Genomic DNA, 461373 nt, shown 5'->3' on the forward strand with positions numbered 1-461373 from the left:
GTCCTCACTACACAATTTTGCAAAACTCTGCATTTAACAAAAAATATTCTGTTCATGCCATGCTATGATAACTCGCATTAACACTTCATGAGAAAAAATCATGTCTGGGATAGATGGCATCATATATTTAATTCTAATTGCCTGTTTACTTCCTTATGTTTTTACCATTATTGCGAAAGCGTCTGGTGGTTTTAAAGCTGCTGATAATCAGAATCCACGTGAATTTTTAGCCAAAACCACAGGCTTGGCGGCACGTGCCAATGCAGTACAACAGAATAGTTTTGAGAGCTTACCTTTATTTATTGCTGCGATTTTAATGGCAGAGTATATGGTGGTATCACAACATCTGATTATGATGTTAGGCATCGCCTATATCGTGTTACGCATTATTTATGGGATTTGCTATCTGGCCAATATTTCAGCGCTACGTACCATTATTTGGGCTTTGTCCTTAGCTTGCCCAATTATTTTATTGTTATTGGTTATTCGCATCGTCTAAACAGTTTTGATGAAATTCATTCATTTTGATGATGCAAAATGTATAATCCGCATCTGTTTGCGCAATTTAGCGTTATAATCGACAAGATTTTAAATAAGACCTCACTTGAAAGAGTATCCTATGAGCTATAGCAATATTCCTGCTGGTAAAGATGCACCAAATGACATCTACGTAATTATCGAAATCCCAGCAAATGCTGCACCGATTAAATATGAAGTAGATAAAGATTCAGATGCTTTATTTGTAGATCGTTTCATGGGTACAGCAATGTTCTACCCAGCGAACTATGGTTATGTACCAAATACATTGTCTGAAGATGGTGATCCATTAGACGTATTGGTTGTAACTCCACACCCATTGGTACATGGTTCAGTGATTCGTTGTCGTCCTGTTGGTAAATTAAACATGGAAGATGATGGTGGTATTGATGCGAAACTGATCGCAGTTCCACATGACAAATTGACTCCGCTTTATAAAGATGTGAAAGAATATTCAGATCTTCCAGCTTTATTATTGAATCAAATTGAGCATTTCTTTGCACATTATAAAGATTTAGAGCCTGGTAAATGGGTTAAATTGACAGGTTGGGAAAGTTCAGAAGTTGCCAAAGCTGAAGTCTTAAAAGCAATCGAAGCTGCAAAATAAGCCTGATTAAAACGTGGTTTGAAGATTAAAGAATGTTCAAATCCATAAAAAAACCTGCATGATTCAATGCAGGTTTTTTTATTTCTGTGGATTTATTCTAAATTAGAAAAATTTCACAGGAATGTCTAAGAAAATACGCCATTCATTGGTATCACCAATATAGACAGGATTATACGCTTCACTTGCACGATAGTAAGAGTGACGTAGACGTAAGCTCGCATCTTTTGCAAAACCACTTTGCATGGTGTATTTCACCTGATTAAAGAATTCACGTTCTTGTGCATCATCAGTTACATTGCGGACTTTAATATCCCAACCATAAACAAATGCTGTGGTCCAATTTAAGCCAGCAACACCATAATTGCTAAAGTCTAGGTTATATTGAACTTGTGCTGATTTTTCATGGTTACCAATAAAATCAGACATATAAGAGTTTGGTAAATAAATACTTTGGAAACCGTCAGCATTTTGACCATAGTCATAACCCACATCACCTGTATTTTGTTGGTAAGCCAACATCACAGTGTGCGGACCTTGATTATAAGTAGAAGACAATGCCCAGATATTATTGGTTTTTTCTACGCCTGCTTTACCTGTGCTTGCATAATCCACATCGACAGGACCTGTTGCAGAATAGGTATTGGCATTTTTATCAAACTTGGTGTGATAACCACTGAAATCGAAAGTTAAAGAACTTTGATTTGCCAATGGGTATTTATAATTTGCATTGATATAATGACGTTCTAACACATTTTTAGAATCTAAACCATAATAAGATGCACTCAGTTGGTCATCAAATTTGTATTTAGCACCCCAAACAATCGCATCATCTAATTTATTACCATCAGTACTGATCTGATCAGACATTTGGTCTTTAGTGAATTTACCCGCAACAAGTTCTAAATTTTTAATTTCATGGCTGGTTAATAACGTACCTGTAAAATATTCAGGAACAAGACGTGTTGTATTACTTGCCAGTACAGGTAAATCTAAAACTTGCGTACCATAACGTACAGTTGTATTTGAGAAACGAGCTTTTACGCTTGCACCACCACGCGTCCATTGATCATAAGGATCAACTCGACCATTTGCATCTCTTGCACCATTATTTTTAAGTGCAATCATATTGTTGCCAGCATGGGTATTTGGACCGATTTTAAAAGAAAAATCACCAACTGCGCCAACACCAAAACCGACGATACCTGGAGTGAAGCCTGAATCTAAATCAAAAATTGCCGTTTGTGCAAATGAGCTTTGATCATCAATACCATGTTTTTTATCGCGAAGAATATAACCTGTACGAAACAATACAGAACCTTTGGCATCTTCAACGAACCCTTTTGCTTCACTTTGTTCGCTAGCAAATGTAGGGGATATTAGAACCGCGTTAATTAATACAGCTAAAGTAAGTTTTGGAGCATTCAACATGAATTGCCTCGTGAACGAGAATAGATTGCACTGACTGATTGAATTCAGAACAGATTGTGGATGAATTGTATATTTAATCTATAAAAAGGGAATCTCTTTTGATCAAAAATATTACATTTCTGTAATCTTTTACGCAATATTAATTTCTTTACTTATGAGAAAAAGTTCTAAAGATTTATTAAAATGATGATTTTATGTGAAATGTAAAATAAATTAGAAAATATGCTGAATTTATCTCCATGTTTTTTACCAAAAATTTAAAAACACAGTAAAATTCGCCTTTATTTATACGCCCACCTGTTTGCCATCATGAACTCACTTATTTCTAAACTGTTATGGGCAATGCCTATTTGTATCGCGTCGTGCCCTACATTTGCTGACGAATCAAATGTCTTGGTTAAAAATGGCACGATCTCTGGAAATGTGGGACTGGTATCCAAGTATATCTATCGAGGTGGAGTTGAAAATGATGATATTGCTGCGCAAGGCGGTTTAAGTTATGCACATAAAAGTGGCATCACGGTGGGGTATTGGGGTTCTACACTGAGCTATAACCCCGCAGATGATACGCAAAATCATGGTTTTGAAAATAATTTTTATTTAGCTTATGCTCAGGAAATTGCGCAAAATTGGAGCTATAACTTAAAAACCACTGCATATGTTTATCATAAAGGCGGTACTGTTTATGCCGATCAAGCTGATCATCGTAAAACCACCTATACCGATTTATCTGCTGAGCTAAGTTATAAGAATCTAACTGCGGGTGCTTCAGTGATGTTAGCTGATGCATCTTCTGCCAATGCTGGTGATGTTTATCTCAGCATTGCGTATCGTCATGCGTTGGTTCAAGATTTTATTTTTAACACTTCTATTGGTGCATCTCTATATAACAGTCATCATGATGACAGTATTGTGCAAACCGAACAGAATTTTGCATTGAGCGAAATACGCTTGGGAGTCAGTAAAGCCATTGCCAATACAGGTGTTGCTGCTTCATTAGACTATGTGATTGGCGGTAAAGATCGTTTAGGTGAAGCGTATAAGGACAATCTGGTCTTTGGTTTAGCTTATAGTTTTTAACATGAACATGTGTGAGTCATTCAGCCTGACTCATTTTATTTAAGTGTATGACTGAACATTGGGCATGCACTTTTTTTAGGCATTTTTTAAACTGTGTGCTTTTTCTGAGCAAAAACAATATCCACCCCTAAAATCATCCTATATAAAAAGCCTAAAGCAATATTTATATGCTTTTTATGACAACAATAAAGCACATTATAGAAAATTTACGCTTAGATTTTTCATACTACTTTGCATTAAAACCATGTTTAAAGTAGGTCGGTATGAACCAGTTTCATCAAGTGATGCTTGAAATAGCATATATTCAACAGTTGAAGAATAAAAAAAATTATCCACAATATTTTAATTTTAAGATATTGATTATCAATAAATTACTGCGTATTTCTGAATTTTATAAACAGCTTGAGTTTCATCTTGGCATGGCAATTGCTAATTGCTTAGGGAGTTCATCAAATTTTAGCATAACAAATAAACATCGTATGATGGGGGAGCACTTAAGATGAAATTCTCAACTAAAGCACTAACATTGGCAGTTCTATCGTCTACAGCAACAATGGCAATGGCGGAAGACAACGCACTGTCAAAATTAGGTTTAAGCTTTTCAGGTAGTGCTGCCGTAACGAGTGACTATCGTTTCCGCGGTATGACTCAAACATTAAGTGACCCAGCAGTACAAGCGGGTTTTACCTTGTCGCATAGTTCAGGTTTATATGCGGCTCTTTGGGGTTCAAATGTAAATTTTGGTTCATCTGATCCACATTTAGAATTAGATCCATCTATTGGTTATACAACAGCATTGGCATTATCTCCAACCTTTAAACCGACTTTGGATGTTGGTGTTGTTGAATATAATTATCCAAGTGCAAGCAGTGATTTTAACTGGACTGAGTTTTATGCAAAATTAATATTTGCCGATGTCTTGGTTAAAGGCAGTAGTTTATTGACCAATGTGAACTATACCAATGACTGGGCAGCAGTTGGTGGGAACAGTTGGAATTTTAACGTTGGTTATTCAGCGCCATTTGGTGATACAGGGTTTGGTGGGCTTGCCAATGTTGGTTATACCACAATGGATAAAAAAGCATTACCTGATGGTAAAGACAATTATGTCGACTGGAAAGTTGGGGTGAACTATGCAGTTAAATCTATTCCAGGGGTAACTGCAGAACTTGCAGCAGTCGGAACCAATATTGATACTGATGGATTCACTAATTCTGGGAAACGTGGTGTTGAAACAGGTGCGGTGTTTACTTTAACTAAAGCGTTCTAAGCGCAAATTAAAATCTATAAAGGTGACCTTGAGTCACCTTTATTTTTTGCGATTTTGAAATAAATTAGGCTTTCACTTCAAATGCTGGATGATATTTTACCGTTCCTTGTGGAATGCTTTGATTAAAGCTAAGGACTTGAAAATATTCAGCAGGCACACCTTCAAGGATCAAATTGGCGTGTGGTTGAAAGCCAAATTTTGAATAATAGGCAGGATCGCCAAGGACCACACATCCTGCGGCATTGCATTGTTGTAACTGCTGTAATGCGTGGTGGATTAAAGCTTTGCCAACCCCTTGCTGTTGATATTTTGGTGCAACTGAAATTGGACCTAAACCATACCAATGTTGTGCGCCAGAAGAAATCTCCACAGGTGAAATTGCCACATGCCCAATAATCTGTTGATCCAATTCAGCAACAACTGAAATGGTTAATTGATTTGCCTCTCTGAGTGCATTGACGATCAAGTGTTCTGTATGGTCAGTATGCGCTGCATTTAAAAAAGCCAGTTGAGTGAGATTGAAAATATTTTCAATGTCGTCTGCATGTTCGTTGCGTAGGGTTAAATTTAGCATGTTATTCACATTTTAATGTTCTCTATCTGATTCTAAGATTGAGTTCCCCGATATGACAAGGCTTCGGTTAAATGGGTACTTTGGATTTGCTCACTTTGAGCCAAATCTGCAATGGTCCTTGAAACACGTAAAATACGATGATATGCCCGTGCAGATAAATTCAAACGTTGTTGTGCCATTTCCAGCATCTGCTTGGATGTTTCATCTAAAATCACATATTTTTCTAAGTCTTTTGGCGATAAGTTGTGATTTAAATAGCCTTGTCTTTGGATTTGAAAATCGCACGCATTAATCACCCGTTCCCGTACAGTTGCTGAATCTTCGACAGGCGTTTGATCCTGTAATTCTTGGGCTTTTAATGGTGGCACATCGATATGTAAATCAATACGATCCAATAATGGACCTGAAATTCGGTTTTGATACCGTTTAATTGCTTCGGCAGAACATTGGCAGCGACTGTCTTGGTTAAATGCATAACCACAAGGGCAGGGGTTCATTGCTGCAATCAATTGAAAGTTTGCAGGAAATGTAATTTGGCGTGATGCTCTAGAAATAACGATTTCTTTAGATTCAAGTGGTTGCCTTAAAACTTCGAGCACTTTTTTGTCAAACTCAGGCAATTCATCTAAAAATAGTACACCTAGGTGCGCCAGCGTAATCTCTCCAGGTTTTGGATTTGAACCGCCACCGACAAGAGCGATTGCAGACGCGGTATGGTGCGGGGCGCGAAATGGGCGCTGTCCAAAATGGTGTTTAGTCTTGGCAATTGAATAAATGCTGGCAACTTCAAGATTTTCTTGTGGATTTAAGGCTGGCAAAATACTCGGTAAGCGAGAAGCTAACAGGGTTTTACCTGTACCTGGTGGGCCTTTAAATAAAAGAGAGTGTCCACCTGCTGCTGAAATTTCTAAAGCGCGCCGCGGGCGTAATTGTCCTTTGACATCTGCCAAATCAAATTTGTAGGCATTGTTTTGCTGTACTTTTTGCCGAACAGTTACATCAATTTTTTGTAGGTTTAAGAAATGCTCACAGACTTGTTTTAAGTGCTGTGCAGCAAACACCTGAAACTCAGGCAATTGCGCTGCTTCTGCGGCATTTTCCTGTGGCAACATCAATTGATGCTTGGCCATTTGACATGCCATCGCAATGGTTAATGTTCCTGTGCTGGGCCTTAAGTGCCCATCCAGTGCCAACTCACCAATAAACTCAAAATGATCTGTGACATTTTCGGGAAGTTGCCCTGTGGCAATCAAGATACCAAGTGCAATGGGCAGATCTAAACGAGAGCCATCTTTGGGCAGATCCGCAGGTGCGAGATTGATGGTTAAGCGTTTGCTTGGGAATTGATAACCACTGTTAATGATGGCAGATCGAACGCGATCTTTACTTTCACGAACTGCAGCTTCAGCTAAGCCAACAATTGTTAAAGAAGGAAGCCCTGCACTAACATGGACCTCAACTTCAATTAAAGGTGCATGTAGCCCGAGCAAGCCTCGGGTATAAATTTTTGCTAAAGACATTGTTGTTTTCCACTTTTGCTTTATTTTTAATCATTATTATATTTTTTGCACCAATAATGTGCAAATTTAGTTTATTTTTTATCCTGAATCAGCACCTCAAGTGCTTTGACCTGTTCTTGTAAATCGGTCAAGCGTAAATTGGCATTATTTAGTGCAGTTTTTTGACGTTCAATTTCGTCTTTTGAAACGATATCCATTTTAGAAATGGCTTCATTCAGCAAGGCACGTAAATTATGTTCTATATCTTTTTTAGGCTGATCAACCTGTTCCAAAATTGCTTGTAATAATGTTTCAATCATGAGGAATCCAAATGAGTAATGTTCTTTGCCTAGTGTAACATCGCGTATTGATTTTATTTAAGTAATTTTTTATCCGATGCGTAAAGCATGATGTCTCCTATAATTTAGCAATGAAATCTAAAAAAACACGCAATATTATGTGTTTTTTAAAGTTGCAACTTCACCTAAGTATATACAATAGGTTATAAAGGCAATGCATGTTGATTGAATTAATCACCCCAACCATTAATAAGATTGGCATGAAAATTGAACATAAAACCTTACTGGTGAAATAAGCCGAAGGAAAACAATATGAAGCTCGTAACTGCAATTGTAAAACCGTTTAAATTAGATGACGTGCGTGAAGCACTGTCTGATATAGGCGTTCAAGGGATTACCGTAACTGAAGTTAAAGGTTTTGGTCGTCAAAAGGGGCATACTGAACTTTATCGTGGCGCTGAGTATGTTGTTGATTTTCTGCCTAAAGTGAAAATCGAAATCGCAATCAGTGATGACATGGTAGATTCAGTGATTGAATCTATTACACGCGTTGCTAGCACTGGCAAAATTGGTGATGGAAAAATTTTCGTGACTAATTTAGAGCAAGTAATTCGTATTCGTACAGGTGAAACAGGTCCAGACGCTGTTTAATTTGGCACGAAGATTGCTGGTTATGTATATCAATACATAACTCACAAAATTAGGTTGGGGGATACGAATGAAAAAAATGCTATTAGCGCTCAGCCTGTCTGGCGCACTTCTTGGCGGATCAGTTGCGTGGGCAGAAGAAAACGTAGCTGAGCCTGCATCTACAGCTGTTGCAACGGCAAGTGATGTGACTGCAACAGTCGCCGATACATCGGCAACCGTTGTGCCTGAAACGGTGACTGCCGCAGCTGCTCCAGCAGAGGCAGAAAAACCAACTTTAAATACAGGTGATACAGCGTGGATTCTTGTATCTACAGCACTTGTATTGCTGATGACAATTCCCGGTTTAGCATTGTTCTACGGCGGTATGGTTCGTAAGAAAAATGTGCTTGCTACCATGGCGCAAAGCTTTACGGCCGCAGCAGTGGTCAGCATCGTATGGGTGGTCATTGGTTATTCACTTGCATTTGGTTCTGGTAACGCTTTTATTGGTGGTTTCGATAAAATCATGTTATCTGGAATTACAACAGATGCGCTGAGTGGCACAATTCCAGAAATTCTTTTCGTTATTTTCCAAATGACTTTTGCGATCATTACCGTTGCCATCATCAGTGGTTCTGTGGCTGATCGTATGAAATTTAGTGCTTGGATCACATTCATTACGATTTGGGTCATTATTGTTTATGCACCGATTGCACACTGGGTGTGGGGTGGTGGCTGGTTAATGAATGATGGCGCGCTTGATTTTGCTGGTGGTACTGTTGTTCATATTAACTCGGGTGTTGCCGGTCTAGTTGCTGCGTATTTACTGGGTAAACGTATGGGCTTAGGCAAAGAATCTATGGCACCACATAACTTAACTTTAACTGTATTGGGTGCAAGCTTGGTATGGGTCGGTTGGTTTGGTTTCAATGGTGGTTCTGCTTTAGGTGCCAATGGTTCAGCAGCGTATGCTTTGGTCACAACTCAAATCGCGGCCGCAGCGGCAGCAATTGCTTGGTTAGTGGTTGAAAAAATTGTTCGTGGTAAAGGTTCAGTATTGGGTGCAGCATCGGGTGCAGTTGCTGGTCTGGTTGTGATTACGCCAGCAGCAGGTTTTGTGACGGTAAGTGGTGCGTTGATCATGGGCTTAATCGGTGGTGTGGTGTGCTTCTGGGGGATCTCAGGTCTTAAACGTATCCTTAAAGCAGATGACTCCTTGGATGCATTTGGTTTACATGGTGTAGGTGGTATTGTTGGTGCGATTTTAACAGCTGTATTTGCCAGCTCATTCATTATGGGCGACAAAGCACCGACAGATGTCATGCATCAATTATGGGTACAAGTTGAAGGTGTGTTAGCAACAATCGCATACTCAGCAGTTGTGACCTTTATCCTACTTAAAATTATCGATGTGGTGATTGGGATCCGTGTTGAATCTGATGATGAACGTATGGGTCTTGATTTAAGCCAACATGGCGAACGTATCGAATAATCAATCTAATTAGAATAATAACTATATATAGTATAAAACAGTCCGTAAGGGCTGTTTTTTTTCCATATCTTGCGAAAGGCTCAACAAAATCTGGTTTTTTTGCTACACTAGCTGAAATCATGAATTTTGTTCAATAAAACCACTATGCATTGTCCATTTTGCAACGCTGCAGATAGTAAAGTAATCGACTCTCGTTTGGCCGCTGAAGGTAGCCAGATTCGTCGACGTCGTGAATGTATCAGTTGTGGCGAACGTTTTACGACATTTGAGAGTTATGAAGTGGTCATGCCACGCGTGACCAAGTCAGATGGTAAAAATGAACCGTTTGACGAAGCAAAATTACGACGTTCTTTAATGCACGCCTTACAAAAAAGACCGGTGACTCAAGAACAGATTGAAACCGTCATTAGTGATATTCAATTGCAAATTCGCCGCCTCGGTGAACGTGATGTACGTTCACGCACCATTGGTGAAATTGTCATGAAATCGTTGTTTGCATTGGATCATGTGGCTTATGTGCGTTTTGCGTCGGTGTATCAGGATTTCCAAGATATTGATGCGTTTCGTCATCAAATTGAACAAATGCAAGATCGTGGGCAAGACCACTAATTTTATTTTTGAACGTTATTGATTAGGAATTTTATGTCTGAGTTTGATTCAAATTCTAAACCCGAAGATTATGTCAACATAGATCAGGTTTGGATGCAGAAAGCAATTGAGCTCGCGAAGCTTGGACAATATTCCACACGACCAAACCCGAACGTCGGTTGTGTCATTGTAAAAGATGGGCAATGGGTGGGAGAGGGTTTTCATCCTAGAGCTGGTCAGCCACACGCCGAAGTTTTTGCCATGCGTCAAGCAGGCGAGTCTGCCAAGGGCGCAACCGCTTATGTCACTTTGGAACCTTGTGCGCATTATGGCCGTACACCGCCTTGTGCCAAAGGCTTGGTTGAAGCAGGTGTCAGCAAAGTTGTTGTTGCATGTGCTGATCCAAATCCTTTGGTGGCGGGAAAAGGCGTGGATATTTTACGTCAGGCAGGGATTGAGGTTGAAACAGGGGTTTGTGAGCAACAAGCGGCACAACTCAATCAAGGTTTTTTAAAAGCAATGGCAACGGGTGTGCCTTATGTACGGTTAAAGGTTGCGTCAAGTTTAGATGGCCGTACGGCAATGGCGTCTGGTGAGTCTAAATGGATCACTGGGGCTGAATCACGTCAAGATGTTCAGCATTGGCGGGCCATTTCAGGCGCAGTGATTACTGGGATTGATACCATTTTGGCAGATGACCCTCAATTAAATGTGCGTTCATTGGGCGATATTGATATTGCAACGATTGTCCAACCTAAGCGGGTGATTTTAGACCGACAAGGGCGCTTGCCACTCAATGCTCAAATTCTTAGCGCGCCTGAAACAGTGATGGTCATGGGACCATTTCGTCAAGAACTTGCCAAGCTGGGCGTGGTACAATTAGAAGTTCAATCTTTAAAAGATTTGCTTACGACTTTAAAAGATTTCCAAATTTACGATGTGTTGGTTGAAGCAGGTGCGACATTATCTACTGCATTTTTGCAGGAAAAGCTGGTGGATGAATTAATCAGTTATGTTGCGCCAACCTTTTTAGGACAATCAGCACGTGCCATGTTCAATGCCGAATTTGAAACGATGGCACAACAATTACGTTTTAAGTTACAAGATGTTCATCAGTTTGGTGATGACATTCGCTTAAGACTTATCCCTTCACAAGAGTCAGTATGAATCCAGAGTCAACATCATCGGTTTACCATAAACGTCGTCATGCTGCGCGTACAACAGATGAATATCTTTTTCATCAGTTGGTTCCCTATCTGGGAAACAAACGTCGTTTGTTGCATCTGATTCTTGAAGCGCTTGAAATCACAGGTACTTTGAATCCTAAGGGTAAACGTGCCCCGATTTTTGCCGATTTTTTTGCCGGTAGTGGGGTGGTTTCACGTTTAGCACGTCAAAATGGCTATCGGGTGATTGCCAATGACTGGGAACCGTATAGTCATGCATTAAATCATGCCATTTTGGCATGCACAGATGCACCAGCATTTAAAGAATTGGGTGGGTATCAAAAAGCCATCGATTATTTAAACCGTTTACCTGAAGTGAAAGGATGGGTTACGCATAACCTTTGTCCGCGGAATGATGAAATTTATGACCCCGCACGAGACCGTTTGTTTTTTAAACGCCGTAATGGGATGCGTATAGATGCAATTCGCCAGCAAATTGCCACTTGGCAAGCACAGGGTGCAATTGATGATGTAGAAATGAGTGCCTTATTGGCACCTTTGCTCTATTCAGCAAGTTTTGTCAGTAATACCAGTGGTGTATTTAAAAGCTTCCATCATGGTTGGGGTGGTAAGACTCAAACTGCGCTGGAACGGATTGAGTCGTTATTGTGGCTTACCCCCAGCCGCTTTAGTGAAGTTGGGCAGAATAAACAGAAAACCCCAATGGCAGAAGTGTGGTGTGTTGATGCACAACACTTGGCAAATCAAATGAGTGGTTTTGAAGTCGATGTGGCCTATTTAGATCCACCGTATAACCAACATGCTTATAGTAGTAATTATCATGTACTTAACTCGCTAACACTGTGGGATCAAGTTGATTTACCGACACCGGATACCAAAGGTTTTAAAAGCGGGATTGACCGTGCATGGCGTAAAGAACGTCCTAGTCCTTATAATTCTTCTAAGCATGCACAAGAAGCTTATGAGAATTTGTTGGAAACCATTAATGCGCGCTATATTCTCACCAGTTACTCAACCGATGGAAATATTGAGGCCAAAGACTTATTGGCGGCCAATCTGAAACGTGGCAAAGTCACCTTATTGACTCAGGATGTGCCTCGTTATCGTGTTAGTAAACAGCGTCAGTCTGAACGTGCACGTGTGCTTGAGTTTATTGTGATCACCGATACCCATGCCAAGTCAGGACCACCATTGCGTCAGCTGTTGGGGCAACTTTATCATTTTGCGGAATTGGGTGGTGTGGATACTTCAGGTGTAAGTACACAACTGGCCTTATGGTAACAACTCGCCTTTACCATTAAAATATGGGGCGAGTGCAAAATAAACACGATTGAACTTCATCAGTTCCTCTCACTGCAGCAGTAGGTAGAATTATGTTCACAGGTATCATTGAAAGTTTGGGTAAAGTTGAGAGTTTACAAAATGTAGGCGGTGATGTGCGCTTACGTATTCAGACAGACTTGGATATGTCTGATGTACATTTGGGCGACTCTATTGCAACCAATGGCATCTGTTTAACTGTGATCGACTGGGGTGAAAACTGGTACGCTGCTGATGTATCCCGTGAAAGCTTAAATCGTTCGACTTTAGCAAGTTGGAAAGCGGGGCAAGCGGTCAATGTGGAAAAAGCAATGTTGCCGACAACACGCTTCGGTGGACATATCGTCAGTGGACATGTCGATGCTGTGGGTGAAATCACCGTAGTGCGTTCAGATGCTCGCTCACTGTATTTCGAAGTCACTGCACCTGTTGAAATTGCTAAATATTTGGCTGAAAAAGGGTCTGTGACTGTAGATGGAATTAGCCTCACCATCAATCATTTACGTGGAAATATCTTAAGTTTAAATTTAATTCCACACACTGCTGAACGGACCAATATTGCAACGTGGAAAGTGGGCTCTCAAGTCAATTTAGAAGTCGATGTATTGGCACGTTATATAGAAAGGTTGTTGCTTGGTGATAAAGCTGCTGAGCCAAAAGCAGAGTCTAAACTCAGTATGGAATTTCTGGCAGCCAATGGTTTTTTAAAGTAAATAAAAACCGAACCCGATTAAAAAAGCCTAATTTATTTAGGCCTTTTTAATATATACATGATTAAATTAGGCTAATATATCGTGAATTCTTTTGTAAGAGAGTTGAGTATTGCTTGAATTTTTATTGCATTTAGAACAATTATTGCCCACTTTTTTAGAAAATTACGGGCTGTGGATTTATGCCATTTTGTTTCTAATCATTTTTGCAGAAACTGGCTCAGTCTTTATGTTTTTTCTCCCAGGCGATAGTTTATTGATCGCTGTTGGTGCTTTATGTTCTACCGCTGAATCTGTGCATTTGCACTATATGGGTGTGTTGCTGATTATTGCTTCAATTTTGGGGTATATGGTGAACTATTATACGGGACGTGCGCTAGGTTTTAAGTTTTTCCACGCGCATTCACGTTGGTTTAAGCCTGAATATATTAAAAAGACCAACCATTATTTTGAAAAGCATGGTGGGAAAACCATTCTGGTTGCCCGTTTTGTACCTTTTGTTCGTTCTTTTGCTCCTTTTGCAGCGGGTGCAGGGCATATGAAAATGCCAGTATTCATGTTGTATAACATTTTAGGCGGATGGATTTGGATTGCGCTGTTGCTTGGTGCGGGTTATGGCGCGGGTAATTTATTATCCTTACTGCTCGATTCATTTTAATCAGATTCAATCCGTCATAAACCGCCCTGATGAATAAGCCGAATGCTGATCCTCAACATTCGGCTTATTTATATTGAGAATAGAATAAAACCATGAGTGGTTTTATTTAATAAATTAGCTGTATTTATTAAAATAATCTGCTGCTATTTTTACGCACTGACACAAAAAAATAGCCAGAAAGTGCAAACAGAAAAAGCTTTCAAATCGCCAAAGTGCTAACATTTTGCAAGTTTTAAAATCTTAATGCTGGTGAGCAAAAATGTTAATACAACGTGGTGGGTTAAAAGTTGTGGCTGGGCTTGGAATTTCAGGCGTTTCAGCCGTAAATTTTCTTCATGAAAATGGCTACCGTGTTGCAGTCACAGATTCTCGTGAAGTCCCACCAGGACATGAGCAAATTCCAGCAGCAGTTCAAACCAGCTTTGGCCAACTCGATCAAGATTTACTTTTACAAGCTGAAGAAATTGTCATTAGCCCGGGGTTAGATCCTCAGTTGCCAGCAATTCAAGCTGCGATTGCAAAAGATATTCCCGTCATCAGTGAAATTCAAATTCTCCGCCGTGCTACAGATAAACCGATTGTGGCGATTACTGGTTCAAATGCAAAAAGTACCGTGACCACTTTGATTGGTTTAATGGCACAAGACGCAGGGGTTAAGGTTGCGGTAGGGGGTAACTTGGGGCGTCCAGCTTTGGATTTAACCCATGATGATCCAGACGTTTATATCCTTGAACTTTCCAGCTTTCAATTGGAAGCAACCTCAAGTTTAAATGCAGAAGTGGCTGTGGTCTTGAACATGAGTGAAGATCACTTGGACCGTCATGGGGATATGGCAGGTTACCATGCGGCAAAACATCGTATTTTCCAAGGTGTGAAAAAAGTCGTATATAACCGTGACGATTCATTGACGCGTCCATTGGTGCCAGATGTCACACCAATGCAAAGCTTTGGGCTCAATGCACCTGATTTAAAACAATACGGTATTCTAAGAGAAGATAACGGTACGATTTGGTTGGCGCGAGGTCGTGAGCGTTTACTTAAAAGTTCAGAGATGTATATCCAAGGAACGCATAATGTTGCCAATGCTTTGGCATGTTTAGCTTTGGGTGAAGCGATTGGTTTACCAATGGACAAAATGCTTGAAACCTTAAAAACCTTTAAAGGTTTAGAGCACCGTTGCGAATTCGTTAAAGAAGTGAATGGCGTTCGTTATTATAATGATTCTAAAGGCACCAATATCGGTGCAACTTTAGCAGCATTGGACGGCTTAGGTGCTGCAATTGAAGCTCAAGGTGGTCAGGTTGCAATTATTTTGGGTGGTCAGGGCAAAGGGCAGGACTTTACTGCACTACGTGAGTCTCTGCAAAAATATGCCAAAGTTGCGGTACTGATGGGTGAAGATCGCGCAATCATTGAAAATGCCATTGCAGGGACAACAACGCTGCTACATGCAGCATCTTTGCAACAAGCTGTAGAACTTTGTCAACAACATACGCATGCGCAAGATGTAGTGCTATTATCACCTGCATGTGCAAGCTTTGATATGTTTACAGGCTATCCTGAGCGTGGTCATCGCTTTGTTGAATATGTAAATGCTTTAAACTAAAAAGAATCATAAGGAAATAAGTATGGCTGGGTTAGCTCAGACGACTATAAGTAAGATTCACCAAGTGTATGATCGCTGGATGCCAAAATTGCCGGCAGAGATTACACCGCGTAATGTACTGATATTCTGCGTCATTTCATTGTTGTGTATTGGTACGGTGATGGTGGCTTCGGCTTCAATGCCTTATGCCGAACGAATGCATGAAAACGAATTTCACTATGTGATTCGTCATGCAATTTCGATCGTGGTGGCTTTTGTTGCGGCGGCAATTACCTATCGAGTTTCACTCAACCTTTGGTTTAAAAATACCTTTCCATTGTGGTTGATCACCATTGCTTTATTACTCGCCGTCTTGGTGGTGGGTACAGAGGTCAATGGTTCAACACGTTGGATTCGTGTAGGTGGATTTACCTTGCAGGCAACCGAAGTCGCCAAGGTGATGATGGCCATATTTACCGCAGACTATGTGGTTCGTCGTGCTGAAGAAGTCCGTAATAATATTAAGGGCTTGGTACGTCTAGGTGTGGTGATGTTGCTGACGGTCGGACTGATTATTGCAGAGCCTGACTTAGGGGCAACAGTGGTAATTGCTGTTTCGATGCTGGGTGTGTTCTTCTTGGCTGGTGCACCCATGATCCAGTTCGGCTTTGCATTTGGTGCGATTCTGGTGGCATTTGTATCCTTAATCGTGTTTGAACCATATCGCTATGAACGCTTAATGTCATTCTCAAACCCTTGGGCTGATCCGTTGGGCTCAGGTTATCAATTGTCGAATGCCTTGATGGCCTTTGGTCGTGGTGAATGGTTTGGGGTGGGCTTAGGGCATAGTATTCAAAAAATGTCTTATCTGCCTGAAGCACACACTGACTTTATGTTGGCAATTTTAGGTGAAGAATTCGGTTTTTTTGGTATTTCGACCGTTTTGCTACTCTCGTTTGTGATGTTGATTTGCTGTATTCGTATCGGTCAGCGTGCGCTCAATCATCAATATTTGCGCGCAGGTTACTTGGCTTACGGGATCAGTATTATTTTCTTATTACAGATTTTGGTGAATGCCGGTATGAATATGGGCATGTTACCGACCAAGGGGCTGACACTTCCATTTATTAGTTATGGCGGTTCATCTTTAATTATGTGTGCGGTGATGATCAGTTTAATTCTCAAAATTGATGCAACCACCAAGGATGCCAATCCAGCGCGAGAAGAGTCTAGTTTTTAATTTTTTATTGAACTTAAATAGACTAGCCATTTGATCACAAATGGCTTTTTTTATGGGTAATTTATTTTGGATTTTGCGTATTGCAATATTTTAATGCCGACTGGGTGGTCTTAAATTTTACCCAATCCCAAGTTTGATAACCGGACTCACTCAGTCCTAATACATCTATCGCTGTTGGGGAATAATAAAACGAAGTTTCCAATACACCATTGGCATAAATCTTGATCTGATGTTTTCTTGGGGTATTTGCAAATTTAAGTTTGATTGGGGTTTTGTGATCGACCTTGATGATTGCAGAGCGATCAACTTGAACTGAATAAGTTGGTAATGGTTTACCCCATTGTTCACGTGGTGCGCCACTCATTTCATCAACAACAGCAGTTTTAGAAATCGGGGAAATACATAAAATTGCCATTTGCGCATAGACCTGTGTAAGGCCCATGAGCATGAGAAAACTCAGCGTTATTAGATTTTTTAAAAGGTTCATCTCAATCCTGAATGATGTTGGTATTCTTATGTTGGTATTGTTGTTTAATCTGGGATTACTGATAAATGGATTGTAGTGTTGTCCCGTGAGGAATGCGAGAGATATCCCATTGAGCGACAGCTTGAGCCAACATGAGATCTGGCTGATCTAGGTCTACTGGAGCTTGTCCAAGTGCTATAATCGCTTGTAACAGCAATTCAGGTGCATGTTTGAGATCAAGCGCTTGCGCTAGGTTTTGTTTAGAGAGTTTCTGCCCCAAATGATTCATGGCGAGGGGTAAGTGCATATATTCAAGAACGGGATAACCCAAAAGCTGCCCTAGCCAAATTTGACGTTCAGTATTATCCAATAAATCCGCACCACGCACGACATGGCTGATTTCTTGTAAATAATCATCGACAACGACTGCCAGTTGGTAATTGATAATGCCATCACGACGCTTTAGTACAAAGTCACCTAAATCGTATTGTAGGTTCGCGCAATGTTGTCCTTGTAAGCGGTCATTGAAACAAATGTTTTGATCAGAAACTTTTACACGAATGGCTTGGTCTTGAAAGTCGAGCTGTTTGTCTCGGCAGGTGCCAGCATAGATATGATTTGAGCCTAATATTTTACGGGTACATTCACAGGCATAAACACAATGTTTTTGTTTGAGTTGTTCGATTACAGATTGATAAATGTCTAAGCGATGTCGTTGATAAATGATTTCATCATCAGATTGGAAGCCAAAAGCATCTAGGCACTTTAAAATATGCTGTTCACTATCTGGGTAAATACGAGGGATATCCGTGTCTTCGATACGGACGATCCATTGCCCATGATGCGCTTTCGCATCGCAATAGCTCGCGACAGCGGTCACTAAGGAACCAAAATGTAACGGCCCTGTGGGGGAGGGTGCAAACCGACCTTTGTATACGGTACTCTTCCTCCCTCCCTTTGGAAAAGAGAGGGTTGGGGAGGAATTTGACACAGTATTAACCGTTATTTTGCTTCTCTTTGATCTCTGCAAGGGTTTTACAGTCGATACATAAAGTTGCAGTTGGTCGTGCTTCTAAACGGCGTAAACCAATTTCGATACCGCAAGTTTCACAGAAACCATAGTCATCATTTTTAATCGCTTCAATAGATTGCTCTATTTTACGAATAAGTTTACGTTCACGGTCACGGGTACGTAATTCAATGGCAAACTCTTCTTCTTGCGTCGCACGGTCATTTACATCAGGTAAAGAAGAAGATTCATCTTGCATTGTATTTAGGGTGCGATCCACTTCCGACATCAATTCTGCTTTCCATGCCAGCAAAATTTTACGAAAATGTTCGAGTTGCCCCTCAGACATGTATTCTTCATTTTTCTTTGGCTGATAAGGCTCGATACCGAATAGACTTGCTGTAGTACCGTTTTCATTGGTCTTCGGCTTGGTTTTACGCACTCGCTTTACAGACTTATCATCTGCAATTGCTGTTTGTTCTTCCAAGACTTGATTTTGGTTGTCATTCGCCATAAAGGGCATTCCTCATCATATACGTATTATCTATACGCAAAAAATATGGTGATATGCAAGTATTTTTATCACTACCAACAGAATGAATCTATCGGGGGCGTCATCATATAGATTTTTTTACCAAGATGAAAGTCACCTAACCCTGAATTCGACTTTCTGCATATCTCGTTGGACGAATAACTTAATAGAAAAAAACCAAAATGAAAAGCTAGTAACCTGAAATTTCTTCATTAATTGTAACTTTGAAGTGATCCAAGCGGTGTACAGAGGTCTCAAATTCACCATTGGCTTTTAAATGTAAGCAACGGTAACCAGGCGCAATCGGATCAAATGAAAACTCTTGGCTGAGGGGTTTAAATTGTACACACGTGGCAGGAGTAGAAATAAACTGTATTCCATTCCACACATTATAGGATTCTTGATGAACATGCCCATGTAACACGGCTTTGATGTTATCAAAGGGTTCGAGTACGGCTTTTAATTCATCGGCATTTTTGAGCTTATGTTGATCGAGCCATTTGGAATGCATATCAAAAGGATTGTGATGACAGGCGATAAGGATAAATTTGTCACGCAATTGTTCCAATAGCCGTTTTAGATGGACCAATTGTTCCGTTTGAATGTTTCCATCGGTACGTCCACCCACAGCACTATTCAACAAAATGATACGCCATTGATCTAACTCAATCACTGCTGGAATAGGTTCTGGCGAATGGAACGGGAACAAGTTTATATTGTCGTGATTTCCCGGAATTTGGTAAAAATCGACACCAAAACGCTGCATATATTCTAAATAGCGCGCATAAGTTTCTGGAAATGCAGCTTGAGCCAAATCACCAGTATGTAAAATCAGATCGATATTTTTATAGCGTTGCTGAATATCATCCATGACGGCATGAAAGCTTTCTTCAGGATTAATCCCGACAAACTCTGCATCAGGTTTATCCATCAGGTGTGTATCTGTGATTTGGATAATCACTCTATCTTTATCTGTTTGCGGCAATATCTCTGATTGCATGCCTTTCCCCTAGACATCTTCAAATGCATGCAAGTGCTGTTGTAGCCATTGCAAAGCCATAATCACAGGTGCATTTTTTAAACGATTACTTTTTAATAATAGACTCAGATCTGAATAATCAATGATATGAAGTTGGATATTTTCACCTTCATCTGGCATACCAAACACACCACCTTCAGCAGGTAATGCGGCTTGCGCTACATAGAGATGAAAGATTTCATCACATGCGCCAGCAGATGGATAGAAGCTAAACAGGTGTTTGATTTGGTTTAATTCACATCCAGATTCTTCGATGCTTTCCCGTCGAATACAACTTTCTGGAGATTCATCTCCATCAAGTACGCCTGCAATGATTTCGAGTTGCCAAGGTGAAATTTCATCATCAATTGCCCCTACACGAAACTGTTCAATCAATGCAAATTTTTGTTGTTGATCATTATAAATCAGTACACCAGCAGCTTCTTTACGGCGAATTAATTCACGTTGAATGGCTGAGGTATATTCAGTTTGATTAAATAATCGGTGTCGCAAGCTCACTTTTTCGACTTGAACAAAACCTTTAAAGGCATATTCACGAGATTGTATTTCTACATCATTATGGGTGTAGGTTGCTTGCTGAATGATGTTCATGTGCACAGTTAGGATGAAACATATTCACTTCATCCTAACTGAGAAATAGTGAAAGACAAAAGTTTTTTTTAATCTTTACACTTTATGGTACAACTTTTGCCCTTGTTCCTGATAAACGGATTTCATGGTTTTGAGACCATCTTCTATAAGCGTTTCGCTATTTACAGGGTGGGCTGCATTTTGTTGATTTTGTGCATAATCTCGCACGTTTTGGGTGATTTTCATCGAGCAGAACTTAGGTCCGCACATTGAACAGAAGTGCGCAGACTTATGTGCTTCTTTAGGCATAGTCTCATCATGCATCGATCTTGCAGTATCAGGATCTAAGCTGAGATTGAATTGATCTTCCCAACGGAACTCAAAGCGTGCCTTAGATAAAGCATTGTCACGAACTTGTGCGCCCGGATGACCTTTGGCTAAATCCGCTGCATGGGCTGCGATTTTATAGGTGATAATCCCGTCTTTAACATCTTTCTTATTGGGCAGACCCAAATGCTCTTTGGGAGTCACATAACACAACATTGCAGTGCCGTACCAACCAATCATCGCTGCACCAATTGCCGAGGTAATATGGTCATAGCCTGGAGCAATATCGGTGGTGAGCGGACCAAGGGTATAGAAAGGTGCTTCCTGACAAACTTCAAGTTGCAAGTCCATATTTTCTTTGACCATATGCATTGGCACATGGCCTGGTCCTTCGATCATGACCTGAACATCATGTTTCCATGCCCGATGGGTTAGTTCACCTAAAGTGCGTAATTCGGAAAATTGCGCTTCATCATTGGCATCCTGAATACAGCCCGGACGTAAACCATCGCCTAAGCTGAAAGACACATCATAGGCTTTCATGATTTCGCAGATTTCATCAAAATGCGTATAGAGGAAGTTTTCTTCATGATGCGCCAAACACCATTGCGCCATGATCGAACCACCGCGTGATACGATCCCTGTTAAACGATTGGCTGTCATCGGCACATAACGTAATAAGACCCCAGCGTGAATGGTGAAATAATCGACACCTTGTTCAGCTTGTTCAATCAGGGTGTCTTTAAAGATTTCCCATGTCAGGTCTTCAGCAACACCATCGACTTTCTCAAGTGCTTGATAAATTGGCACCGTACCAATTGGAACTGGTGAGTTGCGGATAATCCATTCACGGGTTTCATGGATATTTTTACCCGTCGATAAGTCCATGATAGTGTCAGCACCCCAACGGGTTGCCCAAGTCATTTTCGATACTTCTTCATCGATTGATGAACCTAAAGCTGAGTTGCCAATATTGGCATTGATTTTTACCAAGAAATTACGCCCAATGATCATGGGTTCGCATTCAGGATGGTTAATATTGGCTGGAATAATGGCACGACCTTCAGCGACTTCTTTACGCACAAATTCAGGGGTAATCTCCATGAGGTTGTGTGCACCAAAATTTTGTCCTACATGTTGGCGCATATCGACACCTTCATGCTGGCGCTGATTTTCACGAATCGCAATGTATTCCATTTCAGGCGTGATGATGCCTTGTTTGGCATAATGCATTTGTGTGACATTGTTGCCTGTTTTCGCACGACGTGGTTTTTGAATATGGGCAAAACGGATTTCAGCAGTACGAATATCTTTTAGACGTTCTTGGCCAAATTTAGAGGTTAAGCTGGCTAAATGTTCAGTATCGGCACGTTCTTCAATCCAAGTTTCACGGACATTGGGTAAGCCTTTATTCAAATCAATGTGTACGTTGGGATCGGTATAAACACCTGAAGTATCGTAGACCATAATCGGTGGGTTTTTTTCACCCCCTAGGCCTGTTGGTGTATCCGTGAGTTCAATTTCACGCATCGGTACTTGAATATCTGGGCGTGAACCTTGAATATAAACTTTTTTAGATGCGGGTAAAATTCGAGTCAGATCTTTGGCTTCTTGCTCGTGTTGAGCCAATTGATCAGCTGGGGATAGATTCGTTAATTGGTTCATTACAATGATCCTTATGAATGACATCAACGAATCAAGCACGACCAAAAACGGTGGCAAATTTAGTCTATTTTATCTGCTAAATCCATCATCAGAATAAAGCGCTATTGCGAAAAAATAGATAAACTATGGGCTGTCAGTTTTTAGATGCTTGATTCCTACGCAGGTCTTAACCTGATCAGGTTCAACGGTACTTTAGTTTAAGTTTTGGCAAGGAGATGCAAAACTGACTAAATCTCAGCGAGGAATTACTCGCGCTCCGTCAAGCGATGTTTAAATCTTAGCATGTTCTCATTAAAAATATGCTGGCATGCCGATATCAATTTCAATTATTTTTTTGAGTCAGAATTTCCTCAACAGATTTTCTAATTTTTTGTTCAAATGCCTCACGTTGTGCTCGGATCTCTTGCTGTTCAGGTGAGTTATCTTCAGGATACTGTCTAGATGGTTTTGGCATTTGCTGCCAAAGCGTTTCACTTGCGTTGATTAAATTCACAAATTTCTGTGCAGTTTGGCTACTTGCAGTTTTACTTTTTGCAATTTTTTCAATCGCTTTGATTGCTTGTTCATCTGCAATTTTATCGTCATCGAACCAAAGCGTACGGGTGTTGTCGTCGCCTTGAAAAAGTGCACTACGGTATTGTTCAATGTTCTCTACGACTTGAGGTTTAAAATGGTTGTTGGGGTAGTCTTTATTAAATTTTTCCCAATATAACAGTCGATTGGCTACTTCATCAAAACTAATTGCTAGCCCTGCATCCATAATATAGTTAGCACCTGTATACTCTTTACGGATCTGTTTAAAGTAGACCTGATCTGATTTTTCTAAATAGGGTGCAAAAATATCCAGATCATATTGTGGATGCTGTACAAAGGTGTATTCACCTTCACCGATATAAAATTTTGCTAAATATAAGTCCTTTGCGTGATCAACTAAATATTTCTCACGCGGTTTTAACTTTTTATACAGTTCTTGTTTTTGTTGAGCTGTCATAGACTGACCATCTGCAAGTGTATCGGTCATATATTGAAAGACTTCAGGCGAGGCATCGGCGATGAGTTTTTGATAAATGTTTTCAATTTTTGCTTGCCATTGATAACGTGTTTTTAACGGTGCAGATGCGAGGCATTTTTTTAGTAATTGATTGAGGTCATTTAAATCTTCAACGATGACCGTTTTTTCTAATTTTTTGATGCTTGTATCTATCTCGTTACAGTCTTGTGGAAGTGCTGGTATTTCAGCTGTACTGGTCTGAGTCGCTTTAGAAGCTGCTTTAGTTGTCTCAATTGTTTGATTGTTCTCGTGCTTTTGGCAAGCGCTGAATAGGGTACACAGGCAGAGTGTTGTGAGTGATAGATGTTGTTTTAAAGCTTTCATAGTATGACTGTTGTTGTGTATTTTTGAATGTCACAAGGATAATAAAAATTGAGCTAAAATAACATCTAACTGTTAGAACAAATCGCATCACTAAAGCAATCTTTTTTAACATGCTTAAAGTCGATCGGGCTTAAATTTAGATATTGATTGAGCTGGGACAGCGCCAATAATTGAGGGATATTTTCCAGTTTAGTGCGTTCTTTTTCACTAATTTGAATTTTTTGCTGCCTTTGCTCTTTGCTCATCGCTAAAAAATGAACAAACTTCTTGGCCTGAGCTGAAAGCTCACCATCATTGGATTTTGCCAAGCGTTCAATCACCAACCAGCTGGCTGCATCGATATCAGTTTGATTTTCAAAACTGCTCGATATAGGTGCTTCTTCAGTGCCTAAAAACAATAAACTGCTATAGGCATTTTTTAAGAACTGCGCATCATGTAAAAAAGGGCTATTGGGATAAGTTTGCAGATATTCTTGCCAAAACTTAGCTCTTTTTGCAATTTCTTCAGCCTCAATATCGGGTTTATGGTTTTTAAAAAGCGGTTGGGTATTTTGTTGTGCAAGATTTTCGATAAAAACTTGTTCAGGTGCAGTCAGATATGGCGCGAAAACTTTTGCTAAATATTGCGGGCTTCTTCGATAGACAATTTTATCATCTGTTTGTTCGGTCAATTCGATATACGCTTGGCCTTTGTGACGTAATAAATATTGGTCACGCAGATTAAGTTGTTCAAATTTACTCTGTTGAATGGTCGGGTATGCAGCTTGATCTAAAGCATAGTTTTCAAATGCTTGTTGTTGTTCTGAAGTGCGCTCAATTTGTAAAAATTGTTGATACATACGTTTCGACTGATGCATCAATTCCATTTGTTCCGCAGGTTTCATCAAGGGCAAACACATACGAATATCTTGATTGACTTGTTCTATCGCAAGCGTGGTTCTTTTTGCATTGATTGCCAGCATCTCATTTTTGAGATTTTGGCAAATTTGGGTTAAATCAGGAATTGGATTTTCTTTTTGCGGCGCTTCTTTAGATTCTTTGACAATGTCGGTTGTGGGTTTTTGACACGCGATAACCACCATGCAACTCAAGATAACGAGTATGCCTGAAATGAGAAAATGAAGGATATTGCGAGGAAATTTCATTCGACCAGCATTTAAAAGAAGCTCAGTTTTGTTCGATGCCATTGTCGCTGAATCGAGGCTAAATAAATGAAATATTTTGTAGTTTTGTGATAATGAAACGTTACTTTTTGCAAGAAACTGAGTCATGTGTCTGATTTAAGATCTGCAAAAATTAACCTGAGTACAGCATCGTGAATTTGCGATAAATGGATGCTCACAGCAAAGTGACATATGTAAATTCAGCAAATTGTAGTAGTATCTTTACTCTAAATTGCTTTGATCAGAAGTGAAATGAGCGATATTGAGAAATTCATTTGAAAGAAAAATACTTGTCATAAAACATTCATAATGAATATGCTTTAATATTAACCCATAAAAATAGTTTTTGTTGCGTGTGGAGCATCTGACCTTGAGCCCAAGTAATCCTGTATTAAACCATCATATATCTTCTCAATTTAATGAGGACTTACAGGATGTGAATACCAAATTTATGACCATGGGCGGTTTGGTAGAACAACAAGTCGCAAATGCAGTGCATGCTTTATTGGATACCAATGCCAATATGGCGATTGATGTTCAATTTCAAGACAATACAGTCAATCGTTATGAACGAGAAATTGATGAAGCACTGACTTTGATTTTGGCACGTCGTCATCCAGCTGCAATCGACTTACGTATGGTGATTGCCATGAGTAAAGCCAATACCGATTTAGAACGTATTGGTGATGAAGCTGCAAAAATTGCCCGTATTGCACAGACTTTATGTGAAGAGGGTGAATCGCCGCGTGGCTATATGGAAACACGGCATATTGGCAATCAAGTGCGTGTCATGATTCATGATGCTTTAGATGCTTTTGCGCGTGTAGATGCAGAACAGGCATTAAAAGTTTTGTTGGCCGATGCCGATATTGACCGTGAATATCAATCCGCGACACGTACACTGATGACCTATATGATCGAAGATCCACGTCATATTAGTCGTGTCATCAATGTGATGTGGGTATTGCGTTCACTGGAGCGGATTGGTGACCATGCACGTAACATCTCAGAACAAGTGATTTATATGGCAAAAGGTTTTGATGCGCGACATACCAGTGTTGAAGAGATTGAACAAAAAGTTCAAGGTAAATAATTGAATTTAGAATAAGCAAAAAGACCTGAATGATTCAGGTCTTTTTATTTGAAAAGTTTAAGATCACAAAAAAAAATTACACTTGAGCGAGTGCTTGTTCTAAGTCTGCAATCAAGTCTTCAATATGTTCAATCCCCACAGATAAGCGCACCATATCAATACTCACGCCTGCTGCTTTTAACTCTGTTTCATTCAGTTGACGATGGGTGGTGGTTGCTGGATGACAGGCTAAACTTTTTGCATCGCCAATATTCACTAGGCGAGTAAACAGCTGTAATGCATCGATAAAACGGGTGCCACCTTCACGACCATCTTCAACACCAAAAGACAGAATTGCAGACGGTTTACCTTTGACGTACTTTTGTGCCAAAGCATGTTGTGGATGATCTTTTAAACCAGCATAGTTGACCCATTTTACTTTTGGATGTGCCTGTAAATATTCAGCAACTTTTTGTGCATTTTCAGTATGGCGTTCCATACGCAAATTGAGTGTTTCTAAGCCTTGTAAAATTAAGAATACGCTGAGCGGGCTGATCGCTGCACCTGTATTTCTTAATGGAACAACACGTGCACGGGCGATATATGCCGCAGCACCTAAAGCTTCTACATAATTTACCCCGTGATAACTTGGATCGGGGGTATTTAAGACTTTGAAGCGCTCGGGATATTTGCCCCAAGGGAATTTACCACTATCGACAATCGCACCACCAATTGAATTACCATGACCGCCAATATACTTGGTCAATGAATGCACCACGATATCTGCACCATGTTCAAAAGGTTTCAGTAGGGCAGGTGTTGCAACGGTATTATCCACAATCACGGGTACACCATATTCGTGTGCGATTTTAGCAATGGCATCTAGGTCAATAATATTACCCAACGGATTGCCAATCGACTCAACGAAAACCAACTTGGTTTTTTCATCAATCAAGCCGCGTAATGCTTCAGGATCTTGGTAATCAAAGAAACGCACTTCAATACCTTGTTTTGGCAAAGTGTGAGCAAATAAATTATATGTTCCACCATAAAGTGTTGAAACCGATGCAATATTGTCACCCGCTTCTGCAATGGTCTGGATAGAATAGGTGATCGCAGACATACCCGAAGCCAATGCTAAAGCACCAATACCGCCTTCAAGTGCGCTCAGACGTTGCTCAAGCACAGCGGTCGTTGGGTTCATGATTCGTGTATAAATATTACCCTGAACTTTAAGGTCAAATAGATCCGCACCATGTTGGGTATTATCAAAAGCATAAGAGGTGGTCTGATAAATTGGAACGGCGACCGCTTTAGTGGTTGCTTCTGGTTCATAGCCTGCATGTATGGCAAGAGTTTCGTCTTTATATGTCATGTTCTTCCGTCAACTTTTTATTAAATTTCAATAGAGTGTAACAAATAAATATATGAAGTAAACAAGGGTTTATATATTTTAAAATCATAAAAACAGATAAAGCCAACAATGCAGCCCGAGATAAATTGAGTTTCAACGAGGAAAAATAGACCGAATATCGCTGAGTTTGTGAGCTGTCATTGTGGTGTCATTTGCTGAAACTAGCATAACAAATTCCATAAATTCAGTTATTAAAAACACAATGAAAAAAGCAGCAATAAATAAACTGACCCGCCATAAAAGCACTTTAACTTTAGTCCTCTGTAGTTTACTAGGTTTGACCGCATGTTCTGATGATGATCAAGATTCAACAACACAGAAGACCTTAACCCAAAATATAACATTGGCATTTGGTGATGAAGCCTGTGTAATGGGGGGAACACGTATGCAGAGCGGTTTAGATCGCAATGGCAATGGCAAACTTGAAGCCAGTGAAATCACTAAAACCGAAAACAGTTGTAAGCCCAATTTGTTTGCACAAGGTGTAGCATTGCCATTTAACGTACTGGGACGTTACTCTGCGAATGGTACGACCATTGATAGCTCGTTTGATATTCGTCAGGGTGGTTTTGGTTCTGATGTTGCTGCACATCCAAGTAATAAAAAGCAATTCTATGCATTGACCGATCGGGGGCCAAATGCAGACTTTACTGATAAATTATATGGCGCTGGTAAGGTTTTCGCCATTCCAAACTATGTGCCGAAAATTGGTTTATTTGAAGTTCAAGACAATGGCACTGTGAAATTAATTAAAACCATCAATTTAAAAGATATTAATGGAAAAGACATCACGGGATTACCCAACACTTCTGCTTTAGGCGGCACAGGGGAAACACCGTATGATGTCAATGGGAAAGTAATTACTGTAGATCCAACCAAGCCTTACGATGTGGTGAATAATCCAATTCGATTGGATGATTATGGCTTGGATAGTGAAGGGCTCACTGCACTTAACGATGGAACGTTCTGGGTCAGCGATGAATATGGACCGCATATTGTGCATTATGATGCCAATGGTAAAGAAATAGGGCGTATCAACCCATTTAAGGCTGATAAACGCAACAATTGGACTTTGCCGAATGAGTTTAGCTATCGCCGTGCCAATCGAGGGATGGAGGGCTTAACCATTAGTCCAGACCAAAAAACTTTGGTTGGGATTATGCAATCGACCATGAGTTTACCAAATAAAAATGTCAATAAATCAACGTTGACGCGTATTGTGACGATTAATCTTGAAACAGGAAAAGTCGCACAATATTTATATCAGCAAGAGATAGCTGAAAATTCAAACTCTGCCATTATTGCCCTCAGTGCAACACAATTTCTGGTTTTAGAACGAGATGGATTGTTTTATAAAGATACGCCCAATGTGATGAAAAATGTCTATCGTATTGATTTAAGCAAAGCCACCAATTTAGAAGATATTCAAACACAAAATGATGTCAAACAAGATGAAAAGCTTGGTTTAACCATTGCGGGCAAGACCTTAGAAGAATACCAATTGGATAAAGGCTGGGACGGTTTAAAAGCATTTAATATTGTTCCAGCACCTAAAACATTGGTACTGGATATGGGGAAAGCGGTTAAATATCCACATGATAAAATGGAAGGTCTGTGGTTGATCAATAGTACGACACTTGGGATTTTAAATGATGACGATATGGGGCTTTGGAATAATGCCAAAGGCATGGAGCCAAAGTATCTGGATGCGGCACGTACACGTATTGATATCAATACCTTATACATCATGGATAAATTGAATTTAAAAGGCCAATAATTGCATAACAACAGCCGCCCAAGAGGCGGCTTTTTCTATAACCATCATTTAAAAATAATAGGTTCCTCAATGAAAAAAATAGCCATTCTCACCGTTCTAACAAGTTTAATCACTACAACTGCTTGGGCTGTACCGCAAGTGACATCGCGTGAATATAAATTGTTGTTACAGCCAGACAAATTTAGCTATGCCAATGAGTCCGCTAACGTAAATAGCTATATGCAACAAGCCAAAACGGTTATTGCACAACAAATTAACCGTACAGTTTCAGGAACGATGATCTTAGACAAGCAACGCCAAATACGTTTTTATGATTCACCCAGCAGTTGCCTACTCAATAATATGGGCTATAGCTTTCGAGAACGGATTGAAAACGGAGCATCTGAAGTGACGCTTAAATTTAGAAGCTATGATCATTATCTGTCTGATTTTTCCGATTTGAGTAGTTCGACTGCGGGAGCCAAAACCAAGCTTGAAGATGATATCACGCAAACAGCAACACAAGGATTTTTGGTGGGTTCTAGTAAATCCACCACAGTGGCAAATACACGGACAATCAATAAGTTTTTAGACATCCATACGCATTTTCCAAAATTTAAAGAAACCTTTGCCATCAGTGATAATCAGCTGTTATCACCTGTAGGTGGACTCACCATTTATGAACGAAGTTATCGTGGGGTCAGCATTGATTTAGGCGAGTTTGATGCAGAGGTAGATATGAGTTTATGGTATACCCAAGCACCCTATGCAGGATTAAAACCTGCTGTAGTTGAAGTCTCGTTTAAGTATCAAGATCCAAATGCAAATTACACCAATAAGGTTGTACAACGTGCTGCCATTAGTTTTTCTGCTTTGAAATCATTGTCAAACTACAATGCACCAAGTTCAACTCAAACCAAGACGCAATTTGTATATCAGTATCAGCCGAATTTTTGTTCGTGATCATGTGTGAGATCGCGATTTGATTACGTTTATCGGTGTGGAAAAATGTTTTCTTGATGCTTTTAAAATATCTCAATCAATTGGACAAATCTGAACAAAAATAGATAAATTCAGCGTATAATTGACGGTATTTATTTATTCGCATTTTGCGAATTTCTATTCATTATAGAGGAGTCCTACGTGGCCCAATATATTTACACGATGAACCGTGTGTCGAAGATGGTTCCGCCTAAGCGCGAAATCCTAAAAGACATCTCTTTATCATTTTTCCCAGGTGCAAAAATTGGTGTACTTGGTTTAAACGGTGCAGGTAAATCTACCCTACTCCGTATTATGGCTGGCGTAGATAAAGATTTCTCAGGTGAAGCTCGTGCGCAACCAGGTATTAAAATCGGTTATCTAGAGCAAGAACCACCATTAGATCTAAATAAAGATGTACGTGGAAACGTTGAAGATGGTTTACGTGAACCATTAGATGCATTGGCACGTTTAGACGAAGTTTTTGCTGAATATGCAGCTGAAGATGCTGACTTTGATGCACTTGCAAAAGAGCAAGAGAAATTAGAAGCAATTATCCATGCTTGGGATGCACACAACCTTAGCAACCAAATGGATCAAGCTGCAGCGGCATTGAATCTTCCAGCATGGGATTCTGACGTAAGCTTACTTTCAGGTGGTGAACGTCGTCGTGTAGCATTGTGTCGTTTGTTATTGTCTAAACCAGATATGTTATTGCTGGACGAACCGACTAACCATTTGGATGCAGAATCTGTATCTTGGTTAGAACGTTTCTTAAAAGACTTTGCTGGTACAATTGTTGCGATTACCCATGACCGTTATTTCTTGGATAACGTTGCAGAGTGGATTCTTGAGCTTGACCGTGGACATGGTATTCCTTACCAAGGTAATTATTCTTCTTGGTTGGAACAAAAGAATGCACGTTTAGAGCAGGAAAATAAACAAGAAGAATCTTTTGCTAAAGCATTGAAAAAAGAATTGGAATGGGTTCGTTCAAATGCTAAAGGTCAGCAAAAGAAAAACAAAGCACGTATGGAGCGCTTTGAGGAGCTTAACTCACGTGAGTTCCAACAACGTAATGAAACCTCTGAAATCTATATTCCACCTGGTCCACGCCTAGGGAATAAGGTTGTAGAAGTTGAAGGCATCAGCAAATCGTTTGATGGCCGTCTACTTTATGAAAACTTATCGTTCACAGTACCACCAACTGCGATTGTTGGTATCGTTGGTCCAAACGGTGCGGGTAAAACCACTTTATTCCGTATGATGACAGGCGAACAGCAACCAGATACCGGTACAGTTGTATTGGGTGAGTCTGTAAAAGTTGCTTATGTTGGTCAGATTCGTGACACTTTAGATAACAATAAAACAGTTTGGGAAGAAGTTTCTGGCGGTTTAGATATCTTAAGAATTGGCGAATACGAGATCGCATCTCGTGCCTATATCGGTCGCTTTAACTTTAAAGGTCAAGATCAGCAAAAACGTGTTGGTGAATTGTCAGGTGGTGAACGTAACCGTTTACAACTTGCGAAGATCCTTCAGATGGGCGCCAACGTAATCTTACTGGATGAGCCATCAAACGACTTGGATATTGAAACTTTACGTGCACTAGAGGATGCAATTCTTGTATTCCCTGGTACTGTCATGGTGGTATCGCATGACCGTTGGTTCCTTGACCGTATTGCTACACATATCTTGTCATTTGAAAATGAACAGCCAGAATTCTACGAAGGTAACTATGCTGAATATGAAGCATATCGTTTAGCGCGTTTGGGTGATGCTGCTGTGCAAAAACGTACCAAATACAAAAAAATTGGTGGTTAATCACTAATTTTGTAGATCAAAAAAACCAGCTTTCGAGCTGGTTTTTTATTGTAAATAAAGCCGATAAAGTTGGTGTTGTGCTTCGAGATGACCTTGATTGGCGGCAAGCAACAACCATTTGTATGCATTCTTTTTATCTGGCGATAGGCCGAGCTGGCCTTGTAGGTAAATCATGCCCAATTTATATTGGGCCGTGCTATATCCTTTAAGTGCTGAATGTAAAAAATACCAAATCGCGTTGCGTTGATATTTTTGGATTTTTTCACTTAACAGCTGATCCAAATCAAGAGGGTCACGCTGGTTAAGCGCCAGATGTTCATAACTGGTTGCACGGTGGTAAGTATGCATTGATTCAGACATTTTAAATGTATGATAGGAACTGGAATAATGATATTTATGGCTGACGATTTGGTTGAGCTTCCGTATTATTTTTATTAAATCCATATTGATTCACGCTTATTTTTATGAAATTACCCTTATAAGATTAAAGCAAATAACCAGAATAAGTAATCCCAATAACCATGATTTTTTTTCATATAAAAGTATTGCTAAACTGATTCGAGATTAATCATTTATTCAATTTTTGATGGCAGTAGGCTTCTTTGAAATTTTTTTAAAACCATAAATCAATAAACAGCCCCCTCACCCTAGCCTTCTCCCAAAAGGAGAAGGGACTTTCAATACCAATATGATTCACTCTAAATGATCGTTTTTTGATTGATGAACTAGTAGGCCTATTGAGTTTAAGGCTTGGTACTTTGTATAAAATGAGCTACGAGGAGCTATTTAAAATCATATAGATTTTTTATCATTTTTATCTTGGTGTTTTAATTCTCGATATTTTAATTTTTGCTATTTGAATCAGGCTAAATCAATTGCATATATAAAAGAATGCCAAAATAACATTCTTCTATATATGTGCGCTCACAATTAATTAAAGACGCATCTCAATCCCTTGTTCAGCAAGGTATTGTTTCGCTTCAGGAATAGAGTATTGACCAAAATGGAATATCGAGGCTGCCAATACAGCATCGGCACCACCTTTTAAAATACCATCTGCTAAATGTTGTAAATTACCCACACCGCCTGATGCAATGGTCGGAATGGTGACACGATCATTGATTTGACGCATTAGACCAATGTCATAACCCGCTTTCGTCCCATCTGCATCCATAGAGGTAACCAACAATTCACCTGCACCGAATTCTGCCATTTTGACCGCCCATTCAATTGCATCTATGCCTGTTGGTTTACGGCCGCCATGGGTGAAAATTTCCCATTTATTTTCACCCGTTCTTTTCGCATCGATTGCCACAACAATACATTGTGCACCAAAGCGCTGAGACGCTTCTTGAACGAACTCAGGATTAAATACCGCAGCAGAGTTGATGCTGACTTTATCTGCGCCTGCATTTAATAACAAACGAATATCTTCAACTTTACGAACACCACCACCGACTGTAAGTGGAACAAACACACTTTCAGCCATACGTTCAACCGTACGGTAAGTGGTATCTCGGCCATTTGATGTTGCGGTAATGTCTAAAAAGGTGATTTCATCTGCACCTTGCTCATTATAACGACGGGCAACTTCTACAGGATCTCCTGCATCACGGATATCCAGAAACTGGACACCTTTCACCACACGACCATTATCTACGTCCAGGCAAGGAATAATACGTTTAGCGAGCATAATTTTTTCCAAAAATAACAGGCGATTATGAAAGTTCGTGACTTAGGTGCTACACCTCGATAGTCGAAGCGGTTATTCTATCAAACTTATGTAAGTTTTTTCGCAGGTTTTCTATGTCGGTTTATACCACTTTGAGTTTAAAAGAAGTTCAGCACTTTGCAGCACCTTATGGATTAGAGGTGGTTGAACTTAAACCAATTCAAGGCGGTGTGCAAAATACCAACTATTTTATCATTTGTGCTGATGGAACACAGTTTGTATTAACATTATTTGAAAATATGGATGCACAAGCAGCAGGGGAGTTAATTCCTGTCTTAGAACACTTGGGGCAACAAGGTTTGGCAGTTCCTGTTCCGTTAAAACATAGCGGTCAGTCGATTCATAGCTTAAAAGATAAGCCTGCACAAATTGCGCCACGGATGTCAGGTAAACATCCGATGCCCTCTACACTCGCTCAAGTTGAGCAAATTGCTGTAGCACAGGCCAAAATGCATGTGGCGTTACAAGACTTCCCATTACAGCGTCAAGTGGCGCGTGATCATGCCTATTGGTATAACGTTGCTCAACAAATTAAACCAACGTTGGATGTGGCTGATAGCGCTTTGCTGAATAACCTTTTAGGTTTATATGAAGCACTGACCATGATGTATCCAAATCGACCTAAAGGTTTTATTCATTCAGATTTGTTCCGTGACAATACTTTGTTTGAAGGCGATGAGTTAAAAGGCATTCTAGATTTTTATGAAATGAATCAAGATGAATTACTTTTTGATATTGCGATTACCTTAAATGACTTTTGCACAGAATATCCGAGTGTTCGCTTGAATGAAGCCAAAGCAACGGCTTTCTTAAATGCATATACTTCGATTCGTCCTTTGACTGAAGATGAAAGAGCTTGTTTAGAGTTATATTTGGCGATGGCTGCAGGTCGCTTTTGGATGATGCGTTTACAAATCGCTCAGATGAATGCCGCTGAAGCACGCACAGGTGATGATATTTTGCAGAAAAATCCGCAAGAAATGCGTAATATGTTGATTGAAAGATTAAAGTTCGTGACTGCTTAATAGTTTTTTGTGGGAAATAAAATGCGTGATCAAGGTCGTTTAGTTGAATGGTTCGATGATAAAGGCTATGGCTTTATTCAACCAAATGATGGTGTAAAAGATCGCGTATTTTTACACATCAAAGATTTTGCACAAAAAGGGCCACGCCCAATCGTGGGCTGTGCCCTTGAATATGTGGTCCAATTAGATGGTCAAGGGCGTTATAAAGCAAAACAAGTCACGTATTTAAAAGCCACACAAATGGCGAAAGTGACAAGCCAGCAAGCGGCTAAAGCCAAGCAGTTGCATGCAACAAAGCAGGCTAAATTACAGCCGATGCAAACTCTGTGCGCTGTTTATATTATTGCTTTGGCAATCTTGACCATAAGCGGTTTGCTCAATGGCATGTTTATTCTTTTTGTCAGTATTATCAATGTGATGACCTATTGGTTTTATGCACAAGATAAAGAAGCCGCGCAGAGCAATCAGCGTCGTGTTCCTGAAAATACCCTGCATATTTTAGCTTTTTTAGGTGGTTGGCCTGCAGCTTGGTTAGCACAGCAACGCTTACGACATAAAACACAAAAACAACCCTTTAAAAAGATTTATTTGTGTACCATATTCTTTAATATTTTATTGATTTTATGGTTAATTTCGCCTTTGAATATGTTTAAGATTTAAACGGGCGTTAGCAAATTTAAAAGGGCTTACAATGAATAATTATGTTGATCCAAATAATAGTAAATCTCTGACTTTAATTTTATATATCCTTTATATTGTTGCAATTTTTTCTGCGGGAATTCTTGCAATCATTGCATTGATTATCAATTATGTAAAATTGAATTCAGTCCGTGGTACGATTTTCGAAAGTCATTTTAGATGGCAAATTCGCACTTTTTGGTGGTATTTAGTCTGGACGGTAGTTGCATTTATTCCGTTTATTTTTCTATTTTTCACCATGGATAATGTCAATGCCTTTGCGGGTGTTGCCGTGGGTGCTACGATTTTTTGTGCTGCCACTTTATTTATTTCTTGGATATGGATTGTCTATCGCGCCATTCGAGGCATTATTGCGCTGAATGATGATCAAGCCTTACCAATATAACTGAATCAATAATGCTTGATGGATCTTGTTGCCGAGCAATACAGCTTGATCAAAGCGTAATTTTAGTGAAAACAGCGTTCTGATTAAGAACGCTGTTTTTCTATCTCAACTGAGTTTTCTTTAAGCTGCCGTGTGTATAAAAATTTGGGTCTCCATTCACTGATGATCACCCCCAATACCACAAGTAAACCGCCAAAAAGAGCCAGCAATGGCAAGCGCTCACCTGCAATTCTGCCAAATAAAGCCGCCCAAACTGGTTCGCCAGCATAAATCACGGCCGCTTGAGAAGGATCGACAGAGCGTTGTGCCCAATTCATCGTCAATTGTAATAAAGCACTGGTTAAGCCCAGTCCAACTGCAAGCATCACCAATTGCCATGAAAAGGGTGGAATATGCAGCTCACCGACAAAAGGCATACTGGCAAATGAAATCAATGAAGCAAAGGCAAGCTGAATCACCGTTACACGCTGAATATTGACCTTCCCTGCAAAGTGCCCGATGAGAATAATCTCCATAGCAATTGCAAACGAACCAACCAATGTAACGATTTGCCCCGTATTTAAATCAATGTGATGAAAACCATTTCCTGTCAAAAAAATTAAACCGATAAACGCCAGTAAAACACCGAGCCAAGTCATGATATGTGGTCTTTTGCGAAAAATCACCCAGATAAGAATCGGTACAAGGGGGACATATAATGCTGTTAAAAAGGCAGACTCACTGCTGCTGATGGTTTGCATACCGACAGTTTGCGAGCCATACCCTGCGGCAATCATACCGCCAATCAGTGCACCAGCGATGAGTTCTTTTAAATTGATACCTTTTAGATATTTATAAGACAGTAATCCAACAGCAATAGTCGCTGCAGCAAAACGACAACCGACAAAAAACATAGGAGAACTATAGTTTAGGGCATAATGTACAATGACAAATGTACCACCCCAAATCATGGTCATCAGAATCAGTGCAATTTGAGGCGTTCTAGACTTTAAAAATAAAGCGAGGGGAGAGGAAGACATAAAATAAAGTAATGTAGAAGAGCAGGGCTATTTTACGCGAAAGCGCAGTATTGTGCAGATGTTAAGCTGAGTAATCGGGTATTTAAATCACTCAATTGTCATGCAGTCGTGCTAGCATATTGAATTAAAATTTTGATAAAGAGAAATAAATCATGGTGATCGAACAGGCTTTATTTCATATTGTTGATGGTCAACAAATGGCTTTTGAAAAGAAATTTTATGAATTATCAGACACCTTCCGGAATGCCCAAGGTTGTGAAAAATTTAAATTGATTCGTGGTATAGAAGACAATCAAAAATACATACTACAAATTCACTGGATTGATCTTAAAACCCATACAGATGTTTTTATGAAAACAGATGAATTTAAACAGTGGTTTACGGCAATGAAGCCCTTTTTAGCAAGTAAAATTGAAATGCAACATTTTGAAAATACGTTGGTTTAAATCTGGATGTAGTGATTTAAATACCTTGTTTAACGCATAAAAAAGAGAACATCTCGGTTCTCTTTTTTAATCCAATCTAGGCTGGGAACTTAAAAGCCTTGTTCATCCAATAACAGCTGTGCTTCACGTAGGTTTAATGTGCCTTCGTAAATTGCACGGCCTGTGATCGCACCTAAAATACCCGGTTTACCTTTTAAATTACGCACATCATCCAGATTGGTTACACCGCCTGAGGCGATCACTGGAAGACCTGAGTATTGTGCGAGATTTACTGTCTGTTCAACATTGACACCCTGCATCATACCGTCACGTGCGATATCGGTATAAACAATACTCGATACACCGGCATCTGCAAAACGTTTTGCAAGATCAGTGGCTTTTACATCAGTGACATTTGCCCAGCCATCAGTTGCAACCATACCATTGATCGCATCAATACCGACAATAATGTGTCCCGCAAACTTCTTACAGGCTTCTTCAACAAATTCAGGATTTTGAACGGCTTTGGTCCCGATGATGACAAAAGAAACGCCCGCATCTAAATAATGTTCGATTGTTTCCAAAGAGCGAATACCACCGCCAATTTGGATTGGCAGTTCAGGCTGTGCTTTTGCAATTGCTTCAACGACAGGTTTATGAATTGGTGTTCCAGCAAAAGCCCCATTCAAATCAACCAAATGCAAACGACGAGCGCCTTCATTTACCCAATGCTGTGCTGTTGCAACAGGATCATCAGAAAATACGGTATCGTCTTCCATACGACCTTGTTTTAAACGAACACATTTACCATCTTTCAGGTCAATTGCCGGGATGATCAGCATGCTTTCGCTCCTTGCTTAATCTCAATGAAGAATTTATTGATCTTCATCTTAGCAAAAACTTGATCAATTTCTAAGTGTCAGTTTAGGCTTTTATTGGCGCGAATGCTCAATTTAAGCTGAGTATGTGCAATCGTGTCAGGTATTAAGTCTAAATCCAGTAAGGCTTCGAAAATTAAGAGTGCGGCATAGGCATCGGCTGCTGCATATTCAATTTGTGGCGTTGTGAGGATTTTACGTGCCCAATTTGAGGTGCTAATTGATTTACTTTTAGGGAAATTGACTTGAAATAGCAATGCCATGGCATTTTTAATCCCTAAAGGATTATTGAAGCCAAAACTCGAAAAGCATTTTGAAAGTTCGATGGCACTGTTGAGTTGCATGCCTTTTTTACGAAATAAATGTGCATCATTTTTTAAGCCAAAACCGACTTTAATCTGATCAGGGTTTTCAAAAAAGGGCGCTAGAAAAGCCAAAATATCTGCTGAAACTTGAAATAAATAGGCTTTTTCAAATGTCGCCAATTGAATAAGATGTGGGCCAGTTTGTATTTCACCTTTGTTAAAGGTAGGTTTTGACTCGGTATCGAAACCAAAAATGTGCGCCGTTTTTAATTCTGCTTCAATTGCTTGGCATTGTTGTAAGCTATTAATCACAACAATGTTACTCAAAGGCAAATTTTGAAAACGGGGAAAGCTCTGAATTTGTTCTTTACTAGGAAGCTGCTGAGTTTGAATATTCACAAATTTAAGCTCACAAATTTTAGTCGACCAGTTTAAGCATTAAAAATATTAACCATATTGTGTTATAACAAACTTTGAATAAAAGATGATAGTTTTGTGGGTCAAAAACACAGGAATAAATTGTATGGTTGAAAAAGATGATGATCTTTTTATAGAAGGCGCCAAGCGTTTAAAGCAATTAATTCAGGATAAAAATATAAAAGCCAGTGATATTGTTAACGTACTCGAAACTTCAAAAGGAACCATGACCAAATGGTTGCAAAACTCAACACCGTCGAGTGCGCAAAGCTTAATTGAATTGGCGCGTTTAGTTGGGATGACTGAACGCTGGAATATGGAATCTAAACAGCAAGATAAAGCAGATCTGGTGACCAAAGCATATGCTGAGTCTGAATTGGATTTAAGCCATGTGACCATGGAACAATTGATTAACGAAATTAAAGACCGTTATGCAGCTTTAAATTTAAAGGCAGATATTAAAATTAGTGTTGAGCCATTAGAAGGTGGTTTTGTCACCAAAGAGTAAAATAACCACCTTATAAAAATAGGGTGGTTATTTCGGCTGATTTATTCAGATTGATTGATTTGTTGTTGATATTGCTGAAATTGTTGCGCTTGGTCAAGGTAACTTTGATATGCTGGGATTGCTGTAACTGCAAGAATTAGAATACTAATCGGGAAGATCACAATATAAATCCAAGCCAATACTTTTTCCCAACCACGAGTAATTCGAGGTGCGCCATAGTTATTTGTCCCAGCATCTCCTTTTGCACAGCTTAAATAAACAAAAAAGAATAAATTCACCAAAGGTAAAAGCATAAGAAGAGATAACCAGCCACTTTGGTTTTTGTCATGTAAGCGACGGATTGTAAAAATAAAACTGAAGTAGATCACTGCGATATAAATAATAATCGCAACTGCGCCGAGTATAAAGATGAGCGTATTTGAAGGTGAGTTACTTAAAGCTGGGATGAATAGTGCAGCGATAATACCCAGTACAAACATAGATAGACCCAACAGCATATTCCAGCCCAAATAGGATAATCGACCAAAACGTCCACTGGCACTTAAAGCTGAATCATGGGTTTGAAAATTAGAAGACATTGTTATGTTCCTAGAATGAATTAAGGTTTTTAAATCAATTTTTAAAATCAATTGTTGGATTTTTATTCAATTTGGTTGAATCATAATAAACAGACGATAAAAAATAAAGTCAAAATAGAATAAAAAAATCAAGCCAATCTCAATTGACTTGATTTTTAGAGATATAAATTGGGATGAAATTGACCTGAATAAATCAGATTTTCCATTCCACAAAGTTTTTCAGTAACTGTAAACCTGCTGTATGGCTCTTTTCAGGATGGAACTGTGTCGCAAATAAATTTTCTTTATGAATAGCCGTACAGAACTGCAAACCATAATCACATGTTGCAGCAACAAGAGAAGAGTCTTTGGGTTCGACATAATAGCTATGTACAAAGTAAAAACGGCTATCTTGATCAATATCTTTCCACATTGGATGATTTGGATCTGCCTGATGGACTTGGTTCCAGCCCATATGAGGGACTTTTAAGCCGTCCATATCTGGAAAATGTTTTACCACACCTTCAAAAATACCCAGTGCTTGAGTGCCTGCATTTTCTTCTGACGATTCAAGCAAAGCTTGCATGCCAACACAAATGGCAAGTACCGGTTTATTAAACGCAGCATGGCGCACAACCTCATCAATACCTGCTTCATGCATCCCCTGCATACAATCACGCATTGCCCCTACACCTGGAAATACGATTTTATCTGCCTGAGCGATTAATTTTGGATCATTTGTGACATCTACAGTTGCGCCAACATGTTCGAGTGCTTTGGCTGCTGAATGAAGATTTCCCATGCCATAGTCAAGAAGGGCAATACGGGTCATTACAAGGTTCCTTTCGTCGATGCAACAGTATTTTCTGCACGCGGATCAACTTCACAGGCCATGCGAAGCGCACGTGCAAATGCTTTAAAAACACTTTCAATTTGGTGATGGCTATTTTTGCCTTTTAAATTGTCAATGTGCAAAGTCATTAAAGCGTGATTTACAAAGCCTTGGAAAAACTCGGAAAATAGATCCACATCAAAACTGCCGATACGGGCGCGTGTAAATGGGATATCCATCCATAAACCTGGGCGACCTGATAAATCAACCACGACACGGCTTAAAGCTTCATCAAGTGGTGCATAGAAATGACCATAACGTTTTAAGCCTTTTTTATCACCGAGTGCTTGCGCAAATGCTTGGCCTAGTGTGATTCCACAGTCTTCTACAGTATGGTGATCATCGATTTCTAAGTCGCCATCACAATGAATATCGATGTCAAATAAACCATGACGCTTGATTTGATCAACCATATGGTCTAAAAAGGGAACACCTGTATTGAGCGTGCCTTGACCAGTACCATCAAGATTCACACGAACTCGAATTTTAGTTTCGTTGGTGTTTCTTACCACTTCACTGATACGTTGCGCCATAGACACGTTCCTCAAAAAACGTCAAAAATTAAAAGTTTGATGTAAAGATATTTCGCTGTGACGAAAGTGACAGCATATTAGATTGCTCAGGAGGGTTAATCAATGCCTATTACCGTACATGCTAAAACTTCACTAGAAAATGAAGAAGTTCGCGATCAGCTTGAGCGATTATATGACACCAGTCCCGAGTTTGGGGATGGTCATGATGCCATAGAACAACTTGAGCAAAACTTGGCTCATTATACCTTACTTTATGTCGCAGAATTTAATACAAAGATTATTGGTGCGTTATGGTGTACTGGACAAGGTGAAAGTCGGACTTTGGAAAATATTGTGGTACATCCTGCTAACCGCGGGCGTGGCGTTGCAGAGCGTTTGGTCGAAGAAGTTTGTCGTATCGAGGAAGAAAAGGGCATTAAAAACTTTGAGCCGGGCTGTGGAGCAATCCATCGTTGTTTAGCTCACTTAGGTAAAATCTAAGATGATCTTGGAGCTTTGACCAATTTAAGCAACCTGATCAGGTTGCTTTTTTATTTGGCTATTTTTCCATAACTATAAAGTTAAGCTGATCTCAGTAGCATATTGCAGTCACGACCAAAACACTTTGGGAAAAAATTAAATCGAGTTTGCAAAACTTAAAGTGAGGAAGAGTACCTTCGCTCAGCAAATTGAGCGTGCCAAAATTTGCGTTCCAAAGCTGAAAAATGTATAAAAAACAGCCTTATTTAGAATAAATAGGCGGTTTTTGTTGTAAAAATAAACTATTGAATGATTTTAGTGATTTCAATGCTTGACGACTAAACCATTAAATTGTTTAATACGCCCCATCGGCGTGATAGCTCAGTAGGTAGAGCAACGGATTGAAAATCCGTGTGTCCCCAGTTCGATCCTGGGTCTCGCCACCATATTTAAAATCTTTGAGATTTCAATCCCTGATCCCATCAGGGATTTTTTTTGGGTAAAAAATATTCGGTTGAATAAAAAAGTCATGATTTTTATTGACTATTGAACTGAGATACGGCTTAATACACCGCATCGGCGTGATAGCTCAGTAGGTAGAGCAACGGATTGAAAATCCGTGTGTCCCCAGTTCGATCCTGGGTCTCGCCACCATATTTGAAAAGCCTCAAACATTGTTTGGGGTTTTTTATTGCCTGTTTTTTATCTTCAATTCAGAAATTGATGTTTATCATTAAAACAGCATGTCATTTTGAATGCGTAAATTGAACTCATTGTCTTACAAAATATCTTGCCATGGACTATAAATATCGTAAGATAAACCTTTGGTAAGTGAAATAGATTGTTATAAGAACAATGAAAGATTTATTTTCATCAGGCAGCCAGCTTTATCAGCAAGCTCGACCGAGTTATCCGCAAGAAGTGGTTCAGGAAATTTTAAATCATGTTCCAGAGCGCGGTTTTGCTTGGGATTGTGGTGCGGGTTCAGGTCAATTTACTCAATTGCTTAGCCCTTATTTCGATCATGTTGTTGCAACAGATATGAGCGAAAAACAATTAAACCTTGCGCCTTATTTTGACAATGTCAGCTATCAAGTCCAGTCTGCTGAACAGACTTCATTTACAGCACAGAGTTTTGATTTGATTTCAGTGGCTCAGGCCATTCATTGGTTTGATTTTGATGGCTTTTATAAAGAAGTTGAACGCACATTAAAACCACAAGGTATTCTTGCTGTGATCGGTTATGGCTTAATTCATGTCGAAAATGCAGCCATCAATACCATGATTCAAAGCTTATATGCTGAAAAACTAGATGGTTATTGGGATGTGGAGCGCCGTTATATCGATGAAGAATATAAAACCATTCCCTTTCCTTTTGATGAAATAAACGTTGCTGAGTTTAAGATGCAGTATCAGTGGTCTTCTGCACAACTGTTAAAGTATTTATCTACTTGGTCTGCAATTAAACACTATTGCGAAAGAAATCAGGATCATCCATTACTTGATCTAGCTGAAGCATTAACCAGCGAGCTTGCAGATTTGACCATCACATTCCCAGTTTTTTTAAGAGTGGGTAAAATTAAAAAATCAAAGAAAAAATGCTTTATGCACAAATAAAATAAGGATCGCATTTTATCTTTGATTACAACAGATATAGCTAACAATATACTTACTTATATATTATTTAAAAGTAAGATAAATCATGAAAGCTCCAGTTAAAATATTATCCATTGCTGTATGGCTATCGGCATTCAGTTCTACCGCTTTTGCAACGACAGGCTATTTTATGCATGGCTATGGGGTAAAAGCCCAAGGCAATGCAGGGACTTCAATCGCTCAATTTCAAGATGCATTAACGATTGCCAATAACCCAGCAGGCTTAAGCTGGATTGGTGATCGTATTGATGTCGGTGCAACCGTGTTTTCACCTGATCGTTCAGCTGAGATTACCGCGAATCAAATGCCACACAACGCCAATGGTCGATATGATGGCAATGGACGCAAATACTTTGTACTCCCAGAGCTTGCATTCAACCATCAAATCAATGACCAAGTTGCTTTAGGTTTAGCAATATATGGGAATGGTGGAATGAATACGGGGTATAAAAATAATCCATTTGCAGCATTTGGCAACAGTGGAACAGCAGGAGTGGATTTAACCCAGGTTTTCATTACTCCAGCAGTTGCTTGGAAATATACAGAAAATCAATCTATCGGCATTGCAACCAATATTCTCTATCAACGTTTTGAAGCACGGGGAATTGCTGGGTTTAGCGGATTTTCAGCCGATGCTTCAAATTTAAGCAATCGTGGTAAGGATTCTGCGACTGGCATTGGTGCACGTATTGGTTGGGCTGGAAAATTCTTTGATCAACGTTTAACCTTAGGCGCAAATTATTCTTCAAAAATTAATGCAGATCGCTTTGATCGATATCGTGGATTATTTGCTGAACGAGGTGACTTTGATGTTCCTGAAAGTTATGGTGTGGGTGCAGCTGTCAACATCACACCTCAATTAACAGTGGCTGCGGATATACAACGAATTAACTATTCGGATGTGAAATCGGTAGGAAATCCTTTTGATCTTGCACAATTACAACAAGGTCATGCTTTTGGTACATCACAAGGGCCAGGATTTGGCTGGAATGATATCAATATCTATAAACTGGGTGTGTCTTATCAAGCCCATCCAAAACTCACACTAAGAGCTGGTTATAGTCATAATGATCAACCGATTCCAGACAGTGAAGTGTTTTTAAATATTCTTGCTCCTGGGGTAATTCAAGACCACCTCAGCGTGGGTGCAACTTGGAATCTCGATCAACATCAAGAAATCAGTATTGCCTATACACATGCCTTGGAAGATGAAGTAAAAGGCAAAATTTCCCCTGCGTTTGGTGGGGGTGAAGCGAAACTCAAAATGAGTCAGGACATTTTAGGGCTGTCGTATGGCTATAAATTCTAAGTTTTTCTGTCAATTGCCATGAAAGCAGATGGATTCGACAGATTTTTAATCTGCAATAAGACGTTTACCCAAACACACGACTTCGATTTCTTCATAGCCGAGTTGCTCATAAAAGCTTTGCACATCAATATTATCCTTACGGATTAACAGTTGCAGTTTGGGGCAACCTAATGCAACTAAACGCTTTTCAAGTTGTTGTATCAATGCCGTTGCAACACCATTACGTTGATCATGGGGATGGACAGCAAGATAATTGACCCAGCCCCGATGCCCATCATAGCCCCCCATAACCGTAGCGATCAATTGATCATCTTTGACCGCCAATAGAAACAATCCGTCTTTTTGTGCGACTTTACGGAAGATATCAATTTCTGGGTTGTTCCAAGGACGGGTTAAATCGCAGACTTCCCACAGTGCGATGACTTCGTCTAAATCGGTTTCCTGAAACTGTCTGATAATAAACATAGAATTTTTATCTCTTGTTTTTTAAAACAATCTTTACAGCAGATTAATATAAAAAACCGCAGTTGATAAGTTTATTTTTTAGACAATGCGTAAATACTTTTTGCTGAGTTTGTTAACTTATAAAAACGTTATAGGCTGAGAATAGTGATTTTTTATTGATTGAAAGTGTGCATAATAATAGAGGCATAATTTAAAACAAAAAAGGAACTTCACGTGAATAAACAGGAATTTGATTATATTATTATCGGTGGTGGAAGCTCAGGCTGTGTGTTGGCTGGGCGTTTATCAGAAAACCCGCAAGTTTCTGTTTGTCTGCTTGAAGCTGGGGGCTCAGGAGAGGGTTGGAAAGTAGAAGTTCCTTGTGCAGCAGTGATTAGCATTCCAACCAAGATCAATAACTGGGCCTTTGAAACTGTACCGCAAAAGGGCTTAAATGGTCGTAAAGGTTATCAGCCTCGTGGAAAATGCTTAGGTGGTTCGTCGGCAATTAATGCCATGGTGTATATCCGTGGACATCGACAAGATTATGATGATTGGGCAGCCTTAGGCAATACTGGTTGGTCATATGATGAGGTCTTGCCTTATTTTATTAAGTCTGAAAATAACCAAAGAATTAAAAATCAATATCATGGCAATGCTGGACCACTTTCAGTTATTGATTTACGCAGTGATAATCCCTTACAGCAAAAATATATCGCAGCTGCCAAAGAGCAGGGTTATCGAATTCTGGATGACTTCAATGGAGAAGAGCAGGAAGGTTTAGGCGTTTATCAAGTGACCCATATTAATGGGGAGCGTTGTAGTTCCGCGCGGGCTTATTTATTTCCACATCGAGATCGTAAAAACTTAACGGTGGAAACCCATGCACAGACTCAGCGAATCTTGATTGAAAATGGCGTGGCTGTTGGGGTGGAATACAAGCAAGGCGGTCAGCTGAAACAAATCTTTGCACGTCGAGAAGTGTTATTGAGTGCGGGAGCGATGCAGTCGCCACAGATTCTGATGCTGTCAGGTGTTGGTGACCAACAAGAACTTGCGCAACATGGCATTGAGGTAAAACAACACTTGCCTGGTGTGGGTAAAAATTTTCACGATCATCCTGATTTTATTTTTGGTTATAAAGTCAGTGAAATTCAAGGCACCTTTGGCTTATCTATTCCAGGTTCAATTGATTTATTTAAACAAATTGGACGTTATCGTAAAGAACGCCGTGGTTTGTTGACTACGAATTTTGCTGAATGTGGCGGCTTTATTAAAAGTTCAAATGAGCAAAGTCTACCGAATTTACAATTACATTTTGTGATTGCACTGGTGGATAACCATGCACGAACCATGCACACAGGGCATGGTATTTCTTGTCATGTCTGCCTTTTAAATCCAGTCAGTCGTGGTTCGATTAAGATAAGTGGGCCAAGTATCGATGATCCTTTATTGATTGATCCGAATTTTTATGGTGAAGAATCTGATTTAGAAGAAATGGTAAAAGGCTTTAAACTCACTCAGAAATTAATGCAATCTGATGCTTTTAAAAGCATGATTAAAGAAGATTTATTTACAGCCACGGTAAAAACAGATGAGGACATTCGCCAAGTTTTAAGAGATCGCTCAGATACCGTTTATCACCCTGTGGGAAGTTGTAAAATGGGGGTAGACGATATGGCTGTGGTTGATCCACGGTTACGCGTTTATGGTATTCAAAACCTGCGTGTGGTCGATGCGTCAATCATGCCAAAAGTGGTGAATGGCAATACCAATGCCCCTGCAATTATGATTGCAGAGAAAGCGGTTGAGATGATTAATCAGGACCAAGCTGGTGTGGCGTTTATTGAAAAGAAAGATAAAGTGCGTGTTGCAATCTGAGTCTTTAGATATTTAAAAAATCAGTGGGTGGGCATTCAAACCCAAATAAGCCCATAAAAAAACGCCCTGAAGGGCGTTTTTACTTTTTACATCAGATTTAAAATCTTATGCAGATTTTTTAGCTTGATCTTCTAAAGAAGCAAGCATATGGCCTGTTTCTTCAAAGTTATAATGCCAAGAAAGTGCTTCGCGAAGAATATGCGGCGTTTGACCGCCTTTTTCACATGCACGATCAAAGTAATCATTCAATGCATCACGATACATTGGGTGAGCACAGTTGTTGATGACTGCACGAGCACGTTCACGAGGCGCTAAACCACGTAAGTCAGCAAGACCTTGTTCAGTCACGAGAATATCAACATCATGCTCAGCATGGTCGATATGTGAAGCAAATGGAACAACAGAAGAGATGTCGCCACCTTTTGCAATTGATTTGGTCACGAAGATTGCTAAATGTGCATTACGTGCGAAATCACCTGAACCACCAATACCATTCATCATCTTGGTACCGCAGACATGGGTCGAGTTGACGTTGCCGTAAATATCGAACTCAAGTGCAGTATTGATCCCGATGATGCCTAAGCGGCGAACCAATTCAGGATGGTTTGAAATCTCTTGTGGACGTAGAACCAGTTTGTCTTTGTATTGTTCTAGGTTGTTAAATACTTTTTCGCCATATTTAGCAGAAAGGGTAATTGATGAACCTGAAGCAAACTTCATTTTACCCGCATCAATCAATTCGAAAGTACAGTCTTGCAGTACTTCTGAATACATCACCAAATCTTCAAAGTTAGAATCTTTAAGACCGGTTAATACCGCATTGGCAATCGAACCGATGCCTGCTTGTAAAGGACCAAGATTCGAAGGTAAACGACCTTCTTCAACTTCTTTTTCAAAGAATGCGATTAAGTGGTTGGCAATACCTTGAGTTTCATCATCTGGTAGTGTCACTGTTGATGGAGAGTCATGATATTCGTTGTTAATTACGATACCCACGATTTTTGCAGGATCAATATTGATTGCAGGTGTACCAATACGTTGATCAACATGCGTCAAAGGAATTGCTTGACGTGTTGGGCGGTAAGTTGGGATATAAATATCGTGTAAGCCTTCAAAAGCAGGGCTTAAGTTGGTGTTGATTTCAACAATCACTTTTTCAGCAAAAATTGCAAAGCTTGCAGAGTTACCCACAGATGTTGTTGGAATGATGCCACCATCTTCAGTAATCGCAATCGCTTCAATCACCGCAACATCAGGTTTTTTCAACTGAAGATTACGCATTTGCTCAACAGTTTCAGACAAATGCTGATCGATGAACATCACTTCACCGTTGTTGATAGCTTTACGTAAAGTGTTATCGACTTGGAATGGTAAACGACGCGCAAGTACACCAGCTTCAGTTAATTGTTTGTCTAGGTCATTACCTAAACTTGCACCTGTGATTAAAGTAATCTTCAACGGATTCACTTTGGCTTGTTTTACCAGCGCTAAAGGTACAGCTTTTGCTTCACCTGCACGAGTAAATCCACTCATCCCCACAGTCATCCCATCTTGGATAAAAGTTGCAGCTTGTTCTGCGCTCATGACTTTGTCATGGAGAGATGCTAAACGAATACGATCTAAAGACATGGTTTACGCTCAATTCTTGTTCAAAACTAGACGGATTGTACCGCCCTCAAACTGAATTGTGCATGCCTCTAATGCTAAGGTCTAATTTTTTCAATAAATGCAGGTATAAATTCTGATGATGGTTTTTAAGTTATTATTTATTAATAAAATAATGATAGCTGTTTGTTAAATAAACAAAGTTAAGTGTTGGTTTATTGAGCAATCACTAAAAGTGATCACTCAAGCTTTGTTTGATTTTTTGAATTGGATTTGTAGGTATCGGTTCTTCCTCAACTTTTATTGAAGTTGGTAGTGAAATGATGGCTTGTAAGCCGCCTTCAGGACGGTTGGAAATCAACAGTTCACCTTGATGAATATCAACAATTCGTTTGACAATGGCCAAACCTAAACCACTCCCTTGCACTGTACGTGCAGCATCACCACGGACAAAAGGCTGCATAAGTCCTTCAATTTGGTCTTCGGGAATTCCTTCACCATTGTCTGCTACACAGATTTTAATATGCTCATCTTCTACAAAAGCACTGAGTTCAATGGGTTCTGCACCATAGCGTTTTGAATTGTTGATGAGATTACCAATCAAACGTTTTAACGACAGTGAGCGAGCAGTAATGACGGGTAATTCTTGCGGCGTGAACTGAATATCTAAGGGTTTAAACTGAATGATCAGTTCTTGTAGCAAAGCATTGATATTGGTGTCTTGAAGCTCTTCATCTGAGCCATCACGCATATAGGAAATAAACTGGCTTAAAATGGCATCCATATCATCGACATCATAAATCAAACCTTCTTTTAAGAAGTCATCATCAGACATCATCTCTGCACTTAAACGGATCCGTGTTAGCGGTGTTCTTAAATCATGCGAGATACCTGCCAACATGATTTGGCGATCACGTTCAGTTTGTTCAAGTGTATAGATCATCTGGTTAAAAGCTTGGTTTACCTCACGGATTTCTTGTGGTCCATGATTGGTTTCCAAGTAGGGTGCTTTCCCTGTTTTACTGTAGCTATTCGCAGCATGTTGTAAGCGACGTAACGGGCGATTAAGCTGTCTGACCAGTGTCAGGATGATCGCCGCAGCAATCAGTGGAATACCCAATAACCAAGCTAAAATGAGTTCAGGACTATAGTTGGCATAGGTATTCAGAGGTTCACGGACCCAATTGCCATTCATTTCAGGGGTTTGGACCCAAATGCGCGGACTGGGTTTAAACTGGAAATAAACCGTCACATCTTTGATTTTTAATTCTTCTGCAAGCTGATTCTCAATGCGATTGGTAAAGAAATCCGCAATAATTTTGTCTTTTACATTTGGGTATTCTTTGGGATCTGTAACATATTCGACCCCAACCCGTTGCTTTAACCATTCGTCAATATCGAGTTGGATCTCGTCATGGTAAATCTGTAAGCGCGGATTATTGACCATTTCCAGCTCAACCGCCAAAAAACGTGCATGCTGTTGAATTTCAGGTAAATAAAGTGTTTTCCAGAAAAACCACAATGACATAAATAGGCTAAAGAACACCACGAATACCACCAATACCGTAGTACGCATTGCTGCCGAACGCGGTTTAACTTTATCGAGGAAGCGTTCCCAAGGTGTACGTTTGCGTTCTTTGTAGCTGACAAAGTCGGTAAATTCTTGTGGGTCTATGGGTTCTAATTTCACAGGAGCATTCCAATCTGTGCGATATTGTTAATCTATGGATTTCAGTTTAAAGGATGGCAGATTTATCGCAATATTAAAAATGTTAGGTTACTCGGTTTTAACTTATTTATGGTCATAAATACTCGGATTTAAAATATTTTAAACTCAACAAAATAAGAGGTGCATGGCATTGAGGTCACACCGTTTTTGTAGAATCGCCAAATATGCTTATATTTAAAATACCAGTGAAATCATCAGTAAAGCGTCGCTCTAGGGCAAAGCCATCAAGACTATTGTTTTGGATAAATAAATATGGATAAAAAAATACTGGTCACATGCAAAACCAAATATGTGACCAGTACTTTTGAAACTGATTCATGCTATCGAATCAAGATCTATTTATTCAGCACCATCTGGAACGAACACATAACCTACGCCCCAAACTGTTTGAATATAACGTGCACGTGCAGGGTTTTCTTCAATCAAGCGGCGTAAGCGGGAAACCTGAACATCGATTGAACGTTCCATAGCACCCCATTCACGACCACGTGCAAGATTCATCAGCTTGTCACGTGTTAATGGTTCACGTGGATGCTGAACTAATGCCTTCAAGACCGCAAACTCACCTGTGGTTAATGTGACCACTTGCCCTTCACGTGTCAGGGTACGTGTTGATAAATCTAAAGACCAAGGGCCGAAAGACACAACTTCTACGTTTTGACTTGGTGCACCTGGAACTTCACGAACCTGACGACGCAGTACGGCACGAATACGTGCTAATAACTCATTTGGATTAAATGGTTTTGGCAAATAATCATCTGCACCAGCTTCTAAGCCAGCAATACGGTCAGAGTCACTGCCTCGTGCGGTCAGCATAATGACAGGTGTATCTATATTTGATGAGCGTAAACGTCTACAAATACTTAAACCATCTTCTACAGGAAGCATAAAGTCTAAAACGATGAGTGAAAATAACTCACGTTGTAATAGGCGATCCATCTGCGTTGCGTCGTGGGCCGTTTTTACCACAAAGCCTTTATCTTCAAGGAAACGCTGTAAAAGGGTACGTAAACGCACATCATCATCGACCACTAAAATGCGTTCGACACGGTCAGTTTCGTTTTGTACGATATCTGTATTTTCAGCAGGTACAACCAAACTCATGATGTACTCCCTTAATGTTGTAAATTATAAATATTCGTCAATCTCAGTATACTGCCTAAGCTCTTGTTAAGACTATGTATCAAATTGCTCAAAAATACAATTTTCAGGCTGTTTTGAAACCAAAAAACAACATCTATAACGATTTGAGATGATTCTATGTTTATAAATAAAAAGATATACCATATGCAAATGAAAGTTTTATGTATTTTGGCAATAAGTTTTGCTTTAAGTGCATGTATTAGCCGACTTTCCAGACCTGAAATCTCAGGACAAGTGATTGACCAATTTGACCAACCGATTGGTCAGGTCCAAGTCGGTGAAACGCAAACCGACATGCAAGGCAACTTTCGACTCAAGGAGCGACGCTATGCTGCATTTTTGCTGAAAGAAATCATGTATATGGAGGCGCCGCCAATATTTGTACAAGAACGGCTAAATAAACAGGGTTATCAGCCGTGTGATTTGCAATATTTCAATTCTCATGGCGGTGGACAGCGCAAAGGTGCACAGTGGAAAGTTGGAAAAATTATTTTACAAAGCAATTTAAATACAGCAAAGCAGGATGAAATACCCGATTGCACTGTAAAAACTCAAGAAAAATGATCTTTTATCACTTTTTTCACTGCTAATTTGCAAAACAATTGTGGATTTTATGGTCTTGGTCTTTATAATCACTAACTTTTAGTCCTTATCCTTGTGGAATTAAACACGATGACTGACTTAGTTCAGCAGTTGGCAAGTGAACTTGCCGTACGTCCAAACCAAGTAGAAGCTGCCATTAAACTGATAGATGAAGGCTCTAGTGTTCCATTTATTGCACGTTACCGTAAAGAAGTAACGCAAGGCTTAGACGACATCCAATTACGCCAACTTGATACACGCCTTGTTTATCTACGTGATTTATTTGAACGCCGTGAAAAAGTAATCGAATCATTAAAAGAACAAAATAAGCTCTCTGATGACTTACTTGCTCGGGTCAATGGCGCTGAAACAAAAAATGCATTAGAAGAACTTTACGCACCGTACCGTCCAAAACGTACCAGTAAATCATTCAAAGCAAGAGAAGCAGGATTAGGGGGATTTGCTGAGAAAATTATCGCAGAGCAAATTGATCCGACTGAAGCTTTGGCTGGTTTTAGCCATGAAGAATACCCAGATGTTGAAAGCCAATTAGACGCGATTCAACACATCATCATTGATGACTGGGCACAAAATATTTCACTAACCACAGAACTTAAATCAACATTTGCCAAAACAGCGATGTTAAAGAGTTTAGTGGCATCTGATGAGAAAAAAGAAGTCGGTAAGAAATTCCGTGATTACTTTGATTTCTCTGAAAATTTAAATAAAGTGCCTTCGCATCGTTTATTGGCAATGCTACGTGGCCGCCAAGAAAATGTATTGGGACTTAAAGTTGATGGTGATGATCATGCACCACTTGCACGTATTGAAACTGAATACGCGCTTGAAAGTGTGCAACCACAAGCACGTCAAGATTTCTTAAAGCAAATTGCAAAACTGTTTTGGTTAGGTAAAATTCGCCCAACGATTGAGCATTCTTTGTTGACTGAAAAGCGCCTTGCAGCTGAATCAGAAGCAATGGACGTGTTTGCAGAAAACTTACGTCATTTGTTGCTTTCTGCACCTGCAGGTTCACGTACAACTTTAGGTGTTGACCCTGGTATTCGTACAGGGGTGAAACTGGCGGTTGTTTCAAATTCAGGTGATGTGCTTGCACATAGCACGATTTATCCATTTGCACCAAAAGAAGATAAAGCCGGCTCGATTGCTGAACTTGCACGTCTTTGCCGTGAATTTAATGTGGATTTAATCGCGATTGGCAATGGTACTGCGAGTCGTGAAACTGAAGCTGTTGTTGCAGAAATGATGGCTGAAAATGCAGATCTTACATTAACGCGGGTTTCAGTAAGTGAAGCGGGCGCATCTGTTTACTCTGCATCAGAATTGGCTTCTGCTGAACTGCCTGAGCTTGATGTTGCGATTCGTGGCGCTGTTTCAATTGCACGTCGCTTACAAGATCCATTGGCTGAACTGGTAAAAATTGACCCTAAATCTATCGGTGTAGGTCAATATCAGCATGATGTGAATCAAATCAATTTGGCAAAAACATTAGATGCTGTGGTTGAAGACTGTGTGAATGCGGTAGGTGTAGATGTAAATACAGCCTCTCCAGCAATCTTGGGCTATATCGCAGGTTTAAATAAAGCCATTGCGCAGCAAATTGTAGATTACCGTAAAGAAAATGGTCGTTTTGACAATCGTCAAGCATTGAAAAATGTACCACGTTTAGGCGAGCGTACCTTTGAGCAAGCTGCTGGTTTCTTACGTATTCAAGATGGTTCAGAACCTTTAGATGCATCATCTGTTCACCCTGAATCGTATGGTTTGGTCAACAAAATTGTTGAAGCAAAAGCGACCACAGTGAAAGATATCATTGGTAATACTGAAATTATTCGTCAAGTGAAAGCAGAAGATTTTGCTGACGACAAATTTGGTCTACCCACAATTCAAGACGTGTTAAGCGAGTTGGAAAAACCAGGTCGTGACCCTCGTCCAGAATTCCGTACAGCAAAATTCCGTGAAGATATCACTGAAGTCAGTCAATTGACTGAAGGAATGCAGCTTGAGGGTGTGATTACCAATGTGACTAACTTCGGTGCATTCGTCGATGTTGGTGTACATCAAGATGGTCTAATACATATTTCAGAACTTGCCAATGAATTTGTTTCTGATCCACATAAAGTGGTGAAACCAGGGCAAATCGTACAAGTACGTGTATTGACTGTAGATGCTGAGCGAAATCGTGTGAATTTATCGATGCGCCCAGAAGGTTCGGAAGCACCAGCTAAAGCACCACGTCAAAAGCGTGAGTTCAATAACAATGAACAACGTGGTGAGCGTAAGCCTCAGGGTAAACGTCCACAACAAGGTCGTCCAAACCATGACAATAAAGACAAAGCACCACGTCATGACAAGAAACCACAAGCTGCTAAACCTCAAGAAAACAAAATTGGTGGTTTAGGTGCATTGTTATTACAAGCAGGGATTAAAGGGTCTAAATAAGCCTTAATTTCTCAAAAAAAAACCGCCGTAAGGCGGTTTTTTTATGGATTAGACAATTGCAGAAAGATCACAATCTTTTTTAAATGGACATGCTTCTCCGACCACAAGATTTTCAAGTAGATTCTGAATATTCTGTAATTGGAGAATTTTTTCACCAATGACACTGAGCTTGTCTTTTAAAATCATATGAAATTGTTCTGCTGGAATTTCATTGACGTTGACCAAGTCTAAAATCTGTTTAATTTCAGCCAAAGTAAAACCTAAATTTTTAGCGACTTGAATCAGTTGTAATTGCTGTAAGTCTTGTTTTGAATAATCCTTATAACCATTATTTCGTGTCAATGGGCGGATAAGATCAAGCTTTTCATAAAAACGAATGGTATCCCGACTGAGATTTAATTGCTCTGATAATTCACCGATTAACATCACTTGCTCCAAATTTTATGTATTTGCAAGAAACACTTGACTGTGGAGTGTACTCCATCCTTTAGCTTAAGTGCGAGCATATAAAGGGTGTATAAAGTGATGCAAAATAATCAAAGTGTAGAAAAAGTTGCCTTGGTGGTTGGGGCAACAGGGTTTATTGGTAAATTTCTTGTAGCACGATTACTTCAAAGCAATGACCAAGTTTTTGCCTTGTGTCGTCGTCTCAATCAGCAAGAGCCGAATTTGAGAACGTGGCTGGAAAAACAAGGAATAAACCATCAAAAATTATTCTGTCTACAAGGCGATGTTACCTTGCCTGATTTGGGTATTTCAGTTGAAGATTGGAAACGGCTTGCTGAGGTAAATTATTTATTTAATACCAGTGCATTATTTGCATGGAACCTTTCGATACAACAGGCAAGGGAAGTCAATGTTAAGGGCTTAATCAATTTACTTGAATGCGTAAACGAGCATTGCCAATTGAAACGGGCAATTCATCTTTCTGGCTATATGTTGACACTCACTCAGCACTTACAAGATGCTGGAGTCTGTTTAGAAAATATCGAGAGTACGAATTGGAGGCGGGTGTATCAAAAACTGGGTGCGTATGAGGCTTCTAAAATTGAAGCTCATTTTGCGTGGGTGAAATGCGCTCAACAGTTGAACATTGACTGGACAGTGATTCATCCTGCAACAGTGGTAGGGGATGAAAATTCTGGTGAAATTGCAGGCAACCAGCCAATTGCTCACCTGATTACCCAACTTAAACAGGGTAAAATGACCGCAATTCCTGCAACCCCTCAGCATTATTTACCTTTGGTTTCCGTGACAATGTTGGTCAATGCGATATGCAAAGCATCTCAGGATCAACTTGCAATTCATCAAGCTATATTGATTGCCAATCCTACTCAGATTTCTTTACAAGCGCTTATTCACAATGCAGCTCACAGATTAAATCTAAAAGCACCGCAATATTTCGTCTCGCTGAGCATTTTAAAAGTGATTTTAAAATGGAAGTGGCTTGCTCAAAAGCTGGATCTATCTGCTGAGATGTTGAATTTCATCCGAACTGAGCAATTAAATATGGATCAATTTTTAACATTAAATCAGAAATGGCAAATACCAGAAACCAATCTTAAACAGAGCATTGCACTGACTGTAGAATGGGTGGATCGGAATCATCAGATCTAGCAATAAATTGCCCATTTCAATAAATGGGCAATTTATGATTATCGTGTCGTATAACCACCATTGGCAAAAATAGTCTGACCTGTAATCCACCAACCCTCTGTCACTAAAAAACGTACCAAAGGTTCAATATCTTCAATCTTGGTTAGACCACCCAGTGCAGAGGCAGATTTATGATAGGCCACCGCTTCAGGTGCTTCTTGACCATAGAAAAATGGTGTATCCATTGGACCGGGTGCAACAGCAGTGACGGAAATACCACGATCGCCGTACTCTTTCGATGCTGCACGTGTATAGTGTTCGACAGGTGCTTTTAAGCCTTCATAGGTTGAATATAATCCTGTATAAGCTGCTAAAAGACTGGTCACGATAGAACAAATTTTTCCACCATTGTTAAGATGTTTACCCGCAGACTGAATGAAGAAATAGGCAATTTTATTGTTAATGTCATTCATCGAATCAAACTCTTGTTCAGTTGTTTCAATCAATGGTTTTTTGAGTACTCGCCCTACGGTATTAATCGCGATATCGACACCACCAAAGATTTCTTTGGCTTTGATGAACAATGTTTCGATATTTTGAATATTAGAGAGGTCTGCTTGTATCAAAGTCGCATTAACGCCAAGTTGTTCAACGGCTTTGAGTGTTTCTTCTGCATCTTTTTGGGTTTCTAGGCTGTTGTAGTGAATGACAAGATTTGCACCTTGTTCTGCAAATTTACGTGCGATCAGACCACCTAGGTTTTTAGCGCCACCTGTAATAATCACTGTTTTGTCTTTTAAATTGTGCTGTGCCATTGTTATTTTCCAGTTTTGATAAATGATGCTGAAATTCTAAAAGCTATTTTTTATTCTAAATAGTGATTAGAATCGAATAGATTGTTTGAAAAAATTGAATAATAAATGGATAAAATTGAACGGCTAAAAATTTTTTGCTTAGTTGCAGAAAAGCATTCATTTGCCCAAGTTGCTAAAGCACTGGATCTGCCACGTTCAACAATTACCTATGCAATACAAGGCTTAGAAAAAGAATATCAAGTATTGTTGTTTAATCGGACCACGCGAAAAGTTAACTTAACCAATGATGGGGTTCAGTTTCTTAAAGAAGTTCAACAATTGATTTTTCAGGCTGAAGGGCTGAATAAGTTTAAATTAAAAAATCGCCAATATAAGGGGCAAGTTAAAATTGGCTTACCATTAAGAATTGCAACCCAATATCTTCTCCCTTATCTGCATGAATTTTATGCAAAATACCCCAATATTAAAGTCTCAATTTATAGCCACGATCATTATTCAGATTTAATTGAACAACGACTAGATTGTGTGCTTCGTGTTGGAAATGTGATGAATGAAAATCTAATTGTGAGACCCATCGCAAACGTTGATTTATATACGGTTGCTGCTCCAGAATATTTAAATACATTGGAGAACGCTCTAGAAACAGCGCCGTTAAATCAGCATATTATGATTGGTTATCAAATGAAAAATATGGATTCAGATTTTGGAAGTCTGGTATTTAAAGATAGCCAGATCAAACTTCCTTACCAACTTTCAGTTGAGGATACCGAAAGTTATTTACATGCGGGCTTGCAAGGGTTGGGGATTATCCAGATTCCAGCTTTTGATGCAATCCCGTTTATCGAGACCAAAAGATTAACCCGAATATTTGAGCAAGAAGCATGCTTAAAAATACCCATTAATTTTCTTTTTTTAGAAAGAAAATATCGACCCGTATATTTTCAATTCTTTATTGATTGGTTAGAGAATTTATTGAAACAGAAGCTTGCGAATCATACTGAGCTGTTGTCGTTTAAATCGTGAAAATTGTTGCTGAGTAATAGTTTCGGTACTCAAGGTGGGCTTAATAGATTGGTCAGGTAGTTTTGTTTAAGTGTTAATTGTTCAATGACCACTTGTTCTGAGTCATGATTATTTTTGAGTAATTCAATATCCGCAATCGTTTGAGACAACAAGGCTTGAAAATCATCTGCTTGTAATAGATGTTGAGAGAGGGTAATTGCATCTGTCTTAAAATCATAATTTAGACTAATTTTTTGCAGGAGGTTTAATGCAAAAGGCGGACAAAGTAGCGCATCGATGAAAAGATAGCTGAATTTTAAGTTGGACAAGTATAGTTGTTTTCGTCGAACAAAAATCCAAGTGATATTGATCAGGTTAATCGCATAAATGCATAGGATTAAAATTGCTAAATATAGATAACTGCTTTTATAAATCAACGCAATAGGTAATAAAACCAGTGTTAACACTGTATTTAAATAAATCATCGGCTGCAACGGTTTTAAGATCTTTTGTAGATTTAGAATAGCCCCGATCTCGTTGTCCGCAACTTGTTGCTGGTCTTGATGATGGGTCAGTTGCCAGCGAACTTTAAAGCATAAATAATGTGGGCAAAATGGCTGAGGAATAATCAGAAATTTTTTGAAGATGCTGATGTGATTGACCAGCATCTGTGACTTAAACTTTGTGGTAAAACCGTTGAGAAGATAAAATTCATTATAGAAACAAAGTTTAGCCGAATCATAGAGATAAAATCCGACTAAACCCAAAATAATAAGATAATCAAATGCGATCATTATTCTTTATTTCTTTTAAAAATCTTCCCGATAAAACCAATGCAAGCAGCAACGCCAACAAGGATAAACTTCCAAGTCGCTGCAAAGAAAGCAGCAATGACCGCCCAAAAACCTTTTTTAGTCGCAACGGCGGCAGCACCACCTACCACTAAAGCGGCTAGACCATATTCTGCTACTTTGTCGCCTGCTTGGAATTCGGTATAACGTTCGCCTGAGTTATATTGGAAGCCTTTGATGGAGTTTTTAAAGGCTTGAATATTTCTATCTAGATTTTCAGGATCAGATACCAAGGTTGCACTCATTACACCGGTACGCCCCAGAAGACGTACGGTATAGTTTATGGTTTCCATATTATCTTCACCACGGACTTTTAATGCCCATTCAAGATGTTTAGATTCAGGATCATATTTTGGAGGGACAGCCCAACTATCTGTATAAAGTTTATCAAGCCCTAAACGCACACGTTCAGCATTGGCTGCTTCATCATAAGATTTTAATTCTTTTAACAATGCATCAGCATCAATTTTCTCATCATCTTTGACGTAGCCTGACGGTTCAAAGTCAAAGGTCGCCCACCATGAATCATCCTCTGCGACGAGTACATTGGTACTGCCTGAAGTGAGATTACCAGTAAGCTCTAAAAATTTATCTGAATTTGAAATATCAAGAAAACCATCACCTTTGATTGTGTTTAGGGTGGCGACATCAGCAAGATTTTCCTTTTTGGGTCCAATTTGCCAATTCAGTTTGGAATACGGGCTTTCTTGCTGGGTTTGTGTACTTTGGTCAGGTGTCGTGCTTTGTTCTGTTGTGGTCGTTTCCGCATAACTATAAACAGGTATGAGTGTACTTGTGCTTAAACTTAGACAAAGCAAAACGGCATAGGTAACAGGTTGAAGCTTTAAGTTAAATTGTTTTTTTAACATGGTGGTCTCATTTTCTAATTGGTTATGTCTCTGATTATTTGAATAGCTTCGTGTTGTTAAATTTAAAATCAATGATTTTTTCTTTAATATTGAATGCGTGAAGTTATTCTTAGTGCTTAGTTTTTCTAATATTATTTTATTTATTCAAGATTTTCAATGTCTGTATTTGAACGGATAGTCTACTCAGTTGAATATCCGTTCAATGGCTTAAATTACCAATGCTCACCTGGGAACAAACGTGCATACGCTCTTTGTACCAGATTTAATTTTTGTGGCTCACCCACAGACGCAGTCGAACTTGGGAACAAATTAAAGCCAATTGACATTAATTTGTTATTGATTCCAGGTGCAATCGAATACGTAATAGAAGCTAAACGGCCTAAGTTTGTCGCAACTTTCTTCGGACGTTTCACAATCGCATAAGCCACTAAATCTGCTGCTTGTTCAGGTGAAAGTGTTGGCACATATTTATAAATTTTAGTCGGTGCAATCATCGGCGTGCGGACTAAAGGCATATAAACTGAAGTAATTGCAATTTTATGTGAATGCACTTCCGCAGATAAACAACGGCTAAATGCATCCAATGCTGCTTTTGATGCAACATAAGCAGAGAAGCGAGTTGCGTTTGCCAACACACCAATTGAACTGATATTGATAATTTGACCGTCTTTACGAACCATCATTTGCGGTAAAATATTCAAGACTAAACGAACTGCACCAAAGTAATTCAGCTGCATCGTACGTTCAAAATCATGGAAACGGTCAACAGATTCATGTACCGCGCGGCGAATCGAGCGACCTGCGTTATTGATCAAAATATCAATATGATCAACAGAGGCAATGATTTGTTTAGACACTTCATCAATAGCATCCATATCATTTAGGTCGCAAGGGAAAATATCAGCCTGCCCACCTTCAGCCTGAATTTCAGCTTGAACTTCTTTCAATGTTTCTTCAGTACGAGACACTAAAAGTACATGTGCACCTGCTGCTGCGAGCTTTTTTGCAACCGTTAAACCGATACCACTAGATGCACCTGTGATTAGTGCAATTTTACCTTGAACCTTTTTTTGAAAAAGTTGCTCTAATTTTTGATTCATAGCTATTTTCCTGATTCTACTGGCATAAATATATGCTGTATTTTTTTGTTTCGGGTGATTGGGTCTTTGTTTAAAAGATGATCACTTTTGTTGGAAGGCAATAATATACAAAAAAAATAAAAATACTAGTATTAAGTGACTGAATTTATAAAATATTTTTAGAGTAAATACTCTATTATATTTTTACTTATTTCGTGATTTTTACCATATAAAAATGAGTATTAAAAGCAAAAAATCAATCTTACTGTATAAAACATAACCAAATAAATTCACTTGAAAATTTGAATATATTTTTAAGTAAACAGAGTTGATTTCAACTCTGTTTATAGATGGATATATGTAATATTTTTATCATGATTTATGAAAAAGCAAGCTCATCATATGCTTTTTTTAATTGTTCTTTGGCGTGGGTATGACCTTGATGTGCAGCTTGTTCAAGCCACTTTTCTGCATGACTATAACTTCGGTCTAACCCAAGTTGTCCATTTAAGTAGCTGAGTCCCATTTTATACTGAGCTTCTTGATCTCCACGCAAAGCAGCTCTTAAATAGCACCACATAGCATTACGATTTGCGATTTCATCTAAACTTAGATTTTGATCTTCAAAATGATGTGCTTGCGCTTTTTCGAGAGCAGCTTCGGAAGCATTCTGTTCAAATGCTCGACGAGATGTTGAATCTCCTAAAAAACGGTTAAAAATATGTACCAACATATACAACCTCCTTGCTAATCCATTAACAAAGTAAAAGAGACTGCTAATCACAAAAAAATGATTAGATATAATTAATCTAGCTGATTTTTTACACTTTGCAAATAGTTAAATGTAATTTGTCAATTGCGATTTTTACACATTTGTTAAAAAATACATTATTTAACAAACCAACAATTTTTATTTAAATGATTAAATCACGCACTGTAATTTTATTACATTGAGAAAATTTGCTATATTTAGGTTGTTTTTTGATTTCGGATAGAATCTGTGAAACGCTCAAGTGTTTTCATCACAGTCTTGCTTAGTTTGTTTATGTTCCAGAGTCTTTGGAATGTAGCGGCAGCTTTTTGTGATCATGAAAGCACTACACTTCCATCGCAAAGTCTGATGAGTCAGCATTTTGGACACCATAATGCACCTGATTGTACTCAGGATCAGCAGCAGCATCCGCAGCTATTGGATGTGTATGGGATAGATAAACCGATTTCAGATCAGTCCGCATTCAAACAATTATCAGCACATCAACATGATGTGCGTTCCAGTGATTTCCTCAATCATATAAATGATGATCATCGTGACCATTTGCCTTCCTTTGCGCATTTTATTGTGGTTGATGATCAGCAACAAACAGCGCAGCCTAAGTTTATAGGCTACCCTGAATCTCGCTTTATTGGCTGGAATAATTTGTACCAGTCACCTGATCTATATTTGCCTAATCCTCCGCCTCTCTCATCCCCGCTATAAGGTGGGGTAGCCAAAAAGATTGCCCACCGCTAATGGTTTAATTTAGTGGGGCATTTTTATGTCAAAAGAAATACGTAATTTAGTACAAAAGCCTGTATTTGGTTTTAGGCCGTCTTTGCTCGGTGCATTGATGTTGAGTGTGATGTCATCTCTTAGTTGGGCAGACAACACATCTCAAGCATTAACCTTACAACAGGCAATTGCAAAAACTGAGCAATATCAGCAAACGCAAAATGTCTGGCAAACGCAGCAGCAAATTGCAACAGCGAACATTAAACAAGCAAAACTGTGGACAAATCCAGAGTTATCCGTATCGCAAACGGGTTTTGGTTCCAATCAAGATCAAGAGCTTTCAATTGGTGTTTCTCAACGATTGGATATTTTTGGTGAACGTAAGTCAGCACAGCGGTTGGCACAACTTTCAAAAGATCAAAGTGACTTAAATCAGCGAATTTATCAGGCTCAACTTGAATTGGCTGTGAAATACCAATGGTCACAGCTGGCGATTTTTGAGTTAGAACGCAACGTGGTCCAAGAGCAGCTCAAGGTCAGTGAAGAAAATCTGAATGCGATTCAGAAGCGCTATCAAGCGGGGAGTGTGGCTCAGGTTGATGTAGATCGTGCCAGACTGAGTCATGCAGAAAATGCTCGCTTATATCGTCAAGCCGATTTGCAGGTGCAAGTTGCCAAGCAGCAATTGTCCAATCTTTGGGGAGATGCTGATAAATCGATTCGTATCGGTTTAAATCCTCAATCTTTATGGCCGTCTTCGACACACCAACAGGTACAAGAATATCTCGCAGACAATCTTTTTGAAAAATCACGTCAGTTACAGGTGTTGCAAGCAAAAGCGACAGTGGCGCAACTCAAAGCTTCGGCACGGCCTAATCCAACTGTGAATTTAGGCGTGAATCGTACTCGATCACCTGAAACCTCGACTGACAATGCTTTAGTTGTGGGGGTTTCTATCCCATTGAATATTTTCAACCGCCAGCAATATGGTGTGCAAATTGCGCAAGCAAAGCAGGATTTACTCAGCAGACAACAGGAATTTTATCTCCGCCAAAATGCTTTGCAGGTGGGAACCTTGTTGACTGAATTGCAAGGACTGGAAGTACAGTTTAAAGCAGTCGATGAGTCTCAGATTCCGCTTGCAGCTCAGGTTCAACGTAAAACTTTGCAGGGGTTTACTGTCGGTAAATTTGCCGTTAACGATGTGCAACTCGCAACGTTACAGCTGCAAGAAGTGCGTTTGAGAAAAGTGCAATTATTGAAAGATGGCTGGCAACGTGCCATTGAAGCGGAAAGTCTGAGTCTCGGTATTGAACCAAGTCAAATCATGGCAAAAGACGCTTTAGCACAGATCAATCAGAGTTTATGGCAGGACACACAAGCTTTACCAATCGTGGGTGGGGGAAAATAATATGCTGAATCAATTTAAATCTTTTAAACTTCAGAAAGGCAAAATTTCTCAACGCCTACTGATCATCATTACTATTGTGATGACTGCTCTTATTGCTATGGGTTTGTTCTTTTCATCTAAAAAAGCAAGTAGCAAAGATGCTGGTGAAAATGAAGCAGGGCATGCTGAAGAAGGGCATTCACATGAAGAAAATGCTAAGGGAACCACCAAAGACGGTGCGGAAGAAGCGAAGCACAGTGAAGAAGAGGGTGGCGAGAAAGAGAATGCTGAAGCCATTAGCTTGACCGCGCAACAGATCACTGAACAAGGAATCAAACTTGCTAAAGTAGAGATGGGGACCGTTATAAAATCGGCTTCTTATCCTGCAAAAGTCATGGTCAATACCGATCGTCAAGCACATGTATCACCTGCATTTAGTGGGCAGGTGGTTGCCGTCAATGTTGAGTTGGGACAGCGTGTGCAAAAAGGGCAGGCATTGGCGACCTTGGTGGTGCCTGATTTGGTTGATCAGCAGGCAAATTTACAGGTTGCACAAACAAGCTTAGAACTGGCACGTCAGGATTATGAACGAGAGCGCCAGTTATGGTCACAAGGTATTTCTGCCAAGCAGGATTATCAACGGGCTTACAATGCTTACAAGCAAGCACAGATTCAGGTACAAGCCACCAGATCCCGTTTATCTGCTTTTGGTGCCTCATCAAGCAGTAATGGTCGCTATGTTCTCACAGCACCAATTGCAGGCATTATCAGTAAAAAAGACTTGGTCATGGGTGAAAATGTACAGCTGGCCAGCCAGTTATTTATCATCGATCAACTGGATCAGCTATGGCTTGAATTTATTGTACCAAGTTCTGAGTTTTCAGCGATTGCACCCAATCAGCAGGTTGAATTTAAGTCACTGCAAACGGGGAATACCTTTAAAGCACAGATTCAAAGTTTAAATAGTGAAGCTGATGTGCAGACTGGACGTTTACAAGTGCGTGCCAAAGTATTGTCGAATGCAGCTGAATTGCGCCCGAATTTGATGGTCAATGTTCAGTTACAACAGCAAGGCACTGCTCAAGCATTACGTGTACTCAAAAGTGCCATACAGAAAGTTGAAGGAAAGGATATTGTTTTCGTTTCCAGTGAGCATGACAAGAAAATCGAGTTTACTGCACAGCCTGTTGTACTGGGTCAGGTATCCGGTGATGGTCAGTGGGTTGAAGTGAAGTCTGGTCTGACTCAAGGTCAGCAATATGCAGCTCAGGGTAGCTTTTTGCTGAAATCTGAATTGGAAAAAGGAGAGGCGAGCCATGGGCATTAATGATTCTTCTGATTCTAAGTTAGATCTCGATGCGGATTCAGCATTACCTCAACCTGAAGGATTATTTGATCGACTGATTCAATTTTCGATTAAAAATGCCATTTGGGTCATGCTGTTTATTGTGGCATGGATTGGCGTAGGGATTTACGGTTATCAAAAATTACCGATTGATGCTGTACCCGATATTACCAATACCCAAGTGCAAGTGAATACCCAAGCGGCTGGTTTTACCGCATTAGAAGTTGAACAAAGGATTACCTATCCCATCGAAACTGCGATGGCAGGTTTACCTAAGCTAGAGTTGACCCGTTCTATTTCCCGTTATGGTTTATCGCAAGTGACCATTATTTTTAAAGACGGGACGGATATTTATTGGGCACGACAACAGATTAATCAACGCTTACAAGAAGCCCAAACCGAGCTGCCAGATGATATTGCACCGACAATGTCTCCTGTATCGACAGGGTTGGGTGAGATTTATCAATGGGTGATCAAGGCTGAACCGAATGCGAAAAAACCTGATGGTACGCCCTATACCGCGATGGATTTACGTGAAATTCAGGACTGGATTGTACGACCACAGCTACAACGGGTTCCCGGTGTTGCAGAGGTCAACTCGATTGGTGGCTTTAATAAAACCTATGTGGTCACACCTGATTTAAATCGTTTGCAACAATTACAAATCCCTGTCAGTGATCTACAAAACGCTTTAACTGGAAATAATGAAAACCGTGGTGCTGGTTTTATTGAAACCAATGGGCAGCAATTGACAGTACGTGTTCCAGGAACCTTAAACAATATTGAAGATATTCAAAATGTAAGTATTGGCAATAAAAATGGTTTTCCGATTAGAGTTGCAGATGTAGCGACTGTTTCAATTGGACATGATCTACGTACAGGTGGTGCAACTTACAATGGCGAGGAAACTGTACTCGGTATCGCCATGATGATGATGGGGGAAAATAGCCGTACTGTGGCGAAATCAGTAGATGCAAAAATCAAGGAAGTCCAGCAATCTTTACCGAAAGGTATTGTGATCCAAACCGTATATGACCGGACAGCTTTGGTCGAACGTGCGATTAGTACAGTACAGAAGAACCTTGTAGAAGGGGCAATTCTAGTTATTGTTATTCTGTTCCTATTTCTTGGTAATTTCCGTGCAGCGTTAATTACTGCATGTGTGATTCCGTTATCGATGCTGTTTACTTTGGCGGGTATGGCTGAGCAGAAAATTAGTGCCAATCTGATGAGTTTAGGCGCACTGGATTTCGGGATCATTGTGGATGGTGCGGTTGTTATTGTTGAAAACTGTATTCGGCGACTGGCAGAGGCACAGCATGCAAAAGGCAGATTACTCTCACGAGCAGAACGGTTTAAAGAAGTTTTTCTTGCGGCTAAACAGGCACGTCGCCCTTTAATCTTTGGTCAATTAATTATTCTGGTGGTGTACTTACCTATTTTCGCCCTGTCTGGTGTTGAAGCGAAGCTCTTTCACCCAATGGCTATGACGGTGGTATTGGCACTGGTGGGCGCAATTATTCTTTCAGTTACTTTTGTCCCTGCTGCAGTGGCCTTATTTGTTAATGGTGAAGTTAAAGAAACAGAAAGTCGCTGGATGCTGTGGTTAAAGCAAAAATATGAAAAACTACTCAATTTAGCCTATAACTTTAGAATGTTAGTCGTCACCCTTGCGGTGAGTATTCTGTTTTTAACGGGCGTGCTTGCCACACAAATTGGCAGTGAGTTTGCACCGACCTTGAGTGAGGGCGATTTTGCAGTGCAACAAATGCGTTCGCCAAGTACTGGCCTAGAGCAGTCTTTACGTATGCAGGAGAATACTGAAAAGTTATTACTCAAAGCGTTTCCAGAAATCAAAGCCATATTTGCCCGTACAGGGACGGCAGAAGTGGCAACAGATGTCATGCCACCTAATATTTCCGATGCTGTGGTGCTGTTAAAGCCACGTGATGAATGGAAGAATCCAAAGCAAACAATTGATGAGCTACGTCAACGTATGATTGCATTTCTTGGTACATTACCCGGAAATAATAGTGAGTTTTCTCAACCGATTGAGCTGCGTTTCAACGAATTAATTTCTGGTGTGCGAAGTGATGTGGGGATCAAGATTTTTGGCGATGATATGGAGGTGTTGAATCAGCAAGCCACTAAGATTGCACAACAAATCAAAGGGATTACTGGCGCAACTGCCGTCAATGTGGAACAGACTTCCGGCCTACCACTTTTAAATGTTGAAGTGAACAAAGCCGCAGCAGCGCAATATGGTCTGTCGGTGAGAGCGATTCAAGACTTGGTGGCAACCAGTGTCGGCGGGCAGAATGTTGGGCAAATTTTACAAGGTGACCGCCGTTTCGATTTTGTGATTCGTCTGGATGATGCTCAACGTACACCTGAGCATCTGGCCGTTTTACCTATTCAAACACCAAATGGTGGTCTAATCCAACTTCAGGATGTGGCTAAAGTTGAAAATATCCTCGGTATTAATCAGGTCAGTCGTGAAAATGGTAAACGTCGTGTCGTTGTGACCGCCAATGTCGAAGGGCGCGATTTGGGCTCATTTGTCACCGAATTACAATCGACTTTGGCGAAGCAGGAAATGCCTGCGGGTTATTGGTTGAGTTATGGCGGACAGTTTGAAAACCTAACCTCTGCGAAGGCACGTATGCAGCTGGTCGTTCCGCTGGCGCTGATAACTATTTTTGTGCTGTTGATGGCCGTTTTCCATAACTTTAAGGAAAGTTTGCTGGTATTTACTGGTGTTCCATTTGCACTGTGTGGTGGTTTGATTGCACTGTGGCTTCGCGGTATACCATTGTCGATGTCTGCAGGTGTGGGCTTTATCGCGCTCTCAGGTGTGGCGGTATTAAATGGTTTGGTAATGTTGACCTTTATTAAGGAATTACGTCAACAACTCGATGTTTATCAGGCCACATGGCAAGGCGCAATTTTACGTTTAAGACCCGTATTGATGACAGCTTGTGTGGCATCGTTAGGTTTTGTGCCGATGGCGTTGGCTACAGGGACAGGTGCGGAAGTTCAGCGTCCACTGGCAACCGTGGTGATTGGCGGCATCATGTCATCCACCTTACTGACTTTGGTGATTTTACCAGTGATTTATCGTTGGATGAATGAACGTAAAGTTAAAGCACAAACGGATGGTTGATCGTTAATTTAAAAATAACCTCACCGTTCTTAGCCAAGAAGGGTGAGGCATTGAAACTGTATAGACAGTTTATTATTGACTGACAGGCAATACACCTAAACTAATGATGGTGTAATTTTGATTTACAGGTTGAGTGGTTTTGTTAAATGCTTCACTGACTTCAAGTAAATATTGCCCTGAATAAGGAAAAGTGACTGTTGCTGAACCATCTTGAGCAACCGGAACTTTTTGTGCTTGTTTATCGGTTTGCCCTTGAGCACGGATGAGCAGTTCGGCATTTTTGAGTGCTTGTCCTGATTTTTTAATCAAGATTTGCACAGGTTGCTGCGCAGTAATACTGTTGGGATGGGTTTTAAATTCGACTTGTATTGCAGCATCAGTGTTGTTTTGAATAGGTGACGTTTTTTCTTTAGAAATATAACTTTGGATTGACCATTCTCGGTTAATGGTGATCGGTACAGGCGGTTTCTTAAAGTCAGCAGGAATGACATATTCGCGCTCAGCGATCTTACCTGCTTTCTCAGCAGGGACATCAAAAAGCATTTTCCATTCTTTATTATGTTGGACATATTTGAGTGGGAAAGACGCTTTACTGAACAGGTGATAGGTGCCTGCTTGTGGTAAGGCTAAGTCAAACACCGTAGTCGATTTTAAAGTGCTTGCAGCTTCAACTTGTAACTTGCTTTGATCTGGTTGAATCACATTGAGCGCGGTTTGTTTCATGGCATGTTCTGCATTCAGTGCTTCTTCAGCATAGGATGCAATCACTGGGATTTGTGTATTTGTGGTGTTATAGCCCAGAGGTGCAACATAGGGTTCATGTGCATAACTATAAGAGCAAAGAAGTACAGAAAGGTAGAGGTATTTTTTCATTGTCGATATTCCATTAACAGGGGTATTTTAACTGTGGAAAATATAGTCGCCATTATATAGAAGAAACCTTATTATTGATAATAATAATTATTATCAATAATAAATAGAAAAAATATTCAATATTTTGATAAAACAAAATCAGAGGTATCAACATGAGCGAGCAACAAGGGCATGACCATAGTCATGCTGTCGTCACAGAAGGAAATGTAAAAAAACTAACCTTTGCATTGGCATTAACCAGTACCTTTCTAATTGTTGAAGTGATTGCGGGTTTCATGACGCAAAGCTTGGCTTTATTGTCCGATGCCGCACATATGTTTACTGATGCTGCAGCATTGGCAATTGCATTGGTTGCCATCAAAATTGGTAAATTACCCGCAGATGATAAACGGACCTTTGGCTATCAGCGTTTTGAAATTTTAGCAGCGTTGTTTAATGCCATGATGTTGTTTGTGGTTGCAATTTATATTCTCTATGAGGCGTATCAGCGCTTTAGCCAACCTCCTGAAATTCAGAGTGTCGGTATGATGGTTGTGGCGGTTATTGGGTTGGTGATTAACCTTATTTCAATGAAGATTTTATTCTCCAGTTCAAAGGAAAGTCTCAATATAAAAGGTGCTTATCTGGAAGTATTGAGTGATGCACTTGGTTCAGTGGGTGTGGTTATTGGGGGCGCAATTATTTATTTCACTGGCTGGATGTGGGTGGATACGATTATTGCTGTACTCATCGGCTTTTGGGTTTTACCACGAACATGGGTTTTGCTAAAACAAAGTATCAATATCTTACTGGAAGGTGTGCCTGAGGAAATTGATATTGAAAAATTACGTAATGATCTTTTATCGGTTGAAGGTGTGGAAAGTATTCATCAACTTAAGGTCTGGGCCATTACATCTAAAAATGTCCATCTGACAGTGCATTTATTTGCACCAGCAGCGGATCGGAATCAATTGTACCAACAGGTCATGGAAATGCTCAGTCATCAACATGGGATTACTGAGATGACGTTACAAATTGAAGATAATGCGTGTATGGTGCATTCACATGAATCAGATGGGCATGATCACAGTAATGCTGATGATGGCACACATACAGATGAAGCAAAAAACCATTCACATTAAGGTGAATGGTTTGATTTGAACATCAGGCAAAGCTGAAGAATTAGATTTGCCACTCATGATTACAGTCACGGCACTTCCAGCTTTTATTGGCTTGCATAAATGACTGCATTGAGATTTTAAAATCAGGCAGATCACGCCAAAACATTACCCCTGCAATCACAGCTGCAATGAAGACCACGACGGTTGCAATTTGCAATGTTTGACCTGCGCCGTTGCTGAAAATCCACATCACAATACTAATGACAACCAATAACAACAAAATAAACAGTAATGGAATCAAAAATACCAAGCTTTTTGGAACAACAGGACGTACAGCAGGTGTATTCCCATGGGTAACGGGCAAGATTTTTCGACTTTGGCACTTTGGACATTGGTATTGCATGGTGGCTCCACATTTATAATCTAAGCATATTCTAATCGTTCTATTTTAGAATGCAAAAAAGACTGAATAGCAGCTTAAAAGCAAAATTTAGGCAATAAAAAACCCAAGTCACTATGCTTGGGTTTTTTACAAAGATGTCGCCATCTTGAATATGGCGTCCCTACGGGGATTCGAACCCCGGTTACCGCCGTGAAAGGGCGATGTCCTAGGCCTCTAGACGATAGGGACAAGTGAGGCAACACAGGTAAAACATTTGGTGGAGTCAAGGAGGATCGAACTCCTGACCTCTACAATGCCATTGTAGCGCTCTACCAACTGAGCTATAACCCCCAGTCTGTGTGAGCGCAATATTAGGGATATTGCACTCACACGTCAACAGAAAATTTAATTAAGCTTCATCAACTGCATCATTTTTCGGCAATTTGATGCTTTCGTTCAGTTTTTCCCAAACTTTTGCTTCTTTTTTGCTCGGACCACCCACAATTTCAAGTGCATGACGTAAACGGGCAAAGGTTAAATCAGGGCCAATGGTGACCATCGATTGCATCACAGGGGTCGATGATGTTGAACCAGCAATTGCGATAAAGAATGCTGGCATGAAATCACGGAGTTTGATTTCCATTTGATTCGCCAAATCCATCAAGGTTTGGCTTACAGTATCGTTGTTCCAAGTAAACAAGCTTTCTAAACGCCAAATTGCAAATTGCAAGCTTTGACGAACTTGCTCTTCAGTCAACTTTTTGCTGACAAATTGCTCTTTGGTCAATGTTGGGAATTGATTGAAGTAAAAACCAGCCCAATTTACCGCTTCAGACAGTAAGTTAATACGTGGTTGAATGGCCGCAGCAATATCTTCTAGGGTTTGGCGATCAGATTTCCAAGCCAAAAGTGTATTTAACAGTTCAGCAGGGCTGAGGGCTTTAATCCATTGTCCATTGAGCCAGTTTAGTTTTTCAACATCAAAAATTGGACCACCCAAAGACACACGCTGGATATCAAAATGTTCAATCATTTCAGCCAAAGAGAATTTTTCTCTTTCATCTGGCATTGACCAACCCATACGGCCTAAATAGTTCAGTAAGGCTTCAGGTAATACACCGATGTCTTTGTAGTAGTTGATTGAGGTTGGATTTTTACGTTTAGACAATTTTGACTTGTCTGGGTTACGTAACAATGGCATATGGCACAATGTTGGCATGTCCCAACCAAAATATTGGTAGAGCAACTGGTGTTTTGGTGCAGATGGAATCCATTCTTCACCACGAATCACATGGGTGATTTCCATTAAATGGTCATCGACTACATTGGCTAAATGATAAGTTGGCAAACCATCTGTTTTGAGTAGGATTTGCATGTCGACTTGTGCCCAAGGGATCTCCACTTCGCCACGAAGTAAGTCATTGAATTGGCAAACGCCTTCTTCAGGGACTTTCATACGGATCACATGAGCTTCACCCGCAGCCAAACGCTGTTGTACCTCTTCTGGGGAAAGTTTTAAGCCACGACCGTCATAACCAGGGGTTTCACCACGGGCTTGTTGTTCAGCACGCATTTGATCAAGCTCTTCCGCCGTTGCGAAACAGTAAAAGGCATGACCCTTTTCAACAAGTTCTAAAGCATATTGTTTATAGATTCCCATTCGCTCAGATTGGCGATAAGGAGCATGAGGTCCGCCGATATCAGGCCCTTCTGACCAATTTAAACCTAACCATCGTAGTGAATCTAAAATCATTTTTTCAGATTCAGGGGTTGAACGGAGTTGGTCGGTATCTTCAATACGAAGAATGAATTCGCCACCATGTTGTTGTGCAAAGCATAAATTAAACAAGGCGATATAGGCAGTGCCTACATGCGGAAAACCAGTTGGAGAGGGTGCAATACGAGTACGGACTTTCATAACTAAATATTATTCAGAATGTAAATTGAAACTATTATAACGAAAAAGCCCAACTGCTTAAGGGTTAATTCACCAATAAACGATTGGGCTTCTAAATTCTTTTGAGGAGCGTAGAATTTATTTTTCTAAATCAAATTTTTACAAAGTATGCGGTTGGAATAAAGCTTGTACAAAACAAGAAAATTTCTGATGTTGTTCAGCTAAAAAGTTTTGTGAGGCTGTGGTTTTAATCGACGTTAAAACTTTAAGCTGATCTTTATCTGAGATCAGTTTATTCTCGCCACGCTTTTGTTGATTGAGCGCTTTTTCAATCGGTGATTGTTTATCTACCACAACAATTAACGATTGTATTGGCTTGGTCGTATCTTTAATTGCAGCAGTATGGCCTGTCTGTGCCATCACTGCGAGTCCTAGACTTAAGCCCAAGATCTTTAAATAAGAATCATTCATTCCATCGGCTCCCCTTGATGGTCAAATTTTTGTTCTTGAACATGGTTATTGTAGCAAAACAACTTACAAAAAGCATAACTACGTCACATTTTTTAATAATACTACACAAAAAATGTTTAAAAAACAATCATTGAAACGAAATGTAATATTTTAATTGATAACACATAAATGTGGATGAATCGTGAAGAATTCAAGTTTAGGTTAAATTGTGTAAAAAATATACCAAATAATTTACATGAGTAATACACATTTTTAGATATCTTAAATTATGAATAAGATAGTTTAAATATTTATAAGTGATTGATTGTTAAATTGAAATAATAAAAATATAGTGCTTCTAAATCATTAAAAACCGAGAAAGAAATGAAAAAACTACTGCTTTTAAGTGCGATCAGTTTAATCGTCACGGGGAATGCTTATGCAGCGAAAGAATTTTTAAATGTATCTTACGATCCTACCCGTGAATTTTATCAGGAATATAACAAGAGTTTTGGTCAATTTTGGAAATCAAAAACAGGCCAAGATATTGAATTTAAGCAGTCTCATGGCGGTTCTGGTAAGCAAGCACGTTCAGTGGTAGATGGTTTACAAGCAGATGTGGTGACACTGGCTTTGGCCAATGATATTGATGAAATTGTCAATGCGGGTTTGATTGAAAAAGGCTGGCAAAAAGAATTTCCAAATAATTCTGCACCCTACACATCTACCGTTGTTTTTTTAGTGCGTAAGGGCAATCCCAAAGCAATTAAAGATTGGAATGATCTGGTGAAACCTGGGGTTGAAATTATCACACCAAACCCTAAAACAGGCGGTGCACCGCGCTGGATTTATTTATCAGCGTGGGGCTATGCATTAAAACAACCGGGTGGCAATGATGCAAAAGCGCGTGAATTAGTCAAACAAATATATAAAAATGTCAAAGTGTTAGATTCAGGCGCACGTGGCTCGCTCACAACATTTGCGGATCGCGGTATTGGCGATGTTTTGTTGTCTTGGGAAAATGAAGCAATTTTGGCGACGTCTGGTCCAGATAAAGACAAATATCAAATTATTTATCCATCCATTTCAATCCTAGCTGAGCCTTCAGTCGCAATCGTCGATAAAGTGGTTGATAAAGATGGTAATCGTAATTTAGCAAAAGGCTATTTAAATTATCTTTATTCACCAGTTGGGCAGGACTTGGCAGCAAAATATAATTTCCGTCCGCGTAATGCCAAAGCTGCAGCCAAATATTCGGCAAAATTTCCAAAAATTAAACTCTTTACCATAGATCAAGTTTTTGGCGGCTGGGCAAAAGCGCAAAAAACCCATTTTGCCAATGGAGGGATTTACGATCAATTTACGGCTGAAAAGTAATTTGAATCAAATACAAACAAGTCCTCTTTGATCAAAGGGGGCTTTTTTTAGCTTTATGCATTTGTGATAAAGAAATAAATAAAACAGACAAAATATAAACCACAGCGATCTTGAGCGCTTTCATCAATTAAAACCATAGGTTGATTTTTAATCTGTGCTAAGTTTGCGGGTATTTCGCTTTTTGATTGAAGTTTATTCGCTTATTTCATATATTTAGAATAATTTTAGCGATGTTAGCACTCATAATATGAAAACTAATTTTAAAGCACTGATGAGTGCTGTGGTTATTGCGACGGGATTAACTGTTGCAACGACAGCAAGTTATGCTGCTGACCGTGAATTTTTAAATGTGTCTTATGATGCAACGCGTGAGTTTTATGATGAGTTTAATAAATCATTTGGCGCTTACTGGAAATCTCGTACAGGTAAGACTGTTGATTTTAAACAATCGCATGGTGGTTCGGGAAAACAAGCGCGTGCCGTGGTTGATGGCTTAAAAGGTGATGTGGTGACCTTGGCTTTGGCCAATGATATCAACGAAATTGTGAAATCAGGCCAAATTAACCCAGGTTGGGAAAAAGAATTTCCAAATAACTCAGCACCGTATACGTCTACCGTTGTGTTTTTAGTACGTAAAGGTAATCCTAAAGGCATCAAGGATTGGACAGATTTGACCAAACCTGGTGTACAAATCATTACCCCTAACCCTAAAACAGGCGGTTTACCACGCTGGATCTATCTCTCAGCTTGGGGCTATGCACTTAAACAACCAGGTGGTAATGATGCTAAAGCACGTGAGTTTGTTTCTAAAATGTACCATAACGTAAAAGTTATGGATCCAGCTGCGCGTGCATCGATGACCACATTTGCTGAACGTGGGATTGGTGATGTTTTACTGACTTGGGAAAATGAAGCCATGGTGAGTAAGAAAGCATCTGGCAATAAGTTTGATATAGTCTATCCATCGATGTCAATTTTGACTGAACCGTCAGTGGCAATTGTTGATAAAACAGTAGAGAAGAATGGCAATAAATGGTTAGCAACGGGTTATATTAACTATTTGTATTCTCCAATAGGTCAAGATATGGCAGCGCGTCATTTCTATCGCCCGCGCAATGCAAAAATCTTAGCTAAATATTCCAACCAATTCCCTGAACTGAAAACGTTTACCATTGATGAAGTCTTTGGTGGTTGGGCAAAAGCACAGCAAACTCACTTTGCCAATGGCGGTGTTTTCGATCAGATTTATAATAGCAAGCGCTAAGCATCCACTATTTTGATTGAATCAACCTCCTTTTTAGGAGGTTTTTTCATTCTGTTATGAATCAGTTAGACTAATATTAAAGTAAACAAAAAATTGAGACGATGGATATTACGCTAAGACTTGCCACTGAAGATGATATTGAGGTTATTTTTGAAATACGAACATCAGTCAAAGAAAACCATTTGTCAAAACAACAACTGACTGAACTGGGTATCACTGAGTCAGTAATATTGGATTTAATTCAAAATACTTCGACTGTCTGGCTTGCTGAGCTGCAGCATCAAGTGTGTGGTTTTTCGATCGCAGATTTAACTGAGGGCAGCGTATTTGCCATGTTTGTCCACCCTGATTTTGAAGCCAAAGGTGTCGGAACTGCGCTTTTGAAAAAAGCAGAAGATTTATTATTTGAATCTTTTCAAGAAATTTGCTTGGAAACCGATCAAAAAAGTCGTGCTTTTGAATTTTATCTCCGACAAGGTTGGCGTGTTTCAGCGTATTTTGACAATGGTGATGTAAAAATGCTCAAGACACGATAACGCTTTGTCGCAGGATGGATGCGCTATTTTTTGTACTGAACTTTTATAAAAAGCACTTTAAAACGGTTTTCTCTATAAAAAGTAATATTTCCCTACAAAAAGTCGTTTGGAGCTTTGGCAAAACAAGGTAATAATGTGCAGTTACTTTTTTTGCTTAAACTGAAATCATAATTATGTCTCATATTTCTGTATTACTACATGAAACTGTCGATGCTTTACTTGCAGATCGCAATACAGGAATTTACGTGGATGGGACATTTGGACGTGGTGGACACACCCGTTTATTGTTGTCTAAATTAGATGAGCATTCAAAAGTTTATGCTTTTGATAAAGACCCACAAGCGTTAGAAGTGGCATATCAGTTAGAAAAAGAAGATCCTCGTTTTAAAATTATTCATGCCAGTTTTGCAGATTTACAACAAGAATTAAATCAATTAGATATTTATCAAGTCGATGGGATTATGGCAGATTTAGGGGTGTCATCACCACAGCTAGATCAAGCAGACCGTGGTTTTAGTTTTATGAAAGATGGACCACTTGATATGCGTATGGATAATTCTCAAGGACAAACAGCCGCAGATTGGCTAGTGGATGTAGACGAAGAACATTTGGCCAATGTAATTTTTCAATATGGTGAGGAACGTTATAGTCGTCGTATTGCACGTGCGATTAAGCAAGCAGGTTATATTGAAACCACTGGAAAATTAGCGGAAATTGTGAAAGTTGCGCATCCTAAGTGGGAAAAGAATAAACATGCTGCGACACGGACATTCCAAGCTATTCGTATTGAAATTAATAAAGAACTCGATGACGTACATACCTTTTTACCTCAAGCCGTAGATTTGTTAAAATCAAATGCACGTTTGGCCGTCATTAGTTTCCATTCACTTGAAGACCGAATTATTAAACAATTTATTCAAAAAGAATCAACGTTGCCAGAAGATGATGGCTGGGGATTACCGCAAAAAGTACAAGATACTCGTCGACTGAAAAAAGTTGACAGAGTCCGTGCCAGTGAGGAAGAAGTCAAAGCCAATCCTCGCTCACGTAGTGCTTGGCTTCGAGTTGCAGAACGCTTAGAACAAAAAGGCGCAGAATGAAACAAGAAATTATAGAAGAATCAAGTCATAAGCTGGCAATAAAAAAAGCGATTGTTTATGGCGTATTGGTTGTTGCAGTGTTGATCAGTGCCTTTATGGTGGTGTTGCAAGTCTTTGCTTATCGTCATGATTTTCGTGATTTAAATAGTTATATGCGTGAACGTGAAGATATCAATGCAGAATGGGGACGTTTGCTCATTGAACAACAAACATTTGGTGCAACTGCGCAAATAGGAACACGTGCCGTAACACAATTGAGAATGTATTCACCGCCAGCTGCGCAAACAGTTGTCATTTCATTACCAACTGAATCAGAGCAGAAGAAGTAAGGCATCTGTATGGCAGATAAGCAAACTAAACCGACTCGGCAGCCACGTAAAAAGCAGCCTTCCATTACCCAGAAAAGTACTGTATCGATAGATATGTGGCGCTTCTATTTAATGTGGGGCGTGGTGCTTTTATGTTTTGTCGGCTTGGTCGGACGTGCATTTTATGTGCAAGTGATTAATAAAGACTTTTTACAAAATAAAGCCAATGCCAACATTCTACGTTCTGAAACATTAAAAGCCATGCGTGGTGTGATTAGTGATCGTCATGGCGTGCCTTTGGCAATCAGTTCTCCAATCATGAAAGTGGTGATTGATCCACGTGAATATTTTGAGACTAAAAAACAGTTTGATACCATCACGGCTGAATTACAGAAGACACCCAACAGTCGTAAACTTAAACGCCAATTGCCTGATGAAAATTTAAATTTAGATGAATTGGCAGATGCGGTCGGTCTTGATCGTGCAGACTTAAAAAAACGTTTAAATGAACGTCCACGTTCTCGTTATTTGGTACTTAAAAAAGAAGTTCCGCCACCACAAGCAGATTTTATTACCCAGCATAAATTTGCTGGCGTTTATGCCGAGAAAACCTATAAACGTTATTATCCTCAGCCACAGCCCAATGCGCAAATTATTGGTCTCACCAATAGTGAAGGGACGGGGATTGAAGGTTTAGAGATGCAGTTAAACTCACGTCTGGCTGGTGAAGATGGTGAGCAAAAGATTTCTCGTGATAAACATGGTAACCGTATTACCACCCCTGAAGTTGTAAAAGAAGTGAAAGCAGGGGAGAATATCACCTTAAGTATTGACTCACGTTTGCAATATATTATGTATCGTGAGTTGACTGCGGTGGGTGTTGCCAATAATGCACGTTCTGCTTCTGCAATTGCTGTGGATGTAAAAACGGGCGAAATTCTGGCTATGGCGAGTTGGCCTTCTTATAATCCCAACGATAAAAATGGCTTAAGTAATAAAGATGCCATGCGTAACCGTGGTGCAATTGACATGTTTGAACCTGGTTCAACCATGAAACCTTTTACCATTGCAGCGGGTTTGGAAAGTGGCAAATATACCCCAAACTCGGTGATTAGTACCAGCCCAGGTTCGATGCGTTTAGGTTCCCATACCATTCGTGATACGCATAACTATGGTTCGTTGACCGTTACTGGTGTGATCATTAAATCCTCGAACGTCGGTTCGGCAAAAATTGCTTTGTCTTTACCAAAAGAAACCTTGCCAAGTTTCTTTAGAAAGGTCGGTTTTGGTCAGCGTTCGGCGGTTAAATTCCCGGGTGAGAGTGGAGGTTTAGTGCTTCCACCTGAAAAGTTAAATTCTTCACAAATTGGTACAATGGCTTATGGCTATGGTCTAAATGCTACGATTTTACAGTTGGCGCAAGGCTATGCAATGTTGGCCAATCATGGTGTGGAATATCCTTTAAGTCTCTATAAATTAAATGATCAGCCCAAAGGCAAACAGGTTTTAGCGCCTAAAATTGCTGATGAAGTTTTGTTGATGTTAGAGCAAGTTACGATGCCTGGTGGTACTGCAAAACAAGCCAATATTCCCGGTTATCGCGTGGGTGGTAAAACAGGTACAGCACACAAGTTGCGCCCTGACCATAGAGGTTATTCGAATACTGAATACCGTGCTTTATTTGCCGGTGTGGCGCCGATTAGTGATCCTCGTTTGGCGGTTATTGTTGTAGTCGAAAATCCGCGTGGACAATACTATGGTGGTTTGGTTGCCGCTCCAGTGTTTGCTCGAATTATGCAAGAATCTTTACGTTTAATGAATGTGCCTTTAGATAAACCTCTTGAAACGGCTAAGGCCAAGCCATAGGTAAACTATAATGATTAATTTTCAAGATATTTATAAAGTTGATAATACAAAGGCTTGGATGTCTGAGTCATTTAATGGCTTTTCTCTAGATAGTCGTTATGTGCAACAAGGGCAAATTTTTATTGCTTTGACCAGTTATTCGCAACCAGAAAAAACCGCACAATTTGCTCAAATCGCTTTAGACAAAGGCGCATTGGCCATTATTAGTGAAACAGATTTAGGCTTTGAATCTGCATTGATCTGCCCAGATGTGCGTCAGTTGATGGGACAATGGCAAAAACAATATTTACAAGCGACATCCCCAGTAAAAGCTGCACGAATTCTTGCAGTCACGGGAACCAATGGTAAAACCACGATTTCACGCCTCGTTGCTGAATTACTGGCATTACAAAATAAAAAATGTGCAGTGATGGGAACTACGGGCAACGGGATTCTGCCAAACCTAGAAGCGTCTTCACATACCACTTTAGATGCGTTGCATTTACAAAATCTTTTGCATGATTTTGCTATGCAAGGTGCTGAATTCGCTTCAATTGAGGCAAGCTCGCATGGTTTGGAACAAGGTCGTTTAAATGGTTGTGATATTGAGATTGCTGCATATAGTAATCTGAGTCGAGATCATTTGGATTATCACGGGACGCTTGAAGCCTATGCTGAAGCGAAAGCGTTGCTGTTTAAATTTGCTGCGTTAAAAGTTGCAGTAATTAACATAGATGATGCGCATGCAGATCTAATGATGAATGCGGCAAGCAGCAATCTGTCACATCCGAAAGTATTGACTTATTCAACCTCTAAAGCGGCTGATTACCAAGTATTTGGGATTAAATATAGCTTAGATGGGGCAACATTCCATCTCAAAACAGCCAAAGCTGAATTTACCGTGAATAGCCCATTGCTTGGGCATTTTAATATTGAAAATTTGGTGGCCAGTTTAATTGTTGCTGAACAAGCAGGTTTTGATTTAAAACAACTTATCGCAACTGTACCCAACTTAAAAGGTGCACCTGGACGTATGCAGGTGATTCGTGATCAAGATCGTCTGTTTGTGGTGGATTATGCACATACTCCAGACGCTTTAACTCAGGTTTTAAAAACCTTAAAACGTCATGTTGAAAATCAGCTTTGGGCTGTTTTTGGTTGTGGCGGTGATCGAGATCGCGGTAAACGCCCATTGATGACCAAAGCAGCTTTGGAACAAGCCAATCCCGTAATGATCACATCAGATAATCCGCGTACAGAAAATCCTGAGCAAATTTTTGCCGATATGAAGCATGAAATTGATTTTAGCCAGCATGAGGTGCACGAAATTCGTGATCGCCGTGAAGCAATCAAATATGCAGTAAAGCATGCCCAATCAGGTGATATTGTTGTGATTGCCGGAAAAGGGCATGAGAATTATCAAGAAATTGATGGTGTTCGTCATTGGTTTGACGATGTCGTTGAAGTGCAATCGGCAATAGATGCACAACACCATAAACCCAATTCAGCTTATCCAGCTCATTAGGAATAAGAGATGCACACCTCTACCACCAGTACTGTGCCTTTGGAGCCATGGTCAGCAGCACAACTTGCTGAAGCAACTCAAGGTTATTGGTATTTAGATCAAGCACCACAAGGTGAAATTAAACGTATTTTGACTGATTCACGTCATGCTGAATTAGGTGATGCTTTTTTGGCGCTCAAAGGTGAGCGTTTTGATGCACATGATTTTGTTGCTCAAGTGGCTGCGAATGGCTGCCAAATTGCCATCGTGAGCCATCCTGTTGATGTAAATATCTGTCAACTTGTCGTGGCAGATACACGTTTGGCATTGGGGCATTTAGGCGCGTATCGTCGTGCTCAACATCCACAATTAAAAGTGATTGCACTTACAGGCAGTAGTGGCAAGACCACCACCAAAGAAATGTTGGGGAGTATTCTTTCACGTTTAGCGCCGACCTTGATTACACGTGGCAATTTAAATAATGATCTTGGTGTGCCAATGATGTTATTGGAGCTGCGTTCAGAGCATCAATATGCGGTGATGGAACTTGGTGCAAGCCATCAAGGTGAAATTGATTACACCTCAAATCTTGTGCAGCCACATGTTGCCGGTATTTTAAATATTGGAACTGCACATTTAGGCGAATTTGGTGGACGTGATGGAATTTGCCGTGCCAAATCTGAAATTTACCGTCATATTGATCAAGCTGGAACAGCAATTGTTCCTGCTCAGGATGATTTTACCGATACGATTCGTCAAGTGATAGACACTGAGCAAGTGTTAAGTTTTGGTCAGGGTGGTGAAGTCTTTGCGACAGATGTTCAGTTACACGCACAGTCTGCAATCTTTACCCTTAATACACCTCAAGGTGCAAGAACAGTCAATCTTCCTTTTGCAGGCGAACATAATGTCCATAATGCAGAAGCAGCGACTGCATTTGCCTTGGCGATTGGCGTTGATTTAGACGATATTGTAATCGGCTTGGAGTCGGCACAAGGTGCAAAAGGGCGTTTGAATTTTATTCATAAGCACAAGCATTTATTTATTGATGATACCTATAATGCCAACCCGACTTCAATGCGTGCAGCAGCAGAAGTACTTGCGCAACAGCAAGGCATCAAAGTGATGGTGATTGGCGATATTGGCGAACTGGGTGATACTGCTGCGCAGCAACACTATATGTTGGGTCGTGATCTAGTTTCAGTGGATGGGATCCAATTTGTTGTCGCGGTAGGGGAGTTTGCTCCTGCTACACAAGAAGGTGCGCGAAGCACTCAATATGGTAAAAAATTACAAGCTTTTCTTAGCCAAGAACAAGCTTTACCTTTATTGTTAAGTTTAATTGCAACACATCAACCACAGTCCATGAGTTTCCTGTTTAAAGGTTCTCGCTATACCCATATGGAAACGTTGATGGCTGATTTGATGGAGAAAGTTTAATGCTGTATTGGTTATTTCAACACTTGGCGGGTTATGAGAACGCGTTCCAAGTTGTTCGATACTTATCGTTACGAGCATTGCTCAGTGTACTGACTGCACTTGCGATTGGTTGGGCCTTGGGACCAGTCATGATCCGTAAATTACAAGCGCTCAAATATGGTCAGGCTGTCAGTTCATATGCACCTGAAAATCATGCCAAAAAAATGGGTACGCCAACAATGGGCGGGATTTTAATTCTGCTTTCAATCGGAATCAGTACCTTGCTTTGGGCAGATTTATCCAATCCTTATGTATGGATCGTCTTGGCTGTTATGGTGATCTTTGGTGCTGTAGGTTGGGCGGATGATTGGATTAAAGTCCGTTATAAAGACAATGCGGGTTTACCTGCCAAGAAGAAATTCTTTTGGACTTCGGTTGGCTCTTTGGGAGCGGGTATTGCGTTGTATATCATTGCAACTCAGCAAGACAGCCCTGTACATACAGCGAATATGCTGGATTTATTGATACCATTTTTTAAAAATCTGAGTATTCCATTGTCTTCAATTCCATTGGGTATTGGCTTCATTATTTTTACCTATCTGGTAATCAATGGTGGGTCAAATGCAGTGAATTTGACCGATGGTTTAGATGGTCTGGCGATCATGCCGATTGTTTTGGTTGCTGCAGGTTTAGGTGTTTTTGCTTATTTGGCAGGTGATATACGCTTTGCCAATTATTTACATATTCCCTATGTAAAATATACCTCTGAGCTGGTGATTATTTGTGCTGCAATGATTGGAGCAGGCTTAGCATTTCTTTGGTATAACGCGCATCCTGCCCAAGTCTTTATGGGAGATGTCGGTGCATTATCATTGGGTGCAATGCTGGGCACTATCGCGGTAATGGTTCGTCAAGAGATCGTCTTTGCAATTATGGGCGGGGTCTTTGTCGTAGAAGCAATCTCGGTATTCTTGCAAATCGGATCATTACGTATGCGCAATAAACGTGTATTTCTTATGGCGCCGTTGCATCATCATTATGAGAAAAAAGGCTGGCGTGAGACTCAAGTGGTGATCCGTTTTTGGATTATCACAATTATGCTGGTAGTTTTAGGTCTAATGACATTAAAATTACGCTAAGCCAAAGTGATTTGAAAAGTCGGCATTTGCCGGCTTTTTTATGGCCTAAAAATATCTTTTGGAGAATACAATGAATTTGTTGATGTGCCCTGTATGTCGTGAGGCATTGAGCCTATCGGATCGGACTTGGCGCTGTGTAAATAATCATAGTTATGATGTGGCAAAACAAGGCTATGTAAATTTACATGTAGTACAACATAAGCATAGTAAAAATCCAGGGGATACCCCTGAATCTGTACAAGCACGCCGTGGATTTTTAAGTGGTGGATTTTATGCACCTTTACAGCAAGCCGTGGTTGAGAAAATTCGTGAGTTACGGGTTGAAAACCTGCTGGATATCGGCTGTGGTGAAGGCTACTATACTGATGCAATGCAACATCAAGTGATGCAATGTATTGGGGTTGATATTGCAAAAAATGCAGTTCAGGTTGCTGCAAAACTCAATAAAGATGTGACATGGATTGTGGGGACAGGAGCGACGCTACCTGTTTTGGATCATTCGATTGATTTGTGTACCAGCTTATTTAGCCCGATCCCAGAAGAAGAAATACTCCGAGTACTTAAGCCAAAGGCCTATTTGATGGTGGTAACACCTGCACCAGAGCATTTATATGCCATGCGTGAGGGGCTGTTTGATGAAGTCAAAGCCCATGAACCGCAAAAGTTTGTCGAGCAATTACAAGCATCTTTTGAGTTAATAGAGCAGCCGATTATCGAAACAACGTTTGAGTTGGATCAAGCACAACTCAAAAATCTGATTGCGATGACCCCTTATGCTTATAAAGCAAAACCTGAAAAGCGTTTAGTTTTGGAAGCACAAGTTAAAACGACGTTAAAGGCAGCCTTTCAAATTTATATTTTTCAGAAAAAATAATAAAAATTTAAGCCATAAAAAATGCCATCAATTGATGGCATTTTTTATTTGAGAAACTAATTATTGAACTTCATTAATCAAATTCTCAAGAGAATCACTTTCTCGTTTCGCACCACCTTGATTCATTGCAGGCGGTGTTACTTTGTTCGGTTTGAGCGGTTGATCTGTACCATCATCAGGTAAGTCTTCAAAGTCATTTGATGAATTACGTGATGGTGTAACAGGCGCAGGTTTAAAGATTGGACGTGCTAAAGGTGGTGATGAACCATAGCCTTCGTTTTGAGTCGCACCTTCAACTTGTGTTTGATTACGTTCTTCACGAGAAATTGGTGCTTTGGCATTTTTGTCAAAATGTACCCAAGCAGATGGTGTATCTTTTAAGGCTTTACCCATAAAACCGGTCCAAACTGGCAGTGCTGCGATCCCACCATATTCACGACGGCCGAGAGTTGAAGGTTGGTCAAAACCGACCCAAGCAATCGCAACTAATTTGCCGTTGAAGCCAGCAAACCACGCATCTTTAGCATCGTTGGTTGTTCCTGTTTTACCGCCAATGTCATCGCGACCAATTTTAAGTGCCGCACGACCAGTACCATGCACAATCACATCACGAAGAATATTTGCCATATCAAAAGCAGATTGTGATTTTAAAATCCGTTGTGCTTGACGATATTTACTTTGTTCTTCTTTGCTTAAAGGGGTTTGAACCTCATCCACTGTAAGGTTTGTACCTTCAATGGCCTCGTCATCAGGGGTGGTTGTAGTATTGGCTACAGTTTCTTTTTGATTGATACATGGAATACACGCATATTCAGGCGCTGCTTCATAAATGGTTTTGCCATAAGCATCTTCAATACGGCTGATGAAATGCGGTTGAATGCGATATCCACCATTGGCAATTGCGGCATAGCCTGTTGCCATTTGAACAGGAAGTACTTGTGGGGTACCCAGCGCAATCGTGAAATTACGCGGGATTTGATCTTCTTGTAGGCCAAAATCCATCAATAATTGGCGCGCACGTTCTACACCTACGCTTTGTAATAAGCGCACAGAAACGGTATTACGTGATAAATATAAAGCACGACGCAAAGGAATCATGCCTAAATAACGACCATCAGAGTTTTTAGGTGTCCAACGACCAATGGTGATTGGACTGTCATTGACCATGGTGTATGGAGTCATACCGCGTTCAAGCGCCAGTGCATAGATGAATGGCTTAATGGTTGAACCTGGTTGGCGCCAGCCTTGTATTGCGCGGTTAAATTTAGATTGGTAAAAGTTGTATCCACCCACCACTGCTTCAATTGAACCATCATTAGGGTTAATTGCAATCAGTTGACCTTGTGCTTTCGGGGTTTGAACCAATGACCACGCGGTTTTATTTTCATTGGGACGTAAACGGATAATATCTTTAACCGTTACAATCTGCGAAGCGCGGCTTGGTGCACCACCAACGGCATTGGCATTGATATATTTTCTTGCCCAAGACATACCTGACCAAGGTACAGTCACTGTTGAACCATCTTGCATTTTGGCATCAAAACTATTACTGCCTACTTTGATGACTTCTGCAGGGTAGGTATTGGCATAAGGGATGAATTGTTTTAAAGGTTTATCATGTGCTTCAGCACCACGCCATCCATGACGACGATCATAATCTTCCAAGCCTTTTTGTACTGCATCTTCTGCATATTGTTGGCGTTGGCTGTTTACGGTTGTATAAACTTTATAACCTGAATCAATTGCTTGTTCACCAAACTTTTCAACTAGTTCAGAGCGGACCATTTCGCCTACATAGGGAAATCGATTACTTAAGCCGCGATCAGGCATACTTAGGTTAATCGGTTCAGCGACAGCTTTTTCGTATTCTGCTTGTTTAAGATAACCCAGTTGTAACATACGACCTAGAATCCAGTTGCGGCGTTCTAAGGCGCGTTCAGGATTCACTACAGGATTGTATTTTGAAGGTGCTTTAGGTAAACCTGCAATCATCGCCATTTGTGCGACACTGAGTTGATCTAAGCTTTTGTCATAATAAATTTTTGCAGCAGCAGCAATACCATAGGCATTTTTACCCAAAAAGATTTTATTGACATATAAAGATAAAATTTCTTCTTTGGAAAGATTTTGTTCTATTTTACGTGCCAAAAAAACTTCAGTAAGTTTGCGCTTAAGTGTTCGTTCAGGTGATAAATAATAATTTTTAGCCACCTGCATGGTAATTGTTGAGCCGCCTGTTTGTACATTTGACCCAGTGACACTTTCACTCACGGCACGCCCTAAGCCTTTAAAGCTAATCCCGCTATGTTCGAAGAACGATGAATCTTCAGCAGCAAGGAAGGCATGAATGAAATGTGGCGGGATCTGATTGTACTCAACAGGCACCGAAAGCTTGCCACCATATTCAGCGATCAGCTGATTATCTGCTGAATAAACTTGCAAAGGTTTAAGCAATGGCGCCTTTTTTAAAGAGCTCATTTCTGGTAGTGATGGGGCAATATATAGATACATTCCATAAAAGCCCATCGGAATTGCGACTAAAATAATGATAATCAGCAAAAAAAAGGGATGAATATAACCTGAACAAGATAGCTTTTTCATAACAAGTAAGTTTTAATAATAGCTAATGGCAAACTAATTGCGTTCAGTATAGCTTCTCATGTGATGGATTGTTAGATGGGATATTGTATCTGTAAAAAATTAAGACCAAATGCAGTCGGTTTGTGTTATTTATTGGGGATAAAAAAATAATAGGAAATCAATCGTGCTTAGACTATATCGTAAGCCAAATAAGGGGTTAATAGGAGTAGATATTAGTTCTACTACTGTAAAGATTTTAGAGCTCTCTGTTAAGAACGGTCGTTACTGGGTTGAAAGTTATGGATTAAGTCCACTGCTGGATGGGAGTGTTGTTGAGAAAAACATTCTTAATCCTGAAGCAGTTGCTGATGCGTTGGAAAGGGCAGTCAATATTGGCAATCCTCAATCGCAAAATGTCGCGGTTGCTGTACCTACATCTATGGTGATTCACAAAATCATCGAAATGGATGCAGATATGTCGGATGAGGAAAGAGAAGTTCAGATTCGAATGGATGCTGAACAATATATCCCTTTCCCACTGGATGAAGTCAGTTTAGATTTTGAAGTGTTAAACGATAAGTTGGCAAATCCAAATCGAGTCAATGTGTTACTTGTTGCAACACGTGCAGAGAATATCGATTCTCGTGTTGAAGTTTTAGAAATCGCGGGCTTATCACCTAAAATCGCAGATGTAGAAAGTTATGCAATTGAGCGTGCTTTTGATGTCTTTTCCGATACCTTGCCAATTGGTGTAAATCTTGTGGGTATCCTAGATATTGGTCATACCATGACCACTTTATCTGTGATGCAAAATGGCAAGATCATTTATACCCGAGAGCAAGTTTTTGGTGGCAAGCAGCTGACTCAAGATGTACAAAACCGTTATGGTTTGTCTTATGACGAAGCTGGTCGTGCCAAAAAAGATCGGACTTTACCTGATGATTTTGAAACAGAAGTCTTGATGCCGTTTTTAGAAGCAGTTGTACAACAAGCTGCTCGTTCATTACAGTTTTTCTTTTCATCTTCTCAGTTTAACGAGATCGACCATATTCTATTGGCGGGTGGTAATGCCAATATTCCTGGTTTGGCAAAATTATTACAACAAAAACTCGGTTATCGCGTCACGATTGCAAATCCTTTCTTACAGATGGGGTTTTCACCACAAATTGACTTAAAAAAAATAGAAAATGATGCACCTTCTTTAATGGTTGCATGTGGTTTGGCTTTGAGGAGTTTTGATTAATGGCAAAGATTAACTTACTCCCTTGGCGTGATGAGCTAAGAGAACAGAAGAAAAAGCAATTTGTTGCAATATGTGTTGGGGTTGCACTGATTGGCTTAGTGACAGTGTTATTGGCGTGGTTCTATTTCGATCATAAGTTAGAAGATCAGGAGCAAGCCAATCAATTGGTGACCAGTACCAATCAAAATTTAGATACCCAATTAAAAACTTTAGATGGTTTACAAGAACGTCGTAATGCCATTATTGAACGTATGAAACTGATCCAAGGCTTACAAGGTCAGCGTCCTGTGATTGTTCGCCTCGTTGATGAATTGGTTCGAATTGTCCCTGCACAAATGTACATCACAAAATTTAGTCGTGTGGGTGATAAATTTACCATTGAGGGCAAAGCTGAAAGTCCAAATACAGTTGCTGAATTGTTGCGTGGATTAGAGGCGTCTGAATGGTATCGAAATGCATTTATGAATTCATTCTTAGCTGCAGATGAAAATAAAAATAAAGGGCAGACTTCGGTGATTCCTCGTGTAGAAGAATCATATGGAAGTTTTGTGGTGACTGTAGATTTAGGTGAAATAGCATCTACTGCAGATGGGGACGCGACGAAGGTTGAACAAGTTTCAGCTGCAGGGGGTGCAAAATGAGTCGTGAAGATTTTGAGCAATTAGATTCATCTGTAAATGATGCTCCAAAAAAGAACAAGATGACTGTTGAGAAGTTTTTTCAACAGTTCAATACCTTGGATATGAATAACTATGGCAGTTGGCCCTTATCCGTTAAAGTCACCTGTTGGGTATTCTTGTTTTTTGTGGTGTGTGCAATTGGCTATTTTTTAGCAATTAAACCTAAATTAGATGCAATTGATCAAGCACGTACAGTTGAACAAAATTTATTAACTGAGTTTAAAGAAAAAGACTCTAAATTAAGAAACTTGCAGCAATATCAAGCACAATTGCAACAAATGGAAGCAAATTTTAATCAGCAATTAGAACAGCTACCTAAAGAAACTGAAATTCCGAGTCTAGTTGAAGACATTAACGTGACAGGGGTAAGTTCTGGTTTGAAATTTAAAAATATCAAATTAGAACCAGAAGTGAAGCAGGAGTTCTTTATTGAGCAGCCGATCTCGATTGATGCAACAGGGGATTATCATTCATTTGGCAGTTTTGTCAGTAGTTTGGCTGCTTTACCACGTATTGTCACTTTGCATGATTTCACAATTACAGGAACACCTAGTCAAGACAATAAATCTGATGTGCCAGTGATTGACTATACAATTAAAGCAAAAACCTATCGTTATATTGGTGCTGATGAGCAGAAGATAAATAAATCTGCGAATGCTGTAGCACAGAAAACAACGACACCTCAGCAAGGAGGGAAGCCACAATGAAACAGCTCAGTAAAATAGTTTGTGGAATCTCATTTGCAATGCTGTTGGTGGGGTGCGATTCTCGTATTGATGCCGTTAACCAAGAAATGGCAAATATTAGAAATCAGCAACCATTGCCGATTGAACCTGCACCAGTATTTAATCCTGTACCAAGCTTTAATTATTCAGCTCAGCAATTACGCAGCCCATTTTTGCCAAATTCATTGGCAAATGAATTGAAAATCATGTCAGGCAAGCGTGTCTACCCGAATTTTTCAAGACAACCACAGCCGCTTGAAAGCTATCCTTTAGAGTCGTTAACACTGAAAGGAAGTATGAAAGGAGCTGTTGGGCAAACAGTGGGGTTGATTCAAACACCTGATGGTGAGATTGAGCGGGTACAACTTGGCAACTACATGGGTATGAATCAAGGGCGAATTATTGAAATTACGCCGACCCGTATTGATTTATTGGAAATCGTTCCAGATGGTCGAGACGGTTATATAGAAAGACCACGGAGTCTAGTTCTAATCGGTCCAATAGATTAAAACGGAATAAAGGAATAAAAATGAAAAAGAGTTTGAAAAATATCTTTAACGGGGATGGTAAGTTTATGAATAGTCAACTTCGTCAATTTACTATGGCGGCAGTATCAATTGCGATTATGCAAGTTGCAACAGCGCAAACAACCATGACCAATATTGTACCGATGAAAATACCGGGGCAAGGTACAGAAATTCGTGTGATGTTTAATGGCTTACCGCCACAGCCTCAAGCCTATCAATTGGATAATCCATCTCGACTGATTTTGGATTTTGATCAGGCGAAGCAAACGATCAATCAGTCGTCTATTGCTGTGGCGAGTGAAGAAGCGTCGACGGTGGATATTGCAGCCGATGATCAACGTTCACGATTAACAGTAAATTTAAAAAATAGTGGTTCTTTTACAACACGTGTTGAGGGGAATACCTTTATTTTAAAGATTAACAATGCCAATCAAGCTGCAGCTTTACCGACTTATGCAGCATCTGCATCTACACTGAATAAGCAAAATCAAGGCATCGCAGATATCGGTTTCCAGCGTGGCAATGCGGGTGAGGGCCAAGTTATTGTAAATCTGTCGGGTGCAAATACACCAGTAGATGTACAACAACAGGGCAGTAAAGTTGTTATTCGAACCTTAGGGAATAAAATTCCAGCACATTTAATTCGTCGTTTAAATGTCAATGATTTTGCAACCCCAGTTTCTTCTGTGGATGCTTATAATGACGGTTCCAATGGTGTAATCACCATTCAGTCTGCTGGTAGCTATGAGTATATGGCCTTCCAAGCGGAAAATAAATTAACCGTGAGTTTAAAGCGTCCTGTAGAAAATAAAGTAAATCGCCCAAGTTCAAGTCAGTCTTATACCGGTAAGAAAATCTCGCTGGATTTTCAAGATATCGAAGTACGCCGTGTGCTACAGCTACTTGCTGATTTTACCAGTATTAATATGGTGGCTGCAGATTCAGTTCAAGGTAATATCACTTTACGTTTAAAAGATGTACCTTGGGATCAGGCTTTAGATATCATTTTAAAAACCAAGAATTTGGATAAGCGTCGTAATGGGAGTGTGATTTGGATTGCGCCTGTCACCGAGCTGATTAAAGCTGAAGAAGATGAAGCAAAAGCATTAGCCCAAAGTGTAAAATTAGCACCGATTCAAACTGAATATATTCAGCTTAATTATGCAAAAGCGACAGATATACTCAAGTTGATTACTGAAGGTAAAAACTCGAAAAACTCTAATAATACGAATACAAATACATCAAATAATATAGATTTAAATAATTTAGATCCGTATGGGAATAATGTTGGAAGCTTATTGAGCCCACGAGGCACGGTCACGGTAGATGCTCGAACAAATACTTTGATTGTGACTGATACGGCTGTAAAAATTGATCAAATTAGAAAAATGGTTGATTTACTCGATATTTCTGTAAAACAAGTCATGGTTGAAGCACGTATTGTTCGTGCTACGACAGATTTTACCAAAGAAATGGGGGTAAAGTGGGGCATTTTATCTCAAGGGATTACCAAGAATAATGATTTGCTGGTTGGTGGAAGTGATCAAACACTTTGGGATTTAAAAAACCCAGATAGTAATGGCAAATATACCATTACTCGCCCTGATAATTTAAATGTCGATCTTGGTGTGACGACTGCGGGTGCAAGTAAGATTGCATTTGGTTTAATTAGTATGTCTGATTTTATGTTAGACCTAGAATTATCTGCATTACAAGCTGATGGTTATGGGGAAGTGATTTCAACACCAAAAGTAATGACTGCCGATAAACAAAAAGCCAAAGTTGCTTCGGGTCAACAAATTCCATATCAGTCAACGCAAACGGCAGGAGGCAGTGCAGTTGCAACGACTGAATTTAAGGATGCTCTGCTCAGTTTGGATGTTACTCCAAGCATTACACCTGATGGTAAAATCCAAATGCAACTTAACGTTACAAGTGACTCAGCTGGCCAAATAGTGAATGGAAATGTAGCGATTAATAAGAATGAAATTAATACTAATGTGTTAGTTGATGACGGAGAAACTGTGGTGTTAGGTGGCATTTTTGAACAAGAAACTAAAAACAGTCAGACCAAAGTTCCATTTTTAGGTGATATTCCTTATTTAGGACGATTATTTAGAAAGGATGTAAAGTCTGATAATAAACGAGAGTTACTAATCTTTGTGACACCAAGAATTGTTAATGACAGTCGTACCAGAAATCATTAATATACTTTCAATGAAAGCAATTCGATAGGTGACTCCTTGCCAAGCAAAGAGTTGGAAACCCTACCAAATATTTATTTGGTAGGGCCCATGGGAGCAGGAAAAACAACAGTTGGTCGGCATCTAGCGGAACTGTTAAGTCGTGAGTTTTTAGACAGCGATCATGAAATAGAAAGAAAAACTGGGGCATCTATTCCTTGGATTTTTGAAAAAGAAGGCGAACAAGGTTTCCGTACAAGAGAAACAATCGTGATTGATGAACTCACATCAAAAAAAAATTTAGTGGTTGCAACAGGCGGTGGTGCTGTCACTCAAGCCATGAACCGAGAATATCTCAAGCATAGAGGTATTGTGATTTATTTATATACCCCTGTAGAAATCCAATTATTACGTACACATCGAGATAAAAATCGTCCTTTATTACAAGTCGAGAATCCTGAGCAAAAGTTAAAGGATCTACTTAAAGCACGAGATCCACTTTATAGAGATGTTGCACATTATATTATTGAAACCAATCAGGGTGCTGCGCGAGATTTAGCGCTGAGAATATTGCAACTGATCGTTTCAAAAGAAATTATTTAGTCAGTAAATTATCATTCATTGTTATTTGGCAGAATCATGCAAACTTTACATGTTGAACTGGGTGAACGTCGTTATCCAATCTTTATTGGTAGTCATTTGAACCCTCAAGAATTACTTGAACCTTATATTCAGGGACATCAAGTGATGATTGTTACAAATACCACAGTTCAGCCTTTGTATTTGTCGCACTATGTTGATGCAATTCAACAATTGGATAAGCAGGTTAAAACATGTATTTTACCTGATGGTGAGAAATATAAAGATATCCAGCACCTCAATTTGATTTTTGATGCTTTGCTTCAAGCTGGTTTTAATCGTGATTGTACTGTTTTGGCTTTAGGTGGTGGAGTGATTGGTGACATGGCAGGTTTTGCTTCCGCCTGTTTCCAGCGAGGCGTGTATTTCATCCAAGTTCCGACCACATTATTGTCTCAAGTGGATTCGAGTGTTGGTGGGAAAACCGGAATTAATCACCCTTTAGGCAAGAATATGATTGGTGCATTTCAGCAACCTCAAGTGGTTTTGGCTGATATGGCACAACTTAAAACCTTGCCTGAACGTGAGCTTTCAGCAGGTTTGGCTGAGGTGATTAAATATGCGTTACTGGGTGATGTAGACTTTTTAGCATGGTTAGAAGAGCATATGGATGGGCTGATTGCCCAAAATCCAGAATTATTGGCTGAAGCTGTTTATCGTTCTTGTGCGCATAAAGCAAGAATTGTGGCCAATGATGAGAAAGAGCAAGGTGAACGTGCTTTATTGAATTTAGGCCATACTTTTGGTCATGCTATTGAATCGTATCTCGGTTATGGGGTGTGGTTGCATGGGGAAGCAATTGCAACGGGTATGGTGATGGCTGCTGATTTATCTCAGCGTATGGGATGGATTTCATCCGATGATCTGGAACGTACAAAAAAAATCATACAACGTGCCCAATTACCTGTAGCATGTCCTAAAATTCCGCTCGATGAATTTTTGGCATATATGTCACATGATAAAAAAGTATTAAATGGTCAACTTCGTTTAATATTGATAAAACAACTCGGCCAAGCCATCATTACTAAAGATTTTGATGTTGAGTTGATGAAACAAGCGATTCTCGCGAATCAGATATAGAAAAGGTTAGTTCCAAATGGCAGCAATTCGTACAAATTGGCAAAATATTCGACAATATATTTGGTTGGTTGGTGGATTAATCTGTCTTTTGGTGGCACTGGTTTTTTGGGCAGTGACCGACACCAAAGATCTGGTCACTGTGGTCAATCCGATTGAAGAGTCCCAAGTTCAAATTCAACCTGAAAAAGTTGCTGCGACATCGCATTTAGGCGCTTTGATGGATGAAGTACGTCCACTTGAAATGACCACACGTATTGTGACTGCGGGTAGCCATGATGCAGAATTTCGTGGTACAAAATTTTTTCAAGAAAATAAGAAAGCTTGGACCATAGAGCTATTTAAGACCTCAGATGAAGATGTCATCTTGGGCTTTTTACAGAAACAAGCGGATCGTAAAAATTTTATTTATTTCCGTTTAAGTGGTGAAGATCAAGCTGAGCAATATGTTTTAGCCTATGGTTTATTTAAAAGTGATGATCAGGCCAAGAGCCAGTTACAACAATTAAATTTAAAATTGCCTGCATCTATTCATCCTCAAGCAATTCAGTTTGAAAAATATAGTGCTTTAATTAATGATCTGGGCTCAGATGAAATGGCAAGTGCAAATAAACTCTATCAAGTAAAATTAAAATCTGCACCTTTACCTGTAGTTGATGAAACGCTATTGGCTCAAGCAAAATCAGCATTGTCATCTTTAACGGGTTCAACTCCTGCAAACCAGACCACCAAAACCACAATTACCCGTCGTGATGCATCTGGCAATGTGGTAGATGTACAAAAGTCGCAATCTCGTGCACAGCCTTCAGCCAACAGCAAAGAGCCAACAGGCGCTACTGCTGATAAAAAACCAGCTGAACATGAAGTCAGTGATCCATTTAATTAAAATTAGCTCTAAAATGAAGCAGAATTAATTATTTAATTTTATGTTTGCACAAAAATGGTGCTATAAATGCCTTTATAAGACGCTTAGAATTTTAAAGAATATCTTTATTTCACTATCTTTTAGTGATTTGGTGAACAAAAATAAAATTTGGCATATTTTTTGCTTTATTGTTGCGCTAATTGAGTTGATTGTCCCTGTTTTGGAGCGAAATGATTCAGTTGGTGTGCGATTTAAGTCTGATTGAGTGCTTTATTTCAGTGCGGAAGTTGTAAAACAATCTTGCAATTAAAGTAAAAACAGACTGGTATTCGATTCTGACTCAGTGGTTTACTTGAGCTAAGAAAATACTTAAAAATCGTAATTGAGTGTTCGAATGTTTTTCGCCCTTTCATGGGCCTATGTAGAAAGAAGGGTACGCTATGCACATGCCATCGCCTAACACTGTAGCTCCCGCTCAAGGTTTATACCAACCGGATGAGTTTAAAGATAACTGTGGTTTCGGCTTGATTGCCCATATGCAGGGTGATGCGAGTCATGATTTAGTCAAGACCGCGATTCATAGTCTAAGCTGTATGACGCACCGTGGTGGTATTGCCGCAGATGGTAAGACCGGTGATGGTTGTGGCTTGCTCTTGGCTATGCCTAAAGCATTCTTCCGTGAAGAAGCAAAAAAGATCAGTGACATTACACTGAGTGAAATTTTTGCGGTCGGGACGATATTTTTAAATTTAGATCCAGCACTTGCGGCCCATGCAAAGCAAATTCTAACCCATGAAATTGAAGAAGAAGGCTGTCGTGTGATTGGTTGGCGTGTTGTTCCAACCAATAATGATGCCTTGGGTTCAATCGCAATGCAGTCTTTACCTGCATTTGAACAAATTTTTGTCAATTGTCCAATGGGTGTGACTGAGGTTGAATTTAACCGTAAGTTACTTATGGCACGTCGTCGTGCAGAACAACAATTAACAGCTGATCCCTATTTTTATGTGACCACACTGTGCTCTACAGTGATCACCTATAAAGGCTTAATGATGCCTGCATATATTGCAGAATTCTATACAGACCTTGCTGATGAACGTTTGGACTCACACATTGTTGTATTCCATCAACGTTTTTCGACCAATACTTTACCCCGTTGGCCATTGGCACAGCCGTTCCGTTATTTGGCACATAATGGTGAGATTAACACCATTACTGCAAACCGTAACTGGGCAGTGGCACGTACACCAAAATTTGAAAATCCATTATTGCCAGGCATTACTGAACTGAGTCCAATTGTAAACCGTACAGGCTCAGACTCATCAAGTATGGACAATATGCTTGAGCTGCTTGTGGGTGGCGGGATGGATTTATTCCGTGCATTACGCATGCTTGTTCCACCAGCGTGGCAAAACGTTGAAACATTAGATGCGGATTTACGCGCGTTTTATGAATTCAACTCTAAGCATATGGAAGCTTGGGATGGTCCTGCGGGTCTAGTGATCCAAGATGGTCGTCATGCGATTTGTATGCTAGACCGTAATGGCTTGCGTCCTGCCCGTTGGGTGATCACTAAAAATGGTTATATCACTTTGGCATCAGAAATTGGTGTGTGGGGTTATGAGCCTGAAGATGTGATCTCTAAAGGCCGTGTAGGTCCTGGTCAAATTCTAGTGATTGATACCTTGACTGGAAAATTGCTCGATACCAAAGATGTGAGCAATCATCTGAAAAAAATGCGCCCTTACCGTGAATGGTTACGTGAAAACTCAGTTCGCTTGCAAGGTAGTCCAGAGCTTGAAGAGTATTTATGTGATCAAGGCTTAAAAGGTGATGACCTTAAAGCGGCTCAAAAAATGTTTATGGTGACATTTGAAGAGCGTGATCAACTGCTTCGTCCAATCGCTGAAAGCGGACAGGAAGCTGTCGGTTCAATGGGTGATGATACACCAATGGCGGTATTGTCTCGTCAAGTACGTCATGTGACAGATTATTTCCGTCAACAATTTGCACAAGTGACCAATCCACCGATTGACCCATTACGTGAATCAATCGTTATGTCATTGGAAACCTGCTTTGGTCGTGAGCAAAATGTATTTGAACAAGGTCCAGAGCATGCAGATCGTTTAATTGTATCGAGCCCTGTACTGTCAAACTCTAAAATGCATCAGATTCGTACCCTTGGTCGTAAAGGTTACGAAATTGCAGATATTGATTTGAATTATCCTGTAGCTGAAGGTCTTGAAGCCGCGATTTCACGTATTTGTGAAGAAGCTGCACAGGCGATTCGTGATGGTAAAACCTTATTGGTCATTTCAGATCGTAAAATCCGTGAAGGCTTTTTACCTGCAAATGCAGCAATGGTGACGGGTGCAATTCATCACTTCTTGATTAATGCAGGTTTACGTACCGATGCAAACATCATTGTTGAAACTGCACTTGCACGTGATGCGCATCAGTTTGCCGTGATCTTAGGTTTTGGTGCAACTGCGATTTACCCTTATTTGGCTTATGATGTGATCAATGATTTGATTGCAAAAGGCGAATTATTGGGTGATCCAATTCACGCACAAGCGAATTTCCGCAAAGGTATTGATAAAGGTTTACTCAAAGTCCTCTCAAAAATGGGGATTTCAACAGTCGCATCTTATCGTGGTGGACAGTTATTTGAAGCAGTCGGCTTATCTGAAGAAGTTGTCAGTAAGTGCTTTACAGGTGTGCCAAGCCGTATTAAAGGTGCAACATTCATTGACCTTGAAAATGACTTAAAAAAACTAGCAGATATTGCTTGGAAAGCACGTAAGCCAATTGAACAAGGTGGTTTGCTCAAGTTTGTCTTTGATAAGGAATACCACGCATTTAACCCTGATGTGATCAATGCGTTGCATAAATCAGTGCGTTCAGGCAATTATGCTGACTTTAAAGAATACGCAGAGTTGGTGAACACACGTCCAATTGCAACGATTCGTGACTTATTAAAACTCAAAACTGATCATTCTATTCCATTAGAAGCAGTTGAATCAGTAGAAGAAATTCTGCCACGTTTTGACTCCGCTGGTATGTCTTTAGGTGCATTGTCACCAGAGGCACATGAAGCCATTGCGATCGCAATGAATACAATCGGTGGTCGTTCGAACTCGGGTGAGGGCGGTGAAGATCCTGCACGTTATGGCACCATTCGTAACTCTAAAATTAAGCAAATTGCTTCAGGTCGTTTTGGTGTAACACCAGCATATTTAACATCTGCTGAAGTGTTACAGATCAAAGTAGCGCAAGGTGCAAAACCAGGTGAAGGCGGTCAGTTACCGGGCGGTAAAGTGAATGGCTTAATTGCGCGTTTACGTTACTCGGTTCCAGGGGTGACTTTGATTTCACCACCACCACACCATGATATTTATTCTATTGAAGATTTATCACAGCTCATCTTTGACTTAAAGCAAGTTAATCCACAAGCCATGGTGTCTGTGAAGTTAGTATCAGAGCCTGGGGTGGGAACAATTGCAGCGGGTGTTGCAAAAGCCTATGCAGATTTCATTACCATTTCTGGATATGACGGCGGTACAGCGGCTTCACCTTTATCCTCTATTCATCATGCGGGTTCGCCATGGGAATTGGGTCTTTCAGAAGCGCATCAAGCACTTCGTGTCAATGACCTGCGTGGTAAAGTACGTGTACAAACTGATGGTGGCTTAAAAACAGGTCTAGATGTGGTTAAAGCCGCGATTTTAGGTGCGGAGAGCTTTGGTTTTGGTTCTACCCCAATGATCGCGCTTGGGTGTAAATATCTGCGTATTTGTCACTTAAATAACTGTGCAACAGGTGTGGCAACTCAGCAAGATCATTTACGTCAAGAGCATTATATTGGCGAGCCAGAAATGCTGATTAATTTCTTCCACTTTATTGCGGAAGAAACACGTGAATGGTTGGCTGCTTTAGGTGTTGCATCATTGAAAGATTTGATCGGTCGTACTGATCTACTTGAGATGTTGCCAGGTGAAACGGATAAACATGCACATTTAGATTTAAGTGCATTGTTAGAATCACACCCATCTGCGGAAGGCAAAGCGCAATATTGCCAAGTACAAGGCAATGAACCATTTGATAAAGGTATTCTTGCTGAGAAAATGGTGACAGAAATGTTACCTGCGATTGAAGCAAGTACTGGTGGTGAGTTCCATTTTACTGTGGGTAACTGTGACCGTTCAATTGGTGCGCGTCTTTCAGGTGAAATTGCCAAACGTTATGGCAACCTCAGTATGGAAGCACATCCTGTTAAAGTGAATTTAAAAGGAACTGCGGGTCAGTCATTGGGTGTTTGGAATGCGGGTGGTTTGCATATCAGCCTTGAAGGTGATGCAAACGACTATGTGGGCAAAGGTATGGCAGGTGGTCGAGTATCGATCTTCCCACCAAAAGGTTCACCATTCCAAACTCAAGAAACGGCAATTATCGGCAATACCTGTTTGTACGGTGCGACAGGCGGTAAATTATTTGCTGCGGGTACAGCGGGCGAGCGTTTTGCTGTCCGTAACTCTGGCGCGTTTGCGGTCATTGAAGGTGCAGGCGACCATTGCTGTGAATATATGACAGGCGGTATCGTGACTGTACTGGGTAAAGTTGGACACAACTTTGGTGCAGGTATGACCGGTGGTTTTGCTTATGTACTTGACTTAGATAACGACTTTGTTGATTACTACAACCACGAATTGATTGAATTAAACCGTATTTCTACAGAAGCGATGGAAGAACATCAAGAATTCTTACTTCGTATCTTAGATGAACACATTGCTGAAACAGGTAGTGCTTGGGCGTACAAGATTCGCAACGAGTTTGATTTCTATAGCCGTAAATTCTGGCTGGTGAAACCAAAAGCGGCTAATTTACAAACGCTTTTGAAAACAACTCAAGCAGATCCACAATAATTCCACTACTCAAATTTTAGGTAGGTGTGGATAACTTCGCAGATATACACAAGCGAATGAAGTTATCCACGCTCACCCACGGAGAGAGACATGGCTGAACGCCTGAATAATGACTTTCAATTTCTGGATGTAGCACGCCAAGATCCAGAGAAAAAAGATATTAATGTCCGCAAAGCAGAGTTTGTGGAAATTTATAAACCTTTTACAGCGGAAGTTGCAGCAAACCAAACCCACCGTTGTTTAGGCTGTGGTAACCCATATTGTGAATGGAAATGTCCCGTACATAACTATATTCCAAACTGGTTAAAACTGATTGCAGAAGGACGTATTTTCCAAGCGGCTGAGCTTTGCCATCAAACTAACACTTTACCTGAAGTATGTGGTCGGGTATGTCCACAAGACCGTTTATGTGAGGGTGCTTGTACCCTGAATGATGGTTTTGGTGCTGTGACCATTGGTAATGCAGAAAAATATATCAACGATACCGCCTTTGCTTTGGGCTGGCGTCCAGATATGTCATCGGTAAAATGGACCAACAAAAAAGTTGCCATTATTGGTGCGGGTCCAGCAGGCTTAGGTTGTGCAGATATTTTAGTCCGTAATGGAGTAAAACCTGTTGTATTTGACAAGCGTCCTGAAATTGGTGGATTGCTTACATTTGGTATTCCAGAATTTAAAATGGAAAAAGATGTGATGAAACGCCGCCGTGAAATTTTCACCGGTATGGGCGTTGAATTCCGCTTAAATACTGAAATTGGTACAGATATCACTATCGATCAATTGCTTGCTGACTATGATGCTGTATTTATGGGTATGGGAACCTATACCTATATGAAAGGTGGCTTTGCAGGTGAAGATTTTGATGGTGTCTATGATGCACTAGATTTCTTGATTGCAAATGTTAACCGTACACAAGGCTGGGAAAAAGATCCATCTGAATACATCAGCGTTCAGGGCAAAAAAGTCATCGTTTTAGGCGGTGGTGATACTGCAATGGACTGTAACCGTACTTCAATCCGTCAGGGTGCAGAGTCAGTAACCTGTGCTTACCGTCGTGATGAAGAAAATATGCCAGGTTCACGTCGTGAAGTGAAGAATGCGCGTGAAGAAGGGGTGGACTTCCAGTTCAACCGTCAGCCGATCGAAATCGTCGGTGAAAACGGTAAAGTGACGGGTGTAAAAGTTGTGACTACCCAGCTGGGTGACCCTGATAGCCGTGGTCGTCGTAGTCCTGAACCGATTCCAGGCTCTGAAGAAGTTTTACCCGCAGATGCGGTATTACTGGCTTTTGGTTTCCGTACTAGCCCAGCAGAATGGTTTGCAGGTGCAAATATTGGGTTAGATGGTTCTGGTCGAGTCATTGCTGCTGAAAAACAACAATTTAAATTCCAGACCTCTAACCCAAAAATCTTTGCGGGCGGAGATATGGTCCGTGGTTCTGATTTGGTGGTGACTGCAATCTGGGAAGGCCGTGAAGCTGCTGAAGGAATTTTGGATTATCTTAATGTTTAATTTTAGACATTAAATAATATCTATTTTAGAGCCCGCAGTCATGCGGGCTTTTTAATGCAGCAAACTCAAAAATTTAATCTGTACGAATTGCTTGCAGATAATGATTTAACTTTAAACTATGTTGTTTTGCTCGAGTTCTGATTTCAGCATGTGTATGTCCTAAAACAGTTGAAATATCATATAAGAACACGGGTTTTAAATATTCCATTCCGGTATAAAGTGCTGATTTTTGAATTGGAGATAAAAAGCCCTCCAATAATGAATGTTGTTGTTCCGTATTAAAATTCTGCTCAGGTTGACCAATGGTCATACTCAGCAAAAGCTTTTTATGTTTAAGCTTGTCTCCTTTGGAACCATAGGCGAATTGATAGGTAAATACCTGATCAAACCAAATTTTTAAAATGGCAGGTATACTGAACCAGTACATAGGGCATTGTAAAATGATCAGCTCATGTCTTAATAGTGCACTTTGCTCTGCTGCAATATCGATTTGATAATCTGGATATAAATCATGAATATGGCGAATTTCTAAATCAGTTTGAGTTCGTGATAATTCATCGACAATGGTTTTATTTGCGACAGATTCAGTAAAACTGGGATGCGCTAAAATCAGTAATGCCATCTTGGTTTTTCCAACTATAAAAATTATAGTGAATATAAATATTATAGTTTTTATGTACAATAACTATCCATTTTGATAGCTGGCAGAAAAATGAATACTGAGCAAAACACCTGTGAAGTGACTTTTCACGATAAGACCTATCATTGCCCGATTAGTATGGTGATGGATTTAATCGGTGGGAAATGGAAAACCGTGATTCTTTATTATCTAAAGGAGGAGTCAAAACGCTTTAATCAACTTAAGCGTGATATGCCAGATATCACAGAAATGACCTTAAGTTTGCAACTCAAGCAATTGGAAAAGAATGGTTTTATTTCCAGAACCGTATTTGGTGACAAGCCTCCAGTCAAAGTGGTGTATGAATTAACTGCATTTGGTCAAACATTTATTCCTGTATTAGACGCTTTATCTGCTTGGGCACATGGTTTCTCAGTGCAAAACTGATTCAAAGTGAAGGCGTTGAAATAAGCAGTTTTAATGCCTAAATAGGCAATTAAAAGTGCAATTTAGCAATAAAATTTGCCAATCACACTAAAGCAATAGTTTGTTTTTTTAATACAAAAAAGTTTCTAGACGAATCCTGTTTGTTTGGGTTCTATAAAACACATGCTTTTTTGTTGAATGTTTATATGACGTTGCAAGCATAAATATTTATAAATTGAGTTCTAATTTTGAATGGATCCTATGTGATTGTTTTAAAAATTAAAATACAACTCAGCCTGATTGAAAAATGTCATTTAAGTCAATAAAAGCATGCTTATAAATCTCGATTTTAGGCTTTGTGTATACGATAAAGCACTTTTTTGTGAAGATAAGAAATATATTTATTTTTAATAAGTTTAGTTTTATCAATATCTTATATTTTTAATTTTTTTAGATTTTCAATTGAGCCATGTGTTTTCTTGAAAATGATATTTTAGGTCAACTGTGTGGATGATTCTGCAATATACAAATATTGAGATTGTGCCAATATAGCTTAAATTCAGACAAATGTAGGATTATCCTTATGTCAACAGTTCAAGCGACGGCAGAAAAATCATATTTAAATCGTCCTAAAGCTATTGGTATTAAAGTCCGTAAACCAAGCTTTAATCCAAAAGCAATTCGCAGACATTTTTTTGCCAATTCTCCTGTGATGTCACATTTATTGACTGCGCTTTCTTCAACATTTCCAATTGGTGAGCAGTTCTTTGTACATAGTGTGCGTAATGTACGTGACAAAATCACGGATGAAAAATTGCAAGCGCAAATTGCAGCATTTATTGGTCAAGAGGCCATGCACTCCAAAGCCCATACGGAATTCAATGATGCATGGCGTCGTGATGATTATAACTTAGACAGTTTTCAAGCATGGTTGGCGCGTCGAGATGCACTGATTAAAAGTGTACATCCTAAATTACAACTTGCAGTTACCGCAGCTTTTGAGCATTTTACTGCATTATTGGGTGGCTACATTCTTCGTCATCCTGAAGTTTTAAGCACTCTGGATGATGATGCGGTGAAACTTTGGGTATGGCATGCAATCGAAGAAATTGAGCATCGTGCAGTGGCATTTGATGTATATCAGGCGATTTATAAAGATGATCGTACGCGTCGTACAGTGATGCGTAATGTGACTACGGGTTTTGCAAGTTTAACGTTTTATTCGGCTACCCGTTTGTTTATGCAAGACTGGAGAAAAAGTTTACCTAAAGTGCCGCAAAATATCTTTGGGGTATATATGATTTCTAAAATGCTGATTTCATTGATTCCTGAATATTTATCTTATTACAAATCTGACTTTCATCCTGATGAAATTGATTATTCGAAGATTGTGGCGTACTGGAAAGAAAAGCTGGCAGATGATTATGGAATGGAAAGTTTCCAAGAAGAAGTTCATCTGCCGTTATATAGTTAAGACGATGCTTTAGATCAAAGGGCTAATTTATACGATTGGCTCTTTTAGTTTTCTTGCTGACGTTGATGAATACTTTCTAAAGTATCGACCATAGTGCGGGTCATTTGGTCAATTTCATAATTGAGTTTGCCACCAATTTGGACATGTTTAAATGTCGTCAAACGTAAGGTTTCTGGGATTAAATCCACTGAAATTTCATTGGTTTTCCGATCCACACGATTGACCGTCAAGCTGCAACCTTGCAGTCCAATAAAGCCCTTTTTAAAGAAGTATTTGATATTGTCATCTGGAATAACGATATCAATGTGTAGCGTTTCACCAGTATGAACCGCATCTTTAATGGTTGCCATACCCTCGATATGCCCAAAAATATTATGCCCACCGTTTTCCATACCAGCTTTGATGGATCTTTCAATATTGACTTCATCACCAATTTTTAAAAATTGTAATGTGGTGAGAGAAGTGGTCAGTGCTGAAACATCAAATGAGGCTGTATTTGCAACAGCATCAAAACTTGTTGCGGTTAGGCATGTCCCATCGATTGCGACACTGGCGCCAATAAAAACATCATTTAAAAAGCCATTTTCATTGGAAATATAAAGGGTTGTAAAATTATCACCTTGTTGGATGTTTACAACTTTTTCTAAGCCTTGAACGATACCTGTATACATCGCTGATCTCTTTTATTTAGCTGATTTTTATTGTACAGATTTCATTGAAGAGGACTAGGGATGAATTTTAGATTTATGTTGTATAGAAGAGTCTAACATCATACTTAGATGACTTTTTAAAAGAGAATGAATATAGCAGTAAGGTTTGCGAAGGCTTATTTTATAGGGAAAAGTTTAAACCCATTGATTATAGTTTGATGATAATGTATTTCAGACGATCTAAGCTTGATTGTGGCTTAAATTGGACTAAGTCAGTATGTACCTAGACTCAGTCCAATTCAATTTAGCCAACCAATCAACAATTAGTCAGAAAATGAATTAAATCTTATCTTTAAACTGTTTTATGATCTTTTGACGTTGCCATGGTAAAGGACGATTAATTGCTTCAGGTACATCACCAGAGGTTGAACGCAGACGTAAATGAATTGCTGCCTGAGCAATCAAGTTTGCCGATACTGGAGCTGTAATAAAGGCAAGCAGTGTGATCAATAACTCTGCAAAACCTAAACGACTGTTAAATGCTGCGTAAATCATTCCCGCGATTAAAAAGCTGCCTAAACCCAAGGTACTGGATTTGGTCGGTGCATGTAGACGCATAAATAAGTCTGGTAATTTGACCATACCTATGCCACCCACCAAAGTAAAAAACGCACCAACAATCAAGAAGAATGAAACGATGATTTCCATGACTATTTGCATATTATTTTCCATGTACTTTCTCCTTAATCAACCACATGACCCGTTGTAAAATAACGAGCCAGTGCAGCAGTTGAAACAAAGCCCAGCATTGCAACCAATAATGCGCCTTCAAACATTGAGGTACTTGCCCAATAAATGCCAAGAATGACAACTAAGCAGGTTGCATTTAAAAACAATGTATCCAGTGCCAATAATCGATCTACGATAGAAGGGCCCATCACCAAACGAACCAAACATAACAACATGGAGATGGTCACTGCGAGCAGGCAAATACCAAGTGCATAAGGTAAAATACTCATGAACGTGCTCCTCGTTGCAGGTCAAAGATTTCGATTAAAGGAACTTCATAGCGGGCTTTAATCGCTTGAATTTCTGCGTCTACATCATCACAACTTAGTGCATGAACCAAAATATCACCACGTTCTTGATCAATCCCAGCACTGACTGTACCTGGTGTGGTGGTAATGATCATCGCCAATAACGTATTGACATGTTCATGGTCGGTTTCCAAAGGAACTCGAAACCATTTCGGGGTGAGATTTTTGGTTGGGCCTAAGACTTGTTTAGCAACTTTAATATTACTGACGACGATGTCCCATAGCACCACAAAAAATAATTGAATGGCGCTTTTCCAATGAATATTGGGCGTATGAATGATAAAGGGTTGAATCAGTTTAGGAATGATTAATCCCAAACTGATTGCCACAACAAAATCAAAGCTTTCAGCACTATGGTTCAACATCAGCCAACTCATTGCCACAATCACCGACACAAAAGGATGCGGTAAAATACGAGCGAATAATGATTTATTTTGCATTTATTGCTCCATAGGCTTGAGTTGAGCATTTTCAACATGTTGTTGCTGTTCTTGTCCCTGAATTTGGCGTTGCTTAAATTCAGAGATATGTTCACCTTTTAAGGTTTCTGGGCTAATGATATAGGGAATATAGTGTGCATTTGGATCAACCATTTCACCATTATATTTTGTTTCAGGTACATAGTGCGGATCGAAAGGTTGTACACTGATGGTTTCACCATGCCCATCCAATTTTAAAATACGCTGTTGATAAAGTGATGCATCAGAAACTTGCAGCGCAGTTTTTTCAACATAATTTAAAATTGGAGCAGCACAAACGACATAGACAATCAGTCCTGCCAATAGCAGGTAAACGCTTTTGTCATTGCGTGCAGGAGCTTGCTCGGGTAAGTCTTGATAGGCTGTATAAGCCTCTTCTTTCGGGTTGTCCTCAGGTGTCGTCGCTCGCCAAAATAGGATAAATCCGACCCGTGTAAATGCCAGAATACTTAAAAAACTTACAATCAAGATAATCGCAATAATCCAGCCTTGTGCAGCCAAGTTTGCAGTTGCCTGTAAGATTAAGACTTTGCCTAAAAAACCACTAAATGGCGGCAAACCTGCCATCATCAAAGCGATAAGAAAGAACGTCATGGCAATGACTTTGTCTTGCTTCATCTTTGGTGCGACTTTGAGATGATCTTTCATTGCACCACGCTGTGAAGTAATCCAACCACAGAGCAAATAGAACGAAGCGGCAATGATGGTACTGTGAACAAGGTAATACAACCCAGCAGCCCATGCCGGTGTGTTAAACATGGCAATGGCAACTAAAATCGTTCCGACTGAGGATAACACCATAAAGCCAACAAAGCGGCGTAAGCGTTCAGCTGCGAGTGCACCGATCACACCATATAATGATGTGATTAAACCAATTGGCAATAAGTAGTTGCTAAAGATCGTTTGTCCAAGCTGATCATTAAGGACAGTACCATTGACCCGTAAAATTGCATACACACCCACTTTGGTCATGATAGTGAAAATAGCAGCAACAGGTGTCGCGGCAACAGCATAGGTTTTTGGCAACCAGAAACCCACAGGTAACATGGCTGCTTTGATGCCAAATACAACAAATAGAAGCAAACCACCTGCTATAGCAAGACGATGTTGATCATGTTCCAAGGTCGGTAATAAACGACCGACATCGGCCATATTCAAACTGCCCACACTGCCATAAATCATACCTAAACCGATGAGGAATAGGGCGGAAGCCAGTAAGTTGATGGTGACGTAGTGAATACCTAATTGGAAACGGGCTTTGCCTTGACCATGTAACAGCAAGACATAAGATGCCATCAGTAATATTTCAAAGAATACAAACAGGTTAAATAAGTCACCTGTTAAGAATGCACCAGTCAGACCCATTAAAAGAAGATGGAACATGGCATGAAAATAACGCCCACGTTCATCCCATTCTTTGCTGGCAAACCACAATACAGGCGCGGCAAGTGTGTAGGTGAGAACCAGCATTAACGCCGATAAGCGATCCAGTACCAAGACAATCCCAAATGGTGCAGACCATTCAGCAAGTTGATAAACAAAAATTTTCCCGGTATTGGCTTGAATCAAGTAAGCAATCGCAGTGGCGAGTCCAAGCATAACCGAGATTAAGCTAATGCCACGGCGCCAAGGTTGTCGCCAATCATGTTTTAAAGCGCCTGAACCAGGATTGCCTAATAAAATCAGCATAAAGCCTGTAAATGCAGGAATTAAAATACTCAGGATTGGAGAATGAGCATACCAAAAATCTAAAAAGCTGGTCATTATGGCTCATCCTCACGTGGGTCAAAATTACTCGGTTCCTCTTTGGTGTCTACATGGTCTGTCCCAGACTCATAACGACTGCGTAATGCCAATTGAACGATAAAAGCAGTCGTTGCAAAGCCAATGACAATTGCGGTTAGCACTAAAGCTTGAGGCAAAGGGTCAGTGACTTTGCTGGCTTGGGTTAAAATCGCAGGTGAACTGATTTGTATTCTTCCCATCGAAAACAGGAAGATATTGACTGCATAGCCAATCATGGCTAATCCAAGAACGACTGGAAAGGTACGTGCACGAAGAATCAGATAAATTCCTGAGGCAACCAATAATCCAATCGCAGATGCAATTAAAAATTCTAAACTGATCATGCATTACTCCTTGGGTACTGGACCAGACATGCTTGAATGTCTAGAGTCGCCTAAAACAGAAATGAGTAACATTGCTGCACCAACAACCGTGACGTATACGCCAAGGTCAAATCCGGCAGCAGAGGCCAGATGGAATTTGCCAAACAGCCCTGATTCCACATAAATATGTGCACTGGTAAGGAACGGACGTGCCCAGAACCATGAAGCCAGACCTGAAAGCCCAGCAATGATCAGCCCTAAACCAATCCAGATTTCGTATAAACGACCAGATTGAGCACGCAGCATTTTTTCAGCCTGATCTTGTCCAATCGCGATATATTGAATCACCAATGCCATGGAGGTAATTAAGCCTGCAATAAAGCCACCACCTGGATAATTATGTCCTCGTAGGAAAATATACAGACTTACCACAAGTGCGATCGGCAGTACCCATGAAGCCGTCATACGGAACATCAGTGGCGATGGATTGAAACGATAGCTCAGACCTTGAGTGATCGTGGTGCCATGTGCACGCATCCCATCCATCATGCACAGTGCACCAATGGCTGCAATGCCCAATACGGCAATTTCACCAAAGGTATCGAAACCACGGAAATCAACCAGAATGACATTGACGATGTTTGAGCCACCGCCTAACGGAATCGACTGCTGAACAAAGAACCATGAAATCGAATTATGATCACGTGTCATGATCAACCAGGTAATCCAACCAATACCAATACCACCACCAATTGCAATGACTGCATCACGCCAACGACGGGTTTGGCTTGACTCATAAGGGGTCAATTGAGGCAGCAGTGATAAACTCATCAACAATAGAACTGTTGTGACAACATCCACAGTAATTTGTGTCAGTGCTAAGTCTGGCGCAGAGAGTGTGATGAAAATCATTGTCACGACCAAACCAATTGCACCACTAATCAGAACCGCTTTGATACGTTCATGGTGGAACCACAGCATCATCCAGCAGGCGGAGAACAATAACAGCCATAACACGATTGCAGTAAAGGGTGCATGTGTGAGTTCACGTGTTCCTGTAGTTAAATTTTGGTTGATCAATGGCGTGGCAACCACAGCAATACTTAAGGCCAAAATCCACAATAAATAATTTTGTAATGAGCCAGTTTCAGTTTTTTTCTTAATTTTGCGTGAAATCAGCAGGAGATTTTTAAGGAAATCTTCAAATAATAATTTGCCTTGGAAACGACCTAAGTGTGGATCAAGATCAATTTCACGAATTCGCCCGCCTTTGGCCAATGCGAAATAAAAAATCACACCACCAATTAAGGCAATTGCACTCATCAGTAACGGTAAATTAAAACCATGCCAGATGGCTAAATGAACCCCTTCAAAACTGGCAATTTGTGTTGATGCGCGTGTTCCAGCATTGACAATGTTTTCAACCAGCAGTGCAGGAATGATCCCCACTAAAATACATAAAGTTGCCAATATGATTGCTGGAATTCGCATACCGATTGGCGGTTCATGGGCATTTTTATTGGGAACATCGCGCCCCACATCACCATCAAAAAATACACCATGTACCAGACGAACTGAGTAAGCAACCGCAAATAAACCTGCCAATGTCGCAACAATTGCTGCCAACACAACATAACCACCAGATAAGTTTGCCAATAACTCAGTAAAGAACATTTCTTTCGAGATAAAGCCATTGGTCAAAGGTACACCCGCCATACTTGCAGCGGTAATCATGGTTAATGTTGCTGTAAATGGAAGAAGTTGCCAAAGCCCACTTAACTTTCTTAAATCCCGTGTACCAGATTCATGGTCAATGATCCCAGCCAGCATAAATAATGCCGCTTTAAAGGTTGCGTGATTGATAATATGGAAAACTGCAGCAGCCACAGCTAAAGGTGAACCTATACCCAAAAGGCACATGATCAAGCCTAAATGACTGATGGTTGAATAAGCCAGTAAGCCTTTTAAATCTTCTTTAAAGATGGCAAAAAATGCCGCCATACATAAGGTCAGCAGACCAATTGTGGTGACAAGATTATGGAACAGTGCCGAGCCAACAAAGATTGGTAATAAGCGTGCAACCAGAAAAATCCCTGCTTTTACCATGGTTGCTGAATGCAGATAGGCTGAGACAGGGGTTGGTGCTGCCATGGCATTAGGCAGCCAGAAATGGAAGGGGAATTGCGCACTTTTGGTAAATGCACCCAATAAAATCAACAATAAAGCGGGAACAAATAAACCACTATTTTGAATTGTACTCGCCATCATGGTGAGTTGGTCAATTTGATAGGTTCCTGCGATTTGACCAATCAGAATAAATCCACCCAGCATGGCTAAGCCACCCATACCTGTGATGGTCAGTGCCATCCGTGCACCACGTTGCGCAGCGTCGTAGTTACTCCAATAGCCTACTAACAAGAATGATGAAATACTGGTCAATTCCCAAAAAACCAATAAAATAATTAAATTATTCGATAAAGAAATACCCAACATTGCGGCCATAAACAGCATCAACAATGCATAGAGCTTACTGAGAGAATTTTTCGGGTTTAGATAATAATAGGCATAGATATAAATCAGTGTGCCGATCCCCGTGATCAGCAATGAAAAAATTAAACTTAAAGCATCTAATCGGAAACTAAAATCAATACCAATTTGAGGTAGCCATTGCCACTGCTCTAAAACGGCTTGTCCACTTAATACTGTTTTCGCTTGAGTCAGTAGCAGGATAAAACTGCTTAAACTGACCCCGATTGCCCCTAAAGCTGTTACCCCGCGAGAGAATTGCTTCAGCCACAGAACAACGATAGTGCCAAGTATTAATGGTAAAAGAATAATAATCGGAAGCACACGCGTATCCATTGTCGTGAATAGGTCGTGAAACCTATGTGAATCTTATCTTTCAAGGATTTGAGGAATGCAAGGAACAGTCCAATAACTTAAATCTTGAAAGCCGAATTAAATTAGTAATTAAAAAATGAGTTGTGTTGCGCAACTTGAGAAAGCGATTAGAAAATCAATTTGCATTGAAAAATCTAATTTAAATTGATTTTTTCATCTTATTACATGAGTAGAATAACATCAATTTATTTTGTCGTTTTTTACGCAAACATTTGTAATTATACGCTTCATGTGGCTTTTTGCTGCTTGAAAATCATGCGGTAACCATCAATCTAGTGTGTTTGGAATTTTATAGAACAATGAATATGAACGTGAATATATTCATGATTTGAGAATGGAGTATAAAAGACAGTGTCATACGATTGATGATCATTCACTGTCTGCTATTGACGGGTGTAGGCTGAGGTATTTCTATAATAAGAACTTATGTGACGTTTGGTCATCACCAGACTGCATTAAACGTTTTAATTCGGTCTTTTGTTCTTCACTGAGGTGTTTAAATTGCTCAAAAAGCTGTTGAACATTTACTGGCAGATTGGGTTCGGGTTCAAGCAAATCCTGTTCAGCGCTTTTGGGAACTTCTTTGAGCAAGTTTGCATAAATATCTTGGTATTCTTGCCATACTTTATTGTTCTGAATTTCATAAAGCTTTTTATTGTCCAGTTTAAAACATTGATATTCGTCAGCTTGCTCAAGCAGCTCTTCATGACTGGCTGTAGCAATGATTTGTAAACGAGGAAAGGCTTGATTTAAACGATCGAGAATTAACTGAAGGCCAAATTGGTCTAAATCAACATCAATTTGATCAATCAGTAAGATGCCTTCACCTTCTTCACAAGGATAAAGACTTAAAGGATTGAGTATGCACATACGACGCACCAAATCACCGACTAAGGCCAGCCAATTTTTAACCGTATTCGACAGTTGTGAGTAAGTCAGACTTTGATTTTTATAAGTGACCATCAATTGTAGTTTGGGTTGATATTCTAAATAGAGATCTGTGATTTCAGGAAGGACGATACTCAAGCTTTGCTTTAAGGCTTTTAAGCTGGGTGCATGTAACTGAGAACGGGCTTGAAATAAAATACTTTGAAAATCCTCATCGCTTTGATTTGAAGATTCTTTTTGTGCTAAAACACTTTGAAAAAGTTGCGCGATATGTGCATTTTCGATATCACTGATTTCTCGAAACCATTCGAAAAATCGTGCAAAGGTGGTATATGGAATCGGTACTAACTCATAGGCATTGTGCGCTTGTAAAATAATGGGATTATTTTTATTGAGAATATTCACTTCATTTACAAATCGTTCAGCAGGGTAGTAGGCAATTAAAGGTAAGCCTTGAACAGGATCTTTTTTGAGCACCAGATTATAACGTTCTACCAACTGTTCGAGTTGTACTAAGTCAACTTTGCTCAGACTAACACCAGAACTATTTAAGGTTTTATATAATTGCCAATGACAAGTTTGCGGATCTTGTTCTGCTGTTGCAGTGCTTTCTGCGAGTTGACCAAACTCTATTGGGAATTTGATTTTAACATCTATTTTGGATTGCACTCGATCTAACATAATGTCTTGGTCGAGCATCACCACACCAGGTGTGCGCAAATCTTTTAGACGTGCAGGAAACCAAGTCAAAGCTTGGTAAATATTTTTAATAATTGCCGTTTTTCCACTGGCTTGTTCGCCAACAATTAAACTGATTGGTTTGTTTTTATAATTAAAATCTATTTTTAAATCAGCAAAATGGTATGTATGGCGAAAATGAATTGCTGCTAGTTTCATAGGATACCTGAAAATTGACGGACAGCATAAAAAGCTGTTGATATTTTCACCTTGCGATTTTTTTCGCTGATACAGATGAACTGCTCAAAACCCTTATGCTGTTGCTTTATTTTTAAATGGCGCTTTTACTTTCAATTGTTGCACGAGATCATAGATGTGATGAATATTTAAGCTAACCTTCGCCCGTGTACAGGCGACATATAACAGTCTTAATTCTTCATCGCTGATTTTATGTTCTAAACCGTTTATTTTAAATTGGTAATCATCTTCGATATGTACACGATTCCATTCTAGCCCTTTGGCCTTATGTGCAGTTGAAATCACATAATCAGCTTGCTCTATTGGGGTTATTTTAGCAAGTGCTTTTTTGAGCGGTTCCGTACCGTGATCGTCAACCAATTTGACTAAGGGTTTGATATCACTACCGTCATTGGTTTCACAGTATTCATGTACATCATGCCAAGAGTTAAACCAAGCCAGTTCAGGCACATCAACAACACGTTTACCTTGTTTAAGCAAACTTGCCGCATCAACAAAACGATTGAGTTTTGCATGATCGGCTTGTAGTCCAACCTTATCGCCTTGTACGAGACCAGAAAGAAGCAACTCCATCGCACGTGCATTGGTGCGACATAAAATCGCATCACGCATTTTAGTATGTGGTTTATTGACCACACTCGATTTCATTTCAGGATTGCCCAATAAAGGCACAGTTTCATCCAATGCACCGAGCAAATGATTGGCCACATCTGCAATCGCATCACCAAAACGGAATGAAGTGGTTAAACGAGATTCAGGGAGTGGCATTTGTTGCATGGCATTGACCGCACCACGCCATGCATAAATTTGTTGATGTGCATCACCGACATAAATCACTTGGGTATTACGCTGGCGCAATAAAATACCAAGCATTAATGGATCAGCATCTTGTGCTTCATCAAAAAGCACATAATCTGCTGGAATAAATGGATCTGATAATGCCCAGAGTTTTAAATAAATATCATGCCCTATGCCTGCTTGATGATTGGTATCAATCGATTCTAACCAACGTCTTTCTACAGCAGGGTAAAGGTGTTTTTGTAAAGACTCGATATCATCTGCATGCAGCCAACTTGGTGCTTGGATATGACGTGGTGCTGGGTATTGTGAGCTGGTCGAGCAGAAATAACTTACAGCATTGGCAACTAAACTTGCCAAACGGCTGGGCATCAACACATACTTTTCATAACGCCCGCCCATTAAACGTCGAAGCGTGATCGGTTCGAGACGATATTCTTTGGCAATAAAACTAGGACTTAAACGTGGCAGACGTAATTTATCGGTTACTCCACGTGACACACTACGAAACGCCAAAGAGTGGAAGGTGCGGCAATCTACATTTTGATGAAATTTATTCTGTGCTTCTGTGGCAATTGCCTTATTAAAGGCCAAATACATCCCACGGCGCTCCGTCATCGCATCACTGATTAACTGCAAAGTCGTGGTTTTACCTGTGCCAGCATAGGCAATCACTTTAAATGATTGTCCTTTTTTCGCTTCTGCGATTGCAAAGCTTTGCTCAGATGTGGGTGTAAAAGAATAAGGCACAGTATTTATAAAATCTTATTAGCTTGAAAATTCAATATGGGACAGAGTATAGCAAAAATTGCTCAGCACTAGGGTGAAATCTAACAAGATGTTATTTAAACGACTATGCTAAGAATCTGCGGAGTGTATCCTGATCATTTTTATCATAATATGAGGTATTGGGTCTTTTGTCTTTAAAATGACTTAAAAGTGAAACTAGATTGTCATAACTGCTTTCTAAACTGAGCACGGGAAAATTCTAAAACATATTCGGATAAAGTTATGACAAATTCAGCCAGCCGACATACACGCCGTGAAGTGCTTACTTGGTTAGCCAGCATTCCATTTCTTCCACTTGGGGCAATGGCAACTTCAGCCACACTTGCAGGTTGTAATGATGATGATAAAAATACTGCAGTTAAACCACCGATCAATCCAGCTAAATTAAAATCTGCAACATTTACACCAATGGATGCACCAACATTAGCAAATGCAGCAGCAATGGCCACAACAACAGTTGCTTCTGGTTTAGCTGTAACTTGGGATGACAATACCAAGACTGACTACAAACTTGCTTATAAAACCTTCTTCCAAACAGGCGATATGGTCAATGATGGAAAAGGTGGGAAGATCTTGGCTGGTGGTTATTATGATATTAATAATAAGCCAATCATGGATAACTCTACAGGTTCGCCACGTCAATTCTTCTCAGATTGTCCAGATGGAACATCTTTGCTCACTGTTAAAGATGCCAAGATTGATGGTGTAAAAGGCAATCCTGTATTTGCTGTGGTGCAATTTGAATATACCACACGTGATTTGGCGGGTAATGACATGTATGGCAAGTTGCCATCGCCAATTGGGGTGATTTCACTTGACCAAGATCCTAAAACAGGTCATTTGTCTTTTGTGAAATATCACAATGTTGATATGTCAAAAGCGCATGGTTTGTGGATTACTTGTGGTGCAAGTCTGTCGCCGTGGGGCACACACCTTTCAAGTGAAGAGTATGAGCCAGATGCATTTGGTCAAGGCTTAGGTACAGATATGACCACCATGAAGGCTTATAGTAAAAATGTCTATGGTGATGAAACTTCAGCAAAACCTTATAATTATGGCCACTTACCTGAAGTCACTGTAAATAAAGATGGTACAGGCACAGTGAAAAAACACTATTGCTTGGGTCGTATCTCACATGAGTTGATTCAAGTGATGCCTGATAATCGCACTGCATTGATGGGTGATGATTATACCAATGGCGGTTTGTTTATGTTTGTTGCGGATAAAGAGAAAGATTTATCTGCTGGAACATTATATGTGGCGAAGTATTTAAATGAGTTGAATGAAACCTCAACTGCACAAATTCAATGGATTAACTTGGGTCATGCAACCAGTCAAGAAATTGAAGATTTGGTGAATGTTCAAAATATTCAACCAAGTCAAATCATGGAAAGCTTAGATAAAGATCCACAAGATGCAAGCTATACCAAGATCATTCTGCAAAAGAAAACAGTGTGGGTGAAAGTTAAACCAGGTATGGAAAAAGCAGCTGCATTCTTGGAAACGCATCGCTACGCAGCGTTGATGGGCGGTAGTATGGCGTTTACCAAAATGGAAGGAACAACAGTCAATGCTAAAGACAAAGTTGCTTATTCAGCCCTTGCCAATATTCAAGATTCAATGATTAAAGGTAATGCTGCTTGGTTAGAGTCACATAATGTAGGATTTGCGAAAAAGATTTCTGCTGGTGGTATTGTTGCACATGATATGGCAGGTTCTAAGAGCGATAAATCTGGTAAAGCTATTCAAAGTGACTGGGTACCATACCAATCACACATGCTTTTAATTGGAAAAGATATTGATGCTTCTGCTGATCCGTTAAATATCGGCAATACTTCTGATCCAAATACGATTGCAAGTGCAGATAACTTAAAGTTCTCTGAAACATTCCGTACCTTATTCATTGGTGAAGACAGTGGTAACCATGTGAATAACTACTTATGGGCGTATAACGTAGACACCAAGAAATTAGATCGTATTCTTTCTTGCCCAGCAGGTGCTGAATCTACAGGTTTACATGCAGTCGATTCAATCAATGGTTGGACTTATATTATGAGTAACTTCCAGCATGCAGGGGATTGGGGTTCTTTACATAGTAAGGTTCAAGCAACTTTAGATCCTTTGATTCGTGCGAATTATAAAGACCGTTTTGCAGCTGCAGTGGGCTATTTAACAGCAGACCCAATTGCACCTTCGGTTGAGAAAAAATCTTCTTAATTTCGATTTTGAATAAAAAAAGCAGCGATATTTCGCTGCTTTTTTTATAATTACCAAATTAATGATCTCGATTGGCTTTTTCAACGAGGCCAGAAAGCCCTTGACGACGTGCAAGTTCGTTGAGTACCAATTGCACATCCAACTCAAAATAACCAAGCATCACAATGGTATGGAACCATAGATCTGCAACTTCATAAATCAGATCATTTTTATGATCTTCACACGCTTCAGATTTAAAATCTTTAGCAGCAATGATGGTTTCAATACTTTCTTCACCAATTTTCTCTAAGATTTTATTTAAACCTTTATGGTAAAGCTTTGCCACATAAGAAGAATCTGGATCAGCTGCTTTACGTTCAGCCATCATTTTGCCTAAATAACCCAAGACTTCGACTTGTTCAGCCTGCGCATTGGATGTATTCATGGCAATAGTATGTGGATTTGATGAAGGTTTTTCACCGTATATTGCATTTGGATCTTTTAATTGTGCATCGACAATTTCCCAACCCGTTGCAGTGAGCTTGCGATAGAAGCAAGACTCTCGACCTGTATGGCAGGCGATTCCACCATGCTGTTCAATTTGTAAGACGATCACATCTGCATCACAGTCTAAACGGATTTCATAAACGGTTTGAAAATGGCCAGACTCTTCGCCTTTAAACCATAATTTATTTCGTGAACGAGAAAAATAAACGCCCTGCATTTTTTCAGCAGTCAGTTGTAATGCTTCACGGTTCATCCATGCCACCATCAAAATGCGACCAGTTTGATGATGCTGTGCAATAGCAGGAATAAGTCCTTGTTCGTTAAATTTTACTTCATCGAGCCATTGCAGATTGTTCATAGGATTTCACCAAGTTATAAAAAGAAAGAGCGCTACGTTGACATGGTAGCGGTTGTATAGTGTACGTTATTTCCAGCATTTTAGGAAAATATTGATTATGGATTGAGTCGAGATTAAAACGCTTGTTCACGCTTTAAAATTACAGAATGGGTAACTTGAGTGCACATTATTTTTCTCTTACCAAAGACGATCGAGCAATATCTTCATACTTCATTTGACTAAACATACCTGATTTTAATCCCGACACAGTGATTGCCATTTCTTTACGGAAATAAGGGATACGGTACATCCAAGAGAAGCTTAGATCCCGTAAACCACCTGCCCACCAAAGATCAGACTGGTATAGGGGCGTCAGTAAACGGCTTAAAAATTGATAGAATGCAGATGAGCTTTTACGATGTTGGTGATAGCACTGCCATAGCTTTGCATAATCGATCGTTTGATTGTCTCGGGCAACTTGAACTGCTTGTCCCAAAGCCCATGCATCTAAAAGCGCCATATTTGCACCTTGTCCAAGTTGTGGGCTCATGGCATGTGCAGCGTCTCCAATGATACCGATACGTCCTTGACCAAATTTAGACAGCACTACATCGCGATAATGGGCAGAAAGCCATTGTTGTTTTTCTTCAGGATTAGCGATCACTTGCTCTAACCATTCAGCAGCGGGCTTCCAGCGTTTGGATAGCACTTTTAACCATTCAGTACGGGCTTGTTGATGAGGTAAAAAATTTCCAAGCTGATCGGTTGGAAGACTCCAGAAGATGCTGGAAAGTCGTTGCTTGGGCTGAGTGGGAATTGCGCCTGTAGGTAAGATTCCCATCATGATCTTAGAGCGATCATAAAATTGATGCAAAATTTGAGTATCAAGCTGCAAACATTCAGGCACAATGGTCCATTTCGCGCCCCAAGGGTAGGCTTGATCGATTTTAACCCATTCGATCGGTCTTAACTGGCTTCGCGCACCATTGGCAACAATAACGCTATCAAAGACTTCATCAAAAGACTCACCATTGACCTGACCGAAAACTCGGATTTCATCTGCTGATTCTTTAAGTTTTTCAATATCGGCATTCATGTGCCAAGTGATCAGTTCAGGAAATTCATGGCATTTATTTTGCAAAACATGACATAAGCTTGCTCGATGGATACCTAAACCATAAAAATCGGGATGGGCTTGGGCATAATGACTATCTACCAGTTTAAAACCATTGGCGAGTTGTCCCTCTAAGCCTGTGACCATTGCACCAAGTTTAACCGCATCATCAAGCACACCTAAGTGCTCAAAAACTGCAAGTCCAGACGGTTGAAGCAATAAGCCAGCACCGACAGGTTCAAGCTCAGATACTTTCTCAAAAATAGTAACCTGAATATTTTGTTGTGCGAGTAAAATTGCTGCAGCAAGCCCTGCTGTTCCTGCACCGACGATGGCAAATTTTGGCGTTTTAGTTTGATTCATTATTAGAGTAAGTGCTTTGAATGATTTAAATTTAACAAAAAGCAGGGAATTAACAAGCAGTAATTTGAATCAAGCTCTTTATTCCCTAATGGATCTTAGCCAAAAATCAACGCATATAGACCAGGCCAGACACGGATTAAATTCAGTAAAAAAATAATATGTAAAGCTTGAGCCATGACTGGCTCATGTCTCAGGCTGATATCTCAAGTCATCGAGAATGCTGTTGTGATGTATTTAAGCTGTTGAAAATCATATTTATTCACCGCTGGATGAGGTGATCAATGGGGTGTAATAATTATAAATCTAGCATCACTTCAGCAAAATTTTGTTTCTCCAGCATTTCTAAAAATTCATCACCTAGCCGCTGACTTTCTGCCACAGACTGCTTCCACAGTTGTTTTCGCTTCTGGTCATCCAGACCTTTCATCACAAAATCTTTACGATCAGGTAAACGTCCTAAAGGCAAAGATTTTAAATAGTCTTGAGAAGGCGAGATCAGTAAAGTCCGTGCTTGGTTTGCAGGATTAGCTGTGCGAGATTTAAACATTTTGTCAAACCAGCCTGGGATGATACTGTCGGCAAAATGTGGATATAAAACAATCCCTTTACTCTCAAAAGGCAAATCGATGTGATAGTCGATCAAACCACCATCTCGATACGCGCCTTGTGGCGCATCGGCAATATTTTTTACCGCAGGTGTAACTGCCGGAATCGAACCTGAGGCCATCAACCAATCCGCAACATTGTGCTGATTAAAATTTAAATAATGGGTTTTAAAAGCATCATCCTGAATTCTAAATTGTGGGAACTGAGCAGGTTGACAAATGACTCGCTGCATAAATTTATTCAGATGGTTTCTTGAAATTGCATTACTGCCGATAATACCGAGTAAGGAGCTATACAGTGCAAACTTTTGATCACTTTGAAATAAATGTTCTGCTTTGGCTGCGATAATCGTAAGGTGATATTCGGGATGTTCGACCAATTTTTGGCTGTGTTGGTCTAAAATGCTGTACAGCATCTCGCGAGATATTTTCTCAATCTCTGCAATGGTCATCTTTTTATGAAAGGGCAAGTTGATATATAACTCCGCCAAATGCTCAGGACCAAGTAGTTCACCTTGCGCTAAAATTCCTGCAAAGCGCCATGCACCAACAGATGAACCAATTAAAAAACGTCGTTGTTTGGCACGTTGTAGAAAATCACCGAAAATCGCCTGATCCAAGCCCATTAAACCAATGCCTTTGGGGCCACCAGCTGCACCGGGAATCATATCGACTTGATGTGCAGATAAGCCTTCTTGTTGTATGTGTTGTTTGGCGAGTGAGCCTGCACGTAAAGTGATTGATGCAGGGCGTTTTTGTAGAATTTGGGTCATGATTTCACTCACTCAAACGAATATTTTTTATTTTAGAGTGCATGATAGATTGAACAATGGCGAGAGCTGTCACTCGGTGACTTAGCAGTCATAGACAAAAAAGCCTATTCATTGAATAGGCTGAATCGCATTATTTGGCAATTCGCCAAACTGCTAAAATAGTGGTTAAGACAATCAAGACAATTGAAATATACCACGGTGCAATGATTGCAATAGAGAGCAAAATCGCCATGATACTGCCGAAAATCCAGCTACGTTTTTGTTGCTGTTCCACTTCTAAACGCATCATTTGCAACTCATGCAGTTGTTTTGCATGCCATGCAGATTGATTTTTTAAACCATTTAAGCTGTCAACCATCAATGTTGGGAAATCCTGTGCGCCTAAAAGTAAATCAGGAATTTTCTGTCCTAACTCTTTTAAGTTTTTCTGAGGATTCATTTGTGCTTTTACCCATTCGGTGAGAATCGGTTTTGCCAGTTTCCAAATGTCGAGTTCAGGATATAAATCGGTGCCTAAACCTTCCACATGTACTAGTGTTTTGAGTAATAACATCAATTGTGGTGGAATTTCTAAATGGAAACGACGCGCAATGTCCATGACTTGAATCAAGATACCTGCAAAGTCCAATTCATGCATCGGTTTGGACACCATTGGTCCTACAGTGCGACGCATTTCACGGGATAGCGCATCTTGATCAGTGCCCGGTGGAATCCAGCCTGCCTGATGCACAATTTGAATCAGTTGTAAGAAGTCGCTGTTCATGACTGCAAGCAACATACGCGCAACGGTCATCTGATCTTGTTTAGATAGCTCACCCATAATCGCACAGTCAAGGGCAATATAACGAGGGTGGCTTGGATTTAATGTTTCAACAAATACGTTGCCGGGATGCATATCAGCATGGAAGAAATTGTCACGAAATACTTGCGTAAAGAAAATCGTTAAACCCTTTTCAGCAAGATCTTTACGATCCATCCCAAGCCTTTCAAAGGTTTCAATATCCGAAATGGGAACGCCTGTGATCCGCTCAGCAACCATAACATCTTTGCTGTCCATATAGACTTCAGGCACATACATCATGCTTGAACCCGTGAAGTAATGACGCATACGACGGGTATTGTCTGCTTCTAGCGTAAGATCCAGTTCATTTAAGATCACTTGACGATAATTCTGGATGATTTCAGACAAATGCACTGCACGAGCTGCTTCAAGACGTTTTTCTAAGCTTGCTCCTAGCCATTGCAGAATTTCAAAATCCTGTAGAATCTGACTGCGAATATCTGGACGAGTGACTTTCACCACCACTTCACGACCATCATGGAGCGCAGCAGTATGGACTTGTGCAATAGATGCAGCAGCCAAAGGTTGTTCATCAAAACGGGCAAAAATTGTAGAAATATTGGCTTTCAGCGATTGTTCAATACGCGCTTTTGCAATATTGACCTCGAAGGGTTTAACCCGATCTTGTAATAAAACCAATTGCTGTAAAATTTCAGGTGGAATTAAATCACGACGCGTGGAAAGTAATTGCCCCAGCTTAATTGCTAAAGGCCCCATTTCTTCTAATGCTTCTTTAAGCTTGAGTGGGTTTTTACGTTCTTTGCTTGACCATGCCGCAGGGTGTAAGCGAATTAAAGCTAAAGCATGCCGAGCTTTTTCAGGTAATTCTTCCGCAGGGACCAGTGTGTCGAGTCTATAGTGCGCGGCGATGCGCCAAAGTTCGAATAAACGGGCAATATGCGGAATCATATATTAAATTACCTGATCTTGATTTTGAGTAAAGTGAGATTGAAGTTGCTGAATTTTTGCTTCAAGTCGGTCAATATTTTGGTTCAGTTGACGGGTATCTTGTTGCAGATCATCCATTTGCCAACGCGGAGCCAATACACCCGTATCTTCTTTTAAAAAGTCTTCTACAAAAAATAAATGACTTCGCAGTGAGCGTTTGAGATGCTTTGGCGCCAGTTGGATTTTGCCAATTTCATGCGCGAGTGCAGGACCAATCCACGGGCTAAGCTGGGCTGCCAAATCAGGCTCAAGCTGTTGGATAATATTTTGAATACCCTGTAACAGGTGATAATCACCTTGTAGGGGAATATTGCCAATATCATCCGCAACAAATAATTTAGCCAATTCAACAACATTCTTTACATGTAATGTTGCTGTGGCTTCTGCAATCGCAACATTTTTGTCAAAAGGACGTTGTTCAAAAATTGAAGGTGTTTCGCTTTTACCAGTCACAGTCGGTTCAAGACGGATTTTATTTTGATCAAAGTAAACATCGACAGAAAGCTGAGGCGTATCCATCACGACACGTAACAGTTTGCCTTGTAACTGATTAAATTGGATGCGGGTAATTGCATCCAAATTAATAAACTGATTGATTAATCGTTCAACTGCACCGAGTGCCAGAATTGACCACATAATTCAACCTTGCTTGTTATATCTTGGGGAAATTACAGTTTAAAGCCACGGTGTACCGCCACAATACCACCGGTTAAATTGTGGTAATCACAGTTTTGGAAACCAGCATTTTCCATCATACCTTTTAAGGTACGTTGGTCTGGATGCATACGAATAGATTCAGCCAAATACTTATAACTCTCCGCATCATTAGCAACAACTTTACCCATAAATGGTAAAGCCGTGAATGAATAGAAATCATATAGCTTTGAAAATGGTTCAAATACTGGTTTTGAGAACTCAAGGATCAGTAAACGACCACCTGGCTTTAATACACGATACATCGCTTGGAGTGCAGCATCTTTATCAGTCACATTACGTAGACCAAAACTAATAGTGAGCAAGTCAAAACTATTGTCTGCAAATGGCTCTAAGGTTTCAGCATTGGCCAATACAAAATCAACATTGGTACAGCCAGCATCAATTAAACGATCACGACCAACATTCAACATGGACTCGTTAATATCGGATAAAACCACATGACCTGTCGGGCCAACTTCACGGCTGAAAACTTTGGCTAAGTCACCTGTACCGCCTGCAATATCAAGCACGTGCTGACCACGACGGACACCTGACATATTAATCGCAAAGCGTTTCCAGAGGCGGTGAATACCAAATGACATTAAATCATTCATAATGTCGTATTTGCTTGCTACAGAATGGAAGACTTCAGCGACTTTTTGCGCTTTTTCTTCACTATTAACAGTTTTGTAGCCGAAATGCGTAGTTGCACCAACATTACCTGTATTAGCACCACGTGGGAGGTTGTATTTTGGCACAGTCCCAGAAACTGGCGTATCTACCAGTTGTTGCTGCAAGGACTGTTGCTGGCCTTGTGGAGTACCCTGCGGTAATGGTTCTGTTAGAAATGGACTCACTTTGTCTGTATTCGTTGCCGTTTCAGCAGGGGCTGTAGGCTTTTGGTTTTCATTCGACATTTGAGTCACTCCTGAACACAAAAATGGGAAATTTTATATTGCTCTGCATAATGACAGATTCTGCATAATTTTGCAGTCCTCATCATGAAATTGTTATGAATAATATACAAAAACCGATCTTAGAGATCGGTTTGATACAGCCAAAAATTAAATTAATCCTGAAATGGATTGGGATCTCCAGCATGCACTTTTTCGACAATATCACGTTCTTTTAGGGTAAATGCATGGATAAAATCAGCTGCGGATTTCATCGGTTTCATCGCAATAAAACCTTCGCCAATAAAGTCATACATCAATTCAAATTTATATTTGATTGCCGTGCCTTTACACATTTTAAATGCAGTATGCATAATAAATGAGCGCATGTATTTGTCTAGTGCACCACCCAAATCATCCAATAAACCCAGCTGTTGTTGACGGGCTTCTGCTTGATCTAATTTCAGTAAGGTCAGTCGCATCATTTCATCATCAATCACTTGGTCAACAGGGTAATCCTTAAGTAATTGTGCTGCGACTTGCTCATCAAGTTGCATGGCAAGTACCGCCAATCCAACAGATTTTAAACCGGTCTTAATGGCATTTTCAGGGAGAATTTTTTCTGCTTTGTGGGCATATTTTAATAAACGTTCAATCTGTATCGCCAAATCATCAAATTCAGGCCCACCATATAAGCGGTTGATAAAATATTTTGCCATCAATTGATTTTCTTTTTGATTAAACAGCGCATGATGAGTCTTTTCAATACGCATTTTTAACCAGTCCTGCGCTTCATGCAGGCGTTTTTCTAGAATTGGGTCAGTGTGATAACTCAATTGTTGATATTGTTCTAAAAGCTGATCAAGTGCAGCAAGTTTTGACATATAAAAACTCTAGATTTCGTTTAGCAACAGCATAAAGGCAGTTGGCACGTATCACTATGACAAAAGTTAAAAAACAATAGAGAAATATGGTCAGTGGATTTTTAAATAAACAATATCAAAGATTTTATACAGAAAATAATATAACTCTGTTTTAGGGAATGGGTATACTCAATTGAAGTTTCAGACCATAGAGAAGCAGATGATTGAAGAACAATTAGCGTTTGCGTTGCGTGATGAAGAAGAGTTATCCGTTGATCTGATTGAGGCACAATATGCCTTAAAGAATTCTAAAGATAAAAATAATGCCAAAAGCTTGGTCATTTTAGTCAGTGGTATCGAGCTTGCGGGGAAAGGGGAAGCGGTTAAACAATTACGTGAATGGGTTGATCCTCGTTACTTACGGGTTAAAGCAGATCCAGCCAGTTTATTTAGCAGTAAACAAAGTTTTTGGCAGCCTTATGCACGGCATATCCCATCAGAAGGGCAAATTCAGCTGTTTTTTGGCAATTGGTACAGTGACTTATTGTCAACAGCGATGCATGTTTCTAAACCTTTAGATGAAACCTTGTTCGATACCTATATTGAAAATATGCGTGCTTATGAACAAGACCTAAAAAATAATCATGTTGATGTGATTAAAATTTGGTTTGATCTACCGTGGAAAAGCTTACAAAAGCGTTTAGATTCAATGGATGCGTCTGAACAGCGTTGGCATAAGTTAATGGGTTTGGATTGGCGGAATAAAAAACAATACGACATTGTGCAAAAATTACGTCAACGGTTTACCGATGATTGGTATGTGATTGATTGCGAAGATTGTGTTGCACGAGATCAACAATTTGCTCAGTATATTTTGCAAGCATTAAAGCAGTTGCCTCGACATAAAACAGCAGTGAGAACCAAGTGGAAACAGGCGACTGTACCTGAGTCGTTATTGCAACCTGCTACAGAAGAACTGGATAAAGATCAATATAAAGCTGAATTAAAGAAATTAACCAAAAAAGTATCGGAAGCGCTACGCAATGATTCACGCAATGTCATCATTACCTTTGAAGGCATGGATGCAGCAGGTAAGGGTGGGGCAATCAAGCGGATTGTGAAAAATCTTGATCCGCGTGAATACGAGATTTATACCATTGCTGCACCAGAACAGTATGAATTGCGCCGACCCTATTTATGGCGTTTTTGGACCAAGATTCAACCTGAGGAAAAGATCAGCATTTTTGATCGTACTTGGTATGGTCGAGTATTGGTTGAACGTATTGAAGGCTTTGCCAAACCTGCGGAATGGCAACGTGCCTATGATGAAATTAATCGCTTTGAAAAAGATTTAACGGATAATCAAACCGTGTTAGTTAAATTCTGGTTGGCAATCAGCAAAGATGAGCAAGAAGCACGTTTTAAAGCACGTGAACAAACACCGCATAAACGCTTTAAAATTACCCCTGATGACTGGCGAAATCGTGGACATTGGGACGATTATTTAAATGCGGCTGCGGATATGTTTGAACGAACCGATACTGAGTATGCACCGTGGCATGTGGTTGCGACCAATGATAAGTACACAGCACGTATTCAAATCCTTAAAACGATTTTAAAGCAGTTAAAAGCGGATTGATTGTTTGCTAGCAACAGCTAAGTTGAGGTTATAAATAGTATCGCACTAAAGAATAGATGCTCTTATTCTACGCTTTAGTGCGATACCAATCACAATGATCTATGCGGTAAAAGATTCTAATCTAATGGATGCCCCAGAATTTTTTTAAGTAAAAATTTTAAAGCAATTTTTTCGGCGGGATTTAATGCAGCGAGGGTTAAGTCACTAATACTTGCAGCAATTGGAATCGCTTGCGAAAGCTCTTGAATACCCGATGCTGTAATATGAATCAACACCTTGCGTTTGTCATGTTGATCAGGATCTTGTGAAATAAAAAGCTTGTCTTTTAATCGCTGGATAATGCCACGAATGGTTGCTTGGTCGATACCAGTTTCCTCAACCAATTCTTTTTGCGAACATTCTTTTAATTTATTGATGGCATAAAGTACAGCGAACTGAACCGAAGTGAGGCGGGTTTCATCCAAACTTTGTTGAAAAATCGTTAAATGATGAAAGTAAGTCCGTCTAAGTAAATATCCCACTTGTTCTTCAATTACATATTCATCATTCATGTTTGACTTCTTTATCATGTGAGGAAAATTAGACCCGAAGATTTAAAATATTGAAGTTTTTTTAAACTTTAACAGGGCCAGTATAAAAGGATTGCATAAAAATAACGACCATAATGCTACTTGGTCGTTATGCTTTGGTTGGATGTATTAAACATTTGATTTTAATAGTTAGTTTCTTCGCGTTAGCTGAGCGCTATAGGAACGCCTTGATCAACAACCACTAAATCATCGAGTTTCACTGTACAGTTACGAAGTGGAATATCCATATGACATGGTGTCTTACGGCTACCACCTACTTCTGTGTTGGGTCCCGTTGAAAATAAAAAGTTACCATTAAAAGCACGTGCATCCATACACATGCCATCATTTTTATCATGCAAACCCATCGCTGTCCATTGTGCTCGAGGTTGTAAGCCCCAACCAATGTGTGAAATTCCATACACCTCTGGATCATTAAAATATTTCATATAATCACGGAGATATTCTGCTTCAAATCCACCATGAATTTGAGTAATTACCCCTTTTTCGATTTCTAAAGTGACTCTTTCACGGGCATAGGTTTTAAAGGGTAATAAAATATCACCAATATCTACAACCAAGATGCCTTCTGCCATATTTTCATTGGGCCAAGTGAATAAGAAACCACTCGGCCAGTGATCCCAACGCCCAACTTCGTCAGCAAAGCCATATTCAGTTACAGCAGGGTATTGCCCAAGCGGAGCATAAAAATCTGTGCCTGCCTTTGAGGTCACATGCATACTTTTCGCTTTCTTTAAGTATTTTTCAGCAGTTTGAACCCGATGTTTGTCTTCTTGTGTGGGCAGCATACGAGCGAGAATTTCTGGGGGTTCCACGGCCAATAAAATCCGTGTTCCTGTTTTTAAAATCTGTTCTTGTTCTGGTGAGTGCAGCAACATCATGGTGTCAATGATGAGGTCGACAGATTCAAGTGCTTGTTGAGCAGCAAGATTGCCTGTTAACGCAGTATCTCCACAATAAGCAGTCATATCATTTCCCATGGCTCTGGGATGATTGAACGAAGGTAATTCTAAAATAAACACTTTGGCTTTTAACCGACATGCTGCATCAAGTGCGGCTTGAACGGTTTGTTGATGTGAATAATGACTTTTTAAAATCGCCACACTTTGTGTTTCATCGATTTTGGATAAGGTTAAAACATGCTCAAACATTTGGGTCAGTTCAGTGCTATTTACAGGCATGATGGTGCTCCTTTTTCATCGCTGTTTTTTGTATTTTTAAAGAGTATACACTTTGATAAGGTGGATTGTACATTTATTACATCATTGTAATTAAATTAATTGTTAATAATAAACAAATATTTAAATGATTTTATGAGTTGAGATTTGTTTGAGAATTTAAAGTGTGTAGACTTTAATATTGTCGTGGAGTATATCTATTAAAAGAAAAATTTGTTTGATGGAGTAAACAATGAATAAAGCAAAAAAAATTGCAGTGATTGGTGCAGGTCTTGGTGGCGCTTCAATGGGGCTGCTACTACAGAGAGCCGGTTTTGATGTTGATGTCTATGAACAAGCAGCAGAATTTTCTCGTTTAGGTGCTGGTATTCATATTGGCCCAAACATTATGAAAATCTTTCGAGAAATGGGTTTAGAGCAAGATTTGGAAGACATGGGATGTCATCCAACGCATTGGGTCAGCCGTGATGGAAATACTGCAGACTATATGTCCAATGTTGGTTTGACTGGATATGGAGCAACCTATATCACGATCCATCGTGGTGATATGCATGCCCGACAAATCGAAGCATTGCAGCAAGACAAATTATATTTTGGTAAGCGCTTAAGTGCTGTTACTCAAAGGCTAGATGGAGTAACCCTAAGCTTTGAGGATGGCACAGTAAGTGATGTTGATATTGTGATTGGTGCTGATGGGATTAACTCAAAAATTCGAGAAATCATTCTTGGACCAGAAGCCCCTTTATACAGTGGTTGGGTTGCGCACCGTGCCATGATTAAAGGAGAACAATTAGAGAAATTAAAACAGCAATTTGATTTAGACGATTGTGTCAAATGGTGGTATGAGGATCGCCATATGATGGCCTATTACACCACCAAAGAACGTGATGAGTACTACTTTGTTACAGGTGTGCCTCATCCAGCATGGGATTTCCAAGGGCAAAGTTTTGTGCCTTGTTCAAAACAAGAATTATTTGAAACATTTAAAGATTTTCATCCAACTATCCAAGCCATGATTGAAGCCAGTGAAGATATTACCAAGTGGCCATTAAACAATCGTAATCCGTTACCGATATGGAGCAATGGCCGGATGGTGTTGCTCGGTGATGCTTGCCATCCCATGAAACCGCATATGGCACAAGGCGCAGGTATGGCGATTGAAGATGCCGCAATGCTCACGCGCTGTTTGCTGCAAACAGGGTTGGACCACTATCAGGAGGCATTCAAATTATATGAACAAAATCGTAAACAACGTGCCAGTCGAGTGCAAGAAGTTTCCAATGCCAATACCTTCTTAAAAAGCCAAGAAGATCCAGCTTGGGTGTATGGATATGATGTATATGCACATGCATTAAATGAGGAGGAGGCCGTATGAGTCAATTCCTGTATGGGTCTAATGTAGCGATCAATCAAGTCCGCTTACATTATCTTCGTTATGGTGGGAGAGGGCATGCTTTGGTGTTGATCCCCGGGATTACCAGTCCTGCCATTACTTGGGGATTTGTAGCGGAAAAATTAGCACAATTTTTTGATGTCTATGTTTTGGATATTCGAGGCCGAGGGCTGTCTTCTTCGGGGGAGCATCTGCAATATGACACCGATACCTGTGCGCAAGATATTCTAGATTTTGTTAAAAAATTGGACTTGGCATCTTATTATTTGGTTGGGCACTCGATGGGCGCGCGTTTTGCGATTCGTTGTGCTGCGTTTGAGCCAAAAGGTTTGAAAAAAATAGTCTTGATTGATCCACCTGTCTCAGGTCCAGGACGGCGTGTTTATCCGAGCCAATTATCCTGGTATGTCGATTCTATTCAGCAATCTATTCAGGGGATGAATGCAGAAGACATGAAGCAATATTGCCCATCTTGGACTTTAGCGCAAAGACAATTGCGCGCAGAGTGGCTACATAGTTGTTATTTACCAGCCGTTATCAAGTCTTTTCATGATTTTCATCATGTTGATATTCATCAATATATCTCAAAAATTAAAGTACCAACCTTATTAATGGTGGCTGGCAAAGGGGATGTGATCTCGGCAGGCGATATTGCAGAAATCCAATTGCTTAATTCACAGATTTTGGTGAGCCGTGTGGAAAATGCAGGGCATATGATTCCTTGGGATGACTTAAATGGTTTCTTAGCCGGCTTTTCAGATTTTTTAGGACAGAGGCTTATTTAAGGAGGAATGCTCATGCAACGAATTTATAAAATTGGTCAAATCGTACCCAGTTCCAATACCACGATGGAAACTGAAATTCCAGCGATGTTGAAAGCACGTCAACTGATTCGTCCTGAAACATTTACCTTTCATTCTAGCCGTATGCGGATGAAACATGTCAAAAAAGAAGAGCTTGCGGCAATGGATGCACAGTCTGACCGTTGTGCTTTAGAACTTTCAGATGCCCAAGTGGATGTATTGGGATATGCCTGTCTGGTTGCGATTATGTCCATGGGCATCGGTTATCACCGTGAGTCAGAAAAACGTCTCCATCAAGTCACGGTTGATAATGCTGCTGCAGCACCTGTCGTCACCAGTGCGGGGGCTTTGGTTGACTGTTTGAAGCTGATGAAGGCGAAAAAAATTGTTGTTGTTACGCCCTATATGAAACCTTTAACCGAACTGGTGGTGAATTACATTGCTGAAGAGGGGTTTGAAATTCTCGATTATGTGGCCTTAGAAATCGCTGACAACATTGCTGTTGCGCAACATGACCCTGCTGATTTGCCCAACATTGTGCAGAAGCTGAATTACCAAGATGCAGATGTGATTGTGCTTTCAGCATGTGTACAAATGCAGTCACTTCCTGTAGTCGCTAAAGTTGAGGCACTTACGGGTAAGCCCGTGATTTCAGCAGCAATTGCAACAACCTATCAGATGCTTAAAGCAATGGATTTAGAGCCAATTGTACCGGGTGCTGGTGCATTGCTCTCTGGCGCATATGCATAAGGAGTGTGAAATGAATCAACAATCCCTAAATGATAATTACCAAGGCGTGTGGGGAAATCGAATTGGTTTTGGCAAGAAACCCGTGCTGCTGTTGGTCGATTTTATCCAGTCTTATATTACGGCATCTGAGCCTTTATATGCGCCTGATGTGATTACTGCAGTTCAAGAAACCGAAGCGGTTTTGGCACTGGCACGTGAACAGAATATTTTAGTAATTCACACCAATATTCTTTATCACGCGAAAAACCAAATTGACGGGGGAATGTGGGTAAAAAAATCACCCGTAATGGCAGCGATGACGGTGGATAATCCAGCCACTCAATTTTGCCCACAAGTTCAACCGCTCGACACTGAATTGGTGATCACTAAAAATTATGCAAGTGCTTTTTTTGCAACAAGTTTGTCATCGGTTTTAAACGCTGAGGCGATAGATACCGTGATTATTGTGGGTTGTTCGACCAGTGGGTGTGTTCGCGCAACAGCCGTAGATGCTGTGCAACATGGATTTAGAACCATTGTGATCCGTGACTGTGTTGGGGATCGTCATCGTGAACCCCATGAAGCCAATCTGTTTGATATCGATAGTAAATATGGAGATGTTGTATCAAAACAAGAGGTCTTGAATTATTTCACTCAAAACAAAAATTGATGATTGATACAACTAAAAATTATGGACGTTAGGGTAATAAAAAACCAAGGATAGAATGGTTTTTGGTGATGCATTAAAACAAAAGAGAATGTGCAGATCATCGGTGACATAAAAGCTTTGTTCATTTTGTTCTAAGTATTACAAGAAAAACAACTCACTTGGTTTGTGATCTAAAGGAGTTAGATATGTCTACCAGTGTTGTAAAACCACAAGAAATTTACCCTGAACAAGAGGTTCAGGTTTATAAAAAAGTGATTTGGAAACTGATTCCATTTCTGTGTTTCTGTTATATCGCAGCCTATTTAGACCGAATTAATGTCGGGATTGCCAAATTACACATGTTAAATGATGTGAACTTGAGTGAGGCTGCGTTTGGGTTAGGTGCAGGGCTTTTCTTTGTTGGCTATATTATTTTTGAAGTACCCAGTAACTTGGTTCTGGAAAAGGTCGGCGCAAAAATTTGGATTGCGCGGATTATGATTACATGGGGGATTTTGTCTGGTTTAACCATGTTTGTGACCACACCGATGCAGTTTTATGCGCTACGGTTTCTGCTCGGTGCTGCGGAAGCGGGCTTTTTACCCGGGGTTTTGTATTATTTAACCACATGGTTCCCAACATATTATCGCGCTAAGATCATTGCCTTATTTATGATCGGTTTACCCTTGGCGGTGATTATTGGTAGTCCGCTATCAGGTTGGATCATGACCACCTTTGATCAAGTTTATGGCTGGGCAGGTTGGCAGTGGTTGTTCTTTTTAGAGGCACTTCCAAGCGTGATCTTGGGTATTTTGACATTTAAAATGTTACCGAATCACTTTTCCAAAGCCAAATGGCTCAATGATGCTGAAAAATCAATCATTGAAAAAAATCTCAATAAAGATTTAGAAGGCAATGACTCTGCCAAACAAAAGCATAGTTTTAAAGATGGATTTTTCAATACCAATATCCTGAAACTCGGTGCAATTAATTTTTCGATGTTGCTGTGTACCTATTCTATGGGCTTTTGGTTGCCGACATTTATTAAAACCACAGGCGTTGCCAACTTATTAAATATCGGATTACTGGTTGCCATTCCAAGTATTGTTGGCTTGATTGCGATGTTGGTCATTGGGCGGAGCTCAGATAAATATAGAGAGCGTCGTTGGCATATGGTCGTACCATTTATTTTTGGTGCAGTCGCACTGTTTTTAACCACAATGTTTAGTAGCAATATTGTCATGACCTTGATTTTGTTCTCGATTGCTGCGATTGCGACCACAGGCACCATCCCCGTGTTCTTTAGTCTTCCTGCAACTTTTTTATCAGGAACTGCGGCGGCGACAGGGTTTGCACTGGCGTGTTCTATTGCCAACATTGCCGGCTTAGTCAGTAACACTTTGGTGGGGTATGCCATTCAGATTACCGGTAAACCAGAAGGCGCACTCATCGTGTTCTCAGCATGTTTATTGTTGAGTTGCTTCATTGTGCTGTCTTTGCCTAAAACATTAGTAAACAAATAAATTAAAAAAATTGAATGGCAATGCGTTCGGGAGAACAAATTGCTGAGGAGGTTCTCATGTTAAAAATTAAATATTTAGGATTAATTGTATCGAGTTTGATCTCATTTCAAGCCTATGCCAATGCTCAACCTTCACCGTTCCAATGGGAAACTGAAGATGGTTTAAAACAATTGAAATTAGGCGGTTTTGTCCGAACCAATTATCGCGATGAGCGATGGGAAAGCCCCAATAATGGCAAGTTTTTGTTTGATAATGCCCGTTTAAATATTAAGGGTAAATATGATCAATTTTATTTGGATGTAAGTTATGCCTTCCAAAGTGATCATAAACGTTCTGTTGAACATGGTTTTGTCGGGTATAAGCCTGATGACAATAATGATTTTCAGGCCGGAATTATTTATAAGCCTTTTGGGATTTATCCATTCCCAGAGCATGCCTGGACTTTCCCGATCCCATTTTTCTTGGGATTTGCCGATAGCGTAGCGCCGGGATTGAGTTGGAAGAATACCTCGCCAAAACATGATTTTACCGTGGCGTATATGCCAATCATGAGTCCAGGCAATATTCGTTATTCGCCAGAGTCAGGTTCGGCGGATAAATTGGATAATGTGCTGCCTCACCAACAGCAATATCTCAATGAAAAAAGAAATCAGCTCAATCTACGTTATGCCCATAAAATGGATTTGGAATTTGGTAAACAGGAGTTTGGTGTGAGTGGGGCATATTCACAATTGCGTAATAAAGCGACGGATAAAAATGGCGATTATTATGCATTTGGAGTGCATGGCTTAAACAATTACGAAAAATGGAATGTGCAAACTTCAGCGATTCGCTATAAATATGATGCAAAAAACCCAGAGGGTTTAAATAATGATCAAATTTTAATGCAAGCGAATGGTATAACACCTGCTTATTTTGTCGCAGCTGAAGGGACGATTGGTTCTTTTAATATCGGTTATACCCAACCTGTGCAAACCAAGTATTTTCCCAATTTAAAAACTGTAAAATTCTATAATGATTATAGTGTGTTATGGAAAGACAAAGCCGGCTGGGATCGCTCGCAAATGGACACCTTTGGCGTGCAGTTTAATGCAATGCCTTTCTTAATTTGGGTAGATGGAAGTGTCGGGAAGAATGTCAATGTGTTGGGTGGGGCTAAAAACTCAACTGGCTATACCTCGACGAATTCAGACTATAGCAATGACTGGAAATTTAGGTGGAATATCAACGTTGGATATAACTTTTAGTCTTGACCTATGAGGGAATAAATGGAATTGACAGTCAATAATCTGGTCGAAGCAGTGATTTTAAATCGACATTCTGTACGTGCATTTACAGATCAGGCTGTAGATCCTGAGATCATTCAAGATCTATTGCGAAAAGCCAGTTATGCACCCTCTGGAACCAATACGCAACCGTGGAAAGTCTATGTGGTTCAGGGCAATAGCAAATTGAGGATTAGTCAACAAGTGATTGCAGCGGCGGATTCCATTTATTCTGGTCAATGTTCAAGACGCGAATTTACTGCCCCTTATCTTTATTATCCTGAGCAATGGTTTGAACCGTATATTAGCCGTAGACGGGAGAATGGTTGGGGGATGTATGCTGTACTGGGGATTAGCAAACAACAACGGCAGGAAATGCATCAGCAACACCTTCGAAATTTTAAGTTTTTTGATGCGCCTGTTGGTTTATTTTTTACCACGCATCGTCAATTAGAAGCGGGCGCAAAAATGGCGATCGCCATGTTGATGCAAAATATTATGTTGCTTGCAAAAGCGCAGGGCTTAGACACCTGTCCCCAAGCATCATGGAATGATTATCACAAGATTATCATGCCAATTTTAGGTGCTACAGATGATGAACAATTGGTTTGTGGCATGTCTTTAGGCTATGCCGATGTGAATGAAGAAATTAATTCTTTTCATCCCTCACGACTCAGTCTTGAAGAATTTGCTGTATTTTTACAATGAACAAAAAACAAAGAGATATCAGATGATATCTCTTTGTTTTACTAAGTATAAATCTTAAAGTATGGCAGCGCTTAGCTCACTAACTTTTGCGTTTGTTTATTTTGAATATTTTTGGCTAATTTATAACATTCATCTACATGCGCTTCAGCAACTTTTTTCATCACAATATAGCCTAAACTTGCTGCAATGATTGAGCCACCCAGTGGGATAAATTTGGTCACTTGTTTGGTAATGATTTTAGCCGCCATATTATTTAATGATGCCTTTACCGCAGTACGCGCAACCACTAAACCTGAAAACTCAAAACCACGTTTACGTAATTCATTCCAATGAATTTTCTTGGTTGCAGGATCATATACACTGATTTGATCTGGTGCTAAACCAAAGCGGGCATTGATTTCAGGAATCAGAAGCGACAACATCCCGACATCAATCACCACATCTAAAAACGGAACAGGAATCACTGCGACACCAGCAGAGACATAAGAGCGCTTTTTCACTTGCTCCAAGCATTCATCACGAATTTGTTCTAGGTTTAAGCTTGGATCGATTGCGTCTGGAAGTTTATCAATTTTCATAAAACAATTACCTTTGTTTCAAGCTTTTTTTCATATTTTTGAAAACGCATGTTTAAGCTTGAAATTGTGAAGTTATTTCCAAATAATGTTCTAAAAATGCCATAGTATGGTGTTGTTGTATAGTGGCGAATGTTTATGTTTTGTGCATAAACGTAGACAATAGAAGATTGAAAGTTGAGGAATTATGGCCATTCATGTGATTCAAAGCCAACGCATTGATGTTTTGGTGCAAGGGCTTTTGCAAAATACCATTCGGCCATCCAAGAATCCTTTTGCAGTCTTGCAAACACAACATTTTATTGTCCCAAGCCCTGCGGTACAAGAATGGTTGAGCCAACGTATTGCTGAACAACAAGGCATCAGTGCCAACAGTCAATTTCATCAACGTATTCGTGGTTTTCAGTGGTTTGCTTATCAGCAAGTTTTAGACGACAAAGACAAAGTCCGTAAAGCCAATATTCCGCGTTTGATTATGAAGTGGCGAATTTATCAAACGTTGAAAAGTTTTATTGAGCAGGATGAAAATAGCTTAGCCCAAGAGCATCCTTTGCATGGCATTATCCAGCGTATTTATGATGCAGCCTCGCAACTGGAACAAGGTTTAGAGAAGCAACTCAAAAAACAAAGTATGTTGTATTGGGTCTCTGAACAAGTGTCAAAATTGTTCAGTCACTACATGCTGTATCGTGGAGACTGTCAACGCGGTTGCCAACAGAACAATGGACAAGCATGTAGTTGCCCAAGCAATTGGCTAGGGCAGTGGGGACGTGGTCAAGCACTTAACCTCGAACAACAATTCTTTAAAACCAATCAACAAATTTCAGCATTTACTTTAAATCAAGCACAAGAGCTGGAAACTTGGCAACGTTGGTTGTGGCAACATACATTTCATGATGATTTTATTGAAATGCAAAGTATTGATCATGATTTTTGGCAAATCATGGATGATGATCTACAACGCCCTCAAGCCTTAAAGAAATTACCCAGCCAGCTGATTATCTTTACTTTATTGGATTTACCACCAAGTCAATTACAGTTTTTAAGACGACTGGGACAATATTTGGATGTGGTGATTTTACATTACAACCCATCACAAGAATATTGGGCCGACAGTGTCGATCCAAACTGGAAAAAACAATATGACTTACGGGTAAAGGCGCGTTTTGTCAGTAAGTATCCCAAAGCGACCGATGCAGATATTCAAAAGTTTTTTGATGAATTTACTTTGAATTTTAATGCGGAAATTCGTGAATCACGACATCCATTATTAACCCGTTTTGGTAAACAAGCCCGTGATCACTTTTCGATCTTGTCCAATCTGTCTTCAGGTGAAGAAGGGCAATGGGTGGATGCCTTTGTCGATGAAGAACCGATTCATTTATTAAGTAAATTACAATCGGATATTCTGTATTTGGTTGAGCCTGAACCGCATGCTTATCCAATTGCCAAAACGGATGACTCGATTCAAATCCATGTGTGTCATTCGTCTTTACGACAGCTTGAAGTGTTAAAAGACCAGTTGGTTGCTTGGCTGATGAAAAGCACTACTGAACAACCACATCGCCCAAGTGATGTTTTGGTGTTAGTGCCAGATTTAAAACAAATTGAACCGCTTATTCGCAGTGTATTTCCGCATACACCAAACCAAGACAGTATTTATTTGCCAGTGAAGATTGCTGGTGTAACGCAACTGGATGCCAATAATGCTTGGCGTGCTGTTTTAGGCCGGATTCAATTGGTTGAAGGTCGTTTTAGCGTTGAGGATTTTGCAGATTGGTTAAGTTTAAATGCCACGCAATTACGTTACGCTCTGGATATTTCAAATACAGAAAGAATGATTGAGCTATTGATCAATGCTGGGTTTAAACGTGGTCTAGATGCACAACATTTACGACGATCTTTAAGTCAGGATGATGAGGATTTCCGTTTTAGTTTTAAATTTGCTCTTGATCGTTTGGCTTTGGGTATTGCGATTCCAGAGCATACGATTTTTGAAAATACCCTAAGCTATGCCCAAATTTTGCAAAGTGATTTTGAGTTAGTGGCTAAACTGATTCAGATTTATCAAGATTTTGATGTGCGCCGTGACTGGATGATTGCGCATGAGTTGGGGAAAAATACCACGTTAAAATGCAATGTTGAGGCGTGGTTAAAACTGCTGATGCAAGACATTATTGAGTTTGAACAAGCCGGTGTTGAGTCGTTACAAGTCGTACGTGAAATTGTCAAAAAACAAGAGCGTATGCTGACCTTAGCCAGTTTTTATGATGAGCACGCGCAACCCATTCTTAAAAATATTTATTTACCTTTACCCTATCTATTGAATGAAATTCAAAATTTATTAGAAGGTCAAATCGATCAGGCTTTACCGACAGGACAAATTACCTTTAGCCAAATTGGCCAGATTCGTCCTTTGCCTTATAAGTTGATCGTCCTGTTAAATTTGGATGGTGGTAAATTTCCAGATCGAAATGTGCATTTACCCTTTGATTTGATGCAAATTCTCAAGCCGCAATTGGGTGATCGTTCCCGCCTAGATGATGATCAAGGGGCTTTCCTCGATGCTTTATTATTGGCGCAGGAAAATCTATGGTTATTCTATAATGGCTTTGATGTGAGTGATGGTGAAGTGCGTGAGCCATCCAGCGTGTTACAGGAATTGATCAACCATATTGCTCTGATTGCCCAATCTGAAACGGCATTATCTAAGGATAATAAAGATATCAGTCCTGTTGATCAGATGATTGAGCTGAAGGGGATTCAAGTCCCTGAACATTTGCAGTCTTTATATCACATTCATAGCCTACAACCTTTTGATCCAAATGGTTTTGAGGCAACCACACCGCTTCGTTTTCAAGATCAATGGTTCAATGTTGCACAACACATCCGTCAAGCGGAAATGCTTGCTAAACGTGAGGCTTGGGCAAATACACAATATCCTGTTGTTCAAGAAGAGCTCACTGTTTTGGATGCGCGACAGTGGATTCAAGATGTCACTTTCCCAGCACAGTTATATTTAAAAACTTTAGGCGTAGAGAATCTGCGCGCAGAAGATATTCCCGCAATGAACGAACCCTTAATTCTGGATGGTTTGGCACGTTATCAGATTCGAGATTTCTTACAGAAACAATCGGCTCATTCTGCAGAAGATTCTTGGTCTCAAGAGATTGGATTACTGCAAAATCAATTACCCATTGGCAAGGTCCAGCACAGCGCATGGCAAATCAGTTTGGCGGAGCAAGACAGTTTAAAAGAGCGGTTACAGCGTTATGCTGCTGATGTAACGGTGACAACGCAACGGCAATGGCGAATTGACGCTGGTTTAGTCATGAATATTACTGTACCTCAGCAAGCAGGGTGGCATTGGGTGAGTTTGGATGCGTCAAGCGGTCGTGCTAAACGTCGTGCCAAAGTTTGGTTAGAATATTTACTTTGGTTAAGCTATTTAAATGTCGATGCTGAAAAGTCTAAAACACTACAACGTATTGCGGTATTTAGTGATGTCACGATCATCAGTACTGGGTTAAGTTCAGAACAGGCGAAAGCATATTTATTGCCGTGGTTTAAAGCATTTGCCTATGCCCAATCGGAACCTTTGGTTCTACCTGCGGCTTTGTTATTAAAGCCCGCTGAAAATAATAAGCAGTTGCAATGGTCACTCGGGACTATTGAAGCTGGCTTAGCTGCACATCGTTTAAATGAACATGGTTTAAATGTGGATACACAACATCATGTGGAAAGCATGTTGATCGATAACTTTGCAGATCTTTTAAATGAATGGAATAAAAGCGATGCGTTTCTACCTTATGATTTGACTGAAATGGAATGGAGTAAAAAGCATCGGGATTGGCAATTTATTTTGCAAGAACAAGATGCGACCGCATTGTTAAAACATGCCTGTGATCATTTCGGCTATGCGTTGTATCAGCCGATTTATCAGCATCAATTTGTTGCGGAGGAATAAACATGACTTCCGTAAATTCACAGTTACCAGCAGCACAAAACGGCACAGCCAAAAAAGTTTCGATTCAGCCGATTGAAGATATGCAATTTGCCGGATTGCACTGGATCGAAGCTTCTGCAGGTACAGGCAAAACCTATACGCTCTCAAGCTTGATGGTGCGGATTTTTTTAGAAAAATACTTACCGAGCCAAGTCATTGCAACCACATTTACCCGTAAAGCTGCGGCAGAATTAAAAACACGTATTCGCTTACGATTACAGGAAACATACCGCTATTTTGACTCATGTCGTGAATTAACCGAAGAGCAAGTCTTGACCAAAGCAGCCCAAGAGTCAGATCCATTATTTTCTAAAGTGTTAAAGATGTTTGCCTCACGGATTGCGTATGCCTGTGAACGCTTGAAATTGGTGATTGATCAACTGGATGAACTTTTTGTCGGGACTTTAGACAGTTTTAGTCAGAAATTACTGCGTGAGTTTGCTTTTGAAAGTGGCAAAATTGAGCGGGCTGAAATTACTGATGATGCAAAAAGTTATAGCCAGCAATTGATTCATGATGTACTTCGTGCATGGATTCAAAAACAGCCCCAAGATATTGTGGATAGCTTGATGTTTGCGGGCGAGTTACATGGTGTCGATTATTATGTTGCAACGGTGGAACAAAGCTTAAATTTTGCCTCGGCAAATTTTATTGAGCCTAAATTTTCCAATGCAGATGTTCAGCTATTCCAACAGGCAATTGAACAGCTTGCCAAGATTCAACTGGATCAATTGCAGACTTTGCAAAGTTATTATTTATTGGATGGTGAGTTTTATAAATTTGCGAATGGGACAAAATTTAGAAATGATCGATTGAATCGTATTTTTGCCAAGAGCTTGCCGCGAATTATTCAAACCCTACAACAGCATGACTATAAGCATTATCTAAGTTCAAAGCTGAGTGTTGAAAAGTCCGACTTTGCAACCTTGATGAAGGTGATTCGGGAGCAGCAAATTTTTAAAAAAGCGGCACCTGAAAATGTACAATCCGATTTTTATCAACACACGCTTATTCAACAATTACTCAGTATTTATGCGCAGATTGAGATATATGAAAATCAACTGCTTGGAACCAATACGTTCTTAAAATACTATTTGGCAAAAGAAGTTAAAACACGTTTACCTCAAGTGTTACAGCAAAAGGGTGAAACCACCTTTGCACAACAAATTCGTACCCTTGCAGAGGCTTTGCAAGGTGAACAAGGCCAGCGTTTTGCGACCTTTGTACATGCGCGTTATCCACTGATTCTGGTCGATGAATTTCAGGACACCAACCAAGATCAAGATGATATGTTGGCACAAATTTGGCGGCATCCCAATCGTGTCAAACAGGGTTGTATGATTATGGTCGGAGACCGTAAACAGGCGATTTATGGTTTCCGTGGTGGGGACATGTTGACCTTTTTAAAAGCGCATCAGGATGTGTTTGGCAAAGCAGGGCAAGAATATAATCTGATTTTTAATCATCGCTCAGTCAAGCCTTTGGTTGAAGTGGTTGATGCCTTATTTCAACGCCAGATGGATTTTGGTGAACAGGTCTGGTATACCCCAGTACAAGCAGGTCCTCGTCCGCATCCCGATCTGCTGGATCAAGGCCATGTCAATCCACAGCCTTTAAGGTGGATCAAGCTTGAAGATAAAAATCAAGAAGCTGAACAAGTGGCATGGAAAATTCGTGAGCTACTGAATCAGGGGATTCAAGGCAGTTTATATTTTATTGAAAAATCAGTGCATCGTGCAGTAGATGAAAATGATATCGCCATCCTCTCTAAAAACCATGATGGCTTAGATAAAGCACAATCCGCGCTGGAATTTTTAGGGATTCGAACCAGTCGCCCCTCGAAAAAAAGTGTTTTTGAAAGTCAGATTGCAGGTGATGTTGGGGCTGTGCTTGCTGCAATTTTGCATCCTTATCATGAAGCCAAAGTAAAACGGGCTTTGTTAAGCCGCCTGATCGGCTTTGATTTAAAAGCATTGATTGCCTTGGAACAGCATGCTGATGGTTTGAGTGTCTATATTGAACTGTTCGATCAGATTCGTGATATGTGGCTCAATCAAGGGTTTTTAACAGCTTGGCAATATCTGCTTAACCAATTTTCTGTCTGGACAAAATTGGTGGAAAAACACAGTCGTGACAATGAACGTGTGGTGGTGAATTTACGTCATTTAACAGAGTTATTGAGCCAGCACAGTGAAGACTATCAAGGTGCACAAAATCTTTATCATTGGTATTTAAAACAACTGACTTCACCGATGGAGAGAGAGTGGGAGATGGAACGGAAACTGTCCAATGAGGCAGGGGTTCAGTTGATGACCATTCACCAATCCAAAGGGCTTGAATTTAAGTTTGTGTTTTTATTGGGCGCTGATAAAGACTTTAAAGAGATCAATAAAACGCTGAATTTCTCGACGGTTGAACAGCTGAATGTACGAACAGGACAGAATGAACAACAGCGTGTAGTGGCGATCAATGATGCCAATCTACTCGATAAAAAAGACATTGAGCAGCACAATGAGCGCGCTTTAGCAGAACATCACCGGTTGTGGTATGTGGCATTGACCCGTGCCAGTTATCGGGTGTATGCAATGCTGAGTGATGTAAAGGAAAAATCTACAACAGGACTGGCATTTTGGCGCGGTCAAGGCGCAAATACGTTTCAGCATGCTGGAACTGCCATGCAAGCTTTATTGACCGAACGCCCACCACGTTTAGAAAAGGCTAAGAGCGATGTTCAATTGCCTTTACTTGCACAAGCCTTTCCTACTCAACGTTTTTATCCGCGGGGTAAAACCAGTTTTAGTGCTTTGGCTCAGCATTTAACTCGGCAACAAATTCAGGATGCTTTGGCCGTTTCTGAACAAAAACAGGATCGAGCAGAAGACGAAATTCAACAACCCATTGTTGAAATCATTACAGATGTGGTTCCTACTCAACCGCTTGCATGGATCAAAGCCAATTTCCCAATGGGTACAATTGCAGGAAATTTCCTACATGAAATTTTTGAGCATATTGATTTTAAAGATACGCATTATTGGCGTTTGGAAATACGTCGTCGCTTTAAAAATGATTATTCAAGTTTATGGACGGAGTTACTGGAAAAATATCAGCAGGCTTTTCTCAACGACAATTCGAGTGAGGGCGTTTCTCAAACAGAACACGCTGTAGAAGAGACGCTGATTGATTGGATGGCTGAGTGGCTACAGGATGTTTTATCGACTCCGATTCTCAGTCATTTTAAAATGGGGCAACTTGAACCACATGAGCATTTAGCTGAGTTTCCATTTTATCTAGCCCTTTCAGATCGAGTTTTGGCAATTAAACGTATACATCAATTGTTTGATGAGCATGCCATTGCAATGCCTGAGTTTAAAGATGCCAATTCAGCACGTTATTTAAATGGGTCAATTGATTTGGTGTTTTTTGATGGTCAGCAATATCATATCGCCGATTATAAAAGTAATTTTTTGGGTTTAGATCAGCAAAGTTATTCATTTGAAGCTGTTCAGGACAGCATGTCGCATGCCAGTTATTGGCTACAGGCATCTTTGTATTTGGTGGCATTGCATCGTTATTTGAAAATCCAGCTCGAAGATTATCAAATTGATCGTGATCTGGGAGGCGCAACCTATTTGTATTTACGTGGTATGAATGGTCAAAGTGGACAAGGTTACTACTTCTGGCGACCCACGACGGAATTTATTTTAAGACTTGATGCCATATTGGGCTATTTTACTGAGGATAAATCCAGTTGAATCGTGTGAATAGTTGCTTGAAAATCTTTGCAAACAATAAGTTATTCTGTGGATAACTCTGTTGAAAACCTTGTAGATAACTCTGAGGATAACCGTGTGGAAAATAAACAGGATTTAGAAAGCCAAGTCCCGCAATGGATTGAGACTTGGAGTAAATACATTTTAGCGCAGTATTCCACAGCTTCAGGATTAGATGAACAGACACTTGAATTAGTACAAGAAATTTTATTGGCAACCACACAAGGGGATAGCTGTATCTCCGCAGGGGCGCAAAACACCGCCTTATTAAAGCCATTGATTGTAACGCATGATATTGAAGAACCTGATATTGTAGAACATGATTTAGCTGAAACAGTGGTTGCACCATTTGTTCAACAGCATGGCTTGATTTATCTATACCGTTATTGGCAACTTGAGCGCCGTTTAGCGATACAAGTGGCACGGTTAAAACAGCAGAAGATTCAACCTGTTGATGTTGTTGCATTTGATCAGCTTCTCACCGATCCACATCAAAAAGCTGCCTTAACTATGGTGGCAGGCAATGCTTTTAATATTATTACCGGCGGACCAGGTACAGGTAAAACTTATACCTTGGCCAGAATCATTGCAGTATTGCAGCAAACCATTCCAGATATTCGTATTGCAATGGCTGCGCCCACAGGCAAAGCCGCACAGAGAATGGGGGAAGCACTACAAAAATCATTGAGTGATCCAAAACTACACAGTTTTGGACTGAACCAACATCAATTTAATCCCATGACCTTACATCGGTTATTGGGCTTGGGAAATCAGCATATTCCTCGTTTTAATCTGCGACAGCCATTGCCTTATGATGTGATCGTGGTTGATGAAGCATCGATGCTAGATTTAAATTTAGCCACGATGTTATTTGAGGCGATTCCTGAACATTGCCGTTTAATTCTTTTGGGCGATGCTAATCAGTTGGCTTCTGTGGATGTCGGTTCGGTGTTGGCAGATTTACAGAATGTACAATCATTACAGCACAATCGGGTCAATCTACAGACCAGTCAACGCTTTAAAGATGGTGCCTTAATTGGAAAAATGGCACAGTTTATTCAATCACAGAAAAATCAAAGTATAGACCGTGCAGAATTATTGGCGAATTTTGAGCAAGAGATTGTTGAGGCGAGTGCGCTTAAACCCGTTGAACTCAAAGCAAATATGCAAGATGTGATTCAGCTTGAATATCTGCCTGAAAAGATTTTGCCAGCAGATCTAATCCAGTATTACCAAAAACTCAGTTTAGGTTTTCAAGCTTATTTTCAAAGTTTAAACAGCTATCTGATGGCCGAAGAGCCTCATCATCAGATTGAAGCGGTGACACAAGCATTTGACCTCTATCGTATTTTAACGGCTGTTCGGCATGGTGCATTGGGATTGAATAGCTTAAACCATGAAATGGAAAAAGCATTATTTGAATATCTTCCAACATTGGCTCGTTATGGTGATTGGTATGTTGGGCGTCCTGTGATGATGAGCTATAACGATTATCAACTTGGTCTTTCCAATGGAGATATCGGAATTTGTCTAAAACATCGCCAGCATGCTGATCAATTTGAAGTCTATTTCCCCAGTTTAGACAAATGGATTGCTGCAACGCGTTTGCCTAAATCGATGCAAACCGCTTTTGTTTTAACCATTCATAAATCTCAGGGCTCAGAATTCACCCATACCGCCGTGGTTTTGGATGTTGCAGCAACCCGCTTGTTGAGCCAAGAGTTGATTTATACCGCCATCACACGGGCCAAATCAGTGGTGAGTTTACTGGTTGATCGACAAGCATTTATCCACGCTTTAGACACTGCCACAACCAGAATGAGTGGATTGGTTAGCATGATTAACACGGCATAGTTATTTTGTAGTTTTTATTGATAATTTATCTCTATGTACGAAATTGCTTACATGAATTCGAGAGATTTGCGCATAGAGCTTCTTGTTACTTTTTGAGATGATGAAGCCATAAAGAACTCAGCAAGGATCGTTGAGTAAAATCGCAAAATAATAACAATTTAAAGTCGTGAGACTGCGAACTTACATGAAAGTAAGTGATAAGAGGAAACTTACAGCCGCTAAGCCTTGTAGTTTTGGGAGAGACTACAGGGCTTTTTTATTGAAATTAAATTCTGAATTTTTTACTTCAAAGAGAATCAAATTATTTAAATTTAGTAGGTTTTTTTAAACGCTACAACCATTGCCTCTATGTACGTTATTTCTCACATAATCTTGCGGTAAATGCGACTTCTGTTCAATGTCTGTCACAGGCATAATAAGTCACATAAGGACATAATTAGTCACATGGTTGTGAAATAAGTGTCATGTACAAAAACAAAAACTGCTTAGGGTACAAGCAAATACTATAAATAAGATAAGCACAATAACTAAACAAGAAACTACAGCGCAAAGGAAAAGCCCTAAGAGTAATCTTAGGGCTTTTTCATATTTTATCTGTTGCGTTTAAACCAAAACCGCTGTTTAAACCGACAATTTAAACCAATTCGGTTTCTGTTCGATCTGTGCCAAATAATGCTCGACGTTGTGTTTTAGGGATCTTAGGACACTGGCTAGAAATTTGATACAGCGTTTGCGCCAGAGCAGGAATATGTGTTCCAACCACAGCTTTGCCTGTATTTAAAATACTGACGCTAATATCACGCTCTGGATCAGCCCAGCAGAGAATGTTGGAAAAGCCTAAATGACCAAAAGCTTGCCCCGTCATTGGCCCAAATATACCCACTGGGTTACTGCCGAGCATAGGCCCTAAGGCATAGCGCATTGGTGCAAGCAAGGTTCGGTCGATGTTGGTGGTTGATGTAGGCAAAGTTGCACGAAATACCGTTTCAGGACTCATGATTTGCTTGCCATTATATTGACCGCCATTCAATAACATCTCAAAGAAGCGATTGGCTTGTTCAGCACTGGTGTAAATATTGCCCGCAGGGCATACCGTATCCATAAAACGTGGATCATTGGTCACATCGACAGCAAGCTGTAAGCCACCACCGAGCACATGGTTTAAATATAAGTCTGTACCGAGTTTAGGGTGTACACCAGTCGGATAATTTAAAGCAACTTGATCTCTATATTCTGGTTTTAAGCCATAGTTAAAAAACTGCATATCCATCGGTTTTTCAATATGTTCATGTAAAAACTGACGAATATCTTGCCCTGTTACCCGTTCAATCAATTCACCTAAAATATAGCCTGCAGTAACAGCGTGATAAGCCAAATGCGTACCAGCAGGTGAAATGGGTTGTGCAGCGTAAAGGTGTTGTAAAATTTGATCTTTGTCAAAAAGCAGTTCTGGGGTGACTTCCATTTCTATCCGTGGAATTCCACCACGGTGGGACAATAAATGGAAAATTGTGGCACGGCGCTTGCCATTTTGTGCATATTCAGGAATGTAATAACTGATCGGATCTAATAGATTGATTGCACCTGTTTCATCTAACATGTGAATCAACATTGCTGTAATTATTTTTGATGCTGAAAATAGACAAATCGGGGTGTCTGGATTGGCAAGTACCGCATCTGAAGCCAGACCATCGGCAGAATTACCTGACGCATAACCCAGACTACGATTGAGAATAATCTCACCTTTGCGTCTTAAGCACATGGTGATCAGGGGATGGTTGCCTGTTTGATACAGGTTTTCAATACTTTGCCAAATCTTTTCAATTTGTTGTTGGGTCATCCCTCCCAGTTCTGGAGAAACTTCATTTTTGCGCTGCGTGATACTGCTTAAGTCCTTGGGTACATAGCAGGTATTGGTTGAAAACAATTTCACAATCTTTTTCCATGATTATTTTTATTCCACGGCAGTGTGAACTGAGTTGAGCATGATGTCAGTGTCCCAATTGCCATGCGATTTGTAAAAAAAATGCAATAGTTTTGTAATTAAGCCTTATGGGATATGGTTGTACGATATTTTTGCAATCTCACCCCACTTCCTTTAAAATAGGCGACTGCTGTAGTGATGCACGGCAGTTAAATTGATTTTGAAGAATCAATTTGATTTGTATCAAATATTTAAATTAAGCATCTCGGAGAAATCGAATGGCTTTAACAAACGCAGATCGCGCAGAGATCGTTGCAAAATTCGCTCGTGCTGAAAATGACACTGGTTCACCTGAAGTACAAGTTGCTTTATTGACTGCTCAAATCAATGATTTGCAAGGTCACTTTAAAGAACACAAACACGACCATCATAGCCGTCGTGGTTTGATCCGTATGGTTAACCAACGTCGTAAGCTTCTTGACTATCTTAAAGGTAAAGATGCTACTCGTTACAGCGATTTGATTGCTGCTTTAGGTTTACGTCGTTAATTCGATTTAAACTTTTATTTTCGGATTATTGCATGCTGAATGCTGTACTGATGAAAACTAAAGTCTATCCAGTATTTACTGGATAAAAGGGAAGGGGCGAATATTCGCTCCTTCTTCGTGTTTAAAATTAGTCTAACTAAAGATTTATTGTCTAGTGAGGTCGGCTTCTAAGCTTTGTCATTTATGCTGTTGATGTGAATGCCAAACCTTAGGGGTCTCCACTAGAATAAAATTAGGAAACAAAAATACATGTCAATGTTTAATGTTATTCGTAAAGAATTTCAATATGGTCAACATCAAGTTGTACTAGAAACAGGTCGTGTTGCTCGTCAAGCAAACACGGTTCTTATTACAATGGGTGGCGTAACAGTACTGGTTGCTGTTGTTGCACAACCTACTGCTAAAGCGGGTCAAGACTTCTTCCCACTTACAGTTAACTATCAAGAAAAACAATATGCTGCGGGTCGTATCCCAGGTGGTTATGGTAAGCGTGAAGGCCGTGCTTCAGAAGCAGAAACTTTAATTTCTCGTTTAATTGACCGTCCAATTCGTCCGTTGTTCCCAGAAGGGTATTACAACGAGATCCAAGTTACTGCAACAGTTGTGTCTTCAGACAAAACTATGGACGCTGACATTGCTGCAATGTTAGGTACGTCTGCTGCACTTGCAATTGCTGGTACACCTTTCCGTGGTCCAATCGGTGGTGCACGTGTTGGTTTGATCAATGGCGAATATGTTCTTAACCCAAATTTAGAACAACTTGCTCAATCTGACCTTGACCTTGTCGTTGCAGGTACAGAATCTGCAGTATTGATGGTTGAATCTGAAGCAAAAGAACTTTCAGAAGACCAAATGTTAGGCGCTGTGCTTTTCGGTCATGACGAAATGCAAATTGCGATCCAAGCGATTAAAGAGTTTGCTGCTGCCGCTGGTGCAACAGAATCAACTTGGACTGCTCCAGTTAAAAACGAAGATCTTCGTACAAAATTAAAAGACGCATTTGAAGCTAAAATCTCTGAAGCGTATACCATTGCTGTTAAGCATGACCGTTATGCTGCTTTAGATGCACTTCAAGCTGAAGCAACTGCTCAATTCGTTCCTGAAAATGACGAAGCTGGTATTGCAGATGACTTAAACGAATTATTTGAAGATCTTAAATACCGTACTGTACGTGACAACATCCTTTCAGGAAAACCACGTATCGATGGTCGTGATACTAAAACTGTTCGTGGATTAGACGTACAAGTGGGTGTGTTAGATCGTGCTCATGGTTCATCATTATTTACACGTGGTGAGACTCAGGCGTTGGTTACAACGACTTTGGGTAATACTCGTGATGCGTTGATGGTTGATACCTTGTCTGGTACAAAAACTGACAACTTCATGTTGCATTACAACTTCCCTGCATATTCTGTAGGTGAAACAGGTCGTGAATCTGGTCCTAAGCGTCGTGAAATTGGTCATGGTCGTTTAGCACGTCGTGGTGTACAAGCTGTTCTTCCACCAGCTGATCGCTTCCCGTATGTGATTCGTATTGTATCTGACATTACTGAATCAAATGGTTCATCTTCAATGGCTTCTGTATGTGGTGCTTCATTATCACTTATGGATGCAGGTGTTCCTCTTAAAGCGCCAGTTGCGGGTATCGCAATGGGTCTAGTAAAAGAAGGCGAGCGTTTTGCTGTTCTTTCTGACATCTTAGGTGATGAAGATCACTTAGGTGATATGGACTTTAAAGTTGCTGGTTCTGCAAACGGTATTACTGCGCTTCAAATGGATATCAAAATCGAAGGTATCACAGAAGAAATTATGGAAGTTGCGTTGAATCAAGCCTATGCCGGTCGTATGCATATTCTGAATGCAATGAACCAAGTGATTTCACGTGCACGTCCTGAAATTTCTATGCATGCGCCAACATTCCAAGTGATCAACATCAATCCTGATAAGATCCGTGATGTGATTGGTAAAGGTGGTGCGACAATCCGTCAAATCACAGAAGAAACAAAAGCAGCGATTGATATCGAAGATAACGGTACTGTACGTGTATTTGGTGAAACCAAAGCGGCTGCTCAAGCTGCGATTGCAAAAATCCAAGCGCTTACTGCTGAAGTTGAACCAGGTAAAATCTATGCTGGTCGCGTAATTCGTATCGTTGAATTTGGTGCGTTTGTAAATATTATGCCAGGTACAGATGGTTTACTTCACATCTCGCAAATTTCAAACGAACGCGTTGCAAACGTGACTGATATCTTGGCTGAAGGTCAAGACGTTAAAGTTCAAGTTGCTGACGTAGACAACCGTGGTCGTATTAAATTAACCATGAAAGATGTAGACCAAGCATAATATTTGCAAGGTTTAAATCCTTTAGGGTTTGATTAAAATTTAATACAGAAAAGACTGCCTTGTGCTTTGCCAAAGTTACAACTTTGGCTTGCTCAGGGCTTTTTTTATGGCATGATGCATAACAAGAAAGACCAAAAATATCGTGAATATGCAAAGCTTTTATTTTTTTCAACACACAGATGAACCTTATACCTGTATACAAAAAGAGCCTGTTTTTAATGCAGAGCAACAATTTGTCTGGGTGGATTGTACCCGTGAAGATGTGGTCAATCGTGCTGAACTATGGCAAAAAGAAATCTATAATGCGACCGAAATTCACCTCAATGAATACCATATTCGAGATATTTTAAATATCGAACATCCATGCGCATTTGATGCAATGGAAGATTATGATTTATTGATTTTTCGTAAATTAATTACCCCAGATGATCAGATCGATAGTGGTGAAGATGCACTTGAACAGCATGATCATGTTTTTGGCTTGGCGTCCTCGCCAGTCAGTTTTATTATTACTTCACAAGCTTTAATCACCATTCATGAAAAGGGCAACCATGCCTTTGAAAGTTATCTTGCACGTATTTTCAATATCATGAATAAGAGTTTAGAAGAACAGAATAAACCTCGTAAATTACCGACTACGCCTTTAGATTTAGCACTGCGCTTGCTGAATAGTATGATTGATGGCTATTTGGATTTACGTAACCCTTTATCTCGTCGGGTTGAATTTTGGCAACAAGAACTATTGCAAGGCAATCGCCGTTTTACCAAGTGGCATCAACTGTTTCAGGAAAATCTGGTTTTTCAGCAAATTGAAAATTTGTGCGAAGAACAAATAGATTCCTTGCAGGAACTTCGAGATGAAATTGTTGAAAATTATGCCCATTTAAAAGGTAAAAAACGCACTGAGAAGCAGGACATTATGCTGGTTCGCGTGGATGATCTGGTTAGCCATGTTGAGCGTATTCAAAAATATACAGTACGTTTAAGTACCGCAATTCAAACTGCGATTGATTTACATTTTTCTGCAATCGCCAATCAAACCAATGAGAATATGCGAATTCTTGCGATTATTACTGCGGTGTTTGCGCCATTGACCTTATTAACAGGGGTGTATGGAATGAATTTTGAATTCATTCCAGGTTTACGCAGTCCGATAGGTTTCTGGGTGATGCTGGGTGTGATGTTGGGCTGTACGATTGGGTTGTTAGTCTATTTTTACCGCCGTCATTTGGTCGGGCGTGGTGAACGAAGTGTGATTGATATGTTGGCACAACAACATAAAAATCAGCACGTCAATTTACTCTGGTTTTTAGATTATGAACCGATCAAACAAACCATGAAAGAAGTCGAAAAAATCACAAAACTGAAATAATTAAGCATTATTCTAGTTGAGGATTTATCTGAGCTGTCTTTTGTAAAATTAAGTAGAGTTGATCTTTTAATCTTAATTTTTTCCGCTTGAGCTGCTCAATATTTTCATGAATATGATTGAGTGGATCAAGCTCAAGGTGACTGATTTCACGATCAAGTTCATCGTGATCAATCAAAAGTTTAGCAAAATGCGGATCTTCTTGTTTTAAACTACACATGAGATCGCGGTGTTCTGGGAACATGTGTTTCAACTTTTTATTCATTACTTTCGAATTCATCAGAGCTCATTAACCTCTTTGTCAGAAAATTCTAAACGAAAAAACAAAAACGGAGAGACAAGTTCTCCATCATGACAGGTTAAATATTAACCTGTCACTAGGCATTAACATTTTGAAATGAATTAATGAGTATGAAGGTGAAGATGTTTGACTTGTTTACGCAATTGTTGAACTTCATCAAGTAAATCCATCATCATTGCAACGGCAGATAAACTGGCTTCAAAGTCACGTTGTAAACGATAGGCACGACGTGCGCGTGAGATATCTTCTCCAAAAAATTGATGAATACGGTCTTCAGGACGTGCGGGTAAAATTTCATATTCAAGCAATTGCAAAATCCAATCCGGACTTTGACCGCATGCCTCAGCAAAGTGCTTGAGATCTAGATTTAGGTTTTCATCCACGATTTCTGCATCATGGAAACCGTCATAGACAATTTCACGATATTGAATAGTTGTCATGATTGCTCTCCTTTAGCAAGGCTATGTTGGTATCTATAAAATTATGAACGAGGATTAAAGTCAGTAAAAGCATCAGCAAATTGTTGATAGGCTTTTTGCTGTGTTTCGGTGGTTGCTTTGGGATAAACAATATTGATCACCAAATAAAGATGACCTGGGGTTTTATGCGGTATCCCTTTGTCTTTTAAACGGAGTTGCTGATTGGGTTTGGCATTTTGTGGCACAGTAACTTTTACTTTACCTGCTGGGGTATCAATTTCAATACTTTGACCAAGTGCTGCTTCCCAAGGTGTAACATCAACTGTGTAATAGACATCAGCACCTTCAACACGGATACGGTCAGTGTCTTGGTATTGGATCTCAATATAAAGATCGCCATTTTCACCACCGTTAATTCCAGCTTGCCCTTGTTTTGCAAGGCGAATTTGCTGACCTTCTTTCATGCCTTTGGGGATTTTAACTTGGAGGGTTTTCCGTTGTACCTCGGGTTCACCATAGGCATTATAGGTTGGGATTTGTAAGGTGATACTCTGAGTTGCCCCTTCATAACCAATGCTTACAGGAATTTCAATACTGGCATGTTGGTCTTCACCTTTATAGCTGCGTTGTTGCTGAGAGCCGCGTTGCCCAAAATCTTGTTGATGTCCACCGCCAAAACCGCCACCGAAACGTCCAAATAGATCTTCAAAACCACTAAAATCTTGTCCACCACTGCTATTGTATGAGCGATGGAATTGGCTACCATCAAAACCACTTTGACCTGTAGATTGCCCTCCAAACCCACCTGTATTGGCATAGGGGTTATCCAGTTCAAAATCGTATTGTTTTTTCTTTTCTTCATTGCTTAAGGTGTCGTAGGCGACATTGATGGTCTGCATTTTTGCTTCAGCATCAGTTTCTTTACTCACGTCAGGATGATATTTACGTGCGAGTTTTCGATAAGCTTTCTTAATTTCGTCTGGTGTCGCATTTCTAGAAACACCCAAATCTTCATAATAATTTTTTGCCATACTTAAGGTCATTATTTTGTTTAACTTTATTCTAGTTTTATGCCTTTTTGGCTACAGATGGAAGAGCAACTTAGTGTGGTTATTGTTTCAAAACTTATCTAGAACAAAAGCCCGCTTATGCTGATAAAGGTGGTGTTTCATGTTCTATGGGCTTTGTGTGTTCGGGTTGGTGCTTTGGTTAAGTAAATGACAATTCCAAAGAGCTATTCAACCCTTTAATTTATAAAACTTGTTGATTATGCTTTGAATTTTAATTGAAAAAAAAGAGCAAACTGAATTTGCTCTTTTCTTGGTAAAAATCGATAGTTAAATTTCTGCAAATTTAAACCATTCAGATCTCAATAGATTAACTCAAATGCTCACCAAACAGATTCAAAGCTTCTTTTGCAGTGAACTGATATTTTTTATTGCAAAATTGGCAATCCATTTCAATTGGATTTTGAATTTCTAGGGTTTCTTTGACTGCATCTAGACCAATCTGGATCAATGCATTTTTGCATTTATCGCGTGAACAGGTGCAGTTGAATTGAAGCTGTTCAACATCTGGCAGACGAACTTCTTCTTCATTGTATAAACGATAAAGAATTTCTTGTGCGGTTAAATCCGTCAACTCTTCAGGCTTTAAGGTCTGTGTCAACATAATCAAACGTGGCCATAAGTCTTCATCTACACGTTGCTGTTCTTCTTCATTATTACGAGGTAATAACTGAATCAGTAAACCGCCTGCATTGTGATGCGTGCTTGCCAAGACAATACGTGTTGGAATTTGTGCAGAAAGGTCATAATACTGCATTAAACAAGCCGCAAGCGTTGGTTGATCAAGTGGCACAATCCCTTGATAACGTTCACCAAACTCAGGTTCAATATTGATAAATAACACAGGTTGTTGCAACGTGCTGAGCACAGTACTGCTGTCTTCACTCAACATAAAATGCGGATCTTCTTCATAGTCTGCAAGTGCACGTACATCACCTAAATGGTTGCATTCAGCCATCGCCCATTTGAATGTACCTTGTGCTTGAATTTGTAAGCTAATACGTCCTTTAATTTTTAATGTGCTTGCAAGTAATGCTGTTGCACTCAACATTTCACCCAATAAAATGCGCACAGCAGGTGCATAATTACGCTGCGATAGAATCGTTTGTAGTGCTGTATCTAAATGTACAATTTCACCACGTACAGGGCTATCTTCAATATAAAAACGTTGACGTAAATCAGACATAAAATTCTCCAAATCCCTGTTTAGATGGTGGCGATATTATAAATCACAAGTTTATTTCACCTGAAAAACGCTGCATCTTAAAGTTAATTTTCGTCATCACGCATAATATTAATACGATCATGCTTGGCATGTGTGGTTTGAGCTTTTGCTGTGGGCCGTTCTAAGCCTGATTCATCCAAATCTGGAACATCTTTGTATTGCTCAGGATTGTGGTTTTCAACTTGCGCATCGCTTTCAAACAGGTGCTCAAGCTCCGAAATAAAGTCCCGATAGCTTTCAAAAAGCTTTTGCTCATCAGTATAAATACGCTGTTGACGTGTTAACAGTTCTTCATCGTAGTTTCTAAATAGCTCAACACTATCATAAGCCTCTTGTTTGCTCATGCCCAGTTCACACAATGCTCGATAACCCATCCCCAATGAAGTCAAATAGGTTTCACGCCAAATATGTTTAACTCCGACATCACGTAGGAGATGCATGTGATAACGATCTCGTGCTCGAACCAATAAGGTAAGGTTTGGATAATTGAGCAAAATATGTCGCGCAACATTCATTGAATCTTCAACATTATCAATTGCCAATACAAAAACCTTGGCCTGCTCAATTCCGGCTGCACGGAGTAAATCGGGTTGAGTCACATCGCCATAATACAAAGTACCACCATAGCGTCGAACAAAATCAATTTTTTGTAAATTATTATCAATGGCGGTAAAAGTAAAATGACGGATACGTGCCAAACGAGCAACAATTTGTCCTACACGGCCAAAACCAGCAACAATAAGAGCAGGGTGTTCGTTGGGAATCTCATCGTATTTCGGCGCACTGTCTTTATTGATTAATGGCAATACCTGCGTACTTACCAACCAGAAGAAGATTGGGGTCAGTACCATGGATAAGGTCACAATTAAGGTGATGGGCTCCATGATTGCTTCAGCTAGGACTTTTTCGCTTTTTGCCACGTTTAATACCACAAAGGCAAATTCACCCCCTTGGGCTAAACAGGTTGCGACCATCAAACTGTTGGTCCAACTCATTTTTTTATAACGTGCAATGGCTGCCATCACGATCATTTTGATTAGGATTAAACTGACTGCGCCACCAATAATCAGTAATGGCATATCTGCAATTAACGAGATTTGTGTGGTCATTCCCACCGTCATAAAGAATAAACCAAGCAATAAACCTTTAAAGGGCGCAATACTGGCTTCAAGCTCATGACGGAATTCAGAGTCAGCCAGAAGCACACCTGTTAAAAAAGCGCCTAAGGTTGTGCTGATCCCGAGTGTATCCATCAACAACACCACACCCAGCACGATAAATAGGCCAACGGCTGTGATCAGTTCTGTTGCACCACTTTTTGCCACAAAGCGGAAAAATGGTCGCATCACATAACGACTAAATAGAAATAAACCCGTGAACGTGGCGATAATCGCAGCAAAGTAAGCAACGCCATGATGATTCGATTCACTGCCTGCTAAGAGTGGGATGATGGCAAGTAATGGAATCGCAGCAATATCCTGAAACAGTAAAATCGAAAAGGATTGCTGACCATGGGTGGTATTGAGTTGTTGTTTTTCTTCCAAAAGCTGTAAAACAAAGGCGGTTGAAGAAAGTGCTAAGGCAAAACCAATCACAAAACTTGCGGGGAGTGATTGTTGAAAGATTAAATAGATGGTTCCCATCAGCACCAAACCAGTAACCCCCACCTGTAAACTTCCCATCACAAAAATGGATTGGCGCATTTCCCATAAACGCTGTGGTCGAAGTTCTAAACCAATCAGGAACATCAGTAAAATCACCCCAAATTCTGCAAGGTGCATGATTTCCTCTGGATCATTGGCGATGTTAAACGCGCTTGGACCCAGAAGTATTCCTGTAAATAAGTAACCCAGTACGGTGGCGATACCAAGTTTTTTCCCTAGAGGAACCAGGATTAATGCTGCACCAAGGAAGATGGTGATTTGGAGTAACAGTGACATTCACTTGCCTTAAGTTTTTTTCTTTCTTTAGAAATTGTAGCGTGATTTTGTGATTGACTTGGAGATATTTATTAAGAAATTGTCTTTTTACCCAATAAAAATTTAAAAGTGATTAGCGAGGTAAGGGGGTGGTTCTATAGGCTCACTTAACGATGACATGCTTATCGCCATGTAGTAGCTACATTGTGCATAGCTAAACGATGCAAAATGCAGAAGCGGTTTAAGTGAGACTCGGTTCATTCTCTCGATTTGTATAGCAATAAGCTAAATTAAGACTTTAACTCAACTCTTGCGGATCAACATCTATGGTGACTTTCATCGTAGAGGGTTTGCTATGTAACAGCTGTTGCCACCATTGACGAATATAAAAATGCATTTTTGCCCGATCTTGAGAAAGCAAAACCACATGGGCTTGGTAACGACCTGCTTTACGCTCCATCGGAGCTGGAATCGGTCCCCAAATATCAATTAAATTCTCTTCAGCAGTTTGTCTAAGGAGCTGCGTCATTTCAGTCAGAAACTTTAAATTTTCTTCCTGATGCTTTGAATCACAGCGGATCAAAGCTGTATAACGAAAGGGTGGAAGCAGTGCGGCTTGGCGATCTTTTAAGGTTTGTTTGGCAAAGGTCCGATAGTCATTATGAATCAAGGTGTTTAATAACGGATGATCAGGTCTTAGGGTTTGTAAATAGACTTCACCCTTCATTTCACCACGACCCGCACGGCCAGCAACTTGAATAATCAATTGCGCAGTACGTTCTGTGGCGCGGAAATCTACACTCAACAAACCTGCATCGATATCCAAAATTGCCACTAAGGTGACATAAGGAAAGTGATGTCCTTTTGCCAGCATTTGAGTGCCAAGTAAAATGGTCGGTTCGCTTTTCTGGATTTGATCATAAATCTTTTGCCAACTGCCAACCCGACTGGTTGAGTCACGATCTACGCGCAAGACGGGGAAGTGAGGGAACAGCTCATTCAAAGTTTCTTCAACTTTGGCAGTTCCCATGCCAATTGGCTTTAATTGTTGTTGATTGCATTGAGGGCAAGCATCAGGCATACGATTAATCGTGCCACAATGATGACAATGTAAATGCTGATAAGGCTTTAAATGCAGGGTAAAGTGAGCATCGCAATTGGGGCAATTGGCCTGCCAACCACAGCTTTCACAGATAAGCACAGGAGCATAACCACGTCGATTTAAAAAAATAAGGACTTGTTCTTTTTTCTCTAAACGTTTTTTGATTTCAGCAATCAAAACATCACTTAAGCCATGCTGTTTTTTTGCCACTTTTAAATCAATCAAATGCATTTTCGGCATGATTGCGGCACCAGCACGTTGATTTAACTCAATCCGTGTCAGCTTTTCTTGGCGAGCAAGATAATAACTGTCGATGCTTGGCGTGGCCGAACCTAAAATAATCGGGCAATTTTCTAAATGTGCACGATACATGGCCACATCGCGAGCATGATAGCGAAAGCCTTCTTGTTGCTTAAAAGAAAGATCATGCTCTTCATCTAAAATAATCAAACCCAAATGTGGCAAAGGCGTATAAATTGCAGAACGTGTGCCTAAAATAATAGAGGCTTTGCCCGTTTGCGCATGCTGCCATGCTTGTAAACGTTTAGTATCATTTAAGCCTGAGTGCAGTAAGGCGATATTGCAATGAAAACGTGATTGGAAACGGCTGATGGTTTGTGGGGTTAAGCCAATTTCAGGCACTAAAACCAAGACTTGTTTGCCTTGTTTAAGTACTTCATGCATCACTTGCAAATAAACTTCGGTTTTACCACTCCCAGTTAAACCATCCAGTAGAAATGCTTGATATTTTTTCTGCGCTTTTAAAATCGCTTGAATGGCTTTCTTCTGATCGTCATTTGGCGTGAGTGGCATCTGTGCCAATTGCACAGGTTCTGGCGTGACATTTTGTGGTTCCAAATCACAACGAACAATGTCTTTTTTCTCAAGGACTTTGAGTGTGGCTGTTTCAACACCACTTAAATTAAGAATATTTTCCTGTGTTCCTTTCGGGTGTAGCTTTAAAATTTTATAGGCTTCTTGTTGTTTTTCTGAACGCTTAACTTTGTCTTCGGCATGTAAGTCTAAAAGTTTCCAGATACGTGCCAATAAATTATAAGGTTTACCTTGGCGTAATAAGGTAGGTAACGCCGTTTGAATCACTTCGCCGATAGGAAATTGATAATATTGTGATGACCATGTCAATAAACTTAAAACTTTACTGTCTAGAATGGCCTGTTCATCTAACAGTTCAGTAATGGCTTTGAGTTTAAAATGAGAATCCACAGGTTCATCAATCGGTACTTTCTTAACAATAACACCAATCAGATTTTGTCTGCCAAAAGACACTGCAACACGCGCACCGACTTCAGCTTGCGCATATTGTTCAGCGGTGACTTGGTAATCAAAGCAGTCATTCAAATAGACTGGAACAGCAACTTGAATACGATAAATCGTCTGTGGCGTAGCAAGGGTATTCGACATTTTTAATTTAGTGACTCATTAATTTAGTGAGGCTGTGATGAAATTGTTTCATGTCCAGATTCGGCTTGTGTTAGAGTGTAACAGTCATCTATAAACATGAATATGAATGATTTATAGGGTATGACGCAACAGCGTAATCAAAAAATTTTGGAAAACTAGAGCATAATAATGCCAGCATATCAATTTACTGCAATTGATGCTTCAGGAAAGCAGCAAAAAGGCGTGTTAGAAGGAGATTCCGCACGCCAGATTCGACAACAACTACGGGACAAGGAATTGATTCCTGTCACGGTGGATGCTGTTGAACAAAAAGATAAAAATAAAAGTTCAGGATTTTTTCAACGTAAATTCTCGGCTTATGATCTGGCCTTAATGACACGTCAACTTTCTGTTTTGGTCGCTGCTGCGATTCCTTTAGAGGAAGCATTACGAGCAGTTGCCAAACAAAGTGAAAAAGTGCATGTACAAAATCTTTTACTTTCGGCACGTTCAAAAGTGCTTGAAGGGCACTCTTTGGCTCAAGCGATGCAACAAACAGGACGCTTTCCAGATTTGTATATTGCGACCGTTGCTGCGGGTGAACGTTCAGGGCATTTAGATTTAATTTTAGATCAATTATCTGATTACACCGAAAACCGCTTTGCCATGCAAAAGAAAATTCAAGGTGCGATGATCTATCCAATCATTTTGATGTTTATGTCTTTTGCGATTGTGATGGGGTTAATGACGTATGTTGTTCCAGACATCGTTAAAACCTTTGACCAAAGTAAGCAAGCCTTACCGTGGATCACTGTAGCGTTAATGAAAGCCAGTGAGATTATTCGGCAGGCTTGGCCCTTTATGTTGGTGTTTAGTGTGATTGGGATCTTTTTATTGATTCGATTCCTACGAACTTCTGCGGGACACTATGCTTTTGATCGTTTAACACTCAGATTGCCATTATTTGGTAAATTATCTCGTGGTATAAATGCAGCGCGTTTTGCCAGTACTTTATCTATTCTTACCCAATCAGGCGTGCCATTGGTGGATGCTTTGAAAATTGGTGCAGCGGTGAGTAGCAATTGGGTGATACGAGATGCTGTTAATATTGCAGCAGAGAAAGTCACAGAAGGTGGAAATCTTGCAACACAATTGGAGCGTTGTGGTTATTTCCCACCGATGATGGTACAAATGATTAAAAGCGGTGAAGCTTCGGGTGAGTTAGATCGAATGTTAAGCCGTGCATCAGATATGCAGGATCGAGAAGTATCCTCATTTATTTCAACATTATTGGCTTTACTGGAACCCTTAATGTTGGTGTTTATGGCTGGTATTGTTTTGGTTATTGTGATTGCAGTCATGTTGCCAATCGTCAATATGAACAATATGATTTAAGCCAATTATTTTTATAAAGAATATATAGAGAGTAAGCAGATGCAACGAAAGATGAATAGGACTCGTCAGTCAGGTTTTACCTTAATTGAAGTGATGGTTGTGATTGTTATTTTAGGTGTACTTGCAGCATTGATCGTACCCAATGTGATGGGACGTGGTGAAAAAGCCAAAGTTGACACCACTAAAATTGCATTAAAAGGTGTAGCGGGTGCTTTAGACCAGTATAAACTGGACAATGGGCGTTATCCGACAAGCCAAGATGGTGGTTTAGACGCGCTTGTAAATCAACCTGCAACGGCTAAAAACTGGTTACCTGGTGGTTATGTTAAAGGTGGTTATCCAAAAGACAGTTGGGAAAATGATATTCAATATGTGATCCCTGGTTCTGAAGGTCGTAAATTTGATTTATATTCTTTTGGTGCCGATGGTAAACAAGGTGGTGAAGGAAATGATGCAGATATTTATTACCAACCTTAATTGAAGATTATTTAAGTTAATATTTATGGGATTAATCACTTCATTTAATCGAGTTAATAAATCTTGAGTGAAGTGATAATCTTTCTTGTTTGCTAAGGTATATTTAATTTATTGAAATATAACAGCTATTTAAAATAATGATGTTTGAGAGTTATAATAAGAATTATTCCCATATTTAATAGTTACAAGAAAGTTAAATTGTGTATAAAAATAGACTTTTTATTTAATTAAAAGCTTGCATAATAGTTCTCAGGGCAATCTGAATTGCTTAGGAGGATGAGATGAAAGCATTATTATTACCAGATGAAATCAGCCAATTTCATTGGACTATGCTCAAATCTGTTCTTTTAATTTTGAGCCTATTACCGATTAGCCAGTTTTTTCTCAATATTTGGCAAGTTGCCGATGCCAATAGCCAGATCATGATTGGTTTTATGGCGATTAGCGTATTTAGTGCATTATCCATTATTAGTTTTTATAATGCCTTAAATTTGACAGTATTTCAGTTAAAAACTGAATTCTCATCATTATTAGAACAATATTTAGTACGTTCATATCGTTATGTGCCAATGTTATTTTTAGCTGCAATGATGTCTTATTTGGTGACTCAACTTTAGTTGAAATATCATGGAAAACCGAGGGTGTAATCCTCGGTTTTTTTTGCACGATGATTTAATGATTCAGGTTTGCAACTAAGTTGGCTGAACAAGGCTCATGGTGATTTTGCGCACAATAGGTAAGATAAACAGTAACACTGGAAAGGCAATCAGCCAAGAAATCCCCCAAGCTGAAAGCCATGTGTATAGCGAAAAATTCTCAAAACCCATGCTTCTGAATGTACTGATACATGAAACAATAAATGTCATGATAATAGACAGTAACAAAGGTAAAACAATCGCTGCATAGCGATGTGGAATCTTTTTAAAATTAAAATAAGACGATTTAGAATTTTGCATTTTTTACTCCGTAAACCAACAAATGCCAGTGCCGCACCAAAATATTAAAATTTTGATTAAAAATAGCCCCAAGCCTTGTTGGAGATATGTTGGCACGTTGATTGACGTAAACGTTTACGGCTTTATGATCAGCGAAAATAATTTAGCATAAACTTGAAAAAAATATAATAAAAAATGCGCCGAAAATATTTTCAATTTCGTTTTTATAGGGCTTGGATTGAGTCTGGATTGAACATGATTGTCTTTTTAACAGGATCATTTGTCTGTTTTGTATAAGGTTGATCGCTTTAAATTTATCTAAAATGATTTTATCTCTTGAGATGAACTGATAAAAATACGAGGACTCAGCAATGCAACAAATAGAATGGAATGATTTTCTTAAAGTAGAGTTACGGGTAGGAAAAATTATTCAAGCAGAAGTGTTTGAGAAAGCGCGTAAGCCTGCTTATATTTTGCATGTTGATTTTGGCGAAGCACTCGGTGTAAAGAAATCGAGTGCGCAAATTACCAACCTGTATCAACCTGAAGATTTAATTGGGAAGCTTGTGGTTGCTGTTGTGAACTTTCCAAAAAAACAAATTGGGCCGATTCAATCAGAGTGTTTAGTGACGGGTTTTCATAATCAAGATGGGCATGTGACGTTGTGTGTGCCTGATGCAAATGTACCATTGGGAACAAAGTTGCTTTAATCATTGAATCAAGCGCTTTGTTGAAGCTGACCTCATCTCCTTAAACCAGAGATGAGGGATTCAAACATTAACGTCTAGATTTAAAGCTAATGTCGACTGCTTTAGGTCGATAGATCCAGCCTAAAATTAATAACAATAGGGAGAGCAATAAAATAGGATAATCACTAAAGCGGGTGTACCAAGTTTCACCTTGCATGGCAGGTAAATCACCACGAAGCACAGCTTTTTGATCTACAGGGGCTTGTTTTACAATATGCCCATTGTGGTCAATAAAAGCTGTAACACCTGTATTGGTGGCACGAATAAACCAACGTCCATTTTCCTTAGCACGCATTTGTACCATTTGAAGATGTTGTAATGGACCTGCTGTACCAGTGAACCACGCATCATTAGAAACAGTCACTAAAAAGTCACTATTAATCGCATTACGTCGAGTGAGATTCGGATAGGCCACTTCATAACAAATGGCTGCAGCCAAATCATGTCCTTTAATATTAAAAGGTTTTTGATTGGATGCACCTTGGGAAAATCCACTCATGGATGGATCATTTTGTAGTGCAGGTAATACCCAAGCCAACAATCCTGAAAGTGGAATATATTCACCAAAAGGCACCAGACGTTGTTTTTTATATAAGCCTGAAGAATCTGCGCCAGAAGCCATCATACTGTTGTAGTACATTGGATAGCCATTTTTCTGTGATTCTTTTAAGTCCCAATAAGGAATACCCGTTACCCATGCTGTGCCTGAACTTTTGGCTTGTTGATCCATCATATCCAAGAATTGTTGAATATCTGTTTGGAACAGTGGAATCGATGATTCTGGCCAAACAATCAGATCACGCCCCCATTCAGTACGGCTTAAATTAACGTAAATTTCTAAGGTTTTAACCTGATATTCAGTTAACCATTTTAAATCTTGCGGAATATTGCCTTGAATCAAAGAAACGGAGAGCGGCTTTTCTGCTTTCGGTTGTACGAAAGTGATAAACGATGCGCCCCATGCGCCAAGGATTAAAATGATTGCAGGAAAGATCCAAAAGACTTTTCTATTTAAAATTTCAACCAATGCACAGGCAAGCATAATCACAACAAAAGATACTGCAAATACACCAAACAGCGGAGCATAGCCATCTAAGAGTCGTTCAGTGAATGCGTAACCTGCAAATAACCAAGGAAAACCTGTAAAGACCCAAGTCTTCGACCATTCAAAAATAACCCACAAAGGAGCGAAAGTTAATGGCGTTTCAGGAAAGAATCTGCGATATACCCAAGTCTGAATTGCGGTAAAAAGCCCCATGACAATGGCCATGATGGCGATCATCAAGACACTCAATACTGCATTGGTATCTCCATACACATGAATCGATGTATAGAGCCAGAATGCGCCAACAAACCATAGACCAAAGCCATAGCTTAAGCCAATCGCAAATGCTTGGCGCGGTGTACGGCCTTTTAAGCAAGCATATAGCAGGGCAGGCGATAAAATTGCCAACCACCACCAATAATAAGGCGCCAGTGCTAAACTGAACACTGCGCCTGACATTAACGAAATCAATAATGGGAAAATGAAGGGCAGCTGTTTTTGTTGTTGTGATGAATTTAACAGCTTGTCAAAGTATGCTCTCATTTATGTACAGCTCGAATCAGATGAATAGTGCGTGCATCTGCTTCAATAATTGTAAATTCCCAATCCTCAAGCTCAACCACTTGGCCTTGAAGATCACTCACTAGACCAATTTCTTGAAGCAGCAATCCGCCCATAGTCTCTACTTCATCGTCAGGAAATTCAGCATCTAAAACATTGTTAAAATGTTCGATTGGTGTAAGTGCTTGCACAATCCATGTATTGGCTGTGGTATGAGTTGTATCTGGAATGATAAATTGTGCTTCTTCGTCAACATTATCATGCTCATCTTCAATTTCACCAACAATCTCTTCCAGAATATCTTCTAAAGTAACCAGCCCTGCTGTTGAACCATATTCATCAATCACAATAGCAATATGGGTTTGAGTGTTTTTTAACATTCTCAAAACTTGGTCGGAACGGGCACTTTCTGGGACAAATAATGGCTGACGCATTAACGCATGCACATCTACAACAGATGAACGATCAGTTAAAAAGGGTAAAAGATCTTTAGCAAGTAAAATACCCACGACGTTTTCAGGCTGATCAGAAGAGAAAACAGGGAAACGTGAATGTGCAGATTCAATAAGAATATCTAAAATATCAAGAAGTTGATCATCTTCTTGTAAACTGACCATCGCTGTGCGCGGAGTCATGACTTCACGGATTTTTGTTGCTGGAAGGTCTAATACGCCTTCTAACATTGCAACAGTATCGGGTTCTAAAAAACGACGTGAATCTTGTACTAATTTTAGCAGTTCATCTCGGGTTTCTGGCGCTGTTCCTAACCATTTGCGTAAGCCACGCATTCCCCACGATGGGCCTGATTCCTCGTGCATGATCTTTCCTAAAGACGCTTAATATCTAGTAAATGTTTTTTTATCATACCGAAGAAAACACAGATGTCTATCTATTAAATAAGGTAAATAGATGAATGTATGTGTCATATTATAGATATATTGCAAGCCTTATTCATTATTTGAGTTTGTGTTAAAATTATTGATTGATTTCGCTTCTTTTTGAGAATAGATAATGTCTGAACCGATGCCTACAGCAAGCATTCAATTAAACACGCGTGGACTACGTTGTCCTGAGCCTGTAATGATGTTGCATCAAGCAATTCGTAAATCTAAATCAGGTGATGTCGTTGAAGTATTTGCAACTGATAATTCAACCTCTTGGGACATTCCTAAATTTTGTATGCATCTCGGTCATGAGTTGATTTTACAAGAAGAAGTACTAGATGATGCCGGAAATAAGGAATTTCACTATTTAGTGAAGAAAGGTTAAAAGATCATGATGAGTGGAAATCAGTCTATGTTATATGTAATGATTTCCCTTTTATTGATTTAAAAATATTGAAATTTATTTAGCCTGTTTTTAATGGCTAATAAATTTATGTTATATGTAATTTATTGAATTTTAATAATTATATTGTGGATATTAAATCATTTTACAAAATTAAAAATGACAGAATTTTGACTTATGATTATAATCTAAACATATTTTTTAATAATAATTAACTCATTCAAATGAACAGCTTAGTAAATAGCATTTATAAAATATTGGATCAGCTTGGACTAAACGCACAAAAACGAGCTTTGCATATCCAATTTAGCAATACAGACTTAAACAACCAAGTCTTCTTACAACGCATCGATGGACAACATGGTCTAAACCAAGGTGTGTCTGTTGAACTGATTTGCCTTGCCACTTCGGCTGTGATTCCACTTAAACAATTCATTGGTAGCCAAGTGGCCATTGATCAAGTCACAGATCAAGGACAACTGTTTCGTAGCACAGGGGTGATTACTGAAGCAGCACAAGGGCAGAGTGATGGCGCACTAACGCTATATAAACTCAAACTCGAAGATGCCACTTCACTGTGGCATAAACGCCGTAACAGCCGAGTGTTTATGAATAAGTCGGTTGTACAAGTCATAGAAACGCTGTTTAAAGAATGGCAAGACAAAAGCCCACTCTTTGCATCGAGTCTAAGCCTCGATAAAAGTGGACTGAAAAAAGACTACGATATCCGACCATTCATCATGCAGAGCAATGAAAGTGACTATGCATTTTTAAGCCGCTTGATGCGCAGTGAAGGGATCAACTGGCTGATTGATGAAGCACAATTGATTGTACCTAGTTCTGCGACTCAAATTCAGCCACAAAAACTGCGTTTGGTGGATGATAACGGTGAATACAAAGCGCTAGAACGAAGAAAGATTCGCTTCCATCGTAGCAGTGCCACAGAACAACAAGACAGCATCACCAGCTTTATCGGACAACGTAGCTTACAACCCACCGCTGTCCACGTACAACGCTGGCAAGCAGATGTGTTAGAACAAGAAGAGGGCGCAGGTAGTGTTCAAAGTAAACACCAGCACAGTCAAAATCAGAATAATGCCAGTCTTGGTTTAGAACAAGCTTGGCATATCAGCCCAGCATGGATTCAAGACCTGAATGGTGAAGATCAAGCAACTGCCTCAAATAACAATCAAATTGAAAAGATCAACCAAAACCTCAGCTATTATTACGATGCCCAATCCAAACAATTTATAGCCAATTCCACTGTACGTGATGCACAAGTAGGTTACTGGTTTGAGTTAAACGAACACCCAGAAATAGACCAACACGATGGCTCAGACAAAGAATTTCTGATCACCTCAAAGACATTCTATAACCAGAACAACTTACCCAAAGATCTGAACGAACAAATCAATCGCTTGCTCCAACAAAGCAACTGGGTAAACGAAAATAAAGCAGACAACAGCAACAGTGATGAACGCCAAGCCAATCAATTGATACTACAACGCCGTAATATCACCACTGTTCCAGAATATCACCCACTACAACACCGTCCAAGTACCCATCCACAACGTGCCAAAGTGGTTGGGCCAAGTGGAGAAGAAATTCATGTCGATGAATGGGGACGCATTAAAGTTCGCTTCCTATTTACCCGCAATGAAGATCACAGTCATGATGGTGGTGCAGGGAGCAATGACAACGACACTGATTCCGCTTGGGTGGATGTACTGACCCCGTGGGCAGGTGAAGGCTATGGTGCGCGGTTCTTACCGAGGATTGGCGAGATTGTCGTGATAGATTTCTTTGATGGCAATATTGACCGACCATTTGTGGTGGGGCGTATTCATGAAGCACAACGAAGTCCAACTAAATTTGATGACAAAGGCCAATTGCCTGATACAAAAAAACTAGCAGGGATCAAAAGTCGAGAAGTTAAAGGCAGTGGCTATGGCCAACTGAGATTTGACGATACCACAGATCAAATCAGCAGCCAGCTACAAAGCAGTCACGGCACGAGTCAACTTAACCTTGGTAATCTGAGTCATCCCAAAGAAACTGATAACAGTGAAGGACGAGGCGAAGGCTTTGAACTAAGAACAGACCAATGGGGAGCAGTGCGTGCAGGGCAAGGCCTATTGCTGAGTACCTATAGCCAAGATTCAGCTTCAGGCAATCACCTTGATGCAACAGCAGCGAAAAGTCAGTTAGAAAGCAGCCTAAATAACTCTAAAGCCTTAAGTGAAGTTGCTAAGAATCAGCAAACGGATCCTTTAGAAAATTTAGATCATTTGAAATCGTTTATTTCATTTTTGGAAAAAGATGAATCCAGTGAAGCAAAAAGCCAAGCAGATACCTTTAAGCAAGCTCTCATGTTATTGGCTTCACCCAATTCGGTTGCGCTTGCTACTAATGAAGATCTACATCTTTCTGCCGATCGACAAATCTATGAAACTGCGGGTGATAGTATCAACCTGAGTACGCAAAAGAATTTAGTCGCACATGCACAATCAAAGATTAGTCTTTTTGCGGCACAAGAAGGGGCAAGATTATTTGCAGGGAAAGGTAAAGTTGAGATCCAAGCACAAGGCGATGGTGCGGATTTGATTGCACGTAAAGGTATTCAGATTATTTCAACTGAAGATAAGATTGAGATTAAAGCGGATAAGAAAATTATTTTGATTGCAGATGGTTCGCAAGTTGAAATTAGTAGTGCAGGTGTTTTACCGACCACTGCGGGTAAGTTTGAGAGTAAGGCGGGGCAGCATAAGTTTTTGGGTGGGGAAAGAGTTAACTTTGAAATTCCTTTTCTACCAAGTAAGAATATATACTCTCATCAGTTTATCTTAAAGAATAAGCAAGGTGAAATCATGCCGAATACTAATTATGTTTTAAATGGAGCAAATGGGAAAAAATTTAAAGGTAAAACAGACAAAGATGGTAAAACAAATAGGATTTATACAGCTGAGCAAGAAAAATTTAGCTTGGATGTGGAACTATAATAATGAATGAGAAAAAATATATTACTGAGATTAATCAGCCTATAACAGAAATTGAAGTTAATGAGTATTATTTAGTTATTGGTACAGAGGCTAATGCTTCATATGCATATCAAAATGCAAAGATAACATTCTCCTCGAAATCGGCTAAACATCAATATTTAACAGGCCCTAATTTAGACTGGGGGCATGCTTTTTTTTATGTTGTAGAAAATGATGATGTTTTTAGTTTTTTTAGTTTTGGCCCTAGCGCTGGAAAGAAGCTTGGTGAAAATAAAGTAATTGGAAATGCTTCAACATGTCAATATCCGATTGGTGAGGTAGCTCAATTATATGTTCTAAATATTAGTGAAGATGACGCAAAAAAAATAAAAAATGAAGTAAGTGAAATGTATGAGAAATCAAATAATCATTTTTATAATCATGAAACAAATGAATGGGAGCAAAAGAAATCAAATGATAAGAAATATAGAGCAATTACCAATGAAACTTGTGCAAAAGAAGCTTATAGAATTCTTTCAGATATTTTAGATAAAAAAATTCCTGATGCCTATGGCTATGTAAAAATGTATGGGATATCGAAAAAGGCTATATGTCCATTTGCATGGAATGAACATTTATTTAATTCTAATTTAAAACATTATAGCTACCCAGAGTATCCAAATGTAGGAAAAGCAAAAGAGCTATTAGCTGCATTTAAATCAAAAATAAATAATGAGGAGGAAGATTTGAAATATACTTACTTTTTAAGAATAGGTTCAGCTAATAATATGAATTATGGTGTTATGGTTCCTGAGTTCGATGCTGAGAATACTACAGACTGGTTTTTAAGTGAGGGTGATGAAGATCCTCTCAAAATATACTCATATTTTAATGGTTAGATAATGTATTATTTTAAGCTGATAAGTTTATTATTGTTTTTAATATTTAATTCAACTGTAAATTCCAAAACAATGGATGACAATATGATTGATAATACTATTATGTTGATAAATGAAATCACAAGAGTTGGCGAGACAGAAAAGTGGAATAGTAGTCTCTTCTTTGAGGGAGCTTTGAAAGTGCATGTGCTAAAAGATGGAACTTTAACTGATAGAGGAGTATACGTTTTATCTAAAAATAAATTTGGTTATCCAGCCACAATCAAAGTCTTAAACTTAAATGATAAAGAGAAAAAATATAAATTTGTTTTTTCTCCATCAAATCAACCTGTGTTTAAAAAACCAATAAAGGCTGATGTGAAATTGTTAAAAGAAAATAATATTTTCTTTAAATATTCAGAGCCGGTTGAAAAGGGCTCAGCAATTTACTCTAGTCCGTATAGCCCAACTACATTATATAAACATATATTTGGTAATCAAAAAAATAATTCTATAATCTATGAATTTTATTCATCAAAAAATGAAATTGAAAGTCAAATAAACTATGTTAGGTTGGTTGTTTTATTTGATGGTGGAAATAAATAATATAATTTTTTTGTTGAAAAATGAAATTTAATTAATGATAAAAAACCCGCCGAAGCGGGTTTATTTATTTACATATTCGGGTAGTTAGGCCCACCGCCACCCTCAGGAGTTACCCATGTGATATTCTGAGATGGATCTTTGATATCACAAGTCTTGCAGTGAACACAGTTTGCAGCATTAATCTGGAAGCGCTTAGAACCATCATCATTTTCCATAATCTCGTAAACACCAGCAGGGCAGTAGCGTTGAGCTGGCTCATCCCATTTTGGTAAGTTGACATTGACTGGAATCGAAGCATCGGTCAGCTTTAAGTGAGCAGGCTGATTTTCTTCATGTACGGTATTGGATACAAATACAGAAGATAAACGGTCAAAGGTTAATTTACCGTCTGGCTTTGGATAAGTTGGTTTAAATGTCGCAGCATCTACAGTTTTTAATGCACTAAAGTCAGGTGCAAGGTCATGTAGGGTAAATGGCACTTTAAAGATATTTTGATCGATAAAGTTAAATGCACCACCCATCCATAAACCGAATTTATGCATTGCTGGGCCAAAGTTACGTGAACGATGTAACTCTTCTTTTAACCAACTGTTGTTGAATTTGTCAGTATAGGCAGTCAACTCTTTAGCAAAGAAATCTTCGCCTTCAGCGACACGCGCAACCGCTAAATCACCACCTTTCTCATGACCTGCTTGAATTGCTTCAAATACAGCCTCACCACACAACATACCCGATTTCATCGCAGTATGAGAGCCTTTGATTTTAGCAAAGTTTAAAAAACCTGCATCATCACCAATTAAGCAACCGCCTGGGAAGGTCAGTTTAGGTAGAGAGTTTAGACCACCTTTAACAACTGCACGTGCGCCATAAGAAATACGCTTACCACCTTCAAGATATTGCTTGATCAGTGGATGTGTTTTCCAACGTTGCATTTCAGCAAAAGGATACATATGTGGATTTTCATAAGATAAATCAACAATCATCCCCAAGGTCACTTGGTTGTTTTCAGCGTGATATAACCACCAGCCGCCTGAAGAACCTGTTTCTGCCAAAGGCCAGCCTGAACCATGCATCACTAAACCTGGTTTATGTTTTGCAGGGTCAATTTCCCAAAGTTCTTTGATTCCGATACCGTAATGTTGTGGATCAGCATCTTGGTCTAAGTTGTATTTTGCAATCAAACGTTTACCAAGGTGTCCACGGCAACCTTCTGCAAAAATTGTGTATTTCGCATGAAGTTCATAGCCGGGAGTAAAGTTATGAGTAGGTTCACCATCTTTACCAATACCCATATCACCAGTTTGGATGCCTTTTACAGAACCATCTTCATGATAAAGGATGTCTGAAGCAGCAAAGCCAGGAAAGATAGAAACTTCTAACTCTTCCGCTTTTTGACCTAACCAACGAACCACATTACCCAATGAAATAACATAGTTACCATCGTTGTGCATGGTTTTAGGAACCATCCAGTGTGGTGCTTCTTGTGACTTTTCAGCAGACATGAGGAAATAAGTTTTGTCCTCAGTCACAGGTACATTTAAAGGTGCACCTTGTTCTTTCCAGTCAGGGAAAAGTTCATTGATTGCACGAGGTTCAAGTACAGCACCAGAAAGGATATGCGCACCAACTTCAGAGCCTTTTTCAACCACACAGACGGAAAGGTCTGGAAGATTGTTTTCAAGCGCTAATTGACGAATTTTAATCGCAGCAGAAAGACCCGCAGGGCCTGCGCCTACGATCACTACGTCAAACTCCATCGATTCGCGTTCGATGTGTTCCATGTAGGACTCCTCATATTTCTAAGGGTGGCAACCGTGAGCATTTATTGGGAATTAATAAATCGGTGCTGCCATGAGTGTTCTAAAAATTCCGTGATACGAATTAACGCTCGTACCAATAATATATTTTGCGCTAGTATAGTTAGAAACCCTAATCTAGCCAATTGGCTGAGTCGTATTATTTTTAAGTCAACAAGGCATAAACCATGGTAAATCAAAATAATTCAACATCAGCGGCTCAAAATCAGCCAGATTCTGATAATAAAAACTTAATGAGCATTGCACAATACTTAAAAGATGTACAGGCGGGTCACAAAAGGTCAATACCCCCTTTAGAGCAGTGGCAGCCAAAGCATTGTGGCAAAATGGATTTGACGGTAAAAGCCGATGGAGAATGGTGGCACGAAGGTCAATTGATCAAACGCCAAGCGCTTTTAGACCTGTTTACAAAAGTACTTTGGAAAGAAGACGGAAAGTTCTATTTAAAAACCCCAGTTGAACAGATTGAAATTCAAGTTGAGGATGAACCTTTATTGGTCAATCAAGTTGATCAGGTGAATCTCGATGGACAGGTCTATTTACAAGTTACCACCACCAATCAAGACATTACACTGATTGATCCAGAACACCCTATTTTTATGCGTGAATATCAAGGTGAGTTAAGACCTTATGTACATATTCGTTTTGGGATAAATGCCTTGATTCAACGTTCTGCTTTTTTCCATCTGATTGAATATGGGAAATTGCTTGAAAATGAACAAGGAGATACCATTTTATCTTTAGAAAGTGGTGATTTTCACTTGCAATTAGGGACTTGAGGTTTAATCTTGTTAATTATTTTTACCGTATGCCAATAGTGGATCAAATGAGCGCGATTCTTCCTCTCTCTCCTCTAGAAAATCCAATGCCAAAAGCCTTGGCAGATGCCCCGATTGGTATTTTTGATTCAGGTATCGGTGGGCTTTCTATTGCACAGGAAATTGCCAATTATTTACCAAATGAACGTATTGTTTATTATGCCGATACTGCACATGTCCCTTATGGCCCACGGACGGATCAAAATATTCGTGAATTAACTGCACAAGCAATTGAATGGTTATATCGTCAAGGTTGTAAAATCGCAGTTGTGGCATGTAATACCGCTTCAGCATTTAGTCTTGATTATTTACGTGATCATTATGGTGAAAACTTTCCTATTGTTGGGCTGGTGCCTGCTTTAAAGCCAGCAGTGCTACAAACCCAGTCTAAAGTGGTTTCCGTTTTGGCTACACCTGCCACTTTTCGTGGAAAATTGATCAAAGATGTGATGCAGCGTTTTGCAGAACCTGCCAATGTCGAAGTACTGACGATTACCAATCTTGAACTGGTTCCCTTGATTGAATCTGGACGTTATAACAGTTTGGAATGCAAACATAGCCTGCAAAAGGTTTTAGATCCAGTCATTGCCAAAGGTTCAGATTATTTGGTGTTGGGCTGCACTCATTACCCTTACTTAAAACAAAGTATTCAAGAATTATACGGCCCTCAGCTTAACTTAATTGATTCTGGATTAGCGGTTGCACGACAAACGGCGCGTATATTGTTAAAAAATGAGTTAATATCAAGTAGCTTGCAAGAAAAAGGGGTGCGTTTACAATGTTTTGTGAGTGGGGGAAATGCAAAACAATTAGAAAATGTCATCAAACATCTCATACAACCAAAAATTACATGGTCTGTAGAAAATATTGTTGAAAAACTCGGCTAATTCTTTCAATATTGAACAGATTTAATATATTTTCATAAGTGTAGGGCATATCCAACTTAAAGCTCATGGATGGATTTAAGTAGGGTGTGACAAGAATGGGTTAACCTATGCTCGATAAACGGTATCAAGTTTTTATTACAACATCTGGCAAAGAAATGCAGCCAGAACGGATGGTCGTGTCACAAACCCTTATAGGGATGGGGTTTTTTTCTTGGGGATTAGAACAACGGACACCATTAAGTACCGCATTTGCACGTCGTCAGATAGATGACTGTGATTACGTTTTATTGTTGTTGGGGAGTCAGTACGGTGAACAATCTGTTTCAGGGGTGAGTTATTTACATCTTGAATATATTTATGCGGTGACCAAACAGAAACCAATTATTGTATTTATGCATGAGAGTCCTGAATTTCGCGAACCGCATTTAAAAGAAGAAAGTACGCTGCTAAAAGAAAAGTTTAATGAATTTAGACATCAACTACAAAAAGAAGTTGAGCAAGTCGTTACTTATCGAACTTTACGAGATTTAGAACTTGCGGTACGTTCATATATGCCACAAATGCTAGAGCGTTATCCTGTCGTAGGATGGGTCAGACCTCAGAATATTCAAGTCTTACAAGATGAGATTGATCGTTTAAAAGCAAAGTTGGCACATGTTTCCGTAGAGCAAGGAAAAAAAGAAGCAGATCCATTTTTAACTTTACCCAAAGTTTCATTACATGAAGTGTTTAATTTTGATTATCGAATGCATGCCTATCAAGATGGTAATTTTAAAGAGTTATCGCCAGCGCGTGAGATGACATGGGCAGAGTTATTGAAAATCTTATCAGTTGAATTTAGACAACCGACGTCTGAGGATTTTTTCTCTAAAGTCTTAAACGAATATTTGAATAATACGGGTTTAACCGATGCGCAAGTGGTGATGCCACGTGCTCATGCTGTATCTAGAGCACAGATTAATGTGCGTTCATTGCATACGATTAAGCAGCAAGTCCGTCAAAATGAATGGATTATCCCTGTGGGGCGTGATGATCGTCAGCGTATGCTCTGGCAGATGACGGATAAATGCGTAAAGTTACTTGAAAATTCACAACGTATTAGCAGCCGTTCTTCAATTTTTTAAGTTAAATAAATTGAGTGAGTCTAGATAAAAAATTTTGTTTAGATAAAGACTCTGTTAAGCTGATCATTCGAGATAAACTATTCTGTAAATCGGGTGAAAATGTCTTTATCTAAACCTAAGGTTCTGATTATTATTGCTAATTTAGGGACACCAGATGCGCCTACAGCTCCAGCTGTTCGGGCTTTTTTAAAGCAGTTTTTATCAGATCAGCGCGTCATCGAAATTCCCAAAATTTTATGGGCAATTATTTTAAATGCATTTGTTCTGCCTTTTCGACCAAAGCGTGTTGCCGAAGCTTATGCACAAGTCTGGTCAAATGATTCACCGATGCGTGAAATTCTATTTGAACAAGTTGAATCACTACAAAAAAAATTAATAAGTACCAATGCTGATTTAGATTTAGAGATTGTGCCAGCAATGACCTATGGGCGACCGGGTATCGATGCTGTATTGAATGATGCGAAAAACAAGCAGTATGACCATATTATTCTTTTTCCGTTATTTCCACAGTACTCGGCAACATCAACCGCCCCTTTATATGATGCCGTTGCACAATGGTTGTTAAAGCAACGCAATATTCCAGGTTTAAGTTTTATTCGAGATTATTATCAACACCCACTTTATATTCAGGCCTTAGCCAACAGTGTGCGTGACTATCAGCAGCAATATGGACCAGCCGCTAAACTGTTGATGTCTTTTCATGGGATCCCACAGCCTTATGCAGATAAAGGCGATCCTTATGCAGAGCGTTGTCGTATCACTGCACTTAAGGTAGCACAGGCATTAGATTTAAAAGACGACCAATGGGCGATCAGTTTCCAATCCCGTTTTGGAAAACAAGAATGGGTAAAACCATATACCGATCAACTATTGCAAGAGTGGGCAGCGCAAGGTGTTGAATCTGTTCAAGTGCTGAGCCCTGCATTTTCGGCAGATTGTTTAGAAACCTTGGAAGAGCTGGCAATTCAAAATGCTGAATTGTTTTTAAAAGCAGGTGGTCAACACTATGCTTACATTCCTGCATTAAATAGCCGTGCGGATCATATTGACTTATTTGAGCAACTTTTACAGACTCAATTGAATGCACTCAAGTTTCATTTACAGGTATAGGATTTTTTTAGGAAAATTATCATGTTACAAGTCAAGATTGTACCCGTTACTGCATTCGCCCAAAATTGTTCTATTGTTTGGGATTCGGAAACCAAAGAAGCGGTATTGATTGATGCTGGTGGTGAGCCTGAGAAATTAAAACAAGAAGTTGAAGCATTAGGACTGACAGTCAAAGCATTGTGGTTAACACACGGTCATTTGGATCATGCTGGTGCGGTAGGTGCATTGGTCAAAGAATGGAATGTGCCTGTGATTGGTCCGCATAAAGAAGACCTGTTTTGGTTAGAAATGATTCAAGAAGTATCTGCCCGTTATGGATTTCCAATTCCTGAGCCTGTTCATGTCAATCAATGGTTAGAGGGTGGCGAAAAGTTAAGCTTAGGGGATGAAGAGTTTGAAGTGCGTTTTGCACCAGGACATACACCAGGCCACGTCATTTTTTACAATGACAAATATGGTGTGCTTTGGACAGGAGATGTACTGTTTAAAGGTTCAATTGGCCGTACTGACTTTCCAAAAGGCAACCATCAACAGCTCTTAGATTCAATTCAGCGTGAATGTTTTACCCTGCCTGATGAAACTCAATTTATTTCAGGGCATGGTCCGATGAGTACTATTGGTTTTGAAAAGCAACACAATCCTTTTGTGGCAAGTAAAGCGGGTTAAGTATTCGCTGTCTGGCTTTATAGCAAAAATAAGAAATGAAAAATGGTGAAGTAATCAATATTTTACTCACCATTTTTGTTTTAAATGTATATTTTATTAATGATTCAACATTTAATAAGGATCTGTAATAGTAACGTGAATAATCTGAGTAAAACAAAGCATAGACTATGTTATTTATGCTCATCTTTAAATAACTCCTGCAAAAGTTATTCACTCCATCATTGAAATAATATTCGTGGAGAATGAGAAAATTAAAATTAGGCTTCTTTCATAAGTCCTTTTTAAAATTATAAATCAATATAAAATCCCCCCTCATTCTAGCCTTCTCAAAGGGAGAAGGAACTTTCAATACCCATATGATTCGCTCAACATGATTATTTTTTGATTTATGAAAGAGAGCTATTAAATATTTTAATAATAGTGTTAAATTGATTTAAATCACCGCTCCTTTACCATTTCCAATTTGATTAATAAGATGACTATTGCAAATAGAATTCCAATCGCGATAAGAGAAAAATCGAGCGCATATACTCCAATAAAAGTAAAAAATGCACATAAAATTGTAAGGACAGCGACAAAAAATTTTAAGCCTATAGGCACCTTAATACTCCAAGTTTCATTATAAATTGAAACTAATCAAATTTTTATATATAAAGTGTGAATTGAAACATGCAGTATCATATCGCTATACAGATCCAAAAATAAACAGTTATTGTGAAGTCTGAGTATAATTTTATTTAATTATTTCTAATAAAAAATTTGCGTTTAAGTCTGCTAAGTCATTGCGGTGTCTATAAGCTTGGCACACGGCTTAAGAATCCTCAGCTTGCGGTGCATCTTCTGTAGGTAAGGTATAATCTCCATTGGCCCATGCACCTAAATCGATCAATTTACAACGCTCAGAGCAAAATGGACGAGATTCATTACCTTCCCATGTAGATGGTTCACCACAGCGAGGGCAAGGAAAAGTTTTAGACATATGGAAATCCTCATTTAAAAAAGCAAAAACCGTAAAGAGTTGTTAAACTTGTGAACGATTTCTTGTTAGTTTGATCTGATTATGTCGATTCGTCAATTTCAAGCACAGCGTATGCATGCTCCTCGTGATTTTCAATGTATTGAAAATAACCCAATTTGTGTAGAAATTGGGGCAGGAAAGGGCAAACATGCCTTGCTCTTTTCTGAACAGCACCCTGAACTGAAATTGATTGCGATAGAAAGAACCCGTGAAAAATTTATTGCCATGCAAAAACAGCATCAGTTGGAAGGTCAAACAAATTTAACCCCTATTCATGCTGATGCATTACCGTGGGTGGTGCATGCACTTTATCCCAATCAGGTACAACAGTTTTTTATTCTCTATCCAAATCCAGAACCGCATAATCCTGCGCAGCGCTGGTTAAATATGCCTTTTTTTGAATTTTTGCTTTCCAGATTATCTCCAAATGGCAGTATCACGTTAGCCAGTAATATTCCTGAATATATTGCTGAAGCAGAACAGCAACTAAAAGATGTTTGGAAACTGCCTTATGAAAAACAAACAATTGCATCAGATTCAGCACGTACGCATTTTGAAATTAAATATTTAGAACGTGGTGAATTGTGTCAGCAATTGATTATTGCTAAACCTGAACACTATCAAACCCGTTTTGATGAGGTCGGACCACGCCAAGGTCAAAGTGTTGAAAACGTATCAGAGCCGTCTGATGCCAATTAAGAAAATCGCCATCATTGGGGCTGGGCCAGCAGGTTTAATGGCTGCAGATGTTTTAAGTCAGTCTACAACTGATTATGAAGTTCATGTTTTTGAACAGAAACCTTCTGCTGCACGTAAATTTTTGATGGCGGGAAAGACGGGGCTGAATATTTCCCATGCAGAAGCATTTGAACAATTTATTCAACGTTATGATCATGTGGAATGGTTAAGACCTTGGGTTGAAAAGTGGGATGCGACGTGGATTCAAAATTGGATGCATGGTTTAGGGATTGAATCCTATGTGGGCAGTTCAGGGAGAATTTTTCCTGTAGAAATGAAGGCCGCGCCTTTGTTACGTGCTTGGTTAAAGCAGTTGGAAGTGCAGCACGTTCAATTTCATTATCGTCATCAAATTACTGATTTAAAACAGCAACAACTCGAAATTCTTGATCTAAGAAACAATGCAACACAGCAATTAGATTTTGATGCGATTATTCTGGCTTGTGGTGCTGTGTCATGGTCACGTTTAGGCAGTGATGGCGCATGGCAAAAGTGGTTGCCTGCTTCTGAAATTGAAGCGTTTCAAGCGAGTAATGCCGGTGTGGTTCGGGCATGGTCGAATTATATGCAACCTGTCTTTGGTCAGCCTCTTAAACGTGTAGATGCTTGGGTGGAAAATTCTGCAAAGACACAAGGTGATATTGTGATTACCCATTATGGACTAGAAAGTGGTCTCATCTATAAACAGGGGCGATTATTACGTCAGTTGGTACAGCACAATCAACCGATGTCGATTTATTTAGACTTGTTACCTGATCAAACTGTTCAACAGCTTACTCAGAAATTACAGCCGTCCAAAAAGCAATCCAGTACCAATATTTGGCGCAAGGCAGGTTTAGATGTTGCCAAAGCCAATCTGATTCGTGAATTGGTAGATAAATCAGTATGGAACATTCCTGAAAAACTTGCACAACAGATGAAGCATTTAAAAATTGAGCTTGAGGGATTTCGTCCGATTGAAGAAGCGATCAGCTGTGCTGGTGGTGTAAAGCAAGCCGTATTAACACAGCATTTACAACTAAAATCCAATCCCTCTGTATTTTGCTGTGGTGAAATGCTGGACTGGGATGCCCCGACAGGAGGATATTTATTGACTGCGTGTTTTGCGACAGGGCGTGCTGCGGGTGAGGGTGTACATCAATATCTCAGTAGATGAGATTAGGCAAAAAAATGATGGTGTTTTGATTAAAAACGCGACTTTTATGCTAGTTTGATGCTATTGCCAATAGCCTTTGAAATAGGGAGATTTTCTCAATGTCTGCTGAAAAAATATATACAGGAAGTTGTTTGTGTGACGGTATTCACTATGAGATTCATGGTGAAATTGGAGAGGTGATCGAGTGTCATTGCCAACGTTGTCGTAAAGCCAATGGCACAGCATTTGCGACCAATGCGCCAATTCAAAAAGCAGATTTTAAAATCACCAAAGGTGAGGAATTATTGAAAAAATTTGCATCGACAGCAACAACAACACGTTGTTTCTGCCAAGAATGTGGCTCACCGATCATCAGTATTAAAGCAGAGACACCAGATACCTATCGTTTAAGAATTGGAACTTTAGATACAGCTTTAGAACAGAAGCCGACAATGCATATTTTTACTGCTTATAAAGCAGAGTGGGATACGATTTGTGACGGTTTACCTCAATATGATGAGCGTCCATAATCGTGTAGAAAGGGATCGAATAGATCCCTAACTTGATTGTATTGTTGTTATTTTGCTGTTAAAGCATCGCCTTCAAATTTGATGCCATTCCAGCCATTTTGCATAAACTGGCGAATGTTTTGATGATCTGTTGCATCAGGCGTTGCCAAAACAGCAGCATAATGCTCTGCAAATAGATTCAGTGTTTGTTGTTGATCTAAATCATTTAATTGTGCAAAAGAAAAAACTTTGGCACTACCTTGGTTCTCTGTGGCAGCATTATGCTGTTGACCATTTTGGAATGCAGTCGGTGTGTGGGTATAACGAGCTTCAATATGACTGATGACATCTGCAAATTTTGCATCGCCTGCTTGAAGTTGTTTCAATAATTCTTGAACCATGATGTGAAAATTCCGTGTTAAATCGTGCCAATATCATAGCCTATGGTTAAATAATTCAGTAATGCTATTTAATATTTTGAGATGGGCCATTCTTTAACCATATTTGCTAAAATAACAGCATCGAAATTCATAAAAATAGGTCGGTATGAATCGTCATAATATTAAAAATAAAGATTCAAACTTTATTTTGAGCCTGATCGGTCTTTTTGCTGAACGCCCATTATTATTAAAACTACGCCGTATCTTGATGGGTTTTATTCCTTTTCTACAGTTACAAAGTCAGGTCAAGAATATTGTGTATTTGTCGTGGTTGGTGGATATAGATCAAGTTCGTTCACGCTATCCACAGCCTATTCAGTTATGGGAAAAGCAAGGGAAAACGATTTTTACCATACTGACATATCAACATGAACATTTTGGTTTTTCTTTTTTAGGTCCATTACGCAAATTGATGCCATCACCGCAACAAAGCAATTGGCGCTTTTATATTGCCCCTACACAACAGGATAAAACGGTGATTTTCGAGCAAGTTGTGATTGACCAGCAGCTTTATGTTTTGAGTGGGCGTTTGGCAAGTGATGCGATGCCAGCACAATATGCAAAGAAATTTGTTCATCAAGTCTCTGAACAGCTGATTCAAACAGAACTCGAACTTGATCCTGTTTATCAATTATCCAGCACGGTTCAAATCAATACAGATCCGCGCTTGCCTGAGGCGTGGCAAAATTTATTCTCTTCATGGGATGAGGCCATTCAATATCTGGCTGAACAAGACCATGCATGGGTAGAATGGGTCGATCAACCTGAAAAACTATCACAAGGGGATATTGAAATGCCTTTTGATTTTAGTCAGGTTGTGCCTGCGCAAGTGCTTAATATTGCTTGCCCCTTGCTACAACAATGGGGTGTTCGTGAACAAGATGTATTGGCCTTTGTTGTGCCAACTTTGGACTTTTATGTCAGAAATGAGTTGCCACTTAAATTAGATCGTTAAGCTTCTCCATGTTAATCTGTGGATAACTATCCGCTTATACACAAGCTGAGCTGTAAAAAATCGGATGGTGGGTAAATGCGTTTTTTAAAAAGTTTTAAGGATATCTAAACATGAATTGGCTATTGGTCGCATGCGGTGGGGCAATTGGTGCAAGTTTACGTTATGGTGCAGGGTTTATTATTTCTAAACCACATAGCCTATTCCCTTGGACAACATGGTCGATCAATATCTTGGGCTGTTTCTTGGCTGGGATTTTTTTTGCTTTTACCCAGCGCTATCCTATTTTACAGAATGAAACTCGATTATTTTTAATGGTTGGAATCCTCGGCGGTTTTACAACTTTTTCCAGTTTTGGTCTGGAAACATTCCAGCTGATTCGGCAGGGACAGTTTCCAATCGCTTTGGCTTATACTGTTTCTAGTGTGATCGTTGGTGTGATCTGTTTAGCGATTGGCTTTTATATTTTTCAAATGCTTTTATCCACAAAATAATGTGCAATATTCAAAATGAAAAAGCCTAAGCTGAGGGAAGCTTAGGCTTAGACACAACATACAGTTCAATTAACGTTTAAAACGGGCAAAGCGCTTATTGAAGTTGGCAATACGACCTTCATTGCTTGCCTGACGAATTTCACCTGTATAGAAAGGATGTGAAGCACTGGATATATCGAGTGTGACATAAGGATATTGTGTGCCTTCATATTCTTTGGTGTTTGTTGTCTTGATGGTGCTACCAATAACAAAGTATGCATTGGCATTGGTGTCATGAAATAACACTTGACGATATTCTGGGTGGATACCTTGGCGCATGGTTTTAACCTCTAATTATTTAAACGTTGTGTAATGTTATAATATTACATTTAATTTGTAAAGTACTTCATTTGATGGGTATTTGTGTTGTCTAGCGGATTTGAAAAAAGTGAGATAAAAAAAGAAGCCTAAGCAGGAGGATCTGGCTTAGACTTCAAATATAAGTTTAATGTAAAGCTTTATCCTTAAAATTAGATGAAGTGCATAACGAAATTTTTTAAAATGAATGCATTGATCATGTCACTTTTAAATGAATTGGATGCAATCGACTTCAATAAAAACCATCAATAGAACTTAGTCTTGTAAAGGCACCAGCTCTTCAAAGAGATCTTTTAAATTATCATGGACTTTGAGTTGAATCAGATTCCAGTATTGTCCTGAAATCGTACGATTTACCATTAAAGTATCTGGCGATGGTTTAAATACATCCCAATACTTCAATGATTTTTTCACCAGTTTGATGCCATCATGATGTGCTGAATTTTCAGCAAAATCATAATGTGTAGTCAATGGTCGTAATAAAATTTCAAGCCATGCCTCATACAATTCTACGGGAAACTTACCTTTTTCAGCTAACGCATCTAAAACCGTTAAATGCTCTTCAATCGTCACAATATCTTGTTTCCGTGCAGCTCTGACCAAGGCTTTAAAATGAGTAATAATTTCATTGGATAAGGTTTTTACACCGCCAAAGTCGTAAATGATCACACTGCCATCTTCACGGAAAGCAAAGTTGCCAGGATGAGGGTCGCAATGGAAACGTTTTAAGAAGAAAATTTGTTGACCCAATGCCAAGATTAAACGGCGACCAATTTCATTGCGCACAGATAAATCCCAAGTACTTGCAGTTTCAATACTTTCGCCCTTTTCAAGGCTTAGAGTTAAGATGCGACGACTCGAATAGTCTGTGAACACTTTGGGAATAATAATTTTTGTGTCCAAAGCTTGATGGAATGTTCTAAAAACTTGTAAGTTTTGTGCCTCAATTTCGTAATTGAGTTCTTCATGTAAGCTGTCTTGAATTTCTTTAAATAAGCGATCTTGTAATTTTTTATCTACTTTTAAAACACCCATTAAGCGTAATGCCAAACGAACCTGTTTTAAGTCACTTTCACATGCTTCATCTACCCCAGGATATTGTACTTTGACCACAACTTCAGTGCCATTTTTTAACATGGCTTTGTGGACTTGACCAATAGATGCTGCTGCGAAGGGTTGTTCGTCAAAATGCAGAAAGGTTTGATCAATCGGTTTGCCTAGCTCGCGTTCTACTTGTTGTTTAATTTCGGCAAATGGCATTGCAGGTGCTTGACGTTGTAATTTAGCAATTGCTCGTGCGACTTCAGGTGGAAAGATATCTTTATATTGCGAGGCGATTTGACCAACTTTCATCACAGCACCTTTCATTTCTCCTAAGGTATCTGCAATTTGAACACCAATATCTTGGAACAGCTTACTGCGGGCTTCATTTTTTTGTTCTTCATCCGCATTAAAGTTACGAATTGAATTTGATACCGTTTTCGTCGCGATACTTGCAGTCATACTCGCAAGTTTCATAAAGCGGCGACCTGGGGTACTGGTACTTTTCGACATTCGTAACCATCCTTTAATTGGGATTAAACGTTTAATTCATTTTGATCATAGGCGACTATTGTTAAACTGCCTACTCTAATTTGTTAAGCGTTTGTTTCTACTTGGCTATTTTTAATCTTAAAATATCCAGCATGCTATCGGTTTCTTCTCAGTGGTTTTGGATTAAAATATTCTTCAATATTTTAATCGTTGTTGGATCATGAAAGTTTATCGTTATTTAACTGGTAAGGATGATGTGAATTTCTGTGCACGGGTCAGTAAAGCTTTAAATGACGGCTATGAGTTATATGGTTCTCCAACGATGACGTTTAATGGAACTGATGTCATTGTGGGGCAAGCCATCGTAAAAGAGGTTGGCAATGAATCTGAGATGTCTGAAAAGTTTCAGCAAGCCTATCAGCTTCAATCTGAGTAAAATAAAGTACACTTATAAAAAATAATGCTGTATTTAAACAGCATTATTTTTAGATAAACGCATTCAATATAAGCGTTTTTAATTTAAGCCTGACTCAACCTTTTATTGTTCATATACAGGCGCGTTAATAATAAAACACAGGCAATGGTCAGTCCAATGATCAGTCCTGTCCATACCCCAGCGGCGCCCATATCGGTATAGCGAGCCAAATAAATTCCAACAGGGAAAGCGATGATCCAGTAGGCCAGCATGGTAATCCACATTGGGCCCTTGGTATCTTGCATTCCACGTAAACAACCTGCAGCACTGACTTGCCATGCATCCATAAGTTGGTAGCCAATCGCAAATAAAATTAAATATATCGCTGCTTGGGAAACATCATAGTCACTGGTATAAACAGACACAATTTGAGGGCGTAAAATCAACAGCAGTAACATAGTGATACAGGCAAATAAGGTACTGGTCATTAATCCAACTTTCTGGACTTTTCGCATCGCATACCAATTCTTTTCGCCATAATACGTCCCTGTACGAATGGTCAGCGCTAAAGCCAATGACATCGGAATCATAAACAATTGTGATGTGATGGATAAGGCAATTTGATGTGCTGCAACGGTAACTTCACCAAGCGGACTGAGTACAATTGCACCTGTACTAAAAATACTGACCTCAAAGAAAATCGCCAAACCAATTGGTAATCCCAGTTTGAGGATACGTTTAATCAGTACGCGGTCTATTTTCTCAAACATATTTAAGGGTTGTGTAGCTTGGTAGCGTTTGGCTTTTAAAATATAAATGCTAATCGTGATGAACATGATCCACTGCAACAAAGCTGTTGCAAAACCACAGCCAGCACTTCCCAAGTGTGGAATCGGCCCAATCCCATACATAAAAATAAAATTCAGCGGAATTTGTACCACAAGTGCAACAAGGCTAATCACTGTGACAGGGCGAGGGTAGCCTAAAGCTTCTGAATAGCCGCGTAATGTTGAATACATGGTAAAAGCAGGCATACCAAAAGCAATTGCATGTAAAAACAAACTGGCTTTAGGCAATAAAGATTCAGGCACACCAACCAAAGGCAACAATAAAGGAATGATCTGTAAAACCAGCATGCCAATAATACCCAGCAATAAGGCAACCCATAAAGACTGGCGAACAATCGAAGGGATGTTTTCTGGGGTACGCGCACCGTTGGCTTCTGCCACTAAAGGTGTGGTTGCGATCATGATGCCACTAAACAGCAGCATGACTGGAATCCATAAACCTACACCAACAGCAATTGCGGCAAGATCTTCGGGAGACATATGCCCAGCCATAATGGTATCAATCAATCCAAAGCCTGCTGCAGCAAACTGAGTGATTAAAATTGGGAGCATTAAGTTAAAGAGTTGCTTTAATTCAAAGCGGGTAGTTGTGGCTTTTATCGATGCAGACACAGGAAATACTCGTTTTAAATGTGCTTAGAAAATAGATTGGTTAGCGTTGTAGAGTGAGAAGCACACCTATAAAAATCACCACGCCACCTAAAAGACGTTGCCAGTTTACTGGCGTTTTATCTGTACCCAGTAGTCCAAATTGGTCAACGATCATCGACATTGCAATTTGTCCAAAAATAATTAAGCCTGACAGGGTTAAAAAACCCAGTTTTGGTGCAGTATAAATGCTCATACTGATTGCATAAACACCTAAGCAGCCACCTAGCCAAAGATACCAAGGTATCACTGCTAAACTTGAAAGGGTTGGTCTTTGTTCAGCTTGTACAATCACCAAAATAGCGAGCAATAGTGTACCAACTAAAAAGGATAAAAGGGCAGCTTGTAATGGAGAATGCAGATATTCACGCAATTGAGTGTTAATCGCGGTTTGAAAGGTCATGGCAATCCCAATACCCATCGTAAGTGGTAAAAGGAACAATAATTGACTCGATAATTTCAGCATTCTTCTTCATCTACTTTTATTGTTAATGTTCAGTCTAAAGCAAATTGATGACTTGTTCTAATCGGATGGTAGAAGTCATGTTAAAATAATCACTCTCTAAACTTGTTCTGAGCTTTCTTTGACTGATTTAACACCTCAAAATATACCTTTGTCGCTTTATATCCATATGCCGTGGTGTGTCCGTAAGTGTCCGTATTGTGACTTTAACTCACATGCTGTACCCGATGGGAAGCTGTCTTTAGATTTAGAGCAAGAATATTTACTGGCATTGGTTGAAGACTTTAAAACCCAAGTGGATTTTGCTCAGGGACGTAAAATTCATAGTGTGTTTATTGGTGGTGGAACCCCGTCATTGATCTCTGCACAAGGTTATCAGTGGCTTTTTACCCAGCTAAAAGCTTTAGTCCCGTTTGAGCAGGATTGTGAAATTACTTTGGAAGCCAATCCAGGGACGGTTGAACATGATCCATTTGCAGATTATTTAGATGTTGGAATTAATCGTTTATCGCTTGGGGTGCAAAGTTTTAATCCTGATCATTTAACAAAGCTGGGGCGTATCCATTCCAATGATGATGCTGTTTCCGCCATTCAACATGCCAAACAAGCGGGTTTTCAACGCGTCAACGTAGATTTGATGCATGGTTTGCCAGAACAGACTTTAGAACAAGCCTTGTATGACTTAAAACTTGCAGTTGAAAATGGGGCAACCCATATTTCATGGTATCAATTGACCATTGAACCGAATACGGTTTTTTTCCGCACTCAGCCTATTTTGCCTGTAGATGATGTTCTGGAAACCATCCAAGAACAGGGTGAGCAATATTTAAAGGCCAATGGCTTTATCAATTATGAAGTGTCTGCATGGCGGAAAGAAAAACCGTCATCACATAATTTAAATTATTGGCAATTTGGCGATTATTTAGCGATTGGGGCAGGGGCACATGGCAAAATCACCCAAGCTGATGGCGTATACCGTTTTCAAAAAACCCGTTTGCCTAAAGACTACTTAGCCAAAGTGCCGGCTGAACATTTGCAATTTAAACGTATTGAAAAACAAGACATGCCTTTTGAATTTATGATGAATGCTTTACGTTTAAATGAGGGTGTTCATGCGCAAATGTATCCTGAACGTACAGGATTGAATTTGTCTGATTTAGATCAGGTGATTGGTTCATTAAAACAGCGTAAATTGATGTTAAATGATGACACACAGTTGGCATGTACAGCGCAAGGTCATGTATTTTTAAATTCTGTGCTGGAAGAGTTTCTATAAATCTACAGCACAACAATTTAGCTTTTGTTATGATCTGACTTAAAACAATAATCTATTAAAAGTTAAGGTCATCACAATGAATAAGTTTCTAATCAGTATGTTATTTGCTGTGGCAAGCATTTCACTGGCATATGCAAAAAACGTTGTACCCCAATTTAGCGACTATCCTGTGAAAGCTGTGTATACAGGCAAGACTGCGAAACTTGATCTTTCAGACCCAAGCGCCAATATGTTTCGTACTCGACTGAGAGATGCATTAACACAAAAACCAGATTTTGCCGGTGAATATGTCACCACCATGTGGGGTTGTGGTGGGGGATGTAGAGTCTATTCTTTTATCAATAAACGTACGGGTCAGCTTTTAGCGGATGGCTTTGGTGGTGAGGAACGGACTGAAGATGTGATTGCAACACGTCCAAACAGCCGTCTCTTAGTCACACAAGAAGAGCATATGGATCAAAACTATACAGTGGATAAAGTGACTACACGTTTTTATGTGCTCGAAAAAAATCGATTTAAGTTGCTTAAAACCATTACTCAACCCACATCTAAAACTCAATAGAGAGATAGGGTAGGATATGATCCTGCCTGTTCGTTCAACATCGTAACGGGTTTATTTAAATGATTGTTTAAACCTTATAATGTTTGCTTTAGAGCATCCTTGATTATTGAAAACGCGGGGGAAACCAGTTTTCTACTGGTATAAAATAAATAAAATGCTGGGTGGGTAATTGAGTATTCAGGCATGATTTCAATTAAATGCCCCTGATTGATCTGAGGACCTGCCAGATCTTGAGGAATGTACGCAATACCATAACCACATAAGCTTGCTTCTAGAATTTGCTCAATGCTGGTAAAGATCAATTGCCCTTCACCTTTAAATGCAATGTTCTGTCCATTTTCAGTAAAGGTCCAAGACAAAAGCGAATGATCTGTCAGTATTCGTACATGAAGACAAGCATGTTTTTTTAAATCATGGATCGATAGAGGCATTGTATGTTTGGCGATATAGTCAGGTGATGCAACCAAGCACATTTTGATAGGCTCGCTAATCGGAATCGCGACCATGTCTTTCTCGACTAAATTACCCAGTCGTACTCCTGCATCATAACCTTCCTTGGCGATATCAATACGTCTATTTTCTGAAATCAGCTCAATTTGAATATCTGGATAATCGAATACGATATTTTTGAGTTTTTTCCACAGATGATATTTGATGACATAATCATCTGCTGAGATTTTTACCTTTCCTACAGGTTTATCATGCATAGAGCTTAATAGTTCTAAACCAAGTGTAATATCTTCTATATTTTTACCCACCAGCTCAAATAATCGTTGACCTGCATCAGTAACTGTCAGACTACGTGTTGTGCGATTAAACAGTTTGAGTCCAATTTGCTCTTCTAAATGACAAATACTTTGGCTGATAGCAGATTGTGTCACACCAAGCTGAGCTGCAGTTTTGGTAAAATTTTTATTTTGAATCACTGCGGTAAATGTACAGAGATCATTTAAATTTGTTTTCATTATTTATAAGTATCACTAATGATAGCAATCAGATTATAGCAGCTAATTCTGTGAATGTTGCTTTGTTAAGATGTATCTATCGCAACAAAAATTAATTGGATTCAAAATGACAAATGTAAAAATCAAAGCACCGTATTGGGAAATTGCTGCAAATCTATATTTCCCTGAAAATTTTAATCAAACTGAAAAATATCCAAGCATTATCAGCGCTCATCCGATTGGGAGTTGTAAAGAGCAAACATCAGGAAATGTCTATGCTAAAGCATTAGCAAAAGCTGGCTTTGTCGTGATTGCCTTTGATGCCAGTTTTCAAGGAGAAAGTGGGGGTGAACCTCGTTCTATTGAAAATCCAACTTTACGCGTCGAGGATTTTCGTTTAGTGGCTGATTATTTGGTCACACTTAATTATGTCGATGAAAATAGAATTGGTGTGTTAGGGATTTGCGGTGGTGGTGGTTATGCATTAAATGCAGCAATGACCGAAAAACGGATTAAGGCCGTGGGTACGGTAGATGCGGTGAATTTTGGACGTCTATCACGTGAAGGGTTTAGTCAATGGAATCCATTGGAAAAGTTAGAGCTTATTGCAAAACAACGCACAGCTGAAGCGCGGGGCGAAGTACGACGAGTCGATGGTTTATTACCGAATACGGTGTCAGAAGCACAAGCCGCAGGTATCAATGATATTGATGTACTCGAAGCAACTGAGTATTACAAAACAGAACGTGGTCAACATCCTAACGGTGAATCTAAAGCATTATTTTCTCATTCAGCTGTTTCAATTGGATGGGATGCATTTCATCTAGCTGAAGTATTACTGACACAGCCATTGCTTATCATCGCAGGAGATAAAGTCGGTGGCTTTGGATCATACCGTGACAGTCTGGAAATCTATGGGCGAGCACGTTCTGAAAACAAGCAACTGCTGATTGTAGAAGGGTGGTCACATTATGATTTATATGACAAATCTGAGCCTGTTGCCCAAGCATTAGCAAAACTGATCCCCTTTTATCAAACATATCTTTAAGTTCAGGCTTTCAAGGATAGGCTTCTGCTACAAGTGAATGAATATCACTGTAGTGCAGCTTGCACTGTTATATCTTAAAAACAAAAGAGCGCCGTAGCGCTCTTTTGTTTTTCTTCTCGAAAAGTTAAATTTTAGTAATCAAAACTAAAGTGTTCTGCATCAAGTGCCATCATGGTACGAGATGGATTCACCATAGACTCAGCATGACCTTGTGAACGTGGTAATAATTGTTCAAAGTAGAAATCTGCAAGTTTGATTTTTGCTTTATAGAACTCAGGAACTTCAGCGCCGTTACCAGACGCTAATTTCTCAGAAGCGACTGCTGCTTGTTGTGCCCAGTAGTAAGCCATCATTGCATAACCAGAGAACATCAAGAAATCGACAGAAGCAGATGATACGATTTCACGGTCTTTGCGAGCTGCAAGCATGATACGAACAGTCAAAGCATTCCATTGTGCACAGATTTTGGTTAAATCCCAGGCAAAACGACGCATATATTTGTTACGTGCATGTTGACCACAGAATTTCAAGATTTCAGCGGTATATTCACGAACCACTTTACCTTTAGATGAAAGCAGCACTTTACGGCCAATTAAATCCAGTGCTTGAATACCTGTTGTACCTTCGTACAAAGTCGCGATACGCGCATCACGTGCAATTTGTTCCATGCCATGCTCTTTGATATAGCCATGACCACCAAACACTTGCATACCCAAATTCGCAGATTCAAGTCCCATTTCTGTTAAGAAACCTTTGAGAATCGGGGTATAGAAACCAAGCTTATCATCATATTCTTCAAATTTTGCTTGATCGCCTTGTAACATTGCATCAGTCATTTTATCTGCAAGCTGAGCTGCATGATAAATCATGGCACGACCGCCTTCTGCAAATGCTTTTTGAGTCAAAAGCATACGACGTACATCGGCATGGTGAATGATTGCATCAGCCACTTTATCTGGATCTTTTTTACCAGATAGAGCACGCATAGACATGCGGTCTTTTGCGTATGGTAAAGCACCTTGGAATGATAATTCCGCGTGAGCAAGGCCTTGTACAGCAGTACCAATACGTGCTGTGTTCATGAAGGTGAACATTGCATGTAAGCCTTTATTCACTTCACCAATCAGATAACCTGTTGCGCCATCAAAGTTCAATACTGCAGTTGCAGATGCACGAATCCCCATTTTGTGTTCAATAGAACCACAAGTTACAGGATTACGTTCACCCACTGTACCTTCAGCTGTAGGGATGAATTTAGGTACAATAAACAATGAAATACCTTTAGTACCTGCTGGTGCATCTGGAAGACGCGCAAGAACGATATGGATAATGTTTTCAGTTAAATCATGTTCACCGGCAGAGATGAAGATTTTTGTCCCTGTAATTGCATAAGTACCATCAGCATTAGGTTCAGCCTTAGTTTTTACTTGACCTAAGTCTGTACCACATTGTGGTTCAGTCAGACACATTGTTCCTGACCATGTACCCGCAGTCAGGTGTGGCATATAGGTATTTTTTTGTTCGTCTGTACCAAATTGCAGGATGGTATTCATACATCCCATGCTCAAACCTGGGTACATGGTGAATGACCAGTTTGCAGTCCCCATCATTTCAGATTTGATCAGGTTTAATGACATCGGCAAACCTTGACCACCAAACTCTTCAGGATAAGACAGGCCTTGCCAGCCACCTTGAATAAATTGGTTATAAGCTTCTTTAAAACCTTTTGGTGTCGTGACTTCACCATCTTTAAAATGACAACCTTCTTCGTCACCAGATTGATTCAGTGGAGAAAGTACATTTTCACAAAAATCTGCAGCACCTTCTAAAATCATATCGACAGTATCAGCATCGGCATTTTCGCCAATTGATAGTGTTTTATAATGTGCAGAATAGTCAAAAACTTCATTCATTAAAAAACGTATGTCACGGAGCGGCGCTTTATATGCTGGCATGTGTTTAATCCTAATTTAAAAATAGTTTTGGATTTTCAATCTATAGCTTCATTATTCATAATCATATGGGAATTACATTGATAAGACTCTCTAAAAAAATTGTCAGAAATGCGAATTTGGTAGAAAAAGCACATGTGAATTTGTTGATTTTTTGATAGTCTTGTACACTTTGTTTTTTATTGTTTCATTGTTATTTTTATTGTCATTATAATATTCAAGTGGGTAGATCTATCATGCATTTAAAAAAATTAACATTGTGTCTATTGGGTTTGAGTTTATCAGCATGTTCTACACATGTGATTAAAAGCAATGCTTTAAATGCAGATCAAGACGCTCCGCAACGTGCAATTCAAGGCTTTAATGCCTTATATGAATATCCAAATTTTGATTACCGTGGACAAGTCAAGGTTCGACTTGATAGCGTTCAGAAAGCCAACACAGCTGATACAAAGCAATTAGATCCTACAATTGAAAAAAAGGTCAATCAATACCTGAAAGATCAAAAAATCAAGTTAACCGATGCGCAAAAAAAAGACCTTTATCAAGCAATTGCTAAACAGGACTCAAAGTATTTTAGTCGCTTTGCTGGTATGGGCGCAGATGTTGTACAAAATATCGTGAATGATTTGCAGATTCGTTATGATGGAACGGTAAATTATCGTCAGAAAATGGCATCATTTAACTTAGAGACACAGTATAAAAAACCCAACCTCTCTGTGGAAATGCGTGTTCCTACAGTGTTGGATCTGAATAATTATAAATTCTATACCCATATTTTTTCTTTAATGCCTTATTTGGCCAATTCACAAGATCAGGATAAATATGCCTATTATGATTTTTCTAAATACAAAGATGATATTGCCAAAGTAAATGGAAAAGCCTTGGTTGAGTTCCTTAAACAATCAGGCGCAACCTCTTATTTGATCGCTTCTCCGAATCAAATTGAAAGTCTTGCGGTGAGTTCAGCTGAGAAGCAAGCGGGTGTGGTTGAAAAAATTCGCTTAAATACCAGCATTGAAGAAATGTTTTTGCAAGGGCAATTGTATTCTACAGTGAATCGTCAATATTTCATGAATTCAGTGCTTGGATTGAGCCCTACAAATATTGCAAAACTCTTAGATACTGCTGGAGAAAGCCAATCAAGCGATGCTGCTAACGAGGCGGCACAAGCTGCAATGAAAGCAGTAGAAGAAGCCTCAGCGGGGATCAATACTGATGATGCGGGAGTGGCTGATGCCGCTAGCGCCATGTATCAACTTTATAGTGCAGTCAATCGTCAATCTCATGAAGCGTCTGAAGAAGAGGTGGACGCTGTTTATGCAGATGCACAAGACGCGGCTAAAAAAGCAGTTGAAGATGATGAAGACTATGCCACTAGCCAAGCTTCCGATGCTGCTGAGCAGGAAGATGACAATGTTGAAGCTGAGTCTGAAGACGCATCAGCAGAGCGTCAGAAAATTTTAACTGAACAACAATGTGAAGACTTAACAAAAGCAAAAGCTCATCCACGTTTTGGTGATGTGGAATATTGTCAGTATCATTATGAAATTGATGTTTTAAGTGCTGAAGCAAAGGATGATGCATCTTCAGCCAGTAAAGCTTTACAGCAGCAAAGTAATGCAGCGCTTGTCAAAACCTTTACAGGCTATGCGAAAGACCAGTTGGTTGATGCTCAACAATTTAAACAATTGTGGAATCAACATCATACTGAAGTTGAAGCCAGTTTGCCGCCTAAAAATAAACGTAATCCTTTAATCGTTGATCTGTCTTTAGATAACAAAGGCCGGGCGGTAAAAGCAGATTATGATTTGGGTGTGGATTTTGATAAATTAAATCGTAAACTGAATGTTAAGATGGATATGCAATTCCTTAATTATGGAAATGCCAGCAAGATCGACCAGAGTGTTTTACAGCAAGCCAAACCATTTAAAGATATCTTTAAAGGCAGCATTATGGAGCAAGCTGTAGGCGGTATTGCGGGTGTTTCAGGTGATACAGGCAGTCGTTCAGAACAAAAATACTTAACTTTAGATGAGCGGTTAGCGCAGTTGGCTGAACAAGTTTATACACAAACGGGTTCTTATGAAAAAACCTATAAAGCCGTATTTATTGCCAAACTGACTGCAGAAAAACCTGAGCTAATCAAACAATATTCTGCTCAAGATTTACAGGAAATTGCAGCGATTTATGCTTATTCTTATTCTGATGAAGAGATTTACAATCCGAAAGGTCAGGCTTTAAAACAGATCCAAGCTTTACAGAAAAAGCATCATTTGGAAGACGACCACCAATATGATGATGGACTTGGAAATTCTGTTGATGAGATCGTAGCTAAAGTCTGGAAAGATAAACAAAGTGTTTTAGAAATTCAGAATTTAGTCAAGAAATACAAAACCACTGAAGCCGTTTTTGCGCAATATTATATGCAGAAGTTTGAAGCAGAAAATGAGATTGAAAAAGGGCAACGCGCTGATTTTATCAAAACAGCGAAGATTTTAGCCAAGTCTTATACTGCATTTAAACGCAATAAATTTAACGATCAGGTTGTAGCTGGCTTGGATCAAGACGCGACTGAATTTATTGATTATGATTTATTTAAGCAAACCTATCAGATCTTGAGTGATGCCAAGTTAAAGTAATTGGTCTTGGTTTGGTTAAAAAGAACCTCAATTGAGGTTCTTTTTTTATGGATTTTTTAAACAAAGATACATCCATGATTAAAGAAAATCTTTTAAATTTGGACGAACCCCATTCCAAATATAAAATGCTTCGATGGCTTGCCCAACCAACATACCGAAGCCTTCTGAGCTTGGAACCTGACGCGCTTTGGCTTGATCGATAAAACTTGAAGGTTTGCCATAGGCCATTTCATAAGCATGGTGAAAGGTTAAGGTTTCAGGAAGAATCAGTGCATCACCCGTTAAGCTTGCCGAAGTCGCATTGATAACAAGATCAAATTGCCCATCTAATTCATCTAGGCTACAAGCGGAAAGTTTTGCTTCAGGAACAGCGCTTTGTAAATCGGCCACCAATTGTTCTGCACGTGAACGGGTACGGTTGGCAATCACAATTTTTTTAGCCCCCGCTTTTACCAGAGGGTAAACCACGCCGCGAGTTGCACCACCCGCTCCAATAATCAAAATATCTGTGTTTTCTAAAGTCCAGTCTAATGCTTTAATCGCATCGACTAAACCTTGTCCATCTGTATTGTCACCATGCAATACACCGTTTTCCATCCAAAGCGTATTGACCGCCTTGGCGATTTTTGCACGTTCTGTCAGTTGTTGGCATAAGGCAAAAGCTTGTTCTTTAAATGGCACAGTAACATTCATACCTACGCCATTGTGAGCAAAGAATTCAGTTACACTTGCAGTAAAGCCATCGAGTGGGGCAAGACGTTTTACATAGTTGAGATCAATACCAGTCTTTTCTGCAAAGGCATGGTGTAGTTCAGGTGAACGAGAGTGTTCAATCGGATTTCCAATGACTGCGAATAGTTTACTCATGCCAAATGTCCAAGTATTGATTGTGTTGATTTTTAGAGAATGTCGACAATATACGTGAAAATGGATGATACAACCAAACTATATGCAGTTTAGCTTATGCTAAAATTTGAATAAATTGATGATTTAGAGCGCTTTTTTAATCGCGCTAAAGCTGGTTTTTAAGAGGAAGGTTTTTTGGGAAATGTTGTGCTTTAAAAAAGATGCTTATGGATTGCAAACTGACTCTAAGAAGTCAAGAAAAATCATAGCAAAAACAACAAGAAAGCCAGCAGATAAAACAACACTAGAAGTAATTGAGATGCTGTCAGAGAGATGGTTGTTAGAGATAATGGTGGTTGAAATGGAACATGCTAATAAAAATAAAATACTGAATGAAAGTGTAACCTTGTGATTTTCTAATAAATTCCTCATACCTACCTCTGGTTTCTACCGCTATAATAATCTTTAAACGCTAAGACTTTATCAAAAAATTAAGGAAATTTTAAGGTTGGTATCTTAGTCAGGTTTGAGCATATATTAAATTAAAAAAGTGTCCTTATCGTGAATTATTCTCATTTTAATTGTGAGTAAATCTTTCAAGCGCTATCCTCTCAGAAGGATTCATCGGTATACGTTAAAAAGCTATCTTGAATGCAAGATAGCTTGGTCACGATGAAAGCTAAATGGCGAGAGATTATTTTAATATCGACAACCAATCTTTAGGTTTTAAATAATGAGCAGTGAGACGTTTTTCTGGGCTGTTTTCATCCCATTCTGGGCGATAAGACCATGCTGCAAGCGGTGGCATACTGACCAGAATAGATTCAATTCGACCACCAGTTTGTAAGCCAAATAAGGTGCCACGATCATAAACCAAATTATATTCAACATAGCGACCGCGACGATACAATTGGAAGTCTCGTTGGGCTTGTGTAAATGGTTTATCCTGATTTCTTTGAAAAATAGGCAAAATAGCATTTAAATAACCATTTGCGACCGCTTGGATATATTCAAAGCACTTTTCAAAATCCCATTGATTTAAATCATCAAAAAACAAACCACCAATACCACGTTGTTCATCACGATGTTTTAAATAGAAGTAATCATCACACCATTGTTTATGTTCAGCATAAATTTCTTCACCAAACGGTGCGCACAGGTCGAATGCTGTTTGGTGCCAAGATAAAACGTCTTCATCATTGGGGTAAAAAGGTGTGAGGTCAAAACCCCCACCAAACCACCAAATTGGTGCTTGCCCTTCGGGTTCTGCAACAAATAGTCGTACATTGGCGTGAGATGTGGGAACATTGGGATTTGTTGGGTGAATGACCAAAGAAACCCCCAAAGCTTGTGCTTTGGCTCCAGCGATTGCCGGATGGCGTTCTGTTGCTGAAGCTGGCAGTTTGGAAATGTTGATGTGAGAAAACATCACCCCGCCTTTTTCGATCACAGTACCATTTTGTAGAACACGTGAACGACCACCACCTCCTTCAGGGCGTTGCCAGTCATCAATTTCAAATGTTGCAGTGCCGTGGCCTATTTGTTCTTGTTGCTCTAGGGCAGAGCAGATTCGAGCTTGTAAATCTGTCAGGAAATCACGAACACGTTGAATATCTGCAGAAGTCGGGTTTTGCATGATCATCCTCGAAGGAGAATTGAAAAATTTTCTACATCAAAACATAAAACGCTAAAAAAACAAAACCAAGTCATTATAAAGACATGTTTTGAACATGGTGTGAATGAATCGAATGAGCCTAAAAAATCTGTGGGTATCACGGATACATGCTAGGCAATCCCGAGCAATTCGCTAGGTTGAAATCTATCCTTCAGCTCAGCACAATGTATTGAGGATAAATTCAATTTTTGGGTTTATTGCATTTTGAATGTTAATTGCGTATCGAGCAGTGAATATGAGTTGTTCTTTGATTCAAAAATACAATGTTGCTGGACCCCGTTATACCAGTTATCCAACGGTTCCATATTGGGAGGAGGCATCATTTTCGCTGCAACAATGGAAACAGACCTTAAAGTGCTCTTTTGATGAGTCTAATCACGTTGAAGGCATCAGTCTTTATATTCATTTACCATTTTGTGAAAGTCTATGTACATTTTGCGGATGCCATAAAAAAGTCACCAAACGGCATGATGTTGAACAACCCTATATTCAAGCCGTTTTAAAAGAATGGGACTTATATTGTCAGTTGTTAGCAGACAGACCCATCATTAAAGAAATCCATTTGGGTGGCGGGACACCAACATTTTTTTCAGTTGAGCATTTACAACAATTAATTCAAGGTATTTTAGCCAAAGCCAATATTGCAGATGGTTATGAATTTAGTTTTGAAGGGCATCCCAATAATACCACGCGAGATCATTTACAAGCCTTGTATGAGCTTGGCTTTCGCCGTGTCAGCTATGGGGTGCAAGACTATAATGAGACTGTTCAGAAGGCTATTCATCGTGTGCAACCTTTTGAACATGTAGAAAGAGTGACGCAATGGGCAAGAGAGATTGGTTATACATCGATTTCACATGATCTGGTTTTTGGTTTGCCATTTCAAAATTTAGCAGATGTGTTGCATACCATTGATTTGACGAATACGTTAATGCCAGATCGCTTGGCTTTTTATAGTTATGCGCATGTGCCTTGGATTAAGGGCAACGGACAGCGTGGGTTTAAAGATCATGATGTACCTAAAGATGGGATGAAGCGAACGCTGTATGAGGAAGGGAAAAAGCAACTTTTAGCGCATGGTTATCATGAGATTGGGATGGATCATTTTGCTTTAGATCGAGATGAGATGTATCAAGCATTTCATGCAGGTACTTTGCATCGTAATTTTATGGGTTATACCTCATCAAAAACACAAGTCATGATCGGATTGGGCCTATCTTCAATCAGTGATAGTTGGTATAGCTTTGCACAGAATGAGAAAAATTTAGATGCCTATTACACTTGCCTTGAAAATGATGAGATTCCTGTGGTCAAAGGGCATGTGTTAAGTGTCGAAGATTTAAAGATTCGTCAGCATATTTTGAATTTGATGTGTACTTTTCAAACCTCTTGGTCAGATCAAGCGATGGATTTTGTTGAACGTGGTGATGTGATTCAACAGCTTGTTGAAATGCAGCATGATGGTTTATTGAACATTGAAGCGGATCGGATTGTGATCACGGAGCAAGGGAAGCCTTTTGTTCGAAATATTTGTATGGCGTTTGATTTACATTTAAAGCGTAGAAAGCCTGAAACACAAATTTTCTCGATGACGATTTGATTATATTTTACAAAATATTGTATTTAAAAATTTAGATGAAGAAGTGTAGATGATTCCTTTCTTTTCAGGGATGAAAAGAAACAAAAATCCTTTGTTGGGCAAAGGGGACTCCTGTCACCCTTGCCCAACGGCGACATCCCTGTCGCCATCCGCGATAGCAAAACCTTTCTTGATGTTTTATTTATAAAAATTAGTGAATTAATAGAGAGGTTATGGTTTTACTGATTTCTTTTGTTCAATTAACTTATTAATGACTTCACCATATACCCAAGTATTTAAAATACCATCTGAGCTTTCTAGGCCAATAATATCTAAAAATTTTTCATAGCTAACAGCAACTTGTTCTCTATCATCTGTATCTAGGCTATATGGGTCAATTTGATTGAGTTTTTGCTTTAATTGAGGATTTTTGATCCCAGCATATAAAAAATGGTCTTGTTGTTGGAACTGTCTTAATTGTTGAATGATTACAGATTGGGCTTTTGAATCAGATGCCTGACACTATGCGCTGAGTTAAAGGAGACTGATTGCAAATAAAATTGAGCTTAATTTCATTAGTTCAGTCTCCTATTATTTAACTTAGTGATTATTTAAAAATCATCTTTCTCATACATATGTGACATACGATCATGTTTGGTTTTTAAATAATCTTCATTGAACTTATTTAATCCCACTGTCAACGGTACACGGTCTAATACATCAATACCTAAATCTGTTAAAGCTTTTAATTTTAATGGATTGTTGGTAATGAGTTTAACTTGTTTGACCTGTAAATGATCAAGCATGATGCTACACATATCATATTTACGTGCATCAGCTGGTAGGTTTAACAATAAATTTGCATCAACGGTATCATGCCCTTGATCTTGCAAAGCATAAGCACGGATTTTATTGGTCAAGCCAATACCACGACCTTCTTGGCGCAAATATAAAATCACACCTTGGCCTGCATCATTCATCATTTTCATGGTGTTGTGCAATTGAGGGCCACAGTCACATTTTAATGAACCAAAGGCATCGCCAGTTAAACATTCTGAATGAATACGAACTAAAACGGGGTTTGTAGGCGCGATTTCTAAACCCTTAGAAAGAGCAACATGCTCTTCACCTGTTTGTGGATCTTGAAATACAGAAATTTTAAAATCACCATAAGCAGTGGGTAATTTTGAAGTGGCAACAAACTCTATTGACACAGAATCTTCCATCTATTTGTTTAGAAATTGGCTAAAGTATAGCGTAATGCTTGGACATTGGTAGGTTTGTAAAGCATGTTTTTATAGATAACATTGCTATAAAAATTTCTTTTTTGTATAAAGCACACGATAATAGTTGATATATAGATAGATTATTCATGATAATTGACACCAAGAGCACACTTGCTGACTTGGAAGTTCCAATGACGCATCATTATAAATGTGGCTGATTGAATGTGATATCATTGGTTCTCACAATCATGCTAACCCGTTTACCTAGCTAGATTTGCCAGGCTTTAGAAGGCTTTGCCACATATGTTGTATACCGAAATACCTAGTCATCGTCCTGTTACGCCTTTGTTGAATGAAATTAATCATCCTCAACAATTACGTCAGTTTGAGCAAAGCCAATTGCCGCAGGTCGCAGACGAATTGCGTCAATTTATTTTGTATGCTGCTGGACAAAGTGGCGGGCATTTTGGTGCAAACCTTGGCGTTATAGAATTAACAGTTGCCTTACACTATTGTTTTGAAACACCACGGGATCGTTTAGTTTGGGATGTGGGCCATCAGGCTTATCCACATAAAGTCCTTACAGGACGCCGTGAGCAATTGATGACCATCCGTTCTAAAGATGGATTGGCGGCTTTTCCAGCGCGTGATGAATCTGAATTTGATACCTTTGGTGTAGGACATTCATCGACTGCAATTTCTGCTGGCTTGGGTATGGCCTTGGCACGTCGTTATCAAAAAGATCCTTGTGAAGTTGTTGCTATCGTTGGTGATGGTGCGATGACTGCTGGAATGGCATTTGAAGCCATGAATGATGCAGTGGCGCATAATGCTGATTTGATGGTGGTACTCAATGACAATGATATGTCGATTTCATGTAGCACGGGTGGTTTTGCAAAGCATTTAGCTGCAATTTGGGAACAAGGGCAATTCATCAATATTGATGAAGAAGGGCAAGCTTTTGTACAGGATTGCCCTGAATGGAACTACAACTCTCGTTTACATCAATCTGCGACTGATGCTGCGGATAATCTATTTAAAGCCATTGGTTTTGATTATTTTGGCCCATTTGATGGACATGATGTGGAGCAACTGGTACAAGTCTTTAATGCGCTGAAAAAGCGTAAAGGGCCACGTCTGATCCATGTCTATACCGTGAAAGGTAAGGGTTTTGCACCTGCTGAAGCGGATCAAATTAAATATCATGCGATTGGCAAAATTAATGCTTCAGCAACTAAAAATCTAGCGCCAAAATATTCAGATGTATTTGGGCAATGGCTTTGTGATGAAGCTGCACAAGACGACAGATTACTCGCAATTACGCCTGCCATGTGTGAAGGCTCAGGCATGGTACAGTTTGCTAAACAATTTCCAGAGCGTTACTTTGATGTTGCAATTGCAGAACAGCATGCAGTGACATTAGCTGCGGGTATGGCATGTGAAGGATTGAAGCCAGTTGTGGCAATTTATTCAACCTTTCTGCAACGCGGTTATGACCAACTGATTCATGATGTTGCTTTACAAAATCTTGATGTGACCTTTGGTATTGATCGTGCAGGTTTAGTCGGCGAAGATGGTCCTACGCATGCTGGTGCGTATGACTATGCTTATATGCGTACCGTACCCAATATGGTGATCATGGCGCCAAAAGACGAAAACGAATGTCGCCAAATGTTGCATACAGCATATCTATACAAAGGCCCAACTGCAGTACGTTATCCACGCGGTAACGGTTTAGGTGTAGAAATTCAACAACAGTTGATTGAGCTGGAAATTGGTAAAGCTGAAGTATTGTTAGAACTCAATACTGAACACGAAGAAGGAATCACAATTTTAGCCTTTGGTAGTCGTGTTCAACCTGCGCTTGAATCAGCAAAACAGCTGGCACCAAAGTTGGATATTGCAATTCGTGTGATCAATATGCGTTTTGTGAAACCATTGGATGAACAGATTATTCGTGATTTGGCAGACAAAACTCACTTATTTGTAACTGTTGAAGAACATGCGGTGATGGCGGGTGCGGGTAGTGCGGTCAATGAGTTCTTGGCACAGGCGCAAATTGTGAAGCCAATTTTAAACCTAGGTTTACCTGATGAATTCCTCGCACAAGCAAGCCATTCTGAAATGCTTCAAGACTGTGGTTTAGATGTAAAAGGTATTCAAAACTCGATTGAACAGGCTTGGTTAAAGCTGGTACAACACGTTTAAGCTCATGTAAAAGTTAAAGTTGTAAAATTTTAGCAACAAAATTTCCCAAAAAGCGCCGATATTTGCTAAAATGTCGGCGCTTTTATGCATTATTCTTTATCAGTATCTTCAAATTTGTAGTGGGTGTTCAATGGAACCTATGGTGGTGATGGCTGCGCGTGCGGCTCAGTTAGTTGGTCAAGAGCTTTTAAAAGCGCATCAAAATCGTCATAAACTCGATCTACAAGTCGAAGAAAAAGGTATTGATGGTCCAGTGACTCGTGTAGATCGTTATATCGAGCAGTTGACTATTGATACGCTTCGTAAAAGTTATAAAAATCACAGCTTCCTTGGTGAAGAGTTTGGACTACAAGAAGGTAAAGGTCACGATGCCGATTGGTGTTGGGTGATTGATCCTCTTGATGGTACTTTAAACTTTATCAATGCTTTTCCACATTTCTGTGTATCTATTGCAGTTCAACATAAAGGTGTAACTCAACACGGTGTTATCTATGACCCTGTGAAAGATGAGCTATTCTCTGCAAGCCGTGGTCGTGGCGCAATGTTGAATCAACGTCGTATTCGTGTGAATGTTAAAGACAGTCTTGAAAATACCTTTATGGGTGTGGGTCATGCTTACCGCGCTAAACGTAATGGTGAGATTGTTTCTTATGCGAAAAACCATTTTGAATCATTATTAAATGTAACTGAAGCTGGCGCACAATATCGTCGTGCGGGTTCTGCTGCATTGGACTTGGCTTATGTTGCAGCTGGTCGCTTAGATGGTTATTTTGAACTCGGTTTAAAACCTTGGGATATCGCAGCAGGCGAGCTTATGGTGAAAGAAGCGGGTGGTACAGTCGTTGATGCTCGTGGTGGTTCAGATTCTATGGAAAATGGTCAAGTGATTGCGTGTTCTATGAAAATGTTAAAACCATTGATGCAAGCTGTTGTTCCTGCTTGGGGTGAAGCTGCGAAGTAATTTATACTTGTGTAGATTGAGTTTTAAAAAGCCTTCATCTTTATGAGGGCTTTTTTATGGGTTGCGATTTAATGCGATACTATTAATACGAAATATCGTCGTTTAAACATTGATGATTGCAAGACCTAGCGAATAGTACTGATATAAAAATAATACAACTTATTGGGGAAGTTAAGAGCACATATCATTGGCAAACCAATACGATTATTCTAAGCGAGTTTACCGTGGAGTGTTTAGGGGGAGCTGTAGCAGATATTCTTGAGGATGAAAGTTTAGCTGTAGATCAAGTTTTTTATTTAATTCCTGAATATAATGAATGACTTAACACAATACAGGAAAAAACAATAAAACTTCGTGACATTATTATAAATTCTGCTATACTCTGCGCACGCACTAAATTTCGTTCATTACCTGAACATTTCTCTTCTATATTGTGTATGCGCGTCCGGTCCAAAGAGAGGACAATATTTCGCGCCCCACCCAATCGCTTAAGCGATTCCTTCAGGTTGCGGCTGTTATCAAATGTGCGTTATACGCATCGTCGTTCTCGGATCGCCGCTGATTCTATATTTTCAGCGATTATTGCTGTGCCGCTTTTTGCCGATGTCCATCAGACCATATATTAATGGAGCACCCACATTAGGGTGAATATCTCTATGAGCAAAACTTTTGCTGAATTTTCATTAGACGAGTCGCTACAGAAAGCACTCGAGAGTCTTGGTTTTACTACGCCGACTCCTGTTCAAGAACTATCTATTCCAGCGGCTTTAGAAGGAAAAGACCTTCTAGTATCAAGCCAAACTGGTTCTGGTAAAACTGCTGCATTCTTACTCCCTACGTTAAACGCTTTAGCTGGTCAAGATACTTTTGTACCATTTAAAGATCGTATGAAAGCAGTAACTCAACCAAATATCTTGGTGATTTCACCTACTCGTGAACTTGCACAACAAGTATGTCAAGATGCGATTGCATTTGTACGCCATATGAAAGGTGTACGTGTTGCAGCAATCATGGGTGGTATGCCTTTTGGTAAGCAAATCCAACAATTAAAAGGTGCACAAGTTGTTGTTGCGACTCCAGGTCGTTTACTTGATCTTGTAAACCGTCGTCAAATTAAACTTGATTTAGTTGATGCTTTAATCGTCGATGAAGCTGACCGTATGCTTGACTTAGGTTTCTCTGAAGACCTAGAAGCTATCAGCGATTTAGCTTTAAATCGTAAACAAACATTAATGTTCTCTGCAACATTTGCACCACGTATCATTAATCTTGCTGAACGCATGATGAACGAACCTGAACGTATTGCAATTGAAACAGGTCATTCTACAAATACTGATATTACCCAAACTTTACATTGGACTGATGGCTTTGAGCATAAGAAAAAATTGCTTACGCATTGGTTAAATGAAGAAGACGTAGATCAAGCAGTTGTATTTGCTTCAACTCAAGAAGATACAGATATGCTTGCTGAAGAGCTTGCAGAAGCTGGTCTTTCAGTTGTTGCGCTTCATGGTGCTATGCCACAAACTGTACGTAACCGTCGTTTACGCAGTATCCGTGAAGGTCGTGCAAAAATTCTTGTTGCTACAGACGTAGCTGCTCGTGGTCTTGACGTACCAACAATCTCTCACGTAATTAACTTCGGTCTTCCAATGAAGAATGAAGATTATGTGCATCGTATTGGTCGTACAGGTCGTGCGGGTCGTACTGGTAAAGCAATCACTTTAGCAACTTACCGTGAACGCGGTAAAATCCGTGCTTTAGAAGATTATTTAGAAGCGCGTTTAAGTGTTTCTGAAATCGAAGGTTTAGAGCCATCTCCACCTCCAGCTCGCGGTAGTCGTGATGGTGGCGGTCGTGGTCGTAGTAACGGTGGCGGTCGTCGTGAAGGCGGTCGTGGCGGTTTCGGCGGTGGTCGTCGTTTTGAAGGTGAATCAAACTTCAAACGTCGTGAAGGCGGTGATGATCGTCCACGTCGTAGCTTCGATGACAAACCACGTGGTGATCGTCCATCTTATGGTGATGACCGTCCTAAGCGTGATTTTGGTGATCGTCCACCACGCCGTGAAGGTAGTTTTGGTGATCGTCCACAACGTTCATTCGGTGGCGAAGATCGTCCTAAGCGTGATTTTGGTGATCGTCCACCACGTCGTGAAGGTGGCTTCGGTGACCGTCCACAACGTTCATTCGGTGGTGAAGATCGTCCTAAGCGTGATTTCAACTCTGATCGTCCACGTCGTGAAGGTGGTTTTAACGATAAACCTCGTTTTAACTCGAATGATGACAACCGTGGCAACAGCGTAGATTACAAACCACGTCGTGAAGGCAGTTTTGCTGATCGTCCTAAGCGTGATTTTGGTGATCGTCCACCACGTCGTGAAGGTGGTTTCGGTGACCGTCCACAACGTTCTTTCGGTGATGATCGTCCTAAGCGTTCATTCGGTGGTGAAGATCGTCCAAAGCGTGAATTTAATTCAGATCGTCCTAAACGTGCGTTTGGCGGTGAAGATCGTCCTAAGCGTGAATTTGGTGGTGAAGACCGTCCAAAGCGTGAATTCAATGCAGACCGTCCGCGTCGCAAATTCAACGATTAATTAGATATTTTTAATAAAAAACCAGCCTTCAGGCTGGTTTTTTATTGCAAGTTGAAAAGTATTTGGTAGAATAAAGTGTGACATAGTTCAATTTATTTAATAAAACAGTTAGACTTAACTTATGAAAAATTGAATCTAATAAAGTTGATGATTTCTTTGAGGTAATTATGTTATATATGTTCTCACTTTTATTGATCTCAAATGTTGGGTACTTTTTTTATAGCCTGCTTTTTAGATAATCTATTTGCTCATTAAATAAAATTTAAAAGTAAAAAACTAAAAAATAGCCCAACAAACATTGTTTATAAAGATGAATATTCTTTATGATTTTTTATTATCTTTTAATTACAAAACATATAGATATTTAAGAGTATAGTATGTGGGCTGATAAATGCAGGAAAAAGTTCAGCTATGAATAAACACAGTCATTCCGAAGCTGAAGCTTTAATTGAAGTCAAAAATTTAAGTTTTAACCGAGGTGAACGCGTTATCTACGATAATGTGAGTTTGCAGATTCGTCGTGGGCAGATTACCGCAATCATGGGACCATCTGGAACAGGTAAAACAACCTTGTTACGGCTCATCGGTGGTCAGCTTAGCCCAGATGCTGGTGAAGTACGACTTGATGGGAAAAACATTGCTTCGATGTCACGTAATGAGCTTTTTGCTGCACGTGCGCGTATGGGGATGTTATTTCAGAGTGGTGCGTTATTTACCGACATGACCGTCTATGAAAATGTTGCTTTTCCAATTCGCGCACATACAAAATTACCAGAAAATTTAATTGCTGAGTTGGTGGCACTAAAATTAGAGTCGGTTGGTTTGCGTGGTGCTGAAAAGTTGATGCCCGCAGAACTTTCTGGCGGGATGAATCGACGCGTGGCGCTTGCTCGTGCGATTGCGCTTGATCCAGATTTGATTATGTATGACGAACCTTTTGCTGGGCAAGATCCGATCGTGATGGGGGTTTTGACCCGATTAATTCGATCATTACGTGACGCTTTAGATCTAACAACAATTATTGTTTCACATGATGTTGATGAAACATTATCAATTGCTGACTATATTTATGTTGTGGCTGAAGGTAAGGTGCAAGGCGAGGGGACACCTGAGCAATTGCAACAGCACGCTTCTCCATTTGTACAGCAATTCTTAACAGGTTCGGTTGAAGGTCCTGTTGATTATCAATTTAGTCATCAAGCCTATTTAAGTAATGAGGTTAGTTCATGAATGCTATTGCCTTATTGGGTAGACGCGTTCTAGAACGTGTTCAGGGCATTGGTGTTGCAATGCTCATGTTGTTGCGCATTTTATTCTCTTTGCCAACAATACTTGGTGTAAAACTTTTCATTTATCAGATGTATCGAGTAGGCGTACTGTCTTTATTGATCATTGCTGTATCTGGGCTGTTCATCGGTGCAGTACTCGGTTTGCAGATGTATAACATCTTGGTCACTTTTGGTAGTGAAGCCATGTTGGGCGCAGCTGTGGCTTTAACCTTGTTGCGTGAACTTGCGCCTGTTGTGGCTGCCTTGCTTTTTGCTGGTCGTGCTGGCTCTGCTTTGACTGCTGAAATTGGCCTAATGAAGGCAACTGAACAATTATCCAGTATGGAAATGATTGGTGTTGATCCGTTAAAGCGTGTGATTTCTCCACGTTTATGGGCTGGTATTGTCAGTTTGCCGATGCTGTCTGTGATCTTTGCTGCGATTGGTATTATGGGTGGCAAAATGGTCGGTGTAGATTTTCTCGGCGCAGATGAAGGCTCGTACTGGAGTGGTATTCTGAGTAGCACTCAGTTTATGAAAGATGTGTTTAACGGGACCATCATTAAAAGTTTAGTATTCGCTTTAATTTGTACTTGGATTGCGGTGTATCAAGGTTATGCTTGTGAACCAACATCTGAAGGTATCGCAACATCTACGACACGTACTGTTGTGTATTCATCGTTATGTGTTTTAGGTTTTGATTTCGTGTTGACTGCGGTCATGTTCGGAGGTGTTTAATGAAATCACGTGCTAGTGAGCTGACCGTCGGTATTTTTGTCATCATTTTTGGTCTTGCTCTATTCTTTTTAGCCATGAAAGTGAGTGGTTTGGTCGGTACAAACTTAAAAGACAGTTATGAAATGACTGCAACATTCGACAATGTGAATGGTTTGAAACCGCGTGCAAAAGTGACCATGAGCGGTGTTAAAATTGGACAAGTTGATGCAATTACACTTGATCCTGTGACACGTCATGCAACGGTTAAATTCGATTTGGATGGTTCATTGACAACCTTCAATGCAGAACAGTTGAAGAAAGTAAAAGAAAATGCGCTAGGTGATTTACACTACAGTGCTGATTATCAGGCTGCGACACCTGAGAAACAAAAAGAAATGGAAACGCAACTGTTAGGTAACATGAAATCCATCACAAATATTGATGAAGATGCTTACATAATGGTCGCAACCAATGGTCTTTTAGGCGAAAAATATTTGAAAATCGTACCAGGTGGCGGCATTAACTACATTAAACGTGGTGAAAGCATTGAAAACACCCAGGGTACGATGGATCTAGAAGATTTGATTACCAAATTTATTACGGGTGGTGCAGGAAAATCATCAACTGGCACATCGGAAGCTAAAGATGCATCTGCATCCACTGAAACAACTGATGCTCAAACTTCATTTGTTGAATAGGCATTAGAGGAGTTATTGAAAATGAACATGCTGTTAAAACAAACTTTTACTGCAACTATTTTGGCAACTATGGTGGCGACTGCAGCTCAAGCTGCTCCAGCAGAAGCACCACCAGTATTTGTTAAACGTGTTGCTGATGGCCTGATTTCGCGCTTAAAAGCAGATCAAGGTAAATTGCAAAACCCTGCTACTGTGAAAGCGATTGTTCGCCAAAACCTTGATCCTTATGTGGATGGTCAAGCGTTTACACGTATTGTGATGGGAACTTATGCAAATAGCAGTACCCCTGCTCAACGTGCGCAATTTGAACAAAATTTCCGTAATACGTTGATTGAGAATTATGGTAGCGCATTTGCAAAGTATTCAAATCAATCGTATTCAATGCGTCCGTATAAGGCAACCAACAGCAAGTTTCCTGTCGTTACTTTAGACTTCAATAACAATGGCGAAAAGATCCCTGTATCTTTCCAATTGTCTGATGCAGGTAGCCAATGGAAAGTACGTAATTTGAATGTGTCTGGTATCGATCTAGGTTTGCAATTCCGTAACCAATTTGCTGCGAACGTGCAACGTAACGGCGGTAATATTGACAAAGCAATTGCAACATTCAAGCCTGATGCAGACGCTGCTGTTAAGAAGTAAGCTCATAACATAGATAGGTGCAAGCGAGTGATTGAATTTAAAAATCAGGAATTATATGTTAGCGGTAAAATTGCTTACGAGAATGCTGAAAGCTATTATTTAAATGGTTTGAGAGTGATTCAAAATGAGAGAAATTTTCCAATAACTGTGAATCTATCACAGCTTGAACATGGCAGTACCCTTGCTTTATCTGTGTTTGTGCAGTGGTTACGTCAAACACCAAATCTTCAGGGGCTGCAGTTTAAAGCAGTGCCTGAAAAGATGATGAAAATTATTCAAGCTTGCCATTTGCAAGATGACTTGAAATTAATTTAGCATATGCAATATTGATGTAAAAAAGCACCTAAAGGTGCTTTTTTATTGACTCATTTTTCTTTCTGCATTGAGCAGTGCTAAATCTCAACTCAATCCAATAAGGGGAATGGAGTATTTAAATCCATTTCTTCCATCTAAAGTAAGCCAAAGGCCCCACAAAGAAAGCAATTAAGATGCTAATCACCACATAAAAGCTCCAGTGGCCATGGGCAAAAGGCAGAATCTCAGTGTTCATCCCATAAATACTGGCAATCAACATCGGTGGCGCAAGCATACTGGGTAAGATGGAGAAGCGACGAATGGTATCGTTCTGTTCAGTGTTAATAAATCCAGAGGTGGTATCAAGCAAGAATCGTACTTTTTGGAACAAGAACGCATCATGTTCTACAAGGGAGCGTACATCCTCACTCAACTCTCGAATATCTGCATCATAGATATGGCTCCCCAATGCGCGAGGACGAGACAAAAAGGTCAAAACACGACGTAAGTCAATCAGACAGAGTTGCGCTTTTCCAAGCATATCTTCCTTTTGTGCTAGACGAGTAATCATGTCATCTAAGTCTAAAATCATTTCACGATGACGCACGTTGAGGACTTCTGTGGAATATAACTCTAAGTCTTTGTGGATATCTTCCAAGATATCCGCAAGCTCATCCAGTTTTGCTTCTAATAAACCTAAAAGAATCCATGTCGGATCTTTGTATTCAATTTCATAGTCATTACGGCGTGCGCGTGCGCGAAAGGCACGAAAGGCAACCAGCTTTTCACCACGCAAGGTAAATAAGCGGTCTTTATGCAAAATGAATGCAACCGTCTGCACATTGGCAAGCATGTTTGAAGTATCTTCGGGATCGCCTTCAACTTGGTAATTTTTATTTTTTGTTAAAAAATAAGTACTGATATGTAGAATCCCATCATCATCACGGTAGAATCGTGCAGAGGATGAAATGTCTTCTAAAGATTTAAGAGTTGGTAAATTTTGCTGATAAGCATCTAAAACCCATTCTTGTTCTTCTTGTGAAGGTGCAATGAGGTCAACCCATACCAATTCAGGATGTAGGTCGAATCCACCATTAATTGTTGCATCTTCTAAGCTACCGCGCTCAGTGGCGTAAAAGGCTTCAAGCATTATGTCTTTTCTCCCTTGCGCAGTGTGGTGTCAATTTGATGTGTGTATTTTAGACAAGGATTTTAGGAAAAACACTCATTACATTGCTGTTTTGTAAAAAAAATCTTGATTGGTCGTCTGCATTTTTAGCATGACAAAATTAAAGTTAGGTTAAATTTATGAATTCTATTGCTATTTTTTGTGGTTCATCATTAGGTACGGATCAAATTTTTGCTGATGTTGCAGAGCTGACTGGTGAAACAATCGCCAAGCAAGGGAAAACTTTGGTCTATGGTGGTGGTCGTTCAGGCTTAATGGGCATTGTTGCTGACAGTGCTTTGGCAGCAGGAGGCAAAGTGATTGGTGTAATCCCTCAGGGTTTGGTCGATCGTGAATTGGCCCATCCAGATTTGACCGAGCTGTATATTGTTAAAAATATGCATGAACGTAAAACAAAAATGTCTGAACTTTCCGATGGCTTTATTGCATTGCCTGGTGGTGCAGGAACCATTGAAGAGATTTTTGAGCAATGGACGTGGGCACAATTGGGAATTCATTTAAAACCTTGTGCATTTTTAAATGTTGAAGGTTTTTATGATGATTTATTGAAATTTATTCAACTCACGACAGACAAAGGTTTTTCTAAAGCGCGTTTTACAGATCAGTTGATTGATTCTGCTTCGATCGAAGAAATTCTAACCCAGTTTAGTCACTATCAAGCACCAGAACCAAAATGGGGTGTAAAAGAACGTGAAGAATTGGTTAAATTAGATCAAGCAGATCGTACATTTGGTTAAAAACTAAAACACAATATATTGTTTTTAAATTTATTGCTGTCACAATATATTGTGTTTTTATTCTATTTTTAAATCTTATGAATGTAATTACTGTCGCGGCAGCTGTGATTTTGAATGATAAAAATCAATTGCTCTTGGTGAGAAAGCAAAATACACAATTTTTTATGCAGGTTGGTGGAAAGCTAGAACCCAATGAACCACCTGAGCAGACCATGTTGCGTGAGATTTTAGAAGAAATTAGTGTTCAAGCCGAAATTACTCAGTTTATTGGGCGTTTTGAAACAAAAGCGGCCAATGAAGCAGACTTTCAATTGGTGAGTTATCTCTATTTAGTTGATCTAGAGCAAACACCAAAAATCAATGCAGAAATTGCTGAAATGAAATGGATTGATTTAGATGATGTGCAAACGCTTTTAGCGCCATTGACCAAAGAGATCGTGATCCCATGGTGTAAAGCAAATTTAATCCATTCATAATTTTTGCTATGTTTGCTTCACAATGTATGTATTGCTGAGCGATGATGAAAATTTATTGAGCTGCGGCAATGCAGACGCTATAAATCTGCTGGCAACCCAAGTTTTCTAAAGCATGGGTTAAAGCATGAATTGAACTGCCTGTGGTCACGACATCGTCAATAATCATTACTTTTTTATATTTTCTTTTTTCTGTTTCGATCATTTTAAATTGATATTCAATATTTTCTAAGCGCTCAATTCTACTTAAACCTTTTTGTGAGTGTTGTGCTTCTCGAATCACGGGTTGCCATACTGGGATATTTAATTGCCTTGCCATGATTTTGGCGATAATCAGCATTTGATTGTAGCCACGTTCTTTTAAACGAGCAGTAGAAATTGGCATAGGAACAATGGCTTGAATTTTAGGTAGGCTTAAATTCAATAAACTTTGTGCCAATAGTGTCTGATATTGCAGTTGTTGTTCATATTTATAGACTTGGATGATGCGATCAATTGGGAAGTCGTAACGGTGAGCACAAACAATCTGGTGTTGATGCCGTTCTATATGCTGCTTATACCAAGGAAGTTCGTTCCAACACGTGTTACAAAGGGAATGCTGTTGTTGTCGATCTATTCCACAAAGCAGGCAAGGGGAAAGGCTTTGTATGCTTTTATGGAGAAGTTGATTGATAAATTGGAGCATGCTCTGTTCTATTTTTTATTTGGGATTAATTTCGCATAGTGTGTTGAATAGATCAATAGCAGATTTTTATTAAGCTTTATATCGCTTAATCTTCATATCACCATGTTATGACAACCTCCATGTCATCATTTGTGGTTATAGATTTTGATAAGCATCGTTAGACTGAATGAATCAAATATCTAAGCTATGATGTTTATGCATGGATATTCTAAATACATGTTTAGACATAGGCATATCTCGGTGCTTCAGGTAACCAGCGTTTTAATAAAGCTTCAGCATTTTTTGGATCATCTTTTAGTACTTGACTGGCAACATAATGTGCTTGATTAAGTAAATGATCATCTCGTTCTAGCTTGGCAACACGGAAACCCAAATCTCCTGTTTGCTTGGTGCCCAGTAATTCACCCGGTCCTCGGATTTCTAAGTCTTTTTCTGCAATGATAAAACCGTCATTGGTTTCACGCATGATGCGTAAACGTTCTTGGCCATTTTGTGATAAAGGATGTTTATAGAGTAGGGCACAGAAACTTGCGGTTGCACCACGACCGACCCGTCCACGTAACTGATGCAGCTGAGACAGACCTAAGCGTTCAGCATTTTCAATCACCATAATGGAAGCGTTTGGAACATCGACCCCGACTTCAATCACTGTCGTTGCAATCAGCAGTTGCAATTCATTGTCTTTGAATTGTTGCATGACCCGTTGCTTCTCATCGGCTTTCATTTTTCCATGGACTAAGCCAATATTAATCTGTGGAAAGCGATCTTTAATCTCTTGATAGGTGGCTTCTGCGGCTTGAGCATCGAGAGTTTCAGATTGTTCGACCAGAGTACAGACCCAATAGGCCTGTTTACCCTCAGCACAGTTGGTGGTGATACGATTCAACACTTCTTCGCGTCTATCAAGTGGAATCGTGACTGTTTGAATGGGAGTACGCCCAGGAGGCAATTCATCAATCACTGAAGTATCTAGGTCACCATATGCAGACATTGCCAGTGTACGAGGGATTGGTGTTGCCGTCATGACCAGTTGGTGTGGCGTGGTGTTATCCACGCCTTTATTACGTAAAGCTAGCCGTTGATCTACCCCGAAACGATGTTGTTCATCAATAATCACGAGACCAAGTTTGGAAAATTCAACATTGTCCTGAAATAAAGCATGGGTCCCCACCACAATATTGGCAGTTCCATCTTTAATGGTTTGTTCAGCCGCAGCGCGTGCTTTGCCTTTTTGTTTGCCTGAAAGCCATGACACATTTAAACCGAGTGGCTCGAACCATTTCTTAAAATTGATATAGTGCTGTTCAGCTAAAATTTCAGTCGGTGCCATCAGCGCCACTTGCCAACCTTCTTCCAAAATATGACAAGCCGCAACACCTGCAACCAATGTTTTACCTGCACCTACATCACCCTGAACCAGTCGCAACATAGGTTTGTTTTGTTTTAAATCTTTGGCAATTTCGTTTGATACACGTTTCTGTGCATTGGTCATTTCAAAAGGTAAGCTTGCCAATAAGGCTTTTGCAAATTTTTTACTGGTTGAAAATGCTGGCGCTGCAATTTGTTGAATATAAGCACGTCGGGTTAATAGGCTGATTTGATGTGCAACCAACTCTTCAAAAATTAAACGTTGTTGAGCAGGGTGAGAACCTTGTGAAAGTTGCAGCATATTGGCATTTACAGGAGGGTGATGAATATACTCCAATGCCTGTTTAAGCGCATAACCATTGGTGAATTTTTCAGGTAATAACTCAGGTAAAGCATCAGCGTGCTGGTTTAAAGCTTGCTTAACGTATTCACGTAATTTGGGTTGAGTTAAGCCTTCTGTGGCAGGGTAAATTGCTGTCAGTTGGGTTTTAGGGAGTGCTGTATGTTCAGTAATTAACTGGATCTCAGGATGGTAAAGTTCAAGGCCCCGAGCCCCTACACGGACTTCCCCAAAGATTCTTAAACGATTACCCGCTTTAGCACGATCTGTGAGTGCTTTATAGATATGATAGAAGCGTAAAGTAACTTTGCCAAAATCATCTTGCAATAAAATCGCCATTGATTTGCGTTTACCGGGTGGCATATCGATTGATCTGACCACGCCTTCCATGAGATAACTACGACCGACTTGTAATTGGTTCATGGGAATGATCGTGCTACGATCTTCATAATCACGTGGCAAATGAAACAGTAAATCATCTGTGGTGAAAATATTTAGTTTTTCAAGTAAAGCAGCGGCGGCATTGCCAACCCCTTGCAATTGATGGACGGCAGCCATGTCCCCTCAACTTAAGTTTGATTGATTTTGAAAATCGGTTTCGAAGAATAGGTCGTGTAATGCATATTCTATTTATTGGTTATGGTAAAACATCGCAACGTGTTGCCAAACAATTATTTCAGCAAGATCACCAAATTACCACAGTTAGCCGAAGTGCGAAAGATGATGATTTCGCACAACATTTGATTCAAGACATTCAACAACTCGATTTAGCGCAAATTCAGCCTGTCGATGTGGTGTATGTATTGCTCGCACCATCTCGAAATTCTCCGCTAAGTGCTATCGAAAATTATCAACAAACCTATGTTGATTCGGTACAGCCGATTGTAAGGGCTTTAAAAGACCATCCGCTCAAAAGAGTTATTGTGGTTTCATCGACACGTGTTTATGGGGAAAACCATGGTGAACGTATTGATGATGAGTCAACGCCTATTTCAAGTGATAAACAGGGGCAGTTGTTATTGGAAATGGAGCGGCGATGGCAACAGGCTTATCCAGCTAAATGTGTGATTGTGCGCCCAACTGGGATTTATGGCACATCCGTTGCTCGTATGATTAAACTTGCAGAAACCACACACAGCTATCCCAATATTCATTGGTCAAATCGAATCCATATAGATGACCTTGCACATTTCTTAGCGCATTTGCTTCACGTGGAACATCCAGAAAAATCATATATTTGTACAAATAATCAACCGCTACCATTGCATGAAATAATTTTATGGTTCCAACAACAGTTGAATTTATCGCACTTGGTTTTGGAAAGTTCCAATCAAACAGGGAAGCAGATTTTTGCGGGGAGGATGCTTGCAACAGGATTTAAGTGTGTGCATCAAAATTGTTATATTGATTATGAGCAAAAATTATTGTCAGAGTACTAAATTAAATTAGCGAGACTTAAGTGGAAGATATTATTTATATTAAAGAATTTTTAAAAGATAACCATAAATTATTTGCTCTTTTAAATAGGAAAATAATATGGGATGAGCGTATGACAGCACGTAAAACTGCGAGTTTTGGTAAAGCTTATAATTATTCTCAAATGTCCTATCCTGAAGCTCCTTTTTTGGGTGAAATAAGACCGATTATTGACTTAATTAAAGAGACTTTGAGTTTTGAACCAAATAATTGTCTTATTAATTATTATATGAATGGTCAGGCGCGTATGGGATGGCATTCGGATCAAACAGATGTCCTTGTTTCAGGAACTGGTGTTGTGATTATTTCTTTAGGTGGTGAGCGGATTTTAAAATTTAGAAAAATAAATGCTTATGAGGTAGCTTCTGAGTATTTGTTGGCATCTGGCAGCTTAATTTATATGAGTCAGAAGATTCAGGAGGAATGGCAACATTGTATTCCAAAATCAAATATTGAACAGGCTAGAATGAGTCTGACGTTTCGGAAGCTACTGTAAAATTTAGTCAGCAGATAAGTTGTTGGTGGGGCTAGAGCCTAAAAATAGAAATAATAAATTTAGCTGATGAAACTGTTACTTTTTCGTAGCTAGATATATCAAACTAGAATCTGAAAATTATAAATTAGCTCGTTGAGCCTTAGGATTATTCAATAATTGAGGCTTTGAGAAGTTCCCTCTCCTTGCAGGAGAGGGTTAGGGAGAGGTAATCATCCCAACCTTCTCCCAAAGGAAAAAGGTACTTTAAAGCTTTTATTTTTTCTTCCGTTTTAAACGCTTCTTGGCTTGTTGAGCGGCTAAAGCATCTAAAGCTTCTTTTAACTCCTCATCTGTAAATGAGGTGATATGGTGCAGCATTTGCAAAGTTACATCATCAAGCACCAAATTGGCATATTGCGCAACATTTCTAAACTGCTCATCAAAAACAATGGCATGGTCTTCATTGGTTTTGATATAGCCTTGTTCAGTTAAGACTTTCATAAAACTTTGGAATAACGCTTTATCAAAGAACTCAGGTGAGTTGAACTCATACAACACAGATAAACGTTGCCCAACCAAGTGACTTAATTCTTCGACTTGGCGAATCGAGATATTTCCAGAGCCACGTTGAGTAATTAAAGCCAGTGTCATGTAATAACGTTCAAGACTTTGACGTACTGGAGCAGCCAAAACAGCCAATTGATTATGGTCTTCTGAGTTTGGCGCAGGGCTGAAAATAAAATCTTCATCATCGACAAAAATTAAATTCGCTTGAGCCAAAGCATCGACATATTCAGTCACTTGAGCCTTGATTTCACTATCTTTCCATTTTAAGAACAACTCTGCTTTTAAGAATGGATAAAGGGTACGAATCACATTGAGTAAATCAGACTTACTGATCTTGCCATTATGTTCGACCAATGCCGCAACCAACGACGGTAAAACAAAGGCATGCAAAATGTTATTGCGGAAGTAAGTCAGTAAAATGGCTTGATTGTCTTCAATGGCAATAATATCGCCAAGGACGTGTTGAACACGTTTAATCAATTTCAGCTTCATACCATAAGCAATGATTTCTTTGCCTGACAATGGTGTGACCTGAGTACGGCTGTCATAAGGATTTGCGGTTAATAACTTGCGATATGTATCAAGCTGTTTAATGCAGATTTCTTCATCAAGTGTGTGTTTTGGTGTTGCCAATAAAATCAGTGACAATAATGAAACAGGGTTGATGACCACAGCACGGTTGATATTTTCCAGAATCGCATTTGCCGAGCTGGTTACTGCATCTGAGACTTCTTGCGGAATTGGATCATCATTATGTTCAATGGTGATTTGATCAGCGCCATGTGCTTTGAGTAAGTCATCTAAGAAAACAGGCTCACCAAAATTGACATGCACTTTACCAAAAATACGCTCAATTTTTTTCAGGGTTTGCAAGATTCCCCAGATGGATTCAGCTTCTTTTGGCTTACCATTCATTTCGCCCACATAGGTTGCGCCTTCCATCAAGCGCTCATAACCGACATAGGTTGGGATAAAGACAATCGGTTTGGCACGGCCGCGCAAATGACCATGTACTGTCATTGCGAGCATGCCAGTTTTCGGTGGTAACAAACGCCCAGTTCGAGAACGACCACCTTCAATAAAGTATTCAAGAGGTGTGTTTCTAGACAGGATGCTAAATAAATATTCTTTAAATACTGATGTATAAAGTGCATTGCCACGGAATGAACGACGGATAAAGAATGCACCGCCTCCACGCAGTAATTGACCGACAAATGGCATGTTAAGGTTATCGCCTGCAGCAATATACGGCACCATCAAACCACGTTTATAAATCACATAAGACAACAACAAGTAATCGATATGGCTACGGTGACAAGGTGTATAAATCACTTCATAGTCTTTGACTAACTCGCGCACAGTATTGAAGTTATGTACTTCAACGCCGTCATAAAGTTGTGTCCATAGACGAGTCAAAGCCATATCTGCAAAGCGTACAGCCGATGCAGAATAGTCGGATGCAATTTCATTTACAAAACCTATCGCTTTATGTTCAGCATCAATCATGCTGATTTTTGAGCGAATACTTTCTTTACGAATTGCATCCTGTACATCAGGGGCTTTAATCAGTGATTGCATGACATTACGGCGATCAGATAAATCTGGACCGAGAATGACCTCACGCTGACGATCTAAGTAGTCATTTAACTGATTGACAATATAAGTGGCTGGTGAAATATTGGGATGAGCAATTTTCGCATGATCGACTAAAGCTCTAAGTGATTGCGCTTCATGGAATTCTAGGAATGACTGTCGACCATGTAAACCAATGTTCATCAACTGTTTAACTTTACTTGGCGTTGCCCAAGTATCGGTAAATAACAGTTTAAACCAAGAGTCTTCTTTATCTGGTGAACGTCCCCACAGTACTGTGACAGGGATTAATTCAATATCTAAATCAACATTTTGATCAAGTGATTCAATCAATCTGACTAAACGCGGCGGATAAGCATGCGTAGGCGGATTAAAATAATTGTTTTCATCTTGGTGTTGTAAAAATAAAATCGCAGCTTTTTCGCGATTATTGCCAATCATTAATGGGTCAAGTGCAGGAGGAAGCTGCAAACGACGTGTTTCACCATCAACAACTAAAGCATTACTTCGTGAGTAATTCTGTAGAACATAGCAGACAACTTTTTGAGTTGTGGGCTGAATGAGCTCAGAATTTTCAGTTGAAGGGTCTAAAGCTTGAGCTTCTGTAGGAACCTCTCCAAGAACATGTGGTGTTACCACAAGGTCAAGTATTTTACTCGAAAGTCGACGATACATTTGACCAAAGCCACTCTTGGACATAAATACTCCTAGCCAATGGTGAATCACGCAATAAAGCGGATAAAAAATATTTTCTGTAATTAAAGCACAGAACAGTATGTCATTTTCTGACAAACTGCGGGTCGCTTGTCAGATTTTATCGTTAAAAAACGTATTTTAAACAATCCATCAGCACAAGAGAAGTGACAATACAGTTTATGAAAATTTAATGTTTCTCTCAGGACTTATGGCAAAATAGAGTTAAATCTCTAAAATATGGATACTTTGTTCTATCCATTGGAATAAAGTCAGTATTCAGTATATAGAAAGGTCACTTATGAATGCTTTAACCCAAGAGCTTGTAGAGCTTTTAACCCTTGAAAAACTTGAAGAACATATTTTTCGTGGTCAAAGTCGAAATTTAGTTGGTAAGCGTGTTTTTGGTGGGCAAGTTTTAGGACAAGCACTGCGGGCAGCATCATACACCGCTGATCGCCCCGTACATTCTTTACATGCGTATTTCCTATATGGTGGGGATATCAATGCCCCAATCATTTATGAAGTTGATCGGTTACGTGATGGCAAAAGCTTCTTAAGTCGCCAAGTACGTGCAATCCAGCATGGACGTACCATTTTTTCTGCAATGGTGTCATTTGCAACACCTGAAGAAGGTTTGAATTATCAAATTGCTGAACCAGAATATCCAGCACCTGATGAATTAAAAGCAGAGCAAGAGCTTAAAGAAAATTTAATTAGTTTTATCCCAGAAAATATTCGTGCTGCGTTTATGCGTCCACGTCAGGTAGAAATCCGTCCGATCAATGTGACCAATCCATTTCAACCACAACCTGAAGCGCCGTCTTATGCACATTACTTGCGTACGCATGAGCCATTAGCTGCAGAACAGGCGGATGATATTTCCTTAAATCAGGCAATTGTTGCGTTTTATTCGGACTATACCTTGATGATGACTGCTTTGCGCCCGCATGGTCTCAATTACCTCTCGCCAAGTTTGCAATGTGCCAGTATCGATCATACGATCTATTTCCATAAACCAGTGAAAGCAGATGATTGGATGCTGTACGATATGGATGCAACAGTCAGTGCAAATTCACGCGGTCTGAATTTTGGTCGTATGTGGCAAAATGGCGAATTGGTGTGTAGTACAGTTCAAGAAGGCTTGATGCGAGTACGTGAAATCGAAACTCAATAATACATTTGCACTGATACGCTAATCGTGAAACTCAGCCATCATCTATGATGGCTTTTCTATTTTTTAGCAGAGCTTGTGACAAAAAAATGCTCGATTCTAAATAACTTCAATGGCATAGTTCAACGTGTAAATATTTATAATAGTCAGCGAAGATGAGTTTAAACACCCAAATTTTTATTGCAGCCATTCTTGGTGTGGCATTTGGATTTTTATTAAATCAATTTCCTAATACTCAATTTTTAGATGCCAGCATTTATGGTTTGAGCATCGCCAGTAGTATTTTTATTGGTTTATTAAAAATGCTTTTGGTTCCACTTATTTTTAGTTCAATCTTGGTGGGTGTTTCAAACTTAGAAGCGGGCAGTCAACTCAGTCGAGTTTGGAAAATAACCTTGGCTTGTTGTGTAACCACAACGACATTGGCACTTATCCTCGGTTTAGCCTCGACACATCTATTCAGTGTTGGACAAGGTGTGGATATTGCAATGTTTCAAGATGCAATGAATCAACATAAAAGCCCAGATTCACTGACACCCAGCTCATTTTTAACCAATTTTATTCAAAATACCCTCATCAATCCATTTAAAGCATTTAGTGACGGTAATGTTTTGGCAGTGGTGCTGTTTGCTTTGTTATTGGGCTTGGCACTGGTACATGGCGGAGAGCGTTTTAATTCAATCAAACAACTGGCACGTCAGTTTTTTGACATCATGATGATGTTGGTTGGTTGGGTGATGAAAGTTGCGCCAATTGGTATTTTTGCTTTAATGGCAAAGCTAATTGCAACAGAAGACATCTCTATTTTAAGCCGTCTTGCTGAGTTTGCTATTGTTGTTACGGGAACCACCATATTTCATGGTGTCGTGGTTCTGCCATTGTTGTTATGGATCTTTGGAAAAATGGATCCGATTACCTTTTTTAAAGGAACGCGTGCAGCATTAATTACAGCATTTGCAACCAGTTCAAGTTCTGCAACCATGCCATTGAGTTTAAAATGTACTCAAGAAAATTTAGGTGTGCGTCCACAAATTGCAGGCTTTGTGATTCCTTTTGGTTCCCAGTTAAACATGGATGGAACAGCACTTTATGAAGCAGCAGCAGCGCTTTTTATTGCCAATTTAATGGGTTTAGAATTATCAATTACCCAACAAGTGATTGTTTGTTTGACCGCGATGATTGCTTCATTGGGTGCACCGGGTATTCCAAGTGCGGGCATGGTTACCATGATCATGGTGCTGCAATCTGTGGGATTACCAGCGGAAGCAATTGCGATTCTTCTGCCAATTGACCGTATTCTCGATACTGTACGTACCGTAGTGAATGTACAAGGGGATATGATGATTAGTGTGGTTGTTGACCGAAATACCAAAGATATGGAAAGTCCAACTTAGTGTATGGTTAGGATCTTGTTCTAAAAGATTGACCCAAAAAAGCAGGATCTAAATCCTGCTTTTTTTATTTGATTTCAGTATTGATTAGTTTTAACAGTTATTATGCTGCAACTCTAGGCAATGCACGTTTTGCTGCAGGGGATTGATCCAAATAAGCAATTGCATCTTCTGTTTTAGCTTCATGTACTGGATCATACCAAGGCATTAAATAGCCCAATTGCTGTGAAACCAACCATAATGGATGTGGCATTAAGCGATTATCTGATTGTGCGATACTCGCCCATTCACGCCAAATCCAAGGCTTATAAAAAGCAGGTTTTTTATCTGCATAACGTGGGTCTTGCCCCATGATATGTGCAGCACCATCAACCCATAAGCCCAATACAGCGGCAATCACGATAACACTTTGATAATAACGAGAAATATAACCACCACCCAAATGACGATACAGATCAAAAGCCACTGTACGGTGTTCAATCTCTTCGGCACCATGCCATTTGACTAAATCAAGCATATTTGGATCTGCACCCAATTCCGCCCATTTTTTATTGTAAAGGGCGTATTTACCCAAGACACAAGTCATATGTTCAACAGTGGCGACGATACCTAAACGGAACAAATCCCATTGATGATCAAGGACTTTGGGTACTTTAAAGCCGAGTGGTTGATCTGCGAGTAATTTGCCAAACAAGAAATCCATAATTTCAAGATTACGTTGAATATCAATATTACGCACAGTTAAGTATTCTTTATTTGCTGAAGCATGTGCTTGAGCATGCATCGCTTCTTGGCGGATAAAGGCACGAACATCTTCAGCCAATTTTTCATCTGTGATTTTGGGTAAAACACGATTGTATAAACGGCAAAACCAAAATTCACCTGCTGGAAGAATGTTGTTAATTTCATTGATAAAGTAGCTGACAAATGGCTGATTTGGAATCCAATCGACAGGGGTATCTTGCCATTCAAATTTCACTTTACGTGGTTTGATGTGGTACTGAATAGACGATCCAATCCGACTGTTCTTTAATTTAGCGAGTAACTTCATCACAGTGTCCTAATTTTTCTTTGGTGATTTCACACTTTATTATTCAAGTATAAAAAAATGTCCTAAATAGTTATTAGCAATTTAGGACATTCCAGTATCAATATGTGATGAATTTTGTTAGACAAGACTTTTTTATTTATGCTTGTGGATTTTCATCTACATTTCCATCAATATTTTCACTATTGAATTCGGATTCTTGGTCTTGATCAATGAACTCATCATCCAAATCATCTTCAGTGGCTTCAGGAATTGCATCAATATCAAAATCTAAAGTTTTGTCTAAGGTGTAATTTAAGCGACCTGCCATAATCGAAGCGAGTTCTTCTAGACCTTGTTTGTTGAGTGATGAAAACAGTTGTATAGAAAAATTCAACTTCATTTTCTTCAATTGCTCTTGTACATCTAACAATACTTTACTGGCAGGGCCACGGTTGAGTTTGTCGGATTTAGTCAACAGTACATGCACAAACAAGTGACGTGAATATGCCCATTCCAACATCATCACATCGAAGTGTTGTAAAGGGTGGCGAATATCCATGAGCAAAACCAGACCTTGTAAACTTTTGCGATGAATCAAATAATTCTCAAGTTCTTTTTGCCAGACAATTTTCATTGCTTCAGGTACAGCTGCATAACCATAACCTGGTAAATCGACAAGGCGTTGATCTGGATTACCTAAACTAAAAAAGTTAATCATTTGCGTACGGCCAGGTCTTTTCGATGCGCGGGCCAATTGCTTTTGATTGGTCAATGCATTGATAGCACTTGATTTTCCTGCATTTGAACGGCCTGCAAAGGCAACTTCATAACCGGTATCTTCTACACAAAGATTCAGTTTAGGTGCACTCATCAGAAATTCAGCTTTACGCAACCAGTTCAAAGATGAAGTTGAGTATTCTGAAATCGCAGGATCAGCCTTTTTTTCATAACTGATTTTTTGTTTAGGGGCGCTTGAGGTCTTGCTATTTTTAGACTTTCCACTGCTGCGATGCATATTTCAACTTCAATAAACGGATAAACAAAGTGCATTATAAAGGAAGTCGGAGATTCAAGCGAATTTTGATCGTGTTAACTGAGATATTGGTTATCGAGACATTGGATTTTGGACGATGAACTTTTGTGACTTAAACATTGAGATTGGGAATAGGCGAGTTTACGATCTTTGGATGTTGTGGTGGCGCATTGAGAACATCGGCAACCGTATAGTGATCTAGGCTTTGATAAAACTGTTCAACGGCCTGATCCAAAATACCCTTTAAACCGCAACGTGGACGTAGCACACAAGGTGGCGTATTGCACTCTACAATTTGTGCATCGCGTTGGAGAATTCTTACAATATGTCCTAAGCGATATTCTAAGATATCTGGGTTTAAGCGCAAACCACCGCCTTTACCTCGTGTGGTAATCAACCAACCTTGTTTTCCCATAAAATGCACAATTTTGACCAAGTGATTTTCTGAAACATGTAAATCTTCTGCAATTTCGGCAATTGTATAAGGCACATCTTTTGGAGGCGCGATGTACATTAAGATGCGCAGGGCATAGTCGGTAAATTTATTTAGTTGCATGTAGGCTGCTCATCTATGGGTAAAGATGTATCTCATCCTGAAATAAATAAGGCCAGTCTATCATAGACCAGCCTTATAAAGAACGGATGGAGATTTAGATACCTGCACCACCCGTACCAAACGCTTCACTATGAATTTGTTCAGGTTTAATACCACGAGCCACCAATGCTTGGTGTTGTTGTTGCATAAATGGTATTGGGCCACAAAGATAATAATCAGCATGGGCTGGGAGTAATGCTGTATCAAGCGTTGCTAAGTCTAAACGACCAGCCACATCATAGTCCTCACCTATAACATCACCGCTATGTGGGAACTCATAAGCTGTAAATGTACTGAGACGTGGGAATTTAGTTTTTTGCTCTTGGATATGTTGTTTCATCGCATGTACTTGGCTACTGCGACATGCATGAATAAAGCTAGCCGGTTGAGGCATGTCTAAAGTCACCAATTGGTTAAGCATTGCAATCATTGGGGTTAAACCTACACCCGCACTAATGAAGACATTACGTTTGCTACTATCAATCAGGTAGAAGTTACCTGTTGGAGCAGACACTTCAATTTCTGAACCTTCAGCTAAGCCATGTAAAGTATTTGATACCCAACCACTTGCCAAATCACCTTTTTCATCTTCACGTTTAACTGAAATACGTAAATAGTCTGCTTGTGGACTTGTCGATAGCGTGTATTGACGTGGTTGTTTTAAGCCTAATGCTTCAACAAATACGCGCACTGAAATATATTGACCCGCTTCATATTTAGGTAATGCACCACCATCGACTGGTGCAAGATAGAAAGAGGTAATTTCTTCGCTTTCATTCACTTTTTTAGCGATTTTAAATTTACGCCAGCCTAACCAACTGCCTTGAGTTTGTTGGTGCTGTTCATAAATCGCTTTTTCAGTACTGATAAATAGATCGGCCAATTGCCCATAAGCTGCAGCCCATGCGTCAATTAATGGATCTTCCATCGAAATAGTTAATACTTCACTAATTGAATGTAATAGGTTTTCACCGACAATGTTGTAATCAGGTGCTTGAATATTCAGACTGACATGTTTATGGGCAATCAGTTCAACCACAGGCAAAAGTACAGAAGGGTCTTCAATATTTTCAGCATATGCTAAAACAGCACCAGCCAAGGCTTGAGCCTGTGCACCACTACGTTGATGCCCCATATTAAAGGTTTCTTTTAATTCAGGATTATTGCCGAGCATGCGATTATAAAAATAACCGGTAAGTGCTACACCATTTTCGCGAAGAACAGGAACTGTTGCTTTTACAAGGTCAATTTGCTGCGGAGTCATTGTTGATCTCTCTTGGCTGTCATTTATAAGATGTATTTAAAATATACCTTATAAAATGTATTTGCAATACACCTTTAAGAAAAACACATAAAATAATTATGGTTTAGTTTGAGTTTAAGTTTTATTGATTGAAATTATTGAATTTATTTTTAAGTTTTTTAGATGAATTTTTTGAATAAGTTTTTAGATATGCTTTTAGATATGTTTAGCGGGCTTGATAAGCGGGATAAGCGAATAAAAACATAAGCAAGAACATGCGCTATAAAATGGGAAAAAAAGGAGCGCTAACGCTCCTCATATTTGTGTTTAAACGAATCAACGCCCACCAAATAATGAACCTAACAAACCGCGGACCAGTTTTTGTCCTGTAGGACCACCTAAGGTTCTTGCGGCGCTTTTAGCAAAAGTTCCGATCACGTCTTGAGTCAGTTTGGCACGTGCAGCTGCAGCTTTTGCTTCCTCTTTTTCTAAGCGTTCTTGCTCTTTGGCTTGTTGTTTATCGATGGTCTGTTGTTGCTTTGTGAGCTCTTCTAATTGCTTGGCTTGTTGAGCCACTGCATCAAAAGCCACCTGCTGTTGTGAGCTATCAGAAACTTTACGTTGTAGCATTTCATAAGCGCTATCACGATCCACTTCATTGTCATAAACACCCGCAACAATACTTTGTGCCATTAAGGCTTTTCGTTCATCTAAAGTGATTGGGCTAAATGATGAGTAGGGTGGCATCACCATCGCTCGTTCAACCACTTGAGGTGTACCTTGTTCATCTAGGCAACTAATAAGCGCTTCACCAACAGCCAGTTCTGTAATTGCTTGATCTACTTTAAACTCTGGATTAGCGCGGAAGGTATCAGCAGCAGTTTTTACTGCTTTTTGATCTTTAGGGGTAAACGCGCGTAAGGCATGTTGTACACGGTTGCCCAGTTGTCCTAAAACATTTTCTGGAATATCTAATGGGCTTTGTGAGATGAAATAAATTCCGACACCTTTAGAGCGAATTAGACGGACCACTTGTTGAATTTTTTCTTGTAAAGCTGGGCTGGCATTATCAAAGAGCAAATGCGCTTCATCAAAAAAGAACACCAATTTTGGCTTATCTAAGTCACCGACTTCAGGTAGCTTTTCAAATAATTCTGAAAGCATCCAAAGCAGAAATGTTGCATACAGCTTTGGTGTGTTCATCAGCTTATCCGCAGCCAAGAGGTTGATATAACCATGTCCATTGGCATCAGTTTGGATAAAATCCATAATATCAAGGCTTGGCTCACCAAAGAAACGTTGACCGCCCTGATCGCCTAAAGCCAATAGATTACGCTGAATAGCACCTAAACTTGCTGGTGAGAGATTGCCGTATTCTGCTTTTAAAGCCGCAGCATTTTCACTGACATAGGTCAGCATGGCTTTTAAATCTTTAAAATCAATTAACAGTAAGCCTTGATCATCTGCAACACGGAACACCGCTGAAAGTACACCTTCTTGAGTGTCATTTAAATTCAGCATTTGCGAAAGTAACAGTGGGCCAATTTCAGAGATTGTGGTACGGATCGGATGTCCTTGCTCACCAAATAAATCCCAAAAAATAGTCGGTGACCCAGCAAAAGGAACACTGTCTATCCCTAAGCTTTTAATGCGTTCTTCAAATTTAGGATTGGTTGAACCTGCTTTGGCTATGCTGGAAACATCCCCTTTGGCATCGGCAAGAAATACGGGTACACCAATCCGTGAAAAACTTTCAGCAAGCACTTTAAGGGTAATGGTTTTACCTGTCCCTGTGGCGCCTGCAATTAAACCATGACGGTTAGCAAATTGTGAGTGTAATACAATATCTTGTGTTGTATCTGAAGTTTTTTTTGCGATGACGATTGGTGTGCCCATTGTTATTCCTATAGCTTTAATTTGAGTTTGGATGTTCTTCATCTGACTCAATATTTATATCATTGTTGTTATACAAAATTGCATTAAATGATGATGTTGTAAATCTGTTTTTATTGTTGAATATGAATGTAGGGGGAGTGTGGATTATGTCTTGAAATGCACAGGGAATAAGTAAAAGCTAAATGTACTTTTCGCTGAATGATCTCTGCGCTTAATCGTGTTTAGAGGTGAGTGTAGGGCCCTTGCTGTCATTTGATATAGCAAAGACCCAGAGATTATATATTAAGCCTGCTGAGTTGAAATATTAAGCTTGAATGGCTTGAAGTGCATTTTGAATATCTTGGATTAAATCGTCTGGATGCTCTAAGCCAATACAGAAACGAACCAATAGACCTTGCTCTAGATGTGCGCGTTCTAAATGACGCATGTCAGTCAGATTATAAATCATAACTAAGCTGGCAGGACCACCCCAACTAAAACCGAGTTTAAATAAAGATAAATGATCACAAAACTTTCGGATTTTGTTGATATCAAACTCAGGTTTAAAAATAACACTAACAAGACCAGCACTTTGTCCTGTTTGGCAGGTCTGGTTCCAATAGGTGTGGCTTATATTGTCAGAATCCGCAGGATGTAAAACTTGAGCAAACACATTTTGATTCTTTAACCAATTTAAAATCTTTAAAGCACTTTGCGACTGATGCTCATAACGAATTTGCATTGAGGCCAAACTACGTTGCACTTGTGCGGCATCATCACCCGAAATCGCGATACCTTGAATGGCATGCATACGGAACAGCTTATGATGTAAAGCTTTAGCTTGAGTGACCACAGATCCCATTAAAATATCGCCGCCACCACTTGGGTATTTGGTTAAGGCGTGCACGCTGATATCTACACTTAAATGTTCATGACTAAAATCAAAGGCATTAAACGCTAGGCCAGCGCCCCAGGTATTGTCCAAAGCCGTGAGGATATTTTTTGCTTTGGCTTTTTTGACTAAACTCACCAAATCAGGAAATTCAAGTGTGACTGAACCTGCGGCTTCTAACCAAATCAGTTTGGCATTTTCATTGGGTTGGAATGTGTCTGCATCGATAGGATTATAAACTTGAACGATAATGCCATAACTTTTTTCAAGATGACGTAGATGTTCCATGTTGGGACCATAGATATTGTCTGCAACCCAGACTTCATCTCCATGACTTAAAAAACATGAATTGACTAGATTAATCGCAGATAAACCACTAGGTGCAAGTAAACAATATTCACCACCTTCTATTTGGGCAATGTGATCGCCTAAGGTAAACGTTGTCGGTGTGCCATGTGTGCCGTAACTATAGTCATAACGATCTGTCCAATGGCGATTAAATAGTGCATCGGTATTTTCAAATATAATTGTTGACGCACGAAATAGGGGAGGCTGTATTGTATTTATATATTGTGGTGCTTTACGAGAAGAATGAATTAAAGCAGTAACTGGTTTTTGTTTCACAGGAATACTCAATTTTTGTTAATAGCCGGACTAAAGTAAGCAAAACATAATCGCTCAGTGACGAAAAGCAATAAATTGTGAAAAATAATAAATAAAATTGATATTGGCTTCATTTTTGCATTTATCCAACTATGTTTTGTGATTTGTAGCGTAATTGATACAACAAGAATAGGTGATAACATGAAAAAACTTAAAGTGCATTATTTTCAGCATATTGCAGGTGAAGGCTTTGGTAGCTGTTATGAGTATTTAAAAGCAATGGGCGCAGAAATTACTGCAACAGAATTTTTTGCTTTACCCACAGATTCACAATTAGAAATAGAAGCTTTGCCGCATGTCAATGATGTGGATTTACTCATCATTATGGGTGGGGAAATGAGTGTAAATGATGAAGCCAACTATCCTTGGTTAAAGGTCGAAAAACGATGGATTCGCCGTTATTTGGCTTCGGAAAAGCCCGCAATCGGGTTGTGTTTGGGTGGGCAGTTGATAGCCAATGCTCTAGGTGCCAATGTTCGGCGTAATACTGTGCAAGAAATTGGCTGGACCTTGGTCAATAAAAGCAACCATGTGCCAGAAGGTTATTTCCAATTGCCTGAGCGGGTCAATGTCATGCAATGGCATAGTGAGACCTTTGATATTCCCAAAGGTGCAATTCGTTTGGCGGAGAATCCAGCATGTCCCAACCAACTTTATCAAATTGGCAAAAATGTATTGGGGTTTCAGTTTCATCCAGAAATCACCCCGCATAGCCTAAAAATCTTCATTGAACATGAAGAAGAAGATATGGTGTTTAGTGGGGTACACAGTCAATCATTATTGAAGCTAAAAAAATCGCAACAAACGGATTATGTGATTGGGAATCAGTTGCTCAATCATGCGATTGATTACGTTTTAAGGGTTTAAGCTGGTGTTTAAATAATAAGCGCTTTATTTATAATTAATTACTCAAAAAAAGGTAAAAATGTCCAAATAAGTTTGCTTAAGTGTTAAACAATCGTTATAATGAGCGACCCTCCGATATGGTGGGGTGAATGGCGAAGAAAGTCATTCAGATCGTTACAGTCGTGGCATCGATCACGACCTTAGTGATTTTCACTGCCTTTGACACTTACCTTATTTAGTGGGGTGAGATGCGTCAAGGGTGATTCTTTATATATTTGGCTTGGAGTTAACTGGTATGTCTAACCAGAGAATTCGTATCCGTCTTAAGTCTTTTGATCATCGTTTAATTGATCAATCTTCTCAAGAGATCGTAGAAACAGCAAAACGTACTGGCGCACAAGTGTGTGGTCCAATTCCGATGCCTACTCGCATCGAACGTTTTAACGTTTTAACATCACCACACGTGAACAAAGATGCGCGTGACCAATATGAAATCCGCACATATAAACGTTTGATCGACATCGTTCAACCTACAGATAAAACTGTAGATGCGTTGATGAAGTTGGATCTTGCAGCTGGTGTTGATGTTCAGATCGCATTGGGTTAAGGCTTTCGGTTAATTAACGCTCTATAAGTTAATTAGGCCGCTTTTTTAGAGGTTTATGCACATGGCTATTGGTTTAGTCGGTCGCAAGTGCGGTATGACACGTATCTTTACAGATGCTGGTGTTTCTGTGCCTGTAACAGTGATTGAGGTTGATCCTAACCGTATCACTCAAATCAAAACGCTTGAAACTGATGGTTATCAAGCGATTCAAATCACTACTGGTGAACGTCGCGAATCTCGCGTAACAAATGCTCAGAAAGGTCACTTTGCGAAAGCTGGTGTTGCTGCTGGTCGTTTAGTTAAAGAATTCCGCGTTGCAGAAGCTGATCTTGAAGGTCGTGAAGTTGGTGGCACTATCGGTGTTGATTTGTTCGCAGTAGGTCAAGTTGTTGACGTTACTGGTCAATCAAAAGGTAAAGGCTTCCAGGGTGGTGTTAAGCGTTGGAACTTCCGTACGCAAGATGCTACACATGGTAACTCAGTATCTCACCGTGTAATTGGTTCTACAGGTCAAAACCAGACTCCTGGTCGCGTGTTCAAAGGCAAAAAAATGCCTGGTCACTTAGGTGATGATCGCGTAACTGTACAAGGTCTTGAAATTGTATCTATCGACGCAGAACGTTCAGTTCTTGTTGTTAAAGGTGCGATTCCTGGTGCTACTGGTGGCGACGTTATCGTTCGTCCTACGATCAAGGCCTGAGGGGAAATAACGTGAATTTAAAAACTGTTTCCGGCTCTGCTGTTGAATTGTCTGAAGTTGCTTTCGGACGTGAATTTAATGAAGCTCTTGTACACCAAGTTGTTACAGCTTATTTAGCTGGTGGTCGTCAAGGCTCTAAAGCTCAGAAGTCACGTGCAGACGTTTCTGGCGGTGGTAAAAAACCATTCCGTCAAAAAGGTACTGGCCGCGCTCGTGCTGGTTCTATTCGTAGCCCAATCTGGGTTGGTGGTGGTAAAACTTTTGCTGCTCGTCCACAAGATTGGTCTCAAAAAGTAAACCGCAAAATGTACCGCGGTGCAATGCAATGTATCTTAGCTGAACTTGTTCGCCAAGATCGTCTTGTATTGGTTGAAGAGTTTGCAGTTGAAGCTCCAAAAACTAAAGAATTGCTTGCAAAACTAAACGGCTTGAACGCTACTCGCGCATTAATCGTTACTGAAGCTGTAGATGAAAATCTATATTTAGCTGCTCGTAACCTTCCACACGTTGATGTGGTTGATGCTGCTGGGATCGATCCTGTTGGCTTGATCGCGTTTGATAAAGTTGTTATGTCTGTTGCGGCTGCTAAGAAGATTGAGGTAGAACTCGGATGAACAACGAACGTATCTATCAAGTCCTAAAAGGGCCTGTTTTTTCAGAAAAAGCACAAGTTCTAGGCGAAACTGCTGGTGTTCAAGTTTTTAAAGTTGCTATCGATGCAAACAAACTTGAAATCAAAAAAGCAGTAGAGCAATTATTTGGTGTAGAAGTTGTTAAAGTTAACACGACTATCACTAAAGGTAAGACTAAACGCTTTGGTAAAACATTAGGACGTCGTTCTGATGTTAAAAAAGCATACGTCACCCTGAAAGCTGGCCAAGATGTTGAAATGGCTGACTTGGGCGATACCGCTGAAAGCACAGCGGAATAAGGACGAAAATTATGCCAATTCAAAAATGTAAGCCAACGTCTCCAGGACGTCGCTTTGTAGAGAAGGTGGTTCATAATCATCTTCACAAAGGCGCGCCTTATGCACCGTTGGTTGAAGCTAAAAAACGTACTGGTGGTCGTAATAATAACGGTCACATTACAACTCGTCACGTTGGTGGTGGTCATAAACAAAACTACCGTATCGTTGACTTCAAACGTAACAAAGACGGCATTCCTGCTGTAGTTGAACGTATTGAATACGATCCTAACCGTACATCACATATTGCTTTATTGAAATATGCTGACGGTGAACGTCGTTATATTATTGCTGCTAAAGGCTTACGTGCTGGCGATAAAGTACAATCTGGTAACGATGCTCCAATTCGTCCAGGTAACTGCTTACCGCTTCGTAATATGCCTATCGGTTCTACATTACATAACATTGAGCTTAAAATCGGTAAAGGTGCACAATTAGTGCGTTCTGCTGGTACTTCTGCTCAGTTGTTGGGTCGTGACGGTTCTTACGCAATCATTCGTCTTCGTTCAGGCGAAATGCGTAAAGTACACGTTGAATGTCGCGCTGTGTTAGGTGAAGTATCTAACTCAGAAAGCAACCTTCGTTCACTTGGTAAAGCAGGTGCTGCACGCTGGCGTGGTGTTCGTCCTACCGTTCGTGGTATGGCGATGAACCCAGTTGACCATCCACATGGTGGTGGTGAAGGGCGTAACAAAGGTATTCAACCTGTAAGCCCATGGGGTCAAAAAGCTAAAGGGTACAAAACTCGTACCAATAAGCGTACGACTAAGATGATCATTCGCGACCGTCGCGTTAAGTAACAAGTAAAGGAATCTGACAATGCCTCGTTCTCTGAAAAAAGGCCCATTCGTCGATGCGCACTTGTTCGCTAAGGTTGAAGCGGCTATCGCGGCTAATAACCGTAAGCCGATCAAAACTTGGTCGCGTCGTTCGATGATCCTCCCGGATTTTGTTGGTTTAACAATTTCTGTACATAATGGTCGTAACCATGTTCCAGTGATCGTATCTGAACATATGGTTGGTCACAAACTCGGTGAATTCGCGCCAACTCGTACCTATCGTGGTCACGGTGTTGACAAGAAGTCTAAACGTTAAGGTGCTATGATGGAAGTTACTGCTAAATTACGCGGTGCCGCTATCTCGGCACAAAAAACTCGTTTGGTTGCAGACCTAATCCGTGGCAAATCTATTGCTCACGCGCTTAATATCTTAAACTTCAGCAACAAAAAAGCTGCAGTTGTAGTGAAAAAAGCATTGGAATCTGCAATTGCAAACGCTGAACACAATAACAGTTTAGATGTAGACGACCTTAAGGTTACTACGATTTACGTTGATGAAGGCACTAGCCTTAAACGTATTATGCCACGTGCTAAAGGCCGTGCAGATCGTATTACTAAGCGTACTTGTCACATTACCGTTAAGGTAGGGGTTTGATATGGGTCAGAAGGTTCATCCAATCGGTATCCGCCTTGGTGTTGTAAAACGTCATAACGCCAACTGGTATGCGAGTCCGAAACAATACGCTGAATACTTGCTTAAAGATCTTCAAGTTCGTGAGTTTTTAACTAAAAAACTTAAAAGCGCGATGATCAGCAATATTCTTATCGAACGTCCTACAGGCGCTGCTAAAGTAACAATTAGCACTGCTCGTCCAGGTATCGTTATCGGTAAAAAAGGCGAAGACATTGAGAAATTACAGCGTGAACTTACCAAGATTATGGGTGTTCCAGCGCAAGTAAGCATCAACGAAATCGATCGCCCAGACTTAGACGCTCGTTTAGTTGCTGAAGCAATTGCTTCACAATTAGAGAAACGTGTAATGTTCCGTCGTGCTATGAAGCGTGCGGTTCAAAACACTATGCGTGCTGGTGCTAAAGGTATCAAAGTTGAAGTTTCTGGTCGTTTAGGTGGTGCAGAAATTGCACGTACTGAATGGTATCGTGAAGGTCGTGTACCTTTACATACACTTCGTGCTGACATCGACTATGCAACTATGCGCGCTGAAACTACTTACGGTACGATTGGTGTTAAAGTTTGGATTTTCCGTGGCGAGATCTTAGGTGGCATGAAACAAGTCATGAACCCTGCTCCTGCTGAAGAACGTCCAGCTAAACGCGGTCGCGGTCGTGGTGAAGGTCAAGAGCGTCGTGGTCGTCGCAATGATCGTTCTGCTGAAAAAGGAGAATAATCCATGTTGCAACCTAAACGTACTAAATTCCGTAAGGTGCAAAAAGGCCGTAACACTGGTCTAGCGCATCGTGGTAGCACAGTATCTTTCGGTACAATCGCACTTAAATCTGTTGAGCGTGGTCAAATGACTGCTCGTCAAATCGAAGCTGCGCGTCGTACAATTAGCCGTCGTGTTAAACGTGGTGGTAAGATCTTTATCCGTGTTTTCCCAGACAAACCAATTACTGAAAAACCATTAGAAGTTCGTATGGGTAAAGGTAAAGGTTCTGTGGAATACTGGGTTTGCCAAATCAAACCAGGTAAGATCTTGTACGAAATGGATGGTGTTAGTGAAGAATTGGCACGCGAAGCGTTTACGCTTGCAGCTGCTAAGCTTCCATTTAAAACCACTATCGTTACTAAGACGGTGATGTAATGAAAACTAAAGATCTACGTGAAAAATCGGTAGAAGAGTTGGCAGCTTTGCTTGATGAGCAACAGCTTAACCAATTCCGTCTTCGTATGGCGAAAGCAACTGGTCAATTGGGTAAATCGCATGAAGTTGCGTTAACTCGTAAGACTATTGCTCGTATCAAGACCCTCCTTACCGAAAAACAGGGGAACGCACAATGAGTGAGCAAACAGTTCGCACGTTAACAGGCAAAGTAGTAAGTGACAAAATGGACAAGTCTATTGTTGTACTTATTGAACGCCGCGTTCAACACCCGTTGTATGGCAAATCAATCCGCCGTTCAACAAAATTACACGCTCATGATGAGAACAACACTGCTAAAACTGGCGATGTTGTAACCATTAAAGAAAGCCGCCCAATTTCAAAAACTAAAGCTTGGACTTTAGTGGAAGTTATTGAAGCAGCTGCTGAGTAATTAGACGTTCTTGTTGCATCATCGGTCAATTTCGAGTACTCTTTGAGCCTTTCGAAATTGCGACCGGTGATGCTCGGTTTTGGAGTAGGGCAATGATTCAGACCGAAAGTATGCTAGACGTAGCAGACAACAGTGGTGCTCGCCGCGTACAATGTATTAAAGTACTTGGTGGTTCACATCGTCGTTATGCTTCTGTTGGCGACATTATTAAAGTTACTGTAAAAGAAGCAATTCCGCGTGGCCGTGTTAAAAAAGGTGACGTGATGAATGCAGTTGTAGTTCGTACTAAATTCGGTATTCGTCGTCCAGACGGTTCTGTGATCCGTTTCGATGATAATGCTGCAGTTATCTTGAACAACAACAAGGCTCCGATTGCCACTCGTATTTTCGGACCAGTGACTCGTGAACTTCGTACTGAACAGTTCATGAAAATCATTTCATTGGCTCCTGAAGTTCTATAATAGAGGCAATCATGGCTAAGATTAGAAAAGGCGATCAAGTAATTGTGATCGCAGGTAAAGAAAAAGGCAAACAGGGTACTGTTTTGTCTGTTTCAAATGACCAAGTTAAGGTTGAAGGCCTTAATTTAGTTAAGAAGCATCAAAAGCCGAACCGTGCAACAGGTGCTGAAGGCGCTATTGTTACACAAGAAGCTTCGCTTCATATTTCAAACGTGGCAGTTTTTAATGCTGCAACCCAAAAGGCTGACCGTGTTGGTTACCAAGTGATTGAAGGCGTGAAAACTCGCGTTTACAAATCAAATGGTGAATCAGTGGCGGTAGCGAAGTAATAGGTTGAACTAGGCTATGGCCAGACTTAAAACACGTTATAACGACGAAATCCGAGCTAAGTTGAAAGAAGAACTTGGTTTGGGCAATGTGATGGAAATTCCTCGCATTACTAAAATCACCATCAACATGGGTGTTGGTGCGGCTTCAGCTGACAAGAAATTGTTAGATGGCGCTTTGGCGGATATGCAAGCTATTGCTGGTCAAAAACCAGTTCTTACATTAGCGCGCAAATCAATCGCTGGTTTTAAAATCCGTGATGGTTGGCCGATTGGTTGTAAAGTAACTTTACGCGGCGAACAAATGTACGAATTCTTAGACCGTTTGATCTCTATCGCTATCCCTCGTATTCGTGACTTCCGCGGTTTTTCTGCGAAATCATTCGATGGTCGTGGTAATTATTCAATGGGTCTCAAGGAACAAATTATGTTCCCTGAAATCGATTTTGATAAGATCGATCGTATTCGTGGTATGGATATTACTATCACTACGACTGCTCGTACTGATGACGAAGGCCGTGCGCTAATCCGTGCATTCGGCTTCCCGTTCAAATAAGAGGTCGATATGGCTAAGAAAAGTATGATTAATCGCGAATTGAAACGCGAAACTACAGTTGCTAAATACGCTGCAAAACGTGCTGAATTAAAAGCTACGATTGCAAACGTAAATGCATCTGATGAAGAACGTTTCGAAGCGATGATGAAGTTACAAACATTACCACGTAATGCGTCTCCAGTACGTCTTCGTAACCGTTGTGGTTTAACTGGTCGTCCTCATGGTTACTTCCGTAAGTTCGGCTTAAGCCGTAACAAATTACGTGACACAGTAATGCAGGGTGATGTACCGGGCGTTGTTAAGGCAAGCTGGTAAGGAGCGACTATAAATGAGTATGCAAGATACCGTTGCCGACATGCTAACACGTGTTCGTAACGCACAAATGGCAAAGAAACAAACTGTTTCTATGCCTAATTCTAAGTTGAAAGTTGCAATTGCAAACGTACTTCAACAAGAAGGTTACATTTCAAATGTAGAAGTTGCTGATCTTGAAGGCAAAGCTACTTTGACAATTACTTTAAAATATTTTGAAGGCAAACCAGTTATCGAAACTGTGAAACGCGTAAGCCGTCCAGGTCTACGTCAGTATCGCGGTAAAGATGCACTTCCGAGCGTTAAGCAAGGTTTAGGTATTGCAATTGTTTCTACAAGCAAAGGCATCATGACTGATCGCGCTGCACGTGCTGCAGGCGTTGGTGGTGAAGTTATTGCTTTTGTTTCTTAATAGGTGATTCCTCATGTCTCGTGTGGCTAAAGCCCCAGTAACTGTACCTAACGGTGTAGCAGTTACTCAGAACGGCCGGCAGGTCGAAGTGAAAGGCAGCAAAGGTACGTTGTCTTTCAACCTGCATGCGCTGGTCGAGCTTAAACAGGAAGAAGGTCAACTTCATATTGCTCCAGTTAAAGAATCTCGCGATTCTTGGATGCAAGCTGGTACTGCTCGCGCTGTTCTTAATAACCTTGTAAAAGGTGTTAATGAAGGCTTCGAACGTAAGTTACAACTTATCGGTGTTGGTTATAAAGCTGCGGTTAAAGGTACAGTTGTGAACCTTAACCTTGGTTATTCTCACCCGATTGATTACGCTCTTCCTGAAGGTGTAACTGCTGAAACTCCGACTGCTACTGAAATCATTTTGAAATCAGCTAACAAGCAATTGTTAGGTCAAGTTGCTGCAGAAATCCGTGGTTATCGTCCACCAGAGCCGTATAAAGGTAAAGGTGTTCGCTATTCTGACGAAGTTGTTCTTCGTAAAGAAGCTAAGAAGAAATAAGGCGCGAGGTTCTTATGAACGAAAAGAAACAATCCCGTTTGCGTCGTGCGAAAAGCACACGCTTGCACATTCGTGCATTGGGTGCGACTCGCTTGTGTGTAAACCGCACGCCGCGTCACATCTATGCTCAAGTTATTTCTGCAGATGGTGGCAAAGTATTAGCGCAAGCTTCTACTTTGGATGCATCTTTACGTAGCGGAACTACAGGTAATGTAGATTCAGCTACTAAAGTAGGTGCTTTAATCGCAGAACGTGCAAAGGCTGCTGGTGTAACTAAAGTTGCATTTGACCGTTCTGGTTTTAAATATCATGGTCGTATCAAAGCCTTGGCTGATGCTGCTCGTGAAAACGGCTTGGAGTTCTAATCATGGCTAAAGTTGAACAAAACGAAGGTCTTGTTGAAAAGCTGGTTGCCGTTGATCGTGTAGCCAAAGTTGTTAAGGGTGGTCGTATCTTCTCTTTCACAGCATTAACTGTTGTGGGTGATGGTAATGGTCGTGTAGGTTTTGGTCGCGGTAAAGCGCGTGAAGTTCCAGCTGCTATTTCTAAAGCACTTGAAGCTGCACGCCGCAACATGATCACTGTTGATCTTGTTGATGGTACTGTACAACATCCTATTCATGCTCGTCATGGCGCTAGCCGTGTTTACATGCAACCTGCATCTGAAGGTACTGGCGTAATCGCTGGTGGTTCTATGCGCGCAGTTTTAGAAGCTGCTGGTGTACGTAACGTATTGACGAAATGTTATGGTTCTACTAACGCGGCTAACGTTGTAAATGCAACTTTTAATGGTTTACGTGATATGACGTCTCCTGAGAAAGTTGCTGCTAAACGTGGTCTTTCAGTAGAACAAATTTTAGGGTAATCAATCATGAAAACGATTAAAGTTACCCAGACTAAATCTTCTTCGCATCGTTTGAAAAATCACAAACTTTGCCTACAAGGTTTAGGTCTGCGTCGTATTGGTCATACAGTAGAAGTAATAGATACACCTTCTAACCGTGGTATGATCAACAAAGTCTACTATATGGTTAGTGTAGAGGAATAAGCCATGACTCTGCGTTTAAATGAGCTTGCACCTGCTGAAGGTGCAAAACGTGATAATCGTCGTTTAGGCCGTGGTATCGGTTCTGGTGTCGGTAAGACTGGTGGCCGTGGTGTCAAAGGTCAGAAATCACGTAAAAGTGGTGGCGTTCGTCCAGGCTTTGAAGGTGGTCAAACTGCGTTATATCGTCGTTTACCTAAATTCGGTTTCACAAGCCAATTGGCTTTGAAAACTGCTGAAGTACGTTTGTCTGAACTTGCTAAAGTTGAAGGTGATATTATTTCACTTGAAACTTTGAAAGCTGCGAATGTTGTACGTAAAGATATGTTGCGTGCTCGTGTTGTTCTTTCTGGTGAAATCACTCGTGCATTCACTGTTCAAGGTGTTGCATTGACTAAAGGCGCTAAAGCTGCTCTTGAAGCTGCTGGCGGTAAAGTCGAGGAGTAATCGCGAGTGACTATGTCTCCTAGTTCTTCAGGTCATGTTAACATGATGAAAGGTCAACCATTTCATGTGAAATATCGTGAAATTATTCGCCGATTAATGTTCTTGATTGGTGCATTGGTAGTCTTTCGACTAGGAGCGCATATTCCGCTGCCAGGTATTGATAATGTTGCTCTAGAACGTTTTTTCAAAGCTAATGAAGGTACTTTTTTAGGTTTGTTTAATATGTTCTCGGGTGGAGCATTAGAACGAATGTCCATTCTGGCGTTAGGTATCATGCCGTACATTTCTGCATCTATTATTGTGCAGTTGATGTCGACCGTGGTGCCTTCGTTAGAAGCATTGAAGAAAGAAGGCGAGCAAGGTAAGCGTAAGATTAATCAATATACGCGTTACGGCACCCTTTTACTCGCATTAGTCCAAGGTATCGGGATGTGTGCTGGTCTAATCAGTCAAGGTATTACTTTGACTTCAGGACTGGCTTTTTACATTCCAGCGCTAACATCGTTAGTTGCAGGTACCATGTTCTTAATGTGGTTAGGTGAGCAAATTACTGAACGTGGTGTTGGTAATGGTATCTCAATGATTATCTTTGCAGGTATTGTTGCTGGTTTACCAAACTTAGTGATTCAAGCATTTACTTCGGTAGATAATGGCCAATCAAGTTTAATTGGTTTAGCTATCTTTGGATTGCTATCAGTTGCTGTTTTAGCAGCGATTGTGTTTATTGAAAAAGCTCAACGTCGTATACCTGTGAACTATGCTCAAAAACAGCAAGGTCGTCGTGTATTCACTGCACAGCAAACGCATTTGCCATTGAAGATCAACATGGCAGGGGTTATTCCAGCAATTTTCGCAAGTTCGTTATTGTTGTTCCCTGCAAGTTTAGGTCAATGGTTAGGCAGTGCTGATCCAAATGCAGGAATTGTAAAACGTAGCCTACAAGATTTGGCATTGGTATTATCGCCTGGACAACCGTTGTATTTAGTGCTCTTCGGTGCGTTAATTATCTTTTTCTGTTATTTCTATACGGCGCTTGTTTTTAGCCCGAAAGAAGTATCAGAGAACTTGAAACGCAGTGGAGCTTATGTACCTGGTATTCGCCCAGGTGAGCAAACTGCTCGTTACTTAGATCATATTCTTAATCGTTTGACGTTTATTGGTGCAATCTACATTACAGTCATCTGTTTAATGCCGATGATTTTACAAAGTTCTTTTGGTATTCCATTCCATTTGGGTGGTACCTCATTACTTATCGTAGTTGTTGTTGTTATGGACTTTATGGCTCAGCTTCAAGCCCATTTGACATCACATCAGTATGACGATCAATCGTTAATGAGAAAAACGACTGCTCATCCTAAGGGATAAGCGCACTTAGAAGGTTTCATCATGAAAGTACAAGCTTCTGTAAAGAAAATTTGTGGTAGCTGTAAAGTTATCCGTCGTAATGGGGTTATTCGCGTAATTTGCAGCGCAGAACCTCGTCATAAGCAGCGTCAAGGTTAATTTAATTAAGACCTGTTGATTTCAGTAGGCTAATTAGGTTATTATCCGCCCCTCAAGATTTTTGTGGGGCGGTTGATTATCTCTACTGCCTTTTTGGAGAAATTTGAATGGCTCGTATTGCCGGTGTAAACATTCCGGATAACAAGCATGCTGTTATCTCTCTCACGTATATTTTTGGTATTGGTCGCCACACAGCTAAAAACATTTTAGCTGCTGCAGGTATTACGACTACTACTAAAATTCGTGAATTAGATGATGCTCAGCTTGATGCGATTCGTGCAGAAGTTGCTAAGGTTCCGACCGAAGGTGACTTACGTCGCGAAATTTCCATGAACATTAAACGTTTAATGGATTTAGGCTGCTACCGCGGTCTTCGTCATCGTCGCAGCTTGCCTGTTCGCGGACAACGCACCAAAACTAACGCACGTACCCGTAAAGGTCCGCGCAAACCTATTAAGAAATAAGATTTCTGGAAGCTAAAAGATGGCTAAAGATACTCGCACACGCAAGAAGGTCACTCGTACCGTCTCTGAAGGTGTTGCACACATTCACGCTTCTTTTAATAACACCATTGTTACGATTACTGATCGTCAAGGTAATGCATTGGCTTGGGCTACTTCAGGTGGACAAGGCTTCCGTGGATCACGTAAATCAACTCCGTTTGCTGCTCAGGTAGCTGCTGAAGTTGCTGGTAAAGCTGCTTTAGATTACGGTTTGAAAAACTTGGACGTCCTTGTAAAAGGTCCTGGTCCAGGTCGTGAATCTGCGGTTCGTGCATTAGGTGCAGTGGGTTATAAAATTAACAGCATTACCGATGTGACACCGATTCCGCACAACGGTTGCCGTCCACCTAAAAAACGTCGCGTGTAAGGAGAAACATTCATGGCTCGTTATATTGGTCCAAAATGCAAACTCTCTCGCCGCGAAGGGACAGACCTGCAATTAAAATCTGGCGTTAAACCATTTGACGTCAAAACAAAAAAATCTGCTAAAGCTCCTGGTCAACATGGCCAAAGCCGTGCTAAACAATCAGAGTATTCACTACAATTACGTGAAAAACAAAAAGTACGTCGTATGTACGGTGTTTTAGAGCGTCAATTTAGTAACTACTACAAAGAAGCTGCTCGTGTTAAAGGCGCAACAGGTGAAAACTTGTTGAAATTGCTTGAAAGCCGCCTCGATAACGTTGTTTATCGCATGGGTTTTGGTTCTACACGTGCAGAAGCTCGTCAGCTGGTATCTCACCGTTCAATCACTTTAAATGGTCGTCGTGTTAACATCGCGTCTATCCAAGTTAAAGCGGGCGACGTGATTGCAGTTCACGAAAGCGCTAAACAACAATTACGTATCAAAAACGCAATTGAATTAGCTGCTCAACGTGGAACAGCTGCTTGGATTGAAGTAGATCATTCAAAACTTGAAGGTACATTTAAAGCTGCACCAGATCGTTCTGATTTACCTGCTGAAATCAACGAAAGCTTGATTGTAGAATTGTATTCTAAATAATCCTTGAGGTAGCAATAATGACGCGTACTGCAAACGAGTTTCTAACTCCGCAAGCGATCAAGGTCGAAGCGGCAAGCGGGACCTCGGCAAAAGTGATTCTTGAACCATTAGAGCGTGGCTTTGGTCATACTCTTGGTAATGCTTTACGTCGCATCCTTTTGTCTTCTTTACCTGGCGCAGCCGTGGTTGAAGTAGAGATAGAGGGTGTCGAGCACGAGTACAGTACTTTAGAAGGCTTGCAGCAGGACATCGTCGAGCTCTTGCTGAACCTAAAAGGATTGTCTATTAAGCTGTTCGATCAAAACGAAGCATATTTGACATTGGAAAAACAAGGTCCTGGCGATGTAACTGCTGCTGACCTTCGTTTACCACATAATGTTGAAGTGGTTAACCCTGAACATCTGATTGGTACTTTAAGTGCTTCAGGCTCATTAAAAATGCGCTTGAAAGTTTCTCAAGGTCGTGGTTATGAAACTTCTGACTCACGTTTCCCTGAAGGCGAAACGCGTCCTGTAGGTCGTCTACAGTTAGATGCTTCTTATAGCCCGATTAAACGTGTGTCTTACACAGTTGAAAATGCTCGTGTAGAACAACGTACTGACCTTGATAAGCTCGTCATTGATCTTGAAACGAATGGAACTGTAGATCCTGAAGAAGCTATCCGCAAAGCGGCAACAATCTTGCAACAACAAATTGCAATTTTTGTTGATCTTCAGAAAGATCAAGCTCCAGTTGCTCAAGAGCCACGTGAAGAAGTTGATCCAATCTTGCTTCGTCCAGTTGATGATCTAGAGCTTACTGTTCGTTCTGCTAACTGTTTGAAAGCAGAAAATATTTACTACATTGGTGATCTAGTACAGCGTACTGAGGTTGAGTTGCTTAAAACTCCTAACCTTGGTAAAAAATCGCTTACTGAGATCAAAGATGTTCTGGCTTCTAAGGGCTTACAGCTCGGCATGCGTTTAGAGAACTGGCCACCAGCTAGTCTCCGTATGGACGATCGTTTCGCCTATCGTAGCCGTTAATTAAGTAGGACTATCACCATGCGTCATCGTAATAGTGGTGTGAAATTAGGCCGTACCAGCAGCCATCGTAAAGCGATGTTTCAAAACATGGCTAATTCTTTGTTTGAGCATGAGTTAATTAAAACTACTGTGCCTAAAGCAAAAGAGTTACGTCGTGTAGCTGAGCCTTTAATCACTTTAGCTAAAAACGATACTGTAGCAAACCGTCGTTTGGCGTTTGCTCGTACTCGTTCAGCAGCAACAGTTGGTAAATTATTTACCGTTCTTGGCCCTCGTTACAAAGAACGTAACGGCGGTTATCTACGTGTTCTTAAAGCTGGTTTCCGTGCAGGTGATGCTGCACCGATGGCTTATGTAGAACTTGTGGATCGTGAAGTAAACTAATTACTCACGTCACAGAACAATCGGTTGTTCGAAAAAGGTCGGTGTTTCACCGGCCTTTTTTTATGCCTTTTTGTTGGACAATTTATGGTTTTGTCCCAAATTGACTTAAATTTCGTCAGAAAAATGCAAACTTGACATTGCGTATTGTCAGATTTGTGCTTTAATAAAAAAGTACTCTTAAAAAGGTTATAAAAACAACATGGAAAAGCAAGTTGATATTCTTATCGTTGGTGCAGGTATCTCTGGTATTGGTGTAGCTGCGCATCTTTCAAAACACTCACCACAACGTTCATTTGAAATTATTGAGCGTCGTGAGAGCTTCGGTGGTACTTGGGATTTATTTAAATATCCTGGTATCCGTTCCGATTCAGATATGTCTACTTTTGGGTTTAATTTTAAACCATGGCAAAAAGCCAATGTCTTGGCAGATGGCGCTTCGATTAAAGGCTATGTTGCTGAAGTTGTCGATGAATTTAAATTAAAAGATAAAATTCATTTTAATCAGCGTGTACGTACTGCAAATTATGATTCATCAATTAAAAAATGGGTCGTACAAATTGAAGATGAAAATCAAAAACTCAATACGTGGGTTGCAAACTTTGTAATCGGATGTACGGGTTATTATAATTATGACCAAGGTTATCAACCTGATTATCCAGGTAAAAATGATTTTAAAGGCGAATTTATTAACCCACAATTTTGGCCTGAAAACTTAGATTATACGAGTAAAAAAGTAGTGATTATTGGTAGTGGTGCAACAGCTATTACCTTAGTGCCTGCGATGTCAAAAGGTGGTGCAGGGCATGTGACCATGTTGCAACGTTCACCAACCTATATTGCTTCAATCCCATCTATTGATTTTGTTTATGACAAAATGCGTAAGGTTTTACCTGAAGATGTGGCCTATAAGTTAACCCGTGCACGTAATATTGGTATGCAACGCGGTATTTATGCGCTTGCACAAAAACAACCGAAGTTACTGCGTAAGTTCTTACTCAAATCGATTGAAATGCAATTAAAAGGCAAAGTGGATATGAAACACTTTACCCCAACATATAATCCGTGGGATCAGCGTTTATGTGTTGTGCCAGATGGCGACTTATTTAAGATTTTACGCTCTGGTAAAGCCAGTGTTGAAACAGATCAAATTGAGAAAATTACTGCAACAGGTATTCAATTAAAATCTGGTAAGCATTTAGATGCGGATATCATCGTTTCAGCAACAGGTTTAGAAATCCAAATCTTGGGTGGTATCAAAGCTACAATTGATAATAAGCCAATGAATACGTCTCAACACATGCTGTATCAGGGTGTGATGGTTAGCGATGTGCCAAATATGGCAATGATCATTGGTTATATCAACGCATCATGGACATTAAAAGTTGATATCGCAGGTGAGTATATTTGCCGTCTTGTAAACTATATGGACAAAAAAGGCTATGACGAAGTTATTCCTCAAGGCGATGCAACTGAATTGATGGAAGATACGGTGATGGGCAGTTTAAGCTCAGGGTATATTGCTCGTGCGGCAGATGTGATGCCGAAACAAGGTAAGCATGCACCTTGGAAAGTGTCGAATAACTATTTAGCAGATCGTAAAGAACTTAAAAATGCCAAGTTTGAAGATGGTGTTTTAAAATTTCATAAGCGTGAAGCACAACTCGCAAAAAAGCCTAAACTGGTTTCTTAATCAAACCTAGAAGCAACCAAACTAAGAAATAGCAAAATAAACAAGCTATGAAATAAACAAGGAGCGAAAGCTCCTTGTTTATTGCAACAGGAAAATTGATTTAAAAAGAATGCTTGGTGATAGAAAAAGGAGCCTAAGCTCCTTTAACAATGATCAGATAAATTATAAAGAACGGGAAATCAGTTCTTTCATAATCTCGTTTGTACCTGCATAAATACGATTTGCCCGATTATCGATATAAGCACGTGCAATTGGATATTCCAGCATATAACCATAACCACCATGTAATTGAAGGCATTCATCAACGACATTAGAGAATACTTCTGAAATTTTGTATTTTGCAGCAGCTGCAGCATCAACACCTAATGTACCTTCAAGTTGTAATTCCATACAACGGTCGAGGTAAGCACGGCAGAAATCAATTTCTGTGCGCATTTCAGCAAGTTTAAAACGTGTATTTTGAAAAGCACCGATCGGTTTACCAAACGCTTTACGGTCTTTGGTATATTGAACGGTGTGTGCCAACGCTGCTTCTGCGCCTGCTTGGCAGATAATCGCGACCAGCATACGTTCCCATGCCAACTCTTTCATCAGCATGATAAAACCCATGCCTTCCATACCCAATAAATTTTCTTTTGGTACACGAACATCTTCAAAGAACAATTCACAAGTATCTTGTCCTTTCATACCAATTTTATTGAGTGGTTTGCCTTTGCTAAAGCCAGCACGGTCAGCTTCAACGATAATCAAAGATAGGTTGGCAGAACCTTTCTCTGAACTGCCTGTTTTACATACCACAATTGCCATATCACATAGATAACCATTGGTAATAAAGATCTTAGAACCATTGATCACATATTCATCCCCGTCTAAAACGGCGGTGGTGCGAACACCTTGTAGGTCTGAGCCTGTTCCCGGTTCTGTCATCGCAATGGCTGTGACGGTTTCTCCAGAAGCCATTTTAGCAATCCAATGTTTTTTCTGTTCTTCATTACCAAAGTTGTTGATGTAGTTGGCAACAATATCCGAGTGCAAAGAAAAACCTGTAGAAGAGTCCATTGCATAGGCTTGTTCTTCAATCAGAATCATACTGTAGAGGCGATCTACGCCATAGCCACCATATTCTTCAGGCATGGTTGCGCAGAGCAGCCCCATTTCACCTGCTTTGTTCCATAAATCGCGATCTACATGTTGTTGCTGTTCATATTTAGCAATATTTGGCACAACTTCTTTTTCATAAAATTTACGTACTGTTTCACGAAAAGCATCGTGATCGGAATTAAACAATTTACGAGGCAACATATTGGTTAAAGGTCGGATAGCACCTGATTGCATTTTTATAATATCCATATGAGTTTTAGTGAGTTGAAATTATGTGAATTGCTTATGTGTCGCAATGAGATGAATGCTCAAAACTCATTTTTAAATGATGAATTTGGTCATTTAGAAGAATTTAGCGAGAAATTGATCGGGAATCGGGTAAACTAAGTCAGAATTAACCATTGGGGGAAAATGATGTCAGAAGAACTTACTTTAGAAGAACGTAAAGTGATTTATCGTGCTCGTCGCGGTTTAAAAGAGATTGATGTATATTTTGACCCATACGTAAAACAATATTACTTAGCAGCAAGTGCGCAAGAAAAAGCCTTGTTTAAAGAGTTAGTTGATCAGGAAGACCCAGATTTATTGGATTGGTTTATGGAAGTTTCAGAGCCACCTCGACCTGAACTCAGAAGCTTGATCAATAAACTTAAAGATTATGTCCACGGATGAGTTAAAAACTCACCAACGATATCAATTCAAACCCAGTCGTATTGCACTGGGTTTTCAGCTTTTGTGTTTAACAATTATTTTTATAGTGCTGTACTCGATTATCACTGTATGGATAAGTGGATTACTGCTGTTGTTGGCATGCTTCAGTCTAAAAATATTTAGAATGCGTCCACAAGTCCGAAGTTTAGAACATTTTGATTTAGATCAGTGGACCCTACAATATGAGGATTCCAATCAAATTCATCATGTGCAAATTCAGCAAATGATTGATCATCGATTTTATATCGCAGTGTATTTTTGTGAGAAAAACAATAAAAGTTTAATTATTTGGCAAGATCAAGTGAGCAAAATACAGTGGAAATCTTTAAAATCTCGGGTAAAATTAAGTTAATTGTCTAACAAATATAAAAAAGCTAATTTAAATTTAATCCAAATAAAACATAATCTTATTTGTATTTTTGTTTATTTAATATCCATTGTTAGACCAAATATATACAAAATAGCGCAATTGTAAAATTGTCAGACAATTATCTCTGTAAAAATCTGATTTTGCATGTAAATTAAAAATACCAACAGCGAGGAGGAATTTCCAAATGGGTGAAATTCATACGTTTTGGTTCTTAGTGGTTGCAATTGTTTTTGCAATTATATTTGGAAGACTAGGAACTATGCTGAGGGAACAGATTGAGAAAGCTAACGCTAACAGTGTTAACGGTAGCAAATTTAAAAGACTTAAAACCAATAAACTCTCTTAAAGAGTTTACCTTTTAACAAGTAGCATGTGCTGAACCGTCGCAATGCTACTTTTTTTTGCTTAAAATTTGTATAAAAACCAGATTAGGTCAATTGAATACTTTCTATATTGTGGCAAATTCTTCAGATGAAATTAGAGCTATTACTCTGTTATTCAGAGATTGCATCTGATATTGTTATTTTAAAAGGGATATAAACACAATTATATAGAGGACAGGAAGTATGTCTAAGGTCCACAAGCTTGGTCAATTGATGCTGACCGCTGTTGTTGCCTCATCTGTGTTATCAGGTTGTTCATATGTTGTAAAATCAGGTGCCAATGTTGCGCTTGGCTTTAGTGAAAAACATATCGTCCCACCCATTTTGGCGGGCAATGATACAGATATGGCGTGCAACTCAGGCAATGCATTAACGCCAGCGATTATGGCAACAAAAGATATGGGGGCCGACCCCACCCGTATGGCGGTATTGTTATATTCAGCTGCGGGGATGTGTGCAGAAAATCGTGCTTTGGATGCAGAACTCAGATATTTACGTGCTTCAAAAGATGGTAAAGTGACTGAAGCGCAAGATGCTCGTATAGAACAAAAACGTTGGGCAGCCCTTGCCGCAGAACGTCAATACACGGGTTATCAATTATTTGCAGAACGTTGGCAGGCAAAATATAAATATACTTTAGGTGATTCTTGTCCAACCATGCGTAAGGACTTAGATCAAACTATCTATTTAATTGGTATGCTCAGTGGTTTGCAAGCGATGACCAATGACATTAACTCTGGTGGTGCAGTCAATGTACCGAAAGATATTGCTGCGATTGTTGAACGTGGTATGGCATGTCTAGACAATAACAAATTCTGGGGTGCGCCAATGGCGACACGTGCAGTGATTTGGATATTGTTACCGGGTGCAGGAGACGGTAAGCCTGATCCAACCCAGACCTTACAACAATCAATGCAAATCGCAGAACAGAAAGGTGTTCGTCTAGCATTTGCAATGAATGCTGTTGCAGCACAAGCCAGTGGTGATGATGCTAAATTAAGAGCGGCGTTAAAAGCCTATGCCGCATCGCGTGCAGATGATAAGCCAGTAAACCCTGAATTTAGATTGTTAGATGGTATGGCCGGTCAAATGGTTCAAGGTATTGCCGATCGTTATTGGACTGAACATACTGGTGTTCGTGCAGCAGATGATGGAATGACCACATTCTGGGATGAACAAGCATCTACGGGTGATGATGAATTGTTTAATGATCTACCTGCACCGACCGAAGAGCCAAGTGCTTCAGCTGACGAACCTGTAGCAAATCCATAGTATTCAATTGCATGAATTGGTTAGAATTGAGGAAGAGCGACAGCTCTTCTTTTTTTATGGTGTAGCATGGAACAACACAAGTTAGATAAAAATATATTGTTTATTGCAACCAGTATCATTTTTTTTGCAATTCTTCAGCTTTTTCAAACTCATTTCTTTTATCAGCACGATGTTTTTTTAAGCCAGCCTTGGCGCTGGTGGACAGGGCATTGGGTTCATGTGGGATGGATTCATTATGTTTTAAATGTTTTGGCTTTGGCTTGTTTACCCTTTTTATTTCCAAACATTAAAAAGAAAGTTTTTATTGCTTTATTGCTTATTTTACCGCCTTTACTCAGTCTCTGTTTTTATCTGATTTATCCTCATATTTTTGCTTATGCAGGTTTGTCTGGCATTCTTCATGGTCTGTTTGTATTTTGTGCAATCGTCAGTTTAAAAGAAAAGCCAGAACGAAATTTTGCCTTCATCGTATTGTTATGCATCTTCGGCAAAATCGCATGGGAACATTTTTTTGGTGCACTACAAACTGAACAATTGATTGGTCATCCTGTTTTAATACAGGCGCATTTGCTTGGGGTGATTTTTGGAAGTATTTGTGCCATTTTGAGCTTAATTTTTCGACTTAATGTCATCAAATAGAAAGCGAATCAACGCTATTATTTGTATGAAATATTATTTTATAAAATTTCATTATTTTGATGAGGTTAAGCACATAGCATTGTAAAAATATTTAAAAAATAAATTTGAATAAATGCTTTGTAATGAATGGATAGTGATTCTCATTTGTGGTTAATTATGTGAATGTTACATCTATTTTAGTTGTAAAAAATATAAGTACTGAGTTGTTTTTTCACATTTAATGATAAGACTATAGATGAGTTGACAAAAAGCTCGCCAAAAAAATTAATCTTTGTCATGTTTTTCTTAGGAAAATTAAGGCAAATTTGAGTGGTGATGATAGGAATGGGTATTGGTAAAGGATTTTACCTCTCACCTAATAATAAAAGATAAGCTGTGCAAGCGATTGTACACTGGTTATAAAAACTGGAATAACAATGCAAGAACCTGTAAATAATAGATCGGGATTAGGTCTACTCAGTTATCTCTGGAATGAGTGGTTCTCAACCTTTTCCATCCTTATTCTGCTTCTCCTGACCTTGATCATTGGGACAGGGGATATGATTCATGGGCAAATGCTTCGTTTAGGTGAACGCCTATATGGAGACGAAAAAATAGGAATGCAATATTCCTTTTTACGTGCTGAGCCCAACAAACCTTCATGTGACCGCAATGTAGATATCGATAAGCTTGTCAAAGAAAAAATGCAACAGGAAGCCAGTGATCCTGATGCGGCATTTTTTGGTTTAACGCCAGAAGCAGATGTTCGCGCTTCATTCGTTTCAGCGCAAACGGATTGTGAACAGAAATATGCGTTCTATGATAAATCGATCAAACATATGGAAGATCATCCTTCCCTTCGTACATATCGTTCGATGGAAACGGGGTTCTTCTGGATATTAAAATGGGGCTCTGAACATCGCGTACTCATCCTGATTTTGATGGTGGTGATCGCGGCAATTACCGCATCATTGAAGATGCATCATATTGGGCTACGTCCAGCGCGTACCAAGCTTGATTTTAAAGTCTATAACATTGCGATGGTGCTGGGGAATGCCTTACTGAGCTTCTCGGTCATTAGCCAATATCGTTCAGTACTCAATTCTGGTGTTGAATCGACCCTTGAAACGATTGGAGTCTATTGGCTATGGATGATTCTGTTTGTGGTCTTAACAGTTATCAGCCTGTTTAAATTATTCCGTACGCCAGAAAATGCTGAAGAAGGCGGTAAATTTGGCCTTGCGCTGCTGAGCATACCTTTATATGCCTTTATGGCAATTGTGACAGGTATTGCGTTTACTTTCTTTATGGACTACCCAATGGGGCAAGGTATTTACCTTGGCTTGTTGACTGAATTTTCAAATATCTTCCTTAACTTAGCACTGTTTATTTGGGCGGGTATGTTATTGACCCAAACACGTGTGATGGATCTTTTCTTGGCGATTCTTCGTCCTTGGAACTTAGCGCCTGAAACGTTGACGTGGATCATTTTGATTGGTGCTGCAATTCCAACCGCATATACAGGTGCTTCGGGAATCTTCGTTGTTGCTGCTGGTGCGATTATCTATAAAGAAGTGTGGAATTCAGGTGCTCGTCGTCAATATGCACTTGCGGTTTCAGCAATGTCAGGTTCGCTGGGTGTTGTACTACGTCCGTGTCTCTTGGTGATCTTAATTTCAATGCTGGATAGCCGTCATGTAACTTCAGACGAGTTATTTAATCATGGTATTTATGTATTCTGGTTAACCGCATTTATTTTCTTAGGGGTGTCGTTATTCCTTGCTGAGAATAAGTTCCGTATTAACTCACCGAAAACTGCTGTCCCTGGTATGTTGCGTGCTTTCGTTCCAGTGCTTCCATATATCTTGATTGTTGCTGTCGTGATTGGCTTCTATCAGTTTGGTCTGGACACGAAAATGGATGAATTTACTGCACCTGTAATTCTTCCAATCATGTTATTGGCATTTATTTTATTTGATAAGTTATTTGGTAATAAATTACCGATACCAGAAAACCCAAATAAAGCGCTTGCTCTAGAACATGAAAAAAATTCTGAATACTTACGTGAGCATGGTGATACTGCTGAAACAAAACGTGGCTTCCGTAGCGCAATTCGTTTTGCAACATCGGAAAGTGTTGGTCATATTGGTGCGTTAATTATCTTAATGGCATTGTCTGCAAGTGTTGGTGGTCTGATTGAACGTAGTGAGATCGTGACCATGGTTCCAACGCATCTGGGTAGTATCTTGGTAACACTCGGATTTATGGCATTGTTACTTGCATTAATTGGTATGACAACAGATCCATTTGGTGCGGTGATTCTCGTTGCTGCAACGATTGCGCCAGTTGCATTTGAAAATGGTATCCATCCGATTCACTTCTGGATGATTGTACTGGTTGCATTTGAGTTTGGTTATGTTACGCCACCTGTTGCGCTCAACCATTTGCTGACGAGGCTCTCGGTCGGTGATGCAGAGGTTGCCGCCGCCGATGCAGAGGCAAAAGCCAAATATACAAGCTTCTACTATCGTTATGAGCGTTGGATCTTACCAATCGTGGTGCTGTTCTCAGCATTGGTGATTGTGACCTATGCGCCGTACATGTTTAACCTGTTTGACTGGTATGCCAGTAAATAATTGAATGTCTAAAAAGCGCCTTCGGGCGCTTTTTTTCTGTCTGTGGATTTTGAATAGATTTAGTGATCTTCAAATTGAAACTGCTGAATGTACTCACTCGGCGTCAAACTGGTTTCACGTTTAAACATGGCACTAAAGGCACTGGCACTGTCATAGCCCAAATCCAGTGCAACATTGAAAATAGATTTATTCATTGCCAAATCAGTCATGGCTTGCATCAACCTTGCCTGCCGTACCCAATGACTAAAATGCATATTGGTTTCTTTCTGAAAATGTCGAGTGAGGGTTTTCGGACTAACATGTAAAAATTGGGCGGCATGTTCAAGTGTCCATGTATGGCTAAGATCAAGTTTGATTTCAGCACAAAGCTTTTGCAATTTAATATTTTGTGGCTCAGGTAAATTAAATGGTAGAACAGGGAGAAGCTCCAATTCATCTAAAATTAGTTCAAGCAATCGTGCTTCACGACTTTGAGGATGGATCGTGGTTTGAATCTGCATCGCGGAGCGAATAAGCTCTTTTAGCAGGGGTGAGATCGTGACGACGCGACATTCATTGACTAATTTTAAACGTGCGTCTGGCTGAATAAATACACCATAAGCTTGCACATCACCACTGATCAGTAAGGCATGAGCCTTATAGGCTGGAATCCATACACCGCGTCCCGGTGGCGTGACCCATGTTCCTTCTGTCGTTTGAATACGGATAACCCCAGAAAGCGTATGAATCAGTTGGATACGCTCATGGCTATGCCAATCTTCAATATGCCCATGGGAATAATTTTCAGTAAAGGCATAAATTGGATAATCTAAAAATCCATGATCATAATTATTCCCCACGATTTACTCCTCAATCAATACGGCACTGCCAATCATATATTCGTGGAATTGGCTTAGTCCTCAAGCATAATGTCCTTTTTGCGATAGTTATTGTCATTTTGTCGTACAAATACAAAATGATTATTTTTTAACATGGTTGAATCTTTCTGTATAGGCAGAGCAGCATGTTTCAAAAAGCTTATTTCTATCCATTGTTTGCCATTTTATTTTGGGCTGGAAATGTGATTGTGTCTAAAATGGCAAGTCATGCAATTTCACCTGTGGCGATTACATTTTATCGTTTGGTTTTTGCGCTCGCGGTGATGAGTACTTTTGTATTGATTCCCACGTGGAAAAATCGCCATATTATTCGCCAGTATTGGAAACATTTGGCTTTAGGTGGATTTCTTTCTGTATCCTTATTCCAATTTTTGTCTTATCAAGCAGCGACAACCACAACAGCGACCAATATGGCGATTGTGACGGCATTGATTCCATTATTGACGATTATTTTAAGTACATGGATTTTAAAAGATCAGATTAGCTATGGCTTAGTGATCGGAGGCTTTTTATCATTCTATGGCATTTTGTATTTATTGAGTCATGGGCATATTGCCCAAGTTTTTAGCCAAGGTATGCATCTTGGAGATGGCTTGATGTTGCTTGCCGCAATCGGCTACGCCTTATATGGTGTGCTGTTAAAACGTTGGAAAATGCCGATCCCTGCATGGCAATCGAATTTTGTGATGTCGAGCTTTGCCATCTTATATGTTTTGCCGTTTTTTATCTTTTTACCTGCATCGCAAATGCAACTGAATCAACAGACCATTCCTTTGATTTTGTATGCCAGTATTTTCTCATCGATTTTATTGTCTTATTTATGGATTGAAGGTGTAAGACATTTGGGACCCAATAAAAATAGTATTTTTATGAATTTATTGCCTGTGTTTACAGCTTTAATTGCCGTGGTGCTCTTGGGTGAACATTTACAAGTTTTTCATTTGGTTGGTGGTGGTTTAACACTCTGTGGAATTTTATTGGCGCAAATTATCCAAAAGCCAATCCAATGGAAAAAATCAACACAGCAATCATTGGACTCACTTTAAAATATTGAAATGACTATTGTTCAAATTGAAAAAAGCCTTAACTTATAAAGAGGTTAAGGCTTTCTAATAGCAGATCGTCATTTTTGCACATGATCAAAAATTATTGATTTTGTGCGGCCATTTGCTGTTGAAGTAGCTTGATTTGTTCTTCCTTAAGTTTAATCAATTGATCCGCATCAGCATGTTGTGATTTGAGGTTTTGTTGCTGATCATCGAGTTGTTTTTGGATGTCTTCTAGTTTAGCCACTTCTTCTTTCGCTAAACTGGCATTTTCAGGAATTTTATCTTTTAAAATGGATGCTTTGACCAATTCTACATTGGCAGCCTCTGAAGCAGCACTTTGTTCAACAGACGTTGCCACAGGTGGTGCCGTTGTTTCCACTTTCTTCGCAGCAGGTGTAGTCTGGTTCAATGGCTCATTGATTTGGGTGCTTTCAGAGGTGTTATTTAACCAGAAAAAAATAGCAATTAAAACGATAACTGCCCCCAACCCGCCTGCAATAATCCACATTAATTTTGAATTGTTTCTTTGTTCTATATGCATTTTATTCGGTCCGATCTATTTTGAAGAGCGAGGCTTGAATTGAATGACCCCAATTTCATCAGGTATAGCAGGTTCTTCAGGCGCATCTACATGGGTAGGGCGATTTTCAGAATATCCACACTCGATGCATTCAATCCATTCAGCATCGCCTTGGGTGAGCATAACAATACGATCCATCGCTTCACATTTTGGACATTTTGCACCAGCAATGAAACGACGTCTAATATTCATACACCCACCACACTTTAAACAATTTTGGCCGTTAGTTTAAGCGTTTTTTTAGCTATTCGTCCAACCTTGATGACGTAATAATGCATCTATTTTAGGTTCACGACCACGGAAATTGATAAATGCATCAAGTGCTGTATCTTTTCCGCCAACTGCAAGGATTGCCTTACGGAACTCTTGTCCAGTTTGGGTATTAAACACACCTTCATGTTCAAAGCGGTCAAAAGCATCACTTGCTAAAACTTCTGCCCATTTATAAGAATAATAACCCGCAGCATAACCGCCCGCAAAAATATGGCTAAAACCATTTTGGAAGCGGTTATAAGGTGCTGTTGCTAAAACTGCATACTTCTGGCGAATATCATCTAAAGTTGCTTGGATTTGTTCGGCATTTAGGGCAGGTGTAAATTTATGAATGGTTAAATCGAACAGTGCAAATTCAATTTGTCGTAAAGTTTGCATACCTGACTGGAAGAAACGAGCATCGAGTAAGGCTTTTAAAAGATGCTCAGGAAGTGTGTCTTTAGATTCAATATGTTCACTGATTAAAGCCAAGCTTTCCGTATCCCATGTCCAAAATTCCATAAACTGGCTAGGTAACTCCACGGCATCCCATGCAACGCCGTGCGTTCCAGCAACTGCAATATTGTCTACTTCGGTCAACATATGGTGTAAGCCATGACCAAACTCATGAAATAAGGTATTCACTTCATCATGCGTTAATAGGGCAGGTTGATCACCGACAGGTGGGGTAAAGTTCCCAACCATATAGCAGATTGGTTTTTGTAACCCCGTTTTGGTTTGCATACGCGAGCGGAAACCACTCATCCATGCACCACCACGTTTACCGTTACGTGCATAGAGGTCAAAGTAAAAACCACCAATCACAGTGCCTTGGTCTTCTAGCTCATAATAATGGGCATCTGTATGCCAAAGTGGTGCTTGGCGTTCAATGACTTGAATTCCATATAAACGATTGACCACGTTAAATAAGCCTTGAATCACTTTAGGCGCAGGGAAGTATGGTTTTAAATCTTCCTGAGAAAGGTTGAACTGTTGAACTTTTAGTTTTTCAGAATAATAACTGCTGTCCCAAGGTTTTAGCTCATCTATGCCATCTTGTTTGGCAATGGCTTTGAGTTCTTCAATTTCTTTTAATGCAGGTGTACGTGCATGTTCTGCTAAATCAACCAGAAATTGATCAACAGTGGCCACATCGGGTGCCATTTTTGAAGCAAGCGAATATTCTGCAAAATTGTCAAAACCTAAAAGCTTGGCCATTTCCTGACGTAAGCTGAGGATTTCAACCATTACGGGTGCATTGTCAAATTGGGTATCGCTGGCTTGATCTGAGGCGCGTGTAACATAAGCGTGATAGATTTCTTCACGGAGCGCGCGATCTTCTGCATAGGTCATGATGGCCAAATAAGATGGAATATCTAAGGTCGCAACAGGCTGATCTAGTTCGCGTTGTTGACCGTATTGTTTGAGTAGTTCAATACTGCCTTGTGGTAGACCTTTAAGCTGATCCGTAGTTAGAGTTTTGCTATAGGCTTGAGTTGAATCCAAAACATGATTAGAAAAATCAGAAGACAATTGGGATAATCGTGCAGAAATTTCTGCATAACGTTTTTTAGCTTCACCTTCAAGGGCAACACCTGAAAGTTTAAAATCACGTAAAGCCAGCTTAATTGCACTTTGTTGCGCCGTTGGCAAGTCGCTAAAAATCGCATGATCATAAACATTTTGATAAGTTTGGAACAAGGCAACGTGTTGACCGATCTGAGTATAGTATTCACTTAAACTTGGCAACAAGGCTTGATAGACTTCACGCGTTTCAGTGTTATTCATCACTGCGTTGAGATGTGACAAAATTCCCCAAGATTCACTCATGTTATTTTCAAGTGAATCTACATTTTCGATCACTGCAAGTTGTTGTTGAATGCTTTCAGGGACTTGTACCAAGTCATTTAAAAAGTTTTGACCGTCTTGGATGGCTTTTTCAATATTTTGTTTGAGTTGATCTAAACTAATTTGATCAAATTGCGGTACTGGCAACGTTGCCTGTTCTAGTGTCATGAGCTTTATGCCAAATCATTTCTTAAGTTATAGATAGATGTAGGGCTTCTGGCAGGGGAAATCAAGGTGTGACAATAAAATTAACACAGATGTTAATGGACTTGTTTGGTTTTCAAGTTGTATTCAAAAGGGATAGAATATGCGCCCGCATCAAAACTGATGCCCAAAATATCTTTTTTAAGATAAAAGCCATTTGCATTTTTTAGCGCAATAAAATTTCGATCTTCAGCATAGTATCGGTATAGGTATTGCAGATCTGCGCTATCGCAGTCATTAGACGTTTTAGAAAGCGTTGCTGTTTTATTTTCAATACATGGATCAAGTTGCTGAGCAATTTCATTTGAGATTTGTGCTGCGGACAATTGATATTTTTGTAGTATTTGTGACAATGTTGCGAACTGTTTATTTTTTAAATCGATCACATAATACTTTTCACGATAATAGCTTCGTCCGCCTTCAATTTCTAAATGGGTATAAACACTTAAATAGTTTTGATCCTGATAGATCTTTCCTGAACTAAAGTCGATACGTGTAGCATCATCTGCCAAAAGTTCGTGTTTGATCTGTTGATTGATTTTTTCAAAACCTTTACCTTGGATAAAGGGAATATTTCCTGAGAAATTCGTATATTGGGGGGGAATAGTTTGAGTTTTAAAGGTGATGATTTCAGCAGAAGCTACACAGCTGAGTAGCAGGGTTGAGAGTGATAGTATATTTTTAATTTTCATGCTGTTATTTCTAGAGTTATTTGAGTCGCTATAGATGCATTATAAAACAAGGAAGACTCTATGATGGTACAAGAAAAGTATTTTTAGACGTATTCAAATTTAAAATTTTAATGATAAAAAAGAGAGCCGAAGCTCTCTGATTTTGCGGTAAGTAAAATTACTCAGTCTTTGCTTTTGCGTTCGACTTCTTCTTTTTTGCTTTAGCCTTTTTCTTCACTTTATCTTTAGCCTTTGTTTCAGGCTGAGTTGCAGTACTTTTTCCAGGTTTCTTATTGTAAGAGCTGGGTTTTCCTTTGGGCTTTTTCTTTCGAATGGGACGTTCCCCATCTTCGTTGGCATTCCCACTGTCAGATTCAGATTTAACTTTGACAGGACGTTCAGAAAAAACTTCTTCTTTGGCAACGGGTTTTGCAACACGTGGTGCACGACTACGGATTACACGACCCGCATGCGACAATTGTTGTAACAATTCAAAATCAATCTTACGTTCTTCTAGGTTAACCCCAGCAACTTTAATTTTGACTTCGTCACCCAAGCCAAATGCTTGACCACGATTTTGACCAACTAAATTTTGACTAACTTGGTCATAAACAAAGTAGTCATCGCCCAATTGACTCACGTGAATCATACCATCCACATATAAGTCTTTTAGGGTTACGAATAAACCAAATTCAGCGGTTGCACTGATCACACCAACAAATTCTTCGCCTAAATGTTGCTGCATATAGTGACATTTCAGCCATGAAGTAACCGAACGTGAGGCCTCATCTGCACGACGTTCAGTTGCAGAGAAATGTTCACCCGCATCTTCTAACGCCGCACCTGAAAGAGGATACTTTTTGTTGGTTAAACTGGCTTTAATCGCACGATGTAATAGCAGGTCAGGGTAGCGACGAATTGGTGAAGTGAAATGTGTATATGCTTCATAAGCCAAGCCATAGTGCCCCACATTTTTTGGACCATAGTAGGCTTGCATCATTGAACGTAATAACACCGCATGAATACTCGGTGCATCAATACGATCTTTGGTTGCTTCAATCACCGTTTGATAATCGGCTTGTGTCGGTTGGTCAGGGAATTTAAAGCCCAATAATTTTACAAAGTCTTTTACTTTTTGAATGCGTGAAAACTCTGGTGCTTCATGCACACGATACAACATTGGAACTTCATTTTTTAAGCAATATTCCGCTGCTGCAACGTTAGCAAGCAACATACATTCTTCAATAAGCTTATGCGCAACATTACGTGAACGTGGTAAAATTTCTTTAATTCCACCCAATTCATCAAAAGTCATGTAGGTTTCAACAGTTTCAAATTCCATTGCATGACGTTGTGCACGTAAACCTTTTAAGGTTTCATACAATTGGTAGAGCGTATTGACTGACTTACGGACATCACGATCTTCAGGAATCGCATTGCTGTCGCCATCCAAATATTGTGCAACTTGGGTATAGGTTAAACGTGCTTTTGAATGCATCACTGATGGATAAAATTCAAATTTAGTCACTTTACCAGCACGACTTAAATTTAAATCACACACCATACATAAACGGTCAACATGTGGATTTAAAGAACATAAGCCATTTGAAAGTGCTTCAGGCAACATTGGTAATACATAGTGTGGGAAATACACCGATGTACCACGTTCTTGCGCTTCATCATCTAAAGGTTTACCAACACGGACATAATGACTGACATCTGCAATCGCGACAACGACACGATAGCCACCACCAGGACGTTTTTCCGCATAGACTGCATCATCGAAATCACGTGCGTCTTCACCATCAATGGTGACTAAAGGCAAATCTCGTAAATCTATACGGCCTTGACGATCTTTTGCAGAAGGTTCTTTAAATGCTTCAGCTTCTTTGATGACTTCTTCTGGGAACTCATAAGGTAAACCATATTCTAAAATGGTTTGCGGGATAATGATTTCAGTATCTGCTTTATCCGCCATTGACTGAATCACATGACCTGTCGCAAATTCATCTCGAGTTGGATAGTCATCAATTTCAACACGTAATGCATCGCCGACTTTGGCTTTGGCATGTTCAATCAGTTCTTTTTCTAAAGTTATGGGTTGATGTGCATTTGGAGGTGCAGGTTGAATAAAGTATTCACCTTCAAATTCTGCAACTTTACCGATCAATTGTTTAACTCGACGTTGAGTCACTTCGGTAATATAGCCCCAAGCTTTACCTTTACGGTCTACAGAAGTTTGTTGGACTTTAACGCGGTCACCATGGAAGACTTGACGTAATTCGCGCTCAGGCAGAAGGAACTCATCTTTCTTCCCATCTAAGCTTGCAACACCTAAACCTTTAGCGTTGACATAAACAGTAGCGTCTAGGGTAGGTTGATCTGCCATCAGCTGATATTTAAAACCATCTTTCATCAACTGACCATCACGGACCATTGCACTTAAACGATGGCTGAGCGCATCTATACTTTTTTGATCGACAATTTCAAGCAGTTCAACAAGATCTGCATGTGACAATGCTTCTTGTTTTCGTTCAATGATTTCTAGGATAAGGGTACGACTTGGAATGGGATTGTCGTAACGCTCAGCTTCAGCTTTGGCTTCAGGATCGACCCAATTTTTCATGATGTATTTGGTTTCTAGTCAGAAGATAGGATTAGCATAAGACATACAGTGGAATACTGCACGTAATTGATTGCAATATTGTGTTTTTAATTTAGTTTTTAGAGAATTTTTCTTGGTATTTGTAGATTGTGATTATTTTACAGCATAAAAAAACAACAAAATGATGAAAATCGCTTAAAAAGTATTTAATTGAGTAAATTTCTCTATTTTTTTTAATGTCATCACTTGCCGAATCGGGTTTTAGTTTGTATTATGGCGGCTCGTTACGGTGAGATGGGTGAGTGGCTGAAACCACATCCCTGCTAAGGATGCATACGGGTAACTGTATCGAGGGTTCGAATCCCTCTCTCACCGCCAACGATTACTTATGACGCGCTCATAGCTCAGCTGGATAGAGCACTTGGCTACGAACTAAGGGGTCGGGAGTTCGAATCTCTCTGAGCGCACCAATAAGTTAATCATGATGTAACGAATGCCTTTTGGCAACACAAGTATTGCGCTCATAGCTCAGCTGGATAGAGCACTTGGCTACGAACTAAGGGGTCGGGAGTTCGAATCTCTCTGAGCGCACCAACTTGAAGAATTAACCGCATACATTGCGGTTTTTTTGTGTCTGGAGTTTAGATACTAATCATAAATTGAATAATAAAATGTACAAAGTGAATGATTAAAGTGGCTGTTAATACAGTGGCCAAAAACTGAGTTATCTTTTTATATCTGAGGGCAATGTGTTTGAAAACAGCCCATAAAGTAAAAACTAAAATAAAGTAACCGATGCCTGTATAAATTATTGAATTTAATAAATGGCTTTTAGCTTTTAGAATGTTAGCTTGACTGTTTGGCATTTCTTCTAAGTAAGGTAAAGTTTGCTGCTCATTTTTATCGTTTGTAAAGTGAATGTCTTTTAATATGTAATGGTAGAAGAAAATGGGCTGATCATTTGGATCATAACTGGCATAAAAGCTAAAACTGTTTGGTGTGTATAAGTCGTCTTTTACTTTTGTACAAAATGTTGAGATGTAATCTGCGCATGGTTCCTCGGTGATGGTGGTTGAATTTAGAGTAATTGCTAAAGAAGAGGTATTATTACGATAGTTAACAATATTATAGCTTAAGTCATTTCCAACATCGATATGAATGGCTTTCCATTTTAAATTTTGTAATGCAATAATATTCCTAAGATTTTGATAAAAAAATTGATGGTTGTTGGTAATTATGATGAAGAAAAATCCAGAGAAGGCAAGTGTAGTTCCAATCTTTCCCAAAAAATTTTCAGTATCTTTAAGCATAGTCGTTATTTGATCAGTTTAAGTTGATAAGTGCGAGTTCTATAGTAAATTGCTCAGGCAAAATTGATTTTAATTTGAGTCTTTGAATATCTTGATTCTCTTGGCTATTTTTCGAAAAATAAAATAGCTAAATGCAATAAGCCCAATAATAATGCCAGTGATCTCTAAATAGGAAAAAGTACTAATTTTAAAAAGAAAAAAGATGCTGATTAAACTTAGACTAAGCCACAATAAACAGAAAAATAGCATTTCATTAAAGAAGAATACTTGAAAGAGCCATTTGCGTAATGCCTTATTTTTAATTCGCGTCAGAAATAAAAACCGATGTTTAAAACCGAATGAACTATTTGGCGAGATTTCAGTTTTGGACAGCAGCATTCGATAAAAATGGATCTCATCAAAAGACGCATTGAGTTTATTTTTAACAGGCTGTTGTGTCTTTTCATGATTATTTAACCATCTATCCACCTCAAAGCAGGGCAGTAAAGACTCTCCAAAACCATCGATATCTAAATATCGATTTTGTGGTGTTTTAAGTTCAAAAGATTTTGGCAGCCAATATTTGGATGGTGATGGACTTTTGGGATCTCGATGTTTTTCTTCGATGAAATGGATCATATCCACCATTTCATTGTTAGCTTCTATGCTAAATGGATCAATCATCATTGCCATAATATCGGTAATATTAAGCTCGACTGAAAATGTTGGAGTACGTTGTAAATATTGTAAAAATGATTGAGCTAAAATTGCTAATTTTTCATCATTATAGAGTGCTGACCATATATTGAGTCTGGATTTAAACGTTTCACAGCTTTTTAAGATCGTTGCACGAAAGACGTAATAGCTTAAGCCATCTTCATCTTGAAGAGTGGTAATGTCTTCAACTTTAAATAAGGCCAACCAAAATAATGGAATCGAGTATTTAACTTCCTGATAGGTTTCATTTTCATCCATTTCACCCGTGGTTCTATCGAGATCGGATGAAATTAAAAGTGCTGAGTAATGTCCCATTGTTTCCTTTTATCATCTGAATTTTTATAGGAATATTTATGAAATAATATAATTGGTAATCTATAAAATTAAATTGTGAATAAACCGTTAGTTCTAATGAACTTGATTCAACCATTCATCGACTTCAGGACAGGGAAGTAGTGTCTCACCAAATCCATCAAGTTGTTTTCTATCCTGAGGTATTTCAAGAGATAATAGTGATAGAGGTGTAATCCAATCATTTGACAATGAGTGGTTTTGAGGATTAATTTGAATATTATCAATAAAATTGATTAAATCAGTCATTTCGTTTTTCGCATCTATGCTATTAATATCTAAGTGCATTCCTAGAAGGTCATTGATATTTAACTCAATTGAAAGTTTAGGTATATGTTCTAAATATTGTAAAAATAGTTTTGCTAAAATTTCTGCCTTTTCATCATTATAGAGTTTTGACCATAAATTGAGTCTAGATTTAAACGTTCCACAGCTTTTTAAGATCGTTGCACGGAAGACGTAATAGGTTTCGTTGTATTGATCTTTTAGTGCTGAGATATCTTCTAGCTTAAATAAAGCCAACCAAAATAAAGGAATTAAGTATTTAACTTCTATATATATTTCATCATTGGATTTTTTTTCTTCTGTTTGGTTTAGGTTTGAAGAAATTCGTAAATTCGAGTAGTGTCCCATTTTGTTTTTACTTTTTTATTGAAGTATTAATTGACTAGTATAATAAGACAATTGTGTTTAGATCCAGAACATTTTATAAATTTATACACGTCTATTCTTGTCGCAGAGCAAGGATTGCAACATCTATTCTAGAGCTAAAAACTTTAAAATAATAAAATAACCGGAGCTTTAGAAAGAAGAACATGAAGAAATATACAGATGGATATTATATTTACCAGCATGTTGATTTTATTTGTCATTTCAACCTGCAACAGTGTGATGGCTGTAATCGCACGCTGACAGGTTTTGTCTATGAACTGCAAATCCAAAGTTTAGAAAATGAATCTGTCATCTTCTGTGCTGAATGTATGGAATTGTTAGACGTGGTGAATGCCGAATAATTGCTTCGGGTCGATGATTGTTCAATTTTAACTACGCTTATTTTTCTCACCGTAAAAAAGTAAGCATTATCCAGCATTATTTTTATAGAAAAGCTTATCTGATAATCATATTTATTTAGACAAAATTCTCACTGTAAGATAGTTCCAAATCATTTTTTCTGCTTTAGAGCGTAACAATAAAATAATTATTTTGGACGATTTCTTTGAATTGGCAATATATCTACAGTGTGATGCCACAGTTTGCTTCGGCAATGGTGACGACACTCAAAATCTCAATCATCAGTATTATTCTCGCAATATTGGTTGGTTTAATTTGCAGTATTCTCATTACCTATCGGGTACGGGTCTTTGACAAAATTGCCAAAATTTACATTGAATTATCACGCAATACGCCCTTATTGATTCAGTTATTTTTTCTCTATTACGGTTTACCAAAACTGGGGATTAAAATTGATGGATTTAGCTGTGGGGTCATTGGTCTAACTTTTCTAGGTGGAAGCTATATGGCTGAAGCCTTTCGTGCGGGTTTACAAGCTGTGGCCAAAGGGCAAATTGATTCTGGTGAAAGTATTGGACTGAATCCACTGCAAGTTTTTCAATATGTGATCTTCCCTCAAGCTCTAGCAATTTCAATTCCTGCAATTGGTGCAAATTGTTTATTTCTGATTAAAGAAAGTTCTGTGGTGAGTGCCATCGCAGTGGTGGAACTATTGTTTGTCACCAAAGACTTAATTGGTATGGATTATAAAACCACAGAAGCATTGTTTCTCTTGATCATGTCTTATCTGATTATTTTATTGCCTGTGTCTATTCTCACCAGTTATCTGGAATACCGCAGTCGGAAGGTGAGCCATGGAATTTGATTATCTGTTTCAACCCAGTCATCTTGCACGATTACTGGAAGGGCTGTGGGTTACTGCAAAAATTGCATTTATATCAGTATTTTTTTCAGCAATTTTTGGCACGATTTTCGGTGTCATTATGACGTCAAAAAATTTAATGATTAAAAGTTTGTGTCGATTGTATTTAGAAGCGATTCGGATTATTCCAATTCTGGTTTTATTGTTTGTTTTCTATTTTGGCTTTGCAACATGGTTTAACTGGCAGCTCTCAGCGGTACTGGTATGTATTGTGGTTTTTGTATTGTGGGGGACTGCTGAAATGGGCGATTTAGTCCGTGCTGCCATCACATCGATAGATCAACATCAACGTGATTCTGCACATGCACTTGGCCTGAGTCCTATTCAAACTTTGGGTTATGTGATTTTCCCGCAGAGTTTAAAAAGAGTCACGCCAGGCGCAATCAATTTATTCACGCGTATGATTAAAACCAGCTCCTTGGCAGTGCTGATTGGCGTGGTCGAAGTGATTAAAGTTGGACAGCAAATTATTGAAAATTCGTTGTTAATTGTTCCGAATGCATCTCTTTGGATTTATGGTTTGATCTTTATTTTATATTTCATCATTTGCTATCCCTTATCCCGTTTAGCGACGCATTTAGAAAAAGTTTGGGAGTAATCATGACTTTGTTATCTATACAACATTTACAGAAATCATTTGCAGAAAGTCATATTTTACAAGGCATAGATTTGGACGTAAAACAGGGTGAAGTCGTGGTGATCCTTGGTCCATCGGGATGTGGGAAAAGCACATTGTTACGTTGTATCAATGGCTTGGAAAAAATTCAGGGTGGCACAATCAATTTAGCTGGCTCAGGTGTATTGGGCAAAGATTTAGCGTGGGTGGATGTACGTCAAAAAATTGGCATGGTGTTTCAAAACTATGAACTTTTTGGGCATATGAATGTGATTGATAACATTTTATTAGGCCCTTTAAAAGTTCAAAAACGAACAAGAGCTGAAGCTGAGAAAGTCGCAGACGAATTATTGAAACGTGTCGGTTTATACGATCGTAAGCGAGATTATCCGCGACAGTTATCGGGTGGGCAAAAGCAACGTATCGCAATTGTGCGTTCATTGGTGATGCAGCCTCAAGTGATTCTGCTAGATGAAATCACCGCTGCTTTAGACCCTGAAATGGTCCGTGAAGTATTAGATGTGGTTTTAAAACTTGCACATGAAGGAATGACCATGTTGATCGTGACTCATGAAATGTCTTTTGCCAGAAAAGTCGCAGACCGAATTATTTTTATGGATAAAGGCAAAATTATTGAGCAAGCCACACCTGAACAATTTTTTGAGCATCCACAGACTGAACGGGCAAAAGCCTTTTTAAATATGTTGAATTACTAACAGTAATTTAGACATCAATATTCACCCTAATAGCAACACATAATGATCTATAAAAATGAGGATGTATGGCTTTATCTTATTTAACTCAACCATCGAATTTTTTTAATATTTCCAACGTTGTTCGAACATTGAGTGTGGCCTTATGTATGGGAATGTTGAGCGCATGTAGTCAGCCAACTGAACCAAATGCATCAGCGGAGAAAAATACCCAGAATGATCAATCTTTAGATCAGATTAAAAAGCAGGGCGTGTTTCGTGTGGCTGTTTTTGCAGATAATCCACCATTTGGTTATGTGGACAGTGCAGGTAAACCACAAGGTTTTGATATCGCTTTAGCAAAAAGAGTGACCAAAGATTTGCTTGGGGATGAAAATAAAGTTGAATTTGTGGTGACTGAGGCTGCTAACCGTGTGGAGTTTTTAAAATCGGGTAAAGCAGATGCGGTATTTGCCAGCTTTTCAGTCACTCCTGAACGTAAACAAGTGGTTGATTTTGCTCAACCGTATTTAAAGGCTGCTTTAGGCATCGTATCGCCTAAAGCCAAGACGATTACCAATATTCAGCAGCTCGAAGGCAAAACCTTGATCGTCAATAAAGGCTCGACATCAGATATTTATTTCACTAAGAATTACCCAAAAATTAATTTATTAAAGTTTGAACAAAATACTGATGCCTTTAATGCATTGAAAGATGGTCGTGGTGATGCAATTTCTCAAGACAGTACTTATGCCTTGGCATGGGCAGCTGAGAATCCAACATTTACGGCGGGAATTCAACAAATTGGTAATCAAGACTTTATTGCACCTGCAGTGAAAAAGGGCAATAGCCAACTTTTAAATTGGCTCAATACTGAAATTTCAAGCTTACAAAAAACAGGTGAAATTCAGAAGATTTATGATCAGACCTTAAAGCCTGTTTACGGTGGAACTGTGGATGCTCAAGTCTTTTTGGATGTGACACCGAAATAAAAATTGCATCAAAGCATTTAACTATGAAAAGAAATCATTGTTTAAATATGAAAATAGATCAGAGGAAAATTAAATGAATATATCAATAAAACAGCTGACTCATCTACTTGCGGCTTCAGTGCTTAGCTTAGGGTTGGCGGCGTGTAATAAAAACGCGCCAACAACTGAAAAAGCTGCTGAACCTGAAAAAACCAGCTCAAGTATCGAGCAAATTAAGAAAAATGGTGTGGTTCGTATCGGGGTGTTTAGTGATAAGCCGCCTTTTGGTTACTTGGACGCACAAGGTAAAAACCAAGGTTTTGATGTGGAAATTGCCAAGCATGTTGCCAAAGACCTATTGGGAGATGAAAACAAAGTTCAATTTGTTTTAACGGAAGCTGCCAATCGTGTGGAGTACCTTAAAGCCAATAAGGTGGATATTATTTTTGCCAATTTCACCGTGACACCTGAACGCAAGGAAGTTGTCGATTTTGCCAAGCCTTATTTAAAAGTTTCTTTGGGCGTTGTATCACCTAAAGCTAAGCCAATTACTGATATTGCGCAGCTTAAAGATCAGATTTTATTGGTCAATAAAGGCACGACAGCAGACTCATTCTTTAGCAAATCACATCCTGAAATTAAATTACAAAAGTACGAGCAGAATACAGAGACCTTTGATGCGCTGAAAGATGGACGTGGTGTGGCTTTGGCACATGACAATTTATTGGTACTGGCTTGGGCAAAAGAGAACTCAAATTATACCGTGGGTATTACCAGCTTAGGTCAGCATGATTTAATTGCACCTGCAGTCAAAAAAGGCGATAAAGAATTATTGGATTGGTTGAATCAAGACTTAGAAAAATTATCTAAAGCAGGGGTTATCCAGCAAGCCTATGAAAAGACGTTAAAACCTGTCTACGGTGATAGCATTAATCCAAAAGATTTATTGGTTGAGTAAAACCCTTAAAACTTAAGTTTGCTCTTTAAAAAATATCATCGACTTTAACTGGGAAAACATGATTTGCATTTAATTGATCTTTTTCACAAAGGTTTCTTGTGCAAGTAGATGTTTTCCTTTTTTTGTCATAGGTTGCATAAGTGCCAATTCATCACCTGTATTTTTCTCGAGTAAAATAGAATGTGGTTGATCCTCAGCAAATAAAAATTGCTCACCCCATTGACGTAATGCCACGATGATCGGGAACAGTGCGTAACCTTGTTCAGTGAGCACATATTCCAAATAGGCTGAGCCATTAGAAGCAGGTTGGTTCTTTAGAATTTGAGCATCAATAAGTTTAGCCAAACGATCAGATAAAATATTTTTGGCGACATTTAAATTTTTTTGAAAATCACTAAATCGTTTTACCCCATCAAAAGCTTCGCGAATGATCAATAAAGCCCAGCGATCTCCAATCAATTGCACTGACCGTGCAACTGGGCAAGCTTCATATCTGTCTTGATTCATCAGCTGTTCCATCTTTCATCTTAAAAATAAGACTATAAATCTAGTTGCAATTTAAAACAAGATTGCGTAATTTAATCTGGTTGCAAATTAAAACCAGATTGGTGCAAAATGAACAAAACAGATCATCAACAGCGCAATAAAACAAGAGAACAGCAGCGATCTCAGCTTTCTCCAGCCTTGGTGATGCTGTTGGCGTGTGCTGCTGGATTGAGTGTTGCAAATGTTTATTATGCACAGCCATTGCTGGATTTGATTGCCCAAGATTTTAAATTAGATTATTCGTGGGTGGGGTTAGTTGTTTCATTGACTCAAGTGGGATCAATCATTGCATTAATTTTTATTGTGCCTTTAGGCGATTTATTACCACGAAAATCTTTGATGTTGTTTCAGTCCATCATTTTATGCCTCGCTTTAATCTCGTTGGTTTTTTCAGATCATATTTTCACGTTGTTATTGAGTATGCTGATTGTGGGCATGTTGGGAACAGCGATGACCCAAGGCTTAATAGTTTATGCATCAGTTTTGGCCGCTGCTGATGAACGCGGCAAAATCGTGGGTACAGTCCAAGCTGGTGTGTTGATTGGCATACTTTTATCTCGGGTACTGTCTGGTAGTTTAGCTGATTGGTTTGGATGGCAAGGGGTATATATATTCTCTGTACTATGTATGAGTATGATCAGTGTGTTTTTATGGAAATACTTAGCTGTTATCCGCATCGAAAAAGATTCTACTCAGCAATCTACTTATTCCCAGATAATCTTTTCATTGTTTGAACAATTATTTAAAAATAGAGTGTTACAGATTAGAGGCGTACTTGCTTTCATCATTTTCGTCAATTTAAATCTGTTTTGGAATGCTCTGGTATTTCCTTTATCTGTTCAGCCTTTTGAATATTCACATAGCTTGATTGGTTTTTTAGGCATCATTGGTGCTATTGGTGCGGTTATGGCAATCCGTGTTGGTGGGTTGGCTGATCGAGGCTATGCGCAGCGTGTTACACAATATGCGTTTCTATTACTGATCGGGGCTTGGGGCATTTTAACCTGCTTATATTTTTCAATTTGGATTTTTATTTTAGCGATTATTTTATTGGATGTGGCTATTCAATCAGTCCATGTGATTAATCAAAGTCTGATCTTCCAAGCCGATATTCGATTACATGGGCGATTGGTTGGTGCTTATATGTTGTTTTATGCATTGGGCAGTGCTGTGGGATCATTACTGGCAACAACACTCTATGGTCATTGGGGATGGTATGCTGTGTGTGCGGCTGGAATCCTATTGAGTGTAGTTGGCTATTTATTTTGGTTGTTTACTGAAAAATATTTAATTCAATTTCAAATGAAACAGCATGCAAGCAGTGTATAAATGCATAAATCCTAGGTTTTTTGTCGATTTAAAGATAAATAGCCCAAATACTAAACACTTGGTGTTTAACCATTGAAATAATCCTTAACAAAAAAATGAAAAGGCGTATAATGCGTCCCATCAAGACGTCGCGCTCATAGCTCAGCTGGATAGAGCACTTGGCTACGAACTAAGGGGTCGGGAGTTCGAATCTCTCTGAGCGCACCAACTTGATAAAATATTTAAAAAAACCGCTTTATTGCGGTTTTTTTGTGCCTAAAAATGGCACAATGAGCGAGATAATAAAAATAAGGCCAATCATTCATGCATAAATATTTCTCATTGTTTATCGTGCTGGTCATCAGTCAAATGATAGGATGTACCGCCATTCTGTGGAATAACAGTGATTCTGGCAGGTTGGCGACGGGTAAAGTGGTTTCAACCCATGCAGATCGTGTGATTGTAGATCAGGATCAAATTGTCGGTTTTGCCTATTTAAAAGAAAATGCTTCCTCAAAAAATAGCCATGATAGAAACAATGTAGATCGCTCCTTAATCGTGGTTGGGCAAAAATATGCGTATATGATTGATATTGGAAATAAGGAAATTTTAGAGACCATTCAATCTGATTTAGACCCCAAGTATTGGCGGATCAAACCTGTCCGTCCGAGTGACAAGCATTTTAGCTTGTCTTTAATGCCTGAAAGTGATGATCAAAAAAATCCACAAGCAGCTCAATTTAGCGGTGATATTGAACTGTATTATGCAAAAAACAATTTAACTCGACTGGAAGAAAATAAGTTATCTCGACTTGGACTGAGTCAGTACGAGTATGGTCAGGAAAACTCTGAATTTTATCAAAGAAAAATTGGATTGGTTGGGCGTGTTGTGGGTTTAAACTCTGAAATTAAAAATATGAAATTTCAGAACTTTAATCAGAACTATACGATTGCGATGTATACACAAGGAAAAACCAAATACTCACTACATTCTAAAACACTGTTGCAGAAAGTCGCCTTAACCCCAGTCACTTTAGTCGGTGATCTGGTCGCAATCCCGTTATATTTCCTATTTAATATTGGTACAACAATCAAACATCTGGCTGATTAATTGAGTTTTAAAAGCCCAATCAGCACTACTTTACTTTTTGAGCAAAAATTGCATTTGCACCCAGTGCAGGTAACATTTCATGGTAGGGTAAACTGCGTGCTGCTTTGAGTAGGAATGGTGCTTTTTCATCAATTTTGATGGTGGTGGTCATTTTGAGTAAGGTGTTATTGCCTTGGGGTAAAAATTGAATTTGACCTTTGAGATAACGTAAATCACCGCCATTGGCATAGAAGTTATTTTCGGTGGCTTTGGGATAGCTAAAACGCATTTTAAAATCAAAAGGAATACTAATAACCCCCAATCCGACACTGACTTTAAAGTCTGCATCTTGTCCTTGTGTGTTGATCGCTGTGGTTTTAATGCTTTTGATTTGTTTTGGAAAAATTTCTTTATAGGATAAGGGTTGTGTCCAACGTTGTAATTGTTGCGGGGTGGCATTTAAATATTGATAGCTTGTGGTAAAACGTAAAACTTCACGACCATGGGTATAAGGTACAGTGACAGGATTAAGTACAATACTGACGGGCTGTTGCGCGTTGGCACTGACCTGAACAATTTTATTGATTTGAGCTGTATTTAATTGTGGGCTAGGTAGTTGCCCTGCATTTAATGCCGTCACTTTTTTAGCCGTATATTTATTTTTGAGCGCTTCTAAAACAAAGGCGCTCGAACCATTTGGAATCGCCAGTTTTACTTCAGGGAAAGCATTTAAAATTTTCTTAAATAGGAAACCTTGCGGTTGGTTTAAATCGCCCCATTGTGTCAGGGTCACTAAGGTTTTGTTGTCAGCTAAATTAAACCATTCAAATTTCCCTAATGCATAAGGAATTGGGCCATCAATCACCATGGTTGAAATGCTATTTTGTCCAATTTGATGTTGCATCACCACATCTTCATTAAAATTCAATACAGGTATCGGTGTCGGGATGGAAATACGATATTTTAATTGACTGACAGGTCCTGCTGTTTCGATGACTTTTGCTGATTTTAAAGTCGGGAATAACCCAACATATTGCGTGTAATGGCTTAAAGTTTTAGCCACTTCTTGGCTACTTACAGGCACAACAATGGCTGCTGTTGAAAATTTAGCTATAGGTTGGGGCTGTTTGTTGAGTGTCGGTAAGGAGGTCTTGGTCGCTGGATGGGCATAAATTAAAATATTGTCTTGAGCAATTGCCGCGATTTGCTGGGCATTATTGTCAAATGGTTTTAACGCACTGGGAATATTATCGCTCCAAGTGACCAATTTCGCGAAACTGATTTGACTGATACCGATTAAGAGCACGAGACTGATATTTAAATAAAAAGCTTTCATCACAATTCCTTTTGTGCCTTGATAAGCGGCAATCTTTTGTTTTTATAAAAACCATTTGTATGAAAGACCCTAAAAGGATTCACTTTTAAAAAATAGAGGTGTTCTGTAAAACAAGATGAAAATCCGCATCTCGCTGGAAAAATCTAGTGTAATATCTTGGCATCGTAAAATATTTGTATTGAAGCAACTATGTCAGACACCCAGCCTGCATTATCTGCACGTTATTATCTTAATTTAGAAGAATCTCAAGACGGTTTTAAACTGGCAACTTTTGGTAAAAAGCAAATTAGCCAATTTCTCACGCCTTTGGTCAGCATCGGAATCATGGTTTGGGGGATTTACCTCGGTTTAGAGGGTGTGGGTAAATATTATGTTTGCTTAGGTGCTTTTTTCTTAATTCTGCAAATGCTGATGCGGTATTGGTTTTTACCGATGATGTTTAAACGCCAATTCGTTAAATATCAATTTGGTAAAAGCGAACAAGGTATTGAATTATTTCAAGACTATATGGAATTATTCAGTAGTGGTCGTCCAAAGCAAGTTCATCATTATTCAGATGTAGATAAATTTGCAGAAGGCAAGCTTACCTATATGATTGAATTAAAAAATCGTACTGTGGTGATTGTGCCTAAACGAGCATTTGCGACACCCGCAGATCAAACGATTTTTATCAATACTTTTAAAAAGTAATTTGGAATTATAAAGTTTTTAACGCTGATCAATAAGAAGGGAACAATATGAGTACACGTCCATCTAAGATTGTATGTGTCGGTCGTAGTTATGCAGCGCATGCAGCAGAATTAGGTAACGCAATTCCAGATCGTCCAGTCTTATTTATCAAGCCGCCCAGTAGTTTGATTTCATTGCAAGACGGTATTTCTTGGAATGAGGCGTGGGGAAATTGCCACCATGAGTGTGAACTGACGTTACGTATCGACAAGCCACTTAAGGGCGAAACCAATTTAGATAAAGTATTGGATGCGATTGGTGCGGTGACTTTAGGCTTAGATTTAACTTTACGTGATCTCCAAGATGACTTAAAGGGCAAAGGCCAGCCTTGGGAGCGTTCAAAAGCTTTTGATGGCTCATGTGTACTGGCTGATTGGGTCAGTGTGGATGAGATTAAAGATTGGTCGGCTGTTACTTTTGAATTTGCAGTAAATGATGAAGTTCGACAAAAGGGCGATACTGCTTTATTGATTTTTGATATTGCTTACTTACTTGCAGACATCTGTCAAGTATTCTCTTTAGAACCAGGGGATGTGGTGATGACAGGGACACCAGCAGGTGTTGCAGCATTGGCTTCTGGTGATCAATTGACTATGACTCTACATGGTCAAAGCCAAGATTTTGTTTGGAAAACTTTTGTAAAATAAGCATTTAAAATGCAAGCAGCCCAGTGTTTATTTATAATCAATACGCATTGGGTTTTTTATTATCTACAGTTTTATACAACAACAATTCATCGTTAACTTTTGCGATATATCCTGCTTGATTTATCCGTTGAAATTTACAGCCAGTTAAAATTTACAGCATCGCTATTTTTTTAGCTGTTGTTTGAATCGTATTAAAATCGCCAATTGGCTCGTCATAATAAAATTAGCAATGGATGACTTTGGTGAATTAATACATAAAGCAAAGTTAAATTCAGCCCATGCCTTTTTATATCGACATATAGATTGGTCGGGAAGATTATTGATTATCAGTATGTAGATCATTCCATTTCATCTATTTAAAATGTAAAAAGTTGATTTAGTGATGCAACAATTTTCTAAACTGATCTGGGGTACGCATCATCCAACGTTTAAACATATTGATAAAAGCAGAAGCATTGGCATAACCTAAATCCAGTGCAATGCTTTCAACCGTTTTCCCCTCATTGAGCATAGACATCGCTTTCATGACTTTAAGCCGTTGTCGCCATTCATTGAGTGACATTGCCAACTCTTTTTGACTCAGTCTTGCCAAGGTACGTTCAGTCATATTAATCCGTTGGGCTAAAGCCTCTAGCGTACTGTGGTCAGCAGGGTGGGCATGTAAAAAATCCAAAACTTGTTTTAAGGCAACATGATTGGTATGGGGTAAATAACTACCGATTAACTCAGCATGTTGTAACTGATCAAGTAACACCTGTAATAGTCGCAAATATTCGGGCTCAGATGCTTGCATTGGGTGTTGTTTGATGTGCTGTAAAATCGCTGAAACCAAAGGCGAGGTTAAGAGAATCCCTGCTTGTTGAGGTAAGGCACTACATAACGATTGGTGGATATACAAAGTCGCATGGGAAACAGGAGTCCGGTTCAAACCACTATGTTGCGTATTTGGCGGTAACCAAACTCCATATGGAGGTGGCGTAATATAATTAATTTGATCAATATTAACTTCCATCACCCCATTAAAGGCATAAATAAATTCGCCCCAAGCATGCCCATGTTCAGGATAAACAGACAGTGCAGGATCATGTCGAAAAATAAGCCATAGTGGTGCAACAATTTCATCATTGGTACTGAGTTGAGTCAGTATATTTTTATCGCTGGTTTTTGTTATCGTCATGCAAAGATTGCCTGAATAAAAGATCTTTTGTCTACTTTGAATTATATCCTATAAAAAAGACAGGTTCACACCATTGAGGTGTCTTTTATCCGCTTTATGCAGTGGTTTTGGCTATTGCGAAATTATAACGATTCATCAAAAAAGTAATATCACCTCCCTTTCCAATGGGCACTGCTTGGAAAGGGAGGTTGTTTATCTAGCTGGGTTAAAATTATTTATCATCCAAAATGGTTGAAAGCGGAATCGATAATTTGGCTGCCAAATATTCATCGGATTCGATTAAGGTCGGGCCGATATGCTTCATCCAAACATCATCATCATGGACATGTTCAACATCATGACGACGAGGCAGGGTATAAGGCAATGATGTATAGAATGACCAGAAATCAATTTCATCTAAATTTCTGACCAGCACATATTCATTATTGTCAGTGCATTTAACCAAATTCTGTTTTTCTAGAAGTTGGATATAAACTGGCCAGCGTCCAATTTCACCACGGCCTAAAATATTTAATGCTTCTGCATCAGTTACCACTTCACCCGTTTTCTGTTTTTTATAAAATAATTCTAGAATATCGAGCATCATCAACACAGGATGGCGGGTCTGGATTTTACCTGTATGAAATGCGGTAAGCGCATAACTGATTTCCACACCCAATAAGACGATATTCCACGATAAAAAGATCCACAATAGGAAAATTGGCACAGCAGCAAAAGCACCATAAACAAGGGTATAGCTGGTGAAATTTGCCATAACAAAACCAAATAGGTTTTTAAGTAGCTCAAATGCAATCGCACCAAAAAGACCTGCAATCGCCGCCGCTCTAACAGGAATACTACGATTTGGAATCGTCCAATATAGAATGAAAAAGCCTAAAGTGGTCAGTGCAAACGAAATGACCCCAAATAACGCTGTACCATCAACTTCATAACCAGCAAAGTTATTACTTAAAACATTCATAGAGGCCAATGTTGATGAAATGACAAAGGCACTCCCCAATAAAATCGGGCCTAAAGAAATAATGGTCCAATAACGCATAAAGCCAATGATGCCATTACGCGTTTCTTGAACACGCCAAATCCGATTAAAAACCGTTTCGATACTGGTAAGCATCAGTACTGTGGTAATGAATAAAAACAGCACACCAATAACAGTTAAATTACTTGAGTTCTCGGTAAAGACATTAAAAGCTTTATCAAAAGCAATGCTGGTTTTCGGCAAGAAATTACTATAAATCATCTGCTGGAGTTGCTGTCTAGCAGGCTCTAAGGCTTTGATTGATGAGATAATAACCAAGAAAACAGTCAACATTGGAACAACAGCAAATAATGTCGTATAGGTCAGCGATCCCGCTTGTTCACGACAACGATCTGCTTCAAAACGACCAAGTACAAAAAGAATGAATTGAAACCAAGTTTTTTCATAGAAGGGGAGTTTTTTAAGTAATTCAAGCATATATATCTTTGATCTCAATTATTTTTCGGCATATCTTGCATTTTCATTGCCTAGCTTACCCAAAAAAGCAGAAAAATACCGTATAGTTTTATTTTCTTATGTTGAAATCAAGAAATCTCTATGCAAGCTTATGTTCTCGTACTCTATTACAGTAAATATGGATCTACCAAAGAGATGGCACACTTGATTGCCAACGGGGTAGAAGCAGCAGGTGTCGCAGTAAAAATTCGGACTGTGCCTAATCTTTCCACTGTTGTGAAAGAAGCGGAAGCCAGTATTCCAGAACATGGCGATATTTATTGTACATTGGATGATTTACAAAATTGTGCAGGATTGGCTTTAGGTTCACCAACACGTTTTGGCAATATGGCATCTGAAATGAAATACTTTTGGGATCAAACCACTAGCCTTTGGTTAAATGGTGCATTACACGATAAACCTGCTTGTGTATTTACCGCATCAGGGTCAATGCATGGTGGACAGGAAAGCACATTATTAACGATGTTACCGCCATTATTTCATCATGGCATGATGATCATGGGGTTGACCAATGCCAATCCAGCCTTATCAAATACCAAATCAGGCGGTACGCCGTATGGAGTCAGTCATGTCAGTGGACCACGTCATGACCAAAACTTAAGTTCCGATGAAAAAGCTTTATGTGTAGAACAGGGCAAACGTCTAGGTGAAATGGTTAAAAAGTTAAACCCATAATTTTTGATGCTCTTGTGAGATCTAGATAATAATTCAAAGACTTCTCTTTTATCTGGCGTCTAATGGATAAAAAGAGAAGTTCTTTATCATATTGATATTTTATATTTTGTTATTTTAAATTAAAACGATGGTTACATTTTTTACATTGGTAATCAAAAAAGATATTTTGGTCAACAATCACGCCAGCTCGTTTACCAAAGCGATTTCCTAGAAATCCACCTGTAATTCCAACACTGATTGCGCCTACGAAGGTTCCTACAGTTCCACCGACAATAACGCCTAAAGGACCTGCAACCGTTCCGATAGCCGCACCAATAGAAGCACCAGAGGCAGCGCCACCTACAGTTCCTGCTGCTGCACCCGCAGAAGTCAATAATACACTGCCTGCTTTGCCTAAAAGTTGTTCATGGTCACGGCGTTCTAAGTCTGTAGCGCCACACTTTGGGCACTTTACTGTTTGTTCATCAGTCATTGATTTTTACTCACTCAACAAAGTCCATTTGTCTTCATTAAGTTATGGTTAAGCGTTATATTCACGTTCACTACTGGCATTTTTGTCATGCTTATCGCTATCGTTACAATCATGTCAGGGATATGACATGATTTTGATTGTAACTGAATACCGTGATCAGTCTTTATATTTTGTGTGAATGTAATCGCTAGAATGATTGATACAAGTTTATAGAAACATTTTGTTATTGCTTCAGCCGCATTAAACTTTCCTGATTAACGCTACACACCAATCGACCATCTTGCCACATCCGCCCGAAATTAAGCCCTCTGGATTGGCTAGATACTGTGGCATTCATATCATAAAGTAGCCATTCATCTACTCTAAAATCTGTATGAAAATAAATGCTATGGTCTAAACTTGCACTACGCACACCGCCGTTCGCATAGCTGACACCATGCGGTCTAAGTGAAACCGTCAGTAGGTTATAGTCAGAATAATATGCAGCAATGGCTTGGTGCATCATGGGTGTATCTTGTTGAGTGGGAATCGTTTCAAAGGTTTGAAAATATTCAGCATAATTTGTGTCTAATTTTATCGGTTTAAATGGATTGAATGGCTGTACAGGATGGATGTTGATCAAAAATTGACGCATAAATATTGCGCGTGCAGGTTCAGGAACATCCTCATAAATCATTTGTTTAAGTTGTTGTTCTGGGATCAGTTCATCTGGCGAAGGGTAGAGAGGCGGTTCAATCTGATTTTCTAAACCCTCTTCAATATTGGCAAATGAAACCATGGCCGAAAATATAATATGGCCGTTTTGCCAAGCATGGACTTGGCGAGTCGAAAAACTTTTGCCATCTCTTAAATTTTCAACTTTATATAAAATCGGAATATCTGTGCGACCACTGCGAATAAAATAAGCATGTAATGAATGTGCTGGTCGATTGGTGGTTTTTGATGCGGCAATCAATGCTTGTGCCACCAATTGCCCACCGACAAGGTGTGATCCAAATAAACGTGTGTTTTGCCCTTGAAATAGACCATCATCCAATTGTTGTACGTCGAGTAGATCAACTAATTTTTGAGTGATTGATCTCATTTATTATTTACCTGAGTTATCTCTTTATTTACACAATATAGCTGAGGGCTTGATCAAAATAAAAGGCAAAACAAAGACGCTACTGATCAAAAAGCAAAAAAAAGAGCGCCTAAGGCACTCTTTTTAATGAAAACTTTTGAAGTAAGACCAGCTTATTCTTCTACAAAGCTAACCGTACCGTTTGCCAAAGATTCAACACGTGCCAAAGATTCAACACGGTAGCCTTTATCTAATAACAATTGACGGCCTGGTTGGAAAGATTTTTCAATCACAATCCCAATACCCACAACTTCTGCATCCGCTTGATGAATCAAGTCAGCAAGACCTAAAGCGGCTTGACCATTCGCTAAGAAATCATCAATAACCAAAGCTTTATCCCCTTTGCTAATATGTTTCTTAGAAATCGCAATGGTGCTTTCAATTTGCTTGGTAAAAGAGAATACTTTTGAACGATATAAATCATCTTTAAGGGTTAAAGACTGATATTTACGTGCAAAAATAACAGGTACACCAAGTTCCAAACCAGCCATCACAGCAGGCGCAATGCCTGATGCTTCAATTGTGATGATTTTGGTAATGCCTGCATCTTTAAAAAGACGAGCAAACTCTTGACCGATGAGCTGCATCATCACAGGGTCAATTTGGTGATTTAAGAAAGAATCGACTTTCAGAACTTGATCAGATAGAACGATACCTTCAGCTAAGATTTTCTGTTCTAGTGCGTGCACAGGGAGAATCCTCTAGAGGCAAGGTGCTTTTTAAAGCAAAGGCGTATTTTAAAAAGCACTAAAAAAAATGCAAGCTGAAATTGATCAAAAGGTGAAAAATGTCTTACTTTTTGTAACTGGTCAAGGTTAGGTTATAAGATGTTTTACCATCAACATGTGACATTTTCACGGGTAAATAGTCTAATTGAGGTGCTAACCAGAAAATTGAACTCTTTTCACCATTGTCATGGGTGAGTACAACTTTGACCGTGTTATAGGTTCCCGCAGGGGTTTTAATTGACTCTGTGCCTTGTTTAACAAAGCGACGCGCATCTAAACCTTTTGCATCTGCAATCAAATAACTTGATTTTAGACCAGCACCTTTTAAGTCTTCACGTACTTGTAATTCAGCATTTAACTCATCTAAAGCACCAGCTTTCCATGGGAAAGAACGTGCCTGATCTTTTTTCTTGGTGTTAATGGTTTTGTTGCTTGGATTAAAGTTAATGGTCATGGTGTCATTATGTACCAACACTTTACTGGTACGACTAAAACTACTTGAATTAATTTGACCATTGGTAAAGCTAAAACGGCTTGTTTCGCTTGCAGAAGCAATTGCCGCTGCTTTTGCTGCAAATACATAGGTCCAGTTATTGCCACTTTGACTCAATGTACGAGTCGCAGTACCTAAGTTTTTACCATTATAGGCAAACTGGTAACTTGCTTGGAACGGACTCATGGCAAGAGCATTGCTTGAAAATCCAACCAATAACATTGCAGTTGAAACACCAGTTGCCATACTTAATGTTTTAAATAACGTTTTTGCCATCATTAAATGTCCTATGCATTTAAAAGTATTTTTGGATATGACACCTATTATGCGGTGTAATTAAAGAGAAAATATCCACTTTATTGCTAATCCTGTGAATTTATGTATACATTTTGATTGCGATAACTTGAAATCTAATCTGCAATTTAGACTTAACTCTTTTGCTCAATCGGTGTAACTTCAGTTTCAAGATAATCATCTTCGTCCCAGTCTGGGTCTTTATCTTCTCTAAATTTACTCAATAAAGCGGTTAGGTTTACATTACCAATCACCACCAACTCAGTTTCACGTAATTCTGCATGATTCACATGGACTTTGTTTAATGTGTCCATAATAGAACGATTTTTTCCTAACCAACGATTCAGGTCTAAATGAAGTAATTCATCTTTTACGGTAATGACATTAAATTTTTCTAGGATCATCCCCAAAGGATCTTTTTTCAGTACTTTCTGATAGAAGAATAAAGCAGTATTTACGCCCATCTTATACCAAACACTGGGATAGCTGGCTTCGATCACTTGGGTGTTGCTGATTTGTTCAAAAACAATCAACTGCATATCTTTGTTGAGTTCCATTTGAACTAACTTAAGATCAACCGAAAGAACCAAATGCATGCCTTTGACATTGAGTGTGGCATAAAGTTTTAGCCAATCATCATGAAGGTCGGCATGTAAATCTTCTAAAATTTTGACGTTGTCGGTGACAAAACGTTTAAAGGTCGCATTTAAAAATACTTGTGATACTGGAAACTCGCGTTCTTCTTCTATAAAACCTTCTGCTTTTTGGTATACTTGTCGAATACGTTTAACAATGTTAGAAAGTAGCGTCGGCATAAGTATTGTCCCAAATCATCATCATTTTTTAAGGCGATAAACTTGTCGATTATTAAAAAAATACAAGTCTAACGATTGCAGTTTAACAAAAAACATTGCACCATTTTGAGTGTTTTAAAATTACGTTTTTACTTTTACTAAATAAGTCACAAAGTTTGTGAATAATGTAAAGTTAAACTTATTTTAATAAATTTTAAATTTGGCGATTGGGGAATTTTGTCGGATTAATGTCATGATAAAAAAATTATTTGCCAATACACAGCATTCTGAGTACTGGTGGCAAGACGCATTATTTGTTGGAGCTGTTTCTGCAGCTGTCATTACACATGTACTTTTTTTATCTGTTCAATTTGGAATGCCACAAGAAAATAATACCAGCACAAAAGAAATCGCAATCAGTATTCGCCCAAGTGAAGATGAAATTAAAGATGCAGACTTTTTAGCGCAAGCAAATCAGCAAGGTTCTGGAACATTCCGTAAAGAGCATCGTATTTCAAGTGATATGCCAGCGCAAGCAGAAGACAAGAGTGCGGGTGATCAGCAACTCGAAGCTTTAGAGCAAATACAGCAAAAACGAGAATTGAAATTCGAAGAAAAAGTATTAATGACGGTTCTTAGCTGGCAAAAGCAGGCGGAACAAAACGATCGTAAAAAGGCCATGGAAGAGTTGCAGAGCCAGATGCAGGCTAAAACGGCAATGGTGGCGAGTTTAGAAGCTCAATATTTACAGAAACAACAAAATTTTAGTAAACAACAAAAAATTAAAACATTAGATGGTATTCAAGCCAAACAAGATGCATCTGCTGGATATTTAGATAAATTTCGCGAAAAAGTTGAGATGTATGGAAACCGATATTACCCAGATCTTGCCAAACAGCAGCGTCTTTCGGGTGAGGTCCGTTTAATGGTCATTCTCAATAATGAGGGTGGGATTCGTGCTATACGATTGATTGAAAGCTCAGGCCATTCAATCCTCGATGAAGCTGCCAAAAACTCAGTGCGTAAAGGGGCACCTTTTGGACGTTTTGATTCAAAAATGAAAGATATTTCTGAACTGCGGATTGTACGTACTTGGCGTTTTGACCCAGCTGAATCTGAATTTGAAGTGCGCTAGAAACTGAACCAGATCGAATGGGATTATCTTGATTCTATTTTTTAGTATCTACCTTCATAAATAGACCGATTTTTAAGTGATCTAGTGCTAATAGCTTTTTTGAATTTGGCAAATCTCAACACTAAATTTTTTATACCACTGCTGTTTACCAATTCGTTGAGCTGCTTGATGTTCTGCATCTTTATGCCAAGCCTGGATATCTGCAAGTGTATTCCAATAAGAAAGTGCAATTTCAAAATCATTTTCACAAAGAGACTCAAATTTTTGACAGTTAAACTGGCTTAATGCTTTCTCTCGTAAAAGTTGTGCAGTTTGAAAATACTGTTGATCAAGCGTATTGATCTGTGCCTTAAAGATAACCACATATTTCATTTTCAGTGCTCGGCCTTTACTTTAACTTCTCTTTAAAAAGGGCAATAAAATCAGAAACTGATGTATTAAAGTAAATTGTGATCATGGGCTTGAATCGGTGGAGGAGTCGGTTTCCCTAGAGTTCCCAATAATTCAATTTCAATCATTCTCACCATCGAATCTAAAGGTAAATCATTACTTTGTGTACCAAAAGGTTCTTCTATCTCGGTACTTAACGCATCTAGCCCCAGAAAAGTATAGGCTAAAATACCCACCAGCAAAGGTGTTGCTAAACCCAGTAATGAACCTAAGCTAAAGGGCAACATAAAGCAGAAAAAATAGACCGTACGATTTAATAAAACTGAATAAGCAAAAGGCAAAGGTGTGGTTGCAATACGGTCACAGCCGGTTTGTACCAAACTGAGCTCATTCACATGTTCATTTAATTGGGTATAGATAATGTCGGAAATTTCACCTTCTTTGAGCGCTTGCATCAATTCCCATTGGATCAAACTCAGCGTGTATTGCGGCGCATTGGTTTGTTGATACAACTGTGTTAGTGCCTGTTGACTCATACCACTGGTTTCCACCAGCGCATCTGGATTTGCGGTTTGATGTCTCAGACGATCTCTTAATAAGTTTGCAAATACAATCACATGTTGAATGATCCGTTCACGACGCCCTTGAGGGAATATACGACAATCACGGTCAAAGTGACGCGCATTGGCGATCAGCATTCCCCAAAGTTTACGCGCTTCCCACCAACGGTCATAACAGGCGGTATTTTTAAAGCCTAGAAAAATAGAAAGCACCACACCAATCAGGGTAAAGCCAACCAAGGGTAATTCAGGAAAACGATATAAATTGGTATACTCAATGCCACCTACAATTGCAGAAATCAGCATCACAAAACCAAGCGGTGGCAGCACTTTGGGTAAAATCGTACCACGCCAAGAGAGTAATATTTTAAGGGTATCGTTTTGATCGCGGACAATCATACTTTTAAATCTATATTTTTTAGTGATCTTCACCGCTTCAAAGGTGCTTGTCAATCACATTTGTAGGGAAAGTTTTGGGTTTGATGAGTCCGTGTTCAGCAAAGGAGTAGCTTTGCTCAGCAGCAATGATCATATGATCCAATAATTCTATTTCAAGCAGTTGACAGGCTTTTAATATTTCTTGAGTTAAATCGTAATCTTCACGTGAAGGTTTGGCAAAACCTTTAGGGTGATTATGAGCAATAACGATAAAAGTCGCATGTTTTTGTATGACATATCGTAATAATTGATTGATGGAAATATTGCAGTAATTGATTGAACCATAAAATAGTTTTTTAAAACTCAATTTACGTAACTGGCTGTCTAAACACAGTACGGCAAAGACTTCTTGAGATTCTCCGATCAATTCATAACGTAAATAATCTCGGATTAAATCAGAACGACTTAAGTCTAAACCTTGATTTAGTTGATGTTTCAAGTAACGCCGTCCCAGTTCTTTCACTGCCATCAGTTGTGAATACTTGCTTTCGCCAATGCCATGAAACTGTTTTAAATCATCTAAAGACGAATCAAATACAGCATTTAAATGACCAAAATGTTGAATGAGCAAGCGCGCTAATTCAACAGCGGAGTGTTGTTTTGAGCCTGAGCGTAGAAAAATCGCAAGTAATTCTGCATCAGATAAGCTGTGCGCCCCTTGTAAGAGTAATCTTTCACGTGGACGTTCTTGTTCAGGCCATTGTTTGATTGAATGATTCATTATTTTTCACATTTTAAAATTATTTTACTTCTGATTTTTCTCCCTTGAATGACTTGGGAGATAGACTATTTAATGATATTGTGAGCGCCACTGCAACTGAAAGGTAGCCTGATAGTGAGTTTTGATCTCAGTGTATTTTCTAATAAAAATATTATCCTCGCTGTAACAGGCGGTATTGCCGCCTATAAAAGTGCAATCCTGGTACGCCGTTTAAAGGATTATGGCTTTAATGTACGCGTGGTAATGACCAAAGGTGCACAGGCATTTATTACCCCTTTAACTTTTCAGGCCTTATCAGGCAATCCAGTTCATACCGAATTATTAGATCCTGAAGCAGAAGCAGGAATGGGGCATATTGAATTGGCGCGTTGGGCTGATTTAATTTTAGTTGCTCCTGCAAGTTGTGACACCATTGCAAAGTTTGCCGCGGGTTTGGCTGATGACTTGCTCAGTACTTTGTATTTGGCAACCAAAGCACCTGTTTGGGTTGCGCCTGCAATGAATCAGCAAATGTGGGCAGCTAAGCCGACACAACGTAATCTGAATACCTTAGTTGAAGATGGCGTACATGTGATTATGCCTGAAGCGGGTTCACAAGCTTGTGGTGATGTCGGTTTAGGGCGTATGCCTGAACCTGAAGATTTAGCTGAACAAGTTAAAAACTACTTCCATCAAGCACAACGTGCGATTGCTGAGAAGTTTGGCTTGCTTGCTGGAAAACGTGTTGTGATTACTGCGGGACCAACACGTGAAGCGATTGATCCTGTACGTTATATTTCCAATCACAGTACAGGGAAAATGGGCTTTGCTATTGCGGCAGCCTGTTATTCAGCAGGGGCAAAAGTGACGCTATTGGCTGGTCCAGTCAGTTTAGATACCCCGAATGGTGTGCGTCGTATCAATGTTTCTTCTGCAATAAAAATGCTTGATGAAAGCATGCATCAGCTTGAGGAAGGCTGTGACGTGTTTATTGCAACTGCGGCTGTCGCTGACTATCGTGTGGCAGAAGTTGCAGAACATAAGATCAAGAAAGCGGGTGATGAGCTGAATGTTTCATTGGTAAAAAACCCCGATATTGTGGCGACCATTGCGCAACAGTCAAAGCGCCCATTTATGGTGGGTTTTGCGGCAGAAACCCGTAATGTAGAGGAATATGCAGCAGGAAAACTCGTTGCCAAAAAACTCGATATGATTGCCTGCAATGATGTCTCGCGTGCTGATATTGGTTTTGCTTCTGATCAAAATGCGATGACCGTGTTTTTTGCAGAACAGTACCAGATGGAAAAGCGTGATTTAGAAAAAGCCTCGAAACAAGAGATTGCACAACAATTGGTTGAAGCGATCCACGATGCCTTACACCATGAGATTGAACCAATTTAAGCCTTTCTCTGATTATTTCTGAATATAAAAATGCAACGAATTCGTTGCATTTTTATTTGCTATTTTTTGTGCTTTTAAACTATGTTTAATCTTGGAAATGGACAATAGCCACAATGGGCTTTTTTACACCCAACAATAGCCACAGTTTTAAGGAAGATCATAATGATCAAAAAAACTTTAGCCACCGTCATGATGATTTCTGCTTTAGGTTTCAGCTCAATGACTTTTGCTGCAACGCTACAACAAAATATGCAGGCATTAGGTAAAAACTATAAAGCATTTAATCAAACCAATAATGCCGCTGAAGCAAATAAAGCTTTAGATAATATGCGTGCTGCTGCAACGGACGCTAAAAAAGTCAAACTTAAAGGTCGTGGTGATGCCAGTGCTCCGACTTCGACTCAGTTATATGATCAATTGATTGCGCAAATTGATAAGACTCAAGCGCTAGTCAAAGGCGGTCATTTAGATCATGCCAAAATGGAAGGCAAGAAAATTGCTGAAATACGTGATCAAGGGCATAAGATCTATCAGTAATCGATTCATTTGAAAGCACAAAGCCGTTAGTTTTAATGACTAACGGTTTTTTATTGTGAGGAGATTTTTAAACGATATTGAATCACTAAACTCAGCATGATTCGGATTTGCTCATTGCATAACAACTGTTAAGTTAGATGTAGAAAAGTGAGGAGAAATGCGATGCAACAGCACCATCAGTTTGAACGTATTGCAAAAGCCATTGAATACATTAAACACAATTTTAAAGCACAACCGAATTTAGATGAGGTGGCTGCGCATATTCATTTAAGCCCTGCACATTTTCAACGTTTATTTACAGAATGGGCTGGAACCAGTCCGAAGAAGTTCTTGCAATATATTAGTATTGAACATGCAAAAAACTTGTTAAAACAAGAGCATTCGGTATTTGATGCGACTTATGACACAGGACTATCGAGCACCAGTCGTTTGCATGATCTATTTATACAAATTGAAGGGATGACACCTGCTGAATACAAAAGTGGTGGGGAAAACTTAACCATCCACTACCAGTATGCTGAAACACGCTTTGGAATGGTTTTAGTGGCTTCAACAGCCAAAGGGATTTGCTTTATGTCTTTTGTGGAGCATGAGCAAGATGCCTATAGCGCACTCGTTGAAAAATTTCCTAAAGCAAGATTTTATCAGCAAGCAGATGCCTTGCATGAACATGCTTTGGCCATTTTCTCATCTGAACAAAAACCATGGAGCCAAATTAAGCTGCATCTAAAAGGTACTGATTTTCAGCTTAAAGTTTGGGAAAGTTTGCTTAAAATCCCGATGGGACAATTGGCGACCTATGCAGACCTTGCAGAACAGATTGGAAATCCAAAAGCTTCCCGTGCAGTCGGTACTGCGATTGGCAATAATCCAGTGGCTTTTTTAATTCCATGTCATCGTGTGATTCAAGCGACAGGTGTTTTAGGTGAATATCATTGGGGTAAAACACGTAAAGCCGCTATGATTGGCTGGGAAGGTGTGCAAGTACATGCCAGCGTTTAATTCACAACAAGCAACAGCGTTGCTCAATAAAATTGAGGGTTTAGATTGGGAGTCAATCCATGCTCAGATGCATACACAAGGCTACTCAATCCTTAAAGACTTTTTATCTGATGAATTGTGTGAGTTGATCAAAAGTCATTATAACCATCAACAACTGTATCGAAAAACCGTCACTATGCAGCAACATCGTTTTGGATATGGCGAGTATAAATATTTTAATTATCCACTACCAAACTTGCTTCAACAGCTTCGAACTCAGTTTTATCCGTATCTGGTTCCTATCGCCAATGCTTGGTCTGATGCTTTAAAGTTGGATCGACAATATCCAGATTCACATCTTGAATTTTTACAACAATGCCAACAAGTGGGTCAAAATAAGGCCACTGTTTTGATTTTGCACTATCAACAAGATGGTTTTAATACCTTACATCAAGATCTATATGGCGAGGTCTATTTTCCGATCCAAATGGTATTTATTCTTAGTCAAGCCAATAGCGATTTTACCGGTGGTGAGTTGGTGTTGACTGAGCAAGTACCACGAGCACAGTCAAAAGCCATTGTTTTACAACCTGATCAAGGGGATGTGTTAATTTTTACCACGCAGTTTAGACCCAAGAAAAGCACTCATGGCTATTATCGAGTCAATATGAAGCATGCTGTCAGTCAGGTGCGTACAGGGGAGCGTTATACATTGGGGATTATTTTTCATGATGCTGTGAGTTAAATGATGATTAAACATGATGACATTGAGCGCTTGGCGTTATATCGAAAAATCAGGAATGTTGAAATTTTATTTGCAGGCAACCAAAAGCTAAAAATTTATGGACGTTTAAACTGTGGTTCGGGCAAGCGTATGTTAAAAGCCAATCGGGTGTTCTTTAGTAGTGAAGCCGAAGCCTTGGCATTGCAATTTCGCCCGTGTGGACATTGTATGAAATCAGCCTATGTGAAATGGAAAAATGCAACAACTTGAGTTTCTAACTGATCCCCATGAGAACTTGCTTCCACAAGATGGAACAGTGAATTATTTCGGAAAAATCATGGATGAAGCCATCGCCAATGATTATTTTGAGCAATTGCTAACCCATATTGAATGGAAAAATGACCAAGCGATTATTTTTGGCAAAAAGATTATCACTAAACGGAAAGTGGCTTGGTATGGAGATCGCGCTTTTGAATACACTTATTCAAATAGCTCCAAATATGCCTTGCCATGGACTGAAGAATTACTCGAACTGAAACAACAGATTGAAATGATCACGGGTGAAGCATTTAATTCTTGTTTGCTGAATCTTTACCATACCGGTGAAGAGGGTATGGCATGGCACAGTGATGGTGAAACAGATCTAAAAAAGAATGGTGCAATTGCATCTTTAAGCCTAGGCGCGGTTCGAAAATTTGCCTTTAAACATAAAAATAGCCAAGAAAAGATTGAGGTTTTTCTCGAAAATGGCAGTTTGCTGGTCATGAAAGACACCACACAAACATATTGGTTGCACCGCTTAGCCCCAACAAAGAAAGTGCATACAGCTCGGATTAATCTAACCTTTAGAACAATTGATGAATCATGATTTTTCTTCACGGATAAGCCAAACAATTGCGGCAAAAATAAAATTGATTAAACTCCCATAAAAAATAAAATTGTAGGGAATCATGTTGAGTAAAACTTGAGAATAACTCAGTGGATAAAAGGGATACATATCTGCATGCATCAAGGCATCTAAAAAAATATGACTAAAACTACCGATCAAGGCACTGACTGTCGCCACTTGCCATGTGATCTGCCAGTCTGCTTGTTTAAATAAGTTGCGTAAACAAAACTCACTCATCACTTTACCTATGGGGACTGCAAGCAAAGCAATCAACAAAGCACCAAGTAAATTATGGGTATATAAATGGAGTGTGGTCCAGCCTCGAATGATGCCAATTAGAGGTTCTATATCCATCAAAACCTGAACACCAGAGAAAATTAACAAGCTAAATTTTTTATTTGCAATAGCTTTACAGCTTGCGCCTAAGCCCAAATGTAAGGGAGTAAATGGCATTGTTATTGTTCATGCTTATTATGATGTTTAAATTATAAAAAATTGCATCACACACAGTTGTGAAGTTTGGGTGATTTTTATCTGATCAAATATAAAAAAGACCGCATAGTGCGGTCTTTTAAACTTAATTATTGAGAAATTAAGCTTGGCCTTCAGCAGCAGCGCCTTGGGCACGTTCCATATTTGCTTCAAACTCTGCATCAAAATTGATTGGCGTAAGAAGTAATTGAGGGAAGCTACCTTTCGTTACAAGATCATTAACTGCTTCACGCAAGAATGGGAACAAAATGTTCGGGCAGTAAGCACCTAAGATGTATGGAAGACGGTCTTCTTCAATACCATCAATCAAGAAAATACCTGATTGTGTTACATCGACGATAAATGCTGTATCGCCTGCATTGTTCGCTTGCACAACAACTTTTAAAGACACTTCAAAGTGGGTTGCATCCACTTTTTCAGCAGCAGAAGACAAATTGATGTTTAATTCAGGTTGCCATTCTTTGGTAAAAACTTGAGCCCCAGGTACTTCAAAAGAAATGTCTTTTGTATAAATACGTTCTAAAGCAAGTTGTGGTTGAGCTTGTTGTTCTTCACTCATTCTTTATTCCTTAAATTTTAAGAAGTGATTCATTAATTAAGTTGTGGATTAACCAAGTAACTCATCGAGTTTGCCGGCTTTTTCTAAAGCATAAAGCTGGTCAAAACCACCGATAAATTCATTATTAATAAAAATTTGTGGCACTGTACGGTGTCGAGTTTTCTGGATCAGCTCAGTCTTAACTTCAGGTGCTTCTTCATCGAGATTGATTTCGGTAAAAGCAACACCTTTACGCTCAAGTAGAGATTTCGCACGTACACAGTATGGGCAAAAAGTTGTTGAATATACTTTTACTTCAGCAGTCATGTTGAGCTCCTTAAGCCTATTTTTTAGCTTTAACTAATGGCAAGCCTTGGGCTTTCCAGTTACTGATACCACCATCAAGACGATAGCTGTCTGCATGGCCGACTTGTTGTAAAGCACTTCCTGCAACTTGACCTAAGTTACAGATAAATACTAAAGGACGGTCAGCAGTTTTTAACTCTTCAATGTGACTGGCAATTTGACTATATGGAATGTTGCGACTGCCACTCACATGACCTTCACGGAAATCTTTAGCATCGCGTAAATCAATCAACATCGCATTTTTAGCCTTGACTAAAATACCAAGTGATTGTGGTGAAATCTTACGACCACTGCGTTGTCCTTCAAAAATAAAGAACAAGATCGCCAGTACCCCTAAAATACCAAATAAGAAGGGGTGATTCCCCATAAACTCAAACCAACGTTCCACAAGTCACCTAATTACAATCAAAAATTGCGTCGAGTATAGCGTATATATATGGTGATCAAAATCACCGCTTCAAGGTTCTCAAAGAAGAAATTTAATTTTTTTGTTGCGCATCAGTGATTTCTTCAATTAAACGTAAATAACTTTCATGTCGTCTGGCTAGAATTTCACCATTTTCTACCGCTTTTTTAATTGCGCACTGTTTCTCATGTGTGTGGGTGCAATTACGATATTGGCAATGTCCAATCAAGTTAGAGATTTCAGGAAAGCCTGCATCAATCTTTTCTAGGCTCAAATGCCAAAGCCCAAATTCACGGATGCCGGGCGAGTCAATCAAAGCACCATTTTCACCAAAACGAATCAAACGGGTAGAGGTGGTTGTATGTTGTCCGAGTGCTGAGTTTTCAGAAATAATATTGGTCTTCTGTTCTGCATCAGGAACGATGACATTAATCAGGGTGCTTTTGCCGACACCTGATTGCCCAACGAAAGCAACGGTTTCGTTGTCGAGTCGTTGCTTTAATTCGCTAATATCACCTTCAGACTGAGTGATCAGTACTTCATAGCCCAAGTCTTGATATTCTTTAATGAGATCTAAAATAGGATCATTTTCTTTGAGTAAATCTGATTTGTTTAACACCAAAAGGACTGGAATATCCGCATCCGCACATGCCACCAAATAGCGATCAATCAGCGTGGGTGCTGGCTCAGGCAGAGTTGCAAAGACAATGACGATTAAACTGATATTGGCTGCGACAGGTTTAACTTTATGATAACGATCGGGACGCGTTAACAATGAAGTCCTTGGATGAATGGCAGTGATGATGCCTAAACCTGTATTTGGATCTGCTTGCCACTGAACTTTGTCGCCTGTCACTAACAGCTCTAAATTGGTTCGTGTATGACAGCGCCAGACACTGCCTAATTCAATCGGTTTCCAAAAGGGTTCTGGATCACCTTCATTGACGATGGGTTTTTGCGGATGTTGAGTAGGAACAGAAAGGGCTTGTACTTCGAGTTGTCGTCCATAATGCTGAACAACAAGACCTTCAAGGTCATTGGAAGTGTCGATTTCTTCTTGACGTGTTTTATGTTGTTTCTGAATGCGGCGTTGCTGCTGTTCAGTTAAACGACGTTTACGAATTAAAGCCATTCATATCCTAAAAACCTTAAAAATGAGAAGGCAAAAATACCATGACAGGCGAATGAATTACAGCGAAGATGCAAGAAATTTGCTACTATTCATTTTTTATTGGCCTAATAAGATTGCACTATATGAGCAGCACTCCGGATACCCGCTTAATTTGGATCGACCTAGAGATGACAGGTTTAGATACAGATAATGACAAGATCATTGAAATTGCGACAATTGTAACAGATGATCATTTGAACATTTTGGCGGAAGGGCCTGTGCTTGCAGTGCATCAATCAGATGTTATCCTCAATGCAATGGATGAGTGGAACACCAAACAACACGGTCAGTCAGGGCTGATTGAACGAGTACGTCGTAGTAAACTCACAGCACAAGATGCAGAGCAGCAAACCTTAGAATTTTTGAAGAAATGGATTAATCCTAAAACTTCACCAATGTGTGGTAATTCAATCTGCCAAGATCGCCGTTTTATGCACCGTTTAATGCCTGAGCTTGAACAATTCTTCCATTATCGTAATTTGGACGTGTCTTCTGTGAAAGAATTAGCAAAACGCTGGAGACCTGAAATTATGAGCGGTCTAAAGAAAAATGCTTCACATTTGGCAATGGATGATATCCGCGATTCGATTGCTGAACTTAAATATTATCGTCAGTATTTCTTTATTGCCAATCAAGATTAATCATCTGAGTGGTTAAATCTCATTACATATCAGATTGAAACAAGAGGCTTTTTAGCCTCTTTTTTTGCTATGCATTTTGGTTTTTTAAGCTATACTAAAGCTGATGTCCTCTGACAACTCGTTACAAAAAATAGCAAGCAGTTCAAATTGTTTGCATAAAAAACGTTTTAATATCCTTATATATATTTGAATTATTACAAAGAGATTGACTATGCAAAGTAATAACCCAATTTTAACGCGTGCGGAAACGTATGCAGATTATGAACAGCCAATGACCGTACAAGGCGCAATTCAAAAATCAGTTTTATTGACTGTTATTGCGGCCATACTCGGTGTTGGAATTTTTTTCTATAGCTTTACCACAATGAATGTTGGAATTGCCTATGCTGCCGCAATGGTCGGTGCAATTGGCGGTTTGATTCTTGGATTGGTTGCTACATTTAAGCCGAATACAGCACGTGTTTTAGCTATTCCTTATGCATTCTTTGAAGGTGCATTTTTGGGTGGTGTTTCAGTGATCTTCCAACTGAAGTTTCCGGGCGTACCATTACAAGCACTTTTAGCTACATTTATCACAACTTTAGTGATGTTTGGTTTATATAAATTCCAAATTATTCGTGCAACTGAAAAATTTAAATCTATTGTGATTTCAGCATCTATCGCAATTGCATTGGTTTTTGTGGTGCAGTTTATTATGCGTTTGGCTTTTGGTTCAAGTATTCCATTCTTATTTGAAAGCAGTATTTTAGGTATTGGTTTTGCTGCATTTGTTGCAGTGATCGCATCATTGAACCTGATTCTTGATTTCGATTTGATTGAGTCTGCTGCAGCACAACGTGCACCTAAAGCTTATGAATGGTTATGTGGTATCGCTTTGTTGGCAACATTGGTATGGATGTACTATTCATTCTTACGTTTATTGAGCTTGTTGCAAGGTGATGATTAATCATTCCCTTTATATAGATTGATAGATTTGAAAAGGCGCACTCGATTCAGTGCGCTTTTTTTATGTTTTTAGTAAACTTTTAAAAAAAGATGCATTATGCAATTTAGTTATGGGTCAAGACTTGGCATTATGCTTACAAAATTGATCAGGTGAGAATTTCATGGCACAAGGACTATTGGCAGGTAAACGCTTTTTAATCGCGGGTATTGCAAGTAAATTATCCATTGCATTTGGTATTGCTCAGGCATTACATCGTGAAGGTGCAGAACTCGCATTTACTTATCCAAACGATAAACTAAAAAAACGTGTAGATGATTTTGCAGAACAATTCGGTTCTACTTTAGTTTTCCCTTGTGATGTTGCTGTGGATGCTGAAATTGACCATGCATTTGCTGAATTAGCAAAGCATTGGGATGGTTTGGATGGTGTTGTACATTCAATCGGCTTTGCACCTGCGCATACACTTGATGGTGATTTCACGGACGTTACAGATCGTGAAGGTTTTAAAATTGCCCATGACATCAGTGCTTATAGTTTTGTTGCTATGGCACGTGCAGCAAAACCTTTATTGTTGGCTCGCCAAGGCTGTTTATTGACTTTAACTTACCAAGGTTCAGAGTCTGTTATGCCAAACTATAATGTTATGGGTATGGCGAAAGCATCTTTGGAAGCAGGGGTACGTTATTTAGCATCAAGCTTAGGTGCTGAAGGTATCCGTGTAAATGCAATTTCAGCAGGTCCAATCCGTACTTTAGCGGCATCTGGGATTAAATCTTTCCGTAAAATGTTAGATGCTAATGAAAAAATTGCACCGTTAAAACGTAATGTTACGATTGAAGACGTTGGTAATGCAGCCTTATTCCTATGCTCACCTTGGGCAAATGGGATCACTGGTGAAATTCTGTATGTCGATGCTGGTTTTAATACGGTCGGTATGAGCCAATCAATGATGGATAGCGAATAAAGTTAAGTTTATTTAACTAGTTGAATTCAAGACATAAACCTCAATATTTAAACGTGAATATTGAGGTTTTTTACAAATTTTAAAAAATTAACCGATCAATAAACTAGGATTCAATCGTTTTTTTTGATTAAATATTCATAAATATTAATATTATTTTAAGTTTGATAAGAAAATGAATTTTGCCAATATATTTTCGGCTCTGCAACACCTTGGATTGACTGCGCAAAAACGAGCCTTGCATATCCAATTTAGCAATCCTGATTTGACTGCTCAAATCTTCTTACAACGTATCGATGGGCAACATGGTCTAAACCAAGGTGTGTCTGTTGAACTGATTTGCCTTGCCACTTCGGCTGTGATTCCGCTTAAACAATTCATCGGTAGCCAAGTGGCCATTGATCAAGTCACAGATCATGGACAACTGTTTCGTAGCACTGGGGTGATTACTGAGGCCGCACAAGGGCAAAGTGATGGTGCACTGACGCTATATAAACTCAAACTTGAAGATGCCACTTCACTGTGGCATAAACGCCGTAACAGCCGAGTGTTTATGAATAAGTCGGTTGTGCAAGTCATAGAAACGCTATTTAAAGAATGGCAAGACAAAAGCCCACTCTTTGCATCGAGTCTAAGCCTCGATAAAAGTGGTCTTAAAAAAGATTACGATATCCGACCATTCATTATGCAGAGTAACGAAAGTGACTATGCATTTTTAACCCGCTTGATGCGCAGTGAAGGGATCAACTGGTTGATTGATGAAGCACAATTGATTGTGCCTAGTTCTGCGACTCAAATTCAGCCGCAAAAACTGCGCTTGGTGGATGACAATAGCGAATACAAAGCGCTAGAACGAAGAACGATTCGCTTCCATCGTAGCAGTGCCACAGAACAACAAGACAGCATCACCAGCTTTATCGGGCAACGTAGTTTACAACCCACCGCTGTCCACGTACAACGCTGGCAAGCAGATGTTTTAGAGCAAGAAGAAGGTGCAGGTAGTGTTCAAAGCAAACACCAACACAGTCAAAATCAAAACAATGCCAGTCTCGGTTTAGAACAAGCTTGGCATATCAGTCCGGCATGGATTCAAGACCTAAATGGTGAAGATCAAGCAACCGCGTCAAATAACAATCAGATTGAAAAGATTAACCAAAACCTCAGTCATTACTATGATGCTCAATCCAAACAATTTGTTGCCAACTCCACTGTACGTGATGCGCAAGTAGGTTACTGGTTTGAATTAAACGAACACCCAGAAATAGACCAACACAGTGGCTCAGACAAAGAGTTTCTGATCACGTCAAAGACATTCTATAACCAGAACAACTTACCCAAAGACCTGAATGAACAAATCAATCGCTTGCTCCAACAGAGCAATTGGGTCAATTCAAATGTAGACTCAAATAACCCAGAGCGCCAAGCCAATCAATTGGTGCTACAACGCCGTAATATCACGACTGTTCCGGAATACCACCCACTACAACACCGTCCAAGTACCCATCCACAACGAGCCAAAGTGGTTGGGCCAAGTGGAGAGGAAATTCATGTCGATGAATGGGGACGCATTAAAGTTCGCTTCCTGTTTACTCGCAATGAAGATCATAGTCATGATGGTGGTGCAGGAAGCAATGACAACGACACTGATTCCGCTTGGGTGGATGTACTGACCCCGTGGGCAGGTGAAGGCTATGGTGCGCGGTTCTTACCGAGGATTGGTGAGATTGTCGTGATAGATTTCTTTGATGGTAATATCGATCGACCATTTGTGGTGGGACGTATCCATGAAGCGCAACGTAGCCCAACGAAATTTGATGACAAAGGCCAATTGCCTGATACTAAAAAACTAGCAGGGATCAAAAGTCGAGAAGTTAAAGGCAGTGGCTATGGCCAGCTTAGATTTGACGATACCACAGACCAAATCAGTAGTCAGCTACAAAGCAGTCACGGTGCGAGTCAACTTAACCTTGGTAATCTGAGTCATCCTAAAGAAACTGATACCAGTAAAGGACGAGGCGAAGGCTTTGAACTAAGAACAGACCAATGGGGTGCAGTGCGTGCAGGACAGGGTCTACTACTCAGTACCTATGCTCAAGATTCGGCCTCAGGTAACCATCTCGATGCGACCGCCGCGAAAAGTCAGTTAGAAAGTAGTCTAAATAATTCTAAAGCCTTAAGTGAAGTTGCCAAGAATCAGCAAACTGATCCTTTGGAGGTGTTGGAAAGAATAAAAGGATTTATCAATACACTAGACCAACAAGATCCGAAAAAAGCAGATGCATTTAAGTCTGCAGTGATGATGTTGGCTTCCCCTAATTCGATTGCGCTTGCCAGTAACGAAGATATTCATCTATCAGCAGATGGGCAAATCAGTCATACCGCAGGCGACAGTATCAACCTAAGCACACAAAAGGCTTTGATTGGGCATGCCAGTGCTAAGATCAGTCTTTTTGCGGCACAGGAAGGGGCAAGGTTATTTGCTGGAAAAGGCAAAGTTGAACTTCAAGCTCAAGATGGTGGTGCAGATGTGATTGCACGCAAAGGGATTCAAATCATTTCGACCGAAGACGCGGTTTATATCATTAGTCCGAAAGAGATTAAGTTGATTGGTGATGGTTCTGAATTAAAGATTAATGGTTCAGGGGTATTTTCAACTACAGGTGGTTTGTTTCAGGTGAAGTCGGGGCAACAGAAGTTTACCAGTGGTGCGAAGATTAATTCAGACATTCCTCAGCTTCCTATTTGTGAAATGCGTGTTTCTGGTGCTGCGGCAAAAGGTGATGCTTCTGTGGAGCTTTCATAATGTTATTAGAGCCTATACATCCAAAAGAGGTGATTGAGTATGATTACGTCATTATTGACCCGAATCTAAATGCGCAATATTTTTATGAAGTGGAAGCTCAACTTAAGTCTTTAGCACCTGATTATGCGAAGAATGTACAGCATGTTTTTCCGTATTTATTGCGCTTAAATTCAGTTGATGCTTCGCTTGTTGATGAAATAAAGCAACATGATCAAAATCAGATCAAAGCGGGGCTTTCACCTTTTTTTCTAATGACGTTTAAAAGTGTTCCAACTCGAGAACCTGATATTGTTAATCACTTAAAACAAAATTTAGTCTATGAAGTAGGCACTAAGAAGTATTTGTATCGGTTTTTTGATCCGAAAATTTGGATGTTACTCAATTATTTTGAGAGTCAGGATTTTTTATGGATCAATAAATATTTTAAAAATATTGAATTTAATTTCTTAAATGAAACATTGTGCTTTGACGCTGGATCTGAGGGGGATTTTATTCAACAGCCTGATCATGATTTATTGGACAAAATCAGTGTAAACAACAGAGTATTTGAAAAGTTAAAATTCAAGACTGACGACCTGCCAGCATACTTTTTAAAAGTTAGTCAGATTTTTAATTATGCAGACTTAATAAAAAATAAAGGGATTTTGACCAAGGATGATGCTGTAGCATCCATTTTTCATGCAGATTTAATCGGTGAAAGCTTTCTTGAAACCCACTTTTTCCAACGTTTAACAGAAAGTCCCAAAGGCTATGAACAGGCAAGCAAACAGCTTTCAACGTCTGAGTGGGATGATTTTTTTAAAAAACAAAATATTGATGATGAAAATTTAAAAAATAAGGTGATGTATGACTACTGATAATCAAGAATATCCTTGTGATTTTTGTAAGAGAGATGAAGGGCTACAGTTATTATTGGCTAGATATGTTGTTGTAACAAAAAAGGGAACTTATCCAGAAAATACTCAAAATGATACGATTTTGTCAACTTATAAAAAAAATGATCCTGAATTACAAGATATAAGTGATGAAAAGAAGAAAATAAATAGCGAACTTGAATTTCGTAAAAAAAGGAATGATTTTTATAAAGCGCGAGGGACTTATATTGAAGGTAGTGGTAAACCAAAACCTACCGAACCACTCCGAACAATAACAGTTTCAGCAAGTCGGAGCGCTAAATCTTGTTTTGAAAGTATTAATAGTATAGTTCCTTCAGAAGGATATGCTTATGGACTTACTACTTTAAGAGCTGGATATTTATATGTATTTATGAAACATATGGATAAGTGGCATGAATATGAAATATCTCAACAGGGCTTTTTAAAAAGAATTGATAATAATGATTATTTCTCTGAAACGATCAGCAACTCACAAAGTAAAGAACCTTGTAGTAAAACAGTTCATCGTGCAAGAGCGCTCATGATTACAATCCCAAAGGCCTCTGAAGCAACTGAAATTTATATGAAATATTCAGAAGTAAAATGGAGTAAAGATAAAAAGGTTGAGAACAAAAAAAAATACAAAAAAAATATGAATGTATTCAATGTAAAAGCATATTTAAATGGTATGGGGAATGATGATCGTCAATTTCCCATCACAGAGCAAAACTTAAACTTAATAAAAAATTACAATTTAGAGCAATATGTTTTTTTAGATTCTAATAAGTCTAGCGCATATCTTCAAACTCCGTGGACTTTGAGTAATGTATCAACTAATTTTGAAAATCATTATAATCAGATCTTTGATTATTTGAATTTTAAGAGTTGCTCATCAGAAGCTATTGATAATGATGAAGATTCATCAGTAATTAATAAGTATGATAATTATGAAGTAACAGAATTAAAAGATATTTTATCTGATAATAAAAAAACGAGATTATTTACAGGTGCAATTTTTTGTTTGGATGATTATGTCGGTATAATTCAAGATATTGCTTCTAATGCACTATCTGTATTGGAAGATACTTCAGTATATACAGATCAAGAAAAAACCTTACTTGACGTTGAAGGACTTAAATTAGCATTTGGAATAAATAAAGATATTTATTTTACAGAAGCTGAAAAAGCTGAAATTAATAAAGATCCTATTTTTTTAGATCCTTCTGAGCAATTATCGAATGAATTTGGAAAATATCTAAAAGAACAAATGCAGAAGAAAAAAACACCTGAACAGATCGCAGAAGAAGAAATTAGAGATAAAGCAAATCAACAAAAATATAAACTACAGGATTGGAATAAAAACTATCAAAGCTGTTTAAATGATAAAATTTACTCAGATGCAATTAAATCAAAAAATGAAAAAGATGATCAGAAATCTAAAAAAATTGATTCATTGGATGAGTGGGCATTAAAATTATTTATGAATAATATTATAAATGAACACTATTTTTATGTTACAGAAAGAGATAATCCAAAATCTTTGTCAGGTAATTATGAGTTGAGTTCCTCTATTCTTGAGTTTTGTAAAGCTTTACCTAAATGTTTAGACTATTTTGTAAAACAGCTTTACTTAATTTCAGGTAATAAAAGTTTGATTTCTGATGCATTATGCTGTAGTTCTTCTGATATTAAAAATAGTGTATCAAGCTATATTAACTACTCAAACTTATCTACAATTCCATGGGGAGATTTAATTTCTCGCACGAATTCAGTAATTTCATCATTAAATTCTTTTGAAATAGCATATTTACAAAGTTCAATAAGTCAGTTTGTTTTGCATTTATCTCCTGTCGCTATGCGTGGAATCGAACTTCATCCTAATCAATTGAATCCTCTCACCATAATGCTAGGTGGCTACACACAAGCACCAGTTAAAGAAGGAGTTATTCAGGCGAAAAATGTTTCTCAATTCAATAATAAACTCGCTGACTTATTGATTGCATATTATAAAGATACATTTGGAGCAGATGTTAAGATCAGTAGAGATAGTATGCTTAGTAAAATAGCCAATGATCCACTTTGGAATGCTTCTCGGGAAAAATTAAGAATTAATTTGCCTTATCTTGATGTTAGCACTCAAAATTTACCTAGAGAAAAAGCACATTTTATTAATACTATATCCAGCATGTTATTGGGGAATTATTCAAGTGATGCTGTTCCAAATGAAGTGAATACCTCTAATAAGCTTAAAATCGAAACAGAAATTCCCGTAAACGTATTTACAGATAAAAAAATATCATTTGAGCATCTGGTTGCTACAGGAAACTTCGTTTTCCAGTCACTTGCCATGTATACAGTTTGGACTGATCAAAATTTAAGTGGTTCAGAAAAAGGTGGGCGTAAGGCTGCATCATTAGCAGGTATGGGAATGGCGTTAGCTGAAGGAACATCCATGATGCTCAGTAAGTATTTTGAAAGAAAGATGGCTGTTGGACCATTGAAAAATACAAAACTATTTGTATTTTCAAAAGATTTAGCCAATGCCACAAGTATGAAACATTTAGGATGGCGAACATTAGGTGCATTAGTAGGTGTTGTATTTGGTGTGTTTGATATGATTGGTGGAGTAAACGCTTACAAAAGTGGTGAAAGGACGTACGGAGCACTTTTAGGATTTAGTGGTTTAACAATGGTAATATCATCAGCATTTATTTTCTTTGGATTTGCTACTCATCCAATTGGACTCATATTGTTAGCAATAAGTATAGGGTTGGCTGTGTATGCATTATATAAAAGAGAAAAAGAATTACAAAAATGGTTGCGAAAAAGTTTCTTGGGAGATGCTAACGAAGGGATGGTTTCTTTTGGAAAATATGAAACACAGCTATCAGCTCTAAATGGACTATTTAAATGAAAAATCTGTGGTATTTCATTCCTCGTACCAAAGTTGGTGATAATGTAAAAAAGTATCAACTCTTTAAATTGGAAACTTTTGAACTGAAACGAGAAATCAATCATAATTTTTCAGTTGTTCAGATGAACTCTAACTTTATTGAATTAACAAATAAAAATTATGCTTGGAAGGGAAAGATCGTAACAATTTTTCTCCTTGTTGCACTTCCTATTTTAACTTTAACTATTTATCTCAGCATATTTTTTTTAAAAGATGGTGTAGAGGATGAGGTATTTGTCATATACACCAGTGCAATAATTGTAATATGTAGTGCTCTTTATATATTTATTACGATGTTTCTTTCTTTTTTTAAATTCGATTTTTTAAAGCCTCTTTATTTACCAATCGTAATAAATAGACAAAAAAAGATAATGACTGTATGTTCTGATGGGAATAACACCACTCAGTTTTTATTAAACGATTTGTATTTTGATATCGTTCAATCACAAGGTGTAGTGGGACTACCGCTATATGAGTTACATGCCTATATACTTGATGGTGAAGTGATAAAACATGATATACAGTTGGGTACACCCAATATTCATAAAGACTATATAGAAGGCTTTTTATTGTTTATCAAAACTTATGTAGAACAGGGAACTGAACCGTTGTACTACAGAAAAGGTATAGACGATCCTGAGCAAGATTATAAAAGCAAATTAACATATTGCTATGATATTCAAGAAAAAAAAGAATCCTTTAAGCAAAGTTGGCAAACCGTGTTTATCAATCATTTTCAGACACCACTCTATGCGCTTATTTTTGCCATACCTGAATTTATTCGGTTCTTTGGACGACGAATCACAGTTCTTTTTTCAAAACCATTTTACTGGAGTGAACAGCTTAAAAAAGATAATTCCGTAGATGAAAATGATCCATATATTGTGACAGCAAAAGACAATTTGAAATTTGGTTTTTTTAGTGTGAAAGATAAATGATAAAGCGCGCAAGTGCTTTGATCTCTAAAAATAAAATTATATTTTTTGTGAGCATAATATTTGGAAGCATCAGTAAAATGGGTACATGATGAAAAGTAAAATTAAAGAGCATTCGTTTGGTTATGATGTTTTTAAAGAAAATATACCTTTTTCTAGATTAGATGAAGGTGATGTACTTTTATCTCCCTATGATGAATTTAAACGCAATCATAACTGGTCTTTTCTAAGCATGAATAATAATTATATAGAGCTTATAGATCAATCTTATGCGAGGTTAGGAAAAGGAATAAGTCTTTTAGTATTATGTTCTCCTATATTATTTTTAATATTTTATATTCTATATTTATATTTTTCACTTGGTGGGGGTTCTAAAGAGTCTATTTCTTTTTCAATATTTGTCGTAATTTCAGGGTTGATTGTCTTTTTTTTACCACTCTATGCATTTTTAGACCCTTTTTTTAAATATGACTACAACAAGGCAGTTTGTAAACCAATTTTATTTAACCGAAAAACAGGCAAGGTGTTTTTTTATTTAACTGAAGCTGAGTATATCGAACGAGATTGGAAAGATGTTGTTTATGTGATGGGGAGCAGTTTTGGACTTTCAGGTATACCACTGAGAGAGCTTAGAGCACATATTGTTGAAGATGGTCTGTTAAAACATACTTTCGTCATTGGCTTCCCAATGATAGGTATATTTCGTACTCAAGGCTTATGGTCATTTATATGTCATTTTATGCATAAGGGACCTGAAGAACTATATCCAAAACCTCATCCGATGTATGGAACGATAGATCCGTTTACTCAATTAACATTTTGCCAACAGGTCATTGGTGCAAAAGAAAGTTATCGAGATACATGGAAGTCATTTCGAATTATTTATCATTATAACTGGGTTCCTGCTCTATTCTCCTATCCTTTTGATCTTGGTAATTTTATTGCAAGGCGAATATTGCTCAATATAAAGCCTCTACCTGTATGGCATAAAGAGGTTATCTATAAAAATAAAATGGAGCAACAACGTCCAGAGGAGATCAGTTTTAAAGACAACTTTGAATTTAGTATGTTTGAGATGAAAGATAAATGAAAAATCCATGGTATTTCGTTCCTCGTACAAAAGTTGGAGAAAGTGTAAAGAAGTATCAACTCTTTAAACTCGATACTTTTGAACTCAAGCGAGTGATCAATCATAATTTTTCATTGGTTGAAATGAACTCTAGCTTTATTGAATTAACAAATAGAAATTACGTATGGAAGGGGAAGAAATTAATTTTTTTATCTTTTTTTGGTATTCCTTATGTTTTCCTAGTTCTATTCGGTGGTTGTCTATTTTTTAAAGATGGTGGTGATGATTTATTAGTGCTTCTAATTTTATTTATATTAGTTTTTTTTATTGCATTGTATATGCTTTTAACTATGTTAATTCCTTTCTTGAAACTTGATTTTTTAAAGCCTATTTATTTACCAGTCGTAATAAATAGAAAAAAAAAGACAATGACTGTGTGTTCTGATGGGAATAACACCACTCAGTTTTTATTAAACGATTTGTATTTTGATATCGTTCAATCACAAGGTGTAGTGGGGCTACCGCTATATGAGTTACATGCCTATATACTTGATGGTGAAGTGATAAAACATGATATACAGTTGGGTACACCCAATATTCATAAAGACTATATAGAAGGCTTTTTACTATTTATAAAAACTTATGTAGAACAGGGGCCTGAACCACTGTACTACAGAAAAGGGATAGATGCTCCTGAGCAAGATTATAAAAGTAAATTAACATATTGTTATGATATTCAAGAGAAAAAAGAATCCTTTAAGCAAAGTTGGCAAACCGTGTTTATCAATCATTTTCAGACACCACTCTATGCGCTTATTTTTGCCATACCTGAATTTATTCGGTTCTTTGGACGACGAATCACAGTTCTTTTTTCAAAACCATTTTATTGGAGTGAACAGCTTAAAAAAGATAATTCCGTAGATGAAAATGATCCATATATAGTGACAGCAAAAGACAATTTAAAATTTGGTTTCTTTAGCGTGAAAGATAAATAAAAAGATTAAAATTAATTTTTATCTTTAATTATATTAATGGGTTAAATATGATAAATGGCAATTTGCAATACCCAGCTTATAAGAATAGTAGGGTATTGACCCAAAAAGAAAACATAGCATGAAAAAAAAGCCCATCAGGGCTTTCTTATCTCAACACATTCTTAAGGTAATTGCTTAATCGGACTACCACCCAAAGCTTGCATCAAAGTGACATAAGCATTGTATTGGCTTTGCTTGGCTTGGACTAAAGACAAACGAGCACTACGCGTGGTTTCTTGAGCATCCAAAACATTTTTTAAAGCAATTGCACCATTACGATAACGTACATTGGTCAAACGTTCTGTTTTTTCCGCAAGTTCCAAGTTCTTTTGTTGAAAGGCGACTTGTTTATCTAGCTCAGTACGATTCGACAATGCATTTTCAGTATCTGCAAAAGCTTGGTACAAGGTATTGCGATATTGAACAATGGCTTTTTCATAGTCCAGTTCACTGATCTTTAAATTCTTTTGCATATCATTATATTGTAAAAACGGCAGGCTTAAGCTTGCGCCTAAAGTCAGTGCAGGATTTTTCAATAAATTTGTCAATGATGTGCTGGTTGAACCTAAATTCCCCGTCAAACTGATTGAAGGATAATAGCTGGCTTTGGTGGCATCTTTGGTCGCCAAAGATTCACGTAAACGCAATTCGGCTGCTTTTAAATCAGGACGGCGCGACAAAATATCTGCCGGTAAACCCGCTGAGATATTGGGTAGACTGATCTGCGGTAATTGCTGTGGTTCTTGAATATTTAACTGTTGCACAGGTATTTGTAATAACACGGCCAAAGCGGTACGTGTTTCAACACGTTGCTGTTCAATCTGACTTAAACTGGCTTTTTGGCTTTGTACCGATTGCTCAGCTTGGGTCAAATCTAGTCCTGAAACTGCGCCAGCACGATATTGAGTACGCACCAATTCAAAGGTTTTTTGAGTGGCGGCTAAGCTCTGTTGGGCAGAGCTATAGCGTTCATTTAAATAACCCAATTGCCAATATAAATTTGCGGTTGTGGCAATTAAGGTCTGCCCAGTGGCTTGTAAGTCTTGTTCAGTGGCTAAAGATTCCCACTTTGATGCCTCAGTTTGACGCGCCAGTTTACCAAACAAATCCACTTCATAACTGACACCCGCACTGAGAGATAGACCTTTGGCAGCATCATCACCTGAATTGAGGTCAAAGCTATGGCCTGTAGATACCCCTGAATTAACACGAGGACCTTGTTGGTCTCGCGCTAAGCCAGCTCTTAAACGGGCTGTTTGTAAGTTAATCCCTGCAACAGCCAAATCAGCATTACGTTGAATCACTTGATTGACCAATTGATTTAACTGAGCATCACCAAATAAGGTCCACCACTGATCTGCATATAAATCTGCCTGAACGTGTTTCGATTTTGCATTGTCATAAACAAAACCATTTGGAATTTGCACAGCAGGGGCCTCGTATGGGGTTTTAACCACAGCCGCACAACCGACCAATGAACTCCCAAGAATCAAGGCGCTTGCAAGTTTGCTTAAATTCATTTGCATTAATAATTTCCTTATTCTTCGGTTATTCACGCGAAAGTGCATCAACAGGATTGAGCTGTGCTGCATTGCGAGCTGGGATAAATCCAAATACCACACCAATCAAGGTTGAACATACAAATGCCGCAATGATAGAGGTGCTTGAATACGCCATTTGGAAACTGCCTTTGGCAATATGTCCAATTAACTGTCCAATGCCTAAAGAGAGCAGAACCCCTAAGATACCGCCCAAAATACACACCAAAACAGCTTCGATCAGGAACTGTTGCAGAATGTCACTTTGCCGAGCACCTACAGCCATACGCACACCGATTTCTTGGGTACGCTCGGTCACAGACACCAACATGATGTTCATTACCCCAATACCACCGACAACCAATGAAATCACCGCAATAGCTGAAACCAGTAAAGTCATGGTTTGTGTGGTCTGTTCAATGGTTTGACGAATACTGTCAGAGTTTTGAGTAAAGACATCTTGTGCGCCATGACGTTGTTCCAACAAACTTAAAATGGCATTTTCAGCAACCGCAGTTGGATATTCATCTTTAATACGCACGATGATGCTACGGACATTGGATTGTCCTAACATTCGGCTCATGACGGTTGAATAAGGTAGATAAACATTGAGACTGTCTGAGTTGCCCATAAAGCCTTGCTGTGCATCAATCACACCAATGATTCGGCTTGGAACACTTCCCAATAACAGCACTTGCCCTACAGGGTTAGTGCCATCTGCAAAGAAAGTCTTTTCAGTATTGGCATCAATCACCACATCCTGCGCTCGCCCAGTGATACTGTTTTTATCAAAAGCTTGCCCAGATTTAAAGGTCATACCACGTACATAGAAGAAATCAGCACTGACACCATTGACGGTTGCAGAAGCTTCGGTGTCTTTAAAACGCGCTGTTACGCTACTATTGACTGTTGGACTGACTGCTTCGACATAAGGTTGCTCTGAGAGTGCTTCAGCATCTGCTGGAACCAAGGTTTTAAACTGTGCTGTTTTCGAGTTATCACCAAAGCCACGTCCCTGAAAGACGGTAATGGTATTGGTGCCTAAACTGCTGATGTTATCAAGAATCTGCTTTTGTGAGCCATTGCCCAAAGCCACCACCGAGACCACAGATGCAATCCCGATAATAATACCCAGCATGGTTAAAAAGGTACGCATACGGTGGGCATTCATTGCCAGCAAGGCCATACGGAAGGCTTCTGCAAAACGATCTAATGCAGAACGCCATTTAGATGACTTTTTACGATTCGACTTAGGTTCTGGATCGACAACAATATCAATCTCATCATCATGTTCGGGAACATTTGGCTTATCCGCGATGATGTTACCATCACTGATTTCAATGATACGTGTCGCATTTTTTGCCACATTCATATCATGCGTAACCAGAATAATGGTATGCCCTTTAGCATTGAGCTCACGCAAAATACGCATAACCTCAACACCACTGTGCTTATCCAGTGCACCAGTTGGTTCATCCGCAAGGATGACATCACCACCATTCATCAATGCACGTGCAATTGAAACACGTTGTTGTTGTCCACCCGAAAGCTGATTTGGACGGTTTTCAGTTTTTTCACCGAGTCCTAAGTCAGTCAAGATTTCATGTGAACGCTTTTGACGTACACTCGGATCCATACCAGCATAAATCGCTGGGACTTCAACGTTTCCTGCGGCATTTAAATCACCCAATAAGTGATAGCGCTGGAAAATAAAGCCAAAATATTCACGGCGTAATTGCGCGAGCTCATCGGGTTCAAGTTGACCTGTTTCACGTCCATTGACTTGATAACTACCTGATGTGGGTTGATCAAGACAGCCCAAGATATTCATCAATGTCGATTTACCCGAACCAGATTGCCCTACAATAGCAACCAGTTCACCAGGGTAAATTTTAAGGTTAATACTCTTTAAAATCTGAATAGTGGATTCACCCGCAGGGAACTCACGAATCAGATTACTGACCTCAAGTAGAGGTTTGATCTGATGATTGTTCTGATCCATGCTTAGAGTCTCATTGGGCCACTGTTTTTATTGCTTCGTTTTGCAGAGTCATTGGATGTATCTGAACCATCTGCTAGTACAACTTGATCACCTTCATTGAGGCCACGCAGTACTTGGGCGGTTACACGGTTATTTAAACCAATTAAAACTTGTTTACGTTGAGCACTACCATCCGCCTGTAAAACACGAACAATCGAAACCGAAGCTTTACCCTGATCAATCAAAGTCTTTTCATCTGCGGTGAGTTCAAGGCGTTCTGGGCGATCAGCAGCATTTTGTCCATTTTTATTTGCTTGACCTTGAGGTGCAGATGCTGAACGAGTTGAATTTGCACCAGATGCGCCATTTGCTGATTTATTGGCGCGTTGTGGACGGTTTGAAGACTGTAATGCCGCAGCAGGAACAGTCAGTGCATTTTTGGCTTCAGCCAGAATGATATATACCTGTGCGGTCATATCAATTCGGAGTTTACCGTCATCGTTTGGTACATCGAATAGGGCATTATAATAAATCGCTGTACTTGATGATGAGGAAGATGAATTGCTTGATGTTTCAGTGTTAATTGATTCTGGTGCTGGCTCTACTTGACGCAGTGTTGCATAGCGTTTTTTCTCACTGTCACCCAGTGTGGTGAAATAAACTTTTTGACCTTCTTGAACTTTCATGACATCTGCTTCAGACACTTGTGCCTTGATGGTCATGGTGTCCAATTTTGCAAGTTTCACAATAGTTGGTGCACTTTGGTTGGCGTTTACCGTTTGACCTTCTTCGGTCACAATGGCTACCACAGTACCATCCATAGGAGCAACAATACGGGTATAACCTAAGTTTTCTTGTGATGTTGCAAGTGTAAGCTTGGATTGTTCAATTTGTGCATTCATCGAAGCAATATCAGCTTGTGCTGTTTTAAATGCCGCTAAGGCACTGTCATAATCTGCTTTAGACGTTGCATCTTGTGCAAACATATTTTTTTGGCGGTTATATTCTGCCTCAGCTTTGGCTAAAGTCGCCTGTTTGGTTGTCAACTGAGCCTGTTGATTTTTAATATTGGCTTCAGCCGTTTTTAAATCGTTGCTTTGACGTACTGAATCAATTTGTGCAATCAGTTGACCTTGTTTAACTTGGTCACCCAGCTTGACGTACATTTTTTTAACTTGACCTGAAACCTGCGCACCAACGCTCACCATCTTGGTTGCTTCTAAATCACCTGTTGCAAGAACTGCATCTTCAATATCACCACGTGTGACTTCTGAGGTTATATACTGCGGTTGTGTATTTTTAGGCTTTAATACGTACCATGCGATTGCGGCAATGATGGCAAGACAAACCGCTATAAGAATGGCTTTGGCTGGTTTTATTTTTGGCATAGCGATAATTGGGCTGAGAGAAAAATTGATCAAATTATAATGATTAAATAAGGATAAAGCGTGAATTTTTTAAAATAAATGGAAATGAGAATTATTCTGTATAATATTTACCTAAGCATTGATAAATAAAGTTTTTCCACATAACTCAGCAATACATTGTTGAATGATGTGTTCTGGACTTTCTTTGCTGAGTCCTTTGATTGCAGCATCTACACGCAATAACAGTTGTGGCCAAGTTAAAAATGAATGTGGATTTAAGCGTCTAAGTGCTTGTTGATACAACGAAATCTTGGTTTTCCAAATACCGAGCTGTAAGGCATTTTGTGGTTGTTCATACAATTGCATCAAAAGACGCATTTCTTTACTAATTGTCCATAAAATTAAACTGTTGGGTTCGCCTGACTCCACAAGATATTGGAAAATTTTAATCGAAAGTGCCAAGTTTCCAGCAATCAATGCATCACTTAAATCAAAGGTGCTATAACGTGATTGATCCTGTAAACATTCTTGTAAATGTTCAATTGAAATCTGCTTTTGATCTGGGAAGGTGTCGGCAACACGCATCAGGCTGTTTTTGGCAGCCAAAAGATTATGTTCATGATGTTGTTCAAGCCAGATCCAGGCATCTTGATTTAATTGGACACCGAGCTGATCTGCTTCGATTGACAATATTCGTTGACGGTCTTGCGGGTAATTTGCGGTTAAAGCAATCACAACACCATTGGCTTCAACGGTTTGAAAGAAACTTGACTTTAGACTACTTGAGTCTTGTTTGGGCATAATGATCACAAGCAAGTTGTGTTCATTATGTTGAATATAGTGTTTGAGTTGTTTGAGTCCATTGGCATCGGGTTTGATATTACCATGGACTTCAAGTGCGAGATTTTGAGAAAATAAAGATAAGCTATTCAAAGCATTAAAGACATTTTTCCAGTCGGAAACGCTATTGAGATCATAGCGTTGTCTTTCTACTTCATGTTTTGCCCAGCTTTTTCTTAAAGCATCGAGTAGGTTTTGTTCTAAAAGTGGTTCTTGACCATGTAAAATCCAAACACCTCGCGCTTCATCAACACGTTTAAGGGCTTGTAAATAGTCAAGTTTCATAGAATTATTGCGCTACAGGTTGGGTCGAAAGAGTACGTGCTTTAGGTAAGCGATTGGCTGCAATTTGACGCGACATTTGTTGTGCAATGTCATCAATCAAAATTTGGCTCAGATATTTATATTGTTGATCATCTGTGTTGACCGTTGCAACATCATATTGATAACTACGAGATGCATTTAAGGTCCGAGGTTCAGTAATCGGATTCCCTTGTTTATCTTCAATCTGGAAAGTAACACTTAGACGGAGTAGTGTTTCTACCAATTTACCATTTAACTCATGACGAACAGGTTTGTAGTCTAATACTCGTAATACATAAGCATCACTTGAATTACTCAGTTGGACACCTGTTGCAGTTAAATAAACACTGAGTTTCTTTTCAAGATCTTCAGTATTCGCTGGTAATACCAGTTGTAATTTGGTGTAAACCAAAGGTGTTGCTTGGGCATTGGTGCCCTTTAAATGAAAGCCACAACCTACTAAGCCCGCACTCAGACCCAAAGTTAATACAACTGCAGCAACACGTTGAACTAAATGCATGCTTTGTCCTCATGAAATTCCATTGGATATGGAATATTTAATCTTTATAAATTCACGCCATTTTAGAATCAAAGCCCGTTGAATGACAACGGGCTTTGTTTGGGTTTTGTTTATTGCATTTAGTCCCCCTCTTTTTAAAGAGGGGTTAGGGGAGATTTTTTTCATAAAATCCCTCCAAACCTCCCTTTTAGAAAGGGAGGCTTAAAAGCTTTTTAAACCACCAAATTCACAAGCTTATTTGGAACCACAATTTCTTTCTTGGTTGGACCTGTTAAGAATTGCTGAACCTCAGGTAACGCTTTAGCCAATGCCAATAATTCATCTTTCGATGCATCAACAGAGACTTCTAACTTGCCACGAAGCTTACCATTGACTTGAACTACGATGGTTTGTGTATTACGTGTTAATGCAGACTCATCAACCGTAGGGAACAGTACCGAAGTTAAATCGATATCAAACTCAGTCAATAAGGTCTGACTTAAGTGTGGTGCAAATGGTGCAAGTAAAGTCAATAAAGTGGTAATCGCTTCACGTGCTACAGCAACATCGTTGTCATCTTTTGCTTCAAACTTATTGCTGGCATTGAGTAATTCCATCAAAGCTGCAATCGCGGTATTGAATGCATGACGACGTTCGATGTCATCACCCACTTTTTGAATCGTTTCATGAGTTTTACGACGTAGATCTTGCGCTTCAGTAGAAAGTTTCGAAGCATCAATTGCTGTTGCATGGTTGCCTTTTTCAAGGAAGCCTGCAACTAAACGCCATACACGTTTTAAGAAACGGTTTGAGCCTTCAACACCTGCATCAGACCATTCTAAAGATTGATCTGGTGGTGCAGCAAACATCATAAATACACGTGCAGTATCTGCGCCGTATTGGTCAATAATCGCTTGTGGGTCGATACCGTTATTTTTCGATTTCGACATTTTCTCTTGACCACCAACCACAACGTCTTGACCATCACCTGAATATTTAGCAGAAAGTACACGACCTTTCTCGTCTTTTTCTAACTCAATATCCGCAGGATTAAACCAAGTTTTTTTGCCGCTTTCCGCTTCACGATAGAAGGTATCCGCTAAAACCATACCTTGAGTCAGTAAGTTGGTAAATGGTTCATTGCCTTGTACCACACCCTCATCACGCATAAGTTTATGGAAGAAACGTGCATAAAGTAAATGTAGGATGGCATGCTCTACACCACCAATATATTGGTTTACAGGCAACCAAGATTTTGCAGCTTCAGGTTTAACTAAACCACCTGTGAAATCAGGAGAAGCGTAACGTGCATAATACCAAGATGACTCTACAAAGGTATCCAAAGTATCGGTTTCACGACGTGCATCACCACCACAGCTTGGGCATTTTGTTTGATAAAATTCAGGCATTTTATTTAAAGGATTACCTGAACCATCTGGAACCACATCTGTTGGAAGAACAACTGGCAGTTGATCTTCTGGAACAGTGACTTGACCACACTTGTCACAGTTGATCATCGGAATTGGACAACCCCAGTAACGTTGACGAGAAACACCCCAGTCACGTAAACGGAATTGAACTTTAGCGCTGGCAAGACCTTGTGGTTCTAATTTGCTTAGGAATGCATCAAAAGCAGCTTGGAAGTCTAAACCGTCAAATTCAAATGAATTGACCAATTTACCTTCTTTAGAACCGTACCATTCCTGCCATTCTGAAGCAGAATATTCGGCATCATCTGAGCCTTTGGCATCAATGACTTGTTTGATTGGTAAGTTGAATTTATTGGCAAACTCAAAATCACGTTCATCATGTGCTGGAACGGCCATCACCGCGCCTGAACCATATGACATCAATACATAGTTTGCGATCCAAACAGGGATATCTTGACCCGTAACAGGGTGTTTAACAGATAAACCTGTTGCCATGCCTTTTTTCTCAGCAGTCGCAAGATCCGCTTCTGCAACAGAACCCATACGACATTCTTCAATAAAGGCAGCAAGTTCTGGCTTGCCTGCTTCAGATTGAATCGCAGCAGCTTTGAGCGCTAGAGGATGTTCAGCTGCAACCGCAACATAAGTTACCCCCATCAAGGTATCGGCACGTGTGGTATAAACCGTTAAACCATCTGCATAAACTTCAGGATTTGCCGACGGGAAGGTAATGTCCATACCCGTTGAACGACCAATCCAATTGCGTTGCATGGTTAAAACTTGTTGTGGCCAACCGTCTTTTAAGGTATCTAAATCGTCTAATAATTCTTGTGCATAATCGGTAATTCGGAAGTAATACATTGGAATATCACGTTTTTCTACCAATGCACCTGAACGCCAACCACGTCCATTTTCAACTTGTTCATTTGCAAGAACAGTTTGGTCTACAGGATCCCAGTTCACTGTAGACAGCTTGCGATAGATCAAGCCTTTTTTATAGAGCTGTACAAATAACCATTGTTCCCAGTGGTAATACTCTGGTGTACAGGTGGCAAATTCGCGATCCCAGTCGACAGATAGACCAAGTTTCTTCAATTGATCGCGCATATATGCAATGTTTTCAAAGGTCCACTTTGCTGGCGCAACTTGATGGGCAATCGCTGCATTTTCAGCAGGTAAGCCGAAAGCATCCCAACCCATCGGTTGTAGCACAGTTTCACCTTTGAGACGGTGAAAACGGCTGATCACATCACCAATAGTATAATTACGCACATGACCCATATGCAGTTTGCCGCTTGGGTAGGGGAACATCGAGAGGATATAACGACGTGGACCTTCTACAGTGTCGGCAACTTTAAACGATTTGCGATCTTCCCAGTCTTTTTGGACTTGAGGCTCAATCGCATTTGCTTGATATTCAGGGTCAATATGAGTAGTCATAAATGTATTTGAGAATAATGGTTAAAAAACTGTGCACACAGCATAGCGCAAAATCCATCAAAAAGTGAATTTTGCGTGCTTTTAAATCTGAAAAACTTGTGATTTTACTTTTAATTTAATTATTGACTGGGGCAACACTAATAGGTGTATTTTGCCCATTTTGTGGTGCGACATTGGGCTGTTGTGTATTCGGTGGGTTAACCACTGGTGCTGGGGTTACCGGTTGAGTACCTTGTGGTTGCCCATTTTGAGGCTGATTTTGTGGTGTATGCGACTGAGCTGTTGGTGCTGAGTTGGTGGGTGTCGAATCTCCATGATAGCCATAAGTATTCACCTTGCTTTGGCTGCGCGCATTCTTCGGCGGTGGCGTGGTGGTGTAATGGGTAGAGCCTTTGCTGTCTACCCATTTATAATACTGTTTTGCATGACTGGCGCTGACACCAACCACAGAGAATAAGGCAAAAATTGTCGATACAAAAGCCGTGTGTGCAAAGCGTTGACGTTGTTTCATTTTATAAAACCTTTGAGTCATTTTTTATTCAGATAAAAACGAAAAATCATTCTGCTATCTAATATACATCGGATTGTTTTCGCTTGATCTGGGTATTTTAGAAATCGTATTTATTTTATACAGAAAAATAAAATTTTAAATAATTCTTTTGCAATTTTATTGGCTTATAAGTCTTTGAAAATTTTATTTATAAGACAACCAAAAAAAAGGAATAGTTTTAAAAATAAACGCTTGGTAAATAAACAATAAAAAGCCTGATAGAAACCTTGACTTTGTTCGCTAAAACTACAAAAATGCTTGCTTTAGTTTCAGATGTTTTTTTCGATCACCCTTCGAGTAAAAATATCAAAGCAAGCAATAACATTTTCTCTAAGCCGAGAAAATGACTCTACCGAAGCATGTTTATCCCAACATATTTCAGTGATTCATACAGCTCAAACAGCTGCGTGACGATTTATTTTTTTATTGCTGCAAAAACTAGTAAATATGTGTGCTATAACAGAGCGCACAATCAATGAATGAAACACGGCCTGTGTCTCCCATAGCGCTGTGGAATAAAGATTAGGGTGAATACGTTGGAACTTTTATCTGGTGGTGAAATGCTCGTTCGTGCATTGGCGGACGAAGGCGTTGAACATGTTTTTGGATATCCAGGCGGCGCAGTATTACATATTTATGATGCGCTATTTAAACAAGATAAAATCAATCATTACCTCGTACGTCATGAGCAAGCTGCTGGTCATATGGCAGATGCTTACTCACGTGTGACGGGTAAAACAGGTGTAGTGCTGGTCACTTCTGGACCTGGCGCAACCAACACTGTAACACCAATCGCTACAGCCTATATGGACTCAATCCCAATGGTGATTTTGTCTGGACAGGTTGCCAGCCATCTTATTGGTGAAGATGCATTCCAAGAAACAGATATGGTCGGTATTTCTCGCCCGATCGTAAAACATAGTTTCCAAGTGCGTCATGCAAGTGAAATTCCTGCCGTTATTAAAAAAGCATTTTATATTGCTGCTTCAGGTCGTCCGGGTCCTGTTGTGGTTGATATTCCGAAGGATGTTACCAATCCTGTCGACAAGTTTGCTTATGAATATCCTGAAAAAGTGAAGATGCGCTCTTATCAGCCACCTCACCGTGGTCATTCAGGTCAAATTCGTAAAGCCATTGATGAGCTGATTAATGCCAAACGCCCTGTGATTTATACGGGTGGTGGTGTTGTTCAAGGCAATGCTTCTGCATTACTGACTGAATTGGCGCATTTATTGAATTACCCAGTGACCAATACGCTGATGGGTTTGGGTGCGTTCCCAGGCGATGATGAGCAATTCTTGGGTATGTTGGGTATGCATGGTACATACGAAGCCAATATGAGTATGCATAATGCTGATGTTATCTTGGCGATCGGTGCGCGTTTTGATGACCGTGTAACCAATAATCCGGCGAAGTTCTGTACTAACGCGAAAGTGATTCATATTGATATCGACCCAGCGACGATTTCAAAAACCATTATGGCGCATATCCCAATTGTGGGTGCGGTAGAGCCAGTACTTCAAGAGATGTTGGTTCAATTGAAACAAATGAATGTTTCTAAACCAAACCCTGAAGATATCTCGGCATGGTGGTCACAAATCAACGAATGGCGCAAAGTACATGGTTTGCGTTATGCGCCAGGTGAAAATGGTGTGATGAAACCACAACAAGTGGTTGAAGTATTAGACAAAGTAACCAATGGCGAAGCGATCATTACTTCTGACGTTGGTCAGCATCAAATGTTTGGTGCGATGTATTACAAATACAAACGTCCACGTCAATGGATCAACTCAGGTGGCTTAGGCACAATGGGTGTAGGTTTACCTTATGCCATGGCTGCGAAACTTGCATTCCCAGACCAACAAGTAGTGTGTATCACAGGTGAAGCATCGATTCAGATGTGTATCCAAGAGCTTTCTACATGTAAGCAATATGGCTTAAATGTGAAAATTCTGTGCTTGAACAACCGTGCTTTGGGTATGGTAAAACAATGGCAAGATATGAACTATGAAGGACGCCATTCAAGTTCTTATGTTGAGTCATTACCAGATTTTCCAAAATTGATGGAAGCTTACGGTCATGTAGGTATCCAGATTGACCATGCGGATGAGCTTGAATCTAAACTTAAAGAAGCAATGGCGATTAATGATAAATGTGTATTCATTAACGTGATGGTTGATCGTACCGAGCATGTATATCCAATGCTTATCGCAGGTCAATCTATGCAAGATATGTGGTTGTCTAAAGGGGAGCGTACTGAATGAGACATATTATTTCTGTACTCGTTGAAAACGAAGCTGGTGCGCTTTCTCGTTTAGTGGGGTTGTTCTCTCAACGTGGCTATAACATTGAAACTTTAAATGTCGCACCAACTGAAGATCCAACCATGTCACGTTTGACATTAACCACCTATGGTGATGACCATAAAATTGAGCAAATCACCAAACAGCTGAATAAATTGGTTGAAGTGGTTAAAGTGGTTGATTTGTCAGAAGGCGCGCACATTGAGCGTGAGCTGATGCTGATTAAAGTCAAAGCATTGGGTTCTGCACGTGCTGAAATTAAGCGCACAGCGGATATCTTTCGTGCTCAAGTGGTTGATGTTACTCCAACGACTTATACCATTCAGATTGCGGGTACAACTGAAAAAATTGATGGCTTTATTGATGCACTTGCAGAAAACACAATTTTAGAAGTTGTTCGTTCTGGTGTATCCGGTATTGCTCGTGGTGAAAAGGTTCTTTCACTCTAGTTGCACCTCAACCAGTAATTAATTATTTGATTTTTTATTCCCTCATGTATAACCTCTCCTCGCAATAGGAGAGGGACTTAGACTAGAAGATTCAAAACAATAATCTTCAGGATAGGAAGAGGAAACACAGCATTTTAGCGGAGACAGCAATGCAAATTTTTTATGATAAAGACTGCGACTTATCTATCATCCAAGGTAAAAAAGTAGCGATCATTGGTTATGGTTCACAAGGTCATGCTCATGCGCAAAACCTTCAAGACTCAGGTGTAGACGTTACTGTTGGTTTACGTGCTGGTTCTACTTCTTGGAAAAAAGCTGAAAATGCAGGCCTTAAAGTTGCTGAAGTTCCAGCTGCTGTTGCTCAAGCTGATTTAGTGATGATCTTGACACCAGATGAGTTTCAATCACAGCTTTATCGTGACGTGATCGAACCAAACATCAAAGAAGGTGCGACTTTAGCATTTGCACATGGTTTCGCTGTACTTTATAACCAAGTTGTTCCACGTAAAGATTTAGACGTGATCATGGTTGCACCTAAAGCACCAGGTCATACTGTACGTTCAGAATTCCAACGTGGTTCAGGTGTACCTGATCTTATCGCGATTCATCAAGATGCTTCTGGTAATGCACGTAACGTTGCACTTTCTTACGCTTCAGGTGTAGGTGGTGGTCGTACAGGTATCATCGAAACTTCATTCCGTGAAGAAACTGAAACTGACTTATTTGGTGAGCAAGCAGTACTTTGTGGTGGTGCTGTTGAATTGGTTAAAATGGGTTATGAAACGCTTGTTGAAGCGGGTTATGCACCTGAAATGGCTTATTTCGAATGCTTGCACGAACTTAAATTAATCGTTGATTTAATGTTTGAAGGCGGTATTGCGGACATGAACTATTCGGTATCTAACAATGCTGAATACGGTGAATATGTGACTGGCGTTGAAGTGATCAACGAGCAATCACGTGAAGCGATGCGTAATGCGCTTAAACGTATCCAATCAGGTGAATATGCGAAAATGTTCATCCAAGAGGGTGCATTGAACTATCCATCTATGACAGCTCGTCGCCGTCAAAACGCAGCTCACGGTATTGAAGTGACTGGCGGTAAATTACGCGCGATGATGCCTTGGATTCAAGCCAACAAAATCGTAGATAAAGAAAAGAACTAATTTTTAGTTTTTATCAAAGCCCACTCTTTTGAGTGGGTTTTTTTATGCTATATTTTAGCTAAAGTTAATAATAAAGTAGAAAATAACATGACATTAAAAACATATTTAGTCAGCATCAGTATGCTTGGCTGTAGTGCTATATATCCTGTATATGCACAGAACGCGAGCGTTGATGATTCTATGCAAAAATCTAGACAGAATCATGATCAAGTTCAAAATACACAAAATAAAGTACTCGATGAAAAGATTGCATACAATGCTTTAGAAAAAGCCAAGCAGTCTTTAAATGCGGGGCATCCACAACAGGCCATCGCAGAATTACAGACTGCAATTCAGTATTTTGAAAAATACCAAAACAATAGCCAAGATACTCTCTATGCAGCCAATGGCACTGCTGAAACCTTGCTATACCTGATGCTTGATATGGGAAAGCAAAAAAATATTCGAGTTTTTTCAAATTGTTGGGCGGACTTATACTTTCAGGCCGCTTATGCCTTTATTGAAATGAATGATTTAAAGAATGCTCAAGCGAAGTTAAAAAGTGCTTTAACACTATCACCTTTTAATAGTGAGTATTTAAAAGAGGCGGGGTTTATTCAGCAAGCACAAAACCAGTGGCAAGCCTCATTGGAAAGCTATAAAGCTGCTGAACAGCATCTGTATTTGCTTGAGCCTGAAGAAAAAAGATTGGCAATTCAACAGAGTGTAAGACGCAGTTTAGGGGTGAGTTTGATTGAATTAAATCAACTGGATGATGCTACTCAATATTTTAATAAGGTTTTAAAGGTTGATCCCTCGGACGCAAAAGCGCGTAATGAATTAAAGTATATTGAGGAGTTAAAGAAAAAAGGTCATGTTGCCAAACAGCCAATTGGTCGCGTTTAAATCGCACTTTTTAAAATCATCTTTAGGGTAGCAATTTTTAACTAATAAAAATTTATTTTGTGATAAATTACACATTATTGATTCTGGTTAAACGTGGTATTCAAGCATGAAATCTAAACTTCTCATCGCAATGACGACTTTGTCTATTTCATGCTTTAGTTTTGCTGAAACGCAGTCCACTTCGAGCAACACTGCGCTAAAACCGTTGAGTGGTGTACGCGTATCGATGCAACGTATGCTTAAGTCGAGTGAAGGTCGATACTTTATGAACCTTTATGCGGGGATTGCCCATCCGCATGGTGTGCTGACGGATTTAATGGACGGCACAACAACAGATTTTAAAGGGACACAAAAAGCTGATCAGTTGGATTTAAAGTCGATCACTGCTCAATCAGATCCTTTGGCAAATGGTAGTGATCAATTAACTGGCCTATTAAATGCAAATACAGGCGTGTTTAAAGCATCATTGTTAAAGAAACCAAATACAGCTTGGCAGTCGATACAGTTTGAGCCTGCTTTTAAAGTCAGCAATAAACCCGTTTTTATCTTTAAATTTTATGCTCAAGATGATGCCAATAGCCCTTATGGAAAAACCTTAAAACGTGTTGATGTGTTAAATAAAACCAACAATACAGTGGTACAGAGCTTGACAGGTTTTACTGGTTATCCAAACAGTATTGGCTATATGGATATTAATTTTGATGGTTATTATGATGTCATTGTGTCGGACTTGTCACAAGGTCGTACAGTCGATGATAAGCGCTATATTTACTGGATGTACAATCCAAAAACACAACAATTTCAACGTTCTCCGCAACTTGAGAAAATTGTTGGTTTCCCAAGTTTACATGGTGAAAAACAACAAATTGATTTTGGTAATGGACAGCTTTATCAAGTTCAGAATGGTTTGTTAAATCGTATTTCTGATGAAAACTGATAATGGTCAAAAAACTGTCATTAAATAATCATTAAAATGTCAAAAACTTAGCCTAATCTATTCAAAAATGAAGAGATTAGGTATCGTATGAATAAACCGTACGCGAACACCTTGCAATTTAAACAACAAGATTTTCCCGATAACTTTAAATTTTATTTTAATCCAAACAAGAAAAAAATCGATACGAATAAAGACCATCTTATTCGTGACTTATCCCGACCTCGACTAAAAATTGCAATCGTGACTGAAACATGGCCACCAGAAATTAATGGTGTTGCTTTGTCTTTAATGCAACTGTGTAAAGGCTTGCAGAACCAAGGCCATAAAATATTACTAATTCGCCCTGCACAAAAGACCCAATGTCAAGACTTTAGCCCGAATAAAGAGTGCTTGGTGACTGGGCAATCAATTCCGAAATATCCAGACATGAAGTTTGGCTGGCCCCAATTTCTAAAAGTCTCTCAAGCGATTTCGGCATTTTCACCTGATGTGGTGCATATCGTGACTGAAGGGCCTTTAGGCTTTACTGCGCTGCATGCGGCAAAGACACGACGAATTCCGGTATCAAGTGGTTTTCATTCACAATTCCAAGAATTTAGCCGCTTTTTTGATTTAGCGTTCTTGGTCAAACCGATTCAAAGTTATTTGCGATGGTTCCATAACGCAACGCAACTGACTTGTGTGCCAAGCCGTGATACAGAACAGGCATTACGTGAGTTTGGTGTGACCTGTCCATTGGTTGTGGTTGGGCGAGGAATTGATACAGAACGCTTTTCATCACAACGCTACTCTGAACAGTTGAGACAACAGTGGGGGGCAGATGAAGACACCACAGTCTTGATCTATGTTGGGCGTTTGTCTTCTGAAAAAGAAGTCAATGTGGTGATTGATGCCTATTCTGAACTGCGACAACAAGCACAACGAAAAGTAAAGTTGGTGCTGGTAGGGCACGGTCCAGATCGTGGTCGTTTAGAAAAAATGCCGGGTGCTGAACATGTGATTTTTATGGGCAGTCTAACTGGCACACAACTTGCTGAAGCCTATGCGAGTGCAAATGTTTTTGTTTTTGCAAGTCAGGTAGAAACCTTTGGGAATGTCGTTATCGAAGCGATGGCGAGTGGTTTACCGATTATTGCTTATGACTATGCCTGCGCTCAACTTCATGGCAGACATGCTCAGAATGGCTGGTTATGTCCAATTGGAGACATCAAGCAATTCACTCAACATGTATTAGATATTCCAGATAACAGCACACTCAAACGTTTCGGGCAACAAGCGATGCATGATGTGCAAAGCATCGGATGGCAACATCCCGTACAACAATTCGAAGAAGCACTATACCAGGTAACGCAGTATGCAAAACGACTGACCTAGTTCATCTCAAATAATGAGAGGAGAGTGGAAAATGAATTTTAAAAATACCAAAATAAAAATGCTCGATCTCGACCTTAGAGGTTGTTTATATCTCAATAATTTATCGCATACCCAAAGTATTGCGACGTTCTTTAAAACTGTGAGCCGTTTGGGAGATGGTCCTTTCTGGTGCGCAATGTTGGTTCTGATTTGGCTACAAAAGAGCTGGATCTATGGTCTGCAACTTCTCTATGTCGTTGTTATGGGTCTTTTAGGAACAGGAATTTATAAGTTCTTAAAACACAAAACAGTGCGACCACGACCTTATCAAGTTCATCAAGTCATTATTCTGGGTGAACGACCATTGGATCATTTTAGCTTTCCGTCAGGTCATACGTTACATGCGGTCATGGTCACAATTGTCTTTGGCTATATTCAACCGGTTATGTTGTTCATTATGATGCCTTTTACCATTCTTGTGGCGTTATCTCGGATGGTTTTAGGCCTGCATTATCCAAGCGATGTCATTGTTGGCGCACTGATTGGTGCTAGTGTCGCGAGTTTGATTGTGTTAAGCGCACCATATTTAGGAGTGATGTTATGATGGTTTATTTACTACTGGTCTGTAATTTTATTTTTAAAGAATCTGATGATTTTGATCATCAAGGTTTTAACTTTGAATAACTGGCTCAATTCAATCCGTTTTGTAAATTAAACGCTTGAATCCGTGGTGAATCTTGTAAATGTCTAGAATGATTTATTTCTGAATGAATTGAGATTTGATACAGTAGCAGAATTAAATTGAGCAAAGGAAGACCTGATATGGGCTTACGTTGGACAGATACAATTGATATCGCAATCGAACTCAGTGAAGCGCATCCAGATGTGGATCCACAATGGGTGCGTTTTACCGATATGCATGCATGGATTTGTGCATTGCCAGAATTTAGTGATGATCCAACCAAATCGACTGAAGGTCTGCTAGAAGCCATTCAAATGGCATGGATTGATGAAGCGAATTAATGGCTTGAGATGTTGCTGAATGATGCTAAACGTCACAGCGCATCGAAAAATCCAAATTTTTTACAGATTAAAAGCAGAAAATTGTTCATTATTCGGTATAATGCGCCCAAATTTTCGTGTCAATTTGACTAAAGGAGCCACTCATGGCTATTGAACGTACTTTATCTATCGTAAAACCAGATGCAGTTGCTAAAAACCACATTGGTGACATCTTTGCTCGTTTCGAAAAAGCTGGTCTTAAAATCGTTGCGACTAAAATGAAACACCTTTCTAAAGCAGAAGCTGAAGGTTTCTATGCTGAGCATAAAGAACGTGGTTTCTTTGGTGACCTTGTTGCATTCATGACTTCTGGTCCAGTTGTAGTATCTGTTCTTGAAGGTGAAAACGCAGTTCTTGCTCACCGTGAAATTCTTGGTGCTACAAACCCTAAAGAAGCTGCTCCTGGTACAATCCGTGCAGATTTCGCTGTAAGCATCGATGAAAATGCTGCGCATGGTTCTGACTCAGTTGCATCTGCTGACCGTGAAGTAAATTACTTCTTCGCTCAAACTGAAGTTTGCCCACGTACTCGTTAATTCGACGTATCTAGGGTCTCTTTTTCTACACGAATAAATCTCCGATTTATGAATTGATAACAGACCCGAAACCAGATAGGTGATATACTACTTGTCTGGTTTTTTTATTTTTGTTGCTTTATTTGGCTAAATATTGGTCAATATGTTTTATTACTACGGCATGATTTAGGTAATCCCCATGAATTCTGAAGTTGTCGCTTCATCGTTAAATCTAGATGAACAGCAGCCTGCATCATCAAAATCTGTACAGGCTGATCGTATTCAGACTGCAAATGTGCAGAAAGTGAATTTACTTGGCATGTCACGTCCGCAATTGGAAAAATTCTTCGAAGAAATCGGCGAGAAAAAATTCCGTGCTGGGCAGGTAATGAAATGGATGCATCAATTTTTTATCACTGATTTTGCTGAAATGACCAATATTTCAGGAAAGTTGCGTGAAAAACTAGAAAGAATTTGTGAAATCAAAGCGCCAGAAGTGGTGCATCGTAACTATTCGAAAGATGGAACTCGTAAGTGGGTATTCCGTGTTGGTGATGGTGCGGGCTCTTTGGTTGAAACGGTATTGATTCCAGCAGAAGATAAAACAGGTTCACGTAAAACACTGTGTATTTCATCACAAGTGGGTTGTGCTTTAGATTGCTCATTCTGTTCAACAGGAAAGCAAGGTTTTCAGCGTGATTTAACCCCCGATGAAATCATTGGACAGTTATGGGTGGCCAACTATTCTTATATGGAAGAAGTACCTGTTGCTGAACGTGAACGCTCAGTGACCAATGTGGTGATGATGGGAATGGGTGAGCCATTACTCAACTATGATGCTGTATTAAGCTCAATGAATATCATGTTAGATGATTTTGCTTACGGCATGTCTAAACGTCGCGTTACATTATCAACCTCAGGTGTTGTACCGAAAATTGACCAATTGGCACAAGATATAGATGTGGCTTTGGCGATTTCTTTACATGCGCCAAATGATGAATTACGTAATGAATTGGTGCCGATTAATAAAAAATATCCATTAGCACAATTGATTGCTGCATGTCAGCGTTATATTGCCAAAGATGGTAATGAAAGTTCTCGTAAACATGTCACTATTGAATATGTGATGTTGGAAGGAGTGAATGATCATCCTGAACATGCACAACAAATGATTAAGTTACTGAAAAACTTACCAAGTAAAATTAATTTAATTCCATTTAATCCATTTCCGCATGCGCCGTATGGCCGTTCAAGTCGAAATCGTATTATTTCTTTCCAAAAAACTTTGTCTGATGCAGGTTTTGTGTGTACGATTCGTCAGACACGTGGTGATGATATTGATGCAGCATGTGGGCAGTTGGTCGGGCAAGTGGCAGATCGTACCCGTCGTGCAGAGCAGTGGAAAAAGAAAGTTGCTGAACGTGGTGAGATTATTCGTTCATAAGCTTAAAGATTTGTAGACATACATTTATATCAACAAATAATCAGGGGCTGACTTTGAGAAAATCGATGTATCAAAAAGCAGTTGTAATATTGGCAATTGGTTTATCTGCATTGGTCGTACAGGGTTGTCAAACGACAAATTCAGACACAATAATAAAAAAAGATCCTGAAAAAGCCGTTAAAGTACGTACTCAGCTTGCTGCTGAATATATTCGTACTGGTGATTTAGATGCTGCAAAACGCGCACTAGACCAAGCTTTAGAAACTGATTCACGTGATTCTGCGGCAAATATGATGATGGGTGTCTTATTGCAACAAGAAGGCAGTAAGATCAGTATGGAAAAAGCAGACGGCTATTTTAAGCGTGCAATTTCCAGTGACTCAAAAAATGCACAAGCTCGTAATAATTATGGAACATATTTATTTGTTACTGAGCGCTATAATGACGCGATTGAACAATTGAGTATAGCTGGTGCTGCGCTTGGCTATGATCAGCGTTACAAGGCTTTAGAAAATTTAGGTCGGGTTTACTTAAAAGTGGGTGATGTGGCAAATGCTGAAAAAGCATTCAAACAAGCTTTACAAGTCAATCGCGATTCGATTATTTCTCTGGTAGAGTTATCAGAAATTTTCTATTTGCAACAAAAAAGTGCGCAAGCAAGTCAACTCTATGAGCAATATGTTCGTTTAGTAGGTCAGGACAAACAGGGTGCGAGAGCGCTTTGGATTGGTTTACGTATTGCACGTGCCAATAATGATCAGATGGGAATGCAAGTGTTGGTCAACCAACTGCGTGCATTGTTCCCGGACAGTAAAGAATATCAACGTTATCTGCAATTACAGTACAGTACTGAGGCCGTATGGAAGTAAATCCTAATTCACAGCAACCTACAGGTTCAAACGTAGCATCTAATGGCTTAGGAAATGTTCAACGTCCAGGTGAGTATTTGCGTCAAATTCGAGTCTCCAAAAACCTAGACATTCAAGATGTTGCAAACGAACTAAAAATGCCTGTAAAAACCTTACAAGCATTGGAACAAGATGAATATAAGTCTTTGCCAGAAGCAACCTTTATTAAAGGTTATTATCGTTCATATGCCAAGTTTCTAGGTGTTGATGCAACGGTAATCATTCAACGCTTTGATGAAATTTATCAAAATGATACTGGGCTTTTGCCAAACCACGCATTGAACAACTCTCCAATCAAGATTATGGGGAAATTGCCTGGATCAAACAGTGATCGTAATAAAAAATGGTTAAAGCGAATTTTAATTGCCATTGTTGCGCTTGCGGTGATTTGGGCTGTGATTGCTGGAATTCAAAAAATGACATCGGGTAAAAGCGCTGATGTCGATGCCAAACCACAAGCCTCAGAAGTAGAAGTGTTGAATTTAAACAATGCAACTGCGACTTCAGGTGACCAAATGGTATTGAATTTCAGTCATCCAACTTCTGTACATATTGTAGATAGTACAGGAAAAGTTTTGGCGACTGGTCGCCAGTCGGCTGCTTTAACCGTTAATGGCCAATCACCATTCCAAATTCGTCTCGATGATGCAACTGCTGTGTCATTAAGCCTTAATAATGAACAGATTTCATTGTCTCCATATACAGTGAACGGAAAAGCAGAATTCCGTTTGTCACGTTAATGGGCAAGAGTAGATAAGATCATGATTGAGAATCCAATCAAGCGCCGTCCTACACGTAAAATACGTGTAGGTTCAGTGTATGTCGGTGGTGATGCACCGATCAGTATTCAAAGTATGACCAATACTGAAACCTGTGATGTCGATGCAACAGTTGCGCAGATTCAACGCTGTGCAGATGTTGGTGCGGACATTATGCGGGTATCGGTACCGACTATGGAAGCTGCTGAAGCTTTTGGTGAAATTCGTAAACGTGTCACGGTACCATTGGTTGCAGATATTCATTTCGATTATAAAATCGCATTGAAAGTTGCAGACATGGGCGCAGACTGTTTGCGGATTAACCCTGGCAATATTGGTTCTGAAGCCAAGATTCGTGAAGTGGTTGCTGCTGCACGTCATCACGATATTTCTATGCGTATTGGTGTCAATGCTGGATCTTTAGAAAAAGATATCCAAAAGAAATATGGTGAGCCGACAGGTCAGGCATTACTTGAATCTGCAATGCGTCATATCGACATATTGGATCGTTTAAACTTCCATGAGTTTAAAATTTCAGTAAAAGCATCAAATGTATTTTTAACAATGGATGCTTATCGTTTATTATCTGCACAAATTGATAATCCATTACATTTAGGTGTAACCGAAGCTGGGATCTATCGTACGGGTTCAGTGAAATCTGCGATTGCTTTAGGTGGTTTGCTGTTGGATGGCATTGGTGACACCATGCGTATTTCATTGGCGGCTGAGCCTGAAGAAGAAGTAAAAATTGGTTTTGATATTTTAAAATCCCTGAGCCTTCGTTCAAATGGGATTAACTTTATTGCTTGTCCAAGCTGTTCACGTCAGGAATTTAACGTGATCAAAGTGATGCAGGCTTTAGAGGAACGTTTAGAAGATATTCGTACACCAATGGATGTGTCTGTCATTGGTTGTAAAGTCAACGGTCCGGGTGAAGCAAAAGAAGCTGATATTGGTATAGTCGGTGCAAGTCCGCGCTCACTCGTGTATCGTAATGGCGAAAAGAGTCACTTAATAGATACAAATCAGTTGGTTGATGAAATCGAAAGCATGGTTCGTCAACGTGTTCAAGAGCTTGAAAAAGCTAAAGCTAAAGAGATTATTCGTAGTTCATCATGAGTTCAATTGTCGCAATTAAAGGTTTTAATGACTTTCTCCCATCGCAAACACCTGCGTGGAGACGTCTTGAGCAGCATTTAGCATCGCTTATGGATGCATACGGTTATCAGCAAATCCGTTTGCCGGTGGTTGAACATACCAATTTGTTTAAGCGTTCAATTGGTGATGCAACTGATATCGTCGAAAAAGAAATGTACACCTTCTTCGATAAGGGTAACCCACCTGAATCTTTAACTTTGCGTCCAGAAGGCACAGCGGGTTGTGTGCGTGCAATGTTGGAACATAACTTACTCCGTGGTGCAAATCCACGTGTTTGGTATGTTGGCCCAATGTTCCGCTATGAAAAACCGCAAAAAGGTCGTTATCGCCAGTTTCACCAATTTGGTGTAGAAACTTTTGGTGTAGCGACACCTGATCAAGATGCTGAACTGATTCTCATGACTGCGCGTTTATGGAAACGCATGGGTGTTGCAGATAAAGTTCAACTTGAGCTAAATACCTTGGGCGAGTCTGATGAACGTGCAGAGTATCGTGCTGCATTGGTTGAATTTCTTACAGCGCATCACGCTGATTTGGATGAAGATTCGCAACGTCGTTTAACCACCAATCCATTGCGAATTTTAGATTCGAAAGATACACGAACTCAGCAAATTCTTGAAAATGCACCTAAGTTGCATGATTTCTTAAAAGAAGACAGCTTGAATCATTTTGCTCAATTGCAACAGTATTTAACTGATGCAGGCATTGAGTTTGTCATCAATCAAAAACTAGTCCGTGGTTTAGACTATTACAATAAAACTGTTTTTGAATGGACAACGACACATTTAGGTTCTCAAGGAACGGTATGTGCGGGTGGTCGTTATGATGGTTTGGTTGGACAGCTGAAAGGTAAGCCTGATCAATCTGTACCAGCAGTTGGTTTTGCCATGGGCATGGAACGTTTATTATTGCTTCTTGAACAAGTTGAAGACAATACACCTGTGCGTGAATGTGAGTTATTCTTGCTATCAGATCCTGCAACACAAGGTCAGGCTTTGGTATTGGCTGAACAAATTCGTGATCAACTTGAAGCTGTAAATAGTACAATTCGTTTGAAAACAGGTTCACAGGGTTCAATGAAGAGTCAAATGAAGAAGGCAGACCAATCGGGTGCCATCTATGCTTTGATTTTTGGAGCGCGTGAGGCTGTAGCGCAGCAAGTTTTAGTCAAAGAACTTGCGACAGCAGAACAATATGAAATTAAGGCCACTGAAATTGTGTCTTTTTTCATTGAAAAATTTTCGTCAAAATAAGCCGATAATCATAAGGAAAAGGGGAGTCAAATGAGTGCAATGACTGATGATGAGCAACTGGATAGTGTGAAGTCATTTTTTAAGAAATATGGCTCGGCTATGGTGACAGGTGTCCTCATTGCATTGATTGCCTTTTTCGGTTGGGAATATTGGCAAAAGAAAACTTTGGCTGAAAATCAAAATGAAACAGCCAAAGTTCAGCAATTGATGGATGAGGCGCGAGCAGCCAATGGTGATGCTAAAGTCACTGCTGCCTTAGTCGCGTCAGCAGATAAAATTGTCAAAGACAATCCAGATTCTGTTCATGCAATTCAAGCTCAAATTGTCATGGCAAAAGTTGCCTATGATAAAAATGACTATGCATTGGCTGAGCGTGAACTGAAAAAAGTTGAAAATTCTAAAATTAAAGACGCTGGTTTGTTACAAGTTGTAAAAATCAAACTTGCTGATGCACAATTGGCGCAAAAGAAGTTTGATGAAGCCTTGAAAACCTTGTCAGCTGTGAATGATCCTGCTTTTCAGGCAAGTGCTGATGAGTTAAAAGGTGATATTTATGTGGCAAAAAATGACACTGAAAATGCAAAAAAATCGTATCAAGCAGCATGGAATGCGGTCGTTGAGCGTAAACAAGAACGTCAAATTTTACAAATTAAACTCGAAAGTGTTGGCGTATTAGTAGAAGATCCTGATCTTGAACGCCCAATCTTAGCAACACAAGTGGATGAGTCTTAATGGATAGAAATTTTAAAATACCTTTTGCTTTAGCAATCTTATCAATCGCTTTAATCGGCTGTTCAAGTAATAAGACGAAAGAAGTGAAGATTAAGCCAAATCCACTGCCTAAAGTTGCACAAGCTTCAAGCTTGGTTCAAGTATTTTCGACCAGTGTTTCTTCGACCAGCAGTGAAGATGCATTACGTCTACGTTTAGATACAGACAATGGTGTTGTGTTTGCTTTAGATCCAAAAGGCGAAGTGGCTGCCTATAAAGGCAAACAGCGCTTATGGAATGCTAAAGTTACCAAAGACGGCTTAAGCTCTGGTGTTGAAGCAGCAGATGGTGTGGTGATTGTTGGTAATCAAAAAGGCCATGTTTTTGCATTAGACCAAGCAACGGGTGCGACCAAATGGTCTGCGCAATTGTCGGGTGCAATTATCAGTTCTGCTTTGATTCAATCTGGTCGTGTGATTGTAGTTGCAAATGACGGTACGGTTTATGCCCTAGATATTGCGACGGGTCAGCAAGCGTGGACTTATAAATTACCAAGCGCTTCATTTAGCTTAAGAGGTCAAGCCACTCCAGTTAGTTTAGATCCACGTACCGTGCTTATTGGCACTTCTACTGGCTATATTTTTGCAATAGATAGCCTTGCAGGTGTACCGCGTTTACAACGTCGTGTTGCGGTATCTGAAGGTCGTTCTGATATTCAGCGTTTGATTGATGTGGACAGTGAGCCTGTTGTTTCAGGACAGTATGTGGTTACGACGAGTTTCCAAGGTCAAGTCACTGTTCTAGATTTGGCTTCACAACGTGTTTTGTGGAGTGAAAATTCAAGCAGTATCAACCGTCCAGAAGTGACCGATGGTAAAGTCATCGTATCGCAAACCGATGGTCAAATTATTGCGTATGACTTGATCACAGGTCAGCAGCTTTGGAAAAATGAGCAACTGCTCAATCGTAACTTAAGCAACCCTGTATTGCTCGGTTCAAATCTTGTTGTGGGTGATTTAGATGGTTATTTACATCAAATTGATCCAAATACAGGAACAACGTTAGGTCGTGCTAAAACCAGTGGTGAAGTACGTACGTTGAGAGTGATTGATAATCAAGTTTATGTTTCGACACGCAAAGGTGCAATGAGTATCTGGCAAAGTCGTTAACAGTTAATCAACAGACACGATTAGGATTCTCTATTTTTTTAGTCTTGTGTTAAAATAGAGCAATCCGTATGAATTCCATACACGGGGTGATTGAAAATCAATACCCCGTGTTTTTATTTTAGGTTTTTCCTATTCTTCTTCCTATACATTTCTGATGTTCAGACCAGTCATACTGGCTGATCTTGAATAAAGGTTATTTTATGAAACCCGTAATTGCGCTCATTGGTCGTCCAAACGTCGGCAAATCAACGTTATTCAACCAGATTACCAAGAGCCGTGATGCACTCGTTGCTGATTTTGCTGGTCTTACCCGAGATCGTAAATATGGTGATGCAACTTATGAAAATAAATCGTTCATTGTCGTCGATACTGGGGGTATCGGTGAAAATGAAGGTGGTATTGACTCATATATGGCAGAGCAATCAAAAACTGCGATTAATGAAGCCGATATCATTGTTTTTGTTGTCGATGCACGTGCTGGTCTATTGGCTTCTGATGAGCAGATTGCCCGTGAGTTGCGTACACTTGGTAAAAAGGTTTACTTGGTTGCCAACAAAGTCGATGGTGTACATGCTGAAGCTGCATTAGTTGAATTTTATAAACTTGGTATGGGTGAACCCTTACAAGTTGCGGCGAGTCATGGTCGTGGTGTTCAACAAATGCTTGAGGATATCTTGGTGGATGTCCCTGAAGATGAAAACCCAGAAGAACACGATAAGGCAACAGGTTTACGCTTAGCAATTATTGGTCGCCCAAATGTCGGTAAATCTACTTTGGTTAACCGTTTGTTAGGTGAAGATCGCGTTGTTGCATTTGACCAACCGGGTACAACCCGTGACTCGATTTATATTCCGTTTGAGCGTGATGGTCGTCAATATACCTTGATCGACACAGCGGGTGTACGTCGTAAAGGTAAAGTTGATGAAATGATTGAGAAATTCTCAATCGTTAAAACCCTCCAAGCGATTAAAGATGCACATGTCATTGTGGTGGTTTTAGATGCACGTGAAGGTGTGGTTGAACAAGACCTACATTTGATCGGTTATGCACTTGAAGCTGGCCGTGCCATGGTGATTGCCATTAACAAATGGGACAACATGACAGAGTATGATCGCAAACAATGTAAATTGGATGTTGATCGTCGTTTTGACTTTATTCCTTGGGCAAAAGTACATTTGATTTCTGCTTTGCATGGAACAGGTGTCGGTGAGATGTATCCAACCATTCACCGTGCTTATGATTCATCACACTTAAAAGTTTCACCTGCAAAATTAACTCAGATTTTGAATGATGCAACTGAAGCACATCAACCGCCAATGATCAGTGGTAAACGTATTAAGATGCGTTATGCCCACATGGGTGGACAAAACCCACCAACGATTGTGATTCATGGTAATAAGGTGGATAAGACGCCTGCGGACTATCGTCGTTATTTAGAAAATGTCTTCCGTAAAGTGTATAACCTTGAAGGTACACCGGTTCGCGTTGACTTTAAAACAGCTGAAAATCCATTTGAAGGCCGTAAATCTCAAATTGATGAGCGTGTTGCAGCACGTCGTCGTCGTTATGTACAGAAATTTAAAAAGGCTGAAAAGAAATTTAGAAGTTAAATTTAGCGTTGAACACATCAAAACCCAAAGTGATCTTTGGGTTTTTTTGATTTAAGATAATGAAAAATGTTTGGGAATGGATTGTGAATCGTATTATTCAATTGGATGTTAATTCTATTCAAAATATTCTTCCGACTTACCATTCGAGCGATCGAAAGGGGCAGATCCAAGAACTGAAACAGGCGATCTATCAATACAGAAACCAATTGTTGTCTGATATTTTTTCAGTTGAAATTAGTAACCACTCTTTTGAAAAAACAGATTTTGGTAAACCCTATTTAATTGATTATCCGAAGTTTCACGTGAATCATTCACATAGCCAGCACCATTATGCTTTGGCAAGTAGTCAACAGATCCAAGATTTGGGTGTGGATGTCGAGGACTTAGATCGAAAGGTGCGCTTTGAGGCTTTAGCAAAACATGCTTTTCATCCTCAAGAATATCAAGCTTGGCAAGCGTTAGACTTTGATCCTACTTTTTGGTTTAAGGTGTGGACCACAAAAGAGGCGATTTTAAAAGCATCAGGTTTAGGGATTCGTTTGAGTCTAAATGAGCTAAATACTGGAGTGCATGTGATGAATGATGGTGGGATCTCTACGCATCCGTTATTGGGCAGCTTTGCCTATCAAAACCTCCAGCTGAGCAGAGTCATGCTGACGGTGGCATGGCGTTCTGAATTATCCTGTAAGGGCTTTGCATTTCCACAGATTCAAATTATTCAACATGGTTGATTAAAGACCGTATAGATGTTTTCATTCTGCATAACACATAAATTGCAACAACGTTATTCCATATTAGAGTGTGGCATCTATACGTCTAAGTGCTGAAATTTTCAACCTTAAGCCACATATATTGCAAATCGGCATTGTTTAATAAAACCAGTTAAATGTAAGCTGCTTATCTTTAAATAAAAATAAATAGTACTCGATCACGAACAAACAATCTTGCTCGTCGTGTGTACTTTGTAAGCTATATTTTTTACATAAAAATTAGTTTATTTCTCCATGAAATTCTCTATACTTGATAAATTAAATGATAATTAAGTAGCGAAAATACTAATTATTGTGAATTTAAAGCGATGAAAAAGCGATAGGTTAGGATTAATTATATAGTGCGATTTAAATACTTCATCAGCTTAATTTGCATCATATTTTTTTATCCAAATTTTAGTTTTGCTTCAAGTTTAGAAAGTGATCTTGCTGCTTTTAATCTCATTACCAACTACGAGCTTTTATTCTTTGGTGGAATATTTGTCATTTTGATGCAAGCTGGTTTTGCTGTAGTTGAAGGCGGATATGAAAATACCTATAAATCAATTTCCGCATTATTGGTCAATTATGTTTCAGCAGTTTTAGGAACGCTTATTTTTGGTTTCTTCTGCGCAAAAATTCTTCTTGCAGGAGATGCCAGCTCCGAAAAATATATGAATGGCATGCTGCATGGCTGGCATTGGAATTTATTATTTTTTTATACCCTAATGGCCACCACAATCACCACTGTGGTTGGGCGAGTGATTCCGAGTAAAGTTCCCTTATTTGTCAACTGGATAACCGGTTTAATGATCGCAGGTGTGATCTTTCCTTTCTTTAGTAGCTGGACTTGGGGAAATATCTTATTCGGTAAGGGCTGGTTAAAAGAGTTAGGATTTATTGATTTTGCGGGTTCAACAGTGGTGCATTCCACCGCAGCATGGATTGTGTTGGCGGGCTACTTAACTTTAAAACCTCAAGACCGACAAGAAATCTTAAAAAAAGACTTAATCTTTGAAGATTATAAAATCTTATCTTTGGCATTGGCTGGCTTTATTCTTTGGCTGGCATGGTCAGGTCTAAATGTAGTTTATATCTCAGCACTCTATGCGGATATTGGAGTCATTGTCATCAATGCCTTTGCTGCACTCTTTGGGGCAATGATTGCCCCCTTGATTTTTTCCTTGGTACTCAACAATAAAATTATTTCATGGGTTGAAATGATTAAAGGTGCTTTGGGTGGCTTGGTGGCGATCACGGCAAGTTGTGGTTTAGTGAATTTGTCATCAGCATTGATTATTGGTTTGGTTTCTGGATTATTCACAATCTATTTACCCCGTTTATTGACCTATTGGATTGATTCTAAGCATATTCGTGAAGTTGTTGTGGTACATGGTATTTGTGGGGCATGGGGCACACTGGCTATTTCTTTGACAGATAACCCCGTAATTAATTTAGCCAACAAGGCCAGTGTTATCGATCAAAGTATTGGGATTGCGGTAAATTTTGTGTGGAGTTTTGGTGTTGCATTTTTGGTATTTAAACTGATTTGTAAACTGCGTAATGCATACTCAATTAAGTCGTTAAAAAATTGAGTACTTAATAGCTTTGAAAAAAGCCAAGCACTAAAAAAAGCGACATAAAGTCGCTTTTTTCATATTTAAGTTCTGTATTAAAAGTTAGGCAACACTTTCAGGTGTCGCACGCCATAAACTTTCCAGATCATAAAATTTACGTGCTGTTGGTAGCATCACATGTACGACTACAAATCCTAAATCGATAAGGATCCATTCAGCGTCTCGTTCACCTTCAACACCAATTGGGCGAAAGCCTGCTTTACGTGCTTCTTCAGCAACATTGTCAGCAAGTGCTTTAACATGGCGTGTTGATGTCCCGCTCGCGATGACAATTGCATCTGAAACGTTGCTAATAGCGCTGACATCAAGTTGAATAATATCTTTGGCTTTTACATCAAGTAGAGCTTCTTGTACGACTTTTAAACAAGTCTGTACGTCTTGATTTTGAGTGTTCATTGCAAGTTCGTGAGAATTAGAAGCGCTGGGCGATGGTTCTAAATTCATATAAGGTATATTTTCCAGAAAATATCTCATCTTCTAATATAGCGCTTTTGTCTAAAAAATACAAATTATACAATGCAACCGTTTGCCTAAGCACACACCTATTTAATAGCTATGGTTGTTGGAAAAATATTTTTCTTTCCATGCAAATGACTGATTTGAATGCGATTGTGGCTTGTATTCTGCTGCAATAAAGCCCGTATAGGCGCTTTGTTTTAACCATGAAAAAATTGCAGAATAATCAATTTGTGCGGTATCTGGTTCATGACGTCCAGGGCAGTCTGCAAATTGGATATGCCCAATCCAATCAATATTTTCTTGTAAGGCTGCCAGTACATCTTCGCCCATCATCGCCATGTGGTAACAGTCAAATTGCATTTTTAATGCAGGATGCTGTACTGCTTCTAACATTTCTTGGCCTTGTGCAATATTTTGAACCAAGAAACGTGGCATGTCTGTACCATTGATCATTTCAAATACAGGCTGAATATCACGATTAGAGAGCAGATGACAAGCCAGTTTTAAATTGTTTGCTAAGGTGTTTAAACAGGGGAGTAAGTCGGCATCTTGTGGTTGTTTACCTGCCAAAATATTGACGTTTGGAACATTGAGCGCTTCTGCATATTCAATTGCAAGTTCCAAGGCTTGATGAAATGCCAGTTCTTGACCAGGCACACCAGCAAGTCCGTTTCCACCTTGCATCAAGTCACCAGCGGGAACGTTGATCAGGCAAAGGCTGAGGTCATATTGTTCAAGTTGCGCTTGAATCTCTTCAATGCTTAATTCATACGGAAATTGAATTTCAACATTGTGGAAGCCATGAAGATGTGCCAAAGCAAAGCGTTCAATGAGCGGCACTTCAGTAAAAATCAAAGATAGGTTTACTGCGAGTTTAGTCATAAGAACGCTCCTTGCTATATTTGGACTCTCATCTTCAATGTAGTAGGCAATAGATTATTTTTCAACTTATTTATGTGTAGTTCCGTGTATTTTAACCCGATTTATTTTCCACTTGATGAATGACTGTGGCTAAATCCGACTCAGCAAATCCGTTGTTTTGATGGCTTTGTAATTGCCCAAGTGCACGTTGAGCCACAGGGATTTTTAAATCAAATTGTTGTGCAAGTTGAATGGCATTATTTAAGTCTTTAGAAAGCGTTTGTACTTTCCATTGTACAGGCTCAAAAGTATGTGTTGCCATGCGTGGGGCTAAAATTTGGAAAGGTTTTGAGTCGGCAAAACCACCAGCCAAAGCCGGCGCCAATAGGGTTGTATCTACACCTGCTTTACTGGCAAGCGCAACAGCTTCCGCGATCAAGGTGCTATTGGCAGCAACGATAAGTTGGTTACAGATTTTAGTGGCTTGTCCAGTACCTGTTTCACCCATACGTGTGACACGCTGTGACAGGATATTGTAAACAAGGCTCAGTGCTTGGATCACCTCAGCATTGCCCCCAGCAAAAATAACCAGCGTGCCATTTTCAGCGCCTGCTGTTCCACCTGAAACAGGTGAGTCAATCCAAATCACCTGTTTTGTTGTTGCGCTTTCCGCCAGTTGCTTGGTTTTATCCACAGATAAACTGGAGAAATCCACAATCACTTGCTTGGCTTGTAAATAGGGTTCAATGTGCTCATAAACCAGCTGTACAGCCTTATCATCAGCAAGGCAGCTGAGAATAATCGGATATTCTGCAATATTCTCAAGCTGTAATGGGTGAGCGCCTAGATCAATAAGGGCGTCACAAGCAGATGCGGTTCTGTTCCAGACAGCAACATGCAAGCCTGCTTGGATTAATCGGGTTGCCATACGGCTGCCCATTAATCCCATCCCTAAAAATGCAATTTTACTGTTACGATCAAAATTCATTTTATAACTCAAAAAGCTTTCAAAAAGGGTTTGTTGACATTTCATAAATTGCTTGCGTTGTAGGCTAAAATTGAGCAGGCAAGGCATGAAACGAAGAGAATAGCGAGACTATTTTCGAGTTTCATAACACAGGCTGAGATAATTTTAGCCACAACCTGAGCAAGAACAAAGCATCGCTTTGTTCGCGGCGCAAGGCGAAGCTGGGGACAAGAGTGTTTTTTGCTATTATGTGGTTAGCTTGTGAAGCAATATTACTTGTCATTTAGAAAAACTAAATTTCGTATCAGCTAAAAACACTCGTAGTCGCAAATATAGATGAATTGTTAACAGACCCTTAAGTTTTAGATTATTTATATTGGCGCGGTAAAAATTTTAACTCAGGATTTTTATCCTTTTTACGTGCAATTTGACTATTTTTACCCAAGAGTAATTTTAACTGCCAAATCTTCTCTAAACGTAAAGATTTCTGAGGTTGATGTTCCATCGCATCTAAAACACGTTTAGCAGCCATCAGCGCATCTGGCGAGCGTTGTAGCATCTCCTCTGCAATGGCTTGAGCTTTTGCCAACGGTGAGTCGTCTACATGCGTCACCAAACCAATGTCTTTGGCATAATTGCCATCAAAAATACGTGCAGTGAGGGTAAGTTCTTTGGCTAAATCAATACCAATCACGCCCTTGATTGAACGGGTTAAGCCCATGTCAGGCACAAGCCCCCAACGGCTTTCCATGATTGACATTTTAGTCTCTGGGTGTGCAATACGGATATCTGCAGCCAATGCAAGTTGCATCCCAGCACCAAAGCAGAAACCTTCAATTGCTGCAATGACAGGGACAGGCAATTCTTGCCAGATTAAAAATGCTTTTTGGAATAGGCTTTGACCGGGTTTAATCAGTTCCCAAGCAGCAAAAGCTGTATTTTTAGGGCTATTTAAGTCAGCAAGGTCAATACCTGCACTAAATACATTGGCTTCACCCGTCAGAATCACCACACGAATACTGCGGTCTTTTTTAATCTGTTGTGCGACGCTTACCAGTTCACGGAGTAAAGCAAAACTCATGGCATTGCGTTTATCTGGACGATTTAATGAAACTGTTGCGATACCATTGTTTTTTTCTATATGTAGTAGTGCCATGATCTTGACTCATTTTTTCCTTGGTCATCAGCATAGCATGTGAATTGAATAGTTACATGACAGTAGAGTCACCGAAACTGTGTTGATGTGCCAATTGGGTGGTAAAGCCAAAACAGGATTGCAATAGTGACCTGTATCATTTTATTGGATCTTTAATAAGATGATTGCAATAAAAAGATTGTTCTAATTCATGCTGTTTTAAAGAAACAATAAAAACCATACGCAGGATAAAACCCAGAGTCAATTTGGGTTGTATCCTGAGGATTTAAAAAACAGCTTAAAACGCGATAAGAAAAGCATTTATAGCCCTGAATCGGGTAGAACTGCGCTGTATTTATGAAACGGGTAAAATCTGTTGTGCCGCTGTTTCAACTTCATGAATCGCCAATTGAAGCTCATCAAAGCGTTTCATCACGTCTTGGATAAAGGCTTCATCTGCTTTGCGACGCTCTTTACGTAGCATGGAAATGAATTGTTCAAAATCACCTGTAATACGTTGCAATTTTGGTGTACCGACATAACGGGTAGCACCATATAAGCGATGTAAGACATGTTCTAATTGTGGGAAGTCCTCAAGCTCAATGAGTTGCTCAATTTCAGCTAGCTCTGTTGGGAAGCTGTCGACGAGCATTTTTAACAAATCTTGTGCGAGATCTTCTTTATTGGCTGCTAAAGCAAGGCTTTGTTTCCAATCTAAAATATACGCATCCAGCGCTTCGATATATACTGTGTTTTCTATAGGTTGCTGATGTTGAATAAATTTATCGCTTGTCCAATTGGTGAGAATTTGAATAATTTGTTCAATCTGGATCGGCTTGGTTACATAGTCGTCCATACCCACTTTGAGTAGTTTTTGTTTTTCATCGGCCAATGCATGAGCTGTTAACGCAATAATCGGCATCCGCATACCATCTAAGGTAGATTCCAAAGAGCGAATCGCCCGTGTGGTATCTATCCCAGACATGACTGGCATTTGGATATCCATAAAGATAAGATCAAATGGTTTAGCGCCTTGTTCAACTCCTTGCTGAATAATGGTTAAGGCTTCTTGACCGCTGAGTGCCTTGGTGGTTTTTACATTGAGCTCACCTAATAGCGCTTCTAGTACGATCAAATTCGGTAAATGATCATCTACTGCTAAAACGTGTAAATCTTGCCCTTTAAAGTCTTTATGATGTTCTTGTTCAAAAACAGGCTGATTACTTAATAGTTGAATCACTGAACTACGGCTCAGTGGTTGATACAGCGGACGCGCTTTATATTCAGTCAACATATTTGGATCAAGTGACATTTGATAACCATATACCGCCAAATGACCTTGATAACGACCACGAATTTCTTTAAGTAAGGCTTCAGTATCTCCACTGTGATCAACGATCAACCAAGTATTTTCAGTATTTTTTTCTAGGCTATTTAGGCGGCTAAACAGATCTAAAATCGATTGTGCTTCGGTGTGCTGAACTTGATAGTCTTCTAAGTAATGACGCAATACGTTGGCGGTTGCAGGGTGTGCCAAGAAAGACACCACATTTAAGTTTTTAAATGATGGATGAACAATTTCTTCATCTTCATTTACCGTTAACATGGCAGTAAACCAGAAGGTTGAACCTTTTTCTGTTGGTGCACGTTCTTGGTTATCTTCAAAGCCAATTTGACCATGCATCAAATGTACAAGTTGCTTGGAAATGGCTAAACCGAGTCCTGTACCACCAAATTGGCGAGTGACAGAAGCATCACCTTGAGAGAATGATTCAAATAGTCGTTTACGATCGGTACCACTTAAACCAATACCACTGTCTTGTACACTAAAGTGCAGCAAACATTGCCCGATATCATCATGTTCCATCCGCGCACGAACAATAATTTCACCATCAGGGGTGAATTTAATCGCATTGGAAATCAGATTGGTCAGCACTTGTTTAAAGCGTAAGGCATCACCAATGACATGTTTAGGCACATTGTCTGCAAAATAGAATGCCATCTCGATATGCTTTTGCGCTGCCAATGGCGAGAGCATATCCATCACATCGAAAATTGCTTCTTCAAGATCAAAAGGTGCGGTTTCGAGTTCTAATTTACCTGCATCAATTTTCGAGAAATCGAGTACATCATTAATCAATGCCAATAAATGTGCAGAAGACTTACGGATGGTCTGTAAATATAAACTTTGATCATTGCTTAAATTGTCTTGGCGCAACATCAAATGAATAAAGCCATCAATACTATTTAATGGGGTACGTAATTCATGACTGATATTGGCAAGGAAGACCGACTTCGCCTGATTGGATGAAATCGCCTGATCACGGGCTTGTTTATAGGTAATGTTCTGGACTTCTAAGGTGTCTAATGTACGACGTAAGTCATCTTCTGTTTGTTCAGTATGTTCTTTTAGCTCAAGGAAGCTGAAATGTAGCCGTTTCACTACATTGGCAATATCACGCTGTAATAAGCGCAGTTCCCCAGTACTGTTGATCACCATATGTTGATCAAGCGTATCTGCATTTAAGCGTTGCAATTGCATCCGAATTTCGTACATCGGTGCAATCCAGCGTCTTGAATAGAAGTTTAGACACAATAGAAGCAACAATAGCGTTAATAAGGCCGTCGTAATCAACACGATCATGACACGATAATGTGAAATTTCTAAAGGTTGATTATCAAGTTCAATCACCAACCACATATTTTCAGCAGATTTGCTGGGATTAAGTTTAATCCCATAAATATTGTTGTACTTATTTTGAATTGGCCCAAAGAAAGTGCCTGATTTTGGAATTTTTGGCCAAGCACGTTGATTTTGGTAGCCTACACTTAAATGATTAACGTTATTTTCATCTAAAATCGCTGCACTAAGTAAATGCTTTTCGTTAAACATTTTTTGTAAAATGCTTTCAGCTTTGGCGTGTTGAATTGGATCTTGTTCCATGACTGCGGTGAGTTGCTCAGCAGTATATTGGTAACGGCTCAATATCGCGATGGCTTGGAAGCGCTGTTTAGACTTGGCGGCAGCTGATGTTTCAGAAAGAACCAGTGCTGCTCCAACACATGCCAAAATCATAATTGGCACGAAAATTAACGCAATAAGTTGACCATAAGCGTGATTGAGTTTTAAGCGTTTAAAGAGTTTTTTATTGAAATTCGACATTGTTCCAGCAACTCATTGCCCATGGCAAAGATATTAACATGCTTTAATCATCCTGCATGACAATATGACTAAAAATCTTGTGAATTGAAAATGAGTTATGCTGTTTTATAGATAACTTTATCATTTCTAATTCTAAGTAAAGTTTATTTTTTTATATGTATTTAATTTTATTCAATAAAGAAAATCATGCTCCTACTTGGGTGTGTTGATATATATGAATTTAGTTTGATCATTCCAAGCAAAATGAAGCGGAAAGATGTGCAGTATGTTTCTTTTTTTCATACAATATGCCCACCTCGATATAGGTGCAACCGATGAGTCACACACAACCTGATTTCTTAGCCGACGAATTTTTGTTAGATCACTATGTAGGAAAAACTCCTTTGGTGCGTTTACAACGTTTGGCAAGTCATACTCAAGCAACAGTATTGGCAAAGCTAGAAGGCAATAATCCTGCTGGTTCTGTCAAAGATCGTCCTGCATATAACATGATCATGAAAGCTGAACAGCGTGGTCAAATTAAGCCAGGTGATACGTTGATTGAGGCGACGAGTGGAAATACTGGGATTGCGTTGGCAATGGTCGCCGCAATGCGTGGTTATAAAATGAAATTGATCATGCCAGGGAACTCTAGTCAAGAGCGTAAAGATGCGATGCGTGCCTATGGGGCTGAATTGATCGAAGCAACCAATATGGAAGTTGCGCGTGATATGGCTTTGCAAATGCAAAGTGAAGGCCAAGGTTTAGTATTAAATCAGTTTGGCAACCCAGACAATGTGGAAGCACACTACCTGACTACAGGCCCTGAAATTTGGCAACAAACCGCAGGGAAAATCACCCATTTCGTGAGCTCTATGGGCACAACGGGCACGATCATGGGGATCTCTAAATATTTAAAAGAACAAAATCCAGATATTCAAATTATCGGATTACAACCTTCAGAAGGTTCAAATATTGCGGGTATTCGTCGTTGGCCACAAGAATACTTACCGACTATTTTTGATCCAAGCCGTGTCGATCAGATCATGGATATTCCGCAAATTGAAGCAGAAAAAACCGCACGCCGTTTAGCACGTCAAGAAGGCATTAGTGCTGGGACTTCTTCAGGTGGTGCTGTATGGGCATCGGTTAAAATTGCTGAAGAAAATCCAGACGCAGTGATTGTCTGTATTGTCTGTGACAGAGGTGATCGTTATCTTTCTACAGGTTTGTTCTCTGTTGAGGATGAAGAATAGTTGCTTCGAAGTCATAAATTGCTTCATGATGGCAAACTTGAGTATTGAGTAAAGCTTTTATGCGTCTTCCAGTTTTAGTTTTTGATATCGAAACCCTGACCGATCTTAAGTCAGGGGCGCATTTATATGGCTTGGATTTACCACAGGACGATTTAGAACAGGCGTTGGCAAAACTACGCCGTCAAGAATCGGGGATGGATTTTCAGCGCTTGGCTTTACATGAAATTGTCTGTATTTCAGGATTGTGGATTGATGAAAATGGTGTGATGAAACTGTTTTCATTTAGTCGAGAGCACTATACTGAAACTGAAATTTTACAAAAATTTTTATCTATCTTTGATAAAAGACATCCAACACTCGTGAGCTGGAATGGCTCACAGTTTGATTTGCCTGTGATTTTATTCCGTGCCATGTACCATGGACTATCTGCACCAAGTTTGTTCGATCAAGGTGAGATTGACACACAAAAAAGGTATAATAACTATCAGAACAGATACCACAACCGTCATGTCGACTTAATGGATGTCATGGCGATGTTTAATGGACGTCATTTCCAGAAATTGGATGATGTTGCACATTTATTGGGTTATCCCGGTAAACGTGGTATTTCAGGTTATTTTGTTCCCGAATATGTGAATACACAGCAATGGTTGAAACTCACCAGCTATTGCGAAGGTGATGTTTTAAATACATGGTTGATTTTCTTAAGATGGGCTTTGCTTAAAGGTCAGATTTCTTTGCAAGATCACCGTTTATGGATTCAAGCCTCTATTCATTATTTGCAAGGACAAACTCAACAACATGAGTTTTTAAATGTTTGGCGTGAAACCTCACAACGAACTGAATTTACTCAAGCAGATTTTTCCTCCACACCCGATTAGGTATCCCTTTGAAACATAGAGCCAAACCTCGACCATCTCAGCTTCCACAATATATTTTTAAAGTTGAAAGATTGTCACACGAAGGGCGAGGGATTGCGCATTATGGTACAGAACTCAATCATCCAAGTGAAAAGCAGGGTAAAAAAGTTTTTATTCGCTATGCACTGCCTGGTGAAATCGTAAAAGCTCAAGTGACGCGTCAAGTATCCAAACTTGAAGAAGCGGACAGTATTGAATTACTCAGTGAGCCAAATCCACATCGTATTCAACCGATCTGTCCACATTTTGGTACTTGCGGTGGATGCAATATGCAACATATTCATCCAGATGAGCAAATTCGCTTAAAACAAGATGTTTTAAAATCACATCTTAGCCACTTTGCGGGTTTAGTGCCTGAACAGTGGTTAGCGCCATTGCGTTCAACACGTACCGACTATCGACATAAAGCCCGAATAGGGGTGCGTTATTTAGCTAAACAAAATAAATTACTGATGGGTTTTCGTGAAGCACAGAGCAACCACTTAACTGCAATTGAAACCTGTAAAATTTTAGATATTGAATTAGATCAGGCTTTACCTGAAATCAAGGCATTACTCGAAAGTCTAAAAGGCAAAAGCAGCATTGGTCATATAGAATTAGCCAAAGGCGATAGCGAAATTTCATTATTGGTTCGCCATACTGAAAAATTAAAAGCCCATGATGTCAACCTATTGCAACAATATGCGTTACAGAAACAGTGGCAGTTGTATTTGCAACCTGCGGGTGTGGAAAGTGTACAACGTCTAGATGATGCTCAGGCAGACATGCATTTGCATTACCGTTTAAAAGATTTTGATATTGAGTTTGCGTTTAATCCAACAGATTTTACCCAAGTGAATCCCACTGTAAATCCGCAGATGGTTAATCTGGCATGTGATTTGCTTGAGTTGAAAGCAGGTGAAACTGTTTTGGATTTATTTTGTGGATTGGGGAATTTTTCTCTGCCGCTCGCTCAACGTGTGGGTGCTACAGGAAAAGTCATTGCTGTTGAAGGTAGCGAAGCGATGGTGAGGCGTGGTACAGAAAATGCACTGAACAATCGCATAAGCAATGTTAAATTCTATTCACAAGATTTAACAAAAGACTTTTCGCATTATTCTTGGGCAAATCAAGGATTTGATGCATTATTGATTGACCCTCCTCGTGCGGGTGCAGAACAAGTTATGCATTATTTGCCCAAATTTGGTGCGCAAAGAATCGTTTATGTGTCGTGTAATCCCGCAACATTGGCGAGAGATGCTGGAATTTTGGTACAACATGGTTATCAGCTCACTAAAGCCGGTGTGATGGACATGTTTACGCACACAGGGCATGTAGAATCGATTGCTTTGTTTGAAAAGAAATTAGAGATAAACGATTTATAATGAAATATAGAGTTAGAGGAGTAGGGTATGGTCACAGTACGTGAGCAACTTCCTGATCAGCTCAATGAGCTATCAGAGGAAGCGACTGTAGAACATGCCGATGAAGCGCAACAGGCTCTAGCAACTTGGCTAGATCGAGTGCGTGGAATTTTAGACGGTGCTGAACTTAAGCAGTTAGAAGAAGTCGCGCAATTAGTATTACAAAAAGAATTGGCGACCACAGTAAATTCCAGAACCAATACCTTTGCAACAGGCATTGGAATGGCCGATATCCTTGCGCATTTACACGTCGATGAAGATACGCTGGCAGCAGCTGTGCTTTATCGTAGTGTGCGTGAAGATCTCACGACTTTAGAGGAAATACAGCAACAATGCGGTGAGCAGGTTTATAACCTTGTCAAAGGCACTTTGGCGATGGGTAAACTTTCTGAACTGATTGAAAAGAATAAACGTTTAGAAGATCACTTTAATAATAATCAGCGTGAACACCTGACGGGCATCTACAAGATGTTGATTTCTGTGACAGAAGATGTTCGCGTGGTATTGATTAAACTGGCTGAACGTACCTTTGCTTTACGTGAATTGGCGCATTCTTCAAAAGAGCGTCAAGAGCGTGTTGCACGAGAAATTCTCACCATCTATTCGCCTTTGGCGCATCGTTTAGGCATTGCGCAATTAAAGTGGGAGCTCGAAGATCTTGCTTTCCGTTATTTGGCACCTGAACGTTATAAAGAGATTGCTTCTTTACTTAATGAAAAGCGTCTAGAGCGTGAGCAATATATTCAGTTTGTGGTGGATAAACTCAAGAATGAGCTGGCTGGGCATGATATCGAGGCCGAGATTTCAGGTCGGGTAAAACATATTTATTCGATCTACCGCAAAATGAAGAGTAAAAATCTGAGTTTTGATCAGCTTTATGATATTCGTGCGTTACGGGTTTTGGTTAAATCTGTCGCAGAGTGTTATCACGCTTTAGGCATTGTGCATCAAATTTGGCGTCATATTCCTCATCAGTTCGATGACTATATTACCAACCCCAAAGCCAATGGTTATCGCTCTTTACATACTGCGGTGATTGCAGAAAATAAATCTTTGGAAATCCAGATTCGAACCAAAGAAATGCATGAAGAAGCCGAGTTGGGCGTGTGTTCACACTTCAATTATAAAGAAGGCTCGAAAACCACTGACTATTCATTTAATCATCGTTTGCATTCTTTACGTGCAGTGCTTGAGCATTATCAAGAACGTACCGAAACCAGTGCACATCCCAATGAAGATGAAACAGAAGATTTTGAACAAATTCAAGATTTTGAAGGTTTTGAAAAAATCTATGTGTTTAGTCGTGATGGGGATATTAAAGAATTACCACGCGGATCGACGGTGCTTGATTTTGCTTATCATGTGCATACCGAGGTCGGCAATAAGTGCTATGCATCACGGGTCAACCAACGCTATGTGCCGTTAACCTATACCTTAAAAACAGGTGAACAGGTTGAGATTTTAACCAAGAAAGATCGTGAACCCAATCGTGATTGGTTGGTTAACTCTTTGGGTTATATTAAAACAGCACGTGCGCGTGACAAGTTGCGCCACTGGTTTAGACAGCAAGATCGCAGTAAAAATTTGGAAGTTGGGCGTGAGTTGCTAAATAAAGAACTTTCACGTTTAGCGATTCACCCGAAAAGTATTGATTTAAGTGATTATTGTAATCATTTCAATGTGAAAACTGGGGATGACATTCTTGTGTCATTGGTGAGTGGGGAAATTAGCCTGCATGCCTTGATCAATCAAGTCAATCGCCACATGCACTTAGATCAGGATGAACCAGAGTTGGTTTTAAAACCAACATTAAATCCACGCGCAAGTCATACCTTGTCGGCGCATGGAATTTTAATTGATGGTTTGGACAATGTTGAATTACATATTGCACAATGTTGTCAGCCTGTTCATGGTGAATCGATTGCTGGATATATCACATTGAATCGCGGTGTCAGTATTCACAAGGTTGCATGCCCAGATTATATGCGCATGATCAAGTTAGAACCTGATCGTGCGGTTGAAGCAGATTGGGAAATGCAACCGACACGTGGGCAAAGTGTGCAAATTGTGGTGGAAGCGTATGATCGCCGTGGTTTGTTAAAAGATTTGACCCAAGTGATTTTTTCAGATCAGATCAATATCCGTCAGGTGAATACGATTTCTGAAGCAGATGGTATTGCCAATATGAAATTGTTGATTGAAGTGAAAGGCTTGGCACAATTGTCTCGCCTCTTGGCGAGATTGGAACAACAGCCTGGCATTATCAGTGCTCGACGTTTGGTTCAAGGCAATTAGTTCGCTGTTCTGACCTCATTTATTTCAAAAAAACCTGCACAATGCAGGTTTTTTTGATTTGAAATCACCCTATAAAAATTACACGCTACATTTTTTTGAGTTTTGGTAAATGGCGATATTTTCTATGTTGGCTTGAGCATCAGTCATAAGTTGAGTATCGACTTGACCAGGATCTGACTCAGTCGAGACCTTATTGGCAAAGCCTCCAGCTTTGGATGCTGTATCAGAGCCCCCACCAAAAGCATTTAAAGCACTACTTGCAAGACCCGCCCATTTACTAATGGTTTTGCCCGTTGCCTTAGTTTCAGAAGAGGAGAGCACGCGGCTTGCATTGGCTTTTTCAACAGCAAGCGCGGCACAATCCATACTTTTTAGTTCAGTAGTGCTCAGTGGGGCAGCAGTTAGGATTGTACTTGATGCAAGTATGGTTATTGTTAGGAGTGTTTTTTTCATTGTTTATTCCATTTGCACATTGGAAACAAAACTATAAATTAAAATAACAAAAACAAAAATTACAAAGCTGTCAGGAAGCGAAATAGGCGCTTTCCATAAGGCGGCATTACAATCAAAATCTAAAATATTTTTATATCAATATAAATGGGCTAAGCCTATACGCCATAATTGTTTTATGACCTATAGGCGAGCAAAAATTATTTTTTGGTGAGCAGTAAATTGGCTAAACGATTGACAAACTGGGGGCTGATTGCAGACAGTTGGAACATAATTTTGGTTTTCAATCCCACAGGCGTATGCGTAGCCGTTAAGATGCTTCCTTTGGCTTTGACTAAGGCAAACACTTGTTCGGCAACATCTTGGGGCGTGAGACTGACTCCAATATTTTGAATCGCGCCTGCATCCATGTCTGTCACCATCGCTGTTTGGACAAAAAGCGGCATCACATCCAGTACGCGAATACCATATTTTTGCCATTCGATATCTAATCCTTCTGTAATACCGCGTACGGCAAATTTACTGGCAGAATAAGAGACTAAATCTGCTTGTCCATAAATGGCTGATGCTGAGGAAAGATTGATGATACGCGCAAATTTCGCTTGTTTTAGATAAGGAAGTGCGGCATGACAGCCATTTAAAACGCCATTGACATTGATATTGATTGTGCGGTGATGGGCACTAATCTCAGTTTTTTCAAAATCTCCAGAATAAAGAATTCCAGCATTATTGACTAAAATGTTGAGACCATTTGCCCATTGAGAAAATTCTTTAAGCGCGGTTTGCCATTGCGCATAATCGCTCACATCTAATTTGCCCGCTTTGGCATTGTCACCCAATTGATCTGCTAAAATTTGAGCCTGCGCTTCATTGATATCATAAATACCAACTTGATAACCTTGTTGGTAGAATAGACGTGCAATCGCAGCCCCAATCCCTTGCGCAGCACCACTAATGAATATGCTTTGACTCATTGCAGCATCCTTTTTAGTTTATTTTGATTGCAAAGAGTTGAACATAAAATATGCATAACAACAAGTGTGGTGCAGTCATTTGTTATTGATCTTAAAGGACATAAAATGCAACAGCTATTCGCCATCATGAAACAATTACGTGCAGAATGCCCTTGGGATCGTGAACAGACACCTGAAAGTTTAACGCGCTATGCGATTGAAGAGGCGTATGAGGTGGAAGAAGCAGTACGTTCTGGTGATATAGATGAAATTAAAAATGAATTAGGTGATTTATTGCTGCAAGTGGTTTTTCAATCACAGATGTACAGTGAGCAGGGGGCTTTTGATTTTAATGATGTTGTCGATGTACTTTGTCAAAAATTGATCCGACGCCATCCACATGTTTTCCAAAAACAACAATTTGATAATTTAACCCCTGAACAAGTGTCGGTGTTGTGGCAGGAAATTAAACAACAAGAAAAACAGGGCAAAACTCAATCTCGATTAGATGCGGTAAAACATGGTCCCGCTTTATCTCAGGCAGAAAACATTCAAAAAAATGTCGCAAAAGTAGGCTTTGATTTTCCTGATGTGGCGCAGGCCTACGATAAAGTCAAAGAAGAACTGGTAGAGTTTGAAGAGGCGCTGCAATCGGAAAAACCTGATGAAATTATGGATGAATTTGGTGATTGTTTATTTTCTTTAATCAATGTAGGGCGTAAACTAGGCATTTCAAGTGAGATGGCGCTGTTAGGAACCATTTATAAATTTAAATCTCGCTTTGCTTATATTGAAGATCAAATCAATTTTAAAAATAAAAGATTAGAAGATGTGTCTTTAGAAGAAATGGATCTTCTTTGGGATCAGGCAAAGCAACAATTAAAATCACAGGTTAGCAATGAGTAATCAGCATTTTTATTTTAATCGTGTAGTAAAACTAATTAAATCGTCTTTTTTATTGGTGCTTTTGAGTTGCTCCTTGAGCTTGTATGCACAACAGTTTGATCAAGCTTATCTCAACTGGAAAGCACAACAACAGGCCCATGATGCACAATTAAAAAAAGTCGACGATCAATACTATCTTTCACGACCGAATAGCCAAAAATCGCCATCGAACAGTAGTCACAAAGGCCCTTCATCATCTGCCCAGTCTTCAAACAGCTCAGCTTTAAAAGTCAGTTTAAATTCTGCAAATGCTGAACAATTACAACAGCTCACGGGTGTGGGGGCAAAGAAAGCACAGGCGATTATTGCTTATCGTAATCAGAATGGCGGATTTAAAAGTATCGATGACTTAAAAAAGGTCAAAGGGATTGGCGAGAAACTTTTCGAGCAGAATAGAGCACGGCTGAGTTTATGATGGGTTTAACAGCCTGTAGATCGACGAATTATCAATAGTCCATAAATTCAAGTGAAGTTTGCGAGAATCAAATTGCCCTTTAGCTGTGTAAGCGATATCATTAGCACAATTATGATTTTTACGTCCTGACGTAGGAGACAGTGTCTTTTGCAAACTTTGCGTGCGTCAAAGTGTGGGTTATCCACCGCTCAATTACCTTCCTCCATTTTAGATGTTATTGATTCTTTAACTAAAGCTGGCTATGAAGCTTATATAGTCGGTGGTGGTGTACGTGATTTAATGCTTGGCTTAAATCCGAAAGACTACGATGCTGTGACCAATGCAACACCTTCACAGGTGAAAGAGGTATTTGGTCGTCGTTGCCGAATTATTGGGCGACGTTTTGAATTGGCACATGTGTACTCAGGTCGTGAATTGATTGAGGTGGCGACATTCCGTGCCCCACCGAAAAAAGCCATTACCTCTGCACAAGGGATGATTTTACGTGACAACAATTGGGGAACAATAGAGCAAGATTTTGCTCGACGTGATTTTTCCATCAATGCCATGTATTACCAACCTCGAAAAGGGGAAGTGCTCGATTTTTGTCATGCTATTGATGATATAAAAACCAAAACTTTAAGACTATTGGGTGATCCCGCACTTCGTTTTGAAGAAGATCCAGTACGGATGTTGCGTACATTACGTTTTGCTGCGAAGTTAAATTTTAGTATAGATCTTAAAATATTAGACGTTTTTACCCAAGAAATGACGCAATTGCTGCGTGATGTTTCTCCGCATCGTTTATATGATGAGTCGCAAAAATTATTCACCATGGGGCATTTGCATCGTGTGATGCCGATGTTGATTGAATTTGGTATTTGGAAGCAATTATTTGCTGATATTAGCCCTGAGATTACTCAATTTATAGAGCGTGCAGCGAAAAATACCGATCAACGGATTCAAATGGGTAAAACCATTAATCCTGCATTTTTCTATGCGGTATTGCTCTGGAATAATTTCTTAGCGCGTTGTGATTTCTACCATGCTAAAGGTGTGGTTGCTGCAGAAGCACGTGCTCAAGCAGGTTTGGATGTGTTAAAACGCCAAGCGACACGAACCATTATTCCTCGTTTTGCCGAAACCTTTATTCGTGAAGTTTGGGAAATGCAAAGCCGTTTGCTCAACCCGAAACCACAACAGATTGAAGCGCTTTCGGGTCATGCACGTTTCCGTGCAGGATTTGACTTCTTGCTGTTGAGAGAGAAGTCAGGTGATGCTTCTACCAATGGTATGGGTGCATGGTGGGAAGCTTACCAAGACATGTCGACTGATGAGAAAGAGCGTGCAATTGGCAGCTATAATCGTCAGCGTGCCAAGAGTCGTAAGAAACTTGCTGAAGTTGCCCCTGTTGAAGATGTAAAAGCAGCAGCTTCCACGCAAATTGAACCATTGGTGAAAGAACAAGAATCTCGTAGCCGTCGTTCACGGGCTAAGCCAAATTCAACATCATCTCAAGATTTTAGAAGTAGAAATGATGCTCGAACAGCAGTAAACAAAGGCGAGATCACAGCGGATCATCCAATTACCAAGCGTAGACGCGTACAACGTGATTTAAGCAGTGTGATTTTTGGACCGACCCAATCATGATTAAAACCTATATTGGTTTAGGCAGTAATCTAGGTGATTCTGAGCAAATTTTACGGGAAGCTGTAGAAAAACTCAGAAACTTAGGTGTTGTTATCGTTTCAAAGCTGTATCAAAGCCCGCCGATGGGGCCTCAAGATCAGCCAAATTATCACAATGCAGTTGCAGAATTACACACCGATTTAGCGCCTTTGGCCTTGCTGGATGAGCTGCAACGTATTGAAAATGAATCAGGTCGAGTACGGTTACGCCGCTGGGGTGAGCGTACTTTAGATCTAGATCTTTTGCTTTATGCTGAAAAAAACATTATAAATGAGCGGCTCACAGTACCGCATATCGGTATTTTAGAGCGTGATTTTGTGGTGATTCCATTGTTGGATCTCGATCCTGAGCTCCAAGTCAATGGACAATCATTGCAAAAGTTAGATTTCGTGCAACATTCAACCCTTCGTGTTTTAGCAGATCAGTCATGGGCTGATTAAAGGATTGAATGGGCAGAGGAACTCTCATTGATAGAGGAATATCGTCATGATTAGCCTAAGTGATTTAAGACAATTCAAAACTCAGGGACGTAAATTTTCATGCTTAACTTGCTATGATGCAAGTATGGCAAAAGGTATGGAAGTTGCTGAGATTGACACCATTTTGATTGGTGACTCTTTAGGGATGACAATCCAAGGGCATGATTCTACCTTGCCTGTGACTGTTGCAGATATGGCCTATCATACTGCGGCTGTACGTCGTGCAAATCAACATGCGTTTGTCCTGTGTGATTTACCCTTTATGAGTTATGCCACGCTCAATGATGCGTTGCTCAATTCAAAAACCGTGATGCAAGCGGGCGCTCAAATGGTGAAAATTGAGGGCGGTGAGTGGCTGGCTGAAACTGTAGAAGTTTTGACACGAAATGGTATTCCTGTTTGTGTACATTTGGGTTTAACACCACAATCGGTGCATGTTTTTGGTGGTTATAAATTACAAGCGAAAACGCGTGAATCAGCAGATCAACTGATTGCGGACTGTAAAGCTGTAGTTGATGCAGGTGCCGCTGTGTTATTGCTTGAATGTGTTCCGGCACAGATGGGTAAAGAAATTGCTGAATTGTTCCCACACGTTCCTGTGATTGGCATTGGTGCTGGTGCAGATACCGATGGTCAAGTACTTGTGGTGCAAGATATGCTTGGTTTGACGTTTGGTAAAGTGGCACGTTTTGTACGTAATTTTATGAAAGAACAAGCAGGGGAAACTGCAATCGTGGATGCATTTAAGGCATATCATGTTGCTGTACAAGAGCAATCATTCCCTGCCAAAGAACATACTTTCCAAGTAGAGCTGTAAACATGAAAACAGAAACGACCATTCAAGGATTAACAGCATCACTTCAACCTGCTCGATCGGCACGTAAAATCATTGGTTTTGTACCGACGATGGGAAATCTACATCAAGGCCACTTAAACCTGGTTCGTGAAGCGCGTAAATTATGTGATGTGGTGGTGGTCAGTATTTTCGTCAATCCAATCCAATTTGGACCGAATGAAGATTTTGATAATTATCCTCGTACACTTGAGCAAGACAGTAATTTACTTGCTGAAGTGGGTTGCGACATTGTTTTTGCACCTTCTGTGGAACAAATGTATGGTAAATTTCCGCGCTTAACCAATATCAGTGTAGGCGAAATTACCAATGATTTGTGCGGTTTACAACGTCCCGGTCATTTTGATGGTGTCGCTGTCGTTGTCACCAAATTGTTTAATATTGTACAGCCGAACTTTGCATTTTTTGGACAGAAAGATTATCAACAATTGGCTGTGATTAAGCAGGTTGTTCGTGATTTGAATATGCCAATTGAAGTGATTGGTGTGCCAATTGCACGTGCTGAAGATGGTTTGGCCTTAAGTTCTCGTAATGGTTACTTATCTGAACAAGATCGTCAAACAGCTCCTGTTATTTTTAAGAGCTTAACGACTGCTGAACAAGATTTACATGCAGGTAAAGCACTTGCAGATGTCTTGGCGCAAATTCGTGAAAGTTTAAATGATGCAGGATTGATTGTGGATTATGTCGAAGCACGTAGTCCAACGTTGCAAAAAGTTGAACAATTCGACCAAGATGTTGTATTGTTTGTTGCAGCGAAATTAGGCAAGACTCGTCTGATTGACAATTTACAAGTAAAACATTTTACATAAACTTTGCTTTTAGGATCGCCATGCCATGAAGCGCATACTTATCGTAACAGGACAGTCTGGTTCAGGTAAATCATCTGCTTTGCAGGTGCTTGAAGATTTGGGTTATTACTGTATCGATAATTTGCCTTTGGCATTGCTTCCTGAAATCGTTGAAAAGCTGGATAGAGAAAACAATTTAGAATTATTGGCACTCGGTGTCGATGTTCGAAGTGCCAAAGAAGATTTACAAGGTTTTGATCAGGTTTTTCAACAGTTACAGAAACATGGCAGCGTAGACGTTATTTATTTAACGACGCGTGATCAGGAGTTGATTTCACGTTTTAGCGCATCGCGACGTCCACATCCTTTGTCAAACCGCTTCCAAAGTTTGAATGAATGTATTCAAGAAGAAAAAAATTTATTGCTCCCGATTCAACTGCGAGCAACAGTACATATCGATACAACGGATAAAAGTGTACACGATTTAAAAGATACCTTATTGTCCAAACTGGGACAGTCCGATAAACTCATTTTAATTTTGCAATCTTTTGGTTATAAACATGGTATTCCATTAGATGCAGATTTTGTTTTTGATGTAAGGCATTTGCCGAATCCACATTGGGATTTAGAGTTACGTAAATATTCGGGTTTAGATGAACCAGTACGTAAATTTTTAGAAGCCAGCGAGCAAGCAAATGAGATGTATCAAGACATCTATCAGTTTTTAAATAAGTGGTTGCCTGCTTTTTCGGAAGGTCATCGTCACTATATTACAGTGTCAATTGGCTGTACGGGGGGGCAACATCGTTCGGTTTATATTGTGGATAGGTTGAAAAAGGCTCTTGAGTCGAAATGGACTATTCAGGTATTACATAGAGAAATGAAGCACTGGTCATGATTGACACAACTGTTGACGTAATTAATAAATTAGGATTACATGCGCGTGCATCTGGAAAACTAATCGAAGTCACGACTAAATTTAAATGCTCTATTCAAATTGGTAAGGGTGACAAGTTAGTCGATGCCAAGAATATCCTTTCTTTACTTATGCTCGGAGCGGGTAAAGGAACCACCTTGCGTCTAGTGATTGATGGTGCAGATGAAGAAAAAGCTTTGTCTGAAGTTCAAGCACTGTTCGCAGATAAATTTTACGAGGCAGAATAATCGTGGCACGTCGTCCGCAACGTTTTACTGAAGATGATTTTGAGTCTTTAGAAGGGCGTGCAAGTAAAACCGAACAGAAAAAAGCTGTACAACGTATGGCTGCTTTAGGTGAACAACTCGCAGAGTTGTCAAAGAAACAAATTGAATCTTTACCTGTTGAAGATCGGTTGATTGAGGCTTTGCTTGATGTGCAATTGATCACATCTTTTGAAGCACGTCGCCGTCAATTTCAACGGATTGGTAAGCTTTTGCGTAATGAAGATGAAGCTATCATTTTGTCTTATTTAACCCCTAAACAAGGGATTAAAAAGTTGGCGCAATTGGATCGTTGGGTTGATCGAATGATTGAACAGCGTGATCCTGCAATTAAAGAATTCTGTAAATCTTATAATGCTGCAGAAAGTCATTCTTTACGTCAGCATGTATTGCGCATTCATCGGGATATCACCCGTCAAGCTACTGCTGAAGAATTAGCGGCTTCTAAACTTAAGTTATTAAATTATGCCCAACAAGTGGCTTTGATTTCGGATAATTCCAAGTAAACTCAAATAAATGATCGTGACAAATAAAAAACGACCCTTTTGGGTCGTTTTTTATATTTAGCCGAGATATGAATTAAACTTTTGATGGCATCATGGGCATGTTTTCGCCTGCTTTAAATTCTGGTTGGAATTTAACAACACATTTACCATCGATGATTTTATCACCCATTTTTACTTGGATTGCTTTGCCATCAGTCTGTCCTGTGCATGATTTTTGAATCGCATCCCACTGCGCTTTACGTTCTGCACGTTTTTGTGCAAATTCTTGCTTAATTTGAGCACGTTGTTCTTCGGTCATGTCTTTCATACGTGGCCCATCATGGCGCATCATATAACCACGTTGTTCTCCATCTCGACGGAAATCTTGTTTCATCTCTTTCATCGCCTTGTGATCAGGCTTGAATACGATATTACATGTACCATTAATATTTTGCTGACCTGCTGTCACCTGAACCGTTTGACCAATTGCTTTGCCATCACAGGCTTTTTGCATTTGTTGGCGTAACGCTTTATGTTGAGCACGCTTCTGTTTCATTTCTTCACGTTGTTCTGGTGACATTTTATGATGTTCACCATGCATCATTGGGCGGCCATCTGGACCGTCTTTAGGACCAGGATTGGATTGGCAGGCTGTTAAAGCCCCCGCAGTTAAAATACTTGCTGATACCAGTGCGATTTTTGTCATTGCTTTCATTGTTACTACTCCAATGAATATTTTGATGTTCTGTTGATACAGTAAAGATTAAATAATAATGATGTAGAAACAATGGAGAGAATTTTGAGCAACTGTTGGGTACAATGTTGAAATGAGAAGAAAAACGTGAGACCAGTTTTGAAAATACGTCGAGTTCCCATTGCATTACGCTTATTTCTGACCGTTTTATTGACAACTTTAGTCATTACAACAGTGAGCTTGGGTGTCTTACATTGGACCATGCAAAAGAACTTTGCCAGATATGTTGCAGATGTTGAAATGCAGAAACTTGATCATCTGATCGAAAACTTGGCAGATGTATATGGGGTCTATCAAGACTGGGGTAACGCGGTTCAAGCACAAATTTTGCAAATTGAAGGTGATGCTGCGCCTGATGATTATGATAAATTATCACGCTGGTGGTTACGTCGTCAGTATGATATCGCTTTACAGCAACGCTACTTTAAAGAACATACAATGGTGGCGACTTTGGGACAAACGGACGGTGCAGTTCATAAGTCTCAGTTGGATAAAGAAGAACTGAAAATTCTCGAAGAAAATTTACCCTCAGCTTATCAACCTTTTGAAGGTTTGAAATTTCCGCTTAGTTCAAATCAAAACTTATATAGACCCTCAGATCGTAAAGCAAATAAACCGCCTATAGGTAAAGATAAAAGTCATCTTTCAGCAGGACACGAAGCAGCAGCTTCTGCAGCGAAAGAAGCACCAACGCGAGATCCGATGCGAACGGTAAATCCGCAGAATGGCAAAAAGATATTTGTGTCATTGCCTGACCGTTTGGGGCTGAGTTCACGACTTTCTTTATATGATGCAAAACAACAGTTTATTTTAGGTGAACCGTCAGATGATCAGGTGTCTTATCGTCCGATTTTAGTCAATGACGAAGTGGTCGGTTACTTGGGTTTAAAACCAGTTTTAGATCAGGATGATGCGCTGAGTATTAACTTCTTTAGTAATCAAAAGCGTTATTTAGTGCTGATTTATATCTTCACCTTCTTATCCAGTTTGGTTGCAGCATTGTTATTGGCGACTTATTTTAAAACACCGATTCAACGTTTATTGAACGCAACTCGCGAATTAACCAAAGGGAACTACCAGCATCAAGTGGTGATTAACCGTAATGATGAATTAGGAGACTTGTCGACAGAGTTAAATCAACTGGCTGTCATTCTCGACCAGCATGAAACATCACGCCGTCAGTGGGTTGCAGATACTTCACATGAATTAAAAACACCATTGGCAGTATTACAAGCACAGATTGAAGCCATGCAGGATGGAATTCGCAAGCCGACACCTGAACATTTTGAAGCGATGTTACGTCAGGTTACAAGCTTGAAAAAGTTGACACAGGATTTAGCCGATTTGGCGCAAGCTGAAGCACAACAATTAAAATGCTACTTTGCAGAAATTGATCCTTGGTCGGTGGTTTTACAAGAAATAGAGAATTTTAAACCTAAATTTGAACAGGCTGATTTAACAATTTCAGCCACAGGTGAGGGAGCGAAATTACAATTAGATATAGATCGCTTTAAGCAAATTATGGTCAACTTACTTGGAAATAGTATTCGCTATACTGAGGCAGGTGGTGAAGTCCAAGTGCATACAGAGCAAGATGCAGATTCTTGGAGTGTGATCGTCGATGATAGCCCATTGGGTCTGAGTGATGAACAGATTGCACACTTGGGCGAACGTTTCTATCGTGTGGATAATTCACGTACACGTAGTACTGGCGGTACAGGATTGGGCTTGGCTTTATCAGGTAAAATTGCACAAACACTCGGTGGTCAGCTTACTTTTGATCATTCGCCATTAGGCGGTTTGCGTTGCAAACTGACATTTTCAAAACATACTAAAGTTTAAAAGGAATAGTACAACATGAAGCATATCATGCTGGTAGAGGATGAAGTTGAACTTGCGCAATTGGTGCGGGATTATCTAGAAGCAGCGGGCTTTGAAGTCAGTATGTTTCATGATGGTCAAGAAGCGTATGACAGCTTCCTACAACGCAAGCCAAGTTTAATGGTGTTGGATTTGATGGTCCCACGTATGGATGGTTTGACCATTTGCCGTAAAGTGCGTGAGCAAACCGACTTACCGATTATCATGGTGACTGCACGAACTGAAGAAATCGATCGTGTCTTAGGTTTAAATATGGGAGCAGATGACTATGTCTGTAAACCTTTTAGCCCAAAAGAGTTGGTGGCACGTGTACAAGCGGTATTACGCCGTTTAGAACGTAAAGCTGAACCTGAAGCCAATGACTTATTTCGTATTGATAAAGCACAACAACGTATCTGGTATCAACAAAAATCGTTGAATTTAACGCCAACTGAATTCCGCCTTTTAGAGCTTTTCCTCGAACATTTGGGACAAGTCTATTCTAGAGCGCAACTTTTAGACCATATTAACCCAGATAGTTTTGATGTTGCTGATCGTGTTATTGATAGTCATATCAAGAACTTACGCCGTAAAATATCTGAAGCAGCGGAAACCGGAAATCGTCATGAATGGGTACAAGCTGTTTATGGCGTAGGCTACCGTTTTGAATATCCAGAAGATTAAGTTTTCGACATTTTAAGTTCATCGTTGTGGATAAACACAGGTTTATCCACAGATATTGTGGGTAAATGTTTATAAATGTAAAAAGTTATGTTTGAAAAATAAACATATAACTTTATGTTTATTGATACATTCTAATTTTGACTGAATCGTGAATAGATAGAGCTTAGGTCTGTTGATCTAATGTGCGATCCAAAGCCGGCTAATTATTTAATGTGTTGATAAACCGCCAATACCTGCTTTTGGGCTTTGGTCAGGCTCTTGCTCACAAGCTCATAAGAGCCTTCAACTAAGTCTTGAATCAGATCAGCACTGATTTGCTCGCCCTCATAAATTGAAATCCAATGACGTTTATTCATATGGTAGCCCACCTGAATCGAGGGGTAGAGATCTCTCAACATTTCTCCATGATCAGGTTCAACTTTTAAATTAATCAGTTTTTTGCCATGCAGTTCAGAGCCTAACATAAACATTTTTCCCATCACTTTAAAAACAGGAACATCCTCACCAAAAGGATAGTCAAGTTCGGATTTAGGCAAATGTGACGCAATCTTAAATGCTAAAGTTCGGATTTCTTCACCAGTCATCACTGTCTCTTTTTAAAATATTATTTATGAATAAATGCTAATCACTGTTCCATCATCGACCAGTTTCCAAATTTCATCCATATCTATATTTCTAACGGCAATACACCCCCATGTCCAGTCATTTCTAGGTAAGTAGGTCATTAAACTCGGGAGTTTTTCCACTTGTGAGCGTGTTGCTGAACCATGAATCATAATGTCGCCACCAGGAGAAACGCCAAGTTGGTTGGCTTTAGATTTATCCTGTTGGTTTGGATAGGACACATGCAGCGATTTATAAAATGCACTATTGGGATTACGCCAATCTAGAATATAACGACCTTCAGGGGTTTTTCCATCACCTTCTTTAACTTTATGTCCAATAGGATCAAAGCCTAAGCGCATTGGATATGTTCGTATGTCTTGATCATGATGCATGAGTTTAACAATACGATCGGATTTATAAACTTTAACTTCGGTGATTGGCGTGTTTTGACGAAGACGTTGAATCTCTTGCTCAGATAAATTCTGCACATGTATGGCAGCATTTGCGGTTGGAATAAATTGATTATATTTTTGATAAGTCCAGACACTTGCTATAGCTATAGCCAAAAGAATCAAGCATGGAATGAGGTATTTTTTATTCATTTTAGAATACTAATGTTGTAAAACCCTGTATTGCCTAAATTTTATTCATTCTAAAGACAAAAGCTGTAGTTAATTTGTGATTGTGGATTTATCCTGTGGATAAACACAAGTTTATCCACAGAAATTGTGGGTAACTATGATGGGGCAGATCAAAGAAAGTGATTCGGCAATTTATTTGATCAAGAAGAACAACTCACCATCACTTCAGGAACGTCGCTCGGTAAAGGCGCTAAATCTTTGGCTGTTTCTAAATCCGTTTGTTTGGTAAAGGGCTGACCAAGCAATTTAAATAGGCGATCAACCTCAGAAAAATCATCACGTTCAGCCTGTTCAATGGCTGTTTGTAGCATATGATTTCTTAAAATATAGACTGGATTGGCCTTTTTCATTTCCGCATCAAGTACATCAACATCTTGCTGCTCACGAATATTGTGATATTGCGTCAAGAAGTTTTCAAATTGAAAGCGATCTAGGCAATCATCTTTAATAGCTTCATATTCTTTATTCTGTAAGCGAAGAAAACTGTCGGTATAGTCGAGTTGCTCACTTTGTAGAATTCTTAAAAATGCCATACCACAATCAAAACTATCTTTGTGGAAGCTGGGTAGTCCAAGTTTTTGGCATAGCCCATGGGTATAATGTTCTAGAAAGGTCGGTTCAAAATGCTCTAAACATTCGACGAGGTCTTGCTTAAATTGTTCTTTATTTTCTGCTTGTGCCAGTGGAATTAAATTGTTTAACCAATTCCATAAGTTCCAATGTGCAATACTCGGTTGGTTTTGGTAGGTATAACGACCATTGTAATCACTATGATTGTTGATCCAATTGGGACGGAAACGCTCCATAAAACCATAAGGGCCAAAATCGAGGGTAGAACCTGTAATATTGAGATTATCTGTATTCATAACCCCATGTGCAAAACCAACCAATTGCCATTTTGCGATCATGACAGCGGTGTTTTGAATCACTTGCGTTGCAAATGCTAGAACAGTGTCTTCAAACTTTTGCTGTTCAGTACTCAAACATTGTGGATAGTGCCATTCAATACATTTTTGGGTAAATTCAGTGAGTAATTCAGGCTGATATTGATTAATCCATTCAAAATGCCCTAAACGGATGTGGCAATCCGAAGTGCGTAACATCATTGCACCAAGTTCAAGTTTTTCTCGTTGTACGCCTTGGGTTGAAGAAGTAAAGCCTACAGAATTGCTTGAAGGAACCCCCAGTGCATTGAGTGCATGACCCGCTAGATATTCACGAATCACAGAACGTAATACAGCACGTCCGTCTCCCATACGAGAGTAGGGGGTTGAGCCTGCACCTTTTAAATGTAGGTCAATGGTTTGACCTTGTCGATTTAAAATTTGCGCTATCAATAGGCCACGTCCATCCCCCAATTGACCTGCCCATTGTCCAAATTGATGCCCTGCATAAACCATGGCAAGGGGATGAAATTCAGCAAAGGTTTTTTGTCCGCTACAAATCTCGACCCATTGGGCTTTTTCATCTTCAGACCATTGTAATTCATCCGCAAGCGCAGCATTAAAATGCCCAGCCTTTGCACCTTTCAGTGGACTAGGCATTTGCTCATGGTAGAGCTTTGAATCGAGAGATGGATAACGTGGGGCAAATTGCATAGCGATCGGTCACAATGGTTTTACTTGTCCCTCTCAATATAGCAAAGTTTTAAGCTGTTGAGATAATGTCGACTGTTTTAGTCAACAATAAATAGTTTTGCACCAAATGCGGTAGAAGAACGATGCGCTTCAGCTTGGTCTGCAACTTGATAACTCATCCCTGCTTTTAAGGTAAAGGTACGTCCATCATCAAGTTCAGTGTGCAATTCACCTTCTAAGCAAAACAGGATATGACCTTTAAGACACCAGTGATCAGCCAAATAATCGACAGAATATTCGACCATTCGCACTCGAATATTATCAAATTGTTGTGTGCGCCAAAGTGCAAAGCCTTGCTCACCCTCATGGCGCGTTGTTGGAACTTCTGCCCAGTTGGTAATGCCAAAGGGGATGTTATTAATTTGCATATTATTTTCTCTCAATATTCTCAGTATGAGTTTCTGTAAAAAATGGATAAAAGAAAAGCCCCTTTCGGAGCTTTGCTTTTGATGTGTATTGAGAATTTAAGAAACAACGTTCTTTTTGATTCCACGCATCAATGTTTCTAAACGTTCACGATGGAAAGCAAGTTTCTGTTCGACCAATTGGAAATCAACTTTGAGTTTGACATCCATTTGGTGGATTTTTTCAGCAACAGATGCTTTTTTCGCTTGTAGCTCTTGTTCTTTTAACGCAGCCCAATCATTTAACGTATTGGTGAATGCTTCATATTCTTGCGATACTTTTTGTTTCATCGCGATGATGTCTGCATTGACGTTATGACCATAAATCGCTAAATCCTGTTCAGCATATTTAAATCTCATCGCCAATTCCGCTTTTTTGATATTAAAGCTTGGGATACGACGTAGATTCTTGGCTAAACCGATTTTAGAGCACGACCAAATCAACCATTTTGTTGGATCATATTGCCACCATTTCACACCATTACGATAATCGTATTGGAAAATATGGTGATAGTTATGATAACCCTCGCCCCATGTTGCAATGGCAAGAACAAAGTTATCACGTGCAGTATTTTCGTCAGTATAAGGACGTTTGCCCCACATATGGCAGAGTGAGTTGATAAAGAATGTTACATGGTGGCTAATGATTAAGCGGAGTAAACCACCTAAGAGTAATACGCCCCACATGTCACCTACAGCCCAACCCAGTGGAACTAAAATCGCAGCATGTACAGCAATCACAAGTGGAACATAATACTTGTCTTGGAACATAACCACTTTGTCATTCAACAAATCAGGTGCATTTTTATAATTTGATTCAGCAGCAGGATAATTACGTAACATCCAGCCAATATGAGCGTACCAAAAACCATTGTTAATCGAATACGGATCTTGATCCACATCATCCACATGGCGGTGATGTGTACGGTGACCAGAAGCCCAGAACAAAATACTGTTTTGAACAGCAAAAGTTCCCATGATCATCAAAATGATTTTAAGTGGTAAAGTCGCTTCGTATGCACGATGTGCCCACAAGCGATGATAACCTGCAGTAATACCTAAACTACTGAGACCGAGTAAAACGAATAAACTAATCCAAGCTGCCGCACTAAAATCATGGTGGTAGGCATATAAAGGGATCGCAATTACTGCCACAAGAGGTAAAAAAACCAAGGCAAAAACACCGATCCAATTTATTGGGGCTTTGGGTAGGGGAGCATTCATCTCCAACAGCACTCCTAAGAACCTTAATCAGGTAAAGTTAAACGCATAGCTTCAGCATTTTTCTAGGCTATACTTTCACAGATATTATCATGGGCGAACATGTGTTCACTAGTATTAGTGTACATCTGTATTGTATAAAACAGTAACAGAATAAAACATGAATTCTAGCGGTTTGATCGAAAAAAATGAATGGTTAAAACGTCGTATTTAAATGTCACAATAGTGTAAGAATTTTTCTGTCTTATCCAATTTGATTTTTAGGGGTTAGATAATTGATTCTCAAGTTAAATTTTAATTTTGGAACCCTCAAAAGTTCAAAATAAAATTCTACTTTATTGTGTTATTAAATGGATTTGAGTTATTGAATTTGCGCTAAGGCAAGCTGCATCATTTTTGGGAAATCAGTAATTAATCCATTGATCCCCAAATCTCTTAAATGCTTAGCGCGCTCAATATCATTGACGGTCCAAACACTGATGTCCAAATCTGCACGCTGAGTTGCTTGAATGAGCTCATCTGTTGCCAATTGATTCATCCATCCAATCTGGCAGCATCCCAGTTGTAATGCCTGTTCGATCGCACGTTGTTGGATGTCATCTTCAATCAGTAGACCACGTTTAAAACTTGAGTTTTGCTGTTGTAATGCTTGATGTATTTTTAAATCAAAACTGGTAATCACTGCGACATTTTCAAAACCTCGCAGTTGTTTTTGTAATTCGATGATGAGTTTTTCAGCGTGTTGCAATGTTTCTACAGCTTTCACTTCAACTTCAATATGCTCAAAGTCCTGCATAATCTTTAGGCTTTGGCTTAAGGTTGGGGTAATTTGTTTTTCCCAATCCATCCAGATATTGGCTTGGTTATAGGCCGCTAATTCAGCGCTGTTTACATCATACAGTGCTTGATCTATTCCAGTTGTTCTTAAAAAATTATCATCATGCATGATAATGAGTTCATCATCTTTTAGTTGTCGAACATCGAATTCAACTGCACGGATACCTAAATCGTGAATATATTGAAATCCCGCTAGGGTATTTTCAGGTGCTTCACCACGCGCGCCACGATGTCCGATAATTCTCATAATGAACTCACATACTCATTTTCATCTGTCTAGTAATAATTTAAGTCTTACTTTTAGCAATAACTTGACTTTATCATACTGTTAAAAATTTACTTTTAGACAGTGATTTATCGTTAAATAGTGTCATTGATGTTCTTTTGCCAAAGCACCTCACTGCCACCTTCTGCACGTTGTAAGCTACGTGAAGCAACAAAAAACCAGTCGGATAATCGGTTAATTAATTGTAGAGCAGTTGCTTGAATATTTTGATCACGACTGTGTACAGTCATTAAGCTACGTTCTGCTCGACGACATACAGCACGTGCTTGATGTGCATAACTACATGCTAATGTTCCTGAAGGTAGAATAAAGTCCTTAAGCATTGGTAAGTCTTCATTCATTTTGTCGATTTCCTTTTCAAGAAATTCAACACAAACAGGTTGGAGCAAGTTGTAGTTAGGAATACAAACTTCACCACCCAAATCAAATAGCCAGTGTTGAATCAAACTCAGTGATTTATCCCAATGGGCTTTATCGACGATGCTACTCATTGAAATTTGTGAACGTAATACACCAACAATAGAATTTAGTTCGTCTACATCACCAAGAGCGGTAATACGTAAGTCATCTTTGGCTACGCGAGAACCATCTCCTAATCCTGTAGTACCTGAATCGCCTGTACGGGTATAAATTTTACTTAAACGATGTCCCATAATTTTGTCCTAGATAAAAATGAAAAGATAAAGAATAAAAAAGGATAATGTCGGTCAAAACATTATCCATAAACTGCGCTGTTTTAGATATTTTTTGGATGTCGCTTTTAGTAGCGGAAAGTTACCCCAGCAGATGCAAGACGACCACCGTTGATGTAGTAAACACCATTACCGTTGTATGCTGTCTTATAATTAACATCACCAATGTTTTCAATATTGGTAAAGAGTTTAATCATTGGAGTTGCTTGCCAGTAAGCATTGACATTAGTACTAACATAACCCGGCGTTGTGGTTGGTGTAGTTGATGGGTAATCTGCAAAATCTTTTGAATTAGATTTTGCGACGACAGATGCAGAAACACCATATACGCCATCATCCCAACCTGTAGTTAGAGTTAAACTTTGGCGTGGTCGGCGAGTTAAATCTTTTTTAGTTTCATCATCTTTTGCTTGAACATAAGCATAAGTTGTAGTTAAAAAGAGTTCATCTTGTTGCCATTTAAATGAAGCTTCACCGCCAGTAAAGGTTGCTTTATTTACGTTAACTAATTTACCCGCCTGATAATTAATCAGGTTGTCTACTTTATTGCGATATACAGATAAGCCTAAATCAATATTATGATTAAGTTTTTGATCAACGCCGATTTCATAAGAAAAGCTTTCTTCTGGTTTTAAATCAGGATTTGCTCCCCAAGAAATTGCATATAAATCGTTGGTTGTTGGTGCGCGGAAAGCTGATCCGACATTTGCATAAATGCTCGTAAGTGGTAAAACTTGATAACGGACAGCACCTTGACCAACTGTGTGTGTACCAAACTTATCGTTGTCTTCCACACGAATACCAACTTGAGTTTCTAGACCATTGTGTTGATATTGATGCTGTGCAAAATAGCCAATAGTATCTACAGATTCTTTGTATTTAACATCTTGTCCGCCAAACAAATTTTTCGAATAAACATCACCTTTAATATCTTTAAAGGTTGAACCGAATAAAATGTTTTGAGCAGGTGTCATTTGCCATTTTGTATAGAGCTCAGCTTCTTTGGTTGTACTATGTACATAATCTGAAGAACTATTTTGCTCAATATTGTCTTTAAATTGCGAAAGTCGTGCATGAAGTGCGACATTATCTAAAATATCGACTCGACCTTTTACATTAATGATTTCATTTTTAAAATCTTGAGAAACGAGATTACCATAATTGTCATAATCACTATAACCTTGATTTTCACTGTAATCGACTGAGGCTGCATAGCGCTCTTTCTCAACACCAACTTTTGCACTATAGCCTTTTTGATCAAAACTTGCTTTCTTGTTGTTTTTTGCATCTGTTACAGGCGTGCCATCAGTTTCTAGGCGTTGTCCACGAACTTGAGCATAAAAACCATCTTGAGCAAGATCAGCACCAATTACTGCTTTATAGGTGTTATTTTCACCCATTTCACCAGTAACAAAAGCACCCGTTTTTTCAGGTGTTTTGGAAATCAATTGTACTACACCACCAATCGCATCAGCACCATATAAAACTGATGCAGGTCCTTTTAATACTTCAATTTGCTTAATATCTGTTGTATCAATAAAAGGTAAAGATGCAGAGCCAGCAGTATTTGAGTTTAAGCGAACACCATCTCTTAGAAGTAAAGTATGGTCAGAATCTGTACCACGTAAGAAAATTGATGCAGCTTGTCCATAACCACCAGTTTGTACCATATTGATTGATGCATCTGTTTGTAACAGTTGTGGTAAAGATGCAATTGGTGATTGTTCAAGAGTCTTCGGCTCAATAATATTGATTCGAGCAGGAACTTCACTGATTTTTTGCTCAGTACGAGATGCTGTGACAACGATTGTATCGAGTTTCGAATTTGCTTCTGAATTTGAAGAAGTATCTGCAAAAGCAGTAGAAGATAACCCCATCGCAATAGCGACAGCACCTACAAGTGCAGTAGGTTTAAAAATAACAGACATGATATGCTCCATACATTCACTCCCCGTGAATGATTGAGTTTAAGGGCACAACAAGCTGGTATCCGGACTTAAATATAGAACCTAAAGCGATTCAGATTATTCCACCTTCCCACAAAACATTGCAGTGGTGTAAGTCTTTTGACTTATTAAAGAATAATATTTTCATTTTACCGTTGCGGGGGCAGTGTTGGATTTTCACCAACTTCCCAAAGCCTTAAGCTAGACTTGTTGCATTTGTGTGCAGTATAAAGTTTGTTTAGTGTATAAACAATGTAAAACAGATAATCCTATAGAACTTTAACGCAAGTGAATAAATTTGCTTTACAATGATTTGCTTAAAATACTGAAAAAATCAGTTTGGTCTGAACAAATTCGAGTTCAAAGCTATGCGTACCCGTGCCAAAATTTGTGGGATTACACGACCACAGGATATTCAAGCTGCTGTACAAGCAGGTGTGGATGCGATTGGTTTTGTGTTTTATGAACCTAGTCCACGTTATGTCACGATTGAATTGGCTCAGCAATTGGCACAACTTATTCCACCGTATATCAACATTGTTGGATTATTTGTCAATGCCAGCGTACAAGACATTGCACAAGTATTAGAACAAGTGCCTTTGGATATTATTCAGTTTCATGGTGATGAAACTGCACAACAATGTCAGCAGATCGCACAGTATAATAAGCGCCGTTGGTACAAAGCGATTCAGATTAAACCTGATGCAAAAAATTCAGATATTATTACGACAATTCAGCAATACCAACAGGCTGGTGCGAGTGCTATGCTTTTAGATGCATGGCATCCTGAACTGAAAGGAGGGACTGGACACAGTTTTGACTGGTCTCAATTCCCTAAACTCGATATTGCTTTAATTTTGGCAGGTGGTTTAAAACCTGAAAATATTGAAGACGCTATACAAACGACTCAAGCGTATGCAGTCGATGTCAGCGGAGGCGTAGAATCCGCAAAAGGTATCAAAGACCAACAACTCGTAGAACGATTTATGCAAGGAGTCCAACGTGGATCAGCAAAGTAATCAACAAAATAGTGTGATTGACTATACCCAATTCCCAGATCAAAACGGGCATTTCGGTATCCATGGCGGACGTTTTGTGTCAGAAACTTTAATGGCAGCTTTAGAGGATTTAGAGAAACTCTATTTCCGTATGAAAGATGATGCGCAGTTTCTGGCAGAATTCGACCGTGATCTCGCTTATTATGTCGGACGTCCTAGTCCGCTTTACTATGCTGAGCGATGGTCGAAAGAGTTGGGTGGTGCGCAAATTTATCTTAAACGTGAAGACTTAAATCATACAGGCTCACATAAGGTCAATAACACCATTGGTCAGGCGCTACTTGCGAAGCTTTCTGGCAAAAAACGTATTATTGCGGAAACGGGTGCAGGTCAACATGGTGTGGCGACTGCAACAATTGCCGCGCGTTTAGGTCTAGAGTGTGTGGTATTCATGGGTGCTGAAGACGTAAAACGTCAGGCCATGAATGTCTACCGTATGCGTTTGCTTGGTGCAACAGTTGTGCCTGTAGAAAGTGGTTCTAAAACATTAAAAGATGCTATGAACGAAGCGATGCGTGATTGGGTAACCAATGTAGATTCGACTTACTATGTGATTGGTACGGTTGCAGGTCCACATCCATATCCTCAATTGGTACGTGATTTCCAGTCGATTATTGGTCGTGAAGCACGTAAACAAATTCAAGAGCAAGCAGGTCGTTTACCAGATGCTTTGGTTGCATGTGTCGGTGGTGGTTCAAATGCAATGGGCTTGTTCTATCCATTCTTAAATGATCAAGATGTCAAAATGTACGGTGTTGAAGCCGCAGGTTTAGGCATTGAAACAGGTAAACATTCAGCACCATTAAATGCAGGCCATGTTGGTGTTTTACATGGCAACCGTACTTATTTAATGTCAGATGAGCAAGGTCAGATTATTGAAACACATTCAATCTCAGCAGGTTTGGATTATCCTGGTGTGGGTCCTGAACATAGTTTCTTAAAAGACATGCATCGTGTGAATTATGTGCCAATTAATGATACAGAAGCACTTCAAGGCTTCCGTGATTTGACTCATATTGAAGGGATTATTCCTGCACTTGAAAGTTCACATGCAATGGCCTATGTGACTAAACTTGCGCCAACAATGTCGAAGGATCAAATTATTATTGCGACGGTATCGGGTCGTGGTGATAAAGATTTAATGACTGTTGCACGTATTGATGGTGTTGAAATGGTCGAGATGTAATTCATCCCACTTAATCAATTTAAAAGCCTCTTTTATAGAGGCTTTTTTATTTCTGGACTAGACAGGATCATAGGGAAACTCTACAAAAAGCAAATGGAAATCATGAGCTAAATTACCCAAAATTTAATGAAAATAATCGGTTAATTTTTTTATATGCATTTTTTACAACGGGTTCGAGCTGAACCTTTTCCTAAAAAAATTGTCTGGGGATGGAAAGACACATTTGCGATTTGTATCATCCCTTTAATTATTTTAAATGGCTTTATTTTAGAAAAAGTATTTGGAATCTCGATAGCTGTTAGTCTGGGCGATACCATTTTAAGAGGCGTGCTGTTTATTTTAGTGTGCTACTTATATAAGGAAATGTTGCTTACGCATTGGCAAAAGTATAAACAGGCCTTTTGGCGCTCAAGTGTCTTGGTGGTGGTTGGTGCAATCGTGCTACAAGTGGTGATCTCGCTGACACGTCAGCTTTTACCCCTCGGGCCGAGTACACAAGAAAAAGACCTGATTGATCCTGAACATATTCCTTTTCTCAGTCTGTTGATCATTAGCTTGGGTCCACTATTTACTGCGCTTTTAGAAGATATTGTGTTTCGCTATACTTTATTGCAAAAGTTATTTATCCAACCGTGGTTATGGCGCATTGTACTGATTATATTGAACTCTATATTATTTGGTCTGATCCATTATCATAATTTTGACGGAAATTTAATTGCAACAATCAGTTTTATGAGTGCAGGTTTATTTTTAAATCTGATCTATTTGTGGACACGCAATATTTGGCATGTATTACTCATTCATTTTTTGAACAATGCCGTATTATCTGTGGGTGGGATTTTATTATTAAAACTTGTTCAAACATTAACTTAGTGACTGAATATGTCTAGTTTATTTATCGTTATGTTGGGTGGACGTCATGCACGTGCCAATGTTGAAGTTCATGATGTGGTTCTTGCCGTAGGCGATTCGCTTGAAGAGGTTTATCCTCAATTAAAAAATGCGTGGTTTGGTGAGCAACAGGGCTTACACATCGACGCATGGCAAAAATTACAGGCTTTAGTGTTTGAAAATAAGAAATATCAAATACATTTTACTGATGCGCAACCGAATGCATCAGATCAGAAGCTTTGGCTGATTAATTTAGGCGGCTATGATGCAAATGAGTTTGGTGAGTTACACCGCTATATCCTGATTGTTGCTCAAGATGCGATTGGAGCGAAAGCCAAGGGTAAACAGTATTTTGCAGGGCATTGGCAAAAACAACACACTGATCGAGTTTTAGAGGTCGATGATTGTCTGGCGATAGATCAGGTATATGGCCGTTATGTGCAATTGGTTGAAGTAGATTTGAATGCTGATTCTCATGCAGAGCTTGACCAAAGTGTTTGGGAGAATACCTATTTGACCATCTGAGTTGTCATCGCTTGATCTGCTTAAAAAGGGCGCTTTATTGCAGCCTTAAAAGATTAAGCGGATCTTAATTTTAAAAAATTGACATCAATCATTGCATTGCTCTCTCATAATCTAGTCATTGAAACAACAGAATCTTCGCAATGTTTTCAACAAGTTTGCACAGACTAAAAACTCAAATAAAACACTGCGGAGTGTGATCAATGAGCGGTTTATTAGACGAGTTAGGTAAAATTGCAGGTGCAGTGATTGCTGAGCAAAGTGTCGATAAGTTAGACCCTGATGCTGGCTTTCTAGAAAAAGCAGCTGGCGCATTTGCAGGTTATGAAGCCGCAAAAATTGCCGAAGACAAACTAGAAAATAGTGATGAGCAGCAGAAACCAGAGGATTAATTCAAAATTGGTAAACCCAGCTTTGGGCATTGATCTTAATCAATTCTGTATAAGATAAATAAGCTACAGGGTTGAATAAGTTTAGTATTGAGATGATAGCTGTGATCAAAGAGAGGGCATATTCGATATGCTCTTTTTTATTATCTAAAATAAAGATAAGCAATGAAGAAAAACATCCATAACGTAATAAAAGCATGCTTTGCCTGTAAAGCATTGCCAATTCGATCTTTGCACAATGCTTATCAATAAAACCGCTATAAAATATGGAAAAAAAGCATTTCTTTGATAGATCAATACTCGTTATATTGTGCATCGTTATAATGAAACTACTAGCTGTACGCCATGTATTTATATACTGATTTCGATCAGCAACTGATCAATGAACGTGTTGCACAATTCCGTGATCAAACGGAACGTTATTTAGCTGGAAAACTCACTGAAGATGAGTATCGTCCATTACGATTACAAAATGGTTTATACGTACAGCGTTATGCGCCAATGCTACGTATTGCTGTACCCTACGGTTTAATGAACTCTAAACAATTACGTAAAGTTTCAGAGCTCGCCAAAGAATATGACCGTGGTTATGCACATGTTTCGACACGTCAGAACATTCAGTTTAACTGGCCTGCGCTAGAAAATGTGCCTGATATGCTAGAAGGTTTAGCTTCTGTTCAGATGCATGCGATTCAAACTTCAGGAAACTGTATCCGTAATACCACAACTGACCAATATGCTGGTGTTGTTGCTGGGGAAATTGCAGATCCACGCCCGACGTGTGAATTGATTCGTCAGTGGTCTACATTCCATCCTGAATTTGCATTTTTACCGCGTAAGTTCAAAATTGCAGTTTCTGCACTTGAAGAAATTGATCGTGCAGCAACTTCATTCCATGACATTGGGGTGTATTTAACTCGTAATGAAGCGGGTGAGTTGGGTTATAAAATCAAAGTGGGTGGTGGTCTAGGCCGTACACCTATCATTGGTTCTATGATTCGTGAGTGGTTGCCACGTGAAGATTTAATTGCTTATTTAGAAGCGGTTCTGCGTGTTTATAACTTGCATGGTCGCCGTGACAATAAATATAAAGCTCGTATTAAAATTTTAGTTAAAGCATTAACACCACAAGTTTTTGCTGAAAAAGTTGAAGCTGAATTTGCTGAAACAATTAAAACCTTGAAAGTTCAACCTGAAATTTTGCAAAAATTAGACGAAGAGTTTATGCCGTTTGATTATCAAAATTATGCAGATGAAGATTTCAGTGGCTTATTTGCTGAATATCCAAAGTTTAAACAGTGGTTCAATATCAATACCAATGCACATAAAGTTGCAGGCTATCGTATTGTCACTATTTCACTAAAACGTGCGGGTATTGCACCAGGTGATATGACTGTTGAAGAAATGAATTTGATTGCAGATCTTGCAGACAAATATACATTTGGTGAATTACGGACCACACACGAACAAAATATTTCATTGGTTGATGTACCACAGAAAGATTTATTTGAATTGTGGCAAACCCTTGAAAAGAATAATCTTGCTCGGGCACATATTGGTTTTATTACCGATATCATTTGCTGCCCAGGTGGTGACTTCTGTTCATTGGCAAATGCGAAATCTATTCCAATTTCTGAAGCCATTACACGCCGTTTTGATGATTTAGATACAGTCTATAACTTAGGCCATATCGACTTGAACATTTCAGGTTGTATGAATGCTTGTGGTCATCACCATGTCGGCAATATTGGTATTTTAGGTGTGGATAAAAAAGGCGCTGAATTCTATCAAATTACCTTGGGTGGAAATGCAGACCATGACGCTTCAATTGGTGATATTTTAGGACCATCATTTGCAGCAGAATCTGTACCTGACATTATTGATGAAATTTTAAATACTTATCTTGATCTTCGTAACGAAGGTGAAGAATTTATTGAAACTTATCGTCGAGTGGGTATTCAACCTTTTAAGGAGCGCGCATATGCTTAATACCGCACTTCAAGTCCTCTCTAAAGATGGCACTGTTGCAGACAATACCTATCAAATCATTGCTGAAGATGGTGTATTGCCACAAGGTGATGTGTTGTTGACTGTTGAGCAGTTGGACCAGCTTGCGAATGTGACGGGGAAAAAAGCACTATTTCTTACCGTAGATGCTTCACCTGAAACCAATGCGTTTCCATTAGATCAGTTAGATGCGATCTTTATTGATTTCGCAGGTTTTAATGATGGTCGTGGTTATTCTTTTGCTGCATTGTTACGTCGCCAAGGCTATACAGGCGATCTTCGGGCAACAGGCGATGTGTTTAAAGATGTCTTGAACTATATGAAGCGTTCTGGTTTCGATACTTTTGTTGTGAAAGAAGGTAAAGATATCCATGAGGCAGCAGCAGGTTTAGGTGATTTTACTCATCCTTACCAAGCCTCTACAGCTGTACCAAAAGCACATTATCAAACAGGTGCTTGATTGCTCTAAGTACTGATTTTGAAATGAAAGCCGAACGAAAGTTCGGCTTTTTATTGTTCTCAAGTTAAAGCTGGTGTAGCCATTGCTTATTGTGAATATGATATGAACGATATAAATTGGTATTCGGCTTTATTTGTATCGTGCCCAAATCAACATTGATTCAACATAACATCATTAGGTAGTAAACCTTCTCTACTTAAAAGCATCTATAAAAAATCATCGTTGCATTTTTGCAATGTTGTAGGCTGGAAAAGTCTATATATCTACAACAATGAACAGCAGATAATTAAACAAAGATGATTCATGGTGGATGAAATGTTAAATCAAACAATGGGTGACTTATCGCTACTCAAAGGCTGGAACGCAACTTTACCCAATACTGAAGTCATGCCTGTACTATTTTTGGGACATGGTTCACCCATGAATGCGATTCAAACCAATGATTTTACCCGTACTTGGAACAGCATTGGTGCAGAAATGGACGTACAGCCCACAGCAATTTTATGTATTTCCGCACATTGGCTTACCCAAGGTGGTACTGCCGTCACTGCAATGCAACAACCGAAAACCATTCATGATTTTGGTCGTTTTCCTCAAGCTTTGTTTGATGTGCAATATCCTGCTACTGGAAATAAAGCTTTGGTTGAGGCAACAACTGAAGCAATTCACAGTATAGAAATTCATCATGATCATAGTTGGGGATTAGATCACGGAACATGGGGCGTGTTATGTCATGTATTCCCACAAGCCAATATTCCTGTTGTTCAATTGAGTGTCGACTATAGTCAAGGTGCCCAATATCATTATGACTTGGCTAAACAATTGGCGCAGTTACGTCGTAAAGGGGTATTGATTGTTGCCAGTGGTAATCTCGTACATAACCTAAGCAAAATTGCCTTTGATAAATTTGATGATCATTATGGTTATGATTGGGCTTTAGAAGCTGATGCAAAGATGAAAAATTTCTTAGCCACGCATAACCATCAAGCTTTGATTGACTGGCAAAAGCAAGGTGCTGAGTTTTTATTGTCGATCCCCACACCTGATCACTATTATCCGATGTTATATGCCTTAGGCTTACAGGAAGAGAAAGATGAGTTACATATTTTTAATGATCAAGCCGTTGCTGGTTCATTAACCATGACCTCATTTCGACTTGATCAACATTAATTTCAAATGTTAAGAATATAAAAGTTGGGTCTAAGGATTCAACTTTTATAGTATTGATGAGATTGAGTTAGTCGTATTTATTCTCTCAAGATAGAACGCTTTTAAGATCATTGCGCAATTTTCAAATATTGAGGTCTTACTTCCTTACAGAGCAGTTTAGATATCACTGAATCCATATGAAATTTAGAATAATGGCGAATTAATAAATTTATAGAAAAATGCTGTAGCTAATGATGGTTCTAACAGTAAAGGAAATAAGAAACCATATATTGCACCAGCAATATGCGCGCGGTGGTCGATTAATGGCGAATGTCCTGAACGGATTGCATACAGGCTATAGCATAAATAAATCGTGCCAAAAATAATCGCGGGCACAGGTAAAATATAGATATAAATCATGCCCCAAGGATTAAACAGAATCGCACTAAATAATACTGCATTAACGGCACCTGAAGCCCCTAAACTTCGGTATGAATTTAGGGTTCGATTATGCAAATAGCTGGGAATCGCAGCAATGATGATAGCGCTACAATAAAATAAGACAAAGCCCATACCACTTAAGTAATCACGGAAAAACCATTCAACATTTCGCCCAAAGAAGTACAAGGTAAACATATTGAAAAATAAATGCATACCATCTTTATGGATAAAACCATGGGTTAAAAAGCGATCATATTGACCATGCTTAATCGCTGAAACATTGAAAATCAAACGATTCATTACATTGCGTTGCTGCCAAGCAATAAAAGAAATCGCAAGTGTGATTAAAATAATCAGAAGGGTATGGGTAAGACCAGTGATCATATTGTTATAAATGACGTTGTTATCGTAATAGCAATATAACCTATATCATTGTCAATCAATAGGCTATCGCAATATTCTGTTCATTATCCTTCATTCAGTTGGCAGTTCACCATCCAGCGAATACCAAACTGATCGGTGAAAGCACCATATAAAGCACCCCAAAATGTAGGTTCTAGTGCCATTTCAATATGACCATTGGCAGAGAGTGCTGTAAATAATCGCTGAGCTTCATCCGCTTCGTGAGCTTCTAAGTTGATCGAAATATAATGGTTGGTGCCTTTGCTGAATGGTGCACTATTAGGTGCACAGAACTGCTCGCTGGTGTCTGAACCCATCAATACGGTAAACTCATTAATCGGTAAAGAAACATGTAAAATATAGTTTTTCTCTTGGTCTGGCACTTGGACATCGGGCAGTTCGGAATAACGTTTTAAAAATGAAAATTCACCGCCAAAAACAGATTTATAAAAATTAAAAGCAGCTTCGGTCTGGCCTTCAAAGTTTAAATAGTGATTGAGTTGCATTGTGATAGTCCATTTTGTTGTTTTGAAGTGATTAATTTATCAGCTCACGGTTTAAAACTTGATGAATATTTTGTAATTGAAAATAAAAATCCCTCAATCATAAATGAGGGACTCTTGTTTTCTAGATTATCGCTTTGGTCTGCTTAAAGCTGTTTATCTTGTTGTTGCTCTAATTTTAAATCCTGTTTATTGGCATAACCATCAATATCTTCATTTTGAAGAACTTCATTTGGATTTGGACGATCTACAAAACCAATTTTAGGTACAGGAATTTCAATCTGATTTTCCACAAAACGATTGCGGATTAACTCATGAATTTCATCTTTGACTTGTAAGTAGTTTGCTTGCATACACCACAGCGCAAATAAAATTTCAATGGAGGATTCTCCAAAGGCAGAAACAGTTACACGCGGTTTAGGATCTGCTAATACCAACGGGTAATCGTTGGCAACATCAATTAAAACTTCACGCACTTTATTGATGTTCTCATTAAAGTTAATTGCAACTGTAATCGACAATCGCCGTATCGGGAATTTTGATAGGTTATGTACAGGGGCACGAATCAATTGCTCATTTGGGAGGCGCACATAGACATTGTCCATGGTCAAAAGTTTTACTGAAAGTAAGTCAATCGAAATCACTTCACCTTCAATGGTATGTCCACGAATCAGGGTGATTTGAATCGTATCTCCAACTTCGAATGAACCTTCACCAATTAAAAATAAGCCACTGATTAAATTTGATGCAGAAGTTTGTGAGGCAAAACCCAATGCAACAGTTAAAATCCCTGCTGCGCCTAAAAATACGCTGAGTTTAAAGCCCGCTTCTTTTAAGCTAGCAATCACAAATAGTAAGAAAATAAAATAAAAAATACCTCTACGCCAAACCAATCGTTGATGCGCATTAAAGCGCGCACCTATGGTACGGATAAAGGTATTGGAAATGACACGTGCCAGCACAAAACCCACAAAGCAGAGGATCAGAGCAACAGCAATTTCACTTAAGCGGTCGACATTTACATTGGTAAAGATGCCTTTTAGGCTATTGGCAATGTCTTTGGGAATATTGGATTCAGCCATTTTTACCTCATCCCTTAGAAAAATGAATCAAACATATTGAACAAAGCGCCGCCTGGTGAGCGTGGCGGATGTACATAAATTACTTCGCCGGCTAAAGGTGGTGTACGGTTTTCAATTCTTACACGGGCAGGGCGGTCATTGCCTTCATACACGACCTTGATTTGTGATGTCCATAAACGCCCTGTACTTTCACTATAAAATAAAGGCAGTGCAGGAACAGGCACATTCATACGGTCAAATCGAAGCTGATGACTACTGACATTGTGGAAATCAATCGGTGTTACTGCACGAAAGGCACGTGGACGTAATAAATTTAATTCGGTACGACCATCGACTGAGGTGGCATAACACATTTCACCTGTGCGGTGATCAGGGCCAAACCATGTATCCTTAGGTAAAATTACAGGAATATCAAATAAGGGTTCTTTTTGGGCTTGCACAAAACCTGAAATCCACAGTGGTGTACTGATATAGAGTGTGCCGCGTTGACCTGCTGGAATATAAATTGGATCGACAGGACGAATCACCACAGAGCGGTCGGCTAAACGGGGCATGAGTTGAAATGCTTTATGGGTCTCGCGAAACATATAACGTTCAACATGTACAGGTTCTGGAAAACCAAAGTTTACATCATGGATTTTATGCCATTGCTGTTCATAGTCATATTGGAATTTTGGACGATAATATTCCAAGCGCCATTCTTGTAAACCACGAGTAATGCGCATCATCATAGAACCAAATTGCCATGCTTTGGATTGGTTCAATTCAAACAGTTGTTCTCCCCACCACTTTAAATCAGGGAGTTCTGGTTCCAGATGTTCTTTCTTTTTAGACAAATGTGTTTATCCCATTCATAAAATCATCATCAAATCTTTAACAAACAGACTTCACGCTGTCATGAGCATAGAGTACACTCAAAGCAATTTAAATCATTAATATAAGTTGTAATGCAAGTTCTCAAACAATTACAAATACCATATAGTTTTGCAAAACGGCATGGAGTGCTGTTGCGTTATGAAGGTGATCAAGTTTTTATTGTTCGCCGTCAGGATACCGCACAAATTGCGATTCAGGAAGCCCGCCGCTATCTCGGTCGTACAGCACAACATCAATTATGTAATGAAACTGAGTTTAATCACATGCTCAGTTCAAGCTATGCTGGTGAAACGGGCGAATCGCAACAGGTTGCAGCTGGTCTTGAAGATCACCCTGATCTATTGAGTCTGGCCGATCAGATTCCTGAAACTGAAGATCTGATGGATCAGGAAGATGATGCTCCAATCGTGCGACTCATCAATGCTTTATTGTCTGAAGCGATTCGAGTCGGGGCTTCAGATATTCATATTGAAGCCTTTGAAAAGAAATTATCTGTTCGCTTACGGGTAGATGGGCAATTGCGTGAAATCGTACAGCCTCGCCGTGAACTTGCGCCATTGTTGGTATCGCGTATTAAGGTTATGGCAAAACTCGATATTGCGGAAAAACGTATTCCACAAGATGGTCGTATTTCTTTACGTCTTGCAGGACGTGAAGTCGATGTCCGTGTTTCAACCTTGCCATCGTCGCATGGTGAACGTGTCGTTATGCGTTTGTTGGATAAACAAGCGGGTCGACTCAACATGACTCATTTGGGTTTAATGAAGCCTGACTATGAGCGGTTAACGCAATTGGTTCATCGTCCACATGGCATTATTCTAGTCACTGGCCCTACAGGTTCGGGTAAAACGACGACTTTGTATGCCGCGCTTTCTGATTTGAATGATGGTTCTAAAAATATCCTCACTGCTGAAGATCCAATTGAGTATCAACTTGAAGGGATTGGGCAGACTCAAGTGAATACCAAAGTGGATATGACCTTTGCCCGTGCGTTAAAAGCCATGCTTCGTCAAGATCCAGATGTGGTGATGGTGGGTGAGATTCGTGATTTGGAAACGGCTGAAATCGCAGTTCAAGCGTCTTTAACAGGTCACTTGGTTTTGTCTACACTACATACCAATACTGCAATTGGTGCTGTGACCCGTTTAAAAGATATGGGGATTGAACCCTTCTTATTATCCAGTTCATTGATTGGGGTAATTGCCCAGCGTTTAGTTCGGACATTGTGTTCTCATTGTCATACATGGCGTGAAGCAGATGACTTTGAAAAAGATGTGTTTAAACCTGTGAGTTTAGAATCGAATTTAAAACTGCCTGTGCCGAATGGTTGTGATTTTTGTTCCCATACGGGCTTTACAGGACGTACTGCGATTTATGAAATTGTACCGATTGATGAGCAGATGCGCCGTTTGATTCATGGTAATGCAGCAGAATATGAGCTTGAAGAATATGCACGTAAAGATGCAGGCTCAATTCGAGATGATGGTTTACGTAAAGTATTGGCGGGTAAAACCACAATGGAAGAAGTTTTACGGGTAACCAATGAAGCGGCTGAGTAAGCCTGATTCTTTAATAGTTTATATGTTATTTCCTAGCCCTTAATAATCGTTTATCAAAATAGATATTTAGCTAAAGCAGCTTTTTTTGATAAGTATTTATTTAGGGTATGGAAATTTATGTTTGGATTTTCGTCATCTCTAAATGAAAATCATCCTTGTTATGTTAACTTTTTTGTTCTTCAAATCTAAAATCATATGGAAATAGATCAGAATCATCTTTTGTACATTTCATAAAATGCCTAAAAACAGTTAATTCCACTGCCTCATTTAGTTCTAAGTCCTGTTGATTTAACTCTTCCGTGAGTTCTATTGTTGGAGAGTTTAGGTTAAATTTCCCTGTTACGTTATAGATGTAAGAGTTTTCTGTTTCAATATCTAATCTTAAATCGGTTCTCCATTGTGAATTACTTCCCCATCCTTGAGATAAGTCAAAGTATTTTCTATTTTTACGTCTGAATGCCCAATAAATTGAAGCCTTGTTTATTAAGTTTAAATTGAATTTATCTGGATTGAGTAAAATTTTCACACCAGCTTTTTTTATCATTAAATTATTTAGTTTTACAGCAGGAAAGTTACACTCAATAATTTCGAAATCATTCATTCCTATTTGTGCTTCTATTATTTCACAATTAAAAGGTTTGAATGAAAAGGGTGTAGTTATTTCAAGACCAAGAAGGTTATTAAATTCAATGTATTCCGATACTGTAATTCTTGGTCCTTTCCAATCAGAATCATCAGCATCATTGTCAGTTTGAAAAGGAAGTGTCAGTAGGTCTAATACACGAGATAATGCATAAAGCTCCCAAATATCTTCTTGCAATAATTCATTTTTTCTACCACTTATTTTGTTGGATATATTCGAAATATAATTCTTATAGTCATTTTCAACAATCCATTTTTTAATTACAGATTCAAAAAAATCTTCAGCTTTAAAGTCTAATATTGTTTCAAAGTATAATATTTTTTCAAAGTCTAATATTTTAAAATATAAATCTTTAATACTAAGTGCCATTGTTTACCCTAAGATTTAGATACATAAAATTATACAGAACATTTTTTTAGCGAATAAATATACTTGGGTGAAAATTCAAACTGATTTAAATAGCTTTGTAAATTACCCCTACCTAAAAATAAATTTATACTTCTAGGTAGGTTTTATCATAACATTAAACAATCACATTTAATGTCACATCAATATTGCCACGAGTCGCATTTGAATATGGGCAAACAATATGTGCAGCATCTACTAATTTCTGTGCTTCTTCTTGCTCTAAACCTTCTAAGTGAATATTTAAAGTCACTTGAATACCAAAACCAGTAGCGATTGGACCAATACCAACATCACCTTCGATATAAACATCTGGAGTAATTTTTAAATGATCACGGTTGGCAACAAATTTCATCGCACCAAGGAAGCAAGCAGAATAACCTGCTGCAAAAAGTTGTTCAGGATTGGTACCACCACCAGCACCACCCATTTCTTTAGGCACTGCTAATTTAACATCTAAAATTCCGTCTGATGATGTTGCACGACCATCACGACCGCCAGTTGCTTTTGCATGTGCTGTATAAACCACTTTTTCTAAAGACATCGGAAATCATCCATTTTTGATTGTGTTCAATTATATCGTATACGATATAAATATTTAAACAAGTAGCGTTTGTGTAAAATTTGATAACTTTATTTTGAAATGTTTTCGCGTAAGTTTGAAAGAAGATCTTTCAATTGAGTAATGCTGTCTAAATCACAGGCACTGGCTTGAGCAACTTGTAGTGGAATATTCACGGCTTTTAATTTTAGTGCATGACCTGCAGCTGTTAGGCTGATAATCACTTGACGTTCATCTTTCGTAGAGCGTTCGCGGTTAACAATACCATTACTTTGTAATTTTTTGAGTAAGGGGGTAAGCGTAGATGATTCTAAAAAGAGTTTTTCACCGATTTCAGACACAGTTAGACCATCTTTTTCCCAAAGCACTAACATAACTAAATACTGTGGATAGGTCAGTCCGAGTGGTGTGAGTAATTTACGATAAAGTTGATTTAATGCTAAGTTTGTAGAGTAAACAAGAAAGCAGAGTTGATGATCAAGATTTAAGTTTGAATAGTCTTGTTGCATGCTTGTCTCGTGAAGATATTACGCCTCACAAGTATAACGTTGTTTTGTCTTGTTCAGGAAATAAAAGTCATTAATGGCAATACAAGGCTTAGAATGACATCAATTTGCGATGTTGCATTAAAGGCATTAATTCACGAATTGAGCGCTGCTCATTCAAATCAAAAGGAACCGTCATCAATTGCGCGCCTTCTGCATCTGTAATCGCTAAAATCTGCCCACGACTATTGGTTGCGCCAGCATGTCCCCAAGTTTGACGTTTTTCACCATGCCAACCTTGTTGTGCTGCACCTAAAACATGACATTGACTGTCCATTGCACGAGCTTGAAGTAATAACTGCCAATGCATTTGACCTGTGGTATAGGTAAATGCAGCTGGTGCAGTCAAAATATTTGCACCTTGCGCTCTCAAGGTGAGTGCAAGTTCTGGAAAACGTAAGTCGTAGCAAACCATCAAACCGATTTGTCCAAAAGGTGTTTTCGCGACAACAATATCACTGCCTGGTTCAAAAAACTGAGATTCTTGATACCCACCAACAGCATCACCCACTTGTACATCAAACAAGTGGATTTTGTCATAACGTGCTTCAGTGCCTTCAGGACTGATACATAGGCTGACAGTACGAACTCGACCGTCAGCAATAATTGAACCATCTGGACGGAAAGGGCAAGGCAATGTCCCTGCAACAATCCATATTTGATAATGATGTGCTAGGTTTTCTAAACGCTTTTGAATTTCTTCAAAACGTGCAGCAGTTTCCCGTTGTTTACCTGCGGCAAAGCAGACAAAGTTTTCAGGAAACACAATCAAAGATGCGCCATCAGCTTTACTTTGTTGTATCAACGACTCAATGACACTGAAGTTTGCTTCAATGTCATTTTGAGAGTTCATTTGAACAACGGAAAGTAAAGTCATGGGCTATCCCTGATAAAGCAATTTTGAAATTATTAAGCGTTTTGCTGGTTTGAAGATACACATTCCATTGTATCTTGCTGCTTTTCAAGTTGTTTAACTAATGGCTCGAACATATTTTGGTTGTTTTCATTGAGCTTCATTAATGTTTTGTGTGCATCGAGAACGGTACACAGCATTGTGCTGTGATTAACATTATCGTCAATCAAAGCATTGGTGCACACTTGAGGGTCACCACAGTAATTTAAAATGACAAAAACCTGCCCTAAGCCCATGCTATTGGCTAGAGTGGTAATATCTGGATTTGTGGACAGCATCACCGCCTGGATGTGGTGTACTTGTTTCAACTTTAAGCCAAGCTTGGCAAGTATTCCAAGAACTGTACTATCAATAAATGTGGTTTGGGTTAAATCAACAATTGCGCCAATGACGTTTTTCTGTTGTTCAATCCTTGCCAAAAGTTTGTCTAAACTAATACAAGATTGGGCTCGCACTTCACCAATAAGTTTGAAAATATGCGTTCCATTCAAGCTTGCATATTCAACATGACCTGTTGACATATAAATGCCATTTGCAGAGAAGGATAGGAAAATTATCACATAGCGCAAGTCTATACTCAAGCGTTTGCGTATAGGTTATTAGTCTAATTTATTATATGTATTTGATTATATTGTTAATTCATTCTGCGGAGACTGAGGATTGCAATGTCATCTGCTACATGTTCTGGTGCGCGGAATGATTGATTTTGCAAATGATAGACCAATTGTGAGAACTGTTCATTCAAACCACCTGAGAATGGTTCAAGGGCACCATCAGAACAAATAATGAACCGCGCATGCTTGGTTAATGTACATTGGAATTCTTCAACCTCTAAGTCTTCTGTGAGTCCTAAAGGAAAACTGCTGGTATTCAAGACACGAGGGGCTTGGTTGGGTTCAAAAATGATGGGGGGAGGGTAATGTCCCGCACTTGACCATTTTAAAGCATGCGTTTCTAGATTTAGAATGCCAGCTAACATTGTGATGTGTTTTTCAATGTTTTCTTGAACCAGCATACCATTGAGTTTTTTAATCAATTCTCTTGGTGTTTTCGAGCGACCATGAAAGGCAGCCATCCAAGATGTCAGTAAAGAGCTGGTTACCCCATGGCCCGACACATCGGCCAAATAGAACATGATTTCTTTATCACTGATTTTCCAGTAGTCATACCAGTCACCAGACAAATACGCAGAAGGCTGGAAAAGCGTTTCAACTTTATAATTTTGCAATTCAATTGGATTTGGAAGAAGTTTCTTTTGTAGTTCTGCGGCAGAAGGTAGGTCACGGCTATCTTGATTACGTTTATATTGCGCATCAATTTTTAATAAAGAATCTTCAAGATTGGCTGGAAGCTTGGTCCAGATCCAACCAGCAAGGGCGCCAAGTTCCCATGCTTGAGAAAGTTCGCTTCCTTCATTTTCTTGTGCAATGACAATGGTAGGTAAAGCCCATTGGTATTGTAAAAAATCGTGGACGTCTGCAATTGCAATAATTGTTGGATCATAACGATGAATGTCTTCAATGGTAATCATCTGCAAGCTAGGAAGCGTATCTAATACTTGTTCTAAGCTTGAAATTTGGCGACTGGGTTGAATGAAATACATAGAAGAAATGAATGATCCTTAATCGGTATAAAAGCATTATCCAGTAGATTTACTATAGATGACACCACAATGCTAGTAAAACCATATGAATTACTAGCAAATAAGTTTAACAAAATATTGTGGTTATTTGTCTGCGTTTGTATCAGTAGGATGATTGCTGTCGTCCTCATCATCATCTACAAATGCGACAGCTTCCTGCCCACGGCCTTTTTTCTCAGCAATTTGGAATGCTAAACGTTGTAAATAGATATCGCGAATTGCTGAGTAACGATCACCTTGCAATACACTTTCAACATCTAGAAGTTTAGAACGGGTATTAATCCCACCTAAAGCACGATTACCCCAGATTAAACCTGTTTGATGATTGTTATCCATTGGATAGGTAAGCGGATTGGCATAACCTTCAGCAACATAATCAACTGAGTGACGAAGTGTGCTTGGTCCTAAGATAGGCAGCATGACATAAGGGCCACTTGGAATACCGTAGTAACCTAATGTGGTACCCAAGCTTTCTTCTTCAGTTGCTAAACCTAAGCGAGTTGCAGGATCAGCTAAACCTAAAGAGCTCACAGTGTTAATGGTAAAACGACCTAGAGACTTGGCTGCACGACTAAAGCGCCCTTGAGCAAGTTGGTTGACCGCATTCCATGGTTCACTCAAGTTTTTACGAAATAAACTATATGAAGAACGTACATCACCAGGCACTTTTGCTTTGTACTGAACAGCAATAGGTCGAGCAACATTACGGTCGATCATGTCATTAAATGCATAAATTTCACGGTTCAATGGTTGTAGTGGATCTTTTACAGCATCTGGTTGTGCTGCATTGGCATTCACTTTTAAGTCATTTTTTGTGATGTTTTTAAGCTCTCTAAGGGCTTCAATTCTTGGGTGTTTAGAAGCTGCTTCGTTTTCTAGTGCTGAAGAATTCTCTTGAGACGACTTATCATCTGAATCAGAGTTTGTAGAAACAGCATTGTCCGAATTCTCTTGAGCAGATAATTCGTCTTGAGCAAATACATGGCTAGTCAGACCAATGCTAAGTAAACAAGCCCAAAGTACATGATAAGGACGCATAGAATTCCTTGAAATATTCTTAAAGTAAAAGTAGTCGATAACGATATAGCTATATTAAAGACTTCATAATCGTATTCTAACAGTAGTTATTGCATATGTATTAAAGCAAATTTGATTAAAAAGTGTGAATAAATATGATAAACGAACATTATTTGTTCGAACAATTAAAATAATTAAAAAAAGGGGTTGTGTTGGATTGGGAATGCTGTAGAATGCACATCCATCGGCGGTGATGTTAAATAAAACTTCTGATAAATCAGGCACTTGATTAAGTTGTTAAGATTTCGAATTGAGATTTTAAGATGATGTTAGGGTTGGGTTTGTTAGAAAAAATAATTAACATTATTGATTGACTTTTTAGAGATAGAGAGTAGTATAGCCGACCTAGCTTGATGCTGACGAAGCATTGAGAAGATCATTAAGAGAATATGAAGAACAACTTGTGTGGATTTTTACTGATTGATTGATCGAAATATTATCATTGATTGATTGGTTTAAATTACTCGAAGTTTATTTGAGAGAATTTGTCAGTACATTGATGAGCCAGAATTGTGACCTTAAGTCACTAATGATTTTTAACTGAAGAGTTTGATCATGGCTCAGATTGAACGCTGGCGGCAGGCTTAACACATGCAAGTCGAGCGGGGGAGATTGCTTCGGTGATTGACCTAGCGGCGGACGGGTGAGTAATACTTAGGAATCTGCCTATTAATGGGGGACAACATCTCGAAAGGGATGCTAATACCGCATACGCCCTACGGGGGAAAGCAGGGGATCACTTGTGACCTTGCGTTAATAGATGAGCCTAAGTCGGATTAGCTAGTTGGTGGGGTAAAGGCCTACCAAGGCGACGATCTGTAGCGGGTCTGAGAGGATGATCCGCCACACTGGGACTGAGACACGGCCCAGACTCCTACGGGAGGCAGCAGTGGGGAATATTGGACAATGGGGGGAACCCTGATCCAGCCATGCCGCGTGTGTGAAGAAGGCCTTATGGTTGTAAAGCACTTTAAGCGAGGAGGAGGCTCCTGTAGTTAATACCTACAGTGAGTGGACGTTACTCGCAGAATAAGCACCGGCTAACTCTGTGCCAGCAGCCGCGGTAATACAGAGGGTGCGAGCGTTAATCGGATTTACTGGGCGTAAAGCGTGCGTAGGCGGCTTTTTAAGTCGGATGTGAAATCCCCGAGCTTAACTTGGGAATTGCATTCGATACTGGGAAGCTAGAGTATGGGAGAGGATGGTAGAATTCCAGGTGTAGCGGTGAAATGCGTAGAGATCTGGAGGAATACCGATGGCGAAGGCAGCCATCTGGCCTAATACTGACGCTGAGGTACGAAAGCATGGGGAGCAAACAGGATTAGATACCCTGGTAGTCCATGCCGTAAACGATGTCTACTAGCCGTTGGGGCCTTTGAGGCTTTAGTGGCGCAGCTAACGCGATAAGTAGACCGCCTGGGGAGTACGGTCGCAAGACTAAAACTCAAATGAATTGACGGGGGCCCGCACAAGCGGTGGAGCATGTGGTTTAATTCGATGCAACGCGAAGAACCTTACCTGGTCTTGACATAGTAAGAACTTTCCAGAGATGGATTGGTGCCTTCGGGAACTTACATACAGGTGCTGCATGGCTGTCGTCAGCTCGTGTCGTGAGATGTTGGGTTAAGTCCCGCAACGAGCGCAACCCTTTTCCTTATTTGCCAGCACTTCGGGTGGGAACTTTAAGGATACTGCCAGTGACAAACTGGAGGAAGGCGGGGACGACGTCAAGTCATCATGGCCCTTACGACCAGGGCTACACACGTGCTACAATGGTCGGTACAAAGGGTTGCTACCTAGCGATAGGATGCTAATCTCAAAAAGCCGATCGTAGTCCGGATTGGAGTCTGCAACTCGACTCCATGAAGTCGGAATCGCTAGTAATCGCGGATCAGAATGCCGCGGTGAATACGTTCCCGGGCCTTGTACACACCGCCCGTCACACCATGGGAGTTTGTTGCACCAGAAGTAGGTAGTCTAACCGTAAGGAGGACGCTTACCACGGTGTGGCCGATGACTGGGGTGAAGTCGTAACAAGGTAGCCGTAGGGGAACCTGCGGCTGGATCACCTCCTTAACGAAAGATTGACGATTGGTAAGAATCCACAACAAGTTGTTCTTCATTGATGTATCTGAGGGTCTGTAGCTCAGTTGGTTAGAGCACACGCTTGATAAGCGTGGGGTCACAAGTTCAAGTCTTGTCAGACCCACCAAGTCTACTGAACACAGAAGAGCAGATATATTAAGATCTTAAGCTGGGGACTTAGCTTAGTTGGTAGAGCGCCTGCTTTGCACGCAGGAGGTCAACGGTTCGACTCCGTTAGTCTCCACCACTAATTAAAGACTAAGTGATTACAGAACTTAGTAAGCCGATAGCTTATTAAGTTCTGTGATTTATCACAGTTAACTACTTGCTGACGAGGCGGTAGTGAATCATTAACAGAATATATTTGAGTTGAAATAATTGTTTAAACTCGTTTTAGTTGATGTTAGCAAGTAATTGTTAATGTTGAATGAAATGAGCACTAGCGATAAAACTGAATCAAGCGTTTTGGTATATGAATTAAATTGAAGCTGTATGGTGATTAAATTCACAGGCAACAAATAGAAGTGATTAAGTTCACATTGTTGATCCTCCTTGTAGGGATTAACGACTGTTTGGGGTTGTATAGTCAAGTAATTAAGTGCATGTGGTGGATGCCTTGGCAGTCAGAGGCGATGAAAGACGTAATAGCCTGCGATAAGCTTCGGGGAGGCGGCAAATATCCTGTGATCCGGAGATTTCTGAATGGGGAAACCCACTTACCATAAGGTAGGTATCGCATGATGAATACATAGTCATGCGAGGCGAACGAGGGGAAGTGAAACATCTCAGTACCCTTAGGAAAAGAAATCAATTGAGATTCCCTCAGTAGCGGCGAGCGAACGGGGATCAGCCCATTAAGTTATATGTGTTTTAGCGGAAAGCTCTGGGAAGTGCTACCGTAGAGGGTGATAGTCCCGTACACGAAAGGGCACATATAATGATGACGAGTAGGGCGAGGCACGTGAAACCTTGTCTGAATATGGGGGGACCATCCTCCAAGGCTAAATACTCCTGACTGACCGATAGTGAACCAGTACCGTGAGGGAAAGGCGAAAAGAACCCCTGTGAGGGGAGTGAAATAGATCCTGAAACCGCATGCATACAAGCAGTGGGAGCCGACTTGTTCGGTGACTGCGTACCTTTTGTATAATGGGTCAGCGACTTATATTCAGTAGCAAGGTTAACCGCATAGGGGAGCCGTAGAGAAATCGAGTCTTAATAGGGCGTTTAGTTGCTGGGTATAGACCCGAAACCGGGTGATCTATCCATGAGCAGGTTGAAGGTTGGGTAACACTAACTGGAGGACCGAACCCACTGTCGTTGAAAAGCCAGGGGATGACTTGTGGATAGGGGTGAAAGGCTAATCAAACTCGGTGATAGCTGGTTCTCCCCGAAAGCTATTTAGGTAGCGCCTCGGACGAATACCATAGGGGGTAGAGCACTGTTTCGGCTAGGGGGTCATCCCGACTTACCAAACCGATGCAAACTCCGAATACCTATGAGTACTATCCGGGAGACAGACTGCGGGTGCTAACGTCCGTAGTCAAGAGGAAAACAATCCAGACCGCCAGCTAAGGCCCCCAAATTATAGTTAAGTGGGAAACGATGTGGGAAGGCATAGACAGCTAGGAGGTTGGCTTAGAAGCAGCCACCCTTTAAAGAAAGCGTAATAGCTCACTAGTCGAGTCGGCCTGCGCGGAAGATGTAACGGGGCTAAAACTATATGCCGAAGCTGCGGATGTATACTATGTATACGTGGTAGGGGAGCGTTCTGTAAGCCGATGAAGGTGTATTGAGAAGTATGCTGGAGGTATCAGAAGTGCGAATGCTGACGTGAGTAACGACAAAACGGGTGAAAAACCCGTTCGCTGAAAGACCAAGGGTTCCAGTCCAACGTTAATCGGGGCTGGGTGAGTCGACCCCTAAGGCGAGGCCGAGAGGCGTAGTCGATGGGAAATTGGTTAATATTCCAATACTTCTGTGTAATGCGATGAGAGGACGGAGAAAGTTAAGTCAGCCTGGCGTTGGTTGTCCAGGTGAAAGGCAGTAGGCATGCATCTTAGGCAAATCCGGGGTGCTCTATGCTGAGAGCTGATAGCAAGCTAGTTTACTAGCGAAGTGGCTGATACTATGCTTCCAGGAAAAGTCTCTAAGCTTCAGTTACACAGGAATCGTACCCTAAACCGACACAGGTGGTCAGGTCGAGTAGACCAAAGCGCTTGAGAGAACTCTGCTGAAGGAACTAGGCAAAATGGTACCGTAACTTCGGGAGAAGGTACGCTGCTGACGGTGATAGGACTTGCTCCTTGAGCTATTGGCAGCCACAGAAACCAGGCCCCTGCAACTGTTTATTAAAAACATAGCACTCTGCAAACACGAAAGTGGACGTATAGGGTGTGATGCCTGCCCGGTGCTGGAAGGTTAATTGATGGGGTTAGCGTAAGCGAAGCTCTTGATCGAAGCCCCAGTAAACGGCGGCCGTAACTATAACGGTCCTAAGGTAGCGAAATTCCTTGTCGGGTAAGTTCCGACCTGCACGAATGGCATAATGATGGGGGCGCTGTCTCCAGCAGAGGCTCAGTGAAATCGAAATCGCCGTGAAGATGCGGTGTACCCGCGGCTAGACGGAAAGACCCCGTGAACCTTTACTGCAGCTTGACATTGAACTTTGATCTTACTTGTGTAGGATAGGTGGGAGGCTTTGAAGTAGTGACGCCAGTTGCTATGGAGCCATCCTTGAAATACCACCCTGGTAATATTGAGGTTCTAACTCTGTCCCGTTATCCGGGACGAGGACCATGTCTGGTGGGTAGTTTGACTGGGGCGGTCTCCTCCTAAAGAGTAACGGAGGAGTACGAAGGTGCGCTCAGCGTGGTCGGAAATCACGCGTAGAGTATAAAGGCAAAAGCGCGCTTAACTGCGAGACCCACAAGTCGAGCAGGTACGAAAGTAGGTCTTAGTGATCCGGTGGTTCTGTATGGAAGGGCCATCGCTCAACGGATAAAAGGTACTCTGGGGATAACAGGCTGATACCGCCCAAGAGTTCATATCGACGGCGGTGTTTGGCACCTCGATGTCGGCTCATCTCATCCTGGGGCTGAAGCAGGTCCCAAGGGTATGGCTGTTCGCCATTTAAAGAGGTACGCGAGCTGGGTTTAGAACGTCGTGAGACAGTTCGGTCCCTATCTACCGTGGGCGTTGGAAATTTGAGAGGATCTGCTCCTAGTACGAGAGGACCAGAGTGGACGAACCTCTGGTGTACCGGTTGTGACGCCAGTCGCATCGCCGGGTAGCTATGTTCGGAAGGGATAACCGCTGAAAGCATCTAAGCGGGAAGCCTACCTCAAGATAAGATTTCCCTAGGACTTTATGTCCTCTAAAGAGCCGTTGAAGACTACGACGTTGATAGGTTGGATGTGGAAGTGCGGTGACGCATGAAGCTGACCAATACTAATTGCTCGTGAGGCTTGACTATACAACACCCAAGCAGTTGTATACGAAGCATCATTTGATTCATAAAAGATCAAACATACTTGATTTAGTTGTAAAGCTAGTTAAACTATTCAACTCAAATGTTCTGTTAAACTCATTTGGTACGAAGTAAGGCATTTAAATAAGACCCGAACAAGTCCATAACAGTTTGCTGGCGACAATAGCAAGAGTGAACCACCTGATCCCTTCCCGAACTCAGAAGTGAAACCTCTTAGCGCTGATGGTAGTGTGGGGTTACCCATGTGAGAGTAAGTCATCGCCAGCTTTTAAATCTAAAACACCCCGATCTCTAACGAGAGCGGGGTGTTTTTTTATGGGTGGTGTTTATCGGGAAGAAAAGTTTAGATACATTCGTGAAATTTTAAACAGATAATCAATATAAATAAGTAAATCAATGGTCAGCTTTGCTATATTTTAGGCAGTAGATTTCAGTTAAAATCACTAAAATAAAAAAAGTAGAAACATTATGTATAAGAAAACAGCAGTGCCGACAATTTATGAAAATTCTGAAACCAATGCATTTGAAGGAAAAGTTATTTGGTCACCTTTAAAGTCTATTTGGGTAATGATGATGTATCTTTTTGGAATTTATGGTGTTTTATTTTTATCATCCATTGAAAACTTTCTAGTATTTTTAATTAGTTCTGCGATTACACTATGCCTTGGGCATTCATTAGGAATGCATCGTCGCTTGATTTATCAAAGCTATGAATGTCCTAAATGGCTGGAATATTTATTTGTACATTTTGGTGTCATTGTCGGATTAGCTGGTCCTTTTGGTATGGTGAGGACACATGATATTCGTGATTGGGCACAACGCCAACCTAAGTGTCATCCATATTTTTCTCATCAAAGTTCTTTTCTAAAAGATGGTTTTTGGCAAATACATTGCGATATCGTTTTAAAACATCCCCCTATATTTAAAGAAGAATCTATTCTCGATACTCAATTTTATCGTTTTATGGAAAAAACGTGGATGTTACAGCAATTGCCTTTGGCACTTATTCTATATCTTATAGGAGGGGTAGAATGGGTTATTTGGGAAACTTGTTTGCGTGTTGCAATTTCCGTCACAGGGCATTGGCTGATTGGATATTTTGCTCATAATTCAGGCCATCGTTCGTGGCATGTTAACGGTGCAGGCGTACAAGGCTATAACATTAAATTTTGTGGCTTAATCACTATGGGAGAGTGTTGGCATAATAATCACCATGCATTCCCTGGTTCAGCAAAACTAGGATTGGAAAAAGGTCAATCTGATCCTGGTTGGTGGGTATTAATAATATTAAGTAAAATTGGATTAGTTAAAAATCTAAAACTAGTTGCTGATTTAGAAGAACGGCAAGAGCTTGTACCTTATCATCAAAGAGCTGACGAACAATGCTAATCAAAAAAGCACTATCAAACACTTTTTTGATTTAAGCTCTATGCGTAAAATTCACTATCTACATTATAGGTGGTGATTATCAATCCAATAAACTCATGACATCATCTTCAGATAATTTCACTTCATTTTCATGATCAATACTTAGAATAGATTTGGCAAGATCAGCTTTATTTTTCTGTAATGCTAAAATCTTTTCTTCAATACTTTGGTTGGTAATCAACTTATAAACAAATACAGGTTTATCTTGACCGATACGCCATGCACGATCAGAGGCTTGATCTTCAGCCGCTGGGTTCCACCAAGGGTCATAATGAATCACTGTATCAGCAGCAGTGAGATTAAGCCCTACACCGCCTGCCTTTAAGCTGATGAGGAAAACAGGAATATCGCCTGCTTGGAATGCCGTGATCACTTCATCACGTTTCTTGGTTTGTCCAGTAAGTTTTACATTTCGGATATTTAAGGTTTTTAAATGCTCTTCAATGAGTTGTAGCATCGTGGTGAATTGAGAGAAGATTAAAATCTTGCGTCCTTCCTCAACCATATCTTGAACCATTTCCAATAAATGATCTAATTTTGCTGATTCAACATTTTGATTTTTGACTTGATCAAGCTGTAAAAGGCTTGGATGGCAGCAAACTTGTCGAAGCTTAAGCAATGCACTTAAAATTTGAATCTGGCTACGATGGAAGCCTTTAGCTGCAATCAACTCACGAATATTCTTTTGCATTGTTGCACGAACAGCTTCGTAGAGCTTAGATTGCTGTTCATTCATATCAATATTGACTTCAATCGTGGTTTTTTCAGGAAGCTCTTTCGCCACCTCTGTTTTTAAACGACGCAACATAAACGGTTTAATACGAGAAATGAGTTTGGTTTTAACCTGAATATCTGCATGTTTCTCGATAGGATTGCGATATTTTTTATTAAACAGTTCCTGACTATATAAAAAACCAGGCATTAAGAAATGGAACAATGACCATAACTCACCCAAATGGTTTTCCATCGGTGTACCAGTTAAGCATAGACGATGTTTTGCTTTGATTTGTCGTACCACTTGAGAGGCTTTGGCACGTGGATTCTTAATGTTTTGCGCTTCATCCAAAATCAATAAATGATATTGATAGGGCAGTAAAAATTCTTCATCACGGCCCAAAAGCGGGTAGGTACTCAACACAATATCTACGTTTTTAATCTCTTGAAAATGCTCGACTCGATCATGTCCTTGTAAGACCAAAACTTTTAATTCAGGGGTGAATTTCTCAGCTTCTTTACGCCAGTTATGCATTAAAGAGGTTGGTGCAATAATCAAGGCTGGGCGTTGATTTAATCGGCCTGCCTGCTTTTCTAATAGAATATGCGCAAGTGTTTGTGCTGTTTTACCGAGTCCCATATCATCGGCAAGGATACCGCCATGTTCAGTTTCACGTAAAAACTGTAGCCATGCTAAACCTTGTTGTTGATATGGGCGTAGTTCGCCTTGGAAGCCTTGTGGTGTACAGATTTGATCTTGATAACTATTTTGAAGCTTTTCAGCAAATATTTTCAGGCGTTCGTTGGTGCGCCAAGGCATGCCCAAATGATGCTGTAAATCTAAGAATTGAGCGGCATCGTATTGATCTAATGTTGCAGATTCAGGATGTCGTAAAATTTCTTTTAAATAGATCAGAATGGGCTTAATTTCTTGATTTCTAAGCGCCAGTTGTGTTTGAGCTTCTTTTAAATGAACAATTAAGAAGCTGTCACTGTCCATTTTTTCAATATAGTCATCTTCTAAAAGATGTGGATTATGCTGTATCGCATAGCCAAGAAGATCAATCAGGTTATAGGTGTTGCCATTCATATCCTGAATCGTCGCACCGACATTAAACCAGTCTTGTTTTTTTTCAGATTCGTTCAATGAGAGCTGCAGGTTTTGTGTTGCACTTAAATTGAACTGACTATCTAGGGTATGTTCAACTTTCCAGCCGAGACCTTCGATTTTATTTTCAGGAACCAGCTGCTCAACCCAAGCCATGGGATCTGCATAAACAATTGAGTTTTCAGTGATGTCATCAAAAGCAGGGCGTTTACTCTTTGGTAGCTTGCTAATCCGTTGCATGGATTTAACTGAATGAATTAATTCATCAATATGTTTCTTTTCAGCAACTAAATCGCGTTGTTGGCGAACCGCTTTTTCATCAATATTGATAATGAAACTGTCATCAGGGAAACCCGCTTTAATTCGTCCAGCTGAGTATTCAAATTCAATTTCAGCAATTGCATAATGATGCATATGACCAAGACGATCATATTGCGGATGTGTTCCAAAACGTAAAATAGGTGTGGGTTTACCTTTTAATATTTCTATACTTTGTGTAAATGGCGCTTGAGGTAAATCTTCAAAAAATGCATAGGGTTGAATCACTTGCTCAAATTCAGCCATTAACTCCACAGGCATTTGTGGCATATTTAGCAATTCTTCGATCATTTCACTAGAATATAAAGACTCAAGTACACCGACTTGGTTTTTAAGGGTATCGAGATAACTTAATGGATGAGAATGAATAATATAAATTTGTTCAGCATGGTCAGGTGGAATTTCTAGATGATTTTCATCAAAAAATTGTGCTTTAAGTTTCTCTGTTTGTTGTTCTGTACGCGTTTGCCAGTTGAATTCAATTTTATAAGCTTGATCAGACCATGTTAAAGGTAATCTTTGTACATCTAGTGCGTAACAAGCGCTACTTTGAATAGCCGTTCTTAGGTGTTCTTGATAGATTCCTGAAATATCCCATGACGCTGGATAAAAATGAACATCGCTAAAATTTAGCTTAGCGAAAAAGTACAAATGACTAAAGATTTTCTTTTCTTCTTTGCTCACTTTAAGACGTTCATTTAATACATTGTCATAGCTGGTATAGAGCGCGGTATCTCTAATTTTTCCATCTTTGTTACGACGAACTTTAAAAACACTAAGTTGTAATTTGGCGGTGTTATTTTTTGGTTGGAAAATATAAATTAGTTGGTGCTGTACTGGCGTTTCAGTGCGTTGAACTTGTGCCAATTGTTGTTTAAATTGAGCGAGCCAAGCTTTTGCCGTGGTGTGGGTAGAACTATTTGTTGTGGTTTGAGCTTGGTCTAATGGGTTTAGTTTTTGACGTGCAGCTGGGTTGGAAAGTTGTTGATCATAAAAATAACGTGCAAGTGCAGCCGAATGCTTACAATCGTAACCAACAGGGCAACTACAGTCGGTATCCACAATTTTATTGGTTAAAGGATTATAGATAACAGCCGTTTCATAATAATCCGTTCCCTGAATTTGTGCTTCGATGACTAAATTATCCCGATCAGGGTAGACCTCTAAGGATTTTAGATCAATTTTTTTGACATAACTCAAGCTTCTTTGAATGGTTGCAGGGTTAAAACGTGATAAAAATTGATTCAATGTCGCCATTATTTATAGAGCTAAAAATTAAAAGGAAATTACTAACAGTGTAACGGATTTTTGATCATGAATCTGAAATTAATATATGAGTTTTGATCAAAAATGACATGTTTTTAAATACAAATTGATCGTTTCTGCAACTTTAAATTAAATAAAATCTGTCAGTATAAGTTTTTCAAAATAATGCTGGGAAGCAAATCAAGATGAAGCATAATCCAATTTACTATACAGATCAGCATTTTGCATTTGCAGATTCCATTCGAAAGTTTGTTCAAAAAGAATTAATGCCACATATCAATCAATGGGAAGAGGCAGAAACCTTTCCAAAAGAACTTTATAAAAAAGCCGCAGATATCGGCTTATTGGGGATAGGCTTTGACGAAAACTATGGGGGAATTCCAGAAACCGATGCTTTTCATGTGTTGTTGTCTTCGATTGAGTTAGCCAAAACAGGTTCAGGTGGTTTATGTGCCTCCTTATTGTCACACTCGATTGGCGCACCTCCAATCAATCATTTTGCTTCAGATGAGATTAAACAAACTGTACTGACTCAAATCTTGGCAGGCGAAAAAATTTCAGCGTTGGCGATTACTGAACCCACGGGTGGGTCTGATGTAGCAGCACTTAAAACCAAAGCTGTACGGGATGGTCAAGACTATATTGTCAGTGGAGAAAAAACCTTTATTACATCGGGCATTCGTGCGGATTATTATACCGTTGCGGTACGTACAGATCCTGATGCCAAAGGCCCGAATGGTATCTCGATGTTATTGATGGATGCTCATAGTGATGGCATAAGCAAATCAAAACTCGACAAAATGGGATGGTGGGCTTCGGATACGGCCCATCTCCATTTTGATCAAGTTCGTGTTCCTGCAAGCAATTTGTTGGGGGCAGAAAATATGGGTTTCCTTGTGATTATGAATAACTTCAATATGGAGCGGTTTTTTCTTGCTGCCAGTAGTTATGGTTTTGCATTAGCCTGTTATGAAGAAGCATTGGAATGGGCACAAGAACGAAAAACCTTTGGTAAACGTTTAGTTGATCATCAAGTGGTTCGGCATAAATTAGTCGATATGGCGACTCGCTTAACCACAACACTTGCTTTGTTGGAGGATACTGCTTATCGCTTAGGGAAGCCTGAAATGCAGGGCAATGAGTTGATTGCGCAAATCTGTATGCTTAAAAATGTGGCCACTCAAACTATGCAATTTTGTGCCGATGCAGCTGTACAAACTTTAGGGGGCATGGGCTTTATGCGAGGCACCAAGTCTGAACGGATTTACCGTGATGTTAAAGTCAATATGATTGGTGGTGGGGCGGAAGAAATTATGAAAGACCTCGCGAGTCGTCAATTGGGCTATTAGAATATCGAGAATGGATTAAACTAGAACTGTACACAATAAATCGCAATAAAAATAAGCAGGGAACAACAAGATATGGATCATTTAAATAACCCGATTTACTACACCGCTGAGCATCGTGCATTTGCAGACAGTGTGAAGAAATTTGTTGAAAAAGAGATTTCTCCTTTTGTCAATGAATGGGATGAGGCTGAAACTTTTCCTCGTGCGCTTTATCAAAAGGCTGCTGCAATTGGTCTATTGGGTTTAGGCTTTGATGATGAGCATGGAGGAATCTCAGATGCAGATGCATTTCATGTATTCTTAGCCGCAGTTGAAACAGCCAAAGCAGGCTCTGGTGGCGTACATATTTCTTTGATGATTCATACCATTGGTACACCACCAATTCATCATTTTGCCCAGCCGCATATTCGTGACAAGGTGATGCCACAAATTATTTCAGGCGAAAAAATTTCTGCACTTGCGATTACTGAACCAAGCGGCGGTTCTGATGTTGCTGCATTACAAACCAAAGCAATCCGCGAAGGTGATTTTTATTTGGTCAGTGGTGAAAAAACCTTTATTACTTCAGGTATGCGCGCAGATTATTATACGGTAGCGGTGAGAACCGATCCTGAAAATAAAGGTGCGAGTGGTATTTCGATGTTATTGGTTGATGCACATAGTGATGGCATCACTAAATCACCTTTAAAGAAAATGGGTTGGTGGGCATCAGATACTGCTCATTTGCATTTTGACCAAGTGAAAGTTCCTGTAGAAAATCTTCTTGGTGAAGAAAATGCAGGCTTTAAGGTCATTATGAAAAACTTCAATATGGAACGCTTTTGGTTGGCCTCTATGGCCTATGGTTACGCCTTGGTCTGTTATCAAGAAGCTTTAGAGTGGTCTAAAGCGCGGAAGACTTTTGGAAAACGCTTAGTTGATCATCAAGTGGTACGACATAAGTTGGTTGATATGGCAACGCGTTTAACCACAACACGGGCATTATTGGAAGATACTGCGTATCGTATGGGGCAAGCTGAACTACAGGGCAGTGATTTAATTGCGCAAATTTGTATGTCAAAGAATATCGCAACCCAAACCATGCAGTTCTGTGCAGATGCAGCAGTGCAAACCTTGGGTGGCATGGGCTTTATGCGAGGGACTAAATCTGAGCGTATTTATCGTGAGGTCAAAGTAAATATGATCGGTGGCGGTGCTGAAGAAATCATGAAAGATTTGATTAGTAAGCAGTTGGGATTTTGATCACTCCTTTGGGAATGATAAAAACTTACAATGCTGGTTTCAGCTAAAAATAACCATAGGTGCGCTAGAGGCTTAGGGTTATTGTTAATTTAAGGAGTCTTTATCTGAAATATGAGGTTTGCGAAGATAAACTGTGCTCATTTCAAAGCCATTTCCAAAACGATTTCAGTTAGTTCATCTAAGCTCATTTTACCATTGGGATTATACCAAGTGACGGTCCAAGCAATCGCACCGCCCAACAAACGGCGCCAAATAAAAGCATCATGCTGAATTTTGCTGAGGTCGCGTAATTTCTCAATCACATCGAACCAGATATCCTCATAATCATTTCGCAGTTTAAGAAGTTCATCTTGCCGTTGTTTTGACAATGCAAACCATTCATAAACTAAAACAGCCATGGCTGAACCGGTATCTCCAGTAATCGAAATTAACTCAGCTTTGATCAAGTGTTTTAACTGTTGTTCAGCATCATCCGATTTTTGGATTGCATCAAGCATACGGGCATGATTGTAAATAATGGTTTCATGCATGACATTGGCAAGAATATCATCCTTGCTTTTAAAATGATGAAATAAGCTACCCGATTGAATTCCAATAAAATTTGCTAACTCACGAACTGTGGTTTTGGCATAACCTTGCTTATGAAATAAATAAGCAGCACCAAGTAATAAACGACCTTTAGGGCTGTCATCAAAACATGCGATTGGTTGGATATCATCGATTGAGTGAGCAATCATCGGATCATTTTTTCCATAAAGTTAAGCAAATTATTCATTGTTTAAAACGTGTTTTAGCACATTTGCCAATTCAGAATAACATTTTGCCCTTTACAAACCAAGCGCTTGCTTGGTAGATTGATGTATAAATTTTATTCAGAACAATGAAAACAAGATAGGTGTGAAAATGGAAGATCAGCGTATTGTGAAAATTGGATGTGCTTCAGGTTTCTGGGGGGACACCAATACCGCAGCATTTCAGTTGGTACATTTGTCTGACATCAATTATTTGGTTTTTGATTACCTTTCAGAAATCACCATGTCTATCATGGCAAAAGCGATGATGACCAATCCAGAACATGGTTATGCTTTGGATTTTGTCAGTCGGGTGATAACACCGCTGCTTAAAAAAATCAGTGATAAAAAAATAAAAGTGATTAGCAATGCTGGTGGTGTCAATCCATTGGCATGTCGTGATGCCTTGCAGAAAGTGCTTGAAGCACAAGGATTGGATTTAAAAATTGCAGTGGTATTGGGGGATGACCTATTACCACAACAAGCCGAATTAAATACACAAAATATTAAAGAGATGTTTAGTGGCGAAGATTTGCCTAGCCAATTAGCCAGTTGTAACGCATATCTAGGAGCTGTTCCAATTCGAGACGCACTTGATCAAGGTGCCGATATTGTCATCACTGGGCGAGTGGTGGATTCAGCTGTGGTGCTTGCACCTTTGTTGCATGAATATCAATGGTCCTTAGAGGATTATGACAAGCTGTCCCAAGGTTCTTTAGCAGGGCATATCATTGAGTGTGGTGCACAATGTACAGGTGGCAATTTCACGGATTGGCGCTTAGTACAAGGCTTTGACAATATGGGGTTTCCAATTGTTGAAGTGAAAGCAGATGCATCATTTATTGTGACTAAACCAAAAGGAACCGGTGGACTGGTTTCGGTTGCAACTGTCGCTGAACAAGTTGTCTATGAAATTGGCAATCCGCAAGCGTATTTACTGCCCGATGTCACAGCAGATTTTAGCCAAGTGAAATTAGAACAGGTGGGTGAAGATCGAGTTTTAGTGATTGGCGCAAAAGGTAGAGCACCAACACAACAATATAAAGTCAGTGCAACCTATCCCGATGGTTATCGTGTTTTGGTGAGTTTCCTGATAGCAGGACGCGAAGCTCCTGAAAAAGCCCAAGTAATTGCAGATGCAATATTAACTAAGTGTGAGCGTGTTTTAGCATTACGTTCAGTTCCGCCATTCTTAGAAAAATCAGTTGAAATATTGGGTATTGAAAGTACCTATGGTGCAAATGCGCAGCAGATCAATAGTCGAGAAGTGGTTGTCAAAATCGCTGTAAAGCACATGTTTAAAGAAGCATGTATGTTCTTTGCTTCTGAAATTGCCCAAGCATCTACCGGAATGGCACCTGCATTGGCTGGAATTGTTGGGGGGCGTCCCAAAGCTTCTCCTGTGATCAAGTTGTTCTCGTTTATAGTGGATAAATCAAAACTAAGTGTTGCGATCGACATCAATGGTCAGCGTCAAAATATCCAGATTCCCTCAGGTTGCTCAGATCAATCTTTTGATGTTGTTGCAGTGGGGGAGGTTGCTCAATTTACGGGTCAGGAGATTGAAGTTCCTTTAGTTGAAATTGCCCATGCTCGAAGTGGCGATAAAGGCAATCACAGCAATATTGGAGTGATCGCACGTCAGCCTGAATATCTACCCTGGATTCGCGCCAATTTGACTGAGGAAAAGGTCAAAGAATATATGCAGCATGTTTTAGACCCTGAAAAGTCTAAAGTGACTCGTTATGAAATCACGGGGTTTAATGCCTTAAATTTTATGCTGGAAAATGCCTTAGGTGGTGGAGGAATTGCCAGTTTACGTATTGATCCACAAGGTAAAGCTTTTGCTCAGCAGCTTTTAGATATGCCAGTCAAAATCCCACCGAGTTTAAAGTCCTTCTAATCCTTGTTTATGAACGTGGGGTGAATTCCTCGCTTTTTAAAAGGGAGCTTGGAGCGGGATTTAAGCAAGTTAAAAGACAACAATTTGGATATAAAAATGCATTATCACTCAATATTTAGATCGGATGCTTTTCAGGACCAAGTCATCATTGTGACCGGTGGTGGTTCGGGTATAGGACGCTGTACTGCTCATGAACTGGCTGCTTTAGGGGCTCAAGTGGTGATTACAGGGCGAAAAATTGAAAAGCTGGAAAATGTCAGCAAAGAAATCATCGAAGATGGTGGCAAAGTTCATTTTATCGTTTGTGATAATCGCGAAGAACACAACGTGAAAGAGATGATTGCTGAAGTGATTGAAAAATTTGGCAGACTTGATGGGCTTGTTAATAACGCTGGCGGTCAGTTTCCCTCAAATTTAGAAGGCATTTCTGCCAACGGTTTTGATGCTGTGGTACGCAACAATCTGCATTCAACTTTCTACTTAATGAAAGAAGCCTATAACCAGTGGATGGCAAAACATGGTGGCAGTATTGTCAATATGGCAGCCGATATGTGGGGTGGCATGCCGGGGATGGGACACTCTGGTGCAGCCCGTGCTGGGGTAGATAATTTAACCAAAACAGCAGCGGTGGAATGGGGCCGTTCTGGGGTACGTGTTAACTGTGTTGCACCTGGTTGGGTTGTTTCTTCAGGAATGGACAATTACACCGGTGATTTTGCCAAATTTATTATTCCAAGTTTGGCGGGGAATGTACCACTGAAACGAATGGGCACCGAATCTGAAATTTCTTCAGCGATCTGCTATTTGCTTTCAGAAGCAGCAGGTTTTATTTCTGGCATGACGATTCGTATTGATGGCGCTGCATCCTTAGGCACTCGAATGTATCCATTGGCAGATGCTTCGAATAGCGAGTCGTTTAATGGCTTCCATCGTGCCTTTATTCCAGATGTATTAAAACAACAATTGAGTGATCAAACCAATAACCAACAGACAGGAGAAAATTCATGACTGTTCTCCAATCCGAAATTGCAGTTGGCAGTGAGCAATTTGAACAGAACAAGCAGGCATTACTTGCTCAAATTGCCGAAGTGCGTGCAGTACAAAATAAGAATATTGAAAAATCTTATGCAGCCAAACCCAAATTTGACAAGAAAGGTAAAATTTTACCGCATGAACGTGTCCGTTTAGCTCTTGATGCTGATTCACCATTTGTAGAACTGTGTGGCTTGGTGGGTTATGCCATGCATGATGATAAAGATGGTTCAGATGCAGGTGGTGGGATTATTTCAGGGATCGGTTTTGTCAGCGGTGTTCGTTGTCTGATTTCAGCAAGTAACAGTGCAATCAAAGGCGGAACAATGTCACCGATGGGGGTACAAAAAACCTTACGTCTTCAAGCAATCGCTTTTGAACAGAAATTACCGATGTTGACTCTCACTGAAAGTGGGGGTGCCAACTTAAATTACGCTGCTGAAGTATTTACTTATGGTGGAATGACCTTTGCCAATCAGGCACGACTGTCTGCTGCAGGCTTACCCCAAGTCTCAGTGGTACATGGCAATGCAACTGCGGGTGGAGCGTATCAACCGGGTCTATCTGATTATGTGATTGCAGTTCGTAAGCAAACTGAGATGTTACTCGCAGGACCACCTTTACTTTTGGCGGCGACAGGAGAAGTGGCAACAGCAGAGGAACTCGGTGGCGCAGAGATGCATGCACAGGTTGCTGGAACAGCCGAATTCTTAGCCGAGAATGATGCTGATGGGATTCGTATTGCCCGTGAGGTTTTTGAGCATCTTAACTGGAAAGAACAAACTCAAAAGTTAAACTTAAGCTATAAAGAGCCACGTTATCCTGCCGAGGAGCTGTTAGGGATCATTCCTGCAAGTCCGAAGCAGCCTTTTGACATGAAAGATGTGATTGCACGAATTGTTGATGACTCTGAATTCTTTGAAGTAAAACAAGAATATGATGCATTGACCGTGTGTGGTTGGGCAAAAATTGGTGGATTACATATCGGAATTATCACCAACAATGGACCGATTACCCCACAAGGCGCCACTAAAGCTGCACAGTTCATTCACCTCTGTGAACAGACCAAACGCCCCTTACTGTTTTTACATAACACCACAGGCTTTATGGTCGGAACTGATGCTGAACAGAACGGCATTATTAAGCATGGTTCAAAATTGATTCAGGCCGTTGCCAATACTACTGTACCGAAAATTTCTATCGTTGTGGCTGGTTCTTATGGTGCGGGCAATTACGCCATGTGTGGACGTCCATTGTCACCGCAATTTATTTTTGCATGGCCAAACTCGCATGTGGCGGTGATGGGTTCAGCTCAGGCAGGCAAGGTGTTACGTATCGTAGCGGAAGGAAAACAAAAAGCTTCAGGGATGGAGCCTAACGAGCAGATGCTGGATTTCTTAGAGCAAAGTACAGCAGCAAAATTAGAACAGCAGTCAACTGCCTTATTTAATACGGCCATGTTGCATGATGATGGAATTATCGACCCGCGTGATACACGCAAAGTCCTGATCTTCTTATTAGAAACAATTTATGAAGCAGAACATCGCAAACTAAATCCAATACGATTTGGTGTATCGAGGCTTTAAAAGTCCTCGGCCTTTGCAAAACTCATCGTTCCTCATCTTTTAAAAGTGAGGTGTTCTCCGCTTTATTAAAGCGAGTTAGAGAAGATTAAATTTAAGGAAAAAACAATGAAATTTACAACAGAGCATGAAGCACTACGCCGTACCACACGTCAGTTTGTTGAGACTGAACTCAATCCTTATATTCCGACATGGGAAGCTGAAGGGCGATTTCCTATTCATGATGTGTTTAAAAAACTGTCGGATTTAGGTTTGCTGGGGATTTGTAAGCCTGAAGAAAATGGCGGATTAGGCTTAGATTATTCTTATAACCTTGTGGTTGCAGAAGAATTAGGGCGAGCAGCCTGTGGTGGTGTACCTTTGGCGATTGGTGTGCAAACGGATATGGCAACACCAGCCTTAGCGCGCTTTGGTAGTCAAGAATTACGAGATGAATTTTTAACACCTGCAATTGCGGGTGAATATGTTGCTTCGATTGCTGTATCGGAAGTACATGCAGGTTCAGACGTCGCAGCCATCAAAACCACCGCAAAAAAACAGGGTGATGATTATGTGATTAATGGCAGCAAAATGTGGATTACCAACTCTCTACAAGCTGACTTTTTTTGCTTATTGGTCAATACCTCTGATGATAAACCGCATGTCAATAAGTCCATGATTATTGTTCCTGCAAAATCCGCAGGCATCTCTTTCTCTGAACAGCTTAATAAACTTGGAATGCGTTCAACCACGACAGCAGAAGTCTATTTTGACAATGTTCGTGTACCACAACGCTACTTGGTGGGTGCAGAAGGTATGGGCTTTATGATGCAAATGATGCAGTTCCAAGAAGAACGAATGTGGGCGGCTGCCAATGCAATTGGTGGTTTGGAAAATGTGATTCAACAAACCATTCAATATACCAAAGAACGAAGCACCTTTGGACAACCGTTGATTAACAACCAATATGTACATTTTCGTTTTGCGGAGTTGATGACCGAAGTGGAAGCTTTACGTGCCTTAACCTATCGTGCTTGTGAAATCCACATTGACGGCGGGAATGCAACAGAAATTGCCTCTATGGCAAAACTTAAAGCAGGTCGTTTGACGCGAGAAGTTGCAGACAGTTGCTTACAGTTCTGGGGTGGAAATGGTTTTATGTGGGATAACCCCGCTTCTCAGCTGTACCGTGATGGCCGTTTAGGTTCGATTGGTGGCGGTGCAGATGAAATTATGCTTGGAATTATTTGTAAGTTGATGGACATCCTTCCATCTAAACGTAAATAACAAGGAGAATAAATATGGCACTTTCGCAATCTCTAACAACACAACAGTTTGATCGCAGTATTGAGCTTGAGCAAGAAGGTAGCATTTTAACCCTATGGCTTAATCGACCTGAGAGTCGCAATGCCATGAGTTTGAATATGGTCAAAGCGATTCAACAGGTGTTTAAAACGATTCAAGATGATATCTCCATTCGTGCAGTCATTTTACGTGGCAAAGATGGACATTTTTGTGCAGGCGGTGACATTAAAGATATGGCCCAACTGCGTGGTGAGGCCACCAGTGTTGGTTCTAATCAGCCTTATGTTGATTTCAATCGTCAATTTGGACATATGCTGGAGCAAGTGGATCAAGCGCCACAAACCGTTGTTGCAGTTTTAGAAGGTGCAGTATTGGGTGGCGGTTTTGGTTTGGCCTGTGTTTCAGATATTGCAATCAGTCTTGCCGATGCCAAATTTGGTTTACCTGAAACAGGATTAGGGGTTATTCCCGCCCAGATTGCCCCATTTGTGGTAAAGCGAATTGGCTTAACACAAGCGCGCCGTTTGGCTTTACTTGGCGCACGTTTTGAGGGGCATACTGCATTGAAAGTTGGTGTTGTACATGAAGTGGTTGAGAATGAAAAAGCACTGGAAGTTTTATTGATCGAAACCATTCAGCAGATTAAACGTACTGCCCCACAAGCATCTCGTGTGACCAAAGCTTTATTGCACCGTACTTTAAATGAAGCTTTGACGCCTTTATTGGATGATGCCGCACAGCAATTTGCCAATGCTGTGGGGGGCGAAGAAGGTATAGAAGGCACAATGGCCTTTATCCAAAAGCGTCATCCAAATTGGTTTGATGCATAAGTCTGACAATGCGGATCACTGATCTTGATTGAGATCGGTGTGATTCAACCAAGATAATCAAGTGAATATAAAACCAAAAATAGGGAAAACGAGAATGGCATTTTCAAAAATATTGGTGGCGAATCGTGGTGAAATTGCTGTTCGCGTGATGAAAACAGCAAAAGCAATGGGCTATCAGACTGTGGCTGTCTATTCAGATGCAGATCGTTATGCGCGTCATGTACAGCTTGCAGATGAGGCTGTATATATTGGTGCTTCAAAAGTTTCAGCGTCCTATTTATCTATTCAAAATATTATCGACGCATGTAAAAAAACGGGGGCTGATGCTGTTCATCCCGGTTATGGTTTCCTTTCTGAAAATACCGATTTTGCAGCAGCTTGTGCGAAAAATGGAATTACCTTTATTGGCCCACCTGCACCCGCAATTGAATTGATGGGCAGTAAACGCCTGTCAAAAATTGCCATGATTCAGGCGGGTGTACCATGTGTGCCGGGCTATGAAGGTGATCAGCAAGATATAGAGTATTTAGAACAACAAGCCAATAAAATTGGTTATCCACTGATGGTCAAAGCTTCAGCAGGTGGTGGTGGGCGCGGTATGCGTCTGGTACAGCAATCTGCTGATATTGTTGAAGCCTTAAAAACAGCGCGTTCTGAAGCAGAAAATGCCTTTGGTTCAGGTGAGCTGATTCTTGAAAAAGCTGTGATTGCTCCACGCCATGTTGAGATACAGGTGTTTGGCGATACCCACGGCAATTATGTGTATTTATTTGAGCGTGATTGTTCGATACAGCGTCGTCATCAAAAAGTGGTTGAGGAAGCTCCATGCCCAGTGATGACTGAAAGCTTACGCCAACAAATGGGTGAGGCTGCTGTTGCAGCCGCGAAATCATGTGATTATGTCGGTGCAGGAACGGTTGAGTTTTTATTGGATCAATCAGGTGAGTTTTATTTCCTCGAAATGAATACACGTTTGCAAGTCGAGCATCCAGTAACAGAGCTGATCACGGGTTTAGATCTGGTGGAATGGCAACTGCGTGTAGCCAATGGTGAAACCTTGCCCTTACAACAGTCTGAATTGACCTTGTCAGGGCATGCGATAGAAGTTCGCTTATATGCAGAAGACCCACGCCAAGACTTCTTGCCACAGACAGGTCAAATACAGCGCTGGCAAGCTGCTGATTTACCCAATGTTCGAATTGATCATGGTTTGTTGCAACAGGATGAAATTAGTCCGTTTTACGACCCAATGGTGGCAAAAGTCATTGCATATGGTCAAACCCGTCAGGATGCCATTCGGCTCTTGGCGCGTGCTGTAGATGATTGCGTATTGTTGGGGGTGAATAGTAATAAGCAGTTTTTAGTGAATTTGCTTAGACACCCTATTATTGTCAAAGGCGACACCAATACCGCTTTTATTCAGGAACATTTCCAAACAGATGCCAGTTTACATAAACAGGCTTTGGGCTTAGAACACCTAGCTGTTGCTGCGGCACTGTTGACCAATGCTTCCAGTCAAAGCAGTTGGAATACCGGAATTGCGTTATCTTTACCTTTAAAACTCAAACATGATGATCAGTTATTACAGCTTTTAGTGAAACGTGATCAAAACCAAGTGAGCGTTGAAATTTGTGGGCAGACACTTGGGATCAGCATTATTGAACAGCAAGCAGAAAAATTCATTTATGAGGTGGATGGTGTACGCCGTTCGATTGACTATGTCTTAGATGGAAATCAGCTGTATTTAGATGCGGTAAATGGCAATATCAGCATTGAAAATATCACCTATGCAGCACCTGAAACTTCCGATGTCGCAGGCGATGGTAACATTCGTGCACCAATGGATGGTGCGATTATCAATATCTTGGTAAATGCGGGTGATACCGTGACTAAAGGTCAAACTTTGTTGATTTTAGAAGCGATGAAGATTCAGCAACAGATTAAGTCTGATGTTGATGGGGTCGTGAATGAGATTATTGGGCAAGTTGGACAACAGGTAAAGAAACGTCAGTTGGTATTGAATATTCAGGCTTGATTGATCAGATCAAGCGCATTGTATAGGGACTTAAAAACTTCAATATTCTTGTGTATTGGAGTTTTTTTGATTGCTGAAAATAATAAAGCATGTACATGCTTGACAGCTTTTTAGTCTATTGTTATTTTTCGGCAATTCTTCTCAATATGCGATCCACATGCCGATTGATGATGGCTTTGTTTATCAGCCTCCTTTAGATCCACTTGACATTATTTTTGAAGATAATGACTTTGTTGCCATCAATAAACCCGCAGGGTTACTTTCAGTTCCGGGGCGTTTGCCTGAACATCACGACAGTGCTTATTTTCGAGTATTGGCAATATATCCAAATGCCAAGATTACCCATCGTTTGGATATGGCAACCTCAGGCATTCTATTGTTCGCCAAACATCGTGATGCAGAAGTTGCAGCAAGTAAAATGTTTCAAGCGAGAACTGTTAAAAAAAATTATATTGCTTTGGTGCAAGGGCAAATCAATAGCAATGGCCGTGTGGATGTGCCTTTGATTACCGATTGGGAAAATCGTCCACGCCAGATCGTGCATTTTGAGTTAGGCAAACCCGCTCAAACTTTATTTGAATCTGTAAGCTATGATGCTGAAAAGGATGTAAGTCGGGTGCTACTTACACCGATTACAGGACGTTCTCATCAATTACGGGTGCATATGCAATATATTGGGCATCCGATTATGCGCGATAAGCTTTATCATCCTACGCCGTTTAACACCGATTTAGCGCGTATGGCATTGCATGCAAGCTATTTATCTTTTATGCAGCCTTTTAATAATTTACTGGTTGAGATTGTATCTGAGCCCGAGTTTTAGCATTTCGCTAAATCAAAAAAGCCTGCAAAATTGCAGGCTTTGCTCATAGAGAGGGGATTAAACTTGGTTGTTAACATCATCATGTTTTGTTTCACGAATGGCCAAGAATGCCAACAGTGAAAGAATGGATGCTGCTGTCAAGTAGTATCCCACCGCTTGTAAGCCATATTTGGTTGCAAGTTCAGTGGCGATCAGAGGTGCAAAAGATGCGCCCAAAATACCTGCCAAGTTAAAGGTTAATGCAGAGCCTGTATAACGTACAGAAATCGGAAAAATTTCAGACAAGACCGTACCAATTGGACCGTATGTCATTCCCATCAATGCTAAACCTACACATAAGAACAAGAACACAATCACTGTGCTACCTGACTCAAGCATACTGGCAAATACTAAACCAAAAAGTGCAGAGGCAATACATACCCCAATAGAGGTTGCTTTACGCCCAAACTTCTCAGCAAATACAGCAGAAAGCGGAATAAAAGCAGCAAAACACAGTGTTGCGACCAGTTGCATCTCTAAGAATTCTGCACGTGAGTAACCCAGTTGTTTGGTTCCCCAGTTGAGTGCAAATACTGTTGTGAGATAGAACACCACGAATGTACATACCGCAGCAATTGTGCCGAGGAAGAGCATTTTATAATGTTTGGTCACAACTTCTTTAAATGGAACATTAACTTCTTTTTGTTTGTCTAATACTTTCTGGAACGCTGGGGTTTCATGCAATTTTAAGCGAATATATAAGCCCACAATCACCAATGCAGCACTTGCAAGGAATGGAATACGCCAGCCCCATTGCATAAAGTCTGCTTCAGACATCAATGCGCCAAGACCAAGGAATGAACCCGTTGCCAAGATAAAACCGATCGGTGCGCCCAGTTGCGGGAACATCCCATACCAAGCACGTTTGCCTTCAGGTGCATTTTCAGTTGCAAGTAAGACTGCACCAGACCATTCACCACCGAGACCTAAGCCTTGACCTAAACGACAAAGTGCAAGTAATAGCGGTGCAACGATACCAATCTGTGCATAGGTTGGAAGTAGACCAATACATACTGTTGAAACACCCATGGTCAATAAAGCCGCGACGAGAGTTGCTTTACGACCAATACGATCACCTAAGTGACCAAAGATTGCTGCGCCAATAGGGCGGGCAATAAATGCGATGGCAAATGTTGCGAGTGATTGAATTGTTGCCGTCATCGGATCTGTACTTGCAGGGAAGAACAGATGCGGAAAAATGAGGACTGCGGCAGTTGCATAGATATAAAAATCGAAGAATTCGATTGTTGTACCTACAAGACTTGCGAAAAGAACACGAGTCTTTGAATTTGTTTGAATTTCTGGAGTAGCAGTAGATAATGACGCCATGGTGAACCTTACACTTTTAAAAGTAAAACGAGTCTTTAAAGCGTAATCTTTTTAAAAAAGGCGTAATTTCTTAAAAAAACAACGAGATCAACCCAAATTCACTCCATCAGGGTCACTGAATTTTGAGTGTCTATGAATTAAATGACGTAAAGATAGATTGCAAGGAAATGTGATCCTGCACCGACCAAAACAAATATATGCCAAATAGCATGAGTGTATCTTACTCTTTTTAAGGCATAAAACAATGCGCCTATTGTATATGCTAAACCACCAATGACCAATAATTTTAATGCTTCTGGTTTTAAAAACTGTTGCATATCATCCATTACAAGCACGGCAAGCCAACCCATGACCAAATAAGCAATCAGTGAAATTTTTTCAAAACGATGAATGAATATTAACTTGAATAGTGTTCCAATGGCTGCGATGACCCAAAGTGCAATCAATAAATAATGTGCTTTTGCTGTTGGGATGGCAATTGCCAAAAAGGGCGTGTAGGTTCCCGCAATTAAATAATAAATCGCGGTATGATCCAGCTTTTTATACCATTGGCGTTTCTTTTCATCGACAGAAAAATGATAAATTGCTGAACTGGAAAACAGTAAAATCATGCTTAGACCATAGACAAGCAATCCAAAAAATTGCCATCCATGCAGATAGTTGCCTTTAATCAGCATCAAAACAGTCGCTATAGCAGCCAAAATTGCACCGAATGCATGACTCAACGCATTAATACGTTCTTCTTGTGGTGCATAGATGTGAATCAATTTATCTGTCGACATTGGATCTTATTATCCTAAAAATACAACTGTATAGTAATGGAGTTTTACCTTTAAAGTAAGACGTCTTAAAATAGGTAACTTAATTAATACGAGTTTTGATTATGTCCAATGTGGCAAGCTTATCTGTTCAGGAACAACAATTTTTTGATAGCGTACAGCAAGCTATTGATAATCAAAGCTTAGATCGTTTGATTTTAAGTCAGTATAAAGGAGAATTGGTTGATTTAGAGAAAATGACCTTTCGCGTCATTCAGCTACAGAATGAAACGGTTCTAAGCTGTCTATATCGTTATAAAACCAATGATATTACTAAAAACTATCCACTTACCCATGCGTTAACCACGATTCAGGGGCTGGCAGAGGATTGTAAACAAGCCAATTTATTTACCCATGAGGCTGAAACGCAGCTGAAGAAAAATAAAAAGAAAGCCTTGCTGACCGTCAGTAAAAATAAGCTGGATAAAACCGCTAAAAATCAACAACAAGGGCATGATCGTACAAAACATCGTTTTGTCGACCAAGAAAGTTATTTTCTCCAACCGCTCGGCATTACCGATGCCAATGCACAGATTATTCCAAGCATGGCACGTAAGTGGAAGCAGATTAACAAATTTGTTGAAATCTTTTCAGGTGCTTTGGTGCATATTCAACAGCCAGAGGCTTTAGCACATGATAGACAAACCAAAGAGCAGGCTTTAAAAATTGTCGATTTTGGTTCAGGAAAAGGCTATTTAACGTTTGCTTTATATGATTATTTGGCAAAACAACATCAAACTCCATTTGTAACGGGTGTTGAGCTGAATGACAAAATGGTGAAATTTTGCCAAGAGGTTGCGCAAAAGTCTGATTTTAATCAATTGGATTTTTTCCAAGGTGATGTGAGAACGTATCATCCATCCCATTTGGATATTATGATCGCCTTACATGCGTGTGATGTTGCAACAGATTTTGCGATACATACTGGTATCCGTTTAAACGCTCAAATGATTATGTGTGCACCTTGTTGCCATAAAGAATTACGCCCACAATTGAATAGTCCACAAGTGTTACAACCGATGTTGCAATTCGGTATTCATGCAGGACAACAAGCTGAAATGCTGACAGATACCATTCGAGCTCTGTTGCTGAAAGCGTATGGTTATGAAACCAAAGTCTTTGAATTTGTGGCATTAGAACATACCAGTAAAAACAAAATGATTTTGGCAACCAAGCGTAAAGATTTCACTGCACCTGATCAAACAGTCTTAGATCAAATTCGTGCTTTAAAAGAGATGTATGGGATTCAAAAACAATCCTTAGAATTATTATTGAATGATCAGTGGGACCAGCAAGACATTGGCGCTAAGTGCTAGCGCGTTGTGAGGAGAGAACGCAGGTTTAACTGCTTTCTCTCTTGGTACTATTTAGATAAATTATTTTATTGCTGATTCATTTCATCAAGCTCAGCTTCGCTTGAGCCCGTGGTTTTTTGAGAAATGGTATCTGGAAAATATTGCGGATCATCCATTTCTGGAATCAATTGTTCACCCATTTTATGAATCAAGATGCTGGTTTTTAATGTTTCTGTTGGGGCTTTAATCAGTAGTTCTGTCAGAAAGTCTGTTGCTTTAGCTGCAAATTGCGCATCGCTTTCTTTGCTACCACGTTCAGGCATTTGGACATTGTCTAAATTAAGCACAGGGACTTTACAGGTTAACGGTACTTGAAAACTTTGACTATTTTCAATAATTTTACCATCCTGTTTACAGCTCTGATATGCAGCACTTTGAGCTTTCATTTGGCGCTCAAATGCTGGCGCAACAATTTTAAAATCGTTGGCATTAAATTGTTCTTTAAGTATTTCCTTCATCTTTTCAGATGCAGTGGCTTGTTTTTCGCCACTTTCATCGCGGTTTTTTTTAGCTTCAGCTTCTGAGATACCTGCAATTGCGGCACTCATTTTTAAATTAAGCTGATCTTGATTTGGGTCTTGAGAAAATAATCCAATCATACTTTTTGTGATAATGTTCACACGATCTAGCTCGGATGTTTTTGCATAAATACTTTGAGTCGTCAGTAAAATTGCGCTATAAATAAATACTTTAAATTTATGATTTAGAAACATAATTATTCTACAAGTTTAGTTAAGTTGGTGAAAGTGAACGCATTGTCACTGTGCATTACATTAGCATAATTGCAAGAATGAAGGATCAATTTCTCAACCATTAGGATTTAAATAATGAGCCAATTTGTCATTCAATCTGGGCCGTGGAGTCAGCTTCAACATGATGCAAAACTGATTCGAAGTATGGTTTTTATCGAAGAGCAAAATATCAGTGAAGCAGATGAATGGGATGAGCAGGATGCCATTTCATTGCATTTTGTTGTATATGCACAAGATCAACCCATTGCAACAGCGCGGTTATTGGAAAATAACAGTATTGGTCGAGTTGCTGTGTTGCAACAATATCGAGGTGAGGGGATTGGTAAACTGCTCATGCAACATATTATTCAAGTAGCAAAGCAGCAAAATAGAGCATTTCTTCAATTATCCGCTCAAGTCTATGCAACGCGTTTCTATGAAAACTTAGGCTTTCAGGTACAAGGTGAAGAATATTTAGATTGTGAGATTCCACATATCGATATGGGGTTAAGTTTAAAAAATGACTGAATTGAAATAAACCAAGATTGAAATAAACCAAGATTGAAATAAGCCAAGATTGAAATAAACCAAGAGAATCGATTTGCCCATGCTCAGTATAAAAACCCCGTTAATTCAATCTTTAGTTTTAAGCCAACTGAATCAATGTCAGGTGTGGTTAAAAATGGAAGCCTTACAACCGTCGGCGTCATTTAAACAACGAGGTATTAGCCATGCCTGTCAAAAATATTTTGAGCAGGGTGCCCAGCGTTTTATCAGTTCATCAGGTGGTAATGCAGGTTTAGCTGTTGCTTATACAGGTCGACAACTGGGTGTTCCTGTGACCGTCGTGGTTCCAGAAACCACAGCACAACGCGCGAGAGAATTAATTGCCCAGCAAGGTGCAGAAGTTATTGTACATGGCGCTTCATGGACCGAAGCCAATGCTTTAGCGCAGTCCTTATTAACACAGCAAGATGTATTTATTCATCCTTTTGATCATCCATTGTTATGGGAAGGCATTATCCCGATGATTGATGAAGTCATTGCAGAAGGCGTTACTCCAGATGCGGTGGTCTTATCTGTGGGTGGTGGAAGTTTACTTTCAGGTGTTGCAGCAGGATTAAAAAAACATGGTTTAGCCCATATTCCAATTTATGCGGTTGAAACCCAAGGTACAGCATCCTTACATGCTTCGATTGTTACTAAACAACATGTTGAATTGGATCAAGTGAGTGGTATAGCAACAACACTTGCAGCAAAAAAAGTCTGTCAAAATGCATTTGAAGTGAGCCAAGAACTTGAGGTTCGTAGTTTGGTGGTTTCAGATCAAGACACTGTAGATGCCTGTTTAAAATTTATAGATGATCATCGTATTTTGGTTGAGCCAGCATGTGGTGCAACATTATCAGTGCTTTATGATCAAGCGATTCAATTTAAACCCACTGATCAGGTCTTGGTGATTGTATGTGGTGGCGCAGGGATTACCCTAGAAACACTACAAGCATTCAATGGATAGAACGGACTGAATAGACAATTAATGATCATAATCTATTGATCCTTTAGCAAGTCTTTTCGATTTAGAGGATGGTGAGATGATTCAAGTTGTACTTTTTGATTTAGATCAAACCTTACTTGATCGCACCTCCTCCCTAAAGGCTTTTTTAAATTGGCAGGTAAATTTCTTCGAGCTGGTTACGATTCAACAGAAACCACAATTTATTCAGCGTTTTATTGAGTTGGATAACAATGGTTCTGTATGGAAAGATCAGGTGTATGCTCAACTTATTCAAGAGTTTCAAATATCCAACTATTCGACACAAGTGCTATTAGAGAATTATATTCAAGACTTTAATAAATTTTGTCGAAGTTTTAGCAATGTTGATCTGGTTATTTATAGCTTGTTTAAGGCAAATTTTTCTCTTGGATTAATCTCTAATGGAAAGACACCTTTTCAGGAAGATAATTTCAAAGCCTTAGGTTTAAGTGAGTATTTTTCGAGTGTGATTGTGTCAGAAGCTGTTGGACTGCGAAAGCCTGATCCAGAAATTTTCCAATTGGCATGTCAGCAGCTCGGTGTTATTCCTCAGCACTGCGTTTTTGTTGGCGACCATGAGATAGCAGACATTCGCGGTGCAAAAGCTTTGGGCATGAAAACGATCTTATTTGATCCTCAACAAAAAGAAACATCGACACAGGCCGATCATCGTGTAAAGTCTTTTCAAGACATACTTAGTATTTTAAAAATAAAATGAAAAGATTATATAAGCACGGTAGGGTACAATTTCAGGTTTTATTTTTATTTGGAGTTGTATCTCAATTCAGTGTATTTGCACAAGCCGAAACAGATAAACAACAACCGTTAGCCTATGAGCTGCAGGTGGAAACAAAGCCAAAAACTTATGATCCAGCGACACAGTCACGGATTCGGGTCTATCGAAAGGGTGCGACAAAAACTTTAATTCAACATTCATTTGATTGCGCAGGAAGAAAAGCTGGGATACGGGATTACTTAAGTGGAAATGGTGCATTATCTGCGCTAAAAGCGTATGCCAGAATTACCTTTAATATCGAAGAAGGGATGCCTCGTAGTGCGATTCAGAAAGAAGCTGAAAGCAATGCTATGCGGACTTACCAACTGATCTCTTATAAAGAGTTTATTTTAAATGCCGACCAACCTGTGAATTTATATGGTTTTGTATTTGGAGCGACTGATTCATCTCGGACAAAAGCACAAGTGATTGATCAATGTGTGGATGCTGTGGCTTCGTTCAGACCACAGGCTGGACACGATTATGAAATTTTAGGTAAATATCAAAATAACCAATGCCAATTTCAAGTATTTGATCTCAAAACCAATGATCAAATCCCTGTTTCTGACAAGCTTTATACTTGCCCTGAAAAGTCATGGAAGTTTTGGAAAAAGGATCAGTAAATGAAACGTGCAATACTCGGTATTTTTTTGATGATGGGGCTTATTGTACCCAATTTGACTTGGGCATCTTATGTCAATAAATGTCTCTTAACGGTTAAAGTCTTAGAAGAAACTTCAACCATGACGATGGCAATCAATGGGCCACAAGGTGAGTTTGAAAAAAGTAAATTGACGATGTATATCAAAATATTAAAAGCTGAAAAGAATGGAAGAGCTGATAGTGGATGTCAATCACTGGTCAATCAACGCATGCGAATTAAGATTGAACAGCCACCTTTGACCAGTTTAGTCAAAGGGCAAGTTGTACAAGTAGAAAGCATCACTCAGGATGCTTTTCCACAAGAAGGATATGTCACGCAATACAAGCTAAAAAATTAGTCTGTTGGGAACTTCGCTTTTAGCCTTTGTGTGTGTTGCTCCAGTCTTCTATGGCTTTTTGTCCGCTTTCTAAGCCAACTTCATAGGTATATTGCAATTTGCGTTTATCTTTACATAAACGGCCTGCTAATTTTTTATTGTCAGGTGGGCAGACTTCCAAAATGCTTTGTTGCGTATTTTGGCGGATAAAATCGACAGTTTGGTTATAACGAGTACAGCGGTTTTTCAGACTATCTGCAAAGCCAGTATATTGATTAAGCAAATATTTTGCCAAGAATTGATCGGCTTTACTGCTGGCTTTAAAGTAATTTTGTGTACGGGTACGAATCACCAAGAGGTTTTGAATATTTGCTTGTTGCGCTGCCCATTGAACAGGGAGGGCATCTGCGACACCGCCATCAAAATAAGGCTCTCCAAAAATTTCTACAGCCTGTCGTGTCAGATAGGGAATAGAACTAGAAGCACGTAATCCATCGATAATATTGTCTTTCCCAGCACGTAAATATTCAGGATAACCTGTACGAGCATGAGTCAAGACCATATAAAAGTCAGGATTTTGACTAAATAATGCCTGTTGATCTAGAGGATTCTCTTTCTCGACAATATTCCACATCCACTGCATATCCAGTAAATCCCCACCTTTAAAAAAGCGAGCATAACGAATAAATTCAGGTCGAAGTGAGTGGTCTAAATAGAGTTCGATATTGCGACCTTGTTGTCGAGCAAGGTAATTGGCGAGGTTTGTTGAACCAGAAGACACTCCAACAAAAAGATCAAAAGGGTTAAAATTTTGTTGTAGGAAAGCGTCAAGTACACCGCAGGTAAAAGCCCCACGCATACCACCACCTTCTACGACAAGCGCATTACGTGAATCATTGATCATAGATTGTTTAGTTTGCATGTTCTGGCTGAGCTGAGTTGTGTGGCATGTTTTTCATTTCATCATTCGACATTTGCTGTGTGTCATGTGGAGGTGCTGTATCAGTATTCTCAGTCTGAGGCGTCGCTATCTGCTTATTTTGCTGACTCGGCATATAATCTGGTTCATTGGTTACAGCCATATAGAAGAATACAAGGAATAAACAGCTAAAGATTGTTGCGAAAATTACTGCTTTAGATTTCCACAACGGTTTCTTGGGAGAGTTAACATCGTTCATAGGAAAATTCCTAAAAGAATGAAATGTGTAGCTATTTTATAACATAAAGCAGTAGTAAAGTTGGCATTGCTATAAAAGACATAAATTAAATGAGGCTTATGTATATAAACCCAACATGAATTGATCAGTATTGAATACATATCAGACATAACAAGCAGGCTGAGATTAAAATTGAAATCAAGCATATAAACAAGATTATTTTGAGCTTGATTTTAGGTGTTTATGGAAATGAAAAATGTTGATTTATTAGAAATATATGAATATTTAAACTACATTTTTAGCGATATTATTTATTTAATTTTTCAACAATTAATCAAAAAATCTATTTGAATTTAAGTATTTTTAGTAATGAAATTGTTTTTTTAAATAGAAAAATTTTAGAATTAATTTTATAATAGAGGCAATTAAAACGAATAAATTATTAAAATGAACAGCTTAGTAAATAGCATTTATAAAATATTGGATCAGCTTGGACTAAACGCACAAAAACGAGCCTTGCATATCCAATTTACAAATACAGACTTAAACAACCAAGTCTTCTTACAACGTATCGATGGACAACATGGTCTAAACCAAGGTGTGTCTGTTGAACTGATTTGCCTTGCCACTTCGGCTATGATTCCACTTAAACAATTTATCGGTAGCCAAGTGGCCATTGATCAAGTCACAGATCATGGACAACTGTTTCGTAGCACTGGGGTGATTACTGAGGCCGCACAAGGGCAGAGTGATGGCGCACTAACGCTATATAAACTCAAACTCGAAGATGCCACTTCACTGTGGCATAAACGCCGTAACAGCCGAGTGTTTATGAATAAGTCGGTTGTTCAAGTCATAGAAACGCTGTTTAAAGAATGGCAAGACAAAAGCCCACTCTTTGCATCGAGTCTAAGTTTAGATAAAAGTGGACTGAAAAAAGACTACGATATCCGACCATTTATCATGCAGAGCAACGAAAGTGACTATGCATTTTTAAGCCGCTTGATGCGCAGTGAAGGGATCAACTGGTTGATTGATGAAGCGCAATTGATTGTGCCTAGTTCTGCAACTCAAATTCAGCCACAAAAACTGCGTTTGGTGGATGACAACAGCGAATACAAAGCACTAGAACGAAGAAAGATTCGCTTCCATCGCAGCAGTGCCACAGAACAACAAGACAGTATCACCAGCTTTATCGGGCAACGCAGCTTACAACCCACCGCTGTCCACGTACAACGCTGGCAAGCAGATGTTTTAGAGCAAGAAGAGGGCGCAGGCAGTGTTCAAAGCAAACACCAGCACAGTCAAAACCAAAACAATGCCAGTCTCGGTTTAGAACAGGCTTGGCATATCAGCCCAGCATGGATTCAAGATCTGAATGGTGAAGACCAAGCAACCGCGTCAAATAATAATCAGATTGAAAAGATCAACCAAAACCTCAGTCATTACTATGATGCTCAATCCAAGCAATTTATAGCCAACTCCACTGTACGTGATGCGCAAGTAGGTTACTGGTTTGAGTTAAACGAACACCCAGAAATAGACCAACACAGTGGCTCAGACAAAGAGTTTCTGATCACCTCAAAGACATTCTATAACCAGAACAACTTACCCAAAGATCTGAATGAACAAATCAATCGCTTGCTCCAACAGAGCAATTGGGTCAATTCAAATGTAGACTCAAATAACCCAGAGCGCCAAGCCAATCAATTGGTACTACAACGCCGTAATATCACCACTGTTCCTGAATACCACCCACTACAACACCGCCCAAGTACCCATCCACAACGAGCCAAAGTGGTTGGGCCAAGTGGAGAAGAAATTCATGTCGATGAATGGGGACGTATTAAAGTTCGCTTCCTGTTTACCCGCAATGAAGATCATAGTCATGATGGTGGTGCAGGGAGCAATGACAACGACACCGATTCCGCTTGGGTGGATGTACTGACCCCGTGGGCAGGTGAAGGCTATGGTGCACGGTTCTTACCGAGGATTGGTGAGATTGTCGTGATAGATTTCTTTGATGGCAATATCGATCGACCATTTGTGGTGGGGCGTATCCATGAAGCGCAACGAAGTCCAACCAAATTTGATGACAAAGGCCAATTGCCTGATACTAAAAAACTGGCAGGGATCAAAAGTCGAGAAGTTAAAGGCAGTGGCTATGGCCAGCTTAGATTTGACGATACCACAGAGCAAATCAGCAGCCAGCTACAAAGCAGTCACGGTGCGAGTCAACTCAATCTCGGTAATCTGAGTCATCCTAAAGAAACTGATACCAGTGAAGGGCGAGGCCAAGGCTTTGAACTAAGAACAGACCAATGGGGAGCAGTGCGTGCAGGACAAGGTTTATTGCTGAGTACCCATGCTCAAGACTCAGCTTCAGGTAACCATCTCGATGCGACTGCGGCGAAAAGTCAGTTAGAAAGCAGCCTAAATAATTCCAAAGCCTTAAGTGAAGTTGCTAAGAATCAGCAAACTGATCCACTGGATGTATTGGAAAATCTCAAGCAATTTCTTGATCAAATCGAAAAAGGTGAAAAAGACAAAGCGGATGCATTTAAACAAGCTTTGATGATTTTAGCTGCACCGAATTCAATCGCATTGGCAAGCAATGAAGACTTACATCTTTCTGCGGATAAACAAATCAGTTATACAGCAGGTGATAGTATCAACCTGAGTACGCAAAAGAATTTAGTTGCACATGCACAATCAAAGATCAGTCTTTTTGCGGCACAGGAAGGGGCAAGGTTATTTGCTGGAAAAGGTAAAGTTGAACTTCAAGCTCAAGATGGTGGTGCAGATGTGATTGCACGCAAAGGGATTCAAATCATTTCGACCGAAGAGATGATTGAGCTAAAAAGTCTCAAAGAAATTATTATCACCTCTGGTGGCTCTCAATTAAAAATTAATGGTTCAGGTGTATTTGTGACCACGGCTGCTAAGTTCGAAGTGAAGGCAGGGCAACATAGTTTTATTGGTGGAGCAAAAGTCGATTATTCACTTCCATCATTCTATGAAAATATTTGTAAGCCTTGTTTGTTAGATGCTGCAAAGTTTGGAATGGCATTTGTTGATAAATAAAATGAAAAGAAAAATTGTTCCATTTAAAAATATAAAAAGCTGTATCGAAGATGATCAACATGATTTGAACATGTATTTAATCTTGGATGCAGCGCAAGTTTCAGATCAAACTTTGCACTTTATCAATACATGGCGAAATGACGCAAGGCTAGAGTTTTATTCATTATTTTCAGGTACAACGGAGGGCAATGCACCTTTTGAAGTTGCCCCTGTACTTGTCTTAATCAATGATTTCGAGGTATTTGAAGAAGAAGGATTTAGCTTTATTCATCAAACATGGAAAGATGAACAGGCTTTAAATCTGGTATTCAGTTCATTGAATCTGACTCAGTTTGTTAAAAAAATGAAAGGCTATCTCACAGTAGAATTTCCTGATGGTACACAAAAATTATTTAGATGGTTTGATCCAAGAATTGTTAAAAAAATTCATAAAATACTGACAGATCAACAAGAAGATGAGTTTTTTGAGGGTATTACAAAATGGGTCATTTCAATTCGAAATTATCAGGATGTAGATTCTAATCAATTAATGGTATTGGAGAATGCATAATGCTCATACTCAGCCAAGAAAAATTATATGAATTAGATGTTGAGCAAAATAAAGAATTTTTATATGACCTTGTCTATGAAATTATAAAAGAAAACCCAGCCCTTAAACTGAATGGGCAATTTGATCAGCTATTAGAACCTGTCCAAAGCCTGATCAATCTATATATTGAAAAAGGCATCAATCAAATTTATACACTCAAATATATGGTGAAGAGCCATGTTTATTTGGGAATAGATTATGCAAATGATCCGCAATATTTTTGGCTCCAAAATGAAATGCAGCATTACAATATTGCGGAGCAAGTATCTTATGTAGATGCTTTTTATACACTTTTGGAAAGCTATAAAAGTGTGGTTTTAGGGCATGATTTTAAATTTGTTTTTAAAGCAATAGACCAGTTAAATCAGAGTTTTAGTCATTCTAATCTTCAAGAAAATCTTTCAATTATTTATCCAGAAAAAATAGAGTTTTTAAAACAAAAAGATTTATTGAGTTCACTTCAAGAAAATTATTCCAATGATATCCAATCATATAAAGAGTATGTATTGGGAAAAGAATTTCATCATAACGTTTTTATAAAAAATTTGATTAATTTGGAGGTTTAAGATGGGTGTTGGTGGTGCAAGTCCTGCAGCGGGTGCTTCATGTGCAACGTGTTTAAGGAAGTTTACTGTTCATTTTCGGAGACCTTATAATCTTGGACGAGCAACAAAGAGATATAACGGTGAATTTGGTTTTGATTGGCTAAGAGATGAATATATTTATCCAATACAAAAGATTGATGAAAATAGAAAAATTGTATTAGTTGATGACAGTAATAAAGCGATTCAAAAATTAAAAAAAATATACACAGAGAATATGGTGAAAATAGCACCATGGGGAAAGGAATATATACCAGCATACTTGGCAATATTTGCCACAAATGTGAAAGATAAAAATGCAAGTACATCAATTAATAAAAATGGAGCATTGCTCGATTTAGAAATTCATCAAGTTGCTGGAGATGATGAAACTCCTTTACAAGATGATGGTACAAAAATAATATTTGAAACAAATGAAAAATGTATAAAAATATCTACATCAACTGGTAATGAAAAAAGTAATCGTTTGGAGTTACCACTTTCAAATTTTTTAAAGAACCGACAGAGTGTTGATTTAGTAAATAATAAAAGGTCGTATTATGATAACCAAGGCTCAATCCGAATAATTTGTGATGGCGCTACAACAAAGGGAGCTTTAGTTACAGTTAAAGCAAAAAAAAGTACAGCGATAGAGGTTGTTGGGCAGTTGTATATATTTCCAAATGATAAAGTGCCATTAGCAAAAATTTGTTTTGTCGATGTTAGCTTTAACCAAAATAAAGTACTGAGACCTAAAAAGACTGGGCTTGAATATAGCTTGAAATACCAATCTTTTAATCAAGCATTAATTAGGCCTAAAATCGTAAGGGATACAATATTCAACATAAAAGATATGTTAGATAGAAATAAGACTTGGGACTTAGAAGAGTTTTATAATAAATATTATGTAAACCAACCTAAAAACAGCTTAGGTAATAGTATAATTAGTAATATACATGATAATGATTTTAAACATGACTTAATCTTTTTATTTCAAAAATATGCAAAAGTTAATGGCTTAATAAATTCAGATTCAAATGATGTTACATATGTTTTTTTTACAAATACACAATGCTCTTATACAAGAAATGGTCAAGCCTACAATAGGAAAGGGAGTGCAATTTATGCTCCTGAAGCTGGGTCTAATGGAGAAAAAGTTTGGGGGAACTCAGTTGTTATTTACCATCATGGAGCAACTGAATTGGAGACTGTCGTCCATGAAATAGTTCATAGCTTTGGATTATCCCATGTATTCCAAAATGGAAAAGATATATCATATTGTTTTCATCAAGGGTTTACGGATAATTTTATGGATTATGAATTTACAGGTGAAAAAAAATCACAAGACTCCGCCTATAAAGGTAACCAAATAGCATTATTTAGAGATCAATGGTTAAAAATGAGAAAAGATAGAAGTTTGGATTATAAAGGATAAAGATATTATGAAATTATTGGTTTTATTTGTAGCAATTTTGAGTATGTCTGCGTGTTCATTTGATTCAAATAAGGATAATTGTAATATAAAAAATAGTGAAAATTCAGATGTTGAAAATAGTTATGATGTTAGAGTTGGAAGAAATATTTCTAACTTTGTAGATGAAAATAGAATTTTTTTAAATTATGATCAAAAAGAAATAATTAACAGATATAAAAAATTAAATAGCAATTATATGGTTTTAAAAGTTTTAGATAAACTTCCTGCTGAAATAGGGTTTGCAGATGGTACTGTAGGTAATAATGTTGAAGAAAATAAGCATTATATGTCTAATCTAGATACACGTATAAACTTTAAGACAAATTACATATTTTTTAAAAGTACCAATTATGTACCTTACGATGATAAAATCCTCAATACTATTGCTAAAATGTTGGGTGATCAAATTTATGTGATCAATGGAAATAAAGTAGATGATAAAGATTTAGATAAAAATATTAATCTTTTTATTAAAAGGCTCGAGTGCAGCACTTCGTCACAAGAGGAAGTGCTAGAGTGGAATGTAAATGATATTCATATTATTTTAGAAGCATCAGGAAATAAAAATGAAAAACTAACCAGTCTTTTTTTTACAGTTTATTTTACAAAGAAAACGGATAAAAAATATGAAACATCAATATATTAGTTTTCTATATCTATGGTATTAAAAACTATCTAGAAATTTTATACCTTTGATAAGGCTTAATGAGTTATGAGGAAAATTTTAACTATTTATATATTCTCTTTTTTTCTATTTGCATGTGCTCCTAATGAGCCATTAGATCATCTATGCCAGATAAATAACAAAACTAAGAAAAGCGATACTCAAAGTGATGTAAAGGAAATATCGAGAGATATTAATTTATTTGTTGTTAATCATGATTTGTATTTGGACTATAATTTTAAAAAAATATATAGCAAATATAAGGAAATGAATTCAAATTATTTGAAGTTAAAAGTTATAGATCGATTATCTGCTACTCAAGGTTTTGATAATGGAATAGTTCACAATGAAAATTTTGAAGATAATTATCATCATATGTCTACATTAGAAGTACGAACTACAGGACAAGGTCCAAATACAAATTATTATGCTAGTGATAATTTCGTTCCATTTGATGAAAATATCCATAAAATATCTATCAATCAATTTATGATCAAATTTTCTTAATAAATTCAGCAGCTTTAGATAAAAGTAGTCTTGATAACTTCATAGAAAATTTTTTAACTAAAGGACGATGTCAAGGTGGGGATCAGTACGGAAAGGTTATTACTGAAAAGAATTTTAATGGTGTACATATTATCTTGGAATCTGAACCTGAATGGTTTGTAGGGAAAGGCCAAGTCAATAGTTTTGCTTATACTGTATACTATACAAAAATGACAGATAAAAATTATGAAAAATCATTATATTATTAAACTTAAAATAATAATTTTGATATGCTTTTTTATAACGTCCTATAGTTTTGGTAGTAGTATTGAAGATCATACAAATTATTATATTTTTAAAAATAATAGTGAACCTCTAATAGCCCCAGAAGTGGATTTTAGTAAAAATGCCCCTGTGAATCAGCTTAAATTGGAAACTATTTCTATTGATTTTTATAAAATTAAAAATGAAATTTTAAAATCAGGATACATTGAGCATAAGGAAAATGCTCCCTTGAGTAAGAAACGTTATGAAATTGAACCAAATTCATATGGTATAAATAAGATCTTCTTTTTTGGTCGTGGAGATGGACTACCTGAAATCTCATCTACAATATATTCAACTGGAGAGAATCTTAAGTCTCAACGTAAAATAGTAATCTATTTAGGTCATGATTATGATGAAGTTACTGGAAGATATAAGAAAATTAATTTGGACCCAGAAGTTCCAATGATCTTTACAAATATTTTAGAATTGAATGAAAAAAATTTAATGGATGTTTACGAAAAACTATTGCAAGAGCACATAACAGATATTGAGAATAGAGTACATAAGTATGGAAAATTTTTAGTCACAAATAGAATTGAAGTTTCAGGTTTTTGGTTTGAGTTTAATACTGATCAAACAAATAATTATACTGCCTTTTATATTTATAAGAGTAATGGTGTGCCAAAAGTAAATGCTAGTGATTAATACATTAGTCAATAACGAAAAAAGGTTGGAATGAAAAAAATAATTTTAGTACTACTTTTTGTTTCTCTTGTATTTTATGTTTCTAAGAATAAATCTGATATTCATTTTGAGAATATGGAGGCAAGTGAAAACAGAGTAAATGACCCATGTGCGAGTGCAGATTGTACGCCTAGAAGCTTGTCTACGTCATACCATAGCATTGCACACCAAGATAGGAAACGAATAGATAATGTTTTATTTAAAAATCTGGTTGATGGCTTATTTTATAAAAAAATCATAAGTGAAAATGACTACAAAAAAGTAAATTTTAATGACAATGCTAATCCTTTGATTTTTGAAATTGGAAGTTCTATTTTAATTGTTGGCCCTGAGGAAAATGGTTCTGGTGTTAAAACGATTGAATATAGGTTTGATGATTGTAATAAAATTTCAGATCTAGATAAGAATAATGTTAAATCTATTTTGAGCTTAATTGGGTTTGATGGTGATCATGATAATTTCTATAAATTTAACAGGAATAAAGATGAAATAATGGTTAATAACTATAATTATAAAAGATTTAGTTTAGAAGTGAATTGTGATCCAATTAATAATTCTGGTCAATTTAATATATATAGTAAATAAAAGAATGAGTGTGAACTTTAAAATTTTTTAAGATGAAAATTATGAAAAATCATTGTTTTATTAAATTTGAAATTCGAAGCTTTAGGATATCCAATTGAGCACTCAGGTCAATTCCATATCTACCGTGAATAAGCTATATTAATGGCACCAAAAATAGACAATCAACAACATGCAAAATTTACAACAACTCTTTATCAACACCCAAGAAAATTACGAATTGATCCCTGATTTTATCGATCTACTTTTAGCATCGGATATTTATTGTTTGGGAACACAAGATCAGCAAAAAAAAATTCAATTCCGTATTTTAGAAACACCAGAAGGCGATCAAGCAATACCATTTTTCATAGAACTAGAAACCATTCAAAATGATATTGGCGTCGATGCCGAATATATCACTTTAAATACACGGCAGTTTTTTGAAATGACTCAGGGGGCAACATTGGTATTGAATCCAACTTCTGAATTATCAAAAGAATTTCAACCTGAAGAAATTAAAGCAATTTTAGAGATTGATGAAGCAATTTAAAAATGTGCAGGATTCAATTTCTCCAGCACTTCATCAATTTTTTTCAACCGTTTGATTTCATCCCATAAGGCTTTGGCTTCGGGATAATGCTTAGACATCATCCCAATCCATTGTTTATAGCGGCCGACCATGTTCAGCTCTTTTTTATATGGTCCATTTAAAAAACGAATTTGTAAATTTAATAGTTCAGACCATGTGATAAGTGGTTCATCTGTATTTTTACGAATACATTGTGTGAGATCTGGTGTAGTCACAGCACCACGACCAATCATCAAATCTTGGCAACCTGATTCAAGTTGGCATTGTTTCGCATCAGCATTGGTCCAAATTTCACCATTGGCAATCACATTGATCTTGAGTGCTTCACGAATCGGCTGTAGCTGATCCCAAAATGCTGGAGGGGTGTACCCATCAGCTTTGGTCCGAGCATGGACAGTGACCCAAGCTGCGCCAGCATCTTCAATGGCATACGCATTTTCAAGGGTAAAATTTCGATCCATATATCCTAACCGCATTTTTGCAGATACAGGAATATGTTTGGGTACAGCATCACGTACAGCCTTGACCAACTCATGTACAACTTCAGGCTCATCTAGAAGTACTGAACCACCTCTATGACGGTTTACTGTTTTGGCAGGGCAACCAAAATTCATATCGATTGCAGGAGCACCTAATTCAGCAGCGCGTACCGCATTGGCAGCGAGCATTTCAGGATTATTTCCTAAAAACTGAACGTGTACTGGTGTGCCAGCAGCTGTCTTGCCTTGATTGTTTAATTCTGGACAATAGCTATGGTAAACATGGTCAGGTAAGACCGAATCCGTTACACGGATAAACTCAGTCACGCACCAGTCAAAGCTACCGACATGTGTGAGAACGTCACGCATGATAGGGTCGGTTAAGCCTTCCATTGGGGCGAGTATAAGTTTCACAGTTGTTACCTGATGAGATGAAAACAGCGTTATACGCATTTTTGTAGGAGATGTCTACCGATGCAAAATATATTCTAGGTCAGCGCTGAATGGGGTGTTATTGAAAAGTTGATCCATAAATTTTCATGATCGAAACTTTCTACATAAAGTCGAATTTTTTGTTGTGGATACATGTTGTTTGAACCTAAACACGATTCACAATCCTCGTAACTGGCTAAACCATAAAACCTTTCGCCATATTGAACAATCACCCCTTGAGGGTAGAAACACACAATCTCGGTTTCAATATTTTGTCCAATTTTAAATTTGTTCTTTAATTCATTCCAATCACTTAAATATTTAGAGATTGATTGATTCCAAAAATTTAAAAACTCATCTTTTTCAATGGGAATAATTTCATCTAAAACGTCAGAAAAACTTCTTTCAGGTAAGAAAAAATGCGCTTGTTCTATGTTTAAATTTGTATTGATACTGAGTGAAGCTGTCACCAGAATTGATCTAAGGCAGTAATATTCCAGATCTAATTCATATAAAACAATTTCTTCTGCTTCTGTATCAATATATTTATAGTAAGAATACAAAATACTGCCCATTTTGCTCAGTGCTGCGTTTATCAACGATGCAAAATCATTTCCAAAACAAATTTAGAACCAATAAAGCCAACTGCCAATAAAAAGAATCCAATCATGGTAAAGCGAATGGCTTTCTGACCGCGCCAGCCAAACTTATAGTGACCAATTAACAACGCACCGTAAACAAACCAAGACACAATACTAAACACAGTCTTATGTGCTAGGTGCTGTGCAAAGAAGTCATCAATGGTAAAGAAACCAAAACATAGGGCGACAGTTAATAAAACAAAACCAGTAATGAGCATATCAAAAAGTAAGGATTCCATGGCTTGATATGACGGTAAGAAGTTGACCCAAATACGTTTTTTTTGTTTCTTTTTGAGTTCGCGGTTTTGAAACCAAATCAAAACGGCTTGTATGGTTGCCATGAGTAAAACGGCATAAGCAGATAAAGACAGAATGATATGGATGTCTAAACCGATAGAATGCTGTTCAATAAATTGATCTGGTTTACTAAAACAAAAACCGAGAATCAAACCAAAGGCGGCAACAGGAATTCCAATCAAATTTAGTGAAAGAACAGGACGATAGGTACTATAAAGCATACTTAAAACCAACATTAACGCAGAGGTAAAAGACATCAAGTTAAAGACGTCGTAATTAATCCCTAGTGGTGTAAGTATGTCGTTATGCAGTACACTTGCATGTAATATCAGCCCTAAACCTGACATGATGCCAATAAACCAAGGGTTTGCGGAACGTTTAGCCATTAAGTGCATGAACAAATACCAAAATGAAGAGGTATAGGCAATTAATGCTAAAATCGTATAAACCAAGGGTAGGCTAATCATGTCAAACCTTTTTCAGGATGATGAATATTCATGTTATAAGATATAAATTCCATGTGAACTACAGTATCCTATAGCATCTTGAGCATAAATTTTCTATTTTAAGAAAGATTTTTTTGCTACTAGCTATTTTAAGCGGATTTTGCAATGTTTGATACCTTAACAGAACGACTCACGCAGAGTCTCAGAAATGTTACTGGCTCTGGGCAGCTAACCGAAGATAATATTAAAGATACCTTACGTGAAGTGCGTATGGCACTTCTTGAAGCCGATGTTGCTTTGCCTGTAACTCGTGAGTTTATTGCGAAAGTTAAGGAAGAAGCATTGGGTCAAGAAGTCATGACTCAGCTTTCACCAGGTCAAGCTTTCGTTAAAATTGTGTATGACGAACTCACCAAAATGATGGGTGAGGCAAACGAAAGCCTAGACTTAGCTGCAAAACCACCTGTTGTGATTCTTCTCGCAGGTTTGCAAGGTGCTGGTAAAACCACGACAGCTGCAAAACTTGGACGTTTCTTAAAAGAACGTCAAAAGAAAAAAGTGGCGATGGTTTCTGCCGATGTTTACCGCCCAGCTGCGATCAAGCAACTGCAAACAGTTGCTGCTGAAGTGGGTGTTGATTTTATTGAATCGGATGCTTCTGAAGATCCGATTAAAATTGCACAACGTGCAATTGGTCAAGCCAAAATTAACTTTAACGATGTTTTGATTGTCGATACAGCAGGTCGTTTGCATGTCGATGATGACATGATGGACGAAATTAAAGCATTACACGCTGCAATTGGCCCAACAGAAACCCTATTTGTCGTTGATGCAATGACAGGTCAGGATGCGGCAAATACAGCTAAAGCTTTCAATGATGCATTACCATTAACGGGTGTTATCCTCACCAAAACCGATGGTGATGCACGCGGTGGTGCGGCGCTTTCGGTACGTGCGATTACTGGTAAGCCAATTAAATTCTTAGGTATGGGTGAAAAACTCGATGCCTTAGAGCCATTCCATCCTGAGCGTGTTGCACAACGTATCTTGGGTATGGGTGACGTACTTTCTTTAGTCGAAGAAGTTGAACGTAAAATCGACAAAGAAAAAGCCGAAAAAATGGCGAAAAAATTGCAAAAAGGCGGGAGCTTCAACTTCGAAGACATGCTGATGCAATTTGAACAGATGAACAAAATGGGCGGTATGATGGGCTTCTTGGATAAGTTGCCTGGCATGAGCAATTCAGGCATTCAAGATGCGATTGCACAAGCAAATCCTGAAAAGCAAGTGAAAAAGATGGAAGCGATTATTCAATCGATGACCATTAAAGAACGTCGTAACCCAGACTTAATGAATCCGAGCCGTAAAAAGCGTATTGCAGCAGGCTGTGGTATGGATGTGGTTGAAGTCAATAAACTGATCAAACAACATGCACAAATGGCGAAAATGATGAAGAAATTTGCCAATCCATCGGGTATGGCAAAAATGATGCGCTCATTGGGTGGAATGCAAAAACAGTTTGGCGGTGGCGGCGGTATGGGGCCATTGTTTGGTAATAACGATAAAAAATAAGTCTCATTTTTTTTATAAAAAGCGCCTTAGGGCGCTTTTTTGTTAAATAAAAATAACATACTTTTGTTGGCTGTTTAGATATTCTGAGCCCATTATTTGAATATGATTTAAACAATAATTGATAAGAAGTTGATTTATGAAAAAAGTATTTATCGTACACGGTTATAAAGACTCCCCTGAATATCATTGGTATCCGTGGCTAAAGCAACAAGTATTGTCTACAGGGCATGCATGTGAAGTGATTGATCTAGCACATTCAGAGCAGCCCCAATATGAGCTGTGGAAGCATAATATTACGCAGCAAATTAAGTCACTCAATGACGATACCATCATTGTGGCACATGGCTTAGGAGGGATTGCCAGTCTGGATTTTCTTTCAAGTGAATTATTGGGGCGAAAATTAGGCGCTTTATTTTTGGTTGCGGGATTCAGTAAAAATTTAGCCGTTCTACCTGAACTTAATTTATTTTTACAACACGCTCGGGTCGATGATGCGCTGCTCAGAATGAATATTCTGAATCGCTTTATCTTTTTCTCCAACAATGATCCTTTTGTGCCAGCGCCTGTCAGTATTCAATTGGGTTATTCGCTGAATTCACAAATGATTGAAGTGAAAGGTGCAGGGCATTTTATGGCAACAGAGGGCTATACCAGCTTAACTGTACTTTGGGAAAAGTTAGCAGTTTTATTACAACCTGAATCTCAAACTGGTACTCAGGCTGCATATTCGATTTTATCGTGATGCTGTTTTATTGATTGAGCTTTTGATAAAGCTCGTCAAGAATCTCCTGAGCGTGTTGCTCATCTTGAATCAAATTGCCTTGTTGATCCCAAACTTTACTGTCCAGAATCGAATAATCTTCACTTGGGCTTAATTTTAGTTCAGCTGCAGGTTTACCATCTTCATACCATACCTTTTGAACGATGGGCTGATCATCTGAATATTCTTCCTGTAACCCAAGTTGACCATTTGAATAGTATGTTTCAGTTTTTCCAACTGATCTCTGGTCTTGGCTGGTCGATTTAAAGCTGACTTTTCCATTTTCAAAATAGCCCACAACTTCACCGTCGACATATTTACTATCAAAGCTATTTAAGCCTTGAGGGGCTTTAATCCAAAATGGGTCAGATTGTTTTTTACGACTATTTTGATAGAAGTCCTGAACTAAGAAACGGCCATCTTTATCACGACCTAATAATTTTCTGAAATATCCATTTTCTACAGGTGTGAGTGAATAACCCTGATCCATGACTAAGCCGCACTCACAGGCTTCTTCACCTGCATCTGGAGCAAAGTAAGCAATAACGGGTTCAGTTGTTGCCATGGTTGTTGAAGGTGAGTGCGTGGTTTGTAAACTGGTACAACCCACCATTGTGAAGCTCATTAAACAGGCACTAAGCAGTAAGGGTATCGTTTTCATAATGATTGCTCTTTTATCGTGTTTATGGTTGTGTTTATTTATTAAAAATGGAAGATTGCTGATCTTCCATTAAATTGTATTTAGGTTTAAGCGGTTTGTCGATCTATATAGAACTGTAAGCCTTTGAGTAATAAATCTGATTCAATTCTTGGTTGATATTTCTCTAGAAATTGTGCAAATAGATTGGCATCACCACCTGTTAAAATAAGCTTGCGTGGTTGTTGCTCAAGCACTTTTTCAATGGTGCTTAACAGCCCCAAGAAAATGCCATGATGTACTGCATCTATGGTGTTCCGACCAGGACTTAGCTCTGAAAAAGCCGCATCTGGAATTTTAATACCTTTGGTTTTTTGAATTAAAGAATCACGTTGTAAATAGAGGTTAGGCAGAATATAACCGCCTAAATGTTGTAAACCTTGGGTTAAATCAATTGTTAAAGCGGTGCCGCAGCTAATCACACACAAGTCATCATCAGCTTTCGCCACAGCCAAAACTTGTAACCAACGATCGATCCCAAGTTGTTCTATATGGTCATAGCCACAACGTAATCCTGCATATTCAGCATGCACTTTGGCAAAAGTTACCGGAATATCGAGTAATTTTAAAATCTGGACAATGCGTTCGTTGTTCTTTTTATCTTGGACTGAGGAAATTCCAATTTTGTCTAAGCCTAAACCACGGAAATGTTGAATTAAACCCAGTAGCAGATCCGCAGGGGATTGGAGATGTAATTCTGCTGCCTGTTGGATAATTTGATTATTTTCAGTAATCCAATATTTTAGACGAGTATTTCCAATATCTAACCAAAGTGCTTTCATGATTTTGCCTAATTGAAACTGAACACAATCTGCATAATTATTTTATTTGAAAATATTGAACGACTTAGAGAGCATCTCAATCTGATCAATCAAATAGGACAAATAACCTGCGATTCATTTTGCTGAACGTTGTTCCGTACTGTTAGTAACTGTTTGCTATGATCTTTGGATCAATACGATTACTGCGCAATATATAGCGAAATGTATAGCGAAAAAAGCCCTGTTTTAAATAATTGCCGATCACTTTTTCACGATACATCTGATCAATCTATCTCATTTTAGACAACAGATCACCTCGTTATTTATGCTTCAGCTAAGCGTAAACGCCCTTGATAGACATTGACTAAGCCTTGAGCTGTCAATAAATTCAGTGCGCCATCATCAGAAATTCCTTTGAAAATACCTTCAATTGAATTTTGAATTTGTTCAAAATGAACCTGTTGATCCATAAAGGCAGCATAGTGATTAAATCGTGCTGCAAGGTTATAACAACCATGATCAAACCATTGTCCAGCTTGTTGAATTGCCAAATACATTTCTGCAATGATTTGGATTCGATTTGGAAATTGTAGGCCTAATTGCATTACTGAGGTGGCTTGTTGGGTCACATTTTCTTTGGGGATCGGAAATAAGTTGATCCCGATTCCAACAATGGCTTGATGTGGTGAAATGGGTTCAACCAAAATTCCCCCCCACTTTCCTTGAGGGCTATATAGGTCATTGGGCCATTTAATTTGTAATGCTGGTAAATTCTTAAGTGTTGGCATTTGTAAGATATTTAAAGCAATTTCCAATGCTAAACGCCCATCTAAGGGTGTTCGAGTTTCAAGCAATGTGCTTAAATAAATGTTACCAATTGGCGAAACCCATTCCCGTTGGTGCTGACCTCGTCCTTGAGTCTGAGTTTCACTGCAGACCAAAACTGTCTTGACGCCGCTGAGCGCAATTTCACGCACATCATCATTGGTCGATGCTGTCGTCTGCTTTAAAAGCAGCACTTCAGGGAGTTCATTTGCTTGTGTAAGAAGTTGTCTAAGATGACGAGTCTCTAAATCCATGTTGAATCTGAGAAGAGTGAAGGAACATTTATGGAGTTAATCATATATTTAGGTATTGGTGCAATCGCAGGATTTGCTGCTGGGCTATTTGGTGTTGGTGGTGGCTTAATTATTGTACCAATTCTCTATGTGGTCTTTACCAAAATGGGCTATGATCCTTCGGTCATTATGCACATGGCATTGGGAACTTCACTTGCAACAATTATTGTAACTTCAATTAGTTCTGTAACAGCGCATCATAAAAAAGGTGCCGTACTTTGGAATGTTTTTAAAAACTTAGCCCCAGGTTTGGTGATTGGCTCATTTATTGGTGCTGGCATTGCAGATATTTTATCAGGTCAGCATTTACAGCTGATTATTGGTGCATTTGCAATTTGGGTGGCATTTAAAATGTTTAAGGGGGCCAATGTCAAAGTCGATGAATCTAAACAATTACCGACCGCATCTATGCAAATGCTAGCTGGTGGGGGAATTGGAGTTGCATCGGCAATTTTTGGTATTGGTGGCGGAAGTCTGACCGTTCCCTATCTCAACAAAAATGGTGTGGTGATGCAAAAAGCCGTTGCAACATCAGCAGCTTGTGGTTTACCGATCGCAATTGCGGGTGCGCTTGGCTTTATGTTCTTTGGTGCACAAGAACCAACCGAAATTAAAAATTCAATTGGTTATGTGCATATCTATGCCTTTATTGGGATCAGTGTAATGAGTTTTATCACTGCCAAATTTGGCGCAAAGGTGGCGCACGCACTTTCTCCAGCGATGTTGAAAAAATGCTTTGCATGCTTACTTACAGTGGTCGGTCTTTATTTTATTTATCAAGGTATTACTAAGTAGATTCCGATCAATGGTACTTTTTCTAAACACTGAGTTGACTTAAAATACATTAAAATTGTCGGACAATGTCATGGTTTCAATTGAATTAAATCAGGTACAACTAAAATAATGACAATTGACATTGTCCAAGTAAAGAATAATAAACCAAGATAGGAATTATATGCATTCGGAAGAAGTGGATAGCCTTTCAGAACAGATTGCCAAACATATTAGTGAACAAATTATTAGTGGCGAGTTGGTTGAAGGGGAAAGAATACAAGAACTACGTATTGCCAAAGAACTGGATGTCAGTCGTGGCTCGGTACGTGAAGCCCTTTTGCTTTTAGAAAGAACCCATCTGATTGAAATTTATCCTCGTCGTGGTGCAATTGTCTCAGAAATGTCAGCACAACAAGTCCGTGCATTGTTCGATACCAGCGCATTGTTATTAGGTCAAATCGTGCAACGTATGAGTGAAACATGGCGCAATCATGAAGCTGAAGCGATTCAGCAGATGATGAATCATTTGGTTGAGCAGGTGAAACAAGGCAATACTGAAAAGTTTTATGATGGCATATTTCAATTTTTATCAGGGCAACAGGACATGGTTGGGAATCCCTATCTGATGAAATTTTATAAAGAGTTGTTACCATCCCTACGAAGAAGTTATTTTTTAACCTTAAATACTTCAAGACGCGAGCTTCAAGAAGCTTTAGAATTGCTTAAGTTGGTGATTGACGCAATTTTAATCCGAAAATCACAACAAGCTACTTTATTTATGGAAGATTTTTGTCGACACTTACGTAATCTGGTGTTGGAATCTCTGACACGGATGAAACAAATCGAACTCGCTTGGGCGCGGAGATCGCGTCGGTAATTACTAGGACATTATGCGTTTAAGCAGCTTAAAACTTTCAGGCTTCAAATCTTTTGCCGATAGTACAACACTACAATTCAAAGATAACCGTACAGCGGTGGTAGGTCCTAATGGTTGTGGTAAATCCAATGTGATTGACGCGATCCGTTGGGTGATGGGGGAATCCAGTGCACGCCAGCTCCGTGGTGGCAGTATGCAGGATGTTATTTTTACAGGAACGGCAAAACGTAAACCTGTAGGTATGGCAAGTGTAGAACTGCGCTTTGAGAACACCTATGGCAAATTAGGTGGGGCTTATAACGCGTATACTGAACTTGCTGTTCGCCGTCAGGTGAATCGTGATGGAAAATCTGAATACTTTCTCAATGGGACGAAGTGCCGACGTCGTGATATTACCGACATTTTCTTGGGTACAGGTTTAGGTCCTCGTTCCTACGCAATCATCGAACAGGGGATGATTAACCGCTTGGTTGATGCCAAACCTGAAGAAATGCGTATCTTTCTTGAAGAGGCTGCTGGGGTTTCTCGTTATCAGGCTCGTCGTCGTGAAACACTACAACACTTAGAACATACCACGCAGAACTTAGACCGCCTCGAAGATATTGCTTCAGAACTCAAATCACAGCTTAAAACCTTAAAACGCCAGTCTGAAACTGCGGTTCAATATAAGACTTTAGAAACTGAAATTCGTACGTTAAAGATTGAAATTCTATCTTTCCAGTGTGATCGTAGTTCTCGTTTACAAGAACAATATACGGTTGAAATGAACGAATTGGGAGAGCACTTTAAACTGGTGCGCTCTGACATGAGTACTTTGGAACATGATCTGACTTCAACCAATGAGTTGTTCCAACGTTTGATTCAACAGTCCACGCCTTTGCAAAATGAGTGGCAACAAGCTGAGAAAAAACTCTCTGAGTTGAAAATGACTTTGGAACAGAAACAAAGTTTATTTCAACAGAACTCAGAAGCTTTGGGAAATTTTGAACAGCAAAAAGCTCAAACCAAAGAAAAGATTCAGTTGATGGAATTGCAGTTGGAAACCTTGCACGGTCAATTGGAGCAGCAGACTGAACATTTACAACATGCTGAGTCTGAAACACAACAACGTAGCCAAGCCTTTACCGATTTAAAAGCGCAGCAATTGCAAGCACAACAACAGTATGAACAGGTCAAAGTTCAAGTTGAAAAGCAACAGCAGCAAAAAGCACAAATGCAGGCGCAAATTGAACAACTTGCAAAAAATGTAGCGCGTATTGAGCAGCAGAAAGACACCTTAAAAACCCAAGCCGTTCAGGTTCAAAGTCAATTTCAAACTGAAGATGTTCAACAACTTGAGCAAGATAAATTAGCAATCCAAGCTGTAATTGTTGAATTAGAACAAAAAATTAATCAAGCAAAGCAGCAGTTTGAACAACTACAGGAAAGCATTAGTCAGCAAAAAACTCAGATTTCAGCTTTAAAATCTGATGTACAAGTATTGCAATCTGAACAGAAAAACCTCACCCAATTAATGGCGAAAAGTGCTGTAAATTGCAAGGCTGATACGGTGCAATTGATGCAGGTATTAACGCTGAATGCACAAGGCAAAGCACATGCGCAGCTGGTTGAAAAGTTTTTAGCCAAATGGTTGTCAGCCCATATTGTTGATCAAGACGCAGATTTTGCAGAAAGTGTGGCACGCCAGCTTAAAGCATCAAGCTCACAAGATAAAATTCAATTGAATGGATTGGGATGTTTAGCAGATTGGATTGAATCTCCACAGTATTCATTGTGGAATCAAGTCGCTGTAATTGAAAACCTTGCTCAAGCTTTAGCTGTACAAGCACAGTTAAAAGCAGGACAAAGCATATTGACGCTAGATGGTTATCATGTCGGTCAAGATTGGGTGGTTGGTCTGTTCTTTGATGAGTCGAGCCAAGCCGCACAGGGTGCACTCAGTCATCGTATTCGCCTTGAAGAAATTGAAACACAACTTGCGCAGCTACAACCACAGTTGATTGAAGCTGAAACTGTATTGCCAAATTTAAATCAGCAATTGCTGGACCTGCAAAAACAGATCCAAACAGAGCAAGACACGCTAAAACATCAGCAAAAACAGCTACAACAGTTTGATGTGCAAATTGCTAAGCAGCAAAGTGCTTCACAAGCATTTGAGTTGCAGAAAGTTCAGCTCAATAGTCAATTGCAACAGTTAGATGAGCAACTTGAAGAAGATGCAATGCAGAAAGATGATCTTGAAATCGATATGCACTCGGTCATTCTCAAGCTTGAACAAAATCTTCCTGAGTTTAAAACTTTGCAATTCAAGTTGGATGAGCTCAATGAGCAGGTTGAAGAACAGCAACAGCAATTACAGCTTAAGCAGCAAGATTCTGAAACTACACGTCGTCTAGCTGAACAAAATAAACAGCAAATTGAATTATTAGACAAAGACCTATCCTTCTCTAAAACGCAATATCAACAAATTATTGCGCAAATGGAGCAAGCCAAGAAGTTTGTAGATCCAATTCAATTGGAATTGCCGAGTCTAGAATCGCAATATGCTGAGCAGGCACAACAAACTGAAAAACTGCAAAAAACTTGGAGTGAGTGGCAAGTTGAATTGAATAATATTCAATCCAAACAGCAACAACTGACAGAAATGCGCCATTTGCATCAGCAAAATGATGAGCAATTGCGTACAAAACTGGAAGAGCGACGTTTGGCTTGGCAATCGGCAAAATCAGATTTACAGCATTATTCCGATCAACTTAAAGAGATGAATGCTGAAGTTAAGCAAGGCGTGTTGATTGATTTACCTGTACATCAAGAAAAATTTGAGAAAGCACAACGTCAGTTTGAAAAATTAGGCGCGGTCAATTTAGCCGCTTCAGCAGAATATGAAGAAGTTTCTAAGCGCTTTGAAGATCTAACCCATCAAATGCAAGACTTGGAAAATACGGTTGGGCAGTTGAAAGATGCCATGAAGACCATTGACCAAGAAACCAAAAAATTATTTATGGGGACTTTTGATCAGGTTAATGCTGAATTAAAAGTATTATTTCCAAAAGTCTTTAATGGTGGTGAAGCCAGTTTAAGTCTTGAAGATGACTGGCAGTCTGGCGTGAAGCTGATGGCACGCCCACCCGGCAAGAAAAATAGTTCATTAGCTTTGTTATCTGGTGGTGAAAAAGCATTAACGGCATTGGCTTTGGTATTTGCTATTTTCCGTTTGAATCCTGCACCTTTCTGTGTTTTGGATGAAGTTGATGCACCTTTAGACGATGCTAACGTTGGTCGTTTTTGTAATTTAGTAAAAGAGCTTTCTGATCAAGTCCAATTCATTTACATTACACATAATAAAGTTGCAATGACGATGGCAACCGATTTGCTGGGTGTGACGATGCCTGAACCAGGCACATCAAAGCTCGTCACTGTGAATTTGGAAGAGGCAAGAGAATACGGTTTAGCCGCGGAGTCGTAGTATGGAAGTCACCACAATTATTGGAATTGTTGTTGCAGTAATCATCATTCTGGTGGGATTAAGGATGGTGCTACGAAAGCCCAATGATGCCGCACCTTCTTTAGAGTCTGAATTGCATATCAATGAAGACTGTAAACAACCGGTAATTCCTCGTCATGTACGAGATCAATTGCGAACAGACCGTGAGTCTCAAGAGCAAGTGCGTGTTGAACCGAATTTAACGGCTTTAGACTCGGTCGAAGTTGCAGATGAAAAACAGCAAAAGATTGAGGATGTAGCAGCGGAGTCGAATGTTGTTCAGTCAATTGAGCTTGAGCATGCCGCAATTACACAACAACCTGAAAAGACGGAAACAGTGGCAAGCACTGAATCCGCAACAGAGTCTGTAAAAGCACTTGATGTGCAAACAGAACCGACGACTCAAACTAACGATTCTGCCAAAGTCGTAGTCAGTCAGGACAAAGAGGACGCGTTTCAGTTTAATGCCAATGTTGAAACAGCTGAAATCAAAGAGTTTGATGAGGAAAGTAGTATTTTAGATGTTCATTTAAATGAGCAACAAAAATATGATGATGAAAGCGTATTGTCTACGGCTGAAACCATTATTGCGCTGAATGTTTATCCGAATCCACGTAAAGCACTGTCTGGGGATAAAACCTTAAAAATGTTGCTCAAATATGGTTTACGTTTTGGTGAACTCTCTTGCTTCCATCGTTATGAGAATCCAGAGGAAGAAAGCCATTTACTGTTTTCTGTATTACGTGTCACCGACAATGGTCCAGATGGTTTTGATTTAGAAACCTTATCGACTGAACAAGTTCAAGGTTTGGCTTTCTTCTTGGCACTCCCTCATTCAGATGTGCAAAAAGGCTTTGATACCATGGTCAGTATTGCTGGCTTAATTGCCCGTGAAATAGATGGTACGGTCTATGATGAAAACAATCTTGAATTTACCCCACAACTGAAAGAGCATTGGCGCCATAAAGCGATCGATTATCGCTCAGGGCATGACGCTTAGCATAACGTCATATTTACTTTATAATTGGTATTCAGAATTTTAGGCGGAGTATTCCGCCTTTTTATGGTGAAAAAATTTATGGAAAATAATCCTGTCGTGACGCAAATGCGTCAATTGATTCAACTCATTGCAAAACATAATCATGCTTATTATGTGATGGATCAGCCGAGTATTGAAGACAGTGAATATGATCAGTTATTTCACCAACTCAAAGCTCTAGAGCAACAACACCCAGAATTGGTTCAGGCAGATAGCCCAATCAATAAAGTAGGTGGAAAACCACTGTCTAAATTTGAAACCATTACCCATACTGTACCGATGCTGTCCTTGGGCAATGTATTTAATCAGGACGAGTTATTTGCTTTTGCTCGCCGTATTGAAGAACGATTACCCAATCAAAAGATTCAATATGATGTCGAGCTAAAATTTGACGGATTGGCGATTTCGCTCTGGTATGAAAATGGTGTATTGACACGTGGCGTAACCCGTGGCGATGGTGAAACAGGCGAAGTGATTACGCAAAATGTAAAAACCATTCGTAATTTACCGAAAGTCTTGTCTTCGGATAAAGTGGCAGTGCCACGCTTGTTGGAAGTTCGTGGTGAAGTATTGATGCCAAAAGCCGGCTTCGAACGACTCAATGCTGAAAATGAAGCGAAGGGTGAGAAGACCTTTGCCAATCCTCGAAATGCTGCGGCTGGTAGTTTACGTCAACTTGATCCAAGTATTGCAGCATCTCGCCCTTTGGCATTCTATGCTTATGGTATTGCACAATGTGAGCCGCATCATGGCATTGAGTCGATGTCAGCGAGTCTTGAATGGTTGACTAACTTTGGTTTTGCTGTGGGTGAACGTCATTTTATTTGTGAAAGTATTCAAGAAGTACAAGAAAAATATCAGCAAATCAACCAAGAGCGCCCGAACTTAGCGGTTGAAATTGATGGCATGGTGATCAAAGTCGATAATCTTCAGCAACAACAAAAGCTGGGCTTTTTAAGTCGTGAACCGCGTTGGGCAACAGCGTATAAGTTTCCCGCAGTTGCAGCATTAACAACGGTTGAAAATATTGATTGGCAAGTCGGACGTACCGGGACTTTAACCCCAGTAGCACGCTTGAATCCTGTGGCTGTGGGCGGTGTAACGGTTTCCAATGTAACTTTGCACAATATTGGTGAAATTCACCGTCTGGACGTTCGTATTGGCGATACGGTCAGTGTTTATCGTAGCGGTGATGTGATTCCCAAAGTTGAAAAAGTATGGTTAGAATTTCGTCCAAATGACGTGACAGAAGTGCATTTACCTGAAAACTGTCCAGTATGTTCTTCTCCAGTGGTCATGCCAGAAGGTGAGGCTTTGGCGCGTTGTTCGGGTGGTTTATATTGTTCTGCACAACGTATTGAGGCCATTCGCCACTTTGTTTCACGTAAAGCGATGGATATCGAAGGTCTCGGTGATCGTTGGGTAGAGTCACTGTTACATCTTGATCTGTTAAAAGATGTCGCGGATATTTACCATTTACATGAGCATCGTGAACAGTTACTGACCATTGAAAAAATGGGTGAAAAATCTGTCCAAAATTTATTGGATGCGATTGAGAACAGTAAGAAAACCACACTTGCTGCATTTATTTATGCCTTGGGTATTCGTGGTGTAGGCGAGACGACTGCACGTATGCTTGCCAACACTTTCCAGACGCTGGATGCGATTCGTCATGCTGATCTTGAAGCATTAAAGAAAACTCCAGATGTTGGTGATATTACCGCTGAGTGGATTGTTGATTTTTTCCAAGCCCCACATAACCTTGAAGTGATTGATCGTTTGCTTGCAGCGGGGATCCATTGGGATGCACCAGTTGCACCCACTCGTCAGCCTTTAAATGGTGAGAGTTGGGTGATTACAGGCACATTGGCAACCATGGGGCGTGATGATGCGACTCAAATGCTACAAGCACTTGGTGCGCGTGTCAGTGGCAGTGTATCGAGCAAAACCAAATGTGTGGTTGCGGGTGAAAAAGCCGGTTCTAAGCTTGAAAAAGCAGAGAAACTGGGTGTAGCTGTACTGAATGAGCAGGAGTTTTTAGCATTAATGGCTGAGTATGGACAGGCATAGTTTCGTTTAAATTAACTCTAAAATTACTGTAAAGATACAATTGTTGTATCTTTACAGTTTTCAAAAATTAAAATCATCATTTCAAGATTGATGCGATAGCAAATCAACAAGTCATCATTTTTTAATAGAATTTTTCGCACTGTATTTTAGCTATTGCATTTCGCAGGGTTGCTTGCTCTATCATTAGTGCGCTATATGATAATAATTCTTATTTATTAGAATTTTCCATTAAACTTAACTTTAGATGAGAAATTACAATTCTTAACAATAGTGAAAGTCTATATAATAATCATTATCATTTGAAAAGTGTCTTATTATTTATATGAAAAATTTTTCTCGAACATTTCTAGTCAATTCTATTTCTATCGTGCTTTTTGGTGGGGGACTTACACAAACAATTTGGGCAAATGATGAAATTACTGCTTTGCCTACGATTAAAGTCGCTGCTGAAAAAGAACAAGAAAAATCAACATTTGCCAACGGTGCTTTGCAAAAAAATACAGATTTAGGGCCATTGGGAAATAAGAAAATTATAGATACGCCGTTTAGTATCACGTCTTATTCAGCACAATTGATTGAAAATCAACAAGCAAACACGGCGGGGGAGGTGTTAAAAAATGATGCCAGTATTCGAACCACAACCAATCAAGGACATTTAAATGAAAACTTTAAAATCCGTGGCTTCGATGTCAATCATGAGGATTTAAATTATAACGGCTTTTATGGTGTTGCACCTTATGGTCGGATGCCTACGGAATTTTTAGAGTCAGTGACTGTACTTAAAGGTCCAAATGCATTGGTTGCAGGTGTTGCACCTACAGGCAGTGTGGGCGGGATTGTGATGGGGCATTCTAAACGGGCAGATCAAGAACTCACCCGAGTTTCTGCATCGTTTCAAGATGAAGGATATTATCAATCAGGCTTTGATGTATCTCGTCGTTTTGGTGAGAACAAGGAGTTTGGTGTGCGTGTGAATGGCGCTTATGCTGATGGCGAACATATCATTGATGGAATGAATGATCGTCAAGCTCTAGGGGCAATTGCTGCGGATTACACCACGGATAAACTAAAGATTAATTTAGATGCTTATGCGGTCAAAGCAAATCGTAAAGGCGGTTCACCTGCAATGGTCGCCATGGGTGGCAAGGGCAGTGTTAATCATGTACTTGCAGCACCTAAAGGGGATTTAAACTACTTTTCAAACTTAGAAGGCAATACCAACAGCCAATTTGTAGGCTTATCCGGTGAATATAAATTTACCCCTGATTTAAAAGCATTTGCAGGCGTTGGATATGTAGAAAAATCATATGATGGTCACCTTTTTGGCACACGTATGATTGTCAATAATTTAAATGGAAATGCAACCTCACAATATTATCGAGTGGGATCAAAAGAACATAATACTGTTGCTAATGTAGGCTTTGAAGCAAAATTTGATACAGGTGCGATCAAGCATACTTTGGGATTGCGTACTGACTATTTAACCCGCAAATATTCACAACATAAATCCGCAACCAGTTCGGGGTTTACGACCAATTTATATGATCCATCAAATACAGGAACAATGCCAACAACCTATCCAGAAATTGTTCCTTATGGTGATAATGAGTATGTGAGTTATACCTTAACGGATCAGCTTTCAATGTTGGATGATAAATTACAACTGATTTTAGGTGGGCGTTATCAAGATATTGATACTAAGAATCTTGTCAAAAAATCAGCTTATAGTGCAGATAAGTTATCACCAAGTTTGGGGATTGTTGTCAAACCATTTGGTGAGGATTTATCTTTTTATGCAAGCTATGTCGAGGGCTTAGCTGAAGGGATTACTGTCTCAGAAACGACCTATCCAACTGCGACAAATAGAGGTGAGACACTTGCACCTTATCAAACCAAGCAATATGAGTTAGGTGCAAAATATCAGTTGGGTTCGTGGTTAAATACTTTGGCACTTTATCAAATTAAAAAGCCTGAGGCTTATCTGGACAGCATAAGTAATAAAGTCAATGATGATGCTGAAACGCGCGCTCGTGGAGTGGAGTGGTCATTCTCTGGCAATGTTACAGATACTTTATCTGTGATGGGGAATTTGGCCTATATCGATGCTGAATATGTGAAATCAGCGAAGGTCGCTTTCGAAGGTAATAAAGTATATGGTGTACCCGATTTTACTGCTTCTTTAGGGCTTGATTATGCCATTCCTAAGGTTGAGGGGCTGCATGTCAATACTCGTGTAAGTTATGTGAGTGAGCAATATTTGAATGAAGAGAATACGCTAGAACTACCAGACTATACGATTGTTGACTTAGGCGCTCGCTATAAAACCAAACTTGGTGGGGTAAATACCACATTCCTTGCCAATGTTGATAATGTTGCCAATAAAAAATATTGGGAAGGTGTATTTAATTCAAACTATGCTTTAGTCGGTGGTGCAAGAACTTATAAAGTCGGTGTGACTTTTGATTTCTAAGCCTTAGCTGATGTTGAACGCTATAAGCCAAAAAGCCTTTTTCATATTTGGAAAAGGCTTTTTGGCTTTAAGAATTAGTTGAGCTGTTCTTAAATATATTTCTTCACCACACCGTCATCAAGAAGCTGCTGGAAATGCTCGACTAAACTGGTTTCAATATTACGATAACTCATCCCCAGTTCCTGTTTGCTTTTATCAGCATTAAAAAAGATAGGGTAGCCCATATTCTTTTCAATAAAATCACGCGAATAGCCAAATACAGGTCCAATGAATTTAAATGCTTTTTTCGGGACTTGGTTACGCGGAAAAGGAAATTTTTGTCCAAAATTTTGACGTAAAATTTTACCCATTTCCAAAAGGCTGAGTGAGCCGCCGCTAATAATGTAACGTCCAGCTGCATTTTCCTTGAATGCTGCCAAAATATGCGCATCAGCAACATCACGAACATCCACAATACCATTCCACATCGGTGGGACACCGAGTAAGGTCATGCCGTTGGCAAATTGCTCTAAGACTTCTACGCTCCCTGACTGTGTATTTGCGGTCAGTGATGGGCCAAGTACCAATGCAGGATTAACACAGATCAGCGTCCAACGATTTTGTGCTTCCGCCATTTCCCATGCTTTACGCTCTGCCATAACTTTTGAATAAGGGTACGGTTGGTGCGTGGTTGAACTGGTGGTATTCCAGTGAGATTCATCAAACTGATTATGCTGTGTTTTTAAAATATCAATTGCATCACCATAAGTAGACGCGATACTTGAAGTCACAATGACTCGTTTGACAGACTCTGTTTTATTGACACTATTTAAGACATTTTCCGTGCCTAAAATTGCAGGTTCAATAATATCTTTAACAGCATCTTTATAATTGGTCACAACAAATGGTGAAGCCATATGTAACACAACTTCACAGCCTTGCATGGCTTCATCAAAAGAAGCATTTTCTAAAAGGTTGGCTTTAAACAGTTTTAGTGTGCCAGAGCTGGCTTGTGCGATTTTCTCTAAATGTGCAAAGCTTTGTTTCTTATTAAGATCACGTACAGTGGCATGAACGGTATAACCTTGCTCAAGTAATTTTTGAATCACCCAACTGGCGATATAGCCTGTTGCACCTGTAACTAGAATAGGCGCTGATGTGTTTCCCTGAGACATTATTTTTTTCCTGCTAATTGTTAATATTCAATATCATAAATATTAAAGTTAAAATTGTCTTGAAATATTAGCATTAAAAAAAGCCAAGAAGATAAAGTGAGGGTTCTGTCATTGAAAATGAACAGAAAATGGAATAATGAAGGGGAATAAGAAGCATTTTTAATGGTTACAAAATAAATCATTTTAAATTTTGATGAAAAATCACCAATAAACCATCAATGAAATTTTGTAAGCGGTTATTTTTTATATGAAAAAATACTTATTCAAATTGCAAATGCGTATGTTTATCATTTTAATTTTATAAAAATCATAAACTTACACATTTTGTCTTTTGCAAAACTGGTAAAATTTGTCCATACTATTGCAAAAGAATGTGGAGTAATTGAAATGCGTGGCAATCCAGAAGTCATAGACTATCTAAATATGTTGATCGGTGGCGAACTGGCTGCTCGTGATCAGTATCTTATTCATTCGCGTATGTATGAAGATTGGGGCTTAAGCAAAATTTATGAACGTATTGATCATGAAATGCAAGAAGAAGCTTCACATGCAGACGCTTTAATTCGCCGTGTACTTTTCCTTGAAGGTACCCCGAACATGAAGCGTGACGATATTGTTACAGGTGAAGATGTTGTAACCTGTTTAAAAGCCGATTTGGCATTGGAATATCATGTACGTGAAAAATTGGCACAAGGCGTAAAGCTATGTGAAGAAAAAGGCGATTACGTGACCCGTGATATGCTGCGTCAACAAATGAACGATACTGAAGAAGATCATACTTATTGGCTTGAAAAACAATTAGGTTTGATCGAATTAATTGGTTTACAGAATTATATTCAATCTCAAATGTAAGACACACTAAGCGTCTTACTTAAGGTGAGATGTTTTAGATTAAAAAAGCCTTTAGACATTCATCTAGAGGCTTTTTTAGTGCTTCAGTCGTTATTTTTTTGAAAACTTCTGAATATCCGCTAAGACTTGATCGGCATGTGTTTGGGTATTTACACTGCTATAGTGATACACAATCGTTCCTTGTGGATCAATCAAAAAAGTTTCTCGTTTCGCTATTTTGGCAATGCCTAAGTTTCGGATGATTCCAAATTGGTCTGCGAGTTGATGATTGCTATCGGCAAGAATTGGGAAATTTAGCCCCAGCTTTTCAGAGAACTTTTGATGTGATTGCACATCATCCAAACTGACACCAAGCACCACTGCATTATTTTTTATAAATTGTGGGTAGAGTGATTTAAATTGATTGGCCTCTTGTGTACAGCCAGGTGAATCATCTTTTGGGTAAAAGTAGAGAACAACCCATTTACCTTTATATTGACTCAGTTCGTGCCATTTTGAATTTTGATCTTGTAGTTTAAAACTTGGTGCAGGCTTGCCTACCCATTGCTTTTGGTTGGAATCCAGTTTGGAGAGAATAGAGCTTTCCGCCTGGCTGGCCGTGTTCAATATGCATAAAGCTGAAACGGAAAGTAAGCTAATACTGAACAGTCGTGATAATTTCATGACAAACACTTTCCTAAATTGATCCTGATTTGATCTTAGCAAATTTTAAGGTTTTGGCGGTATGTAAAATGTTTGCAATTGTTCACATGCCATTTATGATAAAAGACCGTTTAAAATAAATAGAACGTAAAATTATGGACGTTGGTGCAGTATTGATTCAACTAAAAGTAGCCATGATGGACGATGTTGTCGCATGGCAAAATCAATTGAATAGGCGTAAGCATGAGGCAATTGAAACACTTCAGGCTGAAGGTGTGCATGTTGAATCATGGTTCCATGTGGAACTGGATGGACTAGATTATTTGATTGCTTATACACGTGCAGATGATATTGCAAAAGCACATGAAATTTCGAGAAAAAGTCAGTTTGCAATCGATCAAGCACATCAGCAATTTAAACGCACTTGGCAAAAAGTGATTCCAGCCAGCTTGTTGGTCGATTTACACCATCAGAAATAGTTGTAAGCCCGATTGTCGTTCAATTTTAAGCATGATCTAATAAAACATCGTTATTGTTTTATAGTGGCTTAAATTGAATCGACGTATTTTGCTGATCACAGGTTGGGGCGGTGGAACCAAACTACTCAAGGCTTTACAACAGGCTTTACAACAACAAGGCCATGAAGTTGTACTGATCAACATCTTTAATGCGCTGGATGAAAGTGTTTTACAACATCAGGTGGAGCAAGCCAAAGATTTTGATGTGATTTGTGGTTGGTCTTTAGGGGGGCAATTGGCAAGCTTGCTGGTCGAGCAAATTAAACAGCAATACCAACAACAAAAAGTCTTGATTACACTGGCTTCAAATCCTTGTTTTGTGGCAAATGCTGAGTGGCAAACGGCAATGAGCCAAACAACCTTTCACAACTTTAAACAGTCCTTTGAACATGATGCGATTGCGACATTAAAGAAATTTGGTTTTATGGTTTGTCAGGGCACCGCAACCACGCGAGAAGATTTTGTACATTTACAAAGTTTGATTCAGCCGCAAAATTTAGAATTATTAAAACAGGGATTGGCGTGTCTTGAGCAATTAAATAATGTTGCGATCTTAAATAACTATGCCGGCAAACAGTATCATATATTTGCTCAACAGGATTTCTTAGTTAGTGACAAAGTCTATGAGAAATTTCAAAATTTCACAGCAAAGTTTTTAGATGTCGAGCTGGTAAATGGTTCACATGGCGTTCCAGTTTTTGATTTTTTAAGTCTAAGTGACAAAATCTGCCAATATTTACAAAAAATAGAATAAATCTACGGATCAGTGGTGAATCTCGCAATTTATTTTTATTGCGTGCAGGTTTAACATCGCTAAACTGTTTTTTGCTGTAATTGTAATGCACATGGAGTGAACGGATGACCGATTTAAACAATGGGTTTGATGATGTTGATCTTGAACAATCAGAGTTAGATGATCTGGACTTTGATCGGCAACATATTTGGCATCCATATACCTCTATGACCAATCCCTTACCGACTTTTAAGGTTAAAAAAGCCTATGCTGCGACCATCGAACTTGAAGATGGTCGTCAATTGATAGATGGGATGTCTTCGTGGTGGTGTGCCATTCACGGTTATAATCATCCAGAGTTGAATCAAGCAGTGACAGATCAGCTACAGAATATGTCGCATATCATGTTTGGTGGATTTACCCATGATCCAGCGATCCAGCTTGGAAAATTACTGGTTCAACTGACCCCGCCTCATTTAGATAAAGTGTTTTTTGCCGATTCTGGTTCTGTCGCTGTAGAAGTGGCATTGAAGATGGCGGTACAGTTTTGGTCTTCACAGGGCTATACAGAGAAAACTAATTTTGTTACCCCTCGATCTGGCTATCATGGCGATACTTGGAATGCAATGTCTGTCTGTGACCCTGTAACGGGCATGCATCAAATTTTTGGTTCAAGTTTGCCCAATCGCTTATTTGTTCCAGCCCCTCAAGTCGGATTTTATGAGCAATGGGATCAAAGTGACATTGCTGAACTTGAGAAAAGCTTGGCTGAACAGCATGCAACGATTGCAGGTTTAATTCTTGAGCCGATTGTACAAGGTGCGGGAGGGATGCGTTTTTACCATCCTGAATATTTGCGTCAAGCCAAACGACTTTGCGAAAAATACAATGTTTTGCTGATTTTTGACGAAATCGCTACGGGTTTTGGGCGTACAGGAAAATTATTTGCATGGGAGCATGCACAAGTTGAACCTGACATTATGTGTATTGGTAAAGGTTTAACGGGTGGCTATATGACGCTTTCTGCGACATTAACCACCACACATATTGCTGAAACGATAAGTCAGGGTGAAGCGGGTGTGTTTATGCATGGCCCAACCTTTATGGCAAATCCCTTGGCATGCGCCGTTGCTGTCAAAAGTACACAATTATTAATTTCTCAAGATTGGCAGAGCAATATTCAACGAATTGAAGCACAGCTTAGACATGCTTTACAGCCCTTACAGTCCCTTAATCATGTTCATGATGTGCGAGTTCTTGGTGCGATAGGGGTGGTGGAATTGACTGTGAATGTCGATATGAAAACCTTACAGCAGGAGTTTGTACGTCGTGGTATCTGGATACGACCATTTGGCAAATTGGTCTATGTGATGCCTCCATATATCATCACAGCACAAGAATTAAAAATCTTACTGGAGCAATTGGTTGAGGTGGTCAAGGCTATGGAGCAAAGCACATGAGCTTGATCAATACCCATCTTGAACATTTTTCACAGCAGCTTGATGTGCTTAAACAGCAAGGCAATTTACGCCAATTTCGTTCGAATGTTCAGCAAGGTCGTTATATCTGCCTTGATCAGCATCAAATGCTCAATTTGGCTTCAAATGATTATCTAGGATTGGCATCAGATCTCACATTACGTGAACAGTTTTTTGATGAAACACCCAATGATCAACGACGAATGAGTTCTTCGTCTTCACGCTTGTTGACTGGACATTTTCCAGAATATGAACTGCTTGAAAATAGTTTAACTCAGGCTTTTCATGGTCGGACGGCATTGTTATTTAACAGCGGCTATCATATGAATATTGGTATTTTACCTGCACTTGCAGACAGTAAAACGCTGATTCTGGCAGATAAATTGATTCATGCCAGTATGATTGATGGGATCCGTTTATCCTCAGCCAAATATGTACGTTATCGTCATAATGATTTAAATCATTTGACTCAGCTTTTACAAAAATATCATGCAGATGAGGCTTTCGAGCGCATTATTGTCGTGACTGAGTCGATTTTTAGTATGGATGGTGATGAAACGGACTTAGCAGCATTGGTGAGTATTAAGCAACAGTTTTGCAAAGTCATGCTCTATGTAGACGAAGCACATGCAATTGGAGTACGTGGTGCGCAGGGCTTAGGTTGTGCTGAACAATATGCGGTGATTGATGATATTGATCTGCTCGTTGGGACTTTTGGTAAGGCAATCGCTTCAGTTGGTGGTTATTTAATTTGTCATGCGGTGATTCGCGATTATTTGATTAATGCGATGCGCCCATTGATTTTCAGTACTGCACAACCGCCAATATGTATGGCATGGACAAACTTTGTTTTTCAGAAAGTTTTAGGCTTAGATCAGCGCCGCCAATATTTGCAATCTACAAGTCAGTATCTACAACAGGCTGTTCAAAGCAAAGGTTTTGAGTGCCCATCAACATCACATATTGTTCCGGTCATTGTAGGTGACTCGATTAAAACGGTTGAAAAGGCCAAAGCATTACAAGATGCAGGATTTTATATTATGCCTGTACGTCCCCCGACTGTACCGCAACACAGCTCACGGTTACGTATCTGTTTAACTGCTCAAATCACCCAAGCTGATCTAGATCAGCTAATTCCGTTGTTGTGAGTTGAATGTGAAACATCCAGAAATTGATAAATCACAGGTTGCCTTGCGTTTTGCTCAGGCAGGGCAGAGCTATACTGAACATGCGGTCGTACAAAAAAATATTGCACAACAACTGTTTAATTTAATAAGCGAATATTGCCCAGCACACTATGAAAATGTGTTTGAAATCGGTTGTGGTTCTGGAAACTTAACTGAGCTTTTACTGCAAAATTTGCAAATTAAACATTTGATTTTAAATGATCTATACCCCGAAGTTCAGCAGCATTTCCCTGCGGATAAACCGATTGAATATCGGATTGGCGATATAGAACAGCTTGAATTTCCAAAACATTTAGACTTAATTAGCTCAAGTTCCGTTTTACAATGGATGAGTGATTTAAATGGTATTTTTCAACAGGCCTTTCATCATTTAAATCCTAATGCGTATTTTTGTTTTTCAACTTTTGGACAGCATAATTTACAGGAAATTAAAAGCTTAACAGGGCAAGGTCTGAATTACCTATCCCTTGACGATCTGCAACAACAATTAAAGCGAAATGGTTTTGAAATTCTACATATTTCAGAGCAAATTGAGCATCTCAATTTTTCTCATCCCAAATATATTTTGCAGCATTTAAAAGCCACAGGAGTGACTGCGACAGCATCTGGCTTTAGATGGACAAAGCAGAGTCTCGTCGATTTTTATCATCACTATCAACAGTTTTCACAGGCTGATCAGTCAGGAAATATACGCTACTCACTGACTTATCATCCTATTTATTGTATTTTGCGGAGAATGTCATGACTGGATCAGTTTACTTTATCAGTGGAATAGATACTGGAATTGGCAAAACCTATACCACCGGATATTTAGCCAAATTATGGAATGAGCAAGGTCAAAAAACCATTACGCAGAAATTAATCCAAACGGGTAATACCGATATTTCAGAAGATATCGAACAACATCGTGAGATTATGGGAATGGGCTGGTTTCCAGAGGATGAAACCAAGCTCACCATGCCTGAAATCTTTAGCTATCCTGCATCGCCTCATTTAGCCAGCAAAATTGATGGGCGTGAGATTGATTTTGAAAAAATTGCAGATGCTACTCAACGACTTTCTGAAACGTATGATGTTGTTTTGTTAGAGGGTGCTGGTGGATTGATGGTACCCCTAACCACCAGCTTACTTTCAATTGATTATGTGGCCCAGAAAAAGCTTCCTGTGATTTTAGTCAGCTCAGGGCGTTTGGGCAGTATTAATCATACGATTTTAAGTTTAGAGGCTTTAAAAAGTCGTGGGCTTGAGCTTTATGCACTTGCTTATAATTTAAATGATGAATCTCAGGATGAACTGATTTCAAAAGATACCGCAGAATTTTTAAAGCATTATTTGGTGAAACATTTTCCGAACAGTGCATGGATTGATATTCCAGTAATCTGTTAGTTTGTTCATCGAATTGAGTGCTGAAACAGCTGATTCATAGTGTTCCGAGCCTGCTGTTTTCTTGCCGCTTTTAAAAAATCTGAATGCTTTAAATAAGCGACGTGTATAAAAGGTAATCCTGATGAGTTTTAAAATTCGAATTGAGTTATTTAAAGAGCTTGAAATAACTTCTCTTGATTTTGAAAGTAATGCAGCAACGCAAATTTTAAGTCGTTTTGATCAGATTGATTGGATGCAACAAGTCGTCTGGGGATACATGGAGGAGCACCACGGTGATTTTCCTTTTTTTCAAATTGAGCATATCCAAACTGGGCGTAAGTTCGGCGGACTATTTGTGGTTTATAGTCGCAATCAATATAACTTTAATGCACATGCTGAACTCTATCAAAAACAACAAAAATCGCATTTTTTTGGTTTATTTAAATCTGAAGAGATGCCCAGTTTTGATAACGATGACCTTCCTTTTGCGGTATTTCGGGATTGTTTGGAAAGTTTTTTACGTGGCAATGATTCGGAAATCGAGCGTTTAATGAAAATAGTCTATCCAGGTTATACCAGCACAGGTTTTTTTGATCGTTGATTGTTAATGGCTAAATGCAGAATCTAAATTTAAAGTCATTTTTTAATGGCTTTAAACTTTATTGTGACTTAATAATAAAAGCATTGTGCTAATTTGAGCGATGTCACTCTGCAGCGTTACATAAACAATAAAGTTATAACAAATTAATCTTTTTTTAACATGAAAAGTCATTTATATTTCATATCAGTAGCGTAATTTATGTCCAACAAGCGCTGTGAAATAAAATAAACCGAAAATAATGAAGAGGTGAACCATGTCAGGATGGTATGAAATTAGTCAAGCTAAAGATGGTCAATATCGCTTTGTATTAAAAGCAGGAAATGGCGAAATTATTCTCACCAGTGAGCTCTATAAAGCAAAAGCTTCTGCACAAAATGGTATTGCCTCTGTGCAAAAAAATAGCCCAGATGATGCACGTTATGATCGTTTAGAAGCGAAAAATGGTAAGCCTTATTTCAACTTAAAAGCGGCGAATCATCAAATTATCGGAACAAGTCAATTCTATTCAGGTGATGCTGCTCGCGATAATGGGATTGAGTCTGTGAAGAAAAATGGCCCTTCAGACAAAATAAAAGATTTAACAGAACAAGCCTAAATCAAGCAAAACAATCCAAAGCAAACAGCAAAAGCATGTCATTGCAATGACATGCTTTTTTTTGAATCTAAAAAACAAATGATAAAAAATAAGTATTTATTTATGGTAATAAAATTCTAATATTTGAATGCTTGCAAAGGGTTTTAAAACATAGAAATTAAACCATAAAAATATATATTATTAAGTTGTATAGAATAATCATTCCAAGCGCAATATATAAACTTGAGTTGGATATCAGTTTAGATTATCTATTTATATCTTCAGTTTTGAGTTTCTTCTTATATTGGAAGGGTAGTATGATTTTTTCTCATAGTCATTTATGATTTTTTTAAAGATTTTTTAAAGTTTAAATATGTTAGGCTAACTTCAATATTAAATAAAAGGAGAATGATTATTTAATAACAGCTTCAACATTAATTAAAAAGATTATTAAATTTGGTTAATAAATTATTGAAGAATTATTAACTAAATTAAGAATAAGCTTTTTATGCTGAAGTACAAATTTTTTATATCTATTTGTATTATTGAGTGATTTATTTTTGTGAAAGGTTTTGGTTAATATCTAAGCAGAATACGGTTGGTTTTATAAACTGCTTAAATCAGATTAATGAACAGTGATTATTTTGATTTAAATTGATTAGATATGAAAAAATAAACAAAACACTTCACATAATACTTATTAAGTGTTAAATTCATCACAAATAAGAATAATGAGGTTTTATGATGAAAATAGCAATCGATGGTAATGTGAAAATTGCCGACGAGATAATATCTCAAATTGAATTATGGGATGCTGCTGTTCTTGGTAATAAAATTGATCATCTATTAGATCAATGTGCGGATGATATCAATATGTTTGATGTGAGTATACAATTAGACGGTATCGATGCGTACAAGAAAGAATGGGAGAAGTTCAGTCCATATTTTAGTGAGAATGTGCAAATTGTGCGTCGCAATATGAAAATCTATGCGTCAAACGATTTAGCTGTATTGCATTGCCATTCAAAAGTGGAAAATTCTGTGCTTAAAGATAAGCTGCAGATGCCATGGTGTCGAACAACATTGTGCCTGAAAAAGAAAGGTGATCAATGGTTAGTCGTACATCAACATATTTCGATGCCGATTGATATGAGCACGGGTAAAGCGATCGTGATCAAGGATATTGCTAAATTGAAATTAGTGGTTTAGCAAGCTAGATTTGTTTGTTATTAAGCCCTTTGATTGGGCTTTTTATTTGTGTATTTTTAAATTTGCGAGATCGATGTTAGATCATTAACAAAATTGTCAAAAGAACTCAGTTTTTTACTTGAATGAAAGATGGAGTTTTGAAAAAATCATGATAATAATCTCAATAATGTGAAAATAATGCCAAATTCATTATTTGTAAAATACGGGTGGTTAAAGCCACTTGCGCCACGAAATCCGCACGAACCACATCGCGCCGCAACCTCATTAGAATTGTTATTTGATTTGATTTTTGTGGTCGCCATTGCGACCGCAGGACAACAATTACACCATAGTATTATCGAAAATCATTTATCACATGGCTTAACACTTTATTTTATGGTGTTCTTTGCATTGTGGTGGGCATGGATGAACTTTAGCTGGTTTGCATCTGCCTATGACAATGATGATGTATTTTATCGAATCATGACCTTTGTGCAGATTATTGGTTCACTTGTGATTGCAGCAGGGATCCCGTTTGCGTTTCAGCAACAAGATTTTGACGTGATCATTATTGGTTATGTCATCATGCGTTTGGGACTCGTTACACAATGGTTTCGTGTTGCCAAAAATGATCCTGAGCGTAAACAAACAGCGGTGAGATATGCGGCTGGTATTATCATCGTACAGATTGGCTGGTTACTTTTTCACTTTACCCCGATTAATTTCACCATTTATTTATTTCTACTCTTGGTTATCGCTGAACTGAGTGTGCCGATCTTTGCGGAAGCACATAACATGACGCCGTGGCATCCACATCATATTTCTGAGCGTTATGCCTTACTCACCATCATTGTCCTTGGTGAATCGATCATTGGAAGTTTTGCTGCAATTTCTGATGCATTAAACAATCAGTTGTTAAGCCAAGAATTAATCTTTTTGACCATTGGTGGCTTATTGATTATGTTTACCATGTGGTGGGCATATTTTGATCATGATGTGGCTGAACGACTCAATAGCCGTAAACGTGCATTTTCATGGGGCTATGGTCACTTTTTTATTTTCGTGAGTATTGCTGCCCTTGGTGCGGGTTTAGCTGCTGCGGTGGATGTGGTGACGCATAAGGCTGAGATCTCGGCTGACATCGTCAGTTATTTTGTTGCGATCTCTTTGATTGTCTATACTGCGAGCCTTTGGTTACTACAGGAAATTCACCATCTTTCAGGAATCAAGAAATGGTTTTATCCAATTACAGCCGCCATCGTACTCTGTATTCCGATGATCTTTACCCAAGTGGGTTATGCTGTTTTTGTTATGGCAATTGTTTATGCGCTACGTTTAATTTTTTCAAAGTGTTATTTGGCAAGATAATCAATTAAGTGGGTTTTGAGCAATGGGATTTCATGATTTTTATCGTTTGAGTTCGCACGCTGTGATTTTTAATGAAAATCGACAAGTCCTGTTATTGAAAGCGACTTATGCTGATTGTGCATGGGGTTTACCGGGTGGTGGATTGGATCAAGGTGAAACAGTGCATGAGGCGCTGATTCGTGAGTGCCAAGAAGAATTAGGCTGCGAAGTTTTGATCGAATATTTATCAGGGGTTTATTATCATTCTGCAGTAAATTCCCATGCATTTATGTTTAGGTGTACATTGCAGAACGATCAACCAATCAATTTAAGTGATGAGCATTCTGAGTATCGATGGTTTGACTTTGAGCAACTTTCAGCTGTGCAAAAAATTCGTATAGAAGATTGTTTTCATTTTGATGGTCAGGTAAAGAGCAGGGCATTTTAAGGATTGGTTATCGCACGGTGATATGGATATCGCGATCAAACGGGGGATAGAACATCAGTCTCATCCAAAAAGCAGATTCACTTTTATACAAGGGGATGGGTTTAGATAAAGCAATAAAAAACAGGTCATCAAGACCTGTTTTTTATTTACCTCAATTTAAGATTATTTATCTGGTAATGCATAAGCAACGATAGAGTCACCCATTTTGGTACCAAATGAACCGTGACCACCCGCCATGATCACAACGTATTGTTTACCATTGCTTTCATAGGTCATCGGTGTTGCTTGCCCACCCGCAGGTAGACGACCTTTCCACAGCTCATCACCATTGCTGACATTGATTGCTCGGATGTAATCATCTTGAGTCGCACCAATGAACATCACATTACCCGCAGTTGAGATCGAACCACCTAACATTGGCACACCCATTTTAAATGGTGGCAATGGAATACCCGGCATACTGTCACGAATTGTACCAATACGACGTTTCCAAGCAACATCATGCGTTTTCAAATCTACACCAGCAACATAACCCCATGCAGGTTGTTTACATGGTAAGCCAAATGGTGAAAGGAATGCACTGATTTCAACACCGTAAGGAACGCCATACATAGGTTGAACACCCGCTTCTGTACCTGCACCTTTGGCTGTTTGTTTACGGTTCGGATCAGCAGGAATCAATCGACTGACAAAAGGTAGGCCAATTGGATTCATAACTGCGATTTGACGATCAGGGTTAAGTGATAAACCACCCCATTCAAATACACCCAAGTTACCAGGGAAAACTAAAGTTCCGTTTTCTGAAGGTGGGGTATAAATACCGTCATAATTTAACTTGTGGAATGACACACGACAAATTAACTGGTCAAACATGGTTGCGCCCCACATTTGTTTATCCGTTAATTTTTCTTGAGGTGCTAAGTTAAAGTCTGAGAACGGTTGTGTTGGAGAATAGAATTCACCTTTAGTTTGCGGACCACGTTTTACACTTTGTGGTACTGGACGTTCGTTAATCGGTACAATAGCTTTACCGTTACGGCGATCTAAAACAAAGGCATTACCTGTTTTAGTCAATACATAGATTGCTGGAACAGTTTGCCCAGTTTTATCTTTGATATCCGCTAAGGTTGGTTGTGATGGTACATCCATATCCCATAAATCATGGTGAGTTGTTTGGAAGTTCCAAATCAATTTACCCGTTGTTGCATTGATTGCTAACATAGAGTTTGCATAACGTTCATGCAGTTTTGTGCGGTTACCCCCCCAAATATCTGGCGTACCTACACCTGTTGGTACATAAACGATATCGAGTTTTGCATCATATGCAAGTGGAGCCCATGCATTCGGTGAGTTTTGGACATATTTCTGACCAGGACCCGGAATCTGATTTGGATTTTCAGCACCTGTGTCAAATACCCAAAGCAATGCACCTGTATTTACATCATAACCACGGATAACACCAGAAGGCTCTTGAGTAGAATAGTTATCTGTCGTTGAACCACCAATGATAATTGTGGTGCCTGTGACTACAGGTGGTGATGTTGGAATATAACCACCCGGATAAGGGAATGGCATGTCCTTTTGTAAATCAACTTCACCGTTATGACCGAAGTCAGAACATGCTTTACCTGTTTCAGCATTTACCGCAACGATACGACCATCATTGACTGGTAAAATAACTTTACGCGGGCATTCGGTAGACGAAGATTTTTTCGCTTGTAAACTTGCTGCGAAACCAACGGTATTATCTGCATCGTAATAAGAAACACCACGACAAGTTAAATGTTGGAAGGTATTATCAGCTTTGAGTTTTGGATCAAATACCCATTTCTCTTTACCTGTAGAAGGATCAAGAGAAACCAATTTTTGATGGGTAGTACACAGGTACATGTTATTCCCGATTTTAATCGGTGTGACCTGATTGGTTGTTTCGCCTGAATCATTTTCAGTTTTGAATTCACCTGTACGATAGGTCCAAGCAACTTTAAGATCTTTAACGTTCTCTGAGTTGATTTGGTTCAACGGAGAATAACGTAAACCTGATTGAGTCCGACCATAAGCCGGCCAGTCTGCATCCGCAATACCATCAATCGCTGCTGGCGTTGGCTGTTTACTGGTTAAAGTCCCACGAATTTCTTGTGGATCATTAAAGATAGAATAAGCCATAACCGCAATGGTGATCGCCAATGTACCTGAAAGTGCAATTTTAGCACCTTTGGCATCGAAACCACGTGTTACTGCTGGAATGAGTAGCCATAAGCCAAACACACCTAAAATATCTAAACGTGGTGCAAGCGCGAAGAAGTCTGAACCGACTTCCCATAGTCCCCAGACAACTGTGCCGAGTACTAATGCTGCATAAACGTATAAAGCAGAACTATTTAATTTGCGTAATAAGATTGCTGTTGCAATGAAAAGTATCCCGGCAATGATGTAGTACCAAGACCCACCCAGTACTGCCAGCCATACTCCGCCGCCTAATAGAACTACACCGAAAACAATTGCAATCACAACTGTTAGGGTTCTGAGTCCTGAAGATGGAGTTTGCATATTGACCACCTATCTATTTGATTAATTTTTTACGCTTTACCTTTCCATTGAGGATTGATGAAGCACATTGTTTAAATTTTTAGATTTTAAATATTTCGATGCGAGGGGAGAGAAAGGGTTAAAATGGCATCGAAATATTTATGATCTATAACACTAGAATGCAGTTTGGAATTTAATACCGCCAACCCATGCATTTTCACCATCTTTATATGCACCAACATGGCGAATATATTGCACATTTGGACGGATCGTCAGCCAATTTGTTGCATGTACACCGTAGTAAATTTCAGTGTTGTACTCTTCATCTTGTTGACGAATTTGAGTGTTGTTCACATCATTGTTGATGCTGATACGAGAAAAACCAATGGCGACATCATCTTGAGGACGCGCATCGAAAGGACCTTTATAGACCAATCCAATATTTTGCATATTGTCGACAGTGTTTGTGTCTGAGTCATGAAGGGTTAAATTAATGAAACCCGTTAAGCCGCGACGTGCATCACCGTGATGTGCTGTAAGTTGTTGCTTGGCAACCAGCCATCCACCTTGTTTATGATCTGTTTCATTCGGATTTTTAATGCGTTGTGCATCGACAGTACTGTAGTAATAGCCCAAACGATATTCGCCTGGTAATTTTGCAGCACTGAGTTTTGGTTGCCAAACCACTTCCGCAGGAATAATTGCACCATGTGAGCCGTTTGTACTTAAGTTAAATCCCTTGCCACGTTCTAAGTTTTCAGGATTGTATTCATAAGCACCGACTTGAGCATATAAATCAGGTTGGATGTTATATTTAACCCGCGCAGCCCATTGGCTAACAGGCCAGTTATACCATTGGTCGCCTACCCAGTTACCCACTTGAGAGCCACAAAGTGCAAGGTTTTGAAAATCACAGTCAAAGCTGTTAAAATCCTCGCCTTCGCCAAAACGGCCCACTTTAATATCTAGTTTTTGATCAAAGAATTTTTTCTTAATCCAAAAATCAGTTAAGCGCCAAGTTTGACCACGCCCCCAAACTTCTTGGGTTGAGCTGAGTTGTCCTGCAAGGGCATCAGAGGTTTGCGACAATGAACGACCATTACGTTCAGTGATGGTGATTTGGGCTTCAGTGTCTTTCCATCCAAGCACTTTTTCCAAGTCTACATGACTACCAATCGCAAACTGATCTGCATACTCAGTTCCATGGCTTGAATGGTTTTTTGAATCTAATAAGGTGGCTAATTCGCCGGTATAGCCGAAGCTGAAGTCATAACCTTTTTGTTGGAGCTCGGTTCTTTTTCCGTTCCAATCACCAAACATCCATGGGCTTTCTGCATTAAATGCTTCAGCTGCATGAGCACTTTGAAAAGAACTACATAAAGATAATAAGCTGATAGCCCAATAAAAGTGACCTTTAGATTTATTCATATTTGGTGACCTTGATAACACTTTGTAACTAATTATTTATAATACTCTCATATTTGTATAAAAATCTATTATTTTTGACTTTTAATTGTAATTAATGTGAGTATTTTATCTCATGGTGATAATTTTTTAATAAATGAATATTTGCTTTATGGCTGTTTTTGGTCAATTTAATCTATTGTTTTTAAACTACTAAATTTTATTTAAAAATTAATTGAAAAACCATGGATTAAAATTGATCTGAAAAGATCAGCTTACCTGTGTAACCTATTTAGAATTAAGATTACACAGGATGCTGAGGTTACAAATTATACAAATTGTAAAGAAGATGACAGAATTGTAATTTTATTTAACTTGAATTGTGTTGTATTAAATGGGCAATTACCATGTCCCTTCACCCAGTTGTTGGCCAATATAGTGATATTGCATTTGTGATCTTGAAAACTTAATTGGACAGGCTAACTGAGGTTCAGTTTGATCAGAATTAGGCTTCAATGGCACATTGACCACCCAATTACGTTGTTGAGAAATTTGGGATTGCAGTGCTTCATCTAAACTCAGTACGGGTTCTACGCAAACGTCCAGTTGTTCAAACAGTTGATTCCATTCAGCCAGATTTTTACTTTTAATTTTATCTCGAATCGCTTGCTTGACCATTTGACGATCTTCAGTATCGAAAGAAGCACCTTTTTGTAGAAGGATTGGCAATTCTAACGCGCTTGCCAGTCCAGTCATAAATTGTGGCTCTAAGCTACCAATAGATAAGTAACGAGCATCGGCTGTTTCATAATAATCATAAAAGGTCCCGCCATTAAGTTGTTCTGATTCACGTTGCTGCTGTTGACCACCCGCCAAACTGGCTGCGGCTGCCATATTATTGAGTCCAACCACACAATCGGTCATGGAAATATCAATATATTGTCCCAGACCACTATTTTGGCGTTCAACTACAGCAGCAAGAATACCGATGACAGCATGTAAGGAACCACCTGCCACATCTGCGATTTGAATCCCCATCGGCGGTGGTCCACTGTCTTGGCGACCACAGTGTCCCGCGATACCAGACAGGGCAATATAGTTAATATCATGTCCAGCTTTATCTTTATATGAGCCTGTTTGGCCATAACCCGTAATTGAACAGTAAATTAAACGTGGGTTAATTTCAGCCAAAGTTTGATAATCCAAACCCAAACGTTGCATTACCCCTGGACGAAATTGTTCAACGACAATATCAAACTCAGAAATCTTCTGTTTAACTTGCTCAATGCTGGCAGGATCTTTTAAATCTAAAGTGACGGATTGTTTATTTCGGTTGAGATAACTGTGTGAAGTCGCTTGTCCATTGGCATAAGGCGGGAACAAGCGCACCAGATCTGGACGCGTTGGCGATTCAATATGGATCACTTCTGCACCTAGGTCTGCAAGGTATAAAGTTGCAAATGGACCGGGTAATAAAGTGGAAAAATCGAGTACTTTCAATCCCTTTAAAGCTGTTGTCATAATTGTTTTTACCAATACTGTCTTGATTTTACACCCATAATAGAAATATAAAATTAACAAAACAATGTCATGTTCAGCCATTTACCTTGATCATTTCGGCAATTTATGATGTAAAAAGGTGATCTGCACTGTTGTAAATCGCCAATAAAACATTTTTTAGCGTCATTTAGGTCAATTGTTAGTGAACATCAAAGAGAGTGAAGGATTTACCATGAGTCGTGATACGATCAGTATCCATTTTGTGAATGCCGCCTTAACAGGTGTGAAGCGTCTAGGAATGGACGTTGACACCTTACTTTCACATGTTGGCATAGAAGCAGAATTACTTCGCCAACCTAAAGCACGTATTTCACCAGAGCAATATACACGTTTTGTGAAAATGCTGTGGATGGTGACCCAAGATGAACATGTTGGCTTTGATATCCAACCTCGTCGTTTGGGATCTTTTGCCATCATGTGCCAATTGATTATCCACGCTAAAACTTTGGGTGATGCTTTAGAGTTATCATCACAATTTTATAAATTATTTGGGGACGAATGGTCGGTCGCGGTTGAACGTGATAAACATGAAGCGCGTTTAGTGCCATTGATTCCAAAAACCATGGATCCTGATCATTTTATTACTGAAAGTATGTTGATGATTTGGCATGGTTTAGCTTCATGGTTAATTGAACGTCGTATTCCTTTAGAACGGGTACATTTTGGTTACCCGCGTCCAAATCATGCAGATGAGTATGATGCGCTGTTCTTTGCACCTGTGATGCAATTTGATATGCCACGTACTGAAATTACTTTTGCCGCAGACTATTTGGATTTACCGATTCGTCAGGATGAAGCAAGTTTAGAAGAGTTTTTAAAAGCTGCGCCTGCTCAGCTTTTGGTGAAATTCAAAAATACCAATTCTTTAACTTCGCGTATTCGTGAAGTCTTAAAGAGTCAAATTGGTGAAGAAATGCCAACCTTAAATGATGTGGCCTCAATGTTGTATTTATCACCACAAACCTTGCGCCGCCGTTTAGCTGCAGAAGGTAAGAGTTACCAAGGTGTTAAAGATGCCTTACGTCGAGATGCTGCAATTCATTTGT

At 39.4% G+C, this 461373-nt stretch carries 432 protein-coding genes, 10 tRNA genes, 3 rRNA genes, 1 pseudogene and 2 riboswitches (1 of these 448 cut by a window edge); of the genes and pseudogenes, 276 read left to right on the plus strand and 170 right to left on the minus strand.

The features are described from left to right. Positions 1 to 100 precede the first annotated feature (100 nt). A complete protein-coding gene (locus ACQ7EO_RS01040; protein WP_004725268.1) occupies positions 101 to 499 on the plus strand; it encodes an MAPEG family protein in 399 nt (132 codons plus the stop codon). 120 nt (positions 500 to 619) lie between these two features. Further along, positions 620 to 1144 (plus strand): inorganic diphosphatase, encoded by a 525-nt coding sequence (gene ppa, locus ACQ7EO_RS01045; RefSeq protein WP_004725270.1) that lies wholly within the window; start codon positions 620 to 622, stop codon positions 1142 to 1144. Between the two features lie 102 nt (positions 1145 to 1246). On the opposite strand, the gene ACQ7EO_RS01050 is transcribed toward ppa, so the two are convergent. Then, positions 1247 to 2572, minus strand: a complete 1326-nt coding sequence (locus ACQ7EO_RS01050; protein ID WP_434278716.1) for an OprD family outer membrane porin — start codon at positions 2570 to 2572, stop codon at positions 1247 to 1249. A 309-nt stretch (positions 2573 to 2881) separates the two neighbouring features. Here ACQ7EO_RS01050 and ACQ7EO_RS01055 point away from each other — a divergent pair, with 309 nt between their 5' ends. The 3 genes from ACQ7EO_RS01055 to ACQ7EO_RS01065 all read left to right on the plus strand — a co-directional run bounded on the left by ACQ7EO_RS01055 (position 2882) and on the right by ACQ7EO_RS01065 (position 4922). Further along, positions 2882 to 3652: a TorF family putative porin gene (locus ACQ7EO_RS01055; protein WP_034612672.1), complete on the plus strand. Its 771-nt coding sequence runs from the start codon at positions 2882 to 2884 to the stop codon at positions 3650 to 3652. 263 nt (positions 3653 to 3915) lie between these two features. Then, a complete protein-coding gene (locus tag ACQ7EO_RS01060) occupies positions 3916 to 4155 on the plus strand; it encodes a hypothetical protein (protein ID WP_434278717.1) in 240 nt (79 codons plus the stop codon). After that, positions 4152 to 4922 carry a TorF family putative porin gene (locus tag ACQ7EO_RS01065; RefSeq protein WP_303576569.1) on the plus strand — a complete coding sequence of 257 codons (771 nt, stop codon included), beginning with the start codon at positions 4152 to 4154 and terminating at the stop codon, positions 4920 to 4922. The genes ACQ7EO_RS01060 and ACQ7EO_RS01065 overlap by 4 nt, the downstream gene beginning before the upstream one ends. A gap of 64 nt (positions 4923 to 4986) precedes the next feature. Here the strand turns inward: ACQ7EO_RS01065 and ACQ7EO_RS01070 are convergent, their stop codons facing one another. The 3 genes from ACQ7EO_RS01070 to ACQ7EO_RS01080 all read right to left on the minus strand — a co-directional run bounded on the left by ACQ7EO_RS01070 (position 4987) and on the right by ACQ7EO_RS01080 (position 7315). Then, positions 4987 to 5496: a GNAT family N-acetyltransferase gene (locus tag ACQ7EO_RS01070; protein ID WP_434278718.1), complete on the minus strand. Its 510-nt coding sequence runs from the start codon at positions 5494 to 5496 to the stop codon at positions 4987 to 4989. Between the two features lie 32 nt (positions 5497 to 5528). Then, positions 5529 to 7016 (minus strand): YifB family Mg chelatase-like AAA ATPase, encoded by a 1488-nt coding sequence (locus ACQ7EO_RS01075; RefSeq protein WP_434278719.1) that lies wholly within the window; start codon positions 7014 to 7016, stop codon positions 5529 to 5531. Positions 7017 to 7087: 71 nt separating this feature from the next. After that, positions 7088 to 7315, minus strand: a complete 228-nt coding sequence (locus ACQ7EO_RS01080; RefSeq protein ID WP_004725282.1) for an accessory factor UbiK family protein — start codon at positions 7313 to 7315, stop codon at positions 7088 to 7090. Between the two features lie 291 nt (positions 7316 to 7606). On the opposite strand from ACQ7EO_RS01080, the gene glnK reads away from it, so the two are divergent. The 9 genes from glnK to ftsW all read left to right on the plus strand — a co-directional run bounded on the left by glnK (position 7607) and on the right by ftsW (position 16704). Beyond that, on the plus strand, positions 7607 to 7945 hold the full coding sequence (gene glnK, locus ACQ7EO_RS01085; RefSeq protein ID WP_004725283.1) for a P-II family nitrogen regulator: 339 nt from the start codon (positions 7607 to 7609) through the stop codon (positions 7943 to 7945). Between the two features lie 67 nt (positions 7946 to 8012). After that, on the plus strand, positions 8013 to 9416 hold the full coding sequence (locus ACQ7EO_RS01090; RefSeq protein ID WP_434278720.1) for an ammonium transporter: 1404 nt from the start codon (positions 8013 to 8015) through the stop codon (positions 9414 to 9416). 144 nt (positions 9417 to 9560) lie between these two features. Beyond that, positions 9561 to 10025: a transcriptional regulator NrdR gene (gene nrdR, locus ACQ7EO_RS01095; RefSeq protein ID WP_004725286.1), complete on the plus strand. Its 465-nt coding sequence runs from the start codon at positions 9561 to 9563 to the stop codon at positions 10023 to 10025. Positions 10026 to 10058: 33 nt separating this feature from the next. Then, on the plus strand, positions 10059 to 11171 hold the full coding sequence (gene ribD / locus ACQ7EO_RS01100; protein WP_004816555.1) for a bifunctional diaminohydroxyphosphoribosylaminopyrimidine deaminase/5-amino-6-(5-phosphoribosylamino)uracil reductase RibD: 1113 nt from the start codon (positions 10059 to 10061) through the stop codon (positions 11169 to 11171). Further along, the gene (locus ACQ7EO_RS01105) at positions 11168 to 12472 is read left to right on the plus strand and encodes a DNA adenine methylase (protein ID WP_004725289.1); all 1305 of its coding nucleotides are present in this window, start codon (positions 11168 to 11170) and stop codon (positions 12470 to 12472) included. Before ribD ends, ACQ7EO_RS01105 begins: the two co-directional genes overlap by 4 nt. Before the next feature lie 92 nt (positions 12473 to 12564). Further along, positions 12565 to 13224, plus strand: coding sequence for a riboflavin synthase (locus ACQ7EO_RS01110; protein WP_096735324.1), 660 nt, complete (start codon positions 12565 to 12567; stop codon positions 13222 to 13224). Between the two features lie 109 nt (positions 13225 to 13333). After that, a complete protein-coding gene (locus ACQ7EO_RS01115; RefSeq protein WP_004725292.1) occupies positions 13334 to 13879 on the plus strand; it encodes a VTT domain-containing protein in 546 nt (181 codons plus the stop codon). 259 nt (positions 13880 to 14138) lie between these two features. Then, positions 14139 to 15485: a UDP-N-acetylmuramoyl-L-alanine--D-glutamate ligase gene (murD, locus tag ACQ7EO_RS01120; RefSeq protein WP_434278721.1), complete on the plus strand. Its 1347-nt coding sequence runs from the start codon at positions 14139 to 14141 to the stop codon at positions 15483 to 15485. 22 nt (positions 15486 to 15507) lie between these two features. Continuing rightward, positions 15508 to 16704 (plus strand): putative lipid II flippase FtsW, encoded by a 1197-nt coding sequence (gene ftsW / locus ACQ7EO_RS01125; RefSeq protein ID WP_004725295.1) that lies wholly within the window; start codon positions 15508 to 15510, stop codon positions 16702 to 16704. Positions 16705 to 16765: 61 nt separating this feature from the next. Here ftsW and ACQ7EO_RS01130 read toward each other — a convergent pair whose 3' ends face one another. The 8 genes from ACQ7EO_RS01130 to ACQ7EO_RS01165 form a co-directional block, all read right to left on the minus strand. Continuing rightward, the gene (locus tag ACQ7EO_RS01130; protein WP_434278722.1) at positions 16766 to 17191 is read right to left on the minus strand and encodes a hypothetical protein; all 426 of its coding nucleotides are present in this window, start codon (positions 17189 to 17191) and stop codon (positions 16766 to 16768) included. Positions 17192 to 17246: 55 nt separating this feature from the next. Then, complete coding sequence (gluQRS, locus tag ACQ7EO_RS01135) at positions 17247 to 18161, minus strand: tRNA glutamyl-Q(34) synthetase GluQRS (protein WP_434278723.1); 915 nt, start codon at positions 18159 to 18161, stop codon at positions 17247 to 17249. A gap of 4 nt (positions 18162 to 18165) precedes the next feature. Then, positions 18166 to 18693 (minus strand): RNA polymerase-binding protein DksA, encoded by a 528-nt coding sequence (gene dksA / locus ACQ7EO_RS01140; RefSeq protein ID WP_004725300.1) that lies wholly within the window; start codon positions 18691 to 18693, stop codon positions 18166 to 18168. A gap of 208 nt (positions 18694 to 18901) precedes the next feature. Continuing rightward, complete coding sequence (gene cpdA, locus ACQ7EO_RS01145; protein ID WP_262782661.1) at positions 18902 to 19711, minus strand: 3',5'-cyclic-AMP phosphodiesterase; 810 nt, start codon at positions 19709 to 19711, stop codon at positions 18902 to 18904. A gap of 9 nt (positions 19712 to 19720) precedes the next feature. Next, entirely contained in the window at positions 19721 to 20341 is a 621-nt protein-coding gene (locus ACQ7EO_RS01150; protein ID WP_004816566.1) for an NUDIX domain-containing protein, read from the minus strand. A gap of 75 nt (positions 20342 to 20416) precedes the next feature. Beyond that, positions 20417 to 22312: a phosphomethylpyrimidine synthase ThiC gene (gene thiC, locus ACQ7EO_RS01155; protein WP_239044731.1), complete on the minus strand. Its 1896-nt coding sequence runs from the start codon at positions 22310 to 22312 to the stop codon at positions 20417 to 20419. A gap of 135 nt (positions 22313 to 22447) precedes the next feature. Then, positions 22448 to 22581, minus strand: a riboswitch (TPP riboswitch). Between the two features lie 53 nt (positions 22582 to 22634). Continuing rightward, positions 22635 to 23687, minus strand: a complete 1053-nt coding sequence (locus tag ACQ7EO_RS01160; RefSeq protein ID WP_244014325.1) for a hypothetical protein — start codon at positions 23685 to 23687, stop codon at positions 22635 to 22637. 65 nt (positions 23688 to 23752) lie between these two features. Continuing rightward, on the minus strand, positions 23753 to 24958 hold the full coding sequence (locus ACQ7EO_RS01165) for a hypothetical protein (protein WP_209827807.1): 1206 nt from the start codon (positions 24956 to 24958) through the stop codon (positions 23753 to 23755). A gap of 262 nt (positions 24959 to 25220) precedes the next feature. Between ACQ7EO_RS01165 and phoU the strand changes: the two genes are divergently transcribed. Further along, a complete protein-coding gene (phoU, locus tag ACQ7EO_RS01170) occupies positions 25221 to 25943 on the plus strand; it encodes a phosphate signaling complex protein PhoU (RefSeq protein ID WP_004725313.1) in 723 nt (240 codons plus the stop codon). Between the two features lie 76 nt (positions 25944 to 26019). Here the strand turns inward: phoU and ACQ7EO_RS01175 are convergent, their stop codons facing one another. Then, the gene (locus ACQ7EO_RS01175) at positions 26020 to 27297 is read right to left on the minus strand and encodes an O-acetylhomoserine aminocarboxypropyltransferase/cysteine synthase family protein (protein ID WP_434278724.1); all 1278 of its coding nucleotides are present in this window, start codon (positions 27295 to 27297) and stop codon (positions 26020 to 26022) included. 241 nt (positions 27298 to 27538) lie between these two features. On the opposite strand from ACQ7EO_RS01175, the gene ACQ7EO_RS01180 reads away from it, so the two are divergent. The 3 genes from ACQ7EO_RS01180 (at position 27539) to ettA (ending at position 31897) form a co-directional block, all read left to right on the plus strand. Beyond that, positions 27539 to 29113: an esterase-like activity of phytase family protein gene (locus ACQ7EO_RS01180; protein ID WP_434278725.1), complete on the plus strand. Its 1575-nt coding sequence runs from the start codon at positions 27539 to 27541 to the stop codon at positions 29111 to 29113. Between the two features lie 69 nt (positions 29114 to 29182). After that, entirely contained in the window at positions 29183 to 30055 is an 873-nt protein-coding gene (locus ACQ7EO_RS01185; protein ID WP_434278726.1) for a hypothetical protein, read from the plus strand. A gap of 180 nt (positions 30056 to 30235) precedes the next feature. Continuing rightward, positions 30236 to 31897, plus strand: coding sequence for an energy-dependent translational throttle protein EttA (ettA, locus tag ACQ7EO_RS01190; protein WP_434278727.1), 1662 nt, complete (start codon positions 30236 to 30238; stop codon positions 31895 to 31897). Between the two features lie 45 nt (positions 31898 to 31942). Here the strand turns inward: ettA and ACQ7EO_RS01195 are convergent, their stop codons facing one another. Next, positions 31943 to 32245: a sel1 repeat family protein gene (locus ACQ7EO_RS01195; protein WP_270383349.1), complete on the minus strand. Its 303-nt coding sequence runs from the start codon at positions 32243 to 32245 to the stop codon at positions 31943 to 31945. Between the two features lie 586 nt (positions 32246 to 32831). Next, the gene (gene hisF / locus ACQ7EO_RS01200; RefSeq protein ID WP_004725324.1) at positions 32832 to 33590 is read right to left on the minus strand and encodes an imidazole glycerol phosphate synthase subunit HisF; all 759 of its coding nucleotides are present in this window, start codon (positions 33588 to 33590) and stop codon (positions 32832 to 32834) included. 113 nt (positions 33591 to 33703) lie between these two features. Between hisF and ACQ7EO_RS01205 the strand changes: the two genes are divergently transcribed. The 3 genes from ACQ7EO_RS01205 to ACQ7EO_RS01215 are packed head-to-tail and all read left to right on the plus strand — an operon-like array spanning position 33704 to position 35738. Next, entirely contained in the window at positions 33704 to 34654 is a 951-nt protein-coding gene (locus tag ACQ7EO_RS01205; protein ID WP_434278728.1) for a homoserine kinase, read from the plus strand. A gap of 21 nt (positions 34655 to 34675) precedes the next feature. Then, positions 34676 to 35314 carry a DUF1294 domain-containing protein gene (locus tag ACQ7EO_RS01210; protein ID WP_434278729.1) on the plus strand — a complete coding sequence of 213 codons (639 nt, stop codon included), beginning with the start codon at positions 34676 to 34678 and terminating at the stop codon, positions 35312 to 35314. A gap of 31 nt (positions 35315 to 35345) precedes the next feature. Further along, positions 35346 to 35738 (plus strand): DUF4870 family protein, encoded by a 393-nt coding sequence (locus ACQ7EO_RS01215; RefSeq protein ID WP_096735313.1) that lies wholly within the window; start codon positions 35346 to 35348, stop codon positions 35736 to 35738. 83 nt (positions 35739 to 35821) lie between these two features. Here ACQ7EO_RS01215 and ACQ7EO_RS01220 read toward each other — a convergent pair whose 3' ends face one another. Continuing rightward, positions 35822 to 36757: a DMT family transporter gene (locus ACQ7EO_RS01220; protein ID WP_004816588.1), complete on the minus strand. Its 936-nt coding sequence runs from the start codon at positions 36755 to 36757 to the stop codon at positions 35822 to 35824. Positions 36758 to 36909: 152 nt separating this feature from the next. Here ACQ7EO_RS01220 and ACQ7EO_RS01225 point away from each other — a divergent pair, with 152 nt between their 5' ends. Continuing rightward, entirely contained in the window at positions 36910 to 37203 is a 294-nt protein-coding gene (locus tag ACQ7EO_RS01225) for an antibiotic biosynthesis monooxygenase family protein (RefSeq protein ID WP_004725336.1), read from the plus strand. An 89-nt stretch (positions 37204 to 37292) separates the two neighbouring features. Here the strand turns inward: ACQ7EO_RS01225 and hisA are convergent, their stop codons facing one another. Together hisA and ACQ7EO_RS01235 are read right to left on the minus strand one after the other, a co-directional pair. Beyond that, the gene (gene hisA, locus ACQ7EO_RS01230) at positions 37293 to 38024 is read right to left on the minus strand and encodes a 1-(5-phosphoribosyl)-5-[(5-phosphoribosylamino)methylideneamino]imidazole-4-carboxamide isomerase (RefSeq protein ID WP_004725338.1); all 732 of its coding nucleotides are present in this window, start codon (positions 38022 to 38024) and stop codon (positions 37293 to 37295) included. A gap of 77 nt (positions 38025 to 38101) precedes the next feature. Continuing rightward, on the minus strand, positions 38102 to 38764 hold the full coding sequence (locus ACQ7EO_RS01235; protein ID WP_434278730.1) for a 3'-5' exonuclease: 663 nt from the start codon (positions 38762 to 38764) through the stop codon (positions 38102 to 38104). A 124-nt stretch (positions 38765 to 38888) separates the two neighbouring features. Between ACQ7EO_RS01235 and ACQ7EO_RS01240 the strand changes: the two genes are divergently transcribed. Beyond that, on the plus strand, positions 38889 to 39290 hold the full coding sequence (locus ACQ7EO_RS01240; RefSeq protein WP_004725342.1) for a transcriptional regulator: 402 nt from the start codon (positions 38889 to 38891) through the stop codon (positions 39288 to 39290). Between the two features lie 41 nt (positions 39291 to 39331). Here the strand turns inward: ACQ7EO_RS01240 and ACQ7EO_RS01245 are convergent, their stop codons facing one another. The 3 genes from ACQ7EO_RS01245 to hisB form a co-directional block, all read right to left on the minus strand. Then, positions 39332 to 39868 (minus strand): DUF805 domain-containing protein, encoded by a 537-nt coding sequence (locus ACQ7EO_RS01245; protein ID WP_004725344.1) that lies wholly within the window; start codon positions 39866 to 39868, stop codon positions 39332 to 39334. Between the two features lie 193 nt (positions 39869 to 40061). Continuing rightward, entirely contained in the window at positions 40062 to 40679 is a 618-nt protein-coding gene (hisH, locus tag ACQ7EO_RS01250) for an imidazole glycerol phosphate synthase subunit HisH (RefSeq protein WP_034612605.1), read from the minus strand. After that, on the minus strand, positions 40679 to 41272 hold the full coding sequence (gene hisB / locus ACQ7EO_RS01255; RefSeq protein ID WP_004725347.1) for an imidazoleglycerol-phosphate dehydratase HisB: 594 nt from the start codon (positions 41270 to 41272) through the stop codon (positions 40679 to 40681). Before hisB ends, hisH begins: the two co-directional genes overlap by 1 nt. Positions 41273 to 41374: 102 nt before the next feature. Here hisB and ACQ7EO_RS01260 point away from each other — a divergent pair, with 102 nt between their 5' ends. The 5 genes from ACQ7EO_RS01260 (at position 41375) to ACQ7EO_RS01280 (ending at position 44696) form a co-directional block, all read left to right on the plus strand. Then, positions 41375 to 41752 carry a GNAT family N-acetyltransferase gene (locus ACQ7EO_RS01260; RefSeq protein WP_004816597.1) on the plus strand — a complete coding sequence of 126 codons (378 nt, stop codon included), beginning with the start codon at positions 41375 to 41377 and terminating at the stop codon, positions 41750 to 41752. Between the two features lie 349 nt (positions 41753 to 42101). Further along, positions 42102 to 42177 (plus strand) — tRNA-Phe (locus ACQ7EO_RS01265). A gap of 132 nt (positions 42178 to 42309) precedes the next feature. After that, positions 42310 to 42385, plus strand: a tRNA-Phe gene (locus ACQ7EO_RS01270). Positions 42386 to 42586: 201 nt separating this feature from the next. Continuing rightward, positions 42587 to 43348, plus strand: coding sequence for a class I SAM-dependent methyltransferase (locus tag ACQ7EO_RS01275; RefSeq protein WP_270383326.1), 762 nt, complete (start codon positions 42587 to 42589; stop codon positions 43346 to 43348). Positions 43349 to 43433: 85 nt separating this feature from the next. Then, entirely contained in the window at positions 43434 to 44696 is a 1263-nt protein-coding gene (locus ACQ7EO_RS01280) for an OmpP1/FadL family transporter (RefSeq protein WP_434278731.1), read from the plus strand. Between the two features lie 45 nt (positions 44697 to 44741). On the opposite strand, the gene ACQ7EO_RS01285 is transcribed toward ACQ7EO_RS01280, so the two are convergent. Beyond that, positions 44742 to 45161, minus strand: coding sequence for a GNAT family acetyltransferase (locus ACQ7EO_RS01285; protein WP_434278732.1), 420 nt, complete (start codon positions 45159 to 45161; stop codon positions 44742 to 44744). 213 nt (positions 45162 to 45374) lie between these two features. Between ACQ7EO_RS01285 and ACQ7EO_RS01290 the strand changes: the two genes are divergently transcribed. Further along, positions 45375 to 47021, plus strand: a complete 1647-nt coding sequence (locus ACQ7EO_RS01290) for a GMC family oxidoreductase (protein ID WP_034616844.1) — start codon at positions 45375 to 45377, stop codon at positions 47019 to 47021. 105 nt (positions 47022 to 47126) lie between these two features. Here the strand turns inward: ACQ7EO_RS01290 and ACQ7EO_RS01295 are convergent, their stop codons facing one another. The 3 genes from ACQ7EO_RS01295 to ompR form a co-directional block, all read right to left on the minus strand. After that, positions 47127 to 48650, minus strand: a complete 1524-nt coding sequence (locus ACQ7EO_RS01295; protein WP_004816606.1) for an acetyl-CoA hydrolase/transferase family protein — start codon at positions 48648 to 48650, stop codon at positions 47127 to 47129. A gap of 205 nt (positions 48651 to 48855) precedes the next feature. Then, on the minus strand, positions 48856 to 50316 hold the full coding sequence (locus ACQ7EO_RS01300; protein WP_004816608.1) for an ATP-binding protein: 1461 nt from the start codon (positions 50314 to 50316) through the stop codon (positions 48856 to 48858). Between the two features lie 378 nt (positions 50317 to 50694). Next, positions 50695 to 51459: an osmolarity response regulator transcription factor OmpR gene (ompR, locus tag ACQ7EO_RS01305; protein WP_004816610.1), complete on the minus strand. Its 765-nt coding sequence runs from the start codon at positions 51457 to 51459 to the stop codon at positions 50695 to 50697. 183 nt (positions 51460 to 51642) lie between these two features. Here ompR and ACQ7EO_RS01310 point away from each other — a divergent pair, with 183 nt between their 5' ends. Together ACQ7EO_RS01310 and ACQ7EO_RS01315 are read left to right on the plus strand one after the other, a co-directional pair. Continuing rightward, the gene (locus ACQ7EO_RS01310; RefSeq protein ID WP_434278733.1) at positions 51643 to 52062 is read left to right on the plus strand and encodes a carboxypeptidase regulatory-like domain-containing protein; all 420 of its coding nucleotides are present in this window, start codon (positions 51643 to 51645) and stop codon (positions 52060 to 52062) included. A 108-nt stretch (positions 52063 to 52170) separates the two neighbouring features. Next, on the plus strand, positions 52171 to 54543 hold the full coding sequence (locus ACQ7EO_RS01315; protein WP_434278734.1) for a Tex family protein: 2373 nt from the start codon (positions 52171 to 52173) through the stop codon (positions 54541 to 54543). A gap of 48 nt (positions 54544 to 54591) precedes the next feature. On the opposite strand, the gene ACQ7EO_RS01320 is transcribed toward ACQ7EO_RS01315, so the two are convergent. After that, positions 54592 to 54969, minus strand: a complete 378-nt coding sequence (locus ACQ7EO_RS01320) for a MerR family transcriptional regulator (protein ID WP_004725368.1) — start codon at positions 54967 to 54969, stop codon at positions 54592 to 54594. Between the two features lie 99 nt (positions 54970 to 55068). Between ACQ7EO_RS01320 and ACQ7EO_RS01325 the strand changes: the two genes are divergently transcribed. Continuing rightward, complete coding sequence (locus ACQ7EO_RS01325; protein ID WP_434278735.1) at positions 55069 to 56160, plus strand: SDR family oxidoreductase; 1092 nt, start codon at positions 55069 to 55071, stop codon at positions 56158 to 56160. 38 nt (positions 56161 to 56198) lie between these two features. On the opposite strand, the gene ACQ7EO_RS01330 is transcribed toward ACQ7EO_RS01325, so the two are convergent. After that, a complete protein-coding gene (locus tag ACQ7EO_RS01330; RefSeq protein WP_209827822.1) occupies positions 56199 to 56954 on the minus strand; it encodes an SDR family oxidoreductase in 756 nt (251 codons plus the stop codon). Between the two features lie 105 nt (positions 56955 to 57059). Between ACQ7EO_RS01330 and ACQ7EO_RS01335 the strand changes: the two genes are divergently transcribed. Then, on the plus strand, positions 57060 to 57977 hold the full coding sequence (locus tag ACQ7EO_RS01335) for a LysR family transcriptional regulator (RefSeq protein ID WP_004816619.1): 918 nt from the start codon (positions 57060 to 57062) through the stop codon (positions 57975 to 57977). A 29-nt stretch (positions 57978 to 58006) separates the two neighbouring features. Here the strand turns inward: ACQ7EO_RS01335 and ACQ7EO_RS01340 are convergent, their stop codons facing one another. The 4 genes from ACQ7EO_RS01340 to ACQ7EO_RS01355 all read right to left on the minus strand — a co-directional run bounded on the left by ACQ7EO_RS01340 (position 58007) and on the right by ACQ7EO_RS01355 (position 61488). Next, a complete protein-coding gene (locus tag ACQ7EO_RS01340) occupies positions 58007 to 58750 on the minus strand; it encodes a hypothetical protein (protein ID WP_434278736.1) in 744 nt (247 codons plus the stop codon). Continuing rightward, positions 58750 to 59676, minus strand: coding sequence for a DUF2167 domain-containing protein (locus tag ACQ7EO_RS01345; RefSeq protein WP_434278737.1), 927 nt, complete (start codon positions 59674 to 59676; stop codon positions 58750 to 58752). The genes ACQ7EO_RS01340 and ACQ7EO_RS01345 overlap by 1 nt, the downstream gene beginning before the upstream one ends. 212 nt (positions 59677 to 59888) lie before the next feature. Next, positions 59889 to 60776 carry an SDR family NAD(P)-dependent oxidoreductase gene (locus tag ACQ7EO_RS01350; protein ID WP_004725376.1) on the minus strand — a complete coding sequence of 296 codons (888 nt, stop codon included), beginning with the start codon at positions 60774 to 60776 and terminating at the stop codon, positions 59889 to 59891. Positions 60777 to 61134: 358 nt separating this feature from the next. Then, complete coding sequence (locus ACQ7EO_RS01355) at positions 61135 to 61488, minus strand: SEL1-like repeat protein (protein WP_004816626.1); 354 nt, start codon at positions 61486 to 61488, stop codon at positions 61135 to 61137. Between the two features lie 267 nt (positions 61489 to 61755). Here ACQ7EO_RS01355 and ACQ7EO_RS01360 point away from each other — a divergent pair, with 267 nt between their 5' ends. The 4 genes from ACQ7EO_RS01360 to ACQ7EO_RS01375 are packed head-to-tail and all read left to right on the plus strand — an operon-like array spanning position 61756 to position 68142. Continuing rightward, the gene (locus tag ACQ7EO_RS01360) at positions 61756 to 62232 is read left to right on the plus strand and encodes a hypothetical protein (RefSeq protein ID WP_004816629.1); all 477 of its coding nucleotides are present in this window, start codon (positions 61756 to 61758) and stop codon (positions 62230 to 62232) included. 58 nt (positions 62233 to 62290) lie between these two features. Continuing rightward, positions 62291 to 63655 carry a TolC family protein gene (locus ACQ7EO_RS01365; RefSeq protein WP_244014298.1) on the plus strand — a complete coding sequence of 455 codons (1365 nt, stop codon included), beginning with the start codon at positions 62291 to 62293 and terminating at the stop codon, positions 63653 to 63655. A gap of 1 nt (position 63656) precedes the next feature. Further along, complete coding sequence (locus ACQ7EO_RS01370) at positions 63657 to 64961, plus strand: efflux RND transporter periplasmic adaptor subunit (RefSeq protein ID WP_434278738.1); 1305 nt, start codon at positions 63657 to 63659, stop codon at positions 64959 to 64961. Then, positions 64951 to 68142, plus strand: coding sequence for an efflux RND transporter permease subunit (locus tag ACQ7EO_RS01375; protein ID WP_303576611.1), 3192 nt, complete (start codon positions 64951 to 64953; stop codon positions 68140 to 68142). Before ACQ7EO_RS01370 ends, ACQ7EO_RS01375 begins: the two co-directional genes overlap by 11 nt. Before the next feature lie 72 nt (positions 68143 to 68214). Here ACQ7EO_RS01375 and ACQ7EO_RS01380 read toward each other — a convergent pair whose 3' ends face one another. Then, positions 68215 to 69015: a DUF4198 domain-containing protein gene (locus ACQ7EO_RS01380; RefSeq protein ID WP_434278739.1), complete on the minus strand. Its 801-nt coding sequence runs from the start codon at positions 69013 to 69015 to the stop codon at positions 68215 to 68217. Positions 69016 to 69167: 152 nt separating this feature from the next. Here ACQ7EO_RS01380 and ACQ7EO_RS01385 point away from each other — a divergent pair, with 152 nt between their 5' ends. Further along, positions 69168 to 70136 carry a cation diffusion facilitator family transporter gene (locus ACQ7EO_RS01385; RefSeq protein ID WP_239044754.1) on the plus strand — a complete coding sequence of 323 codons (969 nt, stop codon included), beginning with the start codon at positions 69168 to 69170 and terminating at the stop codon, positions 70134 to 70136. A gap of 40 nt (positions 70137 to 70176) precedes the next feature. On the opposite strand, the gene ACQ7EO_RS01390 is transcribed toward ACQ7EO_RS01385, so the two are convergent. From ACQ7EO_RS01390 to ACQ7EO_RS01410, 5 genes are all read right to left on the minus strand, one after another. Then, entirely contained in the window at positions 70177 to 70518 is a 342-nt protein-coding gene (locus ACQ7EO_RS01390) for a hypothetical protein (RefSeq protein ID WP_004725393.1), read from the minus strand. A 152-nt stretch (positions 70519 to 70670) separates the two neighbouring features. After that, positions 70671 to 70746, minus strand: a tRNA-Glu gene (locus tag ACQ7EO_RS01395). Positions 70747 to 70772: 26 nt separating this feature from the next. Then, a tRNA-Ala gene (locus tag ACQ7EO_RS01400) sits at positions 70773 to 70848 on the minus strand. A gap of 58 nt (positions 70849 to 70906) precedes the next feature. Beyond that, positions 70907 to 72415: a glutamate--tRNA ligase gene (gene gltX / locus ACQ7EO_RS01405; RefSeq protein ID WP_209827843.1), complete on the minus strand. Its 1509-nt coding sequence runs from the start codon at positions 72413 to 72415 to the stop codon at positions 70907 to 70909. A gap of 138 nt (positions 72416 to 72553) precedes the next feature. Beyond that, entirely contained in the window at positions 72554 to 72865 is a 312-nt protein-coding gene (locus ACQ7EO_RS01410) for a hypothetical protein (RefSeq protein WP_004725398.1), read from the minus strand. Between the two features lie 363 nt (positions 72866 to 73228). Between ACQ7EO_RS01410 and ACQ7EO_RS01415 the strand changes: the two genes are divergently transcribed. The 10 genes from ACQ7EO_RS01415 (at position 73229) to ACQ7EO_RS01460 (ending at position 84210) form a co-directional block, all read left to right on the plus strand. Then, positions 73229 to 74221: a sulfate ABC transporter substrate-binding protein gene (locus ACQ7EO_RS01415; protein WP_004816641.1), complete on the plus strand. Its 993-nt coding sequence runs from the start codon at positions 73229 to 73231 to the stop codon at positions 74219 to 74221. A 247-nt stretch (positions 74222 to 74468) separates the two neighbouring features. Then, positions 74469 to 75485: a sulfate ABC transporter substrate-binding protein gene (locus tag ACQ7EO_RS01420; RefSeq protein ID WP_004816643.1), complete on the plus strand. Its 1017-nt coding sequence runs from the start codon at positions 74469 to 74471 to the stop codon at positions 75483 to 75485. Positions 75486 to 75586: 101 nt separating this feature from the next. Further along, on the plus strand, positions 75587 to 76021 hold the full coding sequence (locus tag ACQ7EO_RS01425; RefSeq protein WP_303576615.1) for a GNAT family N-acetyltransferase: 435 nt from the start codon (positions 75587 to 75589) through the stop codon (positions 76019 to 76021). Positions 76022 to 76194: 173 nt separating this feature from the next. Continuing rightward, a complete protein-coding gene (rsmH, locus tag ACQ7EO_RS01430) occupies positions 76195 to 77121 on the plus strand; it encodes a 16S rRNA (cytosine(1402)-N(4))-methyltransferase RsmH (RefSeq protein WP_270383312.1) in 927 nt (308 codons plus the stop codon). Next, positions 77118 to 77450: a cell division protein FtsL gene (gene ftsL / locus ACQ7EO_RS01435; RefSeq protein WP_004725407.1), complete on the plus strand. Its 333-nt coding sequence runs from the start codon at positions 77118 to 77120 to the stop codon at positions 77448 to 77450. Before rsmH ends, ftsL begins: the two co-directional genes overlap by 4 nt. Positions 77451 to 77459: 9 nt before the next feature. After that, entirely contained in the window at positions 77460 to 79295 is a 1836-nt protein-coding gene (gene ftsI, locus ACQ7EO_RS01440; protein ID WP_004816649.1) for a penicillin-binding protein PBP3, read from the plus strand. A 7-nt stretch (positions 79296 to 79302) separates the two neighbouring features. After that, positions 79303 to 80799, plus strand: coding sequence for a UDP-N-acetylmuramoyl-L-alanyl-D-glutamate--2,6-diaminopimelate ligase (locus ACQ7EO_RS01445; protein WP_303576668.1), 1497 nt, complete (start codon positions 79303 to 79305; stop codon positions 80797 to 80799). Between the two features lie 9 nt (positions 80800 to 80808). Beyond that, positions 80809 to 82218 (plus strand): UDP-N-acetylmuramoyl-tripeptide--D-alanyl-D-alanine ligase, encoded by a 1410-nt coding sequence (locus tag ACQ7EO_RS01450; RefSeq protein ID WP_434278740.1) that lies wholly within the window; start codon positions 80809 to 80811, stop codon positions 82216 to 82218. Beyond that, on the plus strand, positions 82218 to 83336 hold the full coding sequence (mraY, locus tag ACQ7EO_RS01455; RefSeq protein ID WP_004725416.1) for a phospho-N-acetylmuramoyl-pentapeptide-transferase: 1119 nt from the start codon (positions 82218 to 82220) through the stop codon (positions 83334 to 83336). The genes ACQ7EO_RS01450 and mraY overlap by 1 nt, the downstream gene beginning before the upstream one ends. A 70-nt stretch (positions 83337 to 83406) precedes the next feature. Then, positions 83407 to 84210, plus strand: coding sequence for a putative RNA methyltransferase (locus ACQ7EO_RS01460; protein WP_262087214.1), 804 nt, complete (start codon positions 83407 to 83409; stop codon positions 84208 to 84210). 60 nt (positions 84211 to 84270) lie between these two features. Here the strand turns inward: ACQ7EO_RS01460 and ponA are convergent, their stop codons facing one another. Then, the gene (gene ponA / locus ACQ7EO_RS01465; protein ID WP_434278741.1) at positions 84271 to 86811 is read right to left on the minus strand and encodes a penicillin-binding protein PBP1a; all 2541 of its coding nucleotides are present in this window, start codon (positions 86809 to 86811) and stop codon (positions 84271 to 84273) included. A gap of 163 nt (positions 86812 to 86974) precedes the next feature. On the opposite strand from ponA, the gene ACQ7EO_RS01470 reads away from it, so the two are divergent. The 10 genes from ACQ7EO_RS01470 (at position 86975) to ACQ7EO_RS01515 (ending at position 101163) form a co-directional block, all read left to right on the plus strand. After that, positions 86975 to 88033 carry a pilus assembly protein PilM gene (locus ACQ7EO_RS01470; protein ID WP_004725424.1) on the plus strand — a complete coding sequence of 353 codons (1059 nt, stop codon included), beginning with the start codon at positions 86975 to 86977 and terminating at the stop codon, positions 88031 to 88033. Then, entirely contained in the window at positions 88033 to 88674 is a 642-nt protein-coding gene (locus ACQ7EO_RS01475) for a PilN domain-containing protein (RefSeq protein ID WP_056517486.1), read from the plus strand. The genes ACQ7EO_RS01470 and ACQ7EO_RS01475 overlap by 1 nt, the downstream gene beginning before the upstream one ends. Next, the gene (locus tag ACQ7EO_RS01480; RefSeq protein ID WP_434278742.1) at positions 88671 to 89420 is read left to right on the plus strand and encodes a type 4a pilus biogenesis protein PilO; all 750 of its coding nucleotides are present in this window, start codon (positions 88671 to 88673) and stop codon (positions 89418 to 89420) included. Before ACQ7EO_RS01475 ends, ACQ7EO_RS01480 begins: the two co-directional genes overlap by 4 nt. Beyond that, on the plus strand, positions 89417 to 89947 hold the full coding sequence (locus ACQ7EO_RS01485) for a pilus assembly protein PilP (RefSeq protein WP_034615053.1): 531 nt from the start codon (positions 89417 to 89419) through the stop codon (positions 89945 to 89947). The genes ACQ7EO_RS01480 and ACQ7EO_RS01485 overlap by 4 nt, the downstream gene beginning before the upstream one ends. 20 nt (positions 89948 to 89967) lie before the next feature. Next, the gene (gene pilQ / locus ACQ7EO_RS01490; protein ID WP_434278743.1) at positions 89968 to 92172 is read left to right on the plus strand and encodes a type IV pilus secretin PilQ; all 2205 of its coding nucleotides are present in this window, start codon (positions 89968 to 89970) and stop codon (positions 92170 to 92172) included. Between the two features lie 36 nt (positions 92173 to 92208). After that, the gene (aroK, locus tag ACQ7EO_RS01495; protein WP_004725433.1) at positions 92209 to 92751 is read left to right on the plus strand and encodes a shikimate kinase AroK; all 543 of its coding nucleotides are present in this window, start codon (positions 92209 to 92211) and stop codon (positions 92749 to 92751) included. Between the two features lie 36 nt (positions 92752 to 92787). After that, complete coding sequence (gene aroB / locus ACQ7EO_RS01500; protein ID WP_434278744.1) at positions 92788 to 93867, plus strand: 3-dehydroquinate synthase; 1080 nt, start codon at positions 92788 to 92790, stop codon at positions 93865 to 93867. Positions 93868 to 93883: 16 nt separating this feature from the next. Beyond that, positions 93884 to 94750, plus strand: coding sequence for a hypothetical protein (locus ACQ7EO_RS01505; protein WP_434278745.1), 867 nt, complete (start codon positions 93884 to 93886; stop codon positions 94748 to 94750). Positions 94751 to 95175: 425 nt separating this feature from the next. Next, on the plus strand, positions 95176 to 99651 hold the full coding sequence (gene gltB, locus ACQ7EO_RS01510; protein WP_434278746.1) for a glutamate synthase large subunit: 4476 nt from the start codon (positions 95176 to 95178) through the stop codon (positions 99649 to 99651). A 90-nt stretch (positions 99652 to 99741) separates the two neighbouring features. Beyond that, a complete protein-coding gene (locus tag ACQ7EO_RS01515) occupies positions 99742 to 101163 on the plus strand; it encodes an FAD-dependent oxidoreductase (protein WP_434278747.1) in 1422 nt (473 codons plus the stop codon). A gap of 73 nt (positions 101164 to 101236) precedes the next feature. Here the strand turns inward: ACQ7EO_RS01515 and ACQ7EO_RS01520 are convergent, their stop codons facing one another. Next, entirely contained in the window at positions 101237 to 101785 is a 549-nt protein-coding gene (locus ACQ7EO_RS01520) for an NAD(P)H-dependent oxidoreductase (RefSeq protein WP_434278748.1), read from the minus strand. A gap of 90 nt (positions 101786 to 101875) precedes the next feature. Between ACQ7EO_RS01520 and ACQ7EO_RS01525 the strand changes: the two genes are divergently transcribed. Together ACQ7EO_RS01525 and ACQ7EO_RS01530 are read left to right on the plus strand one after the other, a co-directional pair. Beyond that, positions 101876 to 102229, plus strand: coding sequence for a winged helix-turn-helix transcriptional regulator (locus ACQ7EO_RS01525; RefSeq protein ID WP_419337619.1), 354 nt, complete (start codon positions 101876 to 101878; stop codon positions 102227 to 102229). Between the two features lie 562 nt (positions 102230 to 102791). Beyond that, positions 102792 to 103682: a metal-dependent hydrolase gene (locus tag ACQ7EO_RS01530; RefSeq protein WP_004725446.1), complete on the plus strand. Its 891-nt coding sequence runs from the start codon at positions 102792 to 102794 to the stop codon at positions 103680 to 103682. Positions 103683 to 103726: 44 nt separating this feature from the next. Here the strand turns inward: ACQ7EO_RS01530 and ACQ7EO_RS01535 are convergent, their stop codons facing one another. The 9 genes from ACQ7EO_RS01535 to ACQ7EO_RS01575 form a co-directional block, all read right to left on the minus strand. Further along, the gene (locus ACQ7EO_RS01535) at positions 103727 to 104353 is read right to left on the minus strand and encodes a riboflavin synthase subunit alpha (protein WP_434278749.1); all 627 of its coding nucleotides are present in this window, start codon (positions 104351 to 104353) and stop codon (positions 103727 to 103729) included. 318 nt (positions 104354 to 104671) lie between these two features. Next, positions 104672 to 105052 carry a Na+/H+ antiporter subunit G gene (locus tag ACQ7EO_RS01540; RefSeq protein ID WP_034615073.1) on the minus strand — a complete coding sequence of 127 codons (381 nt, stop codon included), beginning with the start codon at positions 105050 to 105052 and terminating at the stop codon, positions 104672 to 104674. A 23-nt stretch (positions 105053 to 105075) separates the two neighbouring features. Continuing rightward, positions 105076 to 105351, minus strand: a complete 276-nt coding sequence (locus tag ACQ7EO_RS01545; protein ID WP_004816687.1) for a monovalent cation/H+ antiporter subunit F — start codon at positions 105349 to 105351, stop codon at positions 105076 to 105078. Then, positions 105348 to 105869, minus strand: a complete 522-nt coding sequence (locus ACQ7EO_RS01550; protein WP_034615032.1) for a Na+/H+ antiporter subunit E — start codon at positions 105867 to 105869, stop codon at positions 105348 to 105350. Before ACQ7EO_RS01550 ends, ACQ7EO_RS01545 begins: the two co-directional genes overlap by 4 nt. Next, a complete protein-coding gene (locus tag ACQ7EO_RS01555) occupies positions 105870 to 107672 on the minus strand; it encodes a monovalent cation/H+ antiporter subunit D (protein ID WP_434278750.1) in 1803 nt (600 codons plus the stop codon). Beyond that, on the minus strand, positions 107672 to 108037 hold the full coding sequence (locus tag ACQ7EO_RS01560) for a Na+/H+ antiporter subunit C (RefSeq protein ID WP_004725457.1): 366 nt from the start codon (positions 108035 to 108037) through the stop codon (positions 107672 to 107674). The genes ACQ7EO_RS01555 and ACQ7EO_RS01560 overlap by 1 nt, the downstream gene beginning before the upstream one ends. 3 nt (positions 108038 to 108040) lie before the next feature. Continuing rightward, a complete protein-coding gene (locus ACQ7EO_RS01565; protein ID WP_004816694.1) occupies positions 108041 to 110878 on the minus strand; it encodes a monovalent cation/H+ antiporter subunit A in 2838 nt (945 codons plus the stop codon). Between the two features lie 450 nt (positions 110879 to 111328). Then, on the minus strand, positions 111329 to 112702 hold the full coding sequence (locus ACQ7EO_RS01570; RefSeq protein WP_434278751.1) for an ATP-binding protein: 1374 nt from the start codon (positions 112700 to 112702) through the stop codon (positions 111329 to 111331). 93 nt (positions 112703 to 112795) lie between these two features. Further along, complete coding sequence (locus tag ACQ7EO_RS01575; RefSeq protein WP_004725463.1) at positions 112796 to 114289, minus strand: UvrD-helicase domain-containing protein; 1494 nt, start codon at positions 114287 to 114289, stop codon at positions 112796 to 112798. Between the two features lie 261 nt (positions 114290 to 114550). Here ACQ7EO_RS01575 and ACQ7EO_RS01580 point away from each other — a divergent pair, with 261 nt between their 5' ends. After that, entirely contained in the window at positions 114551 to 116545 is a 1995-nt protein-coding gene (locus ACQ7EO_RS01580) for a PhoX family protein (protein ID WP_239044772.1), read from the plus strand. 58 nt (positions 116546 to 116603) lie between these two features. Here the strand turns inward: ACQ7EO_RS01580 and hisIE are convergent, their stop codons facing one another. From hisIE to ACQ7EO_RS01615, 7 genes are all read right to left on the minus strand, one after another. Further along, positions 116604 to 117389 carry a bifunctional phosphoribosyl-AMP cyclohydrolase/phosphoribosyl-ATP diphosphatase HisIE gene (hisIE, locus tag ACQ7EO_RS01585; RefSeq protein ID WP_004725466.1) on the minus strand — a complete coding sequence of 262 codons (786 nt, stop codon included), beginning with the start codon at positions 117387 to 117389 and terminating at the stop codon, positions 116604 to 116606. A gap of 166 nt (positions 117390 to 117555) precedes the next feature. Further along, positions 117556 to 118845, minus strand: a complete 1290-nt coding sequence (locus tag ACQ7EO_RS01590; protein ID WP_434278752.1) for an FAD-dependent oxidoreductase — start codon at positions 118843 to 118845, stop codon at positions 117556 to 117558. Positions 118846 to 119140: 295 nt separating this feature from the next. After that, the gene (locus ACQ7EO_RS01595; protein WP_434278753.1) at positions 119141 to 120223 is read right to left on the minus strand and encodes a patatin-like phospholipase family protein; all 1083 of its coding nucleotides are present in this window, start codon (positions 120221 to 120223) and stop codon (positions 119141 to 119143) included. Positions 120224 to 120353: 130 nt separating this feature from the next. Beyond that, positions 120354 to 121973, minus strand: coding sequence for an ABC1 kinase family protein (locus ACQ7EO_RS01600; protein WP_434278754.1), 1620 nt, complete (start codon positions 121971 to 121973; stop codon positions 120354 to 120356). A 3-nt stretch (positions 121974 to 121976) separates the two neighbouring features. After that, entirely contained in the window at positions 121977 to 122648 is a 672-nt protein-coding gene (locus ACQ7EO_RS01605) for a ubiquinone biosynthesis accessory factor UbiJ (protein ID WP_434278755.1), read from the minus strand. 32 nt (positions 122649 to 122680) lie between these two features. Continuing rightward, entirely contained in the window at positions 122681 to 123625 is a 945-nt protein-coding gene (gene ubiE, locus ACQ7EO_RS01610) for a bifunctional demethylmenaquinone methyltransferase/2-methoxy-6-polyprenyl-1,4-benzoquinol methylase UbiE (protein WP_004725476.1), read from the minus strand. Between the two features lie 152 nt (positions 123626 to 123777). Continuing rightward, the gene (locus ACQ7EO_RS01615; protein ID WP_004725477.1) at positions 123778 to 124485 is read right to left on the minus strand and encodes an FFLEELY motif protein; all 708 of its coding nucleotides are present in this window, start codon (positions 124483 to 124485) and stop codon (positions 123778 to 123780) included. Between the two features lie 199 nt (positions 124486 to 124684). On the opposite strand from ACQ7EO_RS01615, the gene pap reads away from it, so the two are divergent. Then, positions 124685 to 126103: a polyphosphate:AMP phosphotransferase gene (gene pap / locus ACQ7EO_RS01620; RefSeq protein ID WP_004725481.1), complete on the plus strand. Its 1419-nt coding sequence runs from the start codon at positions 124685 to 124687 to the stop codon at positions 126101 to 126103. Between the two features lie 116 nt (positions 126104 to 126219). Here the strand turns inward: pap and ACQ7EO_RS01625 are convergent, their stop codons facing one another. Together ACQ7EO_RS01625 and ACQ7EO_RS01630 are read right to left on the minus strand one after the other, a co-directional pair. Further along, positions 126220 to 126654, minus strand: a complete 435-nt coding sequence (locus tag ACQ7EO_RS01625) for a MarR family winged helix-turn-helix transcriptional regulator (RefSeq protein WP_056517415.1) — start codon at positions 126652 to 126654, stop codon at positions 126220 to 126222. A gap of 182 nt (positions 126655 to 126836) precedes the next feature. After that, the gene (locus tag ACQ7EO_RS01630) at positions 126837 to 127874 is read right to left on the minus strand and encodes a 2,5-dihydroxypyridine 5,6-dioxygenase (protein WP_434278756.1); all 1038 of its coding nucleotides are present in this window, start codon (positions 127872 to 127874) and stop codon (positions 126837 to 126839) included. Between the two features lie 229 nt (positions 127875 to 128103). Between ACQ7EO_RS01630 and ACQ7EO_RS01635 the strand changes: the two genes are divergently transcribed. The 7 genes from ACQ7EO_RS01635 (at position 128104) to ACQ7EO_RS01665 (ending at position 134941) form a co-directional block, all read left to right on the plus strand. Next, on the plus strand, positions 128104 to 129246 hold the full coding sequence (locus ACQ7EO_RS01635) for an FAD-dependent oxidoreductase (protein ID WP_434278757.1): 1143 nt from the start codon (positions 128104 to 128106) through the stop codon (positions 129244 to 129246). Next, positions 129243 to 130049 carry an alpha/beta fold hydrolase gene (locus tag ACQ7EO_RS01640; RefSeq protein WP_434278758.1) on the plus strand — a complete coding sequence of 269 codons (807 nt, stop codon included), beginning with the start codon at positions 129243 to 129245 and terminating at the stop codon, positions 130047 to 130049. The genes ACQ7EO_RS01635 and ACQ7EO_RS01640 overlap by 4 nt, the downstream gene beginning before the upstream one ends. A 12-nt stretch (positions 130050 to 130061) precedes the next feature. Beyond that, positions 130062 to 130817 carry a maleate cis-trans isomerase family protein gene (locus ACQ7EO_RS01645; protein ID WP_434278759.1) on the plus strand — a complete coding sequence of 252 codons (756 nt, stop codon included), beginning with the start codon at positions 130062 to 130064 and terminating at the stop codon, positions 130815 to 130817. 10 nt (positions 130818 to 130827) lie between these two features. Continuing rightward, positions 130828 to 131466: an isochorismatase family protein gene (locus ACQ7EO_RS01650; protein ID WP_270383263.1), complete on the plus strand. Its 639-nt coding sequence runs from the start codon at positions 130828 to 130830 to the stop codon at positions 131464 to 131466. Between the two features lie 185 nt (positions 131467 to 131651). After that, the gene (locus tag ACQ7EO_RS01655) at positions 131652 to 132968 is read left to right on the plus strand and encodes an MFS transporter (protein WP_004816727.1); all 1317 of its coding nucleotides are present in this window, start codon (positions 131652 to 131654) and stop codon (positions 132966 to 132968) included. Positions 132969 to 133024: 56 nt separating this feature from the next. Continuing rightward, the gene (locus tag ACQ7EO_RS01660) at positions 133025 to 134215 is read left to right on the plus strand and encodes a hypothetical protein (RefSeq protein WP_035370606.1); all 1191 of its coding nucleotides are present in this window, start codon (positions 133025 to 133027) and stop codon (positions 134213 to 134215) included. Positions 134216 to 134236: 21 nt separating this feature from the next. After that, positions 134237 to 134941, plus strand: coding sequence for a nitroreductase (locus ACQ7EO_RS01665; RefSeq protein ID WP_434278760.1), 705 nt, complete (start codon positions 134237 to 134239; stop codon positions 134939 to 134941). Positions 134942 to 135012: 71 nt separating this feature from the next. Here the strand turns inward: ACQ7EO_RS01665 and ACQ7EO_RS01670 are convergent, their stop codons facing one another. Then, complete coding sequence (locus ACQ7EO_RS01670) at positions 135013 to 135519, minus strand: hypothetical protein (protein WP_004725502.1); 507 nt, start codon at positions 135517 to 135519, stop codon at positions 135013 to 135015. A 184-nt stretch (positions 135520 to 135703) separates the two neighbouring features. Between ACQ7EO_RS01670 and ACQ7EO_RS01675 the strand changes: the two genes are divergently transcribed. The 3 genes from ACQ7EO_RS01675 (at position 135704) to recD (ending at position 145146) form a co-directional block, all read left to right on the plus strand. Further along, entirely contained in the window at positions 135704 to 139483 is a 3780-nt protein-coding gene (locus ACQ7EO_RS01675) for an exodeoxyribonuclease V subunit gamma (RefSeq protein WP_434278761.1), read from the plus strand. A gap of 2 nt (positions 139484 to 139485) precedes the next feature. Further along, entirely contained in the window at positions 139486 to 143274 is a 3789-nt protein-coding gene (locus ACQ7EO_RS01680) for a UvrD-helicase domain-containing protein (protein ID WP_434278762.1), read from the plus strand. Between the two features lie 96 nt (positions 143275 to 143370). Beyond that, complete coding sequence (recD, locus tag ACQ7EO_RS01685) at positions 143371 to 145146, plus strand: exodeoxyribonuclease V subunit alpha (protein WP_434278763.1); 1776 nt, start codon at positions 143371 to 143373, stop codon at positions 145144 to 145146. A gap of 634 nt (positions 145147 to 145780) precedes the next feature. Here recD and ACQ7EO_RS01690 read toward each other — a convergent pair. Then, positions 145781 to 147079, minus strand: a complete 1299-nt coding sequence (locus ACQ7EO_RS01690) for a serine hydrolase domain-containing protein (protein ID WP_004725512.1) — start codon at positions 147077 to 147079, stop codon at positions 145781 to 145783. Positions 147080 to 147348: 269 nt separating this feature from the next. Between ACQ7EO_RS01690 and rpsO the strand changes: the two genes are divergently transcribed. The 3 genes from rpsO to ACQ7EO_RS01705 all read left to right on the plus strand — a co-directional run bounded on the left by rpsO (position 147349) and on the right by ACQ7EO_RS01705 (position 151333). Further along, positions 147349 to 147618 (plus strand): 30S ribosomal protein S15, encoded by a 270-nt coding sequence (gene rpsO, locus ACQ7EO_RS01695; protein WP_004725514.1) that lies wholly within the window; start codon positions 147349 to 147351, stop codon positions 147616 to 147618. Positions 147619 to 147873: 255 nt separating this feature from the next. Continuing rightward, positions 147874 to 149961: a polyribonucleotide nucleotidyltransferase gene (gene pnp, locus ACQ7EO_RS01700; RefSeq protein ID WP_171066962.1), complete on the plus strand. Its 2088-nt coding sequence runs from the start codon at positions 147874 to 147876 to the stop codon at positions 149959 to 149961. 148 nt (positions 149962 to 150109) lie between these two features. Beyond that, entirely contained in the window at positions 150110 to 151333 is a 1224-nt protein-coding gene (locus ACQ7EO_RS01705) for a magnesium transporter CorA family protein (RefSeq protein WP_419263499.1), read from the plus strand. Between the two features lie 7 nt (positions 151334 to 151340). Here ACQ7EO_RS01705 and ACQ7EO_RS01710 read toward each other — a convergent pair whose 3' ends face one another. The 6 genes from ACQ7EO_RS01710 to ACQ7EO_RS01735 form a co-directional block, all read right to left on the minus strand. Next, positions 151341 to 151610 carry a YdcH family protein gene (locus ACQ7EO_RS01710; protein ID WP_004725519.1) on the minus strand — a complete coding sequence of 90 codons (270 nt, stop codon included), beginning with the start codon at positions 151608 to 151610 and terminating at the stop codon, positions 151341 to 151343. Between the two features lie 122 nt (positions 151611 to 151732). Continuing rightward, a complete protein-coding gene (locus tag ACQ7EO_RS01715) occupies positions 151733 to 152071 on the minus strand; it encodes a chaperone modulator CbpM (protein WP_004725521.1) in 339 nt (112 codons plus the stop codon). A gap of 41 nt (positions 152072 to 152112) precedes the next feature. Further along, positions 152113 to 153081, minus strand: coding sequence for a DnaJ C-terminal domain-containing protein (locus ACQ7EO_RS01720; RefSeq protein WP_314339742.1), 969 nt, complete (start codon positions 153079 to 153081; stop codon positions 152113 to 152115). A 346-nt stretch (positions 153082 to 153427) separates the two neighbouring features. Then, on the minus strand, positions 153428 to 154303 hold the full coding sequence (locus ACQ7EO_RS01725) for an Hsp33 family molecular chaperone HslO (RefSeq protein WP_004725526.1): 876 nt from the start codon (positions 154301 to 154303) through the stop codon (positions 153428 to 153430). An 83-nt stretch (positions 154304 to 154386) separates the two neighbouring features. After that, complete coding sequence (locus ACQ7EO_RS01730; RefSeq protein ID WP_434278764.1) at positions 154387 to 156282, minus strand: monovalent cation:proton antiporter-2 (CPA2) family protein; 1896 nt, start codon at positions 156280 to 156282, stop codon at positions 154387 to 154389. Positions 156283 to 156559: 277 nt separating this feature from the next. Then, the gene (locus ACQ7EO_RS01735) at positions 156560 to 158785 is read right to left on the minus strand and encodes a primosomal protein N' (protein ID WP_034617817.1); all 2226 of its coding nucleotides are present in this window, start codon (positions 158783 to 158785) and stop codon (positions 156560 to 156562) included. 168 nt (positions 158786 to 158953) lie between these two features. Between ACQ7EO_RS01735 and gspF the strand changes: the two genes are divergently transcribed. From gspF to ACQ7EO_RS01750, 3 genes are all read left to right on the plus strand, one after another. Then, positions 158954 to 160159: a type II secretion system inner membrane protein GspF gene (gspF, locus tag ACQ7EO_RS01740; protein WP_096735249.1), complete on the plus strand. Its 1206-nt coding sequence runs from the start codon at positions 158954 to 158956 to the stop codon at positions 160157 to 160159. Positions 160160 to 160198: 39 nt separating this feature from the next. Next, a complete protein-coding gene (gspG, locus tag ACQ7EO_RS01745; RefSeq protein WP_004816754.1) occupies positions 160199 to 160636 on the plus strand; it encodes a type II secretion system major pseudopilin GspG in 438 nt (145 codons plus the stop codon). 281 nt (positions 160637 to 160917) lie between these two features. Then, entirely contained in the window at positions 160918 to 161253 is a 336-nt protein-coding gene (locus ACQ7EO_RS01750; protein ID WP_004725552.1) for a hypothetical protein, read from the plus strand. Positions 161254 to 161328: 75 nt separating this feature from the next. Here ACQ7EO_RS01750 and ACQ7EO_RS01755 read toward each other — a convergent pair whose 3' ends face one another. Further along, a complete protein-coding gene (locus ACQ7EO_RS01755; RefSeq protein WP_034617824.1) occupies positions 161329 to 161592 on the minus strand; it encodes a DUF2798 domain-containing protein in 264 nt (87 codons plus the stop codon). Positions 161593 to 161942: 350 nt separating this feature from the next. Here ACQ7EO_RS01755 and ACQ7EO_RS01760 point away from each other — a divergent pair, with 350 nt between their 5' ends. Continuing rightward, positions 161943 to 162281, plus strand: a complete 339-nt coding sequence (locus tag ACQ7EO_RS01760) for a tRNA-binding protein (protein WP_004725556.1) — start codon at positions 161943 to 161945, stop codon at positions 162279 to 162281. A gap of 67 nt (positions 162282 to 162348) precedes the next feature. Here ACQ7EO_RS01760 and lnt read toward each other — a convergent pair whose 3' ends face one another. Both lnt and ACQ7EO_RS01770 read right to left on the minus strand, forming a co-directional pair. Next, the gene (gene lnt, locus ACQ7EO_RS01765; protein WP_434278765.1) at positions 162349 to 163908 is read right to left on the minus strand and encodes an apolipoprotein N-acyltransferase; all 1560 of its coding nucleotides are present in this window, start codon (positions 163906 to 163908) and stop codon (positions 162349 to 162351) included. Next, a complete protein-coding gene (locus tag ACQ7EO_RS01770; RefSeq protein ID WP_004816763.1) occupies positions 163905 to 164744 on the minus strand; it encodes an HlyC/CorC family transporter in 840 nt (279 codons plus the stop codon). Before ACQ7EO_RS01770 ends, lnt begins: the two co-directional genes overlap by 4 nt. Before the next feature lie 193 nt (positions 164745 to 164937). Between ACQ7EO_RS01770 and tusA the strand changes: the two genes are divergently transcribed. The 4 genes from tusA to ACQ7EO_RS01790 all read left to right on the plus strand — a co-directional run bounded on the left by tusA (position 164938) and on the right by ACQ7EO_RS01790 (position 169675). Continuing rightward, positions 164938 to 165195, plus strand: coding sequence for a sulfurtransferase TusA (gene tusA / locus ACQ7EO_RS01775; RefSeq protein WP_004725563.1), 258 nt, complete (start codon positions 164938 to 164940; stop codon positions 165193 to 165195). Between the two features lie 242 nt (positions 165196 to 165437). After that, on the plus strand, positions 165438 to 168212 hold the full coding sequence (locus ACQ7EO_RS01780) for a type VI secretion system Vgr family protein (protein ID WP_434278766.1): 2775 nt from the start codon (positions 165438 to 165440) through the stop codon (positions 168210 to 168212). 2 nt (positions 168213 to 168214) lie between these two features. Beyond that, entirely contained in the window at positions 168215 to 169090 is an 876-nt protein-coding gene (locus tag ACQ7EO_RS01785) for a hypothetical protein (RefSeq protein WP_434278767.1), read from the plus strand. Positions 169091 to 169174: 84 nt separating this feature from the next. Beyond that, positions 169175 to 169675 (plus strand): hypothetical protein, encoded by a 501-nt coding sequence (locus ACQ7EO_RS01790; RefSeq protein ID WP_434278768.1) that lies wholly within the window; start codon positions 169175 to 169177, stop codon positions 169673 to 169675. Between the two features lie 68 nt (positions 169676 to 169743). Here ACQ7EO_RS01790 and ACQ7EO_RS01795 read toward each other — a convergent pair whose 3' ends face one another. Next, the gene (locus ACQ7EO_RS01795) at positions 169744 to 171456 is read right to left on the minus strand and encodes an electron transfer flavoprotein-ubiquinone oxidoreductase (RefSeq protein ID WP_303576646.1); all 1713 of its coding nucleotides are present in this window, start codon (positions 171454 to 171456) and stop codon (positions 169744 to 169746) included. Positions 171457 to 171659: 203 nt separating this feature from the next. Between ACQ7EO_RS01795 and ACQ7EO_RS01800 the strand changes: the two genes are divergently transcribed. The 5 genes from ACQ7EO_RS01800 (at position 171660) to ACQ7EO_RS01820 (ending at position 176097) form a co-directional block, all read left to right on the plus strand. After that, positions 171660 to 172271 (plus strand): DUF1285 domain-containing protein, encoded by a 612-nt coding sequence (locus ACQ7EO_RS01800; RefSeq protein WP_434278769.1) that lies wholly within the window; start codon positions 171660 to 171662, stop codon positions 172269 to 172271. Between the two features lie 47 nt (positions 172272 to 172318). Beyond that, a complete protein-coding gene (gene murI / locus ACQ7EO_RS01805; RefSeq protein WP_035370572.1) occupies positions 172319 to 173197 on the plus strand; it encodes a glutamate racemase in 879 nt (292 codons plus the stop codon). Between the two features lie 107 nt (positions 173198 to 173304). After that, positions 173305 to 174321 carry a DUF4062 domain-containing protein gene (locus ACQ7EO_RS01810; RefSeq protein WP_004816781.1) on the plus strand — a complete coding sequence of 339 codons (1017 nt, stop codon included), beginning with the start codon at positions 173305 to 173307 and terminating at the stop codon, positions 174319 to 174321. Positions 174322 to 174420: 99 nt separating this feature from the next. Beyond that, the gene (gene hemH, locus ACQ7EO_RS01815; protein WP_434278770.1) at positions 174421 to 175431 is read left to right on the plus strand and encodes a ferrochelatase; all 1011 of its coding nucleotides are present in this window, start codon (positions 174421 to 174423) and stop codon (positions 175429 to 175431) included. A 21-nt stretch (positions 175432 to 175452) separates the two neighbouring features. Continuing rightward, positions 175453 to 176097 (plus strand): MBL fold metallo-hydrolase, encoded by a 645-nt coding sequence (locus tag ACQ7EO_RS01820; protein WP_434278771.1) that lies wholly within the window; start codon positions 175453 to 175455, stop codon positions 176095 to 176097. An 811-nt stretch (positions 176098 to 176908) separates the two neighbouring features. On the opposite strand, the gene ACQ7EO_RS01825 is transcribed toward ACQ7EO_RS01820, so the two are convergent. Then, entirely contained in the window at positions 176909 to 177076 is a 168-nt protein-coding gene (locus tag ACQ7EO_RS01825) for a DNA gyrase inhibitor YacG (protein WP_434278772.1), read from the minus strand. A 75-nt stretch (positions 177077 to 177151) separates the two neighbouring features. Between ACQ7EO_RS01825 and ACQ7EO_RS01830 the strand changes: the two genes are divergently transcribed. The 3 genes from ACQ7EO_RS01830 (at position 177152) to ACQ7EO_RS01840 (ending at position 179518) form a co-directional block, all read left to right on the plus strand. Next, on the plus strand, positions 177152 to 177814 hold the full coding sequence (locus tag ACQ7EO_RS01830; protein WP_209828058.1) for an SAM-dependent methyltransferase: 663 nt from the start codon (positions 177152 to 177154) through the stop codon (positions 177812 to 177814). After that, entirely contained in the window at positions 177804 to 179009 is a 1206-nt protein-coding gene (locus ACQ7EO_RS01835; RefSeq protein ID WP_434279584.1) for a TIGR03862 family flavoprotein, read from the plus strand. Before ACQ7EO_RS01830 ends, ACQ7EO_RS01835 begins: the two co-directional genes overlap by 11 nt. 98 nt (positions 179010 to 179107) lie before the next feature. Continuing rightward, positions 179108 to 179518: a GFA family protein gene (locus ACQ7EO_RS01840; RefSeq protein WP_004725587.1), complete on the plus strand. Its 411-nt coding sequence runs from the start codon at positions 179108 to 179110 to the stop codon at positions 179516 to 179518. 47 nt (positions 179519 to 179565) lie between these two features. On the opposite strand, the gene ACQ7EO_RS01845 is transcribed toward ACQ7EO_RS01840, so the two are convergent. Further along, complete coding sequence (locus ACQ7EO_RS01845) at positions 179566 to 179898, minus strand: HopJ type III effector protein (RefSeq protein WP_434278773.1); 333 nt, start codon at positions 179896 to 179898, stop codon at positions 179566 to 179568. Positions 179899 to 180043: 145 nt separating this feature from the next. Between ACQ7EO_RS01845 and ACQ7EO_RS01850 the strand changes: the two genes are divergently transcribed. Next, the gene (locus ACQ7EO_RS01850; protein ID WP_434278774.1) at positions 180044 to 180892 is read left to right on the plus strand and encodes a DUF2071 domain-containing protein; all 849 of its coding nucleotides are present in this window, start codon (positions 180044 to 180046) and stop codon (positions 180890 to 180892) included. Positions 180893 to 181002: 110 nt separating this feature from the next. After that, the gene (crcB, locus tag ACQ7EO_RS01855; RefSeq protein WP_034616430.1) at positions 181003 to 181383 is read left to right on the plus strand and encodes a fluoride efflux transporter CrcB; all 381 of its coding nucleotides are present in this window, start codon (positions 181003 to 181005) and stop codon (positions 181381 to 181383) included. Positions 181384 to 181452: 69 nt separating this feature from the next. On the opposite strand, the gene ACQ7EO_RS01860 is transcribed toward crcB, so the two are convergent. Further along, positions 181453 to 181701 (minus strand): type B 50S ribosomal protein L31, encoded by a 249-nt coding sequence (locus ACQ7EO_RS01860; protein ID WP_004816804.1) that lies wholly within the window; start codon positions 181699 to 181701, stop codon positions 181453 to 181455. Positions 181702 to 181995: 294 nt separating this feature from the next. Continuing rightward, positions 181996 to 183294 (minus strand): ABC1 kinase family protein, encoded by a 1299-nt coding sequence (locus ACQ7EO_RS01865; RefSeq protein ID WP_004816806.1) that lies wholly within the window; start codon positions 183292 to 183294, stop codon positions 181996 to 181998. Positions 183295 to 183493: 199 nt separating this feature from the next. On the opposite strand from ACQ7EO_RS01865, the gene ACQ7EO_RS01870 reads away from it, so the two are divergent. Continuing rightward, a complete protein-coding gene (locus ACQ7EO_RS01870) occupies positions 183494 to 183709 on the plus strand; it encodes a DUF1737 domain-containing protein (RefSeq protein WP_034616427.1) in 216 nt (71 codons plus the stop codon). Positions 183710 to 183792: 83 nt separating this feature from the next. On the opposite strand, the gene ACQ7EO_RS01875 is transcribed toward ACQ7EO_RS01870, so the two are convergent. Both ACQ7EO_RS01875 and ACQ7EO_RS01880 read right to left on the minus strand, forming a co-directional pair. After that, complete coding sequence (locus ACQ7EO_RS01875; protein ID WP_096735236.1) at positions 183793 to 185148, minus strand: MATE family efflux transporter; 1356 nt, start codon at positions 185146 to 185148, stop codon at positions 183793 to 183795. Positions 185149 to 185188: 40 nt separating this feature from the next. Then, the gene (locus ACQ7EO_RS01880) at positions 185189 to 185650 is read right to left on the minus strand and encodes a DMT family transporter (RefSeq protein ID WP_004725603.1); all 462 of its coding nucleotides are present in this window, start codon (positions 185648 to 185650) and stop codon (positions 185189 to 185191) included. A 118-nt stretch (positions 185651 to 185768) separates the two neighbouring features. On the opposite strand from ACQ7EO_RS01880, the gene hemW reads away from it, so the two are divergent. Further along, a complete protein-coding gene (hemW, locus tag ACQ7EO_RS01885; protein ID WP_034616421.1) occupies positions 185769 to 186923 on the plus strand; it encodes a radical SAM family heme chaperone HemW in 1155 nt (384 codons plus the stop codon). A 76-nt stretch (positions 186924 to 186999) separates the two neighbouring features. Then, positions 187000 to 187485 (plus strand): hypothetical protein, encoded by a 486-nt coding sequence (locus tag ACQ7EO_RS01890; protein WP_244014212.1) that lies wholly within the window; start codon positions 187000 to 187002, stop codon positions 187483 to 187485. Between the two features lie 74 nt (positions 187486 to 187559). Here ACQ7EO_RS01890 and ACQ7EO_RS01895 read toward each other — a convergent pair whose 3' ends face one another. Beyond that, positions 187560 to 188450: a LysR family transcriptional regulator gene (locus ACQ7EO_RS01895; protein WP_004816817.1), complete on the minus strand. Its 891-nt coding sequence runs from the start codon at positions 188448 to 188450 to the stop codon at positions 187560 to 187562. A 106-nt stretch (positions 188451 to 188556) separates the two neighbouring features. Between ACQ7EO_RS01895 and ACQ7EO_RS01900 the strand changes: the two genes are divergently transcribed. Continuing rightward, positions 188557 to 189477, plus strand: a complete 921-nt coding sequence (locus ACQ7EO_RS01900) for an alpha/beta hydrolase (protein ID WP_244014210.1) — start codon at positions 188557 to 188559, stop codon at positions 189475 to 189477. Between the two features lie 131 nt (positions 189478 to 189608). On the opposite strand, the gene ACQ7EO_RS01905 is transcribed toward ACQ7EO_RS01900, so the two are convergent. Further along, entirely contained in the window at positions 189609 to 191432 is a 1824-nt protein-coding gene (locus tag ACQ7EO_RS01905) for an acyl-CoA dehydrogenase C-terminal domain-containing protein (RefSeq protein WP_004725609.1), read from the minus strand. 233 nt (positions 191433 to 191665) lie between these two features. Here ACQ7EO_RS01905 and ACQ7EO_RS01910 point away from each other — a divergent pair, with 233 nt between their 5' ends. After that, complete coding sequence (locus ACQ7EO_RS01910; protein ID WP_434278775.1) at positions 191666 to 194071, plus strand: hypothetical protein; 2406 nt, start codon at positions 191666 to 191668, stop codon at positions 194069 to 194071. A 78-nt stretch (positions 194072 to 194149) separates the two neighbouring features. On the opposite strand, the gene aroE is transcribed toward ACQ7EO_RS01910, so the two are convergent. Further along, entirely contained in the window at positions 194150 to 194938 is a 789-nt protein-coding gene (aroE, locus tag ACQ7EO_RS01915) for a shikimate dehydrogenase (RefSeq protein WP_239044803.1), read from the minus strand. Positions 194939 to 195119: 181 nt separating this feature from the next. On the opposite strand from aroE, the gene ACQ7EO_RS01920 reads away from it, so the two are divergent. Then, positions 195120 to 195329 (plus strand): hypothetical protein, encoded by a 210-nt coding sequence (locus tag ACQ7EO_RS01920; RefSeq protein ID WP_035370575.1) that lies wholly within the window; start codon positions 195120 to 195122, stop codon positions 195327 to 195329. A 282-nt stretch (positions 195330 to 195611) separates the two neighbouring features. Here ACQ7EO_RS01920 and hemF read toward each other — a convergent pair whose 3' ends face one another. Continuing rightward, positions 195612 to 196553 (minus strand): oxygen-dependent coproporphyrinogen oxidase, encoded by a 942-nt coding sequence (gene hemF / locus ACQ7EO_RS01925; RefSeq protein ID WP_004816827.1) that lies wholly within the window; start codon positions 196551 to 196553, stop codon positions 195612 to 195614. Positions 196554 to 196827: 274 nt separating this feature from the next. Here hemF and hemN point away from each other — a divergent pair, with 274 nt between their 5' ends. Then, positions 196828 to 198192 (plus strand): oxygen-independent coproporphyrinogen III oxidase, encoded by a 1365-nt coding sequence (hemN, locus tag ACQ7EO_RS01930; RefSeq protein WP_434278776.1) that lies wholly within the window; start codon positions 196828 to 196830, stop codon positions 198190 to 198192. 210 nt (positions 198193 to 198402) lie between these two features. Here hemN and ACQ7EO_RS01935 read toward each other — a convergent pair whose 3' ends face one another. After that, positions 198403 to 198660 (minus strand): DUF4844 domain-containing protein, encoded by a 258-nt coding sequence (locus tag ACQ7EO_RS01935; RefSeq protein WP_434279585.1) that lies wholly within the window; start codon positions 198658 to 198660, stop codon positions 198403 to 198405. A gap of 122 nt (positions 198661 to 198782) precedes the next feature. Next, on the minus strand, positions 198783 to 199385 hold the full coding sequence (ribA, locus tag ACQ7EO_RS01940; RefSeq protein WP_034616453.1) for a GTP cyclohydrolase II: 603 nt from the start codon (positions 199383 to 199385) through the stop codon (positions 198783 to 198785). Between the two features lie 315 nt (positions 199386 to 199700). On the opposite strand from ribA, the gene dxs reads away from it, so the two are divergent. The 8 genes from dxs to ACQ7EO_RS01980 all read left to right on the plus strand — a co-directional run bounded on the left by dxs (position 199701) and on the right by ACQ7EO_RS01980 (position 208800). Next, positions 199701 to 201605 (plus strand): 1-deoxy-D-xylulose-5-phosphate synthase, encoded by a 1905-nt coding sequence (gene dxs, locus ACQ7EO_RS01945; protein ID WP_151801362.1) that lies wholly within the window; start codon positions 199701 to 199703, stop codon positions 201603 to 201605. Between the two features lie 130 nt (positions 201606 to 201735). After that, the gene (locus ACQ7EO_RS01950; protein WP_004725624.1) at positions 201736 to 202566 is read left to right on the plus strand and encodes an inositol monophosphatase family protein; all 831 of its coding nucleotides are present in this window, start codon (positions 201736 to 201738) and stop codon (positions 202564 to 202566) included. 656 nt (positions 202567 to 203222) lie between these two features. Then, positions 203223 to 205160, plus strand: coding sequence for a DEAD/DEAH box helicase (locus ACQ7EO_RS01955; RefSeq protein ID WP_434278777.1), 1938 nt, complete (start codon positions 203223 to 203225; stop codon positions 205158 to 205160). Positions 205161 to 205571: 411 nt separating this feature from the next. Next, positions 205572 to 206390 (plus strand): ABC transporter ATP-binding protein, encoded by an 819-nt coding sequence (locus ACQ7EO_RS01960; protein ID WP_004725631.1) that lies wholly within the window; start codon positions 205572 to 205574, stop codon positions 206388 to 206390. After that, a complete protein-coding gene (gene mlaE / locus ACQ7EO_RS01965) occupies positions 206387 to 207166 on the plus strand; it encodes a lipid asymmetry maintenance ABC transporter permease subunit MlaE (protein ID WP_004725633.1) in 780 nt (259 codons plus the stop codon). The genes ACQ7EO_RS01960 and mlaE overlap by 4 nt, the downstream gene beginning before the upstream one ends. Next, positions 207166 to 207843 carry an outer membrane lipid asymmetry maintenance protein MlaD gene (locus tag ACQ7EO_RS01970; protein WP_004816841.1) on the plus strand — a complete coding sequence of 226 codons (678 nt, stop codon included), beginning with the start codon at positions 207166 to 207168 and terminating at the stop codon, positions 207841 to 207843. The genes mlaE and ACQ7EO_RS01970 overlap by 1 nt, the downstream gene beginning before the upstream one ends. A gap of 21 nt (positions 207844 to 207864) precedes the next feature. Then, a complete protein-coding gene (locus tag ACQ7EO_RS01975) occupies positions 207865 to 208485 on the plus strand; it encodes an MlaC/ttg2D family ABC transporter substrate-binding protein (RefSeq protein ID WP_004816842.1) in 621 nt (206 codons plus the stop codon). Positions 208486 to 208512: 27 nt separating this feature from the next. Beyond that, positions 208513 to 208800, plus strand: coding sequence for a toluene tolerance protein (locus ACQ7EO_RS01980; protein ID WP_314338727.1), 288 nt, complete (start codon positions 208513 to 208515; stop codon positions 208798 to 208800). A gap of 115 nt (positions 208801 to 208915) precedes the next feature. Here ACQ7EO_RS01980 and ACQ7EO_RS01985 read toward each other — a convergent pair whose 3' ends face one another. Continuing rightward, positions 208916 to 209929 carry a magnesium and cobalt transport protein CorA gene (locus ACQ7EO_RS01985; RefSeq protein WP_004816845.1) on the minus strand — a complete coding sequence of 338 codons (1014 nt, stop codon included), beginning with the start codon at positions 209927 to 209929 and terminating at the stop codon, positions 208916 to 208918. 158 nt (positions 209930 to 210087) lie between these two features. Between ACQ7EO_RS01985 and ACQ7EO_RS01990 the strand changes: the two genes are divergently transcribed. Together ACQ7EO_RS01990 and ACQ7EO_RS01995 are read left to right on the plus strand one after the other, a co-directional pair. Continuing rightward, on the plus strand, positions 210088 to 210705 hold the full coding sequence (locus ACQ7EO_RS01990; protein WP_004816846.1) for a TIGR00730 family Rossman fold protein: 618 nt from the start codon (positions 210088 to 210090) through the stop codon (positions 210703 to 210705). Between the two features lie 77 nt (positions 210706 to 210782). Beyond that, positions 210783 to 211181 carry an NUDIX hydrolase gene (locus ACQ7EO_RS01995; protein ID WP_434278778.1) on the plus strand — a complete coding sequence of 133 codons (399 nt, stop codon included), beginning with the start codon at positions 210783 to 210785 and terminating at the stop codon, positions 211179 to 211181. 52 nt (positions 211182 to 211233) lie between these two features. Here the strand turns inward: ACQ7EO_RS01995 and ACQ7EO_RS02000 are convergent, their stop codons facing one another. Then, positions 211234 to 211863: a ComF family protein gene (locus ACQ7EO_RS02000; RefSeq protein ID WP_434278779.1), complete on the minus strand. Its 630-nt coding sequence runs from the start codon at positions 211861 to 211863 to the stop codon at positions 211234 to 211236. A gap of 220 nt (positions 211864 to 212083) precedes the next feature. Then, entirely contained in the window at positions 212084 to 214129 is a 2046-nt protein-coding gene (recG, locus tag ACQ7EO_RS02005; RefSeq protein ID WP_434278780.1) for an ATP-dependent DNA helicase RecG, read from the minus strand. 59 nt (positions 214130 to 214188) lie between these two features. On the opposite strand from recG, the gene ACQ7EO_RS02010 reads away from it, so the two are divergent. Beyond that, a complete protein-coding gene (locus ACQ7EO_RS02010) occupies positions 214189 to 215010 on the plus strand; it encodes an NAD-dependent epimerase/dehydratase family protein (RefSeq protein ID WP_434278781.1) in 822 nt (273 codons plus the stop codon). A gap of 20 nt (positions 215011 to 215030) precedes the next feature. Beyond that, positions 215031 to 215543, plus strand: a complete 513-nt coding sequence (locus ACQ7EO_RS02015; protein WP_434278782.1) for an alpha-ketoglutarate-dependent dioxygenase AlkB — start codon at positions 215031 to 215033, stop codon at positions 215541 to 215543. Positions 215544 to 215795: 252 nt separating this feature from the next. Here ACQ7EO_RS02015 and plsB read toward each other — a convergent pair whose 3' ends face one another. Beyond that, positions 215796 to 218381: a glycerol-3-phosphate 1-O-acyltransferase PlsB gene (gene plsB / locus ACQ7EO_RS02020; RefSeq protein WP_434278783.1), complete on the minus strand. Its 2586-nt coding sequence runs from the start codon at positions 218379 to 218381 to the stop codon at positions 215796 to 215798. A gap of 295 nt (positions 218382 to 218676) precedes the next feature. Here plsB and ACQ7EO_RS02025 point away from each other — a divergent pair, with 295 nt between their 5' ends. Together ACQ7EO_RS02025 and ACQ7EO_RS02030 are read left to right on the plus strand one after the other, a co-directional pair. Beyond that, on the plus strand, positions 218677 to 219552 hold the full coding sequence (locus ACQ7EO_RS02025) for an acyl-CoA thioesterase (RefSeq protein WP_004816853.1): 876 nt from the start codon (positions 218677 to 218679) through the stop codon (positions 219550 to 219552). Positions 219553 to 219704: 152 nt separating this feature from the next. Further along, positions 219705 to 220943: a dicarboxylate/amino acid:cation symporter gene (locus ACQ7EO_RS02030; RefSeq protein ID WP_004816854.1), complete on the plus strand. Its 1239-nt coding sequence runs from the start codon at positions 219705 to 219707 to the stop codon at positions 220941 to 220943. A gap of 100 nt (positions 220944 to 221043) precedes the next feature. On the opposite strand, the gene ACQ7EO_RS02035 is transcribed toward ACQ7EO_RS02030, so the two are convergent. From ACQ7EO_RS02035 to ACQ7EO_RS02060, 6 genes are all read right to left on the minus strand, one after another. Next, the gene (locus tag ACQ7EO_RS02035) at positions 221044 to 221991 is read right to left on the minus strand and encodes a metal-dependent hydrolase (protein WP_056512178.1); all 948 of its coding nucleotides are present in this window, start codon (positions 221989 to 221991) and stop codon (positions 221044 to 221046) included. A 136-nt stretch (positions 221992 to 222127) separates the two neighbouring features. Further along, positions 222128 to 222985 (minus strand): ribosome biogenesis GTP-binding protein YihA/YsxC, encoded by an 858-nt coding sequence (yihA, locus tag ACQ7EO_RS02040; protein WP_154129675.1) that lies wholly within the window; start codon positions 222983 to 222985, stop codon positions 222128 to 222130. 130 nt (positions 222986 to 223115) lie between these two features. Further along, on the minus strand, positions 223116 to 223559 hold the full coding sequence (locus ACQ7EO_RS02045) for an RrF2 family transcriptional regulator (RefSeq protein WP_434278784.1): 444 nt from the start codon (positions 223557 to 223559) through the stop codon (positions 223116 to 223118). Between the two features lie 94 nt (positions 223560 to 223653). Then, on the minus strand, positions 223654 to 224862 hold the full coding sequence (gene hmpA / locus ACQ7EO_RS02050) for an NO-inducible flavohemoprotein (RefSeq protein WP_239044812.1): 1209 nt from the start codon (positions 224860 to 224862) through the stop codon (positions 223654 to 223656). Between the two features lie 315 nt (positions 224863 to 225177). Next, positions 225178 to 226737 (minus strand): helicase HerA-like domain-containing protein, encoded by a 1560-nt coding sequence (locus ACQ7EO_RS02055; RefSeq protein ID WP_315078987.1) that lies wholly within the window; start codon positions 226735 to 226737, stop codon positions 225178 to 225180. Positions 226738 to 227041: 304 nt separating this feature from the next. After that, positions 227042 to 228232, minus strand: a complete 1191-nt coding sequence (locus ACQ7EO_RS02060) for a PLP-dependent transferase (protein ID WP_434278785.1) — start codon at positions 228230 to 228232, stop codon at positions 227042 to 227044. Positions 228233 to 228412: 180 nt separating this feature from the next. On the opposite strand from ACQ7EO_RS02060, the gene ACQ7EO_RS02065 reads away from it, so the two are divergent. The 30 genes and pseudogenes from ACQ7EO_RS02065 (at position 228413) to ACQ7EO_RS02210 (ending at position 244661) form a co-directional block, all read left to right on the plus strand. Then, on the plus strand, positions 228413 to 229138 hold the full coding sequence (locus ACQ7EO_RS02065; RefSeq protein WP_004725673.1) for a type 1 glutamine amidotransferase: 726 nt from the start codon (positions 228413 to 228415) through the stop codon (positions 229136 to 229138). Between the two features lie 274 nt (positions 229139 to 229412). Further along, a complete protein-coding gene (rpsJ, locus tag ACQ7EO_RS02070) occupies positions 229413 to 229724 on the plus strand; it encodes a 30S ribosomal protein S10 (RefSeq protein WP_004725677.1) in 312 nt (103 codons plus the stop codon). Between the two features lie 61 nt (positions 229725 to 229785). Further along, positions 229786 to 230424 carry a 50S ribosomal protein L3 gene (gene rplC, locus ACQ7EO_RS02075; RefSeq protein WP_004816868.1) on the plus strand — a complete coding sequence of 213 codons (639 nt, stop codon included), beginning with the start codon at positions 229786 to 229788 and terminating at the stop codon, positions 230422 to 230424. An 11-nt stretch (positions 230425 to 230435) separates the two neighbouring features. Beyond that, complete coding sequence (rplD, locus tag ACQ7EO_RS02080) at positions 230436 to 231038, plus strand: 50S ribosomal protein L4 (RefSeq protein WP_004816870.1); 603 nt, start codon at positions 230436 to 230438, stop codon at positions 231036 to 231038. Continuing rightward, positions 231035 to 231355, plus strand: a complete 321-nt coding sequence (rplW, locus tag ACQ7EO_RS02085; protein WP_004725684.1) for a 50S ribosomal protein L23 — start codon at positions 231035 to 231037, stop codon at positions 231353 to 231355. Before rplD ends, rplW begins: the two co-directional genes overlap by 4 nt. An 11-nt stretch (positions 231356 to 231366) precedes the next feature. After that, positions 231367 to 232191: a 50S ribosomal protein L2 gene (gene rplB / locus ACQ7EO_RS02090; RefSeq protein ID WP_004725686.1), complete on the plus strand. Its 825-nt coding sequence runs from the start codon at positions 231367 to 231369 to the stop codon at positions 232189 to 232191. A 19-nt stretch (positions 232192 to 232210) separates the two neighbouring features. Beyond that, positions 232211 to 232486: a 30S ribosomal protein S19 gene (gene rpsS, locus ACQ7EO_RS02095; protein WP_004281508.1), complete on the plus strand. Its 276-nt coding sequence runs from the start codon at positions 232211 to 232213 to the stop codon at positions 232484 to 232486. Positions 232487 to 232495: 9 nt separating this feature from the next. After that, positions 232496 to 232825, plus strand: a complete 330-nt coding sequence (rplV, locus tag ACQ7EO_RS02100) for a 50S ribosomal protein L22 (RefSeq protein ID WP_004816873.1) — start codon at positions 232496 to 232498, stop codon at positions 232823 to 232825. A gap of 1 nt (position 232826) precedes the next feature. After that, positions 232827 to 233643: pseudogene (rpsC, locus tag ACQ7EO_RS02105) on the plus strand (30S ribosomal protein S3). Beyond that, on the plus strand, positions 233583 to 233996 hold the full coding sequence (rplP, locus tag ACQ7EO_RS02110; RefSeq protein ID WP_004725694.1) for a 50S ribosomal protein L16: 414 nt from the start codon (positions 233583 to 233585) through the stop codon (positions 233994 to 233996). The pseudogene rpsC and the gene rplP overlap by 61 nt, the downstream one beginning before the upstream one ends. Continuing rightward, positions 233996 to 234193 (plus strand): 50S ribosomal protein L29, encoded by a 198-nt coding sequence (gene rpmC, locus ACQ7EO_RS02115; protein ID WP_004725696.1) that lies wholly within the window; start codon positions 233996 to 233998, stop codon positions 234191 to 234193. Before rplP ends, rpmC begins: the two co-directional genes overlap by 1 nt. Then, positions 234190 to 234447 (plus strand): 30S ribosomal protein S17, encoded by a 258-nt coding sequence (rpsQ, locus tag ACQ7EO_RS02120; protein WP_004725698.1) that lies wholly within the window; start codon positions 234190 to 234192, stop codon positions 234445 to 234447. Before rpmC ends, rpsQ begins: the two co-directional genes overlap by 4 nt. Positions 234448 to 234539: 92 nt before the next feature. Beyond that, positions 234540 to 234908 carry a 50S ribosomal protein L14 gene (gene rplN, locus ACQ7EO_RS02125; RefSeq protein ID WP_004725701.1) on the plus strand — a complete coding sequence of 123 codons (369 nt, stop codon included), beginning with the start codon at positions 234540 to 234542 and terminating at the stop codon, positions 234906 to 234908. An 11-nt stretch (positions 234909 to 234919) separates the two neighbouring features. Next, on the plus strand, positions 234920 to 235237 hold the full coding sequence (gene rplX / locus ACQ7EO_RS02130; protein ID WP_004725703.1) for a 50S ribosomal protein L24: 318 nt from the start codon (positions 234920 to 234922) through the stop codon (positions 235235 to 235237). Positions 235238 to 235253: 16 nt separating this feature from the next. Beyond that, a complete protein-coding gene (gene rplE / locus ACQ7EO_RS02135; RefSeq protein ID WP_004725705.1) occupies positions 235254 to 235790 on the plus strand; it encodes a 50S ribosomal protein L5 in 537 nt (178 codons plus the stop codon). Between the two features lie 9 nt (positions 235791 to 235799). Beyond that, the gene (gene rpsN / locus ACQ7EO_RS02140; RefSeq protein WP_434278786.1) at positions 235800 to 236105 is read left to right on the plus strand and encodes a 30S ribosomal protein S14; all 306 of its coding nucleotides are present in this window, start codon (positions 235800 to 235802) and stop codon (positions 236103 to 236105) included. 13 nt (positions 236106 to 236118) lie between these two features. Next, a complete protein-coding gene (rpsH, locus tag ACQ7EO_RS02145) occupies positions 236119 to 236514 on the plus strand; it encodes a 30S ribosomal protein S8 (protein WP_004725709.1) in 396 nt (131 codons plus the stop codon). Between the two features lie 13 nt (positions 236515 to 236527). Then, positions 236528 to 237061 carry a 50S ribosomal protein L6 gene (rplF, locus tag ACQ7EO_RS02150; protein WP_004725711.1) on the plus strand — a complete coding sequence of 178 codons (534 nt, stop codon included), beginning with the start codon at positions 236528 to 236530 and terminating at the stop codon, positions 237059 to 237061. 14 nt (positions 237062 to 237075) lie between these two features. Then, entirely contained in the window at positions 237076 to 237426 is a 351-nt protein-coding gene (gene rplR, locus ACQ7EO_RS02155) for a 50S ribosomal protein L18 (RefSeq protein WP_004725713.1), read from the plus strand. A 2-nt stretch (positions 237427 to 237428) separates the two neighbouring features. Continuing rightward, on the plus strand, positions 237429 to 237926 hold the full coding sequence (rpsE, locus tag ACQ7EO_RS02160) for a 30S ribosomal protein S5 (RefSeq protein ID WP_004725715.1): 498 nt from the start codon (positions 237429 to 237431) through the stop codon (positions 237924 to 237926). A gap of 6 nt (positions 237927 to 237932) precedes the next feature. After that, the gene (rpmD, locus tag ACQ7EO_RS02165; protein ID WP_004725717.1) at positions 237933 to 238109 is read left to right on the plus strand and encodes a 50S ribosomal protein L30; all 177 of its coding nucleotides are present in this window, start codon (positions 237933 to 237935) and stop codon (positions 238107 to 238109) included. Positions 238110 to 238112: 3 nt separating this feature from the next. Next, positions 238113 to 238553: a 50S ribosomal protein L15 gene (gene rplO / locus ACQ7EO_RS02170; RefSeq protein WP_004725719.1), complete on the plus strand. Its 441-nt coding sequence runs from the start codon at positions 238113 to 238115 to the stop codon at positions 238551 to 238553. A gap of 45 nt (positions 238554 to 238598) precedes the next feature. Next, positions 238599 to 239918 (plus strand): preprotein translocase subunit SecY, encoded by a 1320-nt coding sequence (secY, locus tag ACQ7EO_RS02175; protein ID WP_171066869.1) that lies wholly within the window; start codon positions 238599 to 238601, stop codon positions 239916 to 239918. Positions 239919 to 239939: 21 nt separating this feature from the next. After that, the gene (gene rpmJ, locus ACQ7EO_RS02180) at positions 239940 to 240056 is read left to right on the plus strand and encodes a 50S ribosomal protein L36 (RefSeq protein WP_000867907.1); all 117 of its coding nucleotides are present in this window, start codon (positions 239940 to 239942) and stop codon (positions 240054 to 240056) included. 107 nt (positions 240057 to 240163) lie between these two features. Further along, the gene (gene rpsM, locus ACQ7EO_RS02185; protein ID WP_004725722.1) at positions 240164 to 240520 is read left to right on the plus strand and encodes a 30S ribosomal protein S13; all 357 of its coding nucleotides are present in this window, start codon (positions 240164 to 240166) and stop codon (positions 240518 to 240520) included. Between the two features lie 19 nt (positions 240521 to 240539). Further along, positions 240540 to 240926 (plus strand): 30S ribosomal protein S11, encoded by a 387-nt coding sequence (gene rpsK, locus ACQ7EO_RS02190; protein WP_001040166.1) that lies wholly within the window; start codon positions 240540 to 240542, stop codon positions 240924 to 240926. Positions 240927 to 240938: 12 nt separating this feature from the next. After that, complete coding sequence (gene rpsD / locus ACQ7EO_RS02195; protein WP_004725725.1) at positions 240939 to 241562, plus strand: 30S ribosomal protein S4; 624 nt, start codon at positions 240939 to 240941, stop codon at positions 241560 to 241562. Between the two features lie 17 nt (positions 241563 to 241579). Further along, positions 241580 to 242587, plus strand: a complete 1008-nt coding sequence (locus tag ACQ7EO_RS02200) for a DNA-directed RNA polymerase subunit alpha (RefSeq protein ID WP_004816876.1) — start codon at positions 241580 to 241582, stop codon at positions 242585 to 242587. Between the two features lie 18 nt (positions 242588 to 242605). Next, positions 242606 to 242971: a 50S ribosomal protein L17 gene (rplQ, locus tag ACQ7EO_RS02205; RefSeq protein ID WP_004281488.1), complete on the plus strand. Its 366-nt coding sequence runs from the start codon at positions 242606 to 242608 to the stop codon at positions 242969 to 242971. 199 nt (positions 242972 to 243170) lie between these two features. Beyond that, positions 243171 to 244661, plus strand: a complete 1491-nt coding sequence (locus ACQ7EO_RS02210; protein ID WP_434278787.1) for a flavin-containing monooxygenase — start codon at positions 243171 to 243173, stop codon at positions 244659 to 244661. A gap of 162 nt (positions 244662 to 244823) precedes the next feature. Here the strand turns inward: ACQ7EO_RS02210 and ACQ7EO_RS02215 are convergent, their stop codons facing one another. Next, positions 244824 to 245996: an acyl-CoA dehydrogenase family protein gene (locus tag ACQ7EO_RS02215; RefSeq protein WP_004725731.1), complete on the minus strand. Its 1173-nt coding sequence runs from the start codon at positions 245994 to 245996 to the stop codon at positions 244824 to 244826. A gap of 180 nt (positions 245997 to 246176) precedes the next feature. On the opposite strand from ACQ7EO_RS02215, the gene ACQ7EO_RS02220 reads away from it, so the two are divergent. The 6 genes from ACQ7EO_RS02220 (at position 246177) to ACQ7EO_RS02245 (ending at position 251752) form a co-directional block, all read left to right on the plus strand. After that, complete coding sequence (locus ACQ7EO_RS02220; protein ID WP_004816878.1) at positions 246177 to 246434, plus strand: succinate dehydrogenase assembly factor 2; 258 nt, start codon at positions 246177 to 246179, stop codon at positions 246432 to 246434. 163 nt (positions 246435 to 246597) lie between these two features. Further along, on the plus strand, positions 246598 to 246825 hold the full coding sequence (locus ACQ7EO_RS02225) for a hypothetical protein (RefSeq protein WP_004725735.1): 228 nt from the start codon (positions 246598 to 246600) through the stop codon (positions 246823 to 246825). A gap of 202 nt (positions 246826 to 247027) precedes the next feature. Further along, positions 247028 to 247189 carry a hypothetical protein gene (locus ACQ7EO_RS02230; protein WP_004725737.1) on the plus strand — a complete coding sequence of 54 codons (162 nt, stop codon included), beginning with the start codon at positions 247028 to 247030 and terminating at the stop codon, positions 247187 to 247189. A gap of 220 nt (positions 247190 to 247409) precedes the next feature. Further along, the gene (locus ACQ7EO_RS02235; protein WP_004816880.1) at positions 247410 to 248498 is read left to right on the plus strand and encodes a hypothetical protein; all 1089 of its coding nucleotides are present in this window, start codon (positions 247410 to 247412) and stop codon (positions 248496 to 248498) included. A gap of 66 nt (positions 248499 to 248564) precedes the next feature. After that, on the plus strand, positions 248565 to 249137 hold the full coding sequence (rrtA, locus tag ACQ7EO_RS02240; protein ID WP_244014177.1) for a rhombosortase: 573 nt from the start codon (positions 248565 to 248567) through the stop codon (positions 249135 to 249137). A 416-nt stretch (positions 249138 to 249553) separates the two neighbouring features. Further along, positions 249554 to 251752 carry a TRAP transporter large permease subunit gene (locus tag ACQ7EO_RS02245; RefSeq protein WP_034614355.1) on the plus strand — a complete coding sequence of 733 codons (2199 nt, stop codon included), beginning with the start codon at positions 249554 to 249556 and terminating at the stop codon, positions 251750 to 251752. 59 nt (positions 251753 to 251811) lie between these two features. Here ACQ7EO_RS02245 and ACQ7EO_RS02250 read toward each other — a convergent pair whose 3' ends face one another. Continuing rightward, positions 251812 to 252591, minus strand: a complete 780-nt coding sequence (locus tag ACQ7EO_RS02250) for an AraC family transcriptional regulator (RefSeq protein ID WP_034614351.1) — start codon at positions 252589 to 252591, stop codon at positions 251812 to 251814. Between the two features lie 164 nt (positions 252592 to 252755). On the opposite strand from ACQ7EO_RS02250, the gene ACQ7EO_RS02255 reads away from it, so the two are divergent. After that, on the plus strand, positions 252756 to 253676 hold the full coding sequence (locus ACQ7EO_RS02255; protein WP_034614348.1) for a DMT family transporter: 921 nt from the start codon (positions 252756 to 252758) through the stop codon (positions 253674 to 253676). A 100-nt stretch (positions 253677 to 253776) separates the two neighbouring features. Here ACQ7EO_RS02255 and ACQ7EO_RS02260 read toward each other — a convergent pair whose 3' ends face one another. The 5 genes from ACQ7EO_RS02260 to rnr all read right to left on the minus strand — a co-directional run bounded on the left by ACQ7EO_RS02260 (position 253777) and on the right by rnr (position 259863). Continuing rightward, entirely contained in the window at positions 253777 to 254220 is a 444-nt protein-coding gene (locus tag ACQ7EO_RS02260) for a hypothetical protein (RefSeq protein WP_034614345.1), read from the minus strand. A 15-nt stretch (positions 254221 to 254235) separates the two neighbouring features. Further along, positions 254236 to 254445 (minus strand): YheV family putative zinc ribbon protein, encoded by a 210-nt coding sequence (locus ACQ7EO_RS02265; RefSeq protein ID WP_171066870.1) that lies wholly within the window; start codon positions 254443 to 254445, stop codon positions 254236 to 254238. A 54-nt stretch (positions 254446 to 254499) separates the two neighbouring features. Next, positions 254500 to 256527 (minus strand): M3 family metallopeptidase, encoded by a 2028-nt coding sequence (locus ACQ7EO_RS02270; RefSeq protein WP_434278788.1) that lies wholly within the window; start codon positions 256525 to 256527, stop codon positions 254500 to 254502. Positions 256528 to 256619: 92 nt separating this feature from the next. Beyond that, positions 256620 to 257255, minus strand: a complete 636-nt coding sequence (locus ACQ7EO_RS02275) for a hypothetical protein (protein ID WP_434278789.1) — start codon at positions 257253 to 257255, stop codon at positions 256620 to 256622. Between the two features lie 157 nt (positions 257256 to 257412). Further along, entirely contained in the window at positions 257413 to 259863 is a 2451-nt protein-coding gene (rnr, locus tag ACQ7EO_RS02280) for a ribonuclease R (protein ID WP_434279586.1), read from the minus strand. A gap of 264 nt (positions 259864 to 260127) precedes the next feature. Between rnr and ACQ7EO_RS02285 the strand changes: the two genes are divergently transcribed. The 3 genes from ACQ7EO_RS02285 (at position 260128) to ACQ7EO_RS02295 (ending at position 260433) form a co-directional block, all read left to right on the plus strand. Beyond that, positions 260128 to 260217, plus strand: a tRNA-Ser gene (locus ACQ7EO_RS02285). A 15-nt stretch (positions 260218 to 260232) separates the two neighbouring features. Beyond that, a tRNA-Arg gene (locus ACQ7EO_RS02290) sits at positions 260233 to 260309 on the plus strand. Between the two features lie 47 nt (positions 260310 to 260356). Further along, positions 260357 to 260433 (plus strand) — tRNA-Arg (locus tag ACQ7EO_RS02295). A 47-nt stretch (positions 260434 to 260480) separates the two neighbouring features. Here the strand turns inward: ACQ7EO_RS02295 and ACQ7EO_RS02300 are convergent. The 3 genes from ACQ7EO_RS02300 to ACQ7EO_RS02310 all read right to left on the minus strand — a co-directional run bounded on the left by ACQ7EO_RS02300 (position 260481) and on the right by ACQ7EO_RS02310 (position 262829). Then, the gene (locus ACQ7EO_RS02300) at positions 260481 to 261149 is read right to left on the minus strand and encodes a hypothetical protein (RefSeq protein ID WP_262087116.1); all 669 of its coding nucleotides are present in this window, start codon (positions 261147 to 261149) and stop codon (positions 260481 to 260483) included. A 69-nt stretch (positions 261150 to 261218) separates the two neighbouring features. Beyond that, on the minus strand, positions 261219 to 262160 hold the full coding sequence (locus ACQ7EO_RS02305) for a hypothetical protein (protein WP_434278790.1): 942 nt from the start codon (positions 262158 to 262160) through the stop codon (positions 261219 to 261221). Positions 262161 to 262253: 93 nt separating this feature from the next. Continuing rightward, positions 262254 to 262829, minus strand: coding sequence for a hypothetical protein (locus ACQ7EO_RS02310; RefSeq protein WP_434278791.1), 576 nt, complete (start codon positions 262827 to 262829; stop codon positions 262254 to 262256). A gap of 182 nt (positions 262830 to 263011) precedes the next feature. Between ACQ7EO_RS02310 and ACQ7EO_RS02315 the strand changes: the two genes are divergently transcribed. The 6 genes from ACQ7EO_RS02315 (at position 263012) to ACQ7EO_RS02340 (ending at position 267366) form a co-directional block, all read left to right on the plus strand. Next, a complete protein-coding gene (locus ACQ7EO_RS02315; RefSeq protein WP_004816901.1) occupies positions 263012 to 263209 on the plus strand; it encodes a hypothetical protein in 198 nt (65 codons plus the stop codon). A gap of 203 nt (positions 263210 to 263412) precedes the next feature. Beyond that, the gene (locus ACQ7EO_RS02320; RefSeq protein WP_004816902.1) at positions 263413 to 264072 is read left to right on the plus strand and encodes an amino acid ABC transporter permease; all 660 of its coding nucleotides are present in this window, start codon (positions 263413 to 263415) and stop codon (positions 264070 to 264072) included. Then, positions 264062 to 264727 (plus strand): amino acid ABC transporter permease, encoded by a 666-nt coding sequence (locus ACQ7EO_RS02325; RefSeq protein WP_434278792.1) that lies wholly within the window; start codon positions 264062 to 264064, stop codon positions 264725 to 264727. Before ACQ7EO_RS02320 ends, ACQ7EO_RS02325 begins: the two co-directional genes overlap by 11 nt. 2 nt (positions 264728 to 264729) lie before the next feature. Continuing rightward, positions 264730 to 265461: an amino acid ABC transporter ATP-binding protein gene (locus ACQ7EO_RS02330; protein ID WP_004725765.1), complete on the plus strand. Its 732-nt coding sequence runs from the start codon at positions 264730 to 264732 to the stop codon at positions 265459 to 265461. A gap of 146 nt (positions 265462 to 265607) precedes the next feature. Next, positions 265608 to 266429, plus strand: coding sequence for a transporter substrate-binding domain-containing protein (locus ACQ7EO_RS02335; protein ID WP_406565202.1), 822 nt, complete (start codon positions 265608 to 265610; stop codon positions 266427 to 266429). 73 nt (positions 266430 to 266502) lie between these two features. Beyond that, a complete protein-coding gene (locus ACQ7EO_RS02340; RefSeq protein WP_434278793.1) occupies positions 266503 to 267366 on the plus strand; it encodes a cysteine ABC transporter substrate-binding protein in 864 nt (287 codons plus the stop codon). Between the two features lie 69 nt (positions 267367 to 267435). On the opposite strand, the gene ACQ7EO_RS02345 is transcribed toward ACQ7EO_RS02340, so the two are convergent. Further along, on the minus strand, positions 267436 to 267873 hold the full coding sequence (locus ACQ7EO_RS02345) for a winged helix-turn-helix transcriptional regulator (RefSeq protein WP_004725772.1): 438 nt from the start codon (positions 267871 to 267873) through the stop codon (positions 267436 to 267438). A 108-nt stretch (positions 267874 to 267981) separates the two neighbouring features. On the opposite strand from ACQ7EO_RS02345, the gene ACQ7EO_RS02350 reads away from it, so the two are divergent. The 3 genes from ACQ7EO_RS02350 (at position 267982) to ACQ7EO_RS02360 (ending at position 270330) form a co-directional block, all read left to right on the plus strand. Further along, positions 267982 to 269241, plus strand: coding sequence for an MFS transporter (locus tag ACQ7EO_RS02350; protein WP_434278794.1), 1260 nt, complete (start codon positions 267982 to 267984; stop codon positions 269239 to 269241). A 130-nt stretch (positions 269242 to 269371) separates the two neighbouring features. Next, positions 269372 to 269448, plus strand: a tRNA-Arg gene (locus tag ACQ7EO_RS02355). A gap of 96 nt (positions 269449 to 269544) precedes the next feature. After that, positions 269545 to 270330, plus strand: coding sequence for a hypothetical protein (locus ACQ7EO_RS02360; RefSeq protein ID WP_434278795.1), 786 nt, complete (start codon positions 269545 to 269547; stop codon positions 270328 to 270330). A 25-nt stretch (positions 270331 to 270355) separates the two neighbouring features. Here the strand turns inward: ACQ7EO_RS02360 and ACQ7EO_RS02365 are convergent, their stop codons facing one another. After that, positions 270356 to 271645, minus strand: coding sequence for an SRPBCC family protein (locus ACQ7EO_RS02365; RefSeq protein ID WP_434278796.1), 1290 nt, complete (start codon positions 271643 to 271645; stop codon positions 270356 to 270358). A gap of 189 nt (positions 271646 to 271834) precedes the next feature. On the opposite strand from ACQ7EO_RS02365, the gene ACQ7EO_RS02370 reads away from it, so the two are divergent. After that, a complete protein-coding gene (locus ACQ7EO_RS02370; protein ID WP_004816919.1) occupies positions 271835 to 272335 on the plus strand; it encodes a YcxB family protein in 501 nt (166 codons plus the stop codon). A gap of 47 nt (positions 272336 to 272382) precedes the next feature. Beyond that, positions 272383 to 273021 carry a fumarylacetoacetate hydrolase family protein gene (locus ACQ7EO_RS02375; protein WP_209827958.1) on the plus strand — a complete coding sequence of 213 codons (639 nt, stop codon included), beginning with the start codon at positions 272383 to 272385 and terminating at the stop codon, positions 273019 to 273021. 376 nt (positions 273022 to 273397) lie between these two features. Here ACQ7EO_RS02375 and ACQ7EO_RS02380 read toward each other — a convergent pair whose 3' ends face one another. Together ACQ7EO_RS02380 and ACQ7EO_RS02385 are read right to left on the minus strand one after the other, a co-directional pair. Continuing rightward, entirely contained in the window at positions 273398 to 274198 is an 801-nt protein-coding gene (locus ACQ7EO_RS02380) for an AraC family transcriptional regulator (RefSeq protein WP_154129664.1), read from the minus strand. Positions 274199 to 274409: 211 nt separating this feature from the next. Continuing rightward, on the minus strand, positions 274410 to 275654 hold the full coding sequence (locus tag ACQ7EO_RS02385) for a YihY family inner membrane protein (RefSeq protein ID WP_004816923.1): 1245 nt from the start codon (positions 275652 to 275654) through the stop codon (positions 274410 to 274412). Positions 275655 to 275774: 120 nt separating this feature from the next. Between ACQ7EO_RS02385 and wrbA the strand changes: the two genes are divergently transcribed. After that, positions 275775 to 276368, plus strand: a complete 594-nt coding sequence (wrbA, locus tag ACQ7EO_RS02390; protein WP_434278797.1) for an NAD(P)H:quinone oxidoreductase — start codon at positions 275775 to 275777, stop codon at positions 276366 to 276368. A gap of 109 nt (positions 276369 to 276477) precedes the next feature. Here the strand turns inward: wrbA and ACQ7EO_RS02395 are convergent, their stop codons facing one another. From ACQ7EO_RS02395 to ACQ7EO_RS02415, 5 genes are all read right to left on the minus strand, one after another. Next, positions 276478 to 276840, minus strand: coding sequence for a hypothetical protein (locus tag ACQ7EO_RS02395; protein ID WP_004725792.1), 363 nt, complete (start codon positions 276838 to 276840; stop codon positions 276478 to 276480). Between the two features lie 223 nt (positions 276841 to 277063). Then, on the minus strand, positions 277064 to 277924 hold the full coding sequence (locus tag ACQ7EO_RS02400; protein WP_034617683.1) for an acyl-CoA thioesterase: 861 nt from the start codon (positions 277922 to 277924) through the stop codon (positions 277064 to 277066). Between the two features lie 152 nt (positions 277925 to 278076). Then, a complete protein-coding gene (locus tag ACQ7EO_RS02405; RefSeq protein WP_004725796.1) occupies positions 278077 to 278652 on the minus strand; it encodes a xanthine phosphoribosyltransferase in 576 nt (191 codons plus the stop codon). Between the two features lie 103 nt (positions 278653 to 278755). Next, positions 278756 to 279460 (minus strand): DUF3108 domain-containing protein, encoded by a 705-nt coding sequence (locus ACQ7EO_RS02410; protein WP_209827967.1) that lies wholly within the window; start codon positions 279458 to 279460, stop codon positions 278756 to 278758. A gap of 152 nt (positions 279461 to 279612) precedes the next feature. Next, positions 279613 to 280293 (minus strand): hypothetical protein, encoded by a 681-nt coding sequence (locus ACQ7EO_RS02415; RefSeq protein ID WP_239044831.1) that lies wholly within the window; start codon positions 280291 to 280293, stop codon positions 279613 to 279615. A 232-nt stretch (positions 280294 to 280525) separates the two neighbouring features. Here ACQ7EO_RS02415 and ACQ7EO_RS02420 point away from each other — a divergent pair, with 232 nt between their 5' ends. Beyond that, positions 280526 to 281407, plus strand: coding sequence for an energy transducer TonB (locus ACQ7EO_RS02420; RefSeq protein WP_434278798.1), 882 nt, complete (start codon positions 280526 to 280528; stop codon positions 281405 to 281407). Positions 281408 to 281494: 87 nt separating this feature from the next. On the opposite strand, the gene ACQ7EO_RS02425 is transcribed toward ACQ7EO_RS02420, so the two are convergent. The 3 genes from ACQ7EO_RS02425 to radC all read right to left on the minus strand — a co-directional run bounded on the left by ACQ7EO_RS02425 (position 281495) and on the right by radC (position 283516). Further along, on the minus strand, positions 281495 to 281779 hold the full coding sequence (locus ACQ7EO_RS02425; RefSeq protein ID WP_303577403.1) for an antibiotic biosynthesis monooxygenase family protein: 285 nt from the start codon (positions 281777 to 281779) through the stop codon (positions 281495 to 281497). Between the two features lie 65 nt (positions 281780 to 281844). Next, the gene (locus ACQ7EO_RS02430) at positions 281845 to 282756 is read right to left on the minus strand and encodes a bestrophin family protein (RefSeq protein WP_004725806.1); all 912 of its coding nucleotides are present in this window, start codon (positions 282754 to 282756) and stop codon (positions 281845 to 281847) included. A 37-nt stretch (positions 282757 to 282793) separates the two neighbouring features. Then, entirely contained in the window at positions 282794 to 283516 is a 723-nt protein-coding gene (gene radC / locus ACQ7EO_RS02435) for a RadC family protein (protein WP_004725808.1), read from the minus strand. A 114-nt stretch (positions 283517 to 283630) separates the two neighbouring features. Between radC and coaBC the strand changes: the two genes are divergently transcribed. The 6 genes from coaBC (at position 283631) to ACQ7EO_RS02465 (ending at position 288006) form a co-directional block, all read left to right on the plus strand. Further along, entirely contained in the window at positions 283631 to 284896 is a 1266-nt protein-coding gene (coaBC, locus tag ACQ7EO_RS02440) for a bifunctional phosphopantothenoylcysteine decarboxylase/phosphopantothenate--cysteine ligase CoaBC (RefSeq protein ID WP_004816940.1), read from the plus strand. A 162-nt stretch (positions 284897 to 285058) separates the two neighbouring features. Continuing rightward, positions 285059 to 285433, plus strand: coding sequence for a cytochrome b562 (locus ACQ7EO_RS02445; RefSeq protein WP_004725812.1), 375 nt, complete (start codon positions 285059 to 285061; stop codon positions 285431 to 285433). Between the two features lie 162 nt (positions 285434 to 285595). Further along, positions 285596 to 286435, plus strand: coding sequence for a bifunctional transcriptional activator/DNA repair enzyme AdaA (locus tag ACQ7EO_RS02450; RefSeq protein ID WP_151957008.1), 840 nt, complete (start codon positions 285596 to 285598; stop codon positions 286433 to 286435). Beyond that, on the plus strand, positions 286422 to 287159 hold the full coding sequence (locus tag ACQ7EO_RS02455) for a 2OG-Fe(II) oxygenase (RefSeq protein ID WP_434278800.1): 738 nt from the start codon (positions 286422 to 286424) through the stop codon (positions 287157 to 287159). The genes ACQ7EO_RS02450 and ACQ7EO_RS02455 overlap by 14 nt, the downstream gene beginning before the upstream one ends. Before the next feature lie 3 nt (positions 287160 to 287162). After that, positions 287163 to 287408, plus strand: coding sequence for an Ada metal-binding domain-containing protein (locus tag ACQ7EO_RS02460; RefSeq protein WP_244016007.1), 246 nt, complete (start codon positions 287163 to 287165; stop codon positions 287406 to 287408). Continuing rightward, a complete protein-coding gene (locus ACQ7EO_RS02465) occupies positions 287395 to 288006 on the plus strand; it encodes an alpha-ketoglutarate-dependent dioxygenase AlkB family protein (RefSeq protein ID WP_434278802.1) in 612 nt (203 codons plus the stop codon). The genes ACQ7EO_RS02460 and ACQ7EO_RS02465 overlap by 14 nt, the downstream gene beginning before the upstream one ends. Here ACQ7EO_RS02465 and ACQ7EO_RS02470 read toward each other — a convergent pair. The 5 genes from ACQ7EO_RS02470 to rsgA form a co-directional block, all read right to left on the minus strand. Next, a complete protein-coding gene (locus tag ACQ7EO_RS02470; protein ID WP_434278803.1) occupies positions 288001 to 288480 on the minus strand; it encodes a DUF4184 family protein in 480 nt (159 codons plus the stop codon). The two genes, ACQ7EO_RS02465 and ACQ7EO_RS02470, sit on opposite strands and share 6 nt — an antisense overlap. Before the next feature lie 139 nt (positions 288481 to 288619). Further along, positions 288620 to 289078 carry a protein-export chaperone SecB gene (gene secB, locus ACQ7EO_RS02475; RefSeq protein ID WP_004725824.1) on the minus strand — a complete coding sequence of 153 codons (459 nt, stop codon included), beginning with the start codon at positions 289076 to 289078 and terminating at the stop codon, positions 288620 to 288622. 48 nt (positions 289079 to 289126) lie between these two features. Next, positions 289127 to 289384 carry a glutaredoxin 3 gene (gene grxC / locus ACQ7EO_RS02480; RefSeq protein WP_004725827.1) on the minus strand — a complete coding sequence of 86 codons (258 nt, stop codon included), beginning with the start codon at positions 289382 to 289384 and terminating at the stop codon, positions 289127 to 289129. A 16-nt stretch (positions 289385 to 289400) separates the two neighbouring features. Further along, positions 289401 to 289811, minus strand: a complete 411-nt coding sequence (locus ACQ7EO_RS02485) for a rhodanese-like domain-containing protein (protein WP_004725828.1) — start codon at positions 289809 to 289811, stop codon at positions 289401 to 289403. A 91-nt stretch (positions 289812 to 289902) separates the two neighbouring features. Continuing rightward, positions 289903 to 290961 (minus strand): small ribosomal subunit biogenesis GTPase RsgA, encoded by a 1059-nt coding sequence (gene rsgA, locus ACQ7EO_RS02490; protein ID WP_004725830.1) that lies wholly within the window; start codon positions 290959 to 290961, stop codon positions 289903 to 289905. Positions 290962 to 291083: 122 nt separating this feature from the next. On the opposite strand from rsgA, the gene orn reads away from it, so the two are divergent. The 9 genes from orn (at position 291084) to ACQ7EO_RS02535 (ending at position 303178) form a co-directional block, all read left to right on the plus strand. Beyond that, the gene (gene orn / locus ACQ7EO_RS02495) at positions 291084 to 291641 is read left to right on the plus strand and encodes an oligoribonuclease (RefSeq protein ID WP_004725833.1); all 558 of its coding nucleotides are present in this window, start codon (positions 291084 to 291086) and stop codon (positions 291639 to 291641) included. A 211-nt stretch (positions 291642 to 291852) separates the two neighbouring features. Continuing rightward, the gene (locus tag ACQ7EO_RS02500) at positions 291853 to 292587 is read left to right on the plus strand and encodes a Bax inhibitor-1/YccA family protein (RefSeq protein WP_004816949.1); all 735 of its coding nucleotides are present in this window, start codon (positions 291853 to 291855) and stop codon (positions 292585 to 292587) included. Between the two features lie 160 nt (positions 292588 to 292747). Then, positions 292748 to 293551 carry an enoyl-ACP reductase FabI gene (locus ACQ7EO_RS02505; protein WP_004725837.1) on the plus strand — a complete coding sequence of 268 codons (804 nt, stop codon included), beginning with the start codon at positions 292748 to 292750 and terminating at the stop codon, positions 293549 to 293551. A gap of 172 nt (positions 293552 to 293723) precedes the next feature. Continuing rightward, positions 293724 to 296351, plus strand: a complete 2628-nt coding sequence (locus ACQ7EO_RS02510) for a type VI secretion system Vgr family protein (protein WP_434278806.1) — start codon at positions 293724 to 293726, stop codon at positions 296349 to 296351. Further along, complete coding sequence (locus ACQ7EO_RS02515) at positions 296351 to 297208, plus strand: hypothetical protein (RefSeq protein ID WP_314335942.1); 858 nt, start codon at positions 296351 to 296353, stop codon at positions 297206 to 297208. The genes ACQ7EO_RS02510 and ACQ7EO_RS02515 overlap by 1 nt, the downstream gene beginning before the upstream one ends. Beyond that, a complete protein-coding gene (locus tag ACQ7EO_RS02520; protein ID WP_314335940.1) occupies positions 297198 to 300140 on the plus strand; it encodes a toxin VasX in 2943 nt (980 codons plus the stop codon). Before ACQ7EO_RS02515 ends, ACQ7EO_RS02520 begins: the two co-directional genes overlap by 11 nt. Beyond that, positions 300137 to 301117, plus strand: a complete 981-nt coding sequence (locus ACQ7EO_RS02525) for a hypothetical protein (protein WP_434278808.1) — start codon at positions 300137 to 300139, stop codon at positions 301115 to 301117. The genes ACQ7EO_RS02520 and ACQ7EO_RS02525 overlap by 4 nt, the downstream gene beginning before the upstream one ends. 88 nt (positions 301118 to 301205) lie before the next feature. Next, positions 301206 to 302204, plus strand: coding sequence for a DUF6708 domain-containing protein (locus ACQ7EO_RS02530; protein ID WP_314335936.1), 999 nt, complete (start codon positions 301206 to 301208; stop codon positions 302202 to 302204). After that, positions 302201 to 303178, plus strand: a complete 978-nt coding sequence (locus tag ACQ7EO_RS02535; RefSeq protein ID WP_434278810.1) for a hypothetical protein — start codon at positions 302201 to 302203, stop codon at positions 303176 to 303178. Before ACQ7EO_RS02530 ends, ACQ7EO_RS02535 begins: the two co-directional genes overlap by 4 nt. Positions 303179 to 303339: 161 nt before the next feature. Here ACQ7EO_RS02535 and ACQ7EO_RS02540 read toward each other — a convergent pair whose 3' ends face one another. The 7 genes from ACQ7EO_RS02540 to ACQ7EO_RS02570 all read right to left on the minus strand — a co-directional run bounded on the left by ACQ7EO_RS02540 (position 303340) and on the right by ACQ7EO_RS02570 (position 313126). Further along, entirely contained in the window at positions 303340 to 304743 is a 1404-nt protein-coding gene (locus ACQ7EO_RS02540; protein ID WP_166781803.1) for an efflux transporter outer membrane subunit, read from the minus strand. 22 nt (positions 304744 to 304765) lie between these two features. Continuing rightward, entirely contained in the window at positions 304766 to 306757 is a 1992-nt protein-coding gene (locus ACQ7EO_RS02545) for a MacB family efflux pump subunit (RefSeq protein WP_004725851.1), read from the minus strand. A 2-nt stretch (positions 306758 to 306759) separates the two neighbouring features. Further along, positions 306760 to 308124, minus strand: coding sequence for a MacA family efflux pump subunit (locus tag ACQ7EO_RS02550; protein WP_151802123.1), 1365 nt, complete (start codon positions 308122 to 308124; stop codon positions 306760 to 306762). A gap of 111 nt (positions 308125 to 308235) precedes the next feature. Further along, the gene (gene holA, locus ACQ7EO_RS02555) at positions 308236 to 309228 is read right to left on the minus strand and encodes a DNA polymerase III subunit delta (protein ID WP_004725854.1); all 993 of its coding nucleotides are present in this window, start codon (positions 309226 to 309228) and stop codon (positions 308236 to 308238) included. A 4-nt stretch (positions 309229 to 309232) separates the two neighbouring features. Continuing rightward, positions 309233 to 309766, minus strand: a complete 534-nt coding sequence (locus ACQ7EO_RS02560; RefSeq protein ID WP_004725857.1) for a hypothetical protein — start codon at positions 309764 to 309766, stop codon at positions 309233 to 309235. A 212-nt stretch (positions 309767 to 309978) separates the two neighbouring features. After that, the gene (gene leuS / locus ACQ7EO_RS02565) at positions 309979 to 312615 is read right to left on the minus strand and encodes a leucine--tRNA ligase (protein ID WP_434278813.1); all 2637 of its coding nucleotides are present in this window, start codon (positions 312613 to 312615) and stop codon (positions 309979 to 309981) included. 115 nt (positions 312616 to 312730) lie between these two features. Beyond that, positions 312731 to 313126, minus strand: coding sequence for a DUF4124 domain-containing protein (locus ACQ7EO_RS02570; RefSeq protein WP_434278814.1), 396 nt, complete (start codon positions 313124 to 313126; stop codon positions 312731 to 312733). Between the two features lie 575 nt (positions 313127 to 313701). Between ACQ7EO_RS02570 and ACQ7EO_RS02575 the strand changes: the two genes are divergently transcribed. The 19 genes from ACQ7EO_RS02575 to ACQ7EO_RS02665 all read left to right on the plus strand — a co-directional run bounded on the left by ACQ7EO_RS02575 (position 313702) and on the right by ACQ7EO_RS02665 (position 333190). After that, a complete protein-coding gene (locus tag ACQ7EO_RS02575) occupies positions 313702 to 315429 on the plus strand; it encodes an acetolactate synthase 3 large subunit (RefSeq protein WP_034612315.1) in 1728 nt (575 codons plus the stop codon). Next, positions 315426 to 315917: an acetolactate synthase small subunit gene (gene ilvN / locus ACQ7EO_RS02580; RefSeq protein WP_004725868.1), complete on the plus strand. Its 492-nt coding sequence runs from the start codon at positions 315426 to 315428 to the stop codon at positions 315915 to 315917. Before ACQ7EO_RS02575 ends, ilvN begins: the two co-directional genes overlap by 4 nt. Positions 315918 to 316066: 149 nt before the next feature. Beyond that, complete coding sequence (gene ilvC / locus ACQ7EO_RS02585; protein WP_004725869.1) at positions 316067 to 317083, plus strand: ketol-acid reductoisomerase; 1017 nt, start codon at positions 316067 to 316069, stop codon at positions 317081 to 317083. 87 nt (positions 317084 to 317170) lie between these two features. After that, entirely contained in the window at positions 317171 to 317968 is a 798-nt protein-coding gene (locus ACQ7EO_RS02590) for a tetratricopeptide repeat protein (protein WP_434278816.1), read from the plus strand. 106 nt (positions 317969 to 318074) lie between these two features. After that, positions 318075 to 318905, plus strand: coding sequence for an XAC2610-related protein (locus ACQ7EO_RS02595; RefSeq protein ID WP_434278817.1), 831 nt, complete (start codon positions 318075 to 318077; stop codon positions 318903 to 318905). A gap of 87 nt (positions 318906 to 318992) precedes the next feature. Continuing rightward, entirely contained in the window at positions 318993 to 320279 is a 1287-nt protein-coding gene (locus ACQ7EO_RS02600) for a glycosyltransferase family 4 protein (RefSeq protein ID WP_262087030.1), read from the plus strand. Between the two features lie 31 nt (positions 320280 to 320310). Then, positions 320311 to 320862, plus strand: coding sequence for a phosphatase PAP2 family protein (locus ACQ7EO_RS02605; protein ID WP_004725875.1), 552 nt, complete (start codon positions 320311 to 320313; stop codon positions 320860 to 320862). Between the two features lie 218 nt (positions 320863 to 321080). After that, a complete protein-coding gene (iscX, locus tag ACQ7EO_RS02610) occupies positions 321081 to 321281 on the plus strand; it encodes a Fe-S cluster assembly protein IscX (RefSeq protein ID WP_004725877.1) in 201 nt (66 codons plus the stop codon). A 143-nt stretch (positions 321282 to 321424) separates the two neighbouring features. Next, positions 321425 to 321856, plus strand: coding sequence for a nucleoside-diphosphate kinase (ndk, locus tag ACQ7EO_RS02615; protein WP_004725878.1), 432 nt, complete (start codon positions 321425 to 321427; stop codon positions 321854 to 321856). Positions 321857 to 322034: 178 nt separating this feature from the next. Then, positions 322035 to 323279 (plus strand): 23S rRNA (adenine(2503)-C(2))-methyltransferase RlmN, encoded by a 1245-nt coding sequence (rlmN, locus tag ACQ7EO_RS02620; RefSeq protein ID WP_004725880.1) that lies wholly within the window; start codon positions 322035 to 322037, stop codon positions 323277 to 323279. 65 nt (positions 323280 to 323344) lie between these two features. Further along, positions 323345 to 324148, plus strand: coding sequence for a type IV pilus biogenesis/stability protein PilW (pilW, locus tag ACQ7EO_RS02625; RefSeq protein ID WP_004725881.1), 804 nt, complete (start codon positions 323345 to 323347; stop codon positions 324146 to 324148). After that, positions 324139 to 324927: a helix-turn-helix domain-containing protein gene (locus ACQ7EO_RS02630; RefSeq protein WP_004816988.1), complete on the plus strand. Its 789-nt coding sequence runs from the start codon at positions 324139 to 324141 to the stop codon at positions 324925 to 324927. The genes pilW and ACQ7EO_RS02630 overlap by 10 nt, the downstream gene beginning before the upstream one ends. A gap of 21 nt (positions 324928 to 324948) precedes the next feature. Further along, positions 324949 to 326064, plus strand: a complete 1116-nt coding sequence (gene ispG, locus ACQ7EO_RS02635) for a flavodoxin-dependent (E)-4-hydroxy-3-methylbut-2-enyl-diphosphate synthase (RefSeq protein ID WP_004725885.1) — start codon at positions 324949 to 324951, stop codon at positions 326062 to 326064. Next, positions 326061 to 327356 carry a histidine--tRNA ligase gene (hisS, locus tag ACQ7EO_RS02640; protein ID WP_434278819.1) on the plus strand — a complete coding sequence of 432 codons (1296 nt, stop codon included), beginning with the start codon at positions 326061 to 326063 and terminating at the stop codon, positions 327354 to 327356. Before ispG ends, hisS begins: the two co-directional genes overlap by 4 nt. A gap of 30 nt (positions 327357 to 327386) precedes the next feature. Further along, the gene (locus ACQ7EO_RS02645) at positions 327387 to 328088 is read left to right on the plus strand and encodes a YfgM family protein (protein ID WP_004816992.1); all 702 of its coding nucleotides are present in this window, start codon (positions 327387 to 327389) and stop codon (positions 328086 to 328088) included. Further along, a complete protein-coding gene (bamB, locus tag ACQ7EO_RS02650; RefSeq protein ID WP_434278820.1) occupies positions 328088 to 329236 on the plus strand; it encodes an outer membrane protein assembly factor BamB in 1149 nt (382 codons plus the stop codon). Before ACQ7EO_RS02645 ends, bamB begins: the two co-directional genes overlap by 1 nt. A 200-nt stretch (positions 329237 to 329436) precedes the next feature. After that, positions 329437 to 330846 carry a ribosome biogenesis GTPase Der gene (gene der / locus ACQ7EO_RS02655; RefSeq protein WP_004725892.1) on the plus strand — a complete coding sequence of 470 codons (1410 nt, stop codon included), beginning with the start codon at positions 329437 to 329439 and terminating at the stop codon, positions 330844 to 330846. 59 nt (positions 330847 to 330905) lie between these two features. After that, positions 330906 to 331577 carry a 4'-phosphopantetheinyl transferase family protein gene (locus ACQ7EO_RS02660; protein WP_034612347.1) on the plus strand — a complete coding sequence of 224 codons (672 nt, stop codon included), beginning with the start codon at positions 330906 to 330908 and terminating at the stop codon, positions 331575 to 331577. 380 nt (positions 331578 to 331957) lie between these two features. Continuing rightward, a complete protein-coding gene (locus tag ACQ7EO_RS02665) occupies positions 331958 to 333190 on the plus strand; it encodes an ammonium transporter (protein WP_434278822.1) in 1233 nt (410 codons plus the stop codon). 84 nt (positions 333191 to 333274) lie between these two features. Here the strand turns inward: ACQ7EO_RS02665 and rsfS are convergent, their stop codons facing one another. From rsfS to ACQ7EO_RS02690, 5 genes are all read right to left on the minus strand, one after another. Next, positions 333275 to 333676, minus strand: a complete 402-nt coding sequence (gene rsfS, locus ACQ7EO_RS02670) for a ribosome silencing factor (RefSeq protein WP_016539395.1) — start codon at positions 333674 to 333676, stop codon at positions 333275 to 333277. 102 nt (positions 333677 to 333778) lie between these two features. After that, positions 333779 to 334573, minus strand: coding sequence for a hydroxypyruvate isomerase family protein (locus tag ACQ7EO_RS02675; protein WP_004725901.1), 795 nt, complete (start codon positions 334571 to 334573; stop codon positions 333779 to 333781). 91 nt (positions 334574 to 334664) lie between these two features. Continuing rightward, positions 334665 to 335540 carry an NAD(P)-dependent oxidoreductase gene (locus ACQ7EO_RS02680; protein WP_434278823.1) on the minus strand — a complete coding sequence of 292 codons (876 nt, stop codon included), beginning with the start codon at positions 335538 to 335540 and terminating at the stop codon, positions 334665 to 334667. Positions 335541 to 335886: 346 nt separating this feature from the next. After that, complete coding sequence (locus ACQ7EO_RS02685) at positions 335887 to 336675, minus strand: crotonase/enoyl-CoA hydratase family protein (protein WP_004725906.1); 789 nt, start codon at positions 336673 to 336675, stop codon at positions 335887 to 335889. Between the two features lie 334 nt (positions 336676 to 337009). Further along, the gene (locus tag ACQ7EO_RS02690) at positions 337010 to 339817 is read right to left on the minus strand and encodes a GacS-like sensor histidine kinase (protein WP_434278824.1); all 2808 of its coding nucleotides are present in this window, start codon (positions 339815 to 339817) and stop codon (positions 337010 to 337012) included. 314 nt (positions 339818 to 340131) lie between these two features. Here ACQ7EO_RS02690 and cysM point away from each other — a divergent pair, with 314 nt between their 5' ends. From cysM to ACQ7EO_RS02710, 4 genes are read left to right on the plus strand one after another with little or no spacing between them, the layout of a single operon-like run. Beyond that, positions 340132 to 341052, plus strand: coding sequence for a cysteine synthase CysM (gene cysM, locus ACQ7EO_RS02695; RefSeq protein WP_004725909.1), 921 nt, complete (start codon positions 340132 to 340134; stop codon positions 341050 to 341052). 59 nt (positions 341053 to 341111) lie between these two features. After that, positions 341112 to 341933, plus strand: coding sequence for a 3'-5' exonuclease (locus ACQ7EO_RS02700; RefSeq protein WP_004725911.1), 822 nt, complete (start codon positions 341112 to 341114; stop codon positions 341931 to 341933). Positions 341934 to 341941: 8 nt separating this feature from the next. Then, positions 341942 to 343336: a 23S rRNA (uracil(1939)-C(5))-methyltransferase RlmD gene (gene rlmD / locus ACQ7EO_RS02705; RefSeq protein ID WP_434278825.1), complete on the plus strand. Its 1395-nt coding sequence runs from the start codon at positions 341942 to 341944 to the stop codon at positions 343334 to 343336. Positions 343337 to 343363: 27 nt separating this feature from the next. Beyond that, positions 343364 to 345670, plus strand: a complete 2307-nt coding sequence (locus ACQ7EO_RS02710; protein WP_004725915.1) for a RelA/SpoT family protein — start codon at positions 343364 to 343366, stop codon at positions 345668 to 345670. Positions 345671 to 345748: 78 nt separating this feature from the next. On the opposite strand, the gene ACQ7EO_RS02715 is transcribed toward ACQ7EO_RS02710, so the two are convergent. Together ACQ7EO_RS02715 and ACQ7EO_RS02720 are read right to left on the minus strand one after the other, a co-directional pair. Next, positions 345749 to 346123: a hypothetical protein gene (locus ACQ7EO_RS02715; protein WP_096735165.1), complete on the minus strand. Its 375-nt coding sequence runs from the start codon at positions 346121 to 346123 to the stop codon at positions 345749 to 345751. A gap of 197 nt (positions 346124 to 346320) precedes the next feature. Next, positions 346321 to 347094: an SDR family oxidoreductase gene (locus ACQ7EO_RS02720; RefSeq protein WP_105714385.1), complete on the minus strand. Its 774-nt coding sequence runs from the start codon at positions 347092 to 347094 to the stop codon at positions 346321 to 346323. 105 nt (positions 347095 to 347199) lie between these two features. Between ACQ7EO_RS02720 and mazG the strand changes: the two genes are divergently transcribed. From mazG to yjgA, 9 genes are all read left to right on the plus strand, one after another. Then, on the plus strand, positions 347200 to 347979 hold the full coding sequence (gene mazG / locus ACQ7EO_RS02725; RefSeq protein ID WP_434278826.1) for a nucleoside triphosphate pyrophosphohydrolase: 780 nt from the start codon (positions 347200 to 347202) through the stop codon (positions 347977 to 347979). Beyond that, positions 347972 to 348433, plus strand: coding sequence for a ComEA family DNA-binding protein (locus tag ACQ7EO_RS02730; protein ID WP_004817015.1), 462 nt, complete (start codon positions 347972 to 347974; stop codon positions 348431 to 348433). Before mazG ends, ACQ7EO_RS02730 begins: the two co-directional genes overlap by 8 nt. Positions 348434 to 348580: 147 nt before the next feature. Then, positions 348581 to 350062, plus strand: a complete 1482-nt coding sequence (gene pcnB, locus ACQ7EO_RS02735) for a polynucleotide adenylyltransferase PcnB (protein ID WP_434278827.1) — start codon at positions 348581 to 348583, stop codon at positions 350060 to 350062. Then, on the plus strand, positions 350056 to 350541 hold the full coding sequence (folK, locus tag ACQ7EO_RS02740; RefSeq protein WP_096735161.1) for a 2-amino-4-hydroxy-6-hydroxymethyldihydropteridine diphosphokinase: 486 nt from the start codon (positions 350056 to 350058) through the stop codon (positions 350539 to 350541). The genes pcnB and folK overlap by 7 nt, the downstream gene beginning before the upstream one ends. A gap of 46 nt (positions 350542 to 350587) precedes the next feature. Continuing rightward, positions 350588 to 351397 (plus strand): 3-methyl-2-oxobutanoate hydroxymethyltransferase, encoded by an 810-nt coding sequence (gene panB, locus ACQ7EO_RS02745; RefSeq protein ID WP_239044860.1) that lies wholly within the window; start codon positions 350588 to 350590, stop codon positions 351395 to 351397. A 2-nt stretch (positions 351398 to 351399) separates the two neighbouring features. Next, the gene (panC, locus tag ACQ7EO_RS02750; RefSeq protein WP_434278828.1) at positions 351400 to 352245 is read left to right on the plus strand and encodes a pantoate--beta-alanine ligase; all 846 of its coding nucleotides are present in this window, start codon (positions 351400 to 351402) and stop codon (positions 352243 to 352245) included. A 25-nt stretch (positions 352246 to 352270) separates the two neighbouring features. Further along, positions 352271 to 353122 carry an RNase adapter RapZ gene (gene rapZ, locus ACQ7EO_RS02755; RefSeq protein ID WP_004725931.1) on the plus strand — a complete coding sequence of 284 codons (852 nt, stop codon included), beginning with the start codon at positions 352271 to 352273 and terminating at the stop codon, positions 353120 to 353122. Then, positions 353119 to 353388, plus strand: coding sequence for an HPr family phosphocarrier protein (locus tag ACQ7EO_RS02760; RefSeq protein WP_004725933.1), 270 nt, complete (start codon positions 353119 to 353121; stop codon positions 353386 to 353388). Before rapZ ends, ACQ7EO_RS02760 begins: the two co-directional genes overlap by 4 nt. Before the next feature lie 2 nt (positions 353389 to 353390). Continuing rightward, positions 353391 to 353930 carry a ribosome biogenesis factor YjgA gene (gene yjgA / locus ACQ7EO_RS02765; RefSeq protein ID WP_004725935.1) on the plus strand — a complete coding sequence of 180 codons (540 nt, stop codon included), beginning with the start codon at positions 353391 to 353393 and terminating at the stop codon, positions 353928 to 353930. Between the two features lie 73 nt (positions 353931 to 354003). Here yjgA and ACQ7EO_RS02770 read toward each other — a convergent pair whose 3' ends face one another. Continuing rightward, the gene (locus tag ACQ7EO_RS02770; protein WP_434278829.1) at positions 354004 to 354624 is read right to left on the minus strand and encodes a hypothetical protein; all 621 of its coding nucleotides are present in this window, start codon (positions 354622 to 354624) and stop codon (positions 354004 to 354006) included. Between the two features lie 138 nt (positions 354625 to 354762). On the opposite strand from ACQ7EO_RS02770, the gene baeS reads away from it, so the two are divergent. Together baeS and ACQ7EO_RS02780 are read left to right on the plus strand one after the other, a co-directional pair. After that, positions 354763 to 356505 carry a sensor histidine kinase efflux regulator BaeS gene (gene baeS, locus ACQ7EO_RS02775; protein ID WP_035370610.1) on the plus strand — a complete coding sequence of 581 codons (1743 nt, stop codon included), beginning with the start codon at positions 354763 to 354765 and terminating at the stop codon, positions 356503 to 356505. A gap of 15 nt (positions 356506 to 356520) precedes the next feature. Continuing rightward, positions 356521 to 357207, plus strand: coding sequence for a response regulator (locus tag ACQ7EO_RS02780; protein WP_004725942.1), 687 nt, complete (start codon positions 356521 to 356523; stop codon positions 357205 to 357207). A gap of 203 nt (positions 357208 to 357410) precedes the next feature. Here ACQ7EO_RS02780 and ACQ7EO_RS02785 read toward each other — a convergent pair whose 3' ends face one another. The 8 genes from ACQ7EO_RS02785 to ACQ7EO_RS02820 all read right to left on the minus strand — a co-directional run bounded on the left by ACQ7EO_RS02785 (position 357411) and on the right by ACQ7EO_RS02820 (position 365459). Further along, positions 357411 to 357791: an MmcQ/YjbR family DNA-binding protein gene (locus tag ACQ7EO_RS02785; RefSeq protein WP_056512341.1), complete on the minus strand. Its 381-nt coding sequence runs from the start codon at positions 357789 to 357791 to the stop codon at positions 357411 to 357413. Positions 357792 to 357815: 24 nt separating this feature from the next. After that, positions 357816 to 358415 carry a L,D-transpeptidase family protein gene (locus ACQ7EO_RS02790; RefSeq protein WP_004817028.1) on the minus strand — a complete coding sequence of 200 codons (600 nt, stop codon included), beginning with the start codon at positions 358413 to 358415 and terminating at the stop codon, positions 357816 to 357818. A 179-nt stretch (positions 358416 to 358594) separates the two neighbouring features. After that, entirely contained in the window at positions 358595 to 360052 is a 1458-nt protein-coding gene (locus ACQ7EO_RS02795; RefSeq protein ID WP_056512344.1) for a protein adenylyltransferase SelO, read from the minus strand. A 77-nt stretch (positions 360053 to 360129) separates the two neighbouring features. Then, positions 360130 to 360459, minus strand: a complete 330-nt coding sequence (locus tag ACQ7EO_RS02800) for a DHCW motif cupin fold protein (RefSeq protein WP_004725953.1) — start codon at positions 360457 to 360459, stop codon at positions 360130 to 360132. Positions 360460 to 360555: 96 nt separating this feature from the next. Then, positions 360556 to 361719, minus strand: coding sequence for an acyl-CoA desaturase (locus ACQ7EO_RS02805; protein WP_004725954.1), 1164 nt, complete (start codon positions 361717 to 361719; stop codon positions 360556 to 360558). Positions 361720 to 362077: 358 nt separating this feature from the next. Continuing rightward, positions 362078 to 362800 (minus strand): glycerophosphodiester phosphodiesterase, encoded by a 723-nt coding sequence (locus ACQ7EO_RS02810; protein ID WP_434278830.1) that lies wholly within the window; start codon positions 362798 to 362800, stop codon positions 362078 to 362080. Positions 362801 to 362913: 113 nt separating this feature from the next. After that, positions 362914 to 363492 carry a cob(I)yrinic acid a,c-diamide adenosyltransferase gene (locus ACQ7EO_RS02815; RefSeq protein WP_434278831.1) on the minus strand — a complete coding sequence of 193 codons (579 nt, stop codon included), beginning with the start codon at positions 363490 to 363492 and terminating at the stop codon, positions 362914 to 362916. Positions 363493 to 363599: 107 nt separating this feature from the next. Beyond that, positions 363600 to 365459, minus strand: coding sequence for a TonB-dependent receptor plug domain-containing protein (locus ACQ7EO_RS02820; protein ID WP_434278832.1), 1860 nt, complete (start codon positions 365457 to 365459; stop codon positions 363600 to 363602). 36 nt (positions 365460 to 365495) lie between these two features. After that, positions 365496 to 365703: riboswitch (cobalamin riboswitch) on the minus strand. Positions 365704 to 365845: 142 nt separating this feature from the next. Here ACQ7EO_RS02820 and ACQ7EO_RS02825 point away from each other — a divergent pair. The 8 genes from ACQ7EO_RS02825 (at position 365846) to ygiD (ending at position 373160) form a co-directional block, all read left to right on the plus strand. Beyond that, positions 365846 to 366496: a phosphoribosylanthranilate isomerase gene (locus tag ACQ7EO_RS02825; RefSeq protein WP_434278833.1), complete on the plus strand. Its 651-nt coding sequence runs from the start codon at positions 365846 to 365848 to the stop codon at positions 366494 to 366496. Next, a complete protein-coding gene (trpB, locus tag ACQ7EO_RS02830) occupies positions 366480 to 367721 on the plus strand; it encodes a tryptophan synthase subunit beta (protein WP_004725964.1) in 1242 nt (413 codons plus the stop codon). The genes ACQ7EO_RS02825 and trpB overlap by 17 nt, the downstream gene beginning before the upstream one ends. Before the next feature lie 153 nt (positions 367722 to 367874). Then, entirely contained in the window at positions 367875 to 368594 is a 720-nt protein-coding gene (locus ACQ7EO_RS02835) for a CPBP family intramembrane glutamic endopeptidase (protein WP_434278834.1), read from the plus strand. A 9-nt stretch (positions 368595 to 368603) separates the two neighbouring features. Then, positions 368604 to 369137 carry a DUF1543 domain-containing protein gene (locus tag ACQ7EO_RS02840; protein WP_434278835.1) on the plus strand — a complete coding sequence of 178 codons (534 nt, stop codon included), beginning with the start codon at positions 368604 to 368606 and terminating at the stop codon, positions 369135 to 369137. 200 nt (positions 369138 to 369337) lie between these two features. Further along, entirely contained in the window at positions 369338 to 369526 is a 189-nt protein-coding gene (locus ACQ7EO_RS02845) for a hypothetical protein (protein ID WP_004817043.1), read from the plus strand. 342 nt (positions 369527 to 369868) lie between these two features. Beyond that, positions 369869 to 371512 carry a nitrite/sulfite reductase gene (locus ACQ7EO_RS02850; protein ID WP_004725972.1) on the plus strand — a complete coding sequence of 548 codons (1644 nt, stop codon included), beginning with the start codon at positions 369869 to 369871 and terminating at the stop codon, positions 371510 to 371512. Continuing rightward, complete coding sequence (locus ACQ7EO_RS02855) at positions 371505 to 371990, plus strand: DUF934 domain-containing protein (protein ID WP_056512359.1); 486 nt, start codon at positions 371505 to 371507, stop codon at positions 371988 to 371990. Before ACQ7EO_RS02850 ends, ACQ7EO_RS02855 begins: the two co-directional genes overlap by 8 nt. Before the next feature lie 303 nt (positions 371991 to 372293). After that, the gene (gene ygiD / locus ACQ7EO_RS02860) at positions 372294 to 373160 is read left to right on the plus strand and encodes a 4,5-DOPA dioxygenase extradiol (RefSeq protein WP_035371919.1); all 867 of its coding nucleotides are present in this window, start codon (positions 372294 to 372296) and stop codon (positions 373158 to 373160) included. 183 nt (positions 373161 to 373343) lie between these two features. Here the strand turns inward: ygiD and ACQ7EO_RS02865 are convergent, their stop codons facing one another. The 4 genes from ACQ7EO_RS02865 to ACQ7EO_RS02880 form a co-directional block, all read right to left on the minus strand. Then, positions 373344 to 373964, minus strand: coding sequence for a rhomboid family intramembrane serine protease (locus ACQ7EO_RS02865; protein ID WP_004725978.1), 621 nt, complete (start codon positions 373962 to 373964; stop codon positions 373344 to 373346). Between the two features lie 83 nt (positions 373965 to 374047). Beyond that, positions 374048 to 374488, minus strand: a complete 441-nt coding sequence (locus tag ACQ7EO_RS02870) for a VOC family protein (protein WP_004725980.1) — start codon at positions 374486 to 374488, stop codon at positions 374048 to 374050. Positions 374489 to 374631: 143 nt separating this feature from the next. After that, entirely contained in the window at positions 374632 to 375567 is a 936-nt protein-coding gene (locus ACQ7EO_RS02875; RefSeq protein WP_004725982.1) for a mechanosensitive ion channel family protein, read from the minus strand. A 14-nt stretch (positions 375568 to 375581) separates the two neighbouring features. Further along, entirely contained in the window at positions 375582 to 376403 is an 822-nt protein-coding gene (locus ACQ7EO_RS02880; protein ID WP_004725984.1) for a hypothetical protein, read from the minus strand. Between the two features lie 111 nt (positions 376404 to 376514). Between ACQ7EO_RS02880 and gspE the strand changes: the two genes are divergently transcribed. After that, on the plus strand, positions 376515 to 378002 hold the full coding sequence (gene gspE / locus ACQ7EO_RS02885; RefSeq protein ID WP_004725986.1) for a type II secretion system ATPase GspE: 1488 nt from the start codon (positions 376515 to 376517) through the stop codon (positions 378000 to 378002). Between the two features lie 163 nt (positions 378003 to 378165). On the opposite strand, the gene ACQ7EO_RS02890 is transcribed toward gspE, so the two are convergent. From ACQ7EO_RS02890 to ACQ7EO_RS02920, 7 genes are all read right to left on the minus strand, one after another. Further along, the gene (locus ACQ7EO_RS02890) at positions 378166 to 379014 is read right to left on the minus strand and encodes a hypothetical protein (RefSeq protein ID WP_434278836.1); all 849 of its coding nucleotides are present in this window, start codon (positions 379012 to 379014) and stop codon (positions 378166 to 378168) included. A gap of 154 nt (positions 379015 to 379168) precedes the next feature. Beyond that, the gene (locus ACQ7EO_RS02895; protein WP_004817050.1) at positions 379169 to 379594 is read right to left on the minus strand and encodes an organic hydroperoxide resistance protein; all 426 of its coding nucleotides are present in this window, start codon (positions 379592 to 379594) and stop codon (positions 379169 to 379171) included. Positions 379595 to 379683: 89 nt separating this feature from the next. Beyond that, positions 379684 to 380121 (minus strand): MarR family winged helix-turn-helix transcriptional regulator, encoded by a 438-nt coding sequence (locus ACQ7EO_RS02900; RefSeq protein ID WP_434278837.1) that lies wholly within the window; start codon positions 380119 to 380121, stop codon positions 379684 to 379686. An 88-nt stretch (positions 380122 to 380209) separates the two neighbouring features. Further along, the gene (locus ACQ7EO_RS02905; protein ID WP_434278838.1) at positions 380210 to 381034 is read right to left on the minus strand and encodes a carbon-nitrogen hydrolase family protein; all 825 of its coding nucleotides are present in this window, start codon (positions 381032 to 381034) and stop codon (positions 380210 to 380212) included. Positions 381035 to 381066: 32 nt separating this feature from the next. Next, positions 381067 to 381591, minus strand: coding sequence for an anti-anti-sigma factor GigB (gigB, locus tag ACQ7EO_RS02910; protein ID WP_016539397.1), 525 nt, complete (start codon positions 381589 to 381591; stop codon positions 381067 to 381069). Positions 381592 to 381704: 113 nt separating this feature from the next. Further along, positions 381705 to 382673, minus strand: coding sequence for an RsbU family protein phosphatase GigA (gene gigA, locus ACQ7EO_RS02915; RefSeq protein WP_004725998.1), 969 nt, complete (start codon positions 382671 to 382673; stop codon positions 381705 to 381707). Positions 382674 to 382796: 123 nt separating this feature from the next. Then, positions 382797 to 383750 carry an MlaA family lipoprotein gene (locus ACQ7EO_RS02920; protein ID WP_004817058.1) on the minus strand — a complete coding sequence of 318 codons (954 nt, stop codon included), beginning with the start codon at positions 383748 to 383750 and terminating at the stop codon, positions 382797 to 382799. Between the two features lie 576 nt (positions 383751 to 384326). Between ACQ7EO_RS02920 and ACQ7EO_RS02925 the strand changes: the two genes are divergently transcribed. The 6 genes from ACQ7EO_RS02925 (at position 384327) to ACQ7EO_RS02950 (ending at position 390753) form a co-directional block, all read left to right on the plus strand. Beyond that, positions 384327 to 385865: ribosomal RNA gene (locus ACQ7EO_RS02925) — 16S ribosomal RNA — on the plus strand. Between the two features lie 59 nt (positions 385866 to 385924). Next, positions 385925 to 386001: transfer RNA gene (locus ACQ7EO_RS02930), tRNA-Ile, on the plus strand. Positions 386002 to 386045: 44 nt separating this feature from the next. Continuing rightward, positions 386046 to 386121 (plus strand) — tRNA-Ala (locus tag ACQ7EO_RS02935). A gap of 337 nt (positions 386122 to 386458) precedes the next feature. Then, positions 386459 to 389349: ribosomal RNA gene (locus ACQ7EO_RS02940) — 23S ribosomal RNA — on the plus strand. A gap of 167 nt (positions 389350 to 389516) precedes the next feature. Beyond that, positions 389517 to 389631, plus strand: a 5S ribosomal RNA gene (gene rrf, locus ACQ7EO_RS02945). Together the 16S, 23S and 5S rRNA genes with 2 tRNA genes alongside form the textbook arrangement of a ribosomal RNA operon. A 201-nt stretch (positions 389632 to 389832) precedes the next feature. Further along, positions 389833 to 390753, plus strand: a complete 921-nt coding sequence (locus ACQ7EO_RS02950) for an acyl-CoA desaturase (protein WP_434278839.1) — start codon at positions 389833 to 389835, stop codon at positions 390751 to 390753. Between the two features lie 79 nt (positions 390754 to 390832). On the opposite strand, the gene ACQ7EO_RS02955 is transcribed toward ACQ7EO_RS02950, so the two are convergent. Then, positions 390833 to 394189, minus strand: a complete 3357-nt coding sequence (locus ACQ7EO_RS02955; RefSeq protein ID WP_434278840.1) for an SNF2-related protein — start codon at positions 394187 to 394189, stop codon at positions 390833 to 390835. A 194-nt stretch (positions 394190 to 394383) separates the two neighbouring features. Between ACQ7EO_RS02955 and ACQ7EO_RS02960 the strand changes: the two genes are divergently transcribed. Both ACQ7EO_RS02960 and ACQ7EO_RS02965 read left to right on the plus strand, forming a co-directional pair. Next, positions 394384 to 395547: an acyl-CoA dehydrogenase family protein gene (locus ACQ7EO_RS02960; protein WP_056515669.1), complete on the plus strand. Its 1164-nt coding sequence runs from the start codon at positions 394384 to 394386 to the stop codon at positions 395545 to 395547. Positions 395548 to 395619: 72 nt separating this feature from the next. Next, positions 395620 to 396789: an acyl-CoA dehydrogenase family protein gene (locus tag ACQ7EO_RS02965; RefSeq protein WP_004817883.1), complete on the plus strand. Its 1170-nt coding sequence runs from the start codon at positions 395620 to 395622 to the stop codon at positions 396787 to 396789. Positions 396790 to 396926: 137 nt separating this feature from the next. Here ACQ7EO_RS02965 and ACQ7EO_RS02970 read toward each other — a convergent pair whose 3' ends face one another. Then, complete coding sequence (locus ACQ7EO_RS02970; protein WP_434278841.1) at positions 396927 to 397526, minus strand: TetR/AcrR family transcriptional regulator; 600 nt, start codon at positions 397524 to 397526, stop codon at positions 396927 to 396929. Positions 397527 to 397692: 166 nt separating this feature from the next. Between ACQ7EO_RS02970 and ACQ7EO_RS02975 the strand changes: the two genes are divergently transcribed. From ACQ7EO_RS02975 to ACQ7EO_RS03005, 7 genes are all read left to right on the plus strand, one after another. Continuing rightward, a complete protein-coding gene (locus ACQ7EO_RS02975; protein ID WP_434278842.1) occupies positions 397693 to 399483 on the plus strand; it encodes an acyclic terpene utilization AtuA family protein in 1791 nt (596 codons plus the stop codon). Between the two features lie 96 nt (positions 399484 to 399579). Continuing rightward, positions 399580 to 400491: an SDR family oxidoreductase gene (locus tag ACQ7EO_RS02980; protein ID WP_004817877.1), complete on the plus strand. Its 912-nt coding sequence runs from the start codon at positions 399580 to 399582 to the stop codon at positions 400489 to 400491. After that, on the plus strand, positions 400488 to 402101 hold the full coding sequence (locus ACQ7EO_RS02985) for an acyl-CoA carboxylase subunit beta (protein WP_004724110.1): 1614 nt from the start codon (positions 400488 to 400490) through the stop codon (positions 402099 to 402101). Before ACQ7EO_RS02980 ends, ACQ7EO_RS02985 begins: the two co-directional genes overlap by 4 nt. A gap of 105 nt (positions 402102 to 402206) precedes the next feature. Further along, positions 402207 to 403364, plus strand: a complete 1158-nt coding sequence (locus tag ACQ7EO_RS02990; protein ID WP_434278843.1) for an acyl-CoA dehydrogenase family protein — start codon at positions 402207 to 402209, stop codon at positions 403362 to 403364. A 14-nt stretch (positions 403365 to 403378) separates the two neighbouring features. Next, positions 403379 to 404212 carry an enoyl-CoA hydratase/isomerase family protein gene (locus ACQ7EO_RS02995; RefSeq protein ID WP_004724107.1) on the plus strand — a complete coding sequence of 278 codons (834 nt, stop codon included), beginning with the start codon at positions 403379 to 403381 and terminating at the stop codon, positions 404210 to 404212. A gap of 94 nt (positions 404213 to 404306) precedes the next feature. Continuing rightward, a complete protein-coding gene (locus ACQ7EO_RS03000) occupies positions 404307 to 406247 on the plus strand; it encodes an acetyl-CoA carboxylase biotin carboxylase subunit (protein WP_434278844.1) in 1941 nt (646 codons plus the stop codon). A 157-nt stretch (positions 406248 to 406404) separates the two neighbouring features. Next, on the plus strand, positions 406405 to 407070 hold the full coding sequence (locus ACQ7EO_RS03005; RefSeq protein ID WP_004724105.1) for an RluA family pseudouridine synthase: 666 nt from the start codon (positions 406405 to 406407) through the stop codon (positions 407068 to 407070). Positions 407071 to 407127: 57 nt separating this feature from the next. On the opposite strand, the gene ACQ7EO_RS03010 is transcribed toward ACQ7EO_RS03005, so the two are convergent. Both ACQ7EO_RS03010 and trhA read right to left on the minus strand, forming a co-directional pair. Beyond that, a complete protein-coding gene (locus tag ACQ7EO_RS03010) occupies positions 407128 to 408438 on the minus strand; it encodes an MFS transporter (RefSeq protein ID WP_004817867.1) in 1311 nt (436 codons plus the stop codon). A gap of 137 nt (positions 408439 to 408575) precedes the next feature. Continuing rightward, entirely contained in the window at positions 408576 to 409220 is a 645-nt protein-coding gene (gene trhA, locus ACQ7EO_RS03015; RefSeq protein ID WP_004817865.1) for a PAQR family membrane homeostasis protein TrhA, read from the minus strand. Positions 409221 to 409321: 101 nt separating this feature from the next. Here trhA and ACQ7EO_RS03020 point away from each other — a divergent pair, with 101 nt between their 5' ends. Next, a complete protein-coding gene (locus ACQ7EO_RS03020) occupies positions 409322 to 410572 on the plus strand; it encodes a class I SAM-dependent methyltransferase (RefSeq protein WP_434278845.1) in 1251 nt (416 codons plus the stop codon). Between the two features lie 65 nt (positions 410573 to 410637). Here the strand turns inward: ACQ7EO_RS03020 and ACQ7EO_RS03025 are convergent, their stop codons facing one another. After that, positions 410638 to 411324: a hypothetical protein gene (locus ACQ7EO_RS03025; RefSeq protein ID WP_434278846.1), complete on the minus strand. Its 687-nt coding sequence runs from the start codon at positions 411322 to 411324 to the stop codon at positions 410638 to 410640. A 114-nt stretch (positions 411325 to 411438) separates the two neighbouring features. Here ACQ7EO_RS03025 and ACQ7EO_RS03030 point away from each other — a divergent pair, with 114 nt between their 5' ends. From ACQ7EO_RS03030 to ACQ7EO_RS03050, 5 genes are all read left to right on the plus strand, one after another. Continuing rightward, complete coding sequence (locus tag ACQ7EO_RS03030) at positions 411439 to 411870, plus strand: GNAT family N-acetyltransferase (RefSeq protein ID WP_303577439.1); 432 nt, start codon at positions 411439 to 411441, stop codon at positions 411868 to 411870. Positions 411871 to 411949: 79 nt separating this feature from the next. After that, a complete protein-coding gene (locus tag ACQ7EO_RS03035) occupies positions 411950 to 412858 on the plus strand; it encodes a pyridoxal-phosphate dependent enzyme (RefSeq protein WP_434278847.1) in 909 nt (302 codons plus the stop codon). Between the two features lie 76 nt (positions 412859 to 412934). Beyond that, positions 412935 to 413594 (plus strand): HAD family hydrolase, encoded by a 660-nt coding sequence (locus ACQ7EO_RS03040; RefSeq protein WP_004817854.1) that lies wholly within the window; start codon positions 412935 to 412937, stop codon positions 413592 to 413594. Next, positions 413591 to 414274: a hypothetical protein gene (locus ACQ7EO_RS03045; RefSeq protein ID WP_034617082.1), complete on the plus strand. Its 684-nt coding sequence runs from the start codon at positions 413591 to 413593 to the stop codon at positions 414272 to 414274. Before ACQ7EO_RS03040 ends, ACQ7EO_RS03045 begins: the two co-directional genes overlap by 4 nt. Further along, a complete protein-coding gene (locus ACQ7EO_RS03050) occupies positions 414275 to 414652 on the plus strand; it encodes a hypothetical protein (RefSeq protein ID WP_434278848.1) in 378 nt (125 codons plus the stop codon). A gap of 19 nt (positions 414653 to 414671) precedes the next feature. Here ACQ7EO_RS03050 and ACQ7EO_RS03055 read toward each other — a convergent pair whose 3' ends face one another. Together ACQ7EO_RS03055 and ACQ7EO_RS03060 are read right to left on the minus strand one after the other, a co-directional pair. Continuing rightward, complete coding sequence (locus ACQ7EO_RS03055) at positions 414672 to 415535, minus strand: patatin-like phospholipase family protein (RefSeq protein ID WP_434279587.1); 864 nt, start codon at positions 415533 to 415535, stop codon at positions 414672 to 414674. Between the two features lie 7 nt (positions 415536 to 415542). After that, the gene (locus ACQ7EO_RS03060; protein WP_004724087.1) at positions 415543 to 415809 is read right to left on the minus strand and encodes a hypothetical protein; all 267 of its coding nucleotides are present in this window, start codon (positions 415807 to 415809) and stop codon (positions 415543 to 415545) included. A 426-nt stretch (positions 415810 to 416235) separates the two neighbouring features. Between ACQ7EO_RS03060 and ACQ7EO_RS03065 the strand changes: the two genes are divergently transcribed. The 9 genes from ACQ7EO_RS03065 to ACQ7EO_RS03105 all read left to right on the plus strand — a co-directional run bounded on the left by ACQ7EO_RS03065 (position 416236) and on the right by ACQ7EO_RS03105 (position 424791). Then, positions 416236 to 418872, plus strand: coding sequence for a type VI secretion system Vgr family protein (locus ACQ7EO_RS03065; protein ID WP_434278849.1), 2637 nt, complete (start codon positions 416236 to 416238; stop codon positions 418870 to 418872). Between the two features lies 1 nt (position 418873). Continuing rightward, positions 418874 to 419422, plus strand: a complete 549-nt coding sequence (locus ACQ7EO_RS03070; RefSeq protein WP_434278850.1) for a DUF4123 domain-containing protein — start codon at positions 418874 to 418876, stop codon at positions 419420 to 419422. Continuing rightward, the gene (locus ACQ7EO_RS03075; RefSeq protein ID WP_434278851.1) at positions 419422 to 420027 is read left to right on the plus strand and encodes a hypothetical protein; all 606 of its coding nucleotides are present in this window, start codon (positions 419422 to 419424) and stop codon (positions 420025 to 420027) included. The genes ACQ7EO_RS03070 and ACQ7EO_RS03075 overlap by 1 nt, the downstream gene beginning before the upstream one ends. A gap of 1 nt (position 420028) precedes the next feature. Then, entirely contained in the window at positions 420029 to 421477 is a 1449-nt protein-coding gene (locus tag ACQ7EO_RS03080) for a M12 family metallo-peptidase (RefSeq protein ID WP_434278852.1), read from the plus strand. Positions 421478 to 421484: 7 nt separating this feature from the next. After that, positions 421485 to 422162: a hypothetical protein gene (locus ACQ7EO_RS03085; protein ID WP_434278853.1), complete on the plus strand. Its 678-nt coding sequence runs from the start codon at positions 421485 to 421487 to the stop codon at positions 422160 to 422162. Positions 422163 to 422228: 66 nt separating this feature from the next. Further along, positions 422229 to 422687, plus strand: a complete 459-nt coding sequence (locus ACQ7EO_RS03090) for a hypothetical protein (RefSeq protein ID WP_434278854.1) — start codon at positions 422229 to 422231, stop codon at positions 422685 to 422687. 225 nt (positions 422688 to 422912) lie between these two features. Then, positions 422913 to 423638: a hypothetical protein gene (locus ACQ7EO_RS03095; protein WP_434278855.1), complete on the plus strand. Its 726-nt coding sequence runs from the start codon at positions 422913 to 422915 to the stop codon at positions 423636 to 423638. Between the two features lie 30 nt (positions 423639 to 423668). After that, the gene (locus ACQ7EO_RS03100; protein WP_434278856.1) at positions 423669 to 424262 is read left to right on the plus strand and encodes a hypothetical protein; all 594 of its coding nucleotides are present in this window, start codon (positions 423669 to 423671) and stop codon (positions 424260 to 424262) included. A gap of 169 nt (positions 424263 to 424431) precedes the next feature. Then, positions 424432 to 424791 (plus strand): SseB family protein, encoded by a 360-nt coding sequence (locus tag ACQ7EO_RS03105; RefSeq protein WP_353163564.1) that lies wholly within the window; start codon positions 424432 to 424434, stop codon positions 424789 to 424791. Here the strand turns inward: ACQ7EO_RS03105 and ACQ7EO_RS03110 are convergent. The 3 genes from ACQ7EO_RS03110 to ACQ7EO_RS03120 all read right to left on the minus strand — a co-directional run bounded on the left by ACQ7EO_RS03110 (position 424788) and on the right by ACQ7EO_RS03120 (position 427146). Continuing rightward, a complete protein-coding gene (locus tag ACQ7EO_RS03110; RefSeq protein WP_434278857.1) occupies positions 424788 to 425723 on the minus strand; it encodes a tRNA dihydrouridine synthase in 936 nt (311 codons plus the stop codon). The two genes, ACQ7EO_RS03105 and ACQ7EO_RS03110, sit on opposite strands and share 4 nt — an antisense overlap. A 74-nt stretch (positions 425724 to 425797) precedes the next feature. Next, positions 425798 to 426316, minus strand: coding sequence for a hypothetical protein (locus ACQ7EO_RS03115; RefSeq protein WP_434278858.1), 519 nt, complete (start codon positions 426314 to 426316; stop codon positions 425798 to 425800). Between the two features lie 20 nt (positions 426317 to 426336). Next, positions 426337 to 427146 (minus strand): cytochrome C assembly family protein, encoded by an 810-nt coding sequence (locus tag ACQ7EO_RS03120; protein ID WP_004724062.1) that lies wholly within the window; start codon positions 427144 to 427146, stop codon positions 426337 to 426339. 144 nt (positions 427147 to 427290) lie between these two features. On the opposite strand from ACQ7EO_RS03120, the gene ffh reads away from it, so the two are divergent. Further along, entirely contained in the window at positions 427291 to 428697 is a 1407-nt protein-coding gene (ffh, locus tag ACQ7EO_RS03125; protein WP_004817818.1) for a signal recognition particle protein, read from the plus strand. Positions 428698 to 428833: 136 nt separating this feature from the next. After that, positions 428834 to 429439, plus strand: a complete 606-nt coding sequence (locus tag ACQ7EO_RS03130; RefSeq protein WP_434278859.1) for an RBBP9/YdeN family alpha/beta hydrolase — start codon at positions 428834 to 428836, stop codon at positions 429437 to 429439. Between the two features lie 7 nt (positions 429440 to 429446). Here ACQ7EO_RS03130 and ACQ7EO_RS03135 read toward each other — a convergent pair whose 3' ends face one another. The 3 genes from ACQ7EO_RS03135 to ACQ7EO_RS03145 all read right to left on the minus strand — a co-directional run bounded on the left by ACQ7EO_RS03135 (position 429447) and on the right by ACQ7EO_RS03145 (position 431994). Continuing rightward, positions 429447 to 430118, minus strand: a complete 672-nt coding sequence (locus ACQ7EO_RS03135; RefSeq protein WP_004817814.1) for a toxin-antitoxin system YwqK family antitoxin — start codon at positions 430116 to 430118, stop codon at positions 429447 to 429449. An 86-nt stretch (positions 430119 to 430204) separates the two neighbouring features. After that, positions 430205 to 430936, minus strand: coding sequence for a type III pantothenate kinase (locus ACQ7EO_RS03140; protein ID WP_004724053.1), 732 nt, complete (start codon positions 430934 to 430936; stop codon positions 430205 to 430207). Positions 430937 to 431238: 302 nt separating this feature from the next. Beyond that, a complete protein-coding gene (locus ACQ7EO_RS03145) occupies positions 431239 to 431994 on the minus strand; it encodes a biotin--[acetyl-CoA-carboxylase] ligase (RefSeq protein WP_154130763.1) in 756 nt (251 codons plus the stop codon). Between the two features lie 30 nt (positions 431995 to 432024). Here ACQ7EO_RS03145 and ACQ7EO_RS03150 point away from each other — a divergent pair, with 30 nt between their 5' ends. The 6 genes from ACQ7EO_RS03150 (at position 432025) to ACQ7EO_RS03175 (ending at position 442747) form a co-directional block, all read left to right on the plus strand. Beyond that, positions 432025 to 432828, plus strand: coding sequence for a sulfite exporter TauE/SafE family protein (locus tag ACQ7EO_RS03150; protein WP_434278860.1), 804 nt, complete (start codon positions 432025 to 432027; stop codon positions 432826 to 432828). A 160-nt stretch (positions 432829 to 432988) separates the two neighbouring features. Beyond that, on the plus strand, positions 432989 to 433684 hold the full coding sequence (locus tag ACQ7EO_RS03155; protein WP_004724049.1) for a GntR family transcriptional regulator: 696 nt from the start codon (positions 432989 to 432991) through the stop codon (positions 433682 to 433684). 13 nt (positions 433685 to 433697) lie between these two features. Continuing rightward, positions 433698 to 437150 carry a chromosome segregation protein SMC gene (gene smc / locus ACQ7EO_RS03160; protein ID WP_434278861.1) on the plus strand — a complete coding sequence of 1151 codons (3453 nt, stop codon included), beginning with the start codon at positions 433698 to 433700 and terminating at the stop codon, positions 437148 to 437150. Between the two features lies 1 nt (position 437151). Beyond that, positions 437152 to 438168: a cell division protein ZipA C-terminal FtsZ-binding domain-containing protein gene (locus tag ACQ7EO_RS03165; RefSeq protein WP_434278862.1), complete on the plus strand. Its 1017-nt coding sequence runs from the start codon at positions 437152 to 437154 to the stop codon at positions 438166 to 438168. A gap of 78 nt (positions 438169 to 438246) precedes the next feature. Next, a complete protein-coding gene (gene ligA / locus ACQ7EO_RS03170; protein ID WP_434278863.1) occupies positions 438247 to 440277 on the plus strand; it encodes an NAD-dependent DNA ligase LigA in 2031 nt (676 codons plus the stop codon). Between the two features lie 322 nt (positions 440278 to 440599). After that, the gene (locus tag ACQ7EO_RS03175) at positions 440600 to 442747 is read left to right on the plus strand and encodes a TonB-dependent receptor (RefSeq protein ID WP_434278864.1); all 2148 of its coding nucleotides are present in this window, start codon (positions 440600 to 440602) and stop codon (positions 442745 to 442747) included. 89 nt (positions 442748 to 442836) lie between these two features. On the opposite strand, the gene ACQ7EO_RS03180 is transcribed toward ACQ7EO_RS03175, so the two are convergent. Continuing rightward, entirely contained in the window at positions 442837 to 443901 is a 1065-nt protein-coding gene (locus tag ACQ7EO_RS03180) for an SDR family oxidoreductase (RefSeq protein WP_434278865.1), read from the minus strand. A gap of 387 nt (positions 443902 to 444288) precedes the next feature. On the opposite strand from ACQ7EO_RS03180, the gene ftn reads away from it, so the two are divergent. Then, entirely contained in the window at positions 444289 to 444753 is a 465-nt protein-coding gene (gene ftn / locus ACQ7EO_RS03185; RefSeq protein ID WP_004724037.1) for a heteropolymeric bacterioferritin subunit Ftn, read from the plus strand. A 90-nt stretch (positions 444754 to 444843) separates the two neighbouring features. Here ftn and ACQ7EO_RS03190 read toward each other — a convergent pair whose 3' ends face one another. Continuing rightward, positions 444844 to 445416 carry a peroxiredoxin gene (locus tag ACQ7EO_RS03190; protein WP_434278866.1) on the minus strand — a complete coding sequence of 191 codons (573 nt, stop codon included), beginning with the start codon at positions 445414 to 445416 and terminating at the stop codon, positions 444844 to 444846. 134 nt (positions 445417 to 445550) lie between these two features. On the opposite strand from ACQ7EO_RS03190, the gene ACQ7EO_RS03195 reads away from it, so the two are divergent. The 11 genes from ACQ7EO_RS03195 to ACQ7EO_RS03245 all read left to right on the plus strand — a co-directional run bounded on the left by ACQ7EO_RS03195 (position 445551) and on the right by ACQ7EO_RS03245 (position 454834). After that, positions 445551 to 445874 carry a DUF6176 family protein gene (locus ACQ7EO_RS03195; protein ID WP_434278867.1) on the plus strand — a complete coding sequence of 108 codons (324 nt, stop codon included), beginning with the start codon at positions 445551 to 445553 and terminating at the stop codon, positions 445872 to 445874. Between the two features lie 73 nt (positions 445875 to 445947). Next, positions 445948 to 446667, plus strand: a complete 720-nt coding sequence (locus ACQ7EO_RS03200; RefSeq protein WP_434278868.1) for a YqiA/YcfP family alpha/beta fold hydrolase — start codon at positions 445948 to 445950, stop codon at positions 446665 to 446667. A 104-nt stretch (positions 446668 to 446771) separates the two neighbouring features. After that, entirely contained in the window at positions 446772 to 448106 is a 1335-nt protein-coding gene (gene bioA, locus ACQ7EO_RS03205; RefSeq protein ID WP_303577425.1) for an adenosylmethionine--8-amino-7-oxononanoate transaminase, read from the plus strand. After that, positions 448103 to 449272: an 8-amino-7-oxononanoate synthase gene (locus ACQ7EO_RS03210; protein ID WP_434278869.1), complete on the plus strand. Its 1170-nt coding sequence runs from the start codon at positions 448103 to 448105 to the stop codon at positions 449270 to 449272. The genes bioA and ACQ7EO_RS03210 overlap by 4 nt, the downstream gene beginning before the upstream one ends. A gap of 7 nt (positions 449273 to 449279) precedes the next feature. Next, positions 449280 to 450056: a malonyl-ACP O-methyltransferase BioC gene (gene bioC / locus ACQ7EO_RS03215; RefSeq protein ID WP_434278870.1), complete on the plus strand. Its 777-nt coding sequence runs from the start codon at positions 449280 to 449282 to the stop codon at positions 450054 to 450056. After that, positions 450053 to 450697: a dethiobiotin synthase gene (gene bioD / locus ACQ7EO_RS03220; protein WP_004724021.1), complete on the plus strand. Its 645-nt coding sequence runs from the start codon at positions 450053 to 450055 to the stop codon at positions 450695 to 450697. Before bioC ends, bioD begins: the two co-directional genes overlap by 4 nt. A gap of 121 nt (positions 450698 to 450818) precedes the next feature. Then, positions 450819 to 451277: a hypothetical protein gene (locus ACQ7EO_RS03225; RefSeq protein ID WP_434278871.1), complete on the plus strand. Its 459-nt coding sequence runs from the start codon at positions 450819 to 450821 to the stop codon at positions 451275 to 451277. Positions 451278 to 451530: 253 nt separating this feature from the next. After that, entirely contained in the window at positions 451531 to 451872 is a 342-nt protein-coding gene (locus ACQ7EO_RS03230; RefSeq protein ID WP_004817785.1) for a YegP family protein, read from the plus strand. Positions 451873 to 452595: 723 nt separating this feature from the next. After that, a complete protein-coding gene (locus ACQ7EO_RS03235) occupies positions 452596 to 453060 on the plus strand; it encodes a YybH family protein (protein ID WP_004724016.1) in 465 nt (154 codons plus the stop codon). Between the two features lie 177 nt (positions 453061 to 453237). Beyond that, positions 453238 to 454407: a low temperature requirement protein A gene (locus ACQ7EO_RS03240; RefSeq protein ID WP_004817783.1), complete on the plus strand. Its 1170-nt coding sequence runs from the start codon at positions 453238 to 453240 to the stop codon at positions 454405 to 454407. 22 nt (positions 454408 to 454429) lie between these two features. Continuing rightward, positions 454430 to 454834, plus strand: coding sequence for an NUDIX hydrolase (locus tag ACQ7EO_RS03245; protein ID WP_004817781.1), 405 nt, complete (start codon positions 454430 to 454432; stop codon positions 454832 to 454834). A 162-nt stretch (positions 454835 to 454996) separates the two neighbouring features. On the opposite strand, the gene ACQ7EO_RS03250 is transcribed toward ACQ7EO_RS03245, so the two are convergent. The 3 genes from ACQ7EO_RS03250 to ACQ7EO_RS03260 all read right to left on the minus strand — a co-directional run bounded on the left by ACQ7EO_RS03250 (position 454997) and on the right by ACQ7EO_RS03260 (position 460288). Further along, positions 454997 to 457384 carry a glucose/quinate/shikimate family membrane-bound PQQ-dependent dehydrogenase gene (locus ACQ7EO_RS03250; protein WP_004817779.1) on the minus strand — a complete coding sequence of 796 codons (2388 nt, stop codon included), beginning with the start codon at positions 457382 to 457384 and terminating at the stop codon, positions 454997 to 454999. Positions 457385 to 457537: 153 nt separating this feature from the next. Continuing rightward, positions 457538 to 458791, minus strand: a complete 1254-nt coding sequence (locus ACQ7EO_RS03255; protein ID WP_434278872.1) for a carbohydrate porin — start codon at positions 458789 to 458791, stop codon at positions 457538 to 457540. Positions 458792 to 459169: 378 nt separating this feature from the next. Then, on the minus strand, positions 459170 to 460288 hold the full coding sequence (locus ACQ7EO_RS03260) for a CaiB/BaiF CoA transferase family protein (RefSeq protein ID WP_034614632.1): 1119 nt from the start codon (positions 460286 to 460288) through the stop codon (positions 459170 to 459172). Positions 460289 to 460499: 211 nt separating this feature from the next. On the opposite strand from ACQ7EO_RS03260, the gene ACQ7EO_RS03265 reads away from it, so the two are divergent. Further along, on the plus strand, positions 460500 to 461373 hold the 5' portion of the coding sequence (locus ACQ7EO_RS03265) for an AraC family transcriptional regulator (RefSeq protein WP_004724010.1). 137 nt of this gene lie beyond the right edge of the window; the window shows 874 of its 1011 coding nt (coding positions 1-874); the start codon lies at positions 460500 to 460502; its stop codon lies beyond the right edge, outside the window.

The organism is Acinetobacter sp. CE-15, from assembly GCF_051059255.1.
Classification (GTDB): Bacteria; Pseudomonadota; Gammaproteobacteria; order Pseudomonadales; family Moraxellaceae; genus Acinetobacter; species Acinetobacter guillouiae.

Bases quoted from the DNA above. Each gene is read 5' to 3' on its own strand.
- ACQ7EO_RS01040 (WP_004725268.1), top strand. From the start codon at position 101: ATGTCTGGGATAGATGGCATCATATATTTAATTCTAATTGCCTGTTTA.
- ppa (WP_004725270.1), top strand. From the start codon at position 620: ATGAGCTATAGCAATATTCCTGCTGGTAAAGATGCACCAAATGACATC.
- ACQ7EO_RS01050 (WP_434278716.1), bottom strand. From the start codon at position 2,572: ATGTTGAATGCTCCAAAACTTACTTTAGCTGTATTAATTAACGCGGTT.
- ACQ7EO_RS01055 (WP_034612672.1), top strand. From the start codon at position 2,882: ATGAACTCACTTATTTCTAAACTGTTATGGGCAATGCCTATTTGTATC.
- ACQ7EO_RS01060 (WP_434278717.1), top strand. From the start codon at position 3,916: ATGAACCAGTTTCATCAAGTGATGCTTGAAATAGCATATATTCAACAG.
- ACQ7EO_RS01065 (WP_303576569.1), top strand. From the start codon at position 4,152: ATGAAATTCTCAACTAAAGCACTAACATTGGCAGTTCTATCGTCTACA.
- ACQ7EO_RS01070 (WP_434278718.1), bottom strand. From the start codon at position 5,496: ATGCTAAATTTAACCCTACGCAACGAACATGCAGACGACATTGAAAAT.
- ACQ7EO_RS01075 (WP_434278719.1), bottom strand. From the start codon at position 7,016: ATGTCTTTAGCAAAAATTTATACCCGAGGCTTGCTCGGGCTACATGCA.
- ACQ7EO_RS01080 (WP_004725282.1), bottom strand. From the start codon at position 7,315: ATGATTGAAACATTATTACAAGCAATTTTGGAACAGGTTGATCAGCCT.
- glnK (WP_004725283.1), top strand. From the start codon at position 7,607: ATGAAGCTCGTAACTGCAATTGTAAAACCGTTTAAATTAGATGACGTG.
- ACQ7EO_RS01090 (WP_434278720.1), top strand. From the start codon at position 8,013: ATGAAAAAAATGCTATTAGCGCTCAGCCTGTCTGGCGCACTTCTTGGC.
- nrdR (WP_004725286.1), top strand. From the start codon at position 9,561: ATGCATTGTCCATTTTGCAACGCTGCAGATAGTAAAGTAATCGACTCT.
- ribD (WP_004816555.1), top strand. From the start codon at position 10,059: ATGTCTGAGTTTGATTCAAATTCTAAACCCGAAGATTATGTCAACATA.
- ACQ7EO_RS01105 (WP_004725289.1), top strand. From the start codon at position 11,168: ATGAATCCAGAGTCAACATCATCGGTTTACCATAAACGTCGTCATGCT.
- ACQ7EO_RS01110 (WP_096735324.1), top strand. From the start codon at position 12,565: ATGTTCACAGGTATCATTGAAAGTTTGGGTAAAGTTGAGAGTTTACAA.
- murD (WP_434278721.1), top strand. From the start codon at position 14,139: ATGTTAATACAACGTGGTGGGTTAAAAGTTGTGGCTGGGCTTGGAATT.
- ftsW (WP_004725295.1), top strand. From the start codon at position 15,508: ATGGCTGGGTTAGCTCAGACGACTATAAGTAAGATTCACCAAGTGTAT.
- ACQ7EO_RS01130 (WP_434278722.1), bottom strand. From the start codon at position 17,191: ATGAACCTTTTAAAAAATCTAATAACGCTGAGTTTTCTCATGCTCATG.
- dksA (WP_004725300.1), bottom strand. From the start codon at position 18,693: ATGGCGAATGACAACCAAAATCAAGTCTTGGAAGAACAAACAGCAATT.
- cpdA (WP_262782661.1), bottom strand. From the start codon at position 19,711: ATGCAATCAGAGATATTGCCGCAAACAGATAAAGATAGAGTGATTATC.
- ACQ7EO_RS01150 (WP_004816566.1), bottom strand. From the start codon at position 20,341: ATGAACATCATTCAGCAAGCAACCTACACCCATAATGATGTAGAAATA.
- thiC (WP_239044731.1), bottom strand. From the start codon at position 22,312: ATGAACCAATTAACGAATCTATCCCCAGCTGATCAATTGGCTCAACAC.
- ACQ7EO_RS01160 (WP_244014325.1), bottom strand. From the start codon at position 23,687: ATGAAAGCTTTAAAACAACATCTATCACTCACAACACTCTGCCTGTGT.
- ACQ7EO_RS01165 (WP_209827807.1), bottom strand. From the start codon at position 24,958: ATGACTCAGTTTCTTGCAAAAAGTAACGTTTCATTATCACAAAACTAC.
- ACQ7EO_RS01175 (WP_434278724.1), bottom strand. From the start codon at position 27,297: ATGACATATAAAGACGAAACTCTTGCCATACATGCAGGCTATGAACCA.
- ACQ7EO_RS01180 (WP_434278725.1), top strand. From the start codon at position 27,539: ATGAAAAAAGCAGCAATAAATAAACTGACCCGCCATAAAAGCACTTTA.
- ACQ7EO_RS01185 (WP_434278726.1), top strand. From the start codon at position 29,183: ATGAAAAAAATAGCCATTCTCACCGTTCTAACAAGTTTAATCACTACA.
- ACQ7EO_RS01195 (WP_270383349.1), bottom strand. From the start codon at position 32,245: ATGCATACTTACCACCGTGCAACCAGTTATGAACATCTGGCGCTTAAC.
- hisF (WP_004725324.1), bottom strand. From the start codon at position 33,590: ATGCTCGCTAAACGTATTATTCCTTGCCTGGACGTAGATAATGGTCGT.
- ACQ7EO_RS01205 (WP_434278728.1), top strand. From the start codon at position 33,704: ATGTCGGTTTATACCACTTTGAGTTTAAAAGAAGTTCAGCACTTTGCA.
- ACQ7EO_RS01210 (WP_434278729.1), top strand. From the start codon at position 34,676: ATGCGTGATCAAGGTCGTTTAGTTGAATGGTTCGATGATAAAGGCTAT.
- ACQ7EO_RS01215 (WP_096735313.1), top strand. From the start codon at position 35,346: ATGAATAATTATGTTGATCCAAATAATAGTAAATCTCTGACTTTAATT.
- ACQ7EO_RS01220 (WP_004816588.1), bottom strand. From the start codon at position 36,757: ATGTCTTCCTCTCCCCTCGCTTTATTTTTAAAGTCTAGAACGCCTCAA.
- ACQ7EO_RS01225 (WP_004725336.1), top strand. From the start codon at position 36,910: ATGGTGATCGAACAGGCTTTATTTCATATTGTTGATGGTCAACAAATG.
- hisA (WP_004725338.1), bottom strand. From the start codon at position 38,024: ATGCTGATCATCCCGGCAATTGACCTGAAAGATGGTAAATGTGTTCGT.
- ACQ7EO_RS01240 (WP_004725342.1), top strand. From the start codon at position 38,889: ATGGTTGAAAAAGATGATGATCTTTTTATAGAAGGCGCCAAGCGTTTA.
- ACQ7EO_RS01245 (WP_004725344.1), bottom strand. From the start codon at position 39,868: ATGTCTTCTAATTTTCAAACCCATGATTCAGCTTTAAGTGCCAGTGGA.
- hisH (WP_034612605.1), bottom strand. From the start codon at position 40,679: ATGACCCGTATTGCCCTTCTTGACTATGGCATGGGAAATCTTCATTCA.
- hisB (WP_004725347.1), bottom strand. From the start codon at position 41,272: ATGGCGCAACGTATCAGTGAAGTGGTAAGAAACACCAACGAAACTAAA.
- ACQ7EO_RS01260 (WP_004816597.1), top strand. From the start codon at position 41,375: ATGCCTATTACCGTACATGCTAAAACTTCACTAGAAAATGAAGAAGTT.
- ACQ7EO_RS01275 (WP_270383326.1), top strand. From the start codon at position 42,587: ATGAAAGATTTATTTTCATCAGGCAGCCAGCTTTATCAGCAAGCTCGA.
- ACQ7EO_RS01280 (WP_434278731.1), top strand. From the start codon at position 43,434: ATGAAAGCTCCAGTTAAAATATTATCCATTGCTGTATGGCTATCGGCA.
- ACQ7EO_RS01285 (WP_434278732.1), bottom strand. From the start codon at position 45,161: ATGTTTATTATCAGACAGTTTCAGGAAACCGATTTAGACGAAGTCATC.
- ACQ7EO_RS01295 (WP_004816606.1), bottom strand. From the start codon at position 48,650: ATGTCTTTAGATCGTATTCGTTTAGCATCTCTCCATGACAAAGTCATG.
- ompR (WP_004816610.1), bottom strand. From the start codon at position 51,459: ATGAGTTTGGTTGTACCTGCTGAAAATACAGATATCGTACAAAACGAA.
- ACQ7EO_RS01310 (WP_434278733.1), top strand. From the start codon at position 51,643: ATGCAAATGAAAGTTTTATGTATTTTGGCAATAAGTTTTGCTTTAAGT.
- ACQ7EO_RS01315 (WP_434278734.1), top strand. From the start codon at position 52,171: ATGACTGACTTAGTTCAGCAGTTGGCAAGTGAACTTGCCGTACGTCCA.
- ACQ7EO_RS01320 (WP_004725368.1), bottom strand. From the start codon at position 54,969: ATGTTAATCGGTGAATTATCAGAGCAATTAAATCTCAGTCGGGATACC.
- ACQ7EO_RS01325 (WP_434278735.1), top strand. From the start codon at position 55,069: ATGCAAAATAATCAAAGTGTAGAAAAAGTTGCCTTGGTGGTTGGGGCA.
- ACQ7EO_RS01330 (WP_209827822.1), bottom strand. From the start codon at position 56,954: ATGGCACAGCACAATTTAAAAGACAAAACAGTGATTATTACAGGTGGC.
- ACQ7EO_RS01335 (WP_004816619.1), top strand. From the start codon at position 57,060: ATGGATAAAATTGAACGGCTAAAAATTTTTTGCTTAGTTGCAGAAAAG.
- ACQ7EO_RS01340 (WP_434278736.1), bottom strand. From the start codon at position 58,750: ATGATCGCATTTGATTATCTTATTATTTTGGGTTTAGTCGGATTTTAT.
- ACQ7EO_RS01345 (WP_434278737.1), bottom strand. From the start codon at position 59,676: ATGTTAAAAAAACAATTTAACTTAAAGCTTCAACCTGTTACCTATGCC.
- ACQ7EO_RS01350 (WP_004725376.1), bottom strand. From the start codon at position 60,776: ATGAATCAAAAATTAGAGCAACTTTTTCAAAAAAAGGTTCAAGGTAAA.
- ACQ7EO_RS01355 (WP_004816626.1), bottom strand. From the start codon at position 61,488: ATGTTGGTACATATTTTTAACCGTTTTTTAGGAGATTCAACATCTCGT.
- ACQ7EO_RS01365 (WP_244014298.1), top strand. From the start codon at position 62,291: ATGTCAAAAGAAATACGTAATTTAGTACAAAAGCCTGTATTTGGTTTT.
- ACQ7EO_RS01370 (WP_434278738.1), top strand. From the start codon at position 63,657: ATGCTGAATCAATTTAAATCTTTTAAACTTCAGAAAGGCAAAATTTCT.
- ACQ7EO_RS01375 (WP_303576611.1), top strand. From the start codon at position 64,951: ATGGGCATTAATGATTCTTCTGATTCTAAGTTAGATCTCGATGCGGAT.
- ACQ7EO_RS01380 (WP_434278739.1), bottom strand. From the start codon at position 69,015: ATGAAAAAATACCTCTACCTTTCTGTACTTCTTTGCTCTTATAGTTAT.
- ACQ7EO_RS01385 (WP_239044754.1), top strand. From the start codon at position 69,168: ATGAGCGAGCAACAAGGGCATGACCATAGTCATGCTGTCGTCACAGAA.
- ACQ7EO_RS01390 (WP_004725393.1), bottom strand. From the start codon at position 70,518: ATGCAATACCAATGTCCAAAGTGCCAAAGTCGAAAAATCTTGCCCGTT.
- gltX (WP_209827843.1), bottom strand. From the start codon at position 72,415: ATGAAAGTCCGTACTCGTATTGCACCCTCTCCAACTGGTTTTCCGCAT.
- ACQ7EO_RS01410 (WP_004725398.1), bottom strand. From the start codon at position 72,865: ATGAATGATTCTTATTTAAAGATCTTGGGCTTAAGTCTAGGACTCGCA.
- ACQ7EO_RS01415 (WP_004816641.1), top strand. From the start codon at position 73,229: ATGAAAAAACTACTGCTTTTAAGTGCGATCAGTTTAATCGTCACGGGG.
- ACQ7EO_RS01420 (WP_004816643.1), top strand. From the start codon at position 74,469: ATGAAAACTAATTTTAAAGCACTGATGAGTGCTGTGGTTATTGCGACG.
- ACQ7EO_RS01425 (WP_303576615.1), top strand. From the start codon at position 75,587: ATGGATATTACGCTAAGACTTGCCACTGAAGATGATATTGAGGTTATT.
- rsmH (WP_270383312.1), top strand. From the start codon at position 76,195: ATGTCTCATATTTCTGTATTACTACATGAAACTGTCGATGCTTTACTT.
- ftsL (WP_004725407.1), top strand. From the start codon at position 77,118: ATGAAACAAGAAATTATAGAAGAATCAAGTCATAAGCTGGCAATAAAA.
- ftsI (WP_004816649.1), top strand. From the start codon at position 77,460: ATGGCAGATAAGCAAACTAAACCGACTCGGCAGCCACGTAAAAAGCAG.
- ACQ7EO_RS01450 (WP_434278740.1), top strand. From the start codon at position 80,809: ATGCACACCTCTACCACCAGTACTGTGCCTTTGGAGCCATGGTCAGCA.
- mraY (WP_004725416.1), top strand. From the start codon at position 82,218: ATGCTGTATTGGTTATTTCAACACTTGGCGGGTTATGAGAACGCGTTC.
- ACQ7EO_RS01460 (WP_262087214.1), top strand. From the start codon at position 83,407: ATGAATTTGTTGATGTGCCCTGTATGTCGTGAGGCATTGAGCCTATCG.
- ponA (WP_434278741.1), bottom strand. From the start codon at position 86,811: ATGAAAAAGCTATCTTGTTCAGGTTATATTCATCCCTTTTTTTTGCTG.
- ACQ7EO_RS01475 (WP_056517486.1), top strand. From the start codon at position 88,033: ATGGCAAAGATTAACTTACTCCCTTGGCGTGATGAGCTAAGAGAACAG.
- ACQ7EO_RS01480 (WP_434278742.1), top strand. From the start codon at position 88,671: ATGAGTCGTGAAGATTTTGAGCAATTAGATTCATCTGTAAATGATGCT.
- ACQ7EO_RS01485 (WP_034615053.1), top strand. From the start codon at position 89,417: ATGAAACAGCTCAGTAAAATAGTTTGTGGAATCTCATTTGCAATGCTG.
- pilQ (WP_434278743.1), top strand. From the start codon at position 89,968: ATGAAAAAGAGTTTGAAAAATATCTTTAACGGGGATGGTAAGTTTATG.
- aroB (WP_434278744.1), top strand. From the start codon at position 92,788: ATGCAAACTTTACATGTTGAACTGGGTGAACGTCGTTATCCAATCTTT.
- ACQ7EO_RS01505 (WP_434278745.1), top strand. From the start codon at position 93,884: ATGGCAGCAATTCGTACAAATTGGCAAAATATTCGACAATATATTTGG.
- gltB (WP_434278746.1), top strand. From the start codon at position 95,176: ATGCCATCGCCTAACACTGTAGCTCCCGCTCAAGGTTTATACCAACCG.
- ACQ7EO_RS01515 (WP_434278747.1), top strand. From the start codon at position 99,742: ATGGCTGAACGCCTGAATAATGACTTTCAATTTCTGGATGTAGCACGC.
- ACQ7EO_RS01520 (WP_434278748.1), bottom strand. From the start codon at position 101,785: ATGGCATTACTGATTTTAGCGCATCCCAGTTTTACTGAATCTGTCGCA.
- ACQ7EO_RS01525 (WP_419337619.1), top strand. From the start codon at position 101,876: ATGAATACTGAGCAAAACACCTGTGAAGTGACTTTTCACGATAAGACC.
- ACQ7EO_RS01530 (WP_004725446.1), top strand. From the start codon at position 102,792: ATGTCAACAGTTCAAGCGACGGCAGAAAAATCATATTTAAATCGTCCT.
- ACQ7EO_RS01535 (WP_434278749.1), bottom strand. From the start codon at position 104,353: ATGTATACAGGTATCGTTCAAGGCTTAGAAAAAGTTGTAAACATCCAA.
- ACQ7EO_RS01540 (WP_034615073.1), bottom strand. From the start codon at position 105,052: ATGCAAATAGTCATGGAAATCATCGTTTCATTCTTCTTGATTGTTGGT.
- ACQ7EO_RS01545 (WP_004816687.1), bottom strand. From the start codon at position 105,351: ATGAGTATTTTACCTTATGCACTTGGTATTTGCCTGCTCGCAGTGACC.
- ACQ7EO_RS01550 (WP_034615032.1), bottom strand. From the start codon at position 105,869: ATGCAAAATAAATCATTATTCGCTCGTATTTTACCGCATCCTTTTGTG.
- ACQ7EO_RS01555 (WP_434278750.1), bottom strand. From the start codon at position 107,672: ATGACCAGCTTTTTAGATTTTTGGTATGCTCATTCTCCAATCCTGAGT.
- ACQ7EO_RS01560 (WP_004725457.1), bottom strand. From the start codon at position 108,037: ATGATCAGTTTAGAATTTTTAATTGCATCTGCGATTGGATTATTGGTT.
- ACQ7EO_RS01565 (WP_004816694.1), bottom strand. From the start codon at position 110,878: ATGGATACGCGTGTGCTTCCGATTATTATTCTTTTACCATTAATACTT.
- ACQ7EO_RS01570 (WP_434278751.1), bottom strand. From the start codon at position 112,702: ATGAAACTAGCAGCAATTCATTTTCGCCATACATACCATTTTGCTGAT.
- ACQ7EO_RS01580 (WP_239044772.1), top strand. From the start codon at position 114,551: ATGACAAATTCAGCCAGCCGACATACACGCCGTGAAGTGCTTACTTGG.
- hisIE (WP_004725466.1), bottom strand. From the start codon at position 117,389: ATGAACAATCTGCAATGGCTCGATGAAGTAAAATTTAACGAACAAGGA.
- ACQ7EO_RS01590 (WP_434278752.1), bottom strand. From the start codon at position 118,845: ATGAATCAAACTAAAACGCCAAAATTTGCCATCGTCGGTGCAGGAACA.
- ACQ7EO_RS01595 (WP_434278753.1), bottom strand. From the start codon at position 120,223: ATGACCCAAATTCTACAAAAACGCCCTGCATCAATCACTTTACGTGCA.
- ACQ7EO_RS01600 (WP_434278754.1), bottom strand. From the start codon at position 121,973: ATGATTCCGCATATTGCCCGTTTATTCGAACTTTGGCGCATCGCCGCG.
- ACQ7EO_RS01605 (WP_434278755.1), bottom strand. From the start codon at position 122,648: ATGTGGTCAATTCTGGCACTCGGTGCAGTTGAACGATTAATCAATCAG.
- ubiE (WP_004725476.1), bottom strand. From the start codon at position 123,625: ATGTCGAATGAAAACCAAAAGCCTACAGCCCCTGCTGAAACGGCAACG.
- ACQ7EO_RS01615 (WP_004725477.1), bottom strand. From the start codon at position 124,485: ATGTCAAAACTTGCTGCACTTGATCAGCTTTTAGAACAATATCAACAA.
- pap (WP_004725481.1), top strand. From the start codon at position 124,685: ATGATTGAAGAACAATTAGCGTTTGCGTTGCGTGATGAAGAAGAGTTA.
- ACQ7EO_RS01625 (WP_056517415.1), bottom strand. From the start codon at position 126,654: ATGAATGATGAATATGTAATTGAAGAACAAGTGGGATATTTACTTAGA.
- ACQ7EO_RS01630 (WP_434278756.1), bottom strand. From the start codon at position 127,874: ATGCCTGTAAATAGCACTGAACTGACCCAAATGTTTGAGCATGTTTTA.
- ACQ7EO_RS01635 (WP_434278757.1), top strand. From the start codon at position 128,104: ATGAATAAAGCAAAAAAAATTGCAGTGATTGGTGCAGGTCTTGGTGGC.
- ACQ7EO_RS01640 (WP_434278758.1), top strand. From the start codon at position 129,243: ATGAGTCAATTCCTGTATGGGTCTAATGTAGCGATCAATCAAGTCCGC.
- ACQ7EO_RS01645 (WP_434278759.1), top strand. From the start codon at position 130,062: ATGCAACGAATTTATAAAATTGGTCAAATCGTACCCAGTTCCAATACC.
- ACQ7EO_RS01650 (WP_270383263.1), top strand. From the start codon at position 130,828: ATGAATCAACAATCCCTAAATGATAATTACCAAGGCGTGTGGGGAAAT.
- ACQ7EO_RS01655 (WP_004816727.1), top strand. From the start codon at position 131,652: ATGTCTACCAGTGTTGTAAAACCACAAGAAATTTACCCTGAACAAGAG.
- ACQ7EO_RS01660 (WP_035370606.1), top strand. From the start codon at position 133,025: ATGTTAAAAATTAAATATTTAGGATTAATTGTATCGAGTTTGATCTCA.
- ACQ7EO_RS01665 (WP_434278760.1), top strand. From the start codon at position 134,237: ATGGAATTGACAGTCAATAATCTGGTCGAAGCAGTGATTTTAAATCGA.
- ACQ7EO_RS01670 (WP_004725502.1), bottom strand. From the start codon at position 135,519: ATGAAAATTGATAAACTTCCAGACGCAATCGATCCAAGCTTAAACCTA.
- ACQ7EO_RS01675 (WP_434278761.1), top strand. From the start codon at position 135,704: ATGGCCATTCATGTGATTCAAAGCCAACGCATTGATGTTTTGGTGCAA.
- ACQ7EO_RS01680 (WP_434278762.1), top strand. From the start codon at position 139,486: ATGACTTCCGTAAATTCACAGTTACCAGCAGCACAAAACGGCACAGCC.
- rpsO (WP_004725514.1), top strand. From the start codon at position 147,349: ATGGCTTTAACAAACGCAGATCGCGCAGAGATCGTTGCAAAATTCGCT.
- pnp (WP_171066962.1), top strand. From the start codon at position 147,874: ATGTTTAATGTTATTCGTAAAGAATTTCAATATGGTCAACATCAAGTT.
- ACQ7EO_RS01705 (WP_419263499.1), top strand. From the start codon at position 150,110: ATGCAAAGCTTTTATTTTTTTCAACACACAGATGAACCTTATACCTGT.
- ACQ7EO_RS01710 (WP_004725519.1), bottom strand. From the start codon at position 151,610: ATGAATTCGAAAGTAATGAATAAAAAGTTGAAACACATGTTCCCAGAA.
- ACQ7EO_RS01715 (WP_004725521.1), bottom strand. From the start codon at position 152,071: ATGACAACTATTCAATATCGTGAAATTGTCTATGACGGTTTCCATGAT.
- ACQ7EO_RS01720 (WP_314339742.1), bottom strand. From the start codon at position 153,081: ATGGCAAAAAATTATTATGAAGATTTGGGTGTTTCTAGAAATGCGACA.
- ACQ7EO_RS01725 (WP_004725526.1), bottom strand. From the start codon at position 154,303: ATGTCTGATTTACGTCAACGTTTTTATATTGAAGATAGCCCTGTACGT.
- ACQ7EO_RS01730 (WP_434278764.1), bottom strand. From the start codon at position 156,282: ATGTCACTGTTACTCCAAATCACCATCTTCCTTGGTGCAGCATTAATC.
- ACQ7EO_RS01735 (WP_034617817.1), bottom strand. From the start codon at position 158,785: ATGTCGAATACCCTTGCTACGCCACAGACGATTTATCGTATTCAAGTT.
- gspF (WP_096735249.1), top strand. From the start codon at position 158,954: ATGCCAGCATATCAATTTACTGCAATTGATGCTTCAGGAAAGCAGCAA.
- gspG (WP_004816754.1), top strand. From the start codon at position 160,199: ATGCAACGAAAGATGAATAGGACTCGTCAGTCAGGTTTTACCTTAATT.
- ACQ7EO_RS01750 (WP_004725552.1), top strand. From the start codon at position 160,918: ATGAAAGCATTATTATTACCAGATGAAATCAGCCAATTTCATTGGACT.
- ACQ7EO_RS01755 (WP_034617824.1), bottom strand. From the start codon at position 161,592: ATGCAAAATTCTAAATCGTCTTATTTTAATTTTAAAAAGATTCCACAT.
- ACQ7EO_RS01760 (WP_004725556.1), top strand. From the start codon at position 161,943: ATGCAACAAATAGAATGGAATGATTTTCTTAAAGTAGAGTTACGGGTA.
- lnt (WP_434278765.1), bottom strand. From the start codon at position 163,908: ATGAGAGCATACTTTGACAAGCTGTTAAATTCATCACAACAACAAAAA.
- ACQ7EO_RS01770 (WP_004816763.1), bottom strand. From the start codon at position 164,744: ATGCACGAGGAATCAGGCCCATCGTGGGGAATGCGTGGCTTACGCAAA.
- tusA (WP_004725563.1), top strand. From the start codon at position 164,938: ATGTCTGAACCGATGCCTACAGCAAGCATTCAATTAAACACGCGTGGA.
- ACQ7EO_RS01780 (WP_434278766.1), top strand. From the start codon at position 165,438: ATGAACAGCTTAGTAAATAGCATTTATAAAATATTGGATCAGCTTGGA.
- ACQ7EO_RS01785 (WP_434278767.1), top strand. From the start codon at position 168,215: ATGAATGAGAAAAAATATATTACTGAGATTAATCAGCCTATAACAGAA.
- ACQ7EO_RS01790 (WP_434278768.1), top strand. From the start codon at position 169,175: ATGATTGATAATACTATTATGTTGATAAATGAAATCACAAGAGTTGGC.
- ACQ7EO_RS01795 (WP_303576646.1), bottom strand. From the start codon at position 171,456: ATGGAACACATCGAACGCGAATCGATGGAGTTTGACGTAGTGATCGTA.
- ACQ7EO_RS01800 (WP_434278769.1), top strand. From the start codon at position 171,660: ATGGTAAATCAAAATAATTCAACATCAGCGGCTCAAAATCAGCCAGAT.
- murI (WP_035370572.1), top strand. From the start codon at position 172,319: ATGAGCGCGATTCTTCCTCTCTCTCCTCTAGAAAATCCAATGCCAAAA.
- ACQ7EO_RS01810 (WP_004816781.1), top strand. From the start codon at position 173,305: ATGCTCGATAAACGGTATCAAGTTTTTATTACAACATCTGGCAAAGAA.
- hemH (WP_434278770.1), top strand. From the start codon at position 174,421: ATGTCTTTATCTAAACCTAAGGTTCTGATTATTATTGCTAATTTAGGG.
- ACQ7EO_RS01820 (WP_434278771.1), top strand. From the start codon at position 175,453: ATGTTACAAGTCAAGATTGTACCCGTTACTGCATTCGCCCAAAATTGT.
- ACQ7EO_RS01825 (WP_434278772.1), bottom strand. From the start codon at position 177,076: ATGTCTAAAACTTTTCCTTGCCCTCGCTGTGGTGAACCATCTACATGG.
- ACQ7EO_RS01835 (WP_434279584.1), top strand. From the start codon at position 177,804: ATGCCAATTAAGAAAATCGCCATCATTGGGGCTGGGCCAGCAGGTTTA.
- ACQ7EO_RS01840 (WP_004725587.1), top strand. From the start codon at position 179,108: ATGTCTGCTGAAAAAATATATACAGGAAGTTGTTTGTGTGACGGTATT.
- ACQ7EO_RS01845 (WP_434278773.1), bottom strand. From the start codon at position 179,898: ATGGTTCAAGAATTATTGAAACAACTTCAAGCAGGCGATGCAAAATTT.
- ACQ7EO_RS01850 (WP_434278774.1), top strand. From the start codon at position 180,044: ATGAATCGTCATAATATTAAAAATAAAGATTCAAACTTTATTTTGAGC.
- crcB (WP_034616430.1), top strand. From the start codon at position 181,003: ATGAATTGGCTATTGGTCGCATGCGGTGGGGCAATTGGTGCAAGTTTA.
- ACQ7EO_RS01860 (WP_004816804.1), bottom strand. From the start codon at position 181,701: ATGCGCCAAGGTATCCACCCAGAATATCGTCAAGTGTTATTTCATGAC.
- ACQ7EO_RS01865 (WP_004816806.1), bottom strand. From the start codon at position 183,294: ATGTCGAAAAGTACCAGTACCCCAGGTCGCCGCTTTATGAAACTTGCG.
- ACQ7EO_RS01870 (WP_034616427.1), top strand. From the start codon at position 183,494: ATGAAAGTTTATCGTTATTTAACTGGTAAGGATGATGTGAATTTCTGT.
- ACQ7EO_RS01880 (WP_004725603.1), bottom strand. From the start codon at position 185,650: ATGCTGAAATTATCGAGTCAATTATTGTTCCTTTTACCACTTACGATG.
- ACQ7EO_RS01890 (WP_244014212.1), top strand. From the start codon at position 187,000: ATGAATAAGTTTCTAATCAGTATGTTATTTGCTGTGGCAAGCATTTCA.
- ACQ7EO_RS01895 (WP_004816817.1), bottom strand. From the start codon at position 188,450: ATGAAAACAAATTTAAATGATCTCTGTACATTTACCGCAGTGATTCAA.
- ACQ7EO_RS01900 (WP_244014210.1), top strand. From the start codon at position 188,557: ATGACAAATGTAAAAATCAAAGCACCGTATTGGGAAATTGCTGCAAAT.
- ACQ7EO_RS01905 (WP_004725609.1), bottom strand. From the start codon at position 191,432: ATGCCAGCATATAAAGCGCCGCTCCGTGACATACGTTTTTTAATGAAT.
- ACQ7EO_RS01910 (WP_434278775.1), top strand. From the start codon at position 191,666: ATGCATTTAAAAAAATTAACATTGTGTCTATTGGGTTTGAGTTTATCA.
- aroE (WP_239044803.1), bottom strand. From the start codon at position 194,938: ATGAGTAAACTATTCGCAGTCATTGGAAATCCGATTGAACACTCTCGT.
- ACQ7EO_RS01920 (WP_035370575.1), top strand. From the start codon at position 195,120: ATGTTGTGCTTTAAAAAAGATGCTTATGGATTGCAAACTGACTCTAAG.
- hemF (WP_004816827.1), bottom strand. From the start codon at position 196,553: ATGCAAAACCCGACTTCTGCAGATATTCAACGTGTTCGTGATTTCCTG.
- hemN (WP_434278776.1), top strand. From the start codon at position 196,828: ATGAGTTGTTCTTTGATTCAAAAATACAATGTTGCTGGACCCCGTTAT.
- dxs (WP_151801362.1), top strand. From the start codon at position 199,701: ATGTTGTATACCGAAATACCTAGTCATCGTCCTGTTACGCCTTTGTTG.
- ACQ7EO_RS01950 (WP_004725624.1), top strand. From the start codon at position 201,736: ATGGAACCTATGGTGGTGATGGCTGCGCGTGCGGCTCAGTTAGTTGGT.
- ACQ7EO_RS01955 (WP_434278777.1), top strand. From the start codon at position 203,223: ATGAGCAAAACTTTTGCTGAATTTTCATTAGACGAGTCGCTACAGAAA.
- ACQ7EO_RS01960 (WP_004725631.1), top strand. From the start codon at position 205,572: ATGAATAAACACAGTCATTCCGAAGCTGAAGCTTTAATTGAAGTCAAA.
- mlaE (WP_004725633.1), top strand. From the start codon at position 206,387: ATGAATGCTATTGCCTTATTGGGTAGACGCGTTCTAGAACGTGTTCAG.
- ACQ7EO_RS01970 (WP_004816841.1), top strand. From the start codon at position 207,166: ATGAAATCACGTGCTAGTGAGCTGACCGTCGGTATTTTTGTCATCATT.
- ACQ7EO_RS01975 (WP_004816842.1), top strand. From the start codon at position 207,865: ATGAACATGCTGTTAAAACAAACTTTTACTGCAACTATTTTGGCAACT.
- ACQ7EO_RS01985 (WP_004816845.1), bottom strand. From the start codon at position 209,929: ATGCTTGAAGCCTTTTACGCCACTGAGCGCGGTAGCTTAGAAGATGCA.
- ACQ7EO_RS01990 (WP_004816846.1), top strand. From the start codon at position 210,088: ATGAATTCTATTGCTATTTTTTGTGGTTCATCATTAGGTACGGATCAA.
- ACQ7EO_RS01995 (WP_434278778.1), top strand. From the start codon at position 210,783: ATGAATGTAATTACTGTCGCGGCAGCTGTGATTTTGAATGATAAAAAT.
- ACQ7EO_RS02000 (WP_434278779.1), bottom strand. From the start codon at position 211,863: ATGCTCCAATTTATCAATCAACTTCTCCATAAAAGCATACAAAGCCTT.
- recG (WP_434278780.1), bottom strand. From the start codon at position 214,129: ATGGCTGCCGTCCATCAATTGCAAGGGGTTGGCAATGCCGCCGCTGCT.
- ACQ7EO_RS02010 (WP_434278781.1), top strand. From the start codon at position 214,189: ATGCATATTCTATTTATTGGTTATGGTAAAACATCGCAACGTGTTGCC.
- plsB (WP_434278783.1), bottom strand. From the start codon at position 218,381: ATGTCCAAGAGTGGCTTTGGTCAAATGTATCGTCGACTTTCGAGTAAA.
- ACQ7EO_RS02025 (WP_004816853.1), top strand. From the start codon at position 218,677: ATGAATGCTTTAACCCAAGAGCTTGTAGAGCTTTTAACCCTTGAAAAA.
- ACQ7EO_RS02030 (WP_004816854.1), top strand. From the start codon at position 219,705: ATGAGTTTAAACACCCAAATTTTTATTGCAGCCATTCTTGGTGTGGCA.
- ACQ7EO_RS02035 (WP_056512178.1), bottom strand. From the start codon at position 221,991: ATGAAGTTACTCGCTAAATTAAAGAACAGTCGGATTGGATCGTCTATT.
- yihA (WP_154129675.1), bottom strand. From the start codon at position 222,985: ATGCATCGCAGCAGTGGAAAGTCTAAAAATAGCAAGACCTCAAGCGCC.
- ACQ7EO_RS02045 (WP_434278784.1), bottom strand. From the start codon at position 223,559: ATGCAACTAAATAAATTTACCGACTATGCCCTGCGCATCTTAATGTAC.
- hmpA (WP_239044812.1), bottom strand. From the start codon at position 224,862: ATGACTCCGCAGCAAATTGACCTTGTAAAAGCAACAGTTCCTGTTCTT.
- ACQ7EO_RS02055 (WP_315078987.1), bottom strand. From the start codon at position 226,737: ATGGGCACACCAATCGTCATCGCAAAAAAAACTTCAGATACAACACAA.
- ACQ7EO_RS02065 (WP_004725673.1), top strand. From the start codon at position 228,413: ATGAAAAAACTTAAAGTGCATTATTTTCAGCATATTGCAGGTGAAGGC.
- rpsJ (WP_004725677.1), top strand. From the start codon at position 229,413: ATGTCTAACCAGAGAATTCGTATCCGTCTTAAGTCTTTTGATCATCGT.
- rplC (WP_004816868.1), top strand. From the start codon at position 229,786: ATGGCTATTGGTTTAGTCGGTCGCAAGTGCGGTATGACACGTATCTTT.
- rplW (WP_004725684.1), top strand. From the start codon at position 231,035: ATGAACAACGAACGTATCTATCAAGTCCTAAAAGGGCCTGTTTTTTCA.
- rplB (WP_004725686.1), top strand. From the start codon at position 231,367: ATGCCAATTCAAAAATGTAAGCCAACGTCTCCAGGACGTCGCTTTGTA.
- rpsS (WP_004281508.1), top strand. From the start codon at position 232,211: ATGCCTCGTTCTCTGAAAAAAGGCCCATTCGTCGATGCGCACTTGTTC.
- rplV (WP_004816873.1), top strand. From the start codon at position 232,496: ATGGAAGTTACTGCTAAATTACGCGGTGCCGCTATCTCGGCACAAAAA.
- rplP (WP_004725694.1), top strand. From the start codon at position 233,583: ATGTTGCAACCTAAACGTACTAAATTCCGTAAGGTGCAAAAAGGCCGT.
- rpmC (WP_004725696.1), top strand. From the start codon at position 233,996: ATGAAAACTAAAGATCTACGTGAAAAATCGGTAGAAGAGTTGGCAGCT.
- rpsQ (WP_004725698.1), top strand. From the start codon at position 234,190: ATGAGTGAGCAAACAGTTCGCACGTTAACAGGCAAAGTAGTAAGTGAC.
- rplN (WP_004725701.1), top strand. From the start codon at position 234,540: ATGATTCAGACCGAAAGTATGCTAGACGTAGCAGACAACAGTGGTGCT.
- rplX (WP_004725703.1), top strand. From the start codon at position 234,920: ATGGCTAAGATTAGAAAAGGCGATCAAGTAATTGTGATCGCAGGTAAA.
- rplE (WP_004725705.1), top strand. From the start codon at position 235,254: ATGGCCAGACTTAAAACACGTTATAACGACGAAATCCGAGCTAAGTTG.
- rpsN (WP_434278786.1), top strand. From the start codon at position 235,800: ATGGCTAAGAAAAGTATGATTAATCGCGAATTGAAACGCGAAACTACA.
- rpsH (WP_004725709.1), top strand. From the start codon at position 236,119: ATGAGTATGCAAGATACCGTTGCCGACATGCTAACACGTGTTCGTAAC.
- rplF (WP_004725711.1), top strand. From the start codon at position 236,528: ATGTCTCGTGTGGCTAAAGCCCCAGTAACTGTACCTAACGGTGTAGCA.
- rplR (WP_004725713.1), top strand. From the start codon at position 237,076: ATGAACGAAAAGAAACAATCCCGTTTGCGTCGTGCGAAAAGCACACGC.
- rpsE (WP_004725715.1), top strand. From the start codon at position 237,429: ATGGCTAAAGTTGAACAAAACGAAGGTCTTGTTGAAAAGCTGGTTGCC.
- rpmD (WP_004725717.1), top strand. From the start codon at position 237,933: ATGAAAACGATTAAAGTTACCCAGACTAAATCTTCTTCGCATCGTTTG.
- rplO (WP_004725719.1), top strand. From the start codon at position 238,113: ATGACTCTGCGTTTAAATGAGCTTGCACCTGCTGAAGGTGCAAAACGT.
- secY (WP_171066869.1), top strand. From the start codon at position 238,599: ATGAAAGGTCAACCATTTCATGTGAAATATCGTGAAATTATTCGCCGA.
- rpmJ (WP_000867907.1), top strand. From the start codon at position 239,940: ATGAAAGTACAAGCTTCTGTAAAGAAAATTTGTGGTAGCTGTAAAGTT.
- rpsM (WP_004725722.1), top strand. From the start codon at position 240,164: ATGGCTCGTATTGCCGGTGTAAACATTCCGGATAACAAGCATGCTGTT.
- rpsK (WP_001040166.1), top strand. From the start codon at position 240,540: ATGGCTAAAGATACTCGCACACGCAAGAAGGTCACTCGTACCGTCTCT.
- rpsD (WP_004725725.1), top strand. From the start codon at position 240,939: ATGGCTCGTTATATTGGTCCAAAATGCAAACTCTCTCGCCGCGAAGGG.
- ACQ7EO_RS02200 (WP_004816876.1), top strand. From the start codon at position 241,580: ATGACGCGTACTGCAAACGAGTTTCTAACTCCGCAAGCGATCAAGGTC.
- rplQ (WP_004281488.1), top strand. From the start codon at position 242,606: ATGCGTCATCGTAATAGTGGTGTGAAATTAGGCCGTACCAGCAGCCAT.
- ACQ7EO_RS02210 (WP_434278787.1), top strand. From the start codon at position 243,171: ATGGAAAAGCAAGTTGATATTCTTATCGTTGGTGCAGGTATCTCTGGT.
- ACQ7EO_RS02215 (WP_004725731.1), bottom strand. From the start codon at position 245,996: ATGCAATCAGGTGCTATCCGACCTTTAACCAATATGTTGCCTCGTAAA.
- ACQ7EO_RS02220 (WP_004816878.1), top strand. From the start codon at position 246,177: ATGTCAGAAGAACTTACTTTAGAAGAACGTAAAGTGATTTATCGTGCT.
- ACQ7EO_RS02225 (WP_004725735.1), top strand. From the start codon at position 246,598: ATGCGTCCACAAGTCCGAAGTTTAGAACATTTTGATTTAGATCAGTGG.
- ACQ7EO_RS02230 (WP_004725737.1), top strand. From the start codon at position 247,028: ATGGGTGAAATTCATACGTTTTGGTTCTTAGTGGTTGCAATTGTTTTT.
- ACQ7EO_RS02235 (WP_004816880.1), top strand. From the start codon at position 247,410: ATGTCTAAGGTCCACAAGCTTGGTCAATTGATGCTGACCGCTGTTGTT.
- rrtA (WP_244014177.1), top strand. From the start codon at position 248,565: ATGGAACAACACAAGTTAGATAAAAATATATTGTTTATTGCAACCAGT.
- ACQ7EO_RS02245 (WP_034614355.1), top strand. From the start codon at position 249,554: ATGCAAGAACCTGTAAATAATAGATCGGGATTAGGTCTACTCAGTTAT.
- ACQ7EO_RS02255 (WP_034614348.1), top strand. From the start codon at position 252,756: ATGTTTCAAAAAGCTTATTTCTATCCATTGTTTGCCATTTTATTTTGG.
- ACQ7EO_RS02260 (WP_034614345.1), bottom strand. From the start codon at position 254,220: ATGCATATAGAACAAAGAAACAATTCAAAATTAATGTGGATTATTGCA.
- ACQ7EO_RS02270 (WP_434278788.1), bottom strand. From the start codon at position 256,527: ATGACACTAGAACAGGCAACGTTGCCAGTACCGCAATTTGATCAAATT.
- ACQ7EO_RS02275 (WP_434278789.1), bottom strand. From the start codon at position 257,255: ATGAAAATTAAAAATATACTATCACTCTCAACCCTGCTACTCAGCTGT.
- ACQ7EO_RS02300 (WP_262087116.1), bottom strand. From the start codon at position 261,149: ATGCTTAAAGATACTGAAAATTTTTTGGGAAAGATTGGAACTACACTT.
- ACQ7EO_RS02305 (WP_434278790.1), bottom strand. From the start codon at position 262,160: ATGGGACATTACTCAGCACTTTTAATTTCATCCGATCTCGATAGAACC.
- ACQ7EO_RS02310 (WP_434278791.1), bottom strand. From the start codon at position 262,829: ATGGGACACTACTCGAATTTACGAATTTCTTCAAACCTAAACCAAACA.
- ACQ7EO_RS02315 (WP_004816901.1), top strand. From the start codon at position 263,012: ATGAAGAAATATACAGATGGATATTATATTTACCAGCATGTTGATTTT.
- ACQ7EO_RS02325 (WP_434278792.1), top strand. From the start codon at position 264,062: ATGGAATTTGATTATCTGTTTCAACCCAGTCATCTTGCACGATTACTG.
- ACQ7EO_RS02330 (WP_004725765.1), top strand. From the start codon at position 264,730: ATGACTTTGTTATCTATACAACATTTACAGAAATCATTTGCAGAAAGT.
- ACQ7EO_RS02335 (WP_406565202.1), top strand. From the start codon at position 265,608: ATGGGAATGTTGAGCGCATGTAGTCAGCCAACTGAACCAAATGCATCA.
- ACQ7EO_RS02340 (WP_434278793.1), top strand. From the start codon at position 266,503: ATGAATATATCAATAAAACAGCTGACTCATCTACTTGCGGCTTCAGTG.
- ACQ7EO_RS02345 (WP_004725772.1), bottom strand. From the start codon at position 267,873: ATGAATCAAGACAGATATGAAGCTTGCCCAGTTGCACGGTCAGTGCAA.
- ACQ7EO_RS02350 (WP_434278794.1), top strand. From the start codon at position 267,982: ATGAACAAAACAGATCATCAACAGCGCAATAAAACAAGAGAACAGCAG.
- ACQ7EO_RS02360 (WP_434278795.1), top strand. From the start codon at position 269,545: ATGCATAAATATTTCTCATTGTTTATCGTGCTGGTCATCAGTCAAATG.
- ACQ7EO_RS02365 (WP_434278796.1), bottom strand. From the start codon at position 271,645: ATGAAAGCTTTTTATTTAAATATCAGTCTCGTGCTCTTAATCGGTATC.
- ACQ7EO_RS02370 (WP_004816919.1), top strand. From the start codon at position 271,835: ATGTCAGACACCCAGCCTGCATTATCTGCACGTTATTATCTTAATTTA.
- ACQ7EO_RS02375 (WP_209827958.1), top strand. From the start codon at position 272,383: ATGAGTACACGTCCATCTAAGATTGTATGTGTCGGTCGTAGTTATGCA.
- ACQ7EO_RS02380 (WP_154129664.1), bottom strand. From the start codon at position 274,198: ATGACGATAACAAAAACCAGCGATAAAAATATACTGACTCAACTCAGT.
- ACQ7EO_RS02385 (WP_004816923.1), bottom strand. From the start codon at position 275,654: ATGCTTGAATTACTTAAAAAACTCCCCTTCTATGAAAAAACTTGGTTT.
- wrbA (WP_434278797.1), top strand. From the start codon at position 275,775: ATGCAAGCTTATGTTCTCGTACTCTATTACAGTAAATATGGATCTACC.
- ACQ7EO_RS02395 (WP_004725792.1), bottom strand. From the start codon at position 276,840: ATGACTGATGAACAAACAGTAAAGTGCCCAAAGTGTGGCGCTACAGAC.
- ACQ7EO_RS02400 (WP_034617683.1), bottom strand. From the start codon at position 277,924: ATGAGATCAATCACTCAAAAATTAGTTGATCTACTCGACGTACAACAA.
- ACQ7EO_RS02410 (WP_209827967.1), bottom strand. From the start codon at position 279,460: ATGGCAAAAACGTTATTTAAAACATTAAGTATGGCAACTGGTGTTTCA.
- ACQ7EO_RS02415 (WP_239044831.1), bottom strand. From the start codon at position 280,293: ATGCCGACGCTACTTTCTAACATTGTTAAACGTATTCGACAAGTATAC.
- ACQ7EO_RS02420 (WP_434278798.1), top strand. From the start codon at position 280,526: ATGATAAAAAAATTATTTGCCAATACACAGCATTCTGAGTACTGGTGG.
- ACQ7EO_RS02425 (WP_303577403.1), bottom strand. From the start codon at position 281,779: ATGAAATATGTGGTTATCTTTAAGGCACAGATCAATACGCTTGATCAA.
- ACQ7EO_RS02430 (WP_004725806.1), bottom strand. From the start codon at position 282,756: ATGATTGTCCGCGATCAAAACGATACCCTTAAAATATTACTCTCTTGG.
- radC (WP_004725808.1), bottom strand. From the start codon at position 283,516: ATGAATCATTCAATCAAACAATGGCCTGAACAAGAACGTCCACGTGAA.
- ACQ7EO_RS02445 (WP_004725812.1), top strand. From the start codon at position 285,059: ATGATCAAAAAAACTTTAGCCACCGTCATGATGATTTCTGCTTTAGGT.
- ACQ7EO_RS02450 (WP_151957008.1), top strand. From the start codon at position 285,596: ATGCAACAGCACCATCAGTTTGAACGTATTGCAAAAGCCATTGAATAC.
- ACQ7EO_RS02455 (WP_434278800.1), top strand. From the start codon at position 286,422: ATGCCAGCGTTTAATTCACAACAAGCAACAGCGTTGCTCAATAAAATT.
- ACQ7EO_RS02460 (WP_244016007.1), top strand. From the start codon at position 287,163: ATGATTAAACATGATGACATTGAGCGCTTGGCGTTATATCGAAAAATC.
- ACQ7EO_RS02465 (WP_434278802.1), top strand. From the start codon at position 287,395: ATGCAACAACTTGAGTTTCTAACTGATCCCCATGAGAACTTGCTTCCA.
- ACQ7EO_RS02470 (WP_434278803.1), bottom strand. From the start codon at position 288,480: ATGCCATTTACTCCCTTACATTTGGGCTTAGGCGCAAGCTGTAAAGCT.
- secB (WP_004725824.1), bottom strand. From the start codon at position 289,078: ATGAGTGAAGAACAACAAGCTCAACCACAACTTGCTTTAGAACGTATT.
- grxC (WP_004725827.1), bottom strand. From the start codon at position 289,384: ATGACTGCTGAAGTAAAAGTATATTCAACAACTTTTTGCCCATACTGT.
- rsgA (WP_004725830.1), bottom strand. From the start codon at position 290,961: ATGGCTTTAATTCGTAAACGTCGTTTAACTGAACAGCAGCAACGCCGC.
- orn (WP_004725833.1), top strand. From the start codon at position 291,084: ATGAGCAGCACTCCGGATACCCGCTTAATTTGGATCGACCTAGAGATG.
- ACQ7EO_RS02500 (WP_004816949.1), top strand. From the start codon at position 291,853: ATGCAAAGTAATAACCCAATTTTAACGCGTGCGGAAACGTATGCAGAT.
- ACQ7EO_RS02505 (WP_004725837.1), top strand. From the start codon at position 292,748: ATGGCACAAGGACTATTGGCAGGTAAACGCTTTTTAATCGCGGGTATT.
- ACQ7EO_RS02510 (WP_434278806.1), top strand. From the start codon at position 293,724: ATGAATTTTGCCAATATATTTTCGGCTCTGCAACACCTTGGATTGACT.
- ACQ7EO_RS02515 (WP_314335942.1), top strand. From the start codon at position 296,351: ATGTTATTAGAGCCTATACATCCAAAAGAGGTGATTGAGTATGATTAC.
- ACQ7EO_RS02520 (WP_314335940.1), top strand. From the start codon at position 297,198: ATGACTACTGATAATCAAGAATATCCTTGTGATTTTTGTAAGAGAGAT.
- ACQ7EO_RS02525 (WP_434278808.1), top strand. From the start codon at position 300,137: ATGAAAAATCTGTGGTATTTCATTCCTCGTACCAAAGTTGGTGATAAT.
- ACQ7EO_RS02530 (WP_314335936.1), top strand. From the start codon at position 301,206: ATGAAAAGTAAAATTAAAGAGCATTCGTTTGGTTATGATGTTTTTAAA.
- ACQ7EO_RS02535 (WP_434278810.1), top strand. From the start codon at position 302,201: ATGAAAAATCCATGGTATTTCGTTCCTCGTACAAAAGTTGGAGAAAGT.
- ACQ7EO_RS02540 (WP_166781803.1), bottom strand. From the start codon at position 304,743: ATGCAAATGAATTTAAGCAAACTTGCAAGCGCCTTGATTCTTGGGAGT.
- ACQ7EO_RS02545 (WP_004725851.1), bottom strand. From the start codon at position 306,757: ATGGATCAGAACAATCATCAGATCAAACCTCTACTTGAGGTCAGTAAT.
- ACQ7EO_RS02550 (WP_151802123.1), bottom strand. From the start codon at position 308,124: ATGCCAAAAATAAAACCAGCCAAAGCCATTCTTATAGCGGTTTGTCTT.
- holA (WP_004725854.1), bottom strand. From the start codon at position 309,228: ATGAAACTTGACTATTTACAAGCCCTTAAACGTGTTGATGAAGCGCGA.
- ACQ7EO_RS02560 (WP_004725857.1), bottom strand. From the start codon at position 309,766: ATGCATTTAGTTCAACGTGTTGCTGCAGTTGTATTAACTTTGGGTCTG.
- leuS (WP_434278813.1), bottom strand. From the start codon at position 312,615: ATGACTACTCATATTGACCCTGAATATCAAGCAAATGCGATTGAGCCT.
- ACQ7EO_RS02570 (WP_434278814.1), bottom strand. From the start codon at position 313,126: ATGAAACAACGTCAACGCTTTGCACACACGGCTTTTGTATCGACAATT.
- ilvN (WP_004725868.1), top strand. From the start codon at position 315,426: ATGAGACATATTATTTCTGTACTCGTTGAAAACGAAGCTGGTGCGCTT.
- ilvC (WP_004725869.1), top strand. From the start codon at position 316,067: ATGCAAATTTTTTATGATAAAGACTGCGACTTATCTATCATCCAAGGT.
- ACQ7EO_RS02590 (WP_434278816.1), top strand. From the start codon at position 317,171: ATGACATTAAAAACATATTTAGTCAGCATCAGTATGCTTGGCTGTAGT.
- ACQ7EO_RS02595 (WP_434278817.1), top strand. From the start codon at position 318,075: ATGAAATCTAAACTTCTCATCGCAATGACGACTTTGTCTATTTCATGC.
- ACQ7EO_RS02600 (WP_262087030.1), top strand. From the start codon at position 318,993: ATGAATAAACCGTACGCGAACACCTTGCAATTTAAACAACAAGATTTT.
- ACQ7EO_RS02605 (WP_004725875.1), top strand. From the start codon at position 320,311: ATGAATTTTAAAAATACCAAAATAAAAATGCTCGATCTCGACCTTAGA.
- iscX (WP_004725877.1), top strand. From the start codon at position 321,081: ATGGGCTTACGTTGGACAGATACAATTGATATCGCAATCGAACTCAGT.
- ndk (WP_004725878.1), top strand. From the start codon at position 321,425: ATGGCTATTGAACGTACTTTATCTATCGTAAAACCAGATGCAGTTGCT.
- rlmN (WP_004725880.1), top strand. From the start codon at position 322,035: ATGAATTCTGAAGTTGTCGCTTCATCGTTAAATCTAGATGAACAGCAG.
- pilW (WP_004725881.1), top strand. From the start codon at position 323,345: ATGTATCAAAAAGCAGTTGTAATATTGGCAATTGGTTTATCTGCATTG.
- ACQ7EO_RS02630 (WP_004816988.1), top strand. From the start codon at position 324,139: ATGGAAGTAAATCCTAATTCACAGCAACCTACAGGTTCAAACGTAGCA.
- ispG (WP_004725885.1), top strand. From the start codon at position 324,949: ATGATTGAGAATCCAATCAAGCGCCGTCCTACACGTAAAATACGTGTA.
- hisS (WP_434278819.1), top strand. From the start codon at position 326,061: ATGAGTTCAATTGTCGCAATTAAAGGTTTTAATGACTTTCTCCCATCG.
- ACQ7EO_RS02645 (WP_004816992.1), top strand. From the start codon at position 327,387: ATGAGTGCAATGACTGATGATGAGCAACTGGATAGTGTGAAGTCATTT.
- bamB (WP_434278820.1), top strand. From the start codon at position 328,088: ATGGATAGAAATTTTAAAATACCTTTTGCTTTAGCAATCTTATCAATC.
- der (WP_004725892.1), top strand. From the start codon at position 329,437: ATGAAACCCGTAATTGCGCTCATTGGTCGTCCAAACGTCGGCAAATCA.
- ACQ7EO_RS02660 (WP_034612347.1), top strand. From the start codon at position 330,906: ATGAAAAATGTTTGGGAATGGATTGTGAATCGTATTATTCAATTGGAT.
- rsfS (WP_016539395.1), bottom strand. From the start codon at position 333,676: ATGAATTTAGAACCATCGCCCAGCGCTTCTAATTCTCACGAACTTGCA.
- ACQ7EO_RS02675 (WP_004725901.1), bottom strand. From the start codon at position 334,573: ATGACTAAACTCGCAGTAAACCTATCTTTGATTTTTACTGAAGTGCCG.
- ACQ7EO_RS02680 (WP_434278823.1), bottom strand. From the start codon at position 335,540: ATGAATTTTGATCGTAACAGTAAAATTGCATTTTTAGGGATGGGATTA.
- ACQ7EO_RS02685 (WP_004725906.1), bottom strand. From the start codon at position 336,675: ATGGCACTACTACATATAGAAAAAAACAATGGTATCGCAACAGTTTCA.
- ACQ7EO_RS02690 (WP_434278824.1), bottom strand. From the start codon at position 339,817: ATGTCGAATTTCAATAAAAAACTCTTTAAACGCTTAAAACTCAATCAC.
- cysM (WP_004725909.1), top strand. From the start codon at position 340,132: ATGAGTCACACACAACCTGATTTCTTAGCCGACGAATTTTTGTTAGAT.
- ACQ7EO_RS02700 (WP_004725911.1), top strand. From the start codon at position 341,112: ATGCGTCTTCCAGTTTTAGTTTTTGATATCGAAACCCTGACCGATCTT.
- ACQ7EO_RS02710 (WP_004725915.1), top strand. From the start codon at position 343,364: ATGGTCACAGTACGTGAGCAACTTCCTGATCAGCTCAATGAGCTATCA.
- ACQ7EO_RS02715 (WP_096735165.1), bottom strand. From the start codon at position 346,123: ATGAAAAAAACACTCCTAACAATAACCATACTTGCATCAAGTACAATC.
- ACQ7EO_RS02720 (WP_105714385.1), bottom strand. From the start codon at position 347,094: ATGAGTCAAAGCATATTCATTAGTGGTGCTGCGCAAGGGATTGGGGCT.
- mazG (WP_434278826.1), top strand. From the start codon at position 347,200: ATGCAACAGCTATTCGCCATCATGAAACAATTACGTGCAGAATGCCCT.
- ACQ7EO_RS02730 (WP_004817015.1), top strand. From the start codon at position 347,972: ATGAGTAATCAGCATTTTTATTTTAATCGTGTAGTAAAACTAATTAAA.
- panB (WP_239044860.1), top strand. From the start codon at position 350,588: ATGATTAGCCTAAGTGATTTAAGACAATTCAAAACTCAGGGACGTAAA.
- panC (WP_434278828.1), top strand. From the start codon at position 351,400: ATGAAAACAGAAACGACCATTCAAGGATTAACAGCATCACTTCAACCT.
- rapZ (WP_004725931.1), top strand. From the start codon at position 352,271: ATGAAGCGCATACTTATCGTAACAGGACAGTCTGGTTCAGGTAAATCA.
- ACQ7EO_RS02760 (WP_004725933.1), top strand. From the start codon at position 353,119: ATGATTGACACAACTGTTGACGTAATTAATAAATTAGGATTACATGCG.
- ACQ7EO_RS02770 (WP_434278829.1), bottom strand. From the start codon at position 354,624: ATGAAAGCAATGACAAAAATCGCACTGGTATCAGCAAGTATTTTAACT.
- ACQ7EO_RS02780 (WP_004725942.1), top strand. From the start codon at position 356,521: ATGAAGCATATCATGCTGGTAGAGGATGAAGTTGAACTTGCGCAATTG.
- ACQ7EO_RS02785 (WP_056512341.1), bottom strand. From the start codon at position 357,791: ATGACTGGTGAAGAAATCCGAACTTTAGCATTTAAGATTGCGTCACAT.
- ACQ7EO_RS02790 (WP_004817028.1), bottom strand. From the start codon at position 358,415: ATGAATAAAAAATACCTCATTCCATGCTTGATTCTTTTGGCTATAGCT.
- ACQ7EO_RS02795 (WP_056512344.1), bottom strand. From the start codon at position 360,052: ATGCAATTTGCCCCACGTTATCCATCTCTCGATTCAAAGCTCTACCAT.
- ACQ7EO_RS02800 (WP_004725953.1), bottom strand. From the start codon at position 360,459: ATGCAAATTAATAACATCCCCTTTGGCATTACCAACTGGGCAGAAGTT.
- ACQ7EO_RS02805 (WP_004725954.1), bottom strand. From the start codon at position 361,719: ATGAATGCTCCCCTACCCAAAGCCCCAATAAATTGGATCGGTGTTTTT.
- ACQ7EO_RS02810 (WP_434278830.1), bottom strand. From the start codon at position 362,800: ATGAGAATTATCGGACATCGTGGCGCGCGTGGTGAAGCACCTGAAAAT.
- ACQ7EO_RS02815 (WP_434278831.1), bottom strand. From the start codon at position 363,492: ATGGGACATCGTTTAAGTAAAATTTATACCCGTACAGGCGATTCAGGT.
- ACQ7EO_RS02820 (WP_434278832.1), bottom strand. From the start codon at position 365,459: ATGTCTGTTATTTTTAAACCTACTGCACTTGTAGGTGCTGTCGCTATT.
- ACQ7EO_RS02825 (WP_434278833.1), top strand. From the start codon at position 365,846: ATGCGTACCCGTGCCAAAATTTGTGGGATTACACGACCACAGGATATT.
- ACQ7EO_RS02835 (WP_434278834.1), top strand. From the start codon at position 367,875: ATGCATTTTTTACAACGGGTTCGAGCTGAACCTTTTCCTAAAAAAATT.
- ACQ7EO_RS02840 (WP_434278835.1), top strand. From the start codon at position 368,604: ATGTCTAGTTTATTTATCGTTATGTTGGGTGGACGTCATGCACGTGCC.
- ACQ7EO_RS02845 (WP_004817043.1), top strand. From the start codon at position 369,338: ATGAGCGGTTTATTAGACGAGTTAGGTAAAATTGCAGGTGCAGTGATT.
- ACQ7EO_RS02850 (WP_004725972.1), top strand. From the start codon at position 369,869: ATGTATTTATATACTGATTTCGATCAGCAACTGATCAATGAACGTGTT.
- ACQ7EO_RS02855 (WP_056512359.1), top strand. From the start codon at position 371,505: ATGCTTAATACCGCACTTCAAGTCCTCTCTAAAGATGGCACTGTTGCA.
- ygiD (WP_035371919.1), top strand. From the start codon at position 372,294: ATGGTGGATGAAATGTTAAATCAAACAATGGGTGACTTATCGCTACTC.
- ACQ7EO_RS02865 (WP_004725978.1), bottom strand. From the start codon at position 373,964: ATGATCACTGGTCTTACCCATACCCTTCTGATTATTTTAATCACACTT.
- ACQ7EO_RS02870 (WP_004725980.1), bottom strand. From the start codon at position 374,488: ATGCAACTCAATCACTATTTAAACTTTGAAGGCCAGACCGAAGCTGCT.
- ACQ7EO_RS02875 (WP_004725982.1), bottom strand. From the start codon at position 375,567: ATGGCTGAATCCAATATTCCCAAAGACATTGCCAATAGCCTAAAAGGC.
- gspE (WP_004725986.1), top strand. From the start codon at position 376,515: ATGCAAGTTCTCAAACAATTACAAATACCATATAGTTTTGCAAAACGG.
- ACQ7EO_RS02890 (WP_434278836.1), bottom strand. From the start codon at position 379,014: ATGGCACTTAGTATTAAAGATTTATATTTTAAAATATTAGACTTTGAA.
- ACQ7EO_RS02895 (WP_004817050.1), bottom strand. From the start codon at position 379,594: ATGTCTTTAGAAAAAGTGGTTTATACAGCACATGCAAAAGCAACTGGC.
- ACQ7EO_RS02900 (WP_434278837.1), bottom strand. From the start codon at position 380,121: ATGCAACAAGACTATTCAAACTTAAATCTTGATCATCAACTCTGCTTT.
- ACQ7EO_RS02905 (WP_434278838.1), bottom strand. From the start codon at position 381,034: ATGACTTTACTTTCCGTTGTTCAAATGAACTCTCAAAATGACATTGAA.
- gigB (WP_016539397.1), bottom strand. From the start codon at position 381,591: ATGTCAACAGGTCATGTTGAATATGCAAGCTTGAATGGAACGCATATT.
- gigA (WP_004725998.1), bottom strand. From the start codon at position 382,673: ATGTATTTCATTCAACCCAGTCGCCAAATTTCAAGCTTAGAACAAGTA.
- ACQ7EO_RS02920 (WP_004817058.1), bottom strand. From the start codon at position 383,750: ATGCGTCCTTATCATGTACTTTGGGCTTGTTTACTTAGCATTGGTCTG.
- ACQ7EO_RS02950 (WP_434278839.1), top strand. From the start codon at position 389,833: ATGTATAAGAAAACAGCAGTGCCGACAATTTATGAAAATTCTGAAACC.
- ACQ7EO_RS02955 (WP_434278840.1), bottom strand. From the start codon at position 394,189: ATGGCGACATTGAATCAATTTTTATCACGTTTTAACCCTGCAACCATT.
- ACQ7EO_RS02960 (WP_056515669.1), top strand. From the start codon at position 394,384: ATGAAGCATAATCCAATTTACTATACAGATCAGCATTTTGCATTTGCA.
- ACQ7EO_RS02965 (WP_004817883.1), top strand. From the start codon at position 395,620: ATGGATCATTTAAATAACCCGATTTACTACACCGCTGAGCATCGTGCA.
- ACQ7EO_RS02970 (WP_434278841.1), bottom strand. From the start codon at position 397,526: ATGATTGCTCACTCAATCGATGATATCCAACCAATCGCATGTTTTGAT.
- ACQ7EO_RS02975 (WP_434278842.1), top strand. From the start codon at position 397,693: ATGGAAGATCAGCGTATTGTGAAAATTGGATGTGCTTCAGGTTTCTGG.
- ACQ7EO_RS02980 (WP_004817877.1), top strand. From the start codon at position 399,580: ATGCATTATCACTCAATATTTAGATCGGATGCTTTTCAGGACCAAGTC.
- ACQ7EO_RS02985 (WP_004724110.1), top strand. From the start codon at position 400,488: ATGACTGTTCTCCAATCCGAAATTGCAGTTGGCAGTGAGCAATTTGAA.
- ACQ7EO_RS02990 (WP_434278843.1), top strand. From the start codon at position 402,207: ATGAAATTTACAACAGAGCATGAAGCACTACGCCGTACCACACGTCAG.
- ACQ7EO_RS02995 (WP_004724107.1), top strand. From the start codon at position 403,379: ATGGCACTTTCGCAATCTCTAACAACACAACAGTTTGATCGCAGTATT.
- ACQ7EO_RS03000 (WP_434278844.1), top strand. From the start codon at position 404,307: ATGGCATTTTCAAAAATATTGGTGGCGAATCGTGGTGAAATTGCTGTT.
- ACQ7EO_RS03005 (WP_004724105.1), top strand. From the start codon at position 406,405: ATGCCGATTGATGATGGCTTTGTTTATCAGCCTCCTTTAGATCCACTT.
- ACQ7EO_RS03010 (WP_004817867.1), bottom strand. From the start codon at position 408,438: ATGGCGTCATTATCTACTGCTACTCCAGAAATTCAAACAAATTCAAAG.
- trhA (WP_004817865.1), bottom strand. From the start codon at position 409,220: ATGTCGACAGATAAATTGATTCACATCTATGCACCACAAGAAGAACGT.
- ACQ7EO_RS03020 (WP_434278845.1), top strand. From the start codon at position 409,322: ATGTCCAATGTGGCAAGCTTATCTGTTCAGGAACAACAATTTTTTGAT.
- ACQ7EO_RS03025 (WP_434278846.1), bottom strand. From the start codon at position 411,324: ATGTTTCTAAATCATAAATTTAAAGTATTTATTTATAGCGCAATTTTA.
- ACQ7EO_RS03030 (WP_303577439.1), top strand. From the start codon at position 411,439: ATGAGCCAATTTGTCATTCAATCTGGGCCGTGGAGTCAGCTTCAACAT.
- ACQ7EO_RS03035 (WP_434278847.1), top strand. From the start codon at position 411,950: ATGCTCAGTATAAAAACCCCGTTAATTCAATCTTTAGTTTTAAGCCAA.
- ACQ7EO_RS03040 (WP_004817854.1), top strand. From the start codon at position 412,935: ATGATTCAAGTTGTACTTTTTGATTTAGATCAAACCTTACTTGATCGC.
- ACQ7EO_RS03045 (WP_034617082.1), top strand. From the start codon at position 413,591: ATGAAAAGATTATATAAGCACGGTAGGGTACAATTTCAGGTTTTATTT.
- ACQ7EO_RS03050 (WP_434278848.1), top strand. From the start codon at position 414,275: ATGAAACGTGCAATACTCGGTATTTTTTTGATGATGGGGCTTATTGTA.
- ACQ7EO_RS03055 (WP_434279587.1), bottom strand. From the start codon at position 415,535: ATGATCAATGATTCACGTAATGCGCTTGTCGTAGAAGGTGGTGGTATG.
- ACQ7EO_RS03060 (WP_004724087.1), bottom strand. From the start codon at position 415,809: ATGAACGATGTTAACTCTCCCAAGAAACCGTTGTGGAAATCTAAAGCA.
- ACQ7EO_RS03065 (WP_434278849.1), top strand. From the start codon at position 416,236: ATGAACAGCTTAGTAAATAGCATTTATAAAATATTGGATCAGCTTGGA.
- ACQ7EO_RS03070 (WP_434278850.1), top strand. From the start codon at position 418,874: ATGAAAAGAAAAATTGTTCCATTTAAAAATATAAAAAGCTGTATCGAA.
- ACQ7EO_RS03075 (WP_434278851.1), top strand. From the start codon at position 419,422: ATGCTCATACTCAGCCAAGAAAAATTATATGAATTAGATGTTGAGCAA.
- ACQ7EO_RS03080 (WP_434278852.1), top strand. From the start codon at position 420,029: ATGGGTGTTGGTGGTGCAAGTCCTGCAGCGGGTGCTTCATGTGCAACG.
- ACQ7EO_RS03085 (WP_434278853.1), top strand. From the start codon at position 421,485: ATGAAATTATTGGTTTTATTTGTAGCAATTTTGAGTATGTCTGCGTGT.
- ACQ7EO_RS03090 (WP_434278854.1), top strand. From the start codon at position 422,229: ATGAGGAAAATTTTAACTATTTATATATTCTCTTTTTTTCTATTTGCA.
- ACQ7EO_RS03095 (WP_434278855.1), top strand. From the start codon at position 422,913: ATGAAAAATCATTATATTATTAAACTTAAAATAATAATTTTGATATGC.
- ACQ7EO_RS03100 (WP_434278856.1), top strand. From the start codon at position 423,669: ATGAAAAAAATAATTTTAGTACTACTTTTTGTTTCTCTTGTATTTTAT.
- ACQ7EO_RS03105 (WP_353163564.1), top strand. From the start codon at position 424,432: ATGCAAAATTTACAACAACTCTTTATCAACACCCAAGAAAATTACGAA.
- ACQ7EO_RS03115 (WP_434278858.1), bottom strand. From the start codon at position 426,316: ATGGGCAGTATTTTGTATTCTTACTATAAATATATTGATACAGAAGCA.
- ACQ7EO_RS03120 (WP_004724062.1), bottom strand. From the start codon at position 427,146: ATGATTAGCCTACCCTTGGTTTATACGATTTTAGCATTAATTGCCTAT.
- ffh (WP_004817818.1), top strand. From the start codon at position 427,291: ATGTTTGATACCTTAACAGAACGACTCACGCAGAGTCTCAGAAATGTT.
- ACQ7EO_RS03130 (WP_434278859.1), top strand. From the start codon at position 428,834: ATGAAAAAAGTATTTATCGTACACGGTTATAAAGACTCCCCTGAATAT.
- ACQ7EO_RS03135 (WP_004817814.1), bottom strand. From the start codon at position 430,118: ATGAAAACGATACCCTTACTGCTTAGTGCCTGTTTAATGAGCTTCACA.
- ACQ7EO_RS03140 (WP_004724053.1), bottom strand. From the start codon at position 430,936: ATGAAAGCACTTTGGTTAGATATTGGAAATACTCGTCTAAAATATTGG.
- ACQ7EO_RS03145 (WP_154130763.1), bottom strand. From the start codon at position 431,994: ATGGATTTAGAGACTCGTCATCTTAGACAACTTCTTACACAAGCAAAT.
- ACQ7EO_RS03150 (WP_434278860.1), top strand. From the start codon at position 432,025: ATGGAGTTAATCATATATTTAGGTATTGGTGCAATCGCAGGATTTGCT.
- ACQ7EO_RS03155 (WP_004724049.1), top strand. From the start codon at position 432,989: ATGCATTCGGAAGAAGTGGATAGCCTTTCAGAACAGATTGCCAAACAT.
- smc (WP_434278861.1), top strand. From the start codon at position 433,698: ATGCGTTTAAGCAGCTTAAAACTTTCAGGCTTCAAATCTTTTGCCGAT.
- ACQ7EO_RS03165 (WP_434278862.1), top strand. From the start codon at position 437,152: ATGGAAGTCACCACAATTATTGGAATTGTTGTTGCAGTAATCATCATT.
- ligA (WP_434278863.1), top strand. From the start codon at position 438,247: ATGGAAAATAATCCTGTCGTGACGCAAATGCGTCAATTGATTCAACTC.
- ACQ7EO_RS03175 (WP_434278864.1), top strand. From the start codon at position 440,600: ATGAAAAATTTTTCTCGAACATTTCTAGTCAATTCTATTTCTATCGTG.
- ACQ7EO_RS03180 (WP_434278865.1), bottom strand. From the start codon at position 443,901: ATGTCTCAGGGAAACACATCAGCGCCTATTCTAGTTACAGGTGCAACA.
- ftn (WP_004724037.1), top strand. From the start codon at position 444,289: ATGCGTGGCAATCCAGAAGTCATAGACTATCTAAATATGTTGATCGGT.
- ACQ7EO_RS03190 (WP_434278866.1), bottom strand. From the start codon at position 445,416: ATGAAATTATCACGACTGTTCAGTATTAGCTTACTTTCCGTTTCAGCT.
- ACQ7EO_RS03195 (WP_434278867.1), top strand. From the start codon at position 445,551: ATGGACGTTGGTGCAGTATTGATTCAACTAAAAGTAGCCATGATGGAC.
- bioA (WP_303577425.1), top strand. From the start codon at position 446,772: ATGACCGATTTAAACAATGGGTTTGATGATGTTGATCTTGAACAATCA.
- ACQ7EO_RS03210 (WP_434278869.1), top strand. From the start codon at position 448,103: ATGAGCTTGATCAATACCCATCTTGAACATTTTTCACAGCAGCTTGAT.
- bioD (WP_004724021.1), top strand. From the start codon at position 450,053: ATGACTGGATCAGTTTACTTTATCAGTGGAATAGATACTGGAATTGGC.
- ACQ7EO_RS03225 (WP_434278871.1), top strand. From the start codon at position 450,819: ATGAGTTTTAAAATTCGAATTGAGTTATTTAAAGAGCTTGAAATAACT.
- ACQ7EO_RS03230 (WP_004817785.1), top strand. From the start codon at position 451,531: ATGTCAGGATGGTATGAAATTAGTCAAGCTAAAGATGGTCAATATCGC.
- ACQ7EO_RS03235 (WP_004724016.1), top strand. From the start codon at position 452,596: ATGAAAATAGCAATCGATGGTAATGTGAAAATTGCCGACGAGATAATA.
- ACQ7EO_RS03240 (WP_004817783.1), top strand. From the start codon at position 453,238: ATGCCAAATTCATTATTTGTAAAATACGGGTGGTTAAAGCCACTTGCG.
- ACQ7EO_RS03245 (WP_004817781.1), top strand. From the start codon at position 454,430: ATGGGATTTCATGATTTTTATCGTTTGAGTTCGCACGCTGTGATTTTT.
- ACQ7EO_RS03250 (WP_004817779.1), bottom strand. From the start codon at position 457,384: ATGCAAACTCCATCTTCAGGACTCAGAACCCTAACAGTTGTGATTGCA.
- ACQ7EO_RS03255 (WP_434278872.1), bottom strand. From the start codon at position 458,791: ATGAATAAATCTAAAGGTCACTTTTATTGGGCTATCAGCTTATTATCT.
- ACQ7EO_RS03260 (WP_034614632.1), bottom strand. From the start codon at position 460,288: ATGACAACAGCTTTAAAGGGATTGAAAGTACTCGATTTTTCCACTTTA.